General features: G+C 44.0%; 448 protein-coding genes, 16 pseudogenes, 3 riboswitches and 4 other annotated features (2 of these 471 running past the window's edge). Of the genes and pseudogenes, 326 read left to right on the top strand and 138 right to left on the bottom strand.

The window, feature by feature from the left end:
- The 8 genes and pseudogenes from P3L57_RS19510 to P3L57_RS20805 all read right to left on the bottom strand — a co-directional run.
- On the bottom strand, nucleotides 1–441 hold the 5' portion of the coding sequence (locus tag P3L57_RS19510; RefSeq protein ID WP_069487002.1) for a 5-methyltetrahydropteroyltriglutamate--homocysteine S-methyltransferase. Its footprint begins 699 nt before the window's first position; only the first 441 of its 1,140 coding nucleotides appear in the window; its start codon is at nucleotides 439–441; its stop codon lies beyond the left edge, outside the window.
- A gap of 77 nt (nucleotides 442–518) precedes the next feature.
- A riboswitch (SAM riboswitch) is annotated at nucleotides 519–626 on the bottom strand.
- A gap of 68 nt (nucleotides 627–694) precedes the next feature.
- Nucleotides 695–1,828 (bottom strand): 5-methyltetrahydropteroyltriglutamate--homocysteine S-methyltransferase, encoded by a 1,134-nt coding sequence (locus P3L57_RS19505; RefSeq protein ID WP_069487003.1) that lies wholly within the window; start codon nucleotides 1,826–1,828, stop codon nucleotides 695–697.
- Nucleotides 1,829–1,912: 84 nt separating this feature from the next.
- Nucleotides 1,913–2,019, bottom strand: a riboswitch (SAM riboswitch).
- A gap of 65 nt (nucleotides 2,020–2,084) precedes the next feature.
- A complete protein-coding gene (locus P3L57_RS19500) occupies nucleotides 2,085–2,573 on the bottom strand; it encodes an LURP-one-related/scramblase family protein (RefSeq protein WP_044160021.1) in 489 nt (162 codons plus the stop codon).
- Nucleotides 2,574–2,702: 129 nt separating this feature from the next.
- Nucleotides 2,703–2,981 (bottom strand): annotated as a pseudogene (locus P3L57_RS19495) (hypothetical protein).
- A gap of 277 nt (nucleotides 2,982–3,258) precedes the next feature.
- Nucleotides 3,259–3,384 (bottom strand): hypothetical protein, encoded by a 126-nt coding sequence (locus tag P3L57_RS19490; protein ID WP_010332428.1) that lies wholly within the window; start codon nucleotides 3,382–3,384, stop codon nucleotides 3,259–3,261.
- A 107-nt stretch (nucleotides 3,385–3,491) separates the two neighbouring features.
- Nucleotides 3,492–4,724: a peptidase T gene (pepT, locus tag P3L57_RS19485; protein WP_069486726.1), complete on the bottom strand. Its 1,233-nt coding sequence runs from the start codon at nucleotides 4,722–4,724 to the stop codon at nucleotides 3,492–3,494.
- A 49-nt stretch (nucleotides 4,725–4,773) separates the two neighbouring features.
- Nucleotides 4,774–5,257: pseudogene (locus tag P3L57_RS19480) on the bottom strand (LuxR C-terminal-related transcriptional regulator); the annotation flags it as partial.
- Nucleotides 5,257–5,344 (bottom strand): annotated as a pseudogene (locus tag P3L57_RS20805) (DUF1453 domain-containing protein); the annotation flags it as partial. The pseudogenes P3L57_RS19480 and P3L57_RS20805, both read right to left, overlap by 1 nt.
- Nucleotides 5,345–5,531: 187 nt before the next feature.
- Here P3L57_RS20805 and galE point away from each other — a divergent pair.
- Nucleotides 5,532–6,551, top strand: coding sequence for a UDP-glucose 4-epimerase GalE (gene galE, locus P3L57_RS19475; RefSeq protein ID WP_059292229.1), 1,020 nt, complete (start codon nucleotides 5,532–5,534; stop codon nucleotides 6,549–6,551).
- 74 nt (nucleotides 6,552–6,625) lie between these two features.
- Here the strand turns inward: galE and P3L57_RS19470 are convergent, their stop codons facing one another.
- On the bottom strand, nucleotides 6,626–7,168 hold the full coding sequence (locus P3L57_RS19470) for a DUF4352 domain-containing protein (protein ID WP_139127439.1): 543 nt from the start codon (nucleotides 7,166–7,168) through the stop codon (nucleotides 6,626–6,628).
- 392 nt (nucleotides 7,169–7,560) lie between these two features.
- Nucleotides 7,561–7,663: riboswitch (guanidine-I (ykkC/yxkD leader) on the top strand.
- A 69-nt stretch (nucleotides 7,664–7,732) separates the two neighbouring features.
- Here P3L57_RS19470 and P3L57_RS19465 point away from each other — a divergent pair.
- The 5 genes from P3L57_RS19465 to P3L57_RS19445 all read left to right on the top strand — a co-directional run bounded on the left by P3L57_RS19465 (nucleotide 7,733) and on the right by P3L57_RS19445 (nucleotide 12,622).
- Complete coding sequence (locus P3L57_RS19465) at nucleotides 7,733–8,569, top strand: YitT family protein (protein WP_003218811.1); 837 nt, start codon at nucleotides 7,733–7,735, stop codon at nucleotides 8,567–8,569.
- Between the two features lie 164 nt (nucleotides 8,570–8,733).
- Complete coding sequence (locus tag P3L57_RS19460) at nucleotides 8,734–9,627, top strand: PucR family transcriptional regulator (RefSeq protein WP_069486728.1); 894 nt, start codon at nucleotides 8,734–8,736, stop codon at nucleotides 9,625–9,627.
- Between the two features lie 119 nt (nucleotides 9,628–9,746).
- Nucleotides 9,747–10,844, top strand: a complete 1,098-nt coding sequence (gene msmX, locus P3L57_RS19455) for a maltodextrin ABC transporter ATP-binding protein MsmX (RefSeq protein ID WP_059292232.1) — start codon at nucleotides 9,747–9,749, stop codon at nucleotides 10,842–10,844.
- Between the two features lie 110 nt (nucleotides 10,845–10,954).
- Complete coding sequence (locus P3L57_RS19450) at nucleotides 10,955–11,683, top strand: ZIP family metal transporter (protein ID WP_059335225.1); 729 nt, start codon at nucleotides 10,955–10,957, stop codon at nucleotides 11,681–11,683.
- Between the two features lie 99 nt (nucleotides 11,684–11,782).
- On the top strand, nucleotides 11,783–12,622 hold the full coding sequence (locus tag P3L57_RS19445; RefSeq protein WP_059292234.1) for a polysaccharide deacetylase family protein: 840 nt from the start codon (nucleotides 11,783–11,785) through the stop codon (nucleotides 12,620–12,622).
- Nucleotides 12,623–12,634: 12 nt separating this feature from the next.
- Here the strand turns inward: P3L57_RS19445 and P3L57_RS19440 are convergent, their stop codons facing one another.
- From P3L57_RS19440 to cimH, 3 genes are all read right to left on the bottom strand, one after another.
- Nucleotides 12,635–12,838, bottom strand: a complete 204-nt coding sequence (locus tag P3L57_RS19440; RefSeq protein WP_044160384.1) for a hypothetical protein — start codon at nucleotides 12,836–12,838, stop codon at nucleotides 12,635–12,637.
- Nucleotides 12,839–12,895: 57 nt separating this feature from the next.
- Nucleotides 12,896–14,584: a M56 family metallopeptidase gene (locus tag P3L57_RS19435; RefSeq protein WP_083244487.1), complete on the bottom strand. Its 1,689-nt coding sequence runs from the start codon at nucleotides 14,582–14,584 to the stop codon at nucleotides 12,896–12,898.
- A 123-nt stretch (nucleotides 14,585–14,707) separates the two neighbouring features.
- Complete coding sequence (gene cimH, locus P3L57_RS19430; protein ID WP_069486729.1) at nucleotides 14,708–16,057, bottom strand: citrate/malate transporter CimH; 1,350 nt, start codon at nucleotides 16,055–16,057, stop codon at nucleotides 14,708–14,710.
- A gap of 551 nt (nucleotides 16,058–16,608) precedes the next feature.
- Between cimH and cydA the strand changes: the two genes are divergently transcribed.
- The 5 genes from cydA to P3L57_RS19405 all read left to right on the top strand — a co-directional run bounded on the left by cydA (nucleotide 16,609) and on the right by P3L57_RS19405 (nucleotide 23,355).
- Nucleotides 16,609–18,015, top strand: a complete 1,407-nt coding sequence (gene cydA / locus P3L57_RS19425) for a cytochrome ubiquinol oxidase subunit I (protein ID WP_059292235.1) — start codon at nucleotides 16,609–16,611, stop codon at nucleotides 18,013–18,015.
- Nucleotides 17,999–19,015 (top strand): cytochrome d ubiquinol oxidase subunit II, encoded by a 1,017-nt coding sequence (gene cydB / locus P3L57_RS19420; protein WP_044160009.1) that lies wholly within the window; start codon nucleotides 17,999–18,001, stop codon nucleotides 19,013–19,015. Before cydA ends, cydB begins: the two co-directional genes overlap by 17 nt.
- Nucleotides 19,015–20,718 (top strand): thiol reductant ABC exporter subunit CydD, encoded by a 1,704-nt coding sequence (cydD, locus tag P3L57_RS19415; RefSeq protein ID WP_069486730.1) that lies wholly within the window; start codon nucleotides 19,015–19,017, stop codon nucleotides 20,716–20,718. Before cydB ends, cydD begins: the two co-directional genes overlap by 1 nt.
- Nucleotides 20,715–22,439, top strand: a complete 1,725-nt coding sequence (gene cydC / locus P3L57_RS19410) for a thiol reductant ABC exporter subunit CydC (RefSeq protein ID WP_069486731.1) — start codon at nucleotides 20,715–20,717, stop codon at nucleotides 22,437–22,439. Before cydD ends, cydC begins: the two co-directional genes overlap by 4 nt.
- 85 nt (nucleotides 22,440–22,524) lie before the next feature.
- Nucleotides 22,525–23,355, top strand: a complete 831-nt coding sequence (locus P3L57_RS19405) for an NAD(P)H-hydrate dehydratase (RefSeq protein ID WP_069486732.1) — start codon at nucleotides 22,525–22,527, stop codon at nucleotides 23,353–23,355.
- Nucleotides 23,356–23,367: 12 nt separating this feature from the next.
- Here P3L57_RS19405 and P3L57_RS19400 read toward each other — a convergent pair whose 3' ends face one another.
- Nucleotides 23,368–24,741, bottom strand: a complete 1,374-nt coding sequence (locus tag P3L57_RS19400) for a purine-cytosine permease family protein (RefSeq protein ID WP_024123348.1) — start codon at nucleotides 24,739–24,741, stop codon at nucleotides 23,368–23,370.
- Nucleotides 24,742–24,954: 213 nt separating this feature from the next.
- Between P3L57_RS19400 and sigY the strand changes: the two genes are divergently transcribed.
- The 6 genes from sigY to P3L57_RS19370 are packed head-to-tail and all read left to right on the top strand — an operon-like array spanning nucleotide 24,955 to nucleotide 27,853.
- Complete coding sequence (gene sigY, locus P3L57_RS19395; protein WP_044160005.1) at nucleotides 24,955–25,491, top strand: RNA polymerase sigma factor SigY; 537 nt, start codon at nucleotides 24,955–24,957, stop codon at nucleotides 25,489–25,491.
- On the top strand, nucleotides 25,484–25,795 hold the full coding sequence (locus P3L57_RS19390; RefSeq protein WP_069486733.1) for a YxlC family protein: 312 nt from the start codon (nucleotides 25,484–25,486) through the stop codon (nucleotides 25,793–25,795). Before sigY ends, P3L57_RS19390 begins: the two co-directional genes overlap by 8 nt.
- Nucleotides 25,795–25,998 carry a sigma Y negative regulator YxlD gene (gene yxlD / locus P3L57_RS19385; RefSeq protein ID WP_044160003.1) on the top strand — a complete coding sequence of 68 codons (204 nt, stop codon included), beginning with the start codon at nucleotides 25,795–25,797 and terminating at the stop codon, nucleotides 25,996–25,998. Before P3L57_RS19390 ends, yxlD begins: the two co-directional genes overlap by 1 nt.
- Nucleotides 25,998–26,186 (top strand): sigma Y negative regulator YxlE, encoded by a 189-nt coding sequence (gene yxlE, locus P3L57_RS19380; RefSeq protein ID WP_024123344.1) that lies wholly within the window; start codon nucleotides 25,998–26,000, stop codon nucleotides 26,184–26,186. The genes yxlD and yxlE overlap by 1 nt, the downstream gene beginning before the upstream one ends.
- 6 nt (nucleotides 26,187–26,192) lie before the next feature.
- Nucleotides 26,193–27,080 carry an ABC transporter ATP-binding protein gene (locus P3L57_RS19375; RefSeq protein ID WP_044160002.1) on the top strand — a complete coding sequence of 296 codons (888 nt, stop codon included), beginning with the start codon at nucleotides 26,193–26,195 and terminating at the stop codon, nucleotides 27,078–27,080.
- The gene (locus P3L57_RS19370; RefSeq protein ID WP_069486734.1) at nucleotides 27,077–27,853 is read left to right on the top strand and encodes an ABC transporter permease; all 777 of its coding nucleotides are present in this window, start codon (nucleotides 27,077–27,079) and stop codon (nucleotides 27,851–27,853) included. The genes P3L57_RS19375 and P3L57_RS19370 overlap by 4 nt, the downstream gene beginning before the upstream one ends.
- Here P3L57_RS19370 and P3L57_RS19365 read toward each other — a convergent pair.
- Both P3L57_RS19365 and katX read right to left on the bottom strand, forming a co-directional pair.
- Nucleotides 27,850–29,052, bottom strand: a complete 1,203-nt coding sequence (locus P3L57_RS19365; RefSeq protein WP_059335219.1) for an MFS transporter — start codon at nucleotides 29,050–29,052, stop codon at nucleotides 27,850–27,852. The two genes, P3L57_RS19370 and P3L57_RS19365, sit on opposite strands and share 4 nt — an antisense overlap.
- A 97-nt stretch (nucleotides 29,053–29,149) precedes the next feature.
- On the bottom strand, nucleotides 29,150–30,793 hold the full coding sequence (katX, locus tag P3L57_RS19360; protein ID WP_069486735.1) for a catalase KatX: 1,644 nt from the start codon (nucleotides 30,791–30,793) through the stop codon (nucleotides 29,150–29,152).
- Nucleotides 30,794–30,920: 127 nt separating this feature from the next.
- Here katX and P3L57_RS19355 point away from each other — a divergent pair, with 127 nt between their 5' ends.
- The 7 genes from P3L57_RS19355 (at nucleotide 30,921) to licH (ending at nucleotide 37,274) form a co-directional block, all read left to right on the top strand.
- The gene (locus tag P3L57_RS19355; protein WP_059292244.1) at nucleotides 30,921–31,511 is read left to right on the top strand and encodes a DNA-3-methyladenine glycosylase; all 591 of its coding nucleotides are present in this window, start codon (nucleotides 30,921–30,923) and stop codon (nucleotides 31,509–31,511) included.
- Between the two features lie 28 nt (nucleotides 31,512–31,539).
- Entirely contained in the window at nucleotides 31,540–31,698 is a 159-nt protein-coding gene (locus tag P3L57_RS19350; protein WP_044159993.1) for a hypothetical protein, read from the top strand.
- A gap of 165 nt (nucleotides 31,699–31,863) precedes the next feature.
- The gene (licR, locus tag P3L57_RS19345; RefSeq protein ID WP_069486736.1) at nucleotides 31,864–33,783 is read left to right on the top strand and encodes a transcriptional regulator LicR; all 1,920 of its coding nucleotides are present in this window, start codon (nucleotides 31,864–31,866) and stop codon (nucleotides 33,781–33,783) included.
- Nucleotides 33,784–33,916: 133 nt separating this feature from the next.
- A complete protein-coding gene (gene licB / locus P3L57_RS19340) occupies nucleotides 33,917–34,225 on the top strand; it encodes a PTS lichenan transporter subunit IIB (RefSeq protein WP_010332396.1) in 309 nt (102 codons plus the stop codon).
- Between the two features lie 15 nt (nucleotides 34,226–34,240).
- Nucleotides 34,241–35,599, top strand: a complete 1,359-nt coding sequence (gene licC / locus P3L57_RS19335) for a PTS lichenan transporter subunit IIC (protein ID WP_044159989.1) — start codon at nucleotides 34,241–34,243, stop codon at nucleotides 35,597–35,599.
- A gap of 17 nt (nucleotides 35,600–35,616) precedes the next feature.
- On the top strand, nucleotides 35,617–35,949 hold the full coding sequence (licA, locus tag P3L57_RS19330; RefSeq protein WP_044159987.1) for a PTS lichenan transporter subunit IIA: 333 nt from the start codon (nucleotides 35,617–35,619) through the stop codon (nucleotides 35,947–35,949).
- Entirely contained in the window at nucleotides 35,946–37,274 is a 1,329-nt protein-coding gene (gene licH, locus P3L57_RS19325; protein WP_059353308.1) for a 6-phospho-beta-glucosidase LicH, read from the top strand. Before licA ends, licH begins: the two co-directional genes overlap by 4 nt.
- Before the next feature lie 31 nt (nucleotides 37,275–37,305).
- Here licH and P3L57_RS19320 read toward each other — a convergent pair whose 3' ends face one another.
- The 7 genes from P3L57_RS19320 to P3L57_RS19290 form a co-directional block, all read right to left on the bottom strand.
- The gene (locus P3L57_RS19320) at nucleotides 37,306–38,397 is read right to left on the bottom strand and encodes a branched-chain amino acid aminotransferase (RefSeq protein ID WP_069486737.1); all 1,092 of its coding nucleotides are present in this window, start codon (nucleotides 38,395–38,397) and stop codon (nucleotides 37,306–37,308) included.
- A gap of 140 nt (nucleotides 38,398–38,537) precedes the next feature.
- Complete coding sequence (locus P3L57_RS19315) at nucleotides 38,538–39,296, bottom strand: SDR family oxidoreductase (RefSeq protein ID WP_069486738.1); 759 nt, start codon at nucleotides 39,294–39,296, stop codon at nucleotides 38,538–38,540.
- 88 nt (nucleotides 39,297–39,384) lie between these two features.
- Nucleotides 39,385–40,563, bottom strand: coding sequence for a D-alanyl-lipoteichoic acid biosynthesis protein DltD (gene dltD / locus P3L57_RS19310; RefSeq protein ID WP_069486739.1), 1,179 nt, complete (start codon nucleotides 40,561–40,563; stop codon nucleotides 39,385–39,387).
- Complete coding sequence (gene dltC / locus P3L57_RS19305) at nucleotides 40,563–40,799, bottom strand: D-alanine--poly(phosphoribitol) ligase subunit DltC (RefSeq protein ID WP_044159978.1); 237 nt, start codon at nucleotides 40,797–40,799, stop codon at nucleotides 40,563–40,565. The genes dltD and dltC overlap by 1 nt, the downstream gene beginning before the upstream one ends.
- Nucleotides 40,800–40,815: 16 nt before the next feature.
- Complete coding sequence (gene dltB, locus P3L57_RS19300) at nucleotides 40,816–42,003, bottom strand: D-alanyl-lipoteichoic acid biosynthesis protein DltB (RefSeq protein ID WP_024123328.1); 1,188 nt, start codon at nucleotides 42,001–42,003, stop codon at nucleotides 40,816–40,818.
- On the bottom strand, nucleotides 42,000–43,508 hold the full coding sequence (gene dltA / locus P3L57_RS19295; RefSeq protein WP_069486740.1) for a D-alanine--poly(phosphoribitol) ligase subunit DltA: 1,509 nt from the start codon (nucleotides 43,506–43,508) through the stop codon (nucleotides 42,000–42,002). The genes dltB and dltA overlap by 4 nt, the downstream gene beginning before the upstream one ends.
- A gap of 17 nt (nucleotides 43,509–43,525) precedes the next feature.
- The gene (locus P3L57_RS19290) at nucleotides 43,526–43,675 is read right to left on the bottom strand and encodes a teichoic acid D-Ala incorporation-associated protein DltX (protein ID WP_010332387.1); all 150 of its coding nucleotides are present in this window, start codon (nucleotides 43,673–43,675) and stop codon (nucleotides 43,526–43,528) included.
- A 445-nt stretch (nucleotides 43,676–44,120) separates the two neighbouring features.
- On the opposite strand from P3L57_RS19290, the gene P3L57_RS19285 reads away from it, so the two are divergent.
- The gene (locus tag P3L57_RS19285; protein ID WP_044159973.1) at nucleotides 44,121–45,056 is read left to right on the top strand and encodes a 1,4-dihydroxy-2-naphthoate polyprenyltransferase; all 936 of its coding nucleotides are present in this window, start codon (nucleotides 44,121–44,123) and stop codon (nucleotides 45,054–45,056) included.
- Nucleotides 45,057–45,195: 139 nt separating this feature from the next.
- Nucleotides 45,196–45,828, top strand: a complete 633-nt coding sequence (ywaC, locus tag P3L57_RS19280; RefSeq protein WP_059292252.1) for a GTP pyrophosphokinase YwaC — start codon at nucleotides 45,196–45,198, stop codon at nucleotides 45,826–45,828.
- 29 nt (nucleotides 45,829–45,857) lie between these two features.
- Here ywaC and P3L57_RS19275 read toward each other — a convergent pair whose 3' ends face one another.
- The 3 genes from P3L57_RS19275 to P3L57_RS19265 form a co-directional block, all read right to left on the bottom strand.
- Nucleotides 45,858–47,225: a M28 family metallopeptidase gene (locus P3L57_RS19275; protein ID WP_044159970.1), complete on the bottom strand. Its 1,368-nt coding sequence runs from the start codon at nucleotides 47,223–47,225 to the stop codon at nucleotides 45,858–45,860.
- Between the two features lie 152 nt (nucleotides 47,226–47,377).
- A complete protein-coding gene (gene tyrS, locus P3L57_RS19270; RefSeq protein WP_069486741.1) occupies nucleotides 47,378–48,616 on the bottom strand; it encodes a tyrosine--tRNA ligase in 1,239 nt (412 codons plus the stop codon).
- Nucleotides 48,617–48,660: 44 nt separating this feature from the next.
- Nucleotides 48,661–48,873, bottom strand: a binding site (T-box leader).
- A complete protein-coding gene (locus P3L57_RS19265; protein WP_069486742.1) occupies nucleotides 48,868–49,383 on the bottom strand; it encodes a MarR family transcriptional regulator in 516 nt (171 codons plus the stop codon). (Overlaps the previous feature by 6 nt.)
- Before the next feature lie 149 nt (nucleotides 49,384–49,532).
- Between P3L57_RS19265 and P3L57_RS19260 the strand changes: the two genes are divergently transcribed.
- Together P3L57_RS19260 and P3L57_RS19255 are read left to right on the top strand one after the other, a co-directional pair.
- Nucleotides 49,533–50,246, top strand: a complete 714-nt coding sequence (locus tag P3L57_RS19260; RefSeq protein ID WP_059292258.1) for a YwaF family protein — start codon at nucleotides 49,533–49,535, stop codon at nucleotides 50,244–50,246.
- A 110-nt stretch (nucleotides 50,247–50,356) separates the two neighbouring features.
- Nucleotides 50,357–51,217 carry a glycosyltransferase family 8 protein gene (locus P3L57_RS19255; protein ID WP_044159962.1) on the top strand — a complete coding sequence of 287 codons (861 nt, stop codon included), beginning with the start codon at nucleotides 50,357–50,359 and terminating at the stop codon, nucleotides 51,215–51,217.
- Nucleotides 51,218–51,268: 51 nt separating this feature from the next.
- Here P3L57_RS19255 and sacY read toward each other — a convergent pair whose 3' ends face one another.
- The 3 genes from sacY to P3L57_RS19240 form a co-directional block, all read right to left on the bottom strand.
- Nucleotides 51,269–52,111 (bottom strand): transcription antiterminator SacY, encoded by an 843-nt coding sequence (gene sacY / locus P3L57_RS19250; RefSeq protein WP_059292691.1) that lies wholly within the window; start codon nucleotides 52,109–52,111, stop codon nucleotides 51,269–51,271.
- A gap of 51 nt (nucleotides 52,112–52,162) precedes the next feature.
- Nucleotides 52,163–53,542 (bottom strand): sucrose-specific PTS transporter subunit IIBC, encoded by a 1,380-nt coding sequence (locus P3L57_RS19245; RefSeq protein ID WP_044159961.1) that lies wholly within the window; start codon nucleotides 53,540–53,542, stop codon nucleotides 52,163–52,165.
- 444 nt (nucleotides 53,543–53,986) lie between these two features.
- Nucleotides 53,987–55,924 (bottom strand): minor protease Epr, encoded by a 1,938-nt coding sequence (locus P3L57_RS19240; RefSeq protein WP_069486743.1) that lies wholly within the window; start codon nucleotides 55,922–55,924, stop codon nucleotides 53,987–53,989.
- Between the two features lie 226 nt (nucleotides 55,925–56,150).
- Here P3L57_RS19240 and celB point away from each other — a divergent pair, with 226 nt between their 5' ends.
- The gene (gene celB, locus P3L57_RS19235; RefSeq protein ID WP_059292260.1) at nucleotides 56,151–57,485 is read left to right on the top strand and encodes a PTS cellobiose transporter subunit IIC; all 1,335 of its coding nucleotides are present in this window, start codon (nucleotides 56,151–56,153) and stop codon (nucleotides 57,483–57,485) included.
- A gap of 88 nt (nucleotides 57,486–57,573) precedes the next feature.
- Nucleotides 57,574–58,251 carry a DUF2711 family protein gene (locus tag P3L57_RS19230; protein ID WP_069486744.1) on the top strand — a complete coding sequence of 226 codons (678 nt, stop codon included), beginning with the start codon at nucleotides 57,574–57,576 and terminating at the stop codon, nucleotides 58,249–58,251.
- Between the two features lie 40 nt (nucleotides 58,252–58,291).
- On the opposite strand, the gene glxA is transcribed toward P3L57_RS19230, so the two are convergent.
- Complete coding sequence (gene glxA, locus P3L57_RS19225) at nucleotides 58,292–58,672, bottom strand: glyoxalase GlxA (protein WP_044159953.1); 381 nt, start codon at nucleotides 58,670–58,672, stop codon at nucleotides 58,292–58,294.
- A gap of 121 nt (nucleotides 58,673–58,793) precedes the next feature.
- Between glxA and P3L57_RS19220 the strand changes: the two genes are divergently transcribed.
- A complete protein-coding gene (locus tag P3L57_RS19220; protein WP_069486745.1) occupies nucleotides 58,794–59,981 on the top strand; it encodes a class I SAM-dependent rRNA methyltransferase in 1,188 nt (395 codons plus the stop codon).
- A 34-nt stretch (nucleotides 59,982–60,015) separates the two neighbouring features.
- On the opposite strand, the gene P3L57_RS19215 is transcribed toward P3L57_RS19220, so the two are convergent.
- The 4 genes from P3L57_RS19215 to P3L57_RS19200 form a co-directional block, all read right to left on the bottom strand.
- A complete protein-coding gene (locus P3L57_RS19215) occupies nucleotides 60,016–60,213 on the bottom strand; it encodes a YwbE family protein (RefSeq protein WP_010332373.1) in 198 nt (65 codons plus the stop codon).
- Nucleotides 60,214–60,247: 34 nt separating this feature from the next.
- Entirely contained in the window at nucleotides 60,248–61,450 is a 1,203-nt protein-coding gene (locus tag P3L57_RS19210; protein WP_059353314.1) for an MFS transporter, read from the bottom strand.
- A 107-nt stretch (nucleotides 61,451–61,557) separates the two neighbouring features.
- A complete protein-coding gene (locus P3L57_RS19205) occupies nucleotides 61,558–62,235 on the bottom strand; it encodes a CidB/LrgB family autolysis modulator (RefSeq protein WP_044159947.1) in 678 nt (225 codons plus the stop codon).
- On the bottom strand, nucleotides 62,217–62,603 hold the full coding sequence (locus P3L57_RS19200; protein ID WP_003222205.1) for a CidA/LrgA family holin-like protein: 387 nt from the start codon (nucleotides 62,601–62,603) through the stop codon (nucleotides 62,217–62,219). The genes P3L57_RS19205 and P3L57_RS19200 overlap by 19 nt, the downstream gene beginning before the upstream one ends.
- A gap of 105 nt (nucleotides 62,604–62,708) precedes the next feature.
- Between P3L57_RS19200 and cidR the strand changes: the two genes are divergently transcribed.
- The 7 genes from cidR to P3L57_RS19165 all read left to right on the top strand — a co-directional run bounded on the left by cidR (nucleotide 62,709) and on the right by P3L57_RS19165 (nucleotide 69,822).
- On the top strand, nucleotides 62,709–63,617 hold the full coding sequence (cidR, locus tag P3L57_RS19195) for a cidABC operon transcriptional activator CidR (protein WP_010332370.1): 909 nt from the start codon (nucleotides 62,709–62,711) through the stop codon (nucleotides 63,615–63,617).
- A gap of 7 nt (nucleotides 63,618–63,624) precedes the next feature.
- Nucleotides 63,625–64,443 carry a hydroxyethylthiazole kinase gene (gene thiM / locus P3L57_RS19190; RefSeq protein WP_044159945.1) on the top strand — a complete coding sequence of 273 codons (819 nt, stop codon included), beginning with the start codon at nucleotides 63,625–63,627 and terminating at the stop codon, nucleotides 64,441–64,443.
- Nucleotides 64,440–65,108 carry a thiamine phosphate synthase gene (thiE, locus tag P3L57_RS19185; protein ID WP_059292265.1) on the top strand — a complete coding sequence of 223 codons (669 nt, stop codon included), beginning with the start codon at nucleotides 64,440–64,442 and terminating at the stop codon, nucleotides 65,106–65,108. The genes thiM and thiE overlap by 4 nt, the downstream gene beginning before the upstream one ends.
- Before the next feature lie 154 nt (nucleotides 65,109–65,262).
- Nucleotides 65,263–66,708, top strand: a complete 1,446-nt coding sequence (locus P3L57_RS19180) for an FTR1 family protein (RefSeq protein WP_069486746.1) — start codon at nucleotides 65,263–65,265, stop codon at nucleotides 66,706–66,708.
- Nucleotides 66,705–67,862 (top strand): iron uptake system protein EfeO, encoded by a 1,158-nt coding sequence (efeO, locus tag P3L57_RS19175; RefSeq protein ID WP_069486747.1) that lies wholly within the window; start codon nucleotides 66,705–66,707, stop codon nucleotides 67,860–67,862. The genes P3L57_RS19180 and efeO overlap by 4 nt, the downstream gene beginning before the upstream one ends.
- 18 nt (nucleotides 67,863–67,880) lie before the next feature.
- On the top strand, nucleotides 67,881–69,131 hold the full coding sequence (gene efeB / locus P3L57_RS19170; RefSeq protein WP_059353316.1) for an iron uptake transporter deferrochelatase/peroxidase subunit: 1,251 nt from the start codon (nucleotides 67,881–67,883) through the stop codon (nucleotides 69,129–69,131).
- Nucleotides 69,132–69,219: 88 nt separating this feature from the next.
- Nucleotides 69,220–69,822, top strand: coding sequence for a DsbA family oxidoreductase (locus P3L57_RS19165; protein ID WP_044159935.1), 603 nt, complete (start codon nucleotides 69,220–69,222; stop codon nucleotides 69,820–69,822).
- A gap of 44 nt (nucleotides 69,823–69,866) precedes the next feature.
- On the opposite strand, the gene P3L57_RS19160 is transcribed toward P3L57_RS19165, so the two are convergent.
- The 3 genes from P3L57_RS19160 to slrA all read right to left on the bottom strand — a co-directional run bounded on the left by P3L57_RS19160 (nucleotide 69,867) and on the right by slrA (nucleotide 72,313).
- Nucleotides 69,867–71,408, bottom strand: a complete 1,542-nt coding sequence (locus P3L57_RS19160) for a solute symporter family protein (protein WP_059353317.1) — start codon at nucleotides 71,406–71,408, stop codon at nucleotides 69,867–69,869.
- The gene (locus P3L57_RS19155) at nucleotides 71,405–71,719 is read right to left on the bottom strand and encodes a DUF485 domain-containing protein (protein WP_069486748.1); all 315 of its coding nucleotides are present in this window, start codon (nucleotides 71,717–71,719) and stop codon (nucleotides 71,405–71,407) included. The genes P3L57_RS19160 and P3L57_RS19155 overlap by 4 nt, the downstream gene beginning before the upstream one ends.
- Nucleotides 71,720–72,154: 435 nt before the next feature.
- Nucleotides 72,155–72,313: a transcriptional regulator SlrA gene (gene slrA / locus P3L57_RS19150; RefSeq protein WP_044159932.1), complete on the bottom strand. Its 159-nt coding sequence runs from the start codon at nucleotides 72,311–72,313 to the stop codon at nucleotides 72,155–72,157.
- 353 nt (nucleotides 72,314–72,666) lie between these two features.
- On the opposite strand from slrA, the gene P3L57_RS19145 reads away from it, so the two are divergent.
- The 4 genes from P3L57_RS19145 to galT all read left to right on the top strand — a co-directional run bounded on the left by P3L57_RS19145 (nucleotide 72,667) and on the right by galT (nucleotide 76,539).
- Nucleotides 72,667–73,338 (top strand): TetR/AcrR family transcriptional regulator, encoded by a 672-nt coding sequence (locus tag P3L57_RS19145; protein WP_044159930.1) that lies wholly within the window; start codon nucleotides 72,667–72,669, stop codon nucleotides 73,336–73,338.
- Nucleotides 73,339–73,355: 17 nt separating this feature from the next.
- The gene (locus P3L57_RS19140; protein WP_044159928.1) at nucleotides 73,356–73,739 is read left to right on the top strand and encodes a GtrA family protein; all 384 of its coding nucleotides are present in this window, start codon (nucleotides 73,356–73,358) and stop codon (nucleotides 73,737–73,739) included.
- Nucleotides 73,740–73,821: 82 nt separating this feature from the next.
- Complete coding sequence (locus P3L57_RS19135) at nucleotides 73,822–74,994, top strand: galactokinase (protein WP_069486750.1); 1,173 nt, start codon at nucleotides 73,822–73,824, stop codon at nucleotides 74,992–74,994.
- 3 nt (nucleotides 74,995–74,997) lie between these two features.
- The gene (gene galT / locus P3L57_RS19130; protein WP_059353322.1) at nucleotides 74,998–76,539 is read left to right on the top strand and encodes a UDP-glucose--hexose-1-phosphate uridylyltransferase; all 1,542 of its coding nucleotides are present in this window, start codon (nucleotides 74,998–75,000) and stop codon (nucleotides 76,537–76,539) included.
- 62 nt (nucleotides 76,540–76,601) lie between these two features.
- Here galT and P3L57_RS19125 read toward each other — a convergent pair whose 3' ends face one another.
- Nucleotides 76,602–76,847, bottom strand: a complete 246-nt coding sequence (locus P3L57_RS19125; RefSeq protein WP_010332356.1) for a GlsB/YeaQ/YmgE family stress response membrane protein — start codon at nucleotides 76,845–76,847, stop codon at nucleotides 76,602–76,604.
- 517 nt (nucleotides 76,848–77,364) lie between these two features.
- Between P3L57_RS19125 and qoxA the strand changes: the two genes are divergently transcribed.
- The 4 genes from qoxA to qoxD are packed head-to-tail and all read left to right on the top strand — an operon-like array spanning nucleotide 77,365 to nucleotide 81,311.
- A complete protein-coding gene (gene qoxA, locus P3L57_RS19120; RefSeq protein ID WP_081638380.1) occupies nucleotides 77,365–78,330 on the top strand; it encodes a cytochrome aa3 quinol oxidase subunit II in 966 nt (321 codons plus the stop codon).
- Between the two features lie 27 nt (nucleotides 78,331–78,357).
- Nucleotides 78,358–80,307 (top strand): cytochrome aa3 quinol oxidase subunit I, encoded by a 1,950-nt coding sequence (gene qoxB, locus P3L57_RS19115; RefSeq protein ID WP_010332354.1) that lies wholly within the window; start codon nucleotides 78,358–78,360, stop codon nucleotides 80,305–80,307.
- A gap of 13 nt (nucleotides 80,308–80,320) precedes the next feature.
- Complete coding sequence (gene qoxC, locus P3L57_RS19110) at nucleotides 80,321–80,935, top strand: cytochrome aa3 quinol oxidase subunit III (protein WP_003236031.1); 615 nt, start codon at nucleotides 80,321–80,323, stop codon at nucleotides 80,933–80,935.
- A 1-nt stretch (nucleotide 80,936) separates the two neighbouring features.
- The gene (gene qoxD / locus P3L57_RS19105; protein ID WP_003222169.1) at nucleotides 80,937–81,311 is read left to right on the top strand and encodes a cytochrome aa3 quinol oxidase subunit IV; all 375 of its coding nucleotides are present in this window, start codon (nucleotides 80,937–80,939) and stop codon (nucleotides 81,309–81,311) included.
- A 39-nt stretch (nucleotides 81,312–81,350) separates the two neighbouring features.
- On the opposite strand, the gene ywcE is transcribed toward qoxD, so the two are convergent.
- Nucleotides 81,351–81,617, bottom strand: a complete 267-nt coding sequence (gene ywcE, locus P3L57_RS19100) for a spore morphogenesis/germination protein YwcE (protein WP_081638379.1) — start codon at nucleotides 81,615–81,617, stop codon at nucleotides 81,351–81,353.
- 230 nt (nucleotides 81,618–81,847) lie between these two features.
- Here ywcE and P3L57_RS19095 point away from each other — a divergent pair, with 230 nt between their 5' ends.
- From P3L57_RS19095 to P3L57_RS19080, 4 genes are all read left to right on the top strand, one after another.
- Nucleotides 81,848–82,993 (top strand): GNAT family N-acetyltransferase, encoded by a 1,146-nt coding sequence (locus P3L57_RS19095; RefSeq protein ID WP_059353324.1) that lies wholly within the window; start codon nucleotides 81,848–81,850, stop codon nucleotides 82,991–82,993.
- A gap of 212 nt (nucleotides 82,994–83,205) precedes the next feature.
- Nucleotides 83,206–84,384 carry a cell shape-determining peptidoglycan glycosyltransferase RodA gene (gene rodA / locus P3L57_RS19090; protein ID WP_044159921.1) on the top strand — a complete coding sequence of 393 codons (1,179 nt, stop codon included), beginning with the start codon at nucleotides 83,206–83,208 and terminating at the stop codon, nucleotides 84,382–84,384.
- Nucleotides 84,385–84,486: 102 nt separating this feature from the next.
- Complete coding sequence (gene nfsA / locus P3L57_RS19085) at nucleotides 84,487–85,236, top strand: oxygen-insensitive NADPH nitroreductase (protein WP_044159920.1); 750 nt, start codon at nucleotides 84,487–84,489, stop codon at nucleotides 85,234–85,236.
- A gap of 178 nt (nucleotides 85,237–85,414) precedes the next feature.
- Nucleotides 85,415–86,419, top strand: a complete 1,005-nt coding sequence (locus tag P3L57_RS19080; RefSeq protein ID WP_069486751.1) for an LLM class flavin-dependent oxidoreductase — start codon at nucleotides 85,415–85,417, stop codon at nucleotides 86,417–86,419.
- Nucleotides 86,420–86,476: 57 nt separating this feature from the next.
- Here P3L57_RS19080 and P3L57_RS19075 read toward each other — a convergent pair whose 3' ends face one another.
- Complete coding sequence (locus tag P3L57_RS19075) at nucleotides 86,477–88,897, bottom strand: S8 family peptidase (protein ID WP_069486752.1); 2,421 nt, start codon at nucleotides 88,895–88,897, stop codon at nucleotides 86,477–86,479.
- Nucleotides 88,898–89,423: 526 nt separating this feature from the next.
- On the opposite strand from P3L57_RS19075, the gene P3L57_RS19070 reads away from it, so the two are divergent.
- Both P3L57_RS19070 and sacT read left to right on the top strand, forming a co-directional pair.
- Entirely contained in the window at nucleotides 89,424–89,726 is a 303-nt protein-coding gene (locus P3L57_RS19070) for a hypothetical protein (protein WP_059292278.1), read from the top strand.
- A gap of 41 nt (nucleotides 89,727–89,767) precedes the next feature.
- The gene (gene sacT, locus P3L57_RS19065) at nucleotides 89,768–90,598 is read left to right on the top strand and encodes a sac operon transcriptional antiterminator SacT (protein ID WP_024123283.1); all 831 of its coding nucleotides are present in this window, start codon (nucleotides 89,768–89,770) and stop codon (nucleotides 90,596–90,598) included.
- Between the two features lie 38 nt (nucleotides 90,599–90,636).
- Here the strand turns inward: sacT and P3L57_RS19060 are convergent, their stop codons facing one another.
- Entirely contained in the window at nucleotides 90,637–91,404 is a 768-nt protein-coding gene (locus tag P3L57_RS19060; protein WP_044159917.1) for a formate/nitrite transporter family protein, read from the bottom strand.
- 299 nt (nucleotides 91,405–91,703) lie between these two features.
- Here P3L57_RS19060 and scrA point away from each other — a divergent pair, with 299 nt between their 5' ends.
- The 3 genes from scrA (at nucleotide 91,704) to P3L57_RS19045 (ending at nucleotide 94,867) form a co-directional block, all read left to right on the top strand.
- Nucleotides 91,704–93,089, top strand: a complete 1,386-nt coding sequence (gene scrA / locus P3L57_RS19055; RefSeq protein WP_069486753.1) for a PTS system sucrose transporter subunit IIBC — start codon at nucleotides 91,704–91,706, stop codon at nucleotides 93,087–93,089.
- Nucleotides 93,086–94,525, top strand: a complete 1,440-nt coding sequence (sacA, locus tag P3L57_RS19050) for a sucrose-6-phosphate hydrolase (protein ID WP_069486754.1) — start codon at nucleotides 93,086–93,088, stop codon at nucleotides 94,523–94,525. The genes scrA and sacA overlap by 4 nt, the downstream gene beginning before the upstream one ends.
- Before the next feature lie 93 nt (nucleotides 94,526–94,618).
- Nucleotides 94,619–94,867 (top strand): hypothetical protein, encoded by a 249-nt coding sequence (locus tag P3L57_RS19045; RefSeq protein WP_024123279.1) that lies wholly within the window; start codon nucleotides 94,619–94,621, stop codon nucleotides 94,865–94,867.
- A 214-nt stretch (nucleotides 94,868–95,081) separates the two neighbouring features.
- Here the strand turns inward: P3L57_RS19045 and P3L57_RS19040 are convergent, their stop codons facing one another.
- The gene (locus P3L57_RS19040) at nucleotides 95,082–95,897 is read right to left on the bottom strand and encodes a bifunctional hydroxymethylpyrimidine kinase/phosphomethylpyrimidine kinase (RefSeq protein WP_059292282.1); all 816 of its coding nucleotides are present in this window, start codon (nucleotides 95,895–95,897) and stop codon (nucleotides 95,082–95,084) included.
- Nucleotides 95,898–96,041: 144 nt separating this feature from the next.
- Between P3L57_RS19040 and P3L57_RS19035 the strand changes: the two genes are divergently transcribed.
- The 5 genes from P3L57_RS19035 to P3L57_RS19015 all read left to right on the top strand — a co-directional run bounded on the left by P3L57_RS19035 (nucleotide 96,042) and on the right by P3L57_RS19015 (nucleotide 99,176).
- Nucleotides 96,042–96,380: a PadR family transcriptional regulator gene (locus tag P3L57_RS19035; protein ID WP_044159912.1), complete on the top strand. Its 339-nt coding sequence runs from the start codon at nucleotides 96,042–96,044 to the stop codon at nucleotides 96,378–96,380.
- Nucleotides 96,373–97,008, top strand: a complete 636-nt coding sequence (locus P3L57_RS19030; protein ID WP_059292283.1) for a permease prefix domain 1-containing protein — start codon at nucleotides 96,373–96,375, stop codon at nucleotides 97,006–97,008. Before P3L57_RS19035 ends, P3L57_RS19030 begins: the two co-directional genes overlap by 8 nt.
- 47 nt (nucleotides 97,009–97,055) lie before the next feature.
- The gene (locus tag P3L57_RS19025; RefSeq protein WP_059335190.1) at nucleotides 97,056–97,583 is read left to right on the top strand and encodes a hypothetical protein; all 528 of its coding nucleotides are present in this window, start codon (nucleotides 97,056–97,058) and stop codon (nucleotides 97,581–97,583) included.
- 95 nt (nucleotides 97,584–97,678) lie between these two features.
- Nucleotides 97,679–98,485 carry a glycosyltransferase family 2 protein gene (locus P3L57_RS19020; protein ID WP_044159906.1) on the top strand — a complete coding sequence of 269 codons (807 nt, stop codon included), beginning with the start codon at nucleotides 97,679–97,681 and terminating at the stop codon, nucleotides 98,483–98,485.
- Between the two features lie 13 nt (nucleotides 98,486–98,498).
- The gene (locus P3L57_RS19015; RefSeq protein WP_024123272.1) at nucleotides 98,499–99,176 is read left to right on the top strand and encodes a uracil-DNA glycosylase; all 678 of its coding nucleotides are present in this window, start codon (nucleotides 98,499–98,501) and stop codon (nucleotides 99,174–99,176) included.
- Nucleotides 99,177–99,200: 24 nt separating this feature from the next.
- Here P3L57_RS19015 and P3L57_RS19010 read toward each other — a convergent pair whose 3' ends face one another.
- Complete coding sequence (locus tag P3L57_RS19010; RefSeq protein WP_069486755.1) at nucleotides 99,201–100,571, bottom strand: aldehyde dehydrogenase; 1,371 nt, start codon at nucleotides 100,569–100,571, stop codon at nucleotides 99,201–99,203.
- A gap of 167 nt (nucleotides 100,572–100,738) precedes the next feature.
- Here P3L57_RS19010 and P3L57_RS19005 point away from each other — a divergent pair, with 167 nt between their 5' ends.
- The 3 genes from P3L57_RS19005 to P3L57_RS18995 all read left to right on the top strand — a co-directional run bounded on the left by P3L57_RS19005 (nucleotide 100,739) and on the right by P3L57_RS18995 (nucleotide 102,832).
- Complete coding sequence (locus P3L57_RS19005) at nucleotides 100,739–101,056, top strand: YwdI family protein (protein ID WP_069486756.1); 318 nt, start codon at nucleotides 100,739–100,741, stop codon at nucleotides 101,054–101,056.
- 19 nt (nucleotides 101,057–101,075) lie between these two features.
- Nucleotides 101,076–102,398 (top strand): purine/pyrimidine permease, encoded by a 1,323-nt coding sequence (locus tag P3L57_RS19000; RefSeq protein WP_069486757.1) that lies wholly within the window; start codon nucleotides 101,076–101,078, stop codon nucleotides 102,396–102,398.
- 62 nt (nucleotides 102,399–102,460) lie between these two features.
- Nucleotides 102,461–102,832, top strand: coding sequence for a DUF423 domain-containing protein (locus P3L57_RS18995; RefSeq protein WP_044159897.1), 372 nt, complete (start codon nucleotides 102,461–102,463; stop codon nucleotides 102,830–102,832).
- Nucleotides 102,833–102,877: 45 nt separating this feature from the next.
- Here the strand turns inward: P3L57_RS18995 and gerQ are convergent, their stop codons facing one another.
- Nucleotides 102,878–103,423, bottom strand: a complete 546-nt coding sequence (gene gerQ, locus P3L57_RS18990; protein ID WP_024123267.1) for a spore coat protein GerQ — start codon at nucleotides 103,421–103,423, stop codon at nucleotides 102,878–102,880.
- A 320-nt stretch (nucleotides 103,424–103,743) separates the two neighbouring features.
- On the opposite strand from gerQ, the gene spsA reads away from it, so the two are divergent.
- The 16 genes from spsA to P3L57_RS18910 all read left to right on the top strand — a co-directional run bounded on the left by spsA (nucleotide 103,744) and on the right by P3L57_RS18910 (nucleotide 121,114).
- Nucleotides 103,744–104,514 (top strand): spore coat dTDP-glycosyltransferase SpsA, encoded by a 771-nt coding sequence (gene spsA, locus P3L57_RS18985; RefSeq protein ID WP_044159893.1) that lies wholly within the window; start codon nucleotides 103,744–103,746, stop codon nucleotides 104,512–104,514.
- Nucleotides 104,515–104,518: 4 nt separating this feature from the next.
- The gene (locus tag P3L57_RS18980; RefSeq protein ID WP_264798217.1) at nucleotides 104,519–105,943 is read left to right on the top strand and encodes a CDP-glycerol glycerophosphotransferase family protein; all 1,425 of its coding nucleotides are present in this window, start codon (nucleotides 104,519–104,521) and stop codon (nucleotides 105,941–105,943) included.
- 20 nt (nucleotides 105,944–105,963) lie between these two features.
- Nucleotides 105,964–107,133, top strand: coding sequence for a DegT/DnrJ/EryC1/StrS family aminotransferase (locus P3L57_RS18975; RefSeq protein ID WP_059335183.1), 1,170 nt, complete (start codon nucleotides 105,964–105,966; stop codon nucleotides 107,131–107,133).
- Nucleotides 107,134–108,003, top strand: a complete 870-nt coding sequence (locus P3L57_RS18970) for a GNAT family N-acetyltransferase (RefSeq protein WP_059335182.1) — start codon at nucleotides 107,134–107,136, stop codon at nucleotides 108,001–108,003.
- Nucleotides 108,003–109,124: an N-acetylneuraminate synthase family protein gene (locus P3L57_RS18965; protein WP_199397826.1), complete on the top strand. Its 1,122-nt coding sequence runs from the start codon at nucleotides 108,003–108,005 to the stop codon at nucleotides 109,122–109,124. Before P3L57_RS18970 ends, P3L57_RS18965 begins: the two co-directional genes overlap by 1 nt.
- Nucleotides 109,117–109,857: a cytidylyltransferase domain-containing protein gene (locus P3L57_RS18960; RefSeq protein ID WP_264798216.1), complete on the top strand. Its 741-nt coding sequence runs from the start codon at nucleotides 109,117–109,119 to the stop codon at nucleotides 109,855–109,857. Before P3L57_RS18965 ends, P3L57_RS18960 begins: the two co-directional genes overlap by 8 nt.
- Nucleotide 109,858: 1 nt before the next feature.
- Complete coding sequence (locus P3L57_RS18955; RefSeq protein WP_264798215.1) at nucleotides 109,859–110,878, top strand: PseG/SpsG family protein; 1,020 nt, start codon at nucleotides 109,859–109,861, stop codon at nucleotides 110,876–110,878.
- 24 nt (nucleotides 110,879–110,902) lie between these two features.
- Nucleotides 110,903–111,640 carry a sugar phosphate nucleotidyltransferase gene (locus tag P3L57_RS18950; protein ID WP_059292292.1) on the top strand — a complete coding sequence of 246 codons (738 nt, stop codon included), beginning with the start codon at nucleotides 110,903–110,905 and terminating at the stop codon, nucleotides 111,638–111,640.
- A gap of 2 nt (nucleotides 111,641–111,642) precedes the next feature.
- Nucleotides 111,643–112,590, top strand: a complete 948-nt coding sequence (gene rfbB, locus P3L57_RS18945) for a dTDP-glucose 4,6-dehydratase (protein ID WP_010332324.1) — start codon at nucleotides 111,643–111,645, stop codon at nucleotides 112,588–112,590.
- A 13-nt stretch (nucleotides 112,591–112,603) separates the two neighbouring features.
- The gene (rfbD, locus tag P3L57_RS18940) at nucleotides 112,604–113,455 is read left to right on the top strand and encodes a dTDP-4-dehydrorhamnose reductase (protein ID WP_044159877.1); all 852 of its coding nucleotides are present in this window, start codon (nucleotides 112,604–112,606) and stop codon (nucleotides 113,453–113,455) included.
- The gene (locus P3L57_RS18935) at nucleotides 113,448–113,903 is read left to right on the top strand and encodes a dTDP-4-dehydrorhamnose 3,5-epimerase family protein (RefSeq protein ID WP_010332322.1); all 456 of its coding nucleotides are present in this window, start codon (nucleotides 113,448–113,450) and stop codon (nucleotides 113,901–113,903) included. The genes rfbD and P3L57_RS18935 overlap by 8 nt, the downstream gene beginning before the upstream one ends.
- Before the next feature lie 327 nt (nucleotides 113,904–114,230).
- The gene (bslB, locus tag P3L57_RS18930) at nucleotides 114,231–114,695 is read left to right on the top strand and encodes a biofilm surface layer hydrophobin BslB (protein WP_059335176.1); all 465 of its coding nucleotides are present in this window, start codon (nucleotides 114,231–114,233) and stop codon (nucleotides 114,693–114,695) included.
- Between the two features lie 183 nt (nucleotides 114,696–114,878).
- Nucleotides 114,879–116,153 (top strand): glutamate dehydrogenase, encoded by a 1,275-nt coding sequence (gene rocG / locus P3L57_RS18925; RefSeq protein WP_044159872.1) that lies wholly within the window; start codon nucleotides 114,879–114,881, stop codon nucleotides 116,151–116,153.
- 229 nt (nucleotides 116,154–116,382) lie between these two features.
- Nucleotides 116,383–117,930 carry an L-glutamate gamma-semialdehyde dehydrogenase gene (pruA, locus tag P3L57_RS18920; RefSeq protein ID WP_069486761.1) on the top strand — a complete coding sequence of 516 codons (1,548 nt, stop codon included), beginning with the start codon at nucleotides 116,383–116,385 and terminating at the stop codon, nucleotides 117,928–117,930.
- A gap of 71 nt (nucleotides 117,931–118,001) precedes the next feature.
- Nucleotides 118,002–119,702: a M20 family metallopeptidase gene (locus P3L57_RS18915; protein WP_264798214.1), complete on the top strand. Its 1,701-nt coding sequence runs from the start codon at nucleotides 118,002–118,004 to the stop codon at nucleotides 119,700–119,702.
- Entirely contained in the window at nucleotides 119,702–121,114 is a 1,413-nt protein-coding gene (locus P3L57_RS18910; protein ID WP_069486763.1) for an amino acid permease, read from the top strand. Before P3L57_RS18915 ends, P3L57_RS18910 begins: the two co-directional genes overlap by 1 nt.
- A gap of 80 nt (nucleotides 121,115–121,194) precedes the next feature.
- Here P3L57_RS18910 and P3L57_RS20800 read toward each other — a convergent pair whose 3' ends face one another.
- Entirely contained in the window at nucleotides 121,195–121,389 is a 195-nt protein-coding gene (locus tag P3L57_RS20800) for a hypothetical protein (RefSeq protein WP_069486764.1), read from the bottom strand.
- A 35-nt stretch (nucleotides 121,390–121,424) separates the two neighbouring features.
- Nucleotides 121,425–121,580 carry a hypothetical protein gene (locus P3L57_RS20795; protein WP_254665046.1) on the bottom strand — a complete coding sequence of 52 codons (156 nt, stop codon included), beginning with the start codon at nucleotides 121,578–121,580 and terminating at the stop codon, nucleotides 121,425–121,427.
- Nucleotides 121,581–121,792: 212 nt separating this feature from the next.
- On the opposite strand from P3L57_RS20795, the gene P3L57_RS18895 reads away from it, so the two are divergent.
- The 7 genes from P3L57_RS18895 (at nucleotide 121,793) to P3L57_RS18865 (ending at nucleotide 129,088) form a co-directional block, all read left to right on the top strand.
- Nucleotides 121,793–123,031, top strand: coding sequence for an MFS transporter (locus tag P3L57_RS18895; RefSeq protein ID WP_044159865.1), 1,239 nt, complete (start codon nucleotides 121,793–121,795; stop codon nucleotides 123,029–123,031).
- 150 nt (nucleotides 123,032–123,181) lie between these two features.
- Complete coding sequence (bacA, locus tag P3L57_RS18890; protein WP_044159864.1) at nucleotides 123,182–123,796, top strand: prephenate decarboxylase; 615 nt, start codon at nucleotides 123,182–123,184, stop codon at nucleotides 123,794–123,796.
- The gene (gene bacB / locus P3L57_RS18885) at nucleotides 123,786–124,493 is read left to right on the top strand and encodes a 3-((4R)-4-hydroxycyclohexa-1,5-dien-1-yl)-2-oxopropanoate isomerase (protein ID WP_044159862.1); all 708 of its coding nucleotides are present in this window, start codon (nucleotides 123,786–123,788) and stop codon (nucleotides 124,491–124,493) included. Before bacA ends, bacB begins: the two co-directional genes overlap by 11 nt.
- Nucleotides 124,494–124,495: 2 nt before the next feature.
- Complete coding sequence (gene bacC / locus P3L57_RS18880; protein WP_069486765.1) at nucleotides 124,496–125,257, top strand: dihydroanticapsin 7-dehydrogenase; 762 nt, start codon at nucleotides 124,496–124,498, stop codon at nucleotides 125,255–125,257.
- A gap of 22 nt (nucleotides 125,258–125,279) precedes the next feature.
- A complete protein-coding gene (bacD, locus tag P3L57_RS18875; RefSeq protein ID WP_069486766.1) occupies nucleotides 125,280–126,698 on the top strand; it encodes an alanine--anticapsin ligase in 1,419 nt (472 codons plus the stop codon).
- On the top strand, nucleotides 126,695–127,876 hold the full coding sequence (bacE, locus tag P3L57_RS18870; RefSeq protein ID WP_069486767.1) for a bacilysin exporter BacE: 1,182 nt from the start codon (nucleotides 126,695–126,697) through the stop codon (nucleotides 127,874–127,876). The genes bacD and bacE overlap by 4 nt, the downstream gene beginning before the upstream one ends.
- A gap of 12 nt (nucleotides 127,877–127,888) precedes the next feature.
- A complete protein-coding gene (locus tag P3L57_RS18865; protein WP_069486768.1) occupies nucleotides 127,889–129,088 on the top strand; it encodes a transaminase BacF in 1,200 nt (399 codons plus the stop codon).
- 14 nt (nucleotides 129,089–129,102) lie between these two features.
- On the opposite strand, the gene bacG is transcribed toward P3L57_RS18865, so the two are convergent.
- Nucleotides 129,103–129,882: an NADPH-dependent reductase BacG gene (gene bacG / locus P3L57_RS18860; protein ID WP_069486769.1), complete on the bottom strand. Its 780-nt coding sequence runs from the start codon at nucleotides 129,880–129,882 to the stop codon at nucleotides 129,103–129,105.
- Between the two features lie 132 nt (nucleotides 129,883–130,014).
- Complete coding sequence (gene hemQ, locus P3L57_RS18855) at nucleotides 130,015–130,779, bottom strand: hydrogen peroxide-dependent heme synthase (RefSeq protein WP_059292304.1); 765 nt, start codon at nucleotides 130,777–130,779, stop codon at nucleotides 130,015–130,017.
- A 269-nt stretch (nucleotides 130,780–131,048) separates the two neighbouring features.
- Here hemQ and pta point away from each other — a divergent pair, with 269 nt between their 5' ends.
- The 4 genes from pta (at nucleotide 131,049) to P3L57_RS18835 (ending at nucleotide 134,983) form a co-directional block, all read left to right on the top strand.
- Nucleotides 131,049–132,020, top strand: a complete 972-nt coding sequence (pta, locus tag P3L57_RS18850) for a phosphate acetyltransferase (protein ID WP_024123241.1) — start codon at nucleotides 131,049–131,051, stop codon at nucleotides 132,018–132,020.
- A gap of 129 nt (nucleotides 132,021–132,149) precedes the next feature.
- Complete coding sequence (cysL, locus tag P3L57_RS18845; protein ID WP_044159849.1) at nucleotides 132,150–133,049, top strand: cysJI operon transcriptional regulator CysL; 900 nt, start codon at nucleotides 132,150–132,152, stop codon at nucleotides 133,047–133,049.
- A gap of 47 nt (nucleotides 133,050–133,096) precedes the next feature.
- Nucleotides 133,097–133,942 carry an octanoyl-[GcvH]:protein N-octanoyltransferase gene (gene lipL / locus P3L57_RS18840; protein ID WP_044159847.1) on the top strand — a complete coding sequence of 282 codons (846 nt, stop codon included), beginning with the start codon at nucleotides 133,097–133,099 and terminating at the stop codon, nucleotides 133,940–133,942.
- A 150-nt stretch (nucleotides 133,943–134,092) separates the two neighbouring features.
- On the top strand, nucleotides 134,093–134,983 hold the full coding sequence (locus P3L57_RS18835) for a carboxylate/amino acid/amine transporter (RefSeq protein WP_099043805.1): 891 nt from the start codon (nucleotides 134,093–134,095) through the stop codon (nucleotides 134,981–134,983).
- 140 nt (nucleotides 134,984–135,123) lie between these two features.
- Here P3L57_RS18835 and zapB read toward each other — a convergent pair whose 3' ends face one another.
- Nucleotides 135,124–135,900 (bottom strand): cell division protein ZapB, encoded by a 777-nt coding sequence (gene zapB, locus P3L57_RS18830; protein ID WP_059335167.1) that lies wholly within the window; start codon nucleotides 135,898–135,900, stop codon nucleotides 135,124–135,126.
- Nucleotides 135,901–136,114: 214 nt separating this feature from the next.
- Between zapB and P3L57_RS18825 the strand changes: the two genes are divergently transcribed.
- The 7 genes from P3L57_RS18825 (at nucleotide 136,115) to P3L57_RS18790 (ending at nucleotide 143,617) form a co-directional block, all read left to right on the top strand.
- Nucleotides 136,115–136,339 (top strand): YuzB family protein, encoded by a 225-nt coding sequence (locus tag P3L57_RS18825; RefSeq protein ID WP_024123235.1) that lies wholly within the window; start codon nucleotides 136,115–136,117, stop codon nucleotides 136,337–136,339.
- Nucleotides 136,340–136,501: 162 nt separating this feature from the next.
- The gene (locus P3L57_RS18820) at nucleotides 136,502–137,803 is read left to right on the top strand and encodes an HD domain-containing protein (RefSeq protein ID WP_059335166.1); all 1,302 of its coding nucleotides are present in this window, start codon (nucleotides 136,502–136,504) and stop codon (nucleotides 137,801–137,803) included.
- Nucleotides 137,804–137,839: 36 nt separating this feature from the next.
- Nucleotides 137,840–138,340, top strand: a complete 501-nt coding sequence (locus P3L57_RS18815) for a YwgA family protein (RefSeq protein WP_024123233.1) — start codon at nucleotides 137,840–137,842, stop codon at nucleotides 138,338–138,340.
- A 110-nt stretch (nucleotides 138,341–138,450) separates the two neighbouring features.
- Nucleotides 138,451–138,924 (top strand): Rrf2 family transcriptional regulator, encoded by a 474-nt coding sequence (locus P3L57_RS18810; protein ID WP_044159839.1) that lies wholly within the window; start codon nucleotides 138,451–138,453, stop codon nucleotides 138,922–138,924.
- Nucleotides 138,921–140,318 carry an MFS transporter gene (locus P3L57_RS18805; protein ID WP_264798213.1) on the top strand — a complete coding sequence of 466 codons (1,398 nt, stop codon included), beginning with the start codon at nucleotides 138,921–138,923 and terminating at the stop codon, nucleotides 140,316–140,318. Before P3L57_RS18810 ends, P3L57_RS18805 begins: the two co-directional genes overlap by 4 nt.
- Nucleotides 140,319–140,370: 52 nt before the next feature.
- Nucleotides 140,371–140,595, top strand: a binding site (T-box leader).
- Between the two features lie 31 nt (nucleotides 140,596–140,626).
- Nucleotides 140,627–140,853, top strand: a binding site (T-box leader).
- 32 nt (nucleotides 140,854–140,885) lie between these two features.
- Nucleotides 140,886–141,110 (top strand) — a binding site (T-box leader).
- Nucleotides 141,111–141,162: 52 nt separating this feature from the next.
- Nucleotides 141,163–143,079 carry a threonine--tRNA ligase gene (gene thrS / locus P3L57_RS18795; protein ID WP_069486772.1) on the top strand — a complete coding sequence of 639 codons (1,917 nt, stop codon included), beginning with the start codon at nucleotides 141,163–141,165 and terminating at the stop codon, nucleotides 143,077–143,079.
- Between the two features lie 118 nt (nucleotides 143,080–143,197).
- Complete coding sequence (locus tag P3L57_RS18790; RefSeq protein WP_044159831.1) at nucleotides 143,198–143,617, top strand: MarR family transcriptional regulator; 420 nt, start codon at nucleotides 143,198–143,200, stop codon at nucleotides 143,615–143,617.
- Between the two features lie 42 nt (nucleotides 143,618–143,659).
- Here the strand turns inward: P3L57_RS18790 and P3L57_RS18785 are convergent, their stop codons facing one another.
- Nucleotides 143,660–143,848, bottom strand: a complete 189-nt coding sequence (locus P3L57_RS18785) for a 2-hydroxymuconate tautomerase (RefSeq protein WP_003222038.1) — start codon at nucleotides 143,846–143,848, stop codon at nucleotides 143,660–143,662.
- A gap of 107 nt (nucleotides 143,849–143,955) precedes the next feature.
- Between P3L57_RS18785 and P3L57_RS18780 the strand changes: the two genes are divergently transcribed.
- From P3L57_RS18780 to P3L57_RS18770, 3 genes are all read left to right on the top strand, one after another.
- A complete protein-coding gene (locus P3L57_RS18780; protein ID WP_069486773.1) occupies nucleotides 143,956–144,615 on the top strand; it encodes a site-2 protease family protein in 660 nt (219 codons plus the stop codon).
- Between the two features lie 12 nt (nucleotides 144,616–144,627).
- Entirely contained in the window at nucleotides 144,628–145,146 is a 519-nt protein-coding gene (locus P3L57_RS18775; protein ID WP_069486774.1) for a YwhD family protein, read from the top strand.
- 139 nt (nucleotides 145,147–145,285) lie between these two features.
- Nucleotides 145,286–145,531 (top strand): hypothetical protein, encoded by a 246-nt coding sequence (locus P3L57_RS18770; protein ID WP_059353351.1) that lies wholly within the window; start codon nucleotides 145,286–145,288, stop codon nucleotides 145,529–145,531.
- Here the strand turns inward: P3L57_RS18770 and P3L57_RS18765 are convergent.
- Nucleotides 145,464–146,057, bottom strand: a pseudogene (locus tag P3L57_RS18765) (serine hydrolase domain-containing protein); the annotation flags it as partial. The gene P3L57_RS18770 and the pseudogene P3L57_RS18765 overlap by 68 nt on opposite strands.
- A 257-nt stretch (nucleotides 146,058–146,314) precedes the next feature.
- On the opposite strand from P3L57_RS18765, the gene bla reads away from it, so the two are divergent.
- A complete protein-coding gene (gene bla, locus P3L57_RS18760) occupies nucleotides 146,315–147,241 on the top strand; it encodes a class A beta-lactamase (RefSeq protein ID WP_406795246.1) in 927 nt (308 codons plus the stop codon).
- Between the two features lie 163 nt (nucleotides 147,242–147,404).
- Here bla and P3L57_RS18755 read toward each other — a convergent pair.
- Nucleotides 147,405–147,614: pseudogene (locus P3L57_RS18755) on the bottom strand (serine hydrolase); the annotation flags it as partial.
- Nucleotides 147,615–147,828: 214 nt separating this feature from the next.
- Here P3L57_RS18755 and P3L57_RS18750 point away from each other — a divergent pair.
- Both P3L57_RS18750 and P3L57_RS18745 read left to right on the top strand, forming a co-directional pair.
- Nucleotides 147,829–148,413, top strand: a complete 585-nt coding sequence (locus P3L57_RS18750; RefSeq protein ID WP_059292315.1) for a sensor domain-containing protein — start codon at nucleotides 147,829–147,831, stop codon at nucleotides 148,411–148,413.
- 12 nt (nucleotides 148,414–148,425) lie between these two features.
- On the top strand, nucleotides 148,426–150,216 hold the full coding sequence (locus P3L57_RS18745; protein ID WP_069486776.1) for a helix-turn-helix transcriptional regulator: 1,791 nt from the start codon (nucleotides 148,426–148,428) through the stop codon (nucleotides 150,214–150,216).
- Nucleotides 150,217–150,519: 303 nt separating this feature from the next.
- Here the strand turns inward: P3L57_RS18745 and P3L57_RS18740 are convergent.
- A pseudogene (locus P3L57_RS18740) lies at nucleotides 150,520–151,123 on the bottom strand (serine hydrolase domain-containing protein); the annotation flags it as partial.
- Between the two features lie 363 nt (nucleotides 151,124–151,486).
- Between P3L57_RS18740 and P3L57_RS18735 the strand changes: the two are divergent.
- Entirely contained in the window at nucleotides 151,487–153,511 is a 2,025-nt protein-coding gene (locus P3L57_RS18735; RefSeq protein ID WP_069486777.1) for a serine hydrolase domain-containing protein, read from the top strand.
- Nucleotides 153,512–153,739: 228 nt separating this feature from the next.
- Here the strand turns inward: P3L57_RS18735 and P3L57_RS18730 are convergent.
- The 3 genes and pseudogenes from P3L57_RS18730 to P3L57_RS18720 all read right to left on the bottom strand — a co-directional run.
- Nucleotides 153,740–154,280, bottom strand: a pseudogene (locus P3L57_RS18730) (IS6 family transposase); the annotation flags it as partial.
- Nucleotides 154,281–154,284: 4 nt separating this feature from the next.
- Nucleotides 154,285–154,684: pseudogene (locus P3L57_RS18725) on the bottom strand (ATP-dependent Clp protease proteolytic subunit); the annotation flags it as partial.
- Nucleotides 154,685–154,770: 86 nt separating this feature from the next.
- Entirely contained in the window at nucleotides 154,771–155,046 is a 276-nt protein-coding gene (locus P3L57_RS18720) for a hypothetical protein (protein ID WP_059353722.1), read from the bottom strand.
- Between the two features lie 188 nt (nucleotides 155,047–155,234).
- On the opposite strand from P3L57_RS18720, the pseudogene P3L57_RS18715 reads away from it, so the two are divergent.
- Nucleotides 155,235–155,550: pseudogene (locus P3L57_RS18715) on the top strand (AMP-binding protein); the annotation flags it as partial.
- 277 nt (nucleotides 155,551–155,827) lie between these two features.
- Here P3L57_RS18715 and P3L57_RS18710 read toward each other — a convergent pair.
- The gene (locus P3L57_RS18710) at nucleotides 155,828–157,903 is read right to left on the bottom strand and encodes a transglycosylase domain-containing protein (protein WP_069486778.1); all 2,076 of its coding nucleotides are present in this window, start codon (nucleotides 157,901–157,903) and stop codon (nucleotides 155,828–155,830) included.
- A 200-nt stretch (nucleotides 157,904–158,103) separates the two neighbouring features.
- Between P3L57_RS18710 and speE the strand changes: the two genes are divergently transcribed.
- Both speE and speB read left to right on the top strand, forming a co-directional pair.
- Entirely contained in the window at nucleotides 158,104–158,934 is an 831-nt protein-coding gene (speE, locus tag P3L57_RS18705; protein WP_044159821.1) for a spermidine synthase, read from the top strand.
- A gap of 60 nt (nucleotides 158,935–158,994) precedes the next feature.
- Complete coding sequence (gene speB, locus P3L57_RS18700; RefSeq protein ID WP_069486779.1) at nucleotides 158,995–159,867, top strand: agmatinase; 873 nt, start codon at nucleotides 158,995–158,997, stop codon at nucleotides 159,865–159,867.
- 105 nt (nucleotides 159,868–159,972) lie between these two features.
- On the opposite strand, the gene P3L57_RS18695 is transcribed toward speB, so the two are convergent.
- Nucleotides 159,973–160,092 (bottom strand): PhrC/PhrF family phosphatase-inhibitory pheromone, encoded by a 120-nt coding sequence (locus P3L57_RS18695; protein ID WP_024123223.1) that lies wholly within the window; start codon nucleotides 160,090–160,092, stop codon nucleotides 159,973–159,975.
- Nucleotides 160,076–161,221, bottom strand: coding sequence for a response regulator aspartate phosphatase (locus P3L57_RS18690; RefSeq protein WP_069486780.1), 1,146 nt, complete (start codon nucleotides 161,219–161,221; stop codon nucleotides 160,076–160,078). Before P3L57_RS18690 ends, P3L57_RS18695 begins: the two co-directional genes overlap by 17 nt.
- Nucleotides 161,222–161,449: 228 nt before the next feature.
- Here P3L57_RS18690 and P3L57_RS18685 point away from each other — a divergent pair, with 228 nt between their 5' ends.
- From P3L57_RS18685 to P3L57_RS18680, 3 genes and pseudogenes are all read left to right on the top strand, one after another.
- Nucleotides 161,450–162,808 (top strand): YncE family protein, encoded by a 1,359-nt coding sequence (locus P3L57_RS18685; RefSeq protein WP_059335160.1) that lies wholly within the window; start codon nucleotides 161,450–161,452, stop codon nucleotides 162,806–162,808.
- A gap of 30 nt (nucleotides 162,809–162,838) precedes the next feature.
- Nucleotides 162,839–163,009: pseudogene (locus P3L57_RS20790) on the top strand (YncE family protein); the annotation flags it as partial.
- A pseudogene (locus P3L57_RS18680) lies at nucleotides 163,001–163,355 on the top strand (YncE family protein); the annotation flags it as partial. The pseudogenes P3L57_RS20790 and P3L57_RS18680, both read left to right, overlap by 9 nt.
- Nucleotides 163,356–163,361: 6 nt before the next feature.
- On the opposite strand, the gene P3L57_RS18675 reads toward P3L57_RS18680, so the two are convergent.
- From P3L57_RS18675 to sboA, 9 genes and pseudogenes are all read right to left on the bottom strand, one after another.
- Nucleotides 163,362–164,063 carry a hypothetical protein gene (locus P3L57_RS18675; RefSeq protein WP_044159813.1) on the bottom strand — a complete coding sequence of 234 codons (702 nt, stop codon included), beginning with the start codon at nucleotides 164,061–164,063 and terminating at the stop codon, nucleotides 163,362–163,364.
- Nucleotides 164,060–165,337 (bottom strand): M16 family metallopeptidase, encoded by a 1,278-nt coding sequence (locus tag P3L57_RS18670; protein WP_069486781.1) that lies wholly within the window; start codon nucleotides 165,335–165,337, stop codon nucleotides 164,060–164,062. Before P3L57_RS18670 ends, P3L57_RS18675 begins: the two co-directional genes overlap by 4 nt.
- A gap of 5 nt (nucleotides 165,338–165,342) precedes the next feature.
- A complete protein-coding gene (locus P3L57_RS18665) occupies nucleotides 165,343–166,506 on the bottom strand; it encodes an insulinase family protein (RefSeq protein WP_083244507.1) in 1,164 nt (387 codons plus the stop codon).
- A complete protein-coding gene (locus P3L57_RS18660) occupies nucleotides 166,496–167,806 on the bottom strand; it encodes an antibiotic biosynthesis protein AlbD (RefSeq protein WP_069486783.1) in 1,311 nt (436 codons plus the stop codon). Before P3L57_RS18660 ends, P3L57_RS18665 begins: the two co-directional genes overlap by 11 nt.
- Entirely contained in the window at nucleotides 167,799–168,518 is a 720-nt protein-coding gene (locus P3L57_RS18655) for an ATP-binding cassette domain-containing protein (RefSeq protein WP_069486784.1), read from the bottom strand. The genes P3L57_RS18660 and P3L57_RS18655 overlap by 8 nt, the downstream gene beginning before the upstream one ends.
- The gene (gene albB, locus P3L57_RS18650) at nucleotides 168,515–168,676 is read right to left on the bottom strand and encodes an antilisterial bacteriocin subtilosin biosynthesis protein AlbB (protein WP_059292334.1); all 162 of its coding nucleotides are present in this window, start codon (nucleotides 168,674–168,676) and stop codon (nucleotides 168,515–168,517) included. The genes P3L57_RS18655 and albB overlap by 4 nt, the downstream gene beginning before the upstream one ends.
- Nucleotides 168,677–168,688: 12 nt before the next feature.
- Entirely contained in the window at nucleotides 168,689–170,035 is a 1,347-nt protein-coding gene (albA, locus tag P3L57_RS18645; RefSeq protein WP_044159802.1) for a subtilosin maturase AlbA, read from the bottom strand.
- A gap of 37 nt (nucleotides 170,036–170,072) precedes the next feature.
- A pseudogene (locus P3L57_RS20785) lies at nucleotides 170,073–170,213 on the bottom strand (bacteriocin-like protein SboX).
- The gene (sboA, locus tag P3L57_RS18640) at nucleotides 170,170–170,301 is read right to left on the bottom strand and encodes a subtilosin A (protein ID WP_003222002.1); all 132 of its coding nucleotides are present in this window, start codon (nucleotides 170,299–170,301) and stop codon (nucleotides 170,170–170,172) included. Before sboA ends, P3L57_RS20785 begins: the two are co-directional and overlap by 44 nt.
- Before the next feature lie 311 nt (nucleotides 170,302–170,612).
- Here sboA and P3L57_RS18635 point away from each other — a divergent pair, with 311 nt between their 5' ends.
- The 4 genes from P3L57_RS18635 (at nucleotide 170,613) to P3L57_RS18620 (ending at nucleotide 174,857) form a co-directional block, all read left to right on the top strand.
- A complete protein-coding gene (locus P3L57_RS18635; RefSeq protein ID WP_024123211.1) occupies nucleotides 170,613–171,041 on the top strand; it encodes a YwiB family protein in 429 nt (142 codons plus the stop codon).
- A complete protein-coding gene (argS, locus tag P3L57_RS18630; protein WP_059353713.1) occupies nucleotides 171,038–172,708 on the top strand; it encodes an arginine--tRNA ligase in 1,671 nt (556 codons plus the stop codon). Before P3L57_RS18635 ends, argS begins: the two co-directional genes overlap by 4 nt.
- Nucleotides 172,709–172,842: 134 nt before the next feature.
- Complete coding sequence (locus tag P3L57_RS18625) at nucleotides 172,843–174,030, top strand: nitrate/nitrite transporter (RefSeq protein ID WP_069486785.1); 1,188 nt, start codon at nucleotides 172,843–172,845, stop codon at nucleotides 174,028–174,030.
- Nucleotides 174,031–174,140: 110 nt separating this feature from the next.
- On the top strand, nucleotides 174,141–174,857 hold the full coding sequence (locus P3L57_RS18620) for a fumarate/nitrate reduction transcriptional regulator Fnr (protein ID WP_069486786.1): 717 nt from the start codon (nucleotides 174,141–174,143) through the stop codon (nucleotides 174,855–174,857).
- Nucleotides 174,858–174,889: 32 nt separating this feature from the next.
- On the opposite strand, the gene P3L57_RS18615 is transcribed toward P3L57_RS18620, so the two are convergent.
- The gene (locus tag P3L57_RS18615) at nucleotides 174,890–175,609 is read right to left on the bottom strand and encodes a YwiC-like family protein (protein WP_069486787.1); all 720 of its coding nucleotides are present in this window, start codon (nucleotides 175,607–175,609) and stop codon (nucleotides 174,890–174,892) included.
- Nucleotides 175,610–175,752: 143 nt separating this feature from the next.
- Between P3L57_RS18615 and P3L57_RS18610 the strand changes: the two genes are divergently transcribed.
- The 9 genes from P3L57_RS18610 (at nucleotide 175,753) to P3L57_RS18570 (ending at nucleotide 187,607) form a co-directional block, all read left to right on the top strand.
- Entirely contained in the window at nucleotides 175,753–176,229 is a 477-nt protein-coding gene (locus tag P3L57_RS18610) for a cyclic nucleotide-binding domain-containing protein (protein WP_059335151.1), read from the top strand.
- Nucleotides 176,230–176,446: 217 nt separating this feature from the next.
- Nucleotides 176,447–180,133, top strand: coding sequence for a nitrate reductase subunit alpha (locus P3L57_RS18605; RefSeq protein WP_069486788.1), 3,687 nt, complete (start codon nucleotides 176,447–176,449; stop codon nucleotides 180,131–180,133).
- Nucleotides 180,123–181,586, top strand: a complete 1,464-nt coding sequence (gene narH / locus P3L57_RS18600) for a nitrate reductase subunit beta (protein ID WP_044159791.1) — start codon at nucleotides 180,123–180,125, stop codon at nucleotides 181,584–181,586. The genes P3L57_RS18605 and narH overlap by 11 nt, the downstream gene beginning before the upstream one ends.
- Before the next feature lie 25 nt (nucleotides 181,587–181,611).
- Nucleotides 181,612–182,166, top strand: a complete 555-nt coding sequence (narJ, locus tag P3L57_RS18595; RefSeq protein WP_069486789.1) for a nitrate reductase molybdenum cofactor assembly chaperone — start codon at nucleotides 181,612–181,614, stop codon at nucleotides 182,164–182,166.
- Nucleotides 182,163–182,855: a respiratory nitrate reductase subunit gamma gene (gene narI, locus P3L57_RS18590; protein WP_059292339.1), complete on the top strand. Its 693-nt coding sequence runs from the start codon at nucleotides 182,163–182,165 to the stop codon at nucleotides 182,853–182,855. Before narJ ends, narI begins: the two co-directional genes overlap by 4 nt.
- Before the next feature lie 165 nt (nucleotides 182,856–183,020).
- Nucleotides 183,021–183,650 (top strand): YitT family protein, encoded by a 630-nt coding sequence (locus tag P3L57_RS18585; RefSeq protein WP_069486790.1) that lies wholly within the window; start codon nucleotides 183,021–183,023, stop codon nucleotides 183,648–183,650.
- Nucleotides 183,651–183,754: 104 nt separating this feature from the next.
- Nucleotides 183,755–185,257 (top strand): cardiolipin synthase, encoded by a 1,503-nt coding sequence (gene cls, locus P3L57_RS18580; protein ID WP_069486791.1) that lies wholly within the window; start codon nucleotides 183,755–183,757, stop codon nucleotides 185,255–185,257.
- An 88-nt stretch (nucleotides 185,258–185,345) separates the two neighbouring features.
- Nucleotides 185,346–187,073 carry an ABC transporter ATP-binding protein gene (locus tag P3L57_RS18575; protein WP_069486792.1) on the top strand — a complete coding sequence of 576 codons (1,728 nt, stop codon included), beginning with the start codon at nucleotides 185,346–185,348 and terminating at the stop codon, nucleotides 187,071–187,073.
- Nucleotides 187,074–187,082: 9 nt separating this feature from the next.
- A complete protein-coding gene (locus P3L57_RS18570) occupies nucleotides 187,083–187,607 on the top strand; it encodes a dihydrofolate reductase family protein (RefSeq protein ID WP_059353707.1) in 525 nt (174 codons plus the stop codon).
- A 41-nt stretch (nucleotides 187,608–187,648) separates the two neighbouring features.
- Here the strand turns inward: P3L57_RS18570 and P3L57_RS18565 are convergent, their stop codons facing one another.
- The 3 genes from P3L57_RS18565 to cls (P3L57_RS18555) all read right to left on the bottom strand — a co-directional run bounded on the left by P3L57_RS18565 (nucleotide 187,649) and on the right by cls (P3L57_RS18555) (nucleotide 190,176).
- Nucleotides 187,649–187,921, bottom strand: a complete 273-nt coding sequence (locus P3L57_RS18565; RefSeq protein WP_010332264.1) for a hypothetical protein — start codon at nucleotides 187,919–187,921, stop codon at nucleotides 187,649–187,651.
- Nucleotides 187,922–188,001: 80 nt separating this feature from the next.
- A complete protein-coding gene (uvsE, locus tag P3L57_RS18560; RefSeq protein ID WP_059353706.1) occupies nucleotides 188,002–188,964 on the bottom strand; it encodes a UV DNA damage repair endonuclease UvsE in 963 nt (320 codons plus the stop codon).
- A gap of 12 nt (nucleotides 188,965–188,976) precedes the next feature.
- Nucleotides 188,977–190,176, bottom strand: a complete 1,200-nt coding sequence (gene cls / locus P3L57_RS18555) for a cardiolipin synthase (RefSeq protein WP_069486793.1) — start codon at nucleotides 190,174–190,176, stop codon at nucleotides 188,977–188,979.
- Between the two features lie 155 nt (nucleotides 190,177–190,331).
- On the opposite strand from cls (P3L57_RS18555), the gene P3L57_RS18550 reads away from it, so the two are divergent.
- The 4 genes from P3L57_RS18550 to pyrG all read left to right on the top strand — a co-directional run bounded on the left by P3L57_RS18550 (nucleotide 190,332) and on the right by pyrG (nucleotide 196,158).
- On the top strand, nucleotides 190,332–192,449 hold the full coding sequence (locus tag P3L57_RS18550; protein WP_059292343.1) for a heterodisulfide reductase-related iron-sulfur binding cluster: 2,118 nt from the start codon (nucleotides 190,332–190,334) through the stop codon (nucleotides 192,447–192,449).
- Nucleotides 192,446–193,585 (top strand): acyl-CoA dehydrogenase AcdA, encoded by a 1,140-nt coding sequence (gene acdA / locus P3L57_RS18545; protein ID WP_059292344.1) that lies wholly within the window; start codon nucleotides 192,446–192,448, stop codon nucleotides 193,583–193,585. The genes P3L57_RS18550 and acdA overlap by 4 nt, the downstream gene beginning before the upstream one ends.
- Nucleotides 193,586–193,767: 182 nt before the next feature.
- Entirely contained in the window at nucleotides 193,768–194,307 is a 540-nt protein-coding gene (gene rpoE / locus P3L57_RS18540; RefSeq protein WP_059292345.1) for a DNA-directed RNA polymerase subunit delta, read from the top strand.
- 243 nt (nucleotides 194,308–194,550) lie between these two features.
- Nucleotides 194,551–196,158 carry a glutamine hydrolyzing CTP synthase gene (gene pyrG / locus P3L57_RS18535; protein WP_024123191.1) on the top strand — a complete coding sequence of 536 codons (1,608 nt, stop codon included), beginning with the start codon at nucleotides 194,551–194,553 and terminating at the stop codon, nucleotides 196,156–196,158.
- Nucleotides 196,159–196,240: 82 nt separating this feature from the next.
- Here pyrG and P3L57_RS18530 read toward each other — a convergent pair whose 3' ends face one another.
- Complete coding sequence (locus P3L57_RS18530; protein WP_059292346.1) at nucleotides 196,241–196,762, bottom strand: DUF2529 domain-containing protein; 522 nt, start codon at nucleotides 196,760–196,762, stop codon at nucleotides 196,241–196,243.
- A gap of 165 nt (nucleotides 196,763–196,927) precedes the next feature.
- Between P3L57_RS18530 and spo0F the strand changes: the two genes are divergently transcribed.
- The 11 genes from spo0F to P3L57_RS18475 all read left to right on the top strand — a co-directional run bounded on the left by spo0F (nucleotide 196,928) and on the right by P3L57_RS18475 (nucleotide 207,472).
- Nucleotides 196,928–197,302, top strand: coding sequence for a sporulation initiation phosphotransferase Spo0F (gene spo0F, locus P3L57_RS18525; protein ID WP_003227621.1), 375 nt, complete (start codon nucleotides 196,928–196,930; stop codon nucleotides 197,300–197,302).
- 180 nt (nucleotides 197,303–197,482) lie between these two features.
- Nucleotides 197,483–198,340, top strand: a complete 858-nt coding sequence (locus P3L57_RS18520) for a class II fructose-bisphosphate aldolase (RefSeq protein WP_024123189.1) — start codon at nucleotides 197,483–197,485, stop codon at nucleotides 198,338–198,340.
- A 117-nt stretch (nucleotides 198,341–198,457) separates the two neighbouring features.
- Nucleotides 198,458–199,096 carry a fructose-6-phosphate aldolase gene (fsa, locus tag P3L57_RS18515; protein WP_024123188.1) on the top strand — a complete coding sequence of 213 codons (639 nt, stop codon included), beginning with the start codon at nucleotides 198,458–198,460 and terminating at the stop codon, nucleotides 199,094–199,096.
- 375 nt (nucleotides 199,097–199,471) lie between these two features.
- Nucleotides 199,472–200,761, top strand: coding sequence for a UDP-N-acetylglucosamine 1-carboxyvinyltransferase (locus P3L57_RS18510; RefSeq protein ID WP_024123187.1), 1,290 nt, complete (start codon nucleotides 199,472–199,474; stop codon nucleotides 200,759–200,761).
- 31 nt (nucleotides 200,762–200,792) lie between these two features.
- Nucleotides 200,793–201,758 carry a class II fructose-bisphosphatase gene (gene glpX / locus P3L57_RS18505; RefSeq protein WP_044159762.1) on the top strand — a complete coding sequence of 322 codons (966 nt, stop codon included), beginning with the start codon at nucleotides 200,793–200,795 and terminating at the stop codon, nucleotides 201,756–201,758.
- Nucleotides 201,759–201,972: 214 nt separating this feature from the next.
- Entirely contained in the window at nucleotides 201,973–202,134 is a 162-nt protein-coding gene (locus P3L57_RS18500) for a hypothetical protein (protein WP_032731180.1), read from the top strand.
- Nucleotides 202,135–202,165: 31 nt separating this feature from the next.
- Entirely contained in the window at nucleotides 202,166–203,449 is a 1,284-nt protein-coding gene (gene rho / locus P3L57_RS18495) for a transcription termination factor Rho (protein ID WP_010332253.1), read from the top strand.
- Between the two features lie 118 nt (nucleotides 203,450–203,567).
- Nucleotides 203,568–203,768: a 50S ribosomal protein L31 gene (rpmE, locus tag P3L57_RS18490; protein WP_003151132.1), complete on the top strand. Its 201-nt coding sequence runs from the start codon at nucleotides 203,568–203,570 to the stop codon at nucleotides 203,766–203,768.
- Between the two features lie 89 nt (nucleotides 203,769–203,857).
- Complete coding sequence (locus P3L57_RS18485; protein ID WP_024123184.1) at nucleotides 203,858–204,445, top strand: thymidine kinase; 588 nt, start codon at nucleotides 203,858–203,860, stop codon at nucleotides 204,443–204,445.
- A 288-nt stretch (nucleotides 204,446–204,733) separates the two neighbouring features.
- On the top strand, nucleotides 204,734–206,431 hold the full coding sequence (gene malS / locus P3L57_RS18480; protein WP_024123183.1) for an oxaloacetate-decarboxylating malate dehydrogenase: 1,698 nt from the start codon (nucleotides 204,734–204,736) through the stop codon (nucleotides 206,429–206,431).
- A gap of 81 nt (nucleotides 206,432–206,512) precedes the next feature.
- Entirely contained in the window at nucleotides 206,513–207,472 is a 960-nt protein-coding gene (locus P3L57_RS18475) for an AEC family transporter (RefSeq protein ID WP_059335139.1), read from the top strand.
- 35 nt (nucleotides 207,473–207,507) lie between these two features.
- On the opposite strand, the gene racA is transcribed toward P3L57_RS18475, so the two are convergent.
- The gene (racA, locus tag P3L57_RS18470) at nucleotides 207,508–208,062 is read right to left on the bottom strand and encodes a chromosome-anchoring protein RacA (RefSeq protein WP_044159756.1); all 555 of its coding nucleotides are present in this window, start codon (nucleotides 208,060–208,062) and stop codon (nucleotides 207,508–207,510) included.
- Nucleotides 208,063–208,183: 121 nt separating this feature from the next.
- Nucleotides 208,184–208,573 (bottom strand): SMU1112c/YaeR family gloxylase I-like metalloprotein, encoded by a 390-nt coding sequence (gloA2, locus tag P3L57_RS18465; protein ID WP_175422399.1) that lies wholly within the window; start codon nucleotides 208,571–208,573, stop codon nucleotides 208,184–208,186.
- Nucleotides 208,574–208,694: 121 nt separating this feature from the next.
- Between gloA2 and prfA the strand changes: the two genes are divergently transcribed.
- The 3 genes from prfA to P3L57_RS18450 all read left to right on the top strand — a co-directional run bounded on the left by prfA (nucleotide 208,695) and on the right by P3L57_RS18450 (nucleotide 210,994).
- Complete coding sequence (gene prfA / locus P3L57_RS18460; protein ID WP_044159752.1) at nucleotides 208,695–209,765, top strand: peptide chain release factor 1; 1,071 nt, start codon at nucleotides 208,695–208,697, stop codon at nucleotides 209,763–209,765.
- 1 nt (nucleotide 209,766) lies between these two features.
- On the top strand, nucleotides 209,767–210,633 hold the full coding sequence (gene prmC / locus P3L57_RS18455; protein WP_059292348.1) for a peptide chain release factor N(5)-glutamine methyltransferase: 867 nt from the start codon (nucleotides 209,767–209,769) through the stop codon (nucleotides 210,631–210,633).
- Nucleotides 210,634–210,706: 73 nt separating this feature from the next.
- The gene (locus P3L57_RS18450; RefSeq protein WP_044159749.1) at nucleotides 210,707–210,994 is read left to right on the top strand and encodes a DUF5316 family protein; all 288 of its coding nucleotides are present in this window, start codon (nucleotides 210,707–210,709) and stop codon (nucleotides 210,992–210,994) included.
- Nucleotides 210,995–211,009: 15 nt separating this feature from the next.
- On the opposite strand, the gene P3L57_RS18445 is transcribed toward P3L57_RS18450, so the two are convergent.
- Entirely contained in the window at nucleotides 211,010–211,375 is a 366-nt protein-coding gene (locus tag P3L57_RS18445) for a UPF0715 family protein (RefSeq protein ID WP_044159746.1), read from the bottom strand.
- 140 nt (nucleotides 211,376–211,515) lie between these two features.
- Between P3L57_RS18445 and spoIIR the strand changes: the two genes are divergently transcribed.
- The 18 genes from spoIIR to P3L57_RS18355 all read left to right on the top strand — a co-directional run bounded on the left by spoIIR (nucleotide 211,516) and on the right by P3L57_RS18355 (nucleotide 225,797).
- Nucleotides 211,516–212,190 (top strand): stage II sporulation protein R, encoded by a 675-nt coding sequence (spoIIR, locus tag P3L57_RS18440; RefSeq protein WP_059335137.1) that lies wholly within the window; start codon nucleotides 211,516–211,518, stop codon nucleotides 212,188–212,190.
- 67 nt (nucleotides 212,191–212,257) lie between these two features.
- The gene (locus P3L57_RS18435) at nucleotides 212,258–212,701 is read left to right on the top strand and encodes a GNAT family N-acetyltransferase (RefSeq protein WP_044159743.1); all 444 of its coding nucleotides are present in this window, start codon (nucleotides 212,258–212,260) and stop codon (nucleotides 212,699–212,701) included.
- Between the two features lie 156 nt (nucleotides 212,702–212,857).
- Entirely contained in the window at nucleotides 212,858–213,898 is a 1,041-nt protein-coding gene (locus tag P3L57_RS18430; protein WP_069486795.1) for an L-threonylcarbamoyladenylate synthase, read from the top strand.
- 77 nt (nucleotides 213,899–213,975) lie between these two features.
- Nucleotides 213,976–214,533 carry a manganese efflux pump MntP gene (locus P3L57_RS18425; protein WP_059292692.1) on the top strand — a complete coding sequence of 186 codons (558 nt, stop codon included), beginning with the start codon at nucleotides 213,976–213,978 and terminating at the stop codon, nucleotides 214,531–214,533.
- A 74-nt stretch (nucleotides 214,534–214,607) separates the two neighbouring features.
- Nucleotides 214,608–215,060 (top strand): low molecular weight protein arginine phosphatase, encoded by a 453-nt coding sequence (locus P3L57_RS18420; RefSeq protein ID WP_277617459.1) that lies wholly within the window; start codon nucleotides 214,608–214,610, stop codon nucleotides 215,058–215,060.
- A gap of 157 nt (nucleotides 215,061–215,217) precedes the next feature.
- Nucleotides 215,218–215,667: a ribose 5-phosphate isomerase B gene (gene rpiB, locus P3L57_RS18415; protein WP_024123169.1), complete on the top strand. Its 450-nt coding sequence runs from the start codon at nucleotides 215,218–215,220 to the stop codon at nucleotides 215,665–215,667.
- A gap of 12 nt (nucleotides 215,668–215,679) precedes the next feature.
- On the top strand, nucleotides 215,680–216,222 hold the full coding sequence (locus P3L57_RS18410; RefSeq protein ID WP_069486796.1) for a TIGR01440 family protein: 543 nt from the start codon (nucleotides 215,680–215,682) through the stop codon (nucleotides 216,220–216,222).
- 208 nt (nucleotides 216,223–216,430) lie between these two features.
- A complete protein-coding gene (gene glyA / locus P3L57_RS18405) occupies nucleotides 216,431–217,678 on the top strand; it encodes a serine hydroxymethyltransferase (RefSeq protein WP_044159736.1) in 1,248 nt (415 codons plus the stop codon).
- A gap of 135 nt (nucleotides 217,679–217,813) precedes the next feature.
- The gene (gene upp, locus P3L57_RS18400; RefSeq protein WP_003235778.1) at nucleotides 217,814–218,443 is read left to right on the top strand and encodes a uracil phosphoribosyltransferase; all 630 of its coding nucleotides are present in this window, start codon (nucleotides 217,814–217,816) and stop codon (nucleotides 218,441–218,443) included.
- Nucleotides 218,444–218,865: 422 nt separating this feature from the next.
- Entirely contained in the window at nucleotides 218,866–219,249 is a 384-nt protein-coding gene (atpI, locus tag P3L57_RS18395) for an ATP synthase subunit I (protein WP_010332235.1), read from the top strand.
- 7 nt (nucleotides 219,250–219,256) lie between these two features.
- Complete coding sequence (gene atpB / locus P3L57_RS18390) at nucleotides 219,257–219,991, top strand: F0F1 ATP synthase subunit A (protein ID WP_024123167.1); 735 nt, start codon at nucleotides 219,257–219,259, stop codon at nucleotides 219,989–219,991.
- Between the two features lie 45 nt (nucleotides 219,992–220,036).
- Nucleotides 220,037–220,249: a F0F1 ATP synthase subunit C gene (gene atpE / locus P3L57_RS18385; protein ID WP_003151167.1), complete on the top strand. Its 213-nt coding sequence runs from the start codon at nucleotides 220,037–220,039 to the stop codon at nucleotides 220,247–220,249.
- Nucleotides 220,250–220,411: 162 nt separating this feature from the next.
- Nucleotides 220,412–220,924, top strand: a complete 513-nt coding sequence (atpF, locus tag P3L57_RS18380; protein WP_024123166.1) for a F0F1 ATP synthase subunit B — start codon at nucleotides 220,412–220,414, stop codon at nucleotides 220,922–220,924.
- On the top strand, nucleotides 220,921–221,466 hold the full coding sequence (locus P3L57_RS18375; protein ID WP_024123165.1) for a F0F1 ATP synthase subunit delta: 546 nt from the start codon (nucleotides 220,921–220,923) through the stop codon (nucleotides 221,464–221,466). The genes atpF and P3L57_RS18375 overlap by 4 nt, the downstream gene beginning before the upstream one ends.
- Before the next feature lie 16 nt (nucleotides 221,467–221,482).
- Nucleotides 221,483–222,991, top strand: a complete 1,509-nt coding sequence (gene atpA / locus P3L57_RS18370; RefSeq protein ID WP_044159727.1) for a F0F1 ATP synthase subunit alpha — start codon at nucleotides 221,483–221,485, stop codon at nucleotides 222,989–222,991.
- Nucleotides 222,992–223,067: 76 nt separating this feature from the next.
- Nucleotides 223,068–223,928 (top strand): ATP synthase F1 subunit gamma, encoded by an 861-nt coding sequence (gene atpG, locus P3L57_RS18365; RefSeq protein ID WP_010332230.1) that lies wholly within the window; start codon nucleotides 223,068–223,070, stop codon nucleotides 223,926–223,928.
- 25 nt (nucleotides 223,929–223,953) lie between these two features.
- Nucleotides 223,954–225,375, top strand: coding sequence for a F0F1 ATP synthase subunit beta (gene atpD / locus P3L57_RS18360; RefSeq protein WP_024123162.1), 1,422 nt, complete (start codon nucleotides 223,954–223,956; stop codon nucleotides 225,373–225,375).
- 23 nt (nucleotides 225,376–225,398) lie between these two features.
- Nucleotides 225,399–225,797: a F0F1 ATP synthase subunit epsilon gene (locus tag P3L57_RS18355; protein ID WP_010332228.1), complete on the top strand. Its 399-nt coding sequence runs from the start codon at nucleotides 225,399–225,401 to the stop codon at nucleotides 225,795–225,797.
- Nucleotides 225,798–225,831: 34 nt separating this feature from the next.
- Here P3L57_RS18355 and P3L57_RS18350 read toward each other — a convergent pair whose 3' ends face one another.
- Nucleotides 225,832–226,305, bottom strand: a complete 474-nt coding sequence (locus tag P3L57_RS18350; RefSeq protein WP_044159725.1) for a hypothetical protein — start codon at nucleotides 226,303–226,305, stop codon at nucleotides 225,832–225,834.
- A gap of 177 nt (nucleotides 226,306–226,482) precedes the next feature.
- On the opposite strand from P3L57_RS18350, the gene P3L57_RS18345 reads away from it, so the two are divergent.
- The 22 genes from P3L57_RS18345 to P3L57_RS18240 all read left to right on the top strand — a co-directional run bounded on the left by P3L57_RS18345 (nucleotide 226,483) and on the right by P3L57_RS18240 (nucleotide 245,361).
- Complete coding sequence (locus P3L57_RS18345; protein ID WP_024123158.1) at nucleotides 226,483–226,713, top strand: DUF1146 family protein; 231 nt, start codon at nucleotides 226,483–226,485, stop codon at nucleotides 226,711–226,713.
- A gap of 143 nt (nucleotides 226,714–226,856) precedes the next feature.
- Entirely contained in the window at nucleotides 226,857–227,597 is a 741-nt protein-coding gene (locus P3L57_RS18340; RefSeq protein ID WP_024123157.1) for a YwmB family TATA-box binding protein, read from the top strand.
- Nucleotides 227,598–227,630: 33 nt separating this feature from the next.
- The gene (murA, locus tag P3L57_RS18335) at nucleotides 227,631–228,941 is read left to right on the top strand and encodes a UDP-N-acetylglucosamine 1-carboxyvinyltransferase (protein ID WP_024123156.1); all 1,311 of its coding nucleotides are present in this window, start codon (nucleotides 227,631–227,633) and stop codon (nucleotides 228,939–228,941) included.
- Nucleotides 228,942–229,134: 193 nt separating this feature from the next.
- A complete protein-coding gene (gene spoIID / locus P3L57_RS18330) occupies nucleotides 229,135–230,166 on the top strand; it encodes a stage II sporulation protein D (protein ID WP_059292354.1) in 1,032 nt (343 codons plus the stop codon).
- A gap of 424 nt (nucleotides 230,167–230,590) precedes the next feature.
- Nucleotides 230,591–231,274, top strand: coding sequence for a vWA domain-containing protein (locus P3L57_RS18325; protein ID WP_024123154.1), 684 nt, complete (start codon nucleotides 230,591–230,593; stop codon nucleotides 231,272–231,274).
- 322 nt (nucleotides 231,275–231,596) lie between these two features.
- Nucleotides 231,597–232,271, top strand: a complete 675-nt coding sequence (locus tag P3L57_RS18320) for a vWA domain-containing protein (protein ID WP_044159718.1) — start codon at nucleotides 231,597–231,599, stop codon at nucleotides 232,269–232,271.
- A gap of 90 nt (nucleotides 232,272–232,361) precedes the next feature.
- Nucleotides 232,362–232,523, top strand: a complete 162-nt coding sequence (locus P3L57_RS18315) for a hypothetical protein (RefSeq protein WP_044159716.1) — start codon at nucleotides 232,362–232,364, stop codon at nucleotides 232,521–232,523.
- A 100-nt stretch (nucleotides 232,524–232,623) separates the two neighbouring features.
- Nucleotides 232,624–233,430: a formate dehydrogenase accessory sulfurtransferase FdhD gene (gene fdhD / locus P3L57_RS18310; RefSeq protein WP_044159713.1), complete on the top strand. Its 807-nt coding sequence runs from the start codon at nucleotides 232,624–232,626 to the stop codon at nucleotides 233,428–233,430.
- Nucleotides 233,427–234,452: a GTP 3',8-cyclase MoaA gene (moaA, locus tag P3L57_RS18305; RefSeq protein WP_069486797.1), complete on the top strand. Its 1,026-nt coding sequence runs from the start codon at nucleotides 233,427–233,429 to the stop codon at nucleotides 234,450–234,452. Before fdhD ends, moaA begins: the two co-directional genes overlap by 4 nt.
- A 204-nt stretch (nucleotides 234,453–234,656) precedes the next feature.
- Nucleotides 234,657–235,790: a response regulator aspartate phosphatase gene (locus P3L57_RS18300; RefSeq protein WP_044159709.1), complete on the top strand. Its 1,134-nt coding sequence runs from the start codon at nucleotides 234,657–234,659 to the stop codon at nucleotides 235,788–235,790.
- Between the two features lie 197 nt (nucleotides 235,791–235,987).
- Nucleotides 235,988–236,467: a hypothetical protein gene (locus tag P3L57_RS18295; protein ID WP_024123147.1), complete on the top strand. Its 480-nt coding sequence runs from the start codon at nucleotides 235,988–235,990 to the stop codon at nucleotides 236,465–236,467.
- A gap of 73 nt (nucleotides 236,468–236,540) precedes the next feature.
- Complete coding sequence (locus P3L57_RS18290; protein ID WP_024123146.1) at nucleotides 236,541–236,729, top strand: stress response protein CsbD; 189 nt, start codon at nucleotides 236,541–236,543, stop codon at nucleotides 236,727–236,729.
- A gap of 199 nt (nucleotides 236,730–236,928) precedes the next feature.
- Entirely contained in the window at nucleotides 236,929–238,185 is a 1,257-nt protein-coding gene (urtA, locus tag P3L57_RS18285; RefSeq protein ID WP_069486799.1) for an urea ABC transporter substrate-binding protein, read from the top strand.
- A 32-nt stretch (nucleotides 238,186–238,217) separates the two neighbouring features.
- On the top strand, nucleotides 238,218–239,120 hold the full coding sequence (gene urtB / locus P3L57_RS18280) for an urea ABC transporter permease subunit UrtB (protein ID WP_044159705.1): 903 nt from the start codon (nucleotides 238,218–238,220) through the stop codon (nucleotides 239,118–239,120).
- An 11-nt stretch (nucleotides 239,121–239,131) separates the two neighbouring features.
- Nucleotides 239,132–240,202, top strand: coding sequence for an urea ABC transporter permease subunit UrtC (gene urtC / locus P3L57_RS18275; RefSeq protein ID WP_044159704.1), 1,071 nt, complete (start codon nucleotides 239,132–239,134; stop codon nucleotides 240,200–240,202).
- Nucleotides 240,177–240,926, top strand: coding sequence for an urea ABC transporter ATP-binding protein UrtD (urtD, locus tag P3L57_RS18270; RefSeq protein ID WP_069486800.1), 750 nt, complete (start codon nucleotides 240,177–240,179; stop codon nucleotides 240,924–240,926). The genes urtC and urtD overlap by 26 nt, the downstream gene beginning before the upstream one ends.
- A complete protein-coding gene (urtE, locus tag P3L57_RS18265) occupies nucleotides 240,923–241,624 on the top strand; it encodes an urea ABC transporter ATP-binding subunit UrtE (RefSeq protein ID WP_069486801.1) in 702 nt (233 codons plus the stop codon). The genes urtD and urtE overlap by 4 nt, the downstream gene beginning before the upstream one ends.
- A gap of 98 nt (nucleotides 241,625–241,722) precedes the next feature.
- Complete coding sequence (gene ureA, locus P3L57_RS18260; protein WP_024123140.1) at nucleotides 241,723–242,040, top strand: urease subunit gamma; 318 nt, start codon at nucleotides 241,723–241,725, stop codon at nucleotides 242,038–242,040.
- On the top strand, nucleotides 242,037–242,411 hold the full coding sequence (ureB, locus tag P3L57_RS18255; RefSeq protein ID WP_024123139.1) for an urease subunit beta: 375 nt from the start codon (nucleotides 242,037–242,039) through the stop codon (nucleotides 242,409–242,411). The genes ureA and ureB overlap by 4 nt, the downstream gene beginning before the upstream one ends.
- Nucleotides 242,408–244,117, top strand: a complete 1,710-nt coding sequence (ureC, locus tag P3L57_RS18250; protein ID WP_069486802.1) for an urease subunit alpha — start codon at nucleotides 242,408–242,410, stop codon at nucleotides 244,115–244,117. The genes ureB and ureC overlap by 4 nt, the downstream gene beginning before the upstream one ends.
- A gap of 133 nt (nucleotides 244,118–244,250) precedes the next feature.
- A complete protein-coding gene (locus P3L57_RS18245) occupies nucleotides 244,251–244,652 on the top strand; it encodes an Rrf2 family transcriptional regulator (RefSeq protein ID WP_024123137.1) in 402 nt (133 codons plus the stop codon).
- A gap of 67 nt (nucleotides 244,653–244,719) precedes the next feature.
- Nucleotides 244,720–245,361, top strand: a complete 642-nt coding sequence (locus P3L57_RS18240; protein WP_044159695.1) for an NAD(P)-dependent oxidoreductase — start codon at nucleotides 244,720–244,722, stop codon at nucleotides 245,359–245,361.
- A 36-nt stretch (nucleotides 245,362–245,397) separates the two neighbouring features.
- Here the strand turns inward: P3L57_RS18240 and P3L57_RS18235 are convergent, their stop codons facing one another.
- Both P3L57_RS18235 and cls (P3L57_RS18230) read right to left on the bottom strand, forming a co-directional pair.
- Entirely contained in the window at nucleotides 245,398–245,787 is a 390-nt protein-coding gene (locus tag P3L57_RS18235; protein ID WP_069486803.1) for a DUF5362 family protein, read from the bottom strand.
- Between the two features lie 284 nt (nucleotides 245,788–246,071).
- On the bottom strand, nucleotides 246,072–247,520 hold the full coding sequence (gene cls, locus P3L57_RS18230; protein WP_024123134.1) for a cardiolipin synthase: 1,449 nt from the start codon (nucleotides 247,518–247,520) through the stop codon (nucleotides 246,072–246,074).
- A gap of 243 nt (nucleotides 247,521–247,763) precedes the next feature.
- Between cls (P3L57_RS18230) and P3L57_RS18225 the strand changes: the two genes are divergently transcribed.
- Nucleotides 247,764–248,201: a DUF5392 family protein gene (locus P3L57_RS18225; RefSeq protein ID WP_024123133.1), complete on the top strand. Its 438-nt coding sequence runs from the start codon at nucleotides 247,764–247,766 to the stop codon at nucleotides 248,199–248,201.
- Between the two features lie 27 nt (nucleotides 248,202–248,228).
- Here the strand turns inward: P3L57_RS18225 and P3L57_RS18220 are convergent, their stop codons facing one another.
- Together P3L57_RS18220 and P3L57_RS18215 are read right to left on the bottom strand one after the other, a co-directional pair.
- Nucleotides 248,229–248,747 carry a DUF5362 family protein gene (locus P3L57_RS18220; RefSeq protein ID WP_044159689.1) on the bottom strand — a complete coding sequence of 173 codons (519 nt, stop codon included), beginning with the start codon at nucleotides 248,745–248,747 and terminating at the stop codon, nucleotides 248,229–248,231.
- The gene (locus tag P3L57_RS18215) at nucleotides 248,744–249,241 is read right to left on the bottom strand and encodes a GNAT family N-acetyltransferase (protein ID WP_059335125.1); all 498 of its coding nucleotides are present in this window, start codon (nucleotides 249,239–249,241) and stop codon (nucleotides 248,744–248,746) included. The genes P3L57_RS18220 and P3L57_RS18215 overlap by 4 nt, the downstream gene beginning before the upstream one ends.
- Nucleotides 249,242–249,374: 133 nt before the next feature.
- On the opposite strand from P3L57_RS18215, the gene spoIIQ reads away from it, so the two are divergent.
- Nucleotides 249,375–250,247, top strand: a complete 873-nt coding sequence (spoIIQ, locus tag P3L57_RS18210) for a stage II sporulation protein SpoIIQ (protein ID WP_044159685.1) — start codon at nucleotides 249,375–249,377, stop codon at nucleotides 250,245–250,247.
- A gap of 110 nt (nucleotides 250,248–250,357) precedes the next feature.
- A complete protein-coding gene (locus P3L57_RS18205) occupies nucleotides 250,358–250,780 on the top strand; it encodes a VanZ family protein (RefSeq protein ID WP_059335369.1) in 423 nt (140 codons plus the stop codon).
- Nucleotides 250,781–250,816: 36 nt separating this feature from the next.
- On the opposite strand, the gene bcrC is transcribed toward P3L57_RS18205, so the two are convergent.
- From bcrC to amtB, 3 genes are all read right to left on the bottom strand, one after another.
- Nucleotides 250,817–251,398, bottom strand: a complete 582-nt coding sequence (bcrC, locus tag P3L57_RS18200; protein ID WP_277617458.1) for an undecaprenyl-diphosphate phosphatase BcrC — start codon at nucleotides 251,396–251,398, stop codon at nucleotides 250,817–250,819.
- 180 nt (nucleotides 251,399–251,578) lie between these two features.
- The gene (locus P3L57_RS18195) at nucleotides 251,579–251,929 is read right to left on the bottom strand and encodes a P-II family nitrogen regulator (protein WP_010332189.1); all 351 of its coding nucleotides are present in this window, start codon (nucleotides 251,927–251,929) and stop codon (nucleotides 251,579–251,581) included.
- 11 nt (nucleotides 251,930–251,940) lie between these two features.
- Nucleotides 251,941–253,155, bottom strand: a complete 1,215-nt coding sequence (gene amtB / locus P3L57_RS18190) for an ammonium transporter AmtB (protein WP_069486804.1) — start codon at nucleotides 253,153–253,155, stop codon at nucleotides 251,941–251,943.
- 281 nt (nucleotides 253,156–253,436) lie between these two features.
- Between amtB and P3L57_RS18185 the strand changes: the two genes are divergently transcribed.
- The 5 genes from P3L57_RS18185 (at nucleotide 253,437) to P3L57_RS18165 (ending at nucleotide 259,177) form a co-directional block, all read left to right on the top strand.
- A complete protein-coding gene (locus tag P3L57_RS18185) occupies nucleotides 253,437–253,904 on the top strand; it encodes a hypothetical protein (RefSeq protein WP_044159677.1) in 468 nt (155 codons plus the stop codon).
- Between the two features lie 187 nt (nucleotides 253,905–254,091).
- Nucleotides 254,092–254,658 (top strand): hydrolase, encoded by a 567-nt coding sequence (locus tag P3L57_RS18180; RefSeq protein ID WP_069486805.1) that lies wholly within the window; start codon nucleotides 254,092–254,094, stop codon nucleotides 254,656–254,658.
- On the top strand, nucleotides 254,655–256,016 hold the full coding sequence (locus P3L57_RS18175; RefSeq protein WP_069486806.1) for an MFS transporter: 1,362 nt from the start codon (nucleotides 254,655–254,657) through the stop codon (nucleotides 256,014–256,016). Before P3L57_RS18180 ends, P3L57_RS18175 begins: the two co-directional genes overlap by 4 nt.
- A gap of 181 nt (nucleotides 256,017–256,197) precedes the next feature.
- Nucleotides 256,198–257,670 carry an allantoin permease gene (gene pucI / locus P3L57_RS18170; RefSeq protein ID WP_044160377.1) on the top strand — a complete coding sequence of 491 codons (1,473 nt, stop codon included), beginning with the start codon at nucleotides 256,198–256,200 and terminating at the stop codon, nucleotides 257,668–257,670.
- A 100-nt stretch (nucleotides 257,671–257,770) separates the two neighbouring features.
- Nucleotides 257,771–259,177, top strand: coding sequence for a right-handed parallel beta-helix repeat-containing protein (locus P3L57_RS18165; RefSeq protein ID WP_069486807.1), 1,407 nt, complete (start codon nucleotides 257,771–257,773; stop codon nucleotides 259,175–259,177).
- Nucleotides 259,178–259,275: 98 nt separating this feature from the next.
- Here the strand turns inward: P3L57_RS18165 and P3L57_RS18160 are convergent, their stop codons facing one another.
- Nucleotides 259,276–260,472: an MFS transporter gene (locus P3L57_RS18160; protein WP_069486808.1), complete on the bottom strand. Its 1,197-nt coding sequence runs from the start codon at nucleotides 260,470–260,472 to the stop codon at nucleotides 259,276–259,278.
- 21 nt (nucleotides 260,473–260,493) lie between these two features.
- The gene (locus P3L57_RS18155; RefSeq protein ID WP_044159667.1) at nucleotides 260,494–260,907 is read right to left on the bottom strand and encodes a MarR family winged helix-turn-helix transcriptional regulator; all 414 of its coding nucleotides are present in this window, start codon (nucleotides 260,905–260,907) and stop codon (nucleotides 260,494–260,496) included.
- 224 nt (nucleotides 260,908–261,131) lie between these two features.
- On the opposite strand from P3L57_RS18155, the gene P3L57_RS18150 reads away from it, so the two are divergent.
- The 5 genes from P3L57_RS18150 (at nucleotide 261,132) to P3L57_RS18130 (ending at nucleotide 264,532) form a co-directional block, all read left to right on the top strand.
- Nucleotides 261,132–261,242 (top strand): protein usd, encoded by a 111-nt coding sequence (locus P3L57_RS18150; RefSeq protein WP_082687840.1) that lies wholly within the window; start codon nucleotides 261,132–261,134, stop codon nucleotides 261,240–261,242.
- Between the two features lie 14 nt (nucleotides 261,243–261,256).
- Nucleotides 261,257–261,538: a sporulation transcriptional regulator SpoIIID gene (gene spoIIID, locus P3L57_RS18145; protein ID WP_010332180.1), complete on the top strand. Its 282-nt coding sequence runs from the start codon at nucleotides 261,257–261,259 to the stop codon at nucleotides 261,536–261,538.
- A 178-nt stretch (nucleotides 261,539–261,716) separates the two neighbouring features.
- Nucleotides 261,717–262,718 (top strand): cell shape-determining protein Mbl, encoded by a 1,002-nt coding sequence (gene mbl, locus P3L57_RS18140; RefSeq protein ID WP_010332179.1) that lies wholly within the window; start codon nucleotides 261,717–261,719, stop codon nucleotides 262,716–262,718.
- A 159-nt stretch (nucleotides 262,719–262,877) separates the two neighbouring features.
- Nucleotides 262,878–263,690 carry a flagellar hook-basal body complex protein FlhO gene (flhO, locus tag P3L57_RS18135; RefSeq protein WP_024123119.1) on the top strand — a complete coding sequence of 271 codons (813 nt, stop codon included), beginning with the start codon at nucleotides 262,878–262,880 and terminating at the stop codon, nucleotides 263,688–263,690.
- 32 nt (nucleotides 263,691–263,722) lie between these two features.
- Complete coding sequence (locus P3L57_RS18130) at nucleotides 263,723–264,532, top strand: flagellar hook-basal body complex protein FlhP (RefSeq protein ID WP_059335119.1); 810 nt, start codon at nucleotides 263,723–263,725, stop codon at nucleotides 264,530–264,532.
- Nucleotides 264,533–264,553: 21 nt separating this feature from the next.
- On the opposite strand, the gene rapD is transcribed toward P3L57_RS18130, so the two are convergent.
- Nucleotides 264,554–265,618, bottom strand: a complete 1,065-nt coding sequence (gene rapD, locus P3L57_RS18125) for an aspartate phosphatase RapD (protein WP_044159660.1) — start codon at nucleotides 265,616–265,618, stop codon at nucleotides 264,554–264,556.
- Nucleotides 265,619–265,811: 193 nt separating this feature from the next.
- On the opposite strand from rapD, the gene fabZ reads away from it, so the two are divergent.
- Together fabZ and mscL are read left to right on the top strand one after the other, a co-directional pair.
- Complete coding sequence (gene fabZ / locus P3L57_RS18120; protein WP_024123116.1) at nucleotides 265,812–266,237, top strand: 3-hydroxyacyl-ACP dehydratase FabZ; 426 nt, start codon at nucleotides 265,812–265,814, stop codon at nucleotides 266,235–266,237.
- 72 nt (nucleotides 266,238–266,309) lie between these two features.
- Nucleotides 266,310–266,702, top strand: coding sequence for a large conductance mechanosensitive channel protein MscL (gene mscL / locus P3L57_RS18115; RefSeq protein WP_044159658.1), 393 nt, complete (start codon nucleotides 266,310–266,312; stop codon nucleotides 266,700–266,702).
- 59 nt (nucleotides 266,703–266,761) lie between these two features.
- Here mscL and P3L57_RS18110 read toward each other — a convergent pair whose 3' ends face one another.
- Nucleotides 266,762–267,742, bottom strand: a complete 981-nt coding sequence (locus P3L57_RS18110; RefSeq protein ID WP_254665049.1) for a histidine kinase — start codon at nucleotides 267,740–267,742, stop codon at nucleotides 266,762–266,764.
- 180 nt (nucleotides 267,743–267,922) lie between these two features.
- Nucleotides 267,923–269,233 (bottom strand): annotated as a pseudogene (locus P3L57_RS18105) (sensor histidine kinase); the annotation flags it as partial.
- A gap of 803 nt (nucleotides 269,234–270,036) precedes the next feature.
- On the opposite strand from P3L57_RS18105, the gene P3L57_RS18100 reads away from it, so the two are divergent.
- The 3 genes from P3L57_RS18100 (at nucleotide 270,037) to P3L57_RS18090 (ending at nucleotide 278,161) form a co-directional block, all read left to right on the top strand.
- On the top strand, nucleotides 270,037–271,113 hold the full coding sequence (locus P3L57_RS18100) for a response regulator (RefSeq protein ID WP_069486810.1): 1,077 nt from the start codon (nucleotides 270,037–270,039) through the stop codon (nucleotides 271,111–271,113).
- A 316-nt stretch (nucleotides 271,114–271,429) separates the two neighbouring features.
- Complete coding sequence (locus P3L57_RS18095; RefSeq protein ID WP_069486811.1) at nucleotides 271,430–277,408, top strand: SpaA isopeptide-forming pilin-related protein; 5,979 nt, start codon at nucleotides 271,430–271,432, stop codon at nucleotides 277,406–277,408.
- A gap of 93 nt (nucleotides 277,409–277,501) precedes the next feature.
- Nucleotides 277,502–278,161: a class A sortase gene (locus P3L57_RS18090; RefSeq protein WP_069486812.1), complete on the top strand. Its 660-nt coding sequence runs from the start codon at nucleotides 277,502–277,504 to the stop codon at nucleotides 278,159–278,161.
- 100 nt (nucleotides 278,162–278,261) lie between these two features.
- Here P3L57_RS18090 and blaOXA read toward each other — a convergent pair whose 3' ends face one another.
- Both blaOXA and P3L57_RS18080 read right to left on the bottom strand, forming a co-directional pair.
- Nucleotides 278,262–279,065: a class D beta-lactamase gene (blaOXA, locus tag P3L57_RS18085; protein ID WP_069486813.1), complete on the bottom strand. Its 804-nt coding sequence runs from the start codon at nucleotides 279,063–279,065 to the stop codon at nucleotides 278,262–278,264.
- A gap of 53 nt (nucleotides 279,066–279,118) precedes the next feature.
- On the bottom strand, nucleotides 279,119–279,529 hold the full coding sequence (locus P3L57_RS18080; RefSeq protein ID WP_044159655.1) for a YwpF-like family protein: 411 nt from the start codon (nucleotides 279,527–279,529) through the stop codon (nucleotides 279,119–279,121).
- Between the two features lie 175 nt (nucleotides 279,530–279,704).
- Between P3L57_RS18080 and P3L57_RS18075 the strand changes: the two genes are divergently transcribed.
- The 4 genes from P3L57_RS18075 (at nucleotide 279,705) to P3L57_RS18060 (ending at nucleotide 282,373) form a co-directional block, all read left to right on the top strand.
- On the top strand, nucleotides 279,705–280,088 hold the full coding sequence (locus P3L57_RS18075) for a hypothetical protein (RefSeq protein ID WP_044159653.1): 384 nt from the start codon (nucleotides 279,705–279,707) through the stop codon (nucleotides 280,086–280,088).
- A 77-nt stretch (nucleotides 280,089–280,165) separates the two neighbouring features.
- Nucleotides 280,166–280,507: a single-stranded DNA-binding protein SsbB gene (gene ssbB, locus P3L57_RS18070; RefSeq protein ID WP_044159651.1), complete on the top strand. Its 342-nt coding sequence runs from the start codon at nucleotides 280,166–280,168 to the stop codon at nucleotides 280,505–280,507.
- 226 nt (nucleotides 280,508–280,733) lie between these two features.
- Complete coding sequence (locus tag P3L57_RS18065; protein ID WP_069487005.1) at nucleotides 280,734–281,510, top strand: transcriptional regulator GlcR; 777 nt, start codon at nucleotides 280,734–280,736, stop codon at nucleotides 281,508–281,510.
- Nucleotides 281,511–281,515: 5 nt separating this feature from the next.
- Nucleotides 281,516–282,373: a Cof-type HAD-IIB family hydrolase gene (locus P3L57_RS18060; protein ID WP_059292380.1), complete on the top strand. Its 858-nt coding sequence runs from the start codon at nucleotides 281,516–281,518 to the stop codon at nucleotides 282,371–282,373.
- Between the two features lie 122 nt (nucleotides 282,374–282,495).
- On the opposite strand, the gene P3L57_RS18055 is transcribed toward P3L57_RS18060, so the two are convergent.
- Together P3L57_RS18055 and P3L57_RS18050 are read right to left on the bottom strand one after the other, a co-directional pair.
- The gene (locus tag P3L57_RS18055; RefSeq protein ID WP_069486814.1) at nucleotides 282,496–285,270 is read right to left on the bottom strand and encodes a DEAD/DEAH box helicase; all 2,775 of its coding nucleotides are present in this window, start codon (nucleotides 285,268–285,270) and stop codon (nucleotides 282,496–282,498) included.
- Nucleotides 285,257–286,867, bottom strand: coding sequence for an SWIM zinc finger family protein (locus tag P3L57_RS18050; RefSeq protein ID WP_059292382.1), 1,611 nt, complete (start codon nucleotides 286,865–286,867; stop codon nucleotides 285,257–285,259). Before P3L57_RS18050 ends, P3L57_RS18055 begins: the two co-directional genes overlap by 14 nt.
- Before the next feature lie 203 nt (nucleotides 286,868–287,070).
- On the opposite strand from P3L57_RS18050, the gene P3L57_RS18045 reads away from it, so the two are divergent.
- From P3L57_RS18045 to P3L57_RS18020, 6 genes and pseudogenes are all read left to right on the top strand, one after another.
- Nucleotides 287,071–287,214 (top strand): YwzD family small protein, encoded by a 144-nt coding sequence (locus P3L57_RS18045; RefSeq protein WP_010332161.1) that lies wholly within the window; start codon nucleotides 287,071–287,073, stop codon nucleotides 287,212–287,214.
- 223 nt (nucleotides 287,215–287,437) lie between these two features.
- A complete protein-coding gene (tkmA, locus tag P3L57_RS18040) occupies nucleotides 287,438–288,184 on the top strand; it encodes a protein-tyrosine kinase activator TkmA (RefSeq protein ID WP_059353683.1) in 747 nt (248 codons plus the stop codon).
- Nucleotides 288,174–288,887, top strand: a complete 714-nt coding sequence (locus P3L57_RS18035; protein WP_044159636.1) for a CpsD/CapB family tyrosine-protein kinase — start codon at nucleotides 288,174–288,176, stop codon at nucleotides 288,885–288,887. The genes tkmA and P3L57_RS18035 overlap by 11 nt, the downstream gene beginning before the upstream one ends.
- Nucleotides 288,888–288,939: 52 nt before the next feature.
- Entirely contained in the window at nucleotides 288,940–289,704 is a 765-nt protein-coding gene (locus P3L57_RS18030) for a tyrosine-protein phosphatase (RefSeq protein WP_044159635.1), read from the top strand.
- 182 nt (nucleotides 289,705–289,886) lie between these two features.
- Nucleotides 289,887–291,209 (top strand): UDP-glucose dehydrogenase family protein, encoded by a 1,323-nt coding sequence (locus P3L57_RS18025; protein WP_069486815.1) that lies wholly within the window; start codon nucleotides 289,887–289,889, stop codon nucleotides 291,207–291,209.
- 105 nt (nucleotides 291,210–291,314) lie between these two features.
- Nucleotides 291,315–291,553 (top strand): annotated as a pseudogene (locus tag P3L57_RS18020) (DUF1963 domain-containing protein); the annotation flags it as partial.
- Here the strand turns inward: P3L57_RS18020 and P3L57_RS18015 are convergent.
- The gene (locus tag P3L57_RS18015; protein ID WP_044159633.1) at nucleotides 291,550–291,807 is read right to left on the bottom strand and encodes a hypothetical protein; all 258 of its coding nucleotides are present in this window, start codon (nucleotides 291,805–291,807) and stop codon (nucleotides 291,550–291,552) included. The pseudogene P3L57_RS18020 and the gene P3L57_RS18015 overlap by 4 nt on opposite strands.
- A gap of 329 nt (nucleotides 291,808–292,136) precedes the next feature.
- Here P3L57_RS18015 and P3L57_RS18010 point away from each other — a divergent pair, with 329 nt between their 5' ends.
- From P3L57_RS18010 to P3L57_RS17990, 5 genes are all read left to right on the top strand, one after another.
- Complete coding sequence (locus P3L57_RS18010) at nucleotides 292,137–292,559, top strand: YwqH-like family protein (RefSeq protein WP_069486816.1); 423 nt, start codon at nucleotides 292,137–292,139, stop codon at nucleotides 292,557–292,559.
- A gap of 9 nt (nucleotides 292,560–292,568) precedes the next feature.
- Complete coding sequence (locus tag P3L57_RS18005) at nucleotides 292,569–292,829, top strand: YwqI/YxiC family protein (RefSeq protein ID WP_003227825.1); 261 nt, start codon at nucleotides 292,569–292,571, stop codon at nucleotides 292,827–292,829.
- An 18-nt stretch (nucleotides 292,830–292,847) separates the two neighbouring features.
- Nucleotides 292,848–294,716 carry a ribonuclease YeeF family protein gene (locus P3L57_RS18000; RefSeq protein ID WP_069486817.1) on the top strand — a complete coding sequence of 623 codons (1,869 nt, stop codon included), beginning with the start codon at nucleotides 292,848–292,850 and terminating at the stop codon, nucleotides 294,714–294,716.
- 7 nt (nucleotides 294,717–294,723) lie between these two features.
- Complete coding sequence (locus tag P3L57_RS17995; RefSeq protein ID WP_059353676.1) at nucleotides 294,724–295,377, top strand: hypothetical protein; 654 nt, start codon at nucleotides 294,724–294,726, stop codon at nucleotides 295,375–295,377.
- A 272-nt stretch (nucleotides 295,378–295,649) separates the two neighbouring features.
- A complete protein-coding gene (locus tag P3L57_RS17990) occupies nucleotides 295,650–295,874 on the top strand; it encodes a hypothetical protein (RefSeq protein WP_083244489.1) in 225 nt (74 codons plus the stop codon).
- A 444-nt stretch (nucleotides 295,875–296,318) separates the two neighbouring features.
- Here P3L57_RS17990 and chrA read toward each other — a convergent pair whose 3' ends face one another.
- From chrA to chrS, 3 genes are read right to left on the bottom strand one after another with little or no spacing between them, the layout of a single operon-like run.
- Complete coding sequence (gene chrA, locus P3L57_RS17980; RefSeq protein ID WP_069486818.1) at nucleotides 296,319–296,855, bottom strand: chromate efflux transporter ChrA; 537 nt, start codon at nucleotides 296,853–296,855, stop codon at nucleotides 296,319–296,321.
- On the bottom strand, nucleotides 296,852–297,445 hold the full coding sequence (gene chrB, locus P3L57_RS17975) for a chromate efflux transporter subunit ChrB (protein ID WP_024123093.1): 594 nt from the start codon (nucleotides 297,443–297,445) through the stop codon (nucleotides 296,852–296,854). The genes chrA and chrB overlap by 4 nt, the downstream gene beginning before the upstream one ends.
- Nucleotides 297,446–297,458: 13 nt before the next feature.
- Nucleotides 297,459–297,935, bottom strand: a complete 477-nt coding sequence (chrS, locus tag P3L57_RS17970) for a chromate efflux transcriptional regulator ChrS (protein WP_024123092.1) — start codon at nucleotides 297,933–297,935, stop codon at nucleotides 297,459–297,461.
- 213 nt (nucleotides 297,936–298,148) lie between these two features.
- Between chrS and ggt the strand changes: the two genes are divergently transcribed.
- Nucleotides 298,149–299,726 (top strand): gamma-glutamyltransferase, encoded by a 1,578-nt coding sequence (gene ggt, locus P3L57_RS17965; protein ID WP_069486819.1) that lies wholly within the window; start codon nucleotides 298,149–298,151, stop codon nucleotides 299,724–299,726.
- On the opposite strand, the gene P3L57_RS17960 is transcribed toward ggt, so the two are convergent.
- The 7 genes from P3L57_RS17960 to P3L57_RS17930 all read right to left on the bottom strand — a co-directional run bounded on the left by P3L57_RS17960 (nucleotide 299,723) and on the right by P3L57_RS17930 (nucleotide 306,194).
- Nucleotides 299,723–299,953 (bottom strand): DUF4181 domain-containing protein, encoded by a 231-nt coding sequence (locus P3L57_RS17960; protein WP_254665047.1) that lies wholly within the window; start codon nucleotides 299,951–299,953, stop codon nucleotides 299,723–299,725. The two genes, ggt and P3L57_RS17960, sit on opposite strands and share 4 nt — an antisense overlap.
- Before the next feature lie 187 nt (nucleotides 299,954–300,140).
- Nucleotides 300,141–300,839 carry a D-allulose 6-phosphate 3-epimerase gene (alsE, locus tag P3L57_RS17955; RefSeq protein WP_059292393.1) on the bottom strand — a complete coding sequence of 233 codons (699 nt, stop codon included), beginning with the start codon at nucleotides 300,837–300,839 and terminating at the stop codon, nucleotides 300,141–300,143.
- 15 nt (nucleotides 300,840–300,854) lie between these two features.
- The gene (locus P3L57_RS17950; protein ID WP_059335096.1) at nucleotides 300,855–302,117 is read right to left on the bottom strand and encodes a PTS ascorbate transporter subunit IIC; all 1,263 of its coding nucleotides are present in this window, start codon (nucleotides 302,115–302,117) and stop codon (nucleotides 300,855–300,857) included.
- Nucleotides 302,118–302,150: 33 nt separating this feature from the next.
- The gene (locus P3L57_RS17945) at nucleotides 302,151–302,420 is read right to left on the bottom strand and encodes a PTS sugar transporter subunit IIB (RefSeq protein WP_044159604.1); all 270 of its coding nucleotides are present in this window, start codon (nucleotides 302,418–302,420) and stop codon (nucleotides 302,151–302,153) included.
- Between the two features lie 11 nt (nucleotides 302,421–302,431).
- On the bottom strand, nucleotides 302,432–304,522 hold the full coding sequence (locus P3L57_RS17940; protein ID WP_264798212.1) for a BglG family transcription antiterminator: 2,091 nt from the start codon (nucleotides 304,520–304,522) through the stop codon (nucleotides 302,432–302,434).
- Between the two features lie 222 nt (nucleotides 304,523–304,744).
- Entirely contained in the window at nucleotides 304,745–305,365 is a 621-nt protein-coding gene (locus tag P3L57_RS17935; protein WP_264798211.1) for a flavin reductase family protein, read from the bottom strand.
- A gap of 163 nt (nucleotides 305,366–305,528) precedes the next feature.
- Nucleotides 305,529–306,194 carry a CotG/ExsB N-terminal domain-containing protein gene (locus tag P3L57_RS17930; protein WP_264798210.1) on the bottom strand — a complete coding sequence of 222 codons (666 nt, stop codon included), beginning with the start codon at nucleotides 306,192–306,194 and terminating at the stop codon, nucleotides 305,529–305,531.
- A gap of 139 nt (nucleotides 306,195–306,333) precedes the next feature.
- Between P3L57_RS17930 and cotH the strand changes: the two genes are divergently transcribed.
- The 3 genes from cotH to P3L57_RS17915 all read left to right on the top strand — a co-directional run bounded on the left by cotH (nucleotide 306,334) and on the right by P3L57_RS17915 (nucleotide 309,537).
- Complete coding sequence (gene cotH, locus P3L57_RS17925) at nucleotides 306,334–307,422, top strand: spore coat protein CotH (RefSeq protein ID WP_264798209.1); 1,089 nt, start codon at nucleotides 306,334–306,336, stop codon at nucleotides 307,420–307,422.
- A gap of 127 nt (nucleotides 307,423–307,549) precedes the next feature.
- Nucleotides 307,550–308,797, top strand: coding sequence for a spore coat protein CotH (locus P3L57_RS17920; protein WP_264798208.1), 1,248 nt, complete (start codon nucleotides 307,550–307,552; stop codon nucleotides 308,795–308,797).
- Nucleotides 308,798–308,859: 62 nt separating this feature from the next.
- The gene (locus P3L57_RS17915) at nucleotides 308,860–309,537 is read left to right on the top strand and encodes a DUF2642 domain-containing protein (protein ID WP_264798617.1); all 678 of its coding nucleotides are present in this window, start codon (nucleotides 308,860–308,862) and stop codon (nucleotides 309,535–309,537) included.
- Nucleotides 309,538–309,600: 63 nt separating this feature from the next.
- On the opposite strand, the gene P3L57_RS17910 is transcribed toward P3L57_RS17915, so the two are convergent.
- Both P3L57_RS17910 and alsR read right to left on the bottom strand, forming a co-directional pair.
- Nucleotides 309,601–310,929, bottom strand: coding sequence for an arsenic transporter (locus P3L57_RS17910; RefSeq protein ID WP_264798615.1), 1,329 nt, complete (start codon nucleotides 310,927–310,929; stop codon nucleotides 309,601–309,603).
- Nucleotides 310,930–311,139: 210 nt separating this feature from the next.
- On the bottom strand, nucleotides 311,140–312,048 hold the full coding sequence (gene alsR, locus P3L57_RS17905; RefSeq protein WP_264798207.1) for an acetoin biosynthesis transcriptional regulator AlsR: 909 nt from the start codon (nucleotides 312,046–312,048) through the stop codon (nucleotides 311,140–311,142).
- 157 nt (nucleotides 312,049–312,205) lie between these two features.
- Between alsR and alsS the strand changes: the two genes are divergently transcribed.
- The 3 genes from alsS (at nucleotide 312,206) to P3L57_RS17890 (ending at nucleotide 315,373) form a co-directional block, all read left to right on the top strand.
- A complete protein-coding gene (gene alsS, locus P3L57_RS17900) occupies nucleotides 312,206–313,918 on the top strand; it encodes an acetolactate synthase AlsS (RefSeq protein ID WP_264798206.1) in 1,713 nt (570 codons plus the stop codon).
- 62 nt (nucleotides 313,919–313,980) lie between these two features.
- Nucleotides 313,981–314,748 carry an acetolactate decarboxylase gene (gene budA / locus P3L57_RS17895; protein WP_227598616.1) on the top strand — a complete coding sequence of 256 codons (768 nt, stop codon included), beginning with the start codon at nucleotides 313,981–313,983 and terminating at the stop codon, nucleotides 314,746–314,748.
- Nucleotides 314,749–314,845: 97 nt separating this feature from the next.
- The gene (locus tag P3L57_RS17890) at nucleotides 314,846–315,373 is read left to right on the top strand and encodes an NAD(P)H-dependent oxidoreductase (protein ID WP_044159591.1); all 528 of its coding nucleotides are present in this window, start codon (nucleotides 314,846–314,848) and stop codon (nucleotides 315,371–315,373) included.
- Between the two features lie 41 nt (nucleotides 315,374–315,414).
- Here P3L57_RS17890 and P3L57_RS17885 read toward each other — a convergent pair whose 3' ends face one another.
- The 8 genes from P3L57_RS17885 to P3L57_RS17850 form a co-directional block, all read right to left on the bottom strand.
- Nucleotides 315,415–315,711 (bottom strand): DUF3892 domain-containing protein, encoded by a 297-nt coding sequence (locus P3L57_RS17885; protein WP_024123076.1) that lies wholly within the window; start codon nucleotides 315,709–315,711, stop codon nucleotides 315,415–315,417.
- A gap of 165 nt (nucleotides 315,712–315,876) precedes the next feature.
- Nucleotides 315,877–316,413, bottom strand: a complete 537-nt coding sequence (locus P3L57_RS17880; protein ID WP_069486823.1) for an SH3 domain-containing protein — start codon at nucleotides 316,411–316,413, stop codon at nucleotides 315,877–315,879.
- Nucleotides 316,414–316,521: 108 nt separating this feature from the next.
- Nucleotides 316,522–317,439 (bottom strand): ribose ABC transporter substrate-binding protein RbsB, encoded by a 918-nt coding sequence (gene rbsB / locus P3L57_RS17875; protein WP_069486824.1) that lies wholly within the window; start codon nucleotides 317,437–317,439, stop codon nucleotides 316,522–316,524.
- A gap of 11 nt (nucleotides 317,440–317,450) precedes the next feature.
- Complete coding sequence (gene rbsC, locus P3L57_RS17870) at nucleotides 317,451–318,422, bottom strand: ribose ABC transporter permease RbsC (RefSeq protein ID WP_059292403.1); 972 nt, start codon at nucleotides 318,420–318,422, stop codon at nucleotides 317,451–317,453.
- A 1-nt stretch (nucleotide 318,423) separates the two neighbouring features.
- Nucleotides 318,424–319,905: a sugar ABC transporter ATP-binding protein gene (locus P3L57_RS17865; protein ID WP_044159584.1), complete on the bottom strand. Its 1,482-nt coding sequence runs from the start codon at nucleotides 319,903–319,905 to the stop codon at nucleotides 318,424–318,426.
- Nucleotides 319,906–319,919: 14 nt separating this feature from the next.
- Entirely contained in the window at nucleotides 319,920–320,315 is a 396-nt protein-coding gene (gene rbsD, locus P3L57_RS17860) for a D-ribose pyranase (protein ID WP_069486825.1), read from the bottom strand.
- Entirely contained in the window at nucleotides 320,312–321,193 is an 882-nt protein-coding gene (gene rbsK / locus P3L57_RS17855; protein WP_069486826.1) for a ribokinase, read from the bottom strand. The genes rbsD and rbsK overlap by 4 nt, the downstream gene beginning before the upstream one ends.
- Nucleotides 321,186–322,175, bottom strand: a complete 990-nt coding sequence (locus tag P3L57_RS17850; RefSeq protein ID WP_069486827.1) for a LacI family DNA-binding transcriptional regulator — start codon at nucleotides 322,173–322,175, stop codon at nucleotides 321,186–321,188. Before P3L57_RS17850 ends, rbsK begins: the two co-directional genes overlap by 8 nt.
- Nucleotides 322,176–322,974: 799 nt before the next feature.
- Here P3L57_RS17850 and pgsB point away from each other — a divergent pair.
- The 5 genes from pgsB to P3L57_RS17825 all read left to right on the top strand — a co-directional run bounded on the left by pgsB (nucleotide 322,975) and on the right by P3L57_RS17825 (nucleotide 327,362).
- A complete protein-coding gene (gene pgsB, locus P3L57_RS17845; RefSeq protein ID WP_019715925.1) occupies nucleotides 322,975–324,156 on the top strand; it encodes a poly-gamma-glutamate synthase PgsB in 1,182 nt (393 codons plus the stop codon).
- Nucleotides 324,157–324,170: 14 nt separating this feature from the next.
- A complete protein-coding gene (gene pgsC / locus P3L57_RS17840) occupies nucleotides 324,171–324,620 on the top strand; it encodes a poly-gamma-glutamate biosynthesis protein PgsC (RefSeq protein ID WP_010332116.1) in 450 nt (149 codons plus the stop codon).
- Between the two features lie 18 nt (nucleotides 324,621–324,638).
- Nucleotides 324,639–325,781 (top strand): capsular polyglutamate synthetase PgsA, encoded by a 1,143-nt coding sequence (gene pgsA, locus P3L57_RS17835; protein ID WP_044159574.1) that lies wholly within the window; start codon nucleotides 324,639–324,641, stop codon nucleotides 325,779–325,781.
- 14 nt (nucleotides 325,782–325,795) lie between these two features.
- Nucleotides 325,796–325,963 carry an extrachromosomal elements maintenance protein EdmS gene (edmS, locus tag P3L57_RS17830; RefSeq protein ID WP_044159572.1) on the top strand — a complete coding sequence of 56 codons (168 nt, stop codon included), beginning with the start codon at nucleotides 325,796–325,798 and terminating at the stop codon, nucleotides 325,961–325,963.
- 157 nt (nucleotides 325,964–326,120) lie between these two features.
- Entirely contained in the window at nucleotides 326,121–327,362 is a 1,242-nt protein-coding gene (locus P3L57_RS17825) for a C40 family peptidase (RefSeq protein ID WP_083244493.1), read from the top strand.
- Nucleotides 327,363–327,397: 35 nt separating this feature from the next.
- Here the strand turns inward: P3L57_RS17825 and P3L57_RS17820 are convergent, their stop codons facing one another.
- Entirely contained in the window at nucleotides 327,398–328,258 is an 861-nt protein-coding gene (locus tag P3L57_RS17820) for a Cof-type HAD-IIB family hydrolase (RefSeq protein ID WP_044159568.1), read from the bottom strand.
- 155 nt (nucleotides 328,259–328,413) lie between these two features.
- Entirely contained in the window at nucleotides 328,414–329,382 is a 969-nt protein-coding gene (locus tag P3L57_RS17815; RefSeq protein ID WP_069486829.1) for an LCP family protein, read from the bottom strand.
- A 330-nt stretch (nucleotides 329,383–329,712) separates the two neighbouring features.
- Here P3L57_RS17815 and P3L57_RS17810 point away from each other — a divergent pair, with 330 nt between their 5' ends.
- Entirely contained in the window at nucleotides 329,713–331,086 is a 1,374-nt protein-coding gene (locus P3L57_RS17810; RefSeq protein ID WP_264798205.1) for a sugar porter family MFS transporter, read from the top strand.
- A 46-nt stretch (nucleotides 331,087–331,132) separates the two neighbouring features.
- Here P3L57_RS17810 and P3L57_RS17805 read toward each other — a convergent pair whose 3' ends face one another.
- Genes P3L57_RS17805 through gerBA form a run of 3 tightly spaced genes read right to left on the bottom strand, consistent with a single transcriptional unit; the run spans nucleotide 331,133 to nucleotide 334,817 of the window.
- Complete coding sequence (locus tag P3L57_RS17805; protein ID WP_044159561.1) at nucleotides 331,133–332,257, bottom strand: spore germination protein GerBC; 1,125 nt, start codon at nucleotides 332,255–332,257, stop codon at nucleotides 331,133–331,135.
- A complete protein-coding gene (gene gerBB / locus P3L57_RS17800) occupies nucleotides 332,254–333,360 on the bottom strand; it encodes a spore germination protein GerBB (RefSeq protein ID WP_202647757.1) in 1,107 nt (368 codons plus the stop codon). Before gerBB ends, P3L57_RS17805 begins: the two co-directional genes overlap by 4 nt.
- A gap of 5 nt (nucleotides 333,361–333,365) precedes the next feature.
- Nucleotides 333,366–334,817, bottom strand: coding sequence for a spore germination protein GerBA (gene gerBA, locus P3L57_RS17795; RefSeq protein WP_059353656.1), 1,452 nt, complete (start codon nucleotides 334,815–334,817; stop codon nucleotides 333,366–333,368).
- A 267-nt stretch (nucleotides 334,818–335,084) separates the two neighbouring features.
- Here gerBA and manA point away from each other — a divergent pair, with 267 nt between their 5' ends.
- Together manA and P3L57_RS17785 are read left to right on the top strand one after the other, a co-directional pair.
- The gene (gene manA, locus P3L57_RS17790) at nucleotides 335,085–336,035 is read left to right on the top strand and encodes a mannose-6-phosphate isomerase, class I (protein WP_059292413.1); all 951 of its coding nucleotides are present in this window, start codon (nucleotides 335,085–335,087) and stop codon (nucleotides 336,033–336,035) included.
- Between the two features lie 130 nt (nucleotides 336,036–336,165).
- Nucleotides 336,166–338,808 (top strand): glucosaminidase domain-containing protein, encoded by a 2,643-nt coding sequence (locus P3L57_RS17785; protein ID WP_264798204.1) that lies wholly within the window; start codon nucleotides 336,166–336,168, stop codon nucleotides 338,806–338,808.
- 109 nt (nucleotides 338,809–338,917) lie between these two features.
- Here P3L57_RS17785 and P3L57_RS17780 read toward each other — a convergent pair whose 3' ends face one another.
- The 3 genes from P3L57_RS17780 to P3L57_RS17770 form a co-directional block, all read right to left on the bottom strand.
- A complete protein-coding gene (locus P3L57_RS17780) occupies nucleotides 338,918–340,240 on the bottom strand; it encodes a phage baseplate protein (RefSeq protein ID WP_069486833.1) in 1,323 nt (440 codons plus the stop codon).
- Nucleotides 340,241–340,369: 129 nt separating this feature from the next.
- A complete protein-coding gene (locus tag P3L57_RS17775; protein WP_069486834.1) occupies nucleotides 340,370–341,512 on the bottom strand; it encodes a CDP-glycerol glycerophosphotransferase family protein in 1,143 nt (380 codons plus the stop codon).
- Between the two features lie 32 nt (nucleotides 341,513–341,544).
- Nucleotides 341,545–342,315, bottom strand: a complete 771-nt coding sequence (locus tag P3L57_RS17770; RefSeq protein WP_044159538.1) for a WecB/TagA/CpsF family glycosyltransferase — start codon at nucleotides 342,313–342,315, stop codon at nucleotides 341,545–341,547.
- Nucleotides 342,316–342,734: 419 nt separating this feature from the next.
- Between P3L57_RS17770 and tagD the strand changes: the two genes are divergently transcribed.
- From tagD to tagH, 5 genes are all read left to right on the top strand, one after another.
- A complete protein-coding gene (tagD, locus tag P3L57_RS17765) occupies nucleotides 342,735–343,124 on the top strand; it encodes a glycerol-3-phosphate cytidylyltransferase (RefSeq protein ID WP_010332101.1) in 390 nt (129 codons plus the stop codon).
- Nucleotides 343,125–343,281: 157 nt separating this feature from the next.
- The gene (locus P3L57_RS17760; protein ID WP_069486835.1) at nucleotides 343,282–345,303 is read left to right on the top strand and encodes an alpha-glucosyltransferase N-terminal domain-containing protein; all 2,022 of its coding nucleotides are present in this window, start codon (nucleotides 343,282–343,284) and stop codon (nucleotides 345,301–345,303) included.
- A 90-nt stretch (nucleotides 345,304–345,393) separates the two neighbouring features.
- Nucleotides 345,394–347,562 (top strand): teichoic acid poly(glycerol phosphate) polymerase, encoded by a 2,169-nt coding sequence (tagF, locus tag P3L57_RS17755; protein WP_069486836.1) that lies wholly within the window; start codon nucleotides 345,394–345,396, stop codon nucleotides 347,560–347,562.
- A gap of 166 nt (nucleotides 347,563–347,728) precedes the next feature.
- Nucleotides 347,729–348,556, top strand: coding sequence for a teichoic acids export ABC transporter permease subunit TagG (gene tagG / locus P3L57_RS17750; protein WP_044159528.1), 828 nt, complete (start codon nucleotides 347,729–347,731; stop codon nucleotides 348,554–348,556).
- A 19-nt stretch (nucleotides 348,557–348,575) separates the two neighbouring features.
- Nucleotides 348,576–350,159 (top strand): teichoic acids export ABC transporter ATP-binding subunit TagH, encoded by a 1,584-nt coding sequence (gene tagH / locus P3L57_RS17745; protein ID WP_069486837.1) that lies wholly within the window; start codon nucleotides 348,576–348,578, stop codon nucleotides 350,157–350,159.
- Nucleotides 350,160–350,199: 40 nt separating this feature from the next.
- Here tagH and P3L57_RS17740 read toward each other — a convergent pair.
- Nucleotides 350,200–350,751 (bottom strand): annotated as a pseudogene (locus P3L57_RS17740) (sugar phosphate nucleotidyltransferase); the annotation flags it as partial.
- A 519-nt stretch (nucleotides 350,752–351,270) separates the two neighbouring features.
- Here P3L57_RS17740 and P3L57_RS17735 point away from each other — a divergent pair.
- The 7 genes and pseudogenes from P3L57_RS17735 (at nucleotide 351,271) to P3L57_RS20775 (ending at nucleotide 357,889) form a co-directional block, all read left to right on the top strand.
- Nucleotides 351,271–351,628 (top strand): annotated as a pseudogene (locus tag P3L57_RS17735) (adenylyltransferase/cytidyltransferase family protein).
- A gap of 432 nt (nucleotides 351,629–352,060) precedes the next feature.
- Nucleotides 352,061–352,195, top strand: coding sequence for a CDP-glycerol glycerophosphotransferase family protein (locus tag P3L57_RS20670; protein ID WP_320109128.1), 135 nt, complete (start codon nucleotides 352,061–352,063; stop codon nucleotides 352,193–352,195).
- A gap of 142 nt (nucleotides 352,196–352,337) precedes the next feature.
- On the top strand, nucleotides 352,338–352,463 hold the full coding sequence (locus P3L57_RS17725) for a hypothetical protein (RefSeq protein ID WP_232460823.1): 126 nt from the start codon (nucleotides 352,338–352,340) through the stop codon (nucleotides 352,461–352,463).
- 145 nt (nucleotides 352,464–352,608) lie between these two features.
- On the top strand, nucleotides 352,609–353,946 hold the full coding sequence (locus tag P3L57_RS17720; protein WP_069486839.1) for a glycosyltransferase family 2 protein: 1,338 nt from the start codon (nucleotides 352,609–352,611) through the stop codon (nucleotides 353,944–353,946).
- 122 nt (nucleotides 353,947–354,068) lie between these two features.
- Complete coding sequence (gene ggaB, locus P3L57_RS17715) at nucleotides 354,069–356,771, top strand: poly(glucosyl N-acetylgalactosamine 1-phosphate) glucosyltransferase (protein WP_069486840.1); 2,703 nt, start codon at nucleotides 354,069–354,071, stop codon at nucleotides 356,769–356,771.
- A gap of 187 nt (nucleotides 356,772–356,958) precedes the next feature.
- Nucleotides 356,959–357,273 (top strand): hypothetical protein, encoded by a 315-nt coding sequence (locus P3L57_RS20780; RefSeq protein ID WP_083244494.1) that lies wholly within the window; start codon nucleotides 356,959–356,961, stop codon nucleotides 357,271–357,273.
- Between the two features lie 301 nt (nucleotides 357,274–357,574).
- Nucleotides 357,575–357,889, top strand: a complete 315-nt coding sequence (locus P3L57_RS20775; RefSeq protein ID WP_083244495.1) for a transposase — start codon at nucleotides 357,575–357,577, stop codon at nucleotides 357,887–357,889.
- Nucleotides 357,890–357,970: 81 nt separating this feature from the next.
- Here the strand turns inward: P3L57_RS20775 and galU are convergent, their stop codons facing one another.
- A complete protein-coding gene (gene galU / locus P3L57_RS17705) occupies nucleotides 357,971–358,849 on the bottom strand; it encodes a UTP--glucose-1-phosphate uridylyltransferase GalU (protein ID WP_044159515.1) in 879 nt (292 codons plus the stop codon).
- A 248-nt stretch (nucleotides 358,850–359,097) separates the two neighbouring features.
- Between galU and wecB the strand changes: the two genes are divergently transcribed.
- The gene (gene wecB, locus P3L57_RS17700; RefSeq protein ID WP_059335058.1) at nucleotides 359,098–360,240 is read left to right on the top strand and encodes a non-hydrolyzing UDP-N-acetylglucosamine 2-epimerase; all 1,143 of its coding nucleotides are present in this window, start codon (nucleotides 359,098–359,100) and stop codon (nucleotides 360,238–360,240) included.
- A 40-nt stretch (nucleotides 360,241–360,280) separates the two neighbouring features.
- Here wecB and tagU read toward each other — a convergent pair whose 3' ends face one another.
- Nucleotides 360,281–361,201 carry a polyisoprenyl-teichoic acid--peptidoglycan teichoic acid transferase TagU gene (gene tagU / locus P3L57_RS17695; protein WP_069486841.1) on the bottom strand — a complete coding sequence of 307 codons (921 nt, stop codon included), beginning with the start codon at nucleotides 361,199–361,201 and terminating at the stop codon, nucleotides 360,281–360,283.
- A gap of 183 nt (nucleotides 361,202–361,384) precedes the next feature.
- On the opposite strand from tagU, the gene P3L57_RS17690 reads away from it, so the two are divergent.
- The 12 genes from P3L57_RS17690 (at nucleotide 361,385) to P3L57_RS17635 (ending at nucleotide 375,847) form a co-directional block, all read left to right on the top strand.
- Nucleotides 361,385–361,693, top strand: a complete 309-nt coding sequence (locus tag P3L57_RS17690) for a tudor domain-containing protein (protein WP_044159504.1) — start codon at nucleotides 361,385–361,387, stop codon at nucleotides 361,691–361,693.
- A 23-nt stretch (nucleotides 361,694–361,716) separates the two neighbouring features.
- Nucleotides 361,717–363,834: a SpoIID/LytB domain-containing protein gene (locus P3L57_RS17685; protein ID WP_069486842.1), complete on the top strand. Its 2,118-nt coding sequence runs from the start codon at nucleotides 361,717–361,719 to the stop codon at nucleotides 363,832–363,834.
- 41 nt (nucleotides 363,835–363,875) lie between these two features.
- Nucleotides 363,876–365,366, top strand: a complete 1,491-nt coding sequence (gene lytC, locus P3L57_RS17680) for an N-acetylmuramoyl-L-alanine amidase LytC (protein WP_277617454.1) — start codon at nucleotides 363,876–363,878, stop codon at nucleotides 365,364–365,366.
- A 227-nt stretch (nucleotides 365,367–365,593) separates the two neighbouring features.
- The gene (locus P3L57_RS17675) at nucleotides 365,594–366,250 is read left to right on the top strand and encodes a sugar transferase (protein ID WP_069486844.1); all 657 of its coding nucleotides are present in this window, start codon (nucleotides 365,594–365,596) and stop codon (nucleotides 366,248–366,250) included.
- 49 nt (nucleotides 366,251–366,299) lie between these two features.
- Complete coding sequence (tuaB, locus tag P3L57_RS17670; protein ID WP_069487007.1) at nucleotides 366,300–367,751, top strand: teichuronic acid biosynthesis protein TuaB; 1,452 nt, start codon at nucleotides 366,300–366,302, stop codon at nucleotides 367,749–367,751.
- Nucleotides 367,748–368,917 carry a teichuronic acid biosynthesis protein TuaC gene (gene tuaC / locus P3L57_RS17665; protein WP_069486845.1) on the top strand — a complete coding sequence of 390 codons (1,170 nt, stop codon included), beginning with the start codon at nucleotides 367,748–367,750 and terminating at the stop codon, nucleotides 368,915–368,917. Before tuaB ends, tuaC begins: the two co-directional genes overlap by 4 nt.
- A 61-nt stretch (nucleotides 368,918–368,978) precedes the next feature.
- Nucleotides 368,979–370,364, top strand: coding sequence for a UDP-glucose 6-dehydrogenase TuaD (tuaD, locus tag P3L57_RS17660; RefSeq protein WP_083244509.1), 1,386 nt, complete (start codon nucleotides 368,979–368,981; stop codon nucleotides 370,362–370,364).
- An 85-nt stretch (nucleotides 370,365–370,449) separates the two neighbouring features.
- Entirely contained in the window at nucleotides 370,450–371,916 is a 1,467-nt protein-coding gene (gene tuaE, locus P3L57_RS17655) for a teichuronic acid biosynthesis protein TuaE (protein WP_069486846.1), read from the top strand.
- 29 nt (nucleotides 371,917–371,945) lie between these two features.
- A complete protein-coding gene (gene tuaF / locus P3L57_RS17650) occupies nucleotides 371,946–372,626 on the top strand; it encodes a teichuronic acid biosynthesis protein TuaF (protein WP_069486847.1) in 681 nt (226 codons plus the stop codon).
- A 23-nt stretch (nucleotides 372,627–372,649) separates the two neighbouring features.
- Nucleotides 372,650–373,408, top strand: a complete 759-nt coding sequence (gene tuaG / locus P3L57_RS17645) for a teichuronic acid biosynthesis protein TuaG (RefSeq protein WP_044159485.1) — start codon at nucleotides 372,650–372,652, stop codon at nucleotides 373,406–373,408.
- A 28-nt stretch (nucleotides 373,409–373,436) separates the two neighbouring features.
- A complete protein-coding gene (gene tuaH / locus P3L57_RS17640; RefSeq protein WP_083244510.1) occupies nucleotides 373,437–374,627 on the top strand; it encodes a teichuronic acid biosynthesis protein TuaH in 1,191 nt (396 codons plus the stop codon).
- Nucleotides 374,628–374,770: 143 nt separating this feature from the next.
- On the top strand, nucleotides 374,771–375,847 hold the full coding sequence (locus tag P3L57_RS17635; RefSeq protein WP_044159481.1) for a glycosyltransferase family 4 protein: 1,077 nt from the start codon (nucleotides 374,771–374,773) through the stop codon (nucleotides 375,845–375,847).
- 71 nt (nucleotides 375,848–375,918) lie between these two features.
- Here the strand turns inward: P3L57_RS17635 and P3L57_RS17630 are convergent, their stop codons facing one another.
- Together P3L57_RS17630 and P3L57_RS17625 are read right to left on the bottom strand one after the other, a co-directional pair.
- A complete protein-coding gene (locus P3L57_RS17630) occupies nucleotides 375,919–377,097 on the bottom strand; it encodes an LCP family protein (RefSeq protein ID WP_059292434.1) in 1,179 nt (392 codons plus the stop codon).
- Nucleotides 377,097–377,750, bottom strand: coding sequence for a YigZ family protein (locus P3L57_RS17625; protein WP_044159478.1), 654 nt, complete (start codon nucleotides 377,748–377,750; stop codon nucleotides 377,097–377,099). The genes P3L57_RS17630 and P3L57_RS17625 overlap by 1 nt, the downstream gene beginning before the upstream one ends.
- 216 nt (nucleotides 377,751–377,966) lie before the next feature.
- Here P3L57_RS17625 and degS point away from each other — a divergent pair, with 216 nt between their 5' ends.
- From degS to minJ, 30 genes are all read left to right on the top strand, one after another.
- The gene (gene degS, locus P3L57_RS17620; RefSeq protein ID WP_024123030.1) at nucleotides 377,967–379,124 is read left to right on the top strand and encodes a two-component sensor histidine kinase DegS; all 1,158 of its coding nucleotides are present in this window, start codon (nucleotides 377,967–377,969) and stop codon (nucleotides 379,122–379,124) included.
- A gap of 82 nt (nucleotides 379,125–379,206) precedes the next feature.
- Nucleotides 379,207–379,896, top strand: coding sequence for a two-component system response regulator DegU (degU, locus tag P3L57_RS17615; RefSeq protein ID WP_003219701.1), 690 nt, complete (start codon nucleotides 379,207–379,209; stop codon nucleotides 379,894–379,896).
- Nucleotides 379,897–379,992: 96 nt separating this feature from the next.
- Nucleotides 379,993–380,838, top strand: a complete 846-nt coding sequence (locus P3L57_RS17610; RefSeq protein WP_059335045.1) for a DegV family protein — start codon at nucleotides 379,993–379,995, stop codon at nucleotides 380,836–380,838.
- 106 nt (nucleotides 380,839–380,944) lie between these two features.
- A complete protein-coding gene (gene comFA / locus P3L57_RS17605) occupies nucleotides 380,945–382,339 on the top strand; it encodes an ATP-dependent helicase ComFA (protein WP_069486849.1) in 1,395 nt (464 codons plus the stop codon).
- Nucleotides 382,340–382,395: 56 nt separating this feature from the next.
- Nucleotides 382,396–382,692 carry a late competence protein ComFB gene (gene comFB, locus P3L57_RS17600; protein WP_069486850.1) on the top strand — a complete coding sequence of 99 codons (297 nt, stop codon included), beginning with the start codon at nucleotides 382,396–382,398 and terminating at the stop codon, nucleotides 382,690–382,692.
- On the top strand, nucleotides 382,656–383,378 hold the full coding sequence (locus P3L57_RS17595) for an amidophosphoribosyltransferase (RefSeq protein WP_044159461.1): 723 nt from the start codon (nucleotides 382,656–382,658) through the stop codon (nucleotides 383,376–383,378). The genes comFB and P3L57_RS17595 overlap by 37 nt, the downstream gene beginning before the upstream one ends.
- A gap of 73 nt (nucleotides 383,379–383,451) precedes the next feature.
- Nucleotides 383,452–383,871: a TIGR03826 family flagellar region protein gene (locus P3L57_RS17590; RefSeq protein WP_024123026.1), complete on the top strand. Its 420-nt coding sequence runs from the start codon at nucleotides 383,452–383,454 to the stop codon at nucleotides 383,869–383,871.
- Nucleotides 383,872–383,950: 79 nt separating this feature from the next.
- A complete protein-coding gene (gene flgM / locus P3L57_RS17585; protein ID WP_044159458.1) occupies nucleotides 383,951–384,217 on the top strand; it encodes a flagellar biosynthesis anti-sigma factor FlgM in 267 nt (88 codons plus the stop codon).
- Between the two features lie 14 nt (nucleotides 384,218–384,231).
- Nucleotides 384,232–384,714: a flagellar protein FlgN gene (flgN, locus tag P3L57_RS17580; RefSeq protein ID WP_010332064.1), complete on the top strand. Its 483-nt coding sequence runs from the start codon at nucleotides 384,232–384,234 to the stop codon at nucleotides 384,712–384,714.
- A gap of 18 nt (nucleotides 384,715–384,732) precedes the next feature.
- Complete coding sequence (gene flgK / locus P3L57_RS17575) at nucleotides 384,733–386,256, top strand: flagellar hook-associated protein FlgK (RefSeq protein ID WP_044159457.1); 1,524 nt, start codon at nucleotides 384,733–384,735, stop codon at nucleotides 386,254–386,256.
- A gap of 9 nt (nucleotides 386,257–386,265) precedes the next feature.
- A complete protein-coding gene (gene flgL / locus P3L57_RS17570; protein WP_044159454.1) occupies nucleotides 386,266–387,162 on the top strand; it encodes a flagellar hook-associated protein FlgL in 897 nt (298 codons plus the stop codon).
- A 46-nt stretch (nucleotides 387,163–387,208) separates the two neighbouring features.
- The gene (locus P3L57_RS17565; protein ID WP_044159452.1) at nucleotides 387,209–387,784 is read left to right on the top strand and encodes a DUF6470 family protein; all 576 of its coding nucleotides are present in this window, start codon (nucleotides 387,209–387,211) and stop codon (nucleotides 387,782–387,784) included.
- 20 nt (nucleotides 387,785–387,804) lie between these two features.
- The gene (gene fliW / locus P3L57_RS17560) at nucleotides 387,805–388,236 is read left to right on the top strand and encodes a flagellar assembly protein FliW (RefSeq protein ID WP_024123020.1); all 432 of its coding nucleotides are present in this window, start codon (nucleotides 387,805–387,807) and stop codon (nucleotides 388,234–388,236) included.
- Nucleotides 388,230–388,454: a carbon storage regulator CsrA gene (gene csrA, locus P3L57_RS17555; RefSeq protein WP_010332059.1), complete on the top strand. Its 225-nt coding sequence runs from the start codon at nucleotides 388,230–388,232 to the stop codon at nucleotides 388,452–388,454. Before fliW ends, csrA begins: the two co-directional genes overlap by 7 nt.
- A gap of 145 nt (nucleotides 388,455–388,599) precedes the next feature.
- Nucleotides 388,600–389,517, top strand: coding sequence for a flagellin Hag (gene hag, locus P3L57_RS17550; protein WP_069486851.1), 918 nt, complete (start codon nucleotides 388,600–388,602; stop codon nucleotides 389,515–389,517).
- A gap of 229 nt (nucleotides 389,518–389,746) precedes the next feature.
- A complete protein-coding gene (flaG, locus tag P3L57_RS17545) occupies nucleotides 389,747–390,076 on the top strand; it encodes a flagellar protein FlaG (protein WP_044159446.1) in 330 nt (109 codons plus the stop codon).
- 17 nt (nucleotides 390,077–390,093) lie between these two features.
- A complete protein-coding gene (locus P3L57_RS17540) occupies nucleotides 390,094–391,590 on the top strand; it encodes a flagellar hook-associated protein 2 (protein ID WP_044159443.1) in 1,497 nt (498 codons plus the stop codon).
- A gap of 21 nt (nucleotides 391,591–391,611) precedes the next feature.
- Nucleotides 391,612–392,013, top strand: a complete 402-nt coding sequence (gene fliS / locus P3L57_RS17535; protein WP_044159442.1) for a flagellar export chaperone FliS — start codon at nucleotides 391,612–391,614, stop codon at nucleotides 392,011–392,013.
- A complete protein-coding gene (gene fliT / locus P3L57_RS17530; RefSeq protein ID WP_044159439.1) occupies nucleotides 392,010–392,351 on the top strand; it encodes a flagellar protein FliT in 342 nt (113 codons plus the stop codon). Before fliS ends, fliT begins: the two co-directional genes overlap by 4 nt.
- Before the next feature lie 9 nt (nucleotides 392,352–392,360).
- Nucleotides 392,361–392,738 (top strand): DUF8042 domain-containing protein, encoded by a 378-nt coding sequence (locus tag P3L57_RS17525; RefSeq protein ID WP_024123013.1) that lies wholly within the window; start codon nucleotides 392,361–392,363, stop codon nucleotides 392,736–392,738.
- Between the two features lie 191 nt (nucleotides 392,739–392,929).
- A complete protein-coding gene (gene hpf / locus P3L57_RS17520) occupies nucleotides 392,930–393,499 on the top strand; it encodes a ribosome hibernation promotion factor (protein WP_044159437.1) in 570 nt (189 codons plus the stop codon).
- A gap of 168 nt (nucleotides 393,500–393,667) precedes the next feature.
- Nucleotides 393,668–396,193, top strand: coding sequence for a preprotein translocase subunit SecA (gene secA, locus P3L57_RS17515; protein WP_044159435.1), 2,526 nt, complete (start codon nucleotides 393,668–393,670; stop codon nucleotides 396,191–396,193).
- A gap of 67 nt (nucleotides 396,194–396,260) precedes the next feature.
- Nucleotides 396,261–397,362, top strand: a protein-coding gene (gene prfB / locus P3L57_RS17510; protein WP_099043490.1) for a peptide chain release factor 2 whose coding sequence is annotated in 2 segments (ribosomal slippage) — nucleotides 396,261–396,332 and nucleotides 396,334–397,362 — 1,101 coding nt in all. Because the reading frame shifts where the segments join, the coding sequence is not laid out codon by codon here.
- Between the two features lie 171 nt (nucleotides 397,363–397,533).
- Nucleotides 397,534–398,379: a YitT family protein gene (locus P3L57_RS17505; protein ID WP_069487008.1), complete on the top strand. Its 846-nt coding sequence runs from the start codon at nucleotides 397,534–397,536 to the stop codon at nucleotides 398,377–398,379.
- Between the two features lie 48 nt (nucleotides 398,380–398,427).
- Nucleotides 398,428–398,766 (top strand): cytochrome c551, encoded by a 339-nt coding sequence (cccB, locus tag P3L57_RS17500; protein WP_024123008.1) that lies wholly within the window; start codon nucleotides 398,428–398,430, stop codon nucleotides 398,764–398,766.
- A 232-nt stretch (nucleotides 398,767–398,998) separates the two neighbouring features.
- Nucleotides 398,999–399,685 (top strand): cell division ATP-binding protein FtsE, encoded by a 687-nt coding sequence (gene ftsE, locus P3L57_RS17495; protein WP_010332047.1) that lies wholly within the window; start codon nucleotides 398,999–399,001, stop codon nucleotides 399,683–399,685.
- Nucleotides 399,678–400,568 (top strand): permease-like cell division protein FtsX, encoded by an 891-nt coding sequence (gene ftsX, locus P3L57_RS17490; protein WP_044160364.1) that lies wholly within the window; start codon nucleotides 399,678–399,680, stop codon nucleotides 400,566–400,568. The genes ftsE and ftsX overlap by 8 nt, the downstream gene beginning before the upstream one ends.
- A 142-nt stretch (nucleotides 400,569–400,710) precedes the next feature.
- Nucleotides 400,711–402,153 carry a carboxy-terminal processing protease CtpB gene (ctpB, locus tag P3L57_RS17485; protein WP_069486852.1) on the top strand — a complete coding sequence of 481 codons (1,443 nt, stop codon included), beginning with the start codon at nucleotides 400,711–400,713 and terminating at the stop codon, nucleotides 402,151–402,153.
- Nucleotides 402,154–402,537: 384 nt separating this feature from the next.
- Entirely contained in the window at nucleotides 402,538–402,891 is a 354-nt protein-coding gene (gene swrA / locus P3L57_RS17480) for a swarming motility protein SwrAA (RefSeq protein WP_069487009.1), read from the top strand.
- 78 nt (nucleotides 402,892–402,969) lie between these two features.
- Nucleotides 402,970–404,166, top strand: a complete 1,197-nt coding sequence (gene minJ / locus P3L57_RS17475; protein ID WP_069486853.1) for a cell division topological determinant MinJ — start codon at nucleotides 402,970–402,972, stop codon at nucleotides 404,164–404,166.
- Nucleotides 404,167–404,212: 46 nt separating this feature from the next.
- On the opposite strand, the gene P3L57_RS17470 is transcribed toward minJ, so the two are convergent.
- The 3 genes from P3L57_RS17470 to P3L57_RS17460 all read right to left on the bottom strand — a co-directional run bounded on the left by P3L57_RS17470 (nucleotide 404,213) and on the right by P3L57_RS17460 (nucleotide 408,718).
- Nucleotides 404,213–405,547 carry an MFS transporter gene (locus P3L57_RS17470; protein ID WP_069486854.1) on the bottom strand — a complete coding sequence of 445 codons (1,335 nt, stop codon included), beginning with the start codon at nucleotides 405,545–405,547 and terminating at the stop codon, nucleotides 404,213–404,215.
- Between the two features lie 29 nt (nucleotides 405,548–405,576).
- Nucleotides 405,577–406,146 (bottom strand): TetR/AcrR family transcriptional regulator, encoded by a 570-nt coding sequence (locus tag P3L57_RS17465; RefSeq protein ID WP_069486855.1) that lies wholly within the window; start codon nucleotides 406,144–406,146, stop codon nucleotides 405,577–405,579.
- A 76-nt stretch (nucleotides 406,147–406,222) separates the two neighbouring features.
- Nucleotides 406,223–408,718 (bottom strand): PEP/pyruvate-binding domain-containing protein, encoded by a 2,496-nt coding sequence (locus P3L57_RS17460; RefSeq protein WP_069486856.1) that lies wholly within the window; start codon nucleotides 408,716–408,718, stop codon nucleotides 406,223–406,225.
- Between the two features lie 625 nt (nucleotides 408,719–409,343).
- On the opposite strand from P3L57_RS17460, the gene P3L57_RS17455 reads away from it, so the two are divergent.
- From P3L57_RS17455 to uvrA, 3 genes are all read left to right on the top strand, one after another.
- Entirely contained in the window at nucleotides 409,344–409,574 is a 231-nt protein-coding gene (locus P3L57_RS17455) for a CsbA family protein (RefSeq protein WP_003228053.1), read from the top strand.
- Between the two features lie 183 nt (nucleotides 409,575–409,757).
- On the top strand, nucleotides 409,758–411,743 hold the full coding sequence (gene uvrB, locus P3L57_RS17450) for an excinuclease ABC subunit UvrB (RefSeq protein ID WP_010332039.1): 1,986 nt from the start codon (nucleotides 409,758–409,760) through the stop codon (nucleotides 411,741–411,743).
- A 7-nt stretch (nucleotides 411,744–411,750) separates the two neighbouring features.
- Nucleotides 411,751–414,624 carry an excinuclease ABC subunit UvrA gene (uvrA, locus tag P3L57_RS17445; protein WP_069486857.1) on the top strand — a complete coding sequence of 958 codons (2,874 nt, stop codon included), beginning with the start codon at nucleotides 411,751–411,753 and terminating at the stop codon, nucleotides 414,622–414,624.
- Nucleotides 414,625–414,667: 43 nt separating this feature from the next.
- On the opposite strand, the gene P3L57_RS17440 is transcribed toward uvrA, so the two are convergent.
- Nucleotides 414,668–414,898, bottom strand: coding sequence for a hypothetical protein (locus tag P3L57_RS17440; protein ID WP_024123000.1), 231 nt, complete (start codon nucleotides 414,896–414,898; stop codon nucleotides 414,668–414,670).
- A 218-nt stretch (nucleotides 414,899–415,116) separates the two neighbouring features.
- Between P3L57_RS17440 and P3L57_RS17435 the strand changes: the two genes are divergently transcribed.
- The 5 genes from P3L57_RS17435 to P3L57_RS17415 all read left to right on the top strand — a co-directional run bounded on the left by P3L57_RS17435 (nucleotide 415,117) and on the right by P3L57_RS17415 (nucleotide 421,346).
- Nucleotides 415,117–415,443 (top strand): hypothetical protein, encoded by a 327-nt coding sequence (locus P3L57_RS17435; protein ID WP_069486858.1) that lies wholly within the window; start codon nucleotides 415,117–415,119, stop codon nucleotides 415,441–415,443.
- 23 nt (nucleotides 415,444–415,466) lie between these two features.
- Nucleotides 415,467–416,564 (top strand): DUF4097 family beta strand repeat-containing protein, encoded by a 1,098-nt coding sequence (locus tag P3L57_RS17430; RefSeq protein WP_069486859.1) that lies wholly within the window; start codon nucleotides 415,467–415,469, stop codon nucleotides 416,562–416,564.
- A 4-nt stretch (nucleotides 416,565–416,568) separates the two neighbouring features.
- Nucleotides 416,569–416,766 (top strand): PspC domain-containing protein, encoded by a 198-nt coding sequence (locus tag P3L57_RS17425; RefSeq protein ID WP_024122997.1) that lies wholly within the window; start codon nucleotides 416,569–416,571, stop codon nucleotides 416,764–416,766.
- A gap of 1 nt (nucleotide 416,767) precedes the next feature.
- Nucleotides 416,768–417,127, top strand: a complete 360-nt coding sequence (locus tag P3L57_RS17420) for a phage holin family protein (protein WP_010332033.1) — start codon at nucleotides 416,768–416,770, stop codon at nucleotides 417,125–417,127.
- Between the two features lie 343 nt (nucleotides 417,128–417,470).
- Nucleotides 417,471–421,346 carry a lamin tail domain-containing metallophosphoesterase family protein gene (locus tag P3L57_RS17415; RefSeq protein WP_069486860.1) on the top strand — a complete coding sequence of 1,292 codons (3,876 nt, stop codon included), beginning with the start codon at nucleotides 417,471–417,473 and terminating at the stop codon, nucleotides 421,344–421,346.
- Nucleotides 421,347–421,365: 19 nt separating this feature from the next.
- On the opposite strand, the gene P3L57_RS17410 is transcribed toward P3L57_RS17415, so the two are convergent.
- The 3 genes from P3L57_RS17410 to nagA are packed head-to-tail and all read right to left on the bottom strand — an operon-like array spanning nucleotide 421,366 to nucleotide 424,026.
- Nucleotides 421,366–422,097 carry a GntR family transcriptional regulator gene (locus P3L57_RS17410; protein ID WP_044159393.1) on the bottom strand — a complete coding sequence of 244 codons (732 nt, stop codon included), beginning with the start codon at nucleotides 422,095–422,097 and terminating at the stop codon, nucleotides 421,366–421,368.
- 13 nt (nucleotides 422,098–422,110) lie between these two features.
- The gene (nagB, locus tag P3L57_RS17405) at nucleotides 422,111–422,839 is read right to left on the bottom strand and encodes a glucosamine-6-phosphate deaminase (RefSeq protein WP_069486861.1); all 729 of its coding nucleotides are present in this window, start codon (nucleotides 422,837–422,839) and stop codon (nucleotides 422,111–422,113) included.
- A complete protein-coding gene (gene nagA / locus P3L57_RS17400; RefSeq protein WP_069486862.1) occupies nucleotides 422,836–424,026 on the bottom strand; it encodes an N-acetylglucosamine-6-phosphate deacetylase in 1,191 nt (396 codons plus the stop codon). Before nagA ends, nagB begins: the two co-directional genes overlap by 4 nt.
- A gap of 182 nt (nucleotides 424,027–424,208) precedes the next feature.
- Between nagA and hprK the strand changes: the two genes are divergently transcribed.
- From hprK to P3L57_RS17375, 5 genes are read left to right on the top strand one after another with little or no spacing between them, the layout of a single operon-like run.
- A complete protein-coding gene (gene hprK / locus P3L57_RS17395; protein ID WP_044159384.1) occupies nucleotides 424,209–425,141 on the top strand; it encodes an HPr(Ser) kinase/phosphatase in 933 nt (310 codons plus the stop codon).
- A gap of 13 nt (nucleotides 425,142–425,154) precedes the next feature.
- Entirely contained in the window at nucleotides 425,155–425,964 is an 810-nt protein-coding gene (lgt, locus tag P3L57_RS17390; protein ID WP_069486863.1) for a prolipoprotein diacylglyceryl transferase, read from the top strand.
- A 23-nt stretch (nucleotides 425,965–425,987) separates the two neighbouring features.
- Complete coding sequence (locus tag P3L57_RS17385) at nucleotides 425,988–426,926, top strand: nucleoside recognition domain-containing protein (RefSeq protein WP_044159377.1); 939 nt, start codon at nucleotides 425,988–425,990, stop codon at nucleotides 426,924–426,926.
- A complete protein-coding gene (gene ppaX / locus P3L57_RS17380; protein ID WP_059335014.1) occupies nucleotides 426,923–427,573 on the top strand; it encodes a pyrophosphatase PpaX in 651 nt (216 codons plus the stop codon). The genes P3L57_RS17385 and ppaX overlap by 4 nt, the downstream gene beginning before the upstream one ends.
- A 3-nt stretch (nucleotides 427,574–427,576) precedes the next feature.
- The gene (locus P3L57_RS17375) at nucleotides 427,577–428,098 is read left to right on the top strand and encodes an acyltransferase (protein ID WP_069486864.1); all 522 of its coding nucleotides are present in this window, start codon (nucleotides 427,577–427,579) and stop codon (nucleotides 428,096–428,098) included.
- Between the two features lie 19 nt (nucleotides 428,099–428,117).
- Here P3L57_RS17375 and pelC read toward each other — a convergent pair whose 3' ends face one another.
- Both pelC and P3L57_RS17365 read right to left on the bottom strand, forming a co-directional pair.
- Nucleotides 428,118–428,783, bottom strand: a complete 666-nt coding sequence (gene pelC, locus P3L57_RS17370) for a pectate/pectin lyase PelC (protein WP_010332018.1) — start codon at nucleotides 428,781–428,783, stop codon at nucleotides 428,118–428,120.
- A 249-nt stretch (nucleotides 428,784–429,032) separates the two neighbouring features.
- The gene (locus P3L57_RS17365; protein WP_044159370.1) at nucleotides 429,033–429,779 is read right to left on the bottom strand and encodes a C39 family peptidase; all 747 of its coding nucleotides are present in this window, start codon (nucleotides 429,777–429,779) and stop codon (nucleotides 429,033–429,035) included.
- A gap of 247 nt (nucleotides 429,780–430,026) precedes the next feature.
- Between P3L57_RS17365 and P3L57_RS17360 the strand changes: the two genes are divergently transcribed.
- From P3L57_RS17360 to P3L57_RS17250, 23 genes are all read left to right on the top strand, one after another.
- The gene (locus P3L57_RS17360) at nucleotides 430,027–431,202 is read left to right on the top strand and encodes an ATP phosphoribosyltransferase regulatory subunit (protein ID WP_059335365.1); all 1,176 of its coding nucleotides are present in this window, start codon (nucleotides 430,027–430,029) and stop codon (nucleotides 431,200–431,202) included.
- Nucleotides 431,195–431,836 (top strand): ATP phosphoribosyltransferase, encoded by a 642-nt coding sequence (gene hisG / locus P3L57_RS17355; RefSeq protein WP_059292460.1) that lies wholly within the window; start codon nucleotides 431,195–431,197, stop codon nucleotides 431,834–431,836. The genes P3L57_RS17360 and hisG overlap by 8 nt, the downstream gene beginning before the upstream one ends.
- On the top strand, nucleotides 431,833–433,116 hold the full coding sequence (gene hisD, locus P3L57_RS17350; RefSeq protein ID WP_059335009.1) for a histidinol dehydrogenase: 1,284 nt from the start codon (nucleotides 431,833–431,835) through the stop codon (nucleotides 433,114–433,116). Before hisG ends, hisD begins: the two co-directional genes overlap by 4 nt.
- Entirely contained in the window at nucleotides 433,113–433,697 is a 585-nt protein-coding gene (gene hisB / locus P3L57_RS17345; RefSeq protein WP_059335007.1) for an imidazoleglycerol-phosphate dehydratase HisB, read from the top strand. The genes hisD and hisB overlap by 4 nt, the downstream gene beginning before the upstream one ends.
- Nucleotides 433,698–434,336, top strand: coding sequence for an imidazole glycerol phosphate synthase subunit HisH (gene hisH / locus P3L57_RS17340; RefSeq protein WP_069486866.1), 639 nt, complete (start codon nucleotides 433,698–433,700; stop codon nucleotides 434,334–434,336). It abuts the gene before it with no gap.
- The gene (gene hisA, locus P3L57_RS17335; protein WP_059335004.1) at nucleotides 434,333–435,070 is read left to right on the top strand and encodes a 1-(5-phosphoribosyl)-5-[(5-phosphoribosylamino)methylideneamino]imidazole-4-carboxamide isomerase; all 738 of its coding nucleotides are present in this window, start codon (nucleotides 434,333–434,335) and stop codon (nucleotides 435,068–435,070) included. Before hisH ends, hisA begins: the two co-directional genes overlap by 4 nt.
- Entirely contained in the window at nucleotides 435,067–435,825 is a 759-nt protein-coding gene (gene hisF / locus P3L57_RS17330) for an imidazole glycerol phosphate synthase subunit HisF (protein WP_044159350.1), read from the top strand. Before hisA ends, hisF begins: the two co-directional genes overlap by 4 nt.
- On the top strand, nucleotides 435,822–436,445 hold the full coding sequence (gene hisIE / locus P3L57_RS17325; protein ID WP_059335002.1) for a bifunctional phosphoribosyl-AMP cyclohydrolase/phosphoribosyl-ATP diphosphatase HisIE: 624 nt from the start codon (nucleotides 435,822–435,824) through the stop codon (nucleotides 436,443–436,445). Before hisF ends, hisIE begins: the two co-directional genes overlap by 4 nt.
- Nucleotides 436,446–436,674: 229 nt before the next feature.
- Nucleotides 436,675–437,388 carry a hypothetical protein gene (locus P3L57_RS17320; protein WP_063623091.1) on the top strand — a complete coding sequence of 238 codons (714 nt, stop codon included), beginning with the start codon at nucleotides 436,675–436,677 and terminating at the stop codon, nucleotides 437,386–437,388.
- Between the two features lie 129 nt (nucleotides 437,389–437,517).
- Nucleotides 437,518–438,240: a hypothetical protein gene (locus P3L57_RS17315; protein WP_059353607.1), complete on the top strand. Its 723-nt coding sequence runs from the start codon at nucleotides 437,518–437,520 to the stop codon at nucleotides 438,238–438,240.
- A gap of 305 nt (nucleotides 438,241–438,545) precedes the next feature.
- On the top strand, nucleotides 438,546–439,271 hold the full coding sequence (locus tag P3L57_RS17310; RefSeq protein ID WP_059334997.1) for a hypothetical protein: 726 nt from the start codon (nucleotides 438,546–438,548) through the stop codon (nucleotides 439,269–439,271).
- A 1-nt stretch (nucleotide 439,272) separates the two neighbouring features.
- Nucleotides 439,273–441,183: a DUF6792 domain-containing protein gene (locus P3L57_RS17305; protein WP_069486867.1), complete on the top strand. Its 1,911-nt coding sequence runs from the start codon at nucleotides 439,273–439,275 to the stop codon at nucleotides 441,181–441,183.
- A 14-nt stretch (nucleotides 441,184–441,197) separates the two neighbouring features.
- Nucleotides 441,198–441,557, top strand: a complete 360-nt coding sequence (locus P3L57_RS17300; protein WP_069486868.1) for a hypothetical protein — start codon at nucleotides 441,198–441,200, stop codon at nucleotides 441,555–441,557.
- A 178-nt stretch (nucleotides 441,558–441,735) separates the two neighbouring features.
- A complete protein-coding gene (locus P3L57_RS17295) occupies nucleotides 441,736–443,499 on the top strand; it encodes an ABC transporter ATP-binding protein (RefSeq protein WP_069486869.1) in 1,764 nt (587 codons plus the stop codon).
- Nucleotides 443,500–443,626: 127 nt separating this feature from the next.
- The gene (locus tag P3L57_RS17290; RefSeq protein WP_059334993.1) at nucleotides 443,627–445,081 is read left to right on the top strand and encodes a tetratricopeptide repeat protein; all 1,455 of its coding nucleotides are present in this window, start codon (nucleotides 443,627–443,629) and stop codon (nucleotides 445,079–445,081) included.
- A 381-nt stretch (nucleotides 445,082–445,462) separates the two neighbouring features.
- Complete coding sequence (cwlO, locus tag P3L57_RS17285; RefSeq protein ID WP_059334991.1) at nucleotides 445,463–446,875, top strand: peptidoglycan DL-endopeptidase CwlO; 1,413 nt, start codon at nucleotides 445,463–445,465, stop codon at nucleotides 446,873–446,875.
- Between the two features lie 217 nt (nucleotides 446,876–447,092).
- Nucleotides 447,093–448,043, top strand: coding sequence for a thioredoxin-disulfide reductase (gene trxB / locus P3L57_RS17280; RefSeq protein WP_044159317.1), 951 nt, complete (start codon nucleotides 447,093–447,095; stop codon nucleotides 448,041–448,043).
- 318 nt (nucleotides 448,044–448,361) lie between these two features.
- Nucleotides 448,362–448,838 carry an 8-oxo-dGTP diphosphatase gene (locus P3L57_RS17275; RefSeq protein WP_081638370.1) on the top strand — a complete coding sequence of 159 codons (477 nt, stop codon included), beginning with the start codon at nucleotides 448,362–448,364 and terminating at the stop codon, nucleotides 448,836–448,838.
- Between the two features lie 24 nt (nucleotides 448,839–448,862).
- Complete coding sequence (rapZ, locus tag P3L57_RS17270) at nucleotides 448,863–449,750, top strand: RNase adapter RapZ (RefSeq protein ID WP_059334990.1); 888 nt, start codon at nucleotides 448,863–448,865, stop codon at nucleotides 449,748–449,750.
- A gap of 1 nt (nucleotide 449,751) precedes the next feature.
- Complete coding sequence (gene mgfK / locus P3L57_RS17265; protein WP_069487010.1) at nucleotides 449,752–450,705, top strand: gluconeogenesis morphogenetic factor; 954 nt, start codon at nucleotides 449,752–449,754, stop codon at nucleotides 450,703–450,705.
- Nucleotides 450,706–450,727: 22 nt separating this feature from the next.
- On the top strand, nucleotides 450,728–451,678 hold the full coding sequence (whiA, locus tag P3L57_RS17260) for a DNA-binding protein WhiA (RefSeq protein ID WP_024122966.1): 951 nt from the start codon (nucleotides 450,728–450,730) through the stop codon (nucleotides 451,676–451,678).
- 23 nt (nucleotides 451,679–451,701) lie between these two features.
- Nucleotides 451,702–451,959 carry an HPr family phosphocarrier protein gene (locus tag P3L57_RS17255; RefSeq protein ID WP_069486870.1) on the top strand — a complete coding sequence of 86 codons (258 nt, stop codon included), beginning with the start codon at nucleotides 451,702–451,704 and terminating at the stop codon, nucleotides 451,957–451,959.
- Nucleotides 451,960–451,969: 10 nt separating this feature from the next.
- Nucleotides 451,970–452,731, top strand: coding sequence for an arylamine N-acetyltransferase family protein (locus P3L57_RS17250; RefSeq protein WP_069486871.1), 762 nt, complete (start codon nucleotides 451,970–451,972; stop codon nucleotides 452,729–452,731).
- A gap of 51 nt (nucleotides 452,732–452,782) precedes the next feature.
- Here P3L57_RS17250 and P3L57_RS17245 read toward each other — a convergent pair whose 3' ends face one another.
- Nucleotides 452,783–452,992, bottom strand: coding sequence for a hypothetical protein (locus tag P3L57_RS17245; protein WP_059292476.1), 210 nt, complete (start codon nucleotides 452,990–452,992; stop codon nucleotides 452,783–452,785).
- Nucleotides 452,993–453,133: 141 nt separating this feature from the next.
- Between P3L57_RS17245 and P3L57_RS17240 the strand changes: the two genes are divergently transcribed.
- The 4 genes from P3L57_RS17240 to P3L57_RS17225 all read left to right on the top strand — a co-directional run bounded on the left by P3L57_RS17240 (nucleotide 453,134) and on the right by P3L57_RS17225 (nucleotide 457,690).
- On the top strand, nucleotides 453,134–453,847 hold the full coding sequence (locus P3L57_RS17240) for a response regulator transcription factor (RefSeq protein ID WP_069486872.1): 714 nt from the start codon (nucleotides 453,134–453,136) through the stop codon (nucleotides 453,845–453,847).
- Nucleotides 453,841–454,911 carry a HAMP domain-containing histidine kinase gene (locus P3L57_RS17235; RefSeq protein WP_069486873.1) on the top strand — a complete coding sequence of 357 codons (1,071 nt, stop codon included), beginning with the start codon at nucleotides 453,841–453,843 and terminating at the stop codon, nucleotides 454,909–454,911. The genes P3L57_RS17240 and P3L57_RS17235 overlap by 7 nt, the downstream gene beginning before the upstream one ends.
- Nucleotides 454,912–454,995: 84 nt before the next feature.
- Nucleotides 454,996–455,775 (top strand): lantibiotic ABC transporter ATP-binding protein PsdA, encoded by a 780-nt coding sequence (psdA, locus tag P3L57_RS17230; RefSeq protein WP_044159302.1) that lies wholly within the window; start codon nucleotides 454,996–454,998, stop codon nucleotides 455,773–455,775.
- Nucleotides 455,750–457,690: an FtsX-like permease family protein gene (locus P3L57_RS17225; RefSeq protein ID WP_069486874.1), complete on the top strand. Its 1,941-nt coding sequence runs from the start codon at nucleotides 455,750–455,752 to the stop codon at nucleotides 457,688–457,690. The genes psdA and P3L57_RS17225 overlap by 26 nt, the downstream gene beginning before the upstream one ends.
- 37 nt (nucleotides 457,691–457,727) lie before the next feature.
- Here P3L57_RS17225 and P3L57_RS17220 read toward each other — a convergent pair whose 3' ends face one another.
- A complete protein-coding gene (locus P3L57_RS17220) occupies nucleotides 457,728–458,705 on the bottom strand; it encodes a 2-hydroxyacid dehydrogenase (protein ID WP_083244497.1) in 978 nt (325 codons plus the stop codon).
- A 403-nt stretch (nucleotides 458,706–459,108) separates the two neighbouring features.
- On the opposite strand from P3L57_RS17220, the gene P3L57_RS17215 reads away from it, so the two are divergent.
- Nucleotides 459,109–459,693 (top strand): beta-class carbonic anhydrase, encoded by a 585-nt coding sequence (locus P3L57_RS17215; RefSeq protein WP_044159292.1) that lies wholly within the window; start codon nucleotides 459,109–459,111, stop codon nucleotides 459,691–459,693.
- Nucleotides 459,694–459,711: 18 nt separating this feature from the next.
- Nucleotides 459,712–461,322 (top strand): SulP family inorganic anion transporter, encoded by a 1,611-nt coding sequence (locus P3L57_RS17210; protein WP_059353602.1) that lies wholly within the window; start codon nucleotides 459,712–459,714, stop codon nucleotides 461,320–461,322.
- A 27-nt stretch (nucleotides 461,323–461,349) separates the two neighbouring features.
- On the opposite strand, the gene P3L57_RS17205 is transcribed toward P3L57_RS17210, so the two are convergent.
- Nucleotides 461,350–461,373, bottom strand: partial view of a MazG nucleotide pyrophosphohydrolase domain-containing protein gene (locus tag P3L57_RS17205; RefSeq protein ID WP_059292481.1) — the end only. 297 nt of this gene lie beyond the right edge of the window; 24 of the gene's 321 nt are visible here — the last part of the coding sequence; its start codon lies beyond the right edge, outside the window; the stop codon is at nucleotides 461,350–461,352.

Raw genomic sequence — 461,373 nt, 5'->3', positions numbered from 1 at the left:
TTTTGGCGTTGCATCACCAGCGATGCTATGTAAAAATGAGTAATCTTCGAGCATTGGGTGATTTGAGAAATCAATATCGCCTGTTACTTTGATGCCGCGTGCTTTTGTCTGCACATTATGGAACTGGATACCCTGTTCAGGTATAAACGGCTCAACGCCATCCAGATTTTCAAGGAAATCAAAATGCCACCACGCTCTGCGGAATTCCCCGTCTGTCACGACGTTCAGGCCGGTTTCTTTTTGTTTTTCCACAATGCGGATGATTTCATCGTTTTCAATCTGGCGAAGCTGTTCGGCAGTGATTTCGCCGGCCGCCTTTTGCAGCCGCGCTTTTTTGACGGGCTCAGACCTCAGCAGGCTTCCGACTTGATCCGCGCGAAACGGCGTTTTTTTTCTCTGAAGCGATTGTTTTTGTTCTGCGGGTGTTGTTTGCTGTGACATGTGTTCATTCCTTCTTTCCATTCGAATATAAAAAAGCTCTTCCTTTGGATAAGGAAGAGCTTGCGTGAACAATCTCAACCTTATCTTCTAGAGCAAAAATCTGCTCTAAAGGATTTAGCACCATTCTGTTAAACAGCGGTTGCCGGGTATCGCAGGGCCAGTCCCTCCACCTCTCTTGATAAGGAAAACCTTTTTATGAAATTTTCTGATAGTATCTATTATTCACACATTTCTCTTTTCTGTCAATGATAGATTATTTCCACACATCATTGGCAATGTCGGCCACATGACGGAGCTTCGCCCACTGCTGCTCCTCAGTCAAAAGGTTTCCTTCTTCTGTTGAAGCGAAACCGCACTGCGGGCTGAGGCACAGCTGATCCAGGCTGACAAAGCGCGCAGCTTCGCTGATTCGGCGTTTGACATCCTCTGAGTCCTCAAGCTCTCCATATTTGGATGTAATCAAGCCTAAGACAATTTGCAGATCCTTGCGTTTGACAAAGCGAAGCGGGTCAAAGTTTCCGGAGCGGTCATCATCGTATTCCAGGAACAAGCCGTCAAGATCTAAACCGTCAAGAATCGTTTCCGCTACAGCGTCATAGCCTCCTGATGCGGCCCAAGTCGAGCGGAAGTTGCCGCGGCAGATGTGCATCGTGACCGTTAAGTCGTCAGGACGGTCCGCCACTGCATCGTTAATCGTTTTGGCAAACAATGCAGGCAATGTTTCCGGATCACCGCTGAGGGCACGGACAACCTCTCTGCCTTTTTCTTCAAAGAAGAGAGACCATGACGTATCATCGAGCTGAAGATAGCGGCAGCCCGCATCATAGAAAGCGTTAATCGCTTTTTTGTACGCCTGGGCCAGATCATGAAAATATTCCTCCTGATCGGGATATACGCCTTGATCAGCTTTTTCACCGAAAAACAGCATATTCGGGCTCGGAATCGTCAGCTTTGGTGTCGCGTCACCGGCAATCTTATGTAAAAATTGATAATCGGCAAGCGCTGGGTGGTTCGTAAAATCAAGTTTTCCCGTCACTCTGATGCTGCGTGCTTTTGTTTTCGCGTTATGGAACTGAATTCCTTCAGCGGGGATGAACGGTTCCACTCCGTCGAGCCCTTCCAGGAAATCGTAATGCCACCAAGAACGGCGGAACTCTCCGTCGGTTACGACGTTTAGGCCGATTTCCTTTTGCTTTTCGACAATGCGGGTGATTTCTTTATTTTCAATATCACGAAGCTGTTCTGCCGTGATCTCGCCTGCCGCTTGTTTTTGCCGCGCCTCTTTTACTGGGGCGGATCGTAATAAACTGCCGACATGATCGGCGCGGAAAGGAGCTTTCTTCTGTTTTTCTGATTTATGTGAAGCAAGGTTTACTTGTTGAGCCATATCATTCGCCTCTTTTCTAAAATGTTTGCTGCATGAAAAAAGCTCTTCCTTTGTGTAAGGAAGAGCTTGAATGATCAAATCTCTGCCTCATCTGCAAGAACGCGATGTTCTTAAGGATTTAGCACCATTCTGTATAAAACAGCGGTTGCCGGGTATCATAGGGCCAGTCCCTCCACCTCTCTTGATAAGGTATAACTTCATATTTAAATATTAATTATCTTAATATTATTACTTTTGGATCAACTGTCAATGCTTTTTAGAAAATACTTTCATCTTCATCGTTATATAAAACCATATCAAGCACGATAGCGATGGCAGTGCAAATCAGAACATCTTCCTCGTTTGCAATCTGCAAGTGATAGGAATCACCCCAGCTGAGCCACTTCTTGCTCACTGACATCCGGACATTTTCTCCGTCCGTCAGCTGGAATTCATCCCTCCATAAGTCACCATCGATTTCCCAGTTAAGGCCGGAAATCACAAATTTCGGTTTGAAAAACGTTACTTTCTTCGTTACCTCACAAACCGTTTTCCCACCAATTGAAATCTCGTATCGCGGCAAAAATGACATCACTTTTTGCTCAATGGAAACGAGCGTTTTTCCGGATGAATCTGTCAATTGCAATGAGTCCCCTAACGAAAAGAACCGCCCTTCGACCTTGAATCTCTCTTGTTCATCACGGTCATAAATGTGAAATGCATCTTTAAGCGAGAACATTTTTTGTTTCATAAATAAATCGATCATTGCTGAAGTCTCCTTTTGGATTTGCCTTATATGAAATTACGGATAGAGGATAAAAAGGTTTCAGGCTCTATCTCAACACAATTTTAAAAGGCTGCGTCATTCAGCAGCCTTTTCGTTTGAAATATAGAATTAGGAAAGATGCATCCGGCGTTTTTGGCGGATGGCGTCAAGGTCGATTAGGTTATTATGATGAGGAACGGGTGCAGGAAGAGGGCTTGTCTTTTGCGGTTTTCGTCTATTGTCTTTGCTGAATGAAAAGAGAAGATAGCCACATAATGCGATGATAATAAATAGGATCATTTTACATACCTCCCAAAAAAAGTTTTGGTATTCTCTATTGTACGGATAAAACGTCTAAAAGTATTCAAAAAATTCTAAATCCAATAATAATAAATGTGTGTTCCTCAAAAATTCTTTTCGCCCATGACCTGAAAATAGTCTTACATTAAGCTGGTGTTTTTCCTTTTGATTGGTTCTATAGTTACTATCGACGTTAAAATGAATTCCTTTATATAACTTTTAACCTAAATTTCTGTAATTCAAATTAACTATATATGGATAATGTGTTCTTCTTTGTTTGATGTATACCCTATTTTGAGGAATTGAACACAAAAAACCCAAATTACGGAGCATTTGGGCGGAAATTTGGAATGGTTGGCTGATTTGAGGGGAGTCCGGCGAAGGGTCAGAAAAAGCGTTTGAACATTCTTCTTATTTTTTTAAATGGGTTTGATCGTTTTGTTTGCATTTTGAGCGGGCGGGAAATCATCCATTTTTTGAACAGGCTCTTTGCGGCAATTGTGTTCTTCATCTTTGCATTTCCTCCTCATCCGTTGATAGTTGTTTTACGGACAGAGCTTTTAAAATGTTTCATTTTCACGCAAAAAAACCAGTCCTTTTTTGGACTGGTTTTTCAGCTTACGCCTGTTCTTCAAACAGCTTTGCAATCTCAACGATGACATTTACGGCTTTGACCATGTTGTCGGCTGAGATGTATTCAAATTTGCCGTGAAAGTTTTCTCCGCCGGTAAAGATGTTCGGCGTTGGGAGTCCCATATAGGAAAGCTGCGAACCGTCCGTGCCGCCGCGGATCGGAGAGATTTTCGGTTCGATGCCGAGGTTTTCCATCGCTTGTTTGGCAGTATTGACGATTTCGATGACAGGCTCAATTTTTTCCCTCATGTTGTAGTATTGATCGTTCATATCAAGCTGAATGCGATTTTGTCCGTATTTGTTCTGGAGCTCTTCAACGATGCGCTGCATGGTTTCTTTTCTGTTTTGGAAGATGTTTTTGTCAAAGTCTCTGATAATGTAGTGGAGCTTGGTCTCTTCTACATCTCCCTGAATGGAAAGCAGGTGATAGAAGCCTTCGTAGCCCTCTGTATATTCAGGTGCCTCATCTGCCGGCAGCATGCTGTTCAGCTTCATTGCGATCTTCGCAGAGTTGACCATTTTGCCCTTTGCCGTGCCGGGATGTACATTGTTGCCTTTGATCGTGATTTTCGCCGCGGCTGCATTGAAGCTTTCATATTCAAGCTCACCGAGCGGGCCGCCGTCAACGGTATAGGCAAAGGAGGCATTGAATCGCCCAACATCAAATTTGTGCGGGCCTCTGCCGATTTCTTCATCAGGTGTAAATGCAACTCTGATGGTGCCGTGCTTGATTTCAGGATGTTTGATGAGATAATCCATGGCTGTCATGATTTCGGCGATGCCAGCCTTATTGTCAGCGCCGAGAAGGGTTGTACCGTCAGTGGTGATCAGGGTGTGGCCTTTGTAGCCCGACAGTTCAGGGAATTGATCAGGCGATAGGATGACCTGCAGCTTTTCGTTGAGCGTGATGTCTTTTCCATCGTAGCTTTCAACGATTTGCGGATTTACATTTTTGCCTGTAAAGTCTGTGGCGGTGTCGACGTGGGCGAGAAAGCCGATCGTCGGCACGTCTTTGTCAGTGTTGGAAGGAAGGGTCGCCATGACATAGCCGTTTTCATCAATGGCTGCATCCTGCATGCCGATTGACTTCAATTCATCGACAAGCATGTTTCCTAACGTCAATTGGCCGGGTGTGGAAGGGCAAGTGTCGGCGGATTCATCGGACTGTGTGTCGACCTTTACGTATGTAGTAAACCGTTCAATGATTTCTTCTTTCATTTCCAATCATCTCCTTTGTTTTATTCTACCATGCCGGGATGAGAGATATCTATTTCACAATGCCGTTTCGAATGGCAAAAACGACTGCCTGAGTCCGGTTTTGGGCATTGCATTTTTGCAGAATTCGATGCACGTAGGTTTTGACGGTGCTTTCACTGACAAAAAGCTTGTCGGCAATATCCTCATTTCTCAAGCCATAGACCATTTGCTGAAGAACCTCAAGCTCTCCTTTGGTAAACGGCTCTGCCAGCTCTTCAGCATGAGGCTGTTGCTTTGCAGCGGAATGTCTCACTGATGATTTTAGCGGCTGTGACTGTGCGAAAAATCGCTTCGCCTCTGAAGGCAGCCCGAATGGCGTCTATCAGTTCTTCAGGTAGTGTGTCCTTCAGCAGATAGCCGACTGCGCCGGCGTGGATGCCTTCAAATACATATTCCTCCGTATCAAAGGTCGTTAAAATGACAATCTTTGTATCTGGAAGTGCGGTCATAATGTCTTTGGCCGCTTCGATGCCTGAGCAATGTGGCATTTGGACATAACAGCAACAGCGGGCAGTTTCCTAGGTTTTACAGTTCTTTTCCCGGTACATCGATATAATAATAAGAATAAATACAATAAAAATATATGGGCAGCTCTATAAAAAATGAAAGGGCATATTCTCGCTGAAAGATCTATCGAATTAATTGCAAGGGTTTAAGATGAAATATGAAGAAACTATTAATAAACGATTAAACTTCTTAAAAATGGATGTAGCCCGGTTCTAAACACTATATAATAAAATCAGGTCATTTTTTAGGAGGGTTTACATCATGGCAATACTTGTTACAGGCGGCGCGGGATACATCGGAAGCCACACATGTGTGGAGTTATTGAACAGCGGCTATGAGATTGTCGTTCTTGATAATTTATCCAACAGTTCAGCTGAGGCGCTGAATCGTGTCAAAGAGATTACGGGAAAAGAGTTAACGTTCTATGAAGCGGATCTATTGGATCGGGAAGCGGTAGATTCGGTTTTTGCAGAAAACGAGATTGAGGCTGTGATTCATTTTGCGGGTTTAAAAGCAGTCGGAGAGTCTGTTGCGATTCCGCTCAAATATTATCATAACAATCTTACGGGAACCTTTATTTTATGTGAAATCATGGAGAAATACGGCGTTAAGAAAATCGTATTCAGTTCTTCCGCAACGGTATACGGCGTACCGGAAACGTCACCGATTACGGAGGACTTTCCATTAGGTGCAACAAACCCTTATGGACAGACGAAGCTCATGCTTGAACAAATTTTGCGTGATTTGCATACGGCTGACAATGAGTGGAGCGTTGCCCTGCTGCGCTACTTTAATCCATTCGGCGCGCATCCGAGCGGACGAATCGGTGAAGATCCGAACGGCATTCCAAATAACCTGATGCCATATGTGGCACAGGTAGCCGTTGGCAAGCTGGAGCAGTTAAGCGTATTCGGAAATGATTATCCGACCAAAGACGGGACAGGCGTACGCGATTATATTCATGTCGTCGATCTCGCAGAAGGCCACGTCAAGGCGCTGGAAAAAGTATTGAACTCCACCGGAGCTGATGCATACAACCTCGGAACAGGCACGGGCTACAGTGTGCTTGAAATGGTCAAAGCCTTTGAAAAAGTATCAGGGAAAGAGGTTCCGTATCAATTTGCGGACCGCCGCCCCGGAGACATTGCAACCTGCTTCGCAGATCCTGCAAAAGCGAAGCGGGAACTGGGCTGGGAAGCAAAAAGAGGCCTTGAAGAAATGTGTGCCGATTCTTGGAGATGGCAGTCTTCGAATGTGAATGGGTATAAGAGTCTGAAATAAGAATGGAGGCCTTCTCAACAGAGAAGGCCTTTTTTAGAGAACAAGGGTGCCTGTTAAGGCACCCTTGTCTGCTATTATTTGATTTTCACAATCACATCATTGCTGAATTTGAGTTTCCAAGTTCCTTTTGCATAAGCTTCCTTGTCGACTTCAAAAGCTTTCACATCTGTTACTTTAATATTAGGATTTAGATCACTCAATATTTTAGAGTTATCAACTTTTGTCTCAGTTGCATAGGTTGAAGAAGCATCAATATCAGAATCATAAGAAGTGCCATCACCATCAACCAATTTAGCAGTTGGAATTGAAAAAGAACTTATCGGCTTTTTGGATACGTTTTTAATTGTATATTGAACAGCTACAATAGTACCTCCATCAGATGCTTTCTTTTCAATATATTGAGTGCCAACAGAATCTCTGTCTTCTACTTTTGTAACTGTCACTTCAGTTTTCTCAGTCTTAACAGTATCACCGATATTGTATGTTTTTTCAGTTTCAGCTTTGCTGTTGCTTGATGTTTTGGAAGTGGCTTCTGAATCGCCTCCGCCGCCAATAACATTACCGATAATAATGATGACAACAATTGCCAGAATAAACGTAATAATTTTATGTCTCATAAAAAAGTTACGCTGATCCTTACCACAGTTAGGACATTTTTTTACACCTTTTGCAATTTCTTGACCGCAAGCTTTACAAGGGACTAGTTTTCCTGCCATTATATTTCCTCCTATGTCATTAAATACACAAAACATATGTACTATAATGCCTATATTATTTCACTTAGTCAATACAAAATTATCAATTTATTATATTATTTATCATTGTTAGCTATATTTTCTTGTGAAAATATATGCTTATTTTCTTATCGTCTATATGATTCATATGTTAATAGCTAATTTGTATTTTCTTGAATTTTAACTTGCACTTAAATCTCCGTAAATAACCCCTTGAACCTATTTGCTCAGTCCCTTATAATGCTAATATTGGAAAGTGAAAAGGATATGCTAAAACATTGGTTTTCTAGGGTTCCGCAATGCATATTGGCCTGTGACCGAGAGAAAACACATAACAGTCTGGCTGTTATGACACGGTGGGATAAAAGCCCAGGAGTTTCTGCTCTTTTGCGAGAGCGTACTCCTGGGTTTTTTTGTTGATACTATCTGAAGAAGGAGTGTTCTGTGATGAAAAAGAAAATGCTTGATGTGCTGATGCTTGTGATTGGCGCTTTTTTCTTCGCGCTTGCTGTGAATTTATTCGCGATCCCCAATGACCTTGGGGAAGGCGGCGTTACGGGGATTACGCTGATTTTGTATTATGTGTTTCAATGGTCTCCCGGGGTGACAAACTTTATATTAAACGCTTTTCTGCTATTGATCGGATATAAATTTCTCGACGGGAAAACCACGGTTTATACGATTATCGCCGTGGCAGCAAACTCGCTTTTTCTGCATTTGACACACGGGTGGAGCACACCGTCTGATGAGCTGATCATTAACACGATTTTCGCAGGGGTGTTTGCGGGTGTCGGGATCGGCATGATCATTCGGGTCGGCGGCACAACAGCCGGTTCCGCCATTCTGGCCAGAATTGCCAATAAATATTTAGATTGGAATATCAGTTACGCCCTGCTCTTTTTTGATTTAATTGTTGTCTTCAGCTCTTATTTTATTATTGGTGCGGAAAAAATGATGTTTACGATTGTGATGCTGTATATCGGAACAAAAGTGATGGACTTTATTATTGAAGGCCTGAATACGAAAAAAGCGATTACTGTCATATCGGAAAATAAAGGTGAGATTGCCGAGCAGGTTAATACGCTGATGGATCGGGGCGTCACCATTTTATCAGGAAAGGGAAATTATACGGGCGAGTCAAAAGAGATTTTGTACATCGTCATTAACAAACAGGAGCTTTCTATGCTGAAGAAAATCATCAGAAGCTGTGACAAAAAAGCGTTTGTGATCGTTCATGATGTGCGCGATGTGTTTGGTGAAGGGTTTGTGGATATTTCAAAATAAGGAGGTCCCTCTGCGCAGACGCAGAGGGATCTATTTGTTTGTATCGCGCTTTATTGCCGTTGCTGTAAACGAAAGAGGGCCATCTAATACGAAAAGAAGCTGGAGAACATGTGCATTTCGCCTTATACTGAACATACATATCCTTACATAGGAGAGGAGACCATATGAAGTCGCTGCTGGCTATTTATCCCGGTTCGATTGTGTCTGGCAAGCTTTGTACAAAGGAAGACTGCTTGTGTTTTTTTGATGAAAACAGTCAGAAATATATCTCGATCCCAAAAACGGAGATCAGCCAAAAGGAGGCATTGCTGCTTCAGTCATTTTTAACGCTAGCGGAAGAGGCAGATCACAGGTCTCTCAAATCGCCGGAAGAAAACAGGTGGTTTGCGTTTCTATTCTCGCAAGGAGAAGTGCCGCCGAATATCAAGAAGAGGACAAGGTTCATTCATTTTCATTTGATCGGCAAAACTGAACGGGCATCATTTACGGAAGCGATGCGCCATTTTTGGCCGGTGTCTTTTGTGATTGTTTGGATGCATGAGGACAGAGGCGTGATTGTCGAGCAGGAAAGTGAAGCGGCAGCGGGGAAAGACGAATTGGAGTCGCTCGCCAGGGTTCTTGAAAGTGATTTCTACTTCAGTGTCCGTTTTTACGCTGGAAGGTTTTATGAAACAGATGAGCGCTTACGAAAACATTATGCCCGTGAACAAACGTATTTTCTATTCGCTGAAAAGCGGCTGCCGCAGGTTCAGCGTGTGACGTTTGATATCATGTTCCCTTTTTTATTATTGGAGGAAGAAAAGGAACAGCTGAAATCACTGCTTAGTGAAGAAGCCGAGCTATTATTTGAAAATGAACCTGAGCTGAGAAAAACAATCAAGCTGTTTATCGAAAACAGCTCAAACGTGACATTAACAGCGAAAAAACTGCATCTGCACCGCAACAGCCTGCAGTACCGGATTGATAAATTTATCGAGCGGTCAGGAATAGACATTAAAACATATACAGGCGCTCTGCTTGCGTATTTTATCTGCCTGCAAAGCGAAGGTTCAGAATAAACTGGAAATATGCACGAAAACGGCCGTGTGATTTTATGAATGCTGCCCATTTCAGTGTCGGATAAATGCTGATACACTTGATTTAAGAAAGCGTTTACAATAACAAAGGGGGATGTTAGATGGCTGAATTGCGGATGGAGCACATTTATAAATATTATGATCAGAAGGAAGCGGCGGTAGACGACTTTAATCTTCACATTGCGGATAAGGAATTTATCGTATTTGTCGGCCCGTCCGGCTGCGGCAAATCAACGACACTGCGGATGGTCGCAGGACTTGAGGAAATTTCGAAAGGCGATTTTTATATTGGAGGAAAACGGGTAAATGATGTGGCGCCAAAGGACAGGGATATCGCGATGGTGTTCCAGAACTACGCGCTCTATCCGCATATGACGGTATACGATAATATCGCATTCGGACTGAAGCTCCGCAAAATGCCCAAGCCTGAAATCAAAAAAAGAGTGGAGGAAGCCGCTAAAATTCTCGGGCTGGAAGAATATTTGCACCGCAAACCTAAAGCGCTCTCAGGCGGGCAGAGACAGCGGGTTGCGCTGGGAAGGGCGATCGTGCGGGATGCAAAGGTATTCTTGATGGATGAGCCTTTGTCAAACTTGGATGCAAAGCTTCGGGTGCAAATGAGAGCGGAAATTATTAAACTCCACCAGAGGCTGCAAACCACCACGATTTATGTCACGCATGATCAGACAGAAGCATTGACGATGGCGACTCGGATTGTGGTTATGAAGGACGGCAAAATCCAGCAGATCGGGACGCCGAAGGATGTTTACGAATTCCCTGAAAATGTATTCGTTGGCGGTTTTATCGGGTCACCAGCGATGAACTTTTTCAAAGGGAAGCTGTCTGACGGCACAATCAAAATCGGTTCTTCCGTGTTGAGTGTGCCGGAGGGGAAAATGAAGGTGCTTCGTGAAAAAGGCTACATTGGCAAAGAAGTCATTTTCGGCATCCGCCCTGAGGATATTCATGATGAATTGATTGTCGTGGAATCGTATAAGAGTTCTTCAATTAAAGCGAAAATCAATGTTGCGGAGCTGCTGGGGTCTGAAATCATGATTTATTCGCAAATCGATAACCAGGATTTCATTGCGAGGATCGACGCCCGTCTCGATATTCAGTCAGGGGATGAGCTGACAGTTGCGTTTGATATGAATAAAGGGCATTTCTTTGACAGTGAAACTGAAATCAGAATCCGTTAAGCTGGAGAACCGGACATGGAGCGATGTCCGGTTTTTTGCATTCCCTCTCTATCTCAAGGTTTACAGCAAAAACCGCGGCGGGTAGTGGTTTGTAGAAAGGAGAGATAGAAATGTGGAATGCGGCGATGTGGGGCGGGATTTCCGGTTCTGCTGTTTTGCTGGGTGCGCTGGCGTCTATGTTTCTCCCGATTCGCAAGCGTATCATCGGTTATATCATGGCTTTTGGCACAGGGGTATTAATCGGCGCTGCTGCCTATGAACTTCTTGAGGACGCGGTGAAGGATGGCGGAATTGTCTCGACAGGAGCCGGATTTATAGCAGGCGCTGTCGTGTTTACCCTTTTTGATTACGCGGTTTCGAAAAGAGGCGCGTCACAAAGAAAAAGATCGGGACAAGCAGCTGCAGGCGGCGGGGGGATCGCGATTTTTATCGGCACCATCATGGATGCTGTCCCCGAATCTATTATGATTGGAGCCAGCCTTCTTGAAAAACAATCCGTCAGCTTCCTTTTGGTGATTGCGATTTTTATCAGCAATATACCTGAAGGGCTGTCCAGTACGGACGGCATGAAGAACAGCGGATATTCAAAGGCGAAAATCTTGCTGCTTTGGGCGGCGGTATTGATGATTTCTATTTTTGCCTCATGGTCAGGATATTACGTCCTCGATGGCGCTCCTGAGGAGATGATGTCGGCAATCGCCGCTTTTGCGGGCGGAGGCATCATCGCAATGATTGCATCCACGATGATGCCCGAGGCATATGAAGACAGCGGTCCGATGACAGGGTTAATTGCTGCTCTTGGTCTTTTAACGTCTTTGATTTTGAATCAGTTTTCCTAATCTGCACCGGACATGGCTACATGTCTGGTTTTTTCACTTGAAAATCCCGCAAATCAACCGATGAAAAGGAGGAAGAAATAGACAGAAAGCAGGAAACCGATGAAACGTTTTATCTTAAGCAGTTTTCTTTTGGCTAGTTGTTTGACTCTTGCCGCTTGTGCTGAAAAAGAAGCAATCGCAGAGCAGCAGATGCCAAAAGCGGAACAAAAGAAACCGGAAGAAAAGACAATACATGTACAGAAAAAAGAAGATGATACATCCGCATGGATCAAAACAGAGAAACCGGCAAAGCTGCCGATTTTGATGTACCACAGCATCTCTTCAGGCAACAGTCTCCGTGTGCCAAAGAAAGAATTTGAGGCACATATGAAATGGCTGCACGATAACGGCTACCAGACATTAACCCCAAAAGAGGCGTATCTCATGCTGACTCAGGACAAGAAGCCGAGTGAGAAATGTGTGCTCATCACGTTTGATGACGGATACACCGATAATTACAAAGACGCGTATCCGGTATTAAAGAAGTATGGCATGAAGGCGACGATTTTTATGATCGGCAAATCGATTGGGCATAAACATCATCTGACAGAGGATCAAATGAAGGAAATGTCACAGCATGGCATATCGATTGAAAGCCATACGATTGACCACCTTGAGCTGAACGGTTTAACGCCAAAACAGCAGCATAGCGAAATGGCAGATTCAAAAAAGCTGTTTGACAGGATGTTCGATCAGCAAACGGCCATCATCAGCTATCCGGTTGGGCGCTACAACGAAGATACCCTGAAGGCCGCTGAAAAAACCGGTTATCAAATGGGAGTGACGACTGAACCGGGAGCAGCCTCCAGAGATCAGGGGATGTACGCCCTCCATCGCGTACGTGTATCCCCGGGAATGTCAGGGGCGTCATTTGGCGCGTATATCGAGTCGATGAAATAAAAATGGCGGCGATTAATCGCCGCCGCCCCCTCCGCCGTCACAGCCGGAATCCCCGAAGCCTCCGTCACTGCCGCATCCATCATGGCGGGAATCGCCATCGGAAAATCCGAAAAAACCGCTGTCCGCCCGCTGGCGTCCTTTGTTTTCTGAAGCGGTTGATCGAGCCGATTGATAAATAACGATCATACCGAAGATCAAAGCGATAAGAATCACAATCATATGGCGTCCCCCTTTAAACAGTTATTTTTCATACGTTTTGAAGCCTGAAAAGTTTCATTTAAGGGAGATGGATTCTTTCAGCCGATCTCTCAGCCAGCGCTTGACCATGCCGTGTCCTTTGTTTGAAAGCAATGCGCTGACACGCCAATACATAGGCGGATGAGGAGAAAACTGAAAATCTATGATTCTGAAAAGCCAGCTGTTATCCCGGGTGAGAGAGTTCACCTTAACGTCGTCTTCATCTATATCAGAGCAGTAGGTGTTTTGTTTTTGCAGATCTTCATCCTGGCGAACCGCCAGGATCTTTAAGGATTCGGCCATCTGCCTGTATCCGCCCTCCAGCAATGAAGCGCCAATGTGATCGGCGCGCACCTCCATCCACTGGGAACAAAATGACTGATAAAGCTGAAATAGAATGATGATTCCCATGATCAGCGCCCAAAGTGCGATTTTGTAAGCGCCGGGATGGGCGATGTAATGCTCAAGTAAAAGAATGATCCCGATGACTGCCCCAAGGTATAAAAAGCGCAACAGCTGCATGGACAGCACATCACGTTTTTTAATATGAACAGCCTCATGAGCAAGAATACCCTCAATGACATGCGGCGGAAGGGTTAATGTAGCGCTTGTCAGAATCACCATTGATCTTCCTACATTCATTCCGACGGCCATGCCGTTGTATTCATCACTATCCGTTTCGTAAATCTCCACATGCGAAATGCCTGCTTTTCTAAAAATCTTATCTGCCGCTGCCTGAACGTCTGAATTCAGACAAGGCCTGGCATCCATTGCTGTCCGCAGCACCCGGTCAGATAGATACATATTCAAAACCCAGTACAACATCACGGCACCAGAAATGACCCAAGGGGAGGCGTGTAAGGCATATAAACCGAGCACCAATATGGCGTAAGCAGATATCCCTTTTACGCTTGCGGCAAAATAAAGTTTACCTAAAAGCCGTTTTACATTTTTCCGATGATAAATCGGCAGGACAGCAATAACCGTTTCCTCTTTGGTTTCGGAAGCTAGAAATTCCCCGAGAATCGCTTTCCACTTTTCAGGATCTTTCACGGTCAGAAACAGCGTTTCTCCGGGAAGAGAGAGCCTTATGACTTGCTGAAAGCTTGTTGTCATATCGAGCCGGGATGAATACATGGTCAAAAGCGGATGAAGCTTTAATAGATCTGCCGTCGATTCAAGCCGGATGTCTTTCAGGTCTGAAAGCGGGTAGGTGCGGCTTTCATATCGTGAACTGATATGCCATGTTTCTAAAGACGATGAATAAAAGACTTTTACACTTAGAAAATTTAATATGCGTTTTGCCAGTGCTGCGCCGCCCGAGATGAAACCGAACAGGATCACATATTTTAGAACACTGGTGTCAGGACCGTAAATGAAGAAAATAATAGCGCCCGCAAACACAATGACAGTCAGAGCAATGTCCGAGAGGAGGCGTGTGTGGTCTCTTGCAAGCTCAATTTCCTGCCATTCGCCTGATGGTTTTTCAACACGGCTGGGGACAGTCAGATCCAATGCGGTCCAGTAGCTGGTGAACATCAATGCCAGAGAGACGATGCCATCTAAGAAAGGCTGTTGAGAGAAGATAAAGCTAGCAGCACCGATCCAAAGAACAATATCAATCCAGAGTTCTAATGCCGGAAGAAGCTTTGCTGCAAGGGCTGATATCAGCTGAATACCCAGCCCGAGAATGATAAAGAGAAAAAGACTGGTTTCCATAGGCATGCTAGAGTCCTTTCTATCGTAATCTTTCCAACTATTACTATAGCATGCGGCAGGAACTTGTAAAAACACGGAAATGCAAAAAAGCAAGCTCTTTCGTTATACGAAGAACTTGCTTGCAGCGTATCAATAAAACTGGTGTAACAGCAATAAGGTCAAGGACACTGTGATGGCCCCGCCGATTCTAGTAGACACCTGGGCAAAAGGCATCAGCTCAAGCCTTTCAGCGGCACTTAATATCGCGACGTCACCGGTGCCTCCTTGCCCTGAATGGCACGCATTAATAATGGCTGTTTCGATCGGATACATGTTCAGCCATTTTCCTGTGAAAAAGCCGACCGTCATCATTGTGACAACGACAGACAGAATCGTAATGATATTGCTGAGATTAAAGGCGGCAACAAGCTTGTCCCATGGCGTCATTGACACGCCGATTGCAAAGAGCAGCGGATAGGTGACTGCCGTTGAAAAGAAGCGGGACACGCCAAACGCGCCGTTTTCAATTGAGGCAGGGACCAGTCTGAACAGCTTGATCAAAACAGCTAACAGCAGCATGGCAACAGGGGCCGGAAAACCGAAAAAATCGTGGGCAAGCATACCGACCAAATACAAGGAAACGGCAAGGATTCCTCCGGACGCAAACAGAGAAAGGTTGAACATGTGCTGGCCGTTTTGCGATTCCTCCAGCGCAGGTGAATCTTCTGAACGGTCAACTTTACCGTTGCCGGTCCATTCCGGTTTTTTCTTGCCGATTCTGTTGAGCAGGCCCGCTAAGATGATCGCACACAGGCTGCCGAGCATGATCGATGGAAGAACAAGTGCAAACGCCTCCCCTTGAGACATCGGCATGATATCGGAATAACCGATGGACAGAGGGATGGCGCCTTCTCCGACGCCGCCAGCCATAATAGGAATCACGACGTACAGAAGAGTGTGCTGAAATCCGAGTCCGAGCAATGTACCGACAGCCAGTCCCACAATGGCGGCCGCGACAGAACCGGCGATAAGCGGTATAAAAATTTTCATAAATGCTTTTACAAGTGTTTCTCTTTTCATGCCGAGGATGCTTCCGACAACAATTCCGGCAATAAACAAATAAAGAAAGTTTGAGGTTTCTGTAAATTCTGTGGTGGATTTGACAATATCATTTGGCAGCAGATGATAGTAGACGACAGCAGATGGAATAAAAGTAGCAAGGATGGCCGGGCCGCCGATAGAGCGCACAATCGGTATCGATTTTCCGATTTGGGCAAAGGTAAATCCGAAAAACGCCATGACGGCAATGGATGTCAAAATGTCACTTTTTACATCGTGATGCATAACAAAAACAGTGATTAATATAAACAGCAAGACATACACAGGAAGCGGTATGATGCCTACTTTTATATTCATAGCTTTCGCAAACCAATTCTCTTTTCGAACCCCTTCGTGAATTGTATCCGTTTGCAATTGCAATTGAGTTTGAAGCTCTCCCATTGAAAAACCTCCCCTATTCTTGTTGCAGTGAAATTGTTCACTATGTTAAGTATACTAAAAAGTTGAAATTATTAATATATTAAAAATTTACTATTCAAACTGTTTCTTCTTTATGATTCAGATGAAAAGAGACGTTTTGACTAAATTCCGGATGTGCCGGAGTGCCGAGAAACGAGTGCTGATGTCGGTCAAGCATTTTATTCGCAAGAAGCGAGGCATTGATGTACGATAATAAAGGGTCATTTATCCTAGCAGCCGTCATAAATCAGCAACAAAATAGACAATAATCCGTCACATAGTGTGGGACTTTTTAGGTATTTCGGGCTTTATTTTTGAAGCGGATCGTTGTAAAGTACTTAATATGAACCATTTAGAGATCGTGCCATTCGTCAGTCTGGCAATCTTGAATCATATTGGACGACTTTTTGACGTATTTGTGAAATATTGAACAATATTTTTTTCGTCTATTTTGTGAAATACTGATCAAAGTTTCGGTTCTGCTTGTGAAGTAGTGAACAATATAACGCTCAACCGGAAATGGAGGATAAAGCATGAGTGAATTAGTATTAGCCCGCATTCAATTTGCATCAACAACGTTGTTTCATTTCTTGTTTGTGCCAATGTCTATCGGGCTTGTGTTTATGGTTGCGTTGATGGAGACTCTTTATCTTGTGAAGAAAAATGAGCTGTACCTCAAAATGGCGAAGTTTTGGGGACACTTATTCTTAATAAATTTCGCAGTCGGTGTTGTTACGGGGATTTTGCAAGAATTCCAGTTTGGACTGAACTGGTCTGATTATTCCCGTTTTGTCGGAGATGTATTTGGCGCGCCGCTTGCGATTGAAGCATTATTGGCGTTTTTCATGGAATCTATTTTTATCGGATTATGGATTTTCGGGTGGGACCGCCTGCCTAAAAAAATTCATGCGCTCTGCATTTGGCTCGTGTCATTCGGAACGATTATGTCGTCTTTCTGGATCTTAACAGCGAACTCCTTTATGCAGGAGCCGGTCGGCTTTACGATCAAAAACGGCCGCGCGGAAATGAATGACTTTGGCGCGCTGATTACAAATCCGCAGCTTTGGGTTGAATTCCCGCACGTCATTTTCGGTGCGCTTGCCACCGGGGCTTTCTTTATCGCCGGTGTCAGTGCTTTTAAACTATTAAAGAAAAAAGAAGTGCCATTCTTTAAACAATCTTTCAAACTCGCAATGATTGTCGGGCTTTGTGCAGGCCTTGGTGTCGGCCTTAGCGGACACATGCAGGCTGAACACTTGATGGAGTCACAGCCAATGAAAATGGCTGCCAGTGAAGGGCTTTGGGAAGACAGCGGCGACCCTGCCGCTTGGACGGCTTTTGCCACAATTGATACGAAAAATGAAAAGAGCTCTAATGAAATCAAAGTTCCTTACGCATTGAGCTATCTGGCTTATCAAAAATTCAGCGGCAGTGTCAAAGGAATGAAAACACTTCAGGCAGAGTACGAAAAAGTGTACGGAAAAGGCGACTATATTCCGCCTGTCAAAACGACGTTCTGGAGTTTCCGCATTATGGTTGGAGCAGGTGTTGTCATGATTCTTGCTGCGTTAGGCGGCCTTTGGCTAAACCGCCGCAAAAAGCTGGAAAACAGCAAATGGTATTTGCGCATCATGATCGCATTGATATCCTTCCCGTTTCTTGCGAACTCCGCGGGCTGGATTATGACAGAAATCGGGCGTCAGCCTTGGACGGTCATGGGTTTGATGACAACGGCTCAATCCGTGTCGCCTAACGTAACGGCGGGCTCCCTGTTATTCTCAATCATCGCGTTCGGTGTGATGTATCTGATTTTGGGCGCATTGCTTGTCTTCTTGTTTATTCGTGAGATTAAAAAAGGTGCGGAGCATAGTGATCATCATGATGTTCCTGTATCAACAGATCCATTTAGTCAGGAGGTATACCATGGCATCTCTTCATGATCTTTGGTTTATACTCGTTGCTGTATTGTTTGTAGGTTTCTTCTTTTTGGAAGGCTTTGATTTTGGGGTCGGCATGGCGACCCGTTTTCTTGGCCATAATGAATTAGAGCGCAGAGTGCTGATCAACACGATCGGACCGTTCTGGGACGCGAATGAAGTATGGCTTTTGACTGGTGCGGGTGCTATATTCGCGGCGTTTCCAAACTGGTATGCAACAATGCTGAGCGGTTATTACATTCCGTTTGTCATTGTGCTGCTTGCGTTAATGGGCCGCGGGGTCGCGTTTGAATTCCGCGGTAAGGTTGATCATTTGAAATGGGTAAAGGTTTGGGACTGGGTGGTTTTCTTCGGCAGTCTGATTCCTCCGTTTGTGCTCGGCGTGTTATTTACGACATTATTCCGCGGTATGCCGATTGATGCCGATATGAACATTCACGCGCACTTATCTGATTATATAAATGTATATTCTGTACTTGGCGGCGTGACCGTAACACTTCTTTGCTTCCAGCATGGATTAATGTTCATCACGCTGCGTACGATTGGTGATTTGCAAAACCGCGCCCGGAAAATGGCACAAAAGATAATGGGTGTTGTTTTTGTAGCGGTTCTTGCCTTCGCGGCCCTTTCTGCTTATGAGACAGACATGTTTACACGCCGCGGCGAGATTACCATTCCGCTTGTTGTTTTGATTGTCATCTGCTTTATGCTCGCGGCTGTATTTATCCGTAAGAAAAAAGACGGATGGACATTCGGGATGACAGGCGCGGGGCTTGCTCTGACCGTAGGAATGATTTTCATTTCATTATTCCCTCGGGTGATGGTCAGCTCGATTCAAAGCGCGTTCGATTTAACAGTAGCTAACGCTTCTTCCGGTGATTATTCGCTAAAAGTCATGTCAATTGCAGCATTAACGCTATTGCCGTTTGTAATCGGCAGCCAGATCTGGAGCTATTATGTCTTCCGGAAGCGCGTCAGTCATAAGGAGCCTATGACTTATTAATGGGAAAAGACCTGTTTCGATATAAAGGAATGAAGCGGATTCTCACCGTGATTACTTGCTTAACGCTGATTCAGACAGCCGCTATTATCATGCAGGCAGAGTGGCTGAGTGAAGCTGTAACCGGGCTTTTCAACGGGAAGAGCATTGCCTCCCTGTTTCCGGTGATCGGCTTTTTCCTCATCGCTTTTGTCGCGCGGCACGGGGTGACAGTGGCGCGTCAGAAAATCGTCTATCATTATGCCGCCCGGACGGGAGCTGATTTGAGGAAAAGCTTTCTCGATCAGCTGTTCCGCTTAGGCCCCCGCTTTGCAAAGAAAGAGGGGACGGGGCAAATGGTGACGCTGGCGATGGAAGGCATCAGCCAATTCCGCCGCTATCTAGAGCTGTTTTTGCCGAAAATGGTCAGCATGGCGATTGTGCCGGCTGCGGTTGTCATCTACGTGTTTTTTCAGGATCGGACTTCTGCGATTATTTTAGTCGCGGCCCTGCCGATTCTGATTCTTTTTATGATTCTTCTTGGCCTTGTCGCACAGCGAAAAGCGGATCGCCAGTGGAAATCATACCAGACATTGTCCAACCATTTCGTTGATTCTCTTCGCGGATTGGAGACTTTGCGTTTTTTAGGATTGAGCAAATCGCATAGCAAAAACATTTTCCACGTCAGTGAGCGGTATCGCAAAGCGACAATGAGCACACTGCGGGTGGCGTTTTTATCTTCATTTGCCCTCGATTTTTTCACGATGCTGTCGGTGGCGACAGTTGCTGTGTTTTTAGGCTTGCGTTTGATAGACGGCGGTATTTTGCTTGGCCCCGCTTTAACAGCGCTTATTCTGGCACCTGAATACTTTCTGCCGGTGCGGGAAGTGGGAAATGATTATCATGCGACGCTTAATGGACAGGAAGCGGGCAAGACGATTCAGGACATATTATCTCAGCCGGGATTCAAAGAAGAGGCCCCGCTTCAGCTTGAAACATGGTCCAATCACGATGAACTGAAGCTGTCAGGTGTCTCAGTTGGCCGAGCGATGTCTGATATGACTCTTTCATTTAAAGGGAAGAAAAAAATCGGCATCATTGGAGCAAGCGGTGCCGGAAAATCAACTTTAATCGATATTCTTGGAGGATTTTTGGAGCCGGATGACGGTGTTATCAGTGTGAACGGTTCAAGCCGTTCGCACCTGCAGGACGGGAACTGGCAGAAAAACCTTCTCTATATTCCGCAGCATCCTTATATTTTTGATGATACGCTGGCGAACAATATCCGGTTTTATCATCCAAGCGCTTCTGCTGAAGATACAGCCCGCGCTGCTTCCTCAGCGGGATTGACGGAGTTTGTAAACACTCTTCCTGAAGGATTAGAGGGACGGATCGGAGAAGGCGGCCGGGCGCTCAGCGGCGGTCAGGCTCAGCGTGTCGCGCTTGCCCGCGCTTTTTTGGGTAACCGCCCGATTCTGCTGCTGGATGAGCCGACCGCCCATCTGGATATCGAAACAGAATATGAAATAAAAGAAACGATGCTGGATTTATTTGATGACAAGCTCGTCTTTCTCGCGACACACCGTCTCCATTGGATGCTCGATATGGATGAAATTATCGTGCTGGTCGGAGGCAGGGCAGCAGAAATCGGGACTCACGATGAATTGCTGGCGAAAAACGGTGTGTACACCAAACTCGTGAAGGCACAACTGGGGGAAAGAGCATGAAGAAAGAAGAATGGATTCTGCCGTATATCAAGCAAAATGCCCGTCTGTTTGTTCTTGTTGTCTTTTTGGGTGCGGTGACGATTTTTTCCGCTGCTTTTCTCATGTTTACTTCAGGGTTTTTAATTTCAAAGGCGGCGACAAGGCCGGAGAACATCCTGCTCATTTATGTGCCGATTGTCGCCGTTCGAACCTTTGGGATCGCCCGGTCTGTGTCACGCTATGTGGAGCGCCTGATCGGGCATCATATCATTTTGAAAATCGTGTCAGACATGCGCGTCCGCCTTTACAACATGCTTGAGCCTGGCGCTTTGATGCTGCGGTCCCGTTTTCGCACGGGAGATATGCTCGGCATTTTGTCTGAGGATATTGAGCATTTGCAGGATGCCTTCTTAAAAACCATTTTCCCTGCCATCTCAGCCTTGCTTTTGTATGCTGTTTCAGTGATTGCGCTCGGCTTTTTCTCCTGGCCGTTTGCCATTTTGCTGGCGCTTTATTTGTTTGTTCTGGTTGTGCTGTTTCCGGTCGTGTCTTTGCTTGTGACGCGGGCGAAGAATGCCAAGCTGAAAAGCGGGCGAAATGTGCTGTACAGCCGTCTCACAGATGCCGTGATGGGTGTCAGTGACTGGATGTTCAGCGGACGCCGGCATGCTTTTATTGATTCCTATGAAAGAGAAGAAAACGCTTGGTTTGAGCTGGAACGCAAAAAACATCGTTTTACAAGATGGCGGGATTTCGCCGCGCAATGCTTTGTCGTCGGCCTTATTTTGCTGATGCTGTTTTGGACGGCGGGGCAGCATGCAAATGGCGAACTAGCCAAAACGATGATTGCTGCCTTTGTGCTTGTTGTGTTCCCGCTGACAGAAGCTTTTCTGCCGCTTTCTGATGCGTTGGGCGAAGTGCCGGGTTATCAGGATTCTATCAGAAGAATGAACAAGGTGGCTCAGCCGGGGGCTTCACAAACAGCGTCTGCGGCTGACAGGCTTGATCTCAAAGACGTCACTTTGGCGTTTCGTGATGTGACGTTTTCTTATGACAACAGCAGCCAAGTACTGAACCATTTTTCCTTTACGCTGCGCCAAGGAGAAAAAATGGCGCTGCTCGGCCGGAGCGGCTCAGGAAAATCAACATCACTCGCATTAATTGAGGGCGCATTGAAACCTGACTCAGGCTCGGTAACGTTAAACGGAGTGGAAACAGCGCTTGTAAAGAATCAGATTGCTGATGCGGTGGCTGTGTTAAATCAAAAGCCTCACTTGTTTGATACAAGCATTTTGAATAACATCAGGCTCGGAAACGGAAAGGCGAGCGACGAGGATGTGCGTCGCGCCGCAAAGCAGGTGAAGCTGCATGATTACATTGAGTCGCTGCCTGACGGATATCATACTTCAGTTCAGGAAACCGGAATCCGATTTTCAGGAGGAGAGCGGCAGCGGATCGCGCTCGCCCGGATTTTGCTGCAGGATACGCCGATCATTATACTTGATGAGCCTACAGTAGGCTTGGACCCTATCACGGAACGCGAACTGATGGAAACCGTGTTTGAGGTGCTGAAAGGTAAAACGATTCTTTGGATTACGCATCACTTGGCGGGAGTGGAAGCGGCCGATAAAATCGTCTTTCTGGAAAACGGAAAAACAGAAATGGAAGGAACACACGAGGAACTGCTGGCGACGAACGAACGGTATCGCCGGCTTTATCATCTCGACGTTCCTGTAAAATAAAAGACAGTCTCTGAGGCTGTCTTTTTTTGTTTGAAAAAGAAGAAGTGCAGGAAAAATAAGAAGAGAAATAAGGGGAGGTATGGATATGAATGTTCCGATTTGGACGGAAGAGCATGTGAGGGCTGCGCTCCCTGAAAGAGATGCAGCGAGCCATAAAGGTACGTACGGTACGGCTTTGCTGCTGGCGGGAAGCGACGACATGCCGGGCGCTGCGCTTTTAGCCGGGCTTGGAGCCATGCGGAGCGGTCTCGGCAAGCTTGTCATCGGCACGTCTGAAAGCGTGATCCCGCTGATCGTTCCGGTTCTGCCGGAGGCCACGTATTGGCGGGACGGCTGGGAAAAAGCGGCGGGCTCTCGCCTTGAAGAGACATACCGGGCAATTGCGATCGGTTCGGGGCTTCCGCAAACAGAGAGGGTGCAGCAGGCCGTTGATCATGTTCTTGAGAAGGATTGTCCTGTTATTTTGGATGCCGGGGCGCTGACAAAGCGCACGTATCCGAAACGGAAGGCGCCCGTCATCCTTACGCCGCATCCAGGTGAGTTTTCCCGAATGACAGGGGTTCTGGTGAAAGACTTACAAAATAAAAGAGCAGAATATGCCAAGGAGTGGGCGGTTCAGCTGCAAACGGTGATCGTGTTAAAAGGAAATCAAACTATCATCGCGTTTCCCGATGGCGACTGCTGGAGCAATCCGACCGGAAACGGGGCACTCGCCAAAGGCGGAACCGGCGACACACTGACGGGAATGATATTGGGCATGCTTTGCTGCCACAAAGACCCGAAACATGCCGTATTAAATGCCGTATACTTGCACGGTGCATGCGCCGAGCTTTGGACTGACGAACACTCTGCCCATACGCTGCTCGCCCACGAGCTCTCTGACATGTTGCCTCGTGTGTGGAAACGATTTGAATGAAAAAAGCTGTCTTCATAGGGAAGACAGCTTTTCTTGATAGCCCGCTCGTTTTTTCAGGCGAGGTTTCATGAGTACATAATATAGAACAGAAGGCACGGCTAAGCCGATAATCCATGCGATATCCCCTCCGCCAAACATTTTTGCCAACGGCCCGATGTAAAAGGATGTATTGATAAACGGAATTTCTAACAAGATGGACAGAATGAAAGCAATCGTTGTGATCCAATTGACTCTTCCATATGGCCCGTTGACATCAAACATCGCTTTGACCTCATAGCTCCCGTGGCGGACGAAGTAGTAATCCACTAAATTGATCGCCGTCCATGGAATTAAGAAATAACTGATAAAAAAGATAAAATTCAAAAACAGCTCCATAAAATTACTTTGCCCGAGAAGGCTTAGGACTGTTCCGACGACGGTGACGCCAAGGATCATGATGATTCTGATTTTCGGTGTGACTTTTAATTTCAGAAACGGCTCAAGCGTAGTCGTCGTGGACATAAAAGCTCCATACAAGTTAAAGACATTAATCGCCATCTGGCCAAATAAAACAATGATCAGCATAATGAACGAGAAGGGGCCGAACAATTGCACAATCTGGGTCCCTGAGTTTGTCGTAAAATCAGGAAGTGCCGTGGTCAGCAGCGCGCCGAGCAGCATCATCCAGATGGAGCTGACAGATGTTCCTGCATAGCTGTACCAAAACGTTTGGGACGCCGGTGTTTTAATTGGCAGATATCTGGAATAATCGGCGACATAAGGCGCATAGGCAAGCTGCCAAGTTGCTACGGCGCTGACTGCCACCAAGAAAACGGGCAAGTCGACCGTCCCGGGCATCCAGCTGCCTGCCGGAATCGGTAATTGGAAAATGAGTATCGTTGCAGCAAAAAATACGGCAAAAGAAGTCCAAGAAAGGATTTTTTGCATTTTGTGAATCAAATCATGACCGAAAATGGTGAGTAAAAAACATGCGGCGCTTAAGCCTATAATGCTCCATGATCCCGGGATGGGAACAAAGCTGCTTAAGGTCCCGGCCGCCAGAATTGTACTGCTTGCGAAGAAACCAAGGTAGATAAACATGACTAAGAAGAGGGGAAGAATCGCTCCGATTACGCCGAATTGGGCACGGCTTTGAATCATTTGCGGGATGCCGAGCTGGGGTCCTTGCGCGGAATGAGAAGCCATAAATATGGCACCGATTAAGGTTCCGCAAATAATAGCGGCAACACTCCAAAACAGATTAAGTCCCATTGCAACGGGAAGAGTACCGGTCACTAACGTGGTGATATGCATATTGGCCCCGAACCATACGGGAAATAAATCTTTTGCTTTACCATGTCTTTCTTCATTCGGAATATATTCAATCGTTCGCCTTTCTACTTTCAATGCATCGTCCTCCATATATAATGAAATTTTGAAATAGACATAAAAACATAGCTTAACAGACTGTACTTCGCTTTACAAATTTAGATGTTCACGAAAACCAATGAGAAGCCAGTGAAGTCAATAGATCAAAAGAATTATAAAAAAAGTTGAACGCTCTGGAATCCGGTGTCGTCTCATAAGGCAAGATAACAAAAAAAGGGGGGATCGCGGCCGTTGGATACAAATGAAGAACAGCAATTGATTCAGCAGGCGAAAGAGGGAAGCGACGAGGCGTTTACAGCCCTATTTCAGCATTATTATTCTTTTCTATACAAATACTTGTTAAAGCTTTCCCTTCACCCTGACATCAGCGAGGATCTAGTTCAGGAAACCTTTCTGAAAGGGTACGTCCATCTGGGGAGTTTTCAAGGCCGATCCAAATTCTCCACTTGGCTGATCTCTATCGCGTCAAGACTCTACCTTGATCACCAGAAAAAGAGGAAGCGAGAATGGAAACGAAATCAGGCTGTTACAGAGGAAACGATACGCAAGATCAAATGGGATGTGTCAATGAAAGGCTCTGAGTGGAGCGAGACGCTTGATCTCTTTTCTCAGCTTGACCCGAAGCTGCGCACGCCCGTTTTATTAAGGCACTATTACGGCTATACCTATGCTGATATCGGGATGATGCTGCATATCAAAGAAGGCACGGTAAAGTCCAGAGTCCATAAAGGGCTCCAGCAAATCAGAAAGGAGTGGACTGATGAATAAAGAATCTGTTCATTTAAAATCGGAATTGCAGAAAATTGACCAATGCGCCAACCCGAATATACCGAGTCAAAAAGAATTGCTTGATCAGCTGTCACAAATGAAAACCGAACGAAGAAAAAGCGTGCTGAAAGAAGTTATCCTATTTGTGTTCTGTGCACTGGTGGTGGTAAGCGCGGCGATTCTGGCATTTACTCAAGTTCCCGCTGCTTTTGTCGTGCTTCAGGTCTGTGTGCTGGCTGTCCTGCCGATTTTGATTGCGGCTGAGAAAAAAAGATACTTTGGCGAACGTGAGGTGAAGCGCTGATGTTCCAAACAGATTTGACGATTTTTGTGTTTGCTTATCTGATTGTATTGGCACAGGGAATCTTTTTATTCATTGATGCGAAAAAACGGGATCGTCTGGCATGGGTATGGGGAATTGTCGGACTGATTACAGCGCCGATGCCTCTGATTTGCTATTATTTTTTTGTGATAAGGCCTGACCGAAAAAATAGGAGGATCAGCTAATGAATATTTCTTGGGAAATGATTGTACCTCTGATTGTGTTACAGGCCGTGCTGGCAGTGTTTGCCCTGATCAGCTGTGTGAAAGAAGAGCGGACAAACGGGCCGAAATGGATGTGGGCAGCAGTGATTATATGCATCAATATTATTGGGCCGATTTTATTTTTTACCGTCGGCAGAAAGCAAAGGTGAGCGAGCATGCTATCTATTGAGTCATTATGCAAATCATATCGGCATCATCAAGCTGTACGGGATGTCAGTTTTCAAGTCAAGGAGAACGAGTGTGTCGCTCTATTAGGACCGAATGGGGCTGGTAAAACCACAACGCTTCAAATGCTGTCCGGACTGCTGTCACCCACCTCCGGGACGGTCAAGCTGTACGGGGAGAAAAAGGCAGATCGCAGTATGATCGGCTACCTTCCGCAGTACCCGGCTTTTTATTCATGGATGACGGCAAATGAATTTTTAACCTTTGCCGGGAGACTGTCTGGCCTTTCAAAGAAAAAATGCCAAGAGAAAATAGGCGAAATGCTGGCGTTTGTCGGTTTGCAGGACGCGGCAAACAAAAGAATCGGCGGTTATTCTGGCGGCATGAAACAAAGGCTCGGTCTGGCTCAGGCTCTGCTTCATAAACCGAAGCTTTTGATTTTGGATGAACCGGTTTCTGCCCTGGACCCTTCAGGGCGTATCGAGGTGCTGGATATGATGCGGGAGCTGAAAAAACATATGGCTGTTCTGTTTTCTACTCATGTTTTGCACGATGCGGAGCAGGTGTGTGATCAAGTCGTGATCATGAAAAGCGGCGAGATTTCATGGAAAGGCGCTTTACAGCAGCTCAAAGAACAGCATCAAACGAATGTTTTCACTCTTACTGTGAAAGAGAAACTGAAGGGCTGGCTTGAAGAGAAGCCTTATATATCCGATGTTGTCTATATGAATCCGTCTCAAGCTGTTTTTGAGCTAAGCGATACAGGCTCTGGCAGGATATTGCTGAGTGATTGTATCCAAATGGGATTGACAGTCACCCGTTTTGAACAGAAAACGGAGTCTCTCGAAGACGTCTATCTTAAGGTGGTGCACGCATGAATGTCATGATGACGCTATTACAAAAGGAATGGCTGGAAGGCTGGAGAAGCGGAAAGCTGATCTGGCTGCCCATTGCGATGATGATCGTGGGGCTGACGCAGCCGCTGACCATTTATTATATGCCGGAAATCATTGCGCATGGGGGGAATCTTCCAGACGGTATGAAAATCAGTTTTACCATGCCTTCCGGATCTGAGGTGATGGTGAGCACGCTTTCCCAATTCAACACGCTTGGCATGGCGCTGATCATCTTCAGTGTCATGGGCAGTGTGGCGAATGAAAGAAATCAAGGTGTAACGGCTCTGATTATGTCGCGGCCTGTGACGGCAGCCCAGTATATATTGAACAAATGGATCACCCAAAGCATGATCGGAATCGCGTCGTTTGCAGCTGGGTACGGACTTGCTTATTATTACGTCCGGATATTGTTTGAGCACGCATCGTTCAGCCGCTTTGCAGCAAGCCTCGGCCTCTACTCTCTTTGGATGATGTTTATTGTTACTGCAGGGCTTGCCGGCAGCACGATGTTTCGGTCTCTCGGAGCAGCCGCGGCAGCCGGGATTGGGCTGACTGCTGCCGTTTCCTTTGCTGTCTCGCTTTTTCCTGATGGTGCGAAATGGCTGCCGGCTGAGCTTTGCAAGCAGGCGGAGCATATTCTGCTTCATGGAGAGCGGGCGGACTTTTTCGGATGGTCGCTCACATTCTCCATTCTGTGCATCGTGCTTCTGGCCGTTTTTTCTGTGTGGCGCTTCCGGCGGTATGAAAGCTATTAACTGATCAGTTTCCGCTTTGTGGCCAGCATCATCATCATAGCGGCCAATGCCATCAATCCGGCTCCATAAAATACCTCCGGCAAACCGAAAACCTGTGCGATTTTTCCGGCGAGAAGGGGGCCGGTAAAGATGCCCAGTGCATAAAACGATTGATAAAATCCCATGGCTGACATTTTTAAACGCGCTGAGCTGATATCGACGACCCGGCTTAACAATAGGGGAAACACAAGGCCAAGCGCCAGACCGATGAAAGCATGGGTCATGCAAACCGTGAGCAATGAAGCTGAAAAAGGAACGAACATCAAACAGACTCCAATGACAGCAAAACAGATCAGCAAGGTGACATAGGCGATTCTTCCGGTAAAACGCAAAAACAAAAAGCTCAGGGTAGCCGCTGCATGAGGGAGAAAAAAGGCGCTCATCACCCAAAGCAGTTCGATGTCTCCCATTCCGAGCTGATTCGTGTAAAGCGGCGTAAAACCAAACACCGTCATAAATAGCACGGCATGTGCGGTCATAGATAGAATCGTGAAAAGCTTCAGCTTCGGCAGCCGCAATGTGTCCCTGATGTATTGCGGCATACGGACAGTCTTGTGATGAGCGGGAAAAGTCGACGGATCTTTCATAAAGCAGCATATCACAAGGCCGATGCCCGAAGCAGTCAGTGCCATCCAAAACGGAACCTGCCTGCCTAAATGCGCTGCTGCAAGCCCACAGAACACAATGCTGACAAACTGAGGCATGACGGTAAAAAACTGCATGATGCCCATTGCTTTTGAGGCACTGCCATCTTTGAAATAATGAGTGTATAGAATCGTCGCCATCACCCACATGGATGCTGTAATCCCCGCGAGAAGCCGGGCGGTCAGGACGAAGAAAAAAGAATCAAACGCAAGAAAAAGCACGCTGCTGAGAATGGAACATCCAAAGCCGGCGATTAACAATGACTTGCGCAGAGAAAAAAGAATTTCTGACAGAAGCCCAAGCGGGAACCGCAGCAGGATTTGGGTCACCCCATAGCTTCCAAGAATCATGCCGATCGCTCCGTATGAAAAGTGCAGATCCTCCAAATACAGGCTGAAAACAGGAACGTAAATATAGCCCGAAAACCAAAAACAAAATACCATGCATAAGAAAACGGCGTGATCTAAAGCACCGATTGTTTTCTGCTGAGGCATCAGCGGCTGCTGTATTTCCATGCTCTCACCACCTCTTTTCTTCCAGTACAACACAATGAGTGAAAACGTTTCAATAGGGAAATAAAAAACAGGACTTCAAAAAGTCCTGTTCTTGGTGTTAATACGGATCAGACGGATGGCTTTCCTGTTCAGCCTGCTCGGCGGCTTGAGCCGTTTCTGTCGTGCCGATCGGTCCGTTGCTGTTATTTTCTGAAGCCTTTTTCAGCCCTTCCGCAACGCGTTTTCCGTAGTCCGGATCGGCTTTTGTGAAATTCTCAATCATTTGCTCCTGAATTTCTTTTCTGCAGGTTGAAAGCGTATTGACCAGATTTGTGATGAGTTCAGTACGCTCAAACTCAGTAAATCTCCGGTACGTTTCACCGGCTTGTCCGAAATTGTTCGTTCTGTCGATCGCTTCCCGCTTCAGGTTACCTTCGACATGCGGGGTGTGGTCTTTACCATCTTGCTTCGCTTCCTTCAGCCCGCCCATAATTGACGGTTCATAGTTTACATGCGGATTTTGACCTTCGCCGATATCCACGCGGTATTGCATTTGCCCCCCTTGCTGGTTGGTCGCGACGTGTTTTTTCGGTGAGTTGATTGGCAGCTGCAGGTAGTTTGCGCCAACTCTGTACCGCTGCGTATCGGAATAGGCAAACGTCCGGCCTTGAAGCAATTTGTCATCAGAAAAATCAAGCCCGTCGACAAGGACCCCTGTACCGAATGAAGCCTGTTCTACTTCAGAATGGTAATTCTCAGGGTTTTTGTTTAACACTAATTTGCCGATCGGCTTCCACGGGAAGTCCTCTTTATACCACAGCTTAGTCGGATCAAGCGGATCAAAGTCGAGCTCCGGATGCTTGTCATCACTCATGACTTGGGCATACACCTCCCATTCCGGATAATCTCCGTTTTCAATCGCTTCATACAAATCCTGTGTCGCGTGGTTGAAGTTTTTCCCCTGAATCTCTTCTGCTTCCTTCTGTGTCAGGTTGCGGATGCCCTGTTTCGGTTCAAAATGGTATTTCACAAGAACGGCCTTGCCTTCCTCATTCACCCATTTGTAGGCATGAACGCCTGAACCCTGCATCTGCCGGTAGTTGGCGGGAATGCCCCAAGGCGAAAACAAGAATGTGATCATATGTGTCGCTTCAGGAGATTGAGAAATGAAGTCGAAAATACGTTCACCATCTTGGATATTGGTCACCGGATCAGGCTGAAACGCGTGTACAAGATCCGGGAATTTCAGCGGATCGCGAATAAAAAAGATTTTCAGGTTGTTCCCGACCAAATCCCAGTTTCCGTCTTCGGTATAAAGCTTAACGGCAAAGCCGCGCGGGTCCCGTAAGGTTTCAGGTGAATGTTTTCCGTGATTCACCGTGGAAAAACGGACAAATGCCGGCGTTTTCTTTCCTTTTTCCTGGAAAAGATTCGCTCGTGTGTACTTCGAAATCGGCTCGTCTCCAAAACTGCCATAGGCTTCGAAATACCCATGTGCGCCTGCACCCCTGGCATGCACAACACGTTCGGGAATGCGTTCTCGGTCAAAGTGGCTGATCTTTTCGAGAAAATCGTAATTCTCCAGCGTTGTGGGCCCTCTGTTCCCGACCGTCCTCACATTCTGGTTGTCGGTAACAGGATGCCCCTGTCTGTTCGTCAAGGTATCCTCTGACTCGTTTTTCCCGGATGTCTTATGAGAAAGCGCATCCTCACTTCCTTCGACATTTGTGCCGTGATACTCTTTTTGATGATCATCTTTCATTGGTTGAGCCTCCTTTTTGAACGGTAACAATATGCCCTTAATGGAAGAATTTTAAAACTGAAGTTTTTTTTTAGCTGCTTCGGGAATGGTACAATTACCAAAACGAAAAAAGGAGAGTACGACATTCGTGACCAGAAAAAAAAATCCGCTGCCCATCGAGTTCTATCAAAAAACGGCCCTAGAACTGGCTCCTTCTCTTCTCGGCTGTCTTTTGGTAAAGGAAACGGATGAAGGGACAGCTTCAGGTTTTATTGTGGAAACAGAGGCCTATATGGGAGCCGGGGACAGAGCAGCCCACAGCTTTAACAACCGCCGGACGAAGCGGACTGAGATTATGTTTGCTGAAGCTGGCCGTGTGTATACGTATGTGATGCACACCCATACATTGCTGAACGTCGTTGCCGCAGAAGAGGATGTTCCGCAAGCGGTATTAATCAGGGCGATTGAGCCTCATGAAGGCCAGCTGTTAATGGAGGAAAGAAGGCCTGGCCGGCGTCCGAGAGAATGGACAAATGGTCCCGGAAAGTTAACGAAAGCGCTTGGCGTCACGATGAATGACTACGGACGCTGGATCACGGAACAGCCGCTTTACATTGAAAGCGGGTACACACCGGAAGCCATGTCAACCGGCCCGCGCATCGGCATCGACAACAGCGGAGAGGCGCGCGATTATCCGTGGCGTTTCTGGGTGACGGGAAACAGGTACGTGTCGCGTTAGCATGTTTAAGCAAAGGGGAATCAGGGGAATGGTTGAGAAAAAAGAAGGGAGAATCGGAGCTTTGAAAAAAATGATCAAAACCGTTATCAAATGGGCGCCGGTCATTTACCCGGTTGTTCGAAAAATCATGAAGGACCGCAAGGCGTCTAAACAAAAGAACATGTCCGCATCCCGAACAGCCGGCTGATCCCGGCTGTTTTTTTATGGGTCTGTTTTCCTCCTGTCCTCCCGATGTTCATTGACTTGCATTTCTCCCCATTATAGAATTTATATACATTTCGCTTTTCCTTCACCACATCCTTTCTGCCTACTTATGTTATTCCTGCATCTATCTTGATAGGAGGTTTTTCTCATGCTGCATGGGCGACTTCGTGAAATTCTGCGCTTATTGATGGCGGCTGAAGTTCCGGTGACAAGCTCGGTATTTGCCGCACATTTACATGTGACGACGCGGACGGTCCGCAATGATATAAAGGAACTCCAAGATGTGATAAGCGGCCATGGCGCCTTGGTTCAATCGGTAAGAGGCTCGGGATACAAGCTGCGCATTCATGACGAGCAGACCTTTAGAACGCTGCTGCAAGACGCGTTTCAGCAGAAAAAGGGGCTGCCGGTATTTCCCGAGGAGAGGATTACATATCTCATGAAACGGCTGCTGCTGGCGGAGCATTATCTCAAGCTGGATGAGCTGGCCGAAGAACTTTTTATCTCAAAATCTACACTCCAAACCGATTTAAAGGAAGTGAAGAAACGGCTGCTTCCTTACCGCATTGTCATGGAAACACGCCCGAATTACGGCTTCAAGCTGCGCGGAGACGAGGTGCAGATGAGGTACTGTATGGCGGAGTATATTGTTGATGAAAGAGAAACAGAGATTGATGTTCTGAATGAAAAGGCTGATATTTTGCCAAAGGAAGAAGTCGAGATCATCCATTCTGTGATTATGAGAAAGATTAAAAATGACCGGATTCCTCTGTCTAACCTTGGATTGAATAACCTCATCATTCATATCGCCATCGCCTGTAAGCGGATCAGAACGGAACACTATGTTTCTCTTTTCCCGGAAGATATGGATCACATTTTGCATCAAAAAGAATACCAGGCTGCTGAAGCCATTGTGAAAGAACTGGAATCAGCCCTTAGCGTCACGTTTCCGGAAAATGAAACGGCTTATATCGCCATGCATCTTCTCGGCACGAAACGAATGACACAGCCGCAGTGCGGAGAAGTCGAATTTTCAATAGATGAAGAAACAGATCGGCTGACTGCCGCCATGATCGAAGCGGTCGACCGAGAATTAAAGCTCGGCATCCTGCATGATCAAGAGCTGAAAATTGGCTTAGCACTGCATGTAAAACCCGCTGTCACCCGCAACCGGTATGGCATGAATCTAAGAAATCCAATGCTGGCAGCGATCAAAGAAAATTATCCTCTCGCCTTTGAGGCCGGAATCATCGCCGGAATCGTCATAAGAGAAAAAACGGGCATCGATATTCATGAAAATGAAGTCGGTTATTTAGCGCTGCACTTCGGCGCCGCAATTGAACGGAAGAAAACAGAAAGCCCGCCGAAGCGCTGCATCATCGTTTGTGCATCAGGTGCGGGAAGCGCCCAGCTTCTGAGGGAAAAACTTCGCTCCCACTTCGGCAAACGGATCGATATTCTCGGCACGGCTGAATATTACAGTCTTGACCAGTTGTCTTATGAATCGATTGATTTTGTCGTCAGCACCATTCCGATCAAAAAAGAACTCCCTGTGCCTGTACTGAAGGTAAACACCATCTTAGGCGGAACCGATTTTACAAAAATAGAATCCATTCTCAATGATGAGCAAGAAAAAGCTGTCAGCTATCTCAAAAAGGATCTCGTTTTTTTCCAGAAGGATCTGCGTTCGAAAGAAGAAGTGATTCAATTTTTAGGTCAGAAAGCAGTGGACGGCGGCTATGCGAATAAGGAGCTCATAGATTCTGTATTTGATAGAGAAGAGATGTCGCCAACGTGCTTCGGCAACCTCGTGGCCATTCCGCACCCGCTCGTCCCGCAGACGCAAACGACATTTTGGGCCGTCTGTACGCTCAAAAAGCCGATAGACTGGGAGAATAAACGGGTTCAATTTGTTTGCCTGCTTTGTGTCGAAAAGGAAAACAAAGCGGATTTGCAAAGCATGTATAAACTGCTCGGCAGCATTTTGGATGATCCGGCAGCGGTAAGCCAGCTGTTAAAAAGCCGCACGTACCAAGAGCTCTCCGATGTGTTTGACAAAAAACGATAAACTGACAGCCTGGATATACCTTTTTTCCGTTTCCTGCGGAAAAACCTTGAGTGTTTATGAAAGCGATTTCATAATATGATGTTATCAACAGCAGGACATACAAATTCTATCAAACTCTTAGGGGGTCTATTACATGAATATATTACTCGTTTGTGCAGCAGGCATGTCAACAAGCTTACTCGTCAGCAAGATGGAAAAAAGTGCGCAGGAACAAGGAAAAGACTATACCATTTGGGCAGTATCAGGTGATTCTGTACAAAATCATATCGATAAAGCGGATGTATTGCTCCTCGGCCCGCAAGTCCGTTACCTGCTTCCTCAGCTGAAAAAACTAGGAGAATCAAAGGGTGTTCCGGTAGACGTCATTAACACAGTCCATTATGGGACGTGCAACGGAGCGGAAGTGCTGAAATCGGCTGAACAGCTTGGAAACGCGTCATAGAGAGGGGCGGGCTATGTGAATAAAGTCAATCAGTTGTTAGAAGAGAAGGTCATGCCTATAGCGGGAAGAATTGCGGGGCAGCGTCATTTGCAGGCGCTCCGTGACGGTATCATTTTAACAATGCCGCTTATTATCATCGGCTCCTTTTTCCTCATCATCGGCAACCTCCCAATTCCCGGATATGCCGATTTTATGGCAAAAACGTTCGGCAGCGCCTGGTCTGAGAAGCTCGCTTACCCGGTTGACGCCACCTTTGAAATTATGGGGCTTGTCGCCGCATTCGGCATCGCCTACAGGCTGGCGGAGAAATATGGGGTCGATGCCTTGTCAGCCGGTGCCATCTCCCTTGCGGCTTTCCTCTTAGCGACACCGTATCAAGTGCCGTTTACGCCGGATGGCTCGACGAAAGAGATGATGGTCAGCGGCGGTATTCCGCTTTCGCTGATGGGAAGTAAAGGCCTGTTTGTCGCCATGATTATCGCGATGGTGTCAACAGAGATTTACCGTCTCATTATCCAGCGCAATATGGTTTTTAAAATGCCGGATGGTGTTCCGCCGGCGGTCAGCAAGTCATTTGTCGCTTTAATCCCCGGCTTTGCCGTCATCTTCCTGATTTGGGCAGCACGACTGATTGTTGAAGCGACACCGTTTGAAAGCCTTCATAATATTGTAAGCGTTTTACTGGGGACGCCGCTCTCCATTCTTGGCGGAAGCCTCGGGGGCAGCCTTATCGCAGAAGCCGTCAAAATGCTTTTATGGGCCTGCGGTCTTCATGGCGCTAACATTGTCGGCGGCGTCATGGCACCGATTTGGTACGGCGCCATGGATGTCAACCGGATCGCGTTCCAAGCCGGTGAGGAGCTGCCTAAGATTTTCACCCAGCAATTTTTCGATATCTGGGTCAATATCGGCGGAAGCGGTGCCACTCTTGCACTGGTTGTCACGATGTTCCTTCGCGCCCGAAGCAAACAAATGAAGCAGCTCGGAAAGCTTGCGGTCGGCCCGGCGGTCTTCAATATTAACGAACCGATCATTTTTGGAATGCCGATCGTCATGAACCCGATGCTCTTGATTCCGTTTATCGTCACGCCGCTTATCACACTGACACTCACATACATCGGAATGAGCACCGGACTTGTCGCCAAACCTGCGGGTATCGCAGTCCCGTGGACCATGCCGCCGATCTTTTCAGGCTACTTAGCGACAGGAGGCAAAGTATCAGGCGCGGTCATGCAAGCCATTAATATCGCCGTTTCCTTTGTTGTCTACTACCCGTTCTTCAGAATGTGGGATAAACAGAAGCTGAAGGAAGAAAACGAATTAGAACTCGTTCAAACGCCTGCTGTTTCAGACGACAAAGAGGCGGCTTTGTAAAGAAAGGAGTGAGTGGTGTGAATGAGAAAATGGAGCAAATTATTTTTCAAATCATTCTTCACGGAGGAAACGGAAGGAGCTCCGCAATGGAAGCGATCGCCGCCGCGAAAAACGGCGACAGCGAAGAGGCGCGGAGTAAGCTTCAAGAAGCTGCGGATGAAATATCAAAAGCCCATCATTATCAGACAGAGCTAATCCAAAGTGAAGCGGGCGGAGAAAAAACAGAAATGACACTGCTGATGGTCCACGCACAGGATCATTTAATGAATGCCATGACAGTCAAGGATTTGGCGGCTGAATTCATTGAGCTATATGAAAAAATCACCGTGCAAGGGGGAGCAAGCATATGACAAAAGGATTGAAAATTGTAACGATTGGCGGAGGTTCAAGCTATACACCGGAGCTTGTGGAAGGTTTAATCAAACGGTACAAAGAGCTGCCTGTACGTGAATTATGGCTCGTTGATATTCCTGAAGGCGAGGAAAAATTGAACATTGTCGGCACGCTCGCCAAGCGGATGGTTGAAAAAGCCGGTGTCCCGATCGACATTCACCTCACTTTGGACAGGAGGGAAGCGCTGAAAGATGCAGACTTTGTGACGACTCAATTCCGGGTCGGATTGCTCCAGGCGAGAGCCATGGATGAGCGCATTCCATTAAAATATGGCGTCATCGGCCAGGAAACAAACGGCCCGGGAGGACTCTTTAAAGGATTGCGCACCATTCCGGTCATCCTAGAGATTGCGAAGGACATCGAGGAGCTTTGTCCGAACGCATGGCTCGTCAATTTCACAAATCCGGCAGGTATGGTGACGGAGGCCTTGCTTCGCTACTCCAACCTGAAGAAAGTCGTCGGTCTCTGCAATGTCCCGATCGGCATCAAAATGGGCGTAGCGAAAGCGCTCGATGTAGATGTCGACCGGGTAGAGGTTCAATTTGCCGGATTGAATCATATGGTGTTTGGAATGGACGTCTTCTTAGACGGCGTCAGCGTGAAGGATAAAGTCATTGAAGCGATGGGTGACCCGAAAAACGCAATGACAATGAAAAACATCTCCGGCGCTGAGTGGGAGCCAGAATTCTTAAAAGCACTCGATATGATCCCTTGCGGCTACCACCGCTACTATTTCAAAACAAAAGAAATGTTCGAGCACGAGCTTGAAGCATCACAAACGGAAGGCACCCGTGCTGAAGTGGTGCAAAAGGTAGAGCAAGAGCTGTTCGAGCTTTATAAAGATCCAAATTTAGCGATCAAGCCGCCGCAGCTTGAAAAACGCGGAGGTGCTTACTACAGCGATGCAGCGTGCAACCTCATCAGCTCCATTTACAATGATAAACACGACATTCAGCCGGTGAACACGGTCAATAACGGTGCGATTGCAAGCATTCCAGATGATTCCGCTGTTGAAGTAAACTGCGTGATGACGAAAAATGGCCCTAAGCCAATCGCCGTAGGCGATCTGCCAGTATCTGTCCGCGGTCTCGTCCAGCAAATCAAATCATTTGAGCGTGTCGCGGCGGAAGCGGCTGTCACAGGCGACTACCAAACAGCGCTGCTTGCCATGACGATTAACCCTCTCGTACCATCCGACACAGTGGCCAAACAGATCTTAGACGAAATGCTGGAGGCGCACAAAGCACATCTGCCGCAGTTCTTTAACAAAATTGAAGCATAAAAAAACGGCCCGTTTTGGGCCGGTTTTTTGTTTATTTGCTTTCAGTGAGCGTTGCGACTTCAGTCGTCCATCCAAATTCATCAGGAACTGTACCCTTTTGAATGCCTGTGATCGTGTCATACAGCTTTTTAGAGATTTCTCCCGTTTCACCGTTGTTGATCAACAGTGTTTCGTCATTCCAGATCAGTTCGCCGACTGGAGAAATAACAGCCGCTGTACCCGTTCCGAAGGCTTCTTCAAGAACGCCGTCTTTATGGGCTTGGATGACTTCATCAACGGCAATTCTTCGTTCTGATACCGGAAGCCCCCAATGCTTAAGCAAAGTAATGACGGAATTGCGCGTGATGCCTTCCAGAATGCTGCCGTTCAGCATCGGTGTCACAATTTCACCGTTGATTTTAAAGAAGATGTTCATGCTGCCGACTTCTTCGATGTATTTTTTCTCAATGCCGTCCAGCCAGAGAACCTGAGAAAATCCTTTCTCTTCTGCTACCTGCTGCGCTTTTAAGCTTGAAGCGTAGTTTCCTGCGGTTTTCGCATCTCCCGTTCCGCCTTTTACCGCACGGACAAATTCACTTTCCACAGCAATTTTGACAGGCTTAATGCCTTCTTTGTAATATGAGCCGACCGGAGAAAGGATGATAAAGAGCTTATACGTATGAGATGCCGCGACACCAAGGAAAGGTTCGGTTGCGATAATGAATGGACGGATGTAAAGGGACGTGCCCTCCGCATTTGGAATCCAGTCTTTATCAATAGCGATCAGCTGTTTTAAACCCTCAAGAACCTGTTCTTCATCAATTTGCGGAATACAGATGCGGTCATTTGATTTATTCAGGCGCTCCATATTTTTTTCCGGTCTGAAAAGCAGAACATGGTCATCCTCTGTGACGTAAGCCTTTAAGCCTTCAAACACCGTTTGGCCATAGTGATAGACCATTGCGGCCGGGTCCATTGAAACGGCTTGATAAGGAATGATTCTCGGATCGTACCAGCCTTTATCAGATGCGTAGTCCATTACAAACATGTGGTCTGTAAACACTCTTCCGAAAGAAAGCTGATTTGGATCTGGTTTCGGTTTTTTGGCTGATGTTAATTCAACTCGAATCGTTTGTTTAGTCATGGTCAATCTCCCTGTTGTTAAATTGTTTATATTATCAAACTTATTTGAAAATATTTTATATTCTATTGTATACCTTCACCAAATAATCGCAATAGGTTTGCTCAAATTTGTAAAAAATTTATAAGAAAAAGCAGGAGAAATTAATTCTCCTGCGCATTCATTTGTTCAAATACTCTGTCGTAATCGGCACGGACCGCATTCCGCAAACCTTCGACACGTTCATTTGTAATCTCTTGTTTGCCTTCTTTTAAGCCGTCTAAGAAATATTGGACATATTCTTCAGGTGTCATGCCGCGGTACGCCAGACCTTGCTTATTACGTGATTTTTGATTTAATCCCGTGTCAACCATAGGCGGCGCCATCTCGATCACTTCAACGCTTGTATCGCGAAGCTGGTGTCTGAGCGTGAGTGAGAAGGAGTGGAGCGCCGCTTTTGTTGCACAGTACACCGGATAAACAGCTAACGGGTTAAACGCGAGCCCGGATGTTACCTGAACAATTGCCGCTTCCGGCTGATTCATCAAGTGAGGCGTAAAAAGAGCTGATAAATGGACAGGCGCTTGAAAATTCAGCTCAATTTCATCCCCGTCCACAAAGAGCTCCTCAGTCCCTTTTTTAAAGTCGATTTCCTTTTGAATGCCCGCATTGTTAACGAGAACGTTCAGCTTTGGAAATTCCTTCTGGGCCCATTCAAACAATGCCTCACGCTCCGTGCGGTCTGCGACATCGCATTGTTTTGTATGGAGGGCTGGGAGCTGTTTTTTCGCTTCTGCAAGACGCGTTTCGCTGCGTCCGCAAATGATCACTTCATTCCCGAGCTCAAGCAGCCGTTTTGCCAGTTCAAGCCCGATGCCTGCTGAACCGCCTGTGATCAAAACCGTATTGTCTGTTATCTTCATTGATGTAACACCTCTTATCAAGCTGGCTGTGATTCCTTTACTATTTCAAATCTTAGCAGGAAATATGCAGCCGCGTCCTAATAGATGCTCACGATGAAGTAACCTTTCCGGTTTTATAGAATTCATCAATTGCCTTATCCACATATACCCAGCCTTTCCAGCCGATGTGGATGGTATCTTTCATAAAATAAGGGTCATATTCATGACCTGAAAAATCAGCGACTTGGAAGCCCTTCGCTTTAATCTGTTTATTGACCTTTTCATAATAGTCAGTGCGCCCTTTTTTCGGGAAGCCTGTGTAGTCATACCATTTTCCGTTAACAGGGATGGTGACAAACATAGGCTCTGCGCCCGCGTCTTTCAGGATATTAAGCATCAGCTCAAAATCGCCGTATTCCGGTGACTTCGCATACGATCTGCCTTTGTTTTTTCCTTTTAGCTTAGGCACTTTCGGCTTCAGCTTTTTATAAACAGGATTGTCGATGTGAAAATCATTAGACCCGGAGTGGCGTTTGCCTGATTCATCGGCCAGTTTATTTAATTCAGACCATGACTTATCCTTCACGGATTGTGAGATATAACGCTTTGGTCCCGTGGTTTCCGTCGTTGAATAATAAAGGTCTTTCTTTTCTAGCATCTTGTAATATACTTTTGCCGCCGGCTTCAGCGCGTTCACTTTCCATGTCTGGCCATTCACTATCGCCTTATAAAGCTCGGAAAGTACAGCATCGTTTTGAACAGCTTTGAAGCGCAGCATACGCTTCATCATTTTCTTTTTGACGTCAGGGTCGATCTGCTCGTTAAAAGCCAAATCCAGCCCTTGAAGCGCGGAATAGTTCGGCGCAAAATGCTGTTCATCAGACCCGCGCTTAATAAACCACTGCGGAGAAACGATGAAAACCATTTTTTTGCCCTTCAGCTGATCCATATGGGCAGCGAAGTTTAAGGAATGTATCAATGACTGGGACCCGCCTTTGCCGACAAGGTAAGGCGTAAATCCCTCATTGTTTACTTTGAAATAATTGGATGGGTGGAACTCGTCCAGCCGGGAAAGCTCAGAAGACCCGTAAATCGGAAGATATGTCGGATCTTTGAGCATTTGATTTTGTAAATATAGCCCTTGAAACATACTCGGATTCAAGGCTGTTGCTGATTCTTTCACCCGCTTATCGGTGATGAAGCCTGTCAGCCATGAAGATGGAACTGCGATGGCGCCTGCGAATAGAATAAACGCCAAAATAATTGGACCGAAAAAACGCTTTTTCATTATTTCAACTCAGACAGCTGGTTTACAATGTGATTAGGCGTATTCCATACATCCCGGTCGAATTCAGTGATCGGCACCAGAATATCAAAACGGTTTTCAATCGCAAGCAGCAATTCTACTGTTCCAAAAGAATCAAGCAAACCTTCTTCAAAAATGTCAATATCAGGGTTTTCCTTTACGATGTCATCCTGGCAAACCTCTGCTAAAACGTCTAATACCTCTTGTTTAAAATCCATAGTTTTCTAATCTCCTTTAATGATGGTGATGAAATAGCTTTCCTGAGAAAATATAAAACCCAAAGCAAACAAAATGGAACGTGATCACAATAGCGAGAATCGTTGTCCAGCGGTTGGACGGGAGCCATTTATATTTCTTATTCCACTTCTCGAAAAAGTTGTAACACGTCATCAGGACGGCGTGATAGAGGCCGTAGATGATATATTGCGGCGCAAGGCCGTGCCAAACCCCCATCAGCATAAACAGCAGGAAATACCCGATGTTTGAGACGGCCATACGGTTTTTGATCCACTTTTTCTTTGTCATCCAAAATACAAATCTCATAAATACATAGTCTCTGAACCAAAATGACAGAGACATATGCCAGCGGTTCCAGAAATCTTTAATATTTTTGCTGATAAACGGTTTATTAAAGTTTTCCGGCGATTTAATCCCCATAATATAGCTGACCCCGACGGCAAACATCGTGTAGCCGGCAAAATCAAAGAATAAATACATGCTGTAGCCGTACATATATAGCAGATTCCCGAGAATCTTATTGTGCGTGATCGCCGGAAGGTTCATGATGAAATACGTATTGATCGCATAGCCGATAATGAACTTGTAAAGGAATCCAATGAAAATCTTGTGAATCCCCGTATACAGCAGATCGGCATATTCCTCTTTTGTCCATGCCTTCTGCTCATCCTTGACGAATCTGCGGTACCTGTCAATCGGACCGGAAGAAATCGTCGGGAAAAACAGGATGAAATACAGCAGACGGTGAAGCGGAAGCTGTTCCTTCAGCAGCCCGTCTCTCGCTTCCATAATCAGCTGAACGCCTTTAAAGGTTAAATACGAAATCCCTAAAAAGCTGATCAGGTTATGAGGCGTATGATGCGGCTGCGGATGAGAAAGAAACGGCCATATTTTTGACAAGAATAAAGGCAGAATAGACGCGATAACAGCCGAGCAAAAGACAAAGCCGCTGTTCGCTTTCTGCCGGTACGCCAGGTAGCCGCTGATCAGGAGCACCTGCCATATGGTAAACAGACACAGGGCGATGACGCCGTGTAAGTCGTGCGAGAAAATCAGAGCCAATATAAGAATGGATATAAACATGTTGTATGCCTGAAATCTTTTTCCGTTCAAGCCGAGAATGATGGTCGGCAGAAGAAGAATGCCAAGCAATATAAAGAATAAAAACGAGCTGTAAGGCGTCATACAAGAACCTCTTCGCGGATGCGTTTCCGGTCAATTTTGCCGTTAGCCGTCATTTGAATGTGATCCTGATAAATGAACTTTCTCGGAATCATATAAGCCGGCAGGAAAGCGGCAAGCTCTTTTTTAATCGCACTCGTCAGGTGGAACTCCTTCTGGAATTCGTGCTCCTCAGGCACAATTGCAGCTATCAGATATTCGACAGTTCCGTTTGGCTGATACGGAATCACAACAGCTGAGCGCACGTACTGAGACTGTCTCACATGAAACTCAATTTCCTCCAGCTCCATTCGGTACCCGTGAAGTTTAATCTGGAAATCCAAGCGGCCTTGGCAGAAAATCTGACCATCTTGTATATAACCAGCATCCCCAGTTCGGTATGCCCATTGGCCTTCATAAGAGAAGAACGCTTTATCTGTCAGCTCAGGCTCACCGAGATAGCCGCGGCTTACACTCGGGCCTGCAATGACGATTTCGCCTTTTTCTCCATCCGGGAGCTGGTTCCCCTGTTCATCCATAATCAAAATGTTCATATCCGGTTTGGCGAAGCCGACTGGCAGAGATTCGTGCCGGCTGATGATGTCACTTGTAATTTCAACGGACGTAACAGCGACTGTCGCCTCAGTCGGACCGTACGTATTAAAGATTCTCGCTTTCGGGAAACGCTCAAGCAGCGCTTCGGCTACAGAAACCGGGAGAACCTCACCGCAAAACATAAATGTGTCCGCCTCAGGAAGCAGATCTTGTGAAAATCCAGGATCCATCAGGCACATTTGCACAAAGGATGGCGTCGATGTCCATATATTCAGCCCGGACTTTTTGAGCTCTTCGAATAAGATCTTCGGCTTATTCACGGCGTCCTTTGTCACGCAGTGTAAAGTACCGCCTGACTGAAGGCACGGATAAAGATCCATGACGGATAAATCAAATGAAAACGGCGCTTGATTTAAAAACGTTTTGCCTCCGTTGATCGGGAAGTCCGCGCAAATCCAGTCTGTGAAGCTTTGAAGGTTTGCGGCAGAAATCTGCACGCCTTTCGGATTGCCCGTGCTTCCGGAAGTGTAAATGATATAAAACGTTTCGTGTCCCGCCACCCATTGATCACGGCTGACAGTGCCTTCGTTTTCCAGCAGTTCTTCCGCTGAAACTGTCTGAATCAGCCCGCTGTCAATATCAACAGGAAGACCAGATACGTGAATCAGCAATTCGGCGCCCGAGCTTTCAATGATTTTCGCAATCCGCTCGGACGGAATGGACAAGTCAACCGGGATATAAGGATGTCCCGCCTTGACGCTTCCTAAAAAGGAGACAATCATGTGCGGTTCCATATGTCCGTACACCAGAACAGGAGAACCCTTTTCTCCAGAAACGCGTTTTTTGATCGCGGCAGCCGCACGGTCAGACAGCGCCCAAAGTTCCTGATATGTGAGCGACTGGCCTTGAGAGCGGAAGGCTTCGGTTTGCGGATAATTTTCCGCATGTGTTTGAATAGCATCTAAAAGTTTCATTGTTATTCTCTCTCCAATTAGAAATCGTTATAAATATAAGAACCGGTATTCGCGGTGTGAAAACCATACATAAAAAACAAAACAAGCAGTATCAACAAATAAAAGCCTGTATGACATGTCCACTTGACAGCGGGTTTTTCATACAGCTGTTTCATCAATTGCAGCATATTCAAATTCCCTTCCCGTTTTTTCGACAATTACATGAGTATATGACGAGCGGATGCGCAAAAAGTTTCATATTTTCCCTAATATCCCTCAAATTTATATATCGGCTTCTGCCTTCAGAAGTGAATTTTTATCTTTGAAAGAGGATGAATGAAGTTTCTCTGACTGATTCATTATAAAGGAAAGAATAAATGTTATGAAGAGAACTTTTTAACTTTTAAAAAGCGTAAATGATTTAAAAAAAATTTTCCGCTCCTGTTTATAAAGGCGCAGGCAGAACTCTAATGAAATCAGGGCAGAAAGCGTATAATAAGAAGGAAAACGCCCGCTTAAGGTATCTTGTGAAATGGTGGAGAAGTCATTATGATAGATAAGGAAGCAAAACGCAAGTTTCATCAAGTGGCCGGCTGAAAAAAAGTAAGCCTTTTAATAGAAAGGAAGAGGAAGATGAACCAAACAAATAAGGGTGAGGGTCAGACAGCGCCGGAAAAAGAAAGTATGGGGCAGATCCTGTGGCAATTAACGCGTCCGCATACATTAACGGCGTCGTTTGTTCCTGTGCTTCTCGGAACCGTTTTGGCGATGTTTTATGTGAAGGTTGATTTGCTGCTGTTTCTGGCTATGCTGTTTTCTTGCTTATGGATCCAGATCGCGACGAACTTATTCAATGAATACTACGATTTTAAACGCGGGTTAGATACAGCTGAATCTGTCGGAATCGGCGGCGCAATTGTCAGACATGGTATGAAGCCCAAAACGATTCTGCAATTAGCTCTTGCTTCATACGGCATTGCCATTTTACTCGGTGTTTATATTTGCATGAGCAGCAGCTGGTGGCTGGCTGCCATCGGCCTCGTCGGAATGGCGATAGGCTACCTGTATACAGGCGGGCCTCTGCCGATTGCATATACACCGTTCGGCGAGTTATTCTCAGGCATTTGCATGGGTTCGGTGTTTGTGCTGATTTCATTTTTTATTCAGACAGATAAGATCAATATGCAAAGCATTTTGATTTCGATTCCGATTGCGATTCTTGTCGGCGCGATCAACCTGTCGAACAATATTCGTGATATCGAAGAGGATAAAAAAGGCGGACGCAAAACATTGGCGATCCTGATGGGGCATAAAGGAGCCGTCACTCTGCTGGCTGCATCGTTTGCTGTCGCTTATATTTGGGTTGTCGGCTTGGTTATTACCGGAGCTGCAAGCCCATGGCTGTTTGTCGTCTTTTTGAGCGTGCCTAAGCCGGTTCAGGCGGTGAAAGGCTTCGTCAAAAAAGAACTGCCGATGAATATGATTGTGGCGATGAAATCCACAGCGCAAACCAATACATTTTTCGGATTCCTGCTGTCAATTGGATTATTGATCAGCTATTTCCGGTAAGAAAGAAGACCGCTTTTCGTGCGGTCTTTTTTTGTTACATTCGACAGGATTTTGTAAAAAAATTCATAGAACCTAGCAGCAGGCAGGCACGTCTAGTACATGGACAGCGGATAAAGATCCGTTAAAGGAGATGACGAAAATGGATTTATCTGTAACACATATGGACGATTTAAAAACCGTCATGGAAGACTGGAAAAACGAACTGTTAGTTTATAAATTTGCGCTAGATGCACTTGATACAAAGTTTTCGATTATCAGTCAGGAATATAATTTAATTCACGGCCACAATCCGATTGAACATACAAAATCACGTGTGAAAAGCTTTGAAAGCATCGTAAATAAACTCATGAGAAAGGGCTGCGAGATTACGACACAAGAAATGAAGGAAAATATCCACGATATTGCCGGTGTGCGTATCATTTGTTCCTTTATTTCTGATATTTATAATGTCGTGAACGTCCTGAAGCAGCATGAGGATTTGCGGATCGTAAAGGTAAAGGATTATATTCAGAATCCGAAACCGAACGGCTACCGAAGCCTGCATTTGATTATTGAAATGCCTGTGAACTTAACGAACAGAGTGGAATACGTCAAAGCAGAAATTCAAATCCGCACCATCGCCATGGATTTCTGGGCGAGCTTGGAGCATAAAATCTACTATAAACTGAACAACGATGTCCCTAAACATTTAACCGATGAGCTGAAGGAAGCGGCGGAGATTGCCCACTATTTAGATGAAAAAATGCTGGGGATTAAGAAAGAAGTGGATTAGAAAAGACGGCAGCAATGTGCCGTCTTTTTTTATTTGATATCTTCATAAATATCAGAGGCTTTTGCCTTGATATGTGCCTTCTTGCCGGTTGGTTTTTTCTCTTTTTTCACAGCTTCATAGACAGAGGCTGTCACAAGGTCGCCAGCCTGCTGAAGGCGTTCTTTGCTGATATGTTCGATAGAGTCTTCAGGGGTATGGTACCACGGCTCTACTTCTTCTGTTTCCGGATCTCCCCAAATAAAGTTAGCGGAATCTATGCCGGCTTCATGGAACGGCACGTGATCGGATGAGCCTCCCTGTGTCAGAGACAGGCTGTCGAATCCAATTTTTTCAGCTGCCGTATGGCTGGAATCCCAAACATCGTTAGATTGTCCATCCAAAGTGTTGACATACAGCTCAGACGCATTCTCCCAGCTTGTACCCACCATGTCTAAGTTGAAGTTCACTTCGCTTCGTTTCAACTCTTTTTCTGATAGATGATCTACATAATGAGAGGAGCCGAGCAGGCCGAGCTCTTCAGCGCCAAAGGCGATAAAGCGGATTTCCTTGTCAGAAGGAATGCTTTTCAAGACGCGTGCCATTTCCAGCATGACAGATGTGCCTGATCCGTTGTCATTTGCGCCGGGCGAGAAAGGAACACTGTCATAATGGGCTGTAACGTACACAATATCAGGGTTTTTGATGTTCTTTGGCTTTTTGATACCGATGATGTTCTGGGAGGTTTGGTTTGCGAATGCGTTTAGTTGTAAGGTTGCTTCTTTTTGCTGGATAAGAGTTTCACCGTCTTCTTTCTTAATTCCGACGACAGGAATGCTGACTGTATGTCCTGATAGATTTGGGGTGACAGGCACAAGGCTTTCTTTGTTGTTATAAATGATGACAGCCTTCGCTCCGGCGTCTTGGGCATTTTTGGCTTTCTCGTAATATGTCAGGTCTCCTCTGGAAATCAAGGCGATTTTACCCTTGGCGTCAGCGGTGAAGTCCTTTGGATAGCCAATGCCGGCATTGTAAAGCGGAGCCGTCAGACCTTTTTCCTCAGTCGGGGCTGAGCCGGATGCCGCCCGGAGAAGAATGTCGCGTCCTTCTGAAGACAGCGTTCCCTCAAGCCGGTCAGGGATACTGAATCGTTGAACCTTCACATCAAGCTTTAATTTTTTCAAGGATGAAGCGATCCATAAGGCACTCTTTTTTTCGGCAGATGTGCCGGCTATTCTGGGGCCGATTGTTTCACTAAGCTGTGAAATGGTTGAATATGCACGCTTTGCTTTGAATGGGAGCTCCCGCTGGCTATCTGATATTTGAACAGCATGCGCAGCAGGGGTGACACTCTGTGCCGGCAAGAGAACCGTGCCGGCCGTTAAAACGGCCATCGTCATTACAGTCAAAAGCTTTTTCATAAACATGAACCTCCCCTAATGTTTGGATGGGGAATATTTCGGGATGCTAAAGGATTTTCCTGCAAACTGAAGCGCATTTTTGAAAAGACAGTTCTTTATACCTGCAAAAAAAACGCTTATGAAGCCGATTTCATAAGCGTCAGGAAATCAAATTATCGGAGTTTTAAAAACTTGCGTTTGCCGACCTGGATGATCATATTCTCCTCTATCTCTGCATCGGCGTGAATGTCTGTTATTTTCTCTCCGTTAATCCGGACACCGCCGTTTTGAATCATGCGGCGCGCCTCGCTTTTAGAAGAGAGAAGGTCAAGAGTGACGAGCAGATCGATCATCGCGATCGTTTTCTCACCTTTCCAGTTCACAGCCGGAATATCCTCAGGCAGGCTGTTTTCCTGAAAGATTGTTTTGAAAGATTGTTCGGCTGCTTCAGCGGCTTCTAATCCGTGGTACATTCGGACAATCGTTTTGGCTAAAAGCATTTTGGCATCCCTTGGGTGAACGGCGCCGGTTTCTAAGTCCTTCACGAGCCGTTTTTTCTCTTCAAGCTCCAAGTCCGTTGCCAAATGAATGTATTTTTTCATCAGGCTGTCGGGCAGTGACATTGTTTTCCCGTACATGTCGTTCGGATGTTCGTCAATGCCGATGTAGTTGTGTTTCGATTTCGACATTTTTTCAACACCGTCCAAGCCTTCCAAAAGCGGCATCAGGATGACGACTTGTTTTTCTTTGTTGTATCGTTCTTGAAAATGCCGCCCCATCAGCACATTGAAATGCTGGTCTGTTCCTCCTAATTCAATATCGCTTTCCAGAACGACGGAATCGTATCCCTGCATCAACGGGTAAAAGAATTCATGCAGGGAGATCGGCTTTTGCATGGCGATGCGTTCTTCAAAGTCATCGCGTTCCATCAGGCGGGCTACTGTTATTTTGCCTGCCAAGTCAATAACGTCCTCCAGATGCAATGTTTTCAGCCATTTCGAGTTGTAGTGCAGCTCGACTTTTTCTGGATCAAGCACTTTCCCGAATTGCTGGAAGTATGTTTTGGCGTTGTGCCGGACTTCTTCATCAGTAAGCTGTTTTCTGGCCGCGGACTTGCCTGTCGGATCACCGATTTTTCCTGTGAAATCGCCAATTAAGAGCTGCACAATGTGGCCGTTTTCTTGAAATTGGCGAAGCTTGTTTAAAACGACCGTATGTCCCAGATGAACATCCGGTGCAGAAGGGTCTAATCCGAGTTTGATTTTTAGCGGTGTGCCTGCCGCAATCGATTTGACAAGCTTGGCCTTTAATTCCTCCGGCGGTATGACTTCTTGGGCGCCTGTCATATATAGATCAAGCTGTCTTTCGACTTCTTTTTGCTGTGCTGCTGTGAGCTGATCAAATGTTTTCATTGTTCTTCCTCCTTTTTTAGAAACACAAAAAGAGCCGCATCCCGATAAGGGACGTGGCTCAATGCACGCGGTACCACCCTGGTTGAAGACATTGTCTTCCGCTCATTCGAATAACGGTTTCCCGTCCTTTGCTACTAACGTTCACAAAGAAAGCTCGGGGAGGTAATTCGCGTATGCCTGTGTGCCGGCTCGCACCTTCCGCCGGCTCTCTGAAACAGGGAGACAAACCGCTACTGGATTCCCGTCAAAGCTTATGATGTATGAAGATTGTCCGCTACTTTTCTAAGCAGTCCTGTCAGGTTTTTTTGCTCCTCTTTTGTCATGCCCGTAATCAATTCCGTTTCCCCTTTGTGAAACTCGGGGTAGAGGTCTTCGATCGCTTGTTTGCCGGATTCAGTGATTGTGACAAAAACAAGTCGCCGATCTCTGGTATCGATGCTTTTGGAGCAAAGGCCCTTTTTTTCGAGCGTTTTGATCACGTTGCTTGCTGTTGCTGTTGAAATGCCTGACAGCTCAGCGATTTTTCTCGTTTCGAGTTTGCCCCATACCCATAGATCGTAAAGAATGGAGAAAGCGGTCCAAGATAATTTGTAAGAAGAAAGAACCTCAGTCTCCATTTTGACACGGAGCCTTTGCGCAGACCGATACAGGTTCGTCGCGATCGAAATGGCTTCCAGGTTGAGTGACTCAACGGGCATTTGTTTAAGCTTGCTGAGTGTGTCATGCTCTTCTTTGCGAAGCTGCTGCTGTTTATCTAAACGTTCCATTTGTCGCCGCCTTAAATTATCAGAATCATTAGCTATGAAATGAATTGTAGCAGAGACGGTGGTGAACTTCAAGCCTATATTTTTCGGTTGCATAAAAAAAGCCAAAAGAACACCACAATAAAGAAAAACCCGCAGACGGGGGTGCAATTGTGCAAAAATATGTTCAAGGCGTGTATAAACACGATCCGTTTCATCTGTTTTCGACAGAGCATGCACTGACATTAAGCTTGATCGGCATGCTTGCCATTCTTTTGTTTTTGTTCCGCCGGCCAGTCAGCCGGCCGGCATTCAGTACATTTCTGCGCTATTTGTTTGTGTTTCTTTTGCTTGCTTCACAAATTGGTTACCAAATATGGATGATCGCCGCGGGCAGGTGGTCGGTGCGGACTTCTCTGCCTCTTCAGCTGAGTGATTTGTCTGTGTATTTATCAGCTATTATGCTGGTGACAAAAAGCAGAAAGCTGTTTGTGTTTTTGTATTTTGTCGGCATCGGAAGCTCACTTCAGGCGCTTCTGACCCCAGACCTTGGCATGTTCTCATTTCCGCATGTGCGGTATATTCTCTTTTTTATTTCGCATGGGTCCGTGTTTCTGTCCTGTCTGCTTATGGCGGTGATTGGCACGTACAGACTCAGACAGCGCTCTTTATGGGTGACTGTTTTGATTGTCAATCTGTACGGAGGGATCATTTATCTGGTTGACCGCTGGCTGAATGCGAATTATATGTATTTAACGAAAAAGCCGGGCGGCTCTTCGCTATTGGATGTTCTCGGGCCTTGGCCATGGTATATCGCCTCAGCTGAAGCCATTACGATCGCGAGCTTTTTCATCCTTTATTGGCTTTATCGGATGTTCAAAAAATAACACCTTTTTTGTTGTATAGCACATTCTATTTAAAAAAATATTGGAGATTAGTGTTTAATTTTCTGAAAAAGGGAATGTAACTTGTACAACACAAAGGGAGATGAATACCATTGAAGAAAGATGAAATTATGCATATCGTATCATGCGCAGATGATAATTATGCTCGTCATTTAGGTGGGATGTTCGTTTCTTTATTGACAAACATGGACCAGAACAGAAAAGTAAAGCTATATGTGATTGATGGGGGAATTGAGCCTGATAACAAAAAAAGGCTGGAAGAAACCACATTGAAGTTCGGCGTGCCGATTGAGTTTTTAGAAGTGGATGCCAACCAGTATGAACATGCGGTGGAAAGCAGCCACATTACAAAAGCGGCGTATTACCGCATTTCGATTCCTGACTTAATTAAGGATGAGAGCATTAAGCGAATGATTTATGTCGATTGTGATGCACTTGTCCTTGAGGATATTTCGAAACTATGGGACTTGGACATCGCTCCATACACCGTTGCTGCTGTGGAAGATGCGGGGCAGCATGAACGTTTGAAAGAAATGAATATCACTGACACGGGAAAATATTTTAACTCAGGTATTATGGTTATTGATATGGAACCTTGGAGAAAGCAAAACATCACAGAAAAAGTTCTCAACTTTATCAATGAAAACGGTTCTGAAGATTTTCTTGTGTTACATGACCAAGATGCGCTGAACGCGATCTTATATGATAAGTGGTATGAGCTTCATCCGCGCTGGAACGCTCAAACATACATCATGTTAAAACTGAAAACACCTCCGACACTGTTAGGACGGAAGCAATATAATGAAACGAGAGAAAACCCGGCAATCGTCCACTTCTGCGGCGGAGAAAAGCCTTGGAACTCCAATACAAAACATCCGTATCGTGATGAGTATTTCCATTACATGTCCTATACAAAGTGGAATACGATCGGAAACCCGGCCATCAATCAATAATCTATATATGAAAAAAACGCTTTTGAGATGATCAAAAGCGTTTTTTGTTTATCAGCGGGCCACTGACCGATGATAAAAGCGCTGAATATGCATGGCGATATAGCACAATTCTTTTTCAGGAAATTCAAAGCCGTATTCTTTTTTCACAAATGTGCCGATGCTTTTGGCGCATAGGAAAGCATCCTTGAATCTTTCTTTAATGATGGCGATCATTTCTGAATCCAGCTCGTAAATGGTTTCGCCTGCTTTGATATGCTGAATGGCAAAGCGCAAATGGGTCACGAGCCTTTCGTAAGAAATGGTATCCTCCACAATGTTGATCGACAGCTGGGTTTCAATAATGCCGATAATATCACGGATCATCGTTGTAATATCAAGTGTCTGTGTCATGTCGCCGGCGTTGTTTCTCGCTGTGTGAATGTGCATGGCGATATTGCCGATTTCATCATCAGGAATCTCAATGCCCAGTTTCTCTTTAATCAGCGCTCTAGCCCACATGCCGATTTGGAATTCCTTCGGATAAAGAACTTTGATCTCATTCAGCAGCGGATTTTTGATGACCATTCCGTTGCTCAGGCGTTCGATCGCAAATGAGAGGTGGTCTGAAAACGCAACGTGAATCCGTTCGTTGATTTTGATGTTCAGTTCTTGTTCAGCATGGGAAATAATTTGCTCGGAGATTTGAATATGGTCTTCCGGCAATGTTTCTAAAATCTCTTCGAATTGTTTATAGTCAGGTGTATCTTTTCTGACGAATGTTTTTTCGATTTTAGACGGATCAACAATATCATTTTTTCTTTTGTCGAACGCAATTCCTGCACCCAAGAGAATCTTCTCTTCATTTTGATCCTTTACGACGATTGCATTATGATTTAATATTCTTTTAATTTTCATAGCTTTTGTCCTTTCATCCCCCGTTTTATGAATGAAATCGAATAAATCCAGTTATTCTGTCTCTTCTTTAAACCCGAGAAACAATGTAGCTATAAAAGCAGAGACGGCCGCGATCAAAAAACCGATCATATAATGAACAAAATTCGCAATGCCAAACGGCAGCACGATTGAAATCATCGGGATGCCGGTCAGTCCGTAGGAATTCGAAACGACGTGTGCCCCAACTACATACGCCCCGCCGAGAGCGCCTCCAATAGCGGCTCCGATAAAGGGGCGGATCAGCTTCACATTTACTCCGAAAACAATTGGCTCCACAATGCCTAAAAACGCGGTAAGGGAAGCGGGGAGCGCGATTTTCTTCAGGCCTGACTGCTTCGTTTTGAAGAAAACCGCCAGTCCTGCTCCGCCTTGCGCCACATTCGCCATTGACCATATCGGCACCAAAAAGTTCACACCCACATGAGGGTCAGCAAGCAAAGTCGCTTCAATCGCATAAAAGCTATGATGCAAGCCTGATAGAACGATAGTGGAATAGATGCCCCCGAAAAGAGCTCCGGCAGCAATGCCCGCGTGGTGATAAATGTATTCAATTGATTGTGAAATGACCTGGCCGATGATAGCTGCGGCGGGGTTCATCACAATCAGCGCGAGACACCCTGTCACCATCACAGTGATAAAGGGAATGATCACGACATCAAGTGACTTGGGCACAATCGTTTTTAAAAGCTTCTCAATTTTGCTCATGATATAAATGGAGAGAAGAATCGGTATAATGGCGCCCTGATAGCCCATCAATGGAATGTGCAGCCCCCATATGTCCAAGGAAGCGGGGGTTTTGCTGCCGAGCATAGATGGATCAAGCAAATCAGGATGAGTCAGAAGCCCTCCTATCAATGCCCCTAAAAATGGGTTGCTGCCAAATTGTCTGGCGGCACTGAAGCCAACCAAAATCGGCAGCAGAATAAAGGCGGTGCTGGACACGAGATCCAGCATTTTGATCCACGGGCTATCGGCAGAGAACCAGTGAAAGACCCGAATCATGCCGATCAGCCCCATGAGCAAACCGTTTGCTGTTATCGCCGGGATAATCGGCATGAAAATATCGGACAGCGTTTTAGCAAATGTTGTGACGGGGTTCAGTTTGCGTCTGGCATGTTTCTCTTGAACAGCCTCTTCAGAAGGCGCTGCCTCCCACACACAAACGACTTCTTTATAAATTTTGTTGACGATACCCGCCCCAAAAATAATCTGGAACAGGCCATATCTGAAAAAGGTGCCCTGCACACCTTGCAGATTTTCAATAGCACGTATGTCGATTCTCGTTTCATCCTTTACTTCAAAACGAAGACGAGTTGTACAGTGGCTGATGCTGATAATGTTGCTTTTTCCTCCTGCGAGGAGCAATAATTCTTTCGCAATTTCTTTTTGCAAACAATAAAAACCTCCTCTGTTGAAGAAAAGTCGGCTTGTTCATCGTATCAAATGAAAAGTTGACAATCAAAATGAAAAAAGTGAGAAAAATGTAAAGCGTGCAGAGCCGTCAAAAAATGCCCTCGTCGGGTGACGGGGCATACGAAACATATAAAGCAGAAATGTCATTGGCGCCGTTACGAGCCCAACACGAAAAGAAGAGTTAAAATGCCTTTCTTTTTCTAGGCACTAATACTCCCTTTGCATCGTTGGGTCTTGCCTGCTTGCCAGTCACAATCCCGCAATATGCAGTTGATATCTGTAATAACGTTCATTTTATGCTGTTCACAGCAGGATAGCAATAGTATGAAAAGCCTGTGAAGCAAATGGGAAAAAGGTTGCGTACACAGTTTAACAGACGAAAAAACCTTTAAGACGTAACACTCGTCTTAAAGGTTCTTTCAATTATTTCTTCGGCTTAACGGCGTTCAGCCGTTTTTGCAGCTTTGTTTTTTCATGGGATGCTTTTAATTGATTGACTGCGGACTGAGCGGCTGTTTTTGATTTTTTTGTCTTGTCTTTTTCCGCTTTTTTCACTTTGGCTTTGGCCGTTTCGACTTTTTTGGCTTCAGCTGCCGCCACTTTTTTCTTCACTTTATCTAACCGTTTTTGCAATGACGTTTTGTCTTTTCCGGACTGAAGTTCATTGACGGCCTTTTGGGCTTTCGCCGCGTTTGCGTCAGTTGATTTTTTTTCCGCTGCGGCGACGGATTGCTGCGCCGTTTTTACATTGCTGCTTTTCACTTTGTTGAGACGCTTCTGCAGGGACGTTTTTTCTGAGCCTGCCGGAAGCTTGCTGACTGCCGATTGAGCGCTGCCGACATCTGTTTTCTTTTTGCTTTTTTCCGCTTTGGCGACTTTGTCCTTTGCTTGCTTTGATGCGATATAGCGCTTGACCTGATCTAACCGTTTTTGCAGGTTCTTTTTATCCGTGCCGTTCGGCAGTTTGTTGATCGCGGCTTGTGCTGTATCAACGGTTTGCTGGGTTTTATACTTTTCTGCCTTTGCCGCTTTGTCCTTCGCGTCTTTTACATTTCTGTATGCCTGAACGTTATCCAGTCTTTTTTGCAAAGCTTTTTTGGCGCTGGAATTCGGCAGCTTGCTGACGAGCTTTTTCGCTTTGTCGATATCGGCTTGTGTTTTTGTCTGTTCGGCTTTTTTGACCGCTTGCTCAGCCGCCGCGTACGCTTTATCTGCCTGCTGGGCTTTATACCTGATCAGGCCATAGCCGAATTGCTGATCGCGGCCCGTAATTCCGAGATCAACGATGTTTTTCTGCATGAGGGCGCGAAGCTGCACGTTCGTGTTGCCAGGATCACGCTGTTTTAATAACGCAAACATGGCAGCGGCGTGCGGTGTCGCTTGGGATGTGCCGCTTCCCGTCGCGTAATATTGATGTAAATACGTGCTCGTGATGTCTGTTCCCGGTGCTGAAAATTCAACTTGATTTCCTGTTGTTGAAAAGGCTGCGAGCTGATTGTGTTGATCTGTCGCTGACACTGCAACGACACTGCTGTATGCCGCCGGGTAATTTACTGGCTTGCCGTTTCCTTCATTTCCGCTTGCGGCAACGAGCAGTACGCCTTTTTCATATGCTTTGTCCATGGCGTCATGAAGAATCTGGCTGTCTGAAGACGTGCCAAGACTCATATTGACGATATCCATTCCATTCGCTATCGACCAGTCGATCCCTTTGAGAAGACCTTGAAGATCTCCCGAGCCGTTCTGATCCAGCGCTTTAACCGCATATATTTGTGCTTCCGGTGCGATGCCGTCAATTCCGTAGCCGTTATGCTTAGCGCCGATAATCCCGGCGACATGTGTTCCGTGGCCGTTATCGTCTTTGTAAGAAGAGGTGTAACTGACAGCTGAGTACCCGCCGGAAATCGACAGGTCGTCGTGGGGAGAGATCCCGCTGTCAATGACAGCGATTTTGACGTTTTTGCCTGTCAGCCCCTCCTTCCAAGCCTGTTTGACCTGAATCGGTTCAAGATTCCATTGCTCGAAGTTGTCAGAGGTGTCGGCGTTCTCTGACAGTACTTTGAGGTCTGTATTGTCCGCTGCGGTGAACGTGACATTGTTTTCGACATACAAAATATCAGGATCCTGTTTGAATTCTTTTACTGTCTCTGGATCTGCTGTAACAGCTACCGCCGGAAGATGCTGATACTGCTGCTCAACCTCAGCATCACTGTCCAGAACGGTTTCCTTGCCGTCTGTGTTTTTATAGACCACAATGACCTCTTTCTCGCTGCTGGTTTCTGCATGTGCAAGAGGCCCAAGGGCGAGAAAACTGAAAAACAGAGTGACTGATACAACAAGTTTGCAAAACGTGTTTTTCATGGTTCTTCTCCTTTTTCTATGATGTTTGATATATATATCGGAGGAAAATGTGATTTTGATAATAAGAAGGAAAGATTTTTTCATTGACAGGGTTGTTCAGAAGAATGCAGATTTTTTCCGCAGAAAGAGGAAATTTTCCGCATGAATTTGTAAGCGTTTTCAAAATAAGATAAAGAAAACATTGCAAAGGTTGTTTACAAAGCAGTGAAAAAAGGGGGCTTTTCAGATGAGCGCATTCACTCGGGTGATGGAAGAAAAAATCATGCCTGTCGCTGGGAAAATTGCCGGGCAGCGGCATCTCAGCGCTTTGCGTGACGGAATTGTTTTGACCATGCCGCTGATTATTATCGGTTCTGTCTTTTTGATTTTAACCAGTCTGCCGATTCCCGGTTATGCTGATTTTATGGCGAGTGTGTTTGGGGAACAGTGGGCGGATAAGCTTGGCTATCCTGTCAATGCTTCATTCGATATTATGGCAATGATTGCGGCTTTCGGGATCGCCTATCGGCTGGCGGAAAGCTACGGTGTTGATGCCCTGTCGGCCGGAGCGATTTCAATTGCAGCCTTCTTATTGGCAACGCCGTTCGAGGTGCCTTTTACGCCGGATGGCTCAACAGAATCAATCATGGTCGGAGGCGGAATTCCCATTACATTGCTAGGCAGCAAGGGACTGTTTGTCGCCATGATCATCGCCTTGTTTTCGACTGAAGTCTACCGGTACATCATTCAAAAAAATATTGTGTTTAACATGCCTGACGGCGTGCCGCCGGCGGTAAGCAAATCATTTGTCGCGCTGATTCCCGGCTTTATTATCGTATTTCTTATATGGCTGGCGCGTCTTCTGATTGAAATGACGCCTTTTGAAAGCCTGCACAATGTCGTCGGAGACCTGCTCGGCACGCCGCTTTCCATCCTTGGCGGCAGCCTCGGAGGGAGTCTGATCGCTGAATTCGTGCAAATGCTGCTTTGGGCGTGCGGCATTCACGGCGCTTCGATCATCGGCGGTATTATGGCGCCGATTTGGTATGGCGCCATGGATGCAAACCGTCTCGCGTTTCAAGCGGGCGAGGCGCTGCCGAGTATTTTTACGACTCAGTTTTTTCAAATTTGGATCAATGTCGGCGGAAGCGGAGCAACGCTGGCGCTTGTACTCACAATGCTTGTGCGGTCCCGGAGCAAACAGATGAAGCAGCTCGGCCGATTAGGGATTGGTCCTGCGCTATTTAACATCAACGAGCCGATCATTTTCGGCATGCCGATTGTGATGAACCCGCTCCTTATCGTTCCGTTCATCATAGCCCCGCTCCTCACCATTACCGCCACTTATATCGGCATGAGCACAGGACTGGTGGCAAGGCCCGCCGGAATCGCCGTGCCATGGACCATGCCGCCGCTCATATCAGGGTACCTGGCGACAGGCGGAAAAGTATCGGGAGCGGTCATGCAGCTGGTGAACCTGCTCATTACGTGTGCTCTCTACTATCCGTTTTTCAGAATATGGGATCATCAAAAATGGAAGGAAGAGAGTGCGGTTGAATCCGGGGATAAAAATGTGACGTGATGTAGCTGTAATAGATCATCAGCTGTTAAAGGGCTGATGATCTTCTATCAACTATGAGTAAATGTTAGAATATGTAAAGGGGGTGCGCATGCTAGAATACATATGGTTAGATGACGAATCACCAATCTTAAAACAAATACCAGTTGAATATACATCAGCTGCTATTTTATTTTCTCCTTTTATTCAAATGCCTGAAGGGTGGGAAAAAGCTAAGAGAAAAAATGAGTATGAGCATATTTATCCAAATGATCAAGAAGTAAGGGAAAAAGGAAAAGCATTTACATGGAAAGAGATCACGTCTTCATGCGGATTCCAAACACATGCAGAGCTGGCGCTGGCTTTGAAGACATCGATATTTGCTTTAAGGGATGAGTACGCGAGAGAGGATTTGGCTGAACTTTTACATGCGAACTTAAAAGGAGATCTCTTTTATCCCAGTGAGGACCATATTTCAAATTTTCATATTCTCGGTTTGGTAAAAGTGCTTCGTTACAACGGCTCCAATCGGTTTTATTACTCAGAACCAATTGTGGAAAACAGCGGCTTTCTGGACACAACTGAGGCTAACTTGCGGACGGTTCTTGATGAAGCCGCCGCAGAGCTCATTTTGACTGATGAGAAAATGGATTTTGTGTTTATGAGTGTATACGACTCATTCATGAATGTTTTTCTTGCGAAAGATGAAAACATTCATGACATGGTTCAGCGTATGGGCTGGGAGGCCATGTTTTGCGATGAAACTACGTATATGAATTGGTATAGATAAGAAAAGAACGTACCCCTAAACAGAGATACGTTCTTTTTTCTTACCGCTGAAAGAACTCAATCCACTCGCCGTCAGGACCTTCGATATAAAAATACCGATACCCGTTTGGAAGTGTTGTGATCTCTTCGTCGATAAATTTCGCATTCATTCTTTCCGCTTTTGTATATTCGGCCGCGATGTCATCAGTCAGCAGGGCAATGTGATGCACTTTACCTTCGGCGGGAAGCTCGCTGCTGTAGCCTTGAATCAGTTCGATTTCTGTTTCCGGACCATCTTCAAAGCCAAGAAAAGCAAGCTCGATAATACCGTTCGTATGAGTGATGCGGTCCTTCAATTTCATGCCGAGAACCTCTTCATAAAATGAAATGGACGCGTTCATATCTCTTACCATAATGCCTGTATGGTCAATTCGTTTTGCCATGCTGTTCCTCCTAGAAACTCTTTTTGTCTATCGTAGAAAAACCTTTCCTTTCTGTCAATGAAGACATCTTGGCGTTTTGTGGTACGATAAGAAAAAGCAAACAGAAAGAGGACGAACATATATGAAGCTACTCACCCTAAAGCAAGCACATGCTGCAAAAATCAAAAAAGGCTATCCGCTGATCGAAAAGGAAGCTCTCACCGGCAGTGCGGGGCACGTCAAAGAAGGCGACCTCGTTGATGTCGTGTCTGAAAGCGGCGAGTTTCTCGCAAGGGGCTACTACGGCCTGCAAAACAAAGGGGTCGGCTGGACGCTTACCCGCAATAAAAATGAACAAATCGACCAAGCATTTTTCCTCAGCAAATTAACAAAAGCGGTACAAGCGCGTGCAAATCTTTTTGCGGCGCCTGATACAACGGCTTTCCGCCTCTTCAACGGTGAGGGCGACGGCATTGGCGGCGTCACCGTTGATTATTATGACGGGTACCTGCTGCTCCAATGGTACAGCAAAGGCATTTACACTTTTAAAGAAACGTTGATTGCCGCTCTGGATGAACTGGATATTGAATATAAAGCGATTTACGAAAAGAAACGCTTCGATACGGCTGGACAGTATGTCGAGGATGATGACTTCGTGAAGGGAGAAAGAGGCGAGTTCCCGATCATCATTCAAGAAAACGGGATACAATACGCGGTTGATTTAAACGAAGGCGCCATGACAGGTATCTTTTTAGATCAAAGACATGTGCGCAAAGCGATCAGAGACCGCTATGCCAGTGGGAAAAATGTCTTAAACACGTTTTCTTATACGGGTGCGTTCTCAGTGGCGGCAGCGTTAGGCGGAGCGGAAAAAACAACAAGCGTGGACGTGGCAAATCGAAGCCTCGCCAAAACGATCGAGCAATTCAGCGTGAACAAGCTGGATTACGAGGCGCACGATATTAAAGTGATGGATGTTTTTAAATACTTCTCATATGCGGCGAAAAAGGATCTGCGCTTTGATCTGATTGTTCTCGACCCGCCATCCTTTGCCCGCACAAAAAAACGCACCTTCAGCGCGGCCAAGGATTATAAAAATCTGCTGAAGGAAACGATCGCCATTACAGCCGACAAGGGCATCATTGTCGCCTCTACAAACAGCAGCGCCTTCGGAATGAAGAAATTCAAAGGCTTTATCGATGCCGCGTTCAAAGAAGTAAATGAACGCTATACGATCATAGAGGAATTTACATTGCCAGAGGACTTTAAAACGATGTCAGCATATCCGGAAGGCAATTACTTAAAGGTTGTCTTTCTGCAGAAAAAATAAAAAGAAAAAATCTGCCCGGTTCAGGGCAGATTTTTTATGTAGAAATGATTTGCTGGACGCGTCCGATACGGCCATCTTCCAGACGGACTTTAATGCCGTGCGGGTGATAGCTTGATTTCGTCAAAATATCCTTCACTGTGCCTCGCGTCAGTTTTCCTGTTTTTTGATCCGCTTTCAAGACAATATCAACCTGTAATCCTTTAGAAATGCTGCTCCGCTCTTGCCCGTTCATAGCACACTTCCTTTCTTTTTATTCATTATAGTCGTTATGGTTTAAAAGTAACAGCCGGCTGATGAAGCGTATGTTTATTTTTTTCTGCTTTTATTAAATATAATGTCAGCCCTGCGCCCGCTATGCTGAGAATGGCGAAGAGCAGATAGACCGCGAAGATGGAAATGTAGTCAAAAATGTATCCGCCAACAAACGTACAGAACCAGTTGCCGAATCCGTTGCCGATGGCGGCGTACATGGTTAGCGCTGTCGCCTCCACATGGCTCGGGGTAATCTTTTTGACGTATTGCAGCGCCGCCGGAATAAATAAACCAATAGAAATGCCTTGGAGACATACCGTCGCATAAATGAGCCATAACGAAGGCTCTGTGAAGTAAAGCGTCCATCTGAATAATGAAACCCCGCCGGACAGTATGATGACATTGAGCAATCCCATTTTATCTATGAATTTCTGTGCAAACCTCATAAACGGAATTTCTGAGATCACCCCGATAAAAAATAAAAGGCCAATGGCGGAAAGAGACGCGCCGCTTTTGTCGAGAAACAGACTGAAGTATGTATTGTTCGCTAAATTTGGTGCGAATGTCGTAAAGGTGATGATCATAAAGATGAGGAAAGTTTTGTTGCTGACCAGCTCCCGGAACCCTTTGCGGATGTTGATCTTTGTTTTTGTTTTCTGCTGGCCCGGCATCTGTGATGCTAATATGGCTGCCATGCACAGAAAGGCACAGCCAAAGATAAAGATGACGTGAATGGGGTACAGCTGATTCGTCACCTGTCCCATGACAAACACCGCAATGCCGAAGCCGAGAGAACCAAACAGGCGGATTCCGCCGTAGTTTCCGTTTGTTTGTTGTGTGTAGCGTAAAGAAATGCTGTCTGACAATGGAATGATTGTGCTCTGAAAGGCTGCAAAACAGGCTGCAATCAGAATAAACAACGGAAAGCCGTCAAATGCGATGTAGCCGAGCCCGATGACACCTGTTACCGATGTGCAAACCGCAAGCAGGCTTTTTGTTTTTTGCGTATAATCGCTCAGCATACCCCAAAACGGCTGGAAAAAGATCATCACAATCGGGCCGAGTGACATAATCAAGCCGACTTGTGAGCCGCTTACATGCTGTTCCTTTGTTAAATACATACTGAGCAGCGGAATGATACTGCCTGTGCCCAGGAAAGCAAATAAATAAAATCCTTTTAACGCGGCGTAATGCCGTTTCACCTGCAAACTGCGCATGAGGGCTCCTCCTTTAGTATCCACAAATTACATTATATTGTAATTTCTCAGCTTTTCAATGGAAGGAGACACAAAAAAACTGCCCTTGCCAGGACAGTTTTTTCTACCTACATAAATGAAAGTAAAAACGGCGCCGCGCAAAGCGTCATAATCGCCGCAAGGATCATTGACACGCTGGAAATCGTGCCGGACACTGAGCTAAGCTCAAATGCTTTGGATGTGCCCGCTCCATGTGCGCTTGTGCCGAGCAGCACGCCCCGCGCAATTTCGTTATCAATGCGGAAATAGCGGATGACCATCGGGCCGATGACGGTGCCGAACAATGCAGTCAAAATGACAAATATAGCTGTGACCGCAGGCATTCCGCCGATCATTTCAGATACGTTCATAGCGATCGGCGTTGTCACTGATCTTGGAACGAGGCTGTCAATCAAGCCAGTTCCGAGATGAAGCCATTTCGCAATAAGAGCTGTAGAAATAATCGCGATGCATGAGCCGAGGGCGACGTTTAAAATAATTTCCACTGCGTATTTCTTTAAAACAGGGAAATATTTATAAAGCGGGATCGCAAATGCCACGGTAGCCGGCTGAAGCATATCGGTCAGCACTTCACCGCCGAGATTATATGTCTCGTACGGGACATTAACCAGCAGCAGCAGACCGACTAACACAGCGGGCGTCACCAATAGCGGCGACGTATAGACTCGCGGAAAACGCGAATATACTTTTTTTGCTCCTAAATACACCAAAACCGTTAATAACAAACTTACAATTCCGATGAACACGTATGTTTTTTCTCCTTTCTTTTCGCAATGATTTGTGTAAGCGTTCCTGTGGACACCATCACGACAAACGTGCTGATGATGACAACAAGCAAAATGCTGACACCGAATTTTGACATAATGTCTCCGTATTCAATCACTCCGACGGCAGATGGGATAAAAAATAAAAGCAGCTCCCCAAGAAGCCACGCCGCGCCAAGCTCTATCCATTCAAGCTTGATGATTTTAAAGTGTAATAATGTGAAAAGAATCACAATCCCAATTATACTGCCGGGAATATTTATATGAAGAAGGGCTGTCACCCAATTAATCAGCCGAGCAAATATAAATAACAGAGCGATTTGAATAACGGTTAGCAACAGTTTTTTCATATTGATGCCTCCCTTATATTCATATTGTACATGAGGTTGCGCTATAGGTAAAATATATATTAAGCATAATAAGTATTCCTTTTGTCTATAGAAAGGGTGAAACAAATGGACATCCGCCATTTAACATATTTTCTGGAGGTCGCCCGTCTGAAAAGTTTTACGAAGGCGTCTCAATCACTTTATGTTTCTCAGCCGACGATATCGAAAATGATCAAAAATTTAGAAGCGGAGCTTGGAATCGAGCTTTTTTACCGAAACGGCAGACAGGTGGAGCTGACGGACGCCGGCCATAGCATGTATGTGCAAGCGCAGGAAATCATTAAATCATTTCAAAACCTGACATCTGAGTTAAATGATATTATGGAGGTCAAGAAGGGGCATGTGCGAATCGGACTGCCGCCGATGATCGGCTCAGGATTTTTCCCGCGAGTGCTCGGCGATTTTCGGGAAAATTATCCGAATGTGACCTTTCAGCTCGTTGAGGACGGCTCTATCAAAGTTCAAGAAGGCGTTGGGGACGGTTCTCTTGACATCGGTGTTGTCGTTCTCCCCGCAAACGAAGACATTTTTCATTCATTTACGATCGTAAAAGAAACATTAATGCTTGTCGTACACCCTTCCCACCGGCTGGCGGGTGAGAAAGAGAGCCGATTACAGGATTTGAAGGAAGAGCCTTTTATTTTTTTCAGGGAGGATTTTGTTCTCCACAATCGAATTATGATGGAATGTATCAAGGCCGGATTCCGGCCCCATATCATTTACGAAACCTCACAATGGGATTTTATCAGTGAGATGGTGTCAGCCAACCTGGGGATCGGACTTTTGCCGGAACGCATATGCCGCGGCCTTGACCCGGAAAAGGTCAAAGTCATTCCGCTTGTCGATCCGGTCATCCCTTGGCATCTTGCGATTATATGGAGAAAGGACCGCTATTTGTCCTTTGCGGCAAGAGCTTGGCTTGAACATACGAAATCGTATTTATGGGATCCGAAAAAAAGAGAGAGTAAAGGATGATGCTAATATGGATGCACAATCAGCAGCAAAACGTCTAACAGCCGTCCGGAAGCATAGCCCTCTGGTGCACAGTATAACAAACAATGTTGTGACAAATTTTACAGCGAACGGCCTGCTCGCCCTCGGTGCATCACCCGTAATGGCTTATGCGAAAGAAGAGGTCGCCGACATGGCAAAAATCGCGGGCGCGCTCGTTTTAAATATCGGAACGCTAAGCAAAGAAACCGTCGAAGCTATGATCATTGCGGGTAAATCAGCGAATGAACATGGCGTACCCGTCATTCTTGATCCTGTCGGTGCTGGAGCGACAACGTTCCGCACTGAATCGGCACGTGAGATGATTCGTGAGGTGCGCCTCTCTGCAATCAGGGGAAATGCCGCGGAAATTGCACATACCGTCGGTGTTTCGGATTGGATGATCAAAGGAGTCGATGCCGGTGAAGGCGGAGGCGACAGCATCCATCTGGCTCAACAGGCGGCGCAAAAACTGAACACGGTCATTGCGATTACTGGGGAAGTCGATGTAATTGCCGACGCATCTAACGTATACACTCTTCATAACGGCCACAAGCTGCTGACGAAGGTGACAGGCGCCGGATGTCTTCTGACTTCAGTTGTCGGTGCGTTTTGTGCAGTGGAAAAAAATCCGTTATACGCTGCTATCGCTGCGATTTCCTCATATGGTGTTGCGGCACAGCTTGCCGCGCAGCAGACAGCTGACAAAGGTCCGGGGAGTTTTCAGATTGAATTGCTGAACAAGCTGTCTTCTGTCTCTGAACAAGATGTACTAGAGCTAGCGACAATAGAAAGGGTGACAGTCTCATGACACGTATTTCTCGGGAAATGATGAAAGAGCTATTATCTGTTTACTTCATTATGGGTTCAAACAATACGAAAGGCGATCCTGTGGCAGTCGTGCAAAACGCATTAAAAGGCGGTGCCACTCTGTACCAGTTTCGTGAAAAGGGCGAGGGCGCATTGACAGGAGAGGAGCGGATTGCCTTCGCCGCAAAGGTTCAGGCGGCATGCCGTGAAGCCGGAGTCCCTTTTATTGTCAATGATGATGTGGAGCTGGCACTGAAACTGAAGGCAGACGGTGTGCACATCGGCCAAGAGGATGCGAAAGCAAAAGAGGTACGCGATGCCATTGGCGATATGATTCTTGGCGTGTCTGCCCATACGATGTCTGAGGTGAAGCAAGCCGAGGAAGATGGAGCAGATTATGTCGGTCTCGGGCCGATCTATCCGACGGAAACGAAAAAGGATACAAGAGCTGTGCAGGGTGTGTCTCTGATTGAAGCGGTGAGACGTCAAGGCATCAGCATCCCGATTGTCGGCATCGGCGGCATCACAATAGAAAATGCCGCTCCCGTCATCGAAGCGGGGGCTGATGGTGTCAGTATGATCAGCGCTATCAGTCTGACGGAAGATCCGGAAGAAGCCGCACGTAAATTTTACGATGTTATTCACACATATAAGACCGGCAGATAACCCGATTTGCCTTCAAAAGGCTGTCCTGTAAAGGGCAGCCTTTTTGCTGTTCCGCCAAGGTTTTCAGACCTTCAAATTTTCATTGACAAAGATCGGGAACTGGCTATGATTATGATATACAATGATAATCATTTTCAATTATAGGAGGAACATGATGGCTCGGGGGCTGACACTTATATTACTCAGCTTGTTGATGTTTTTCGGTTCGGCGGTGCATGCGGAAAATGATCCGATTGCTTCCCTGCTTGAATTAAACAAGCAAATGATCAAATCTGTACGAGACGGAGATATAGATTCCGCACAGCAAACATTTGAGACCTTCAAATCGGCGTGGAAAAAGGAAGAACCATCTATTAAGAAGGAAAACCTTTCATCCCACAGCAAAATGGACTCGAATATCGCTATGATTTCTCTTTCTTTCATTAATCAAGACGCGAACAAACTCGAAACACAGCTTGAAGAGCTTTCTTCTCACTTAGAAACCTACCAGCAGGCTGTTGTGCTGAAGAAGGCATCCTCTGGTCAATCAAGGGCGTCCTTAACAGCCTATATTCAAAGCTTAAAAGACACAAAACAATTGATAGAAAAAAAACAGATGGGAGAAGCGTCAGCCGCTATCGACAACTTAATCACATCTTGGCTGGCCGTAGAAGGAGACGTCGTATCCCAATCCAAAGAAGCGTATACCACATCGGAGGAAAATCTGGCACTCATGAAGGCTGAAATCGACAGCCATCCCGATCAGGTCATAAAACAAATTGACGAAATGATTCAATTGCTTGAGCCGATTGCTTCGAGCAGCTACAGCTGGTGGGACTCGGCCTTGATCCCAATTCGTGAAGGAATGGAGGCGCTGCTTGTCATCGGGGCGCTTTTGACCATGACAAAAAAAGCCCGTGTCGCCCGTTCTTCTGCATGGATCTGGGGCGGCGCGTCAGCAGGCATGTTCGTTTCCTTAGCAGCCGGAATCGGCGTCACCCTCCTGTTCTCCTCGAATGTATTCGGAGAAAACAATTTCTTGCTAGGCGGAATCACCGGCTTGCTGTCCGCAGTCATGCTTTTGTATGTCGGGGTGTGGCTGCATAGAAACGCCTCGATGGACAAGTGGAGAGAAAAAATCAATATCCAGAAATCACAGGCGCTGAAAAAACGAAGCCTGCTTTCCTTTGCGCTCATTGCATTTCTGGCAGTCGTGAGGGAAGGGCTTGAAACAGTCATCTTTTTCATCGGCCTTGTTGGAAAGCTCTCTCTCACTGAGCTGATCGGCGGGACAGCCGCGGGCCTTGTCGTTCTCGTTATCGTCGGTGTTCTTATGATGAAGCTCGGAATGCGCATTCCATTGAAGCCGTTTTTTCTGCTGTCAATGGCGGTTGTCCTGTATATGTGCGTGAAATTTCTCGGAACAGGCGTCCACAGCCTGCAACTCGCGGGGATCCTTCCGTCTGATGCAGAAAGCTGGCTGCCGTCTGTGTCCGTTCTCGGAATTTATCCGTCCGTGTACAGTACGATTCCGCAATTGCTGATTTTGCTATTTTTACTGATCGCGCTTATCTCAGAAGCGGCAAAACATTATACAAATGGAAAGGAACTGACAAAATGAATATCACAAAGATTGCTGTAACAGCAGGATGCATCCTTGCACTGTGTGCGGGATGCGGAGCCAATGACACTTCGTCAACTAAAGAAAAAGCGTCATCTGATAAAAGCGGAGTAAGCAAAGAGATTGCAGCTTCCGTTGATAAAATGGAGAACATGATTTCCGAGCTGAACGAATCAGCTGAAAAAGCTGATCAAAAAGAGATTCAAAAGAAGGGGAAAGAATTAAACAGCTACTGGCTTTCTTTTGAAAATGATATTCGCAGCGACTATCCGTTCGAATACACAGAAATCGAAAAGCATCTTCAGCCAATCTACACAGAAGCGCAAAAATCCAAACCGAATACAGACAAAATCAAGACAGAATCCGAGTCACTGAAAGCGTCCTTAGAAGACCTGACAGAAGCGAAGAAGAGCAGCAAAAAGGCAAGCGATCAGCTGGCAAAAGCGGCAGATGAATATAAAGACTACGTCAAAGAGCAGAGCGATCAGCTTGTGAAGGCGACGGAAGCATTTACAGCTGCCGTGAAGGCAGGCGATATTGAAAAATCAAAGACGTTATATGCGAAAGCGCGCGTCTATTACGAAAGAATTGAACCGATTGCCGAAAGCCTCGGAGATCTTGACCCAAAAATTGATGCCCGTGAAAACGATGTAGAAGAAGGAGACAAATGGACAGGGTTCCACAAGCTTGAGAAAGCCATTTGGAAGGATAAAAATATTTCCGGGGAAAAGGCGACGGCTGACCAGCTTGTCAAGGATGTAAAAGAGCTTGATGGCTCGATTGAATCATTGACATTAACGCCTGAACAAATTGTGGCTGGCGCGATGGAGCTTCTGAACGAAGCAGGTATTTCTAAAATTACGGGTGAAGAGGAGCGCTACTCACGAATCGACTTAGTCGATCTTATGGCAAATGTTGAAGGCTCCGAGGCTGTGTATCAAACTGTGAAAAGCGCGCTCGTAAAAGACCACTCTGATCTGACGGAAAAGCTGGATACCCAATTCAGCGAATTTGAAGTTTTAATGGCAAAATACAAAACGAATGATCAGGCCTATACGTCTTATGATAAATTAAGTGAAGATCAAATCAGAGAGCTGAGCACAAAGCTGACGACTCTTTCTGAAACCATGTCGAAGATTGCGAATGTGCTATAAAAGGAGTTTTGTAACAGCATGAGCGATGAACAAAAAAAGCCAGAACAAATTCACAGACGGGACATTTTAAAATGGGGAGCGATGGCTGGGGCGGCCGTGGCGATTGGCGCCAGCGGCCTCGGCGGTCTCGCTCCGCTTGTTCAGACCGCGGCTAAGCCATCGAAGAAGGACGAAAAAGAGGATGACCAGGTTGTTCCATTTTACGGAAAGCATCAGGCCGGAATCACCACTGCCCATCAGACGTACGTGTATTTTGCCGCGCTTGATGTGACGGCGAAGGAGAAAAGCGATATCATCACGTTATTCAGAAACTGGACCAGCCTGACACAAATGCTGACGTCAGGAAACAAAATGTCGAGCGAGCAGAAAAATCAATATCTGCCGCCGCAGGATACGGGTGAATCGGCTGATTTACCGCCTTCCAACTTAACGGTTACTTTTGGCTTCGGGCCTGACTTTTTCGAAAAAGATGGAAAGGATCGTTTCGGACTGAAAGGCAAGAAACCGAAACACCTTGCTGCTCTTCCGGCGATGCCGAATGACAATCTCGATGCGAAGCAGGGAAGCGGAGACATCTGCATCCAAGTATGCGCTGATGCTGAACAAGTGGCGTTTCACGCGCTGCGAAACCTGCTGAATCAAGCGGTGGGCACCTGTGAAGTCCGCTTTATAAACAAAGGCTTTTTAAGCGGAGGCAAAAATGGAGAAACGCCGCGCAATCTATTTGGGTTTAAAGATGGAACAGGCAACCAAAGCACCAAGGATGACACCTTGATGAACTCGATCGTGTGGATTCAGTCTGGCGAGCCTGACTGGATGACAGGCGGAACTTATATGGCTTTTCGGAAAATCAAAATGTTCCTTGAAATTTGGGACCGCTCTTCCCTGAAGGATCAAGAGGATACTTTCGGCCGCAGAAAAAGCTCCGGGGCGCCTTTTGGCCAAAAAAAGGAAACAGACCCTGTCAAGCTGAATCAAATCCCGTCAAATTCGCACGTCAGCCTTGCGAAATCTACAGGGAAACAAATTTTGCGAAGAGCCTTTTCTTACACGGAAGGCATTGACTCCAAAACCGGTTATATGGATGCAGGTCTCCTGTTTATCAGCTTTCAAAAAAATCCCGACAATCAGTTCATTCCCATGCTGAAGGCACTTTCGGCAAAAGATGCGTTAAATGAATATACGCAAACGATTGGTTCTGCTTTATATGCAATTCCCGGCGGGTGTAAAAAAGGAGAATATATCGCTCAGCGGTTGCTTGAATCGTAAAAAGAAGCCATGCAGGCTTCTTTTTTAAAAAACAGTTGTAACTTTTATTGTTACAGTTTAAAATCAACCTATACGAAAGGAGACAATCATGACAGTACAGATAAAAGTTTATTCAGATTACGTCTGCCCATTTTGTTTCATTGGAAAAGCCGCTTTTGAAGAGGCGATAAAAGGAAAGGATGTTGAAGTCGAGTGGATGCCGTTTGAATTGCGTCCAAGTCCTTCACCGCAGCTTGATCCTGTAAACGATCCTTCCAAAAAGTATATGTGGCAAACCTCGATCAGACCGATGGCGGAGAAATTGGGAGTCGATATCAAATTTCCAAACGTCTCGCCTCACCCATATACAGACTTGGCTTTTGAAGGCTTTCACTTTGCCAAAGAATACAACAAAGGACATGAGTACAATACCCGTGTATTTGCAGCATTTTTCCAAGAGGGCCAAAACATCGGAGAGATTGATATCTTGACGAAGCTGGCGGAGGAAGTTGGCTTAGACGGAACATTATTCAAAGCTGCGCTGGAAGCAAGAACATATCAGGACGTGCAGCGGCAAGCTCTGAAGCACGCCTATGAAGAAGCTGACATTACAGCCGTACCAACCTTTGTCATCGGCGACACCGTGATTCCGGGAGCAGCCGGCAAGGAAGTATTTGAAAACGCGATTTCTCAGGAACAACAGAAAACGTAACCTAAGAAAGCTCTCTAAACAAAAATCTGTTTAGAGAGCCTTTTTTAATCCTGATCCATATGAATTCCCGTATGCGCCTTCACCTGTATTTCCGCAAATGTATCTTCGTTAGCCGTTTTATCAGAAGACAGAAGCGTTCCAAGCCACGCACCGAGGAAACCGAGCGGAATCGAAATGATGCCCGGATTAGACAGCGGGATAAGCGGATCGCCTACAAAAATAGCACCTCCGGCCGGGTCCCACACACTCGGGCTCATCGACACGAGGACAAGTGCACTGATCAGCCCAGTCAGGCTGCCCCATAATGCGCCAGAGGCATTGAATCTTTTCCAAAACACAGTAAACACAATCAGCGGAAGGTTTGCACTGGCTGCAACGGCAAATGCCAATGCGACAAGAAAGGCGACATTTAAGGATTGAGCAAAAATCGCAAGAATGATAGACAGCACTGACACGGCGACAGATGCCCATCTGGCCGCTTTCATCTGTTCTTTCTCAGTTGCTTCTCCTTTTCTGATAATCTGGCTGTAGATATCATGGGCAAACGCTGAAGCGGCAGACAGCACCAAGCCTGTTACCACTGCCAAAATCGTGGCAAAGGCGATGGCTGATACAAACGCGAACAGGAAATCTCCCCCGAGTGCTTTTGCCAGAAGCGGCGCCGCCATGTTTCCCGCTGGATCGGCCGCTGTAATCGCATCAAAACCGACAAACGCGGCTGCACCAAATCCGAGAAATACTGTCATAATGTAAAACACACCGATGATCCATGTTGCTGAAACGACTGATGCCCGGGCAGTTTTGGCATCCTTAACTGTATAAAAGCGAATTAAAATATGCGGAAGGCCTGCGGTCCCCAGCACAAGTGCCAAATTCAGCGACAGGGTTTCAAGCGGGACTTTGTATTTGTTCCCTGGATTTAAAAAATCAGCGCCAAGCGGAGTAGCGGTTTTCATTTGCTCAAACATTGTATTAAGGTTAAAACCGAATTTAGAAAAAACGATGATGGAGATGACGAGGGTGCCGGCCATCAGCAAAACGGCTTTGATAATCTGAACCCAGCTCGTCGCGATCATTCCGCCGAACACGACATAAATGGTCATGAGCACTCCGACAATCAGAACGGCCGCGGTATAATCGAGCCCAAGCAGCAGTTTAATCAGCGCCCCTGCCCCCACGAGCTGAGCGATCATATAAAAGGTAGAGATGGCGATGGTATTGAGAGCGGCGACACCGCGGATCTTCTTTTCTTTAAAACGCGCCGCAATCATGTCCGCCATCGTATACTTTCCGAGATTCCGAAGCGGCTCCGCCACGATATAGAGGACAACGAGATAAGCGACAAGAAAACCGATGCTGTAAAAAAACCCGTCGAACCCATATAACGCAATCATTCCGGCAATGCCGAGGAACGACGCGGCAGACATATAGTCGCCGGCAATTGCCAGTCCATTCTGAACACCGGTGAGTCCGCCGCCGGCCGTATAAAACTCACTCGTCGTTTTCGTTTGTTTCGCGGCAAAATACGTAATCACAAGCGTTAGACCGACAATCGCTACAAATAACAGAAACGCTGTCAGGTTCATGTCTGTTCACCCTTCAGCTCTTCTTTTAAAGCGTTTACAAATTGGTCGTAACGAGCTGCCTTTCGGGAATACACCGTACAGAGTGTCCACGTCATAACGAATTGAGCGATGGCAAACAGCCAAGCCCATGAAACAGCACCAACTGCCGGAGTATTCAAAAAGGTGAAATAAGACGTTAAAACAGGGAGTGAAAAATAAAAGACAAAAAAGAAAATCGCAGTTGGAACAATAAAGGCCCGTTTCTGCTTCAAAAAGGCTTGAAAAGATGGAGACCCAGCAATCTTTTGGTAATCAGCTTGCGATCTGTACATGGCTTTCCTCCTTTTATTCTGCTGAAAAATAAGCATAAAGGTACACCAATAGGTATGTACAGAAAGTCTGATTTATTCTTCAGGATCATAAAGTGGACGAAAAAAGCAGGAAACGTGAAGATAAGACGCGAGGGTATAAAACGGGCGAAGGTTTTCCAGCTGCCGCGTATTAACAAGTTTGCTTTCAAAACCTCACCAAATGCAGCCTATGCAGAGCTGCCCTTTTTCTAAAGTCCGGTTTCATGTTCGCATCACCTCTTTATGACAATGCATGTGCCAAGAGGTGACCGCATCACCAGCTGTCTGTCATATTTTAGGCTGAAACACCGTTTGTCCTCAAAATCGGCGCAGTAAATAAGCTATCGAATAGAGGAAATGGTGAAAACTCAGATCAGATGATAGAAAAGCCAGAGGTAAAAGATCCGCCTGTCCGGATTAGTCTTGACGGACGGTTTTTTTGTGATTGGTTTTTCTCATCGCTGTTTCAGATTCTAAAAACTGCCTCACATCATGAATGCCTAACCCAATGGATCTAGCTTCTTGAATCAACATATGCCAATCTTTGTCCAAATCTTTTTTAACTTGAGTTTTCATAGTAACCTCCAATTGTATAAAATGTTTTCCTGCAACATCCTGGCAATAAAAGACAAGCCGGTGCGATGATGAGGCGAGTACAACAAATTTCACACATAGTTGCTAGGTGTTCACAAACTGAAGGATAAATCACCTACCTATTCCCTAAAAAAATGACTAATATAACCAATGAACCTTATTTATAATAATAAACAATTAAATACTGACTGGATAGTATGTAAATGAAAATAAATCCTATTGCCTATTAAATATGACCCCTTAACAACCGAATAGCATACCTCTGGAAAGAAATAAATACCGCAAAAGATTGATCCGGTGTAAGATAAGGGTAATCATACCGGCTGGAGAAAAATATGAAAAAAAACAAATTTCAAATTAAAAGAGAGCAAACATTTGAAAAATTTATAGAGGCTGGCCTGAATTTATTGATTGACCGAGCGTATGACTCTGTGTCTGTGGAAGAAATCAGCAGAGCTGCCGGATACAGTAAAGGCGCATTTTATGTTCATTTTGACAACATGGAAGACTTCCTGCAGCATATCTTCGAAAATCATCAAATGAAAAAACAGATTATCATCGGCTACCTGGATGAAATCGAACGGACATCTGTGAAGCCGCTGACGCTGCATGAGGCTGCAAAACATGCCGCAGAGCTGCTGTTTTCTTACTACAAAAACAAACCATCATGGGACATCACCTCGTTTGCGATGAATATGCCGACCTTTAAAGCTGTCCAAAAATGCAAGGCTTATGTGGGGCTATACGAATTGTGGGTGGAAGAAAATACGTCATATATTCATTGGCTGAAGGAGAGAAAGCTGGTTGACGACAGTATTGATCCCGAATATACGGCTAAAATAATATGTGCGGTGCTCGACGGAATCATCAAACAATCGCGTGTATTGGGCCATCCGGCCACATTCCGCAGCTTTTTTGACGCGCTTTCCGTTTTTGTTACTTTTAACCGCGAATATGCAACGCTAAGAAATTTGAAAAGTTTTTCAGAAAGCGAGGAACATCAGTGAAGTATAGAGAAATGATTATGTATATCATTATGGGGGTTTTCACGACAATCGTGAATATCGCCAGTTTTTATATATTGGTAGAGATCATGAATGTGGATTATAAAGCTGCAACAGTTGCCGCTTGGATTTTGTCTGTTCTGTTTGCTTACATAACAAATAAAGTATATGTGTTTCAGCAGAAGACAGATGACCTGCAAAGCCTGCTGAAAGAGCTCACTGCCTTTTTCAGCGTTCGGGTGCTGTCTCTCGGCATAGACCTTGGCATGATGATCATCCTTGTCGGACAGTTCCATACAAATGAAACGCTGGCCAAAATACTCGACAATGCGGTGATTGTTGTCGTCAACTATGCCGCAAGCAAATGGCTCGTCTTTAAAAAGACAAAAGAAGAAGGGGTATGACAGGGCCGGCAGCATATGATCTTCCGTTTTCGTTACAGAAAGACCGGGAAACAAAAAATAAAAACCATGAAAGGTGATGCACATGCGGGAAGAAATGAAGGGGATATTTGCAAGTGTATTCGGAGAGAAAGAGGGATTACGGTTTTTTTTCGCGCCGGGAAGAGTGAATCTGATTGGAGAACATACGGATTATAACGGCGGGCACGTGTTTCCGTGCGCGCTGACCATGGGTACATATGCTGCTGTTGCAGAAAGAAAAGACCGGCTGGTCAGATTGTATTCGGACAACTTTCAGGAAGCCGGCATAAAGGAATGCAGTCTTGACGGCATCCGTTATCAAAAAGAAGATGACTGGGCCAATTATCCGAAAGGCGTCATATATGAATTTCAGCAAAGGGGTTATTCGATTCCGCATGGCTTTGACATCGTGTTTTCAGGGAATATTCCAAACGGGGCAGGGCTTTCATCTTCCGCTTCCATTGAGCTGCTGATGGCGGTCGTGCTCCAAAGCTATTTTCATCCTCAACTCGATGCGCTGGAGCTTGTCAAAATGGCACAGCATGCGGAAAACACATTTATCGGTGTCAATTGCGGAATCATGGATCAATTCGCAATCGGAATGGGGAAAGAACATCATGCGATGCTCCTGAACTGCGATACACTGGACTATGAATATAGCAAACTCGATGTCTCCGGGCTTGCGCTGGTTATTGCGAACACGAACAAAAAAAGGACATTGGCGGACTCAAGCTATAATGCGAGACGCCAAGAGTGCAGCGACGCATTGCTGGATCTGCAAAAGGATCTTGACATTACATCACTTGGCGACATCAAGCCTTCTGACTTCGACGCCCACTCTGGCCTGATCCAAAATGAAACGAACAGACGCCGCGCAAAGCATGCCGTATATGAAAACCACCGCGCCATCAAAACAGCCGACATGTTTAAAGAAAACAATATTCACGAAATCGGGCGGTTAATGAAGGAATCCCACCTTTCATTGAAGGATGATTATGAGGTGACATGCCCGGAACTTGATGAACTCGTATTTGCAGCGTGGGAGCAAGAAGGAGTGATCGGCTCAAGAATGACGGGAGCGGGTTTCGGCGGCTGCACGATCAGTATTGTAAAGGATGAATTTGTTGATGACTTTATCCAAAAGGTTGGAGACAAATATCAAGAAAAAACAGGACTGAAAGCGGATTTTTATGTCGCTGATATTGGTGAAGGAGCGAGAGAACTAAAGGGGGAGTGACACATGAGCATTTTTGAACATCTGGAACAGCTGATAGAGTATGGGCTGGAACGAAAACTGATATCGATTTGGGATCAGGAATACACGAGAAACCGACTTTATGAAGCGCTGGACATCAAACATCCCCAGCCGGTCTCAAGCACACTCATTAAGCAGAGCCAGCGTCTTCCTGACTTGCTTTCTCCCATTTACAAGTGGGCGGCAGAAGCCGGCCGTATAGAAGCAAATACAGACACCTATCGAGATTTGCTCAGTGCAAAGCTGATGGGCTGTTTTGTCCCGCCTCCGTCTGAGGTCATCCGCAAGTTTGAAGAGACAAAGGCCTTATACGGACCGAAACAGGCGACAAAAGAGTTTTATCAGTATGCAGAGGATGTCTATTATATCAGGTCTGACAGAATCGCCAAAAACGTTCATTGGACGGTGCCGACCGAATATGGCGAGCTGGAAATGACAATTAACCTGTCAAAGCCTGAAAAGGACCCGAAGGCGATTGCGGCTGCCAAAGAACAGACGCAGACGAATTATCCGCCGTGTGTGCTTTGTAAGGAAAATGTCGGCTTTGAGGGAAGTGTGAACCATCCGGCCCGGCAGAATCACAGAATGATTCCTGTTATTCTCAGAGACGAGCAATGGTATTTGCAGTTCTCGCCATACGTGTATTATCCGGAGCATTGCATCGTTTTAAAGGGTGAGCATGAACCGATGGAGATCAGTAAAAAGACGTTTGAAAGACTGCTCTCATTCCTCGGGCAATATCCGCATTATTTTATCGGATCAAACGCAGACCTGCCGATTGTCGGCGGCAGCATCCTAAGCCATGACCATTTCCAAGGCGGGGCGCACGATTTTCCGATGGCGCGTGCAGAAGCGGAAGATGTATATGAATTAAATGATCATCCAGGCGTGTCGCTGGGCTTAGTGAAGTGGCCGATGTCTGTGCTCAGGCTTCAGGGAGACGATCCGCATATTGTCGCTGACGCAGCGGACCATATATTCCGTGCATGGCAGCAATATTCAGATGAAAAAGCCGGCATAGCCGCCTTCACAGGGGATACGCCGCATAATACGGTCACACCGATTGCAAGACGCAGGGGAGGCTCATATGAACTCGACATCGTGCTGAGAAACAATCGGACGGATGAGGAGCATCCATTAGGAATCTTCCATCCTCATCAGGAGGTTCATCATATTAAAAAAGAAAATATCGGCCTGATTGAGGTTATGGGCTTAGCGATATTGCCGGGCCGTTTACAGGAAGAAATGAAGGCAACGGCAGCGTCCCTGTGCTCTGCTGATCCGAAAACAGCATTAGAAGAAAATGAGCTGACGGCTAAACATAAGGATTGGGCTCTTCGTCTGATGGAAAGAAGAACCATAACAAAAGGGAATGCGGAACAGGTTATAAAAGAAGAGCTTGGCCATGTATTCGCACGCATTCTTGAACATGCCGGCGTATTTAAACAGACACCCGAAGGAAAACAGGCCTTCAACAGGTTTATTCATTGTTTAGGCGTCAAACAAGTAAAAAGCCTCAACCGTTAAGGGAGAGGCTTTTTGCTATTGAAAAAAGAGCCCAAAACGTGACGCTTTGGGCTCTGTCGCTCTTATCCTCTTTTTCTTGCTAAGAGGCTTACTAGAAATACAACAATGGCTGAACCGATAATCGCCGGGATAATGGCAAATCCGGCAAGGTGCGGTCCCCATGTTCCAAGCAGCCCGTGGCCGATCCAGGCACCGATAAGACCTGCGATCATCGACCCGATAATTCCTCCGGGCATATCTCCTTTTACAAACAGGCTGCCAACCCATCCGATAATAATAGCGACGATAAGTGAAATTATGAAACTCATCATGCAACACATCCTATTTTAAATTTATTTGCTTATATCATTCCTCCTTTTTGTATAAGATAAACAATTGAATGTGCTAATAAAAAAGCGGGATCAGTTCAGAGCATATCGCCGCTCTATTCAGCCTTTTCTTTCAATATTGGTTGCGTTAAAATGGTAATCGTGTGAAAAGATGCTAGGCAAGGAAAAATTAATTCCCTTGTAGAAAGTTTAACAAAATGAAATTTTTGATTGACCTTGGTTTTTTATTGTGGTAAACCTTTATTTGTCAGTAGAATTAGTTCTTCATCATCTTTCTTTACTTATATGCGGAAATAACTAGAAACTTTTCATCTTAAGCGATAGATATGAATAAAGTTGGAGCAATTTTTGTCGATTTTATGACATTTAAGCGAAAATGGGCTGAAGTTTATAAAAAAATAAAGCTAATAAGTGAAGTTTTTGATAGCATAACAAAGTAGAGAAAAGATTTTGAGGAAGTATGCACTTCAGATTTATTACATCAATAGGAAGGATGGTGATCTTCTTGTTCAGAGCAATAAAACCGTTACTTGTATTAGCGCTGTTAACTGTGGTTTTCGTCCTTGGGGGATGCAGCAATGCCTCAGTACTAGATCCGAAAGGGCCTGTGGCTGATCAGCAAAGTGATTTAATCCTGTTATCTATCGGATTTATGCTGTTTATCGTCGGGGTCGTCTTTGTTCTATTTACCATTATTTTAGTAAAATACCGCGACCGTAAAGGCAAAGATAATGGATCTTATAACCCAGAAATTCACGGTAACACGTTCTTAGAAGTAGTCTGGACAGTGATCCCAATTTTAATCGTCATCGCACTTTCTGTGCCAACCGTACAGACGATATATTCGTTAGAAAAAGCTCCTGAAGCAACAAAGGATAAAGAGCCTCTTGTTGTTTACGCTACTTCGGTAGACTGGAAATGGGTATTCAGCTACCCTGAACAGGATATTGAAACGGTCAACTACTTAAACATTCCTGTCGACCGCCCGATCTTGTTTAAAATCTCATCTGCAGATTCAATGGCATCGCTATGGATTCCTCAGCTTGGAGGACAAAAATACGCGATGGCAGGAATGCTGATGGATCAATACTTACAGGCTGATGAAGTGGGAACTTATGAAGGCCGCAACGCGAACTTCACAGGTGAACATTTTGCCGACCAAGAGTTTGATGTGAATGCTGTAACAGAAAAAGACTTTAACAGCTGGGTGAAAAAGACTCAAAATGAGGCTCCTAAGCTGACAAAAGAGAAGTATGATCAATTGATGCTTCCTGAAAATGTGGACGAATTAACGTTCTCTTCTACTCACTTAAAATACGTTGATCACGGACAAGACGCAGAATACGCGATGGAGGCCCGCAAACGCCTTGGCTATCAAGCCGTTTCACCGCACTCTAAAACAGATCCGTTTGAAAACGTAAAGGAAAATGAATTTAAGAAGTCTGATGATACAGAAGAATGATATTGATCAGGAAAGGAGGAAGCCCGCATGAAATTTAAATGGGATGAATTTTTTGTAACAGGTGACCCATTAATTCTGGGCGCACAAGTTTCCATTGCACTATCTACCATCGCCATCATTGTTGTACTTACCTACTTCAAGAAATGGAAATGGCTCTGGTCTGAATGGATAACAACTGTTGACCACAAAAAACTCGGAATCATGTATATTATCTCTGCTGTAATTATGTTATTCCGCGGCGGTGTCGACGGTTTGATGATGCGTGCCCAGCTAGCGCTTCCGAATAACAGTTTTTTAGACTCAAACCACTATAATGAAATTTTTACAACTCACGGTACGATCATGATTATCTTCATGGCGATGCCGTTTTTAATCGGTCTTATTAACGTTGTTGTACCTCTTCAAATCGGTGCTCGCGACGTTGCATTTCCTTACTTGAACAACCTGAGCTTCTGGACGTTCTTCGTAGGGGCTATGCTTTTCAATATTTCTTTCGTTATCGGAGGTTCTCCGAACGCAGGCTGGACAAGTTATATGCCGCTTGCAAGTAACGACATGAGCCCTGGGCCGGGTGAGAACTACTACCTCCTCGGACTTCAGATTGCCGGTATCGGTACCCTGATGACAGGGATCAACTTTATGGTCACAATCTTAAAAATGAGAACAAAAGGCATGACACTGATGCGTATGCCAATGTTCACTTGGACAACACTGATCACAATGGTTATTATCGTGTTTGCTTTCCCTGTGCTTACAGTAGCTTTAGCACTATTATCATTTGATCGTTTGTTCGGCGCTCACTTTTTCACACTGGAAGCAGGCGGTATGCCGATGCTTTGGGCCAACCTGTTCTGGATTTGGGGACATCCTGAAGTGTATATCGTTATTCTTCCGGCGTTCGGTATTTTCTCAGAAATTATCTCAAGCTTTGCAAGAAAACAACTGTTTGGTTACAAAGCGATGGTCGGTTCTATTATCGCCATCTCCGTATTGAGTTTCTTAGTTTGGACTCACCACTTCTTCACAATGGGGAACAGTGCGTCCGTTAACTCATTCTTCTCAATTACGACAATGGCAATCTCGATTCCGACCGGGGTTAAAATCTTTAACTGGCTCTTTACCATGTATAAAGGCCGAATCAGCTTTACAACGCCTATGCTGTGGGCGCTTGCGTTCATTCCTAACTTCGTTATCGGCGGGGTTACAGGGGTTATGCTTGCGATGGCAGCAGCGGATTATCAATACCATAATACGTACTTCCTGGTATCTCACTTCCACTACGTGCTGATCGCGGGTACTGTATTTGCTTGTTTCGCAGGATTTATTTTCTGGTATCCAAAAATGTTCGGCCACAAACTGAACGAAAAAATCGGAAAATGGTTCTTCTGGATCTTTATGATCGGGTTCAATATTTGTTTCTTCCCGCAATATTTCTTGGGGCTTCAAGGCATGCCTCGCCGTATTTACACATACGGACCGAATGACGGCTGGACAACATTGAACTTTATCTCAACAGTCGGAGCTTTCATGATGGGTGTAGGATTCTTAATCCTTTGCTATAACATCTACTACAGCTTCCGTTACTCTACGCGTGAAATCAGCGGAGATTCATGGGGTGTGGGACGTACGCTTGATTGGGCGACTTCATCTGCGATTCCGCCGCACTACAACTTTGCGGTGCTTCCTGAAGTCAAGTCTCAAGATGCATTCCTGCATATGAAGGAAGAAAAAACTGAATTATACCCTGAAAGCAAATTCAAGAAAATCCATATGCCAAGCAACTCAGGCAGACCGTTCTTTATGTCTGTTGCCTTCGGTATCGCCGGCTTTGGACTTGTCTTTGAATGGTACTGGATGGGCGTAGTCGGATTGATCGGAGTCCTGCTCTGCATGGTTCTGCGTTCATTCGAATACGACAATGGCTACTACGTTAGTGTTGATGAAATAAAAGAGACGGAAAGAAAGATTTCCGAATAAGGAGGCGTGAGTTATGGAACATGCAGAACACGGCAATTCTAACGCGCCTATGGAATATCAATCTGAAACCGGCAGACTTAATATTCTCGGGTTTTGGATCTTTTTAGGGGCAGAAATTGTGTTGTTCTCAACACTATTTGCAACCTTCTTCGTTCTTCAAAACAGAACAGCAGGAGGTGTCTTACCGGACGAACTGTTTGAAGTGAATCTGGTAATGATTATGACGTTCTTGCTGCTTATCAGCAGCTTTACCTGTGGGATCGCTGTTCATGAAATGCGCCGCGGAAGTTTAAAAGGCGTAGTCATTTGGACAATTATTACTCTTCTTCTCGGCGCCGGCTTCGTCGGTTGTGAGATCAACGAGTTTGTCCACTATGTACATGAAGGAGCATCTCTCGGTACAAGTGCGTTCTGGTCTGGATTCTTTGTTTTACTAGGAACTCACGGAACTCACGTAACAATCGGTATTTTCTGGATTACAGGAATTCTGATTCAGTTGAAGAAACGCGGCTTAACTCCGCAAACTTCATCTAAAATCTTTATCTCAAGCTTGTACTGGCACTTCTTAGATGTTGTATGGATTTTCATCTTTACAGGTGTCTATCTCATGGGATTGGGGGGTCTGTAAAATGGCAAACAAATCTGCTGAACACAGTCACTTTCCATGGAAGCACATTGTAGGTTTTGCACTGTCTATTGTTTTGACCCTGCTGGCTCTATGGGTTGCAGTGTATACTGACTTGAGCTCATCAGCAAAACTTTGGATCATTTTCGGCTTCGCCTTCATTCAGGCGGCGCTCCAGCTTCTCATGTTCATGCATATGACAGAGAGCGAAAACGGCGGTATCCAAGTCGGAAACACGCTGTTCGGATTCTTCGGCGCGATCGTTATCGTGCTTGGATCCATCTGGATTTTCGCGGCTCACTATCATCACGGTGACCACATGGACGGAAATCCTCCTGGAGGCGCTGAACACTCAGAGCACTCAGGCCACAACGAATAAGCAAAAACCCTCTTCGTTAGAAGAGGGTTTTTTGCTGTTTCAGCTGCTGCTTCGCTTTCTGCGAAGGTAAGGAAGGCCATAAATGATAAAGGCCGCGATATGAGCGACAATGACGTTGACGGCAAACAGGATAATCATGAGAGTGTGTCCGAGTGGAGAAAGGCTTTCTGTTGCGTAAAAGAAGAAGAATACCCACATTAAAATAATTGGCGGAATAGCAGAGAGTGCGACTTTTTTGTTATCGAGCCAAATAAAGAGGGGAGTAGCACTGGCAACCAATAAATAAGCAAAAAACATGTCCATCATACCCGTCTCCTTTCATTTTGTGACAGCGTTTACAAAAATGAAGTAGAGGAAATGAATTGTGTCTGTTTTATGGTTGTTTTGTGAACATTTTGTTACAATTATTATACCATGTTTTCCAGAAATTGATACGTGATTTCGTAAAAATGTGTTAGAACTATCGTCTTATTTTTAAAGGTTCGTATGATAGGAGAATGTACGGAGCTTTCTTTTTAAAACAGGGGGGGATGTAGATGTATGATGTAATAAAGCTTGAAAGAGAAGACTGGAGAGAAGTGATTCGCATGTCTGAATATGCTTTTCAGAAAGAACTCAGTGATGAGGAACGAGAAGAGAAAGTAAAAGCTTTAGAGAACCATTACATCATCGGAATCAAAGAACAAGAGAAGCTCCTCTCTAAGCTTCACATGGTTCCCTTTTCTGTCATGCTGGAGGAGCAGGAGATAAAGATGGGCGGTATTGCCGGGGTGGCAACCTGGCCTGAAGACAGAAGAAAAGGAACCGTAAAGGAGCTAATCCTAAACGCTTTATCGATCATGAAGAAAGAAAACCAAACCATCAGTTTTTTGCATCCATTCCTGATCTCTTTTTATCGCAAGTTTGGCTGGGAGCTCTGTTTCTATCAAAAACGTCTGACCTATCTTAAAGGACAGCTGCAAAAGCTAGCCGACGCCCCAGGGTACATGAGAAGGATTCAAAAAGATGAAACAGATACAGTGAATACCATCTACAATCAATACAGAAAAACGCACAATGGGTTGTTGAAGCGTTCAAAGGAGCATTGGAAAGAGAAGATCCATGGAATGAAGGCTGTGTATTTCTCTGGAGAGGGAGTACCCTGTGGATATCTTGTGTATGACATCAAAAACAAAGCGATGCGAGTAGTGGAATTTGTCTATTTGAACAGAGAAGCACAGAGAGGTTTGTGGAATTTTATTTGCCAGCATGATTCGATGCTGAATGAAGTGGAATTGACTGTAAGAATGGAAGAAGAGCTTGATTTTTTAACCGCCGAGCCCCGGATCAAACAAGAGATATATCCTTACAGTATGGCGCGCATCGTTGATGTTGAAGGTTTTTTGCGGGAGTATCCAAAATCTCGGTTAACTGCGCCCTTTGACTTTAAGGTAACGGATCAATGGGCCCCGTGGAATCAACAAACCTTCCGCATTGACTCTCAGCGGGTGCAGAATATCCCCGAAGATTCGTCTGGCCATCTAATAGAATGCAACATATCTTCTTTAACCGCCTTCTTCCTCGGCGCACGTAGTGCTCGTTTCCTTTACGAAACAGGCATGATAAAAGGACCACTGTCGGAAATTAAAAGGCTTGATGACGTCTTACAGCCAAGGTCTCCATTTCTAATGGATTTCTTTTAATCCCTTTTTACAAAGGGGGTTTTTTCATTTGAAAAGTTTTGTGTCAATCGAAACATTTCGGTTTATGATACGTCATATTTCGTGTAGCTGAAAAAGCGCCGCAAATGCGCGCAAAAAACAAAAAAGGAAACGAGCTTCACGTGTCATCTTGAACGTGGTTCATGTATAATAAACATTAGTGATTTTCCGATGAAAATGTAAGGCGGGATAGAATGAGTCGATATAAGAAACAGCAAAGCCCCTTTTATCAGGGGGATTTGATTTTTATATTTGGTGTGTTTTTTATTATAAGTGTAGTATCAATTTATGCTGCCGGTCAATTTGGGCAGTATGGAAACAAAGATTGGATACAGCAACTTGTGTTTTATCTTTTGGGTGCTATTGCGATCACAGTGCTTTTGTACTTTGATTTAGAACAGCTTGAAAAATTAAGTTTATATATTTTTATCATTGGTATTTTATCTTTGATTATTCTTAAGATCAGTCCTGAGTCCATCGCACCTGTCATTAAAGGCGCAAAAAGTTGGTTTAGGTTTGGGAGAATAACCATACAGCCGTCAGAGTTCATGAAGGTTGGTTTGATTATGATGATTGCGTCAGTCATCGGAAAAGCTAACCCTAAAGGAGTTCGGACGCTTAGAGATGATGTTCACCTTTTATTAAAGATTGCGGGTGTCGCAGTTATCCCTGTTGGTCTTATCCTGATGCAAGATGCTGGGACTGCGGGAATATGTATGTTTATCGTTCTTGTAATGGTTTTTATGTCAGGGATCAATTGGAAACTGATAACAATCATTGCTGGTTCAGGTATCTTACTCATTTCATTAATTTTATTAGTAATGATAAACTTTCCCGACGCTGCTAAATCAGTCGGAATACAGGAGTATCAAATTAAGAGGGTTACTTCTTGGGTTTCTGATTCAAATGACACACAGAATGATGATAGCGGGTGGCAAGTTGATCAAGCTATCATGGCTATAGGTTCTGGTGGTATTTTAGGAAATGGCATTTCTGATTTAAAGGTTTATGTTCCAGAAAGTACAACTGACTTCATCTTCTCTATAATAGGTGAATCCTTTGGATTTTTAGGCTGTGCCTTTGTCGTCATCATGTTCTTCTTCTTAATCTATAGGCTTGTCGTTCTGATTGATAAAATACATCCGTTTAACCGTTTCGCTTCTTTCTTTTGCGTTGGCTATACGGCGTTAATAGTGATTCACACATTCCAGAATATCGGAATGAACATCGGTATTATGCCTGTTACCGGGATTCCGTTGCTGTTTGTCAGCTACGGGGGAAGCTCTACACTTTCCACGCTGATCGGCTTCGGGATTGTGTATAATGCAAGTGTCCAGTTGACGAGATACAGAAGTTATTTGTTTAATTCATAAAATGCAGACAGCCTTTAAAGGGCTGTCTTTTTTGTTTCAGAGCATTTCACTTTTGACTTCACTTTTTTTGGGATATGATAAACAGATAAGGAGGTCCTTGTGATGAACAACACAATTGAAACCATTTTAAACCATCGGTCGATCCGATCTTTTACTGATCAGCTTCTGACAGCTGAGGAAATTGATACATTAGTGAAAAGCGCGCAGGCTGCGCCTACATCCAGCTATGTACAGGCTTATTCGATTATCGGTGTTTCCGATCCGGAGAAAAAACGTGAGCTGTCTGTGCTTGCGGGGAATCAGCCTTATGTAGAAAATAACGGGCACTTTTTTGTGTTTTGTGCGGACTTGTACCGTCATCAAAAACTGGCTGAAGAAAAAGGCGAACATATTTCTGAGCTGCTGGAAAATACGGAAATGTTTATGGTCAGTTTAATTGATGCTGCACTTGCGGCTCAAAATATGAGCATCGCCGCAGAATCAATGGGGCTTGGCATTTGCTATATCGGAGGCATTCGAAATGAACTGGACAAGGTGACAGAGGTGCTGCAAACGCCTGACCATGTGCTCCCGCTTTTTGGCCTGGCTGTAGGACACCCTGCCAACCTATCCGGCAAAAAACCGAGATTGCCGAAGCAGGCTGTATATCATGAAAATACCTATAACGTGAATGACGATGATTTTCGTGAACATATGAGTGCATATGACAAAACCATTTCTGATTATTATAGAGAAAGAACAAACGGTCAGCGGGTAGAAACGTGGTCTGACCAAATTCTGAACTTTATGAAGCAGAAACCGCGTACGTACTTAAATGAATATGTGAAGAAAAAAGGCTTTAATAAGAACTAAATGTGAAACCTCTCCGCTGGCGGAGAGGTTTTTATGTTTCACGTGTAACATATTCCGACAAATAGAGACAAGCTGACACAAATAAATGACGATTGATCGGGGGACACTGATGAACAGTGTGAGCGGCTTAGAAGAAAAAATAATGGATCAGTGATACGATGAGGACGAGGTGGTAGGGATGTTATCATTAAGTATATTAGATCAATCTCCGGTGTCCGAGGGAAGCTCTGCAGAAACGGCATTACGGGAAACCGTTGAGCTTGCTCAGGCGGCTGAGGATCTTGGGTATAAGAGATTTTGGGTTTCAGAGCATCACTTTTCAAAGCGTCTGGCAGGGTCCAGTCCAGAGGTGCTGATCAGCCACATTGCGGCGAAAACGAACCGGATCAGGGTGGGATCAGGAGGTGTCATGCTGCCGCACTACAGTGCCTATAAAGTAGCTGAGAATTTCCGTGTGCTGGAGGGGCTGACACCGGGAAGAATTGATCTCGGCCTAGGCAGAGCGCCGGGAGGAATGCCGATTGCATCTTGGGCGCTGAATGACGGCGGGAAACGCAATGCCGATCAGTATCCGCAGCAAATCAAGGAGCTGACGATGTATTTGCATGATTTGGCGGATGACAGTCACCGGTTTCCTAATTTAACGGCTGCACCGCATATTTCAACTGCGCCTGATGTGTGGCTGCTCGGTTCATCTGGAGAAAGCGCGCTGCTCGCCGCTGAATCGGGTGCCGGCTATATGTTTGCCCATTTTATCAATGGCGAGGGCGGGGAGGATACGGTCAGACAATATATGAGACGATTTAAGCCGTCTGTGTTAGGAGAAACACCTCGGGCGGCAGTTGCTGTTTTTGTTCTATGTGCGGATACAGAAGAGAAAGCGGAGCAGCTGGGGGCAGTGCTTGATTTTACTCTCTTGGCGGGTGAGCAGGGCATTCCTTTAGAAGGCGTTCCTGATTATGAAGCTGTCCGGCAAAATACGTACTCTCCTTATGAACAAAGACGAATAGCTGATAACAGAAACCGAATGATTGTCGGTACGAAAAAACAGGTCAAGGAACAGCTGGTGTCCTTGAGCAAGGCTTATGGTACAGAGGAAATCATGGCGGTAACCATTACGAACCGATTTGAGGATAAACTTCATTCTTATCGCCTTTTACAGGAGGCGTTTGCTGAGGCATGAAGCCGCTAAAGCCTGCATGAAAAAAGCCCCGCCGATGTTTCTCGGCAGGGCTGCTTTTTATTCAACAGTAAACAGCTCTTCGGTCAGAACCTGGCTTGATTTGCCTTTGTTGGCTGCATAGGCGAGCATATAATATTCACCGGCTGGAAGCTTTGTACCCCCATTGATCGTGCCGTCCCAGTCGAAGTACTGATAGCCTTTATCTTGATGTTTATAAATACCTGCTTGGCCTGCAAAGTCAAGGTTGCTGTCATAGACGAGGAATGCCAGCTCTTCCGCTCCCGCAGGAAGGTAGGTTTCAATTTCATAGGTGCCTTGTTCAGAGCCCTCATTAACTGAGACAGACGTTACCCTCGGATAATCCGGCTCTTTTACGATCAGCAATGTAGGAACCTTGGCGACGGTTTTTCCGCCTTCTCTAACGATGACTGTTCCTTCATAGGTGCCTGCTTTTGTTTTCTTTGTGTCGACCTTTACTTTTGCAGTGGCTTTTCCGGTTTTATGAGCCGGAATCACAACACGGCTTGTGCCGGATGTGGAAATGCCGCTTCCGTTAAATGAGTATTCTAGCGTGTATGATTTTCTAATGGAAGATTGGTTTTCAATTGTAAAGGTTTCTTTTTTCGTTTCGGTTCCTTTTTCCTTCAAAAATGTGCCGTACGAGTAGCTTCCCGGTGTGACGAACGAGTCGGCTTTGATCGCGTTCATAATTCTTGCGCTGCCTGCGCCTTGAGCGTTATGCGGATATACTTCTCCTTCGCCATCCTTTAATGTGACGGCGGTATTCATGATGGCAGCCTTGATCTGTTCAACGCTCCATTTCGGTTTAGCTTGTTTGATGACGGCAACCGCTCCTGCAATATGAGGTGATGCCATGCTTGTTCCTTGTTTTGACCCGTAGCCATATGGATTGTCAGAATCATGTGTCGGAATGGTGCTGACAATATTGACGCCTGGCGCGGAAATATCCGGCTTAATCATCCACGTGTCCATCACAGGGCCGCGGGATGAGAAATCGGCAACCTGTTCACCGAGCGCTTTTGAGACCATCAACTTGAATGTTGCTTTTGTCTCGCCTGCTTTTATGGCGCTGATGAGTTTTTCGCCGTCTTCTAATGATAGCTTAATCGTTGGCACAGACATGCCTGGCACATTGGCTTCAACTTCTCCGGACAGGTTGTTATACACAACCATGCCGATGGCGCCTGCTTTTTTTGCGTTATCTGCTTTATCCACAAAAGCAATGCTGCCCCGTTTGACGAGTGCTACTTTGCCTTTCAGATCTTTTCCTTCAAAGTCCTTTTCTTCGCCTAGGCCAGCGTCGACAAGCTCAACCTCTTTATTGTGAAGCGCCTTGACGTCCTCTTCTTTGTCATAGCCCATGACTTTTGCTGAAGAGTAAGAGCCGAATGAGACGGCGTATTCATTGAGCGGAAGCTGCGTTGCGCCGACAGAAATCGCTTCTCTGGATGTGCCTGGCGATCCCACTGTCCAGCCGTTTGGTCCGCTGTTGCCATTTGATGTAACGGCGACAACGCCTTCTGACATGGCCCAGTCAAGCGCTGTGCTCGTCGCCCAATCCGGATTGTTTAACGAGTTTCCGAGAGACAGGTTCATCACATCTGCTCCGTCCTGAACTGCACGTTCTACACCGGCGATGACGTTTTCTGTTGTGCCGCTTCCTCCCGGTCCGAGAACACGGTAAGCGAGAAGTGTTGCATCAGGCGCTACGCCTTTAATCGTGCCGTTTGCAGCGACAGTTCCGGCCACGTGTGTTCCATGGTCAGTGGCTCCGCCTCTTGGATCGCCTGTCGGTGTTTCTTTCGGATCGTAATCATTGTCTACAAAATCGTATCCTTTATATTGTCCGAAGTTTTTCTTCAGATCAGGGTGATTGTACTCAACCCCTGTATCAATAACAGCCACTTTGACGCCTTTCCCTGTATAGCCTAAATCCCATGCATCATTTGCTCCGATATATGGCGCGCTGTCATCCATTTGCGGAGAGACAGCGTCCTCGGAGATGGTGATGTCTTTCTCCTTGATATTGTCTGTTTTGTAAGTGACGTTCGGGTACACAGCTTTAACGTCGTCTACTGCTAGAAGTTTTGGAATTTCATTAGCCGGAAGCTTCATAGAAAATCCGGAGAATACCTGCTCATATTCTCGTTTTACTTTTCCATTTTTCACCGCTTTCACGGCTTTATTTTTTGCTTTTGAGCGGGCGTTTTTGAGCTTGCTTTTCGTTTGGTTTACTCCCGCTTCTTTCGCCTCTGCTAAGGATTTTTCTTTTAATTCCACAATCACCGTTGTTTGTTTGCTTGTTGTCATGTCAATATCACCGAATACCTCGGCCTTTTCCAGGTCCGCCGATCCTTTTGAAGAAACCGGTGCTGCCTGTACACCTGTACTGCCTGTGGATAACGTAAAGAATAAAACCAAACCTAGAAGCAGAAAACGAATAATCCCGTTTTTCAATGTGTTTCCTCCTTTGTGTTTAGAAAAATGTTGAATGTCTAGTATATATTTCTTGAAAATTCAAAAAAATCCTTGTGTCATTTGGACCATTTATTGGATTTTGGTTGTGTATAAGGAAGGAGTTATACACAGAACCCTGTGTATAAGTGAATAAAGATGTATATATATATAGTTGGGAATGTATGTTCTTATACAAAATATAGTTGGGCTTTGTGGACATGTGGATATCTCTTGTGATTAAGTTGTTCTTATCTTTGGGATAACTTGTGTATAAACTTTTTAAAGCGGTTCTCCAATTTTCATTTCATTTCTTTCAGCTTTCAACAAAACTTCTTAAAACTAGTTTGTTTTTTCACTCATATTGTGACAAAGAATTCTCTTTCCACGGTCTATCATAGAGTCATGAGTTTTGCTAGAGCTGCTAGTTTGCGAGAAAAGAAATCGGCCGTCTTTTCCTGTGAGCTGCGGCTGAAAAAACGGGCTGCTAAAAAGGCTGCCTGCCAAAAGAAGCGGAGGGATGTTTTTTATGAAACGTTTGCTTGTATCTTTACGGGTGTGGATGGTCTTTTTGATGAACTGGGTGGCGCCGGACCGAAAACATGCGGCTGCCGCTATTTATTCGGCTCAGCGTACATATCAAAGAAAAGCGGCGGTGCAAGCCGCAGGACTGGTTTCGTTTTATGAATGGCGGATGGCTGTGAATGACGAGGAAAAACAGAAAGCGAAAGCCGCCGCTCTCTATAAAAGAAGATGTCTGCAAGCCTTCAAGGAATCGCCAAAGCAGGAGAGGGCCGGCCCGCAGCTTTACATGGCGGTCAAAAGGAGGTAAAATCCCAGTCATAAAAGCTAATTGGCGGGAGAGAGAGCCTCTTGAAAATCTATAAGGTATTAAACAACAATGCGGCTTTAATCAAAGAGGATGATCAGGAAAAAATCGTTATGGGTCCGGGCATCGCTTTTCAAAAAAAGAAAAATGATCTCATCCCTATGAATAAAGTAGAAAAGATTTTTGTCGTGCACGACGAGAATGAAAAGTTTAAACAAATCCTGCAAACACTGCCTGAGGAGCATATTGACATAGCTGAGGATATCATCAGCTATGCGGAAGGGGAGCTCGCGGCGCCGCTGAGCGACCATATTCATATCGCGCTTTCTGACCATTTGTCCTTTGCGATCGAAAGGATTCAAAATGGGCTGCTTGTGCAAAATAAATTATTGCATGAGATAAAGGCGCTCTATAAAAAAGAATACGAGATCGGCCTGTGGGCGATCGGACATGTAAAAGAGACATTGGGCGTGTCTCTGCCTGAAGATGAAGCGGGTTATATTGCCCTTCACATCCATACGGCAAAGATGGATGCAGAGAGTATGTATTCAGCGCTGAAGCATACGACGATGATAAAAGAAATGATAGAGAAAATAGAAAACTACTTTAATCGAAAGGTGGATGAAAACAGCATTTCCTATCAACGCCTTGTCACGCATTTGCGATACGCGGTCAGCCGGTTGGAATCAAATGAAGCGTTTCATGCCATGGACGAAGAGATGCTTTATTTCATCCAAAAAAAGTATTCATTTGCCTATCAATGTGCGCTGGAGCTGGCGGAGTTTCTGAAAAATGAATATCAATTACATTTGCCGGAGTCCGAGGCCGGCTATATCACGCTGCATGTCCAGCGTCTTCAAGATCTCTCGGAATAACCGCTTTGACTTGCAGGGAGTGATCTCTGGAAGTTTTTTTATTGATCGGCATTCAGCGTGTGATACATCCAGCCCATCATCACAATTCCTGCGGCCAGATTGCCGAGTGTAACAGGGATTAAGTTTCTGACTGCTCCCGCCAGGGTGACTGTATCAGGGTGATCGATCAAAAGTGAGATCGCAAATGTGCACATATTGGCAATGCTGTGTTCAAAACCGGAAATAAAAAAGCAGAAAACGAAAAGCATCATGGCAAACAGCTTTGCCCCTTCTCCTTTGAGAGACATCGGAATGAAAAAAGCGAGACATACAAGCCAATTGCACAGCATTCCTCGGAAAAACAGCTCTGAGGCAGGCGGCTCTATCTTGTGCTCTGCCAGATGAATCAAAAAGGAATGGGATGCCCCCTCAAAAAGCCCGGTTGCACTGATAAGAATCGCAAACAAAACGGCTCCGATCAAATTGCCGGTATAGCTGAAAATCCACAGGTACAGGGTGTCACGCCAGCGGATTTTTTTCCGGAGTGCGGTATAAGTGAAATAAAAGGTGTTGCCGGTGAATAAATCCCCTCCACCGTAGGCAATTAATACAATAGCAGCTCCAAATGTCACAGCGGCAGCCGGAAAGGCAAACGGTGAGTCGGCAATAGAGAAATAGCTGCCTGTTTTGCTTGCGGCTGTAATGCCAAAACCGATAAACATGCTGGCTAAAATGGATCTGAGCAAATAACGGATTTTGCTTGAAACGAATATGTTTTGTTTTCTTAAAGCATACTGTTCAACCTTTTGCAGTGCTTGAGTTTCCATTGTCTTTTCCTGCTTTCTTTGAGAGATGAGCATAGTATAGCATGATATTGTGAAATGTTTCACAATTAATATTTACGACTTTTTGTCTAAATGTTTTACATCACTTTTTATCTAAAAAAACAGTTGACGAAAACGCTGTCATCAATTATGATGAAAGCGTATTCTTCATTCGAATAAGCGGGATTGTGACTGGTAAAGCAGGCAAGACCTAAAATTTGCGTAAATGAAAAAGGATCGCTGTGTCCTTTCTTCGTTGGCGAATTTTAGGTCTTTTTTGTTTATAAAAGGGGGAGAAACAGATGGATTACAAAGAGACTGCAAAACGCCTCATTGAGCTTCTCGGAGGAAAAGAAAACATCATCAGCGCGGCTCATTGTGCGACAAGGCTGCGTTTAGTGATCAGGGATGAATCAAAGATTGACCAATCGCAAGTAGAAGAGCTTGAAGGCGTCAAAGGCGCTTTCAGCAGTTCAGGCCAATACCAGATTATTTTTGGAACTGGCCTTGTCAATAAAGTGTATGACGCTTTTTCTAAGGAAGCCGATGTAGAGCGTGAAGAACATGTGAATCACCAGGATGCTGCTAAAGAGAAACTGAACCCTGCGGCGAGATTTGCGAAAACGCTTTCGAATATTTTTGTTCCGATCATTCCAGCCATCGTAGCCAGCGGCCTGTTAATGGGGTTATTGGGAATGATCAATGCCTTTCATTGGATGAGTAAGGACTCTGCACTGCTGCAGCTCCTCGATATGTTTTCAAGCGCGGCATTTATCTTTCTGCCGATTTTGATCGGGGTCAGCGCTTCAAAAGAGTTTGGAAGCAATCCGTATTTAGGAGCGGTCATCGGGGGAATCATGATACACCCCACTCTTTTGAATCCATGGGGTCTGGCGGAAGCGTCACCTGATTATATGCATCTTTTCGGGTTTGATATCGCGCTTCTCGGTTATCAGGGAACCGTCATCCCTGTTCTGCTGGCTGTTTATGTCATGAGCAAGGTAGAGAAATGGACAAGAAAAGTGGTTCCGCATGCGGTCGATTTGCTTGTTACGCCTTTTGTTACTGTCATTGTCACCGGTTTTGTCGCATTTATTGCCATCGGTCCTCTAGGAAGAGCGCTTGGCTCCGGTATTACTGTTGCTTTAACATATGTGTACGATCATGCCGGTTTTGTCGCAGGCCTGCTTTTCGGCGGCACCTATTCACTGATCGTCCTGACAGGTGTTCATCACAGCTTCCATGCGATTGAGGCGGGGCTTATTTCAGATATTGGCAGGAACTATTTATTGCCGATTTGGTCTATGGCGAATGTCGCCCAAGGCGGGGCAGGCCTTGCCGTCTTCTTTTTAGCGAAAAAGGCAAAAACGAAGGAAATCGCTCTTCCGGCGGCATTTTCTGCTTTTCTTGGTATTACTGAGCCCGTCATTTTCGGGGTGAACCTTCGATACCGGAAGCCGTTTATCGCCGCGATGATCGGGGGCGCGTTGGGCGGCGCGTATGTCGTATTTACACATGTTTCTGCAAACGCTTACGGGTTAACAGGCATTCCGATGATCGCCATTGCAGCACCGTTTGGCTTTGGAAATCTAGTAAACTATATGATTGGAATGGTTATTGCAGCAGTATCAGCATTCATTGCGGCGTTTGTCATGAAAATTAACGAAGATGAGGAGAGAAAAAAATGACGGCACATGATCAGGAGCTGCGTCGCCGGGCTTATGAAGAAGTTGAGAAAAAAGAACATATCGCTGACAGCGATCCGCACCGCCAGCACTTTCACATCATGCCTCCGGTTGGTTTGCTGAATGATCCAAATGGCGTTGTGTATTGGAAAGGAGTCTATCATTTGTTTTTTCAGTGGCAGCCGTTTCAGACGGGGCACGGCGCAAAGTTTTGGGGGCATTATACGACACGCGACTTTGTGAATTGGAAGCGGGAAGAGATTGCGCTGGCTCCGAGTGATTGGTTTGATAAAAACGGCTGCTACTCGGGCAGCGCTGTTGTCAAAGATGACCGGCTCTATCTGTTTTACACAGGAAATGTCATGGATCAGGATGGGAATCGGGAAACGTATCAGTGCCTTGCTGTATCGGATGATGGGCTGACCTTTGAGAAAAAAGGGGTTGTCGCCCGCCTTCCGGAAGGCTATACAGCTCATTTTCGCGATCCGAAGGTGTGGGAGCATGAAGGAAAATGGTATATGGTGATCGGTGCACAAACGGAGAACATGAAAGGCCAAGCTGTTTTGTTTACTTCCGATAACCTGACAGAATGGGCGTTTCTCGGCCCGATAACAGGTGCCGGGCTCAACGGACTGAACGGTTTCGGGTATATGTGGGAGTGCCCTGACCTGTTTTCTCTTCAAGGCTCCGAAGTGCTGATTGTCTCGCCCCAAGGACTTGAAGCTGACGGCTATCATTATCAAAATGTGTATCAATCCGGATATTTTGTAGGCCGGCTTGATTATGAAAAAACGGGGCTGATGCATGCTGCGTTTACGGAGCTTGATCAAGGCTTTGATTTTTACGCGCCGCAAACACTTGAAGACGATCAGGGACGCCGGATACTGTTTGCGTGGATGGCTGTACCTGATCAGGATGAGAAGGATCATCCGACGAAAGATTATCACTGGATTCACTGCATGACGCTGCCGAGACAGCTGACGCTATCAGGGGAGAAGCTGATTCAGCAGCCGCTTCCTGAGCTGAAAGCGATGCGGAAAAATGGGCAGGAAGTTCAAATCAACATGTATGGATCGTCTGGTACGCTGCCAGTTGAAAATCCTGACAGAGCTGAGATTTTGATTGAAGACATTAATACGGAGTCTGGTTTTGAAATCAATATCCGCGCCACTGCCACATTCTCTTTTCAGAAGGAAGAAGGGCTTATCACGCTGACGCGCACAAGCTTTGACGGCACAAGAACAGAAGCGAGACATTGCCGAATCAGCAATCTGCACACAGTACACATGTTTATCGACGCGTCATCAGTGGAAGTCTTTATCAATCATGGGGAAGAGGTATTCAGTGCGAGATATTTTCCTTTCCCGGGAAATGATGAAGTGACAGCGAAATCAAATGGAAAATCTGAAATGAAAATCGGAATTTGGACACTTATGTAGAAAATCCTCCTATTTTCTTATGTGAAATCTGTGCCATCTGTGCTATTCTTCAACGATAACCTACTATTTTTTTCTGTAAAAGGAGTTGTTTTCTTGAATATACATGAACAGAAGATAACACCGGAATGTTTAGAAAAGGCTGCGGATCATGTTGAGGATAAGCGGGAAGAATATAAGGATGTGCTTCTTCAGCTGAAAAAAATGCTACGGGGAACATCGCCGCATAGTGAAGCGGCAGAAACCCTTTCAAGGGCATATGAACAAATGAAGGAATATGCACTTTTTGTTCAGTCGATAGAAACATTTTTGAGGTCATCTGCGAACAATTTAAAAACCAAATAAACAGGCTGCCGATGTGATCGGCAGTTTTTTCTGTTGTAAAAGAGGACTACTTTCAAGTATGGAAGCGGCAGATGAAACGCACGAAGACTCTTGTGATATAGACATTTTTGAGGCGGGCGGTTACGAAGATGTGAAATGCAATGCGACAGAGCGTCCCAATGTGTAAGATTGAAAACAAAAACAGGCTGCCTCTTTATAAGGCAGCCTGTTACGCTTATGATTGCTTATTCAGGCGCAATGCTGAATGCTTCGTAGGTCCGACATACTGATTCAGCGGGAAGGACTCTTTAATCGCAGCAGTAATAAATTCTTTCGCCGCGTAAATCGCTTCTTTGACTTCCGCACCTTTTGCGAGTTCTGCTGTCACCGCTGCGGAGAACGTACAGCCGGCGCCATGTGTATAAGGCGTATCAATCATTTCGCTTTCAAGGACTTCCGCTGTTTCTCCGTCATACAGAACGTCTACAGCTTTTTCGTGCTTCAGCTTGCCTCCGCCTGTAATCACAACATATTGAGCACCGAGGGCGTGGATTTTTTTCGCCGCTTCTTTCATGTCTTCAATCGTTTTTAATTCGCCCATGCCGCTGAGCTGGCTGGCTTCGAACAGATTTGGTGTAATCACGGTAGCGAGCGGTGCCAATTGTTCACGCAGGGCTTGCGCGTGCTCTGGATAAAGGACCTCATTTGCCCCTTTGCAAACCATAACCGGATCAATCACGACGTTTTGCAGTTGTTTTTCCTTGATCGTTTTCGCAGCAAGCTCAATAATGTCAACGGTTGGCAGCATTCCTGTTTTCATGGCGTCCACACCGATGCCGTCTACAATCGTTGCGAGCTGGGCGCGAATCGTGTCAGGATCGATCGGAAAGACTTGATGGTCCCAGCTGTTGTTTGGGTCCATCGCGACGATCACCGTTAAGGCCGTCATCCCGTATACGTTGTTTTCTTGAAATGTTTTTAAATCAGCTTGAATTCCCGCGCCGCCGCTGGAATCGGAGCCGGCAATCGTGAGTGCTTTATGCATAGACATGTGTTGAACCTCCATCAATGTTTTATATCTCATTATAGTTAGATTTTCTGCTTATCACAATATGAAAGGTTTATAGGAATCAATTGACAATATCAGGGTGATTTCGTAAAATGCTACATAAGAAAACTAGGTAGGGGTTTTGTCATGTTAAATCGTGAGCTGATTAAAGGCAGCACTGTGATATTGGTATTAACGCTCCTGAATGAGAGGCCGATGTATGGCTATGAGCTTGTAAAAGAGATGGGAAGCCGCAGCGATCATGAACTGCAGATGAAAGAGGGAACATTGTATCCTTCCCTTCATAAACTTGAACGGCAAGGATATATTTCTTCCTATTGGGAGAAGCAGGAGAAAGGGCCGGATCGTAAGTATTATCGGATTACAGAAGACGGCAGAGAGATTCTTGCAGAGCGCACAAAGGAATGGAGCGTGTTTTCAGCTATGATGGACCGAATGCTGAAGCGGGGCGGACAGAATGGATAAAGAGACTTATTTATATAAAGTGAAAAACGGGCTTAAAGGGGTTTCTGATTGTGAAGCGATGACCGAAGAGATCGAAAACCATATTGACCACCACTTGTTTCACTCCATTCAAGAGGGGAAGAGTGAGGCGGAAGCCATGGAATGTTTGCTTCAGGAGTTTGGCACACCGGATGAGATTGTATCTTCCTTTCAGAAAGAACAGCCTGTATCCGCCCGTACGTTTTTATTATTCCATCTTTTCTGCAATAATGCTTTATTTGCAGCAGGTATTACCATTACGGCATTGCATGCATGGTTAGAATCTTCCTTTGTTCATGCAGTGTGGAAAGGCATTTCTGTTTCAGTGTGGCTGATTTTAGCTGCTTATATTCTCTATTGGGTGCTGATTGGGTACCAAGGTGTCAGGGAGTTCGGGCAACGCGGTGAACGGCTTGTTTTACATACGATTCTTATTTCCATGGTGCCGAACGTTATTTTTATGTTTGTTTTTCTGTTTGATCTCGTTCCTGCTGCGCTGTTTCAATCCTTGCTGACACCTTGGTTTATAGGGGCGTGTGCTTGTGCTACGCTGTTATTTCCGGCGTGCGGGCGAATAGGCTGTTATTTTGGCAGGCGCCAGCTTGCCTGATTTTTTAGGTATATACATAGAATTTCTATGTAATGAGGGGGATTGTCATGAGACTCGGCTCTTGTTTATATGGTTTTGTTATTCATGTAGCTGTATTTTTGTTTGTGGGTGCCTCCATGCTTTTGGTTATGGCTGTGTCCGTACCGCTTGTTTTTTTGCTCGATAGGCTGCCAGATGTTGTTTTTACTGCTGGTGCAATCTTTTTTCTATTATTCTTCTATTCTCTAGGCTGGTTTTTGGCACTCAGGCTTGCTTGCCATCAACGCATGCGTCTGTTTGATGTTCAATTGGGGTCCTTTGTTCTGCTGGCCTTGCTGATTGGTTTGTTTTTGTCAGATGGAACGAGTGTTTCTGAAATTGTGAGGGATTGGGACGATGCAGGCTGTGCTTTTGTTCCGCCGGCCTTCACTTTTTTGTGCCTTTCTTACGCATTGGTGCTGCTGCCGGTCTATCAATCGAAGCTGTGGCATCTCGTCCTGCCGAATGGCGTCCGCCTGAAAGATGTCGTTCGTGTATGCGCAGATCTGATGCTGATTATGGTGCTTCTGGTGGGCGTCACATTGCTGTTTCTATAGTTTCCATTTCACAGTTCGGTAGGATCTTCCCACTGATCTCCCGTCCAATATATGTTTTAATAGTACATGACTATGAAAATGAGAAGGAGAGCATCATGAAGATTTCTATCGTAATTGTGACCTATAATCGGATTCCGGCTTTGTGCGAGCTGCTGGAGTCGATTTCGCAGCAGACTATGAAGCCGTATGAAGTCATTATTGTCAATGATGCCGGGGAATCGGTTGAGCGGGCCAAAGCACTGTATCCGGAGCTGCCGATTGTTGTGATTGATTTAGAGAAGAACTCAGGCCATGTGGCCGCGAGAAATGCGGGTGTCAAAGAGGTGTCAGGCGACTGTATCATGCTTTGTGATGATGATGATTTCTTCACGCCGGGCCATCTGGAAAGAATGGCGAAAGAAATGGAAACGGCAGATTTTGTTCATTCTGATGCCGAAATTGTTTCGTTTGAAGAGAAAAACGGAACAAGATATCCAGTGTCACGGAAATTGTTTGCTTATACCGCTGACTATGAGGATATGAGAGTGTTCTCGACCTACGTGCCGTCGGGCAGCATGTACAGACGTTTCCTGCACGATGAGATCGGGTATTTCGATGCTGATGTGCATAATTATTGGGACTGGGATTTTTACTTGCGTGCAGCGAAGGATTACCGGGTCAAGCGTGTGCCTTGTGCCAGTGTGATATATGCATTCAGTGACGCGGGAGACAATCAGTCCGCAGACCTTGGCGCCAAGCGGAAGCAATATTTGGATCGTTTAAGCGAGAAGCACGGACTAGGGGAACTGCCGACGAAAAACTTTGCCGTCCTGCTTGAAGAGCCTGACATGAAGAGACGGGAAGCACAAAGTGAGATTGTTTGGGATGGCAAACCTGTCTATTCCAGACTTCATCGTTCGTAAGGAGGTTTGCATCTTGAAACAGCTTTTACAGGACAGCTGGTGGGAACAGCTGAAGGAAGAGTTTGAAAAACCGTATTATCAAGAGCTGAGAGAAATGCTGAAGCGGGAATACATGGAGGAGACGGTCTATCCGGACAGCCGCGATATCTTTAATGCGCTGCACTATACGCCGTACGATGATGTCAAGGTGGTCATTCTCGGCCAAGATCCGTATCACGGGCCTGGACAGGCGCAAGGCTTAAGCTTCTCCGTAAAGCCGGGCGTGAAGCAGCCGCCTTCATTAAAAAATATTTTTCTCGAGCTTCAGGATGATATCGGCTGCAGCATACCGAATCACGGGTCGCTCGTCAGCTGGGCGAAGCAGGGGGTTCTTTTGCTGAATACCGTGCTTACGGTGCGGCGCGGACAGGCGAATTCCCATAAGGGAAAAGGCTGGGAGCGGCTGACTGACCGGATGATTGACGTGCTGAATGAAAGAGAGCGGCCGATCATCTTTATATTGTGGGGCCGGCATGCCCAAATGAAAAAAGAACGGATCGATACGTCCAAGCATTTTATTATTGAATCGACGCATCCCAGCCCGTTCTCAGCAAGAAACGGATTTTTTGGCAGCAGGCCATTTTCACGGGCGAATGCCTTCTTGGAGAAAATGGGTGAGGCTCCGATTGATTGGTGTATAAAGGATTTATAAAAAGCGCAGATGGCCTGCGCTTTTTTATTTGAGTATTTTTCGAATCAAACGCAAGCCATTTTTGGAGGATGGATAACGGAAAGCGAAGTCGAAGCGGTTCGTTTGCTTGACGACGCTTTTTTTGTGCGTAAATGTGTTAAAGCTGTCAAATCCGTGATAGCTGCCGATTCCGCTTGCTCCCACGCCGCCGAATGGCAAATACGGTGTCGCGGCATGCATTAACGTATCGTTGACACAGCCGCCGCCAAACGACAGGTTTTCTAATACCTCTCGTTCAATTGTTTGGTTTGTCGTAAACACATACAGGGCGAGCGGCTTGGGACGCGACTTGACTTTTTCAATGACTTCATCGATGCCGTGATATGTAAACAGCGGAAGAATGGGTCCGAAAATTTCCTCTTGCATTACAGGGGAATCATCTGTGACTTGATCGAGGATGGTCGGCGCTATTTTGTGGTGCCTGTGATCGGCTTGGCCGCCGCTTAACGCGACGCCGTCTTTCAGAAAACTCAGCAGCCGCTGATAGTGGCGTTCACTGACGATTTTGCCATAAGCCGGATTCAGTTCGGGCTGCGGTCCGTAAAACTCGCCAATGACACGCTTCATTTCTTCCGCAAGCACTGTTTTGATGTCTTCGTGAACGAGCAAATAATCCGGTGCGATGCAGGTTTGGCCCGCATTCGTAAATTTCCCGAAGACGATGCGTTTGGCGGCAAGCTTGATGTCGGCATCCTTATGCACGATGCAGGGGCTTTTGCCTCCGAGCTCTAAGGTGACAGGGATTAATTGTTTGGCCGCCGCTTCCATGACAACTTTTCCTATGGCGACGCTTCCTGTAAAAAATATGTAGTCGAACGGCTGCTGTAATAAAGCTGTGCTGATGTCCGGCCCGCCTTCCGACAAAGCGACATAATGATCCGGAAAAACGTCGCGGATGAGATCGGAAAGAACAGCCGAAACAGCTGGCGTATATTCTGAAGGTTTGAGAACGACCGTGTTTCCGGCCGCAACGGCTCCGATCAATGGAGAAAGCGCCAGCTGCAAGGGATAGTTCCATGGCGCAATCACCAAGACGGTGCCATACGGCTCGGGGATAATGACACTTTTGGAACCGATATGGGTCAATGGCGTTTTAACTCTTTTCGGCTTGGCCCATTTTTTCAGACGTTTCATCACAAAGCTGATTTCCTCCAGAACGATGCCGATTTCCGTTGAGTATGCTTCTTGTTCAGATTTGTGAAGATCCTGATAGAGAGCGGCTGTGATGTCTGCTTCATACGCTTTGATGGTGTGTTTCAATTTCTTTAAGACGTCCAGTCTTGAGTCAATTGATTTCGTATGCCCTGCCGCGAAAAATGCTTGATGTCTGCTGACAATAGAGGGGATGCTGTTCATAATTCTCTCTCCTTCCTGCGGGTCATGGTGATTCATTATGTGAAAAATGTCTTCTGCTTGTCAAATGCGAGGCGCTTGTCAGAAAAAATAACAAACTCTTGTCTGCGTTTGCGGCGGGAATTTGATAAAATGCAGGGAGACTACATTTTATTTTTGGAGGATTTTTTATGAACATTCATATATCCGCTTTGATTCAGAAGATGGAAGAGGAATTGAAGAAAGCAAAGACGGTTGAAGGTGATGAGGAGCTGAAGCGTCACGTGGCGGTCGTCCGTTCTTTGTGCGACGTCGTACTGGATCAGCCGGAGACGGGGAGCGCGCCGCTTATTCAGCCGAGTGTCACGCCAAATCCTTCGGCGCCGCCTTCGACAGACCAGCTGCTGATGGAAAAGATGATGGGCAGCGCGGGATTAAACAAATATCGGAAGCAGGAAAAAGATAAGCAGGAAGAGGATGGAAACGGAGAGTCTTTATTTGATTTTTAATCAGAAAGGTTGAGCTTACGTGAAATTGGTTCTTGGCGCTCTGCAATGGACAGCGTTTATGATTGCCGCGGCGATTGTTGTTCCGGTGGCGGTTGCCCAGTCGTTTCATCTGGATCATTCAGATTCTGCACGGCTGATTCAAAGCACTTTTTTTGTATTGGGAATTGCCGCAGTTATTCAGTGTTTGAAAGGACACCGGCTGCCTATAAATGAAAGCCCTGCCGGCTTGTGGTGGGGAGTGTACACGATCTACGGCGGCCTGACCGGAACGGTGTTTGCGACATATGGCGAAACATTGCGAGGCTTGCAGGGGGCGCTTCTTGTAAGCGCTGTATGTTTCTTTTTGTTAAGTGTCTTCAAGGTCATTGACCGGCTTGCTGCCTTGTTTACTCCGGTTGTGACAGGGGTCTATTTGTTGCTGCTCGTCATGCAGCTGAGCCAGCCGATAATAAAAGGGCTTCTCGGCATCGGCTATTTAAAAGACAGCGTGGACGGTCTTGTATTTGTCCTCGCGCTGGTTGTCGTCGCCGCAGCTTTTATCATGACAAATTCTCATATCGTTTTTTTAAAGCAATATTCTATTTTATTGGCCCTTTTCGGCGGATGGATGCTGTTTGCTGCTGCGGGCGTTGCGAAACCGATCGAAATGCCGGATCGGCTGTTTCAGCTGCCGTCTCTGTTTCCGTTCGGTGCCCCGTTATTTAACAGCGGCCTAGCCATCACCTCGGTTTTTATTACGATCCTGCTGATCGTTAACATGCTGGCAAGTATGAAGGTTGTGGACATTGCGGTGAAAAAATTCGGCAAACAGACAGATGGAAAGCATCATGAGCGCCCTGCCGGTTTTGCGGCTGCATTCAGCCATTTGCTGAGCGGTTTGTCTGGAGCCATTGCACCGGTTCCGATTTCGGGAGCCGCGGGTTTTATTGAAACGACAAAGATGCCTTCTAAAAAGCCGTTTGTTCTCGGCAGTATGCTGGTCGTTTTCATCAGTGTGATTCCGTTTTTTATGAATGCGTTTGCGAGCCTGCCGTCACCCGTTGGATTCGCGGTAAACTTTGTTGTGTTCTCGGCAATGGTTGGTTTGGCGTTTACTGAATTTGATTCCTATGAGAAATCAGAGCTGAAAAGAGTGCGGGCTGTGATCGGCATTTCACTGCTTACAGGTGTCGGCATTATGTTTGTGCCAGAAAGTGCATTAAAGGATATGCATCCGGTGTTTATTTCTCTGTTAAGCAACGGGCTTGTCTTAGGGACGCTTGCTGCAATAGCGATGGATCAGTTTCAGCTTTGGCGCAGGAGAAAATCCGACAATCTCGTGTCATCAGAGAACAAACATTGAATTTTCATACAGGTGCGATATGATAATTGATATGAGTTTAACGAAAAGGCGGGAGAGAATAGATGAAAATATTTCTCATATTAGGCGCTATTAATGCCATGCTTGCCGTGGGCCTCGGGGCATTTGGCGCACACGGGTTAGAAGGGAAAATTCCCGATAAATATCTTCAGGTTTGGCACACTGGCGTGCAGTATCATATGTATCACGCGCTGGGGCTTTTTGTTGTCGCGTTTCTTGCGGATAAACTGTCTGGCATCGGCAGCGTCACAACAGCCGGCTGGCTGATGTTTGCTGGGATTGTGCTGTTTTCCGGAAGCTTATACATCCTCAGTGTGACGCAAATTTCCATTCTCGGGGCAATCACGCCGCTTGGCGGTGTGGCGTTCATTATTTCTTGGATCATGATCGTTGTCGCAGCCGTCAAATATCTATAAATAAAAAAGCCAATCCTCATGATTTTGAGTGATTGGCTTTTTTCTTTATCTTGGCGAATAGGATGACATCGAGTATGGGTAGGTATATGCAATTTCTTCATCAAAGGTGACGTAATCAAGATAGATCGTCAGCAGAAGATAGCGGGTTCCTGTCTTTGGATCGCTGATAATAATGTGATCCCGGCCCGCAGCCTCGATGACCCCGCGAAAAATCTTTGATCCCCACTCTTTGCTGTTTTCAAATGTCATATAGATGGTAGCCGTTTTTCCCCTGTTCAGGCGCAGTATATTCTCGATATATGATTCCTCGACAGGCAGCATGCCGGGAATGTTTTGGCCGCCCGATGGCGTCGGCCCCGATGGAATTTGAAACCCGCCGCCCTGGCCCTGCTGCTGAGTGGGGAATCCGAAGCCTTGCTGCCCCTGCTGCATGGGCATTTGCTGCATTTGTCCCATCGTCTGCATTTGTGGACCTTGCATTTGCGGGCCTTGCCCTTGCGGCTGCGGGTACGGATTTGGGCCGAATTGAGGCGAATACCCCTGCATATCATATCCCTGCATTTGCTGATATTGATTTTTTTTCGGTTTCATATCGTTCCTCCTTTTTATGAAAACCATTCAGAACATGTTCCGGATGTATAAATAAACGATCCGAGATGACTCACCTCCGATGACAAACGATCTTAGTCGCTAGTGCGATTTTTATCTCTTTCACCTTATGAGGCCAAAGCTTGGAATATGCTGAAAAAAAGAACAGTGAGCGTGCCGATTTCTCTGGCCGATCACTGTTTTTTCAATGGACCTACACAATCTTTTCGCATATTGGTCTGTATTCCTAGCGCAACTTGCGCTTAACCAACATAAGATAACGTTAGTTTCATGTGTGGAAATTCAAGAAGGAGGTGTAGGATTTGCCGAAAGTTTCAGTGATTATGACGAGTTATAACAAAAGCGATTATGTGGCAAAGTCCATTTCAAGCATACTCTCACAAACTTTTTCTGATTTTGAATTGTTTATTATGGATGACAACTCAAATGAAAAGACGCTGAATGAAATCCGTCCCTTTTTGAATGATAACCGTGTGCATTTCTATCAAAGCGATGTATCTGGAGTGAAGGAAAGAACGGAAAAAACGAGATACGCGGCCCTGATCAACCAAGCGATTGAGATGGCAGAGGGTGAATATATCACCTATGCGACGGATGACAACATCTATATGCCGGATCGGCTGTTAAAGATGGTGCGTGAACTCGATGGTCACCCGGAAAAGGCTGTGATCTACTCAAGCTCGAAAACCTATCATTTAAACCAGAATCGAGACATTATAAAAGAAACTGTCAGGCCCGCCAGTCAAGTAACGTGGAACGCTCCGTGCGCAATTGACCATTGCTCGGTGATGCACAGGTATTCGGTGCTCGAGAAGGTAAAGGAGGCGTTTGGCTCTTATTGGGATGAAAGCCCGGCGTTTTACCGGATCGGTGATGCCCGGTTCTTTTGGAGAGTCAATCATTTTTATCCGTTTTACCCGCTGGCCGAGGAGCTTGATCTGAACTATATTACAGATCAATCCATTCATTTTCAGCTGTTTGAGTCAGAAAAAAACGAGTTCGTTCGGAATCTTCCTCCGCAGCGCAACTGCCGCGAACTGCGTGAATCATTAAAAAAGCTTGGAATGGGGTGAGAGTGTGTCGGCCTATTTAAGCAATTATTGGGTGCTGTACCGGAAGTATGCGGAGCTTTTTGACAGGCTTCGCTACAAGGGGATTCCGCTCGGGCTTATCAGTAATTTTTACCAATACATCAGCCCTGAGCTGAGAGTGATGATGGAAGAAGAACCGGAATTATTCGGACCTGCGGATCAGCATATCGATGAAGGTCAGATTCAGACGTTTTTTGAAGAGAAAAAACAGAGCATTGCCAAAATAAATGACGCGCCTGTTAAGGGAAAAGTGATCTTGCATTTTGATCACCTTCGTTTTGTAAACGAAAATTACTACCAATTTGATCCTGAGAAAACAGCTGTTTTGGCAAGATGGAGTATGCCAAATTATTGCGATTTGCCTGTGATCAGCAAGCCTGAAGTGGCTGCTTCATGTGAAAAAGGCGACCCGAAGCCATATCTTGAAAAGGCTTTTTCGATTCTTTCGGCTTATGACGACCACCCGGCATTCGGTGATCAAGCATTTCGTGAACGGCTTTTCAAGGATATTCCTTTGTTCATGGAAGCCATTGACACAGTAGATGCTTTATTCACGAAAGAGAACATTTCTGCCGTTGTTGTAGGAACGACAGAAGACATTTACAGCAGGGTGCTCGCTCTTATGTGCGAAAGGAGAGGGGCCGTGAGCATCTGCCTTCAGCATGGAGCGCTGATGGGTGATGAAGCTTTCTTGCCCGTTTTTACAACCTATCAGGCTGTTTTTGGCGCATATGAAGCTGGTTGGTATCAGCAAAAAGGCTGCAAACCAGAACAGATTCTCATAACGGGTCATCCCCGCTTTGACGAAATTTTTAACAGGACACCTATGGACATGTCAGTATTTTATCGAAAGCTGGCCTTTCACCCGTCTAAAAAAATCGTTTTGATCGCGACACAGCCTTTCTCCGAGGAATTTTATTCAAGTGTGTTAGATGAGCTTTCCACGCAAAAACAGCTGCAAATCATCATTAAACCTCACCCATGGGAAATTGGAAAAAACAAGCTGGATCTGTATCATGCGGCGGCAAAAAAACATAAAGCATGCAGAGTCATCAAAAAAGAGATGGATCTGTACGATATTCTGATGTATGCTAACGCCGCTGTAACACAAACCTCAACGGTGGGTCTTGAGGCCATGCTGTTTCAAAAGCCCGCACTGATCGGGAAATCGACCGGAAACCGCACGTATCCGTATTACGAGTCTCTTGGCGATTTTTTATTTGAAAAACCGGAGGAATTAGCGCGCACCCTGATTGAGGTTCTTCAAAATCCCGCCATGTATCAGAAGGCAGAAGCGGCGCGTCTGTCATTTACGGCTTCTAATTACCCGGTTACTGAGTCGACGCTCGCCTTGTTTTCGGAACTGAAAGCAAAAACAGGGGTTGATTACAGGCGGGATCATTCTGAATAAAACGATAGGAGCGCAAAGAAATGGTGCAAAAGAGAAATCATTTTCTTCCTTATTCCTTGCCGCTGATCGGAAAGGAAGAAATTCAGGAGGTCACAGAAACGCTTGAATCCGGATGGCTTTCCAAAGGCCCGAAGGTTCAGCAGTTTGAAAAGGAGTTTGCCGCGTTTGTCGGTGCTAAGCACGCCGTGGCGCTGAATTCATGTACCGCTGCTTTATTTTTGGCTTTAAAAGCAAAAGGGGTCGGACCGGGTGATGAAGTCATCACCTCTCCACTGACGTTCAGCTCAACCGCCAATACGATTATTCATACCGGAGCAACGCCGGTGTTTGCGGATATAGATGAAAAGACGCTTAACATTGATCCGGAAAAGCTTGAGGCGGCGATCACACCGCGGACGAAAGCCGTTGTACCCGTCCACTTTGGCGGGCAGTCCTGTGACATGGACGCGATTTTAGCCATTGCTCAAACACACGGTCTATTTGTGCTCGAGGATGCGGCGCATGCAGTATACACCACTTATAAGCAGAGAATGATCGGCTCCATCGGGGATGCGACAGCATTCAGCTTCTACGCGACCAAAAACCTGGCGACAGGGGAAGGCGGCATGCTGACGACGGATGATGAGGAGCTTGCCGACAAAATCAGGGTTCTGAGCCTTCACGGCATGAGCAAAGGCGCGTGGAACCGTTATTCTTCAAATGGCAGCTGGTACTATGAGGTCGAGTCGCCCGGCTACAAAATGAACATGTTTGATCTGCAGGCGGCGCTCGGGCTTCATCAGCTGAAACGGCTGGATGACATGCAAAAACGGAGAGAAGAGATCGCGGGTCAGTATCAAGCCGCTTTTCAGCAAATCCCGGGGCTGATCACGCCGTTTGTTCATAACGAAGGACGGCACGCCTGGCATTTATATGTCCTGCAAGTTGATGAAAAACAGGCCGGCGTCACTCGGGATGAAATGATTACGGCTCTAAAGGATGAATACAATATCGGGACCAGTGTTCATTTTATCCCAGTGCATATTCATCCGTATTATCAAAAGGAATTCGGGTTTAAGGAAACAGACTACCCGCTCGCCATGAAGTATTACAAACGCACCCTGTCACTCCCGCTGTATCCATCAATGTCTGACGAAGATGTCAACGACGTGATAGAGGCCGTGCGGGACATCGCAAAAGGGGCTGGTTAGGTGTATACGATAAAAGAGAATGTTTCCAAAGAGGCGATCATGGAATTTCTCCAAAGCAAACAGATGACACTTGACGGGTCGTATCAATTTTCGATCGGCCTATTTGAAAACAGCCAGCTTCAAGGCGTGATGCTGTATGAAGACGCTCTTTGGGAAAGCAAAATGCTTCAGAAAAAAGTCATGAACGTAAAGCTTCTCGCGGCTAACAGCACAGGACAGCTAAAACAGCTATTTCAGGCCTTTTATTCTGTTCGGCAAACGGATGAAACGGATTTTGTGTTTGTGCGTGTACCGGCAGAGGATATCGGAGCAGTACATGTCATTCAGCAGCAGCCGTCCTCTTATTTTGTCGGCAGTTTGCTTAAACTGGCGAAGACCCCGTCTATATATGAAAAAACGCCGCCATTTTTTGAACTGGTTCAGCCTGAGCCTGGAGACACCGAAGAGATTTGCCAGTTAGCCAGCAACGCATTTATGAAAAGCAGATATTTTCACGATCCTTATCTCAGCCGTGAGGCGGCGAACAAAATCTTTCAAGAGTGGACACGAAACAATCTGATGGGGAGAGCGGATATCAATATTGCCGCTAAATATAATGGGGAAATAATCGGCTACCTGCAAGGTTTATCAAAAGGTGATGAGTATGCGCTTGATTTGATGGCTGTGAAGCCGGGGTATGAAGGCAAGCGTATCGCGTTTCATTTATTGGCGAATCTCATAGAACAACCGGAGACGCTGAAGCATAAAACGGTAACAGCGGGGACGCAGCTTCATAATGTCAGAGCGATACGCCTATATGAAAGAATGGGCTTCACCGCTGTTCAATCATATTACTATTATCACATTTGGCCGGGCAAGGAGGCGAAATAATGGCAGGTTTTCAGATCGCAAATAAAACTGTCGGCAAAGATGCTCCCGTTTTTATCATTGCCGAGGCAGGAATTAATCATGACGGAAAATTGGATCAGGCCTTTGCACTGATTGATGCCGCGGCGGAAGCGGGTGCAGATGCCGTGAAATTTCAAATGTTCCAGGCTGATAAGATGTATCAGAAGGATCCAGGATTATACAAAACGGCTGCGGGCAATGATGTATCAATTTTTTCTCTCGTTCAGTCCATGGAATTGCCCGCGGAGTGGATTAATCCGCTTTTGGACTACTGTCGCAAGAAACAGGTGATCTTTTTAAGCACGGTGTGTGATGAAGGATCAGCTGATCTGCTGCTTTCCACTTCTCCAAGTGCTTTTAAAATCGCATCCTATGAAATTAACCATCTCCCGCTGCTCAAGTACGTCGCCCGCATGAACAGGCCGATGATTTTTTCGACAGCCGGAGCGGAAATTGCTGATATTCATGAGGCTTGGCGCACCATCAGAGCAGAGGGCAACCACGAAATTGCCATTATGCATTGTGTGGCGAAATACCCTGCACCGCCTGAATACAGCAACCTCAGTGTGATCCCGATGCTTGCCGCCGCTTTTCCGGATGCGCTCATCGGTTTTTCGGATCATAGCGAGCACCCGACAGAAGCGCCATGTGCCGCGGTCCGGCTCGGCGCCAGACTGATAGAAAAGCATTTTACTATCGATAAAAACCTGCCGGGGGCTGATCATTCATTTGCATTAAATCCGGATGAATTAAAGGAAATGGTCAAGGCCATCAGGGAAACGGAAGCCGAACTGAAACAAGGCATCAGGAAGCCAGTTTCTGAAAAGCTGCTGGGCAGTTCATACAAAACAACAACTGCCATTGAGGGTGAAATCAGAACATTTGCATACAGGGGAATTTTCACAACGGCTCCGATTCAAAAAGGTGATGCCTTCAGCGAAGACAATATTGCCGTGCTCCGCCCCGGACAAAAGCCTCAGGGGCTGCACCCGAGATTTTTTGAGCTATTGACCGGCGGTGTGCGTGCGGTAAGGGACATCCCGGCAGACACAGGCATTACATGGGAAGATATTTTAACGAAGGACAGCCCGTCCCATGGTTGACATACTTTTTATCGTGCAGGCGAGAATGGGATCGGAACGCCTTCCTGGAAAAGTACTGCGTCCGCTTGGCTCGGAGCATTTACTCGATATTCTCGTTCAGCGCGTACGGCAAAGCTCGTTCTATCAAAAGGAGCGCGATAATCTTGTCATCGCTACATCTGACAAAAAAGCCGACGATGTATTAGAGGCACACTGCATCAAGAACGGCATTCGCGTTTTCCGCGGCAGTGAGGAACGGGTTCTCGACAGATTTGCGCGCGTCATAAAGGCTGTGAAACCGGAAGTCGTCATCCGCTTAACGGGGGATAATCCGTTTGTCGATCCAGAGTTGCTCGATATGATGATTTCAGCTCATCTTGATCAAGGTGCGGATTATACGTATATCCTGAACACGCCGTTAGGCATTTGCGGTGAAGCGGTGAGCGCCAAGCTTTTGCTCGATATCAGCGGCATCAAAATGCTGGAGGATAAATACCAAGAGCATGTCACCTTGTATGTCCGGAAACATCCCCATCTTTACCGTTTGCAGTTTTTAGAGGCTCCGGAACAGCTCTGCGCTCCTCAATATCGGCTGACCGTCGATACGGAGGAAGACTATCAATTGGTCTCAGCCCTCTATCAAAAAGCAGGCGAGCGCCCTGATGTCTCGGCTGCAGAGTTAATCAGCCTGCTGAACCAGCACCCTGATCTGGCGGCGATGAACGGTATGACAAAGCAAAAAGAGGTTGAGTAGCATGCATATCGGGATATTCGCAGACGGCGGGTTCGAGAAAGGAATGGGGCACGCCGTTCGAATGAAAAGGCTTGCGGAAGAACTCAAACAACGCTGTTCCATTACGTTTTACACAAATGACGAGTCTGAACAATTTCTTCAAGAAGAGTACTGGCAGGTCATCGTAAATCCGGAGCTTCAGCAAAATGAATGTATTCTCCGGGAAATAAACGATAAAAAGCTCGATCTGCTTTTATTCGATATCCTTGGTGCACCTGTCGATTTATTAACAAAAATAAAAGCAGGCACAGATGCCAAAATCGTTCTGTTCGAAGAAAAAAATGAGAGAGCGATAGGTCAAAGTAATGCGGTCATTAACGGAATTTACGGCGATGTCAGAAGCAAGGTTTACGATCAGGGAAACACCCGTGTCTATGAAGGTCCGGATTATCTTATTCTCCACCCTGCCTTTCAAGCCGCAAGAGCTGATTACGCACTTAAGGAAGACTGCCGCAATATCCTTGTTGCATTAGGAGGAAGCGATCCAAAGCAGCTTGTTTTTAAAGTGATAGCAGCGGCCGATCAGCTCCCGGACAGGAAACACAAGAAAATGATTTTTATCATGGGCAGCGCTTCACCGCATCAAGAGGCGGTCCGTAAATTGATTCAAAACAAACCCCAATACGCACTAATCGAGCAGACAAATGACATGGCTATGTTTATGAAGCAAGCAGATGCAGCCATTGTCGCCGGCGGCATCTCGCTTTATGAAGCGATCTGTATCGGCGTGCCGTGCCTCGTGCTTTCTCAGGTTGCCCATCAAACCGCAACCGCTGCAAAATTTGCGGAACATGGCGCCGCTCTTGATCTCGGCTTGGGAGAGAATGTATCCGTCGAAAAGCTTGCTTATCATATGTCACAAATATTCAGCAGCTATCCTCTCCGTCTTTCTCTGCACGAGGGAGGAAGGCCGCTCGTAGATGGAAAAGGAATGAAACGGGTATCAGCCATTCTTTATGATTTGCTTGATGATAAGATATAAAAATGCACGTAAGGAAGTGTTAATGTGAAAGGTGTCATTTTAGCCGGAGGAAACGGCTCACGCCTTATGCCCTTAACCAAAGCTGTCAACAAGCATTTGCTTCCTGTAGGCCCTTATCCGATGATTTACTGGTCGATAATGAAGCTTGAGGAAGCCGGAATTAAAGAGATTTTACTCATTAGCCAAAAAGAGCACATGCCGCAGTTTTATAAGCTGCTGGGAAGCGGGGAGGAGCTTGGCGTCTCTGTCACTTATCAAGTGCAGCCCGCCGCATCGGGAATTTCAGATGGGTTATCATATGCAAAACGCTTTACCGGAAAGGAGCCTTTCATTTTATTATTAGGTGATAATATATTCGAAGATTCATTAAAGCCTTATACGGAGCGATTTCAACAGCAGGGAAAAGGGGCGAAAGTGCTTCTGAAAGAAGTGGATGATCCAGAACGTTTTGGGATTGCTGAGATTGATGAGAAAAACAAGCACATTCGATCCATTATTGAAAAACCTGCACATCCGCCGACCAACCTTTGTGTAACCGGCATTTACATGTATGATGCAGAGGTGTTTTCGTATATTGAACAAATATCACCATCCAAGCGCGGCGAGCTGGAAATCACCGATGTAAATAATTTATACATTGAAAACAGCAAGCTTACGTATGATGTGTTATCGGGCTGGTGGGTCGATGCAGGAACACACGAATCTCTTTATCTCGCCTCCCGGCTGGTACATCAGGCTTTACAGAAAGGACAGGACGAATAGCTATGGCAAAATCATATTTCATTACAGGCGGGGCCGGATTCATAGGGCTCACATTTACAAAGCTCATGCTGAAGGAAACGGATGCGCGCATTACCGTTCTAGATAAATTAACGTATGCCAGCCACCCGCAGGAAATCGAAAAACTAAAGGGAAACAGCCGGTTTCGGTTTGTAAAAGGTGATATCAGCATTCAGGAGGATATCGACCGGGCGTTTGACGAGACCTATGACGCCGTGATTCATTTCGCCGCGGAATCGCATGTAGACAGAAGCATCTCCCAAGCGGAGCCGTTTATCACAACGAATGTCATGGGCACATACCGTCTGGCTGAGGCAGTCTTACAAGGAAAAGCCAAAAAGCTGATTCATATTTCAACAGACGAGGTGTACGGGGATTTAGAAGCGAATGATCCCGCATTTACGGAAACAACGCCGCTTTCTCCTAACAACCCTTATTCCGCGAGCAAAGCGAGCTCTGACCTTCTTGTTCTATCGTATGTGAAAACACACAAACTGCCGGCTATTATTACACGCTGCAGCAACAATTACGGACCATATCAGCATAGTGAAAAAATGATCCCAACGATTATCCGCCATGCAAAACAAGGCTTGCCGGTTCCGCTCTACGGCGACGGACTTCAGATCAGAGACTGGCTTTTTGCAGAGGACCATTGCCGCGCCATCAAGCTTATTTTAGAAAAAGGAACCGACGGTGAGGTGTATAATATCGGCGGCGGAAATGAACGCACCAATAAAGAGCTGGCGAGTATCATCATGAAACATTTGGGCTGTGAGGAATTGTTTGCTCACGTCGAAGACCGAAAAGGGCATGACAGGCGCTACGCGATCAATGCGTCAAAGCTGAAAAATGAGCTTGGCTGGCGGCAGGAAGTGCCGTTTGAAGAAGGCATTGCGCGCACGATTCGCTGGTATACAGACAATGACCGATGAGAAGGTGATCCGATTGACAAAGGTATTGGTAACCGGTGCGGGCGGACAGCTTGGCTTGGAGCTGTGCCGCCAGCTGAAGCAAGCCGGATATGAGGTCATTGCGTTAACAAAGCAGATGATGAACATCGCCGATCAGCGTTCTGTACGGCATTCGTTCGGGCATTATCAGCCGGATATCGTGGTCAATACCGCCGCGTTTACCTCCGTCGACAAATGCGAGACGGAGCTGGATAAAGCATACTTGATCAACGGAGTTGGCGCTTATTACACAGCGCTGGAGTCATCCCGCATCGGAGCGCAATATGTTCATATCAGCACGGATTATGTATTTGACGGGAAGGGGACCCAGCCATACAGGGAAGACGGCCACCTTGACCCGAACACCATCTACGGTAAAAGTAAAAAACTCGGAGAAGAGCTGATCCAGTTAGCAAGAACCGACAGCACGATCATCAGAACATCGTGGGTGTATGGAAAAAGCGGCAGCAATTTTGTTCATACGATGCTGAAGCTCGCAGAAACAAAACAAGAGCTGCGGGTTGTGAACGATCAAATCGGCTCGCCGACCTATACCAAGGATTTGGCGGAAGCGATCATCAAGCTATTCAGTCATCCGCCGGGTATCTACCATGTCAGCAATTCAGGCATATGCAGCTGGTATGAGTTCGCAAAGGCCATTATGGAAGAAAGCGGGCTGAACACAACGATTACGCCCGTGACGACAGAGGAATACGGGAATTCGACACCCCGGCCGGCTTACTCTGTGCTGAGCCACCGGGCCATTGAAGAAGCCGGCATACGCCCGCGCCACTGGCGGGAAGCTTTACGGGAATTTTTGCAGGAAAGGAGCAGTGCGCGTGATTGAAGGAGTCAAGGTTAAGAAGCTGACAAAGCATTGTGATGACAGAGGTTTTTTTGCCGAACTGGTTCGCGATGATGAGAACCTTCTTGAGCATTTTGGGCAGGCGTCTTGGTCCAAAAGCTATCCGGGTGTGATTAAAGCGTTTCATTATCACGAGAAGCAGGACGATCTCTGGTTCTTCCCGACCGGCCACGCTCAGGTTGTCCTTTATGACCTGCGGGAGGATTCAGAAACAAAGGGAGAAACTGATGTCTATTATATGGGAGAAGACAACCCGATGCTGTTATTGATTCCAAAAGGCGTCGCTCACGGATACAGAGTGCTGGGCGAAACGCCCCTGACAATTATCTATTTTACGACAACCTCGTATAACCCTGATCAGCCCGATGAAAAAAGAATCCCATGGAATGATGAGACAATCGGTTTTAACTGGAATACCGAATTTAAATAAGTCATAGAGCAGTTATCCATCGAAGATCATGAGGCATCTTCGACTTTTTTTGTCCTGTTTTGATATCAGGACAAAAGACAGGGATAACAGGCGCATATTTTACTAGATACGGATCAGAAACAGTCTATTAGCATCTTGTGTATATAGGATGAATTTATTACATCATGCCAAGTGTTAATATTCGCAAAAAAACATTTACTTCCATGGAAAATGGTGATAGATTAACTTTTAAGAAAAAGAAATGGTAATTCGCGAGTTACGGTAAAACGCTTTTTCTGCAGAGGACGCTCTGGCCAAATTCCAACCGTGATTTGAGGAGGAAATGTCATGTTAAAAAGAACTTCATTCGTATCTTCATTTTTCATCAGTTCAGCTGTCCTGCTATCAATCTTGCTTCCTTCAGGCCAAGCGCATGCACAGTCTGCATCAATTGAGGCAAAAACCGTAAACAGTACAAAAGAATGGACGACTTCAGATATTGAAGTGACTTATAAACCAAACGCAGTGCTTTCTCTGGGAGCAGTCGAGTTTCAATTTCCTGACGGATTCCACGCGACAACAAGAGATTCTGTGAATGGAAGAACACTGAAAGAAACACAGATTTTAAACGATGGAAAAACGGTCAGGCTCCCGCTTACTCTTGATTTGTTAGGGGTGTCTGAATTCGATCTTGTCATGGTGCGCAAAACGCTTCCGCGTGCAGGCACATACACGATTAAAGGCGATGTGGTAAACGGTCTGGGAATCGGCAGTTTTTATGCTGAAACGCAGCTGGTTATCGACCCTCGTTAATATCAATAGAAATGATCAGGGGCTGGTGTGATATCAGCCTCTTTTTTTGTATGGTTAAAAAACTGGTACGAATCTTGCATGTAGATAAGGGTGAACCCAATCAAGAAAGGAATTGATCGATTACAGTTTTTTAAAAGCGCTTACATTTTTCTGAAGATAAAAATATGATGAGGTGAAAAAAACATGTCAGAAAAACAAATCACAAAGGATGAAGAAAAAGAAGCTCTCAATTTATTTCTGTCTACGCAAGCGATCATAAAGGAAGCCCTGCGGAAATTGGGCTATCCGAGCGAAATGTATGAATTAATGAAAGAGCCGATGAGAATGCTCACTGTACGAATTCCGGTGAAAATGGATAACGGCAGTGTGAAAGTGTTTACAGGCTATCGTTCACAGCACAATGACGCGGTTGGCCCGACAAAAGGGGGTGTGCGTTTTCATCCCGAGGTGAATGAAGAGGAAGTAAAGGCGCTATCGATTTGGATGACGCTCAAATGCGGGATCACGAATTTGCCGTACGGCGGCGGAAAGGGCGGCATTATTTGTGATCCGCGGACGATGTCGTTTGGAGAGTTGGAACGGCTGAGCCGGGGGTATGTCCGCGCCATCAGCCAGTTAGTCGGCCCGACAAAGGATATTCCCGCGCCCGATGTATACACCAATTCGCAAATTATGGCGTGGATGATGGACGAATACAGCCGGCTTCGGGAATTCGATTCCCCGGGTTTTATCACAGGAAAACCGCTCGTTTTAGGCGGCTCACAGGGCCGGGAAACAGCAACCGCTCAAGGCGTAACCATTTGTATAGAAGAAGCGGTTAAGAAAAAAGGAATCAAGCTGCAAAACGCGCGCATCATCATACAGGGCTTTGGGAACGCAGGCAGTTTTCTGGCTAAATTTATGCATGATGCCGGCGCCAAGGTTATCGGGATTTCGGATGCCCACGGCGGGCTGTACAACCCGGATGGCCTCGATATTCCTTATTTGCTCGATAAGCGGGACAGTTTCGGAATGGTCACCAATTTATTTACTGATGTCATCACAAATGAAGAGCTGCTCGAACAAGAATGCGATATTTTAGTGCCGGCGGCTATTTCAAATCAAATCACAGCCAAAAACGCCCATAACATTAAGGCCTCAATTGTGGTCGAAGCGGCTAACGGGCCGACGACAATCGACGCGACAAAGATTTTGAATGAAAAAGGCGTACTCCTGGTGCCGGATATACTGGCGAGTGCAGGCGGCGTAACGGTTTCTTACTTTGAATGGGTTCAAAACAACCAAGGATATTATTGGGCAGAAGAAGAGGTTGCTGAAAAGCTGCGAAACGTGATGGTCAATTCATTTGAAACGATTTATCAGACCGCGGCCGCACACAAAGTCGATATGCGCTTGGCGGCTTACATGACGGGCATCAGAAAATCTGCAGAGGCGTCTCAATTCCGCGGATGGGTTTAGGGGGGATAATCCCCCTTTCTCCTGCAAAATAATTTTGCATTTTTGTTTGCATATGGCATGAAAATCGCAAAATGATTTTGCGCGTTATATTTATAAAAGGAAAAATGTTTAGATTTCTGACAAAGTTCTCTGTGATTCTACAAGTTTTTTTGTGAAAAGACGAAATATTGGTACGAATCTTGCTTTTATATTCGTATGAAGACATATTACATAACGAGGGGGATTACATATGACCGTTTCATATGCGCACGAACCATTCACTAATTTTAAGGAAGCAAAGAATAAAACAGCCTTTCAAGAATCACTGACCTTTGTAAATACTCAGCTCGGCAAGCATTATCCGCTTGTCATTAATGGAGAACAGATCGAAACGGATCGTAAAATTGTTTCGATTAATCCGGCTAATAAGGAAGAAGTGATCGGCTACGCCTCAATGGCTAATCAAGAGCTTGCTGAAAAAGCGATGCAATCGGCGTTACAGGCATTTGAATCGTGGAAAAAACAAAGACCGGAGCACCGCGCGAATATCCTTTTTAAAGCTGCGGCTATTTTGCGCAGAAGAAAGCACGAATTTTCAAGCTATCTTGTAAAGGAAGCGGGAAAACCGTGGAAGGAAGCAGATGCTGACACAGCGGAAGCAATAGACTTTTTAGAATACTACGCGCGCCAAATCTTAAAGCTGAAGAACGGAGCTCCGGTAAAGAGCCGGGCAGGCGAGTACAATCAATATCATTATGAAGCGCTTGGCGTCGGCATTGTCATTTCGCCATTTAATTTCCCGCTCGCCATTATGGCAGGGACTGCTGCGGCTGCGATTGTCACGGGGAATACGATCTTGCTGAAGCCGGCAGATGCTGCGCCAGTAGTGGCCGCTAAATTTGTCGAGGTGATGGAGGAAGCGGGTTTACCAAACGGCGTTCTCAATTACATTCCGGGAGACGGAGCGGAAATTGGTGATTTCTTAGTAGAACACCCTAAAACAAGATTTGTATCATTTACAGGCTCCCGTGCGGTCGGCTGCCGGATTTACGAGCGTGCCGCAAAAGTGCAGCCGGGCCAAAAATGGCTGAAACGCGTGATTGCTGAAATGGGCGGGAAAGACACAGTGCTTGTCGACAAAGATGCCGATTTGGATCTTGCTGCCTCTTCTATCGTTTACTCCGCATTCGGGTACTCAGGGCAAAAATGTTCAGCGGGTTCCCGTGCAGTGATTCATCAGGATGTCTATGATGAAGTCGTAGAAAAAGCAGTTGCGCTGACCAAAACGCTGACAGTCGGAAGTCCGGAAGATCCTGATACGTATATGGGGCCTGTGATTCATGAAGCTTCCTACAATAAAGTCATGAGCTACATTGAAATCGGCAAGTCTGAAGGCAAGCTTTTGGCCGGCGGAGAAGGCGATGATTCAAAAGGCTACTTTATTCAGCCGACGATCTTTGCAGATGTTGATGAACATGCGCGTCTCATGCAGGAAGAAATCTTCGGGCCGGTTGCTGCCATCTGCAAAGCGCGTGATTTCGATCATATGCTTGAGATTGCAAATAACACAGAATACGGACTGACAGGCGCTCTGCTGACGAAAAACCGTGCGCACATTGAACGGGCTCGCGAGGATTTTCATGTCGGAAACTTATACTTTAACAGAGGCTGTACCGGAGCTATTGTCGGCTATCAGCCATTCGGCGGGTTTAATATGTCCGGAACAGACTCAAAAGCAGGAGGTCCGGATTATTTAATTCTTCATATGCAGGCGAAAACAACGTCCGAAGCGTATTAATTGAGAAAACCGAAATAGTGCGATTGTTTTTAGATCGCACTATTTACATGTTTGGATGAGGGGGATGATGTATGCTCTATACAAAAATCAGTCACATGCCGCTGGCAGAACGGGTTGAGACACTGACAAAGTCTTTGGTCAGCCTCAGCAGTGTAAACGGCACCATCGGCGAAGGGACGAAAGCAGATTTTATCAAAGAAGTCATCATGAGCTATCCTTACTTTCAGGAACATCCTTGCCATGTATGGGAACAGGCTATTCCTAATGACCCGTACAACCGGAAAAATATTTTTGCGTTTGTGGAAGGCAGCGGGGGAAGCCGGAATACTGTCATTTATCACGCCCACTTGGATACGGTGGGAATTGAAGATTTCGGCCCGCTTAAGGATATCGCTTTTGATTCTGGAAAATTGGCTGAGTATTTCTCCAACTACGACTTTGATGAAGACGTTCAGCGGGACGCCAAGTCGGGTGAGTGGATGTTCGGCAGAGGCTCTGTCGACATGCAAAGCGGCATCGCGGTGCATTTGTCCAATCTCCTGCACTTTTCAGAGAACCCCAAAGCATTGCCGGGAAATCTATTATTTATGGCAAACCCGGATGAAGAAAGTCAGCATGCCGGTATTCTCGCCAGTATTTCTGAGCTGAACCGATTAAAAAAGGAAAAACAGATTCAGTATCTGGCTGCCATTAATACCGATTTTATTACGCCGCTGTACGATGGTGATTCAACAAGATATATCTATACCGGAGCCGCGGGAAAGCTGCTGCCTTGCTTTTATATATCCGGCCGGGAAGTGCATGTCGGAGACACGCTTGCTGGCATCGATCCAAATCTCATTTCTTCTGAAATCACAAGACGCATCCACAACAATATTCATTTAGCAGAAAAGATTGAAGGCGAATTGGTTCTGCCCCCATCCTGCTTGTATCAGCGTGATAACAAGGAAGCCTATAACGTCCAAACCGCCGTCAGCAGCTATTTGTATTTCAATTATTTTATCTATGAAAAAACAGCAAAGGAAGTCATGGACCAGCTTACCCAAGTCGCTGAGGAGGCGTGCCGGGACACAGAGCGGAAATTATCAGAGTATTATGAAGAATATCTGAAGCGAACAAATCTTCCGAAGAGACATTTGTCTTGGGATATTCAAGTCTTCAGTGTGGATCAATACATGGAAAAGCTAAGAAGCCGCGGCGTCGATCCTGAGCAGTGTATAGAGCAAGCATTCAAAGCCAATGAGCACCTTGAACTGCGCATGAGATGTTTTCATGCAATTGAAGAACTCCAAAAGCTTGATCCCGACCAGGGCGCAAAAGTCATTCTGTTTTATGCTCCTCCTTATTTACCGCATAACTATTTAAAAGAAGAAAGCACAAGAGACCAGCTATTGCAGCATGTGATCAAAGAAGCGGTGGACAAAACCGCCGAAACGACAGGCGAAACCTTTGTTTTCAAAAAGTTTTTCCCTTACTTGGCAGACGGCAGCTTTTTATCGCTGCATGAAACCGATGACGAAATTAATTCCTTTATCAGAAACTTCCCGGGGTGGGAGATGATTGGAACCATTCCGTTCAAAGACATACGGAAACTGAACATTCCTTCCATTAACATGGGTGTATACGGGAAAGACGGACATAAATGGACTGAAAGAGTATACAAGCCGTACACATTTCATGTATTGCCTGATCTGATACAGCAGACCACTGTTCACCTTTTGCAAAGCTATCGGATGAATATCAGCACAAAAGAGCCGAAGGGAGAAGGATGATGCAGGATCATAAAAACGAATTGCAGCGCAGTATGAAAAGCCGGCATTTGTTTATGATTGCCTTGGGCGGCGTCATCGGCACCGGTCTGTTTTTAGGTTCCGGCTTTACGATCAGCCAGGCGGGTCCTCTCGGAGCCATTGCCGCCTATATGATTGGCGGATTTTTAATGTATCTGGTCATGCTTTGTTTAGGGGAGCTGGCTGTCGCCATGCCGGTGGCCGGGTCGTTTCAAGCCTACGCCACAAAGTATTTGGGACCGTCGACAGGTTTTATGATCGGCTGGCTGTATTGGTTCAGCTGGGCGAATACAGTCGGCTTGGAGCTAACGTCAGCGGGCATTTTGATGCAAAGATGGCTGCCCTCCGTGCCGATCTGGATATGGTGTCTCGTTTTCGGTGTTATCATCTTTTTGATTAATGTGCTGTCTGTCCGAAGCTTTGCGGAAATGGAATTTTGGTTTTCGAGCATCAAAGTGACAGCGATCATATTATTTATCGTGATCGGCGGGTGCGCCGTGTTTGGCTTGATCGATTTTAAAGGCGGTCAGGAAACGCCTTTTCTGTCTCATTTCATGACTGATAAAGGACTGTTTCCAAATGGCGTGCTGGCTGTTATGTTTACGCTGGTTATGGTCAATTTCTCATTTCAGGGGACAGAGCTGGTCGGAATTGCGGCAGGGGAGAGTGAAAGTCCGGAAAAGACACTGCCAAAGTCCATTCGAAATGTCATCTGGCGAACGCTGTTTTTCTTTGTGCTGGCTATGTTCGTCTTGGTTGCCATTCTGCCGTATGAAAAGGCTGGGGTGATTGAGAGTCCGTTTGTAGCGGTGCTTGATCATATCGGCATCCCATTTGCGGCTGATATGATGAACTTTGTCATATTAACGGCGATTTTATCTGTTGCCAATTCTGGTTTATATGCAGCCTCGCGTATGATGTGGTCGCTTTCAACAAACAAAATGGGCCCGGCCCTTTTAACGAGACTGACCAAAAAAGGGGTGCCAATCAATGCCCTGCTGATTACGATCGGGATTTCCGGCTGTTCGCTGCTGACTAGCGTCATGGCTGCAGAAACCGTGTATTTGTGGTGTATATCAATCTCTGGCATGGTGACAGTTGTCGCGTGGATGTCCATTTGCGCCTCGCAATTTTTCTTTCGCAGGCGGTTCCTCGCTGAAGGCGGAAACGTGAACGACCTGGAATTCAGAACCCCTCTTTATCCGTTGGTGCCGATTCTTGGGTTTGTATTATACGGATGCGTATTGATAAGCCTTATCTTCATCCCAGATCAAAGAATCGGCTTGTACTGCGGTGTACCACTCATTATTTTCTGCTATGCGTACTATCATCTGAGCATCAAGAAGCGCTTACAAAATGAACCGCTGAAAAAAGAGCAAACAGAAGCGCAATAGAAAAAGCTCTCCGGGAGACCGGAGAGCTTTTTTACGCGTTACGTCTGACAAGAAACACATAGGATAATATCGCGAGCACATCAAAGCCGAATATACTCAACGCCATCGGCCACGCGTTTTCTTCCCAGGCAACACCGGCGAGCGCCGTTGATGGCAAACAGCATGCTGAACATCTGAGCCGACACACCGTATATGTTTTGCAGGATAAACGGCGAACCGGAAATATACCCAAACATGCCGATCCCGATAAAGGCCTGGCTGAAAGCAAAACCCATAAACGCCCGGCCGCCAAGCAAGTGCCGAAATGTGATCAGCTTTCAGGCAGTGATTCAGGCAATGCGGTCAGAACCGTGACAAAATAAAAACACCCGACCCCGGCCAGCACGATAAACACAGTTGACCAGTCAGCAAATTGAAGGATGAATCCTTCCGAAATCGGAGTAACTGTTGAATAACCTTGATTCATCACCTGACCCGACATAAAAAATGCATTACTATAGCATATCCCAGGATATGTTTTTGTTTTATTTTAAATTTGAAACAAGAAATCCCTTATTCATATTTGAATGTAAATAATAAAAAGAAAATTATTTTCGTTCGAATTGTAAATTGTAAATAAAGGATGCTAAACTATAATTCAACTTTATTTTAAGATTCCGGAAGAGGTGTTAAGGGAGAATGAACAGTAAACAAAACAATCACATCAAATCAAAACATCATTTTCCGCTATTTCTTGCGCTGGCTTTAACAATGGGCGTATTTGCGGCTGGATCTGAAGAGCTTGTCATTTCACCGCTGCTTCCTGATTTAGCAGATGCCTTCAACTCAGATGTCAGCGTGCTTGCGCTATCTATCAGTATATATGGGATCATGATCTTTATCGGTGCCCCGCTGCTGGTGCCTTTAGGGGATAAATACTCGAGAGAACTGAGTTTAATGCTGGGACTCGTGATCTTTATTATAGGAACCGTGATATGCGCTTTGGCGCAAAATATCTTTTTCTTCTTTTTAGGACGTGCGCTTTCAGGGTTGGCGGCAGGTGCGTTTGTCCCGACCGCTTACGCAGTTGTCGGGGATCGTGTTCCGTATACCTATCGGGGCAAAGTGATGGGTCTGATCGTCTCAAGCTGGTCGCTTGCACTGATTTTCGGCGTGCCGATCGGATCGTTTATAGGTGGCGTCTTACATTGGAGATGGACATTCTGGATTTTCGCCTTGATGGGTGCACTTGTTGTTTTGCTCGTTCTATTTGAAATGCGCCGCCATAACGATAATAAAAGCACCGTCCAGGAGGAAAAAGACGAGCCGGCGGGGACATTTCGAGACGCGCTTAAAGTGCCGCGTGTTCCCGTTTATATCATAATCACTTTGTGCAATATGATTGGTTTTTACGGTATGTATTCGTTTTTAGGCTCTTACCTACAGGACGTTTTTACCGGAGGCAATACGGCTGCCGGCTTATTTATTATGATTTATGGCATCGGGTTTTCCATGAGTGTCTTTACAGGTAAGATTGCCGACCGCATTGGAAAAATGCGCTCTCTGATCATTGCGCTGGCGGTCATCAGCGTTCTGCTGGCTTGTATCGCGTATGCGCCCGCATCAATGCCTCTGCTAATCATCAGTCTATTCATCTGGGGGTTAATGCAAAGCTTGACGGTGACGCTGCTCAGCACCATTTTGAGTGATTGCTCAGAGCGTCATCGCGGGAAAATTATGGCGTTTTACAGCCTTGCCTCAAATTTGGCTGTGACATTAGGTTCTGCTTTGATGGGACCTGTATATGTGGAATACGGGTATGCAGCTGTCGGATTGATTTGCGCCATCATTACAGTGCTCGGTTTTGTGCTCAGTGTATTCGCCTATAAAAAGTACGGAAAGCATGAGCAGAAAGCAGATCATTCCTTATCCCAATAAACAAAGTTTCTAAATTCCTATAACAAAAAACCCTTTCTTAAGGGTTTTTCTGTTTGTATGGGAATAATTATCAGTATTTTCAAAAAATGTTGACAGTTCGATCTCTGCTGGATAAAATTTACTTAAAATTTAAAAGATTGGTTGGTGCTCATGATTATATTGGATAATAGCATTCAAACAAAAAACAAAGCTTATTCAATATCAAAACTGATTACAGTCAACACGCTCGGCCCAGAAGGGACAAGCAGTGAGTACGCAGCAAAGCATTTCATCTCTAATTTTACTCTTCTCCAGGGGCTAAACAGTAAATTATCTTTGCATGATACATTTGAATCATGCATCGAAAGGACTCTTCAAAGCCCGCTGGAATATACCATCGTTCCACATGCTTACGACGGCATTAAACATTTCTACATGAGGCCGGATTTGCAGCTTTTGCAAATCTTCAGGTGCGATACACCGATGTACGGCCTGGCTGTCCGTCCTGATTTCACATTCAGCGACGACATGCTTGACACATCTGTTATTGTTTCACATCCATCACCTATCAATTTAATTAAATATTTTACCCGCAAAGACGTCAGGTTCGAGCTGGTCAACTCAACCAGCGCCGCAGCAAAAAAAGTAAAAGAAGGTCTTTCTGACATTGCTTTAACCAATGAACTGGCAAGACAAAAATACGGGCTCAAGTTTGTTAAGACATTTAAAAGCATTCCTATGAGCTGGTCATTATTCGGAAAAGGAGACGTTGATTATGAAAACTGAACAAGATGTGAAGGAGATTTATTTCCCGACACCAAAATTAATAGAGTGGGAGAACGGAGTGAGACAGTATTCCACCGTCCGCGGCGATACTGAAGTGCTAATGTCCTACGTTCCGCCGCATACTAACGTTGAACCGCATCAGCATAAGGAAGTCCAAATCGGCATGGTCGTTTCTGGCGAGCTGATGATGACTGTCGGAGATGTGACGAGAAAGATGACAGCTTTGGAATCTGCGTATATCGCGCCGCCGCATGTGCCTCACGGGGCAAGAAACGACACGGACCAAGAAGTCATTGCTATTGATATCAAGCGGCTGAAAGCTGATGAAACATATACAAGTCCTGAGGACTATTTTTTGAATATTTTCAAAACAAGAGACCTATTGCCGGGCATGGAAGTCACGTTCTTTGTTGAGGACTGGGTGGAGATCATGCTGGCCAAAATCCCTGGAAATGGCGGAGAAATGCCTTTCCATAAACATAAGAATGAACAAATCGGCATCTGCATTGGCGGCGGATACGACATGACCGTCGAAGGCTGCACAGTCGATATGACATTCGGCACAGCCTATTTCTGTGAGCCGCGGGAAGATCACGGCGCCATCAACCGTTCCGAAAAAGAATCAAAATCGATTAATATCTTCTTCCCGCCGCGCTACAACAGAGCAAAAGCAAAAAAAATAAAGGCGGATGAGTGATCATGAACCTCACCGATAAAACCGTCCTCATAACAGGAGGCGCATCAGGCATCGGCTATGCCGCGGTTCAAGCTTTTTTGAACCAGCAGGCAAATGTGGTTGTGGCGGATATTGATGCAGCACAGGGAGAAGTCATGGTCCGGCAAGAAAATAGTGACCGGCTGCACTTTGTGCAAACAGATATAACAGACGAAACTGCCTGCCAGCACGCTGTTCAATCGGCAATTGATACATTCGGAGGATTAGATATTTTAATTAATAATGCGGGGATCGAAATCGTGGCGCCTATTCATGAGATGGAGCTGAGCGATTGGAATAAGGTGCTCCAAGTCAATCTGACGGGCATGTTTTTAATGAGCAAGCACGCACTCAGGCATATGCTGACTGCCGGCAAAGGCAATATCATTAATACGTGCTCTGTCGGCGGAGTCGTGGCATGGCCTGATATCCCGGCATATAACGCCAGCAAAGGCGGCGTGTTGCAGCTGACAAGGTCAATGGCTGTTGATTACGCCAAACATCAAATCCGCGTTAATTGTGTATGTCCGGGGATTATTGATACGCCATTAAATGAGAAATCCTTTATGGAAAATAATGAAGGCACACTTGAAGAAATCAAGAAAGAAAAGGCGAAGGTGAATCCGATGCTAAAACTTGGAAAACCTGAGGAAATAGCAAACGTTATGCTGTTTTTAGCCTCTGATTTATCAAGCTACATGACCGGAAGCGCCATCACCGCAGACGGAGGATATACCGCACAATAGAGAGAGAAGGAGTGTTTTACATATGGAGAGAAAAACAGTTTTGGTTATCGCTGATCTTGGAGGCTGCCCGCCGCATATGTTTTATCAAAGCGCAGCTGAAAAATATAACCTGGTCAGCTTTATTCCGAGACCATTTGCCATTACAGCTTCCCATGCGGCACTTATTGAAAAATACTCGGTCGCGGTCATAAAGGATAAAGATTATTTTCAGAGTATCACAGATTTCGAACATCCCGATTCCATTTACTGGGCGCATGAGGATCATGACAAACCCGAAGAAGAGGTAGTCGAGCAAATCGTCAAGGTTGCCGAAATGTTTGGAGCGGAAGCCATCACAACAAACAATGAATTATTCATCGCTCCGATGGCGAAAGCCTGTAAACGTCTCGGCTTAAGAGGAGCGGGTGTACAAGCTGCCGAAAATGCCAGAGATAAAAATAAAATGAGGGCAGCGTTTAATAAAGCCGGGGTCAAAACAATCAAAAACAAACGGGTCACAACCCTTGAAGATTTCCGCTCCGCGCTGAAAGAGATCGGCACGCCGCTCATCTTAAAACCGACATATTTGGCGAGTTCAATCGGCGTGACGCTGATTACAGACACCAAAACAGCAGAAGCTGAGTTTAACAGAGTCAATGATTTCCTGAAATCCATTAATGTGCCGAAGGCGGTAACGTTTGAAGCCCCGTTTATTGCGGAGGAATTTTTACAGGGAGAATACCCGGACTGGTATCAAACTGAGGGATACTCCGACTATATCAGCATAGAAGGGATCATGGCGGACGGAGAATATTTTCCAGTCGCGATTCATGATAAAACACCGCAAATCGGATTTACGGAAACATCGCATATCACGCCGTCCATCTTGGATGATGAAGCGAAAAAGATCATTATTGAAGCGGCCAAAAAAGCAAATGAAGGGCTTGGGCTGGAAAACTGCGCGACACATACAGAAATCAAGTTAATGAAAAATAGAGAAGCCGGTTTAATAGAGTCTGCGGCCAGGTTCGCCGGATGGAATATGATCCCGAATATTAAAAAGGTCTTCGGCGTCGACATGGCGCAATTATTGCTGGATGTTCTCTGTTTCGGAAAAGACGCCGATCTTCCGGATGGATTGCTGGAGCAAGAACCTTGCTATATCGCCGACTGTCATTTGTACCCGGAGCATTTCAAACAAAACGGGCAGCTTCCTGAAGCGGCGGAGGATATGATCATTGAATCCATCAACATTCCGGATGGGCTGCTGAAGGGAGATACGGAACTTGTTTCTTTCTCGGCTGCGGCACCAGGTACGACTGTTGATTTGCGCCTGTTTGAAGCCTTTAATTCCATTGCCGCATTTGAACTGAAAGGCAGCAATTCCCAGGATGTAGCCGATTCAATTAAACACATCCAGCAGCATGCGAAGCTGACTGCGAAGTATGTGCTGCCGGTATGAAACAGTTAAAGCCAAATTCTAAATACTTGCTTTACGGGCAGGCGCTTTCGTTTATGGGAGACTATTGTGTTCTCCCGGCCCTGCTCATTTTGTCTACATATTATCACGATTATTGGGTGACGTCGGGAGTCATCGCGGTCAGAAGCATTCCGATGGTGTTTCAGCCGTTTTTAGGAGTGCTCGTTGACCGCTTGGACAGAATTAAAATTATGCTGTGGACGGATGTCATCAGGGGCATCATCTTTTTGGGGCTCACCTTTCTCCCAAAAGGCGAGTATCCGCTGGTTTTTCTGGTCCTGCTGTTTGTCTCTTACGGGAGCGGCGTATTTTTTAATCCGGCGCGTCTCGCGGTCATGTCTTCTCTGGAATCAGATATTAAAAATATCAATACCTTATTCGCTAAAGCCACGACCATTTCTATTATTGTCGGGGCGGCCGCCGGGGGGTTATTCCTGTTAGCCGGGTCTGTAGAGATGGCTGTTGCCTTTAACGGTGTGACATACCTGGTTTCAGCGTTTTTTATCAGGCGAATTAAGCTGCAATTTGTCCCGATTCAGTCTGAAAATATAAAAGAAGCCTTTCAGTCTTTTAAAGAAGGGCTGAAGGAAATCAAAACCAATTCATTCGTGTTAAACGCCATGTTTACGATGATTACGATGGCAATGCTTTGGGGGATCGTGTACAGCTATTTTCCGATTGTCAGCCGCTTTTTGGGTGACGGGGAGATCGGCAACTTTATCCTTACCTTCTGCATCGGCTTCGGCGGTTTCATCGGAGCGGCGCTTGTCAGCAAGTGGGGCTTTAACAACAATAAAGGCTTGATGTACTTTACCATTTTATCAATCGTTTCGCTGGCGCTGTTTTTATTCACGCCTATTTTCGCTGTATCTGTCATTGCTGCCATTCTCTTTTTCATCGCCATGGAATATGGGGAAGTGCTTGCAAAGGTTAAAGTTCAGGAAAATGCGGCGAACCAGATTCAAGGGCGTATTTTTTCGGTGGCTGAAGCGTCCATTGGCTTGTGCATTTCGATTGGTTCCATGCTTATCAACGTGTTAGAGGCTCCTGTCATCATGGGGCTGATTGTTATCATGGTAAGCGGTTTGTTTTTGCATACGAAGCTGGTGAACAAGTCTTTTTTGGAACGGGATAAAAAAACTGAGCAAATTCACTTATAAGGAGTCTTTCAGATGGAAATAACACCGTCCGACGTCATCAAGACACTTCCAAGGCAAGAATTTTCTCTCGTTTTTCAAAAGGTAAAAGAAATGGAAAAAACGGGGGCGCAAGTCATTAATCTTGGACAGGGGAATCCTGACCTTCCTACTCCGCCGCATATCGTGCAGGCATTGCAGGAGGCGGCTGTGAACCCTTCTTTCCACGGGTACGGGCCATTCAGAGGCTATCCCTTTCTGAAGGAAGCGATTGCCGCTTTCTATAAAAGAGAATACGGAGTGACAATCAATCCTGAAACAGAAGTGGCGCTCTTTGGCGGGGGAAAAGCAGGCTTGTATGTTTTGACACAATGCCTGCTCAATCCGGGAGATATCGCTTTGGTCCCGAACCCAGGCTATCCTGAATATCTTTCGGGTATTACAATGGCAAGAGCGGAGCTGTACGAAATGCCGCTGCACGCGGAAAACGGCTATCTGCCTGACTTTGAGAAAATAGATCCCGCTGTGTTACAAAAAGCGAAACTGATGTTTTTGAACTATCCGAATAACCCGACGGGAGCCGTGGCGGATACGGCTTTTTATGCAAAAGCGGCCGCATTTGCAAAAGAGCACCAGATTCATTTGATCCATGACTTTGCGTACGGCGCATTTGAGTTTGATAAAAAACCGGCCAGCTTCCTGCAGGCGGAGGACTCAAAAACTGTGGGCGCGGAGCTTTATTCGTTTTCAAAAACATTTAACATGGCCGGCTGGAGAATGGCGTTTGCCGTCGGGAATGAAAAGATCATTCAAGCGGTCAATGAATTTCAGGATCACGTCTTTGTCGGCATGTTCGGCGGACTGCAGCAGGCGGCCAGTGCGGCGCTGTCAGGAGATCCGGAACAAACAGATCGCTTGAAACGCATCTATGCGGAACGGATTGACTTTTTTACGGAGCTATGTGAAAAAGAACTGGGCTGGAAGATAGAAAGACCAAAAGGAACATTTTATGTATGGGCTGAAATTCCAAAAATGTTTGAGTCTTCTCATCAATTCTCTGACTACCTGCTGGAGCATGCCCATGTTGTCGTAACACCGGGCGAGATTTTCGGCAGCAACGGAAAACGTCATGTCAGAATATCAATGGTATCGAAGCAGGAGGATCTGCGGGAATTTGTCATGAGGATTCAAAAGCTGAACCTGCCGTTTGCTTCATTAGAAGAAGTATCCCGCTAAAAAGCGGGATTTTTTTATATGCTTTTCATGCTGCCGCCGTCAGCGGAAATTTGCTGCCCGGTGATATAGGAGGCTTCCTCGGAAGCGAGAAACGCGGCGAGCGCTGCGGTTTCTTCGGCTGATCCGACCCGTTTCATCGGGATGCCAGAAGCAATCTGTTCTACGGCTTCTTGTTTGGATATGCTGTTCTTTTCCATCACATTCTTCACAAATTGATGGTAACGGTCTGTAGCGATAAAACCAGGATTCAGGCAGTTGACAGTAATGTTGTGAGGAGCAAGCTGGATGGAAATATTTTTACTGGCGTTAATTAAAGCGGCATTGATCATGCTGTTTGTAAACATATTGGCGCCGGGTTCTTTCCACAGATTTCCGACAATGTTGATGATTCTGCCAAACTCGTTTTGTTTCATCAGAGAGGCGGTACGCTTGATAGCGTCAATATAGGCAACGGTTTTCTGTGTGAACGTGGCCGTCATATCCTCTATATTACAGTTATCAAATGTGTCAGGCGCGCCGCCCGGGATATTATTAATCAGAACATCAAGCCGTCCGCATTGAGATTCAATTTCTTTAAAAATCTCCTCTCTCGTTTGCTGGTCAGACATATCACCCGCAAGGACAATGACACTCGCCTCAGGATGCTTGGCCAAAATGTCTTTTTTGACAGGTTCAATATTGTCCAAGACTCGCGAATTGATGACGACGGTAAAATGCTGGTCTGCTAATTTCAGAGCAATTGCTTTTCCGATCCCTTGACTGGCTCCCATAATAAATGCGGTTCGTTTTGACAAATAACTGCACCCCTTTGAAAAAATTGGATTATTATCTACATCGTAAAAAAAAACGGAGAAAATAGCAAATTTTATTTAAATTCTGATAAAGAGGAATCGAAAAACTCCCGCCAGCTGCGGCGGGAGGAGAAATTATACATATAGGAATTGAGGAAGTGTATCGAGCGATAGGCGGTTGCCCACAAAGAACGAGCCAAATTCGCCGTAGCGCGCGCTGACTTCGTCAAAACGCATTTCATATACAAGCTTTTTGAATTGAAGCACATCATCACTGAACAGCGTAACGCCCCATTCATAATCGTCAAAGCCGACTGAACCTGTGATGATCTGTTTCACTTTGCCAGCATAGCTGCGTCCGATTAAGCCATGGCTTCTCATCAAGTTTCTTCGTTCTTCCATAGAAAGCATGTACCAGTTGTCATTGCCGGATCTTCTTTTATCCATTGGATAGAAGCATACATATTTTGATTCCGGCAGTTCAGGGTAAAGGCGCGCACGTACATGCGGATTTTCATACGGGTCGCCGTCGCCGCTCGCCAAATAGTTGCTCAGTTCAACAACTGACACGTAGGAGTAAGCCGGAATGGTGAACTCAGCAAGTCTTGATTTGTTGAATTCAAGCTCGATTTCATTTAATTCTTCCATAGTAGGGCGAAGAATCATCAGCATAAAATCAGCTTTTTGGCCAACGATGCTGTAAAGGGTTTGCGAGCCTTTCCCTTCTTTTTGGGCGACTCCCCATTTTTCAAGCAATCCTGTAAATTCATGAATGATAGACTGGCGCTCATCACTTGACAGCATCTTCCAGGAAGTCCAGTCCATTGTGCGGAAATCATGAAGCGCATACCAGCCGTCCAGCGTTTTTGCCGCTTCATTTGTCATTTGCTGTTCACTCATTTATCTTCACTCCTATTATCTTTTCGTTAATGCCTTCACTATATCATAGTTTATCCGATTCTACTGTGGAGAAACCTTGAACATCCGATTCGTATATCTCCTCAAAAATAAGAGAACATATAAGGAAAGAATCAGTTGCTTAAATTAGTTAGAAAAATAAGATTTTTTGATGAAAGCGCTATAATAAAAGTTGGCTGTTTGAATTTGACTGGAAGAAGAGTATGCTAGTAAAAGAAAGCGTTTTTGTAACTTTTTGAGGAGGGTTTATTGTGGCAGATTTATTTTCAACAGTGCAAGAAAAAGTAGCTGGAAAAGGCGTTAAAATTGTATTTCCTGAAGGCTTGGACGAACGTATTTTAGTTGCGGTCAGCAAGCTTGCAGACAATAAAGTGCTGAATCCAATTGTGATCGGCAATGAAAATGAGATCCAAGCAAAAGCAAAAGAACTGAATGTGACGCTTGACGGCGTTGATATTTATGATCCTCATACATATGAAGGCATGGAAGATCTTGTACAGGCATTCGTGGAACGCCGCAAAGGCAAAGCAACAGAAGAACAGGCTCGAAAAGCGCTCTTAGACGAGAACTACTTCGGCACAATGCTTGTATACAAAGGCCTTGCAGCGGGTCTTGTGAGCGGAGCGGCTCATTCAACTGCCGACACTGTCCGTCCGGCTCTTCAAATCATCAAAACAAAAGAAGGCGTGAAAAAGACTTCAGGCGTCTTCATCATGGCACGCGGCGATGAGCAGTACGTATTCGCAGATTGCGCGATCAACATTGCACCAGACAGCCAAGACCTTGCGGAAATCGCGATCGAAAGCGCCAATACGGCAAAAATGTTCGACATTGATCCTCGCGTAGCAATGCTCAGCTTCTCTACAAAAGGCTCAGCAAAATCTGATGAAACAGAAAAAGTAGCGGATGCTGTGAAAATCGCGAAAGAAAAAGCGCCTGAATTAACGCTTGACGGCGAATTCCAATTTGACGCTGCATTCGTTCCATCTGTAGCTGAGAAAAAAGCGCCGGATTCCGAGATCAAAGGAGACGCGAACGTATTCGTATTCCCAAGCTTGGAAGCAGGAAACATCGGCTACAAAATTGCTCAGCGTTTAGGCAACTTTGAAGCTGTAGGACCAATCCTGCAAGGCTTAAATATGCCTGTTAACGATCTTTCAAGAGGTTGTAACGCTGAAGATGTTTACAATCTCGCATTAATTACAGCGGCACAAGCACTGTAAGAAAAGCGATGGCAGCTCTCTCGCAGAGGGCTGCTTTTTTTGCGCCTTCTTTACCAGAACAGATGATATGAGTAAAATAAAGAAAACTGATCATCATTATAAATCTTATTTATGACAGGGGTGGGGCCTTTGTATTACGACGTGCTGAAAACCTTTATCGCAGTGGTGGAAGAAAAAAATTTCACAAAAGCAGCAGAAAAGCTGATGATTTCCCAGCCCAGCGTCAGTCTGCATATTAAAAATCTTGAAAAAGAATTTCAAACGGCTCTGCTGAATCGGTCGCCGAAGCATTTTACGACAACACCGACAGGGGACATTTTGTATCAAAGGGCAAAGCAAATGGTATTTCTCTACGAGCAGGCCAAGGCTGAAATCTACGCGCACCATCATTATGTAAAAGGTGAATTGAAAATAGCCGCCAGTTTTACAATCGGAGAGTATATTCTTCCGCCGCTTCTTGCCCAGCTGCAAAAGCTGTATCCTGAGCTGAATCTGGACGTCATGATTGGCAATACAAAGGAGGTAAGCGAACGTGTCCGAATGCTTCAGGCTGATATCGGGCTGATTGAAGGACATACGGACGAGAATGAACTGGAAATTGAACCGTTCATGGAGGATGAAATGTGCATCGCAGCGCCGAACCAGCATCCGCTTGCCGGAAAAAGAGACATTTCAATCAGCGATTTGCAAAATGAAGCGTGGGTGACAAGGGAAAAAGGCTCCGGCACAAGGGAATATCTCGATCATGTGCTCAGCTCGAACGGACTGCGGCCGAAGTCGATGTTCACTATCAGCAGCAATCAAGGTGTAAAAGAAGCGGTGATCAGCGGCATGGGTTTATCGGTCTTATCAAGAAGCGTGCTGCATAAGGATTTGATCCACCGTGACATTTCAATTCTCCACATTAAAGATTTCTCATTAAAGCGCAAGCTGTCTTATATTCATTCTCCTCTCATGGAGAATACAAAAAATAAAGAAATTTTCATTACGATGCTGAAAAGCAATTTTCAATCATCACAGCTGAAATGATATAATAGTTTTCGTTCATAAGCCTAACATGAAAGGGTTTTACATAGATGGCAAACCAACCGATTGATTTACTGATGCAGCCGACATGGAGAGTCATTGACCAATCCAGTCTCGGCCCTTTATTTGACGCGAAGCAATCCTTCGCTATGGACGATACGCTGTGCGCCTCTGTAGGAAAAGGCGTGTCGCCGGCGACAGCACGCTCTTGGGTGCACCACGACACGATTGTCCTCGGTATTCAGGATACGCGGCTCCCGTTTTTGCAGGACGGCATTGCCCTGCTGGAAAATGAGGGATACCGCGTCATCGTCCGCAATTCCGGCGGTCTTGCTGTTGTTTTGGATGAAGGCGTTTTAAATATTTCTCTCATATTCGAGGACCAAAAGAAGGGCATCGATATAGACAGAGGATACGAAGCAATGGTGGAACTGATGAAACGGATGCTTAAGCCGTACGGGGCAAAGATTGAAGCCTATGAAATTGAGGGCTCCTATTGTCCAGGCAGCTATGATCTCAGCATTGACGGCAAAAAGTTCGCCGGCATTTCTCAAAGACGTCTTCGCGGCGGTGCAGCCGTTCAAATTTATCTCTGTGCAGATAAAAGCGGCAGCGAGAGGGCAGATCTGATCAGACGATTCTATCAAGCCGCCCTGAAGGATAAACAAAACGACAAAAAAGGCGTCTACCCGGATATACGTCCGGAAACCATGGCATCGTTAAGTGAGCTTCTGCATACCGATATCTCCGTACAGGATTTAATGCTTGCTTTGCTTACGGAATTAAAAGCGTTAAGCACCCGCCTCTACTCAGCCGGACTGTCCATTGACGAGGAATTGGAATTTGAGAAAAATCTTGTCCGGATGACAGAACGGAATGAAAAGGTGTTTGGATGAACGCCATTTGCATGTCAGCCGATACGGCTGGCATGCTTTTTTTTGCCTATCATCTTGTTTTTAGATAAATCTTTCTTATAAACAGAAAACAATTGCAGCAAAAAAAGCGATAAAATAACAGCAGCATCTGCATACAAAGGGGAGAGGCAAATGAAAGGGAATGTTTACAGCCTGTTTGTGCTGATCGCGGCTTTTTTCTGGGGAACAACCGGCACTGTTCAGGCGCTGGCTCCAGAAAGCGCCACTCCGCTGGCATTCGGAGCGGTCAGATTATTGGTAGGCGGCAGCGCCATGCTTCTTGTGGTTTGTATCAGCCGAGAGCTTCACGTGAAAAATTGGTCATGGCCTCCCGTGTTTTTAGCAGCGATTTGTATGGCCTGTTATCAGCCGCTTTTTTTCACCGCCGTAAAAGAAACAGGGATTGCGGTTGGGACAGTGATTGCCATCGGCAGTGCGCCTATTATTGCCGGGAGCTTAGAGTGGGCCGTTTTGAAAAAACGTCCGCGAAATTCCTGGTGGATTGCAACTGTATTGGCTTTGGCGGGATGCTGGCTCCTGTTTTCAGACGGCTCCAATGTTCGGATTGATGTGTCAGGGGCTCTCATGGCGATTGGAGCAGGTGCATCTTTTGCGGGTTATACCTTGATCAGTAAATCAATGATGAAAACACAGCCGCCGAGAGCTGCCTCAGCTGTTGTCTTTATGCTCAGCGCCATATTGCTGATGCCGCTATTGTGGCAGTCGGATCTCTCTTGGATGCTGACTCCAAAAGGATGGGGAACGAGCCTTTACATCGGGTTAATTGCGACATGCGCGGCCTACTTTTTGTTTGCAAAAGGCCTCACCGGCGTTCCGGCTTCGGCAGCGGTTACACTGTCCCTGGCTGAGCCGCTGACCGCCTCATTGCTGGGCGTGTTTTTCATAGGTGAAATGCTTTCTCTTTCCTCATGGCTCGGCATCGTGCTGATGATGTTAGGGCTTCTGGTCATTTCAGGGGCGCCTCGCAAGCAAAAGCCAGCTGAAGCGGCTCATGTGTCTTAATAGATTAGCATAAGCCTGGGCTCATTTTACAAGACTAACGGAGCCGCCGCAAAAACAGAAAATCCTCTTTTCTAAAAGGAAAAGGGGATTTTTTAATGGCAAAACCCCAAAACATGTCATCGTTTTGGGGTTTTTAAAAGCTATTCCGCCATTTTTTCTAAATTTCCGTTCCGGTCCATTTTGAAGGACGGAGAGGCATGTTCATCATCTTCAAATAAAACTAGTTTTCTGGCTCTATTCATGATTTTTACTAAGGTTTCATAATCTTCCTGGATCGTTTTTTGATCTTTTTCAAGTTTTTGAACTTCTGCTTCCAGCTGTTCTGTTTTGCTTTGTAATTCTTGGTTTTCTTTCTTTAAACGCTCATTTTCCATTTTTAAAGCTGAGGATTGCTCATGATTGCCTTCGTAATTCTGCAGGAATCTGATGACATCATTCATCGTCATCTCAGGCGCAGACGTTTGAGGAGACAATAAGTGTGATAGACTAGCTAACTCTTCCTTAAAGCTGTCATCCACAAAAGGCATGTGCTCGCCTGACATCAATGCCTGCTTCTCATTTTCGGCAGTCGGGGTTTCAGGTTTCACTTGCTCCTCCTGCACTGCAGTTTCTTGAATTGTATCGGGATCAACCGCAGGAGGCTGATATAGCAGTCTTTTCTTCGCAGGCTGTCCGTTTCCAAGGGCTCTCATGCGCTGTTTTCGCTGTTTCTTTGCAAGCTGAAGCGCTTTTTCATATTGATGGCGCACCACCGCGTTCCATCTGAATCCGCAGGCTGCGGACGTCCGATTTAATTTATCGCCGACCTCTTCAAAGGCATTCAGCTGAGTGCTGCCTTCTCTTACATGCCGAAGCACAGTTTCGGCTAAAAGCAAATCATTTTCTTCTGACCAAGCGTCCTGGCGCTGTTTTGTCATTTATCTCAACTCCCATTTTTCTTTTCATGATATTAGAATGTCCAGATTGGAAAATATTTATACAAATTGGCTGGAAGAATAGGAGATACGGAGGCTGAAGCGGCTTGCAGGAACAGTCGAATCCTTGTACAATGAGGAGTGATGTGATTTTTTCGACAGAGCGATTTTAGGTTTAAAACATAGATGAACATAGAAATGAAGGGAAGCGTACGTCATGGCTAATGAATTTCGAGTGTGTGATGATTGCCAAGCCACTAATATCAAAACATTGCTGCCGCGTTTAAAAGAAGTAGACCCGGACGCAAAGGTTGAGGTAGGATGCCAATCTTATTGCGGGCCCGGACGGAAAAAATCGTTTGCTTTTGTAAACAATCGCCCGCTGTCAGCTCCGACAGAGGATGAGCTGATTGACAAAGTGAAAAAGAAATTAAAAAAGTAAAAACATATTTTTTCATAGCCTCGGCCCTCTGGTCAGGCTTTTTTGCTTCACATCCATGTGATTTTCGGAAAGATGGAACAAATCGCCGGACAAATTCAAGGATGTTTTCAAAGAATAGAGTCGATATAATAGAAACACGGCTAAAAAAAAGAGGGAATGACGATGGCGTATCCAAATGGAAAATTATCAGAAGAAAAAGTGTTTAAAGATCCGGTGCACCGCTATGTTCATGTACGGGACAAGCTGATATGGGATCTGATCGGAACCCGCGAATTTCAGCGTCTCCGCAGAATCAAGCAGCTCGGCACGACGTATTTGACGTTCCATGGCGCTGAGCACAGCCGGTTCAACCATTCTCTCGGTGTCTACGAAATTGTCAGGAGAATGGTTGATGATGTCTTTAAAGGCCGTCCTGAATGGGATGACAGTGAGCGCGAACTCTGTTTGTCCGCGGCGCTGCTTCATGATCTCGGGCACGGGCCGTTCTCGCATTCATTTGAAAAAGTCTTTCATCTTGACCACGAAGATTTTACAAGAGATATCATTTTGGGAGACACAGAGGTTAATCAGGTGCTCAGAAAGGTGAGCCCGCGTTTCCCGCAGGATGTTGCTGAAGTCATTGCCAAAACATATAAAAACAAACAAGTGGTCAGCCTGATTTCGAGTCAGATTGACGCGGACCGCATGGATTATCTGCAGCGCGACGCTTACTATACGGGCGTCAGCTACGGCCATTTTGACATGGAGCGGATTCTCCGGGTGATGCGCCCGCGTGAGGATCAAATCGTCATTAAACAAAGCGGAATGCACGCTGTAGAAGACTATATTATGAGCCGCTACCAAATGTACTGGCAGGTCTATTTCCACCCTGTGACGAGAAGTGCGGAGGTTATTTTAACGAAGATTCTCCACAGAGCGAAGCAGCTCCATGATGAAGGTTATGTGTTCACTCATGCTCCGGTTCATTTCTATTCTATTTTTGAAGGGAAACTGACGCTGGAGGATTATTTGAGGCTGGATGAATCTATTATTTTGTATTATTTCCAGGCCTGGGAGGATGAAGAAGACCCGATTTTATCCGATTTGTGCCGCAGATTCATTAACCGCCAGCTGTTCCAATACGTTGAATTTAATCCGAATGAAGAGATGTCGGCCTATTTTGAGCTGACCTCATTATTCAAAGAGGCTGGAATCGATCCGAGCTATTATTTGGTCGTGGATTCTTCTTCAGATCTGCCATACGATTTTTACCGTCCAGGAGAGGAAGAGGAGCGTTTGCCGATCCATCTCTTGACGCAAAACGGTCAAATTAAAGAGCTGTCCAGACAGTCGGCCATTGTGGAATCCATCTCCGGAAAGCGGCGGACGGACCACAAGCTGTACTATCCGAAGGACCTGATTTGTGACGGCTCTGAACACCCGGAAGCGAAAATGAAAATCCGGCAGCTGCTGGGACTGACATAGAAATTGGTAAAGAAGGAAAAAGGAGATGTCGGGAATTTGTTGAAAGAACATGCAAAACTGATGAAGGTGTTCTCGGATTCTGGAGAAATCATCGGGCGAAAGAAGCTGCAAAAAATGATTTATATTGCGAAGAAAATGCAGTTTCCTTTCTATGAGAAATATGATTTTCACTTTTACGGGCCGTATTCGGAGGAACTGACGCTCCAAATTGAAGAGCTGTGCAACCTTGGATTCCTGCATGAGGTAAAGGAAAAAAAGGGCGGCTACTTTCAATACCGTTATTCGCTGACAGAGACGGGCTCCGCGTTTTTAGACCACGCCGATCTTGATATGCCTGATATCAAGCACTATATTGACAGTGTAAACAACCGTTCATCACGGTTTTTAGAGCTGGTCTCCACGATTCTTTACTTTGACGGGCTTGAGGCTGAGGAAAAGAAAGAGAAAGTATTTACAATCAAAAGCAAGCAAAAGTATACCAATGAAGAATATGACGAAGCGCTTCAATACATAGAAGAGCTGAAGCAGATTTGTTAACCATACAAGCAAAAGAAATGAATCGTTTCTTTTGCTTTTTTTATTGACAAAACCTGCTAATGGATCTATTGTGGATAATAGTTATCCATAATGAACCGGGAGGGAACATAATGAAAATGAAATCGGGAATGGAGCAGGGAATTTCTGTGCTGCTGTTACTGTCACGGCTGCCTGTGCAGGCTTCTTTAACATCAGAGGCGATCAGCCAGCGCTTGCACATGTCTCCGTCTTATCTGAAAAAGCTGATGAGAACTTTGGTGCAGGCTGGTTTGGCAGAGTCCATACCAGGTACGAAGGGAGGCTTTACGATTACGAAGCCTTTGACGGATATTACCCTCTATGATGTCTATCAAGCTGTTGAAGGAAGAGGTTCCATGTATCAAGGAAAAGGCCTTTTGCCATCTGTATTTGAGAGCGGAAATCCCTGTGTGCTGGAGACGGTAATGGGGGATATTGAGGATAAATGGGCTTCGCTCATGAAGGAAGAAACCTTGCAGGGTGTCATGAACAGAATCGGAAAACTTTATGACCTCGAAAAAATTGATGATTGGGTACATCATCAGCTGAAAGGGCAATGGCAATGAAAAACAGCGGGCCTTTACATCAATCAGGATCAACAGGCATCTCAGTGTTAATCGTGCTCGCTCTCGGTTTTCTCATGGCTACGCTTGATGTGACCGTGGTGAATGTTGCAATTGCTGATATGAAAAACGTTCTTCCCCTTTCACTTTCAGGGGTGACGTGGGTTGTAGACGGGTACATGCTTACATTTGCTTCGCTTCTGCTGGCCGGCGGTGCGCTGGCTGACCGTTACGGCTCAAAGACCATTTATATGCTGGGTTTGGCCGTTTTTGTTCTTGCCTCATGTCTATGCGCTGTGTCAGCAAATGGCCAAATGCTGATCGCAGGCCGGCTGTTGCAGGGTCTTGGCGCGGCTTTGTTTATGCCGAGTTCACTCAGCCTTTTGGCTGCCTCTTACCCCGATGAACGGGTGCGGGCCAAAATGTTTGGCTTGTGGGCCGCTCTCGTCTCCGCCGCCTCCGGACTGGGGCCTTTTATCGGCGGTGTTCTGGTGAATGCGGCAGGGTGGCAGAGTATTTTTCTGATCAATGTGCCGTTAGGGGTTGCGGCGCTTATTTGCGCCTATCGAACGCTCAGCAGTTTCCCGGGAAAAGGCAGCCGGGTGAATATCACAGGGCATCTGCTTGGAATGGCGGCTCTCGGATTTCTTTCATTTGCGCTGATACAGGGCGCTTCAATAGGCTGGAGTTCGCTCTCCATTCTCGGTGCTTTCGCGGCGGCGGTTTTGGCGTTTGTGCTTTTTATTCTGAGAGAAATTTTTTCGGCAACATCTATTCTTCCTGCGTCATTATATAAAAACGGACGTTTCTCGGCAGCGCAGTTCGTTGGGTTTTTGCTGAATTTTGCTCTTTTTGGCGGTATGTTTATGCTGAGTCTATTTTTGCAGGAAGCAAGAGGCGCAAGTTCCTTTTTAGCGGGAGTCGAACTATTGCCGATGATGGCTGTCTTTGTGGTCGGAAATCTGCTGTTTGCCCGGCTGGCGAACCGTTTTGAAGCGGGGCTTCTTATGTTTGTTTCAATGGCTGTCAGCTGCATCATGGCATTGCTGTTATTTGTCATGGTTTCTCCGGATTTGCCTTACTGGCAGCTTGCGGTTCTGACATCTGCCATGAATCTTGGTGTCGGCATTACGGTTCCTGCCATGACGGCTGTGATGATGAAGACAGCGGGACAGGAGCATGCAAATATCGCAGGAGCAGCTTTAAATGCCAACCGGCAAATCGGGGCATTGGTTGGCGTAGCGGTTTCCGGAGTGGTCATTCATCTGTCCGCCACTTGGTACGCCGGAGCTGGGTTTACGTTTTTGATGATGGGCGCGGCATACAGTCTTGCCGCATTCCTTGTGTGGCGGTTTATGGCTTTTCATAAAGAAACGTCCGCTTCTGCATCATCATAAAATCGACCATTGTCTTTTCAAGAAATATATAGTAAGATATATGAAATTATTCAAACAGGCACTGATAAGGACACGAGATGCTTTTTACGGTTTCCAGAGAGGGAAGGACCAGCTGAAACCTTCCTAACGCAGAGAAAGCAGCTTACCGCCTTTGAGCCGTATCGGGGAAATTAAGTATCCGATGCCGTCATGCTGCGTTACAGCACCGAGCCGACGAACATGTATGTTTGTTGGGAATTTGGGTGGAACCACGAATTTTAACACATTCGTCCCTTGCGAGGGATGGATGTGTTTTTTTATATGAGTCAATAAATGCGATGAAAAGGACATGAATGATATTTACGGTTTTCAGAGAGGGAAGAAAAGGTGCGAGCTTCCCAGCTTAGGAATATCATTTACCGCCTTGGAGCAGCGTTGGGGAACAGTCAGTATCCGATGCCGTTTATGCTGCGTTACAGCACCGAGCCGATGAACATGAGTGTTCGTTGGGAACTTGGGTGGAACCACGGGTTAATCACACACACTCGTCCCTTATAGAGGGACGGGTGTGTTTTTTTATATACATATAGAAATGCGATGAAAAGGACATGAATGATATTTACGGTTTTCAGAGAGGGAAGGAAAGGTGCGAGCTTCCCAGCTTAGGAATATCATTTACCGCCTTGGAGCAGCGTTGGGGAACAGTCAGTATCCAATGCCGTTTATGCTGCGTTACAGCACCGAGCCGATGAACATGAAAGTTCGTTGGGAACTTGGGTGGAACCACGGGTTAATCACACACTCGTCCCTTATAGAGGGACGGGTGTGTTTTTTTATATACAACAATGAATAAGGAGTGTTTGAAATGAGTAAACATGTAAGTATTCAGCTTCCGGACGGACAGGTAAAGGAATATCCGAAAGGCACTACAGTCAAAGAGGCGGCTGCGTCCATCAGCTCCAGTTTGGAAAAGAAAGCAGCAGCGGGACAGGTTAATGGCCGGCTCGTTGATGTCAGCTTCAAGCTGGAGGAAGATGCTGAGCTTTCAATTATCACACTGGATTCTCCAGAAGGCTTGCAGGTGCTTCGCCATACATCAGCGCATGTGCTGGCTCAGGCAGTGAAACGGCTGTACGGCGAAGCGTCCTTGGGAATAGGGCCTGTCATTGAAGACGGATTTTATTATGATATGAAGCTTGATCGGAGTCTGACTTCCGGAGATTTAGAGGCCATCGAAAAAGAGATGAAGCATATTATAAACGAAAATATGGATATCAAGCGAATAGAGGTTTCTTACGAGGAGGCTGAAGCGCTTTTTGCAGAAAAAGGCGAGCCGTTTAAGCTGGAGATTTTGAAAGACATTCCGCGCGGGGAGAGCATGACGCTGTATCAGCAGGGAGAATTTGTTGACCTGTGCCGCGGGCCGCATCTTCCTTCAACAGGAATGATCAAGGCGTTCAAATTAACACGGGTGTCGGGTGCTTATTGGCGAGGAGACAGCCAAAATGAAGTCCTTCAGCGGGTGTACGGTGTTGCGTTTCAAAAGAAAAAAGATCTCGAGGCGCATCTGCATATGCTGGAAGAAGCAGCGAAACGGGATCACCGCAAGCTGGGAAAACAATTAGAGCTGTTTATGTTCTCGGAAGAAGCCCCGGGAATGCCGTTTTATTTGCCAAAAGGGCAGATTGTCCGCAATGAGCTGGAACGCTTTTCGCGTGAACTGCAAACAAATGCCGGCTACGCTGAGGTGCGTACGCCGTTTATGATGAATCAGCGGTTATGGGAGCAGTCAGGGCACTGGGACCATTATCGCGACAATATGTATTTTTCGGAAGTAGATCAGACTGCATTTGCAATGAAGCCGATGAACTGCCCCGGCCATATGCTCATCTTTAAAAACAGCCTGTACTCCTATCGGGATCTGCCGATTCGTATGGCGGAGTTCGGCCAGGTGCACCGCCATGAATACAGCGGTGCTCTGAACGGAATGCTCCGCGTCCGGACGTTCTGCCAGGATGACGCGCATATCTTTGTTCGGGAGGATCAAATCGAGAGTGAAATCAAAGAAGCCATTCGGCTGATTGACGAGGTATACCGCACATTCGGTTTCGAGTATACGGTTGAGCTTTCCACTCGTCCGGAGGATTCATCAGGTGAAGACAGCGTGTGGGAAATGTCTGAAAACGCCTTGAAACACGTCCTTGAGGATCTGGGTCTTCCTTATGAAGTAAACGCAGGGGATGGAGCGTTTTACGGAGCGAAAATCGATTTTCATATTAAAGACGCTCTGAAGCGGAGCCACCAATGCGCCACAATCCAGCTTGATTTTCAAATGCCGGAAAAATTTGATTTAACATATATTAATGAGCACAATGAAAAGGTTCGTCCCGTTGTCATTCACAGAGCGGTATTCGGCTCAATTGACCGTTTCTTCGGCATTCTGATCGAGCATTTTGGCGGAGCTTTTCCAGTCTGGCTTGCGCCGGTGCAGGTCCAAATTATACCGGTTTCTCACGTTCATATGGACTACTGCGAAAAGGTGCAGTCTGAGCTAAAGCGGCTCGGGATAAGAGTCAATATTGATGAACGCAATGAAAAGCTTGGCTACAAAATCAGAGAATCACAAATGCAGAAAATCCCGTACATGCTGGTGCTTGGGGATCAGGAAGTGAGTGAAAAGGCGGTAAACGTCCGTCAATTCGGACATCAGAAGAGTGAACAAGTTCCTTTTCAGGTATTTAAAGAGAATATTGTCAAACAGGTGAAAAATCGAAGCATGTAGGAGAAAAGTTGCGAATTCGCTGTTTGCTTTTTTGACTTTCCCTATCTGGTATCAGTAAAATAATAAGTAATCATATCGTTCGTATGTTATGAATGCATCTCGAAATGGGGAAATCTACATGGATCATGACAAACTGGAAGCAAATTTGCTGGATCACGCACTTACAAAATATTTGAAAAGCACGAAGCAATTAGATGAAGCCACCGTTCCGAAACACGTAAATAATGTAAGAGGATTTATTCTGCGGATCATATACAGGCATGGGAGCTGCACCATAAAGGACATTCTAAAAGAGGTCACGCTGTCTCCGTCTGCCACTACAACCGCTCTGAATCACTTAGAGCAGGAAGGGTTTATTAAGAGATCCAGAAATAACAATGACCGCCGCACCGTTTGGATTACGCTTTCTGAATCGGGGCAGGCAGCGGCTCTTCAAATGATTCAAAATCGCCAGCAGCTGATTGACGGCATGTTTGAACGTTTGACTGCCGAAGAGAAGGCAGCGTTTTTAGCTATTATTGAAAAAATGACGAAATAGAGATGAAAAAGCCGGCTTGCGAAGCGCCGGCTTTATATCAGATTATTCCATATCGCTGAGGCGTTTGCCTGCGACCGCGTAATGGTCTTTTCTCATTTCTTCTATAAAGACAACAATTTTTTCTTCAGAGGCACCGGTCGTTTCTTTCACGGCCTCTGTTACTTTCTCAACTAGATTGCGTTTTTGCTCGTCTGTACGGCCTTCAAGCATTTTGACGGTTACGTATGGCATAGGTGTGAATCCTCCTTTATATCGTTTCCTCTCTTTAGGAAAAGAGGCTTCTTATAGTATACTGAATAAAGTAAATTCTTGCATTTTTAGAAAGAGGGATATCTCACTTGGACCGTTTTTTATATTATCCGTTATCGTTAATGCCATACCTCGTCATCACGTTAATTGTTTCGTTTACAATGCATGAACTCGCTCACGCCTATGTCGCATATAAATTTGGTGACAATACGGCGAAAAAAGAAGGAAGACTGACGCTGAATCCTATCAAACACCTTGATCCGTTCGGAACCATTTTGATCCTGGTGGCCGGCTTTGGATGGGCTCGCCCTGTTCCCGTCAATCGCCGTTTCTTTAAGAAACCTCGTCTGGCCGGCGTACTCGTATCCATTGCCGGGCCGATCAGTAACCTGATTCTTGCGTTTATCGGTTTCTCTTTGTTAGTGTTGATGCATGCTTACGGAATGGAACTGCTTGCGGCATTCAGTACAGGGCTGGACCAGTTCTTTTCAATCTGGATACAGCTGAACCTCGTTCTGTTTTTATTTAATCTGCTGCCGCTGCCGCCGCTCGACGGCTATCGTATTATTGAAGATCTCGTCCCGCCGGGGGCGCGTGCCAAGATGACGCAAGCGGAAAGCTACGGCTTTATCGTCTTTTTGGTACTGTTTGTGACACCGCTCGGATCTTACGTGCTTTGGCCATTGCTCAACGCCGGAAGAGATTCGATTTTACATTTGTTTTCAGCGATATTTCAACCGCTTTTGTAGGAGGTAGAACTCATGGAAGAAAAAAAGAAAAAATCAATCGGGTTTAATATTATCAAAAGTGATCCGACAGACGGACACGGCGGCTTCGGCGCAGGGGCACTCAGCCTGGATAATATTTCTCCTGTATTCGTCGATGTAGAGGAAAAAGAAGCGTTCGTTGACATCGGCGCGATGCACGCCCGCAGCGTCGTTGAAAAAGGCATTAAATTTCTGCCTAATAAAGAAGATGTTCCAAACGGCAAACCATACTGGCTTGTGTGGGTGACGATTGACAGAAGAGAAGAGGGCCCTTATTACGCAGGGGTAACAGCCTGTGAACTGACGGTCGACAGAAGCATCAGAAGAGGCTACAAATCGCTCCCGGAGCATGTGAATCTGATGGATAAATCGATGAAACGGAACATTATCATTGATAAAATGGATGACAGCTCGAAGCAAGTGCTTGGCGAATTTCTGAAAAACCATGACCAAGGCCTGTGGGAACGCTCTTCTGATGAATTGAAAAAAGGCCTGCTTCAAGAAGAAAATTAATTTGTGAACTTTCTGTGAACTCTTAGAATATTTGAACTATTTTTCGTAAACATTGAGTAAACTGGTGATACAGAAACTAGGACATGGAAAATCCCGAGCCGAAACAAGACTCGGGGTTTTTCATTTTTTAGGGGTTATCATGTACGAAACCATTCGAGTCGGTGACTGGGTGATGAAAGCTGACGTGGAAGAAACGAGAAAGCAGTATGAGAAAGATACAGAGGATATGTGTGAATGCGGTAACTGTCTTAACTACTATGAGGCAGTGAATGAACTGCCGGTTCAAAAGGATCAAGTATTAGAGAGCCTAGGTCTCATTCCGTCATATCCAAATCTGTATAGGATGCAATCCCGCTTGTATGATTCAATAACTGCCGAATGGTAATTTTGTTACCGTCATACCCATTACCCTGTACGATCCCCGGTAACCATTTTTCAACCGAATCATCAAGGTTTAATTGTTTCTCCTCAGCCAACTGCAGTATAACGGATGCTGTGAACGTCTTCGTGATGCTTCCAATACGAAACGAAAAGTTCGGTTCTGCTGCGCGCGATACCTCGTAACTCGCTGTCCCTGTAGCATAAGACCAGCGCTTACCGTTCTTTAATCGGCCTGCTATGACACTTGAGATTTTTTTATTGGTTACTACCTGATCGATTACGTATTTGACTTCTCCTCGATGGTTCCTTTTCTTTTCTTTATCGATAACTTTCTTTTTGGTTTTCCCTGCAAACTCTGAGACTAAAATATTCTTGATATGTTTTTCTGCTCCTAGTACATTGATGTTTATCGAAATGACATGTTGACCATCTTCCGTTCCACCTGCAAAGTTAGTAAATCCGGGAATACCACCACCATGCCCCCATACTTCGGTACCGTCCGGCAATTTTGTTGCATGTATGCTATTTCCTTTTGCATGCCTATTTCTGTATCTGATGAATTACAACTATTTGCTCAAAAAATTCAAAGCTTCTTGTATGTAACATAAAACCCTTCTCTATGTCGGTTCTATTTTATCTTAAGGTTAAATTATTTTTTTAAAAGTTATGGAACAATATTGTTATTTAGAGTGTCTATTAAGTGTAATTTTAAAAACTGATGTTCAAATTCAATACAATTGTATCTAATTTAACATCTGTTTTAAGTATTAAAAGTCTGAAGGGAATGATCATTTTGAAAAGTACAAGGATGCTAAAAATAGGGATGTGTGTTGGCATACTAAGTTTAAGCCTTGCAAGCGTAAAATTCTTTATAGGTCAACCATTGCAAGTTGAAGCAAAAGAAAAAACAGAGCAAACCAATCATACAAACCATGCGACTCATCGAGAGTTCGCTCAACTTGAGAAAAAGTTTGACGCTCGACTAGGTGTCTATGCTATCGACACTGGTACAAACCAGACAGTAACTTATCGACCTAATGAACGGTTTGCTTACGCATCTACCTACAAAGCTTTGGCGGCAGGAGCTGTATTACAGCAAAACTCAATTGACAAATTAAACGAGGTCATTACCTATACCAAAAATGACTTAGTTACGTATTCACCAGTCACAGAGAAACATGTGGACACTGGGATGACCCTTGGGGAAATTTGCGAGGCTGCTATTCGTTATAGTGATAACACTGCGGGGAACCTTTTATTCAAGAAACTAGACGGACCTAAAGGCTTTGAAGAAGCGCTTAGACAGATTGGTGATAAAGTTACCGTGGCTGATCGTTTTGAGACGGATTTGAACGAAGCTATTCCGGGAGACATTCGTGATACAAGTACAGCAAAAACACTTGCTACCGATCTTAAGGCTTTCACAGTCGGAAATGCGCTCCCAGCTGACAAACGTAAAATTCTTACAGATTGGATGCGTGGAAATGCTACAGGAGACAAACTCATCCGCGCTGGCGTACCAAAAGACTGGGAAGTCGGTGATAAATCTGGAGCCGGAAGCTACGGAACACGAAATGATATCGCCATCATTTGGCCACCGAATAGAGCACCTATTATCATCGCAATTCTGTCCAGCCGAGATAAGAAAGATGCTACCTATGATAATGAACTGATTGCGCAGGCTGCCAAGGTTACAATTAATGCTCTGAAGTGATAATATCTCAGTTTCCTCATTCCTTTATCCAATGTTATCTAGAGGATAAAACTAGAAACCGATTCTTTTTAGTGTAAAGAGAATCGGTTTTTTTGCATGCTTATCATTTCCATTATAAAAATAATAATCCACTATATTAGACGGAAGGAATCTGTTTTATATTTGGATCGCCGGTGGGACCATAAGGTGTAGCCAGTCTTTTGAGAAGATCAGACGTAAGGCTCATACTTGTAGATTTCATATCTAATGGTTTAAAAATATTCTTTTCCATATATTTTGAGAAAGGGGTGCTAGTAACATTCTCTACTGCTAACCCTGTGAGCGCAAATGAGACGTTGTCATACGTATAAGCTTCTCCTGATGGCCGTACCACGTATGAACAGAGTGTAGCAAGCGGCGAGTCAAAGTCGATAGTGAACTTTTGTCATATTTATAAAGGATAACAAAAATTGAGTGGGTTGCGGCTGTCTAGGTAGTTATGTCATACAAACCATGACACTTTGACACTACCGTATGTGACAGAAAAATACTTAGAATCAAAAAGTAGCTTTTACCGCATTAGCAATGAATGAGGAGGAGAGATTTTAATGACGAAAGCATCAGCTCAAAAAACTTTGCAAGATTTCTATTTCTTGTTATTTACCTTTGCATCCGGATTCTTTTACTTTTGTTTCTATCTGGTCAGCATTACATTTGCATTAGTAATGACGATTATCTTTTTTGGTATTCCCTTGTTGGCTTGGGTGCTACAAACAACTCACACGTTTGTTCAGTATGAGCGCATTCAGACGAAGGTTTATACGGATATATCGATAGAGTTATTCGAATCAAGGAGAAAAAAGGAGGGAGATAAATGGATTAAAGCGAGAGATACAATCTTTAATAATAGCAACTGGAGGGCTATTTTTTGGCTGATGCAGAAGTTCTTTATCGGAATAATGAGTCTTATATGCGCTATTTTACTGTATGTAACGCCGCTAGTATTTATCGTTACGCCCTTACTTTTTCGATATTTTAATATATACTTATTGGGGATTTCTGTGAATTCATGGACCAAAGCTTTTTTTGTCATGATTGTTGGATGTATTCTCATCTGGATACGTATATGTATTGGAAACTGTTTAGTTCGAATAATTGGAATGTATACACGTACTATGTTTTTAAAGCTATAAAGGAGTGATAATTTGTTTAAGACTTTGAAAATATGGTTCTGGTATGATTGGGCCTTACTTTGTATACGTTTTATTATTTGGCTATCATTGATATCAGTGACTATCCAAGAACAAGATTATTTGACTGTACCACTTTGGATCATTATTCTTTGGGAAGTCGTTTCATTTTCAGTACCTTGGATTTGTTTAATGTTCAGTTATCGCTATTATTTGTTTACTGAAATAATATTATTTGGCGGAGTGTGTTTCTATTTAACTTTATTATTTCCGTCAGCGTATCTTGCTTTTTTAATGCCAACTTTTATGATTGCGGCAAATAGTGCTCATAAATCTTACCGCTGGTCAGGTCCTATCACAATTATTTTGTTCCCTTTGCTCATTGCGATATTTTCCAAAGTAACAGATTTATGGGTAATCATTCTACAAATCAGTTTAGCTTTTGCTATGGGCTCTTTCTTTCGTTTACTGGCTACTAATCATCGTCAAAGTGAAACTATTCGGAACCAGAAACATGTATTGGAACAATACATATCTCAAGTTGAGCGGATTACTTTACTAGAGGAACGTGACAGGCTCTCAAAGGATTTACATGATACGATGGGGCATTCCTATACCTCAATTATTATGGGGATGGAAACATTACGTACGGAATTAAAAACTAAGGAAGGGGAGCAACAGCTCGATTCATTATTACAATTGGCCCGTAACAGTATGGAAGAAGTAAGACTGTATTTACATCAATTGGATTTTTCACAAGAATCGCTTCCCTTAGCTGTCACATTACAACAATTGACAGAGGAATTTAAGAAACATGCAAAAGTAAATGTACGTACTCGAATAATAGGGGAAGAGTATATGGCCTCCAAACAATCAAAAATGACACTATATCGGAGCTTGCAGGAATCACTAACAAATGCTGTTCGCCATGGGCATTCCACTGAAATCATTGTGTCACTTCACTTTGAACCACAACAGATAAGATTGGATGTACAAGATAATGGATGTGGGGTAGAAGAGTGGAAGGATGGCTTTGGATTAACTGCAATGAAAGAGCGTGTGAGTCAGTCACAAGGAAGAGTCATTGTTTACTCCAAAAAGGGGGAAGGGACGCTAATTTCATGTGTTTTACCGAAACAAGTACAACTGTCTAATGAACAAATCCGCCTGTGTATTGTCGATGATCATTCTTTCATCCGAGAAAGTCTTCATACAATTTTGGATGGACAGGAGGATTTACAAGTAGTGGGAATGGCTGAAGATGGAGAACGGGCTTTGGAATTGTGTGAGAGACTAAAACCAGATGTAGTATTAATGGATTTAGAGATGCCAAATCTGGATGGGATTCATGCGACTAAAATGATTAAGGGAAAATGGCCGGACATTCGTGTACTCATTTTGTCAACCTTTCAGAATACAGAAAGGGCAAAAGAAATCATACGAAATGGCGCGGATGGATATTTATTGAAATCCATAGATTCGCGTGAACTGGCTGAATCAATTCGTCTGGTCTATCGAGGAGGCACGATGATTAATCATGACTTGTTCCATAGAATATGGGAAGAAAATGAAGAAACAGGATCATTTGAATCAAAATCAGATGGAAAAGAGTATGGATTAACGAAACGAGAATTAGAGATTTTGGAACTATTATCACAAGGAAGCCGTTATAAAACAATAGCTTCGAAACTGTACTTGTCAAACGGAACGGTAAGAAATTACGCCTCCAAACTCTATGAGAAGCTAGGAGTTAAAAATCGAGAAGAAGCCGTACAAAAGGCAAAAGATACAGGATTACTTTCTTGACACTCTCACTTGAACTAGTTAGCTGTCAATGGGGAACTTACAGATCATGCAGGGCAACACTACCCATTACCATATTTGAAACTACAATGAAGAATAAAGAGTTGAAAAGTTGTTTAAACCACATCCACTTAACTTAAGAAATTGCTTTACCTCCAAATGTAAAAAACGCTATCCTTTCCTATGATTCTAGAGAAAGAATAACGTTTTTTTTTCATGTTACCGAGGATTTTGTTTTTTTTGAACCGGAAAAGTATATTTTTAACTATAAAACTATGACAAAATTTATTCGTTTTTCCTTTTTGCCTACTTGATAAATTCAGCAAGTAAAATATTTTTAAAAGGATCAAGACTATTATCTTTAAGGCTGATTGACGGCCAATGTATGCTTGCCTCCAAGTGTGCCTCAGCAAGTGTAGAAAACCTAGAATGCCACCTGTGTGTCCCCATATCGATATACCGTTTGGAAACTTAGTTACATAGATTCCAAGTCCATATCATCCATTCCTTCTATTCCTGTAGGAACTGTAGTAAGCATTTGTTTTAGTTGCTGTTCCTTCAGTAAATTGCCACTAAGTAAGAGAAAAATTTGTTTAAATCGTCAGCAGTAGAAATCATATCTCCATCCGAGCTACCTGGTTAGAATAAGTAACGCCTTTTAGCTCATTTTCTCCGTCGTATCTTTCATATCCACGGCATGCTTGGTGCCTGGAATAACCGTTGAATTGCCAGGTAGGAATGTATTCGACAATTCCAGCGGTTCAATAATCCGATTTTCAACCTCTTCCGCATAGCTGTTTCCAGTTACTTTTTCAGTAAGGGCGTATCTTGTGTTTGAGTAGGACCAGCCCTTTCCTGGGGCAAAGTCTGGGGGCAGAGAAATCCCCATCTTTACTAATTCTTCAGCTGTTTCTTGAAACACTCTTGTTACTGGTTTGTTTTTACATAAATAGGTGATACATGTTTCTCCTTTCACGCTTCTTTATATTTTTATCATGCACAATGAAAATCTCCCCTCCTCATTTATTGTTAATACTTTAAAAACTGCTCCTTGATTCCAAGTGTTTTTCTGTCACATACGGTAGTGTCAAAATGTCATGATTTTTATGACATAACTATCAATACAGCCTTATCCACTCAATTTTTGTTGTCCTTATGACAAAAGTTCACTATCGACTATGACTTACCCCTTGCTACACTCTGTTCATACGCTAACGAGCCGCTAACTCGTTGCGCTAACAAAAATCCCAATCAAATAAAGGAGCGTATAAAAATGAAACAAGCAATTAACAAACTGGGGATCGTTGCAATTCTTCTTTCTTCTTCAACTATGATTTCTGCTTGTTCCCAACAAGAAGCAGGAAAATCAAAACCATCGGCTTCCACCACTAATATCCAAATTGCGAAAGGACCTAATAATAAAAAAGAAATAGAATCTTTTGCTGATCCGTTATTTGAAGAAAAAATGAAGAAGTACAATGTGAACGGTTCTAGTTTTGTCGTCGTTCACGATGGAAAGGTCGTTGTCAATAAAGGGTATGGATATGCTGATAAAGAAAAGAAAATCCCCGTTACTAAGGACACGGTTTTTCAAATCGCTTCAGTAACAAAAACTTTTACTGCTTTGGCTGTTATGCAGCAAGTTGATAAAGGAAAGCTTAAACTAGATCAAGATGTACAAAAATACCTTGGTGGATTAAAAATACCTAATCAAACAGGGAAACCTCTTACCCTGTTTGATATGCTCACTTATACCAGCGGGGTAGATTTTCCCGATCTCACAAATATAACCGGACCTGAATATATTAATAATAATATACCAATGAAAGAATTTTTCTCTAAACATATGCCAACAGTGATACGGCCATCAGGAGAAGCTTATACGTATGACAACGTCTCATTTGCGCTCGCGGGTTTAGCAGTAGAGAATGTTACTAGCACCTCTTTCTCGAAATATATGGAAAAGAATATTTTTAAACCATTAAATATGAAATCTACAAGTATGAGCTTTACACCTGATCTTCTCGAAAGAATGGCTACACATTATGGTCCCACTGGCGATCCGATTCCAACAAGTGGGAGCGGTTTAAGGGATACGCCACAAGGAGGCATTTTATCTACTGCGGAAGACATGTCAAAATACATGATTATGCAACTACAGAAAGGAAAGTTTAAAGACAAAGAAATTGTAAGTGAAAAAAGCATAGATATGATGCATGCCTATCAAGTTTTTGATGATAAGACGATTCCTGTTGCAACAATTGGGTTTGAAACGCCTTTTAATGAATTTGCTAACGGTCAACACGTTGTAATAAAAGGGGGAAGCATGCCTGGGCATCAATCATTGCTGATTTTAGTGCCTGAACAAAAAACAGCATTCTTCATGTCTTACAATAATGATTCAATGATGAGTGTAGACATATATGAAACTCTCATGGATCACTATTTCCCTGCTAAGAAGAATGAAGTAAAAACAAGTTATCTCCCGTTAGAGGAAAAAGAAGCTCATAAATACTTGGGCTTATTCCAAAATACGCGTTTCGCTGCAATTCGCACTCATTTCACTTATGAAAATGGGAATTTGGTCATGGAGGGTGGAACACCTGGAAAACAAGTTCTCAAAATGATTCATCCGTTGTTATTTGAAGATTCGGAAGGTAACAAAGTTGCCTTCAAAAAGAATTCAGCTGGAGAAATCGCATATTTTCACTACAACTCTCCTAAAAGCCTTGATTTTGTAGCAGATGCCCAGAGAATTAACAACAAACCACCTTTTGATGACGTTCCACAAAAGAGTAACTATAGAAGTCACATTGATAATCTTCATGCTCTAAATATTATGGGTGCTAAAACAGGTAATCTATTCAATCCGATGGACATCATGACACAAGGAGAGTTTGCGGATACGTTGTTACTTGCTTATGGATGGAACGGTTTTCCAGACGACTCCAAGGAGGCAAGGGAAAAAGTTATGAAAGGAATTCCAGGGTATGACCGTGCTACTCCGATTACCCGACAGGTCGCAGCAACCATGATTCAAAACTTAAAGCAAATTCATGACATGAAACCGATTCAACCTGACAAAGCTATTAAAGTTAAATTACTTGATGCTGCGGATGACTGGGCAATTCAATCGATTCAGGCACTTGCCTCCCAAGGAATTCTAGACCCTGATACTTCCATCAATGCTGACGGATCCTTTATGTTCCGTCCGAAAGATCTGTTACTGCGTCAAGAAGCAAGTGCCTTGCTGGATTTAGCTTTTGGCTATTATGCATTGCCTATTAAACGACAGTAGATATTTATCCTTATTTGAATAATGAAAAAATTGCATTCTAGTATCTTATCAGCATCAAGCTAAAATAAAACAAGAAGTTCAACTTTATAAGAGCTTTATGGAAAAAAACGGAAACGATTCTAAAGATAATGCGATACATCTTAAGTTTTTGCATTTAAAGAAGGGGTTCTGGTGCAAATACTTAGGAAAGATATAAAGGGGCAAAAAGTTTCCTAGTGGAATCTAGTCTTAAGCAGGAATTCCAAATAGTTGATGGATGAAATTCACTTGAGTTTGGACAGACTTATCCAGTAAAACAAGTTGCCTTTTTTACCATATGAATAGCTTCTATTCCAGAAATAATGTATGTAGCTGTGCGAAAGGATTTCAGTCCTAACATCGAACGAACTCGCTTTTTAATAAACCGATGATCTGGTTCCACTATGTTATTGAGATATTTCACTTGCCTTAGTTGGATGCCTAATGGCATCTTTTCTCAATTCTTCAACTGCTATAGGATAAGCTGGATTTTTATCGACCGTCATGACACGAGGCTTAGAAATATGAAAAGACTGCAAAGCTTTCTTGAAGAATCGCTTTGCAGCTTTGTGGTTTCTTGCTTTGCTTAGATAAAAATCGATGGTACTTCCTTTCGAATCGACAGCACGATACAGGTACATCCATTGACTTTTGATATATGTTTCATCGACTCTCCAGGAGTCATTGGTTGTTTGAGATGACGACGGACTCTTTTGTTTAATTCAGGACCATACTGATGCACCCAACGCAAATCTCTCAATGTCAGAAGCCTGTCCTCTTGTTCCACCTAATGGTTGATTTGCTATTGGTAAGAGCAAAAAATTTTCCTTTAACTCCACCAGCTAACAGAAAAGCTCCCATTGAAGCTGCCAGCCCTACGCACAGAGTACTAACATCTGCTCTTATATGTTGCATGGGATCGTAAATCGCCATACCTGCCGTGATAGACCCTCCAGGAGAATTAATATAGATACTAATGTTTTTCTTAGGATCATCCGCATCGAGAAACAGTAATTGAGATATAACACTATTGGCTACTGAATCTGTAATTTCACCTATTAACATAATAATTCTATCCTTAAGTAAACGAGAATAAATGTCATAAGAACGTTCACCACGGCTTGTTTGTTCCACTACATAAGGAATGAAATTCATTTTTTGACCTCCTACATTTAACGTCAGATTATCTTTTCTTACTACTTCATTCACAAGGTTTGTCACTTCTGCATTGAGAGGAATTTCTAGGCTTCTTTCTCATCAACTAAGGGAATGTTTATTGATTGTTGTATACATTTCTCTATTCCATCACTTCCCTCAAAATGAACAGGAAAAGATAAGGTTTCTACTAACTCAGGATTAAATGTTTCTGTATATAATTCAAACAGAATACTCTCCTTTTGAATTAATCTATTTATGACAAGAGATCCGTCCGAATTCTCTTTTAGCTGATTAATATTCACGCCTTTAGAACAATATTGGGAATGATGTATATCAATTTTATGAACGTATTTTTTCATTCCACTTAAGTTGAATCAGTACATAGTTAAGCCCTTCCTCATTCTCTATTTTTTCTTTGGCTAACTTAATTTCCATTATGATTGTCTCCGTTGTGAAAGAGTTGTGAAACTGGTTGAATAACCTTTTGTTCCATTTAATTTCAATTAATATCCATTTAAAATGATTATGTTTACGAAATACCGTAAGTATTTGTACGAAGGATGTGACTTTGGTCAATACTGTACCATCAGCAGCGAAGGAACTGGTTCGAGCAAAGACGATCCCTTCTTCGGTAAAGGTGATGAATTTAGCTGGAGAACCGTTGCCGCAGTCACTGGTCCAGCACTTGTATGAGAGAAGTCCGATTGAAAAGGTGTATAACCTATACGGTCCATCCGAAGATACTACTTATTCCACGTATATGAAGCTAGAAAAGGGTGTCATGCACAAGGTACCAACGGATTGGTAGGCCTATCTCTAACCCAGAAGTATATGTACTCAGTGCAAACCAGCAAATGGTACCCAAATGCACAGATATAAATTACCATGGGATAAAAGATCATTTGCACTTTTATATAGCGAGTTATTTTATAGTAGGCCGTATTGTAGAAGGAAAACAAGAATTGAACCCGGAAAGGATTGATTTGTCGTGGCATATTTCATTTTCAGTACCGCAATACCAAATTTACATTCCTAAGGGTTTCCCGAAGCCAATTATTCAGCTCGATTGTGTTAAGCTTCTTCCATGGATCATTGACCAACCATACGAATAACCCGGCCTCCGAGGAGCCGGGTTATTTGTTAATGATTCCGTCCCAGCCATTTGTCCCACCACTTTTTCGGGGAAGCGGGCTTTTCCTTGACTGGACGCTGGTCTTTTGTTTGTTTGACAGGCTCTGAGCCGAAGCACACATTCGCTGGCTCTGTGCCTTTCACAAAATACGTGTAATGCTTGGCTGCGCAGCCGGGGCCGGAGGAGTAGCCTGTTGCCGGATCGATGTAGACGCCGATCACGCCTTTTGGCGGTTTAAAGGCTGTTTCTGGTTCTCCTTTGAGCGCATCCTCCATAAACTCCGCCCAAATGGTTTTGGCATAGTTTTTTTCTGCGACTGAGTCGATGGTGCTGTTTTTGTCATAGCCCGTCCATACACCCGCAGCCAGCTTCGGGTTGAAACCGATCATCCAGCTGTCTGCGCTTGTTGTGCCTGATTTTCCCGCATAGGTTCTAGTCAGGCGGTCCGCGATTGTCCGTCCTGTCACGGATGTATAGCCGTTTAAATCTGTATCAAACATGCCTGTCATCATATTAGCGGTCACAAAGGCAGCTTTTTCATCCAGCACTTGTTTATGCTGATTCGGGCTTTCGTACAGTACATGTCCGGCTGCATCAGTCACTCTCGTGATAAAGGTCGGTTCGATTTTCTTTCCGCCATTTGCCAGCATGGCGTAAGCGTTGACCATCTCAATCGGGCGTACGGGTTCAGTGCCGAGCGCAAGGGAAGGCAATGCTTGAAGCTTTGCAGTAATTCCGAATTCCTTTGATGCCTGTACGAGCTTGTTCATGCCGAGAAAGAGATGTGTTTTCACCGCGTATATGTTGTCGGAAAGCGCCAGCGCCTGAAGAAGCGTAATCGGTTTGTTTGCGTAATAACCGTTATAGTTGCTTGGAGAATAGGTTTCTCCCTTTGCGTCGATTTGAAACTCGGTTTCTTCGCTTTTCATCAGTGTCACTGGCGTAAACCCGCTCTGAATCGCTTTATAATAAAGTAACGGTTTGATTGTCGAAGCGGGCTGGCGTTTCGCCTGTGTCGTCCGGTCAAACGGGCTTTTTTGATAATCCCTGCCGCCGACAAGAGCGAGAACGTTTCCTGTGCGTGGATCAATGGCTGAAAATCCGACTTGAATGTCAGAACCGGCGTTAACCGTTTCGGTAATGGTTTCCTCGGCAATGCGCTGAAGCCGTTTATTCACGGTTGTATACACATTTAACCCGCTCGTTTCAACTTGCTCCCGCGTCATGCCGAGTTTTTTTTCCAGATCTCTCATCGCATTATCATAGAAATAAGGCGCTTTTCTGCTAATGGCGTGTTTATTCAACGGCTGATAGGAAAGGGGCTCTTTGATCAGCTCGTCCGCTTTTTTACGGCTGATCATCCGCTGTTTTTCCATCATCCGCACAATTGTTTTTTGGCGATCCTTGGCCTTTGTTTCATTGACATAAGGCGAATAGCCGGAAGGGCCTTTCGGAATACCGGCCAAAAGCGCCGCCTCCGCATCTGTCAGGTTTTTGGCATGCTTGCCGAAATAGAGGCGGGATGCGGCTTCGATCCCATAGGCGCCGTGGCCGTAGTATATCGTATTTAAATAGCCTTCTAATATCTCGTCCTTAGAATAGTTTTGTTCCAGACGAATTGTATAGAATGCCTCATTCCATTTGCGTTTCCACGTTTTGTCGTGTTCAAGATACAGGTTTCTCGCATATTGCTGGGTAATGGTGCTTGCGCCCTGCACCTTGGCCAGCGCTTTTAAGTCGGCCAGCGCCGCACCAGCCATGCGTTTATAATCAAAGCCATGGTGATCATAGAAGTTCTGGTCTTCAATCGCCACCGTCGCTTTTACAATCGTCGGATTCATGTCTTTTAAGGGGACCCAATAGCGTTTTTCGCCATAGTTCGTCTCCCCGAGTTTTGAGCCGTCGCTCGCAAACAAAATCGTGGATTGCGGCACTTGAACCGAGGGAGCGCCCTGGTATTTGGCTATCAAAATGACAGTCATAAACACAGCAGCTGCCGCTAAGCACGCGAAAGCCCCAAGAAAGATAAAGGCGCGAACGGTTTTGAGCGTCAGTCTCAGCCGTTTATTTGTCATTGCATCCACAATGGTTCCCCCTTTTTTTATGTTTCTACTATTATGAGAAAAAAAGATTGTTTTTAAACATCGTGTGACAGGACGCATCTTTACTTTTTCCCCGCCATCCTCTATACTTTTTCCTTAGGTGAAAATGCGATTTCAACCGGGAATAAAAGCTGAAAAGACGCTTACAATAAATGAATACAGCCTTGAAAGGGAGATGACAATTGAGCGAACTTTGGTACACAGAGAAGCAGACGAAAAACTTTGGCATTACATTGAAGGTTAATAAAACATTACATACAGAACAAACTGAGTTTCAGCATTTAGAAATGGTGGAAACAGAAGAGTTCGGCAACATGCTGTTTTTGGACGGCATGGTGATGACGTCTGAAAAAGATGAATTCGTTTATCACGAAATGGTGGCGCATGTGCCATTGTTTACGCACCCTAATCCGGAGCATGTGCTTGTTGTCGGCGGCGGTGACGGCGGCGTCATCAGAGAAATCCTGAAGCACCCGAGCGTGAAAAAAGCGACACTTGTTGATATTGACGGCAAGGTGATCGAATACTCTAAAAAGTTTCTTCCTTCTATTGCGGGAAAACTTGACGATCCGCGTGTTGACGTGCAGGTGGATGACGGATTTATGCACATTGCGAAATCTGAAAATCAATACGACGTCATTATGGTAGATTCAACTGAACCAGTCGGGCCTGCGGTAAACCTGTTTACAAAAGGGTTCTATGCCGGAATCGCGAAGGCGCTGAAAGAAGACGGCATTTTTGTCGCTCAGACGGACAACCCATGGTTCACACCGGAATTAATCACAAATGTACAGCGTGACGTGAAGGAAATCTTCCCGATTACGAAGCTGTATACTGCGAACATTCCGACATACCCAAGCGGTTTGTGGACATTTACAATCGGTTCGAAAACATATGATCCGCTTGCAGTGGATGACAGCCGTTTCTTTGATATTGACACGAAATATTACACAAAAGATATTCATAAAGCGGCGTTTGTTCTGCCGAAATTTGTGAGTGACCTGATTAAATAATGATGGTATGGCGCAGGAGCGAATCTTGCGCTTTTTTACAGGAAAGCGAGGGTATTATAGATGAGATTTGATGAAGCTTATTCAGGAAAAGTATTTATCGCGAGCCGTCCCGAGTGGGAAGGGGCGGACGCCATCCTTTACGGCATGCCGATGGACTGGACGGTCAGCTATCGTCCGGGCTCACGCTTTGGCCCGAGCAGAATCCGCGAGGTGTCAATCGGCCTTGAAGAATACAGCCCGTATTTAGACCGTGATCTGGCCGACCTGAACTTCTTTGACGCCGGCGACATTCCGCTGCCGTTCGGAAATCCGCAGAGAAGCCTTGATATGATTGAGGAGTATGTGGACAGCATTTTAGAAAAAGGGAAGTTCCCGATGGGAATGGGTGGAGAGCATCTTGTGACATGGCCTGTCATTAAAGCGATGCACAAGAAATATCCCGACCTTGCGATTATCCATTTTGATGCGCATACAGATCTTCGCGTTGACTATGAGGGAGAACCGCTTTCTCACTCAACGCCGATCCGCAAAGCGGCAGAATTGATCGGACCGCAAAATGTATATTCATTCGGAATCCGTTCCGGCATGAAAGAAGAGTTTGATTGGGCGAAGGAAAACGGCATGCACATCTCCAAATTTGAAGTGCTTGAACCGCTGAAAGAAGTGCTACCGAAGCTGGCAGGCCGTCCGGTATATGTCACAATCGACATTGACGTATTAGACCCTGCTCACGCACCGGGGACAGGAACCGTTGACGCAGGCGGCATCACGTCTAAAGAACTGCTTGCATCCGTCCATGAAATCGCGCGCTCAGAAGTAAACGTGAAGGGCGCTGATTTAGTAGAAGTAGCTCCGATTTACGACCACTCAGAGCAAACGGCAAACACAGCCAGCAAAATCATTCGTGAAATGCTGCTTGGGTTTGTGAAATAAGAGAAACATCCAGACTTTGTCTGGATGTTTTTTGTTCTCATGCTTTGCAAACATCTTATTCAAGGTGGAAAGAGGGGACGAAAAAAACCGCCGATAAAGGCGGTCTTATATCATAGCACGTTGTGCAACATCAAAATGTTCTGTAGATGAATTTGATACTTCTACTGTGACAAATACAGCACTCACAGCTAAACAAGCGAGTAATAATTTATACTTCCATTTCATATAAATTCACCCCCCCTTGAATGTGCTGTCTTGCTTCTTCAACCTTTAAAAAATAAGTAGATGCTTTTTTGTAATTTTCCTGCTGATGATAATACTTAGCAACATCGAGTGCAAAGTCTTCAATATCAGCATACATCATTTTACTTTCAAGGAAAACAAAACATTTTTCTATTGCTTCTTCATCAGGTCCAGACAAGTATAAAGATTCCAAAAATTCAAACTCCATTAAGTACACAGTGTCTCCGGCAGCTATTGAATATTCTCTTCCTTTAATATGATATTCACAAGCGTTATCAATCTTGCCTAATTTAAAATAAATTTGTGTAATTAGGAAAAAAGCTTGTGGCAGTGAAGGAAGCATTTTCGATTCTTCAAATACATGAATAGATTTTTTTACATACTCTATCGCTGATTCAAGACTGTGTTGGTTTTGCTTGCAAAGTGCAATATTATAAAGCGTTCTTCCCATTAGCTGCGGCTGCTGTGCCGCCTCAGCAAGTGTATAAGCTTTTTGGAAATGGGCAATTGCTTTATCATACTGTTTCAGATCCAAAAAGTTAGCTCCAAACAGGGATTGGCATTGAATCATTCTGATATCATATGTAGTTTGTTCATTGTATATTTCAAAGGCTTGACGTGCATAGTCCATGGACACATAAGTTTGCTTCATATAGTAATAAACTTCTGACATTTTGAAAAAGAACTCAGCTTTATCAATTTTATCTGTCACAAAAGTCAGTTTGCTCTCTGCTTTTTTAAAAAATTGAATGGCTAATATATATTCCCGGCGATCCAGTTCGTACATACCTCTGAAGAAATTAAAGTAGTATTCAAGCAGTCCGGTTAAACGAGCCTGTTTTTTATCAATCTCAAGCAACAAATCGGACAGTCGCGGCTGTTCCTCTATCCGCATGTTTTCTAACGGTTCAAGATACTCAAGCATCAGATTGTGCCGGAATTCCATCAGTGAATAATACAAATGAAGATCCTGGTCTTCTTCCATTTGATCCAGCTCTTGTTTGATTTCTCTTCGTAAATATTCCGCATCCGGTATGCTGAATCGGCGTATGTACATATACCATTCATTAATCTTTTCTCCAACGGAAGAAGAAGATATGACACTTGTCACGTTTGAAAATCCCTCCCTTCATTATTCTATATATGTCATATTTTATCATCATCATTCTTGTGAGAAGCGCAAAAAAACCGCAATCTTTTCTTTCGTTACACCGCATGATGGCCGGAATTTCTTCAAAAACAGCTTTTACCCTCGGCTGTTTGTACAAGCAAATGCATTCACCTTCCATATTCTGTTGTATCTGCGTGAGCAGTGTATGTCTGAAAAGGAAGTGATGAAATGAGGAAAAACAAGCTTTCCTTTAAAGAAAAAGCAGAAGCTGCACAAGATTGTTTATGTTTTTGTGAGGAAGAAACCAGTCGTGAAGCGATGTTTCAAGCGCCGATTGAATTGCCTGAGGGGTTTGTCGTTGATCCGGCTGAAGCTGTTGCAAACGTCACGTGGAATGCAGACAGCCTTTCTTGTGTCAGTGAACGCTGCTTAATTGAGACGGGGCCTGAGCCTGATGAAATCGGTGTTCAATTTGCAGTCCGCCTGCAGGGAACCGTTACGCTTCTGGTCAGTGTCTCACCTGTGCGAAACCAATATGGACAAGGGGAGGGGGCTGTTTCTGTCATTCACAATGTGGAGATCGATCAAGTTGTCTATTATTCTGATGAACCGGATGATTGTCCGGATGTCAGTGACATTACGATCGAGAACCTTGTTGTCGTCCCGCCATTTTACGGCAGTCCATTATCGGTGACGGGAACGATTGTGCTTGTACCTGCGCCGGAGCCCGAACCCGTTTATGCGTTCACAGCGAATCCAGATGATCAGTCGGTTTCTGTGATTGATACCAACACTCATACTGTTGTGACGACGATTTCTCTTCCATACCAACCTACAAGGATAGAAAAGGCGCCAGATAACACCTCTGTGTTTGTTTTGCATTACTATGATCGTGTCATTTCTGTCATCAGTCAAGACACATTGAGTGTTACAGCTTCTATTTTGCTGGATCAGCCGCCGGAATCCATATCTTTTATACCTGGACACGAATTTTTTTATGTTGTCGCTGGTGGTGCCATAAATGTGATAGGAATTGAAACCTTAACTGTTGAAAGGTCTATTCCTTTTGAAGGCTTTGATGTTGCAATTGATCCAAATGGATTGTTTGCGTATCTGCTTGGTTTCGGTTCAGTGCAAAGATTGGACTTAAACACAGGTGAAGTGACAGGAACTATTGAACGGGATCTTATCGTAAATGCCCTAGAAACGGGTTGGCCGGAACGTTACCTTTATGTATTAGAACAAGAATTCTTTTTCAATTATTTGACGGTGATTGATTTGAATACATTTACGATCAGCAGCACCCAAGAGCTGGAGTATGAAGGTGAATATGGAATGTTCAAGAGCGGATCAGGGGTGTATTTGTTTGATGATTTCACTCACAATCTATATTCCGTCAGTCCAAGTGGTGCAGGCGTAATAGGAAATCTTCCGCAATTGGCAAGAGACATTGCGTTTACCCCGAATGGCGAGTTTCTGTATGCAACAAATTTTATAGAGCAAAGCATCACTGTTTACAACACGGATGATTATTCTGTGGAAACTGTCATATCGCTTGGCGTTTCACCGAGTGACATTGCGATTTAACCAACTATGCATCTCTAAAAGGGATGTGAAATCAGAAAAAAGAATGATTTTTCTGTTTTACAGGAAAATTGTTTCTGTTTTTGTGATGAAGATGCCAGTCGAGAAGCGCCATTTCAAGTGCCGATTGAAGTTCCGGAGGGGTTTGTCGTTGATCCTGCGGAAGCAGTCACTGCGGTTACATGGAGTATAGACGTGATGAGTGGTGAACTAGGACCGAAGGGTGTAACAGAGATCAGTTTGTCACCCTTGAGCAGGGGGTGGCTTTGACCGCCTATTTGAAACTTTGAGGACAATTGTATGTTCTCTGGATAGTACTAGGGCTTATTTTCCAGAGTCTTATAGTGAACCGTTTCTCATTAACAATGTATATGTCGTTAATACTGCCGCACAAAGGAAATTGCAAACGTGTCTCTTCCTAATGTCTATAACCTCACAGTAACATCCGACAAAGCCCGGCGACAATGCAGTGACCGTGTACCGCACGAGTGATGATTCAGCCGTGACGGTCATTCCGGTTGGCGCCGGTCCGTCCTCGATTGCAATGTAGATGTTTTTATAGATCGAGAGAAGCAGGGCTGCGATAAGAGAATCGTTTATAAATAAAAGATCCGATCTGCTGGATGGCAGCTAAGATGATCAGAAACAGCAGTTCACTTATAGTAAAACTGAGCATCCACCAAATCCCGGCTCCTGTCAGCACTCCCACAAGCACTTTCCGGAACAGGTTTCCATGCTGAAAAAGCTGCAGCAAGTACGTTCGCAAATAAAACAATAAATACAAAATCAGTAACACCGCAAGCCCCATTGTAACGGCAGGGGACGTATGAAAGCTGAAGGGAACGGCCTTGACGATTTCGAACATGCAGCCGAAAACGATGACCTGATACAATACAGCAGCCATCACATATGATTGGCGGATGCCCCTATAGCTGTCGCGCAGCAATTTTACATCGTCGGCATAACGGCTGCACAGCTTGCGATGCTGAAAGTCACAGCAGCTTTGATGAGACTGTGTGAGTTTCTGAAAAGCTGCTGTCATGTTTTTGACAGATTGCGTCACGTAGTGAAGATAGAGAAAGGCGGGAAGCATCAGTACGGAAGCGGCACAAGCCAACAGCCCAAGGCGGGCAGCGTCATTTTTGATCAGCTGTACATATTGGCCCGCGGCTTCGGCACCTGAGTGAAACCAGCCGAAGGAATAAGCCGCCATGGCCGCAAGCAGCAATAATAAAGTAAAGACAGTGCTTTTTTTCATTGTCTCATCACTTCTTTCTGGGGTACATGAATGACTGCTTTGTTAGAAGAAACCATTGCTTCAATGAGAGCCAAGAAATCATGAGAATTCATCTGCTGAATGGTGCGGTAAAGGCCGAGAAACGAGCAATCGTACTGTTCACATTCTGCCGCCCATTCAAAGCATTTACGCGCGTAATCACTGTCATAGATGATCGCGTTGACTAAAGAATCCTTGCCGTACTCAAGCCAGGCTTCGGTACGGTTTTTCTGCTGCGTGATATAGTAAGATGCCACATCGATATATGCGGAAGAATGCGCCCCTTTACTGTGAAGGATCAAAAAGCCGCCATCCTCTGATAAGTGAACATCCGCTGACAGGCTTTGGATATTCAAGCGGTACGTTTGCCGGATCTCTTGAAAAAACGGCGAATCCATGTGAAACAGGATGCGAGAGGCAATGTCCCAATACAGCTTCAAGGTCAAAAGTCCGTTTTCTCCTGGGAGCGCCCCGATTTGTATTCCGGTCCAAGTGTCTTCCGGCCGCTCCAGATCACCCTTTACCTCTTTTGATGAGAGGGGAGGGCACGCAGGGACGATCTTTCTGTCAGAGCGGCTGCCAGAGCACTTTTCCAGTCTGAGCTGAGAAGGCAAAAGAGTTTCCGCATCTTCTGGGCCGCCAATCAGAAACAGCGTCATCCGATGGGGCTGGTAGGCGGCAGCATAGGCTTCCTGCAGATCACAGATCGACAGAGCCTCAATGTCTCTTTTTCTGCCTGCGGGGAAGATTGCGGCTGGTGAGGCAGGAGACAGCATCTGGATCAGCTGATAATGGTAATGAAGCTGGTGGTTGAGAAGCGCCGTATCTATTTCACTTGTAATCACGGCTTTTTCCTGAGCAATGATCTGCTCGTCAAACGAGTGGTTCCATAAAGCGTCAAGCAGGACTGGAATGGTTTGTCTGAGCCGATCCGGCAATGAGGTAAACATGAAATTTGTATCAGTGTAAGTGGTGAACGCATTCAACAGCGCGCCGTGTTCAAAAAAATCACTATACAGGTTCCGGCCGTTATGCCAAAAGAGGAGATGTTCTAAAAAGTGCGCTGTGCCATATGGCAGCATCCGGCTGCCGGTTTCTGACTGTAAGCGGACATCCTGGCTTCCAAAGCCGGTTTTGACATTGCACAGTCTTAAATGGGCGCGGGGGAATTGTAACCTGAATATTTTCATTCCCTTGTCTGTGTATCTGATATCGGTTCGTTCATCCAGCTGTTGAAAAAAGGCTTCCTTTTCCATATCTCTCATCCCCTTACTACATGAGCTCCGATATATGTAAGATTTTTGATGAATTGCAGCAAATCGCGGCACGTGACTGCTGAGATGCTGTCCAGCAAGTCTTCTTTTTTGCAAGAGAAACGGCGCAGGATTCCCATATAGGCTAAGAGTCCTTCAGGAGAATCAAATTGCAGCAGGATTTCATTGATTAAAAATTGTTGTGCCTTTTTTAATTCCGGTTCATCCGCGTGGAAACGCGATACAGCTTCCAAAACTCTTGGAGGAATCTCGTTTTCATGAAGCTGGTCGGTGCATACGGAAACAAGCAGCATATTGCTCATGATGTCATAGCGGGTGATCACATGATAAACGGCCAGATCTTTTTCGCGAAAATGCCGAAATAAAGCGGAATGGCCGTATTTGCCGAGCAATCCGTCTATCAGCTGCATGGCTAAATAATCGCGGACATCTTTCATGTCCCCGCAGTCAAAGCCAAGTGTCATAACGGACGGACCTGCTGTGCTGCGTGTCTCTGTTTCGAAAATATCCTGATTCACGGGTTTTCTTACAGCAGACACGGCGGACGCCTGTGGGGCATGTCCCTGAACATCACATGACTGTATGTTTCCTAATATGTTCAGCTGTTTCTGCTGAGAAAATAAATCAGCAATAAATTCCGACGCATCCAGAAAACGTTTAGGATGCACAGCCATAAGCTTGTCTTTCCGGCCAAACATGGCAGTGCCGTACATCGGGTTTCCAAAGGCTTCCTCCGCCAGACGGGCTGCTGAATAGGAGAACGGGTCAGCGAATGTCTTTTCCATTTTCAGCAGCAGTTCGGCTTTTGCCTTTTCCGCTGCGCTGGCAGAAAGAGAAGCCGGAAAGGAGGACATGTCAACAAAGGTGTTCAGAACAGCATCTGTATGAAATCCCTCAGCATATAACGGATGAATCATGCGGGTCCCGTACGTTTTCAGCTGCCGGTCAAAAAAGAGATTTGATGAATACATGAAGCGGCGGCCGGCGGCATAGCCGAAAGTGTCGATGATGTTTTGCTTCTGGTGTGCAGCCGCGCCATAAAAATAGATCGTTTCTTCTTCAGGTTCCGCCGCGCTTTCGATCGGCTTCAGAAAGCTCGCGGCGATCGAGATGGTTGAAAATTGATCAGTCGTCAGCAGGTTAACTTCCAAGCCGTTCTCTTTTTCCGCTTGTATCAAAGAAACCACCATCCTGTTTTTGCAGTAAATAGACAATGATCAGCCCGGCAATCGGAATGACTGCCAAGGAAATAACAGTGCCTGTTAAAGTAGCTAAAAAAAGAGGAATACAAAATACATAGGAACGGTATTTAGAGAAACCGCTCCAGAGCTGCTGCTCCGTCTGCCAGCTGAAGGACGGCTTTTTTTCATCTGAAATTAACCGAATATAAGCCCCCGCCAGCAGCAATTCCATACACTGCAAAAAAGTCAAAAGTGAAATCGGCCGGCCGCTGATCAAGCCCATTATCATGGCAATCAAAATAAACCCGCCGGCCAATAAACCGGAATAAAAGCGATATTTCGCCCAAAGCATCGTTCTGCGTTTAATCGGAAGCGTGATCAGCAGTATCCGGTCATTTTTCTCAAGAGAATACAATAAAGCAATCGGTGAGCAGATCAGCAGGAGAGCGCTAATCACGATATAGACGACATGCTGATCGGCAATGCCGGTGTTCATCATCTGAAACGAAAAGAAGCCGCTGAATGCCCCCATCACAATATAATTTAACAGCATCGCTTTGGAGGAAATAAACCGGTTCCATTCTCTTTTATAAAACGAAAATTCTGATGTCCGCATAAAAGAATGCATTTTGCTCTGCTGCTGAGGCGCCTGCAAGAATGAAGGGAAGTCAATCACAATAGCCCAGAGCATATGAATCGCACATAGCGGGATCACGGCAGGCATCAAAGCCGCACTGAAGCACACGCAGGTGAATGCCGCCGCATGCAGCAGGAGTGCCGTTCTCCTTTTTTTGACGAAAAGATTGCTTAACAAAACGCCGAAAATAATCGAATAGACAGTAAAAAACGAAAATCTGCCGAGCCAATACAGGGTTTGTGCTCCTGACAGCGTTCCGTTTCCGAATAAGAACAGCGGTAATATGAAAAAAAACAGCGTCCTTCTCAAGCAAGTATCAACAAACAAAACCGCACTCTGAGCGAGCCAGAAGCTCCGGGAAGAGATCGGCAATAGACAGCTCAGCTTCATGTAAGATTCCTTCCATTGGGATGTAACAGAGAGAAACACCATGTACGCATTCATAAACAGAAGCGCAAGCGTGATGTATGTTTTTCCTAAGGTTGATTCATCAATGCCTGCCTGGCGGATCAGCCCGATTTCAAACAAGGCCAAAACGGCAAGCCCTGCGGTGATGCGAATGGCGTCTTTTTTTCCTTGGCGGCCGTAAAGCTGTTTGAACAGCAATGACAGAATCGGAAACAGGTTATTCATGGCCGATCACCTCAAAAAATTCACGCCGAAGATCAGTCTCCTCTCCAATCGGAATGACCTTCCGGATCTGTTTGTGATGAAGAATGGCCGCATAATCACAAAATCTCTGCACCACATCGAGCAAATGGGAAGAAAACAAAATCGTTCCGCCTGCCTTGCAATACGCCTGCATTTTCTGATAAAAGACCTCTATTGACTCCACATCCAAGCCGACAAGCGGCTCATCCAAAATAAACAGGGGAGCCCCGAGCAATAGCCCGGTCATCAACACAACCTTTTGCCTGTTGCCGAGAGACAGCTCGGAAATTCTCCGGTTTGTGTATTGGGAAAAGTGAAATTCCTCTGCCAAACTGTTAAATTGCTGCTCTGAGAAATCTTTCTGATACAAAGAATGAACGAAAGAAACATAGTCCTTCGCCGTAATTTCTGTAAATAGAAGCGGATAATCGGCAGCAAAGTAGCGGCGGGTCTTCAGCTCATCTGATGTTTTCTGCGGCATGCCGGCATCCGCTTCAATGCCGCACAGCGTAAAGTGCCCGCTGAAATTGCGGTTTACCCCTGTCAGCGTATTGATCAGCGTTGTTTTTCCGGCGCCGTTTACCCCAAGCAGTCCGTAAACGGCGCCTTTTTCTAATTGTAAATCCACGTTTTCTAAGATGACGTTGTCCCGTTCATACCAAACGGATACATCGTGTATATCCAAAATGCTCATCGCGAGTCAGCCTTCCGCGCGCGCATACCGAAAATTATGGCGATGGCGATAGAAATCAGCGTAAACACATAATCGCTTTTTACGAAGTAGACGACCGCGCCGATGACAAAAATAAATGAAAGGATATACAGTAACATTTTTCTTTGTGCTGGTGACAAATTGTTTCCCTCCTAAATAAGCTGGACCACATCTTCTAATTGTTCATTTTTCGCCCAGGAGCAGATGTTTTTTCTGTGGTATTTGTTGGAGTTCAGCCCTTTTAAGTAACAGCCTCCGCAATAGCCGCTGAACGGGCATTTGTCTTTCATGCAATGCTCGCTGAACCGCGGCGCCTGCGCTTTCCACAATTTATGGACAAGAGGGGAGTCAAAGATGCTTTCATATGAATCATGAAATATATTTCCCAATGAAAATTCCTTCGGGAAGAGTGCGCACGGGCGTACTTCTCCGAACGGGCTGATCACAATTGATTTCCAGCCGGCGCCGCAGTTCGCCGCACGTTTTCTTTCATACGGAATGATCGGGATCAAATCTTTAAATTCATCAATGACATTTTGCTCGTACTCCATAAATTTGCGGTGCTGTTCGGCATCTTTCGTCGGATGGACAATATCTCTGCCTCTTCCGAAATCATCAACCCAATTGTAAGAGAACGCTTTCGCCCCGAGATCGCGCACCTTTTGGGCCATATCGTGGATTTCCCACATGTTTTTTTCGAAAACCGACATGGCGACTCTGACAAAAATACCATGATCACTCAACAATTTTATCGTTTTACAGGTTTGGGCAAAAGAGCCTTTTCTCCCTCTAAATGAATCATGCACTTCGGACTGTACGCTATCCAGTGATATGCCGACGATGATTTTTTGCTTATAGGCTTTTAACATCTCCAGGCTTTCTTTTCGCATCAGCGTTCCGTTGGTTAAGACGGCGACTTTTTTGAATTTCTTTAACACATATTCAAGAATCTCATTGGCGTTTGGATGGACGAAAATTTCGCCGCCTGTGATTTCACACGTTAAAACGCCGTTATCATACAGCATATCAGCCGTTTTCTTAAATTGATCAATGGATACGGTGCCGAGCGCTTCCGGCGAGCTTTCTAAATAGCAGTGGGCGCACTTTAAATTGCAGCGGTGCGTCAGCTCAAAGGTGGCATGCAGCGGCATCGGAAATTCATTGCTTCCGCTGGTGGCGATTTTGTGAAAGCGGGCCCGGTTTTCTAGCTGAATGACCTGCTTGTTCAAAAGCATGCTGAGCATGTCATAGTACCAGTCCTTGTGGTCTTCCGGCGACTCATCATACTTTGCGCATTGCTCTTCTAAAATCTGTTCAGCCGTTCTTTGACCGTCCATCAGCATACAAAGCTCGTAAGCCGTTTTGTTGAGATCTAAGTATTCAAAATCAGAGATCGAGACGTTATCACGCATGTAGTCAATTTCCAGCACGCCGCCCTCAGGCAACTGGTGGACTCTTACACTTTCATTAATAAATGGAAACATCTGCTCTATAAACAAAATACCATCCCCTATACATATGATTCAAATATAAAAATCACTGTGTATGTATAACCAAGATGTAGATTTTAGTTAAAATTTGTATTTTAGTTAAAAAGGGCATAGTAATTTACTATGCCCTTTTCCGGAGAACCTTATCCCCAGAGACCGAATAGACCTGTTGCACCGGCAATTTCAAAATCAGGGATAGGTCCGTCCACTAAACAAGCGGCTCCGATTGAACATGTCGCGCAACCTTTGTTTTCTACAATGACAGCTTTTTTCATAATTGAATCCTCCCTTTTTTTGTTTTTCTAGCAGATCTTTGATGTACTTTTATATTAAAACTATCAAATTATCATTTCAATACATATATTTTGAAGAAAATGTGAATTGAAAACGGTAGAATTCGGAAAAATGTAATATTTCCCAAAGGTAATCAGTGGTATGATTTTCTCTTCTATAAAGGAATTGCTTTTTCTGAGGTTTATCTTCAAATCTGATGAGCAATGATGGTAAGATAGAAGCAGTTGAAGTTTACAAACCGAATGATTATACTATTCAAGTCAAAGTGGAAAGATGAAAAGGACGTGTCAGAATGAAGCAAGAGACACCGATAACAATCCATGTGAAATCTGTGATCGAGGATGACGGAAACGAAGAAGTGATCGAATTCCGCACCACCGGATTTTACTATGTGAAACAGAATAAAGTGTATCTATCTTATTATGAAGAACACGACTTAGGCAAAGTGAAAACGATTGTAAAAGTAAGCGAAGGCGAAGTGCTTGTCATGAGATCAGGTGCTGTCAAAATGAACCAGCGTTTCGTGACTGGAGCTTCCACAATCGCCAAATATAAAATGTCATTTGGTGAGCTTGAGCTGAAAACGAGCACAAAATCGATTCAATCTGATCTCGGCGAAGAACAAGGCCGTATCAGTATCGCATATGATATGCATGTCGGAGACGAGCAGCAGCATTTACATAATATGACGATCACGTATGAGGGAGGAACTCACGCATGAACATTGCGGAACAGATGAAGGACGTGCTGAAAGAAGAAATCAAAGCAGCCGTTCTGAAAGCGGGACTGGCTGAAGAAAGCCAGATTCCAAATGTCATTTTAGAAACACCGAAGGATAAAACACACGGCGATTATTCAACAAATATGGCGATGCAGCTCGCGAGAATCGCGAAAAAAGCGCCGCGCCAAATCGCTGAGGAGATTGTCGCTTCTTTTGATAAAGGAAAGGCTTCTATTGAAAAGCTTGATATCGCCGGTCCTGGTTTTATCAATTTCTATATGAACAATCAATATTTAACGAAGCTGATCCCGTCTGTATTGGAAGCGGGAGACGCGTATGGAGAAACAAACATCGGAAACGGCGAACGCGTTCAAGTGGAATTCGTATCTGCAAATCCGACGGGCGACCTTCACTTAGGCCACGCGCGCGGTGCGGCTGTCGGCGATTCCTTGTGCAATGTGCTTGCAAAAGCGGGTTACGATGTGAGCCGCGAATACTACATTAACGATGCCGGAAACCAGATTAACAACCTGGCGCTTTCTGTGGAAGTCCGTTACTTTGAAGCGCTTGGACTGGAAAAACCGATGCCGGAGGACGGCTACCGCGGTGAGGATATCATTTCAATCGGAAAGCGTCTCGCTGAGGAATACGGCGACCGTTTCGTCAACGAAGAAGAAAGCGAACGCCTCGCATTTTTCCGTGAGTACGGTTTGAAATACGAGCTGGAGAAGCTTCGCGTAGACTTGGAAAACTTCCGTGTGCCGTTTGACGTGTGGTATTCTGAAACATCACTGTACCAAAACGGAAAAATCGATAAGGCGCTGGACGCGCTGCGTGAGAAAGGCCATGTCTATGAGGAAGACGGTGCGACTTGGTTCCGTTCCACAACGTTCGGTGATGACAAAGACCGCGTACTGATCAAAAAGGACGGCACATACACATACCTGCTTCCTGATATCGCCTACCATAAGGACAAGCTTGACCGCGGCTTTGATAAGCTGGTCAACGTATGGGGCGCCGACCACCACGGCTACATCCCGCGTATGAAAGCGGCAATCGAAGCACTTGGCTATGAAAAAGGAACGTTGGAAGTAGAAATCATTCAGCTCGTGCACCTTTACAAAAACGGCGAGAAAATGAAAATGAGCAAACGGACGGGGAAAGCGGTAACGATGCGCGACCTGATTGACGAAGTCGGCCTTGATGCCGTGCGTTATTTCTTCGCGATGCGCAGCGCTGATACGCATATGGATTTTGACTTGGATCTTGCTGTATCAACATCTAACGAAAACCCTGTATATTATGCGCAATACGCACATGCCCGCATTTGCAGCATGCTTCGCCAAGGGGAAGAGCAAGGACTTAAGCCGGCGGCAGATCTTGATTTCAGCCCTATTCAATCAGAAAAAGAATATGATCTGCTGAAAACAATCGGCGGTTTCCCAGAGGCAGTGGCGGAAGCGGCGGAAAAACGAATTCCTCACCGTGTGACGAACTATATTTATGACTTGGCTTCAGCTCTGCACAGCTTCTACAATGCGGAGAAAGTCATCGACCCTGAAAACGAAGAGAAAAGCCGTGCGCGCTTAGCTTTAATGAAAGCAACGCAAATCACGCTGAACAACGCGCTTCAATTGATTGGCGTATCGGCTCCTGAAAAAATGTAATCAAGCTGAAAGGACAAAGCCAGAGGGCTTTGTCCTTTTTTTGTTAAAAAAACGTGTGATATAGTTCACAATCTTCTTCGCCGAGTTTTTGTATGATAAGGCTGATTATTGAATCAGTGAAAGGGGCAAGCCGAATGATTAACCGTCAACACTTTCAATTATCGCTGCAGTCATTAAGCTTGGTGGCAGGGTTTATGGTTTGGGTGCTGATTTCGTCACTTATTTCCCAAATCACATTAGATATTCATTTGAGCAAAGGCGAAATCTCCCTGGTAACGGCCATACCCGTTATATTAGGATCGCTTCTCCGCATTCCGCTGGGGTATTTGACCAACAGGTTTGGCGCGCGGATCATTTTTATGATTAGCTTTATATTGCTTTTATTCCCTGTATTTTGGATCAGTATGGCAGATTCCCTGTTTGATTTAATCGCGGGCGGTTTTTTCTTAGGGATTGGGGGAGCCGTTTTTTCCATTGGGGTTACATCTCTTCCGAAGTACTATCCTAAAGAAAAACATGGCGTTGTAAACGGTATTTACGGTGCCGGGAATATCGGAACCGCGATCACTACATTTGCAGCTCCCGTGATTGCTCAAGCGGCGGGGTGGAAAAGTACGGTGCAAATGTATATGGTTCTGCTGGCTTTATTTGCTTTGCTGCACTTTTTCTTCGGTGACCGGCATGAGAAGAAAGTGAAGGTGTCCGTAAAGACTCAAATCAAAGCCGTTTACCGAAATCATGTGCTGTGGTTTCTGAGTCTCTTTTATTTTATTACGTTTGGCGCCTTTGTCGCTTTTACAATCTATCTGCCAAACTTTCTTGTTGAGCAGTTTGATCTGAGTCCTGCGGATGCCGGGCTGCGGACGGCAGGTTTTATTGCTGTATCCACGCTGCTCAGGCCGGCGGGCGGGTGGCTGGCTGATAAAGTGAGTCCGCTCCGCATCCTGATGTTTGTCTTTGCCGGCTTGACATTATCGGGCGTCATCCTGTCGTTTTCGCCGACGATCGGCATTTACGCCTTTGGGGCGTTAACGGTTGCGGTGTGCTCCGGGATTGGAAACGGGACGGTTTTTAAACTGGTTCCTTTCTATTTTTCTAAGCAGGCGGGAATCGCCAACGGAGTCGTGTCTGCCATGGGCGGATTAGGCGGCTTTTTCCCTCCGCTGATCCTGGCGAGTGTATTTCAGGCGACGGGACAATACGCCATCGGATTTATGGCGCTTTCGGAAGTCGCGTTAGCAAGCTTTGTCATTGTCATATGGATGTATTGGCAGGAAAGAATGAAAACACATACAGAGAGAAGCGGGCACAGCGTAAACTGACGGGCCGCCGGCGATTGGGGAATTCACGAGATTGTAAGTTTTTTCTGAAAAGCGCAAATGATTTCACGTTACAATAGATACACAACGTGACTTTTCTTCGAGGTGAGCTCATGAATTTTCTCTCTGTTCGAACATCTGATAAGGATCTTATTTCCAGTGATCTTCATCAATTGCTGGAATCCATCAGTACAAAAAGAAAAATCAAAAAACACACATACCTGTTTCGAGAAGGAATGGATGCAGAAGAGCTTTATCTGATTCAGTCAGGACTCATTGAAATCGGGAAGCTGACGGCTGACGGCAAAGACCTGACGCTAAGAATCTGCCAACAAAATGATATTGTCGGTGAATTAACACTTTTCACAGAAGAACCGAGATATATGCTCAGTGCAAAAGTGCTGGAGGATGGCGAAGTGCTCGTCATCAATAAAAGCAGACTTGAAAAGGAACTTATCCACAACGGTGCTTTGACATTTGAATTTATGAAATGGATGAGCACCCATTTGCGCAAAATTCAATCCAAAATCAGAGACCTTCTTCTTCATGGCAAAAAAGGGGCGCTCTACTCCACCCTCATCCGCTTGTCAAACAGCTATGGGGTGAACCGGAGTGACGGCATTCTCATTAACATTGCCCTGACAAACCAGGATTTGGCGAAATTTTGCGCGGCTGCAAGAGAGAGCGTCAACCGCATGCTGGGTGATCTCCGCAAACAAGGGGTTATTTCAATAGAGGATTCCGGAAAGATTGTACTGCATCAGCGGGACTATTTACGGTGTGAGATTGAGTGCGAAAATTGCCCGTTAGAGATTTGCAATATTGATTAAGAGGAAACAAGGACAGCAATGTGTCCTTGTTTTTATCTTGTTAGCCAAATACACATGATGGCGAAAAAGAAGCACGCATTGACGATTTCAAGAATGCCGATCGTTTGAACAGGCCACTTCTTTCCATGAAAAAACCATGCACGCAAACTGCTGGGGATAAAGGCGAGAACGGCCCAGCCCGCTCCAAAAGCTGCGGAAAGTAAGGGGAGGATCAGGTGATAGCCCCACGACCAGCAGGCAAATACTCTATTATTCTTCTCCCGGATCACCGACTTCACATAAAATGAACTTCCGATAAAAAACAAAGCAGATTGTGCGAAAATAAACCATGCCCAGCCGTCAAGAGTCTCCGTCCCCAGCCAGCAGCTGGCGAGTCCGCCTGTACAAAAGAATAAGACGCCCGCAAAATCATTCAGCAGCGCTCGTTCATTTTTTTGCCGGGCATAATACACATGAATGAGAAACAGCGGCAGCAAAGAAAAGGCAAGCCAGATAAAAGACGGCTTATGGATGACAGCGGCAAGCAAAAAGCTGCAGGCTGGAAAACTGTAAGAAAATATCCACTTTTGATAGGGGTTGATTTGTTTCTTTTTTAATGCCAGCGTAACAGGATAAACAGCTAAATAAAGAAAAAGCCAGCCTAAAAATAGGGGGATATGCCAAAGAATCGCTCCTCCCTTCACCATACCGAGGCAAAACGGAATCAGCAGCATGGCCCAAGCGCCGTGCTGCTTCGGAATAAGCGCCTTCATCGAAACACTCCTTTCTTGTTTCATTATAAAAGCAAAAATACCGCCAATAAGTGACATTCATCATATCATCTGTGAAATACATCACTGCTGTCATGGATCGGCCGGGCTACACTAAAGCTATCCTTAGCACAGGAGGCTTCCCTATGAATCAGTGTGACTATTTATTTTTTTTGAAACAACTTCCTATGTTTAATGAAGTGCCTCTATCCATTGTCGAAACATTGCTGAATAACGGGACGTTTATCCGCGGTTCATGTGATCAGGATCTATCTTTTCTCCATTCTCAATCCATTTATATTGTATTAAAAGGCAGTATTCGTTTTATTGACAGCAGGCTGCCTGAAGGGTCGCAAACCGTGGCGCTGTGGGAAAAAGGCGATGTGTTTCCCATTGATCAAAAAGGCGGGATGTTCTTATCTCCATTCATTTCAGTCCGAACATCCGAAGACATTCTTATGCTCAATATCCCTTTTTACTTATTAAAGAAAATCATGTCCTATTATCCGCAGCTGCAAATGAATTTTCTGGTGATGCTCCAGCAAAATGTCTTTTTCTCTTATGAGCTGTTTTTGCGATACATGCATAGATCTCAGGATGAAAACGCTGAGCCCGATTCCTAAAAGGAACCGGGTTTTTGATCTTTGAATGAAAGACGGCTAATGACTCAGGCGTCCTGCCTGAACGCCGCCTTCATCACATCCTGTGAAAGTCCCTTCCTTCTTCCTCATGTGAACTTTCTGTGAAAAAAGGGGAGTGTGTGACATAGTTCACAAGGAAATACGCTTTCTCTGTTTATAGTGAACTTAGCATCACCTGACTCGGAAGGAGTGAACTCTCATGAAGAAAAAGAAATTGAGTCCGTTGTTTAGGAGATTGAACTATTTCTCTCCTATCGAACACCATTCAAATAAACATAGCCAAACCACCCGCGAAGATCGCGATTGGGAGAATGTATATAGAAACAGATGGCAGTACGATAAAGTTGTCCGCTCCACCCACGGAGTCAACTGCACGGGATCTTGCAGCTGGAATATTTATGTGAAAAACGGCATCGTCACGTGGGAAGGGCAAAATTTGAATTATCCTTCAACCGGCCCTGATATGCCTGACTTCGAGCCAAGGGGCTGTCCCCGCGGGGCAAGTTTTTCCTGGTATATCTACAGCCCGCTGCGTGTCAAATATCCATACGTGCGCGGTGTCCTGATCAATTTGTGGCGGGAAGCATTGCAGGCTCATCAAAACCCTTTGGAAGCATGGAAATCGATCGTTGAAAATCCGGATAAAGCGAAGTCCTATAAACAGGCGCGGGGAAAGGGCGGCTTTGTGCGCGCTGAATGGCCGGAGGTGCTGAAGCTGATTTCTGCTTCTCTGCTGTATACGGTTATAACATACGGCCCTGACCGGAATATCGGGTTTTCTCCGATTCCGGCTATGTCCATGATAAGCCATGCGTCAGGCTCGCGGTTTATGTCTTTGATTGGCGGCCCTATGCTCAGTTTCTATGATTGGTATGCGGATCTTCCCCCGGCATCGCCGCAAATCTGGGGCGACCAGACAGACGTCCCGGAAAGCAGTGATTGGTACAACTCAGGCTATATCATCACATGGGGCTCCAATGTGCCGTTAACGAGGACGCCGGATGCGCATTTTTTGGCAGAAGCCCGCTATAAAGGCGCTAAGGTCATCTCAATCAGCCCCGATTTCGCGGAATCCTCTAAATTTGCAGATGACTGGCTGAGCATCCGCCAAGGAACAGACGGCGCGCTTGCGATGGCGATGGGGCATGTGATCCTGCAGGAGTTTTACGTTAATCAGAAGACAGAGCGTTTCATAGAGTACGCAAAGCAATACACGGATTTCCCGTTCTTTGTCACTCTAACTAAAGAGGATGGCGTGTATACGGCCGGGCGTTTTCTTCACGCAAAGGACATCGGGCGGCAGACGGAGCATGATCAGTGGAAGCCTGCGGTGTGGAATGAACGTACAAGCGCATTCGCGATTCCGCAAGGAACAATGGGCTCCCGCTGGGACGGCCAAAAGAAATGGAACCTGCACATGATAGATGAAGAAACAGGCGAATCGATTGAACCCCGGCTTTCGGTGCTCGGCATAGAGGACGAAATCGGCACAGTTCGAATCCCTTATTTCTCAAATGAGGGAAACAGAGTGCTAGAGCGAGATCTGCCTATAAAAAAACTGGCCCTGGACAATGAAGATGTCTATGTCACAACCGTATTTGACTTGATTTTGGCTAACTACGGCGTGAATCGGGGGATCGGGGAGAAATCAGCCTGCTCGTATGACGATCCTGAACCGTTTACGCCAGCCTGGCAGGAGCAGGTGACAGGGATCAAAAAAGAAGCCGTCATTAAGATAGCCAGAGAGTTTGCCCAAAATGCAATCGATACAGAGGGCCGATCCATGATTATCGTAGGGGCGGGGATCAACCACTGGTTCAACTCTGACACGATCTACCGGGCAGTATTAAATCTCGTATTACTGGTAGGCGCCCAAGGCGTAAACGGCGGAGGCTGGGCTCATTATGTAGGACAGGAAAAACTCCGCCCTGCTGAAGGCTGGCAGACGATCGCCAACGCTAAGGATTGGGAGGGGGCGCCAAAGCTGCAAAACGGCACTTCCTTTTTCTATTTTGCGACTGACCAGTGGCGCTACGAGGATCAGCCGGTCAGTGACTTAGCATCTCCGATCGCGGCATCCTCCCGCTACAAGCATCACGCCGACTACAATGTGCTGGCGGCAAGACTCGGGTGGCTTCCGTCTTATCCGACATTTGATAAAAACGGAATTGACCTGTACAAAGAAGCTGAAAAAGCGGGGGCGAAGACAACAAAAGATGTTGCTGACTATGTGGCCCGCCAGCTTCAAGAGAAAAAACTGAAATTTGCCATTGAAGATCCTGACAATGAAGCGAATTTTCCGAGAAACCTGTTCGTGTGGAGAGCGAATCTGATCTCCAGTTCGGGAAAAGGGCATGAATATTTTCTCAAGCATCTCTTGGGAACGACGAACGGCTTGATGAATGACGACAGCGACAGCATCCGTCCTGAAGAAATCAAATGGCGCGAGCAGGCACCGGAAGGAAAGCTCGATTTGTTAATCAATCTCGATTTCCGAATGGCCGGTACCGCCTTGTATTCCGATATCGTGCTTCCGGCGGCGACATGGTATGAAAAACACGATCTCAGCAGCACTGATATGCATCCGTTTATCCACCCCTTTGCCCCGGCTATTTCGGCTCCTTGGGAATCGAAGTCAGACTGGGATATTTTCAAGGCTTTATCAAAAGCCGTCTCCGATCTCGCGGACGAAGTTGATATGAAGCCGGTAAAAGAAGCTGTCGCCGCACCGCTCCTCCATGACACCATGCAGGAAATGGCCCAGCCTCTCGGAAAAATTAAGGACTGGAGCAAAGGCGAATGCGAAGCCGTCCCGGGGAAAACGATGCCGAACATTCAAGTTGTTGAAAGGGACTACAAGCAAATCTTTCATAAAATGACTGCGCTCGGCCCAAACGCCGCCTTAAAACCAAACGGAACAAAAGGCATGAGCTGGTCGATTGCCGATGAATACGAATCACTCAAAAAAAGGCTGGGAGAAGTCACCTCAGACAGTGTCGCAAAGGGATGTCCAAATATAAGCGAGGCCAAGCAGGCGGCAGAAGCCGTTTTAACCCTTTCGTCCACGTCGAATGGAAAAGTTGCCGTAAAAGCATGGGAATCGCTTGAAGACATCACAAATCTGAAGCTGAAAGATCTGGCTGAAGAGCGGGAGGAAGAATGCTTTACGTTCGAACAAATCACGGCTCAGCCCAAAACGGTGATCACATCTCCGGCATTTACAGGCTCGGAAAAAGGCGGGCGCAGGTATTCGCCGTTTACGACAAATGTGGAAAAATTAATCCCTTGGCGTACGCTGACAGGCAGACAATCCTATTATGTCGATCATGAGCTGATGATGGAGTTCGGGGAAACGATGGCGACCTTTAAACCGATCCTCCAGCATCGCCCTTTCTTAAGCAAACGGCCTGATCAAGAGGGCAAAGAAATCGTTCTCAATTATTTAACGCCGCATAACAAATGGTCCGTGCACAGCATGTATTTTGATTCTCTGCCGATGCTTACGCTATTTCGCGGCGGGCCGACAGTGTGGATGAATAAAGATGATGCAGAGGACACAGATATCCGAGACAACGATTGGATTGAATGCTTCAACCGAAATGGCGTTGTCGTAGCGAGAGCCGTTCTTTCTCACCGTATTCCTAAAGGAATGGCGTTTATGCATCATGCCCAAGACCGCCACATCAACGTGCCCGGCACAAAACTGACCAATAACCGCGGAGGCACCCATAACAGTCCGACAAGGATTCACGTCAAGCCGACACAGATGATCGGCGGCTATGCCCAGCTCAGCTACGGCTTTAACTACTATGGCCCTACGGGGAATCAGCGCGATCTGAATGTGGTCATCCGCAAGCTGAAGGAGGTCGATTGGCTTGAAGATTAAAGCGCAAATCGGAATGGTCATGAACTTAGATAAATGCATCGGCTGCCACACGTGCAGCGTCACTTGCAAAAACACGTGGACAAACCGTTCCGGTGCCGAATATATGTATTTCAATAATGTAGAAACAAAGCCAGGTATCGGCTATCCGAAGCAATGGGAGGATCAGGACAAATATAAAGGCGGCTGGACCTTAAAAAAAGGAAAGCTCGAGCTGAAATCAGGCCCGAAAACCAACCGTCTTGCAAATCTTTTCTATAATCCGAATCAGCCAACCATTGATGATTACTACGAGCCTTGGAACTATGATTATGAAACGCTGACTAACAGTCCGCAGAAAAAACATCAGCCCGTAGCGCGGCCAAAATCGTCGCTGACGGGAGATTTCATGAATATTGAATGGGGGCCGAACTGGGAGGACGATCTGGCGGGCGGCCACATTACGGGACTTGAAGATCCGAACGTTCAAAAGATGGAGGAGTCTATCAAAACAGAATTCGATGAAGTCTTTATGATGTATCTTCCGCGCATCTGCGAGCACTGCATCAATCCGGCGTGCGTTTCATCCTGCCCGTCCGGCGCCATGTACAAACGCGAGGAAGACGGCATTGTGCTTGTGGATCAAAACGCGTGCCGTTCATGGAGATATTGCGTTTCATCCTGCCCTTATAAAAAAGTCTATTTTAACTGGCAAACGAACAAAGCGGAAAAATGCACACTCTGCTTTCCGCGTTTGGAGGCGGGACTGCCGACCATCTGTTCAGAGACATGTGTGGGGAGAATCCGTTATTTGGGCGTCATGCTGTATGACGCGGATAAGGTGGAGGAAGCGGCATCTGCAGAAAATGAAAAGGATCTCTATCATTCTCAATTAGAAGTGTTTCTTGATCCGAATGATCCCGAGGTTGCTAAACAAGCAAAAGAACAGGGCATCCCGACAGAATGGATAGAGGCTGCACAGCAATCGCCCATTTATAAGATGATCATCGACTGGAAAATCGCCCTGCCGCTTCATCCGGAGTATCGGACATTGCCGATGGTTTGGTACATTCCTCCTTTGAGTCCAATCATGAATCTCTTTGAAGGAGAGGGAAGCCGGCAAACAGCGGAAGACATTTTTCCGGCTATCGACCAAATGAGGATTCCGATTGACTATTTGGCGCAACTATTAACGGCCGGTGATACAGATCATATTCGGTCGACATTAAAGAAAATGTCTGTCATGCGCCAGTATATGAGAGCGATCCAGACGAATAAATCAATCGATCCGGCACTGATCTCCAGTGTCGGCTTAACAGAACAGCAAATTGAAGACATGTATCGGCTGCTTGCGATCGCCAAATACGATGACCGATTTGTGATTCCGAGCAGCCACCGTGAAGACATTTCTGATTTATACGCTGAACAAGGGAGCTGCGGCTTATCATTTTCAGGCGGTCCCGGCTCTTGTATATAACCAAAGAAAAATGAGGTGTAACACGATGAACACCACAGACCGGCAAATCACATTCTCGGCTCTTTCCTATCTTCTTTCGTATCCGGATGAAGAGTGGAGAGCGGAACATCCCGAATGGAAAGATCTGATCAATGAAATCGAAAATCAGCATATCCGGGAGAAACTGCTTCATTTTGTAAAGTCATCAGCATGTTTTTCCCCGCAGGCCCTGATTGAACATTATGTATACACGTTTGACTTCGGGAAAAAAACGAATATGTATGTCACCTACTTTAACTCAGGCGAGCAAAGGGAACGCGGCATTGAATTGCTGCAGTTAAAGAACACTTATGAGCAATCCGGCTTCCTCCCGACAGACAAAGAGCTTCCCGATTACCTGCCGCTTATGCTGGAATTCGCCGCCATTGCGGAGATGAAGGAAGCCAAGAGCATATTTGAGAAGTATCTGTCTAATTTGCGGGAGCTGACATCCCGTTTAGATCAAAACCAAAGTTTATATGCCGTACTGCTGGATGCACTGCTTACCGCACTTGAGGAAATCGGCTTGTGTGAAAGCAGCGAAGGAGCTGTTCGGATATGAGCGGGCAGATCCTGTGGGTCATCATGCCGTATATGGTATTGACGATATTTATCGGCGGGCATATTTACCGCTATCAGCACGACCAGTTTGGCTGGACCGCCAAATCAAGCGAACTGTTAGAAAAGAAAAAGCTTGCGGCGGGCAGCACGCTCTTTCATTGGGGGATGCTGTTTGTTATCGGCGGACACGTTATGGGCATTCTCATCCCCGAAGGTGTGTATCGTGCAATCGGCATCACAGAACACGTGTATCACAAAATGGCGATTGGCGTCGGCTTGCCGGCGGGAATTGCTGCAGTAATTGGACTTTTCATCCTGACATACAGAAGGCTGTTTGACAAAAGGATCCGCAAAACCAGCTCGCCCTCCGATTTTCTCACGCTGTTTTTGCTGCTGTTTGTGATGGTCTCGGGCGTTGCAGCCACATTTCTCAACGTTGATTCGAAAGGATTCGATTACCGGACAACAGTCGGGCCGTGGTTCAGGCAGATCTTTTTGTTGAGGCCGGACGCTTCTTTAATGGAGAGTGTTCCGCTATGGTTTAAGCTTCATATTCTCATGGGATACGTCATTTTTATCATGTGGCCATTTACGAGATTGGTTCACGTGTTCAGTCTGCCGCTCAAATACCTGACCCGCAGCTATGTCGTATATCGCAAGCGTTCGAAACAGCACATACAGCATCCGTAAAAACATCCCCCTTAGCCAAAAAGGGGGATTTCTCATCTTCTCTTCACATTATAGGAAAAAATAAAAACCTAAGATATTTTCTTACAAGACAATTGCTTGGCTGTAAGGAATACTGATATTTTTGTATTTGGAAATAACAATATGTTCGAAAAAGGAGAGTGAAGAATGAAACGGATGTTCCTCATTTTAACTGCCTGCCTCATCACTAGCGCCGGAGTTCTGACGCTCAGACATTCTCATGTATTAACCGGCGGCACAGCCGGCCTTTCTCTAAGCCTGACGTACGTGTTTCATTCCTCGTTTGCTATGATCTTCTTTCTGATTAATATCCCGTTTTATGTCTTCTCTTTTATCAGAATGGGTGCCAGCTTCACTTTATCCACGTTATTTGCAGTAACAGCACTGACTCTTTTTACAAGCGCTGATCACTGGCTTCCGCCCGTCTCTTTTTCCCCGTTTGCCGGCGCGATTTGCGGCGGAGCATTGATCGGGTTCGGCCTGTCGCTCATGTTTTATCACCAGGCATCCCTTGGCGGCGCCAATATTCTCGCTTTATTTATGCAAAAGCGATACGGGTGGAATCCGGGGACGGTTAATTTCACCTTCGATTTCGCCGTTGTGCTGGCCGGCATTTTTTCCGTCGGTTTGCAAAAAGGTCTCTGCTCCATCCTGTCCATTGCCATCACGGGATTGGCTGTCGGCTTCTTTAAGCATAAAATCAAAAGCAGCTACTCGCTGAAGCCAGATTTGCTCAAGAACTTTACTTCCGGCCAATCACAGGAAGCCTCCTCGTAAGCCTTTCCGCCCCGTGCGCGGAGAGGCTTTTTTCATAGAAAGGTTTAACGGTTAGAAATAAGAGGAAATACGAAGGTAATCGGATCGGATTGGAGAGGGGACAAATGCTGAAAAGGAGACTGGAGTTTTTCTTTTTATATATCATGCTCATCGGGGCATACGTCATATGGGTTTTTCCGGTTTCCAGGCTTGAGTTTTACGGAGGATTGCTTTGCTATGCCGGCATTATTTTGTTCAGCATTTATTCGTTAATCCTTGAAAATCGAACGTCACAGCACACGCTGTTATGGATACATATTCTAGTCTTTTTTCCGATCGCGGGCTACATGTTTTATCTGTTTTCCGGACAGCTGTATGTAAAAGGAAAGCTGTTTAAAACAAAACGAATGTACAACAGGGAGAAGCTTCGAAAGCAGTTTGACATGGAGGAAACGCCTGAAGTGACCGGATTGAAGGACAATCAGGAAAGGTTCTTTACCTATTCCATCAGGGCTTCACATATGAATATCAACACGAAAAGCAAGGTGAAGGTTTTGAAAAACGGGGAACAAACCTTTCCTGATATTTTCAAAGCAATGCGGAAAGCGGAATCTTATCTGCATATCGAATACTACATGTTCAAATCGGACATGCTTGGCCGCGGCATGATGGAGATTATGATGGAAAAGGCGCGTCAGGGTGTCGAGGTGCGGTTTTTATATGACGCCGCAGGGAGCATCAAATTGGCAAGCAGAGATATCATGAAAATGAAACAAGCGGGCGTGGACATCGTTCCGTTTTCTCCCCTGAAATACGGGTTCTTCAATCAGAAATTGAATTTTCGAAATCACCGTAAAATCGTGATCATAGACGGGAAAATCGGCTTTGTCGGCGGATTGAATGTCGGGAAGGAATATATCAGCCGAGACCCGATTATCGGTTTTTGGAGGGACACTCATCTGCGGCTGGAAGGAGAAATTGTGCAAACGCTTCACGCCATCTTTATGCTGGATTGGGAATATGTCTCTAATGAAGTGTTAATTGATCAAAAAGAATACAATACGCCAGTCCCCGTGGAGGGCGGAGGCATTTATCAAATTGTCGCGACAGGGCCTGACATGAAGGAAAGCATGAGTGACCTCTACTATGAAATGATTTCTACAGCGCAGAAATCTGTGTGGATCGCCACGCCTTATTTTGTCCCGAATGAATCCATCCGCACGGCTTTGAAAGCCGCGGCGACAAAAGGGGTCCAGGTGCGGATTATGGTGCCGGAGACGAATGACAGCTTTTTAACGCAATACGCGTCGAGATCGTATTTCCCTGAACTGCTTCTAGAAGGGATTGAGGTGTATTCCTATCAAAAAGGCTTCATGCATCAAAAAGTGATAATCATTGACGGCGATCTCGCCTCAGTCGGAACCGCAAACATGGATATGCGCAGCTTTCAGCTCAATTTTGAAGTGAACGTTTTCTTCACGGATGCCGAAGCGATCCGCACCCTTGAAGCCCATTTCGAAGAGGATATGGTAGATAGTGAAAAACTAAGCCCTGTCGGCTTTTATAAAAGAGGAATGGCCGACCGAACAAAAGAATCCTTTGCCCGTCTGTTTTCAGGTGTTCTGTAAGAAAAAAGAAATCTGATCTTTCAAAACAGCTGGTGTATAGTATAATTGAGAAATATTATCAGTTATTTATACATTGGGGGAAGATAGGGTGCTGCGGCAATTTTTTTCTTATTATAAACCATATAAAACGTTGTTCTTTCTCGACTTTTTCTCGGCGATCGCGGGAGGCTTAATGGAGCTGAGTTTTCCTTTGATCGTCAATTATTTTATTGATACCTTGCTTCCGGGCAGGGACTGGGGCCTGATCATCGCGACCTCAATCGGATTGTTCGCGGTTTACGCGCTCAGTTCGGCTCTTCAATATGTCGTCACGTATTGGGGGCATATGCTCGGAATCAATATTGAAACCGATATGAGAAAGTCGCTATTTGACCATCTGCAAAAGCTGTCCTTCAAATTTTACGACAACAACAAGACGGGAACGTTAATGTCGAAGCTGACGAACGACTTAATGTACATCGGCGAAGTCGCCCATCACGGTCCAGAAGATTTGTTCATCGCCATTATGACGATTCTTGGGGCGTTCGGGGTTATGCTGTTTATCAACTGGCAGCTGGCATTGCTGACGTTTATGATCATGCCGATTGTCATTTGGCTTGCGCTTTACTTCAATAAAAAAATGACCAAAGCGTTTACGACGCTGAACAAGGATATCGGGGACTTCAGTGCGCGGGTAGAAAATAATATCGGCGGCATCCGGCTCGTTCAGGCGTTCGGCAATGAATCGTTTGAAAAAGAGCGCTTCGCTGTCAACAATCAGCGATTTCGCATCACTAAGCTGTCATCATATAAAATCATGGCGAAAAACGGCTCCATCAGCTATATGCTGACACGGTTTGTCACGCTGTTTGTCCTCTTGTGCGGTACGTGGTTTGTCATCCGAGGCTCCTTGTCATACGGAGAATTTGTGGCGTTTGTGCTATTAACAAATGTCCTGTTTCGGCCGATTGACAAAATTAACGCCATTATTGAAATGTATCCGCGGGGAATTGCCGGCTTTAAAAGCTACATGGAACTGATGGAGACAGAGCCGGATATTCAGGATTCTCCTGAGGCGAGAGACGTTTCCGGGCTGAAAGGCGATATCCGCTATCAGCATGTTTCGTTTGGCTATGATGAGAATCAACATGTCCTTCATGACATTAACCTGACCATTCGGGCGGGGGAAACGGTAGCGTTTGTCGGTCCGTCCGGAGCGGGGAAATCAACACTTTGCAGTCTGCTTCCGCGCTTTTATGAAGCGTCAGAAGGCGACATTGCCATTGACGGCATCAGCACTAAAGACATGACGCTGTCTTCCTTGCGCGGGCAGATTGGCGTTGTGCAGCAGGACGTTTTCTTATTCTCGGGCACACTGAGAGAGAATATTGCATATGGCTGTTTGGATGCATCAGAAGAGGAAATCTGGCAGGCTGTGAAGCAGGCTCACTTAGAAGAACTCGTCAATCACATGCCGGATGGATTGGACACTGTCATCGGAGAACGCGGCGTAAAACTTTCCGGCGGGCAAAAGCAGCGCCTTTCCATAGCGAGGATGTTCTTGAAAAATCCATCTATCCTGATTCTGGACGAGGCAACTTCCGCCCTTGATACAGAAACAGAAGCAGCGATCCAAAAGGCGCTTCAAGAATTGTCGGAGGGGCGCACAACGCTGGTGATCGCCCACAGACTGGCGACGATCAAACACGCGGACAGAATTGTCGTCGTGACAAAAAACGGTATCGAGGAACAAGGGCGGCATCAGGAACTGATCGAAGCCGGCGGTATTTACAGCAGACTGCATCATGCACAGTTCGGAGAGATGGTGCAGCAATAGGAGGAGAGTATGGATAGAAAAAATGTGCTGTACATAGCTGTTTCGTTAGACGGGATGATCGCGAGAGAGGATGGGAGCGTCGACTGGCTGGATGAATTTGAAGGCGAGGGTGATAACGGGTACAGTGAATTTTATCAGACTGTTGATACTGTCATATTAGGGCGGAGCACATACGAACACATCAAAATTCTCACACCCGATTTTCCGTACCAGGATAAAACATGCTACGTGTTTACGGGAACGCCCGCCAGCTATCATGATAAACACGTGACGTTTATCGATGAAGACATCAAAGCGTTCACCGGCCGCTTAAAACAGCAAAAAGGCGTAAATATCTGGATCGCGGGCGGGGCAGAGCTGGTGAATACCTTTATGAAAGAGGACGCTATCGACGAATACATCATCACTGTGATTCCGGTTGTATTAGGGAGCGGCATTCCGCTGTTTCATGAGCAAAATACCGAAACAAAGCTGCGTTTAACCGATATAAAACGATTTGGACAGGCGGCGCAGCTGCATTATAAAAGAGCATAAGAAAAAGGATAGACATCACTGTCTATCCTTTTTTATGTAAGTTAGAGCGCTTCTCTCTCAGCGGGCTCAATCATATTCTGAAACTTTTCAACCAGCTGAGACGCTTTTGTTCCTTCAACCACAATCAGATATTCTTTTTCGTTATGAGCCATACGGAACGTTTCCAGCTCGATTAAGCTTTTGATTTTGCACATCGTTTTCTTTGAGTAAATATAAACCTCGTGGCTTCCGGAATGGCACATTTTATATAGGTGAATCAAATTTCTTAAAGTAAATGCCTGTGCGGCTACTTTTAGAGACTTGATGTTTTTCATGTTCTTTCTCCTCCATTGATTCTTGTCTTATATAGCGTATGTTCCCAATGTGTACAAACTGTAAACCTGTTTTTGCACACTTATGATTTCCATTGCAGAGTGCCGCCGCCAATCCGTTTCACGCCGCGGATTGAGCTCAGTTCATCCATCAGCCGGAGAAGCGCCTTGTCCTTCTGTTTCGCCTCGATCATAAAATCAATATTGGTTCCCCATTGTCTGAAGCGCTCCAAAAGCGGCAGCAAGAAGTTGGCGTCTACATATTCCGCATGGCTGCGCACCGCTTGCTCCGATTTTGGAGAGGAAAGATGGACCTTCGGCTGCAATCCGATCCGCTGCCATGTGTTGATCATCCGGGGCAGTGCTTCATTCAGGTCTGCATGATCATCCGAGTTTGCGTAAAAATGATGAAAATCAAAGACAAACGGAACATTCTCTTGTTCACAGACCTGAAGCGTCTCTTCCGTGGTGTACGTTTTATCGTCATTTTCCAGCGTCATCCGCTGTTTGATCTCTTTCGGCAGCATTTTCATGTTGTGATGAAATTGTTTCAGAGCGTTTTCTTTGTTTCCGTAAGCGCCGCCGATATGGATGTTGATAACTGAGCGGTCTGCAATCCCCATCGCTTCAAGCATGCGGTAGTGATAAGCCATATCGGTTACTGCATTTGCTGTAATGGATTCCTTAGGGCTCGTAAACAGGGTAAACTGGTTAGGATGAAAGCTTGTGCGCAGATTGTATCTTTTCACGAGTTCTCCAATCTCACGGAACTCCTTGCGAAACGGCGTCAAAAAGTCCCACATCACGTCAGGATGAGTGGCCAGCGGCACAATTGAGCTGGAAAAACGGTACAATGGAATATCGTGGCCGATGATATAGTGAAGGGTTCTCATGGTATTGCGCAAGTTGGCTTTCGTCACAGCCAAAAGGGCTTCTTTTCTCTCATTCTCGGGCAGCTTTGAATAACGGGCGAATGTCAGTGTTTTGGCGGGAGACGCATCCCAAAGGCTCATCGCATTTGAGACGAACCCGAATCTGAAAATCATAGGAACTCTCCTTTATAGAAAATAAGATAATGCTTTACCGAGCCATTCCGCCGGTCGCTGCCTGAACGTGCGTTTTTTGAAATTTTCTTTTGTCAGCAGCTCCGACTTTTTAATATCCTCTTCAATCGTGGCATAGACTTCTTTTGTAAATGCAACATCATCAATTTCAACGTTTACCTCTTCATTTAAAAACAGGCTGCGCTGATCAAAATTGGCTGTGCCGATCATGCTGAAGTGATCGTCAATGATCAAGGCTTTCACATGATAAAACCCTTGGTAAAAACGGTAGATGAGACAGCCGGCATCCAGCAGGTCCGAATAATATGTAAAAGCAGCTTCTCTGACCAGCGGGTGATCTGATTTCATCGGCACAATCAATGTAACGTCTACACCGTTTTTTCTTGCTTTGACCAAAGCCTGCTGAAGCGGTTTAGTCGGAATATAATATGGCGTGCAAATCGTAATGCTCTCTTTCGCCTGTGCGATATTTGCCAAATACGTTTTTTCAAGAGAATAGCCGTCAGTCGCATAAATCTTATGAGGGATATTCCCTTGGGGAAGCTCAGGCCAAACATCCGGACCCAGTTCGGCTGATCCGGTATTTCGTTTCAGGTCGGCTGTAAAAAGCGTTTGAAGATCGCGGACACCTTCTCCCGTCATACGCAGATGATAATCCTCCCAATTGCCGTACTTCGCCTTTTTTCCAAGGTACTCCTCACCAATGTTAAACCCGCCGACATAGCCGACTTTTCCATCCATCACAGCAATTTTCCGGTGATTTCGTTTTTGTATATGAAAAAAGAAATAAGGGAAACGGGGCCGGTTCAAAAAATGAACGTGAACGCCGGCGTTTTTCATTGTCTCCAGCGCCGGTTTTTTAATTTTTTGGCTGCCCGACCAATCCAGAAGCAAATAAACCGATACGCCGGCCTGGGCTTTTGTTTTCAGCAGTGTGAACATATTGTGGCTGACCTCATCGTTTTTCATAATGAAAAACATCACGTGAACGGAAGAGACGGCATCGCGTATATCCTCCATCATCCGTTCAACAAGATCAGCGCCGCAGTGAATCAATTCGATATCACTTTTCTTTTTTGAAAAAACAGGCTCGTACGCTTTCTTTCTGTATGCGGCGCGGCCCATAAAGATATCCAGCAGGATTAAAGCCAATAGTATGATGACAACGATGAGAATCACGAAAAATACCTTCATCCCGGCACTCCTTTCCGTAGTTGTAGGTAGTGTGCCCGAACAGCAGGAATTTAATTATTGACTGAACACTCATTCATTATTTATCATAAAGATAATCTAATACAGATTTTGGGGCAGGGGATCACGGTCTTCATCAGTAAAAAGGGGGAATTGGAATGAGCGGCTTTCTCATTGTCAATGCATTATTATTTCTGATTGTAACCGCTTACGCTGTTTATTTGTTTGTCTATTTGGTCAAAACAAGGCTTGCTTACATCAGGCTCGGCCAAAAGGAACAGTTCGATAAACGGATCAAGGAACGGCTTCAGGCCATATGGGTGAATGTATTCGGACAGAAAAAACTGCTCAAGGATAAGAAAAGCGGCATCATTCACGTCATGTTTTTCTACGGCTTTATATTGGTTCAGTTCGGAGCGATTGACTTTATCATCAAAGGGCTGGTCCCGGATCGAAATCTGCCGCTTGGCCCGATCTATCCCGCCTTCACTTTTTTTCAGGAAATCGTTACGTTTCTGATCTTAATTGCGGTTGGCTGGGCATTTTACAGACGCTATATCGAAAAGCTCGTCAGGCTGAAACGAGGCTTTAAATCTGGACTTGTTCTCATTTTTATCGGCGGTTTAATGCTGACGGTTTTATTGGGGAACGCAATGAATCTGATCTGGCATAATCACGGGCTTTCTTGGAGCGAGCCGATCGCTTCAGGCATCGCGTTTTTGCTTGGCGGCGTCGGGGAGACGGGCGCCGCGGTGATTTTTTATATCGCATGGTGGGTGCACCTGCTGTTTTTACTGAGCTTTTTAGTGTATGTGCCGCAGTCAAAGCACGCTCATTTAATTGCCGGTCCTGCCAACGTCTTTTTCAACAGGCTTGAAGCGCCCGGAAAACTCGAAAAAATTGATTTCACAGACGAAACGAAAGAAAGCTACGGAGCAGGAAAAATTGAGGATTTCAGGCAGTCCCAGTTGATTGATCTGTATGCGTGTGTCGAGTGCGGCCGCTGCACCAATATGTGCCCTGCGACAGGCACCGGAAAAATGCTGTCGCCGATGGATTTAATTTTACGCCTCAGGGACCACCTCACAGAAAAAGGCGCTGCCGTCACTTCGCGCTCGCCATGGGTGCCGGCTGCAGCATTCCGGCATACGAAAGGGAACCAGCTGGCTGCGGCAGCCTCAGGGAGCGGATCACAGGAAGCCGCCGCCGCGCTAGATTACAGTCCGAGCTTAATCGGCGATGTCATTACCGAAGAAGAAATTTGGGCCTGCACCACTTGCCGGAACTGTGAAGATCAGTGCCCCGTCATGAACGAGCATGTTGATAAAATCATTGATCTTCGCCGCTATCTCGTGCTGACTGAAGGAAAAATGGACAGTGACGCACAGCGGGCGATGACGAGTATTGAGCGGCAGGGAAATCCGTGGGGCCTCAACCGCAAGGAACGTGAAAATTGGCGCGACGCAGCCCCAGATGCCGATATTCCGACAGTAAAAGAATTAAAAAAAGAGGAAAAAGAATTCGAATATCTTTTCTGGGTCGGTTCCATGGGGTCGTACGACAACAGAAGCCAAAAGATCGCCATCTCCTTTGCAAGACTGCTGAACCAAGCAGGTGCGACCTTTGCGATCCTCGGCAACAAAGAAAAAAATTCAGGGGACACCCCGCGCCGCCTTGGAAATGAGTTTTTATTTCAAGAACTGGCCGAAAAGAATATCTCGGAATTTGAAAAAAATAATGTGAAAAAAATCGTTACGATTGATCCGCACGCATACAATTTATTTAAAAACGAATATCCTGATTTCGGCTTTGAAGGCGAAGTGTATCATCATACGGAAGTGCTGGCCGATCTGGTGAAGAGCGGGAAACTAAAACCGCAGCACCCAGTTCATGAAACGATCACCTTCCACGACTCGTGCTACTTGGGACGGTACAACGAAGTCTATGATCCGCCGAGAGAGATTTTAAAAGCCATTCCGGGTGTGCGGCTTATTGAAATGGAGAGAAACCGGGAAACCGGCATGTGCTGCGGAGCTGGCGGAGGCTTAATGTGGATGGAGGAAGAGTCAGGCAACAGGATTAATGTCGCCAGAACAGAGCAAGCGCTGGCAGTCAATCCGTCGGTAATCAGCTCCGGCTGTCCGTACTGCCTCACGATGCTTGGGGACGGCACAAAGGCAAAAGAAGCGGAAGATCGAGTCAAAACGTATGACGTCGCGGAGCTTCTGGCTCAATCTGTCTTGGGCGCTGATATGACAATGGGGGAAAAGCGATGAATTTTTCATTAACAGAAGAACACGAAATGATTCGTAAATTGGTTCGTGATTTTGCGAAGCATGAGGTTGCACCCACAGCGGCAGAACGTGACGAACAAGAACGCTTCGATCGTGACCTGTTTCGGGAAATGGCGGACTTAGGATTAACAGGGATTCCGTGGCCTGAAGCTTACGGCGGAATCGGAAGTGACTACCTGGCTTATGTCATAGCGGTGGAGGAACTGTCAAAAGTCTGCGCCTCCACCGGCGTGACGCTTTCAGCCCATATCTCGCTTTGCGGCTGGCCGCTGTTTGCATTTGGCACAGAAGAACAAAAGGCAGCGTACTTAACACAGCTGGCCCTTGGGCAGAAAATCGGGGCTTTCGCTTTGACTGAAGCGGGCTCCGGTTCAGACGCCGGCGGGATGAAAACAACCGCTGAGCGAATCGGTGATGACTATGTATTAAACGGATCAAAAGTGTTTATTACAAACGGCGGCGCCGCTGATATTTATATTGTGTTTGCAGTCACTGACGCTGAGAAAAAGAAAAAAGGCATTTCCGCTTTTATTGTAGAAAAGGATTTCGAAGGATTTTTGACAGGCAAGAAAGAAAAGAAACTAGGCATCCGTTCTTCTCCGACAACAGAGATCATCTTCGAAGACTGTGTCGTTCCCGCAGAAAATCGTCTCGGTGAAGAAGGGGAAGGCTTCAAAATCGCGATGAAGACGCTTGACGGAGGAAGAAACGGCATTGCGGCGCAGGCTGTTGGCATCGCCCAGGGAGCGCTTGATGCGGCGCTTCAATACGCAAAAGAAAGAAAACAGTTCGGCAAATCGATCGCTGAGCAGCAGGGCATTGCTTTTAAACTTGCAGATATGGCGACAATGATAGAAGCTTCAAGGCTACTGACCTATCAGGCGGCATGGCTGGAATCGTCAGGCCTTCCATATGGAAAAGCCTCCGCTATGTCCAAACTGCTGGCGGGGGATACGGCGATGAAGGTGACGACCGAAGCTGTGCAGATTTTCGGCGGCTACGGATATACGAAGGATTATCCGGTTGAACGCTATATGCGCGACGCGAAAATTACGCAAATCTACGAAGGCACTCAAGAAATTCAAAGGCTGGTTATCTCCAGAATGCTCGCAGAATAAGGCAAAACATCTATCAGTCGGATCACTCTTGTAAAATTATTTAAATTAACGCTGTTAAGGGTAGCATATTCTGTTTTATTTTGTTTATAATGAGAGGTATGGTTTGTATAAGAACGATACAATATCGCTTTCATTATTGATAAAACAGATACATATAAGTAATAGAAAGGGAGTGTCCGACCTTGGGTATCAAACAATATTCACAGGAACAGCTAAAGGAAATGGCTTTAGTTGAAATCGCTCACGAATTATTTGAAGATCATAAAAAACCAGTTCCTTTTCAGGAGCTTTTAAATGAAATTGCATCATTGCTCGGCGTAAAAAAAGAAGAGCTTGGAGACCGCGTCGCACAATTTTATACAGATTTAAACATTGACGGCCGCTTCTTGGCGCTCTCTGACCAGACTTGGGGCCTTCGCAGCTGGTATCCGTACGATCAGCTTGATGAAGAAACACAGCCGACAGTTAAGGCGAAAAAGAAAAAAGCGAAAAAAGCTGTTGAAGAAGATCTTGATCTTGATGAATTTGAAGAGGTTGACGAAGACGACCTCGATTTGGCTGAGGTTGAGGAAGAACTTGATCTCGATGCGGATGAGTTTGACGATATCGATGAAGACGACGAAGACGAAGACGAGCTCGAAATTGATGATGATCTCATTGATGACGATGAGGAAGAAGAAGAAGATGATGACTATGATGAAGGCGATGAGGATAAAAAATAGTAAAAGAATTTCATCCTCAAATCGATCTTGACTTTCATAGTCGAACTATGTAGTATGTATTTTGGGCTCTTCAAAAACGAAGAGAGAACATAGAACGTTATGCTCCCTTTCAAGAAATTGAAAGGGAGCTTTCTTATTTTCACCCCTCATTTTTCTTATAAATCATTTAAAAGGCTAAATGATTTCCTATAAAACGGTACATTTTAAGAAATGTAGCTTAGAGCGAAGAGAGGAGCAAACGAAATGACGAAATATATTTTTGTAACCGGGGGAGTCGTATCCTCACTTGGAAAGGGTATTGTAGCAGCTTCATTAGGGCGTTTGCTGAAAAACCGCGGACTGAACGTCACCATTCAAAAATTCGATCCATACATCAACGTCGATCCGGGAACAATGAGCCCTTACCAGCACGGTGAAGTATTCGTAACAGATGACGGCGCTGAAACAGACTTAGACCTGGGCCACTATGAACGTTTTATCGACATCAACCTGAATAAATTCAGCAACGTAACAACAGGTAAAATCTATTCAACGGTTCTTAAAAAAGAACGCCGCGGAGATTACCTCGGTGGAACAGTGCAGGTTATTCCGCACATCACAAATGAATTGAAAGACCGCGTATACCGCGCGGGTAAAGAAACAAACGCGGATGTCGTGATTACAGAAATCGGCGGTACTGTCGGAGACATCGAATCCTTGCCATTCCTTGAAGCGATCCGCCAAATGAAGAGTGACATCGGCCGTGAAAACGTGATGTACATCCACTGTACACTTGTGCCTTACATTAAAGCTGCCGGCGAACTGAAAACAAAACCGACACAGCACAGCGTAAAAGAATTAAGAAGCCTGGGCATTCAGCCAAACATTATCGTTGTTCGTACAGAAATGCCGATTTCTCAAGATATGAAGGACAAAATCGCATTATTCTGCGACATTGATACAAAAGCGGTTATTGAATGTGAAGATGCGGACAACCTCTATTCCATTCCGCTTGAGCTTCAAAAACAAGGACTTGATAAGCTTGTTTGCCAGCACATGCAGCTGGAATGCAAAGAAGCGGAAATGTCCGAGTGGAAAGAGCTTGTAAACAAAGTCAGCAACCTGTCTCAAACGACCACAATCGGACTTGTCGGAAAATATGTTGAGCTGCCTGACGCTTACATCTCTGTCGTTGAATCACTTCGCCACGCGGGCTACGCGTTTGACACAGATGTAAAAGTGAAATGGATTAACGCTGAGGAAGTAACAGAAAGCAATATCGGAGAGCTTACTAGCGGCACAGACGGTATTATCGTACCGGGCGGCTTCGGTGACCGCGGTGTTGAAGGTAAAATCATTGCGACAAAACATGCGCGCGAAAACAACATTCCGTTCTTGGGCATTTGCTTAGGCATGCAGGTTGCATCTATTGAGTATGCCCGAAACGTATTAGGCTTAAAAGGCGCTCACTCTGCGGAAATTGATCCGTCAACTCAATACCCGATCATCGACCTTCTTCCTGAACAGAAGGATGTTGAAGATCTTGGAGGAACACTTCGTCTCGGCCTTTACCCTTGTAAGCTTGAAGAGGGCACGAAAGCCTTTGAAGTGTATCAGGATGAAGTGGTGTACGAGCGTCACCGCCACCGTTATGAATTCAACAACGAATTCAGACAGCAAATGGAAGACCAAGGCTTCGTATTCTCAGGCACCAGCCCGGACGGACGCCTTGTTGAAATTATCGAGCTGAAAGACCATCCTTGGTTCGTGGCTTCTCAGTTCCACCCAGAGTTCAAGTCAAGACCGACAAGACCTCAGCCATTATTCAAAGGCTTTATCGGAGCATCTGTTGAAGCTGCAAATCAGAAGTAATAAAAAAAGACTTGCCGTTTGTCAAAAGCGGACAAGTCTTTTTTATTTGTTTCCGGCAAGATACAGCATGTACAATAAGTGATTATGCATACTCTTGCAGAATTTCTTTTAATGTAAATGATAGAGCATGGTAGACATACAATGCTGTCATTAATGAAGGGAAGCCGTAACGGGTGCCGTCTTCATCGGGAACGAGCGGCATTTTCAGCTTCGAATCAATATGCACATCGCAATATTGTTCGATTCCGGCGCTGTCTTTGGCTGCCGGCGATACGCAAACGACTCCCGCGCCTTTTTCATAAAGCTCTTTCGCGAGCGCCTGTTCTTCATCTGTACCTGTCCCTGTGCAAAACATCAGCACCCTGTCGCTTTCTGTCACTTCATCGGCGTTGGCGGGAAACGCTTTGACAGAAGGAAGCGGCTCTTTGCTTTCGGTAGCCTCATATAAGACGCCCTGAAGCTCATTTGCCCCGTATATATATATGGAATGCCCGCTGACCACCGCTTGAGCAAGCAATCGCGCCCCATCTTCAATCGCGTCAGATTCCTTATCCTGAATGCGGGAAAAAATACCTGTTAACTGTGTCGTAAATATTTTCAACATAAGTGAATCCTCCTTTATAACGTACAATAACAGTATACAACAAAAGAGAAAATGCTCAGAAAATGTCGTAAAGTAGACTATTATAATTAAAGGAAATAGGAAAATCAAACAGAATACATAAACTACTGCTTACTTTTGACGAAAATCATAATATTGGGGTGTAAAATGATGAATGAAAAAATTTTAATCGTTGATGATCAATACGGAATACGTATTTTGCTTAACGAAGTGTTCAATAAAGAGGGCTATCAGACATTTCAGGCTGCGAACGGCCTTCAAGCGCTTGATATTGTGACAAAAGAACGTCCGGACCTTGTCCTTCTGGATATGAAAATTCCCGGCATGGACGGAATCGAAATCTTAAAACGGATGAAAGTCATTGACGAAAACATCCGCGTGATCATCATGACGGCTTACGGAGAACTCGATATGATCCAGGAATCAAAGGAATTGGGCGCATTGACGCACTTTGCGAAGCCGTTTGACATCGACGAAATCAGAGACGCCGTCAAAAAATATCTGCCCCTGAAGTCTAACTGACAAAAAGAAGAAACAATTGAATGAGCTCATTGTGTTGCCGATTTGTCGAAAAGTTGGTATTCTAGTTATGGAGAAAAAGCGATCTGAGGATTTACATATGACAGCAAATTATGGGTCATGCTAGGGTGGAAAGCTTTTTTCGCTAGAAGACAATCAGGCTACATAAGGAGGACATTCGACATGCCTTTAGTTTCAATGACGGAAATGTTGAATACAGCTAAAGAAAAAGGTTATGCTGTAGGACAATTTAACTTAAACAACCTTGAGTTTACTCAAGCGATTTTACAAGCAGCTGAAGAAGAAAAATCTCCAGTGATCCTTGGTGTTTCCGAAGGTGCGGGACGCTACATGGGCGGCTTCAAAACAGTCGTAGCTATGGTAAAAGCACTAATGGAAGAGTACAAAGTGACAGTTCCTGTTGCGATCCACTTAGACCACGGTTCAAGCTTTGAATCTTGTGCGAAAGCGATTCATGCAGGTTTCACATCTGTAATGATCGACGCTTCTCACCATCCATTTGAAGAAAACGTAGCAACAACTTCTAAAGTTGTTGAGCTTGCTCATTTCCACGGAGTATCTGTAGAAGCTGAGCTAGGAACAGTCGGCGGACAAGAGGACGACGTTATCGCTGAAGGCGTAATCTACGCTGATCCTAAAGAGTGCCAAGAGCTTGTTGAGCGCACTGGCATCGACTGCCTTGCACCTGCATTAGGTTCTGTTCACGGCCCTTACAAAGGTGAGCCAAACCTTGGCTTCAAAGAAATGGAAGAGATCGGAAATTCAACTGGTCTTCCGCTCGTTCTTCACGGCGGTACTGGAATTCCGACTGCTGACATCAAAAAATCAATCTCACTTGGTACAGCTAAAATCAACGTAAATACTGAAAACCAAATTTCTTCTGCCAAAGCTGTTCGCGAAACGCTGGCAGCTAAGCCTGACGAGTACGATCCTCGTAAATACCTTGGACCTGCTCGCGAAGCGATTAAAGAAACTGTTATCGGTAAAATGCGTGAATTTGGTTCTTCAAACCAAGCTTAATTCAATTGGAACTTTTTATAACCGCCTGACAGCTTGACAGGCGGTTTTCCGTCTATCTTTAGAAAGCGCAATCATATTCACAGTTCTGAAAATTCTTACTCAGGGAGGCTTTTGTAAATGTTATTTTTTATTGATACAGCCAATATCGATGAGATTAAAGAAGCGTATGAATTGGGAGTTCTTGCCGGTGTAACAACGAATCCTAGTTTAGTAGCAAAAGAAGCTAACGTATCATTCCATGACCGCCTTCGTGAAATCACAGAAGTCGTTCCGGGCTCTGTAAGCGCGGAGGTTATTTCTCTGAAAGCTGAGGAAATGATCGAGGAAGGAAAAGAACTGGCGAAAATCGCTCCGAACATCACGGTGAAAATCCCGATGACGGCTGACGGTTTAAAAGCCGTAAAAGCACTTACTGACTTAAACATCAAAACAAATGTCACATTGATCTTCAATGCAAACCAAGCGCTTCTTGCTGCAAGAGCGGGCGCTACATATGTATCTCCATTCTTAGGCCGCTTAGATGATATCGGCCATAACGGGCTTGACCTGATTTCAGAAGTCAAGCAGATTTTTGATATCCACGGGCTTGATACGCAAATCATCGCGGCGTCAATCCGCCATCCTCAGCATGTAACTGAAGCTGCATTAAGAGGGGCTCATATCGGCACAATGCCGCTTAAAGTCATTTATCAGCTGACAAAGCACCCGTTAACAGACAAAGGAATCGAACAATTCCTGGCAGACTGGAACAAGTAATTCAAGCGCGGCAAACAGAGTGTAGTGTCTGTTTGCCGCGGCCTTTGCTTTTTACCGTCCTGATCCAGCGGACCTTCAGATGCACGCCGCTTACAGAGAAGGAATCATTGGGCTGCAGAAGCTGATATCGGAATGAGGGTTGCGTGCTGCTTTTGCCGGATGACGAAGATGTCTCTTTAGCCGGCGGGTCTCTGTCGATTTTTTGAAACCTATGCCCCCGCAAAGCTTCGCTATTTTCTTCCTGATATTTTACAATGTGTTGTATTCTTTCTCTTCGAATTGGCTAGATTTTGGACATGAGCTTTATTTGCAGAGACAGAATAAAATGCCATTTTATTTAGCTCCGCAGCTATCTTCTTATGGAAGGAGACTATCATGGAAAAGTTGAATATTGCCGGCGGTGACTCGTTAAACGGTACAGTACACATCAGCGGCGCTAAAAACAGTGCTGTTGCATTAATACCAGCAACCATTTTGGCAAATTCCGAGGTGACAATAGAAGGGCTTCCTGAGATTTCAGATATTGAAACGCTGCGTGACCTGTTACAGGAAATCGGCGGCAATGTGCATTTTGAGAATGGGGATATGATTGTAGACCCCACATCAATGATCAGCATGCCGCTTCCTAACGGAAAAGTGAAAAAACTGCGCGCGTCGTATTATTTAATGGGGGCGATGCTCGGCCGCTTTAAACAGGCCGTCATCGGATTGCCTGGCGGCTGCCACTTGGGCCCCCGTCCGATTGACCAGCACATCAAGGGCTTCGAAGCGCTCGGAGCTGAAGTGACCAATGAACAGGGCGCGATTTATTTGCGCGCTGAAAGGCTGAGAGGCGCACGTATTTATTTAGATGTCGTAAGCGTCGGGGCAACGATTAACATTATGCTTGCGGCTGTTTTGGCAGAAGGGAAAACCATCATCGAAAACGCTGCGAAAGAGCCGGAGATTATTGATGTCGCGACACTGCTCACCAGCATGGGCGCAAAAATCAAAGGCGCTGGAACCAACGTCATCCGAATCGATGGCGTAAAGGAACTGCACGGCTGCAAACATACGATCATCCCGGACAGAATTGAGGCCGGAACATTTATGATTGCCGGTGCTGCGATGGGCAAAGAGGTCATCATCGATAACGTAATCCCGACACACCTTGAGTCCTTAACAGCAAAGCTGAGAGAAATGGGCTTTCACATTGAGACAAGCGACGACCAGCTGCTTATTGTCGGCGGGCAGAAAAACCTAAAGCCGGTTGATGTAAAAACCCTGGTATACCCGGGCTTTCCGACTGATTTGCAGCAGCCGATGACAGCGCTTTTGACGAGAGCAAAAGGGACAAGCGTCGTGACTGACACCATCTATTCGGCGAGATTCAAGCATATTGATGAGCTGAGACGAATGGGCGCTAATATGAAGGTAGAGGGCAGATCCGCAATCATAACGGGACCTGTCGACCTTCAAGGCGCTAAGGTCAAGGCGAGCGATCTGCGGGCCGGAGCCTGTTTAGTGGTTGCCGGGCTGATGGCCGACGGCGTCACAGAAATTACAGGTCTGGAGCATATTGATCGCGGATACAGCAGCCTTGAGAAAAAACTCGAGGGTCTGGGAGCCACAATCTGGCGCGAGAGAATGACTGATGAAGAGATAGAACAGCTGCAAAATTCTTAATTGGTTATTTGCGAGAGGAGATCGTGTTGAGATGGAAAGAAGTTTATCAATGGAATTGGTTCGTGTGACTGAAGCTGCGGCATTAGCATCTGCAAGATGGATGGGCCGGGGAAAAAAAGACGAGGCTGATGAAGCAGCAACAAGCGCAATGAGAGACGTTTTTGATACAGTTCCGATGAAAGGAACTGTTGTGATCGGAGAAGGGGAAATGGACGAAGCACCGATGCTTTATATCGGGGAAAAACTCGGAAACGGGTACGGTCCGCGTGTCGATGTCGCCGTTGATCCTCTCGAAGGCACAAACATTTTGGCAAGCGGCGGCTGGAATGCGCTGACGGTTATTGCAGTTGCGGACCACGGCACGCTTTTAAACGCTCCAGATATGTATATGCAGAAAATCGCAGTCGGTCCGGAAGCAGTGGGCTGCATTGATATTGAAGCTCCAGTCATTGATAACCTTAAAGCGGTAGCAAAAGCGAAAAACAAAGACGTCGAGGACGTCGTTGCCACCATTTTAAACCGTGATAGACACGAAAAAATCATTTCCGAGCTTCGCGAGGCCGGCGCCAGAATCAAACTGATCAATGACGGGGATGTCGCAGGCGCCATCAACACGGCTTTCGACCACACAGGCGTAGACATCCTGTTCGGATCAGGCGGAGCTCCTGAAGGCGTCCTATCTGCTGTAGCGTTAAAAGCGCTGGGCGGAGAAATTATCGGTAAACTTCTTCCGCAAAGCGAGGAAGAAATCATACGCTGCAACAAAATGGGCCTTGATTTAAGCAAGGTGCTGCGTATGGAAGACCTTGTGAGAGGTGATGACGCGATTTTTGCGGCTACCGGCGTAACTGACGGCGAGCTGTTAAAAGGCGTTCAATTCAAAGGGTCTGTCGGCACGACTGAAAGCTTGGTCATCCGTGCGAAGTCGGGAACTGTCCGTTTCGTTGACGGCAGACACAGCCTGAAGAAAAAACCAAATCTCGTAATCCGTCCATAACAAAGAGAAAAAGCGGGTGTTGACCCGCTTTTCTTTTGCAAAAAAGAGACAACCCTATCAATTGCGTGTCAAAACCTTATTTCAGTTGAATAATTGTTTGAAATAAGGTAAAAATAAAGAGTGCTGCGATTTTTAACTGCGTAATTCCTTCTTTTAAGCACTAGGAAAGTTTCAATTTCTACCGCATACAGACGATATAAGTATTGATCTTCTCATGTTTTTGTCCTCGCTTCCTTCAAAACTCATTAAGACAATCCTTTTAACAAAAGCGCCGATCATGGGTGGAAGTGTTACCGATAGAAGTTCCTTTATGTTAAAAAAAGAATGTGCTTTGGCGGATGTTGTGCAAAAGCAGCAGATTACATGTGTAAAGTAAGATATTGACTATGAAAAGCGTGGTGTTTTTTATGAAAGACGTATCTATTTCCTCTTTGGAAAATATGAAATTGAAAGAGCTATATGAACTTGCAAGACATTATAAAATCTCCTACTACAGCAAACTGACAAAAAAAGAGCTGATTTTCGCCATTCTGAAAGCGAATGCAGAGCAGGAAGATCTTCTGTTTATGGAAGGTGTTCTTGAGATCATCCAATCAGAGGGATTTGGCTTCCTGAGACCGATCAACTATTCTCCAAGCTCTGAAGACATTTACATCTCAGCTTCACAAATCCGCCGTTTCGATTTACGGAACGGCGACAAAGTATCAGGCAAGGTTCGCCCGCCAAAAGAAAACGAGCGCTATTATGGACTTTTGCACGTTGAAGCGGTAAATGGAGATGATCCGGAATCGGCAAAAGAGCGTGTTCACTTCCCAGCCCTTACTCCGCTTTATCCAGATCGCCATATGGTGCTTGAAACAAAACCGAATTTCTTGTCTACAAGAATTATGGATATGATGGCGCCGGTAGGCTTTGGCCAGCGCGGTTTGATTGTTGCGCCGCCGAAAGCCGGGAAAACGATGCTGCTGAAGGAAATCGCCAACAGCATTACAGCGAACCAGCCTGAAGCAGAGCTGATTGTGCTATTGATCGACGAAAGACCGGAAGAGGTTACAGACATTGAGCGTTCTGTTGCTGGGGATGTCGTCAGCTCAACATTTGATGAAGTGCCGGAAAACCATATCAAAGTAGCCGAGCTTGTGCTTGAACGCGCTATGCGCCTCGTTGAACACAAGAAAGACGTCATTATCCTGATGGACAGTATCACACGTCTGGCCCGCGCCTACAACTTAGTGATTCCGCCGAGCGGAAGAACACTTTCCGGAGGGATTGACCCGGCAGCGTTCCACCGTCCGAAGCGTTTCTTCGGGGCGGCGAGAAATATCGAAGAGGGCGGAAGCTTAACGATCCTCGCCACTGCTCTTGTTGATACAGGATCCCGTATGGATGATGTAATCTATGAAGAGTTCAAAGGAACGGGCAACATGGAGCTTCATCTTGACCGCTCTCTGGCAGAACGCCGCATCTTCCCTGCCATCGATATTCGCCGTTCTGGAACGCGTAAGGAAGAGCTGCTTGTGCCTAAAGAGCATCTTGACCGTTTATGGTCTATCCGCAAAACGATGTCAGATTCGCCTGATTTCGCGGAAAAATTCATGAGAAAAATGAAAAAGACGAAAACAAACCAGGAATTTTTCGATATTCTCAATCAAGAATGGAAACAGGCAAATCTATCATCAGCCAGACGATAAAATCTATTTGCAAAAGAAGTAAATCACTGATATAATTTTCTCATATGCGTTTCGGACAATGCTCCGAAATAATAACTCTGTTTCCACACGGGATTCAGGGCGGAAGGAGATGGATACAATGAAAGCAGGAATTCATCCTAATTTCAAAAAAGCAACAGTTAAATGCGCTTGCGGAAATGAATTTGAAACAGGCTCAGTAAAAGAAGAGGTACGCGTTGAGATTTGCTCTGAATGCCACCCATTCTACACTGGCCGTCAAAAATTCGCTTCTGCTGATGGTCGTGTTGATCGCTTTAATAAAAAATACGGTCTTAAGTAATAATAGATTTTTCAACAGGCAAGAAGCACTTCTTGCCTGTTTTTTATATTGTCAAAAACACAGCTGGCAGAGAGAGGGGAGCAGAGCCAATGTACATAATGAAGCAAAGCGGGTGGCTGGAGCTGATTTGCGGCAGCATGTTCTCGGGAAAATCTGAAGAGCTGATCAGAAGAGTGAAGAGAGCAACTTATGCCAAGCAGGAGGTCAGGGTCTTTAAACCTGTGATTGACAATCGATACAGCGAGGATGCTGTTGTTTCCCATAATGGAACATCTATGACGAGCTATGCCATTTCTTCGGCTGAGGACATTTGGAATCATATCAGTGAGAGCACGGATGTGATTGCAGTGGACGAGGTTCAATTCTTCGATCGGTCAATCATTGGTGTTTTATCGTCTCTTGCCGATAAAGGCTACCGTGTGATCGCAGCGGGCCTTGATATGGATTTCAGAGGAGAGCCGTTCGGCGTTGTGCCGGATATTATGGCCATCGCTGAAAGTGTGACTAAGCTGCAGGCCGTCTGTTCCGTCTGCGGATCACCGGCAAGCAGAACACAGCGGCTCATTGACGGAAAGCCGGCTTCTTATGATGATCCGGTCATTCTGGTGGGTGCGTCCGAATCCTATGAAGCAAGATGCAGACATCATCACGAAGTCCCGGGAAAATCTAAAAACTAATACAAAACATGGGTAAAAAGATAGAAAGCACCGGCCGAAAAGCTGGTGTTTTTTTATATATTCTGATAACAACCAATTAAAAAATTTAATTAAGTGTATTAAAAAATTAAGTAATTTTCTTCCCTTGAATTTTGATTTTGACAGGCATAAAATAACTAACGTAATGTAAATAGTTTTGAGACATTGTTCGAATAATTGTCACAAAGTCGCATAAAGATCATGATCGGTTATTTTTAGATGAGTTATTACTTAACTTGGTTAACTATTTCAAGAAAGAAGGAGATTTGCTTGAATAACATTAAAAAAACTAAGGAAGGCCATTTAGAAACAACATTAAGAGGAAAAGAAGTTTTATCTATTCCTACTTTAAATAAAGGTGTTGCTTTTACATTAGAAGAAAGACAAGAACTTGGCTTAGAAGGACTTCTTCCGCCAACTGTACTTTCTCTTGATCAACAAGCAAAACGCGCATACGAGCAATTTAAAGCTCAGCCAGACCGCCTTCGTCAAAATGTTTACTTAAATGATCTTGCTAACCGCAATGAAGTTCTTTTCTATAAATTGCTGCAAAATCACCTTCGTGAAATGCTTCCTGTTGTGTACACACCAACAGTTGGTGAAGCAATTCAAGAATACAGCCATGAATACAGAAGACCTCAAGGTATCTACTTGTCAATCGACAACATTGACGGTATTGAAAAGGCTTTTGAAAACCTTCATGCGACAGCAGGCGATATTGATCTTATCGTTGCAACTGACTCTGAAAGTATCCTTGGTATCGGTGACTGGGGTGTAGGCGGTATTAACATCGCTATCGGTAAATTGGCTGTTTACACTGCTGCAGCTGGTATTGACCCTAGCCGTGTTATCCCTGTAGTGCTTGATGTCGGTACAAACAACGAAAAACTTTTAAATGATCCTTTATACATCGGTAACCATCATGAACGTATTTCTGATGAACGTTATGAAGAATTCGTTGATGCGTATGTAAAAGCTGCGCTTAAATTCTTCCCTAAAGCGCTTCTTCACTGGGAAGACTTTGGCAACAAAAACGCGCGCAATATCATGAAAAAATACAACAACGAAATCCTGACATTCAACGATGATATTCAAGGGACAGGCGCAATTACACTTGCTGGTGTGCTTGCTGCTATGAAGAAAACAGGCGCATCTATTAAAGATCAGCGTGTAGTTGTCTTCGGTGCAGGTTCAGCTGGTATCGGTATTGCTGACCAAATCCGTGACACAATGGTGCTTGCTGGATTATCTGAAGAAGAAGCAAACAAAGCGTTCTTCACACTTGATTACAGAGGCCTGTTAACAGACGATATGGAAGGCATCCTTGATTTCCAAAAACCTTACCTTCGCAGTGCAGCAGAAGTGAAAGACTGGAAACGTGATGAAAAAGGCCAAATTTCATTCGATGAAGTGGTTCGCCAAGCAAAACCAACGATCTTAATCGGTACTTCAGGGGTTTCAGGAGCGTTCACAGAGGAAATTGTGAAAGAGATGGCATCTCACGTAGACCGTCCGGTGATCATGCCGATGTCTAACCCGACTCACCTTGCAGAAGCTGTTCCTGAAGATCTGTTCAAATGGACTGACGGAAAAGTGCTTGTAGCAACAGGAAGCCCATTTGACAATGTGGAGTACAATGGCGTTTCTTATGAAATCGGACAATCTAACAATGCATTCGCATTCCCTGGTCTTGGCCTTGGTTCAATCGTAGCTGAAGCGCGTGTTATTACGCCTGCTATGTTTGCTGCAACAGCTGATGCGATTGCTGAAATGGTTGATTTTGAAACACCTGGAGCTGGATTGCTTCCAAGCATCGACAAGCTTCAAGAAGTATCTATTCAAGTTGCCATTGCTGTAGCTGAAGCAGCGATTAAAGACGGCGTAGCAAATCGTCAGCCTGAAGATGTAAAACAAGCTGTTCTTGATGCAATGTGGACACCTGAATACAAAAAAGTCATCGCAAAATAATTGAGCGTGTAATTTTTCTGTCCGAGGGAAAGCTTTGAATAAAGCTAAAGTATACGGACATAGGATTTGGAGGAGAATATTTTGAGCATCTTAGATATCTTAATCCTCCTGGCACCGATCTTCTTTGTTATCGTGCTGGGTTGGTTTGCAGGACATTTCGGAAGTTATGATGCCAAGTCAGCAAAAGGGGTAAGTACGTTAGTAACGAAATACGCACTTCCAGCTCACTTTATCGCTGGTATTTTGACAACTTCCAGAAGTGAATTTTTATCACAAGTTCCTTTAATGGTTTCTTTACTTATCGGGATTGTTGGTTTCTATATCATCATTCTATTGGTTTGCAGATTTGTCTTTAAGTATGATTTAACGAACTCATCCGTATTTTCTTTGAACTCTGCACAGCCGACATTCGCATTTATGGGTATTCCTGTATTGGGAAGCTTGTTCGGTGCGCAAGAGGTTGCGATTCCGATCGCTGTAACAGGTATTGTTGTTAATGCGATTCTTGATCCGCTTGCGATCATTATTGCTACAGTGGGTGAGTCTTCTAAGAAAAACGAAGAGAGCGGCGACAGTTTCTGGAAGATGACAGGAAAGTCAATCCTGCATGGTCTTTGTGAGCCGCTTGCAGCTGCTCCGCTAATCAGTATGATCTTAGTGCTGGTTTTCAATTTCACTCTTCCTGAGCTGGGTGTTAAAATGCTTGATCAGCTTGGAAGCACAACATCTGGTGTTGCTCTCTTTGCTGTCGGTGTTACCGTTGGTATTCGTAAAATTAAACTCAGTCTGCCGGCTATCGGTATTGCGTTACTAAAAGTTGCGGTTCAGCCTGCTTTAATGTTCCTGATTGCTCTTGCAGTCGGACTTCCAGCTGACCAAACAACAAAAGCGATCCTTCTTGTTGCATTCCCTGGTTCTGCCGTTGCAGCCATGATTGCGACTCGTTTCGAGAAACAAGAGGAAGAAACTGCGACTGCGTTTGTGATCAGTGCGATTCTGTCATTGATTTCACTTCCAATTATTATTGCGCTTACTGCGTAATCTAAAAAGCTCCCTTTAAGGGGAGCTTTTTTACTTTACGTTTGAAATTTAAACAGTGACAGCAGCGGTTTTTTTCTTGTTTTTATGTTTTCGGAAGAAGCAGCAGTCTCAGGGGTCGGCTGAGCGGTGAATTCTTTCATTTGTGAGGTCAGTGATTGCAGATCAGCAAGAATGTCATCAATTTCTCTTCTGTGCTGCAGAAGCTGATAGGATACGCCTTCATCGGCTTTTTGTTTAAGCTGGCGTTCCAGTTCCTCAATTCTTGCCAGCAGCCCGTTTTCATCCTGTTTTTGCTGTAATAAGGTGTCAAGCTTTTGTTCGAGCTGTTCGATTCTTTTCTCTGTGTCACTGTTTGTTTTTTGGACAAGGAAGCCTGTGCGCTTCTTATTGCTTTGCGGCACATTGATATCCTGAAGCGCCGTGCCTTCAGAAATTTGTTTTTGAACAGATTTCAGGACTTGCACATCTTCAGCCGTAAACGAATAGTGTCCGAGCTCGTTCCGTTCAGCCGGAAGGTTCAGCTGCTTCACCCACCGCTGCACTGTTTTTGCGGAGACGCCGAGTTCACTTGCTACCATATTTGTATTCATGATCCCATACCTCCTTTTTAGCTAGGTATTCGACCATGGGGAGCGGTTCCCTTCCTATTAGACAAAACAAGAAAAGATTCGGCAAAGAAAGTGGGCATCTCCCTTTTTTCTTCAAAAACCGTTATTGCTCATACAGCTCTAACGGAAGCTGATCGGGATCAAAAAAGAAGGTGAACCGCTTGCCTGTTAGCGGATCTGTCCTGATCGGCTCTGTCTCGATTCCTTTTTCGTGAAGCTCCTGAACAGCCTGTTCTAAGTTGTTGACCGTAAAGGCAAGATGACGGAGCCCTGCACCTTCAGGACGGGTTTGACGTGCGGGCGGATCAGGGAACGAAAACAGCTCAATGACGTACGAGCCGTTAAGCGACAAATCAAGCTTGTAGGAGTCGCGCTCTTCTCTGTATGTTTCCTGTATCACCTGAAAACCGAGCTTATGTACGTAGAAAGCTTTCGACTTTTCATAATCTGAGCATATGATTGCAATATGATGTATGGATGTAAGCAATACGATCCCTCCTCTTTTTCAGTATAGCAGAGGAGGCTTTTTTAACTGGGATTGAAATGCTTTTGACTGGCGATAGTCCCTATACTATAATGAGAATGTTACGCACAGGAAAACAGAGGTGAAGACCGTGTTAGACCGTTTAAAGTCAATCGAAGAACGATATGAAAAATTAAATGAGCTTTTAAGCGATCCGGAAGTTGTCAACGATCCGAAAAAGCTTAGAGAATATTCCAAAGAGCAATCTGATATACAAGAAACAGTTGACGTATATAGACAATACAGAGATGCGTCAGAACAGCTGGCTGATGCAAAAGCGATGCTTGAGGATAAGCTTGATGCCGAGATGCGCGACATGGTGAAGGAAGAGATTTCTGAACTCCAGAAAGAAACGGAAACACTGTCAGAACGTCTGAAGGTGCTCCTGATCCCGAAAGATCCTAATGATGATAAAAACGTTATCATGGAGATCCGCGGAGCTGCAGGCGGAGATGAAGCCGCTTTATTTGCAGGCAACCTGTACAGAATGTATTCCCGCTATGCCGAGCTTCAAGGCTGGAAAACCGAGGTCATGGAAGCAAGTGTAACCGGAACGGGCGGCTACAAAGAGATCATCTTTATGATTACGGGCAGCGGCGCATATTCTAAACTCAAATATGAAAACGGCGCTCACCGTGTTCAGCGTGTTCCGGAAACAGAATCAGGCGGCCGTATTCATACTTCTACTGCAACAGTAGCATGTCTTCCTGAGGCCGAAGAGGTAGAGGTTGACATTCATGAGAAGGATATCCGTGTTGATACGTTTGCTTCAAGCGGACCGGGCGGACAAAGCGTGAACACGACAATGTCTGCCGTTCGTCTGACGCATTTGCCGACAGGCGTTGTCGTATCATGCCAGGATGAAAAATCTCAAATCAAAAACAAAGAAAAAGCAATGAAGGTTCTCCGTGCCAGAATCTACGATAAATTTCAGCAGGAAGCACAGGCTGAATATGATCAAACACGGAAATCGGCTGTCGGATCAGGTGACCGCTCTGAGCGTATCCGCACATACAACTTCCCGCAAAACCGTGTGACGGATCACAGAATCGGCCTGACCATTCAAAAGCTTGATCAGATTCTTGAAGGAAAACTTGACGAAGTGGTTGAAACACTGATTGTAGAAGATCAGGCAAGCAAGCTTCAGCAGGCGGATAGTTAAGATGAAGACGATATTTGAAGCCCTGAAATGGGCTTCTTCTTATTTAACGGAAGCGGGAAGAGAAGAAAATGCGGCTGAGCTGCTTTTGCTTTATGATACCGGAATGGATAGAAGCAAGCTGCTCGCCAGCCTGCAGGAACCGATCGGTGAAGATGAGCTGTATCGCTTTAAACGCCACGTCGATATGCACAAAGAAGGCGTACCGGTTCAGTACATTATCGGAATAGAGTTTTTTTACGGACGGGAATTTATGGTGAATGATGATGTACTGATCCCGCGTCCGGAAACGGAAGAGGTTGTCTGCCATCTTCTTGAGAAATATAGAAGTGTCTTTTCTGAAGGAGAGCAGCTCGAAGTGGTAGATGTCGGCACCGGCAGCGGCGCAATAGCCGTCACGCTTGCACTGGAAAACAAAAACTTTTCTGTTTCAGCGATTGATATCTCCAAAGAGGCGCTGGACGTTGCTTCAGCCAATGCGGAAAAGCTCGGAGCGGAGGTGCATTTTCTTCAAGGCGACCTGCTTGAGCCCTTTATTAAGGAAGGGAAAAAAGCGGATATTATCGTCTCAAACCCTCCTTATATTTCTGAAGAAGAAATGGCCGATTTATCTGAGATTGTCCGTTTCCATGAACCTTTGCATGCCCTCACTGACGGCGGAGACGGGCTGAAATTTTATAAGCGGTTTATGGAAGCCATTCCGCTGGTCATGAAGAATACCGTGCTTGTCGTCTTTGAAATCGGGTGGAAGCAGGGCGCAGCTGTAAAAGAGCTGATTCTGCATGCGTTTAAGGATGCGGAAGTTGAAGTCCTGAAGGATATTAACGGAAAAGACAGAACCATATGCGCGGTAATTCATAAGAATAAATAAGCAGCTTGCTGGTGAGTTGAGATAAGAACGGGACCAGCAAGCTGTTTTAACACCAGCAAAGGGGATGTAAAAGATGAAAAAGGCCCTGACAGCAGGAATTTTACTTATTGCCATTGAAAGTATGGTGGGTTCTATTTTTGCGCAAGCCATTTCTTATGAATTCATTTTCGGCATTGCGTCTCTTGTTTTGATCGGGCTTGCCATTGTGACATCGGGTTTAGCTGTAAGCGGAAGCGACCAGCGGGCGAATTATCATTCAGAAACCAAAGAAGGCCGGACAGCCCGGTTGAACATATCAGCTGCTTTCTTTGTTGCTGCCATACCTTCTATTCTATGTTATCTATTGACCGTTTTGATCTAATGAAAAAGGAAGCCCTTAGGAGGCTTCCTTTTTTTGCAGCAAAACAGAATCCCATATCCAGTAGACAACAGCTGTTAATACAGCGAAGATGTAAAAGGCTGTATTTTGAAGCAGGGATTGCCCGGAAGGCTGCAGCACGCCAAAGATGATCGCGTTGGCGATAAACGCCGCGGCAAGATAATACAGCAAGTACAAAGGGCTGAACCGTTTCGGCTTTTTATTCATCATGATCTGAAGCGGCAGCGCGAATAGTAAATAAGGAAATAAGAAATAAAAGGCCATCGTTACGAGAGCAGCTATAATAAAGGAATGAATGTAAATAATCGAATAAAGAACTGACATCGTGAACGCTGACAGCAGCACTGTGTAATTATATTTCATTTTAAACCTCCTAAAACACTATCGTACCATAAATTAGATTAAAAGCTTGCTAGATTTTTTTGCCGCTGCAGGTTTACTCCATACGTTCCTTGTCCATAATAGGGCTAGATACAAAGCACGGAGAGGAACGGTGGGGACTGATGAAAAAAACAGTTATCATTTGTATATATATGTTTCTTTTATTATCTGGGGCAATCGTAGGATTGGCGAAAGAAGAGACGGCACAGCAATCTGAAAATGAGCCGGTTGTCATTCCGGACGAGGCGATTCGCCTGAGAATATTGGCAAACAGCGATCGTGACGAGGACCAAGAATTAAAGCGTCATATCAGAGACGCCGTCAATAAAGAAATCACAACATGGGTCAAGGATATTACTTCTATTGAAGAAGCGCGGCGTTTGATCCGCTCAAAGCTGCCTGAGATCAAGGAAATTGCAAAAGAAACCATGGAAAAAGAAGGCGCCAGTCAATCAATATCTGTTGATTTTGACAAAATCTCATTTCCGACAAAACTTTACGGCAGCATGGTATATCCTGCTGGAGAATACGAAGCCATTCTGATTACGCTTGGAAACGGTGAAGGCGCCAATTGGTGGTGCGTATTATTCCCGCCGCTCTGCTTTCTTGATTTTTCGAATGGGGAAGCTGTAAAAGAACAAGAAGATCAAGAAGCCTCAAAAAAACAAACGGAAAAAGCGCTTGAGGACTTAACAGCCAAAGCGGAGAAAGCTGAAAAAGAAGATGAGAAAGAGAAAGAAGACAATACAGAAGTGAAATTCTTCGTTGTAGAATGGTTTTCCGATCTTTTTTCTTAATCACCAGGTCTAAAAATAGATTTGCCTCATAGATTGGAAGAAAGAACGCTGAAAACGGGGTGAACGAATGTTTTATCAACTGCGGGTGGCAAGGGAAAAGGATGGAGACATACTTGAGGAATTTTTAAAACAGGCCAAAACGAATCATGAGGGCGTAAAGGAAGGGTTCACCCAGTTTCTGATGCTGGAGGACAGCGAGAAAAACATAGCCGGCTGTCTGGGGATCGAAAAAATCAGCTGCGATCAAGCCCTGCTTCGCTCACTTGTGATATCGGACAAGCTTCACCAAGGTCATATTGTATCGCTCTTTCAAAGCATGGAGGTGCTTTGTGAAAAGCATGAGATTAAAACCGTATACTTGGTAGCCAATCAGCATTCTTCGGCTGATTTCCTGGGGGCCATAGGCTTTGAACGGGCGGAGAGTGTGCCGGAAGAGCTGTTTGCCTCGGATCACTTCTGTGAATCAAGGCAAGCGGAAGGGGCCGTCTTAATGAAAAAAACATCCGGATAAGTGAGATTTATACACAAACTTATCCACTTCTTTATATGCGTTGTCCACAATTTGTGGATAACGCTTGTTTTATTACAGGACATCTTTTATACTTTCAAAAGGATTACACGCGTAAAACGATCGTTTTATTGTTGTGAATAAGGAGTTTGGTCAGAAATGAAAACGAAAAGATGGTTTGTGGATGTAATGGACGAGTTATCCACAAATGATCCACAAATTGCACAAGCAGCCGCTTTGCTCCGAGGAAATGAGGTTGTCGCGTTTCCGACAGAAACTGTATATGGTCTCGGCGCAAATGCGAAAAGCACAGATGCTGTCAAAAAAATATATGAGGCGAAAGGGCGGCCGAGTGATAATCCACTGATTGTCCACATTGCGGATATCAGCCAGCTTGACGGTTTAACAGGCCCGGCGCCAGACAAGGCGAAAATATTAATGAAGCGCTTTTGGCCAGGGGCGCTTACACTGATTTTGCCTTGTAAACCTGGTGCGCTGTCACCCCGTGTAACAGCAGGGTTGGATACAGTGGCCGTCAGAATGCCTGATCATCCGCTGGCTCTGGCACTCATCCGTGCCGCGGGTCTCCCGATTGCAGCGCCGAGTGCTAATTTATCGGGCAAACCAAGCCCGACAAAGGCTGAACACGTGGCTCACGACTTGGATGGCCGCATAGCGGGATTGATGGATGGGGGATCTACGGGAATCGGTGTCGAATCAACCGTACTTTCATGTGCAGGAGAAACCCCTGTGCTCCTTCGTCCGGGCGGCATTACAAAAGAACAAATAGAAGCCGAAATCGGACCGATTCTTGTGGATAAAGGGCTTGCTGATCAAAATGAGAAGCCGATTTCTCCGGGAATGAAATATACACATTACGCGCCGTCAGCGCCGCTTGTTATTTCTGAAGGAAGCCCTGAGCGCATTCAAACGCTTATTCAAGAATATCAGCAGGGCGGAAAACGGGTCGGCGTCCTGACGACAGAAGAAAATGCGGATTTTTATTCGGCTGACTATGTGAAGAGCTGCGGCAGAAGAGATCAGCTTGAAACAGTAGCGGCAGCCCTTTATGATGCATTGCGCAGTTTTGATGAAGAAAAGGTTGATTTTATTATTGCAGAATCGTTTCCTGACACAGGCGTCGGACTTGCTATTATGAACAGGCTGATGAAAGCAGCCGGAGGAAGAGTGATTCGCTGACACAGTCAGAAGTTCTAACCCCTTTTGGACACGCATAGGCTAAAAAAGCGGGCGTGTCCAAGGGGGTTATGTATGTGATGTCGGAGATGTTTATAGGCGAACTGATTACCTTAAGCATCATGGCGTTTGCTTTAGGTATGGATGCTTTTTCTGTCGGCCTCGGAATGGGCATGGTCAAACTCAGAAAAAAGCAGATCATCTATATTGGATTCATTATCGGTCTCTTTCACGTCATCATGCCTCTCGGAGGGATGGCGGCGGGAAATATGCTGTCAGGGCTCCTCGGCATGGTAGCCGTATATATCGGGGGTTCGCTGCTGTTTGTTCTCGGTGTTCAAATGGTGATCGCATCTTTTAAACAGTCAGAAGAACGTTTGATGTCACCGGCTGGGCCTGGCTTATTGTTATTTGCAGTCGGCGTCAGCCTCGATAGTTTCTCCGTCGGTCTGAGCCTTGGAATATACGGCTCGCATCCGCTTCTCACCGTTACCCTGTTTGGGCTTTTCAGCATGATTTTGACTTGGCTGGGCCTGCTGATCGGAAAGCAAGTGCAGTCCTGGCTCGGCTCATACAGTGAGGCGCTTGGGGGGACCATATTAATCGTATTTGGCCTTAAGCTGCTTTTGCCAATTTAATATCCCAATAAAAGAAACGCTGTCGCCGTTTCTTTTTTCTTCATATATAATAGAAAAAATAAGGGGTGACTGACATGAACATCATTTTTGTCTGTACTGGAAATACGTGCCGCAGTCCAATGGCTGAGGCGCTTTTTAAATCAATTGCAGAAGCGGAAGGGCTGGATGTCAGCGTCCGCTCGGCAGGCGTATTTGCCTCACCTAACGGGAAAGCGTCGCCTCACGCGGTCGAAGCGCTTTTTGAAAAGCGCATTGCCCTTAATCATGTTTCTTCGCCATTAACTGAAGAACATATGGAATCGGCAGATTTGGTTCTGGCAATGACCCACCAGCACAAACAGGTTATCGTCAGCCAATTCGAACGTTATCGTGATAAAGTGTTTACGCTAAAAGAATATGTGACAGGAAGCCGGGGCGATATTATAGACCCGTTTGGGTGCCCCATTGAGATCTACAAAAAAACGAGAGATGAGCTTGAAGAGCTTCTTCGGCAGCTGGCAGAACGATTGAAAAATGACGGCAAATAACTTGTCAGAGAATCTGAAAACAGGTCATTTGCAAATCCTGCGTGAAGGAGTAGAATATAGTGAAAAGCACATCGATATGGTGTGAATCAATGAGCGGACAGGCTGCGCGGTCAACAAAGCGGGCGGACCGCATCACACACGCTGGGAGGAAAAGCTGATGAAAGTAGCCATAGCATCGGATCATGGCGGCGTTCACATTCGAAACGAAATCAAGGATCTAATGGACGAATTGCAAATTGAATATGTTGATATGGGCTGTGACTGCGGCAGCGGATCTGTCGATTATCCGGACTATGCTTTTCCGGTGGCCGAGAAAGTAGTAAACGGTGAAGTGGACAGAGGCATTTTAATTTGCGGGACAGGCATTGGCATGAGTATTTCCGCCAATAAAGTCAAAGGCATCCGCTGTGCGCTGGCACATGATACATTCAGTGCAAAGGCGACGAGAGAACATAACGATACTAATATCCTCGCAATGGGCGAGCGGGTGATTGGACCCGGTTTGGCACGTGAAATTGCGAAAATCTGGCTGACCACTGAATTTACTGGCGGAAGACATCAAACCCGCATCGGAAAAATCTCGGACTATGAAGAGAAAAACCTGTAGGGGTGCTGCTCAATGAGTGAGATCACACAAACGTGGAAGACGATGCTGTCAGAGTTTCAGGACAAAGCGGGATTGAAAGAAAATCAGCTCTTTGTCCTTGGATGCAGCACAAGCGAAGTGGCCGGCAGCCATATCGGCACATCGGGCAGTACAGACATCGCGGAAAGCATCTACAGCGGACTTGCAGAGCTGAAGGGAAAAACGGGAATCCATCTGGCGTTTCAATGCTGCGAGCATTTAAACAGAGCGCTTGTAGTGGAGGAAGAAACGGCCGAGCTGTTCAGGCTTCCGGCCGTTTCCGCTGTACCTGTTCCAAAAGCGGGCGGGGCGATGGCTTCTTATGCGTTTAAGCAAATGAAGTCTCCTGTTCTGGTAGAAACCATTCAGGCAGATGCCGGAATAGATATAGGCGACACGTTTATCGGCATGCACTTAAAGCAGGTTGCTGTTCCTGTACGCATTTCTCAGAACAGTCTCGGTGCTGCCCATGTGACATTGGCGCGCACACGGCCAAAGCTGATCGGCGGAATGCGGGCAGTTTATGAGTGTGAATGAGAAAGGACTGCATGGGCCAGTCTTTTCTTTAATTTTCGCTGCTGAAATAAATTCCGAACTTTAAATTAAATTTAAGTTATAAATATTCGTTTTTGCCAATAAAATTTTCGTTTTTTTGAAAATAATCTTTTACATCGGCCTAAAAAACCATGTACAATAGTGGTGGTAAAAACAAAGAACAGGATACGGATAGGAGAGGATCTCGCTGATGAAACATTTACCTGCGCAAGACGAACAGGTGTTTAACGCCATTAAAAATGAGCGTGAACGCCAACAGACTAAGATCGAATTGATTGCTTCTGAAAACTTTGTAAGTGAAGCGGTTATGGAAGCACAAGGTTCTGTTTTAACAAACAAATACGCTGAAGGATATCCTGGCAAACGCTATTATGGCGGATGTGAGCACGTCGATGTCGTTGAAGATATCGCTCGTGACCGCGCGAAGGAAATCTTTGGAGCGGAGCATGTAAACGTTCAGCCTCATTCAGGCGCACAAGCAAACATGGCTGTCTATTTCACGATTTTGGAACAAGGCGATACTGTACTTGGGATGAACCTCTCCCACGGCGGTCATTTAACACACGGAAGTCCAGTTAACTTCAGCGGTGTTCAATATAACTTTGTTGAGTACGGCGTAGATAAAGAAACTCAACATATTGATTACGATGACGTGCGTGAAAAAGCCCTCGCTCACAAGCCTAAGCTAATCGTGGCAGGAGCAAGTGCGTATCCTCGTACAATCGACTTCAAGAAATTCCGTGAAATTGCTGATGAAGTCGGCGCTTACTTTATGGTGGATATGGCGCATATCGCAGGACTTGTTGCGGCAGGCCTTCATCCAAACCCGGTTCCTTACGCTGATTTCGTGACAACAACGACACATAAAACACTTCGCGGACCTCGCGGCGGTATGATCCTTTGCCGTGAAGAGTTCGGCAAGAAAATTGATAAGTCCATCTTCCCTGGCATTCAAGGCGGACCGCTGATGCACGTAATTGCCGCAAAAGCTGTTTCATTCGGCGAAGTATTGCGCGATGATTTCAAAACATACGCACAAAACGTGATTTCAAACGCGAAGCGTCTTGCAGAATCATTAACAAAAGAGGGCATTCAGCTCGTTTCAGGCGGAACTGACAACCACCTCATCCTGGTTGATCTTCGTTCTCTCGGACTGACAGGTAAGGTTGCAGAGCATGTGCTTGATGAAATCGGGATTACATCAAACAAAAACGCGATTCCATACGATCCTGAAAAACCGTTCGTAACAAGCGGTATCCGTCTCGGAACAGCTGCTGTGACAAGCCGCGGTTTTGACGGAGAGGCATTGGATGAAGTCGGTGCCATCATTGCGCTTGCATTGAAAAACCACGAAGATGAAGGAAAACTTGAAGAAGCAAGACAGCGCGTAGCTGCTCTGACTGGCAAGTTCCCTCTATATAAAGAATTAGATTACTAAGATTGAAAAACCCGCTCGGGCTTATGCCCGGCGGGTTTTTTGACGATGTTCCTTGAAACTCAATGTCTTTTTTTGTAGAATCAATAGAAGTGTGAAATTGTCGATGGGACAATAAAAAAGGAGCTGAAACACAGTATGGGAAAGGTTTATGTATTTGATCATCCTTTAATTCAGCACAAGCTGACATATATTCGGAATGTAGAGACAGGCACGAAGGATTTTAGAGAGCTTGTAGACGAAGTAGCTACACTTATGGCGTTTGAAATTACCCGTGATCTCCCTCTAGAGGAAGTGGATATCAACACACCGGTTCAGACTGCGAAATCAAAAGTCATCTCAGGGAAAAAACTCGGGGTTGTTCCTATTCTCAGAGCAGGTTTAGGAATGGTTGAAGGCATCTTGAAACTGATCCCTGCGGCAAAAGTGGGACATGTCGGTCTGTACCGTGATCCTGAAACCTTAAAACCCGTGGAATACTATGTGAAGCTTCCTTCTGATGTGGAAGAGCGTGAATTCATCGTGGTTGACCCTATGCTGGCCACAGGCGGTTCCGCAGTTGAAGCGATTAACAGCCTGAAAAAACGCGGTGCGAAAAACATTCGTTTCATGTGTCTTGTAGCTGCGCCTGAAGGTGTGGAAGAATTGCAGAAGCATCATTCTGACGTGGATATTTACATAGCGGCGCTTGATGAAAAATTAAATGAAAAAGGTTATATCGTTCCGGGTCTCGGAGACGCAGGAGACCGTATGTTCGGAACAAAATAAAAAAGAAAACCCGCCAACGGGTTTTCTTTTTTATGTTATCCAGTTATTTGCTATTCGGTGAATCTCTATACAATTATAGGTGAAAATGTGAACATTCTGTGGAGGCTTACAGTATAAAAAGTTTTTTAACTTTAAACAGATTGACACATGTTAGGGGCTATTGTATGCTAAACGAGGGTATTATGAGAAGGTTTTCATAGCTTTCATTATAGTCCTCATCCCCAATGTAAATCCTCCCAGAAAACCCGTTTTATGAGGATTTATTCAAGCGAATGAAACAGCATCCCTGCAAGGCTTGCGGATGAATGATTTTTTCGAACAGGCCCGTTTTGCCGGACAAAAAAGGTCTTCTACTAGGGTTAACCGCTGATTTTGCCGTATCCAAGAAATATATTATTTTTTCATCAGGAGACAGATAGTTGATGGACGATCCCAAGCTACAATTTAGCAGACAACGAAAATATCTATTGTTCATTTTGGCAGCGTATGTACTGGGTTATGGTTTAACAGCGTATAAAACCGTTTTTTTAGGCCTTATTCTGGGAACTGTTTTCAGTTTGTTTAATTTTTTACTGCTCGTCAGAAGAATGAATGCTTTTGACAGGGCCGTTGCGAAAGGCAAGTCCATACGATCCCTTGGGAGCGCAGCGCGGTGGTGCAATGCGATTCTTGCTGCGGCTGTCGCCTATAAATATCCCGAGCATTTTCATATGGCAAGTACAGTTATTGGATTAATGACAATTTATCCTGTCATTATGATAGATTCCTTTATCCAGCTTAAACGTTCATCAATGGAAGAGAGGTGAAAACCCTTTGAATCATGAATACAGAACTATTGAATTTCTAGGACTTACTTTTAATCTGACAAACATTCTGATGATTACTGTGGCGAGTGTGATCGTGTTATTGATTGCCATCCTTACCACAAGAACGCTTTCGATCCGTCCCGGAAAAGCCCAGAACTTTATGGAATGGATTGTTGATTTTGTCCGCAATATTATCGGCAGTACAATGGATTTGAAAACAGGGGCTAACTTCTTGGCACTTGGTGTCACATTGCTGATGTACATATTTGTGTCGAATATGCTGGGGCTGCCGTTCTCTGTCACAATCGGACATGAGCTCTGGTGGAAATCTCCGACAGCCGATCCTGCCATTACATTAACGCTTGCCGTAATGGTCGTCGCTTTAACCCATTATTATGGTGTAAAGATGAAAGGGCTCAAGGAATATTCCAAGGAGTATTTAAGACCTGTTCCGTTCATGCTCCCGATGAAAATCATAGAAGAGTTTGCGAATACGCTGACTCTCGGTTTGCGGCTTTACGGTAACATCTTCGCCGGTGAGATTCTTCTCGGCCTGCTTGCGGGATTAGCGACAAGCTTCTATTCGCAAAGCGTGGTTCTCGGACTTGTCGGTACAATCGGTGCCATTCTGCCGATGCTGGCATGGCAGGCATTCAGTTTATTTATAGGTGCCATCCAGGCGTTTATTTTTACGATGCTGACGATGGTGTACATGTCTCATAAAATCAGTAATGATCATTAAAACATTATATCCAAACGGATAACATTTTAAAGGAGGAACTTTTTCATGAATTTAATAGCAGCTGCGATTGCAATTGGTTTAGGCGCACTTGGTGCAGGTATTGGTAACGGTTTGATTGTTTCACGTACGGTAGAGGGGATCGCCCGTCAGCCGGAGGCAGGTAAAGAACTTAGAACGCTTATGTTCATGGGTATCGCATTAGTTGAGGCCCTTCCTATTATCGCTGTCGTTATCGCATTCTTAGCGTTCTTTGGCTAAGCATAAAAGCCTTATATGAACTAAAAATGGCGAAGATCATTCCAAGAGAACCTTCGCCATTGCTTTATGTCTGATAAGCATCCCGCCTTGCCGGCTGAAAAGAGACAAGTGCGGCTGCTGGATCAGCAAAGAAAAACCTGCAGAAGGGAGTTGCCGTAGTAGATGTCTCAATTACCACTTGAACTAGGACTGTCGTTTAACGGCGGAGATATCCTGTTCCAACTGTTAGCTATGTTAATTTTATTAGCGCTTCTGAAGAAATACGCTTTAGGGCCGCTATTAAACATAATGAAACAGCGTGAAGATCATATCGCTGGAGAAATTACGTCTGCTGAAGAAAAAAATAAAGAAGCGCAGCAGCTTATTGACGAGCAGCGCGCTATGTTAAAAGAAGCAAGACAGGAATCCCAAACGCTTATCGAAAACGCGAAGAAACTGGGAGAGAACCAAAAAGAAGAGATTATTCAGGCTGCGCGTGCAGAATCTGAACGTCTGAAAGAAGCAGCCAGAACTGAAATCGTGAAGGAAAAAGAACAGGCGGTTTCTGCTCTCCGTGAGCAAGTAGCGTCTCTTTCTGTCATGATTGCGTCGAAAGTGATCGAAAAAGAACTGGATGAACAGGCTCAAGAGAAATTGATCCAGGACTATCTTAAAGAGGTAGGAGAAAGCCGATGAGTGGATCAGCTGTCTCTAAACGATATGCATCAGCTCTTTTCGATATTGCCAATGAGTCCTCTCAGCTCAATCAGGTAGAAGAAGAGCTAAAAGTTGTAAAAGAAGTATTTCAAAATGAAAAAGCGCTAAATGATGTGTTAAACCATCCGAAGGTGCCGGGCGCAAAGAAAAAAGAACTCATCCAAAACGCTTTTGGATCTTTATCACAGTCCGTGCTCCATACGATTTTTCTTTTGATTGACCGTCACCGGGCATCAATTGTGCCTGATCTCACAGATGAGTTTGTGAAACTCGCAAACGAGGCCCGTCAAACAGAAGACGCGATTGTATATTCAGTTAAACCGCTGACGGATGCGGAAATTTCATCATTATCACAAGTGTTTGCAAAAAAAGCCGGAGTCGCTTCACTGAGAATCAGAAATGAAGTGCAGACGGATTTAATAGGCGGCATTAAAGTCCGCATTGGAAACCGGATTTTTGACGGCAGCGTAAGCGGAAAGCTTCAGCGCATTGAACGTCAACTTGCCGGGGAAAATCGATAGAAGGGGTGAAACCTAAGTGAGCATCAAAGCTGAAGAGATTAGCACGCTGATAAAACAGCAAATACAAAATTATCAATCTGAAATTGAAGTTCATGACGTAGGTACAGTCATCCAAGTCGGTGACGGTATCGCTCGTGTACACGGTCTTGACAACTGTATGGCCGGTGAACTTGTTGAATTTTCAAACGGCGTTTTGGGTATGGCTCAAAACCTTGAAGAATCAAACGTAGGTATCGTTATCTTAGGACCTTACACAGAGATCCGTGAAGGGGACGAAGTAAAAAGAACAGGCCGCATCATGGAGGTTCCTGTCGGTGAAGAATTAATCGGCCGTATTGTGAACCCGTTAGGTCAGCCGGTGGACGGACTTGGCCCGATCCTCACAAGCAAAACACGTCCGATCGAAAGCCAGGCACCTGGTGTTATGGACCGTAAATCCGTTCATGAACCGCTTCAAACTGGTATTAAAGCAATTGATGCACTGATTCCGATCGGCCGCGGCCAGCGTGAGCTGATCATCGGTGACCGTCAAACAGGTAAAACATCTGTTGCGATCGATTCGATCTTAAACCAAAAAGACCAAGACATGATCTGCGTATATGTAGCGATCGGTCAAAAAGAATCTACAGTCCGCGGCGTAGTAGAAACATTGCGTAAGCACGGCGCGCTTGATTATACAATTGTTGTAACGGCGTCTGCGTCACAGCCGGCACCGCTTCTGTACCTTGCTCCGTATGCAGGGGTTACAATGGCAGAAGAATTTATGTACAATGGCAAGCACGTTCTTGTTGTATACGATGATCTTTCTAAACAAGCGGCTGCTTACCGTGAGCTGTCCTTGCTTCTTCGCCGTCCGCCAGGCCGTGAAGCGTTCCCGGGGGATGTATTCTATCTTCATTCCCGTCTGCTTGAGCGTGCAGCAAAGCTTAGCGACGCGAAAGGCGCAGGATCAATTACAGCTCTGCCGTTCGTAGAAACTCAAGCCGGAGATATCTCAGCGTATATCCCGACAAACGTTATATCCATCACCGACGGACAGATCTTCCTGCAATCTGATTTGTTCTTCTCAGGCGTACGCCCAGCGATCAACGCCGGATTGTCTGTATCACGTGTCGGCGGTTCCGCGCAAATCAAAGCGATGAAAAAAGTATCAGGAACATTGCGTCTTGATCTTGCATCATACCGTGAGTTGGAAGCATTCGCTCAATTCGGATCTGACCTCGACCAAGCGACTCAGGCGAAACTGAACCGCGGTGCGCGCACAGTTGAAGTACTGAAGCAGGATCTGAATAAGCCGCTTCCGGTTGAAAAACAGGTAGCCATTCTTTATGCGCTGACAAAAGGATATCTTGATGATATTCCTGTAGCGGACATCAGACGTTTTGAAGAAGAGTACTACATGTACCTTGACCAAAACCATAAAGAGCTGCTTGACGGAATTGCAAAAACAGGGAACCTTCCTGCTGATGAAGACTTCGCTGCTGCAATCGAAGGCTTCAAACGCACATTTGCACCAAGCAACTAACTCGAATGCTGATGAGAGAAAAAGGTTCTCTTTTTCTCTCTTTTTACGCAAATGAAGAGAAAAGGTGGTGAAATCTTTGGCCTCATTACGCGATATTAAGTCAAGGATCACGTCAACGAAAAAAACGAGCCAGATTACAAAAGCCATGCAGATGGTATCTGCAGCTAAGCTGAATCGTGCTGAAAACAATGCAAAATCATTTGTGCCCTATATGGATAAGATCCAAGAGGTTGTATCAAATGTCGGAAAAGTATCCGGCAGCGCGAAACATCCGATGCTTCTCAGCAGAGAAGTGAAAAAGACGGCATACCTCGTTATTACATCTGACCGCGGTCTTGCTGGCGCTTTTAACAGTTCGGTTTTACGAAGTGCTTATCAGGCCATTCAAGAACGTCATCAGTCTAAGGATGAGTATGCAGTGATCGTTATCGGACGAGTGGGCCGTGATTTCTTTAAAAAACGCGACATTCCGATCATTTCCGAGTTAACAGGACTTGGAGACGAAGTGTCGTTTTCAGAAATTAAGGACCTTGCCCGTCAAACGATTCAAATGTTTATAGACGGTGCATTTGATGAATTGCACCTTGTATATAACCATTATGTCAGCGCCATTTCTCAAGAAGTGACGGAGAAAAAACTTCTGCCGCTATCTGATTTGGGCGGCGGCGGAAAAAGAACGGCGTCTTATGAATTTGAACCGTCTGAAGAGGAGGTTCTGGAGGTTTTGCTTCCTCAATACGCAGAAAGCTTAATCTTCGGTGCGCTTCTTGACAGTAAAGCAAGTGAACATGCTGCAAGAATGACGGCGATGAAAAACGCGACAGACAATGCGAAGGATCTTATCGATTCACTTTCGCTTTCTTACAACCGCGCTCGCCAAGCAGCGATCACACAAGAAATTACGGAAATTGTCGGCGGAGCAGCCGCTTTAGAATAGAAAGATTTTGTCAGGAGGGATAGCGATGAAGAAAGGACGCGTTAGCCAGGTATTAGGACCAGTTGTCGACGTACGTTTTGAAGACGGTCACTTACCTGAAATATATAATGCGATTAAAATTTCACAGCCGGCTGGAAGTGAAAACGAAGTAGGTATTGATTTAACGCTTGAGGTCGCTCTTCATTTAGGCGATGACACAGTCCGTACAATCGCAATGGCATCTACGGATGGTGTTCAGCGCGGAATGGAAGCTGTCGATATGGGAGCGCCGATTTCAGTTCCGGTTGGTAATGTGACACTGGGCCGTGTATTTAACGTACTCGGAGAAAATATTGATTTAAATGAGCCGGTTCCTGCAGATGCGAAGAAGGACCCGATTCACAGACAGGCTCCTTCATTTGATCAGCTTTCAACAGAAGTTGAAATCCTTGAAACAGGAATTAAAGTTGTTGACTTGCTTGCTCCATATATCAAGGGCGGTAAGATCGGATTGTTCGGCGGTGCCGGTGTAGGTAAAACCGTATTAATCCAGGAATTGATCAACAACATCGCGCAAGAGCACGGCGGTATCTCTGTATTCGCCGGCGTAGGAGAGCGTACTCGTGAAGGGAACGACCTTTTCTACGAGATGAGCGACTCTGGCGTAATCAACAAAACAGCCATGGTATTCGGACAAATGAACGAGCCGCCGGGCGCACGTATGCGTGTTGCACTGACAGGTCTTACAATGGCTGAGCATTTCCGTGATGAGCAAGGACAGGACGTACTGTTCTTCATCGATAACATCTTCCGTTTCACACAAGCGGGTTCAGAGGTTTCTGCCCTTCTTGGCCGTATGCCTTCTGCGGTTGGTTATCAGCCGACGCTTGCAACTGAAATGGGTCAGCTTCAAGAGCGTATCACGTCTACAAACGTTGGATCCGTTACATCTATCCAGGCGATCTACGTGCCTGCCGATGACTACACTGACCCGGCGCCGGCAACGACGTTCGCTCACTTGGATGCGACAACAAACCTTGAGCGTAAGTTAACTGAGATGGGTATCTACCCTGCGGTTGATCCGTTGGCTTCTACATCACGCGCCCTCGCTCCAGAAATTGTCGGAGAAGAGCATTATGCGGTAGCCCGTGAAGTTCAATCAACGCTTCAGCGATACAAAGAGCTTCAGGATATCATTGCGATTCTCGGTATGGATGAATTGAGTGACGAAGATAAACTTGTCGTTCAACGCGCACGCCGCATTCAGTTCTTCCTTTCTCAAAACTTCCACGTGGCTGAACAGTTCACTGGACAAAAAGGTTCTTACGTGCCTGTAAAAGAAACGGTTCAAGGTTTCAAAGAAATCTTAGCCGGCAAATACGACCATCTTCCTGAAGATGCGTTCCGTCTTGTAGGCCGTATCGAAGAAGTTATTGAGAAAGCAAAAGAAATGGGTGTAGAAGTTTAAACTGGTCCTAGGAGGGTAAAAGCATGAAGACCGTTCAAGTCAATATCGTTACTCCCGACGGCCCAGTATACGATGCGAATATCGAAATGGTGAGTGTGAGAGCCGAAAGCGGCGATCTCGGTATTTTGCCAGGTCATATTCCAACCGTGGCTCCTCTTAAAATCGGCGCTGTTCGTCTGAAAAAAGACGGACAGACTGAATTGGTTGCCGTCAGCGGCGGATTTATAGAAGTACGTCCTGATCAGGTGACCATCCTTGCCCAAACTGCTGAGACAGCGGAAGGCATCGATAAAGAGCGCGCTGAAGCTGCACGTCAGCGGGCGCAGGAGCGTTTGAATTCTCAATCAGATGATACTGACATTCGTCGGGCTGAGCTTGCATTACAGCGGGCTTTGAACAGATTGGATGTAGCAGGGAAATAATAAAAAAATCCTTCTCATTAAGAGAAGGATTTTTTTATGACTGCACAAGAGAATCAAACAGTGACAGCAGCGGCTGACTCTCTTTTTGACGCAAGTATAAACGGTCACAGCAATTCACGGTATGCCATGATTTACGGTGCCTTCTAAAGCCCATTGTATAAGCCCCGTCTGTATACGGATAAGGCTTTACGATCCATTCGGCATCTTCGTGATGGGCAATCACACAATCTATAAGATAAACACTGATCATCTTCTCGAATTCTTCAATAGGAAGATTCCAATCAGCAAGCAAAAGCTCTTGTATGCTTTGAAAATAAAGATGTTCAAGTTCTTCGAGGCTTTCTCTCGTTTGGGTGAGAGAAATGTTATAAAACTGACACAATTCATTCAGTTCTTCAATCTGTGACTGTCTATAATCATAATAGAATGCAATTGCTTCCCATTCCTGCTCAAATACAGGCAAGTCCTCACCATATTGCTTTTCAGGCTGAAAAAATGAATGATTCATAATTGCCAGCTCCTTTCCAAAAAAGTATACCATGCAAAAGAGCCGCTGTTTAAGCGGGGATTAGCCCTAGTTTTGGATGAATATTCCGTTCTGTATAAAATGTATCATCTTTATCTCTTCTTCTTATATAATAAGAAAGGGTATAAAGCGGAGAATGGATGAAAGGAGTGCGTATAGATGAGTGTATTGGGACAGCAGGCTGCAATTGGCATTATCGTTCACTTGATTTTTATCGCGGTCACTTGGTGGGCGCTGCAAGCCGTCAATATTGATCCGTTAATCAGAAAAGGCAAAGTCCTGCAGGCAAGACTTCTAATGATTTTGCTGACCATTGCAATCGGAACGACTGTCGGAAACTTCTTTTTGGATTACCTTAATTATTCACAGCAGCTTCCCTATTTATTTTGATAGGTTTTGATTGCCGAAAACATGGGAATGGCTGGGGAAGCGGGTTAAATCGCTTCCTGTAATCACGCGAGTTTTGACGAAGAATTCCACGTATGGCACCCCTTGCCTCCGGTAAAACTGGAGATTAGGGGGGAGAGATCATAATGAAGAAAAAACAAGTAAGCTATGCTATTATAGTATCTGTTGTATTAAGTTTCGTCATTGCTGTTTTCCATACGATTCATGCGAGTGAGTTAACGCCATTAGCACAAATTGCAGAGGGAATGGAACGCCAGAATGTGTCAATTGATAAGTGGACTTTGCATGCAAAACAAAATATGTCTCTGACCGAAAAAGAATTTTATCAAAAAGTGCAACGTTTAAAATCAGAGTATCGTCAATATAATTGGGCACTTGCACAGGAAGACCAAATAGTAAAGGCCATTGGCACGTATACTGACAAAAAAAATCATACTTCTTTTAAACTGCAGCTTGTCACAACCCTCAAAAAACACAACCCAACTTCGTATTTATTATATGAGCAAATGAGTCTTGAGACACCGATTAGCTGGAATGATACATATGAACAGTTTGAACGGCAGGCACTCGGGATATTCCAAGAAAAAGTAGTTATTTTTACTTGTCTAAATGGTCATTTAGATGATAATATGGATATTGTTTTGCAAAAAAAAGCAAATCAGTTATTAAATGAATTTCAAGCAAGATCTGTTGAACATGTAGTTGAGCCAAGTTTCGTTTCTATTTCTGCGTATACAGATGAGTGGAAAGAGTCTATCATGACCTCAGAACATAAAATGAATTTGCAAATTGCACTTAGAAGTGCAGGAATGGGCGGAAAACATATCGTTACGGTTGGCACACCAATCGTTACGACTGAATATTAATATAGAGAATTTAGGGACGCGGAGGGGAATACCTTGGAAAAAATCATCGTCCGCGGCGGTCAAAAGTTAAACGGCACAGTCAAAGTTGAAGGCGCTAAAAATGCCGTTTTACCAGTTATCGCTGCATCTTTATTAGCAAGTGAAGAAAAAAGCGTAATTTGTGATGTACCTACGCTCTCCGATGTATATACAATTAATGAAGTGTTGCGTCATTTAGGAGCAGATGTGCATTTTGAGAATAATGAAGTCACTGTAAATGCTTCATACGCTTTGCAAACTGAAGCACCTTTTGAATATGTGCGTAAAATGCGTGCGTCTGTGCTTGTCATGGGGCCGCTTCTTGCGCGTACAGGTCATGCAAGAGTAGCGCTTCCAGGCGGATGTGCAATTGGATCTAGACCAATAGACCAGCATTTAAAAGGTTTTGAAGCAATGGGCGCAGAAATTAAAGTCGGTAATGGCTTCATTGAAGCTGAAGTAAAAGGCCGTCTGCAAGGCGCAAAAATCTATCTGGATTTCCCAAGTGTGGGAGCAACAGAAAACCTGATTATGGCAGCTGCTTTAGCTGAAGGAACAACAACGCTTGAGAACGTGGCGAAAGAGCCTGAAATCGTTGATTTAGCAAACTATATCAACGGCATGGGCGGAAAAATCCGCGGAGCGGGCACCGGCACCATTAAAATTGAAGGAGTCGACAAGCTTCACGGCGTAAGACACCATATTATACCTGACCGTATTGAAGCGGGCACATTCATGGTTGCCGCTGCAATCACTGAAGGAAATGTTTTAGTTAAAGGAGCGGTTCCTGAACACCTCACTTCTTTAATCGCAAAAATGGAAGAGATGGGTGTTACGATTAAGGATGAAGGAGAAGGCCTTCGTGTGATCGGTCCGAAAGAACTGAAACCGATCGACATTAAAACAATGCCTCACCCTGGATTCCCGACTGATATGCAGTCACAAATGATGGCGCTTCTGCTTCGTGCAAGCGGCACAAGCATGATTACGGAAACTGTTTTTGAAAACCGTTTTATGCATGCGGAAGAATTCCGCCGTATGAATGGTGATATCAAGATTGAAGGTCGTTCTGTGATTATTAACGGCCCTGTACAGCTTCAAGGAGCTGAAGTTGCAGCTACTGACTTGCGTGCAGGCGCAGCGTTGATTCTTGCGGGGTTAGTGGCTGAAGGTCATACACGTGTTACTGAACTGAAACACTTAGACCGCGGTTATGTTGATTTCCATCAGAAGCTTGCCGGTCTTGGCGCAGACATCGAACGTGTAAACGATGAGTCTGCTTCTGAGCAAGAAAGCAAAGAAGTTGTCTCAGACTTAAACGCATAAAGGATTGAAAATCAGTATGTCATTCTGGCATACTGTTTTTTTATTTTTAGTGTATTATCATCATTATGCGCAAAATAGCAAAAAAGAATACGTAAATGACAAATAAAGTTTCTGTCCAAAAGGAGAGTCATATTAGCTTGTCCCTGCCCATAGACTAGACTAGAGTCGAATCCCGAGCAGGAGGCAGCTGAATATGAAACAATTCGCAATCACACTATCCGTACTATGTGCATTGATTCTCTTGGTCCCCACACTCTTAGTGATCCCGTTTCAGCATAATAAAGAAGCCGGGACCAGAGGAGAATCAGGAAAGACAGCAGTCAACACGATACAAGAATCAAAAGGAGCGGAAACATTGAAAGCATCGCCTGTTTCTATTCCAGTCTATCGAACCGCCAATCAATCCGTAGAAGATATTCCGCTTGAAGAGTATGTCATCGGAGTCGTCGCCTCCGAAATGCCAGCTACCTTTGAACCTGAAGCGCTGAAGGCTCAGGCTCTCGCCGCAAGAACGTTTATTGTCAGACTGATGGTTTCAAATTCTGCAGTAGAGGCCCCTAAAGGCTCGCTGGTGGATGATACTCAGATGTTTCAGGTGTACAAAAGCAAAGCGGAGCTGAAGAAACAGTGGGGCGCAGATTATGAAGCAAAGCTGAAAAAAATCACAGATGCGGTTGCCAGTACGCAAGGCAAAATCTTAACGTACAACAACCAGCCGATTGAAGCCTCCTTTTTCTCCACAAGCAACGGCTATACAGAAAATGCGGAAGCATATTGGACAAGTGCCATTCCTTATTTAAAAAGCGTTAAAAGCTCTTGGGATAAAAAGTCTCCGAAGTATAAGGCCACCAGAACCTTTACAGTGGCGCAATTTGAACAAAAGCTTGGCGTCCAGCTGAATGGGTCAAATACAATCGGAAAAATTACCGGAGAGACACCGGGCCATCAGGTGGCAACAGCCGTCATTAACGGCAAGACGCTGAAAGGAAGGGACATACGCGAAAAGCTTGGCCTCAATTCAGCTGATTTTGAATGGAAACGAAACGGAGACACCATTACCATTACCACAAAAGGCTTTGGCCACGGTGTGGGAATGAGCCAGTATGGAGCCAATTTTATGGCGAAAGAGGGCAAAACAGTTGATGAGATTGTGAAGTACTATTATCAAGGAACACAGGTTTCAACCGCCGATTCGTTTTTAAATAAATATATGGCGAAGAAATAAAAAGACGCTTCATAAAGCGTCTTTTTTGCCGTTTTTAAGCGTATATTCTGTTCCTTAGTCTATTTTTATGTAAGAGCGGTTAAAGACCTTCTAAAGGCCGCCTGCGTATTTTACAGCCTATATGATGATGAGGGAATCAGTTCCTTTTTCATATTTGCTGACACTGAGATTGTGGTAAAGTAATCCACATTGATCGACAGACTTCGGCAGACTCATATAACGAAAGGCGAAAGGCGGACAATCATGATTTTTCATCCTGCTGTTAGGCGGAAATCACTAATAAAAACAAAGGTTTCTATGCAAAAGTAAACAGCGGCAATGGGGAAGCCCGCCCTATTTATTTCTCTGTTTTTGTCGATTACGATTAGTTATGTTCAGCGTTGAACATCTGCTCGCAGAAACAAACTTGAAAAGGGGCACGAACATGAAAAAAAGATTTTCACTGATCATGATGACAGGATTGCTATTTGGACTGACGTCACCTGCTTTTGCTGCTGAAAAAACAGAACCGAAGGCTGAAGCTCCGGCAAACGTGGCGGTTTTGCTAGATGCTAGCGGAAGCATGGCGAAAAGAATAGACGGTGTATCTAAATTTAATTCAGCCAAAAAAGAAATTTCAAAGTTTGCAAGCTCACTGCCTGCGGACACTCAAGTGAAAATGAGTGTGTTTGGTTCAGAAGGAAACAATAAGAATTCCGGAAAAGTTCAATCATGCGAAGCCATTCGCAACGTATACGGTTTCCAAAGCTTTAACGAACAGAGCTTCCTCAATTCTCTTAACACAATCGGGCCGACTGGCTGGACACCGATCGCAAAAGCGCTGAACGAGGCAAAATCTTCTTTCGATCAGCTTGATGCAAAAGGAGAAAAAGTCGTTTACCTGCTAACAGACGGTGAGGAAACATGCGGCGGCAACCCGATCAAAACAGCAAAAGAACTTCATAAAGACAATATCACAGTAAATGTCATTGGATTTGACTATAAAGAAGGGTATAAAGGCCAGCTGAACGCAATTGCTAAAGTGGGCGGCGGAGAATATTTCCCTGCTTATACGCAAAAAGATGTTGAGAAAATTTTCACTCAGCAATCACTGATGTTATCTAAATAAGAAAAAAAGAGGCTGAAAGGTCAGCCTCTTTTTTGTTTTTAACAAAACGTTCAAAAGTAAGCAGCTGCCCGCCTGTAGCATAGTAGCAGATTTCAGCTTTTCTCTCCTGATCACGGAGAAGAAAGAATGAATGGTGTCACATTCTTTCTATATTTTTTGGGCGGAAATGGCTAAAAAATATTGAGGTTTCCAGCGATTTTGAATAGAGAGTGAAAGGGAGATAAGAGGCAGCTTGCCCTATATCATTTTGTGGTTTCATATTCTAGCATAAAGAAGTATCCAACAAATGGTTGGAAAATATGATAAAGAAAGGAAGTTGAACATGAAAAAATTACTGACTGCCGGTATTATTGGACTGTTGACTGTCTCCTTTGCGTCCCCGTCTTTTGCAGCTGAGAAAAAAGCCGACACGAATGTAGCTGTCCTGTTTGATGGAAGCGGAAGTATGGTTCAAAAAACAGGAGGAGAACGAAAAATAGACATTGCCAAAAAATCTGTAAAGTCTTTTGCCGAGCTGCTTCCTGAGGATACAAATCTGATGCTTCGCGTCTTTGGACATGCGGGAAACAATAAACTTTCCGGAAAGGCTCTTTCATGCAGCACAACAGAAACGATTTACGGCCTCCATCCATATGAAGGAACGCTCTTTGACCATTCATTAAGCGGCGTCAAACCGACCGGCTGGACGCCAATTGCCAAAGCGCTTTCTGATACAAGAAAAGAATTTGAAGCGTTTGATGCAGACGGGAAAAACGTGGTGTATTTAATCACTGACGGTGAAGAAACATGCGGCGGAAATCCTGCTGATGAAATTGAAAAGCTTCGTGAAGCGAATGTAGATACGATTGTAAATATCATCGGCTTCAACTTTGATGTGAAAGGAAACGCGGAAATGAAACAGGCGGCTGTTGCTGGCGGCGGAGAATATATTTCAGCTGACAGCGCGGAAGAATTTGAGCAGGCCTGGGAAAAAGAAGCACAAAAATTTACTGAGTAACCGAATGAAAAGGCGCTCCCCCAGGCGCCTTTTTCTATTGGTTTAAAAACAGGGCCGGCGGGAATGATACCCGTAAAAGGGGTGGAAAACATGAGATTGTTAGGACTGATATTCCTTATAGCCGCCGTGGCCTTTATATTGCTCGGTGTTTTTCTGAAACTGGCAGCTTTCTTTTTTGTCAGCATGCTCACTTTGATCGCAGCTCTTGTGCTGTTTATGATCCTGAAAAAGAATCAGCATAATCAAACGTAGAGTCCTTTAGAATGGGCTCTTTTTTTTATAACAGGATTCGACAAAATCTGAGGAGTGTGAAAAAATATAAAGGCAGGAACATTGCGGAGGGGAAGAGACATTGAACGATAAAGTAACTGCGGTCAGGGAGATATGGCGTTATGAACAAGGGGAAATGAGCAGGCAAACCGACCGAATGGTGACAGAATATCCGTTGACGGTGATGGTGAACGGCAGTGAGTTTGTCACGCTCGTTTGCACGCCGGAGCATATCAAAGAGCTCGTCATCGGATTTCTCGCATCTGAGGGCGTTATTCGATTTCAAAAAGAGATTAAAAGGTTTACAATAGATGAAAGTCTCGGTTTTGTGTATGTCGATCTCATTCATCCTGAGACATTGGATCAACAGGAATATACAAAACGGGTAATCGGCTCGTGCTGCGGAAAGGGCCGCCATTTTTATTTTCAGCAGGATGTCAAAACCGCCAAGACGGCTGTCAGCCAAATGAAGATTTCGCCTGAATCTTGTCTGGCGCTCATGAAAGACATGCAAAAAGGGAGCGGGACATTTCAGGAGACGGGAGGCGTGCATAATGCGGCGCTTTGCGATACGGAGAAAGTGCTTTTGATGCGCACAGATATCGGCCGTCACAACGCGCTTGATAAATTATACGGACATTGTCTGCTGAATGGGATGTCCGTCCGCGATAAACTGATTGTCTTCAGCGGAAGGATCTCATCAGAAGTGCTGTTAAAAGCGGCAAAAATCGGCGTGTCGATTGTGATTTCAAAATCGGCCCCGACAGAGCTTGCGATTCAAATGGCAGAAGAATTAAATATTACAGCGATCGGTTTTGTGAGAGACGGATCTTTTAATGTGTATACACATCCCGAGAGAATTGAGGGACAGGAGGGGCTGCAGCAATGAATACAGAATCTCGCCAGATGTTAGATAAAAGGAACAGACCGCTCAGAGACCTTCGCATTTCTGTTACAGACCGCTGCAACTTCCGATGCACGTACTGTATGCCAGCCGAGTTATTCGGCCCGGATTATCCTTTTTTAAAGAAAGAGGAGCTGCTTTCATTTGAGGAATTGGAACGGCTTGCGACACTGTTTGTCACCAGGTTCGGAGTGGAGAAAATCCGCTTGACCGGCGGAGAGCCGCTCATGAGAAAGGACATGCCCGAATTAATCAAAAAATTGGCCCGCATTCCGGGTCTCCGTGATATTGCGATGACGACAAACGGGTCGCTGCTGCCTGTTTATGCCGAGAAGCTCAAAGAAGCCGGTTTGAAACGGGTGACCATCAGCCTTGATTCATTAGAGGACGAGCGCTTTAAAATGATCAACGGGCGAGGGGTTTCTGTCAGCAAGGTGCTTGAAGGCATTGAAGCGGCGAAACAAGCAGGGCTCGGCGTTAAAATCAACATGGTCGTCCAAAGGGGCGTCAATGAAAAAGATATTCTGCCTATGGCGCGGTATTTTAAAGAAAAAGGGCATATCTTGAGATTCATCGAATTTATGGACGTCGGCAACACCAACCAATGGGAAAAGAAAGACGTCATGACAAAGGCGGAAATCATTGATGTAATCAATGAACACATGCCTGTTGAGCCGATCGCGCCTAATTATAAAGGGGAAGTTGCTTCAAGGTTTCGCTACTTGGACGGATCTGGCGAAATCGGCGTGATTTCTTCTGTATCTGATGCGTTCTGCGGCTCGTGTAACAGGGCCCGCCTGTCTGCGCGCGGTGAGTTGTTTACTTGCCTGTTTGCTTCAAGCGGATATGACCTCAGAGCGCCGGTTCGGCAGGGATTAAGTGATGGCGAGCTGACAGCGATGATTGGCACAGTGTGGAAGAATCGGATAGACCAATATTCAGTTGACCGGACTCTTTCAAAAGCTGCGGGCAAAAAGAAAGTGGAAATGTCTTATATTGGCGGTTAATATGATAAAAGCTTATCGGCTAAGTCGTCCGGTAAGCTTTTTTGTGTCAAAAACTGTAATGCGAAAAAAGTGCAAAAAATCCAATCAGAAACCGAAAAATATAAGGATAGGCAAAAAGAAGGAATCACTGGAAGAAATTTTAATTCCAAAGCCATACAATATGATAAAATATAACCACTAGTTCATAGAAAGGGTTGGAGAGGCATGGCCGCTTACGAGATCCCGTCATCTCAAGTAGGAGTAAAAATCAATCAGTGGTATAAGCACATTTTAGCATTTCAAGTGGCTGATGCCGTTCAGCTGAAGGAAGAGATTGATCATGATATAGAACATATGGAAGAGGATCAGCTGCTTCTGTTGTACTATCAGCTGATCAGCTACCGTCATCAAATTATGCTTGATTATGTAAAGCCCGACCTGCACGAGGAATCTCAGCTCCAATATCGTGAATTGATCGAGAGGCTGGAAAGCAGCAAGGACAGCATCTCGGGATTATCTGAGTATTATTTTCATTTGTTCAGAGGGATGTATGAATTTGAACAGAACAATTATATCTCAGCCATATCTTTCTATCGGAAAGCTGAGAAAATGCTTGCGTTTGTAGAGGATGATATTGAAAGAGCGGAATTTCATTTTAAAGTAGCGGAAGTATTTTATATTATGAAGCAGACCCACTTTTCCATGAATCATGCGATACAGGCGCTTGAGACCTACAAGGCTCATGATTTTTACAGGGTCAGAAGAATTCAATGTCATTTTGTCATATCAGGGAACTATATAGACTACAGAAATTATGAAAAAGCGCTCGAGCATCTCGATGACGCTTATCGTTTGGCTTTACTGGAAGGACAGCCCCGCTTGATCGGATCAGCCCTCTACAACATGGGGAACTGTTATGATGAAAAAGGAGAACTGGACCAGGCGGCCGCATTCTTTGAAAAAGCGCTTCCTGTCTTTGAGGAACACCAGCTGGAGCAGCTCCCGAAAGCGCTGTTCAGCTTAACGCGTGTACTCTTCAAAAAACAGGCTGAACAGGCGGCTATGCATTATTATGAAAAAGGGATTGCCATCGCCCGAAAACGAAACGACAGCTTCAGTCTGGAAAAATATAAATTTCTGCAGGCTCTATATGTGGAATCCGTTAATATGGATATGATTCAAGAGGTATTTGATTATATGGAAGCCAAGTCCCTGTATGTGTATATTGAGGAATTTGCTCTGGATGCGGCTGCATATTCCAGCCTTCATGAAAACTATAAAGATGCGGTGTTTTTCTATGAAAAAGCGGTCAGCATGAGAGCGCTGATCCTGAAGGAAGACTGTTTATATCAAGTGTAAGACGAAACCATCTGATGCCGGATGGTTTTTTTATACAAAAAAAGGGGAGCATCGGGACGTTTATTTCCGTGGAGAACAGGAAAAATCGCTACATACTGTTTTTGAACACAAACGAATGGAAAGCCGCGATTTTGTAAACAGAGAAATGGCGGAGTGCATATGTGTTGTTGTTTATGACAAGCGTGAGGGGGAATTCAATGTTTGGATTTGATGATATGGTGAAGTTTCTATGGTCTTTCCTCATCGTTCTGCCGCTTGTATCTATTATACATGTTGCCGGGCACAGCTTTATGGCTTTTGTTTTTGGCGGGAAGGGTTCATTGGATATCGGGATGGGCAAAAAACTGTTTAAGATTGGGCCGATACAGGTCAGAACCATTTATTTTATGGATTCGTTTTGCCGGTACGGTGAGCTGAAGATCGACAACCGATTCTCACACGCACTTGTTTATGCCGGAGGCTGCCTGTTTAACTTAATAACCATTTTCGCAGTGAATTTGCTCATTATACACAGTGTATTGGAGCCAAATGTGTTTTTCTATCAGTTTGTCTACTTTTCTACGTATTATGTGTTTTTTGCCCTGCTGCCGGTCCGTTACTCAGAAAATAAATCATCTGACGGGCTGGCGCTCTACAAGGTGCTCCGTTACGGAGAGCGTTATGAAATCGATAAATAATATTCAAATGTTTACCGTTGCTCAGATCGGGAAGGTAACAAGTACACACTTAAATGAAGGGAGAGAATGACACATGGGTAACGATAGTGTAAAAGATAAAATGAAAGGCGGCTTAAATAAAGCCAAGGGAGAAGTGAAGGATAAAGTCGGAGATATGACTGACAAAACGGACATGCAGGCTGAAGGCAAAAAAGATAAGGCAAAAGGCGAGGTCCAAAAGGGTATCGGTGAAGCGAAGGATAAATTCACAGATAAAGATTAATCAGATCGGCAAGGCAAGAAACATTGTTTCTTGCCTTTTTTTATGTGAATAAATATAACAAAAAAGACAATCGATTTGGTTAAAGTATCTAAATTTTTTAAATATTCTTTAAAGTAATGTGCCTATTCTATATAATAAATGACATAAGTTGTTAAGTTTTATAACATCAGTTGGCGGAATCAGAAAAAGGAGGTTCTGAATGAAAAGCAAAGGGGTTAGAATACAGGCTGTCTTTCTGATGTTTCTTATTACGATTCTGATCACGGGATGTACGGCGCCGAAGAAAGTGTCGGAAGCCAGCGGAGATGCGAAAAAAACAGTTGATATTGACACAAGCGGGGATTCAGTGAAGGTTGGGATTCTTCACTCATTAAGCGGGACAATGGCAATCAGCGAGGTATCCGTCCATGATGCAGAGCTGCTGGCTATTCACGAAATCAACCAAAAAGGCGGCGTTCTCGGCAAAAAGCTTGAACCCGTCGTGGAGGACGGGGCTTCTGACTGGCCTGCATATGCCGAAAAAATGAGAAAGCTGCTTCAGCAGGACAAAGCGGCGGCTGTATTCGGAGGATGGACATCAGCGAGCCGCAAAGCGATGCTCCCGGTTGTGGAGCAAAATAACGGGCTGCTGTTCTATCCGGTACAATACGAAGGCATGGAGTCATCACCTCATATTTTTTATACCGGAGCAACGACGAATCAGCAAATCGTGCCGGCTGTCGATTGGCTGCTGAAGAATAAAGGCAAGACATTCTTTCTGATCGGCTCGGATTATGTGTTCCCGAGAACAGCCAATAAAATTATTAAATCACAAGTGAAAGCTGCTGGGGGAGAAGTTGTTGGTGAAGAGTATACGCCGCTCGGCCACACGAATTACAGTACGCTGGTCAGCAAAATCAAAGAAAAGCAGCCGGATGTGATTTTTAACACATTAAACGGCGACAGCAACGTGGCATTTTTCAAACAGCTGAAAGATGCGGGCGTGACAGCTGATGATATTCCTGTCATGTCGGCGAGTGTCGCAGAGGAAGAAATTCGGGGGATCGGGACAGATGCACTAAAAGGGCATTATGCGGTGTGGAATTACTTCCAAACAACAAATACAGCAGAAAATCAGACATTCGTGAAGAATTATAAAAAGCAGAACGGAGATAAGAGGGTGACCAGTGATCCGATTGAAGCCGGCTATAATGCGGTGTATCTCTGGGCGGCAGCCGTTGAAAAAGCCAAGTCCTTTGAGATCGATAAAGTGAAGAAAGCGGCTGACGGGATTACATTTAAGGCCCCGGGCGGCACAGTGAAAATCGATGGGGATACACAGCATCTTTACAAAACAGTTAGAATCGGGCAAATCACGGGGGATGGACAGTTTAAAGAAGTATGGAACTCAGGTGATCCGGTAAAACCTGATCCGTATTTAAAAACGTACGACTGGGCAAAGGGGTTATCTAAATAAATCAAAGCCATTTGCGGGAGAGGAGGCGGAACATGTCTGTTGTCGTGACTCAATTATTTAACGGGATCAGTCTCGGTTCTATTTTGATTCTCATTGCGATTGGATTGGCCGTTACATTCGGTTTGATGAACATTATGAATATGGCGCACGGTGAGCTGATGATGGCGGGAGCCTACACGACATATGTTATTCAGCAGCTGTTTTTAAGCTATTTGCCGGCTTCTCTCTTTTCCTATTACTTTTTTATTGCGGTCATCATGTCGTTTACAGTTGCGGCATTGCTTGGCATTGTCATTGAAAAAGTGATTATCAGGCGATTATATGACCGTCCGCTCGACAGCCTTTTGGCAACATGGGGGGTAAGCTTGATCCTTCAGCAGGCGGCCAGATCGATTTTTGGCGCGCCGAATGTCGCTGTTCAGTCTCCTGAGTGGCTGTCGGGAGGAGTGACGCTGTTTTCGGTCACCTTTCCATATAAAAGGCTGTTTATTTTGGCGCTTGTTCTTTTTACGCTTGCGCTGCTGGGATTCTATTTGTTTAAAACTCCGGCGGGGCGGAGGATGCAGGCTGTTACACTGAACCGGAGTATGGCATCCTGTCTTGGTGTATCTGTGAGAAAAACAGATACATTGGCTTTTGCGCTCGGAAGCGGGCTGGCCGGTATTGCTGGGAGCTCACTCACATTGCTCGGGTCAATCGGGCCTACTCTCGGTTCGTCTTATCTGGTCGATGCTTTTATGATCGTCATTTTAGGCGGGATAGGAAAATTAAAAGGAACGATTATCGGGGCTGTGATGGTCGGATTACTCAGCACATTTGTAGAGTATTCGACAAGCGCCACCATAGCCAAGGTTGTGGTGTTTGCGTTTATTATTCTCTTTCTGCAATGGCGGCCTTCGGGTCTCGCAAGCGTCAGAACGAGATTACTTGATTAGGGGGGTGCCGGATGAAGCGGTTTTCGCAATTCAGTCCGTATGTTGTGATGTTTGCCCTTTTTATCGCCGCTCCGTTCTTTCTTCAGGAGTTTCGATTGGGGCTGTTGGCGAAGTTTTTATGCTTTGCGATTGTGGCGGTCGGCATTTGCCTGATTTGGGGATATACAGGCATTTTGAGCTTGGGGCACGGCGTCTTTTTCGGATTGGGCGCCTACTGCATGGCGATGTATTTAAAAATAGAAGCCTCACCGTCCGGCATTCCTGATTTTATGGAGTGGGCGGGTGTCAGCGAACTGCCGTGGATCTGGGCTTTGTTCAGGCACCCTTTCGCTGCAATTGCGGCGGCTGTCGCTGTGCCTGTGCTACTGGCGTTTCTGCTCGGCTATTTTACGTTTCGCAACAATATAAAGGGAGTTTATTTCTCTTTGATATCACAGGCTGTCGTCGTTGTGGCGGTCACACTGTTCATCGGCAGCCAGGAAATCACCGGTGGCACCAATGGACTTACCAGCTTCTATACGATTTTTCAATATTCTCTGGCTGATCCTGCCTTGAAGCAGATCCTGTATTTTGCCACAGTCTTTTTTCTCGGCCTTACTGTTGTGTTCGCTTTGTTTCTTACGAGAAGCCGCTTTGGCCGGCTTTTGCAGGCGGTTCGCGACGGAGAGAACAGGGTGCGTTTTTTCGGTTATCATTCCACCGTTTTTAAAGTGTTTATTTACTGTGTGTCCGCTGCGATGGCGGGAATTGCCGGAATGCTGTTTGTGCTTCAGGACGGGATGATCTCGCCGGAAATGATGGGCATCATCCCTTCGGTGGAAATGGTGCTGTGGGTGGCGATCGGCGGCAGGCACTCCATTTTCGGAGCTGTGCTGGGCGCGCTGTTAACGAACGGCATGAAAAGCTATTTAAGCGAATATTATCCTGACATTTGGCTGTATTTCCTCGGTGCGCTGTTTATGATCGTCGTGCTTTACTTGCCAAGAGGGATTGTCGGACTGTTTGAAAAGCTTGGAACCCAGCTTTCCTTCGCTAAAAAGAAAGGAGCGGCTGCATATGAAACCGATACTTATCTGCCGTGACGTGAAGGTTCAGTTTGACGGGTTTTGGGCGCTGCAGGGGGCAGATATCAGTGTGCAGGAACGTGATATTCACTTTTTGATTGGGCCGAATGGCGCCGGGAAAACAACCATGCTGGATATCATTTGCGGGAAAACAAAGCCGCATTCGGGCGAGATTGTGTTTCAGGAAACGGCTGAACTGACAAAGGTTCCGGAATATCAGATCGCCAAAATGGGCGTCGCCAGAAAGTTTCAGGCTCCGAGTGTCTTTTCGCAGCTGACCGTGTTTGAAAATATAGAGCTTGCCATGAAGCAGAAAAAAACGATTCTCTCTCTGCTGATGGCTCGTATGACAAGAGAGCAGCGTGGCAGGGTGACAGACATCCTGAAGCTGATCGGATTAGAAGAGAAGCGGGATGCAGAAGCCGGCAGCCTGTCACACGGGCAGAAACAATGGCTCGAAATCGGCATGCAGCTCGCCATGGAGCCGAAGCTTTTGCTGCTGGATGAACCGATCGCCGGTATGACGGGAAAAGAGCGTGATAAAACCGGGGCTCTCCTTGAGGAGATTGCCAAAACGTGTTCCGTTTTAATTGTGGAGCACGATATGGAATTTGTCCGCTCGTTTTCCAAAAAAGTCACGGTGATGCATGAAGGGAGAGTGCTTTGTGAAGGATCGATGGATGAGATTACAAGCAATGAAGAGGTGGCAGCGGTGTATCTAGGAAGGAGCGGAGCGTCATGATAGCGGTCAGTAATGTGACATCCGGTTACGATCAATCCATGGTTTTGCATAACCTCAGCATGGAGGTCCGCCCCGGGCAGATCGTCGCTGTATTAGGCCGAAACGGAGTCGGCAAATCCACTTTGATGAAAACGATCATCGGCTTGATCCCGGCCAAACAGGGACAGATCCGTTTTCATCAAACGTTTGTTCAAAACGAAAAGACGGAAAAACGGGCAAGAGCTGGAATTGCGTACGTGCCCCAAGGGAGAGACATCTTCCCCGCTTTAACCGTTCGCGACAATCTTTTGCTCGGAGAAGAACCGCTTCCTAAGAAGGAGCGGAGAGAGCGGATCAAGGAAGAGATCTTTCAGTGGTTTCCTGTTTTGAAGGATATGCTCGACCGGAAAGGCGGCGATTTAAGCGGAGGACAGCAGCAGCAGCTTGCGATTGCCAGAGCGCTAATGGGGAATCCGAAAATTATTTTACTTGATGAACCAATGGAAGGAATTCAGCCCTCAATTATCGAACTAATCAGACAAGTTATCGTAGAAATTTCCAGAAAAAAAGACATTTCTGTTGTTTTAGTCGAGCACAGTCTGGAAAACGCGTTAACATGTGCTGACTACCTTTATGTGATCGACAGGGGAACGGTTGTCGACCATGGAAAGGCCGATGAAGAAACGGCTCGCCGTTTTGAAAGGCATCTCACCGTATGATCAGCCTTGTGAGAAAGGGAGGTGATGGCCCGCCTGCATGTTCCGCAAATTCGCAGTAACCGCATCCGCTTTATACGACAAAAGAAGGAGGACCTAAGATGAAACTGACACCGGTTGAACAAGAGAAATTGCTCATTTTTGCAGCGGGGGAATTAGCCAAACAGCGAAAGGCGCGCGGCGTTCTGCTGAACTATCCCGAGGCTGCCGCTTATCTCACCTGTTTTATCATGGAAGGCGCGCGTGATGGAAAGGGAGTGGCGGAGCTGATGGAAGCCGGCCGCCATGTATTGACTGAAAAAGATGTCATGGAGGGCGTGCCTGAGATGCTGGACAGCATTCAGGTGGAAGCTACATTCCCTGACGGAGTGAAGCTTGTCACAGTACACCAGCCGATTTCTGCGGAGGTGAAGTCATGAAGCCGGGAGCATTTCAGATTGCTGAGGGGACCATTACGATTAACGAAGGCCGCCAGACACGGGAGATAGCGGTGAAAAACACCGGATCACGTTCCATTCAGGTCGGTTCACATTTTCATTTTGCGGAAGCCAATGGTGCGCTATCGTTTGACCGCGAACAAGCCATCGGCATGCGTATCGACATTCCGTCAGGCACATCGGTCCGTTTTGAGCCAGGTGAGGAGAAAACGGTCACGCTTGTTGAATTCAGCGGACGAAAAACAGTAAGAGGACTGAACGGAATGGCCGATACGTATATCGATGAACGCGGCAAAGAAAAAACGTTAGCCAACTTAAAGAAAGCCGGCTGGATGGAGGGTGTGATTCGATGAAAATGTCACGGGAGCAATACGCGGAGCTGTTTGGTCCGACAACGGGCGATAAAATCAGATTGGGCGATACGGACTTATGGATTGAAGTCGAAAAGGACTTCACTGTTTATGGTGAAGAAATGATCTTTGGAGGCGGAAAAACGATCCGTGACGGCATGGGCCAAAACGGCAGCATCACAGGAAAAGACGGCGCTTTGGATTTGGTGATCACCAACGTCGTGTTATTGGATTACACAGGTATTGTTAAAGCGGATGTCGGTGTAAAGGACGGCCGGATCGTGGGTGTCGGAAAAAGCGGCAACCCCGATATCATGGACGGGGTCGATCCGCATATGGTCATTGGTGCGGGTACAGAGGTGATCTCCGGTGAAGGCAAAATTTTAACGGCTGGAGGAGTGGATACGCACATTCACTTTATTTGTCCTCAGCAGATGGAAGTTGCGCTTTCTTCAGGAGTCACGACTCTTCTTGGAGGCGGAACGGGACCTGCTACAGGAAGCAAAGCGACAACATGTACGTCAGGTGCATGGTATATGGCAAGGATGCTGGAAGCGGCTGAGGAATTTCCGATCAATGTCGGCTTCTTAGGAAAAGGGAATGCATCCGATAAAGCGCCGCTGATCGAACAGGTGGAAGCCGGCGCCATCGGCCTGAAGCTTCATGAAGACTGGGGCACGACGCCAAGCGCTATCAAAACGTGTATGGAAGTTGTGGACGAAGCCGATATTCAAGTCGCAATCCATACGGATACGATCAATGAAGCGGGCTTTCTGGAAAACACGCTTGACGCAATCGGAGATCGGGTGATTCATACATATCACATTGAAGGAGCAGGCGGGGGCCACGCTCCGGATATTATGAAGCTCGCCTCTTACGCGAACATTCTGCCGTCATCCACAACGCCGACAATTCCTTACACCGTCAATACGATGGATGAGCACCTTGACATGATGATGGTCTGTCACCATTTAGATGCGAAGGTGCCCGAGGACGTGGCGTTCAGCCATTCCAGAATCAGGGCTGCGACGATTGCGGCAGAGGACATTCTCCATGATATCGGCGCGATCAGCATGACATCATCGGATTCCCAAGCGATGGGACGTGTTGGCGAAGTCATTATCCGCACTTGGCAGGTGGCTGACAAAATGAAAAAACAGCGCGGCGCTCTCATTGGAGAAAACGGAAACGATAACGTACGTGCGAAACGCTACATTGCCAAATATACAATTAATCCGGCAATTACTCACGGCCTCAGCCATGAAGTCGGTTCTGTAGAAAAAGGAAAGCTCGCTGACCTTGTCCTGTGGGATCCTGTATTTTTCGGCGTGAAACCGGAATTGGTCTTAAAGGGAGGCATGATAGCACGCGCGCAAATGGGGGATCCCAACGCGTCTATCCCGACTCCGGAACCGGTATTCATGCGCCAAATGTATGCTTCCTATGGTAAAGCCAACCGCTCAACTTCCATCACATTTATGTCCCAGGCGGGCATTGAAAGCGGTGTGGCGGAAAGGTTAGGGCTGGAAAAAAGAATTTCTCCTGTGAAAAACATCCGCAAGCTGAGCAAGCTGGATATGAAATTAAACGCTGCTTTGCCGAAGATTGAAGTCGATCCGAAAACGTATCAGGTCTTTGCAGACGGAGAAGAACTGTCCTGTCAGCCTGTCGATTATGTTCCGCTGGGACAGCGATATTTCTTATTCTGACAAGACACGGCCGGAGTGCATCCGGCCGTTTTATTGACTAAACGGATGCGCAAGAAGCGCAAATTTAGTGTATATTATATGTTGACAAACGAATTAAATGTAACTATTATAGTTACAACGGTGGTGAAAAAACATGATTAACAGCCGTCTTGCTGTCGCCATTCATATTTTATCTCTCATTTCGATGGATGAAAAAGCGTCTTCGGAAATCATCGCTGACAGTGTCAACACCAACCCGGTTGTTGTAAGAAGGATGATCAGCCTGCTGAAAAAGGGCGATATTCTCACATCACGCGCCGGGGTGCCGGGCGCGAGCCTCAAAAAAGATCCGGCTGATATTTCTCTTTTAGAAGTATATCGGGCTGTTCAAAACCAAGAGGAACTATTTGCGGTTCATGAAAACCCGAACCCGAAGTGTCCGGTAGGCAAAAAAATTCAGTGCGCGCTGGATGAGACATTTGAAAGTGTGCAAAAAGCGATGGAAAATGAGCTGGCAAGCAAGTCATTAAAAGATGTAATGAATCATCTCTTTTGATCAAAAGGGATGACTTCTCACCACTAACATGTAACTAAAATTGTTACAAATAAGGAGGAAATCAAAAATGAAAATAGGAATTATCGGTGCAAGCGGAAAAGCAGGAAGTCTGATTTTGAAGGAAGCGAAGGAAAGAGGTCACGAGGTAACTGCCATTGTCCGAAATGCATCTAAAGTCCAGGATCAGGACACAGCGATTTTGGAGAAAGATGTTTTTGAACTGACGGCGGAAGATCTCAAGCCTTTCGATGCACTCGTAAATGCTTTTGGAGCTGCGCCTGGCCAGGAACATCTTCATGTTGAAGCAGGCAGAACATTAATCAGCCTCCTAAAGGATGCAAAACATACAAGATTGTTTGTCGTCGGCGGAGCGGGAAGCCTGTTTGTTGATGAAGACAAAACAACACGTTTAATGGATACACCGGAATTCCCGAAAGAATATCTTCCGACTGCATCAAATCAAGGAGAGAACCTGAAAGACCTGCAAAAGGCAGACTCTATTTCCTGGACGTTCCTCAGCCCGGCGGCGTTTTTTGATCCGGCAGGAAAGCGGACGGGATCTTACCAAAAAGGAAAAGACAATGTGATCGTAAACGCAAATGGCGACAGTTATATCAGCTATGCCGATTATGCGATTGCTGTTTTGGATGAGCTTGAACATCCGTCACACAAAAATGAACGCTTTACAGTAGTAAGCGAAGCGGAATAACAAGAAAAAACCCGGAGATGCTCCGGGTTTTTCTAATTAATAGGTCCTGTACGTATCATAATCGCTGAATATGCCGTCGGCAATTCCAAGCATTAGAAAGATGAAGAATGCGATGATCGCCAGAATCGATACAGCGATGCTCACGATTAAATAAATCCCTTGCATCTTTACAAATTTCGCATAGTTCTCCAGCATTAAATCCTCAGATTGCCCGCTATGCTTTTCAGCCATTAAGCCTGCTTCTTTTGCTGACCGCATCAAAAAGATGCCTGAAATGATTTGCAGTACGCCCGGCACTGCGCCGATAAGAAAAACGAACGCGCCTGAAAGCGCAGTAAAAGCGCCCATAATAATAAATAAGATGCCTGTTGCTTTTCCCCATTTTGAAATACTGATGAGGGTTTTGTTGACCGTTTCCGGATTCATTGACACGGATCCCCTTTACAAAAAAATACTCACTTTTCTTTTATACACTATTTGTGAGAAGTTTTGTATACAGAAATAAAAATAGTGAATTGATTTTGCCGCGGTGTGAATGGAGTTTGGCCTGACGGTCCGGAGGTGCAAGCCGCTGTGATCATATTCGTGATTTTTTATTACGGTTGCACGCTATATGAGAAAGGTCACGCGCGTTTTTACGGGGTGCGTGATGATAGATTATGACCATGCTGAAAAACCCCGGCCATAAAGGCCGGGGGGATTGGCGCATCTTATAAAATCGGCGACAATAGCCGTGAGACGGATTCCTTGATGCGGATCCATAAAGATCGTTGCTGATATTCCTCGTAGGTGTATTTTCTGGATACGAGCAAATCTTCTTTAAATGTAGAAACCAGTTTTTTGGCAATGTTGATATCATAAATAAATGCATTAACCTCAAAATTCAGCCTGAAGCTTCGGACGTCAATATTCGCTGTACCGACCGATGCAATTTCGTCATCCACAACAATTGTTTTCGCATGGATAAAGCCATTATCGTAAATATAGACGGTGGCTCCGGCTTTTAAAAGATCCCCGATATACGAAAGCGTGGCCCAGTATACAAAAGCATGATCAGGCTTGTTCGGTATCATAATGTTGACATCAATGCCTGACAGGCACGCAATTCTCAATGCATCCAGCAGGCTTGCGTCCGGAATAAAATAAGGTGTTTGTATCAAAATGTTCCGCTTGGCGTTTGAAATCATTTTGATGTAGCCGTTTTTAATTTGTTCCCATTCGGAATCGGGCCCGCTCGTAACAATCTGCATCCCGACGTTTCCCTTTGGGCTGCAATCGGGAAAGTGGTTCGGGATATAGGTGAGCGTATGATGATGTGAAGCTTGGTTCCAGTCAAGGATGAATCGTGTCTGAATGGCGTGCACGGCCGTTCCCTGCAATCGAATATGGGTATCGCGCCAATAGCCAAACTTCGGATTGAGGCCAAGATATTCATCCCCGACATTAAACCCTCCGACATAACCGGTTATGCCGTCTATGATAACAAGCTTTCGGTGGTTGCGGTAATTCAGCCGAAGGTTAATCGGCCTGAGCTTTGAAGGGAAAAAGACCTCCACATGCCCGCCGGCCTCACGCAGTTCTTTAAAAAACTTTTTGCGCAGCGTTCTGGACCCGAGTTCATCATACAAAACCCTGACCTGAACACCTTCTTTCGCTTTTTGAATGAGGGCGTCCCGCAATTTTTTTCCTAATTCATCACCTTTGTAAATATAATATTGTAGATGGATATGATCCTTTGCCTTTGATATGTCATGTAAAAGCCGCTGGAACTTATCACGTCCGTCTGTTATGACATCAACTGAATTATCCTCTGTAAAGACAGCGTGATTATTCATGATGAGCATATATATTAAATCCTTATTATCAAAGGTTGCCCGGTTGTTGAACTGAAATTGCCTGTTTTCTAATTCTTCAAGCTGATGCTGCAGCAGCTTTTCGATTCCGATTTTCTTTCGATCCTCCCATTGAAACAAATGCTTGCGTCTGAGATTATGACCGAATAATAGGTATAAAATAAAGCCTAAAACGGGAATAAAGAAAAGAACAAGCAGCCAAGCCCATGATGCACTGGCATCGCGCCGTTCTTTGAATATGACAATGATGGCCAAAAGAATATTCAAAATGAAAAAAAGTGATAAAAGGATGGAAGAAATACTCACTTTGTAACCCCGCTAATTCATATTTATCAAGAAGATTGCCATTAGTATTCCATGAATAACAGCAATCTGATTCCCATTACAAATTATAACACTGACTTTTTAAAAGAATAAAGTGTGTTGATCCAGATTCTTCGCGAAAAACACGGGCAGATTTCTTTAAAACCAGCTTGCACCTGCGTTAAAATAAACTCATATGATAACGTTCGTGAAGCCTTGCAAAATCAAATAAAGGGGGAGAATTACATGAACTTTTACAGAATTGAACAAATGCCGGGGTTCATTAAAACAGAAATGCAAAAAATTCAAAAGGCTGTACAGCCTTTAATGAAGAAAACTGTCATCTACCGTTTTCTTGCTGTTCCGCTTGCTGCATTCTCTCTCTTTAATTTGGCTGCTTTCCTTTTTCATGCTTCAGCAGACAGAGAGTCTCTGATCAGCGCCGGACTTTTTGCGCTTCTTGCTGCACTTGGATTAGCATTTTTTAAAGAAGCGGGCTATCAGCATAAGCAAATTCAAAAGACCGTTCATATTTATATGCTGAACAGAATCAAAAAGAGCGAAATTCTTTCAGAAGAGCGCAAAAACACGTATACGCGCCAGATCAAGGAAGAACCGTTTGCGATGCGGAGCTTTGTTGAGTTTTTGACTGAAGAAGACAGACGCAAGAAAATGCTGTACTAAAAAAGAGCTGACATGGGTCAGCTCTTTTTATTCAAATACGGGCTCATCTTCATAATAATAGGAATCCGGGTCTTCATACGTATCCATATCCTCAAAAGCGGCGATGCCGACAAATACGAGGAAGAAAATGAGCAAAATGATTCCGATAAGGCCTGCGGCGATACTTGATGCAGCGTAGAATAATTGCATTTTAATAAATTTTCCGTAGTTCTCCAGCATGCTTTCACCCGCACTGCCGGTCAGATTTCCGCTCGCCTCTTTTGCTGATTTTGCTGACCGCATCAGAAATACGCCTGAAATAATGAGCAGAACGCCTGGAATAGCACCTATGACTGTCATTAAAGCCGACAGGGCAGCCAGCGCGCCCATGACAATCAAAAGAATTCCTGTTATTTTGCCCCACTTTGCAATGTCTGAAAGCGATTTGACAGCAGCAGCGCTCAGCTCCCGTTTTTCGACCTCTGTGCTGTTGTTCTCCTGCTCGATCACGCTGTTTTCTTCGTGGTGATTTTCAATATGGTTTTCATCTTTATCAAGACTAATCATGATAGCTCTCTCCCTAATATTTTTAAGTCATATCGCTTGCCGTCCATTTCAGCAATGCCGGGGAATAACCCCCATTCCTTGAAACCGTGCTTTTCAAACAGCTTCAGGCTAGGCTTGTTATGTCCGAAAATGAAGGCCATAAGCGAGCGGATGCCGAGCTCCGGCGCGATGCGGAGCGCTTCCTGAAGCAAATGTGTTCCGGCGCCTTTGCCGCGGCATGATTCATGAATGTATATGCTGATCTCGGCTGTTTTATTATAAGCAGGCCTGCCGTAAAATCTTTCGAAGCTAATCCAGGCTGCCACTTCCCCGCTTTCATCCTCAGCAACATACAGCGGCCGTTCGTCTGTATGTCCCAAAAACCATGCCATCCGGTCTTCCGGAGTTACCGGTTCAGTATCGGCTGTTACCATTCGTGAGGCAATCGTAGAGTTATAAATCGCTACAACCGCTTCTATATCCTTTTTTTCAGCAAGACGTAATGTTAAGTTCATACGTATTTGGTTCTCCTCTCAAAAAAATGACATACTTTCTTATCAGCCTGCACAAACTATATCTAAAAAAGTTTTTTATATCGGTGTATATATTTTCAGAAAAGTGTTCAGAATGTTGCTGAGGTGATAAACAATGAGAGAGGAAGAAAAGAAAACTTCTCAAGTCAAAAAACTTCAGCAGTTTTTTCGTAAACGCTGGGTGTTCCCTGCAATTTACTTAGTCAGTGCGGCCGTCATTTTAACAGCTGTCCTTTGGTATCAATCTGTATCAAATGATGAGGTAAAGGATCAGTTAGCTGATAACGGCGGAAGCTCCGCGTATGACAACAACGACGATGCAGTTGAAGTAGGAAAGTCTATGGAAAATGTCGCAATGCCGGTTGTTGATTCTGAAAACGTTTCTGTTGTGAAAAAGTTCTATGAAACTGATGCCGCAAAAGAAGAAAAAGAAGCAGCACTCGTTACCTATAATAACACGTACAGCCTAAGCAAAGGAATTGACTTAGCTGAGAAAGACGGAAAAGATTTCGATGTTTCTGCTTCTCTAAGCGGTACGGTTGTGAAAGCTGAAAAAGATCCAGTGCTGGGATATGTTGTGGAAATCGAACATGCTGATGGGTTATCTACTGTGTATCAATCACTTTCTGAAGCAGGTGTTGAGCAAGGCGATAAGGTGAAGCAAAACCAGGTCATCGGAAAGTCTGGCAAGAACCTTTACAGCGAAGAAAGCGGCAACCACGTACACTTTGAAATCCGTAAAGACGGAGTTGCTATGAACCCACTGAACTTTATGGACAAGCCGGTTTCTTCTATTGAAAAAGCGGCAGCTGCAGAAGAAAAAGCTGCAACTGAGGAAACAGAAGAATCCATTCAGCAATCATCAGAAAAAAAGGATGGTTCGACTGAAAAAGGAACTGACGAAAAATCCGAGGACAAAACGGATGATTCAACTGACAAATCAGGTTCCAAAGAAAGCAGCACAACAGAAGGCACTGAACAGTCCTAATGAAGAAAACGTCTATCGGTGTGATAGGCGTTTTTTTTGTTACTTTTTGTTTCACTGTGCCGTCTATGTATTTACATGTACAAGATGCCGCTGGAAAGGAGGCTGTTTTTATGCATCGTTTATTACTCGCAGGCTGGATCTTCTTCATTTTACTCTCTGTCTGTACAGAAAGCTTCAGTGATATGGTGGTGTCGCAGACAGTGGCATTTCACTTTCATCCGCATCCTGATCTAAACCAATTTTTAGACATGGATTTTACTCAGCTGACCACACCTGAAGCTGTGATTCAAAAAATCGGGCACGCGTTTTCTTTTTTCGTGCTGACATATTTGCTCTGGAAGCAATGGAGCCGTATAAAATGGGCCTCGGCCGGAGCATTCGTGTTCGCCGTTTTTACGGAAATCATTCAGCTTTTCTTCAGCAGAAACGGCTGCATCCGGGATGTGCTCATTGACAGTGTTGGGATTGCCCTGTTTCTTGGATTATTTGTTATCGCAAAGCGGAAAAAACATGAGATGTATGAAAAATATTAAAGCCGGCGCTCTGCATTCAGAGGCCGGCTTTTTTGCTTAGAAATTTTGATCGGTTGGTTTTTTCGTAATCTTGTTGATAATCGCTTCATAGATTCGAACGATGAAATCAACGAACGGGCGAAGAAGATCTGAAAATCTAAAGAACAGGAACCCGATAATGATCGCAACAACAAGGCTGCCCAACACATCTATCGGATAGTGATGTCCTACCCAAATTCGTGAAAAACCGGTCAAAAGCCCGAAGATGACGAGCGGCCAGCCGATTTTACGGTTTCTGAAAAGCATTGCGATCGAAATGGCTAGCGCTCCCGTTGTGTGGTCACTCGGAAAAGAAGCATCCGCATCGTGCGGGATCAGCGTATGAACCGTGTGAGCAACGAAAGGGCGCGGTTCAACATAAACTTGTGTAATCAAGTAATTGATCGCAAGACCCGCAATTCCCGTAATTCCTGCGTAAAGCACGTTCTTTCTGCTTTGTGTGTTCCCGAACAGCCACATCACCAATAAGATAAGCGCATAGGCAACGATCGCGTATTCCGTTATGAAAACCATAATGGAATCGAGAACAGAATTGTGATGAGATAATCCATGGATAGCTTTAAATATTTCGTAATTCAAATAATCACCTTTTACATTTTTATATTAAGTAGACTCATCTTACTCAGAAAAAGTTTCAAATAAAAATAGATTGTCTGAAATCATGGCGCTTGAAGAGGATTCGAATGGGCATCACGGTTTCTGGGGGTTTTTTCCCGCGCGAAAAAAAGAGATCCGGAGTGTCCGAATCTCATAACGATATTACAGCGCTTCAGGTCCTTCTTCGCCGGTGCGGATATTAATCGTATTGCCGATTTCATAGACAAAGATTTTACCGTCACCCGGTGATCCCGTTTTCAGAACCCTCTTAGCGGTCTCAGTTACTTGATCAACAGGAACCTTGCTGACCACGATTTCGATTTTTAAACGTTCATATACATTGCTTTCTATTTTTACCCCTCGATAAAGCTCCGTATGTGCTTTTTGAAGCCCGCAGCCGTGAACATTGGAGAAGGTCAGAGAGGTGACTCCGATTTTTCCGAGTTCCTGCTTCAGCTTTTCAAAATTTGCCGGACGCGTTACAATTTCTACCTTGAACATTTGACCGCTCATAACGTCACTCCTCACATAGAATCTTGATATGCTTTTTCCCCGTGCATTGTTAAGTCAAGCCCAAGGGATTCTTCTTCTTCGGTTGCGCGAAGGGGAAGGAAGAGGCCTACTATTTTAATAATAACGAAAGTGACAATAAATACAAAAACATAAGTGGCAGCGATCGCTACGATTTGTTTCCAGATTAAACTTGCATCCCCGTAGAACAAACCGTCTGCACCAGCGGAGTTGACAGAAGTCGTTGCGAACAATCCTGTCGCGATGCCGCCCCATGTGCCGCCGATGCCGTGCAGGCCAAAGGCGTCAAGCGCGTCATCATACCCGAATTTCTGTTTAAGCGAGAAGACCCCCCAGAAGCAAACCGCTCCGCCGATGATGCCAATGATAATAGAAGAAAATGGTGTGACAAACCCGGCCGCCGGCGTGATGGCCACAAGCCCTGCGATTGCTCCGGATACCGCGCCGAGCATCGTCGGTTTTTTGTTGATGATCCATTCAATCAATATCCAGCCGGCAATCCCCGCTGCGGCTGCCGTGTTTGTATTTATAAAGGCGTACATGGCGACATCGTTTAATGTCAGGGCGCTGCCGACGTTAAAACCGAACCAGCCGAACCAAATCAGGGCGCCTCCTAAGAAGGTGTAAATGAGGTTATGCGGAGAAGACGCTGTGCCGTCTTTCCGTTTGCCGAGCACGATAGCCAGAACAAGGCCGGCCACCCCGGAAGAAATATGAACAACGTTTCCGCCCGCGAAATCAAGTGCGCCAAGCTGGCCGATCCAGCCGCCGCCCCATACCCAGTGAGCAACCGGTGTGTAAACCAATGAAGCCCATAAAACCGAGAATAAAAGAAAAGCGCCGAATCGCATCCGTTCTGCGAAAGCCCCGGAAATGATGGCGGTTGTCAGAACCGCGAACGTCATTTGAAACATCATAAATAATGAATGGGGAATCGTGTCGCTGTAATCACCCGGATCAAATCCGACCCCCTTCAGACCTGCCCACTCCAGGCCGCCAATGATTGAATTGCCTGGTGCGAAGGCGAGTGTATATCCGAACAGCACCCAAACGATGGAAACGATGGCAATGGAGGAGAAACTGTGCATTGCTGTACTCAGCACATTTTTGCTTTTTACCATTCCTCCATAAAATAACGCTAACCCCGGGGTCATCAGCCACACGAGTAAAGCGCAAAAGAACATAAATACTGTATCGCCCATTTGCATGTCTCATTCCTCCGTATCTTTCAGAATAAAAGCAATTATTATATTTCTTCATTATAGAGAAAAAAGAATGATAAAACATTTTCATGTAAGATTTCCTAACATGTTTTTTTAGTGTGTGTTATGGATGCGGGCGAAGAAAGAAAAACGGTATGTGCCATACAAGACTTTATGTCTATAAAATAATTCTGTTTTTATGAGAAAAAAGGGAATTGACAATAAATAGAATTATATATAGTGTATTAAATGTACTAGTTATTGTAATACACTAAGGGGGATGCGAGATGAATAAAGGCAGCAGGCTGCTGAGAGCGTTAAGAAAGTCCATTCCGGCGACATTCCGGTTGTTTTTGGCCTTTAATTTTGTTGTGTACGGCCTGGCGAAAGTGGTCATGGGGCAGTTTGGGGGAGTAACACCTGAAATTGCAGCTGCGGTGGGAAAGGGAAAGGGATTTACAATTGCGTGGACATTTTTTGGTTATTCTCATGTCTATGAAGTATTTATAGGCTTTGGAGAAATCATTGCTGCAGTTTTGCTGTTGATTCCAAGAACATCTGCGTTAGGTGCCGTTGTATTTATGCCGATTATTGTGAACATCGTCATGATTAACTATTGTTTTGATATTGGCGTGCAGGATCTCAGTACGATATTAATGATCATGTGTTTGATTCTGCTTTGGATTGACCGCCGCAAATTTATGGGCATGTTTAATCAGCAGCCGATTAACGGCAGGCAGGTGACGAAGCTATGACAACTTTTATGATCGCAGTGCTTGCCGGTATGTTTGTATGCACAACCTTTTATTTTTATATAAAAGAAAAATCGTGAGATAAGCGCTTCTCCTGAGAACTTCACAAGCGTCATGCAAGAATTCATGTGAAGTGAAGAGTAAAATATGGGATGTGAGAAACACTAACCAGCATCAGGAGGAAGCGCAAATGAACACACTTAACATTGATTTTCAAAACACAGCATTGGTTATCATTGATCTGCAAAAAGGAATCGTGCCAATAGATAAAAGCGGACAGGTTGTCCCGAATGCGAAAAAACTTGTTGATGAATTCCGGAAACATAACGGCTTTATCAGCTTTGTGAATGTAGCCTTCCATGACGGAGCGGATGCGCTAAAGCCGGAAACGGATGAACAGGCGCAGGGAGGTTCAGGTGAAATGCCGGCGGATTGGGCGGAATTTGTTCCGGAAATCGGTGTGCAGGACGGAGATTACACAGTGACCAAACGCCAGTGGGGCGCGTTTTTCGGCACGGACTTAGATTTGCAGCTGAGACGCCGCGGTATTGATACCATTGTACTGTGCGGCATTGCCACAAATATCGGAGTGGAAAGTACGGCTCGCGAGGCCTTTCAGCTTGGCTATCAGCAGATTTTTATTACCGACGCGATGTCCGCGTTCAGTGAGGAAGAGCATGAAGCCACACTGCGCTTTATTTTTCCGAGAATCGGTAAATCGCGGACGACAGAAGAATTTTTATCTCAAGTGAAATGAAAATATCAAAAAAGAGCCGTGCTGTCTTTTTAACGGCGGTAGCTTCAGGAACGATGCTGAATCCGCTGAACTCGTCTATGATTTCTCTGGCGCTCCACAGCATCCAGCATGAGTTTCGCCTGTCGTTTACAACGGTTTCCTGGCTGATCTCCTCGTTCTATTTGGCGAGTGCTGTGGCCCAGCCCGTGACGGGAAAGCTTGGCGATTTAATTGGGCGCAAAAGTTTGTTTTTATTCGGGCTTATTCTTGTGGCGGTTTCTGCCATCGGGGCGCCGTTTGCGCCAACCTTTATGACATTATTGGTCATGCGGCTGTTTCAATCGGTGGGGAGCAGTGCGATTTATCCGTCGGGAGTCGGGCTGATACGAAGTCACATACATGAGCGTCAGGCTTCAGCCTTGGCGGTGCTGTCTATATTTGCGTCTGCAATGACGGCGCTGGGGCCTACAGTCGGCGGCTTTTTGATTGTGTGGGGCGGCTGGCCGGCGATTTTTATCGTCAATCTGCCGTTTATTATCCTCAGCTTCCTATTGGGGATGTACATGTTCCCGAAGGATAAGAAAAAAGGGGTGGGGATCAGAGCGGTTATCCGGCAGCTTGATGTTCCGGGAATCCTTTTGTTTGCCGGCGGGATCATTTTGCTTTTGTCCTTTTTGCTTTCATTCAGCACATCCCCGCATGCGTCAGAAGGTGTGATTGGTGTCATTCTGCTTGTTGCATTTGTCTGGCGTGAGCTGAAAACGGAGAAGCCGTTTATTGATGTCCGTTTGTTTAAAACGCAGCGAAGCCTGTCAGCGGTATACGTTCAGTTTATTTTACTCAATGTATTCTTCTACTGTTTATTTTTCGGCCTGCCGAGTTATTTTCAGGATGAAATGCATCTTTCTGTCCAAACGAGCGGTCTGTTTATGCTGTTCATGTCAGGAATGAGCATCGCTGTATCGCCCATTACAGGCAAGTGGATTGACCGATCGGGAGTCATCAAGCCGATTTTGGCGGGGGCGCTTCTGATGACGGCTGGCGCTGTACTCTTAACGGTCTTTTTTATCAGCGTTCCTGTCATCGGGAAAGGCTTGATCCTGTCGCTGCTCGGCATCGGTTACGGACTTGGAAACGTGGCGCTTCAGGCGGCGATGCTGAAAACGAGCCCTTCAGACATGGTGGGAACGACCTCGGGCCTGTTCCAAACGTGCCGTTACCTCGGCTCGATTTTATCCTCCGTGATTCTGGGCCTTCTGTTCGGTAAAGAGATAACAGTGGCTCATTTTGATATCATGGGAATGATCCTTATTGCTGTAGGCGCATTGAGTCTATTCATGGCTTTGAGATTCGCCGCCTTAATGAAAACAAGATCATGAGAAAAGAGACAGATATGCGAGTCTGTCTCTTTTTCTTGTTTAGGATGCTCAAAAATGAATAAAAGGATTGTGTATCATAGCCAATGCATTTGTCTGACTTTTCAGTTATATTACGTAACATATGATGTTAGAAAACAATACATATAACGGAAGATAGACAATGCTGAAAGGGGAGCCGGCTATGGAGTTAAAAGAGAGTCAGCAGCAATCAAACAGGCTGAGCAATGAGGATCTGCTGCCTTTAGGGCAGGAAAAACGCACTTGGAAAGCAATGAACTTTGCCTCGATTTGGATGGGGTGCATACATAATATACCGACCTACGCGACAGTGGGCGGATTAATTGCAATCGGGCTTTCACCGTGGCAGGTGATGGCGATCATTATTACGGCCTCGCTTATTTTGTTTGGCGCACTCGCCTTAAACGGGCATGCAGGCACAAAATACGGGCTGCCGTTTCCTGTGATTATCCGGGCTTCATATGGAATTTACGGCGCAAACATTCCGGCGCTTCTGAGGGCTTTTACAGCCATTATGTGGCTTGGCATTCAAACCTTTGCCGGAAGCACGGCGCTGAACATTTTGCTGTTAAATATGTGGCCCGGCTGGGGAGAGATTGGAGGGGAGTGGAATATTCTAGGCATTCACTTGTCTGGTTTCCTCTCTTTCGTATTCTTTTGGGCTGTGCATTTACTCGTATTGCACCACGGCATGGAATCGATTAAGCGTTTCGAGGTATGGGCAGGTCCTTTAGTATATGTGGTGTTTGGCGGCATGGTATGGTGGGCGGTCGATATAGCCGGAGGACTCGGGCCCATCTATTCGCAGCCTGGAAAATTTCATACGTTTTCAGAAACATTTTGGCCGTTTGCTGCCGGAGTCACCGGCATTATCGGCATTTGGGCGACGTTAATTTTAAACATACCTGATTTTACACGGTTTGCTGAAACGCAAAAAGAGCAGATTAAAGGCCAGTTTTACGGCTTGCCGGGAACCTTCGCATTATTTGCATTTGCCAGTATTACGGTGACCTCCGGTTCTCAGGTTGCTTTCGGCGAGCCGATTTGGGACGTGGTTGATATTTTGGCGAGGTTTGATAATCCTTATGTCATCGTATTATCTGTGATTACGCTCTGTATTGCCACCATATCAGTTAATGTCGCAGCAAACATTGTGTCTCCGGCCTATGATATTGCGAATGCGTTGCCGAAATATATTAATTTTAAACGAGGCAGCTTTATTACAGCCCTGCTCGCTTTATTTACGGTTCCGTGGAAGCTCATGGAGAGCGCAACCAGCGTTTATGCGTTTCTCGGTTTAATCGGCGGCATGCTCGGTCCGGTGGCGGGCGTCATGATGGCTGATTACTTTATTATTCGCAAGCGGGAGCTTTCGGTTGATGACCTTTATTCCGAAACCGGACGGTATGTGTATTTTAAAGGCTATAACTACCGGGCATTCGCAGCCACGCTTTTAGGCGCACTGATCTCATTAATCGGAATGTATGTCCCCGCATTAAAAGGCTTATATGACATCTCATGGTTTGTAGGTGTGCTGACATCATTTCTTGTCTATATTGCTCTGATGCGGATTCACCCGCCGGTATCATCTGTTATTGGAAAGTATGATTCTGGGCAGGTGCGTCGAGCTGAATAAGAGCTTTATGCAGATGAAAAGAATTTGAGATGGTTTTCCATAAATGGATAACTTATAATGATATAAGAAAATCCATTCTAAATAGAAATGAGAATCCAATATGAAAATATCATTTTTTATTTCTGCGGCAGTCGTTTTAACTGCTGTGATCATCGCTTTAACCTATGATAAGACGGCAGCAAATGAACAAGACTCAGTGAACTGCTTATATGTTTCTCCTGACGGCAATGATCAAAATGAAGGGACGAAAACAAAGCCATTTCGTACACTGGCGCATGCCGCTAAGGAAGCTGTTGCCGGAACAACTGTAATCATCCGGGAAGGCACGTATGATGAACCGCTTGATGTGAAGCATAGCGGCGCGGACGGGAAGCCTATCACGTTTCGAAACTATCAGGACGAGAAAGCAGTCATTACCGGGAAATCGATGACGAGCGCAGAATATGAAACGCCGTTAATCCGCATAGACAATAAACATGACATCACAATCAGCGGTTTAACGATTGAGAATCTCTCTGTTTCATCTGAAGAAGCAACCGCCATGGGAATTTATGTGACTGGGTCCAGCAGCCATATCACGATTAAGGATAATCATGTTCGGAATATAAAAACAACGGCGGATGAGGGCAATGCCCACGGAATTGCGGTTTATGGGACGGGAAGCATGAAAGATATTAAGATTACGGATAATACCGTTGAAAAGCTGACACTCGGAGCGAGTGAAGCGGTTGTGCTGAACGGAAACATTGACGGCTTTACGGTTGCAGGCAATCTGGTCCGTGATAATAACAATATTGGCATCGATCTTATCGGATATGAAGGAACGGCAGATCAAAACGATTATGTTCGAAACGGCGTCGTAGAAAACAATACTGTCTATCATCATTCAACTTTCGGAAATCCCGCTTATGGAGATGAGTACTCAGCAGGCGGAATATATGTCGACGGAGGACGCAATATTGACATAAGGAAAAACACGGTTTACAGAAACGATATCGGTATTGAAGCAACCTCTGAGCACAAAGGAAAATATGCTGAGGATATAAACATTACCGACAACAAAGTGTACCAGAATGCGTACACGGGTATTTCAATCGGCGGATATGACAAAGAGCGTGGCGGCACCATCGGTTCTGTGATTGCTCACAACATTATTTTCCGCAACGATACAAAAGAGCTGTATGGCGGACAGCTATTGCTGCAGCACGATACAAAAAACAACGTAATAGAAAAGAACATCATGACGGCAAGTGATTCAAGGCTGTTTATTGCCAACGATTTTAAAACCAATGAAGGAAATACAGTCAATCATAACGTTTACCATAAGGAAGCAGGTAAGGACGGCTTATGGATGTGGAAAAAGACTGAATACGACTCGTTTTCATCTTATCAAAAAGCAACGAAAAATGATGTCGGTTCTATTTATGCAGATCCGATGTATCGTGACGAAGAGTCTTTTGATTTTACATTAGACCCGGATTCACCTGCGCGTCCGATTATTGAATGAATCATGAAAGAAGCGGCATTCTATTCCGTTCAACGGAGCAGAATGCCGTTTTTTTTATGCTAAAAAAGACTGCCGGCAAACTCCGGCAGTCTGACAAGCTATTCTGCAATCGATACTTTTCCTTCAGGTTCGGCGACAGCCGTTTTTTTCTGGCTCCATGCATAGAGGAGAAGAGAAATCAGAACAAATAGACCCGCTGTTAAGTAAATAGATGAGAAGCCTGCGGAAGCAACGAATAATCCGAACACATACGATCCAGCGGCAATTCCGCTGTCAAAGAACGTAAAGAACGTCGCTGTCGCAAATCCTGAACGGTGTGCCGGTGAATTTTGTATCGCCAGCGTTTGCATGCACGGCACGATTGAGCCGTATCCGAGCCCGATCACCGCTCCGGATAATAGCAGCATCCAGCTGCTGTGCGTAAAGGCAAGCATGCAAAGTCCGACAGAGAAAATCAGGATTGAAGGGTAAATCACAATCCCCGGTCCGACTTTGTCGAACAGTTTGCCTGTAAACGGACGCGCGACCATCATCGTAACGGCAAAGCATACAAAGAAGTAGCCACTGACATTTAATAGATCAATAGACTTAGCAAAAACGGACAAAAATGCCGTAACTGTTGAATAACAGAATGATATAAACAACCCTACAATCGCAATCTTAAGCGCGCCTTTTTCAAACATATCCGACAGAGAGAAGCGGAATACAGTCGTTCCGCTGCTGATGCTGTTTGGCACTTTAATGAGTAATGTAACAAACAGCCCGACAATCATAAACACCGCAAAAATTGTAAAGAAGGCAGAGAAAGGCACAATTTTCACCAGGCTCAATCCGAGAAACGGACCGATAGCCATTGCGAGGTTCATAGACATGGCAAAGTATCCAAGCCCTTCGCCGCGGCGTTTAACCGGAATGATATCAGCTGCGATCGCACCGGTTACAGTGGTTAAAATACTAAACCAGATCCCTTGGAAGAACCGCAATCCAAGCAGCAGATAGAAGTTATGGATTGGCAGGTAAAGAAAAGACGAAAGGGCAAAAATCGCCATCGATACAATCGCCATTCTCTTTTTCCCAAACCGTTCTATAATAGCTCCTGAAAAAGGACGTGTGAAAATGGCGGATAACAGGAACAGACTGATCAACAGCCCTCCCTGAGATTCAGTACCTCCCAGCTCCTGCATCATATAGATAGGCAGAACAGTTAAAAATGTATAAAAGAACACAAAAACAAACAAGTTCACGAGAACGACCATAATAAAATCTTTGGTCCAAATCGGTTCAGACTTTTTCAAATGTATGTCACTTCCTTATTTTCATTGTTGTAAAAACAAACGAAATAAATGAGAAAACGCTTCTTTATCTTCATCACGGAAATCTGCAAGCAGTTCTTCCTCAAATTTAAGCATTTTCACATTGATTTCTTCGTATTTTTTCTCTGCTTCTTTTGTGAGGACAACGAGTTTTTCCCGTTTGTCTTCACCTTGCCGTCTCTGTACCCAGCCGTTTTCTTCAAGGCGTTTGATCGTCCGGGTCACCGTTGGCGCTTCCACATTTAAATAGGACCAAATCTCCTTTTGAGTCATTGGTCCGATCGTACGCAAACAATATAAAATTGACCATTGAGATGAGTAAAGGCCGAATGGCTCCAGCTGTTCATTGGCTTTTTTGGCAATCAGGCGGGCGCTTTGGTTGATTTGATGAATGAGGTGTCTGTTGACGTAGGTCATTTCGGTCTCCTTCTAAAAAAACTTACCTAAGTAACTAATTGCTTTTTTCATTTTACAGGAGCGATGAAAGGATGTAAAGATATAAATTTAGTGACGCGAAATAATTAGCCGAAGTCGAAAAGTTCGTTTCACCCCTTGTCCTTATTGAGTTTTTAGCATATTCCCGCAAGAATGCTAATACACTGTTACAAACCTAACAAAGAGAGTGTTTGAGGTGAGGGATCGTGGGCATATTTCACAAACTTACTTTTAAAACCATACAACAAAGAAGCTGCATAATGAATGACTCTTTACAGAATACGGATCTCATTTCACACTTCTCACATCCATTTTAGGGAGGTCGAGTGGTGTGCACGATTACATCAAAGAGCGAACAATCAAGATAGGAAAGTACATCGTGGAGACAAAGAAAACCGTTCGTGTCATTGCGAAGGAATTTGGTGTTTCCAAAAGTACAGTACACAAGGATTTAACAGAGCGTCTGCCTGAAATCAATCCTGACTTGGCAAACGAAGTGAAAGAAATACTCGATTATCATAAATCCATCAGGCATTTAAGAGGAGGAGAAGCAACAAAACTCAAGTATAAAAAGGATGAAATTCTTGAAGGAGAGCCCGTTCGCCAGCCATAATCACTCAGGACAAATCAACTGCATTGTCTTCCGGAAATCGTTTGCAGATCATCCGCAAAAATTTGTAAAGAACTTAATGTGCTTCCAACTTTTTTTCTATATTTTATGATAATATATATAATTAGGGCACAATGTGGATATTTACTGTGAAACAGATTTTCAAGGAGGATATAAATAGATGTTTGCAAGGGATATTGGTATTGACCTCGGTACTGCAAATGTACTGATCCATGTTAAAGGTAAAGGAATTGTTCTGAATGAACCTTCCGTAGTTGCACTTGATAAAAACAGCGGCAAAGTGCTGGCGGTTGGCGAAGAGGCAAGACGAATGGTTGGACGTACACCTGGGAATATTGTTGCGATTCGCCCGCTGAAAGACGGAGTTATTGCTGACTTTGAAGTAACAGAAGCAATGCTGAAACATTTTATTAACAAGCTGAACGTAAAAGGCCTGTTCTCAAAACCGCGCATGCTTATTTGCTGCCCGACGAATATTACATCAGTTGAGCAAAAAGCAATCAAAGAAGCAGCTGAAAAAAGCGGCGGTAAACATGTGTACCTTGAAGAAGAACCGAAAGTTGCCGCTATTGGCGCGGGTATGGAAATATTCCAGCCGAGCGGTAACATGGTTGTAGACATCGGAGGCGGGACGACGGATATCGCAGTCATCTCAATGGGCGATATTGTCACCTCCTCTTCTATTAAAATGGCTGGGGACAAGTTTGACATGGAAATCTTAAATTACATCAAACGCGAGTACAAGCTGCTGATCGGCGAACGTACTGCGGAAGATATTAAGATTAAAGTCGCAACAGTTTTCCCAGACGCACGTCACGAAGAAATTTCCATTCGCGGACGGGACATGGTTTCCGGTCTTCCAAGAACAATTACAGTAAACAGCAAAGAAGTAGAAGAAGCCCTTCGTGAATCTGTAGCTGTTATTGTGCAGGCAGCGAAACAAGTGCTTGAAAGAACACCGCCTGAACTGTCCGCTGATATCATTGACCGCGGCGTTATCATTACCGGCGGAGGCGCGCTCTTAAACGGCCTCGACCAGCTGCTCGCTGAAGAGCTGAAGGTTCCGGTGCTTGTCGCTGAAAATCCAATGGATTGTGTGGCGGTCGGCACAGGTGTTATGCTTGATAATATGGACAAGCTTCCTAAACGCAAACTAAGCTGATCACTCAAACCTCATTCTGAAAAAGAATGGGGTTTTTTTATGAAAACTCTTCACGAATTGATGGGAAATGCCGATAATAGGATAAAATACTTATTTGTATTATAGAACGAATGTTCCTACATGACAACTGGAAAAAATGCCATTTTAGAGGTGGAAAACTTGTTAAAAGGATTATATACCGCAACTTCCGCAATGATTGCCCAGCAGCGCAGAACGGAAATGCTTTCAAATAATATCGCAAACGCAAATACATCCGGATATAAAGCAGAACAAGGCTCGATGCGCGCGTTCCCTGAGATGCTTCTCAGCAGAATTGAAGCAAAATCTCCGGCCGGCACATCGAAAACAGAAATCGGTTCCGTTAATACCGGTGTATATATGCAGGAGCTTAAGCCTCTTTTCACACAGGGAAGCCTTAAGTCGACGGATCAGCCTACAGACATCACATTGATTGAAAATCAAGTTCCGGTAAATGCAGAAACAAATGAAAATGCGGCCCTTTTTTATCCGGTTCAAACGGCGAATGGGGTCCGTTATTCCAAAAGCAGCACGTTTTCTTTAAATGAGAACAATCAGCTGACAATCAACGGAAATACCATTTTATCAACGACAGGACAGCCGATTACGGTCGATAATGAAAATTTCACTGTGTCTGAAAACGGTACTGTTACTGCGAACGGACGGACAGCCGGACAGATTGATGTCAGAATGGCAGAGGACGTCAGAAATCTAAAAAAAGATGGCAATGATTTGTACAGCACGGCTGACGGAAATGACCTGCCGAGTGCGGCTGGCAATAACCAAGTATCCTATTCATTAAAACAAGGCGTTTCTGAGCTTTCGAATGTTGATGTAACGAGCGCCTATACAGAAATGACTGAAGCGTACAGATCGTTTGAAGCAAACCAGAAGGTCATTCAAGCGTATGACAAAAGTATGGACAAAGCAGCCAATGAGATCGGAAAAATATAAGATAACGGAAGAAAAAACGGGGGACATCAACTATGCTCAGGTCAATGCTAACGGCATCAACAACCTTAAACCAGCTGCAGCAGCAGATTGACACAATCAGCAGCAACCTTTCCAACAGCAACACAACCGGCTATAAGGCTAAGGATACGAATTTCTCTGAGCTCGTCAGACAGCAATTCGATCAGGTTGATGAAAAAAATGAAGAAGTGGCACAATCCCGAAAAACGCCGCCCGGCTTGCGCCTTGGCGTCGGAGCGATGATGAATTCACGGCTCGTATCCGATCAAGGAAGCATTAAGAAGACGGAGCGCGATCTGGATATCGCTTTTACGTCTCCTTACCAATACCTCCAGGTGAACGTGAATGGCAATCGCCAGTATACGAGGGACGGAGCGCTTTATTTTTCGCCTTCCGCTGATAATGCCAACCAGCTTCAGCTCGTGACAGGCAACGGTCATCCCGTGCTTGATGAAAACGGCAATGCAGTAAACATAGACAGCTCAATGAAAAAAATCACGATCAATGAAAACGGGACCTTAACCGCATCTAACGGGAATACGGTGCAGCGGTTTAATCTCGGGGTTGTCCAAGTGAACAATCCTCAAGAGCTGAAATCCGAAGGGAATAATTTTTTCTCCATTGATAATGCAGCAGCCTTTGAAGAGCTGAATGGCGCAAACAGACAAACCATCGGCATGCAGCAGGGTGCGCTTGAGATGTCTAATGTGGATATTTCTAAGCAAATGACAGATTTGATTGCGTCTCAGCGTTCTTATCAGCTGAACAGCAGAACGATCACAATGGGTGATCAGATGCTCGGTTTGATTAATTCTGTCAGATAATAGAGAGATAGGCGTTTTCAATCAGCCGCGCATAATAAAAAAGGCGGCTTTTTCGAAATCGTCCTTTTTTTTGTAGTATTCCGTGATGTCCTCCAAAAGCACCTCTAAATCCACCCAAGCTTCGATTTTTTCTAGTTCAAGCACATATTCAAGCAAGGTATCATAAGGATCTTCAGCAGACGTATAGAGCGCTTCAAGTGTTTTTAGTTTCAATTGAATTGTTTGAATGTTTACCTTTTCAGATAATTCTTTCCCTTTTTGCAAAACCGCTTTTCCTTCTGAGATCTTTTCTGTTTTAAAAAGAGCCCTGACGGATTCATACACGCAGTGCAGATAGGATACTGGAGAATTGGTTTCAAATTCATGATTCTTCAATACCTTTTTAAAGTAGAGAAGCGCTTCATGGTCTTTCTTTTCGGTTGCTTTTAAAAAGCCCAAATTATAATAAGCGTGGCACAGCAGATTATCGTCATTTACCTGCTGGGTTTTCCTGATAATTTCTTTGAAAAGCTGTTCAGCCTCATCATAGCGCTCTTGATCAATATAGTTTACAGCGAGGAGCAGTTTGCAGCTGATCACCTTTTTGACATAGCCGAATTGATGCAAGTAGATATTTAATGCTTTTTCAACATATTGGATGGAAAGCGGCGGTGATTTCATCAAGTAATAGGCGCCGGCGGTTTGATAATAAAAGTCAGCGGCTTCAAATGCGTTTTGAATCGCGTGCAGGTGCTGCTCAGCTTTTTTAAAACCATTCACCGCATGCTTCGGAGCGGTTTTGACCATTTCATATAATCCTGAGAAAAAATGCAGATAATATTTCAATTCATCATCCATTTTGTCTTCCTGTTCATATAATTCATGGAATAATGGATCCAGCCCGTCCTGGTTTTCAAAAAGGAGCTGATGGCGTGCGAGGAACAATTGATAACGCATCCAAAGTTTTGTGTTCTTTTTAAGTTTCGGAAGGTGCTGGTCGATTTTCTCTTTAAGCGCTGCTGCGTCATCCATTTTACGTTTGCCAATAGCGGTATACCACTCGTTTAACATTTTTTGAATTCTTTTTTCAATAAACTTCGAAATCATTTTCCTACCTCTTTGCTAATGGTAAAATCTATAATTATCATATCACAACTTTTGACGGTCCTCATTGACAGTTGGTTACACTTTGGGCGCCGGTTGAAAAAGAGGTTCATTCATAATATACTTTTCAAATGTACAGATTAGATCATACATGATTGCTATACATACTAACGCAGATGAAGGAGATGTCAAGAGAATGCTTGATACTCAGCAAATTAAAGAAATTATTCCTCACCGCTATCCGTTTTTGCTCGTAGACCGGATTACGGAAGTTGAAGAGGGCAAACGGGCAAAAGGCTATAAAAATGTAACTGCTAATGAAGAGTTCTTTAACGGACATTTTCCACAGTATCCGGTGATGCCCGGCGTATTAATTGTAGAAGCGCTTGCTCAAGTCGGGGCTGTTGCGATGCTGATTAAAGAAGAAAACCGCGGCAGATTGGCGTTTTTTGCAGGCATTGACAATTGCCGGTTTAAAAAACAAGTGAAACCTGGTGACCAGCTTCACCTTGAGGTGGAAATCACTCGTGCGAGAGGCACAATCGGGCGCGGAAAAGGCGTTGCCAAAGTTGACGGCGAAGTGGTTTGCGAAGTTGAACTGACTTTTGCCCTCGGCGAGTAAGTGAAAAGAGACAGATGGGCAGCGGCACATTTGTCTTTTTTTCTTTTAAAACAAAAAAAGCAGGTGATTTGTATGTGGAAAGAGTTTAAGACCTTTGCCATGCGCGGGAACATTGTTGACCTTGCGATTGGTGTTGTAATAGGGGGCGCGTTCGGTAAGATCGTCACATCGCTCGTTAATGATATCATTATGCCTTTAGTTGGCTTGCTTCTGGGCGGGCTTGATTTTTCGGGGCTGTCCTTTACATTCGGTGATGCGGTCGTCAAATACGGCAGCTTCATTCAAACCATTGTGAATTTCTTAATCATATCGTTCTCTATTTTTATTGTGATTCGGACTTTGAATCAATTAAAGCGCAAGAAAGAAGCGGAAGAAGAGACTGAGGCGGAAGCGGCAGATGCGCAAGAGGAGCTGCTGAAAGAAATCAGAGATCTGCTGAAGCAGCAAACAAGGTCACCGGAATAAAAAAAGACTGCCGTCTGAGACGGCGGTCTTTTTTGATAGGCCAAGGTATTGCGTATTGTTTATTGTCCCTCTGCATCCGGAGACGAGCCTATGAATTTAGGAGAATCTGCGGTTTCATTAATGTGTATCACCATCGAGACAGCTGTGCCGGCATCCGGGGTGCTGCGGATGTTCAATTCACTGCCGCAGAAATGCTTGAGCCGCTGGTTGATGTTTTTCAGTCCGACGCTGCGATCGAAGTCTTGAGACAGGATATCTTTTTGTTTTTCCGGCGCAATGCCAACACCGTTATCTTCAACTTGGACGTAATATTCGTTGCTGCTTTGTTTTTTTGCTGTCAGCTTAACCCATCCTCCGCTTCTTTTTTTGCTGATGCCGTGATGGACGGCATTTTCCACCAGCGGCTGAATCATTAAAGGCGGAAGTATAAAGTCAATGTCTTCATCAATATCGAAAAGGGTGTTCAGCCGAACGCCAAAGCGTGTCTTTTCTATAGAAAGATAGGAACTGATGAGAGAAAGCTCATTTCTGAACGAACTGATGGCCGATGTGTTTCGGAAATCAAAACTCATCCGTAAGTAGTTGGTGAATTCAGCCGTTACTTCACGCGCTTTTTCAATATCCAAATGACTAAGAGCAATAATCGTGTTTAACACATTGTAAAGAAAGTGTGGCTTGATTTGCGATTGCAGAAATGCCATCTCCATATTTGTCGCTTGGTTTGCTGTATGTTTCATCATAATCAGGTTTTTAATACGCGCCATAAATTCAGAGTAATGATAAGGTTTTTGCAAAATGTCATTGGCCCCGGCATGAAAAGCTTTGTACTTGTCATGGCCGATAATGGCTGCTGTAACGATCAGGACAGGAAGGTCAACCATGCTGGATCGTTCCCGAATGGTCATGCAGACCTCGAAACCAGTCATATCCGGCATCATCAGATCCAATATAACCAAATCAAGTTTAGATCGTGAGACCACTTCTAACGCCTCTTTTCCGTTTTTTGCTGCGATTACGTTATAAGGAACACCTTGGAGCATGTCGTTTAAAATTTTTAAGCTTTCGATATTATCATCGACAATCAAAATCGTTGCAGCATCAATTTTCTCAGAGTAAAAAGGCGTACTCAAAGAGATATCTGACATATCTCTTCCGGACGGCAATTCAGGCAGCCAATCTTTTATTTCAGGCACAACATTACCTTGAACGGCAGGCAATGTGAAATGGAATGCCGATCCTTTCCCCGCTTCTGATTCTACCCAAATGTCTCCGTTTTGGAGTTTTACCAGCTGTTTCACAATGCTTAGACCGAGGCCGGCCCCGTCGTCTTTATTCATCTCAGCCTGCTGAAAAGATTCAAATATGGTTTGGCGATCGGTCTCTGGAATGCCGATTCCGGTATCCGCTACTGTCATCTTGATCGTTCTATCATTGAGTCTGACAGCGGAGAGTGTGATTTGTCCCTCAGGTGTATACTTTATAGCATTGTCTACAAGGTTGGTTAAGATTTGCCGAAAACGGTTTTCATCCGCAAGTACCATAGGAAGGCCGGCTGGTACATGGTTCACAATGTTGAGGTTTTTGTGTTTAGACAAAAGCCGGTAAAAGTTCATTTCGGAACAAATCACAGTATGAATGTCAACGGGAACCGGATGAATCTGCAGCATGTTTTGCTTTATTTTTTCTAGATCGAGGATGTCATTCACCAGATTGGAGAGCCTGTAGCCCATGCGGATGACAAGCTGCATATTATCTTTCTCTTCTTCTATCGTTCTTTTTCTTCTGCCGGCCAGCAGGGTCTGGCATATATTAATAATGCTGTTCAGCGGCGTTTTAAATTCATGCGACGTTTTGGCAATGAACTCATCCTTTAGCCTGTCAATATTGAGTAATTTCCGTGTCAGGACTTCATTTTCGCGGAAAGCGCCGGCGAATTGCTGCGCCATCAAAAGAACAATCGCGAGCAAAGCGATGACTGTGGGCACTGAATAAATCGAATTAAATGAAAAAGCCGTTTTGCCGCTGTAAGCGGAAATGGTGGTTAAAATGACAAAAGAGCTCATGGATATAGATGCAATTGTAAGATATAAGCTTCCTTCCATTTTGCGGATCGCAGCAATTGTAAAAATATACGTAATATAAATCAGAGTCGAAACGGCTAATACAGAATGTAATATGTACGAGACATGGTCTATAAAACGCCCGGATAAAAAGTCTGTGGCCAGAATGATTCCAGAGACAACAGTCGCTGCGAGTATAAATCTTTTTGAAACAATCTCCCTGTAAGCAAAATAGAGGTAAAGAAAAACAGCAATGCTGACAAGCACCGTAGTAACTGCCGTCAAAGATTTATACAATACAAATGAAATTGAGGGGCAGAGAAGATACAGGACCCGTTCTTTTCCGATCAAAAGAATAATGAACGAAAAAAGAAGACACATCACAGCAAAAAACAATAAATGCTTATCCTTTTTTCTTTGCAGGAAAAAACCGAGAAAATATAATCCGGTGATGAAAAAAGCTGTAATCATAACAGAATCATTAAGAAAGGAAATCTTATTTTCACGTAATATTTGCTCCTGGGTTCCAAAAGTGATCGGCTTTGCAATCCCCCATCCCGGCGATTTCCCGAAATTTGAGTATTGTAAAATGAGTTCATTTTCGCCCTTATGTATCTTAAAATAGCTCGTATACGGTCTGTTTTGCGCCGTGAAATCTGGTTTGTTTGCAGGGCTGCCGCTTTGGCCAATTAACTCTCCATTAAGATAGATACGATTTGAACTGTAAATAAAAGACGTGCTGATTCCGAACATCTGATTGTCTTGATTCGAGCGGATGATTAGCTTATATGTGCCATAATCCACATTGATACCTTGTTTCACGATTTCTACATTGCTGGGGACATCGACAAATATTGGGTCCTTCCCTTTGGCTGAATGGATATCTTTTGGCGACAGCAGCTGATTTGGATATAATGTCCACTTTCCGTTCAGCTGTATGTTTCCATCCTTCTGAAAATTCCAATTCTCCAGATGAATAACCCCATCTCTCGCTTCAGGAAGGGTTGTACCAGACAGGTGATTCATAACCGTAAATAAAATAAAGAAAGCTGCATAACCTGTAATAATCGAAATAAATATATATTTCTTTTTCAACATTAAGTCCCCTTTTCAAATAGGATCATTCCTATTCCCATTTCTTTGTAAATATTGTAATCTCAAGCTATCAAAAACTACAATAGAAAGAAAAATAATTCAAATAAAGGGTCTATTTGGCATGATATAATAGAATTATTTACTGATATTTCGATTTGCATATAGGGTGGGATGTGTTTTTGAACGCGTTAATTGTTGATGATGAGCATCTGGCATTGCTTCATTTTAAGAATATGCTTGAACGGACAAACGCTTTTCAAACCATTATGGCATTTCAAGATCCGCTTGAAGCTCTGGAGCATGCGGCGATCCTTGCTGTAGATGCAGTGTTTCTTGATATTGAAATGCCCGGAATAAATGGCATTGAGCTTGCTGAAACAATTCAATCGCTGAATGAAAACGTCCAAGTCGTTTTTATCACGGCTTATAATGAATTTGCTATAAAAGCGTTTGAATTGAATGCCATAGATTACTTGCTGAAGCCTGTAAATGACAAGCGGCTGGAGACAACCGTTGAACGTATCAGAACGAATAACATGCTTAGAACACCTGCAGAAAATACCGATGCGCATTTTTTCATTCAATGTTTTGGAAGCCTGGAGTTTCATCAAACCTTAAAGGGTGTCAAAACAAATATTCCAGTCAAGTGGAGAACGTCCAAGGCGCGTGAGATCTATGCTTTTTTACTTCATAATCAAGGACGTATAGTCAGTAAAGACGTGTTAATCGACCTTTTTTGGCCCAATTATGATGTTTCAAAAGCAAGCACCCAGCTTTACTCAACCATTTACCAAATACGGAAATTAATCGGACAGGTTCCTTTCAGCCAATCAATCGAGAAGACCGACACAGGATATATTCTTCGATTTTCAGGCGTGAAAATTGATGTTGTTGAATGGGAAAAATCACTGAAAGAGGCTCCGCCGCTTAATACAACTACATTAAACCAGCACATAGATATGTTAATGTCATACGAAAATCATTACTTTATGGAGCACGGCTACTTGTGGGCAGAACCGGAGAAAACGCGTCTTGCCCAACTGTGGATAGGCAAGGCTTATGAACTGATTGATTTTTTCATGCATGAAATGAACTACAGTCATGCGTTGGACATTTGCCTGCAGGTTGAGAAAATTGAACCTTTCGATCATAAAATTATGCAATACAAAATGCAGGTATTTAACAAAAACGGGAAGGTAGAAGAGGCGATAAAGGAATATCAGCGTTACAAACAAATAAAAGATCAGATTAATTAAATAAGCAAAAAATATATCTAAACCAGTGCGTGTCGATTGCCTTTCGATACACACTGGTTTTTTTGTACATGTCATCTAAAGGGAAGGCCCTCGTCATATGTCGAAACTTCAAATCCTCAATTTACTTGATTCACTTTTTTGATGTACAGAATTTGTATAGTTCCATTTCATACAATGTAGTTTGGTTCGGATGGCAAATCTTCGTTTTGAAACTCATTCGGCATTAGCAGTTCATTTTGGGGGATGAGACATGATTTTATGGTCTCGCGTATCAATCGGCAAGTGAAAAATAGATATGAAAGGGAGGAATGAAAAGGTGAGAACGAGGAGTTTTCCCTTAGGGCTGAAAAAAAGCGGGCGGATCATTATGATCATAAGCCTTGCGATCTTTTTCTTCTTCAGCCAGATCGCCAGCTATACTCTTACCGCACAGGCTGTGGATGTAACGTCAAGTGACAGCCACTTTTTCGATTCAGTGACGGTCAAGGACGGTAAGAATCAGATTGTTGACGGGTCAAAAGGAAACGAACCGGCATTAACGCCGGGGGATGAAGTGACACTGACATATGAATGGTCATTGAAAAAAGATAAAGAAGCAGACAGCGAACAGGGTATCAATGTGGAGATACCTGAGAGCTTTACATTTGATAAAGGTGCAGAAGGTCAGATCAAATCAGCTGATCAGGTCATCGGCAGCTATCAAGTGCCGGCGGGCAGTAGCACCATGACGGTAAAATTAACAACTGCATCCGCGGATTCCCCTGATGCCCAGGGGACCATTACACTGTCAGCTAAATTTACTGCAGATGTAAAAGATGATGAACATACAGCAGCCCTTTTTCATCTGGGGGGAGGCAAAACCCAGCAGGTGATCATCCCTGTTAAGAAAGAGGAGACACCAGATGCCGAGGCGGAAGAGCCAAAAAGCGACTCTTCTGATACTGCGGGTGATCAGGAAGGGACAGATGACAAATCTGCACCTTCAGTCAGCAAGGATCAAAAAGAGAAAGAACAGCAGCCGTCAGATGACTCTAAGAGCGGCGAATCCTCGAAGAGTGATGATTCAAAAAAAGTGTCATCCGCAAGTCAATCAGCTTTCAAAAGCTTGCAAACTGAAGAAAAACAAATCACACAACATATTTTAACCGGCGTGACATTGACGGACGCAAACGGCGAGCCATATGACAAGGGCAATCGCGCCGATACGAATTCTCCGGTGAAAATTTCAATTGATTGGGCTATTCCTGACGATTTAGGAAAAACAATCAACTCCGGCGATAAATATGAATTTGATTTGCCTAAAGAATTTATTATGCATAATGACATTGTAAACCTGCCGTTAGGCGCCGGAGACACCACCTACGGGACATTTTCTATTGATACGAACGGACATGTAGTGATGACATTTAACGGCGAGGTAAAAGAAAGTTCTAATGTCAAAGGCACATTGGTTATCAATACGCAGTTCAACGAGAAAAAAATAACGGGATCGACAACACAAAAGATTCCATTCCCTGTAAACTCCGATACTCCTGAAACAACGGTTTATTTTAAGCCAAATGTGAGTAAAACCATTGATAAATCAGGTGTACTGGATAAAGGGATCAACCCCGGTAAAGTAACATGGACGGTCGATGTCAATAAAAAGTTGGATCAAGTCAAGAATGCCAAACTCACGGAAAGCCTTCCAGATGGCGTAATCTACCGTTCAGTTAAAGTGTATGAACTCAATGTGAACATTGATGGTTCTGTCAGCAAAGGAAATGAAGTTTCTTCCGGCTACAGCGTTGATTCTAAAGGAAATGTCACATTTGACGGGACAATTGATTCAGCCTACCGACTTTTATACGAAACCGACATTGACAATAGTGCAAAGCCGAGTGAAGGCGGAAATCTAACGCTGACGAACAAGGCAGCATTCAGCGGAGACAACCTGGAACCCATTTCTGCCGACGCCACTGTTGCGGCCAAATATGGAAAAATGATCGCGAAATCATCAACAGGCTATGATGGAGAATCTCAAACATTCAGCTGGGCTCTTTCATACAACTATGGTGAGAAACAGATCGATCAATCCAAGGCCAGCATTAAGGATTCTTTTGGAACTAGCGATTTGCACCTCGTGAAAGACTCTTTGAAGGTTATTCCTATTACCTTTGGACAGAACGGGAGCGAGCAAGCGGGAACGCCTTTAAAGGAAGGCGAGGACTACACGCTGACCGATAATGGAAACGGATTTGAAATCAAATTTAATAAAACCATTACCAGCGCTTACAAAATCACATATCAAACAAAGGTCAACAGCGGAGTGATCATTGATAAATCGACAACATACACCAATAGCGTTGTGACCGGAACAGGGGATTCAAAAGAAGCTTCCGGCATAGCCATTCAGCAGAATCTCATCAAAGGATATTCAAACGTAGATTATGAGAAGAAGACGGTTGATTGGACGATCACAGTTAATAAAAATCGCTATACAATGAACAATTGGACTTTAGATGATCAATTCGACAGCGGCGGGCTGGCGTTAATTGATGGGTCATTCAAGATTCAAGACACAACCAATAACAAAACTTTGCAGGAAGGCAAAGACTACACCTTCACAAAAAAACCTGATCATAAAGGCTTTACTTTGGCATTGATCGGGGATTACGCAAAAACAGACAGTCAATTTAAGATCATTTATACGACAACTTTCAATGCCGATTATTCTAACGAAAGTGTTAAGAATACAGCTCAGTCGACATGGACTGATCAAAACGGCAATGAGCGCACGAATAAGGTATCAAGCGGTTTTACGCCGAATCATCAGACTTCAAATAATGGGTTCAAAAACGGTTCATATAACGCGGTTTCAAAGGAAATCACGTGGAAAATCGGCGTCAACTATAACGGCGAGCCGACGAAAAACCCTTATATCAAAGATGCCATAACAGATCCTCAGCAATTTGTGCCGGGTTCCGTTGTGGTTAAGAGTTATACGATCAATAAAAACGGTTCCATCACAGAAGGAGACGCGCTTGACCCTTCCAAGTATGATATCGAAGAGCCTTCTTCGAATAATGAACGCACTCTGACGGTACATCTTAAAACAGGTGATTCTGTACCATATCTGATTGAGTTTAAGACATCACTCAAAGGACAGGTCATTAATCAGAACCAGTATACAAACAAGGCAACATACTATAATGACGGTCATGCAGACCGCACGTTGACGGGTTCTGTTTCGGTTGCGAACGGAGGAAACCTGGTTTTCAAAGGCGGCAAACAAAATGGCAGCTACATTGATTGGAATATCAACGTCAACTCCAGCCAATCAACGCTGGATGACGTGAAAGTTATTGACACGCCGGATGATAATCAAATACTAGATGCAGATTCTTTTAAAGTATATCAAGCAAAATATGATGAAAACGGTGTGGTCAAAGACAGCAGCGGAAATCTGACCGCGGGCGATGTCGAGCTCCAAAAAGACAAAGACTACATGGTAGACATCAAAACCGACAATACAACAGGTGAACAATCGTTTGCCCTGCAATTCATAGGTAGCTATAAGCAAATTGACCGTGCCTATGTGATCAAATACCGGTCTCTAATTAACATAGCCGGCACGAACGGGCACGTTAAAAATAAGGTGTCCATTTCTGGAACAAATGTGAAGGAGCAGACCCAAGAAACCAGCAGCTCGATCTTTGTTGCCATTTCAAGCGGCGACGGTTCCGGCTCTGGAGAAAAAGGAAGCCTGACGATTTTAAAGACAGGAGAGGACGATAAAGCTCTTGGAGGAGCAGAGTTTCAGTTATGGTCTGAAGATGCCAAGCAGCTCCTGCGCAACGGCACAACAGGTGCCGATGGTAAGCTTACATTCGGAAATATTCGCTACGGCTCTTACGTATTAAAAGAAGTAAAAGCGCCTGACGGATATACCATCAGCGATGCTTATGCAAAAGGAGTCTCTGTTAAGATAGACAGCAACTCCTCCAAGACAGGAGCACTGTACAAAGTCGTAAATCAACAGAACAAGGTGACGCTTATCAAAAAAGACGAACAAAAAAATCCTTTAGCTGGTGCTGTTTTCAAGCTGGAGAAAAAGGCGAGCAACGGCACCTATACTTTGATAGAAACGGATATCAAAAGCGATAAAAACGGAAAAATCGAAATGAATGGTTTGCCGGCGGGCTATTACCGCCTGACAGAAACGAAAGCCCCTGCTGGCTTTATCGTAAATACGAAGGCGATTCATTTCTCAATCGCAAAGAATGGTAAGAATCAAGTGTCTGACGTAGAATTGGGAGAAATGGTCAATTATCAAGGAAGGGCCTATTTAGCGAAGGAAGATGCCAAAGGGCAGAAACTTGAAGGGGCCGTCTTCAAGATTATTGATGACGAAGGCCATACAGTTCAAGAAGAGCTGACTTCGGATAAAGACGGAAAAGTAGAGGCTTCGGGCCTTGCGCCGGGACGATACGCCTTTGTCGAAACGAAAGCCCCGAACGGATATGTATTAAACACCGAGAAACGAGAATTTATCATCTCTGAATCAGCAGTAGGAAAGCCGGAATCAACTGATGCCGGGATAGCCGTTAACGATAAAGGCTCCGCTCAGCTGGTGAAGGAGAATGCTGAAGGGAAGAAACTGGAAGGGGCCGTCTTCAAGATTGTCGATGACGAGGGCCATACGGTTCAAGAAGGGCTGACCTCGGATAAAGACGGAAAGATCATAGCTTCAGGCCTCGCACCGGGACGATACGCTTTTGTTGAAACGAAAGCGCCTGAGGGTTATGTACTGAACACGGAGAGAAAAGAGTTCACCATCTCTGAATCAGCAGAAGGAAAGCCGAAATCAGCAGATGCCGGGATAGCCGTTAACGATAAAGGCTCCGTTCAGCTGGTGAAGGAAGATGCCAAAGGGCAGAAACTGGAAGGGGCCGTCTTCAAGATTGTTGATCATGAAGGGCATACGGTTCAAGAAGAGCTGACCTCGGATAAAGACGGAAAAGTCACTGCTTCAGGCCTCGCACCGGGACGATACGCTTTTGTTGAAACGAAAGCGCCTGAGGGATATGTGCTGAATACAGAGAGAAAAGAGTTCACCATCTCCGAATCAGCAGAAGGAAAGCCGGAATCAGCAGATGCCGGGATAGCCGTTAACTATAAAGGTTCCGTTCAGTTGACGAAAGTAGATCAAGACGAAAAAGGATTAGCGGGTGCAGTTTTCAAAATTGTTGATCACAACGGAAACACGGTAAGAGCTGACCTTGTCTCAAAAGAAGACGGTAAAATTGAGGTTGCAGGTTTGGCTCCGGGAAGTTATCAATTTGTTGAAGAACAGGCGCCAGACGGCTATCTCCTATCCGAAAGCCCGGTGCCGTTCACCATTAAGGCTGAACATGGCGGCCAACCAGAACAAGTTGAAGTAACAGCTGTTAACACCGTGAACCGTGTCGTTCTCACAAAAGTGGATCAACATGATAAAGGGAAAGTTCTTCAAGGAGCGGAGTTTAATCTGACTGATGCCAACGGCAAAGTTCTGAAATCCGGTCTCATCACTGATGACAAAGGACAGATTAGCGTACACGGTCTCAAAGTAGGCAAGTATCAGTTTGTCGAAACAAAAGCGCCAGTGAATTACAGTTTGGATAAAACGCCAATACCGTTCAAGATCACCAACACTGAAACAAAGTCAGTTGAAATCACCGCAGAGAACATACTGGCACCAGGCGACGTGAAACTGACAAAAGTGGATCAAGACGATAAAAAAGCCGTTTTAGAGGATGCTGAATTCAAGTTATTGGACGCCAACGGCAAGCCTGTAAAAACTGATGGCTACGGCAAAGGCATCTCTAAATTATGGAAAACTAATGCAAATGGACAATTCACTATTAAAGGCCTTGCACCGGGACGCTACCAGCTGATCGAAACGAAGGCGCCCGATGGCTATAAACTGGATGGTACACCAATTGTATTCACAATTGAAAAAGGACAGTCAAAACCTGTTGAGGTTGTCGCTTCTAATCAAAAATTAAAAACGCCAACGCCGAGCAATGATACACCGGATAAAAATATGAAGGGAGATGGACAGCATCCAAAAACCGATGGTACAGATGGTCATGTGAAAACAGACAATTCACATCCAAAAGCCGATGATACAGCTGGCCACACAAAAACAGACAATTCTCTTCCAAAAACCGGTGATACAGACAGTACGGTGCCAGTTATGATCGGCATTCTTCTGCTCTTAGCAGGCGGAACTTTGGCTCATGTCTCAAGAAAGAAACAAAGAAAGGCATAAATGTGATGGCACCTGATCATTGAAGATTCGATCAGGTGCTTTTTTAAACAGATCATCTCTCATAGCATGACACATAAGAAAGGAATGTACTGCATGTATAAAAAGATAATCATTGCGGTGTTTATTCTTTCCGGCCTGCTGCTTATCTTTTCTCCTTTCATAAAAGGAAGTCTCATCGCCTACCTTAGCAAAAATCAGTATGAGTCGGAATTGACTGTGAAACAGCTGCAAGAAAATAATGAGAAAGAAGCAGAATTTGATTTCGATTCTATACAGCCGCCCACGCTATCGGAAGCTATAAATGCGGGCTTCAATCGTGATCCGAAGACAATAATCGGCAGGATCACGATTGAAAGTGTGGATCTGGAGCTCCCCATATTAAAAGGCACCACCAATGAAAACCTGTTGATCGGAGCGGCAACAATGCGTCCGGATCAGAATATGGGCGAGGGAAACTATCCATTGGCAGGCCATCACCTGAAGCAGAAGAGCCTTTTATTCGGACCTCTGGCCAACATAAAAAAAGGCGCCAAAATTGTAATCACAGATTTCAAAAAAGAATATATGTACTCTGTGACATCAATAAAAATGATTTCTGAAATAGATGCAGATGTGATTCAGGATACAAAAGAAAAGGAAATTACATTAATCACATGCGACAAAGCTGTGGAAACCGAAGGACGTCTCGCAGTGAAAGGAAAATTGATTGAGACTGTCGGTCATACAAATGACAAATCGATTAGCGGAATGTGATGATGTGTGTGTATGAGCAATTTTCCAAAACAGCTTCAAATCGTTCTTTTGATTATAAGTGAATAAAAAAAGACTGCCTTATGAAAAGGCAGTCTTTTTTCTAATGCAGAACATATTTCTTCAAAATGTCCATTGTCATGCTTTTCGCGTCTGTGCCGGTGCCGTCAATGTTCGTCACGAAACTGTACACTCCGTTTTCGGTTTTGACAAAGCCTGCATACCAGCCGATGCCTGAGCCTGAACCGGTTTTTCCATAAAGCGTATAATGATCCTCATCTTCCTGAATCATCATCCGCTTCACTGTCTTCATTACGCTTTTATCAAATGGCAGTTTTTCTTTGTATAAGGCTTCCATAAAGTCCGTTTGTTCCAGAGGAGAAATCTTAAGCGTGCTGCTCAGCCAAAATTGGTCAATGCCGCCGCTGATATCTTGATTGCCGTACGCTATTTTATCAATCCATTCCTTCATTCGCTCTTCTCCGATGTCTCGGGCCATTGCTTGATAGTACCAAACAACGGAGTATCTCATGGCAGATCCTAGCGTGTGATCCTGATTCCATACGTCGAGCTCACGTTTTACACCGTCCCAGTATTTGATGTCATATTCATCTTTAACGGCGCCTGTTTGTAATCCAATCAGCGCATTTGGGACTTTAAAAGTCGATTGCGGCGCAAATCTTTGTGTCGCGCGTTGATCGCCGTAGACGAATGTTTTTTCGTTTTTCAGATCAAGTAAGATAAAAGTTCCGTCGTGATCAGTGAAAAATTCATCGACATTCATCTTCTTTAGATTGGGACGCTTCTCGGCAGCAACAGCTTCTCTAGGTGTTTGCAAACTTGATGTCAAAAGGACAGCTGCGCCGATAAGTGATAAAACAACCGCTTGAATTTTTCGCTTATTCATACGTGTCACCTCAGCAAATGTAAAATAAGAGAGGGGATGATTTCCACTCTCTTTTATATCTTCTGCTTAAACGCTTCAATCAGCCTCGCTCCTGTATAGCCCTCTTTTACAAGAGATTCCAGAATGGTTTCAGTGCCTTGCTGTTTTCTTGTCACCATTTGTCCGTAAATTAAAACCGAGATGCTTTCTTCCAGTTCAGCAATATTCTTCACAGCTGCAGTCAGCTGGGCGGGGCGGTTGCTTTTCTTCGTAATCGTCACAAACACTTTGACTTCAGCTTGTTTTTTTTGAAGCTGGTCAAAAAAAGACAAGTGTTCCTTCGGAACAAGCGCTTCAATCAGCCAGTGATTTTCGCCGTCTTCTTTATTGATAATCAGTCCGTCAATAAGGGGAAACTGTTCAATTGACTTTTCTTCCTTGTCCACTCGTTCCACGTTCAGGTCAACCAGTTTAAAGGTTTTCATTTTTATCTCACCCCATTTACTTACAAAGAATTCTTAAAATGAATTATAACACATATTCATTTTTCCGTGAAAACGCTGTAATGCTGAGGATAATTTATTTTGTACTGGTACAACATTTAATAATTTCTATTTTTTCATTATACTGTAACTGACTATGGATTACGGAGAGGTGTGTATGAATCGATTTCATTTAAAGGAAATTTATATTGACGGCACTTCGGCGGATCAGCGTTTGATTCAAACGAACGAAGCGTATATGTTAAGCCGTAAAGATATTTTTGAGGTTCATCTATATAGGAAAGAGAGGATGATATTTTTATACGAAACTTATGATGGGATGGAACAGTACAAAATCCAGCTGTCGCTCCCGGAAAGGAAGCTCAGCTTTCAGTGGTTTGCATGGGACGGCTCTTCTTATGTCTGTATGAATACGCAGCATTGGCTGACATCTAAATTGTTTTTCCGGTTTTTAAAAAATACATATTTCTTTAGAGGGAAAAAACAAAAGCTGTTTTTAGCTGAGGGAAAAATGAAAACGAAAGATAAAAACAGAGGCTGAAATGAGATTTTGAGCGTTTTTCTTTTCTCGTTGCATCGTCTACAATACGTGTAACCGCAAGGAGAGGAGGAATCGCAATGTTCAATCAGGTCATGCTTGTCGGACGTTTAACAAAAGACCCTGAGCTTCGGTACACTTCCGCGGGCGCGGCGGTCACACACATTACGATTGCAGTTAACCGCAGCTTCAAAAATGCTTCAGGAGAAGTTGAAGCGGATTACGTCAATTGCACGCTTTGGAGAAAAACGGCCGAAAACACGGCGTTATATTGCCAAAAAGGCTCTCTCGTCGGCCTAAGCGGACGTATTCAGACAAGGAGCTATGAAAATGCGGAAGGTGTCAAAGTGTACGTAACTGAAGTGATGGCTGATACTGTTCGTTTTATGGACCCTAAACCTCGGGAAAAAGCTGCCGATTGACATCTCCCTGTTCCTCCCGCTTTAAATCCCATTCACGATTACTTTTCTTCGCATCATCCCCTCAGAATTGACCAGTCGACCAGACTGGTTTTTTCTTTCTGTTTGAGATAGGGAAAATTGGTTCTTATGATGCATTTTTACTTAATTTCACTTAATAATATTGATTGTTGATATACAAAAACTTATAATTACTTAAAGATAACGTCATATGAAAAGGAATGAGGGCGTGTACCAAGAAGAAAGATTAGTAGCGATTGTGGATTATCTAAAGGAGCATAACCGCATTACAACCGAGCAGATCTGTACGCTCCTTCAGGTGTCCAGAGATACAGCACGGCGGGATCTTGTGAAGCTGGAGGAACAGAATGCCATTATTCGCACAAGAGGCGGCGCCATTCTGCCGTCTGTGCACCAGAAAATTCAGGGGTATTCCGGCCGGCTGAAAACAGTGTCCGAGGAAAAAAACAAGATTGGCAAACTCGCCGCATCACTGATCCAAAATGGCGACCGGGTTATTTTAGATGCGTCTACAACTGTTCAGGCGTGCGCCAAGCACTTGAATGCAGACGACTGTACGGTTATCACTAACTCCATCAATCTCGCGGAAGTGCTCTCAGACAAAGAGGGTATTGAGATCTATCTTCTCGGAGGCAAGCTTGAAAAGGAGCACCGTTTCTTGTACGGCGCTTCTGTGATTGAAAAGCTTTCAAGCTATCACGTCGATAAAGCGCTGATCGGTGTTGTCGGCATGTCGGAACACGGCATTACGATCGCGCATGAAGAAGATGGGCTGGTGAAGCGAAAAATGATTCAGCAGGCCAAGCAGGTGATCGCCCTTGCGGATTATTCGAAGCTGGGAAGCACCAGTTTTTATCAGTACGCTGAGCTAAGTGAAATTGATCTCTTGATCACAGACCGGCTGCCCGATCAGGCGTTTTGCGACTTGCTTGATCTTAATGGGGTCGAACTTCTCGTGACAGAGCAGGATGAAAGAAAGGGCTGATAAACGTGAAATTGATTGCGATCGACTTAGACGGAACCTTGCTGAACAGCAAGCATCAAGTAAGCTCAGAAAATGAAAATGCTCTGCGGCAGGCGCAGCGGGACGGGATTGAGGTTGTTGTATCAACGGGACGCGCTTATTTTGATGTCGTGTCAATTTTTGAACCGCTCGGGATCAAAACGTGGGTCATCAGTGCGAACGGCGCTGTCATTCACGACCCTGACGGCAGGCTTTATCATTCGGAAACAATCGGTAAAAAACGGGCGTATGACATCCTCTCGTGGCTTGAGTCAGAAAACTATTATTATGAGGTTTTTACAGACTCAGCTATTTATACACCGCAAAACGGCAGGCAGCTCCTAGATGTTGAGCTTGACCGGGTCAAAAGTGCGAATCCAGAGGCTGACCTTTCTGTTCTGATGCAGGCAGCCGAGGTGCAATACAGTCAATCGGGCTTTGCTTATATCGACACGTTTCAAGAGCTATTTGAGGAGGATAAACAGATTGATTTTTACAACATTCTTGGCTTTTCTTTCTTCAAAGAAAAGCTGGAGGCCGGCTGGCAGAGATACCAGGGTGATAAAGGTCTGACACTTGTCAGCTCTGCTGATCATAACTTTGAGCTTTCCTCCAAAAAGGCATCCAAGGGGCAGGCGCTGGAAAGGCTGGCAAAGCGGCTTAACATCCCAATGAAGGAAACAGCAGCCGTGGGCGACAGCTTAAATGACAGATCCATGCTGGAGGCTGCCGGAAAAGGCGTAGCGATGGGCAATGCGCGGGAGGACATCAAAGCGATAGCCGACGCTGTAACCCTGACCAATGATGAACATGGCGTTGCCCATATGATTCGGCACTTGCTGTAAGGTTTATCTTTTGAAAAAAAGTGCATCCTGAACATAACCGGCGTAACGGATTCTGTGAAATTCGGCGTGACGGCGATGAACGGAAAAAAGCTGGCTCTTTTAAGGAGCCAGCTTTTTTGTGGTTATTGTGCCTGCGCTGAGGCGCTTAATGTAAATAATTCTTCGAGCTCATCCGTGGACAGCTCGGTAATCCAGTTTTCGCTTTGGATAATTTGGTCGTTCAGCGTTTGCTTCGTTTCAAGCATCATATCAATTTTTTCTTCAATTGTTCCCGTTGTAATCATTTTATGGACGTGGACAAACCGCTCCTGCCCGATGCGGTATGCCCGGTCAGTGGCTTGGTTTTCAACAGCCGGATTCCACCATCTGTCATAATGTATGACGTGATTGGCGGCTGTCAGATTGAGACCGGTGCCGCCCGCTTTCAGCGAAAGAATCAGTGTCGGGTATTCTTTCTTCTGAAATTTCTCAACGAGTGCATCGCGGTCTTGCTTAGAAAGACTCCCGTTCAAAAACTGCACAGGTTCGCCGAAGGTTTTTTCAAGCAATCGCTTCATCATGTTCCCCATTTGAATATATTGCGTGAAAATGAGACAGCTTTCGTTTTGGGCGCGGATCGCTGTCATCAGCTCAAGCAATTTTTCAAGCTTGACCGAACGTCCGGCCAGCAGTTCGGTTTGATCTTCCTTCAAATAAAGCGCGGGATGATCGCATATTTGTTTAAGCCGTCCGAGCATGCTGAGGATCAGTGCTTTTCGCTGCATGCCTGTCAGTGACGACATATGTTCAAAAGTGTCTTTCACCAGCTGCTCATAGAGAGACGCCTGTTCGGCTGACAGCGGAATAAATTCTTTTTGCTCCAGCTTGTCGGGAAGGTTTAATGCGACGTCCTCATCCCGTTTTGTCCGCCGCAGCAAAAACGGCCGGATTAATTGCTGAAGCTGTCCGATTCTTTTTTCGTCCCGGTCCTTTTCGATCGGCAATACATAGCGTTTATGGAAACCGGTCAGACTGCCAAGGTAGCCTTTATTCATGAAGTCGAAAATCGACCATAGCTCAGTCAAGCGGTTTTCCATCGGAGTTCCGCTCAGCGCGATATGGTGAATGCCCTTCAGCTTTCTGATTGCGCGTGATTGCTTCGTGTGCGCGTTTTTAATATTTTGTGCTTCGTCAAGACAAATTGTGTTCCATGTCACCGAAGAAAGCTCTTCAGAATCGGCATGCGACAGCCCGTAGGAGGTTAAGACAACATCCGCGTTATCATAATAGCCGGAGAAGTCTTCTCCCTTCGGACGGCGCGGGCCGTAATGGAGAGCGACCGACAGATTGGGCGCGAAGGTTTGAAGCTCCCGCTGCCAGTTGCCAAGTACGGATGTCGGCGCGATGATCAGATTCGGCGTGTTTTGCCGTCCGCTTTCCTTCACATGAAGAAAATATGCGATCATCTGAATGGTTTTCCCAAGCCCCATATCATCGGCCAGACAGGCGCCAAAACCGCTTTGCCGCAGAAACAGCAGCCAGTTCATGCCGTATTTCTGATACGGGCGGAGCGTGCCTTGAAAGGAGGGGCTGACCTCATGCTCCGGCAGATTTTCCGCTGTTGTCAGCTTTCGAATCAGTGATCTGAGCTGTTTTGACAGGTCGAATTGAATACCGGCAAAAGCGGATGTATCCATGATGTCCGAGTCCTCAAGCCCGCCTTCCTGCTGATCCATCAGCTCTCGTGCCAGAATATCAGACATATGGAGCCCTTCTGATTCCGCTTTCTCCATCAGCCGTTTCATCTGTTTGATAAACTGCGGATCTATTTTCACCCATTGCCCGCGAATATTAACGAGGCGCCTGTTGCTCGCGACAAGCTCGTTAAATTCATCCTCTGTCAGCTCAATGCCGTTTGTCGCAAACCGCCAGTTAAAATCAAGCAGCGCATTCATGCCGACAAATGACTCGCCGCGAGGGGCGGAAGACACCTTTGCTTTAAGCATCATGCTGCTGTCTCTGACAATCTGCCACCAGGATGGCAGGAGGATTTCAACACCCATATCGACAAGCGTCTCACTTGCCTCTGACAGGAAAATCCAGGCTTCTTCCTCTGAAATCAACGTGGTGCCGGAATCAAATGACAGCCACGGAACCGTTCGATGAAAGCGGTCCTGCTCGCGTGCGATTTTATCGCTGTAGGCCTGCCACGATTTTTTGAGGCTCTTCAGCCCGTCAAAAAATACAACCGCGCCGCTCTTTTTATCGCGTAAAAACATTTCGATTTTCCAGTCATCACCGTCAAAGTCTGGTTCATTCAAGCGGAGGCCGACCGTAAACGGGGTTTGATCGTCAATCCAGCCGATGCCTTCGAGAAAATCCTCTTCATCCAGAAAATGTCCGCGAAATGTTGTGACCGCAGGTGATTTTTCTTTGATATTTTCCCATTTTTCACGCAGTTCGTCGTCATATTTAATATAATCCTGCACCGCGGCTGAAAACCATTCCGCAGTAAAGCCATCCAGCATGCCGTCCCGATCCTTCCAGCGGAAAACACCGTTTGTCCATGCTTCGTAGTCAGGCAGGAAATCGCCGTCCGCGATAAATTCGTAAATGGTGGACGCTGCCTCAATCAGCGGTTCCGTTTCTTCTGTGAGCTGCACGGAGCTGAATGAGTTGAACGAGTTTTTGCCGAGAAGCTCTACAGTCATCCATGGAGAAAGCAAAACCGCGGTTGTCCCGATGAAGCTGACATCCTCAAGGAAGGTTCCGTAAAATGAGGATTCGTGCCATTGAAACAAATGCTTTTTCATGTGGCTGTAGGGAAGGGGCTGCTCATTCTCATCAAAGGCTGAGAGCGTGAATGACCCGTCTTCCATTTGTTCGACGTGAATAAGTATTTCTTTAAGACTCGCCATCAATCAACTTTCCTTTCTGCAGTTCTTCTTGAAGGGCGCGCAGGCGCTTGTAATGTGAGCTCAGCTGCTGAATATAGCGTTCCCATACCTTCAGTTTTTTCGCTTTTTTGTAGAGCGTCCGCAGTTTTTTCAAATACCGGGCCGCTTCCTTGTAAGAGCTGCGGTTTTTCTGGTCGATAAAAAAGGCCACTTCTCTGTGGTAAGCGGGTATAAGGGCCTCGGGATCGCTCGCCGCGATTTCTTTGAGCATCGTTTTATCTATTTCATAAATTGAAAAGCCAACAAGGCTGTGGATTTCGATCCACTCGGCGTAACGCTTTTTCTCATACAAATGATGGCTGTATTCTGTGAAAGTATATGGCAGACAGCCTGCCGCATAGCGTTCAAACAGCGCCTGGTCATTGGTTTGCTTCACATACGCGTTCAGCAGAAGAAACAGCTCGCCAATTACGTCGCGAATTTCTTTAAACGGCTTATCCAGCTTCGTATAACCAATCGCAATCGATTCAATCCGGAGGTACCATGCTTTGAGCCGTTTCCAATCCTTTTTCGCGGTGATTTCACTCAGCCATTGGAACGTATACGGCAGCGCTTCCGGCGGAAATTGGTCGGTTTCCGCAAAAATCGCGTCATCATGTTTCTGCAAAAATTCTAAATGCAGACGCCCGAATTGCAATTCAGGAGAAAACCGCCGCCCGGCTTCTTTTTGCAGGATCTCTTGCTCACGCGCCACCCATTTCGGCCGCGGCAGCAGCGCGCTCCAAACTTCACCGAAAATGCGGATGCGTTCATATTGAAAAATATCTTCCTTCAATAAGAGATCCCGAATGACATCCGGCGTTTTCTCCAGAAAGGGATCGAGTGCAAACGACAGCGCGTACGTTTTTAATTTATCAATTGAGCTGTAGATCGTGTCCATCAGCTGTTCGACATAAGGATTGAGTGAATAAAAATCATGCTCGGGGTCCAGTTTTCCTTCTTCAATCAATGTAAACATGCGAAGCCACACCGCGATCGCTGAATGAATCTGATACAGGCTTTTCAGCTCCGGCTTGTTCGGCGCATGCTTTTTCAAAGCGGACAGATAGCCGTAATAGAGACCCTGCATGTTTTGGCTGCCTTCAGCCGTGCGTGCCTGCCAAAGAGAAAACTCTGAATCGAAAAAAGCAAGCCAGCTTGAAAGCGACTCTTCATTAGGCAGCACCTTCTCTTGGAATTGACGCCGGACGAGCTCTTTGCTTTCTTCGAGCTTTTCCCTCTCCAGCCAGTGCTCTGTAAAAGTTCCCACTCGTTCAAACATTGCATATACATATAAAAAAACAGCCAGCTTATGGCGGCAGATTCTCCCAGACGGACATGAACAGCCGCTTTTGGCTATGACAAATAAGTTCAATGTGACCCGCACAGGCACAACATCCTGCACGTAAGCCGTAACTTCCGTCGGACTCACTGCTTGTAAACGATAGACTGAATCCTGCCGATATAAAATAAGGGCTTTTTTGATCAACTGAACATTTTCCTCGCTGTAAGGAAGAAGCTCTTTTAATTGTTCAGCCGATGCCAGCACATCGTCTTTAGAAATCATATTCTGAAGCATGATTATCGCTCCTAACCGAGTCACGTAATAAAAAGATCCAATTTCTCTATTATATCGCAACACAGCGGCATGAAAAAGTTTTTCCTAAAATAGGACATAAAAAATGGGAAGTGTCGAATGATGTATTAGAGATTGCAAAACGAGAGCCGGCATCATATAATAATCGTGTTTTCAACTTAATGGAAGCTGAAAGGAATAAAATGATGAGTGAAAAGAAATTAAATCAAGAAGAATTTCTGAAAATTTTGATGCATGCACATGATATTGGTGAGCAGTCATCTGAGATGACCACAAAGGAAATGCTTGAAAATTTGATTTCTCATATTAAAAATGGATACGCAACATAAAAATCCCGCAGGTATTTGGCGGGATTTTTTTCTGAATAATGACCGGAAGGAGAAAAAGATTCAGCTCTGGCAAGACAATAAATAGAGCGCTTACATGACAGAAGCCGAAAAACTGTTTTTGTAAATTTTTGTCGAATATTGTCACGTGAAAAGATGGAGAAATGCTGTTTTAACGTTGTATAATCGTATGGAAAAGGATGTTATAAGCTGATTTGGAGGTATCATGGGAGAATCTACTAGTTTAAAAGACATACTATCAACGTTAAGGAAACACATACTTTTGATTATGATTGTAACCGCAGCTGCGACTGCTGCCGGCGGATTCATCAGTTTCTTCGCACTTACACCCATCTATGAAAATTCAACTCAGATCTTGGTCAATCAATCGAAAAACGACCAAAAAGAAGTCCAATTTAACGATGTCCAAACCAATCTTCAATTAATCAATACGTACAATGTCATCATTAAGAGCCCTGCTATTTTAGACGAAGTGATTAAAGAGATGGGCTTGTCGATGACATCCCAAGAGCTGAATGAAAAAATTACTGTTTCCAGCGAGCAGGATTCTCAAGTGGTCAATATTTCTGTCAGAGACGGGAGCGCGGAAACAGCGGCTCACATTGCCAACACTGTCGCATCTGTCTTTAAAGACAAAATCACTTCGATTATGAATGTTGATAACGTAAGCATTCTGTCAAAAGCTGAGGTTTCTGGACATCCGTCGCCTGTATCGCCAAAACCGCTGCTGAACATCGCCATCGCGTTTGCGGCAGGATTGGCAGGTAGCATCGGACTGGCCTTCCTGCTTGAGCATTTGGATAATACGATCAAATCGGAAGAGCAGCTCGAAACGTTGCTGGACATACCGGTATTAGGGACGGTTTCCACCATTGCGAATGAACAGAAAACAGCGAAGAGCTTAAAAGGCATGCAATCTGATAAAGCGGGGAGTGGACATTTTGGCGCTTAGAAAAAGCAAGGGCTCATGGAGTCGAAAAAATGTCATTGCGCTGACAGAGCCGAAATCCTTAAATTCAGAACAATATCGAACGATTCGAACAAATATAGAATTTTCTTCAGTGGACCGCCAAATGAAATCTGTGATGATCACTTCTGCGTGCCCTGGAGAAGGGAAGTCTACCACAGCTGCTAACCTTGCTGTCGTATTTGCACAGCAGGGAAAAAAGGTTTTGCTCATCGATGCAGATTTGCGAAAACCTACAGTACATACCACTTTTCAACTAGAAAATATGACAGGCTTAACATCCGTTTTACTGAAAAAATCCTCACTGAAACAGGCTGTGCAAACGTCTCAGGAACAAAATCTTGATGTGCTGACGAGCGGCCCGATCCCGCCGAATCCGGCCGAGCTGCTTTCCTCCAAGTGGATGGAGGAGCTTGCGGATGAAGCGTGTGCGGCCTATGACATGGTGATTTTCGATACGCCGCCTATTCTCCCTGTAGCAGACGCGCAAATTTTAGGGAATGTCGCAGACGGTTCCGTTTTGGTTATTTCAAGCGGAAAGACGGAAAAAGAAAAAGCCGCAAAAGCAAAAGAGGCGCTCGATTCGTGCAACAGCAAGCTCCTCGGAGCCATTATGAACGGCAAGAAACGCTCGAAGCACTCTGACTACGGATACTACGGACATGAAGACAATTTCATACAAAAATAAATAACGTGCATACTGCCCGTTATTTATTTTTGCGAAAAAAGGAGGCTTAGAAATGATTGATATTCACTGCCACATCCTCCCGTCAATGGATGACGGGGCAAGGAACCTGGACGACAGCATCGAAATGGCCAGGGCGGCTGTTCGTGAGGGAATCAGAACCATCATTGCAACCCCGCATCATAAGAATGGTTCATATGAAAACGAGCAAATCGCTGTCAGAGAAGCGGCAGACCTGTTAAACAAACGTTTAATGAAAGAGGAAATCCCGCTCACCGTACTGCCGGGACAGGAAATCAGAATCTACGGGGACTTGAAACGGGATTTGGATGAAGGACGGCTGCTGTCATTGAATGACACAAAATATATCCTGATTGAGTTTCCGTTTGATCATGTTCCGCGATATGCCGAGCAGCTTTTTTATGATTTGCAGCTGAAAGGATACGTTCCGATTGTCGCGCATCCCGAACGCAATAGCGAAATTCGCGAAAATCCGTCCTTGCTGTATCATCTTATAGAAAAAGGAGCGGCATCTCAGTTGACAACCGGAAGCCTTGCAGGAGTTTTCGGGAAACAGATGAAAGCATTTTCGCTGCGGCTGGCTGAAGCCAATCTGATACACTTCTTAGCCTCAGATGCTCATAATCTGAAAACAAGAGATTTTCGCTATCAGGAGGCTCTCCGTGTTCTTGAGAAAGAATTCGGTACGGAATATTCTTATATGATGACGGAAAATGCTGAGCTTCTTCTGCAAAATCATGCGATTTACAGGCAGGCACCGAAGCCGGTCAAAAGAAGAAAACGATTTGGGCTCTTTTGATCTGCAATTCTCATTTCCCCACTTTCTTTGTGAGAACGATATAATAGTATATTGTATGATTGAATCATATTTCAGAAATCTGTACAGGCTGTTTCCGGGAGATCATCCGCATTCATGTCAGGATATTCTCATACGATAATACGGAAGCTGTAAAGCAGCAATTTAACTGTTGGAGGGAAACAATGAATATAACAGTCATCGGAACAGGCTATGTCGGTCTTGTGACAGGTGTTTCTCTTTCTGAGATTGGCCATCATGTAACTTGCATTGATATTAACGCTCACAAGATTGAAGAAATGAGAAAAGGGATTTCCCCTATATTTGAACCGGGTCTTGAAGAGCTGATGAGAAAAAATATAGCTGATGGGCGGCTGAGCTTTGAAACGAGCTACGAGAAAGGCTTAGACCAGGCAGAGATTATTTTTATAGCGGTCGGCACACCGCAAAAAAACGACGGACATGCGAATCTGGAGCATATTACAGATGTGGCCAAGCGTATTGCCCGGCACGTGACGCGAGATGCGATCGTCGTAACGAAAAGCACAGTGCCTGTCGGAACAAATGATTGGATTTACGAGCTGATTACCAAACATCTTGCGGTTCCTGTCAGCATATCGATCGCATCCAACCCGGAATTTTTACGTGAAGGGTCAGCCATCCATGACACGTTTCATGGAGACAGGATTGTGATCGGAACAGCCGATCAGGACACCGCCAGAAAACTGGAAGAGCTCTTTCTTCCGCTCGATATCCCGGTTTACCAAACGGATATCAGAAGCGCCGAGATGATCAAATATGCCTCAAATGCCTTTCTGGCCACTAAGATCAGTTTTATAAATGAAATTTCGAATATATGTGAAAAGGTCGGCGCTGATATTGAATCTGTCGCGTACGGCATGGGACAGGATAAGCGGATCGGGAGCCAGTTTTTAAAAGCGGGCATTGGCTACGGCGGTTCTTGTTTCCCAAAGGATACGAACGCCCTCGTGCAAATTGCGGGCAATGTCGAGCATGATTTTGAGCTGCTGAAATCGGTCATCAGGGTCAACAACAATCAGCAGGCGATGCTGGTTGATAAAGCGCTGAACAGGCTTGGCGGAGTGACGGGAAAAACGATCACCCTTTTGGGGCTGTCATTTAAACCGAACACGGACGATATGAGAGACGCGCCGTCGATTGTCATCGCTAACCGCCTCGCCGCACTAGACGCCCATATCAAAGCCTTCGATCCCATTGCCGTCAGCCACGCAAAGCAAATTTTGCCGCAGGCTGTGGAATACAAAAAAACGATTGCGGAAGCCGTTAAGGGGGCAGACGCCGTCATGATTTTAACGGACTGGGATGAGATTAAACAATTTTCATTAGCAGATTATCAAGATTTGATGGAGCAGCCGCTGATTTTTGACGGCCGAAATTGCTACTCATTAGAAGAGGCTGCCGCCGCCGGAGTGGAATACTATTCGGTAGGCCGGAAAGCGGTTGTTCCGGCAGGTGCAATGTCATAGATGTAAAGGAAAGACTGGCGGGATGCCGGTCTTTTTTTGTATCCATCTTTTATTGTATACGATGGATATATTCGCTGAGGTTTACCTATTGTTTGAAACTAGAGGGTGCTGCCTACAGATTTTCAGTTTGAGCAATACGCGGGCATGGGGAAAAAAGAATTCTTTGATTATTTCGGTTGGGATACGCGTATAAAGAACATCCCATCATGCTTTTATAAATTGATATAGACGATGATATTGATTTGTTGTGGGGTGACGTGGGCATCGCAAATTTTTTCAACACACCTGATGATTTAAGGAGAAAAGACTCTTCAAACGTTCTGTACAATGGGGACTGCAGCTAATACAAGCTTTTGATCCAAAGGGTCACCCCTGCCGCCAATAGGGTCAGAAGCGGAAATGAAATAAGCCAAACAATAAAATCAGGTGCGGCTGAGTCAATACAGAACATAAATATGACCAATAAGCAGAGCACTGTAAGAGGCATTGACCAAAGGCCGTGTTTTCTAAACAATAAAGTGCCTGCCATTCCAAATACAAAGAAGGACAGAAAAGGAAAAACCACGAAAAATAACATCATCGGACTGAAAAAACTCATTGTCATCCCTCCGTTTCACCTCTTAATCTTTACAATATTTTACCACATAAGAAAATGAACAGATCATCAAATCTGCCTCTTTCAAGTGTCTTTTTGACTAAGACTTTAGAATTTCTCACCATATAAAACGCTCACATTGATCTTATAACGAACAAAAAAGAGTCTTTAGACCTCCGTATTCAGAGCATTATAAGCCTAAATTAAGCCGTTTACCCTATTTAAGCCGCCTTCCGGCTATTTTAAAATATAATATATGGAAATAAAGTATGGAAAAGTATATCTTCATCAGCCCCTCCATACGACTTTTTGAGTATTAAGAGGTGATACAGATGGGTTATGAAAGTGTATTAGCAAATATCAAAAGTTCACTTAACGGAAAAATTTCAGACGTTGAAGACAAGATTGAAAAGCTGAAAAAAGCAAAAAAGGATATAGACACACTGCAAGAAGAGGCAATTACTGAAATCAAAGAAATCGTAAAACCGGAATTGGGCAAGCACTGGAAAGGAACAAAAGCGGATGATTTCGACAAAGGAAGAGAAGAGGCGAAATCGGAAGCATCTAAGATTGTGAATGATAAATATAACGAGTATATGGCTTCGATTAACGGTAAAATTTTTGATCTTGAATGGGATAAAGCTAAATATGCATCGGAATTGTTTGTAGCAAATGGTGCAGCAGATCTTCTTAAAAAGGGAGAAGAGTTCGCGGAAGAAGTCGGAAATACAATTAGTAAACTAAAATGGTGGTGATCTTTTTTTATGTCAGAAATTAAGCTGAAGTACGACACAGTCATCAAAACATTAGATTCTGTCAAAGATGCGCTTGCTGACGTATCAATCGGCGCCGCGGGGTCCAATGGGAAAAACAAACTCGATTATACGAAAAAATATCATGAGCGTGAGGAGAACATCAAAACCATGCTCGGAGACTATAAAAAAGCGGTACAGAAAAATATCGAGGATACAAAGGATAATGTTGATTCACTCAAAGAGCAGGACGAGGCGATCGCGGTAAAATAGAACAGAAAGGGCAGTGCGATGAGTAAAGTATTTGAATCAAAATCTTTAATCGAAGAAGCGAAGAGCAGAAAAAAGCAATATGAGACGCTTGAAGAGCAGCTGAACACGCTCAAAAAAGCGTTTCAGGGAGTTGCAGATTTAGGCGACAATTTTAAAGGAAAAGGCGCGGACAATATCAAAGATTTTTTTCAGGGACAGGCAGAAATCGTTGAAAGCTGGCTGACGCTTGTCTCTGCTCAAATTGCGTTTTTAAATGGCATTTCCGGAGATATTAAAGATCAAGAACTGAATGATTCATATGTGGAAACTTCATTTTTGGATCATGAGCTGCCCAATGGAGACCTGAAAGCCTCAGAGATAGTCTCCGCTCATAAAGCAGAAATCGATTCTATTTTGTCAGGCATCAGCGATATTATTGATCTCGACATGTACACGCTTGACAACTATGCAGATAAGATGGGAGATGCCCAAAAAATCAGGCGTGACACGATTACGGCAGTCGATAAGCTTGATGAATCCCTGACCACTGAATATCAAAATTTAGAATCTCTGGACAACGCAGTGCTCAGCAAATATTCTGTTCTCATGCAGGCCACCAGCAACGGGAAAAGCGCATCCCCTATGTACTATGACAAAAAAGCCTTCCACAGCAATGAAGTCTACAAAAGCGCCATTGAAGTGGAAAAACAGGGAACAACATATATCGATGCAAAAACCGAACAAGCAGAAGCAAGGCGTCTCCAGGAAAAAGCCGAGGAAGAAGCAAACAAACCATGGTACGAAAAAACATGGGATGGAGTTTGCACCTTTACTGGAGAAGTCACTGGCTATTATGATTATAAAAGAGCAACTGAAGGCGTTGACCCGGTAACCGGAGAAAAACTCTCTGCCGCAGAACGTGTGACAGCAGGAGCAATGGCCGCAGCCGGATTCATCCCAGTCGTTGGCTGGGCAGGCCGCGCCTTCAAAGGCGGAAAAGCGATCTACAAAACCGGAAAAGCAGCTATCGCGGCGGAACACGCTTTAGATGCCTACAAAACAGGCAAGTCTTTAGACATTCTAAAAATGTCAGAAATGGGCGCATATGGCCTTGTTGCTTCTAACGGATTCTCTGAAGCTGTCACAGGAAGAGATATGTTTGGTAACGAAGTGTCTGAGGAGAAGCGGAAGCAAGGGGCGCTGGAAGCGGCATTAAGCCTCGTTGGAGCCGGTGCATTGGCGAAACATATAGACAAAGGCATACCGCTTGCAACTCATTCAAAAGTCCAAAAAGCTAACAAGACACTAGAAAAAGTCAAGCAATTCAAAGTCCCAACAAACGTCCGAGTGTACGCAGAACGCCCTGTAACTCCGGATGGCTTCACATTCGGAATCCCGACAGTCCGTGTCGATGTGGAAACGAAATCTGTTAAAGATCTTGGTATTGTGAAGATGGTTAGCGGAAAAGCTCCTAATTTTTCTAAACGTCATGATTATGTTGCTCATAATAATTATTATAGTTCTAAAGAATTTAGAAGAATTATAAACAAAGCAGAGTACTTTGATCATGGGAAAAAACATATAAAAGCTAAGACTGATGAGCAGGCAAAACAATTCAGTGAGACTGGAAAGAAACAAGCCCAATATTTAGCATCTGTAGATAATAAGACATTAGAGAAAATAGTTTTACAACAAGGTAAAATTGTTGATGATGGAAAAGGAACAATTTATTTTTTTCACCGCTTTGATCAGCCCGTTGGTTATGATTTGGGGAAACCTGCTAACTGGGTAAGAGCAGAGTTGACAAGCGGGGGGAAATACCATGGACATCCAATGAATGATGACAGAATAAAAAATTATTTAAACAAAATGATGTCAAGAGAAGAGTATATTCAAAATAGGAAGTGAATACACTTTGAAAAATGATGATTTTTCTAGAATACAACCATTAAAGTTCCTAGATGGATGGACTGTGGTAGTGAATAATTTAAACTCAGAAAAAAGAACAGAAGAAGAGAATGAACTACTAATACTACAAAATGAAAACCGTAATGCTATTATTAAGGTAATATATGAAAATGATCAATACCAAATCAAAGTAGTTGGCTTAAAAATAGATAAGATTTATGAAGAAAAATCTTTTGGTGAAATGGAACAATTATTAGAAGAGCTAGAACGTCAAATCTGGAGTGTGGGAAGTGGGGGGTTAGAGGATTTGCAGCCACTAAGCCTACAGATTCCCAATTTCTTAAGACTTAGGATACCAGCTGGTTGGACAGTTGACTATATTACAATAAAAGATACTGACCCTAAAACATTAGAGGCAAGTGATGATGCTTGGTTATTTGACTTTAATCAAGATCTCCTGCAGATTTCTCATAAGACAAAAAACTTGTTGCTTGATGTAGGATGGTACCCAGATGGGGATCCAACCGGAAGTTATGGCATTGAACTTATAAAAAACGAAGATTGGGAAAATCCATTAGAAGATATTATGTGCACTGAGCTTAAAGAATTAATTAAACAATTAGATAATATTTTTATGAAAGAAATTAAAAACGAATACTAATAAAGAAGCAGGTTGTACTACCTGCTTTTTTAATGAGGCTTAATTTATCTAATTAGTCTTTTGAGACAGGAGTCTTCGTAAGTCAGAGGTAAGAATACCTCATAGAGCAAACTAGTTACTAAAGAGGTCATGATTTGAGAAAACATGTTAAATTAGATGTTCCAAAAGTTAATATACACCCCCTAAGAATAACACAAGGTTGGAAAGTAAATTATAATCATTTTGTTGAAATAGATCCAAGAATTTTAGAACCGAATGATGATTCCTAGTTTTTGTTCACAGACAGTTTGTTGCAGCTTTATCATGAACAATCCTCAATAACACTTGATTTAGGCTGGGTTCCTGATATTTCTGCTGAAGGTAACTATCTGGTTTTAATAGTCAAAAATAATGATTGGGAAAACCCTATTAAAGAATTTTCATCAGACGACTATAAAAAAGTGATTGCATATATTGAATATCATTTAAAAGAAGTAACAACGACTTGGTTGAAATAGTTAAATAATTAATGGATATGGATGGAATGATTATTATTTATGGAAGATGGAATCAGATTTATTTATTAGTGAATATCCTGAAATCGGTGAATTGCTTCATTGTACTTGTGAATAGAGAATTAGACGAATGGTATAAGAACAAATGTGCAGAGAACACAATTATTAGAAGCATTAGAATATCAAATCTGGAGTGTGGAAAGTGGGGTTTATAGAGGATTTGAAGCCGCTAACCCAACAGGTTCCCAATTTCTCAAGCTAAAAATACCGGCTGGAATGGATACACGTCAAAACAAACTCATCTCAAGAGAAGCAATTTGCCAGAATGTCAGGAAACACGCTGCAAATCAAAAACGTGATCAAAAATGATGCAGGCAAAGAAACAATTTATATGACAAATGGCATTTCTGGCCCAAAATAAAAAGCACCCTTTGAGGGTGCTTTTTTCTATAAATGAGGAACTACAAGCCCACCATATAAAAATGCCGCGATAATCAGGAAAGCCGGATGCAGTTTGAATTTTGTCATGCAAAGGAGGGAAATGCCCGCAATCACTAAGGATTGAATCCAGCCGATGGCTTTGATGCCGTCTGCGCCGATTTGCCAAGTGAGAATAAGCATCATGACAGCGATAACTGGCTGAACAGACAGCGTCATGCCTTTGATCACGGGTGATTGGCGAAAGCGCTGAATGATGCGCAGCAGGACGATCAGCGCGAACGCGGATGGCACAACAGTCGCGATCAGCGCAATCAGAAAGCCGGGCCAGCCGCCTGCACTGTAGCCGACATAAGCGGCGATTTTGGTTGCGATCGGGCCCGGCAATGCATTCGCAAGTGCGAGCATGTTAGAGAATTGATCGTTTGACAGCCAGCCGTATCTGTTTACGACTTCTTCAAACATCAGCGGGATAGAGGCTGGGCCGCCGCCATATCCCAGAACGTTTGCGATAAAAAATGCTGTGAATAAAAACATAATGATCATGAGGCGGACATTCCTTTATCTTTTGAATGTTTATTTGTGATTTTGTCTTTCAGTTTAAAATGAAATGCTCCGTATGCTAAGAATATGATAATGACAATGCCGGGGTTGATCTGTAACAATTGCAGTCCGATAAAAGCGATGATAAAAAACAGGATTCCGGTGACCCAGCCAAATCCTTTGAGCGCTTTTTGTCCAAACTCATATGCCATAATACCGAGCATAACGGCGATAACCGGCGTCACGGCGCCAATCATGCCGGCGACAACCGCCGAGTGGCTTAAGACGTTTACTGCCGCAAATAAGGCAACCATCGCAAGGCATGTAGGCAGAATGTGGGCAAGAGTAGCAACAATTGCGCCTAGCGTGCCTTTAAGTTTGAATCCCAGATATGCCGCCATCTTGGTGGCGATCGGTCCGGGGAGTGCATTGGCGATGGCTAATATTTCTCCAAATTCATCATCATCTATCCATTTATATTTATTCACCGCTTCATGGCGGATCAACGGAATCACCGATGGCCCGCCCCCGAAGCCTAAGATTCCGGTGCGCACCATTGCGGCCGTCATATCCCGATAAGGGTGGTTTTTCATTAGTTTCTCTCCTTTACAGCTTCATTCCCATACGGCTTTTGTACCGTTTGATCAGCATTTGGCAATCAACGCTGACGACACCCTGAAGCGGATACAGCCGTTTCGTTAAAAATTCTTCCATTTCCTGATCATTCGCGAAGATTCCGTGCATGTGCAGCTTGCTCGGGCCAGTCATGTGATAAAGGCTGGTGACCGCGGGTTCTTCTTCAAGCTTTAGAGCGACTTCTTCCAGGAATTGCGGCTCTACCTCGACATTAAAAAACACGGATACATGAATGCCGATTTTAGCTGGATTGATCACCGCTGTGAATTTTTCAATAACGCCTGCTTCAATCAGCTGATTAATACGTGATTGAACTGCAACACGTGATAAATCGACTCTTTTGCCAAGATCCGTATAAGAAATCCTTCCTTCCTCATGCAAAATGGTAAGGATCTGTTTGTCTATCTCATCAAGAACAAGGTTGGGGATTTGATATTCATTGCCCATTTATTCCACCTGCTTTCGTTTGACTTTTAGTCAATATTTTATCATATAAGTTTCATTTCGTAAGGGATAATTTGAATTTATTTTCATAATGAACGAGTTAATATTTTTATGTTTACGAAAAGGAGAAAGTTCGTCAGCTTTTCTTCCGGGTCAGTAGATGCGAAAACTCAGGCTCTCTATACTGAAGAAAATCTCTTGCAAAGGAGACTTGTGATGAACAGATCTATTATCGGCACTAAGCAAATGGTCGTCAGTCCGCATTACCTCGCATCACAAGCGGGAAACCGCATTCTGGAGAAGGGAGGAAACGCATTTGACGCCGCTGTCGCCGTGAGCGCTTGTCTGGCGGTTGTCTATCCGCATATGACGGGGCTTGGAGGAGATTCCTTTTGGCTGACCTTTCATCAAAAAACAAAGGCGGTAAGAGTGTACAATGGCAGCGGCCGTTCAGGAAAAAATGTAACAAGAGACGTGTATAAGGGGAAAAATGAGATCCCGCTGCGGTGGATCGACAGCGCAATTACCGTGCCGGGAATGGTCGATAGCTGGGATGCCGTCCTGAAGACATACGGACGGATGTCGCTTTCTGACGTATTGGAGCCTGCGCTCAATTATGCTGAAAATGGTTTTCCTGTATCAGCAGATCAGTGCCGGCATACAGCGGCCAATCTTGAACTGCTGGCGTCAACACCTTACACTGCTGATATTTTCACCAAAAACGGCAAAGCACCGATCCCCGGTGAACGGTTTGTGCAAAAAGAGCTTGGGAACAGCCTGAACATGATTGCTGAAAGAGGAAGAAGCGCATTTTATGAAGGTGATATCGCTCAGCGGATTGTCTCGTATTTACAGCATAATGGCAGCTATATGACGCTTGATGACTTTACAGCACACAGGGGTGAGTGGATGGAGCCTATATCCTGTGATTACCGGGGGTGCACCGTCTATCAGGCGCCCCCAAATTCTCAAGGTTTTACGGGTTTACTGACGCTGAATATTCTGGAAAACTATGATTTCAGCCAAATTGAACATGGTTCATTTACCTATTATCATGTGCTCGTGGAGGCACTGAAAAAGAGTTTTCTGGATCGGAATGCCGTTCTGACTGATCCGGCGTTTGCTGATATTCCGCTGGAAAGGCTTTTGGACAAAAGCTACGCCAAGCAGCTGGCGGAAGAAATCGGTTATATAGCTGAACCGGCGGGAAGCAGACCGATTGGCAGTGATACCGCCTATGCGGCGGTGATGGATTCGGATGGCAACGCGGTGTCTTTCATTCAAAGCCTTTACTTTGAATTTGGCTCGGCTGTTACTGCTGGGGATACAGGCATTCTCATGCAGAATCGCGGCTCATTTTTCTCATTGGATGAAAGTCATGTCAACACACTTGAGCCGAGAAAGCGCAGTTTCCATACGCTGATGCCGGCTATGGTCTGTAAGAACGGGAAACCGAAGATTCTGTACGGTACGCAAGGGGGCGAAGGCCAGCCGCAGACTCAGACCGCGATTATCACCCGAATGCTGGACTATGGAATGCATCCTCAGCAGGCAATCAGCGAACCGCGCTGGGTATGGGGCAGAACGTGGGGCGAGGATTATGAAGGTCTCAGAGTTGAGAACAGAATCGCAGAGGAGACGGTCGACATGCTAAAAGAAAGCGGCCATCTCGTGGAGACAGTCAGTGATTATGACCCGCTGATGGGTCACGCCGCAGCAATCGCAGTGGATGAGGAGGGCTTTCTCCAAGGAGGAGCCGATCCAAGGGGGGATGGGGCGGCTGTTGGGATTTAAGATACGAAGAAGAACATACTCATATAAATAAAAATGAACAGTGCCGCACCAAATAATGAGTGTACATATTGTTTTTCTTCACGCTCATATTTCCATTCCATAAGAGCGCGTAAACAATTAATGACGAAAAGATATAAAATGAGCATATACTCAGGCGGAAAACGCAAAAGAGAAAATCCCAGTAAAATGAGCAGAACGATTTCCAGCACCCCTTGTATACTGTTCACCGGTTAATACCACCAACGGGGTTTGGGAATGCCGCGTTTACTGGCAAAAATATAAAAAGATGTACTGAAAGCAGCTGTGATCAGTATTAAAATTAAAAAATGAGTGCCTGTCATACCGATCCCTCCTAAACTCATCTCTTTATACGTTCGTGGGAGAGAAAATGTTTCATAGAAAAACACCCGGGGATTATTCCGGGTGTTGCATTTTTACAGGATGTGTCTGCTGCTGAAAAATGGTTTTCATTTTATCCCATGCAATTTCTGTGTTTTCATCGAGATCAAAGAGGCCTGAATTGCCGATGATAAAAATGTCATTCCCAGCTTCCGCGAGCATGCGGAAGGTTTTTTCATTACAGGAGCCGTCAACTTCAATGGCATACGTATAATGATTTGTTTCTCTCCACTCTTTAGCCGCACGGATTTTTCCAGTCATTTCTGCGATAAACGGCTGCCCGGCAAAACCCGGATCAACGGTCATAATCGTCAGTTTATCAATCAAATGCACATAAGGGCTGATCCACTCTAGCGGAGTGGCCGGGTTTAATACTATCCCGACCTTTGCGCCATGATCTTTGATGTTGTGTATCAGCCGAAACGCCGCACGGTTAATGGTTTCGGCATGAACGCTAATGTAATCAGCTCCGGCCTCTGCTGTCATATCGATAAAATCCTCCGGTCTTTCAACCATCAGGTGGGCATCAATCGGGAGAGCTGTCATCGTTCTGAGCTGGCTGATGAAAAATGGAGACAGCGTAATGTTTTTGACAAAATGGCCGTCCATGATGTCAACATGATACATATCGGCACGGCTGTTTAGAATGGTGATCTGCTCGTTGAATTTTGTTAAATCCATACACATCAGAGAAGGTGAAAATAAATGGTTCATGACGCATACCTCACTTTAATTGAAGAATTGTATGATCCAGCCAAGAAGAATCCCGATAATGCCAAAGTCTGAATCGCCGTAAGTCGTGCCTTCAAATCCGAGCGAGCCAAGAACCGGCAGCAGAAGCGCAGGCAGAAAAGAAATGAGAATGCCATTGGCAAACGCACCGAGTACAGCTCCCCGCACTCCGCCGGTTGCATTTCCGTAAACTCCCGCCGCCGCTCCTGTAAAGAAATGCGGTACAAGTCCCGGGACAATAACACTGAGACCGAAGACGGGAAGAAGAAAAATGGACACAATACCCGCCAGGAAGCTGGATAAAAATCCGATAATCACAGCGTTTGGCGCAAAAGGAAAAACCGTCGGACAGTCAAGGGCGGGTTTGGCGCCTTTCACTAGCTTCTCAGCGATGCCTTTAAAAGCAGGGACAATTTCCGCGATTACCATCCGAACCCCCGCTAAGATGACATATACCCCAGCAGCGAACGTAATGGCCTGCATAAAGGAATAAACAAGAAAATGGCTTCCGCCGCTTAACGATGATTCAATATAATCCCTTCCGGCGAAAGGAGCGACAATAAAGAAAAGGAGTGCCATCGTTAAAGAAATGGAGACTGACGTATCCCGCAGAAATCCTAATGATTTCGGAACTTTGATATCCTCAGTCGAATGAGATGGATTGCCCGCATGTTTACCGATGAATCCAGCAATAAAATAGCCGGCAGAACCGAAATGGCCGAGTGCGAGATCATTGCTTCCTGTAATTTTTTTTGTATACGGCTGAAGGATGGCGGGTGACAGCACCATCAGCCCCCCAAGAATAATGGCGCCCGCAGCAATGAGAGGAACACCGCTGATGCCGCCGGTAATCAGCACGGCGGAGATCAATGAAGCCATGTAGAGAATATGATGGCCGGTTAAGAAAATATATTTAAATGGCGTAAGACGCGCCAGCAATATGTTCACAATCATTCCGAAAATCATAATGAGCGCCGTTTCCGTACCAAACGTTTTTTGAGCAATGGCTGATATTGCATCTGTATTTGGTACGACGCCTTTAATGTGGAATGCTTTTTCGAACATGCTGCCGAACACGGCTAGTGAATCTGAGACAATCGCCGCCCCGGCGCTGAGAATGACGAATCCCATTGCCGTTTTCAGTGTGCCCGATACGGTATCCGCAGCGTTTTTCTTTTGCAGAAGCAGACCGGCTAAGGCAAAAAGTCCAATTAAAATAGCAGGAGTTCCCAGGAAATCGTTAATCAAAAAATCAAGCATCAGATGCACCCCCGTCGTCTATGTTTTTGTGTGTTACAAGTTGGTAAGGATGGCTTCTTTGATTTCTTTCTGGTCCAGCAGGTTTTTGAGTCCGACAACGTTACGCGTTCCATCGTCAAGACCTGACACAATATCGGCTGATCCTAGATACAGATCCGCTTGCTCCGTTTTGCTTGAAGTGAGGTCTGTATGTGTAACGTCAGCGCTGATGTTCAGTTCATCAATGATTTTTTTTACATTCATTTCAACAATAAAGCTTGATCCGAGTCCGTTTCCGCAAACAATCAATATTTTTTTCTTCATTCGAATCACTCCTAGTTTGAGTATTTTTGAATCATTGGCAGCACATCTTCTGCCGATTGAGCGTTAATCAGCAATTGAATGTTTTCCGGATCACCCAGCATATTCGTGAGCTGGGAGAGGGCTTTCAAATGGGTGTCATTGTCGATTGCCGCGAGCACGATAATCAGCTGGACTGAATGCTCGGGCCGGTCTGAAAAGGAAACGGCTTGGTTCAATCTCAGAAAGCTCATGCCGATTTGATTCACACCGTCTTCAGGCCTCGCGTGCGGGATGGCTACATTCGGCGTAATGACGATATATGGGCCCAGTGTCTGAATCGTGGCAATCATGGCATCGACGTATTGCGGGGTAACAGACCCGTCATCCAAAAGCGGCTTTGCCGCCATGCGGACGGCATCCTCCCAACAGGGGGCAGAGTCGGCCATCGTTATATGGTTAGGTGTCATTAATTCAGCAAGCATTGGTTTGCGGTTCGCCTCCTTTTCATGTTTGTGCGGCTGTCCTAAATACTCGGTCAGTTCTTGCATCAGCGCTGTTTTATGGATGTTGCCTTCTGCATGCTTTTCGATGATGCTCATGATGTCATGAACACTTGGATGGAAATGGGGAGCGCTGTTTGAGAGCGCATCTACTTTTTTCAGCAGGCTGATCTTTTCCTTGCTGTTCAGTATGGGATTAACGATGAGCACAGGCACCCCTCTGTCTGGGAGCGGAACAGTTGAGATCAGGACATCCGTTTCAAGCGTCATTGTTTCGTAGACACGGCTTGACACGGTTTTCAGAATATCGATATTCGGCAGGAGATCTTCAATTTGGCTCTGCAAAATTTTTGAAGTGCCGATGCCGCCCGGACAGACAATAACCGCTGTTTTTCTAAGTGAGGGCGCAACCCCTTCACGTTTCATCCAGCCTCCGAAATGCATGGCAATAAAAGCTGTTTCTTCACTGCTGACAGGTTTTCTTAATGCTTTTTGAAGGTGATGAACGACTTTTTTCGTTAAGCAGAAAATATCACTGTATTTCGTTTTGATGGAGGCAGCTACATCACTCTCATGAGGGGTGATATCATATTTAATCCTGTAATAAGCTGATTTCAAATGAAGCACCAGATGTTTTTTTAGATGTTCCGAGTCCTGAAAAAGCACGCAGGCGTAACGCTGGAAATCGACAATCATTTTGTCCGCGATATCATGTACCGCATCCAGCTCACCTGCAATGAGACTTGAAGCGGGGAACTGACTGATTTTAGCCCCTAACAGATGGATCGTGAAGTAGCACATCTCTTGATCAGAAATAAAGGCATTTTCCGGCAGTTCTGCGGCCGCCGCCCGAACGGCCGCTTCATATTCCTTCGTTTGCCTGATGGCGGATTGCTCTTCTTGTTCTAGAGTGATTTCTTTTCCCGCCTTTAATCTGATCAGAAATAACGTAAAGTGCACACTTAAGCCCGCGAGAACATGATCAGCAAATTTCATGTGAAGAAGCTTTTCGAAAGTCAGCAGCATAGACCGCATGGTTTGGATCTGCTGTTCACAAGCATCCGGATCGGGACAAAGATCGGTAACGGCCGCAGTGCTGCTGCTTTTTTGCATGAGCTGATTTGCGTATTCAGCCAGCAGTTTTCTCTTTTGCTGCTCTAATCCTGAGAAGAAATACCCCTTTTCTTTGGTAAAGGAAAGAACGATGCCGAATGTCTTCAGCTTTTCGCGAATATGCTTCATATCCTGAATGGCGGTGTTGCGGCTGACATGATTTTCGTCAATGAAGTTCTGCAAAAGTAAACGTCTGTTTCTCGTTAAAATGCGCAGGATCACTCTTGCCTGCCTTTCTGAGGGAGAATATTCATAACTTGAATTTGTCAGCGTTTTCATTTCTGATGTCAGCATTTTTTTCGTTTGGTCTTCTAAATAAAATCCTGCTGAACGCCTTCTTTTGATCGGTGTCAGTCCGGTCTCTTTCAGCCAGCCGTTAATTTTTTCAATGTCATAATACAGTGTTCTCCTTGAAATTTTTAATTGCTCCGTTAATTCGCCGCAAGTAACATAGCTGGTTGTGTTGAGAACCTGATGAAGAATGGCTGATCTTCTTTGGTCTAAAGGCATGCCCATCAGCTCCTTATGTGCAGGTGATATCAGTCTGCCGTCCTTCTCTTTGTGCGGGCTTATTTCAATTGTAATGGGGAGTATCTGAATTTATAAGACCAAATCAGTGCAAACGGTTTGTGCAAATATGGTTCCTTCAAACAAAAAAAGCCAGGCACATGCTGTGCCGGCTTTTTAATAACAGTGTCTTTTTGACTAGTTTCTTCTATATAAATAGTCCTTTTATAAACTCGGACGAATCAATGTAAATTCTTCACCGAGTTTTGCATAATGGTTTCCGGCTAATCTGGAAGCCGGCTTTAATTCGTCCGTCAAAATATACCCTTTTTCTGCGTCATACAACTTCTCATCGAGGTGAAAACAGACAACTCTGCCAATAAGCAGATCAGCTGTGGTCACACCATGATCATTATCGAACGTGATATGCCGTTCGAGCTTGCATTCAAAACGAATGCGGGCTTCTTGAATGCCGGGCACCGAAACAGCTGTGCTCTCTACAGAATGGAGAGAGGTGCGTGTCATTTCACTTTCGTCCGGCCCTAACCTTGCCGCCGTTTCATTGATGTCTTCAATGATGGCTTCATCACTGACATGGACGACAAATTCACCGTTTTTTATCGCGTTTCTGGCTGTATCTTTTTGCCGGCCTTCTGATCGGTTAACAGAAATACTGAGTAGCGGAGGATCTGAGCTGACCACGTTATAGAAACTGAAAGGTGCCGCATTGATTGCCCCGCCTGAAGAAAGTGTTGTAACAAATGCGATCGGGCGCGGAATGACGGCTCCTGACAGCAGCTTATACGTCTCTTTGGCACTAAGCTCTTCTGCTTGAAATATGTACACAACAACACCGCCTTTATTGTAAGAGTACCATGATTATAACGAAATCCATTCAAGGAAACCAAATGATGCGGGTTGCATATGCTATGTCATGACATATAACTGATATAGGGGAATTAGAAAATAGGCTACCGTACGTATGCCGGAGCCTATGATGACAGTTTCATTATCTATATTTCTTTTTGACTACCCAGCAATTGCCGTCTTTCCAGAACTCTTTTTTGCTGTCGTAATCATCTTTTTTGCGGTGATGGTCATTTTTGCAGTGTTTTTTGTAAGGTTTTTTCTTAAAAGAACAATAAGATTTTTTGTGAGAACGGTACGACTTTTTGTAGCTGCGAGATCTTTTCTTGTGCGAACAGAATGATTTTTTGTAGCTGCGAGATTTCTTGTGAGAACAGTAAGATTTTTTGTAGCTGCGAGATTTCTTGTGAGAACAGTAAGATTTTTTGTAGCTGCGAGATTTCTTGTGAGAGCAGTAAGATTTTTTATGGCTGCGAGATTTCTTGTGAGAGCAGTAAGATTTTTTATGGCTGCGAGATTTCTTGTGAGAGCAGTAAGATTTTTTATGGCTGCGAGATTTCTTGTGAGAGCAGTAAGATTTTTTATGGCTGCGAGATTTCTTGTGAGAGCAGTAAGATTTTTTATGGCTGCGAGATTTCTTGTGTGAGCGGTACGATTTTTTATGGCTGCGAGATTTCTTGTGTGAGCGGTGCGACTTTTTATGACTGCGTTTTTTTCCACGAGGCTCTTGGTATAAATAAGTTTTTAAACCTTCTTTTTTTGCGGATTTCACCGCTTCTTTGATATCAGAATGGGAATAGTGGCCCAATTGAAATCCTCCTTTTTTTAATTGTTTTTAAGGATGAAGATCCTTACTACACACATAGTACGCAGGATTGTAAAAAGTGTATAAGTGTTCCGCTGAGATCTCACAAAAATAAAAGCCTAATTTTGAAGGGGGACTACGGATGAAGAATCAATCAAATTTGCCTCTGTATCAGCTGTTTATTCATCCAAAAGACTTACGGGAATTAAAAAAGGATATATGGGACGATGAACCGGTTCCGGCTGTGCTGAAAGTGAATCAGAAAAGATTTGATATCGACATCGCTTATCGCGGATCTCATATTAGAGATTTCAAAAAGAAGTCGTACCATATTTCCTATTATCAGCCGAAAACATTTCGCGGCGCCCGCGAGGTTCACTTGAATGCGGAATATAAAGATCCTTCCATGATAAGAAACAAATTGTCTCTCGATTTTTTCTCAGAGCTGGGCACGCTGTCTCCAAGGGCAGAATTTGTGTTTTTAAAGATAAATGGGAAGAATGAAGGAGTGTATCTTGAGCTTGAATCCGTCGATGAATATTATTTAGCGAAAAGGAAGCTGGCGGACGGAGCAGTTTTTTACGCGGTTGACGATGATGCTAATTTTTCTCTCGTGAGTGATTTGGAGAGGGATACGAAGAAGTCGCTTGAGCATGGGTATGAAAAGAAGACAGGGACTGAGGAAGATGATTTTTATTTACAGGATATGATCTTTAAAATTAATACTGTCCCGAAAGCTCAATTTAAATCAGAAGTGACAAAGCATGTGAATATCGATAAGTATTTGCGCTGGCTGGCCGGCATTGTGTTCACCTCAAACTATGACGGGTTTGTCCACAATTACGCTTTGTACAGAAGCTGGGAAACCGGATTATTTGAAGTGATTCCTTGGGACTATGATGCCACCTGGGGCAGGGATATCCATGGAGAGCGGATGGCTGCAGATTATGTAAGAATTCAAGGGTTTAATACATTAACCGCCCGCATTTTGGATGAACCCGAATTTCGTAAATCCTATAAGCATATCCTAGAAAAAACGCTCCAATCTCTCTTTACAATTGAATATATGAAACCAAAAATATTGGCGCTTTATGATCAAATCAGGCCGTTTGTCCTGATGGACCCATATAAAAAAAGTGATATTGAACGTTTTGACCGTGAGCCGAAAGTGATTTTTGAGTATATTAAAAATCGTTCGCAATACATCAACAGCAATTTAAGTATTTTGTAAATCCATGATTATAGGTATTCGCTGAAAATCAGACAATTAGGCTATTGAATTAGTTCAAGAAATAACTGTGACACGTATATATGCAATATATTTATCATCTATGTATAAATGACTAGGAGGGTAATGAATGAGCAAGAGGAGAATGAAAAATCATTCAAATCATGATATATCTTATTATCATTTTTTGCATTCAATGCAAGATAAAATTGTCACTGTATATCGAGGAGGTCCCGAATCTAAAAAAGGAAAATTGGTAGCTGTAAAATCAGATTATATCGCTTTGCAAACTGAAAAAAAAACCATTTATTATCAATTGGATCATGTAAAAAGTATTACAGAGGATACCAATAATAGCACAACAACAATTGAGACGGCAGAAATGGCTGACGCTGATGATTTTCACAGCTTAATCGGACAATTAATGAACCAATCCGTTCAATTAAATCAAGGCGGTCCGGAATCTAAAAAAGGAAGTTTGGTATGGCTAGGAGATGATTACGCTGCGTTAGACACAAATGAGGATGGAGTAGTTTATTTTAATATTCATCACATCAAAAGCATAAGTAAACATGAGTCCGCTTTAAATAAAGAAGGACATACGCCAAGTGTCTTGGAAGCTGATAACCTAAACGAAGTTTTTAAGAGTTTAACTCATAAATGGGTTTCGATTAATCGAGGAGGACCAGAAGCAATTGAAGGTATCCTCGTAGATAATGCGGATGGTCATTATACTTTAGTGAAAAATCAAGAAGTGCTTCGCATATATCCTTTTCATATCAAGAGCATCAGCTTAGGCCCAAAAGGCTCTTACAAAAAAGGCGATCAAAAGAAAGAACATGAAGATAAAGAAGAAAGCAAAAATGATATAGACCAAAAACAAGAAAAAGAGGGGGACAGTAGCTCGTTAACATCTTCAAAATCATATAGCTCATCAAGTTCGTCCAAATCAAATAAACGGTCACCGAGATCTTCAGATTATCAATCGTCAAAATATGATCGTTCATCAGACACCGGCAGTTCGTCCAAATCATACCGGTCACCAAGATCTTCAGATTATCAATCATCAAAATATGATCGTTCATCAGGCACCAAAAGTTCATCCAAATCATATCGGTCATCAAGATCTTCAGATTATCAATCATCAAAATATGATCATTCATCAGGCACCAAAAGTTCATCCAAATCATATCGGTCATCAAGATCTTCAGATTATCAATCGTCAAAATATGATCGTTCATCAGACACCAAAAGTTCATCCAAATCATATTGGTCACCAAGATCTTCAGATTATCATAGCACCGGAAGCCAAAAGGAAGATTATAGCTATGAAACGATTGTCAAAACGATAGACTATCATTGGAAGCGCAAATTTTAATAGATAATGAAGGTGCATCAATAAAGTGATGCCCTTTTTCATTCAATTAAAGGGGGAGAATGGTGAAAGGTTTGAATCAATTTCTTGACACAGATGTTGATGTTGTCATTTCAGGAGATACAAGATTTGTCGGCACACTTATAGATATTGGACAGGATATTTTTGTTATATTTAATGGCTGCAATTATCTTTATATTCCCTTGCTGCATCTCCATCAAATGAACAAAGCAATAATAAATACTAATACTGGGGAACCAATTTTAAGAGATCCGGAAGATACCATAATGCAGGCGGATAATAATAGTTTTTCTTACAGAAACACATTAAACAATGTGAAAGGCAAATTTATTGAAGTTTATGTAACTGGGGATCGGTCGATACATGGATATGTTACCAGTGTTTTAAATGATTATATTGTATTTTTTTCACCTGTATTTAAAACACTTTTCATATCTATGCATCACTTAAAATGGTTTACCCCTTATTCAACAGAGCAAACGCCGTACACTCTTGACAACTCTCAATTGCCTGTCGTACCTTCCAGTGTTTCACTTGTTCGTAATTTTGAGGAGCAGATCAAAAAATATGTTGGCCAATTGGTTATATTTGATATGGGGGAAGTGCCAGAAAAAGTCGGTCTGTTAAAAGATGTATCTAATAATATCATTGAGCTGATTAACGCAAGTGGAAAGTCAATCATTTGGAAGTTAAATCATCTAAAGACAATGCATCTCCCCTAGTAGCCTCTACTGAAAATAAACTGCCCTCGAATAGCAGAAGGCAGTTTTTTATTTCATACACTGCTAAAGAAATAACCAACTGATCCAAAAATATAAACATGTTAACGTAAAAAGAACAGTCAGCGGAATGATTAAAATGGTTGTTTTTAAATATTCGCCCCAAGAAATACTTTCATCATGCTGTTTTAATATATGCATCCAAATAAGTGTTGCTAATGTTCCTATAGGTAATAATAAGGAACCGATATCACTGCCGATAATATTTGCCAAGTAGATGATTTTTGCTGTAGAAGGATTCAGGCTCATTTCTGTTAAAGTAAAAGTACTGATCATTAAAGCCGGATGGTTGTTGAATAGATTCGAAAAAACAGAGGTAGAGATACCAGACGCGAAAGTAGCATGGGCGAGGCTTCCAGAAACCACAGGTTCGAAATGATTCACAAGTAAATCAGTGAATCCTATATTATGCAGCCCATAAATGAGGACATACATAGTAAAAGCGAAAATAAAAATGTGCCAAGGTGATTTGTATAACAAGTCTCTGGGAGAGGTTTTGAAATAAATCCATCTCCAGGCCAAAAGGATAATTGATCCGATGACAGCGACAAGAGGAACGGAGATACCGGTATATGACGCGGCAAATAAGCTGATTCTGACGAGAAAAACAAATGCGAGTACAAATAACATTATCTTTGTTTGATTTCGTTCCGGTATCGGAGCTGATGGCGAATGAAGGGGATGATACCTTCTGTGTCGCAGAGACTGAAAATGGTTCGGTATATCCGGCAGGCTTTTAGGAAGACGTTTATAAAAGAAAATAAACAGTAGACAAGCCATAAAAACGAGCCCCATCATACTAGGGACAAACATCATGGCAGTGTGCAGGTATAGATCCATTCCAATCATTTTGAGAGAAATTAAATTTACAATATTACTTACGCCGATCGGTGCGCTGGAGGCTGTAGCTATTAAAACGCCGCTTATTAAATAAGGGGTTTTTTGATGTTTTTTCAAACCTAAATACTTTAAAACCAGCAAAAGGATGGGGGTTGTGATCAAAACGCTCCCATCATTATTTAGGAAAATGGTCATTAAAAAGCAAAGTGAATTGGTTAACCAAAAAAGCTTGATGCCTGATCCCCTGGATTGTTGGAGCAGCTTTGCAGCCACCCAATAAAAGAACCCAAAGCTTTCCAATGCAATGGCCATGATCATAGTGGCAAGAATTGTGACCGATGCACCCGTGACTTTTGATCCTATTTCCCCTAAGTCGGTCAATGACACACTTCCGCATAATAACACCAGTAAAGCGCCTATTGTCGCGGGGATAGCTTCATTTAATCCTTTCGGCCTCCAGAAAATAAAAATCATTGTTATGAAAAAAGCGAGCAATGTTAATATACTCGTGAACTGTGTAATATATTTCACCTCTCTATCTATCATTCTAAAATCAAACGATTGTCATGCGCTTACTAGTATCCTTGCCAACTATTTGTACTGTATGTATACGTATACTGATATGAAGTTGTACTAAGCGATTATATTATATTAATTAAAATTCCATGAGAATCCCAAAAGAAAAAAGAGTTCGCAAGTATCATTTCAGGTACTTGCATCACTCTCTTTAGTTCTTAACTGCTGACAATTTGAAATATTAATAAATTGCTTCAAAAGCGGATTTTGATTGTCTTTGCGATAGGCGATAACCCATTCGGCATTCAGCTGTATTTTATCTATTGTTCGATAAGTCACATCCAAGTTAAATAATTTTTTAGCTGAGGAAGGTACAAATGTAATCCCGATGCCGGCGCTGACTAATCCAATTACCATTTGATATTCAGTCGCTTCTTGTACAATATTTGGCTTAAAGCCAGCCTGCTCACAAAATTGGATGAAATCAATGTATAAAGTAGGCCATGCTTCCTTGGCTACAGTAATAATCGGTTCATCTCTCAAATCTTCAATTGTAATGGCTTCCTTAGATGTTAACGGGTGTTGTTTAGGCAAAGCTAGAACACAAGGGCTGCTTTGGGCGATTTCAGTATGCAATGCTGTGTGCTGTAAAGGAGGATGAAGTATACCAATATCAATGTTGCCCTTTAGCAGCTCCTCCTGCTGCCTAAACGAGGATATTTCACGTAATTCTATTTTTACTGATGGGAATTTTTTACGATATTCCCGGACAATCGGCGGCAGAAATTCATATGTAGCTGATCCGACAAAACCGATAACGAGATGGCCGTGCTCGCCGCGAGCCGTCCGCTGTGCCAGTTCAATGGCTTGATCAATTTGCATCAAAGCCGTGCGGCAGTGATTTAAAAATATTTCTCCGGCTGCGGTTAGCTCCACAAATCGTTTTGTCCTCTTCAGAAGCATCACCCCGACTTCTTTTTCCAGCTGTTTGATCTGCTGGCTGAGAGGAGGCTGTGTCATGTTCAGCCGAAGCGCAGCTTTCCCGAAATGAAGCTCTTCGGCAACTGCGATAAAGTATTGAAGGTGGCGAAGCTCCATCAATATGCATTCCTTTCTTAGGTTAATAATTCGTAATACATATTAATCATAAGTCGAATTGATATTGGAGGTCAATTTCCAAAGAGTGTATAGTGAAACGTATCACAAGATTTATTTAAATTTTTATGTTTAAAATGCATAATAAGGAGTGAGGGTGTTGACAAAAGCAACAAAAGAACAAAAATCCCTTGTGAAAAACAGAGGGGCGGAGCTTGTTGTTGATTGCTTAGTGGAGCAAGGTGTCACACATGTATTTGGCATTCCAGGTGCAAAAATTGATGCGGTATTTGACGCTTTACAAGATAAAGGGCCTGAGATCATTGTTGCACGGCATGAACAAAATGCGGCATTTATGGCGCAGGCTGTAGGCCGTTTAACTGGAAAACCGGGAGTCGTTTTAGTCACATCAGGACCGGGTGCTTCTAACCTGGCAACGGGACTGCTGACTGCAAACACTGAAGGTGACCCTGTCGTTGCGCTTGCTGGGAACGTTATCCGTGCCGATCGTTTAAAACGGACTCATCAATCATTGGATAATGCGGCGTTATTTCAGTCGATTACAAAATACAGTGTAGAGGTTCAAGACGTAAAAAACATACCGGAAGCTGTTACAAATGCATTTAGAGCAGCGTCAGCAGGTCAGGCTGGGGCCGCTTTTGTGAGCTTTCCGCAAGATGTTGTGAATGAAGTCACAAACACCAAAAACGTGCGTGCAGTGGCAGCGCCAAAACTTGGCCCTGCACCTGATGATGCAATCAGTGCGGCTATCGCAAAAATCCAAACAGCAAAACTTCCTGTTGTTTTAGTCGGAATGAAAGGCGGAAGACCTGAAGCGATTAAAGCGGTTCGCAAGCTTTTGAAAAAGGTTCAGCTTCCATTCGTAGAAACATATCAGGCTGCCGGGACTCTTACAAGAGAGTTAGAGGATCAATATTTCGGCCGTATCGGTTTATTCCGCAACCAGCCGGGCGATCTGCTGCTTGAACAGGCTGATGTTGTTCTGACAATCGGCTATGACCCAATTGAATACGATCCGAAATTCTGGAATGTCAATGGAGACCGGACGATTATCCATCTGGATGAGATTCTGGCTGACATTGATCATGCTTACCAGCCTGAGCTTGAATTGATCGGGGATATCCCATCTACTTTGGATCATATCGAACATGATGCTGTAAAAGTGGATTTTGCGGAACGTGAGCAAAAAATCCTTTCTGATCTAAAAGAATATATGCATGAGGGAGAGCAGGTGCCTGCAGATTGGAAGTCAGACAGACTGCATCCTCTTGAAATCGTTAAAGCATTACGAAATGCAGTCGATGATAACGTCACAGTGACATGCGATATCGGTTCACACGCGATTTGGATGTCCCGTTACTTCCGCAGCTATGAGCCGTTATCATTAATGATCAGTAACGGTATGCAAACACTTGGTGTTGCACTTCCGTGGGCAATCGGTGCTTCATTGGTGAAACCGGGAGAAAAAGTCGTTTCTGTCTCTGGTGACGGCGGTTTCTTATTCTCGGCAATGGAGTTAGAGACAGCGGTGCGCTTAAAAGCTCCAATTGTACACATTGTATGGAACGACAGCACATATGACATGGTTGCATTCCAGCAGTTGAAAAAATACAATCGTACATCTGCAGTCGAGTTCGGAAACATCGATATCGTGAAATATGCGGAAAGCTTCGGGGCAACCGGTTTGCGTGTCGAATCACCAGACCAGCTGGAAGAAGTTCTGAGTCAAGCCATGAATGCTGAAGGCCCTGTTATCATTGATGTCCCAGTTGACTACAGTGATAACGTTAATTTAGCGAGTGACAAGCTCCCAAAAGAATTTGGAGAACTGATGAAAACAAAAGCTCTCTAGCACTCTGCGCACCAAGACACTGTTTTCGAAGAACAGCACATTACTAAAGGAGTGAAGGGAATATGAAACAAGAAAGCAACATTCAAATGCTGAGCCGCGGCAAAAAAGAACAGCCCGTTAGCCAAGTTTATCAAGTATCAACAATGACTTCTCTTTTAGACGGAGTATATGACGGCGATTTTGAACTGTCAGATATTCCGAAATACGGAGACTTCGGTATCGGGACTTTTAACAAGCTTGATGGAGAGCTGATTGGATTTGACGGCGAATTTTACCGTCTTCGTTCCGACGGCACTGCGACACCTGTGCAAAGCGGAGACCGCTCTCCGTTTTGCTCATTTACGTTCTTTACACCGGATATGACGCACAAAATTGATGCGAAAATGACACGTGAAGAATTTGAAAAAGAAATCAACAGCATTCTGCCAAGTAAAAACCTATTTTATGCCATCCGTATTGACGGATTGTTTAAAAAAGTGCAGACAAGAACGGTGGAACTGCAAGAAAAACCATATGTGCCAATGATTGAAGCGGTCAAAACACAGCCGATTTTCAACTTCGACAACATCAGAGGCACAATCGTTGGTTTCTTGACTCCTGCTTATGCGAACGGAATCGCCGTTTCAGGCTATCACCTGCACTTCATTGACGAAGGACGAAATTCAGGCGGACACGTCTTTGATTATGTGCTTGAGGATTGCACGGTTACGATTTCTCAAAAAATGAACATGAATCTCAGACTTCCAAATACAGCAGATTTCTTTAATGCCAATCTGGATAACCCGGATTTCGCCAAAGATATCGAAACGACTGAAGGAAGCCCAGAATAAAAAAGCAAGCCCGCACATGTGCAGGGCTTGCTTTTTATTTGGCACTTTACCTGATTTTAGTTAAAATAACATTAAAATGATAAAGGTGTGGGTCTCATTGAAAATACTGGTTTTGGCTGTTCATCCTCAAATGGAAACCTCAGTCGTCAATAAGGCGTGGGCAGAGGAATTAAGTAAACATGACAATATCACTGTACGGGAGCTTTATAAGGAATATCCGGATGAAGCCATTGATGTTGCCAAAGAGCAGCAGCTGTGCGAGCAATACGATCGCATTGTTTTTCAATTCCCGCTTTATTGGTACAGCTCTCCGCCGCTTCTTAAAAAATGGCAGGATCTTGTGCTGACATACGGCTGGGCCTTCGGGTCAGAAGGGAAAGCTCTGCATGGCAAAGAGCTGATGCTGGCTGTTTCCACAGGAAGCGAAGCGGAAAAGTATCAGGCGGGCGGAGGGAATCATTATTCAATCAGTGAGCTCCTGAAGCCGTTCCAGGCGACAAGCAATCTGATTGGCATGACATATCTCCCGCCATATGTGTTTTATGGCGTGAAATACGCAAATGCTGAGGATATTGCGATCAGTGCAAAACGGTTAGCTGATTATATCCAGCAGCCTTTTTCTTAAAAAAGAAACGCCCTGTCCGGAATGGGACAGGGCTTTCTCTATTAAAAATCGGGTAATTCAGATAGGTTATTATCCTTTATGCCGTCTGGTTCACTTCGTAAAATGTCACGTCCGTATTTATGAAATACATCAACGTGAGCGATCTTTCCCGCTTTTGCTTCTGATAGCGCAGTGGGATAGTCCAGTTCTCTTCCTGTGTTCGTTTTCACCGCGATAATATTGTCTTCCTCATTTCTTCTGACCGCGATAATTTCTTCTTTTCCGGACGTATCAACTGGCTGATCGATATTTGTTTGTTTGGATTTATACGATTCATATGCAGCTTCAAATTGATCCATTTTTCCACCTCCATCCTTTAACGTAAACAAAAATGCTGTTGATCATGTATAGGTTTCGACACGGCATACGACAATATTTCCTGAGAAATATTTTGAATGCGACAATTCAATCCATCATTAGCGAAGAAAAAAGGGATTCCGTTCTGTAAACGGAATCCCTTTCGGTTATTTTGTCATCTGCAGGTCCTTTGTTTTGATATAACCTGTCTTACCGCCGTAATCTGCATAGACCCAATCAAAGTCAAAGCCGCCTTTTTTTGTTTTACTCCAGCCTAAAAAAGATACGCTTGTGTTAGCCGGGAGTGTCTTGATGCTTTTTCCTTCAGCGGATGTATATGCTTTCGTCTTTGTTTTGGTTTTTATCGTTGTTGCTGCCTTTACAATGTAATGAGTGGAGACAAAGCCTGTCTTTCCGTTTTTGTAATGAACCTTTGCCCAATCAGCATTTGAAAACGAAATGAGCTTTAAGCTGTCGCCCAGATGAAGGGTGTCGGCTTTAGCGCTTGTAGCGGAGGCCTTTGTTCTGACATTCAGAGCCTCTGCTGAAACCAAGTAGGAATCAATCGGATAGCTGTATAAATCATCAATGCTTACGTTTGTTTTTGGCTGTTGTGCATGAATTGTGTTTGCCCCGCCGGCAGAAGCCGCAGTTATTCCGGCTGCAAGTGCAAGTGTAGACAGTATTTTCATGGGTTTGTTCATTGCGTTCCTCTCCTCACATAAGAGAAATAATCATTTCTATTATTCCTTTCACGTTTTGGCCGGTTGCTAAACATAAAAAAGGATCAGATAAAGATCTGATCCTTTGCATTATTTTTTCGTTTCCAGTTTCAGAGGTGCTGATATTGTTTTCTTAACTTTCTTTCCATGTAAAATCTGATCCGCTGCTTCCGTTGCCAATTTACCGATCAATTCAGGCTGCTGAGCGACAGTGGCTGAGAGCTTACCATCTTTAATCGAAGAAATCGCATCCTTATTTCCGTCAAAACCGACGACTAAAATTTCTTTGCCGGAGCTGTTAATCGCTTCGAGAGCTCCAAGCGCCATTTCATCATTATGAGCGAAAACCGCTTGGATATCCGGGTGTCCTTGGAGCAGATTTTCCATGACAGTCAGGCCTTTAGTGCGGTCAAAGTCAGCTGATTGTTTTGTGACAACATCCAGCTTTTGATCTGCGATTTTGTGAAAGCCTGAACCGCGCTCCCGTGTAGCGGAGGCACCCGGAACGCCTTCAAGCTCCGCCACCTTAGCACCTTTTCCAAGCTTGTCTGTGATGAACTCTGCGGCCATTTCTCCGCCTTTTACATTGTCTGAAGCCACGAGGGTTTCTATTTTGCCTTGTTCAGCGGACCGGTCGATTGAGACGACAGGCACACCGATCGAATTTGCAGACTCTACTGCCGTTGAAATAGCCGAAGAATCAGTTGGATTGATTAACAGGGCATCAACGCCTTGCTGAATTAAGTCCTCCACATCACTAGTCTGCTTGGAGGAATCATTTTGTGCATCGACGATGATGACCTTCATTCCGCGCTTTTCCGCTTCTTTTTCAATTCCCTTTTTTAAAGAAACAAAAAAGGGATTGTTAAGCGTTGAGATCGACAAGCCAATGGTAAATTCCTTTTTCTTATCTGAGTTTGACGGCTTCGCCCATTGGGGAGGCTCAAGCGAACAGGCGCTCAATATAAACAGTGACAGCGCCAAAATGACGGATACAGCCTTTTTCATGTAAAACCCTCCTATGCTGACTTTTTGCGGTCTAATAATACCGCGATTAAAATGACTATCCCTTTAACAACCAGCTGATAAAATGATGAGACGCCAAGCAGGTTGAGTCCGTTATTGAGTGTGCCGATAATCAGCACCCCGATTAACGTTCCGACAATGCGCCCGCGGCCCCCGGAAAGACTCGTTCCGCCTAAGACAACCGCTGCGATGGCATCCAGTTCATATGATTCTCCAGCTGTCGGCTGTGCCGAGTGGAGACGGGAAGTCAAAATCGCGCCGGCAAGAGCGGATAATAGACCGGCTAAAGCATAAATCATGACTTTTACACGTGTGACTTTTATGCCTGAGATGAGTGCCGCTTTTTCATTGCCGCCAATTGCGTATGTCCGGCGCCCGAACGGCGTTTTGTGTAGCAGCACCCAAAGGATAACAAAGGCGAGAACCATTGTAATTGCAGGTACTGGAATTCCTAAGAAATAACCGCGGCCGAACAGCTGAAAGGCATAGTTAGTGCCAAGCCCTGTGATCGGGTTTCCGTCTGTATACACAAGAGTAAGTCCGCGGAAGACAGTCATGGTCGCAAGCGTCGCGATAAAAGGGGCCATTTTCCCTTTTGTGATTAACAGTCCGTTGATCATCCCGAGAAGAGCGCCAATCAAACAGCCTATGATGACGGCGAGAATCGGGTCGGCACCAGATACAATCATACCCGCGACTAAGGCGCTGGACAGGGCGAGAATAGCCCCGACAGAAAGATCAATGCCGCCAGTTAAAATAACGAAGGTCATGCCGAATGCGATCAATCCGTTAATCGCCACCTGCCGAAGCAGGTTTAAAATATTCAAAGGCTCAAGAAAGCTCGGGTTTAAAATCGATACGATCATAACGAGAATAAATAAACCGAGAAACGGGCCGAGCTTCTGCATGATGCCATCGAAGTGAATCTGTTTTTTTTCTGATTGCTTCAGTTGTTCCGTTTTCATGTTACCGCCCTCCCGTGGCAAGTGTCATAATTCGTTCTTGTGTCGCTTCACGCGCTTCGATGTCTCCGCTGATTCTGCCTTCATGGACGACGATGATTCTGTCACTCATCCCGAGTATTTCCGGCAGCTCTGATGACACCATAATGATGCCGACACCGCGTTCAGTGAGCTCATTCATCAGCGTATAGATTTCCCGTTTCGCGCCCACATCCACGCCTCTTGTCGGCTCATCCAATATGAGCACTTTTGGGCCGATACCGATCCATTTGGCAATCACGACCTTTTGCTGGTTGCCGCCGGACAAATGGCGCGCGTGCGTTTCTGGTGAAGCCGTTTTGATGGTCAGGCGTTTTATGAGAAGGTCTACAAACGCTGCTTCCCGCTTGTGATCAATGATGCCCTTTGGAGAAAAACTGGCTAAATTGGGCAGCGCAATATTTTCCCGAATCGATGTGTCGAGCAGCAGTCCTTCATCCTTGCGGTTTTCCGTAATAAAACCGAGCCCTTTTTTCACAGCATCATACGGATTTTTAATCGCAGTCTTTTTTCCTGCAATCCAAATCTCACCCGAATCGAGCCGGTCAATGCCAAACAGTCCTCTCATTATTTCTGTTCGTCCGGCTCCCATTAAACCGGAAACGCCGACAATTTCACCGGAACGGACATAAAAGCTGATATCTTCAAAGCTTCCTTTTGAGGAGGCGTTTTTCACCTCAAATATTTTGTCTCCGAGTGAAGGGACGCGTTTAGGATACCGTTCCGTCAGCTCACGTCCGACCATTTTTTTCACGACCTCGTCAAAATTGGTTTCTGAAATGTTTGTTGTATCAACGGTTTTTCCGTCACGCATAATGGTGATTCTGTCGCAAATCGTAAAAATTTCTTCCATTCGATGTGAGATGTATACAATGGATACACCGTTCTTTTTTAAAGCCGTAATGACGTCAAACAGCTTGCTGATTTCCCGTTCAGTCAAAGCCGCGGTAGGTTCATCCATAATGATCACCTCGGCATTTGTCATGAGCGCTTTTGCGATTTCAATCATCTGCTGCTGTCCGACGGAACATTCACCCGCTTCTTGATCAAGTGAAAGTGAGACGGATAGTTTATCAAATTGTTCTTTTGCTAGCGCTTTCATTTTTCTGGTTTGTAAAATACCAAATTTCGTTGACATTTCTTTTCCGATAAATAGATTCTCAAGTACGGACATGTCCGGCCAGATATTCAGTTCCTGATGGATGAAGGCGATTCCGTGCTGCTCGGCTTCCTTTGGGTTGGAGAAATACGTCTCGTTACCATTTATGGTGATCCGTCCTTTGTCCAGTTTGTGCAGACCAGTCAGGATGTTCATCAGGGTGGACTTGCCGGCGCCGTTTTCTCCCATCAGTGCGTGAACTTCGCCAGGCTTGAGCTGAAAGGACACACCTGAAAGCACCTGGTTTTTTCCGAATGCTTTATGAATGTCATTCATTTCGATTTGCATATCGGTCCTCCTTTCTAGAAAAGCACACCCGCCTGCAGGATGCAGTTGGCGTATGGTGTGAATTCTCCTGTTCGTATGACAGCTTTAGCTTCTTTAGTCAGCTCCTTAAATTCCTCGTGGGGAAGGCAGTCAACTGCCTCTTCAGAAAAAAGGGTTTCTATAAAACTCGCATTCTCTGGATTGGATACCTTTATTTCGGATGCGACAATTACTTTTTCAACCGCCATTTCATCTGCCAGCACTGCGGCTACATCCCGGAAAGCCGGGAAACCCGGCTTCAGTGAGAGATCAATTTTCAGGACGCCGTCAGGAACGGGAAGCCCTGCATCAGCGATGACAATTTTGTCAGTATGGCCAAGGTCAGCCAATAGCTTGGCAAGATGACTGTTCAGTATACCGTGTCTTTTCATGACAGCAGCTCCTCTACTTCTTTTCTGGACGGCATTCCGCCTTGAGCGCCGAAAGAACATACAGATAGGGAGGCGGCGCGGTTTGCGAACCGTAATGCAGCTTCAATATCTTTTTCCTCCGCCAGCGCCACTGCAAGAGCCGCGTTAAACGTATCACCCGCCCCGGTTGTATCGACAGGCTCAACAGGGAAGGAAGGGATGATCCGCTCTTTGCTGCCGGTTGAATAGCGCACGCCTTGTTTGCCTTCAGTGATAAAGAGCTTCGCTGGATAAAGCGCCAATGCTGCAGAAACCGTCAGCTCCGGAAATAAGATCGCCGCCTCATGTTCATTCGGCGTAAGATAGGTGGCATGGTCAATGGTTTCCTGCTTCAGCGGGCGGGCCGGTGCCGGGTTAAGCATGATCGGGATGTCGTGAGAATGGCAGTATCTGCACACTTCATCAACCGTTTCTTCCGGGATTTCCTGCTGAATCAGAACCATATCGATATTTTCAAGTTTTTCAAGAGCGTCTATCGCATAAGATGGGGTGATCTCATCATTTGCGCCTTTAACGACGACAATACTGTTATCACCTTCGGCAAGCACGATGTGGGCGGTGCCGCTTTCTTTATGTGTAACCGGTTCCATATAGTCGGTGCGAACACCGTTTGCTTTTAAATTATTCATGATGGCTGTTCCATATTGATCGTCACCAACCTTGCCAATCATAAAAACATTGGCGCCGAGTCTGGCGGCGGCAACAGCCTGATTCGCGCCTTTACCGCCCGGCACAGTTTGAAATGAAGTACCCAGCACGGTTTCGCCCGCGTTTGGGCGTTTGTCTGAGGTGACCACCAAATCCATAGAACAGCTTCCTATCACACAAATATTACGCATCGTTTTCTTCCTTTCTTGTCGTGTTTCTTCTTATATACATGACGGGCATTTGAATCGCCGTTTCTGCGAGAGGCTGTTTTTTTATGATGCTCAAAAGAAGTTTAGCCGCTTCTTTACCCATGTCATATGCCGGCTGTTTAATCGTTGACAGCGGCGGAAACAGCAGCTCGCTTTGGGGAATATCATCGTAGCCGATAATTTGAATATCCTCGGGCACTTTTTTCCCGCGCCGCAAAGCTTCATGCAAAACAGCCGCTGCTTGAATGTCATTACTGGCAATTACCCCGTCTGTCTCAGGATATAAGACAAACAGCTCCTTTGCCAGTGCCTGTGCATCCTTAAAAGAAAAGGACGCCGTCTCGATGATCTGAAAATCAACACCCGCCTGCTGTAATACCTCTAAAGCGCCGTGAAAGCGGTCTTGGGCAGTGGGCAGGTGAGCAGGGCCCTTCAGGAGCGTAATGTGTTTGCTTTTTCCATGAACAATTGCTTCCGCTGCTAATTTTCCTCCGGTATGTCCGTCACTGGATACAGAAGGAGCGCCTTCAGGTGTTCTGTCCAGGAAAACGACTGGCTGATCAATGCCGCTGTATTCCTCAAGATGCGGATAATTTGTTGCAGCAATAATACCTGCGACATGATTTTGTTTAAAGGTTTGAAGGTATTCAAGTTCTTTATTTAATTCCTCGTCACTGTTGCCGAAAATAAGCCGATAGCCTTCCCGGTTCAATTCATCCTCCGCGCCGCGGGCAAGCTGGGGGAAGAAAGGGTTTGTAATGTCCGGAAGCAAAAGCCCGATCAGCCTGGATTCTCTTTTATAAAGAGACCTGGCGACTTCGTTCGGATAATAGTTCAGCTTCTCCATGGCGGTCATCACACGTGTTCTCGTTTCTTTATGCACATAGCCGTTGTCATTCAGAACGCGGGAGACCGTTGCAACTGAGACGCCCGCGGCTCCCGCGACATCTTTAATTGTAGCCAACACAGCTCCTCCTCATATATGTAACCGTTTACATAGATAGATTATCATGAACATTCTGTTATTGGCAATAAGAAAAAAAATAAAACATGGCGATAGAGCAAACCGAACTGTAAATGGTGTATAAATATGAGAATTTAAAGATCATCACGCTTTTTTTGACAAAGTCTTCACAAATCTGGATGAACATTTCATGAACGAATATTAAGTTTTATTAAAATTGTTTCAAAGTCATGCGTTTAGACCTGTAAATAGGATAAAACAGATTAGACTATCCGCCCAGGAAATGTTTAATTATGTTAGAGAACCTGGACCTGTTTGTTTGCCGTTTTTATTGCAGGGGCCATTAGTCAATTTGGAATGGGCCTAATATTGTCTATTCCGTGCAGAAAGGATGACATTATGACCTTATCCTTAAGAAACAGGCAGAAATAATTTTGTGTTCATAAGAACCGGAAACACGCATTGTATCAGCAAAAGCCTGATATACCGGGCTGGAAAAAAGATTGATTTGAAATGCATATTAAACTGAACATTCAAGGCGTGACTAAACGTCCAGAAGGAAATCATTTGGTAAATGAAAGCGCATTCGTTTTTAGTATTAAAAAAATCGATAAGATGTAAGTCCTGTCAATTTCCAAAAATAGAAAACACTTTGTAGGTACAAAATCTCTTTCAAAAGAGAAGTTTGGCTCAGTAGATTAGGGGAGATTATGTTACATAATGCCGATTGAGAATTCATAGTGATTCTATATACTGATGAATGAATTTACAACAATATAGAAGGAGATGTCGATAAGCAATGTGGTTACTCATTATAGCCTGTGCTGTCATACTGGTCATCGGAATATTAGAAAAACGGCGACATCAGAAAAACATTGATGCCCTCCCTGTTCGAGTGAATATTAACGGCATCCGAGGAAAGTCCACTGTGACAAGGCTGACAACCGGAATATTAATAGAAGCCGGTTACAAAACTGTCGGAAAAACGACAGGAACGGACGCAAGAATGATCTATTGGGATACACCGGAGGAAAAGCCGATTAAACGGAAACCTCAGGGACCGAATATCGGCGAACAAAAAGAAGTCATGAGAGAAACGGTAGAAAGAGGAGCCAACGCCCTCGTCAGTGAATGTATGGCCGTTAATCCGGACTATCAAATTATCTTTCAGGAAGAACTTCTTCAAGCTAATATCGGTGTCATCGTAAACGTGCTGGAAGACCATATGGATGTCATGGGACCGACGCTAGATGAAATTGCGGAAGCGTTTACCGCTACTATTCCTTATAATGGCCATCTTGTCATTACAGATAGTGAATATACCGAGTTCTTTAAACAAAAAGCCAAAGAGCGAAACACAAAAGTCATCATTGCTGATAACTCGAAAATTACTGATGAATATCTTCGTAAATTTGAATATATGGTATTCCCTGATAATGCTTCTCTCGCATTGGGTGTGGCTCAAGCACTCGGCATTGATGAAGAAACAGCGTTTAAAGGAATGCTGAATGCGCCGCCAGATCCGGGAGCAATGAGAATTCTTCCGCTGATCAGTCCGAGCGAGCCTGGGCACTTTGTTAATGGGTTTGCCGCAAACGACGCTTCTTCTACTTTGAATATATGGAAACGTGTAAAAGAAATCGGTTATCCGACCGATGATCCGATCATCATTATGAACTGCCGCGCAGACCGTGTGGATCGGACACAGCAATTCGCAAATGACGTATTGCCTTATATTGAAGCAAGTGAACTGATTTTAATCGGTGAAACAACAGAACCAATCGTAAAAGCTTATGAAGAAGGTAAAATTCCTGCAGACAAACTGCATGATCTGGAGTACAAATCAACGGAAGAAATTATGGAATTGTTAAAGAAAAGAATGCACAACCGTGTCATATATGGCGTCGGCAACATTCATGGTGCCGCAGAGCCGTTAATTGAAAAAATCCACGAATATAAGGTTAAGCAGCTCGTAAGCTAGGAGGAAATGCAGACATGTTCGGATCAGATTTATACATTGCACTCATTTTAGGTGTACTACTCAGTTTAATTTTTGCGGAAAAAACAGGGATTGTGCCGGCAGGGCTTGTTGTACCGGGGTATTTAGGACTTGTGTTTAATCAGCCGGTCTTTATTTTACTCGTATTATTAGTCAGCTTGCTCACCTATGTCATTGTGAAATTCGGTTTATCCAAGTTTATGATTTTGTATGGACGCAGAAAATTCGCTGCCATGCTGATCACAGGAATTGTCCTGAAAATTGCCTTTGATTTTCTATACCCGATTGTACCATTTGAAATCGCAGAATTTCGAGGAATCGGCATTATCGTGCCAGGTTTAATCGCCAATACCATTCAGAAACAAGGATTAACAATTACGTTCGGAAGCACGCTGCTATTAAGCGGAGCGACCTTTGCTATCATGTTTGTTTACTACTTAATTTAATGTAAGGTGTGTCAAACGATGAAAAAAGAACTGAGCTTTCATGAAAAGCTGCTGAAGCTGACAAAACAGCAAAAAAAGAAAACCAATAAGCACGTATTTATCGCAATTCCGATCGTTTTTGTCCTCATGTTTGCTTTTATGTGGGCAGGTAAAGCAGAGACGCCAAAGGTTAAAACCTATTCAGATGACGTTCTTTCAGCCTCATTTGTAGGCGATATTATGATGGGGCGCTATGTTGAGAGAGTAACGGAACAAAAAGGGGTAAGCAGTATTTTTCAATACGTTGAGCCTATCTTTAAAGCATCAGACTACGTAGCCGGAAACTTTGAAAACCCGGTAACTTATAAAAAGAACTATAAGGAAGCAGAAAAAGAAATTCATTTGCAGACAAACAAGGAATCCGTAAAAGTCCTGAAGGATATGAATTTCACGGTCCTTAACGGCGCGAATAACCATGCCATGGATTACGGCGCACAGGGCATGAAAGATACACTTGAAGAATTTTCGAAACATAACCTTGATATCGTTGGGGCTGGATACAGCTTGAGCGATGCGAAAAAGAATATCTCATATCAAGAAGTAAATGGGGTAACTATCGCAACCCTTGGATTCACGGATGTATCCGGCAAAGGTTTCGCGGCTAAAAAGAATACACCGGGCGTGCTTCCCGCAGATCCGGAAGTCTTTATCCCTATGATTTCAGAAGCGAAAAAACATGCTGATGTCGTAGTTGTACAGTCACACTGGGGACAAGAGTATGATAATGATCCGAATGACCGTCAGCGCCAATTGGCAAGAGCTATGTCTGATGCAGGTGCCGATATCATCGTCGGCCATCACCCGCACGTCCTTGAACCGATCGAAGTCTATAACGGGACCGTCATTTTCTACAGTCTGGGGAACTTTGTGTTTGACCAAGGCTGGACAAGAACCAGAGACAGTGCGCTCGTGCAGTATCATTTGAAGAAAAACGGAACGGGACACTTTGAGGTAACGCCGATTGATATCCATGAAGCGACACCTGCCCCGGTTAAAAAAGGCAGTCTGAAACAGAAAACAATTATTCGCGAACTGACGAAAGACTCTAATTTTGCATGGGAAGTAGAAGACGGAAAACTGACTTTTGATGTCGATCACAGTGACAAACTAAAATCTAAATAATGGAGTGATATAAGATGAAATTTGTCAAAGCCATCTGGCCATTTGTTGCCGTTGCAGTCGTGTTTATGTTTATGTCAGCTTTCAAATTCAACGATCAGCTGAGTGATCAGGAGAAGCAGAAAATCGATACAGAAATTCATAAAATTCAACAGCAGGAAGAAACGGCAAACGCCGCTAAATAACACACAAAAAAAAGAGAATGTCTTACGAGACATTCTCTTTTTTTATTTGCCATTTCGAAAGCCAGCATATTCATTCTGTAAAAATATGAAAAAGTCTCTTAACATATCTAGAAAAATACCGATGTTAAAACTGCAAATAGAGGAGGAGATAATAAAAGTGAACACACTGGCAAACTGGAAGAAGTTTTTGCTTGTGGCCGTTATGATTTGTTTTTTGGTTCCTATTATGACAAAAGCGGATATTGCGGAGGCTGATGCAAAATCTGACCTGATCATCAGTGAAGCAAAGAAACTGCTTGGGTATAAGTATAGATACGGCGGTGAAACACCGAAAGAGGGCTTCGATTCATCTGGATTGATTCAATATGCTTTCGGTCAGGCTGATATTCATCTGCCGAGATCTGTGAACGACCAGTCAAAAGTCGGAATGGCAGTAAAGCCGGCAGATCTAAAACCAGGTGATATTTTATTTTTCAAAAAAGCGGGAAGCAGCGGGACTGCACCGACACACGCCGCTCTTTACATTGGAGACGGGCAAATGATTCACAGCACCCTATCAAAAGGGGTTATCGTAACAAACTACAAAAAAAGCAGCTATTGGAGCGGCTCTTATATTGGAGCGAAACGAGTCGCTGCCGATCCGGAGACTGCTGATGTGGCTGTTGTGCAGGAGGCCGAAAAATACCTCGGCATTCCGTACGTTTTTGGCGGAAGCACGCCGTCAGAGGGCTTCGATTGCTCAGGGCTTGTGCAATATGTCTTTAAACAGGCGCTTGACATCTATCTGCCGAGATCAGCAGAGCAGCAGTGGGCAGTAGGCGAGAAGGTGGCGCTTCAGAACATGAAACCCGGTGATGTCATCTATTTCAGCAATACGTATAAAACAGGAATTTCGCATGCCGGCATTTATGCAGGAGGCGGAAGGTTCATTCAGGCGAGCCGGTCTGAAAAAGTAACCATTTCCTACTTATCAGAGGATTATTGGAAATCTAAGATGACAGGCATCCGCCGGTTTAACAACCTGACGATTCCGAAAGAAAATCCGATTGTGTCGGAGGCGACGCTCTATATCGGGGAAGTTCCTTACAAAAAGGGCGGGGTTTCTCCAGAAACAGGATTTGATACTTCTGGCTTTATCCAATATGTTTACCAGAAAGCGGCAGGCATTTCACTGCCCCGATACGCGACGAGCCAGTATAAAGCGGGAACAAAGGTTGATAAGGCTGACCTGAAACCGGGGGACATTGTCTTTTTCCAATCAACAAGCTTAAACCCGGCCATCTATATCGGAAATGGCCAAGTCGTTCATGTCACATTAACAAATGGTGTAACCATTACCAATATGAATACGAGCACGTATTGGAAAGATAAATACGCGGGAAGTATTCGCGTGCAATAAAAAACAAAGACTCCAGAATCTCTGGAGTCTTTTCTTTATGCATATTGGCCGGATAGAAGCTGGTCTATAAAGTGGGCCACGCCATTTTCATCATTGCTTTTCGTCACGTAAGTGCTTTTTTCTTTCAGTTCATCAATCGCATTTTCCATGGCGATTCGGTGTCCTGCCACTTCGAACATGGATAAATCATTCGGACTGTCACCAATCGCATAGATATCTTGCGTCTCAATGCCGTATTTGCCGGCAAGCTCAGTCAGCGCGCGCCCTTTGCCGGAAGAGGCTGGAAGAATTTCGATAATGTGCTTTCCGGAAGAGGTTTGCGCCAGTTTTTTATGATGCTTCAGTTCTTCCTTCGCATGTCTCAGTTTTTCCATATCAAAGGAGAAGCAAAGGAGCTTGTAAATGTTTTCGCTGCCGTCGAAAATCGATTCGATATGCGGGATCGGTTTGATGCCGAACTGCTTGAACTGGGTCATGGCTCCTTTCCACAATTCATCCATGTTTTCATCTGGATTGGCGCTCCTTAAAATGTCAAGCTCTGCTTGAAGCTTAGATTCGCCGTCAAAAGGAGAAAGCAGATGGTCATCTGTATAGACCTCGAAGTAAATATTTTTTGAGAGCAGGTAATCAGCAATCGCTTTGCCGGCCTCTTGATCCATTAATGTCCGGCTGATCAGGCTATAGCCTTTGTCATGAACCGTTCCGCCATTTGCCGCGATGATAGGGATATCCAAGCCTTCCAGCAGCGCTTTAACATCAAACGTTGCTCTTCCTGTGCAAATGGTAACGAGGATACCCGCATCAAGCGCCCGCTTGATAGCCGCTCTGTTTTCATTAGAAATGATGCTTTCCTTATTCAGCAATGTACCGTCTAAATCAATTGCTATTAATTTCATATGTAGGGGAAACCTCCTTAATAATGAAGCTGCTTCGTGTAGTATGTTCAGCTTTCATACGAAACATAAACCATATAGGACAAGGCTAAACCTTACGATCCTATTTTTCAACAATGAAATATGTAAAACGGGATGGCTGCACGCCATCCCGTTCATTATACACCTAAATCGTTTTGCAGCTCTTCTTTCACTTCCTGCAGTTTTTCCTGATTCAATCTGAAATAGTAGACGCCGCCAGGCTCATAGTCATAGCCTGTCAGCTGGATGGATTCAACCGACTTCAGTGAAGTGATAAACGGGAACAAGCCAATGGCATCTTTAAGAGATAGATTCATTTTTAAGTTTTCTCCCATTGTATCCACAATATCATCATAAGCCGGTATGGAGCTAAGCGATTTTGATTTATCGATAATGGCTTTCAGCACTTCCATTTGTCTTTGTCCGCGTAAAAGGTCACTGTCGGCTTTACGTGTTCTTACGTAAGCCAGCGCTTCCTCTCCATCAAGCGTGTGTGTGCCTTGTTGAAGGACAACTTTTCCTTTTGTATCCTTTTTGATTTGCTGGATGACTTTATCGCTTTTTACGTTGACTGTAACGCCATTCAGCTCATTTACCACGTCTTCAAACGCGGTGAAGTTGCTTTCGACTACATAATCAACGGGAATATCAAGCATTTCTTCAACTGTTTTCACACTTAGATCTACGCCGCCATAGGCGTGGGCATGCGTAAACTTATCATAGCCATGGCCTGGAATATTCACATAGGCGTCGCGCGGAATGCTCAGCATTTTGGCTGTTTTTTCTTTGCGGTTAAAGGTAATCAGTACATTCGCATCACTTCTGGCCTGGTCTACCGTCTCACCGTTTTTCTCCCTGGCATCAATTCCTAAGAGCAATACAGAGAAAGAATCCTTTCCAGGATCAAACTCTTTAATCCGTTTTACAGATTGTTCTCCGCGGGCAAGACTGACGTGAGCTTCTTTAGAAGCGTTGTTCAGTTTGACATAAGCGTATGTGCCGACAGAACCTGCGGCAATGATGAGAAAAGCCATTACACCGGCTAATAATTTCACCCATTTTCTTAGGCGTCTCTTTTTCTTCTTACGTTGTGATCGTTCTTCCATATCAATACCTCACGTTTCATTAATATTTGAAGCGTACCATTCATTTTGCCGTAGGGCAACTGCTGATAAGACAATATTCGATAAAAATTCCTATATTTATATGTTTTTGTTTTTAGAGATTTATGATGATGTGCTGAATCACCTTCTATTGGACGCCACTGGGGAAAAAAATGTTTCGGTGCAGTTGAAAAAAACGCCAGTAAATTAATGGATATTAGATGTCTGTACGTCTGCATAGGTTTATTTGCCGGAAAAATAGGCTAAAAGATTTCTAAAAAACTCCGTGGACAGTACCATTGGATCACTGATTGGAGAAAGGGAGTCATTTCTATGAAGAAGCAGTCAAATATATGGCTTTATTTTTTCGGCGCTCTTGGTGGCGCTTTATACGGCTATGATACCGGCGTCATTTCGGGAGCCATTTTATTTATGAAAAAGGATTTAGGCCTCAACGCCTTTACAGAGGGACTTGTTGTCAGCTCTTTATTAATCGGAGCGATACTCGGTTCCGGAGCGGCTGGCAAGCTGACGGACCGTTTTGGCAGGAAAAAAGCGATTATGGCTGCCGCGCTGCTGTTTTGTATAGGCGGATTGGGAGTTGCGCTTGCGCCAAATACAGGAGTGATGGTGCTCTTTAGAATCATTCTGGGACTGGCAGTCGGAACATCGACAACGATCGTGCCGCTGTATTTGTCTGAGCTGGCGCCAAAAGAGAAACGGGGTGCGCTGTCGTCCCTCAACCAGCTGATGATTACGGTCGGCATCCTGCTTTCCTATATCGTCAATTACATATTTGCCGATGCGGAAGCGTGGCGCTGGATGCTTGGATTGGCTGCCGTACCATCATTGCTCCTGCTCATTGGTATTTTGTTTATGCCTGAGAGCCCGCGCTGGCTGTTTACAAATGGTGAAGAGGGCAAAGCGAAGAAAGTTCTTCAAAGATTGCGGGGAACAAAGGATATTGATCAGGAAATCCATGATATTAAAGAAGCGGAAAAAGAGGACGAAGGCGGTCTGAAGGAGCTGTTCGATCCGTGGGTGCGCCCGGCGCTGATTGCCGGATTGGGACTGGCGTTTCTGCAGCAATTTATCGGTACGAACACAATCATTTATTATGCGCCGAAGACCTTTACAAACGTCGGGTTCGGAAACTCCGCCTCTATTTTAGGAACGGTCGGAATCGGAACAGTGAATGTTCTTATGACTCTTCTCGCCATTAAAATCATTGATAAAATCGGCAGAAAGCCGCTGCTGTTATTCGGGAATGCAGGCATGGTGATCAGCTTGATCGTCCTGGCTATGGTGAATCTCTTTTTCGATAACACCCCGGCTGCATCATGGACGACAGTCATTTGCTTAGGCGTGTTTATCGTTGTGTTTGCCGTCAGCTGGGGCCCGGTTGTCTGGGTGATGCTTCCTGAACTATTTCCGCTTCATGTGAGAGGCATCGGGACTGGGGTCTCCACCTTGATGCTGCACGCTGGAACTTTGATTGTTTCACTAACCTATCCAATTTTAATGGAAGCGATCGGCATCAGCTATTTATTCCTGATTTATGCTGCGATCGGCATTATGGCGTTTCTATTTGTCCGGTTTAAAGTAACAGAGACGAAAGGAAAAAGCCTTGAAGAAATCGAGCAGGATTTGCGCGATAAAAACGGTCAGGGAGGACCGGCAGGTAAACAGCAGACAGCGGGAACGTAAATCATATTCAAAAGGGTGCTGCCAACAGGCGCACCCTTTTTGCTGCTTACCTTCCAACCGTTCCAAAATTAATGATTTTGAACGAAATATCGTATGTGAACTCTGCCTCAGTGAACGTTTCATCCCAATGCCCTTTTACTTTATTCCAGTAATCCGGGTATTGAATCCGAACGTAGTCAGATAAAAAGATAGGGTCTGCTTTATACGTATGCTGCAGCTGATCCATAATCTGCTTGATATCGTGTTTCAGCTTTTTCTCAAAAATGTTTTCCAGCTTACGCAAATAACTCTCGCTAAAAGAATTCTCTCTTGGACTTTGATCTTCTGTCAGAATGCCTGTTGTTTTGACAGAAATATGAAAGACAGGCTTTCCATTCTGAATGGCAGGTTTGATTTTTGATTTGGACTTCTTAATCTCAAATGTAATCGGAGATCCTTTTTCTTCCGCCGGCATGACGCCGCCTTGGATCGTCCCCATTACCCATGTCAGCGCTTGTGTTTCATCCGCTGAAAGAAATCCGACGAGTTTATTGCTGCCGCTTTTAATAATGCCAGCCCCGTCATACTTTGCTTTTCCCTTTTGGTTTTTCACGGCTTGAATGAGAAAACTGTAGCCGTTTTGGCAATAGATAGAAGCTCTTCCGATCCGAAGCGGTATCATAATTTTCCCGTTATATCCGCTGTTGTTTGTCAGATCAATCAGCTTTTCGGAAGGCATCGGCAGCTGCTGCTTTGGACTTCCTTCCGTGAAAATGTCTCCAGCTTCCCCTCTGGCTGCCATCAAATAGCTGCTTCTCCTCAGCTCATCATCCCGGATAAAATGGTTGAACAATTGATCGATATTTTGATTTTTCATTAGCTTTTCTCCCAAAAGAATCACTTTCAAATGATCGCTATAGATAGGAGGGTCCTTGATGGATACATCACTGACCGCTTCGAGAATGGTTTTCCCGCGGGAGGTCACATTGACAAATTCCGGTTTTCCTGATGATTGGCTGTCTTCACTTTGGGGAAGAAGGTTTTGATAGGTTAATTTATACTGATGGTCATCAGTTTCATCGATAGCAAGTCCTCTGGCGAAAGACAGTTTTTCAATATTTTTGACATCCCAGCATCCGCAGAGCAGCTGCAGCATCAGAACCATTGCTGCAAGCTTTATAATTGTCTTCATTGCAGCTGACCCCTCCCCAGCTTCTTCTGTACCCAGCTCAAAAACCAGATGAGAAATGGTATGATAATGACACCTAAAAATGCATATCCGAGAAGTGAACCGTAATAAAACACGGCATTCAGATCGTCAGGAAGCATTGTGAAGAAAAATGTAACAGCCAGCAGTGCAGCAAGCAGCCACGGATTGTTTTTATTTTTTAGGTGAAAGACATCTGTTAATCCGATATGCGCGCCTTTAAAGGAGCCGAGCATACATGCAAATTGCTGAGCTGTCCAAGTCAATTGTAAAAACAGATCAAATCGTTCAATAAAAATCCCTGGGATTTCTAATGCGTGGATGAGTGAAATGGTCGGCCACGTCACTGTTTTAGCTTCAGCCACACTCATACAGCCAATGACAATAAACAAAGTAATGCTGTAGAAAACAGTTGAGGTTGCAATGCCTAAAGCGACAGCTTTTTTAACCTTCTTCGGATCTTTCATAAAGGGAATGAGATACAAAATGACTTCAAATCCTGAAAAATATAAAAGGGTTTTAGGAAATAAAGAGAAAAAACTTTGATAGCCGCCTGCAAATACGGGTCGGATAAAATCTAACTGAAACAAACGAAAGCTAAACATCAGAAGCATCAGAAAAATAATAATAGTAATAGGAAAGATATACGCATATACCTTCGCAATGGGGTAAACGCCTCCGGCCACATGATAGATGGCAACCGCCAGAAAAATAATGACGACAACCGCCATCGGCGTGTTTTTTAATAGAAAGAATGCGACAACCTCTCCCAAGACCCGGGCTTGAAAGCATACGATACCGATAAAATAAAGGGTAATAAATAAATTCAAAAAGAAACCGATCAATTTTCCGGCTGCAATGCTGTTGAGCTCAAAAATCGTTTTTCCGCTGTTTCGTTGAAGAAAAGGCAAAAATAACAGAGCATAAATGATAAAAATAACGCCCTGAAGCAGGATCATAATCCATCCGCTCGGACTTTCGGTTTCAGCGGCTGAGCGGGGAAGGGTTAAGACACCGGCACCGATCATTGTACTGCTTACCATAATAAGCGTCTGCATAAATGTAAGCTTGTCCTCTGATTGCATCATAGCCATCACCTTTGTCTGATTTTATCTTTTGTGTCTTTACGGGTAGGTCTCCTTTTTAAAAATAGGGTAGGGATGCGAATCACAGTGTCCTTTAAATCTTGTCCGGGCTGTGCCATTATGGGAATAATGTAATCTTGGCCAAAACTTTTCAGTCGCATCAAGTGGCCGATCACAAACAGAAAGACCATGATGACGCCATACATGCCAAGTATCGCGGCACTTATCATACCCGCGATGCGAATAATCCGCAGCGGAAAGTTAAAGGCGTATGAAGGAACGGTGAATGATGCCAATGCGGTAATTGATACAACTATGACCATCAGTGCGCTGACGATTTGCGCCTGTACGGCTGCCTGTCCAATGACAACGCCTCCAATAAGCCCAATCGTCTGCCCGATCGGTTTTGGCAATCTTAAACCGGCTTCCCTGATCAGTTCTATCGTAAATATCATAATAAAGGCTTCGACAAAAGGCGGAAAGGGTACATTCAGCCTGCTGCCCGCAATCGAAATGGCCATTCTCGTCGGCAAAAGACCGGTGTGGAAGGAAACGAGAGAAATATATAAGCCGGGCAAATAAATGGTAATCAGGATGCTTGAATAACGAAGCAAACGAATAAGAGACATTGTAATCCAGCGCTGGCTGTAATCATCCGGTGAATGAATAAATTCATCCACCGTTGCCGGTACAATCAATGCAAATGGTGTACCATCTACTAATATGGAGACTCTTCCTTCTAACAATGAGCTTTCTACACGATCAGGCCGTTCTGTGCTTAAAATCGTGGGAAAAATTGAAAAGGGTTCATCTTCAATGAGCTGTTCAAGTGTACCTGATTCCGGCAAATCATCTGTCGTGATGGCTTTCAGCCGTTTAAACACTTCTTTTATGACATAATCAGGTGCAATATCCTGAATATAAGCGACAGCTATCTTTTTTTTCGTCCTTTTGCCTATTGTCATTTCTTTTATGACGAGATTAGGATCACTCGTCCGCTCTCGCAAAAGCGCCGTGTTTGTCCGCAATTTTTCAATAAAGCCAATCTTCGGCCCGCGTTCCACGATTTCTGAGGAAGGCTCTTCAAGGTTGCGCGTCATTAACGTTTTCGTGTCAAATGCCAGCCCCGCGCTGTAACCGTCGGCCAGCAAAATGGTATGTCCGGTAAAAATGAGCTGCTGTATTTCTTTTATTGTAGAAACAACGCTGTGATGATAGCCGAAAAAGAAAGCGGATAAATCTTCAATAAAGCCTTCTTTTTGAGCTAATGATTCTTTTTGTAAAGGAGAAATGACGTATTGCGCCAGAAGCTTATTTTCTGTCAAACCGTCAATATACAGCAGGCAAGCCTTCTGTCTGCTGTCTCCGAAAGAAAACGTATAAAACACGATATCGTCGTTTTGCCCCAATTTTTTTTTCAGTGTTTCTATATTGTGCTGGAGATCAGAGTCGATTTGCATAGTTTCTCTCCTTTATAAAAACATATTGACGGTTTTTCTTAATTTGTATCAAAAAAGGAGAATTATTCTTCATAAGGAAAAGGCTGAAACAAACCTTCTTTTGAAAGTGATATAATAAAAAGGAAGCGTTTTCTCAAAAAGGGGTCATTGATACGTAATGCTTTGTACATATGTTGTCATTGAAAAGCAGACAGACATAGGGGCGTTTGTAAGGGGCACGCATCGGGAAAATAATGATCAGCCATTTAAAGGGGAGGGGTACGGATCATGACGCAATCACCGATTTTTTTCAAGCCAGTGTTTAAAGAAAGAATCTGGGGCGGCACCGCTTTACGCGATGTCTTTGGGTATGACATTCCATCAGAAACAACAGGGGAGTGCTGGGCCATTTCCGCTCATCCAAAAGGACCGAGCACTGTTGCGAATGGCCCGTATAAAGGAAAGACATTGACCGAGCTTTGGGATGAGCACCGGGAATTGTTCGGAGGCGTGGAGGGAGACCGGTTCCCGTTACTGACGAAGCTGCTGGACGTAAAAGAAGATACGTCAATTAAAGTCCATCCCGATGATTATTACGCTGGAGAGAACGAACAGGGAGAACTCGGCAAGACGGAGTGCTGGTATATTATTGACTGCAAAGAAAATGCAGAGATCATTTACGGACATACGGCCCGCTCAAAAACTGAACTTGTCACAATGATTAACAGCGGTGACTGGGAAGGCCTGCTGCGAAGAATCAAGATTAAGCCGGGTGATTTCTATTATGTGCCGAGCGGTACGATACACGCTTTATGCAAAGGAACGCTTGTGTTAGAGACCCAGCAAAATTCAGATGCCACATATCGGGTCTGCGACTATGACCGTCTCGAACTAAGCGGCAAGCCAAGGGAGCTTCATTTTGCAAAAGCCATTAACGCGGCGACCGTTCCCCATGTGGACGGATATATAGACGAATCAACCGAATCAAGAAAAGGAATAACAATTAAAACGTTTGTCCAAGGGGAATACTTTTCCGTCTATAAATGGGACATTAATGGAGAGGCTGAGCTTTCGCAGGATGAGAGCTTCTTGATATGCAGTGTAATAGAAGGAAGCGGTTCGCTTACGTATGGAAAAGAAACATGCCCGCTTAAAAAGGGCGATCACTTTATTTTGCCTTACAATATGTCCGACTTCACAATTAAAGGCACATGCACATTGATTGTGTCACACATGTAAACTTAATCTCACTTAGAGATTAAGTTTTTTATTTTTCAAAAATGGAATGGATTGACCTATAAAGAGAGCATACGCGTGCCGATAAATAAACTAGTTTTATATACTCATTGAATAAGAAAGAGGAGAAGGAATGAAAAAGAGATTAATCGCACCGATGCTCCTGTCCGCCGCGTCCCTTGCCTTTTTTACCATAACCGGCTCTGCACAGGCTGCAGCGTATACGGACTACTCGATTTATAAGGTGGAGCCGGCAAAAACATTCAGCACAGAAAGCCAAGCCTCTCAGGCCGCCGCCAAATTGGAAAAAGACACAGGCTGGGATGCCTCCTATCAGGCTTCAGGCACAACAGCAACCTACCAAATTACCGCTACAGGCATACATAGCGAAGCACAAGCTAAAACCGTGCTGAGCGGACTGACAAAACAGACAGCCATTACAGGCACATCCAGTCCAGTCGGCAGCAAACAGCCGTATATGACCATCACATCCGGCGCAATATCAAGTGAAAAACAGGCCAACACCCTGCTGGCCAAGCTTAAGCAGGAAACAGGGGTATCCGGCGCTGTGAAGATGTCCGGCACAGCCCAGTTTTACATGAACGTGGTTACCTCGGAAATAGCAGAAGAGACGAGGGTCAAGGAGCTTATCCAAGGCCTGACAAAGAAAACGGGGATAAAAAGCACGTACCAGCCCGTTACACATGAAGTGTCTGTAACAAGCATTCAATCAGGCGCTATTATCGGAGACAGCAAGGCTGCCCAAGTCAAAAACGCATTCCAAAAAGAATCAGGACTGAAGGCATCATTAAAAGAAACAGCGAAAGGCCAAGCCTATTACACGTTTACAACAGCCTCTATATCAGGTGAAGCAAACGCCAAGACTTTGTTACAGCAGCTGAAACAAAGTACCGGAATTACGGGAAGCTACAAGTCAATCAATCAAAAAACAACAGCAGACGTATACAATGTCCAATCGGCTTATTTCAAAGGGCTGAATACAGTGAAGGATGCCATCAGCCAAATCAAGAAAAACACTGGGGTGTCCGGATATTATCAAAAGGTCGGCAAAAGCACATCATATACGGTAAACATGAAGAATTTGACAAAACAGCAGCTTCAAAAGGTCGACGCATTCTTCAAAAAGAAAAAATGGCATTACACGTCATCTGCCGTGAAAAAAACGGCAACGTCATCTGCCTATCAAATTACGACTGCACAGATTTTAGGTGAGCAGCAGGCCAACAAAGCTACGGCCTTCTTCACACAGAAAAAAGTAAAGGCAACGAAAAAAGCGACTGGAAAAAAAGCCGAAAACCAATATCAGCTCATTTCTGAAGAAACAACAGACCAAGCAAAAGTTACAAAAGGTTTGAACGTTTTAAAGAAAAATAAGCTAAGTGCTGCAGCAAAAACAGTAAAAAAACAAACTGCCAACACGTTTAAAATTACAACTGAATCTCTGCTGGAAGCGGCTAAAGTCAATGAAGCCATCACGTTCTTTAAATCGAATCAGATTTCAGCCACAAGCAAAAAAACGGGTCAGACAGCAGGAAGTAAATATCAAATCACCACTGAGGCGATCATTAGCCAAGAGGACATCGATCGTGTACTTGCTTTTTTCAAAAAAAATAACGCCTCTGGCACAGCTGTGAAAACAGGCGCGACAGCATATACACAATACAAAATCCTGACATCTCAGCTCAGCAGCAAAACAGCATTAAACAATGGACTGAACTATTTTAAAGCTCTACAGTTAAGCGCGAACTACACGACCAAAAGCAACACGCTTTATAAAATTAGCCTTAACGAGCAATTCACAGGCAATAGCGCAGCTTCAGCGGCATCAGCGAAGCTGAAACAATTATATGGATGGACATCATCCACTGTAAAAATAAAGAACGGTCCGCAAATCATGAAAACGAATTATAATCTCTCGCTTCGTGATATGGTTCAAAAACAAATGAAAGTCAGCCCGCAAACCGACGGTGCAGCTTACGTATCACTCACGTATATCAATACAGCAACCTCAACGGTTACAGCTGATGTACTCAACATCCGGTCAACGCCGGCAGTCAGTCCGACGAACGTCATCGGCCAATTAAAAAAAGGCGATAAAGTGAAAATCATCGGCCAGACAAACGGGTGGGCTAAAATCAATATGGGGTGGAGAAACGCTAGCAGCGATGAAGTAGGACAATACGTTGACCCGAACAACTTTTCCAAGGACAGCAAATACTACTTCCAATTTCTTAAGCTGTCACAGACAGCCGGCCTCAGCGTTGCCGAAGTCAATCAGAAAGTGCTTGCGGGCAAAGGCATACTGACAGGGAAAGCAAAGGCATTTATCGATGCCGCAACTAAGTACAGCATCAACGAGCTATATTTAATCTCACACGCTCTCCTTGAAACAGGCAACGGAACATCTGATTTGGCCAATGGTTTAACCTATAACGGAAGAACCGTTTATAACATGTACGGAATCGGCGCATACGATAGCAACCCGAACTACTACGGCGCCAAATACGCATACGAGCAAGGCTGGTTCACACCAGAAGCCGCCATTATCGGGGGCGCCAAGTTCATAGGCTCATCCTACATTCATAACACAGCCTACAATCAAGACACGCTATACAAGATGAGATGGTCAGCCACAGCTGCACACCAATACGCAACAGATATCGGCTGGGCGTACAAACAAGTAAACCGCATGTATAGCCTGTATTCATTACTGGATGGGTACACACTGTATTATGATGTTCCGGAGTATCAATAAATAGCAACTGAAAAACTTATGAATCGGTATGCAATCTCTATTTGTTATCTTTTTATTTTTTCTAAAATAGGCTGAAGCTCTGTATGTATGCTTCAGCCTATTTTTAATTTCATACTTCAATCTTGTCAGCAACAATCATAAATACGCTCATTCTTGAACCATTTGGAATGGCAGCATCATCAGGTCTAATTTTTGTGTTTCCTTTGATAAAACCTATCTCAAGAACATTTGATTTTTCACCGCCGGCAAAATACCAAGACCCCATGCGGATATCCTTCTGTTTTAAACGAAAATCTCCCTCTATTGCTTGATGGAGTAAACTGATATAGCGTTCATTTAAATTAACTTGGAGGTTTCCCTCTGTATTGATAGTAATATTTTGGACTACATTTGATGTGTATGATGGTAAATAACCTGAAGCTGGAACCACCCATTTTTTATTTTGGGCATTATATTCTAATATGAATGTTTGAATAAAAGGTTGGAATCTCTCTGGTGATTTTTCTTGATGACCGACCGTTTTTAATAAAGGAGTCCGAATGATAGGTACGTGATTCATAAAATTTTCATAAGAGTGGTACGCATAAATTCTGCTTATTCTACTGCCTTCTTTACCGCTGGTGATTCCTACCATCAGAGATTTTGCTCCAGTTTCGGGATTAGTGTACAAGCAAATCCCTTCAGGTTCACGGAAATTATTTTCATATCGATAAGAAAGGTCACTGCCAACAGTAATTTCTTTCTGTAACAAAATCTTACCGGAAGTATCGAACACAGTAATGAGGTTGGGAAACGTTTTGCTGTTAGTATCTCCTGTATACCAATATAAATATCCGTCATCTAAAAAGAACCCTTGTAAGTAATGAAGTTCTTCAGGAATGTTTATCGTATATAGAGGGTTATTTTTATTTGCTATTGCATCGTCCAGGTTAAAGACTGTAACCCATTGTTTCTTATTGACTGTATCATATTGTCTGAGTGCCAGCTGTCTATTTTTCATATCAAGTGCAGGTGTAACCCTATGATTTAAAGGGAGATTAGAGAAGCGCTGAAGTTCCTTGGAATTTTCGTCTAAAGTAGCACCAGCTTTATATGGAAAACAAACTAAATCACTTTTATCTGTTTCATTCGGTCTATCGTATAGTGACCAGATATAAATGGTGCCGTTTCGGTTTTCAATCCCGATATTTGTACCGTGTCCTCCATGTTTCAATAGCATGCTGTCTAATTGCAATCCCTCAAAAGAAAGACGGGTTATCCGAAAGCTTTGAGGGCTTCCGCCTCCCATCCCGGTTGCTACTTGTGTCGTATAAATTTGATGATTTTTTTCGTCGAAATTAAATGATTGAAGGACCGTTTTGTCAGCAACACGAAGTTCAGTAAATAATTTAGGAGTTATTTTTGTGAAATTAAACAGTTCTTTTTGGGCCATATGTTCATCACCTCTATCAATTTTTGCTGCCACCAGAAGCAACTATTTATATTAAAGCAAACACGTGTTCGATAGTCAAGAGAAAAAAGAACACTTGTTCTGTTTTTGAACAAGTGTTAAACAAATGTATTATATTTGATCTTTTATAAATTGTAATAGATTCTTACTGGAGTTTCCTCTAGAATACATATTCCACTTTGCTGAAAAATCTTTAATTGCGGGAATATTAAAGGAAGCTCTGAGGATTTCATTCAGCAATGACTGACTGTCATAACAGGCTCTTCCCGGTATGACTGAAAGATAATTATCAATCAACCCACGTTCTTCATTATATTTCTTAAAATCATATGTGTAGAAAAGAATCGGCTTATTTAAAATAGAATATTCAAATGGAACGGAAGAGTAGTCAGTGATTAATATGTCTGCCGTTATGAGCAAATCATACAAAGAGTAATCTGAAACATTTTTAATATAATGACTAGAAGAGGTAAAGGCTATATTGATTTGGACTGCGGGATGCAGTTTAACGTATAAAACATATTCTCCGTTTAACTGATGAATGAGTTGCTCTTCGGTTAAAGGCAATTGTATTGCGTTCATATCATAATCTCTAAAAGTCGGTGCGTAGAGAATGATTTTCTTTTTGTTTTTTTGAAAATCAGCATTCTTCTTTTTGCTATCAGTGTAATATGGATCAGTTAAAGGCACACCTGTTCTTAATAATTGATGATCCTTTACTCCAAAAGATTTCTTAAAGATATCTGCCATTTCTTCAGAGCCAACGGTTATATAATCAAAAGACCTGTATACCTTTTTGAACCTTTTCAAATCAGTTTGTGTTCGTTGCAGGTTTGTTATATCCTCTAAACCAAATTTTTTTAAAGAGCCGTTTGCGTGCCAGACTTGGATACACTTGGTTTGAGGCCGTTTATTTAGCACGCTTGTTAACAAGAAGTAATTATCTGTAAGAACGACTTTACTGCTAAACATGAGATAAACGGCTCTAAAAAGATGAAAAGGACTTTTTTCTTTTAAAGAATATGTTTGGATCTGAGAAAATCTCTCGGCTATAGAGGATGCCTGCTGTGTATATAAAATGTTTAAAGTGAATGGGTACTGTTTTCGTTCATATTCCTCCAAAATCGCTTTTGCGTTTGCTTCAAACGAGATAAGCAGTGTTACATTATTCCTTGGTTTAACCCATTGCAGAAAAAAGGCGATTGCTGATAAAAAATACAGATAGCAATTCGCCAATAATGATCTTATTTTCATTTTTATCAATCCACTTGTTTATATATTTTCGTTTATAACTGTTTTGTATGATCTTTTTCAGGTTTCGGATAAAAAGTCTTTCCGGTTTTTTCTTCCTTTAAAACAGCTAAAGCGTATTTTGGAATGCTGAGCATTCTTTTCCAGCGCCATGGATTTGTCACTAAACGATAAAGCCATTCCAAATTTAAACGAATCATCCAGGAAGGAGCCCGTTTGACATTGCCGCTAAACACATCAAAGCTTCCGCCGAGTCCTATTGAAACAGCCTGAGGGAATAAATGTCTGTAGTTATGAATGAAATTTTCCTGATGAGGGTATCCTAATGCTACGAATACCATATCTGGCTTTGCATTTGCAATTTGTTTTGCTACTTTGGCTCTGTCTTGGACATATCCATCTGAATAGCCCGTGATTTGTATATTTGGATATTCAGAAGAAATTTTGGATACGACATTCTCTATAACATTTTTCTTCGCACCGTATAGAAATATACGTTTTTTCTTTTTGTTAGCAATGCCGAGCAACTCTTTAAACACGTCGAATCCTGCGATTCGGGAGTGAAGTCTGCTGTTAGTCAATCGGGACATCATGACTACTCCAATGCCATCAGGCAAAATAAAGTTTGAAGAGGACAATACATTAAAGTAATCTCTATCTTTAATAGCCGCATATCCTATTTCGGGATTTACCGTAGAAATAAATGCCCCGATTTCCTGATCAATATAATGTTGTTCAAGGTGGTTCATGAAGGATGTGAGGTCGCTGTTTACATAAGAAATATGATGAATAGTTTCAGTTTGCATGTCCGGATCCTCCTTCCCTTAATAAAATCTACTTATATAGCTAAAATCCCAAGAGATAAAAAAAACAAAATAACCTACCGTATATTTTAACATAAAACCCGAACAATGGCTTAACATTATCTTTACATTAAATTTAAATATGTTTCCATTTTTACAATTGGATGAACAAATGAACGATAATCCTTGCTACCAAGGGAGTTTTAGTTTGTTTACATATTTTGGATTGTTTTTCTCTGCATGAGCACTTAACCTTTTGTGGGCTGTATGCTATAATTAGTGATCAGTGAAGGCATACGAGAAATATGTCGATATAAGGAATGTAAACAAAATAGTTGCCCAGGGTATTTAGAATTCAATCGCTAACGACGGTAGTGTTTTTAATATTGTTTTTTTAACATTAGGAAGGAGAGTTTCTCTAAATGAAGAAAGTCATCACTTACGGAACTTTTGATTTATTGCATTGGGGTCATATTAAATTGCTTGAACGTGCAAAGCAACTTGGTGATTATTTAGTTGTTGCTATTTCAACGGATGAATTTAACTTACAAAAGCAAAAAAAGGCTTATCATAGCTACGAGCACCGTAAATTAATTTTAGAAACTATTCGGTATGTTGATGAAGTGATTCCTGAAAAAAGCTGGGAACAAAAAAAGCAGGATATTATTGATCATAATATAGATGTTTTTGTTATGGGGGATGACTGGGAAGGTAAATTCGACTTCCTTAAAGATCAGTGTGAGGTTATCTACCTTCCTCGAACTGAAGGCATCTCTACAACAAAGATTAAAGAGGAAATTGCTGGTATATAATTTGGGGTCCTGATATCATTGGCTTAATATCTAAAAAAGTACTTCTTATTGAAATAAGAAGTACTTTTTGATGCTTACATTGATTTTTATACAAATGTATCCGGGAAAGATATCAATTTCAATGAGCATACATTCTAGGAGCCGAAGGGAGTAAGAAATGTCTTTACATGCGGTGAGTGAATTTAATATAAAACAAAAAATACCTGACATGAATTATTATTTTATTTCTGGCGGCCTGCCGAGTAATTACGGAGGTCTGACAAAGTCACTGTTATTGCGCTCAAAATTATTTGGAGAAGAATGTAACAGAAAAACATTTTTTTTAACGTTTCGCTTTGATCTTGAATTGGCTTCTAAAAAGCAGGATTTGTATAAAAACGGTAAGATCGATGAAAAATATACTAGCGTTATAAATCTGTATGATGATTTCTTAAGTGTGAAAACAAATGGGAAAAGATCATATGAGGAAAAATTAGGGCTGGAACAGATAAAAAAACAAGTAGGTATGGGGAAATTCGCCAAAACTGTATCGAGGCTATTTGGCAAAAGAAACAGTGAAATTTCTGTAACTTATTATGCTGACGGTAAGACAATCCGTTATGTTGATTATTGGAATGACAAAAGTCAGCTTATAAAGCGAGAAGAATATACAAAAAACGGCGGTCTAGCACTTGTTACTCATTATGATGAGCAATTAAATAATATGTTTTTGCAGGAATATGTCAATAATAAAAATCAAGTTTATTTAGACAAGCACTATGTATGGAACAGTGAAGAGAAGGATATTCAATTCTCACATTTCACTTGGTATTCTTTAGAGGGCGAGAAAAAAGTTAAAGACGAATCGGAACTGCGTCAATTTTGGATAGATTATTTACAAAATGAAAACGATGTACCGAAGCTGTTCCTAGTTGATAGCCGGCCTCAGGATAAGCATGTTTTCAAAGTGAAGAAATCACCTTCTGCTTATTATGGAGCTATCATTCATAATAAACATTACGGCAATCATAAATACCAAATTAAAGGCCGTTACAAAGAGGTATTCAGTCAAATGTATAATCTGGATGCCATCTTTTTTATAACTGAAGAGCAAATAGACGATTTCAGATTAATCTCAGGAGATCAAGAGACGTTTTTCTTTACTCCGCATACAATTGATAAGCCGCTTAATCCTAATGTATTGAATGTGCCGAGTGAAAAATACAAAGTGGTCATTATTTCAAGACTCGCATCAATGAAGAATCTAACACATGCAGTAAAAGCTTTTAGCTTAGTAGTGAAAGAAATTCCCGAAGCTAAACTAGATATATTCGGATCTGGTGAAGATTTTGAAAAAATAAAAAAAGAGATTGAAGAGCATAAACTTCAGAATAACGTCTTTTTGAAAGGTTATACAAATAATCCGGACTTGGAGTTTCAGAAAGCGTGGCTTACGATATCAACCTCCCACTTTGAAGGATTCGGTCTCTCAAATATGGAGGCGCTAAGCAATGGGTGTCCTGTTGTAACGTATGATTATGATTATGGAGCAAGGAGTCTTGTAACTGACGGTGTCAATGGATATGTCATTGAGCAGTATAATATAGAAAAACTGGCTGAGGGCATCATCGCTTTAATGAGAGATGAAAAAACTCATCAGGAATTCTCAGAACAAGCTTTTAAAATGGCTGAGAAATATTCAAGATCCAACTATATTGGAAATTGGGGTTATGCATTGAACCGAATGATTGAGGTTCGTGAAGAAAAAGCAATGCTCTTTAAAAAGATAGGGAAAAAAGAGCTGCCAATCAGTTCATATACTAAGGATCAGGATAAGGTTGAACTTGAACTTGACCCTCACACTCAGGAAGACTTAGTTAAACAAATAAGCTTAGTGGGCTTGGACAGAAAGAACAAGGCTGAGATTATTAATATTCCCTTACTAAATGACAGTCATTTTAGAATTGACCTGAAAAAAGATATTAATATTGAAAAAATAGCAGCTAACAAGACTCAGGTCATTGATTTTTATATTCGTTTTATTGGAACTAATCATATAAAAATCATGCGCAGGGTTTCGAGTGAAGAAATAAAGTTTGACAGGAATCATGTGATGACGGATCTTGGTTATTGCATAGAACCCTATACAACAGTAAAAGGTAATTTCTCTTGGAAATTAACGGAGCTGAAAGAAGGTTAATACCCTTAAAGGATGCAGTGCTGTTATTGTGAACCTTATATAAGGAAGCAGTAAGGTAAGAGCTTTTATACAGAGGAGCAGACAATAGTAATGAGTGAAAATACTGTGATTAAATGTATTTTGAAAAGCTTGAAAAACAGATTAGGTAAACTGGAATTGTCGATTGTTATTGATACTGAACAACAACTTTTAGAGAATCAAGAATTATTTTTAAAGTTAAAAGAGAGACGTTCAGGTACAGAAGCTGAATTTATGCTTCAAAATACTGAATTATTGGAGTACAAAGCAGATATTGATGTTCATCTTTTGCCTATGCCGCTTGAAATGGGCCAAACGTATGACTTTTATGTAGTATTTGGCGAAAAAAACGAAGATACAGAACCGCAACAGCCGCAAGAAAAGCGTCTTTCTGCTGAAGTAGATACGGTTGAGCTTGCATTTCATATTGATCAAACAACCGAACTTTTGGTTTTACCATATAAAACTGATAAAGGCAATTTTTCAGTAAAGGTAAAAAGGGAAGCCAAAATTGTAAGGTTTGACGACATAGGGATTAATTCTGAAGAAATTACCCTAAAGGGTTATGCGGGTTATCTGAGTTCTGAAAATCAATATCAAATAAAAGACATGAATCTTATCATGAAAAAGGGCGGAGAAACGCCGGTTGAGGAAAAGTTTCCATTGCAGCTTGAAAGAAAAATGCAAGGGATTGACCAAATCAGAGAAGACGGTTTTATGCCGCAATTATATCATTTTGAAGTGAAAGTTCCTTTAAAAGAAATTCCTTTCTCCATCGAAAAACGTTTTGTTTACCGTTTATTTATGGAGTATGTATGTACTGATGAAGAAAAAACGGAAATTGTGTTTAACAGCACTGCTTTGGTTTTAGGGGACCGGAAAAATAAACTAAAAGGTTTAGTGAGCGTTGTGAAATCGGAAAACGGGCCGATTCGTTATGAGATTTTCAAGAAGAAAAAGAAACAAACTGTATGCATCAGAGTCAACGACTATAGCATGAACACAAGGATTAAGTACTTTGTTAAAGGCAAAAAGAAACGGTTTGTATCAAAAATCAAAAAACTAACAAAGTTGAGAAACAGGTTCATCACTAAAACTTACAAATCACTATTTATGATGGCCAGCAAGATGCCCGTTAAACGAAAAACAATTATTTTTGAAAGTTTTAACGGAAAACAATACAGTTGTAGTCCGAGAGCAATTTATGAATATATGCGGGAAAACCATCCTGAGTACAAAATGTACTGGAGTGTAAACAAACAATATTCAGCTCCATTTGATGAAAAGAAAATTCCTTATATCAACCGACTTTCGATAAAATGGCTTTTTGCTATGGCGAGGGCGGAGTACTGGATTGTTAACAGCAGGCTTCCATTATGGATTCCAAAACCTGAACACACGACATATGTACAAACATGGCATGGAACGCCGTTGAAAAGATTGGCAATGGATATGGAAGAAGTGCATATGCCTGGAACAAATACAAAGAAATATAAGAGGAATTTTATAAGGGAAGCTTCTAATTGGGACTATTTAGTTTCCCCTAATGCATATTCATCTGAAATTTTTGCCCGGGCATTTCAGTTTAACAAAACGATGATTGAGTCTGGTTATCCAAGAAATGATTTCCTTCATAATGATAATAATGAAGAAACAATATCAGCGATTAAAAGCAGATTGGACATTCCAAGTGATAAAAAAGTAATTTTATATGCCCCTACATGGAGAGATGATCAATTCTATGCAAAAGGACGCTATAAATTTGACCTTGATTTAGATTTGAATCAGCTAAGACAAGAACTAGGAAATGAATATATCGTTATTTTAAGAATGCATTATCTTGTAGCTGAGAATTTTGATTTGGGGCCTTATGAAGGTTTTGCGTTTGATTTTTCTGCTTATGAGGATATTCGTGAATTGTATATGATTTCTGATTTGCTAATTACTGATTATTCTTCTGTATTCTTTGATTATGCAAATTTAAAACGGCCAATGCTTTTCTTTGTACCTGATATTGAAACTTATCGTGATAAGCTGAGAGGTTTCTACTTTGATTTTGAAAAGGATGCACCGGGTCCATTAGTGAAAACAACTGAAGAAACCATTGAGGCTATTAAGGAAATTGCATCACCTGATTACGAATTACCAATTTCATTCGGACCTTTCTATGATAAGTTCTGTTACTTAGAATCAGGACGTTCATCTGAAAAAGTAGTAAATACTGTATTTAGAGCAGAGTAAATTCTGGTATTTTTTAAGATCTGAAAGCTGTCGAAGTCTCGGCAGCTTTTTGACACTTATTGAGAAGTGAAAAAAAATGCAGGATCTGTTACAATTATCAGCGGTGCTTTCAATTTCTTAAACAGAAAGATTTCCAAAAATCAACTAAGTCTAAGGAAGATAAAAAATGAATGATTTATTGCGAATACTGAGAGAGCAAATAACGTCATTTCCTTTAATTTTAAGATTGGCGGCTTATGAAACGAAATCTAAATATCAAATGAATTACTTGGGTGTTCTTTGGCAGTTTTTAAACCCGCTTATCCAAATGCTTGCCTACTGGTTTGTATTTGGCATGGGAATTAGAAAAGGGGGGCCTGTTGCGACCGCAGCCGGTGAAGTGCCTTTTATTGTTTGGATGCTGGCAGGATTAATTCCCTGGTTTTTCATCAGTCCAACTATACTAGATGGCTCAAATAGTGTATTTAAGCGGATTAAGATGGTAGCTAAAATGAATTTTCCGATTAGTTCTCTGCCTTCAGTCGCCATTGCTTCCAACTTATTTAGCTATTTTATTATGATGGTGGTTTTTATCATTGTACTGTTAGTTAACGGAATATATCCAAGTTTGCATTGGTTACAATATATTTACTACTTTATTTGCTTGATTGCCTTTATGTTTTCTTTTAGTTTGTTTAATTCAACAATCAGCGTGCTGGTAAGGGATTATCAGTTTTTACTTCAAGCTGTAACAAGGCTTTTGTTTTTCTTGTTACCAATTTTTTGGGATATTAATTCGAAACTCGGTCAGAATCATCCCGAATTATTACCTGTTTTGAAGCTGAATCCGCTTTTCTATATTATTGAGGGTTTCCGGAACAGCTTCTTAGACGGCCAATGGTTCTTCCAAGACATAAAATACACGCTGTATTTCTGGCTGTTCACTTTTCTTTTATTAACAGTAGGTTCTATCTTGCACATGAAATTCAGAGACAAGTTTGTTGACTTTCTTTAATACGTAAGGAGATTGTACGATGAAACTAAAAGTTTCGTTTCGAAATGTTTCAAAGCAGTATCATTTGTATAAAAAACAATCGGACAAGATTAAAGGATTGTTTTTTCCGGCTAAGGATAATGGTTTTTTTGCTGTGCGGAATGTCTCCTTTGACGTGTATGAGGGAGAAACAATCGGCTTTGTAGGGATAAACGGGTCGGGGAAATCGACCATGTCTAACCTGCTGGCTAAAATTATTCCGCCGACCAGCGGTGAAATTGAAATGAACGGCCAGCCGTCGCTGATTGCGATTGCGGCCGGTTTAAATAATCAATTAACGGGCCGGGACAACGTCCGGCTCAAGTGTTTGATGATGGGTCTAACAAACAAAGAAATTGATGACATGTATGACAGTATCGTTGAATTTGCGGAGATTGGCGATTTTATTAATCAACCGGTTAAAAACTATTCCAGCGGGATGAAATCGCGTCTCGGTTTCGCGATTTCCGTTCATATTGATCCGGATATTTTAATTATTGATGAAGCGCTCTCCGTAGGAGACCAAACGTTTTATCAGAAATGTGTAGACAGAATTAATGAGTTTAAAAAACAAGGCAAAACCATTTTCTTTGTCAGCCATTCCATTGGCCAGATTGAGAAAATGTGTGACCGCGTTGCTTGGATGCATTACGGCGAACTTCGGATGTTTGATGATACAAAAACCGTTGTGAAAGAGTACAAAGCATTTATTGACTGGTTTAATAAGCTCTCGAAAAAAGAAAAAGAAACATATAAAAAAGAGCAGACGGAAGAGCGCAAGAAAGAAGATCCTGAAGCTTTTGCCCGTTTCCGCAAAAAGAAGAAAAAGCCAAAATCACTGGCCAACGCAGTACAAATTGCGATTTTATCTATCTTGTTAGTTTTTGTTGCGGGCACGATGTTCTTTGATGCCCCGCTTCGAACGATTGCCTCGTTTGGCGCAATTCCGCAGAATGAAGTCAAGAATCATCATAGCGATGCAAAGGGCAAGATGGAGGAAAGCCTAACTGCAATGAATAAAAAAGGCTTTATAGCTGATGAAGAAGTGACAGTCTATAAAGACCTAGATCTGAAAAAGAAGGCCAGTGTTACACTGCCTTTTGGTACTGCAGTGACGGTAAGCGCAAAAGGCAAACAAGCAGCAAAGGTTAAGTTTCAAGGACATTCTTATTTTGTGAAGCAGAATGCTGTTGCGACTGATGTGAAGAAGGCGGAATTGCCGGCTTCTGCTTTTACACCCCATGTCCAGCAAAACGCAGCAGCTTCCTATGAATACTTCCTAAAGTTCCTCGGAGACAGCAGTGACGGTATTCAATCGAAACTGAACGGCTTTACAGAAGGAGAAACAGCTGACGGCAGAAAGACTTTGGATTTTGATTATGAAAAGATCAGCTATGTATTGGAAGATAATAAAGCTTCACAGCTTATCTTTCACAACATTTCTCCCGTTACTCCAGCGTCATTATCATTAAGTGATGGAGATGTATTGTATGACAGCAGCAAGAATCGTTTTCTTGTGAATACAGCAAATCAGATCTTTGCAGTTGATAATGAAGAGCATACGCTGACCTTGATGTCGAAATAATAAAAAGGCTATTGGATGGATGTCCAATAGCCTTTTATGTTTAGATTTCTTCTTTGTTTAATAAGTTTTCCATGAATGGAACGAGCTGTCCGCGGAGTTCTTTATCTTGCATCGCAAATTCAAGAGTTGTTGTGATAAAACCAAGCTTTTCACCAACATCATAGCGTTTGCCTTCAAAATCGTAAGCAAACACTCAATATCATTCAGCTTTTGGATGGCGTCTGTCAGCTGAATTTCTCCACCTGCGCCAACCTGCTGCTCCTCTAAGTACATGATGATCTCAGGTGTGAATACGTAACGGCCTAAGATGGCAAGGTTAGAAGGTGCTGTGCCTTTTGGCGGTTTCTCAACGAAGTTTATCACCTGGTAACGGCGGCCTTCACTTGTTTTCACCCATTAATTATCGCAATCCTAGTGTTTCTACCTGAACAATATCGTTTCCAAGCAAGCAAACGGCTCATATCGGATAAAGTTGCACGAGCACCAGACAGTGCGTCCGAGTCCTTTAGTCTCCTTCAGGCGGATATTAGTGACTGTCAGCCAGATTAGAAGCATTTTTCACTTTTTCAAGAAGTTCGGTTTTTCCTTTATCTAATTGATGAATGGGTTTCCTTTTGTATTGTATCAACCCTCCTTTTCATCTAGATGTCTATAAAAAACACGTCTCATTCGTATAGTTTGATTAAAGTCTCTTTGCCTGAAGACATTTTACTCACAAAAATTTTTTGGGACTTTTAACATTCACATTACAATTCCTTCACGTTTTGACGATGAATTAATATGAGGAGGGCTTACAAAATAAACGATGCAGCAGAAAGAGAATCGTTTTACTCAAAAATGCGACAAAAGAATCGATTATTCCCAAAAAGAAAACTTGTTATAATGAGTATGAATGAGACATTAGGCCTGAAAAATTTATACATAACGTAGATACCAAAAAATGCTGATGATTGACATTTTTAAAGAGCCTTAACTTTTATAGGAACTTATGCTATTATTGTTCATTATTAATGGTTCGTAAGAAATATGTCAAAATGATAAAAAATCTGTTAGGTTTTTGGTTTTTTTCTGGTACTCTCAGTTGAAAACGGTTGGAAGGTGATGTTATCTAATGAAGGAAGTGATAACGTACGAATATTTGATTTATTTCACTACGGACATATGAAGTTGCTGGGAAGAGGGAAAAATCAGGGTGATTTCTTAATCGTAGGATTGTTTACAGATTGAATTCAATCTGCAAAAACAAAAAAAATTATACTATTCTTATGAACATGGGAAATTCATTTTGGAAACAATCGATTTTGTTAATGAAGTCATTCCCGAAAAAAACTGGGAACAAAAAATATCTGATATTAAAAAGTATAATATAGATACATTCGTCATCGGTGATGAATGGAAAGGGAAATTTGTTTTTAAAAACAGAAGGCATCTCAACTATCCAAAGCAAAAAAGACATGGCTAGTTTATAGATGCACTAATTAAAAGAGGCTTGAAAAATAAATTCAGTTGCTTCTTTTTTTCTTGTTTGCGCAAATATAAATCTTCACTCTTTAAGGAGTTAATGACGAAATCTTTTATTATAACCAAATGCAGAAGTTTAATAGTTAGGACTTATTCAGTTCTGTTTAAGATATTTGCTCTTCTGCCGAGAGAAACAATAAATTAATTTTATTTGAAAGCTATTCTTGGAAAACAGTTTAGCTACAATCCCCGAGCAATTTAAGACGGAACCACAACTGAAAAGTATAAACAGAATTTTGTGCAGGAAGCCAGCAAATGGAATTATTTAATTTCCCCAAATCATACTCCACTGAGATTTTTAAAAGGGCATTTTAATTCAAAAAACAAATTTTGAAAACTGGTTATCCGCGACATGACATTATTTATTCTGTAAATAAAGCATCATTAATCAAAAAGATAAAACAAGAGTTAGGATTGGTGCATATAAAAAAATTATTTTATATGCACCAACTTGGAGGGAGAATGAATTTAAGAAAGTTGGCCAGTATAAATTTAAATTTCAATTTGATTTATAGGAAATGAAGAGGAAACTTGGGACTCTATGATTATTCTTCTAAAAATGGCATTATTTCAAAACAATTTAATTTAGGAAAATATAAAGATTTTGTTAAAGATCTCTCTTGATTTACGGATTATTCTTCTATCTTTTTTGATTATATGAATCTAAAAAAACATTGTTTTTTTGTATATGATCTTCCGGCTATTGAGACTCCATCAGAGGTTGTTACTTTAATTTTTCAACAGCGCCAGGAAACTTGGTTTAAACAAGTGAAGAACTTATAAAAACAGTAAAAGAGTTGTTACTTAATTCTTATATAGGTCATAACAATGAGGATTTTTATAATGAATTTTGTAATTTAGAAGGTGGCAAGGCTTCTAAAAGAGTAATTGAAACGATCCTTTAACTTCTAAATAAAGAGGTACTAACATGTTTTCTATCATAATACCAATATATAATTCTGAGTATTATTTAAGGGACTCAATAGAGAGTGTCATTAACCAGTCAATTGGATTTAAAGAAAATATAGAACTGATATTAATAGATGATGGCAGCGTTGACAGCAGTCCTCAAATTTGTGAATTCTTTAAAAATCTATACCCTAATAATATTAAAATCTTGAGAATTGAAAATTCCGGACCTTCTACTGCAAGAAATTGTGGGTTATCAAATGTGAGTGAAAAATCTAAGATCATTGGTTTTCTTGATTCAGACGATGCGTTCTCTCAAAATGCGCTGCAAAGTGTTTATAATTTTTTTTGTGATTCCGAAGATGTAAATGTTGCGGTATTACCTGTTTATTACACAGGTGAAAAAGAAGGCGAACATAAATTAAATAATAGATTTGAAAAAGGAACAAGGGTTATAAATATTCTCAACGATTATAAGGCTATTCATTTTTATATTGGCGGCACTTTTTACAGAAGACATATACTAAATAGTACCGCCCTGTTTGATGAATCTATAAAGTTTTGGGAAGACGCTATCTTTTTTAACAAGTTATTGCTGAAAGAAAAAAGATACGGAGCAGTCGCAGAAGGAAAGTATTTTTATAGAAAACGAAAAGAACAGAACTCATTAGTTGATCGTTCATGGTTTAACAAAAAAAGGTACACATATTTGTTGAATGAGTGTTACATGACTTTGTTGATGGATTCAATAAAAAAATATGATATAGTTCTGCCTTATTTGCAATTTTTAATTGTATATCATATGAAACTGTTTTTATATCCCAACTATAGAGATATTTATAAATCCGTTTTAGATCAACAAGAACAAAAAGTTTTTGTTGATGACTTTATTAAAATTTTAAAATTTATTGATCCGCAATTTATAAAAGAACAAGATATGCCAATGTACTATAAAGAATTTATGTTTCACTTATTAGAAGCAAATATAGAACCTCTTGAAAATATAAAAAAAGAAAGAGTATTACAAAGTTCATGTACTGTTACTTCGACAAAAATAAAAGGGCTTAGACTTGAATTAACAGGGCACTTTATTAACCAGTATTATGAGATGAAAGAAAATGACAGAGTATATATAAAATATTTTAATAGATTAAAAAAATGCAAAAGAGAAGAACTTAAAAAAACAATTGAAGTATGGGGATATAAATTAAGAGATTTTAGACATGCTGGCTTTGTTGTTGAGATACCAATTTGGGCCTTTGCATTTGATTTTGTCCTAAAAACACCAAATGATGCTTTAGAACTTAACCATGTAAACATTTTTAAAAGTTTATTTACAAGGATTTTTAAAAAATAGGTAAGGAATGCTTTTCGTAAATTTTACTAAATTAATCATGTTTTTCAAAAGTTCTCTTTGTTTTTTACATTTAATTACCCGGATTCTTATTCATATAAACATTTTGTTAGGAGCAATCTTTTATGAACGAAAAGAGTTTTAACTATGATTTCAGTGTTATAATGCCGATTTATAATGTTGAGTTATATCTAACTGATGCTATAGAAAGCGTTATTAACCAGACTATAGGTTTCGAGAATATTCAGTTAATACTTGTGAATGATGATAGCCCAGATAAAAGTGAAGTCATTTGTAAAGAATATGCTCAAAAATATCCAAAAAACATTGTATATGTAAAGAAACAGAATGGCGGAGTGAGCAGTGCTCGAAATTATGGTTTAAAGTATGCTGAAGGAAGATATATTCAATTTTTGGATCCGGATGATTTAGTTTCAGAAGAAACATTCGAAAATGTTTTAACCTTCTTTAACCAACATAAGAATCAAATTGATATTGTAGCAATCCCTATTTTTTTTGAAGAAGGAAGAACTGGAGAACATAATCTAAATAATAAGTTTTCTTCTACGAGAATATTGGATGTAGAAAAAGAACCACATCATATATTAACTCATTGCTGTTCTACATTTATACAAAAAGATGCCTTGAAAAATATCAGGTTTGATGAAAATTGTAAAATAGGTGAAGATGCCAAACTAGTTAATTTAATTATATCGCACAAGAAAAAGTATGGTCTGGTTAAAGAGGCAAAATACCATTATAGAGTTAGAGAAGATGGATCGTCTGCCATGCAGACTGCTAAAGCAAATAAGAATTGGTTTAACCATTCACTTATCACTTTCTCTAAGAATTTAATCGATATCACCCAGAATAATGAACAGAAAATACCTTTGTTTCTTCAATACATGGTTATGCATGATTTGAAGTGGAAATTATTGATTAAGGATATTAGTGAAACACCTTTAGATGAAAATGAATACTGCGAGTTTTTAACATTGATTCGAGAGGTATTATCGTATATTGACGACGATGTCATCATTGATACAAAAAGCGTCAGCCATTTCTATCTATATCATGCTTTAAAAATAAAACACGGTGAAAATTATAGTAGGTATGTATATGAAAGAGAAACTGAACAGGATTATTATTTATACAGAGAAGGACAAATTGTTTCGAAATTATCGGATCAAACACTAACTATTGAGATTTTAGAAGAAAATGAGGATTATGTTCACATAGAAGGTTTTTGGAGCTCTCTGTTTAATTCTAAAGGTTTTAATTTATATGCTAAAATTGGAGAAACAAAAATAAAAGCAAAGAATATAAAAAGACAGCATAATGATTATATAAGTTTAGGAGAAGTAATAAAAAAATATCCTGGTTTCTCTATAGATATTCCCAAAAGCTATCTAGCAGACAATCAGCATATCGAATTTTTTATAACAAAGGGTAAAAAAAGAAAGATGACAAAACTTCGCTTTTTCAAGTATTCAGGTTTGTCAAATGTTCTATATAATTCTTATGCAGCTAAAAAAGATTATATCTTTTATTATAATTATAAAAAATTAATGTTCGAAAAAAACAATGTTAAAAATAGATTTATAAAAGAGTTTCGTTTCTTAAAATCCCTTCATAAATCAGGTGGGAAATCAAAGAAACGAAAATCAGCTATTAAGAAGGCAATGGTAGCAAGGATGGCACACCATGTTTTTACTATATTTAACAGAAAACCAGTATGGTTATTCATAGACAGACAAGATAAAGCTGATGATAATGCCGAGCACCTCTTTAAATATGCAATCAACAAGAATGATGGGGTAAAAAAATACTTTGTAATAAAAAAAGATAGCAAGGATTATGACAGAATTAAAAAATACGGAAAGGTTATACCATACAGATCTTTTAGACATAAAATTTTAACCTTATCCTCTTCCAAGGTAATATCGACACATGCAGATATATGGGTTGTAAATCCATTTTTCAATATGGAGATTTATTTTAGAGATTTATTTAATTTTGAGTTTGTCTTTTTACAGCATGGAATAACAATGGCAGATCATTCTGAATGGTTAAACAAATACAGTAAGAATATCAAATTATTAGTCACTTCAGCGAAACCTGAATATCGGTCTATTGTGAAAGGAAATTACAATTATAAAAAAGAAAATATCTTTTTGGGTGGATTTCCGAGATACGATAATCTTAAGAAGAGTGAAGGGGAAAAGCAGCTTCTAATAATGCCTACATGGAGAAAAGATATTGTATTACCTAAAGATCAGGCAAAAGGAGTAAGACCGTACAATCCGAAATTTAAAGAAAGTGAATACTTTGCTAGGTATAATGCTTTGATTAATGATGAACGGCTAATCGAATTTGCTAAGAATAATAATTATAAGATAACCTTTTTCCCGCACCCGGACATTCAACAACAGATGGTAGATTTTGAAAAGCACGATTATGTAGAGTTTGCAGATTATAATAGCAGCTATCAAATGTTATTTAATTCTTCTAATATAATGATTACTGATTTTTCATCCGTTGCATTTGATTTTGCATACGAGAAAAAGCCTGTGATCTATTATCAATACGAAAACTCATACCATTTTAAACTTGATTACTATGATTATAAGAAAATGGGCTTTGGTGATGTAATAGAAGATCATAATAGTTTAGTTGATAAAGTTATCTATTATATGAAAAATGATAGTCGTATGGAAGATAAGTATAGAAAAAGAGTAGATAACTTTTTTGCATATACTGATAAAAATAATCGGAATCGTATTTATAATGCTATTTTGCAATTAGACAAAAGTAAAGTTGCTAAATAAGCTTGGTTTTGCTCTATATTGACACTTCAAAATGTTGGGAGAAGTTCTGCGGAACTTCTCTTTACTTTTTAAAAGTGAAAAAACTTAACATTTGTTACAATATTCACCGGTGCTTTCAAATTTCTTTTCAAGACATTTTTGATGAGATCGTTCTTCAGGCCATCAATCATGACATGGTGGGCGGACGTTGTCCTATGCCGATTCCACTCACCTTAAAGTCAATGCCAATAAGCATAAATACACTAGAAAAACGATTGAACAGGATATACAAAACTATATCAAAGATTTAAATGAAGCCATCCAAGAAGGTCGGGAGGAACACGGAAAAAAGCCACTGATGGCCAAAGAGGAGGTTAGAGCTGAAAAAGAGATCCTCCAAAGTACAACTGATCCGGATAGTGGATATCTGTATCGGGAAAACAAACGCATAACTGATATGAAATACAACATGATCACCGATGCCTATGTTACACCTGGAAATGTCCATGAATCTGTGCCTTAGTCTTGACTGGTTAGATCACCAAATCGCACGATTTGGTTTTCAAGTAGAAGCCGTCGCCCTTGATTCCGGATATTTAACGATTCCGATCTGTAAAGGATTATCTGAACGGCAAATCTTTGGTGTGATTGCACATAGACGTTATCACTCTGCCATAGGCTTGTTTCTAAAATTGAAATTTCATTATGACAGTGAACAAGACAGATACATTTGTCCAAATCAAAAAACACTTACATACTCAACAACTGACTGAAAAGGCTACCGGTCATATAAATCAGATCCTGAAACCTGTTCCGGATGCCCATTGCTTGAACAATGCACAAGATCAAAGAATAGCCAGAAGATCCACCCGACATGTATGGGAGGACCACAAATAAAAGGTCAGACAAAATCGTGTGTCTGTTTCAGGAAAAAACCTCTACAAAAAAGAAAAGAAAAAATAGAACGCAGCTTTGCAGATTCAAAACAGCTGCACGGGCTTCGCTATTGCTGGTTGAGGGGAAAACGGAATGTGAGGCGAACAATTTCTCCTCACAGCCACATGCCAGAACATGAAGAAGATTGCCATCTACCTAGCCAAGCAGGGCTAGGTAGATGGGGGCTCTATTTCTGTTTTTGAAATCAGCTGAAAATCTAAAGAAACATTACAAAACAAAAAAGCTTGTAGAAAAAACATCGTTTTCTCTACAAGCTTTTTTGTTTAGATTTCTTCTTTGTTTAATAAGTTTTCCATGAATGGAACGAGCTGTCCGCGGAGTTCTTTATCTTGCATCGCAAATTCAAGAGTTGTTGTGATAAAACCAAGCTTTTCACCAACATCATAGCGCTTGCCTTCAAAATCGTAAGCAAACACTCTTTGAATTTCATTCAGCTTTTGAATGGCGTCTGTCAGCTGAATTTCTCCGCCTGCGCCAACCTGCTGTTCCTCTAAGTACATAAAGATCTCAGGCGTAAATACGTAACGTCCTAAGATGGCAAGGTTAGAAGGTGCTGTGCCTTTAGACGGCTTCTCAACAAAGTTTTTCACCTGGTAACGGCGGCCTTCACTTGTCAGTGGATCGATAATACCGTAGCGGTGAGTTTCTTCTTCAGGCACTTGCTGAACACCTATAATAGAAGAAAGTGTTCTTTCATACTCATCCATTAACTGGCGCAATCCTGGTTTTTCCGCCTGAACAATATCGTCTCCAAGCAGAACCGCAAAAGGCTCATCGCCGATAAAGTTACGCGCGCACCACACAGCATGTCCAAGTCCTTTAGGCTCTTTTTGGCGGATGTAGTGGATGTCAGCCAGATTGGAAGATTTTTTCACTTTTTCAAGGAGTTCGATCTTTCCTTTTTCTTCAAGGTTTCTTTCAAGCTCAGGAGAGTAATCAAAATGATCCTCAATCGCACGCTTGCTTTTGCCTGTTACAATAATAATGTCCTCAATACCGGACTCAACAGCTTCTTCAATTATGTATTGAATGGTTGGCTTATCTACGATAGGAAGCATTTCTTTCGGCATTGCTTTCGTAGCCGGAAGAAAACGCGTTCCTAGTCCTGCTGCTGGAATTATCGCTTTACGTACTTTTTTCATTTAAAGGCACCTTCCTTATTAACGAAAATATTTATGGCTAAAACTATTTTCTATTTACCCTGTTCATTGTGTTTTCACACATTTTTATGATATAGGATAAACCAATTTTAAACAAGTTTTATCCTTAAGTTCCCTAGCAATAAAGTTCACTTGACCATGAATAAGTGAATAGGAAATGATTTAAAATGAAACAAATTCATGTAGAATAAGGGGTATGATTTTATTTTTGCAGAAACCAGGTGACAATTATGAAAAAACTAAAAGTCATGACCGTCTTCGGAACCAGGCCGGAAGCGATAAAGATGGCGCCGCTCGTGCTTGAATTAAAAAAATACCCTGAAATAGAGTCCTATGTAACGGTGACTGCCCAGCACAGACAAATGCTGGATCAGGTGCTTGAAGCGTTTCGGATTAAGCCTGATTTCGATTTGAACATTATGAAGGAGCGGCAGACGCTGGCAGAAATTACGTCCAATGCGCTTGTGAAATTGGACGAGCTGTTTAAAGACATCAAGCCTGATATTGTGCTTGTCCACGGTGATACGACGACGACATTTGCCGGAAGCCTTGCCGCGTTTTATCATCAAATTGCTGTCGGGCATGTGGAGGCCGGTCTTCGCACAGGCAATAAATATTCTCCGTTTCCTGAAGAGCTCAACCGCCAAATGACCGGTGCTATTGCTGATTTGCATTTTGCACCGACAGGACAGGCAAGAGACAATTTGTTAAAAGAAAACAAAAAGGCCGATTCTATTTTTGTAACGGGCAATACAGCGATTGACGCGCTTCGCACAACAGTTAGGGAAGGTTATTCACACCCTGTCCTTGACCAGGTTGGTGAGGATAAGATGATTTTGCTGACTGCTCATCGCCGTGAAAACTTAGGCGAGCCGATGGAAAACATGTTTAAGGCCATCCGCAGAATTGTAGAGGAATATAATGATGTCCAGGTCGTTTACCCTGTGCACCTTAACCCTGTTGTCCGGGAAGCGGCTCAGAAGCATTTTGGCGACTCGGACAGAGTGCATCTGATTGAGCCTTTAGAAGTGATTGACTTCCATAACTTTGCGGCAAAATCCCATTTCATTTTGACTGATTCCGGCGGAGTGCAGGAAGAAGCGCCATCGCTCGGGAAACCAGTTCTTGTGCTTCGTGATACGACGGAGCGCCCTGAAGGAGTGGAAGCAGGGACGCTTAAACTTGCGGGGACAAATGAGGAGAACATTTATCAGCTTGCAAAAGAGCTCTTAACTGACGCCGATGAGTATCAGAAAATGTCCTATGCTTCAAATCCGTATGGTGATGGACAGGCCTCCCGCCGGATTGTAGAGGAATTGCTGTTTCACTACGGATATCGGAAGGAACATCCGGACTCTTTTACGGGTAAATAAAAAAGAAGCTTTGCACATAGGTGCGAAGCTTCTTTTGGTTTTAGCTTTCTAAGCTTTCTTTCAGTTCATTTGTGATGTCAGCTAGCTTGCTCTCATCTGCTTTATAGTAATAGACGTCATTGATTCTTGTGCCTTCGCCTTTCAGTTCGTGCTGCTTGATATGCTTTCGGGCGCCTTTGTAATCGGACTGGATATCCCACATATTATCAAACGTCAAATTGGTTTTCACATTATTTTCAACGACCTTAAACATATCTCCAAACTTTGTAACAGAAGAAATATTTGCCCCTTTGTTAATGATTCCTTCGATCACTTGGCGCTGACGGTCCTGACGTCCGAAATCTCCTCTTGGATCTTCTTTTCTCATTCGTGTATACGCTAATGCTTCTTTTCCGTTCAGTGTGATTTCTCCTTTACCGAATGAATAACCGTCATAGCTGAACGCAAATGTGCTGTTAACTGTGATGCCGCCGAGAGTATCAACCACGTCTCTAAAGCTTTCCATATTGACTTTTACAAAATAATCGACCGGAACATCGAGGAAGTTTTCAACCGTGTCAACTGTCATTTGTGTACCGCCATATGCGTACGAATGGTTGATTTTATCCATCGTGCCTTTTCCGATAATTTTTGTATACGTATCACGGGGAATACTGACCATATCTGTGGTGTTCGTTTTTGGGTTAACGGTCATATAAATGAGCGTATCGGCGCGTCCTTTATCGCCTGAACGTTCATCCACCCCCATAATTAAAACAGAAAACGGGTCTTTTTTATTGATATTAACCTCTGTATCTCTCTTTTTGGATTTATCAATACTTTCATGAATACTTGCCACGGTTGAAGCGGCTTTATGCCATAAGTAGTATGCGTAACCGCCTGTCCCTAACACAAGGATTCCAATAATAATTAATATCGTCAGTAATAAGGTTTTTTTCTTTTTTCTGCGTTTACTTCTCATTCTTTGCACCCCATCTGTTCAGTTAATTTGATTATGATTGAAATTTCCAGTAAATACAACTCTTTTTAATAGAAGAAACAAAATCCTATAATAGTCGATTTTTATAAAAAAAAGTTTCACTGTTTCTTAATTTTTCTTTAAAATATTAAATAACTGACGATAAAACATAATGAGGTGAAAAAAATGAAAAAATTGATTGGTTTAATGTTCTTTATACTGCTCCTTGCAGGTTGCGGGGCTGATAATCAAAAGAGCCAAGGTGAAGATGTGTCAACAGACAGTAACATCGAAACAGCAGAGGGTGTTTATGTAGGTTTAGCAGATACCCACACAATTGAAGTAACTGTGGATAACGAGCCAGTTGTTCTTGATATTACTGAAGAATCAACAAGTGAGCTTGAAAAATTCAATAATGGCGATAAAGTTACGGTGAAATATGAAGAAAATGGCGAGGGTCAACTTCTATTAAAAGATATTAAACGTACCAACTAAGATATGAGGAGGAACCTGAAATCTTGAATTTTTGCAAACGCTTGATCGTATGTTCACTTGCTGCAATCTTACTATTTATACCATCAGTTACTTTTGCAGCAGACTCAAACATTTCAGTCAAATTGTCAAATTATATTGGTAATAAATCTAGTATCAGTCTATCCCCAACAGGATTTTATAAAGTAACTGGAGATAATGTTGCTGTAACGGATCGTTTTGCAGGGGCATCAAGATACGAAACCGCTACTCTTGCATCCGGCAGTCAGTGGAAAAATCCTAATACAGTTATTTTGGTAAACCGGGATATTTTTATTGATGCATTGCCTGTTATCCCATTAGCAAAAAAACTAGATGCACCAATCTTATTTACTCAGCCTGATACGTTAACAAAAACTACTGAAAGACAAATTGCTAAATTTAACCCGGACAATATTTTAGTCATTGGGGGAGCACGCAGCATTTCAAAAGATGTAGAAAACAAGCTGAAATCATATGGCTCAGTTAAAAGGATAAGTGGAAAAAATAGATATGTATTATCTGAGAATATCGCTAAACAGATGGGCAGCTATGATAAAGCTATCGTTGTAACCGGAAAGGTATTTCAAGATGCGTTAGCCATAGCTCCTTATGCTGCGGCACAGGGATACCCTATTTTGCTTACTGAGAAGGATAAACTTCCGGATTATGATTTGCCAAAACAAGTGATTATAATCGGCAGTTCATTTAGTGTCAGTGACAGTGTAGAAAATGAAATAAAAAAAACTTCAACTGTACAGAGGATACCTGGATCAACCAGATATGAACTCACAGCAAATATTATTAAACAATTAAAGTTGAAGGCTGATAAAGTCGTAATGACGAACGGAACAAAGTACGCAGACGTATTAGTAGGTGCTTCGCTTGCTGCGAAGAAAAACAGCCAAATTTTATTTATTAAACAAGATAGTGTTCCTGCGGCAGCTAAAAGCATAACAAAAGAAAAAGCCACATATGCATACGACTTTATTGGAAGCACCAGTTCAATTTCTGCAGAAGTCGAGAATTCACTTGCTGATGAATTTTATTTAGCCGGCGGAAGCAACTATACTCTGAAAATCAACAATGGGAAATTAAATCTCGAAAATATAAAAACATATAGTAACTCTCTGAGGATTAAACCTGAAAAATACTCGACTTCTAACAGAATAAGTCTTAACGGAAATCAGTATCTTGGAACGGTTAATTTCTCTATTGAATCTACTAAATATATCAGACCGGTTAACGAAAATATTCCATTTGAGGATTATTTAAAAGGGGTTATTCCAAATGAAATGCCTGCCAGCTGGTCACTTGAAGCCCTAAAAGCACAGACTGTGGCTGCGAGAACCTACTCCATAACAAAAACGGGAACTACTGTACCTGATACAACAGCTTTTCAAGTTTATGGAGGATATAGTTGGAATTCAAACACCAATAAAGCGGTTGAGCAGACAAAAGGAAAAGTTCTGAAATATAACGGATCTCTTATAACAGCAACTTATTCTTCAAGCAATGGCGGTTATACAGAAGCGAGCAACGAAGTCTGGTCATCAAGTGTACCTTACTTAATTGCGAAGAAAGATTCTAAGGATCCTCAAATAGGCTGGACGCTTACACTCTCAAAACAACAGCTTGACACGAATTCGCTTGACTTAAATAAGCCATCTTCTTGGTGGTCTTCAGCAACTGAAACTGATGCTGCGAGGTTATCCGGAGTTAAAAATTGGATCTTGAAAAATAAAGAAACAGGAGCATCTTCTGTAAAAATTGCGAGTATAGAAGATTTGAGCTTTAGCGGTACAACACAGGGGCAACGTGCAAAAACAGCATCTATGAAAGTTAAGTATTTTGTTAAAAGCAGTACTGGCTCCTACAATCTAAGTAAAATTACAACCATCACTGTTCCGACAACTCAGCTAAGAACAATGATTGGTGCAACTGGTTTTAAAAGTACTTATGTGACTGTAAAAAAAGACAATTCAAAGTACACAATCAGCGGCAAAGGTTACGGTCACGGCATCGGAATGAGTCAATATGGAGCTAAGGCAAGAGCAGAAGCAGGAGATTCATATAGTTCAATTTTGAAATTTTACTATCCTGGGACAACTCTGACAAGTTATTAATTATTTTAAGGTGCTAAAGGCCATTTAAGGAGGAAAAGTAATTGCGTTCTTATATAAAAGTCCTAACAATGTGTTTTCTGGGACTCATTCTTTTTGTACCAACAGCATTGGCCGATAATTCGGTTAAAAGAGTCGGAGGAAGTAATAGGTACGGGACTGCAGTTCAAATATCAAAGCAGATGTACTCAACAGCGAGTACAGCGGTTATTGTTGGCGGAAGTTCATACGCAGATGCCATTTCAGCGGCACCTCTTGCTTATCAGAAGAATGCACCGCTGCTTTACACAAATGCTGATAAGCTCTCTTCTGAGACGAAAACAAGGCTAAAAGAAATGCGAACAAAAAATGTGATTATTGTAGGTGGTACACCAGCTGTTTCCTCTAATACTGCCAATCAGATCAAAAGCTTAGGCATCAGTATTAAACGAATTGCTGGAAGTAATCGCTATGATACAGCTGCACGGGTCGCAAGAGCAATGAACGCAACCTCAAAAGCTGTCATTTTAAATGGGTTTTTATATGCTGATGCTCCAGGGATCATCCCTTATGCAGCTAAAAATGGGTATCCTATTCTGTTTACAAACAAAACCTCTATAAATAGTGCGACAACAGCAGTGATGAAAGATAAGAGAATTACAAGTACTGTGGTTGCAGGAGGTACCGGAAGTATTAATAATACGGTGTATAACAAGTTGCCTTCTCCTACAAGAATTAGCGGTTCAAACAGGTACGAGCTTGCTGCTAATATTGTACAAAAACTAAACCTGTCAACGAGCACAGTATATGTAAGTAATGGTTTTAGCTATCCAGATTCAATCGCAGGAGCCACTCTGGCAGCAAAGAACAAGCAATCTCTTATTTTGACTAATGGTGAAAATTTATCTGGCGGCGCACGAAAAATTATCGGCAGCAAAAACATGTCAAACTTTACGATTATCGGAAATACTCCAGCTATAAGCACTAAAGTAGCTAATCAGCTAAAGAATCCTGTTGTAGGTGAAACAATTTTTATTGATCCAGGCCATGGAGATCAAGACTCGGGAGCAGTAGGAAATGGACTGCTTGAGAAAGAGGTAAACCTTGATATAGCGAAAAGAGTCAATACGAAGCTAAATGCTTCTGGTGCTCTTCCGGTAATGTCGAGATCTAATGATACGTTTTATTCTTTACAGGAAAGAGTAAGTAAGGCAGCCTCTGCCCAAGCTGATTTGTTCATCAGTATTCATGCGAATGCCAATGATAGCTCATCTCCAAATGGCAGTGAGACCTATTATGACACAACATATCAGGCAGCAAAAAGCAAACGATTAGCAGCTCAAATTCAGCCGAAACTTGCAGCTAATCTCGGGACAAGAGACCGTGGAGTCAAGCAAGCAGGATTCTATGTTATGAAATATTCTAAAATGCCAAGCGTTTTAGTTGAGACTGCTTTCATCACAAATGCAGCCGACGCAAGTAAACTGAAACAAGCAGTTTATAAAGATAAAGCTGCCCAAGCTATTCATGATGGTACAGTTTCATATTATAGATAAAAATGAAGAGACAAATCTAAATAACAGATTTGTCTCTTTTTTTATCGTTTACATGATTAAAACAAGGGCTTGTACATAAAATGATAAAGAACATTAATATAATTTATCAGAAAAGACACGTAATTCACACTTCTTAACAATCCATTTACAACCAATTAACATCCGTCTGCTAAACTGACTGGCATAGGTCATCATAACATCCCAAACAAATCGTGAGGTGTGTGTCAGTGGGTGCAGAAAAAAGCATGAATGTGAGTCGCGAATTCTCAGTGCAGCAAGCATCATTTGCATTATCTGAAAAAACGGCTCGTTATTTGGCAGTAAAGCGCGTGATGGATATTTGGTTTGCGCTGATTGGATTGGTGGTTGTGCTGCCAATGATTGCGGTATTTTCAATATTGATTTGTTTGGAGACGCCGGGGCCTGCCATCTATACGCAGGAGCGTGTAGGAAAAGGCGGGAAACCTTTTAAGCTTTATAAGCTTCGTTCCATGAAAATAGATGCCGAGAAGTCTGGGGCGGTTTGGGCGCAGAAGCAGGATCCGCGGGTGACACGAATTGGAGCATTTATCAGAAGAACGCGAATTGACGAGCTTCCTCAGCTGTTTAATGTGCTGAAAGGCGATATGAGCATGATTGGACCTCGCCCGGAACGTCCAGTGTTTACGGAAAAGTTCCAGAATGAGATTCCGGGGTTTACACAGCGTCTGGCTGTCAAACCGGGATTGAGCGGCTGGGCGCAGGTGAACGGCGGTTATGACATGACGCCGAAGGAAAAGCTTATATTTGATTTATATTACATTCGCAATCTGACTTTCATGTTGGAATTAAAAATTATGTTAAAAACTTGTAAAGTAGTCTTGACAGGTGATGGTGCAAGATAAACATCTGCATTCGCCATCAAACTGAGCTTAAAAAGAAGTAGGGAATATGATGCCAAGTATTACAAAACAAATCATGAGCGGCGCAAAGTGGACAAGTGTTTCAACAATCTGTATTACAATCATTCAAATCGTTCAGTTTGCCTTGCTTGGAAATATGATGACCTTAACGGAATTTGGACTCGTCGGCATGATTACAACGGTTACAATATTCGCCCAGATTGTGCTTGATATGGGTTTTGGCGCCGCGTTAATTCAAAGAGATGACGCCACGGAGCGCCAGCTGTCAACATTGTATTGGCTGAACATTATGACCGGCATTTTGCTGTTTGTGCTTTTATATGTGTGCAGTCCCGTCATTGCGGGATTTTATCAAAGAGAAGAGCTTGTGTTTCTCATCAGGATTTTGGGGATTATGTTTTTGGTAGCTCCGATCGGACAGCAGTACCAGTATATGCTGCAGAAGGAGCTGCAATTTAATACGTTAAGCAAAATAGAGATTTTTTCAAATGTATTGTCCTTCGGATATTTAGCGATAGCGGTTTTTATGACAGATGCGATTTTGGCGTACGTGATTTCTCAGGTGCTGCTGCAGTCCAGTAAAGGGATTTTATTCTGGGCTGTATACCAAAAAAAATGGCGTCCATCCTTTGTTTTTGATCTAAGGGGAATGAAGGAGTTCTTCTCCTTTGGAGCCTTTCAGCTTTCATCCCGTCTTGTGAACAGGCTGGGAGCGAACATCGATATGATCTTAATCGGCCGGTTTATCGGTGCCGAAGCGCTGGGCATTTATAATCTTGCCTACCAGATTGTCACCATTCCGGTTTTGAAAATTAATCCGATTGTGACACGGGTCGCGTTTCCCATTTTCGCCAAAAACAAATACGAAAACAGCGTGATCAGAGAAGGCTTTCTGAATATGACAAAAATGCTTGCGCTTGTATCTTTCCCGCTGTTAATTGGGCTCGTATCCGTGTCAGACGCCTTTATCGCAGCTGTTTTCGGAGAAAAATGGCTTGCTGCTGTCCCTGTTCTGAATGTTCTTGCCATCGTCGGGATACTCAGGGTGCTGATGAATCCGAATGGTTCTGTGCTTCTTGCTAAAGGAAGAGCGGATTTGGCTTTTTATTGGGACTCCGGCGTCATGCTGCTGTATGGTTTGTCGCTGTTTGCAGCTGTTCAGACGGGCAATCTTCTGACTGTCGCTTGGATATATGCCGTCATCAGCGTTTGCAACTTTCTAATCGGTCGCTGGCTGCTGGCATATGTCATTAAGCTCAATCTTTCAGCTTATTTTAAAGCCGTTATGAAGCCGTTTCTGATCACAGCGGGTATGGCCGTTATCGCGTTCGGCGCGAGTTTAGGAACAGAACGCTTCAGCATGCAGGCGGAAATGAGGCTGGTAATTTCGGTGGCGGCCGGGTCGCTCTGCTATCTCTTTCTTTTGGGTAAAGCGTACCCCCAGATGAAAAGCAAACTACTAAGAAAAGGACGTTTGTCATGAAGATTTTGTGGATCACAAGCGTATATCCAAGCAGTCTGAAACCCGGCGAGGGTGTGTTTCATGAAACACAGGTGCAAGAGCTGCTGAAGCTCGGGCTGGATATCACCGTGATATGCCCAAGACCTTTTCACCCTGCGCCTGTCCGTATGCTGAAAAAGGCATACCGAAAAAAGGATGCCAGACCAGAATATGAGATACGGAAAGGAATCCCGGTTTACCGGCCTTTCTATCCCGCTGTTCCCGGCCAGCTGAAATGGGCTCAGCCACACCGGCGTATTGGGGCAGCTGTTTTAAAAACCATTAAACAGCATGACTTAAACCCTGATCTGATCCATGCGCACTTTGCTATGCCGTCGGGCGGGGCTGCGGCAGTCGTGTCAAAGACAATCGGGATTCCGTATATTTTGACTTTGCATGGCAGTGATGTGAATGTCTATCCTCACTACAGCAAAGGCGCGTTTAAAGCCTTCAAAACTGCGGTTGGTTCCGCATCTGCAGTTCTTGCAGTCAGCGAAAAGCTTCAGGAAGAAACCAAAAAACTTTCTGGCTTTGACAGTACGGTTTTGCCGATCGGCATACAGCTCAGCCGTTTTCAGGAAAATGAGCAGACAAAAGAAGAAATCAGAAAAAACCTCGGGCTCCCGCTTGACCAGCGCCTTGCTGTCTATGTGGGCAGGCTCGTTAAGGAAAAAGGCATTTTTGAATTGTCAGATGCCATTGAGATGATGGACGAAGCGCCTCGAGCCGTTTTTGTCGGAGACGGTCCCGCAAAATCTTTGCTGATGCAAAAGGGACATATTGTAACAGGCCAAGTGCCGAATCACAGGGTGAGAGAGTATTTGCTCGCCGCAGATATGTTTGTGCTCCCTTCTTATAGCGAAGGAATGCCGACAGTTGTGATCGAGGCGCTGGCACTGCGGGTTCCTGTCATCTGTACAGATGTCGGTGGAGTGGCTTCATTATTCGGAAAGCACCGGCATTTGCTGATTGAACCGAAATCAGCTCAAGCCTTAGCAAACACGATCTCTTTATACGTAAAAGATCAAATATGGCAGCCGGAAGTGGCGGATGAATTATATCAAATCATTCACACTCAATATGACGCCGGGAAAAATGCCAGGGCGCTGCATGATCAGTATCAGATGGTTCTGAAAACACCTGTTTAATCGTAAGTAACTGCGACCAATATAAATAGGAAGATGAATTTACAGGAGAGGGATGAGGGCTGTGAAAAAAATTGCTGTCATTGGAACAGGATATGTAGGACTCGTATCAGGCACCTGCTTTGCGGAAATCGGAAATAAAGTGATTTGCTGTGATATCAACGAATCAAAAATCAGAAGTCTGAAAAACGGAGTAATCCCAATCTATGAACCAGGGCTTGCAGATTTAGTTGAAAAAAATGTGTTAGAACAGCGTCTGTCTTTTACTAACGATATTCCGTCTGCCATTCGGGCTTCAGACATTATTTATATTGCAGTCGGAACCCCGATGTCTAAAACAGGCGAAGCTGATTTAACGTACGTCAAAGCGGCTGCGAAAACGATCGGTGAACATCTCACCGGCTACAAAATCATTGTCAATAAAAGCACAGTCCCAGTCGGTACCGGAAAACTGGTTCAATCTATCGTTCAAAAAGCTTCGAAGGGAAGATGCTCCTTTGATGTTGTATCCAACCCTGAATTTCTTCGGGAGGGCTCAGCGATTCATGACACGATGAATATGGAGCGTGCCGTCATAGGATCTACCAGTCATAAAGCCGCTTCCATCATAGAGGAATTGCATCAGCCTTTTCATGCCCCTGTTATTAAAACGAATTTAGAAAGTGCAGAGATGATTAAATATGCTGCAAATGCATTTTTGGCTACAAAGATTTCGTTTATTAACGATATCGCGAACATTTGCGAGCGAGTCGGCGCGGATGTCTCAAACGTTGCTGACGGCGTCGGGCTCGACAGCCGGATCGGCAGAAAGTTCTTGAAAGCGGGTATTGGGTTTGGCGGCTCCTGCTTTCCTAAGGATACAACCGCACTGCTTCAAATTGCCAAAACGGCCGGATATCCATTTAAGCTCATAGAAGCCGTCATTGAGACAAATGAAAAGCAGCGCGTTCACATTGTAGATAAGCTCTTAACTGTGATGGGAAGCATAAAAGGGAGAACCATTTCCGTGCTCGGATTGGCCTTCAAACCGAATACAAACGATGTGAGATCCGCTCCTGCTCTAGATATTATCCCGATGCTGCAGCAGCTGGGCGCACATGTAAAAGCATACGATCCGATTGCTATTCCTGAAGCTTCAGCGATCCTTGGCGAACAGGTCGAGTATTATACAGATGTGTATGATGCGATTGAGGACACTGATGCATGCCTGATCTTAACGGATTGGCCGGAAGTGAAAGAAATGGAGCTTGTTAAAGTGAAAACCCTCTTAAAACAGCCGATCATCATCGACGGCAGAAATTTATTTTCACTTGAAGAGATGCAGGCAGCCGGATACATTTATCACTCCATCGGCCGTCCTGCTGTTCGGGGAGCGGAGCCTTCTGACAAGTATTTTCCGGGCTTGCCGCTCGAGGAATTGGCTAAAGACTTGGGGAGCGTCAACCTATAAAAAGAAAAAGTGTTACTTGGTTAAAGCTGCTGGCTGCTTAGGCTCGGCCGCCGGCTCCTGAAACATCAGGAAAGGGGTTAAACATGTGAGTATCAAACGTTCAGCGGTCCATACGCTTTCGTTACTGGCCGCTGCCATATTTGGAGTCGTCCTATTGCTGGGAGCCATCCGTACAGATATAGGTTTAATACAGATGGCTGCCGTGCTTGCGGTGTTGGCAATTGGTCTGTTTGTACTGACACTTGCAACCGCATTTACAACAAAAGAACGGCTCTTTATGGCTGTAATCTATATTTTGATCGCCTGCACTTTTTTAAATAATGCATTTTTCGCGATTCATCTTGGATTTTTCAGTTTGTTTCTTTACAGGCTTCTGCTCATTGCAGCGGGGTGCCTCCATGTGATCGGTGTGGTGCGGAATCGAACACATATTGAAAGGTGGAACGGACTGCAAGTGAAAGGGATTTTGCTCTTTTTCGCTTTTTGGTTTATATACGGCCTTGTTTCTCTGCTATGGGCCAAATCAGTTACAGATGGTCTGAAATATTTAGCACTGCTGGCGATGGGGATATTTTTTATTTATCTTATTGTGATGTATGTGCAAAAAATGGAACGTCTGATGATTATTTATTCCATCTGGCTGGTGATGACGGTATTTCTGATGATCATCGGTTTTTACAATCATATCACGCATCATCATCTCCCGAGTTCGACATTGTACAGCGGACCGGAATATAAGCAGCATTATCCGACCTCAGTCTTCTTTAATCAAAATGATTTTGCGACATTTTTGTCGATCAGTTTCTTTTTTTACATCGCAATGGTGAAAAACATAAAGAACGGTTACTTAAAGGGAATTGGCCTTGTGCTCTCGCTTGGTGCGTTGTATTTAATCTTTGCGACTGGTTCCAGAGCCAGCCTGCTGGGCGTTTTTGCGGGAATAGCCGTCTACATTTTTATTGTCTTGCCGCCTGTTCTGAAAAAAATCGCTATTTGGCTGTCGGCAGCAGGAATTGCGGTCTTTGCGGCTCTTTTTGCCAGCCGGATTTTCGCATTGTTTTGGAAGCTGTTCCTGGCTCCTCAGACGTCTCATTCATTCCAAGAGACACTTCCGTCCAATGTGGCCAGAGCCAATCTGTTAAAAAACGCATGGCACTTCTTCCTTGACTCATACGGATTCGGAGTGGGCGCAGGCAATGTGTCTTATTATCTTGAGCATCATGCTTTATATGATACTGACAACGTGACAGAGGTGCACAATTGGCTGGCAGAGATTCTGGCAAACTTCGGCTTGCTTATCATGCTCGGCTATCTGGCCATTTATTTATACCTGATGTGGGTGCTTTACAGGTTTTATGAAAGAAAAATGGAAAATCAGTCAAAACTGATCACAGAAGGGCTCATCACAGCTATGGTCAGTTTCCTGGTATCCAGCATCAGCCCAAGCTCTGTCTCAAATTTATTTTTCCATTGGGTATTTCTGGCGCTCGTCATCGCCGCGGTGAATGTCTTAAGGCGATCCAGACAGCAGCTTGAGCCCATATACCGGTAAACAGACTACAAAAAAGCAGGGAGACTTATATGAAGGATATAGTGATAAGATTAGCCCGGCGCATAAAGAAAAATATCATCTGGATTATATTATTGCCGCTTATTTTAGGTGCGGCGGGGTATATACTGCCGTCCCAAATCGCGGATAAAAAGAGTTACACAGCTGAGGTTACTTTAGCTGTGGGGAGCTATGATCATCCCATTTATAACAGTACAGAAGAGATCCCGCTCCTGCTGAGGAGTGATGCTTTTTTGAAAGAGGCGCTTCCTGACGAAAAAGATGAAGATCTTGCAGAGATCAAAGAGAAGCTCACCGTGAAATCGGAGTCTAAGTCTTTACTGTCTTTGAGCTATGCCGACCAGGATCAGGAAAGAACCGAATCGGTGTTAAACGCTGTTTCCTCCACCTTTCTCAAAAACGACCAAAAGCTGTTTGAGGAAAGAGAAGCCGTTATCCGCCGCAGCATAGACGCGCTGGAAGGTGAAACAGTGAGCGAGGATTCCAAGGTGGATAAAGAAAGATTTTTGTATGAGCTGAAAAACACACAGCTTAATCTGAAAGCGGCCAGTGCCGTTGAATCTGAAACCGTAAGTGAGGCATCAGGCGGAGGAATGTCCCCGAAAAAGAAAGCGGTTCTGGGTGTTCTGATCGGCATAACGATTGCCTTTATGTTCGTTGTCATTCCTGAATTTTTCAGAGAGTCCTTTTAAAATCATACGATGGAGATGTGATCATGACCAACTGGAAACCTCTCGTATCTGTCATTACACCTTCTTATAATGCGCGTGACTATATTGAAGACACGATTCATTCAGTATTAGATCAGAGCCACCCTCATTGGGAAATGATTATCGTGGACGATTGCTCAACGGATGGCACACGCGACATTTTAAAGCAGTATGAGAAGATAGATGAAAGAATTCATGTGATCTTTCTAGAAGAGAACAGCGGAGCCGCGATAGCAAGAAATAAAGCGCTGGAACATGCCCAAGGACGCTATGTGGCCTTTTTGGACAGTGATGACAAATGGAAAAAAGACAAACTGAAAAAGCAGCTTAATTTTATGATGGAGCGGTCCTGTGCGTTTTCCTTTACAGGCTACAGTTTAATGTCGCAGGACGGGGTGCCGATGGATAAATTCATTCATGCTCCCGAAAGCCTGACATATGATGATGCTCTTAAAAATACCATTATCGGCTGTCTAACGGTGATGATTGACAGGGAACAGACGGGACAGATCCAAATGCCGAATATTAGAACGAGGCAAGACTTGGCAACATGGCTGTCTCTTTTAAAAAAGGGTTTTACAGCTTACGGAATGAATGAGTGTTTAGCTGAATACCGGCTTGTCAATAATTCGATTTCAAGCAACAAATGGAAGGCTGCAAAAAAAACATGGTTTGTCTACAGAGAGATCGAACGGCTCCATTTAATGAAAGCGACATGGTGTTTTGTTCAATATGCGAAAAACGCGGTGAAAAAAAGACTATAACCGCAAACAGAGAGAAAAGGTGATGAAGGTGGAAACAAAAGCAATGATTCACGTCATCGTGGCTACTGCTGAATGGGGAAAAGATCAATTGAGGTACAGACGGCATCGATTGGCTGAATTTTTAGCTGCTCAGGAAGAAACAAAGGAAGTCATCTGGGTCTGCCCGGCTCCGCGCACCCAAAGGATGGAATTTCAGCAAGTTCAATCCGGCATCCGGCAGTTTGCCGTAAAGGACTTGCTGCAAAAGAAAATGTTTCGCTTCGGACGCTATACCGATGTGTTTTATAAGCATAAGCTCTCACCTTTATTAGAAGAGCTGAAATCCCCTTCAGTCAGAGGTGAACGCTGCTGCTTATGGTACACGTTTCCCGGATTCCCGCTGCTGTCTTCACTGTACCCTTGGGATCAGGTGATTTATGATTGCAGTGACTTGTGGGCGGCGCCGATCAGCGGACGTTCCAATATGCTTTCCGAGTTCAGGCGGAAAGTCATCAAAACAGCGGAGCTGCGAATTATCGAGCGTGCCGATTCCATTACTTGTTCATCAGAGTACCTGCACAATGAAGTTGACAAAAAGCTGACAGCGGGACAAGAAAAGGTTCATACCGTTGAAAACGGTGTTGAATATGACCTGTTTTCTGAACATAAAGCGGTTCCCGATCGAAGCATCTTGCAGGGAAGAGAAGGGGCAGTACTGGGATTTATCGGCGGGATTAAACCAAAGCTGGATTTTAAATTGATTGAAGAAGCGGCTCTGAGAAAACCTGATTGGACATTTTTATGGGTCGGCCCGGACGCCACCAATGGTGACACAGCGTTTCAGGAGCTTCTGAAGCTTTCCAATGTGATATGGACGGGGCCGGCAGATCCGAAAGAAGTTCCGCACTTTATGGAACTGATTGATGTCGGTATTATGCCTTATAAAAAGTCGTCCTATAACCAAGCGGTTTTCCCGCTTAAGCTATTTGAATTTTTAGCAGCAGGAAAGCCGGTCGTGGGCTCTAACCTTCCGTCAACTTCTAAAATGCAAAAGCCGTATATTTACGAATATATGGAAGGCAATGACCATAATGATTTTATAACTGCGTGCGAGAAAGTGCTTGAAAAAGACGGAGACGAGACATACAAAGAGATGCGGCGAAACATTGCCCGCACACAAGATTGGAATGTTTTATTCAAACAAATCATGAAATATACAGGGATTCAAAAACATGCGTAGTCCTTTAATTGGGATGCGCGTTTTTTGATTATACGTGTTTCTTTTTGATGAAGCTTGTTATAATAACTAAGGAGAAGGTATAATGGAAGGAACGGTTCTCTATATAAATAAAGACTTCATATAATTCCAAAGGAGACTTCTTTATGCTTGACGAACGCATGATTCGCATTGTTGTTGCGTTTATTGTCTCGCTGCTAACGGTTTTAATCATAACCCCAATCGTAAAAAGGATTGCGATTAAAATAGGTGCAGTTGATCAGCCCGGCAATCGAAAAGTACATGATAAAATCATGCCCCGAATGGGCGGGCTGGCCATATTTATCGGGGTGGTTACAGGCGTGCTTGTATCCGGTATATACACAGAAACAAGAATGACGGCTATCACAGTCGGTGCATTTATCATTATTGTGTTGGGAATTCTTGACGATAAATATCAATTAAGCGCAAAAGTTAAATTTATCATTCAATTAGCCGTAGCTATTATGATTGTAAGCACGGGCTTAAAAATGGACTTTTTCTCAGTACCTTTTTTAGCTGAACGATTTGAATTGGGCTGGCTGGCATATCCGCTGACTGTATTATGGATTGTCGGCATCACAAACGCGATGAACCTGATTGACGGATTGGATGGCCTTGCAGCAGGTCTTTCTGTTATCGGCCTGTCCACGATTGCAGTTATGGCGCTATCTGGCGGAAAAGTACTCATTCTGTCACTTTCATTAGTTGTTATCGCAAGTACGCTCGGATTTTTGTTCTACAATTTTCATCCGGCAAAAATCTTTATGGGGGATACGGGATCACTGTTTTTAGGGTATGTCATTTCCATTCTCTCATTGTTAGGGCTGTATAAAAGCGTAACATTGTTCAGTATTGTCATTCCGATTATTATATTAGGCGTGCCGATTTTTGACACAACATTTGCAATCATAAGACGGATACTAAACAAACAGCCGATTTCGGCGCCCGATAAATCACATATCCACCATAGGCTGATGGCCTTTGGCCTTTCACATCGGATGTCGGTCATTGTCATCTACCTGATTGGATTTATTTTCAGCATCAGTGCAATCGTGCTGAAAAGCGCTACAATTTGGCTTTCCCTGTTTATTATCTTTATCTTAATCATATTTATGCAAATAATAGCAGAAGTAACGGGACTCGTGAATGAACGTTTTAAGCCATTTACAAAATTCTATAAACGTCTTGTGAAAAGAAATTAAAACACCGGTTCTATGAGCCGGTGTTTTTTCTGCGTAAAAGAGCCCGATCCGTTAAAGGACCGGGCTTTTTTTCAATATGATGAGTCAGTTGTTGAATTTGTTGTGCCATTTGAGCTTGTGCTGCTGTCATTTGTGTAGCCGCTTCCGCTCGTAGTGCCGTCTGTTGCAGTGCTTCCGTCAGTGCTTGAACTGCCAGTGCTGTCTGATGTTGAGCTATTGGTACTGGAACTGTCAGTGCTTGAACTGCTCGTATCAGGATCATAATCTAAATGCTCTTGAAGCGTTTTTCTGACGTTTTCCAGATTCGCAGCATCCGGTTCAAAATAATATGTTAATTTAGGCCCTAAATACAAATCAGAACCAGTAATTGATAGTGTATCAATTTTCTTGCTGGTAAAGCCGCTGTAAATTTGCTGTAAGGCTAAGCCTTCAGTAATACGAATATTGGTTTCAACGTTTTCACTGGCTGTTTCTGCGATTTTATCAATTTTTGCAATATTGCTTATGTTGGACATCCGATCGATCAACGCGTTTAAAATTTGTTTCTGTCTGTCGTTACGGCCGAAATCTCCGCGTTTATCCTGTTTTCTCATGCGGGCATACGCCAGAGCTTCTTCACCATTTAAATGCATCTCGCCTTTTTTGAAATAAATCCGTTTGCTTTCGTCCACATCACTTTTTTCATCAAAGTCGAAAGGTACATCTACATCAATACCGCCAACCTCATTAATAACATCTTTAAATCCGTCAAAATCGACTGTTACATATTTATCGATTGGGATTTGCAAGAAGTTTTCAACAGTTTCAACAGTCTCATCTTTTCCGCCTTTGCTGTAAGCGGAATTGATCTTTGTTTTGCTGCCGGTTGTGTCACTTGCTAATTGCACACGTGTATCGCGCGGAATGCTCAGCATTTTCATGGTTTTATTTTTCGGATCAAGGGTAACTACAATAAGAGAGTCAGATCTCCCTTTTTGTCCTTTTGTCGCGTAATCTTCAATTCCCATAAATAAAATAGAAAATGGTTTTTTCTTCATATCTACAACTTTACTGCGAAGATTTGATTTATCTCCGCGGGAAAGCGCATCGTATGAATCATCCGCAGCGTTAATGGTTTTATATAGTTTATACCCTCCGAGACCTACAACTACCAATAATGCAAGGACGAACAACAACATAATCCTTTTTAAAATTTTTCTGCGTTTGCTCTTTTTCTTTTTGCGCACACGCACTCTAACGCGTTCAGCCATTATTCAGTCTCCTTTATGTGATTGACGGCTTTTTCAAGATACGTCAACTCTCCCTCTGTAATATCACTTTTTCCATTTGTTAACTCTGTCATCCACTCAGAAAACGATTGTGTTTCTTTTTCTTCTACATATGCTTCGAATTCTACGTTTTCTGCATAATGAATTTCTTTTAATAGAAAAGGTGATTCCCTTAATTCATTTTCAATCTTGCCAAGCCAAGTATAATCTGCGGAAGTATGCATAACCCTCATAAGCTTCCGTTCTACAACACCTATATGGTTTAATCCTTCAGACACTGACTTCCCATAAGCGCGGATTAAACCGCCTGCTCCCAGCTTTATGCCGCCGAAGTAACGCGTAACGACAGCACAAGTATCCTTAAGTCCGCGTTTTTTTAGCACCTCGAGCATAGGTACTCCTGCGGTGCCGCTCGGTTCTCCGTCATCATTGGCTTTTTGGATATGATCGTTTTCGCCAATTACGTAAGCTGAGCAATTATGAGTTGCGTTCCAGTGCTGTTTCTTTATTTTCTGTATAAATTCCTGTGCTTCTTGTTCGGTAGAAACACGGCTTAAATGACAGATAAAACGCGATTTTTCTATAACAATCTCGTGTTCTCCTGCTTCTTTCACAGTAAAATAGCTGTGCAGCATGCTTGCTGACCCCCTGCTAAGCATAAAAGACCGCCTATACAAATTCGTACAGTCTTTAGAATTTTTGTGCGTATTTTGTTATCATAAAGAGTAAGAAGGTACATAAAATTGTTTTTTTCTAGAATATACGCATTCTTTCATTATAATTCGACACAATTTGCAGATCAATTACATTTATAATAAAAATATATGACAACACCGTGACGGAGGGAAATTATGAATAAAACAAAGATGGATTCCAAAGTTCTGGACTCTATTTTGATGAAGATGCTGAAAACCGTTGACGGGAGCAAGGATGAGGTTTTTCAAATCGGGGAGCAGTCACGCCAGCAGTATGAACAGCTGGTCGAAGAACTGAAACAAATTAAACAGCAGGTTTATGAAGTCATCGAGCTTGGTGATAAACTTGAAGTGCAAACCCGCCATGCGCGAAACCGTTTATCCGAGGTCAGCCGCAATTTTCATAGATTCAGTGAAGAAGAAATCCGCAATGCTTATGAAAAAGCCCATAAGCTGCAAGTCGAACTGACAATGATCCAGCAGCGTGAAAAGCAATTGCGCGAACGCCGGGACGATTTGGAACGCAGACTGTTAGGCCTTCAGGAAATCATCGAACGCTCAGAATCACTAGTGAGCCAGATTACGGTCGTGCTGAACTATCTGAATCAGGATCTTCGGGAGGTTGGGCTGCTTCTTGCCGATGCGCAGGCAAAACAGGATTTTGGCTTGAGAATTATTGAAGCGCAGGAAGAAGAGAGAAAAAGAGTCTCGAGAGAAATTCACGACGGCCCTGCACAAATGCTGGCAAATGTTATGATGAGATCGGAATTAATTGAACGGATTTTCCGAGACCGAGGCGCTGAAGACGGATTCCAGGAAATCAAAAATCTCCGCCAAAATGTGCGGAATGCTCTTTACGAAGTGAGACGGATTATATATGATTTAAGACCGATGGCCCTTGATGACCTAGGCCTGATTCCAACTTTGCGGAAATATCTATATACAACCGAAGAATATAACGGTAAGGTGAAAATACATTTTCAGTGCATCGGCGATACGGAGGACAAACGACTCGCGCCTCAGTTTGAAGTTGCGCTCTTCAGACTCGCACAGGAAGCTGTATCCAATGCGTTAAAGCATTCTGGATCTGAAGAAATTACAGTCAAAGTTGAGATTACAAAGGATTTTGTGATTTTAATGATAAAAGATAACGGCAAAGGATTTGACCTGAAGGAAGCGAAAGAGAAGAAAAACAAATCATTCGGCTTGCTTGGAATGAAAGAAAGAGTAGATTTATTGGAAGGAACCATGACTATAGATTCAAAAATAGGTCTTGGGACATTTATCATGATTAAGGTTCCGTTATCTCTTTGACTATGATTTGTAAAATAGAGCCAAAAGGCATATTGACCGAATACCAGAGTATATAGAACAATAATACAAGGAGGCGTGGCTTGTGACTAAAGTAAACATTGTTATTATCGACGACCATCAGTTATTTCGTGAAGGTGTTAAGCGGATATTGGATTTTGAACCTACCTTTGAAGTGGTAGCGGAAGGAGACGACGGAGATGAAGCGGCTCGTATCGTTGAGCACTATCATCCTGATGTCGTGATCATGGATATCAATATGCCGAACGTAAATGGCGTGGAAGCTACAAAGCAGCTTGTAGAGCTGTATCCTGAATCTAAAGTAATTATTCTATCAATTCACGATGACGAGAATTATGTAACACATGCCCTGAAAACAGGTGCAAGAGGTTATCTGCTGAAAGAGATGGATGCTGATACACTAATTGAAGCGGTTAAAGTAGTTGCCGAGGGCGGTTCTTACCTTCACCCGAAGGTTACTCACAACCTCGTAAACGAATTCCGACGTCTTGCAACAAGCGGAGTTTCTGCTCATCCTCAGCATGAGGTCTATCCAGAGATTCGCAGACCATTACATATTTTAACAAGACGGGAATGTGAAGTGCTGCAAATGCTTGCAGACGGAAAAAGCAACCGCGGCATCGGTGAATCATTGTTTATCAGTGAAAAAACTGTTAAAAACCATGTCAGCAATATCTTACAAAAAATGAATGTAAACGACCGGACGCAAGCCGTGGTGGTCGCCATTAAAAATGGTTGGGTAGAAATGAGATAGCATGAAATTGGACTTGCCTTTTTGAGGCAGGTCTTTTTTTAGGCTTCTGTTTCCCTTACAATAGAGTCATAAAGTGATAAGGCAGGTAACGAAGCTATGAATATTGCAGTAGTAACAGATAGTACGGCATATATTCCCAAAGAAATGCGTGAACAAAATCATATACACATGATTCCTCTCCAGGTTGTTTTTGGGGATGAAACATATCATGAAGAAACAGAAATGGACTGGAGAAGCTTTTACCAAGAAGTGAAAAAGCATACAGAGCTTCCATCCACTTCTCAGCCTGCGATCGGCGAGCTGGTTGCTTTGTATGAAGAGCTCGGCAAGACATATGATGCGGTGATCAGTATTCATCTTTCTAGCGGAATTAGCGGGACATTCAGCAGTGCAGCTGCAGCGAATACAATGGTCGATAATATTGAAGTATACCCGTTTGACTCAGAAATCAGCTGTCTGGCTCAAGGTTTTTATGCTCTGAAAGCAGCTGAATTGATCAGAAATGGAGTGTCATCGCCGGAAGATATTATAAAAGAACTGGAAGAAATGAAAAAAAACGTTCGGGCATATTTTATGGTGGATGATTTAACACATCTTCAGCGAGGCGGACGATTAAGCAGTGCTCAAGCCTTTATTGGGAGTCTTCTCAAGGTAAAGCCTATTCTTCATTTTGACAATAAGGTAATTGTGCCTTTTGAGAAGATCCGCACACGCAAAAAAGCAATTTCGCGGATTTACGAGCTTTTAGATGAAGACGCGAGTAAGGGCATGCCGATGAAAGCTGCCGTTATTCACGCTAATCGAGAAGAAGAAGCATCGAGTATTATTGAAGAGCTCTCTGCAAAATATCCGCATGTTGAATTTTATAACAGTTACTTTGGTGCGGTTATAGGCACTCATCTTGGTGAAGGTGCAATAGGAGTCTGCTGGTGTTTTAAATAAATGATGAAATCTCCGTTTTAGAAGCGGAGATTTTTTTATATTCTTTTTTTAGCTGTTAGACAGAATATTTTCATTCCGGCATAATATCTCGCAAGGAGGCCGTACTATGCAGACTAAGACATCAGAATCGAACAGCCTATTCTCTAAAGAACTGCAGCAGCAGCTTCAGGGCCGTCATCTGCTGAGAACAGAAATCCCATTTTCTGACGAGATCATTAATTGGCATATCGAGCATGGTTATATATCTGCCGAGGTGTCTATATCAAAAAATAAATGGGGATATAGATGCAATAGATGCGGTCAAAATGATCAACAGTATTTTTCTTCGTATCATTCATCAGGAGAAGATAAAGTATACTGCCGCTCTTGTGTCATGATGGGCAGAGTGAGTGAGGATGTTTCTTTATATTCGTGGTGCAAGGAGGCAGAGGCAAACTGGAAGCCTATAAAACTGACTTGGGATGGAAAGCTTTCAAGCGGACAGCAAAAGGCCGCTGATGTCTTAATTGAAGCAATTTCGAAGCAAGAAGAGCTCCTTATTTGGGCTGTTTGCGGCGCAGGTAAAACTGAATTATTATTCCCGGGTATAGAATTGGCATTGAATTTAAGACTGCGTGTTTGTATTGCAACCCCGCGCACCGATGTTGTATTAGAGCTTGCTCCGAGACTGAAGGCTGCATTTCAGGGTGTTGATATTTCAGCTCTATACGGAGGAAGTGATGACAAAGGGCGTTTATCTCCGCTTATGATTTCCACAACCCATCAGCTTTTGCGCTATAAAGACGCATTCGACGTCATGATCGTTGATGAAGTGGATGCTTTTCCATATTCCGCTGATCATACTCTTCAATTCGCTGTTCAAAAAGCGAGAAAGAAAAACAGCACTCTTGTTTATCTAAGCGCAACACCTCCTAAAGAATTAAAAAGAAAAACATATAAAGGTGAGTTAAAATCCGTTCGCATACCGGCCAGATACCATCGGAAACCATTGCCTGAACCGCGTTTTCAGTGGTGCGGAAACTGGAAAAAGAAATTAACCCGAAACAAAATCCCAAATGCGGTAAAAAGATGGATAGAACAGCATGTGAAAGAAGGAAGGCCCGTTTTTTTATTTGTTCCTTCCATTTCTGTTTTGGAAAAGGCTGCTTCTTGTTTTAAAGATATGAATTATCGAACAGCGGCTGTACATGCGGAAGATAAGCTCAGAAAAGAAAAAGTGCAGCAATTTCGAGACGGTCAGTTTGATCTGTTAATCACAACAACAATATTGGAAAGAGGTGTCACAGTTCCTATGGTCCAAGCAGGCATCTTAGGGGCAGAATCGCCCATCTTTACGGAAAGCGCGCTTGTGCAAATCGCGGGAAGGACAGGACGGCATAAAGAACATGCAGACGGCGATGTCATTTATTTTCACTTCGGAAAAACAAAGAGTATGATAGAGGCAAGAAAGCATATAAAAATAATGAATGAATTGGCTCTAAAAAATAAATTGATAGACTAGTTAATATTAAAAAACATGATACAGTATACTCATATAACTAATGAGGAGCTGTAAAAATGCTTGTCAATTCAAAAGAAATCATGATGGAAGAACTTCTTGACCGATATATGGATCAGCTTCATATGACCTGCACTTGCCAAGTATGCAAAAATGATGTACTTGCACTTTCTTTAAACCAAGTAAGACCAGCTTACGTCACTGATTTAAAAAAGATTGCATATACGAAAGCTGAGTTGGTAGATAAACAGAAAAACACGGCTATGCTTGTGATTTTGGCTGAATCAGCTGCTGTGGTATCGGAGAAACCGAGTGATCAATGCGAAACGAGACAGGAGGAGGCTCTAAAAAACTGATCTGTCTATTATGTGATTCACAATTTTCTCAAGCTGTTTCATGGTGCTCACTATTCTTATTAAAACCTGACGACAGGGTCTGTCAGTCCTGCAGAAACAAATTACAGATCATCAAAGGGGCCATCTGTCCGCTTTGCGGCAGGCCTCAAACCGCTCATGAAGTGTGCGCGGATTGCGAGGCATGGAAATCAAGAATAGATGACGGCTTAAGGCTCAGTCAAAACCGTTCTGTTTACTTATATAATGACATGATGAAAGAAACGCTCGCCCGAATGAAATTCAGGGGAGATGCAGCAATAATAAGCGCTTTTAAAAATGACTTTTCCTCAGAATTCTCTGCTGTCTATCCAGATAAACGCCTTGTGCTCGTTCCAATTCCGTTAAGCGAAGAACGGAAAGCAGAACGCGGCTTTAACCAGTCACAAATGCTTGCTGAATGCTTAAACAGGCCCATCATCAATCCTCTCATCCGCCTGAATAATGAAAAGCAGTCTAAGAAAAAGAAAACGGAGCGCCTGCTTTCAGAGCATGTTTTTAAAACAAAAAACAGCTCGGTTGAGGGTATGGATATCGTTTTAATCGACGATCTTTATACTACGGGCGCCACTTTGCACTATGCTGCCCGCTGTTTATTGGAGAAAGGCAAAGCTGGTTCTGTGTCATCTTTTACCTTAGTGAGAAGCTAAATGATTCAATTTTTGTGCCGATATAATGTCTAGAAATTACTGCAGGCATATTAATGAATAAGGAGTAAACATGATGGGTGAACTGGCGAATTGTCCGAAATGCAATGCTTTATTTTTAAAAACAAAGCTGCAAACCGTGTGTCAGGCGTGTATTAAGGAAGAAGAAAAATCATTTGAGACTGTATATAAATTTTTAAGGAAACAAGAAAACAGGCAATCAACACTGAGCCGCATAACTGAGGAAACAGGTGTGGAGGAAGAGCTGATTTTAAAATTCATCAGGCAAAAGCGAATCCAAATCACTCATCTGCCGAACTTGGCATACCCTTGTGAAAGGTGCGGGACATCGATTAGGGAAGGCAAGTTCTGCAAGGCTTGCCAGTCCGATATAAAGGATCAAATAGATCATCTGAACCAAGAATCCGCATTGAAAACAGAACGGGAAAATAGTAAAAAAGACACATACTATGCCTATAATACCAAAAACAGCTGATTCCCTAAACTAACTGAAAACGCAGTCGATAAAAGGGTTAGATTGTTTAAAGACTGCAACGGAAAGCGAGAGGAATCCTATGAAAATCAATCAATTTGGAACACAATCCGTTAATCCATACCAAAAAAATTACGAAAAGCAATCAGTACAAAAAAATGCTGCACAGCCTAAAGATAAAATCGAAATTTCATCGCAGGCTAAAGAGCTGCAAAATGCATCCGACGCAGTCACTGGTTCACGCCAGGAAAAAATCGCGCAGCTAAAAGCGCAAATTGAAAACGGGTCATACAAAATAGACGCAAATCATATTGCAAAAAATATAATTAATTTTTATAAAAAGCAGTAAAAAAGGAGAAAGCCATGTCAGCAAAGCCAATTATTGAACAATTGAAGCGACTTTGCGTTCTGCATGAGCATTTGCTCACGCTGTCTGAGGAAAAAACGGAAGCGCTCAAAGCCGGCAAAACAAAAGAGCTTTCTAACATTTTGACAAAAGAACAAAAATATATTCAAGCAATCGAACAGACCGAAGATGACCGGATTAAAGCGGCTTCCGCTTTTCTTGGATACAGCGAAAATAACACTATTTCTGCTTGTATCGCCAAAACTTCAGGCAGTGAAAAGGAAGAGCTTGAACTTTTGTTCGAATCTCTTACTAAAGTTCTCGGGCGTTTAAAAGAAGTGAATAAGCTGAATAGACAGCTGACAAGAGACGCGCTGCAATTCATCTCTATTTCGTACGATATGCTGGTTCCTAAGGATAATAACTTTAATTACAGCAAACAGATTAAAGCTGAGCTTCCGAAGAGCAGCCGGCTGAAACTGTTCGATTCAAAAGCTTAGCGGAAAGGAATTCAGAATATGACATCTACCTTTATGGGGCTTGAAACTGCAAGGCGGGCGTTAAGCGCCCAGCAGGCAGCGTTAAGCACGACTGCAAATAACGTGGCAAATGCCAACACTGACGGTTATACAAGACAGCGAGTCTCGTTGGAGGCAACTGACTACTTCCCTGCTGTATCAAAAAACGCAGAAAAAACCGCGGGGCAAATGGGAACGGGCGTTCAAGGGAAGTCAGTTGAGAGAATAAGAGATATCTTTCTTGACTACCAATACCGTCTTCAAAACAATAGTGCCGGATACTACGACACGAAGGCCAAAGCTCTCTCCCAAATGGAAGGCATCTTAAATGAGACGGACGGCAGCGGCTTAAACAGTGTACTCAATTCGTTTTGGAATTCCCTTCAGGAATTATCGAATAATACAAACGAAGACAGTGCGCGTTCTGTTGTCGCTGAAAAAGGAAAAGCTCTAGCAGAAACGTTTAATTATCTTTCCGAATCACTTACAAATGTTCAATCGAACTTAAAAGCAGAGCTAGATACTACGGTGTTGGATGTCAATTCGGTGCTTTCCCAATTAAACAGTTTAAATAAGCAAATAGCTCAAGTTGAGCCGGTCGGGCTTCTGCCAAATGGTTTATATGATCAGCGAGATTTGCTGATCGATAAATTATCCTCAATGGTTGATATTAAAGTCAGCTATAACAAATCAGGCGGTAATGCACTTGCTTCTGCTGAAGGAACCGTATCAATTGAAATCCTTGATAAAAATAAACAGTCACTGGGAACTGTTTTGGACGGTGAAAATTACGAGGTTTCAGAACTTGCAGCCAACTATGATAATGAAACTGGTTTAGTATCAAGTATTTCAATCGGAAACACTGCTCTACAGGCTGAGTCATTCAGCAGTAAGGGATCTCTTTTAGGATTTATAGAGTCTTACGGGTATGTATCAGCAGGCGGCGATGAAAAGGGCACATATCCGGACATGCTATCAGATCTCGATAATATGGCACTTGAATTCGCGAAAGCTTTCAATGAGGTGCACCGAAATGGTTTGACTAAGAGCGGCGAACAAGGCGGGGACTTTTTTGATTTTACCGGCGGTGAAACTGAACCGGCAAAAGGAGCGGCGGGCAAGATTAAAGTAGCTGCCAGCATATCAGATTCAAGCGGCGCGAATATTGCTTTCTCACTGACTGGTGCAGCCAACGATAATTCAAATGCAACAAAATTAGCGAATGTGTTAACAGGTGATATAACCATTAATGGTAAAAAGACAAGTGTGCTAGATTACTATTCAGGTCTGATTGGCGAGCTGGGGATCAAAGCTCAAGAGGCGAATCGGCTGGCATCTAATACAGAAACACAGCTGAATGATGCAGACATAAACCGTCAGCAAATGAGCGCTGTTTCTTTAGATGAAGAAATGACCAATATGATTCAATTCCAACACGCATACAATGCTGCCGCAAGAATGGTAACGTTACAAGACGAAATACTTGATAAAGTAATTAATGGCATGGGTGTCGGGGGAAGGTAGGTAGATCAAATGAGAGTAACACAAGGGATGATTCAGCAAAACTCATTGAGATATATCGGTTCAAGCTACTCAAAGCTGGATAAACTTCAATCACAGATTTCTTCCGGAAAAAAAATCTCAAAAGCTTCCGATGATCCAGTAGTAGCTATGAAAAGCTTAAAGTATAATACGCAATTATCTCAAGTTCAACAATACCAAAGTAATGCTTCTCAAGCCTTTACCTGGCTTGAAAACACAGAAACAAACATTACTGAAGGAATTGACATTATGTCAAAGGTCAGAGAGTTAGCTGTTCAAGCTAAGAATGACACAAATGGTGGAGCAGAATTGCAAGCTATTGGTGTAGAAGTAAAACAATTAAAAGAACAGCTCTTAAATATTGCTAATACACAAGTGAACGGCAGATATATCTTCAATGGCACTAATTCAGATACACCTCCAGTTAAAGACAACGGCGACGGAACTTATACGATTTCTGATACGGCTGACGTTATTGTCAATATATCGGATAATATGTCATTAAAGGTAAACTCAGATCCGAAGGCAGCCTTTGGCGGTACTTCTGGAAGCGGACAAAATGTGTTTGAAATGCTTAATTCATTTGAGACAGCACTTAATTCAGGCTCTTTGGACGATGTGGACAGCGTTTTAGATGATATTGGTCAATTTTCTGACGGTATGAGCGCAGAGCGATCTGATCTCGGAGCGAGATATAATCGTCTTGAACTGATTAATACAAGACTCGCATCTCAAGAAGAAACAGCTACAAAAGTATTGTCTGACAATGAAGATGTAGAACTGGAAGAAGTCATAACGGAATTTATTGCCCAGCAAAGTGTACATAGAGCTACCTTAGCTGTAAATGCGCAAATTGTTCAGCCTACATTAATCGACTTTTTAAAGTAAGCGGCTCTCAGGAGTTCGCTTTTTTTATAGTTTAGGAGGTAGAGTGATGCAAATTCCCAGATTGATTATGCATAGTGTTCAAGGGAAAATTGGTTTAACAACGACGCCCGCCAGCTTAAAAATGGAGCAGCCGCAAGCCGACCTGGAGATTGAACAGCCAAGCGCGGAAATGGAAATATCGGTGACACCTGGAAAACTTACGATTGACCAGACGCAAGCATGGGAAGAATTAGACAGAAAGCATGTATTCAAAAGAATCGAGGAAGCTGCCCAACAAGGGCATGAGGATGTAATGGAAGGCATAGCCCGTACTGCAGAAGAAGGCGACGAGCTTATGAGAATTGAAAATAAGGGGAACCCAATCGCTTCACAAGCAAAGAGGAACTCTGAGATGCACCAAATTCAATTAGGAGAACATTATACTCCTTCTCTTTCAAGGGTGAAAATACAATATACCCCATCACAGCTTGATATTCAGATTACGCCGCGAAAGCCTGTTATTCAGGCTGAACCGCGTAAACCAATTGTTGAATATACGCCGGGAAATGTTAAGGTTGACATGCTCCAATACCCTGATTTAAATATAGAGGTAGAAAACCTAAAAGAATCACTCGAAAAGTAAAAAGAAAAGGATCGTGAACAATGATCATTCATACTAAATACCATGGCCAAATGAACGTAAAAGAAGAACAAATCATTCTTTTTGAAAACGGGATTCCGGGCTTTTTAGAAGAAAAACAGTTCGTCATTCTTCCGCTTTCAGAAGACTCTCCATTCGTGGCGCTGCAGTCCGTCACTTCAGAGAATCTTGCGTTCATCGTTGTAAGTCCGTTTATCTTTTTTAAGAATTATGAATTTGACCTTGATGAATCAACTGCTGAACTTTTGGATATCGATAATATTGAAGACGTAGAAGTCATGACATTATTGACCATGGCAGAGCCATTCGAAAAAACGACTGCTAATTTATTGGCTCCTATTATTGTGAATCGCAAGAACATGCTGGCTAAGCAAGTCGTTTTACACGACTCCCCATATACGACAAAGCATCCGATTGGAGGAGAATCATGCTAGTTTTATCGCGGAAAATAAACGAAGCGATTCAAATAGGTGCTGATATTGAAGTAAAAGTGATTGCGGTTGAGGGTGACCAAGTAAAAATTGGAATTGAAGCCCCAAAGCATATTGATATTCACAGGAAAGAAATTTACTTGACCATTCAGGAAGAAAATAACCGTGCGGCAGCGTTATCCAGCGATGTGATCTCCGCATTATCCTCACAAAAAAAGTGAGGATTTTTTTTATTTTTGTATTAACAAAATCACAGACAATCCGATATTAATGATGTAGCCGGGAGGAGACGCAAACACTTCGCCAGTTACAAAAAACAAGGCACAAGGACGTGCCTTAACAACATATTCAGGGAGGAACAAAACAATGAGAATTAACCACAATATCGCAGCACTTAACACATTAAACCGTTTGTCTTCAAACAACGGTGCGAGCCAAAAGAACATGGAGAAACTTTCTTCAGGTCTTCGCATCAACCGTGCGGGAGATGACGCAGCAGGTCTTGCGATCTCTGAAAAAATGAGAGGACAAATCAGAGGTTTAGAAATGGCTTCTAAAAACTCTCAAGACGGAATTTCTCTTATCCAAACAGCTGAGGGTGCATTGACTGAAACTCACTCTATTCTTCAACGTGTTCGTGAGCTAGTTGTTCAAGCAGGTAACACAGGTACTCAAGACTCAACAGATCTTGGCGCTATCCAAGACGAAATCAGCTCTCTAGTTGAAGAAATCGGCGGAGGAACTGACTCAAAAGGTATCTCTGACCGTACTGAGTTTAACGGTAAAAAACTTCTGAATGGTGATTTCTCAGAAGCTAGTGGAAAAAAACTAACATTCCAGATTGGTGCTAACAGTGGTCAACAACTTTCTGTCAACATTGAAAGCATGGCAGCTACAGCACTTGGTGCTTTAGATACAGACGGTAAAACACTTCTCACAGGACAAGCAGTATCAGATATCGATGTAACAAAATTTGCTGATAACGCGGCTGACACTGCAACTGTAGGTTTTGACGCGCAACTTAAAGCAGTTAATGACGCTATTAACACTGTATCTACTCAACGTTCAAAATTAGGTGCGGTACAAAACCGTCTTGAGCACACAATCAACAACTTAAGCGCTTCTGGTGAAAACCTGACAGCTGCTGAGTCTCGTATCCGTGACGTTGACATGGCTAAAGAAATGAGCGAGTTCACAAAGAACAACATTCTTTCTCAAGCTTCTCAAGCGATGCTTGCTCAAGCGAACCAACAGCCTCAAAACGTACTTCAATTGTTACGTTAATTTTGAAAAAGACCTTGGCGTTTGCCGGGTCTTTTTTTATTTCCGTAACTCCAAATCTTTCCCCCTTGCTGTCTATAACCCGTGATATAATAATCGAATTCTCCACTATCTTATAAATGTATTTCCAAACAAGAATTCTAAAACAGATGAGTTTTTTTCCAAAAATATGTGTAATCTTATCTCGACTTAGTCGATATAAACGATAGATTGGGACATAGGGGATGATCAATTGAACATTGAAAGACTCACTACGTTACAACCTGTTTGGGATCGTTATGATACTCAAATACATAATAAGAAAGATCATGAGAGTGAGGTTCCTGTTCATCAAGTTTCATATACCAATCTTGCTGAAATGGTAGGGGAAATGAACAAGCTTTTGGAACCTTCGCAAGTTCACCTGAAGTTTGAGCTCCATGAGAAGTTAAATGAATACTATGTAAAAGTAATAGAGGACTCTACAAATGAAGTCATCCGCGAAATTCCGCCGAAACGGTGGCTTGATTTTTATGCGGCTATGACTGAATTTCTTGGGTTATTTGTAGATGAAAAAAAGTAGATGAGGAGTGGTTTGAAATGGTCACGAGAATAACAGGTCTGGCGTCAGGAATGGATATAGATGATATCGTATCAAAGCTGATGCAGACAGAAAGAGCGCCGCTGGATAAGCTGACACAAAAAAAGCAGACGCTTGAATGGCAGCGTGACAGCTATCGTGAAGTCAACTCAAAAATAAAAGAATTGCAGGATTATATGTCTAAAAATACGTTGACATATCCGAGCACGTATCAGAGCAAAGCTGTGACCAGCTCCAATGAGTCTGTGTTAACTGCTACAGGAAGCGCAAGTGCGCCAAATTCGTCTTCTACTGTTGAAGTAGCGAGTTTGGCAACTGCAGCAACGTATAAGGCAAATAATTATACGGGATACACACAAGGCGATTATAATTTGGCATTTAACGTTGTAGCACCTGGTGAGACAACGGCAAAAACAGTGAACATCAGTGTGACGAGCGCCGATACCATTGATAATGTGATTTCTAAACTTAATAGTTCAGATCTAGGAGTATCAGCATTTAAAGACAAAATATGGAACGGTACAGAGTATGTAGAAACGATTGCGTTTTCTTCTAAAGCAACAGGTGCAGGAGGCAGCATACAGGCAGCAGACTCTGCTACATCCGACTTTATGTCCGGTCAGCTTGGTTTTTCTTTAGACGCTGATAATAAGCTCACTGCTTACAAAGAAGGAACAAATGCAAAGGTCACAATTAATGGCTTTGAAATGGAGAAGCTGACAAACAACTTTACGGTTAATGGCGTTACCTACTCGATCAAAAATACAACTGCAGCCACAGGCCCTGTTACCACATCTGTTTCTACTGATGTTGACGGGATTTATAACCAAATTAAAGAGTTTGTAGATAAATACAATGAATTGGTTGACAGCCTGAATGAAAAGCTTCAGGAAGAAAAATACAGAGACTATACTCCGCTGACGAGTGAACAAAAAGAAGCAATGTCTGATAAAGAGGTAGAACTCTGGGAGAAGAAGGCAAAAAGCGGTTTGCTGAGAAATGATTCCAGCATCAGCACCGGTACAAACCAAATGAGGACCGACTTTTATTCTCAAGTAAATGCGGATGGGAAAGCCTATCAATTAACTGAATTTGGCATCACAACCTCAAGTGCTTACCAATTGCGGGGACATTTAGAGATTAATGAAGACAAACTGAAAGCAAAAATACAAGAAGATCCACAAAGTGTTGCTGCCTTATTTACAAACGGGACGAACAGCAGCGCTTATAGTGATAAAGGAATTATGAAACGCATCGGTGAAACACTGAAAAGTACAGTGAAAAGCATTGAAGCAAAAGCCGGCAACTCGACAATGGGAACCAATGACTACTCAATCGGTAAAAATTTGAACACGATCAGCACTGATATCACCAAAATGCAGGACAGATTGAATACCATAGAAAACCGCTATTATACAAAATTCAGTGCAATGGATTCTGCGATTCAAAAAATGAACGAACAAGCGTCCTATTTATCACAGCTTCTTGTACAATAAATGTAATTTGGAGGATGACACATGGCGATCCAAAATCCTTATGCAGCTTATCAGCAAAATTCAGTGAATACCGCTACGCCCGGGGAGCTGACCCTTATGCTGTATAATGGCTGTTTGAAATTTATAAAACTTGCATCTCAGGCCATTGAGAATAATGATATGGAACGTAAAAATGAAAATCTGATTAAAGCGCAAAATATCATTCAGGAATTAAATGGTACGCTTAACCGCAACATAGAGCTTTCCGGTTCAATGGGTGCGATGTACGATTATATGTATCGAAGACTGGTAGAGGCAAATATCAAAAATGATACGAGCATGCTGGCTGAGGTTGAAGACTATATAACAGATTTTCGCGATGCTTGGAAACAGGCCATTCAAAGTGAACGAAAGGACCGGCACGGATCAGGCGGGATCGCATGAAAAACATAGATCAGCTATACACTGAGACGGAGAGTATGCTGTCACACATACAAAATACACCGGAAAGCGATGAACTTTTAAAGCAAATTGAAGACTTTGTGTCTAAACGGTCTGAACTTATTCAGGGGATAGCTCTGCCGCTTTCAGAAGAAGAGCGAAAGCAGATGAAACTTGTCTTGACATGGGATCAGCTTATTGTGAAAGAAATGGAAAGACTGAAGCAGTCAATCGCAGCAGAACTTCAGCAGGTGAAAAGAAAACGTGCGATGCATACGACGTATTTAAATCCTTATAACAACATCACGATTGACGGCAGATATTATGACAAGCGTAAATAGGTGAGTGCCTTGAAGAGCATTGAGGATTATACGCTTTTATCAGCTTATTATCATCTTCTTTTTACCATTGAGGAAGGGCTGTGCTATTTGATAGAGGCGGAACAGAATTTATCAAAAACAGAAGGGGATCGGATCTACCAAGATCTGATCCAAGCCTTTTTTTATTTGGATTCAACCCATTCAACTCTTCTTTTCGTGATGAACACACGGTGCGCGGAAGTATGCGTTAAGGCTTTTGACGAGATTTTTGCAGAATTTGATCAATTGGTTTCTTTCTCATTCCCCTCTCATGAATTCTGCGAGTATTTAAAAGGACATTTTCTGATTCACTATAGGAAATGGATGCTGTCCATTCATCGATGTATGGAGCCCTTTGTGATCAATTGACGTTGTGTAAGGTATTTTTTCTTATTGCCAGCATATACATATACCTCCCGTAACCATAGGAACATCAGCATAAAACGGCATAATTCGACAAAGTTCACTGAATTTTCACAAAAGGTTTACGTTTCAGCAGGAATTGTAAAGGGTAAAGGAGAAATAGATACATATCCTTAATAAAAGGGAGGCGTTCTTTGATGAACTATAACATCAGAGGAGAAAATATTGAAGTGACACCCGCGTTAAAGGATCATGTCGAGAAGAAGATCGGCAAGCTGGAGCGTTATTTTGAGCATAGTGTAAATGCCGATGTGAACGTCAACTTGAAGTTTTACAATGACAAGGAGTCCAAGGTTGAGGTTACGATTCCGATGACAGATCTGGCGCTTCGGTCTGAAGTGCATAACGAGGATATGTACAATGCAATTGATCTCGCTACAAACAAGCTGGAACGTCAAATTCGTAAGCATAAAACAAAGGTAAACCGCAAATTCCGTGAGCAGGGTCTTCCGAAATCTTCAGTGGCAAACGGCCTCGGCTCTGATACAGATATTGCGGTTCAGGACGAAATAGAAGAAGATGAAAGCTTAGAAATCGTCCGTCAGAAGCGCTTTAATTTAAAGCCGATGGATAATGAAGAAGCGATCTTGCAAATGAATATGCTCGGCCATAACTTCTTTGTTTTCACAAATGCGGAAACAAACCTTACAAACGTCGTGTACCGCAGAAATGACGGGAAATATGGCCTGATTGAACCGACTGAATAATGAAGAGCAGCCTTCCGTGATTTTCGCGGAAGGTTTTTGTTTTTTCTTATTTGCAAATTCTTTGGAAATAAGAGAAGGTATGATATGATAATGAGAGGTATACATGGACTAGTAAATTATTTATACATGCTTGTCAAACAGGCATGTGATGATAGAGGAGCGTTATAAATGCTTGGAATTTTAAATAAAATGTTTGATCCAACAAAACGTACGCTGAATAGATACGAAAAAATAGCTAACGATATTGATGCGATTCGGGGAGACTATGAAAATCTCTCGGATGATGCGCTGAAACATAAAACAATTGAATTTAAAGAGCGCCTTGAAAAAGGGGCGACAACTGATGATCTACTTGTTGAAGCATTCGCAGTGGTTCGGGAAGCTTCCCGCCGCGTAACCGGCATGTTCCCGTTTAAAGTCCAGCTTATGGGGGGCGTGGCTCTTCATGACGGAAATATCGCGGAGATGAAAACAGGGGAAGGTAAAACATTAACGTCTACTCTGCCTGTTTATTTAAATGCCTTATCTGGAAAAGGCGTGCACGTCGTGACAGTCAATGAATACTTGGCGAGCCGTGACGCAGAGCAAATGGGGAAAATTTTTGAGTTTCTTGGCTTAACTGTAGGACTGAATTTGAACTCAATGTCGAAAGATGAAAAACGGGAAGCTTATGCGGCTGACATCACTTATTCTACAAATAACGAGCTCGGTTTCGATTATTTGCGAGACAACATGGTTCTTTATAAAGAGCAAATGGTGCAGCGTCCGCTTCATTTTGCGGTAATTGATGAAGTCGACTCTATTTTGATTGATGAAGCGAGAACACCGCTTATCATTTCAGGACAAGCTGCAAAATCGACAAAACTGTACGTACAGGCAAATGCTTTTGTACGCACGTTAAAAGCAGAGAAGGACTATACGTATGATGTAAAAACAAAAGGTGTACAGCTCACAGAAGAAGGAATGACAAAGGCTGAAAAAGCGTTCGGCATCGACAACCTGTTTGATGTGAAAAATGTGGCGCTCAACCACCATATCAACCAGTCCTTAAAAGCGCACGTTGCCATGCAGAAGGACGTTGATTACGTAGTAGAAGACGGTCAGGTTGTTATCGTTGACTCTTTCACGGGTCGTTTAATGAAAGGCCGCCGCTACAGCGAAGGGCTTCACCAGGCGATCGAAGCGAAGGAAGGGCTTGAAATTCAAAATGAGAGCATGACCTTGGCGACGATTACGTTCCAGAACTACTTCCGGATGTATGAAAAGCTGGCCGGTATGACGGGTACGGCTAAAACAGAGGAAGAGGAATTCCGTAACATCTACAACATGCAGGTTGTGACGATTCCGACAAACCAGCCGGTTGTTCGTGATGACCGTCCGGATTTAATTTACCGTTCAATGGAAGGGAAGTTTAAGGCCGTTGCAGAAGATGTTGCCCAGCGATATATGACAGGACAGCCCGTTCTTGTCGGTACAGTTGCGGTTGAAACGTCTGAATTGATTTCAAAGCTGCTCAAAAACAAGGGTATCCCGCATCAGGTATTAAACGCCAAAAACCATGAACGTGAAGCGCAAATCATTGAAGAGGCCGGTCAAAAAGGCGCTGTGACGATTGCGACAAACATGGCGGGGCGCGGAACAGACATTAAGCTTGGCGAAGGAGTAAAAGAGCTTGGCGGACTAGCCGTTGTCGGAACGGAACGCCATGAATCACGCCGGATTGACAATCAGCTGCGAGGACGTTCAGGACGTCAGGGTGATCCGGGGATCACGCAATTTTATCTTTCTATGGAAGATGAATTGATGCGAAGATTTGGTGCTGAGCGGACAATGGCAATGCTTGACCGATTTGGTATGGATGACTCCACTCCAATTCAAAGCAAAATGGTATCCCGCGCGGTTGAATCATCTCAAAAACGCGTTGAAGGAAATAACTTCGATTCACGTAAACAGCTTCTCCAATACGATGATGTTCTCCGCCAGCAGCGTGAGGTTATCTATAAGCAGCGTTTCGAAGTCATTGACTCTGAAAACCTGCGTGAAATCGTAGAAAATATGATCAAATCTTCTCTCGAACGGGCAATTGCGGCCTATACACCAAGAGAAGAGCTTCCTGAGGAGTGGAAGCTTGATGGTCTTGTTGAGCTTGTTAACACGACTTACCTTGACGAAGGCGCGCTTGAAAAGAGCGACATCTTCGGCAAAGAGCCGGATGAAATGCTTGAGCTCATTATGGATCGCATCAAGACCAAATATAATGACAAAGAGGAAAAATTCGGCGAGGAACAAATGCGCGAATTTGAGAAAGTCATCGTGCTTCGCGCCGTCGATTCAAAATGGATGGATCATATCGACGCAATGGATCAGCTTCGCCAAGGGATTCACCTTCGTGCTTACGCGCAAACAAATCCGCTGCGTGAGTATCAAATGGAAGGCTTTGCGATGTTTGAGCATATGATTGAATCCATCGAGGACGAGGTTGCCAAATTTGTGATGAAGGCTGAGATTGAAAATAATCTGGAGCGTGAAGAGGTTGTACAAGGCCAAACCACGGCTCATCAGCCGCAAGAAGACGATGAAAACAAAAAAGCAAAGAAAGCGCCGGTTCGTAAAGTGGTTGATATCGGCCGAAATGCGCCATGCCACTGCGGAAGCGGAAAAAAATATAAAAATTGCTGCGGCCGGACTGAATAGTTCGTTCGGGCAAGTTTGTGACCGCGGCGCCTTGAGCGCCCGCGGATCTTTTAATGAGGTGAATAGAATGGAATTATCAGAAATCAGAGTTGAGCTCGAAAATATGGCTTCTCGTTTAGCGGACTTTAGGGGGTCTCTTTGACCTCGAATCAAAGGAGACCCGCATTGCTGAGCTAGATGAGCAAATGGCTGATCCGGAATTCTGGAATGATCAGCAGAAAGCTCAAACGGTCATCAATGAAGCAAATGGTTTAAAGGATTATGTCAATTCCTATAAAAAATTGAATGAATCCCATGAAGAACTGCAAATGACTCATGACCTTCTGAAAGAAGAGCCGGATCAAGATCTTCAGCTTGAGCTTGAAAAAGAGCTAAAGGCATTAACGAAGGAGTTCAATGAGTTTGAGCTTCAGCTTCTTCTCAGTGAGCCTTATGATAAAAACAACGCTATTTTGGAGCTGCATCCGGGTGCGGGCGGCACTGAGTCACAGGATTGGGGCTCTATGCTTCTCAGAATGTACACCAGATGGGCTGAGCGCCGCGGCTTTAAAGTGGAAACGCTCGATTACCTTCCTGGTGATGAAGCCGGTATTAAGTCAGTCACATTACTGATTAAAGGGCACAACGCTTATGGGTATATCAAGGCGGAAAAAGGCGTCCACCGTCTCGTGCGGATTTCTCCGTTTGATTCATCAGGCCGCCGTCACACTTCATTCGTATCTTGTGAAGTTATGCCTGAATTCAACGATGAGATCGATATTGATATCCGTACGGAGGACATTAAAGTTGATACGTACCGTGCAAGCGGAGCAGGCGGACAGCACGTCAACACGACAGACTCAGCTGTTCGGATTACCCACTTGCCGACAAACGTGGTTGTGACATGTCAAACAGAACGTTCACAAATTAAAAACCGTGAAAGAGCGATGAAAATGCTGAAGGCGAAGCTGTATCAGCGCAGAATTGAAGAACAGCAGGCCGAGCTGGATGAAATTCGCGGTGAGCAAAAAGAGATCGGCTGGGGAAGCCAAATCCGCTCTTACGTTTTCCATCCGTATTCCATGGTAAAAGACCATCGGACCAATACAGAAATGGGTAACGTTCAAGCCGTAATGGACGGAGATATTGACGTATTTATTGACGCATACCTTCGTTCTAAACTTTCATAAGCGGGAAACACACCTGGTGTCTACAGGTGTGTTTTTTTATTGCCTGCATATCCTTGCTTTCACTGCTGCTTTAGCATATTACCACTTTATTTGGGTGTTATTTACATCTAATCAGGGAAGGATTAAAATGCTATCGGAGAGCATAGGAAGAAACGGAGGAAGGTTGTAATGATGGATGTACGGAATAAAAGTTTTCGGGTTATAAGGGATTATGTATACATACTGATAGGGGCAGCAATTACAGCAGTGTCCTTTAATGTCTTTCTGCTTCCTAACAAAATAGCCGCAGGCGGTGTCAGCGGGATCAGTACCATTTTACAGTCATATGGTTTTGAAGCGGCCTATGTGCAGTGGATCATTAATATTCCCTTATTTATTGCCGGTATCATTTTGCTTGGCGGTAAATTTGGACTCAAGACACTCGCGGGTTCTGTCTTTTTGCCGCTTGTCGTGTTTTTGACGAGAGACATTCAGCCTGCTACACATCATGAGCTTCTGGCGGCGATTTTTGGCGGCGTCGGCATCGGGATTGGAATCGGCATTGTGTACTTAGGCAAAGGATCGACCGGGGGAACGGCATTAGCGGCTCAAATCATTCATAAGTACACAGGTCTCTCATTAGGGACGTGTCTCGCGATCATTGACGGTTTGATTGTTGTTACGGCGATGATCGTATTTAATATAGAGCAGGGACTGTATGCCATGCTTGGGGTGTATGTATCAAGCAAAACCATTGATGTCGTCCAAGTGGGCTTCAACCGCTCTAAAATGGCGCTTATCATTACAAAACAGGAACAGGCCGTGAAGGAAGCTGTTTTTAAAAAAATTGACAGAGGCGTTACGAAAATTTCTGCAGTCGGCGGATATACTGACGATGAACGACCGATTTTAATGTGCGTGGTTGGCCAAACTGAATTCACGAAATTGAAACAAATCGTCAAACAGATTGATGAGACTGCTTTTGTGATTGTAGCAGATGCAAGCGAGGTGCTGGGCGAGGGTTTCAAACGCGCTTAAACGAGGTTATAATATGGAAGAGATCGTAAAGGAGTTGTGCTTCTCAACATGAAATCAAAACTATCGATACTGATGCTTGTATTTGCCATTTCTGCCCTGCTGGCTGCCTGCGGTTCTAACGATGCAAAAGAAGAGAAGACAGACAACGGCAGCAAAACAGAAGCCTCTGCGTCTGAAGGGGAAGAATTATATCAGCAGAGCTGTGTAGGCTGCCACGGCAAGGATTTAGAAGGTGTGTCAGGACCTAATCTCCAAGAAGTTGGAGGCAAATACGACGAAGAAAAAATTGAAAGCATTATTAAAAACGGACGGGGCAATATGCCGAAGGGGCTTGTAGATGATAAGGAAGCCGCTTCAATTGCCAAATGGCTGTCAGAGAAAAAGTAAGAGGAGAAAATCTTTGCCGCGATTCAGGCAAGGATTTTTTTATGCCGAAATAATGATGAATGAAAAGAAACTGTAATAGTATTATGTCTAAATTTGACGTATAATGAAGTGTGTTGAAAATCAAACTTTCAGATTTTTCATCTTTTTACAAATGAATGGGTCATAAACTGTCGAATGCTTTCGAAGAGTATGACCGTGCGACATAAAATGATATAAAAGATTAGGTGATTTCATGATAGAGATGAAAGAAGTATACAAAGCCTATCCGAACGGTGTAAAGGCGCTTAACGGGATTTCAGTTACCATTCATCCCGGAGAGTTTGTTTATGTTGTCGGACCGAGTGGAGCGGGTAAATCTACTTTTATTAAAATGATATACAGAGAAGAAAAGCCGACAAAAGGGCAAATTTTACTCAATCATAAAGATCTCGCATCGGTTAAAGAAAAAGAGATTCCTTTCGTGCGGCGTAAAATAGGTGTAGTCTTCCAGGACTTCAAGCTTCTTCCGAAACTTACTGTGTTTGAGAATGTGGCTTTTGCCCTTGAAGTAATTGGAGAACAGCCGTCTGTCATTAAAAAACGGGTGCTTGAAGTGCTTGATTTGGTGCAGCTGAAGCATAAAGCGAGACAATTCCCTGACCAGCTTTCAGGCGGGGAGCAGCAGCGTGTCTCTATAGCCAGATCAATTGTGAACAGCCCTGATGTTGTCATTGCAGATGAACCTACGGGAAACCTTGATCCGGATACGTCTTGGGAAGTCATGAAGACGCTGGAGGAGATTAATAACCGCGGAACAACAGTCGTAATGGCGACACATAATAAAGAAATCGTAAACACCATTAAGAAACGTGTCATTGCAATCGAAGATGGTATCATTGTGCGTGATGAGTCAAGAGGGGAGTATGGTTCTTATGATTAAAATTCTCGGGCGCCATTTGCGTGAGAGTTTTAAATCTCTCGGGAGAAACACATGGATGACGTTTGCATCCATTAGTGCAGTAACCGTTACGCTGATTTTAGTCGGCGTGTTTTTAGTGATTATGCTGAATTTGAATAACATGGCTACGAATGCTGAAAAAGAAGTCGAAATCAAGGTATTGGTTGATCTGACTGCAGATAAGAAGGCACAGGACAAGCTGCAGAACGAGATAAAAGACCTGAAAGGCATTCAAAGTGTCACTTTTTCATCTAAAGAAAAAGAGCTTGACCAGTTAGTTGACAGTTTTGGAGACAGCGGAAAATCCCTGACGATGCAGGATCAGGAAAACCCGCTGAATGATGCATTTGTCGTGAAAACGACCGATCCGCATGATACGCCAAGTGTCGCGAAAAAGATAGAAAAAATGGATCACGTTTATAAAGTTACTTACGGAAAAGAAGAGGTCAGCCGTTTGTTTAAAGTGGTCGGCGTTTCCCGCAACATCGGAATCGCGTTAATTATCGGCTTATTGTTTACGGCGATGTTCTTAATTTCCAACACCATCAAAATTACGATTTTTGCAAGAAGAAAAGAAATTGAAATCATGAAGCTTGTTGGTGCGACGAACTGGTTTATCCGCTGGCCGTTTTTCCTTGAAGGATTGCTGCTCGGTGTATTCGGTTCAGTCATTCCGATCGCGCTTGTATTGAGCACTTATCAATATGTTATCGGATGGGTCGTTCCGAAGGTTCAAGGATCATTTGTCTCTCTTCTTCCATATAATCCGTTTGTATTCCAAGTCTCGCTTGTATTAATTGCGATCGGCGCAGTGATTGGAGTATGGGGAAGCCTGACTTCCATCCGCAAGTTTTTGCGGGTATAAACATAAGAAAAGTCATCCCGATTGCGGGGCGGCTTTTTTCTTTTGCCTTCTTTTTCTTCTATGATTACATGAAATCTCCATCCTTTACATATACTATCTCTAGGTTTTGCAAAGACAGTCTGGCATACAGGAGGAGTAAAGGATGAATCAAAAAATAATCGCTGTAATAGCGGCGGGGAGCATGCTGTTCGGAGGCGCCGGCGTATATGCGGGAATGAACCTGCTGGAAGCCGAAAAGCCCGAAGCCGCAGCTGTTGCCGCAACGGCTCAAGCTGACTCTGATCGGGCTGCAGCTATGGATAAAATTGAAAAAGCATATGAATTGATTTCAAATGAATATGTAGAAAAGGTTGATAGAGAAAAGCTGCTTGAAGGAGCCATTCAAGGGATGCTGTCTACATTAAACGATCCTTATTCCGTCTATATGGACAAGCAGACGGCAAAGCAATTTTCTGATTCTCTTGATTCCTCTTTCGAAGGCATCGGGGCTGAGGTTGGAGTGAAAGAAGGCAAAATCATTATTGTGTCGCCATTTAAACAATCTCCTGCGGAAAAAGCCGGGCTGAAGCCGAATGATGAAATCATCAGTATTGATGGAGAATCGATGGCGGGCAAGGATTTAAATGACGCTGTCTTAAAAATAAGAGGAAAGAAAGGTTCCAGCGTGTCAATAAAGATTCAGCGGCCTGGGACGAAGAAGCAATTGTCATTCCGCATTAAGAGAGCTGAGATTCCGCTTGAAACGGTGTTTGCTTCAGAGAAAAAAGTGCAGGGACATTCTGTCGGGTATATCGCCATTTCTACTTTTTCTGAGCATACTGCGGAGGATTTTGCAAAAGCATTGGGCAAGCTCGAGAAAAAAGGAATTGAAGGCCTCGTGCTGGATGTTCGAGGAAACCCGGGAGGATATCTTCAAAGTGTTGAAGAGATTCTTAAGCATTTCATTACAAAGGATCAGCCGTACATTCAGATTGCTGAACGCAATGGAGATAGAAAACGTTATTTTTCAACATTGACCCATAAAAAAACATACCCTGTCAATGTCATCACAGATAAGGGGAGCGCCTCTGCCTCCGAAATTCTTGCAGGCGCATTAAAAGAAGCGGGGCATTATGATGTTGTAGGTGACACGTCATTCGGAAAGGGAACTGTTCAACAAGCTGTACCGATGGGAGACGGCAGCAATATTAAACTGACGCTTTACAAGTGGCTGACGCCAAACGGGAACTGGATTCATAAGAAGGGTGTTAAGCCGACCATTGCGATAAAGCAGCCTGATTATTTCTCCGCAGGTCCATTGCAGCTAAAAGAGCCTCTTAAAGCTGATATGAACAATGAAGATGTGAAACATGCACAGGTTTTGCTGAAAGGACTCAGTTTTGATCCGGGTCGGGAAGACGGCTATTTCAGCAAAGAAATGAAAAAAGCGATTTTGGCCTTTCAGGATCAAAACAAGCTCGCAAAAACGGGTGTGATTGACAATCGCACCGCGGAGAAAATAAATCATTTAATTGAAATGAAAAAATCAGATGAAAAAAATGATTTGCAGCTTCAAACGGCGCTTAAATCATTATTTGTCAATTAAAGGAGATGGTGTTCCATCTCCTGTTTCTTTGTGCTTAATGAATAAATAAACCATAAGTCACATAAAAATTGAGTTTTTGACAAGATATTAAAAAATTTTTCACAAATAAACATTTATAAAGGACCGAGATTACCCGATATCAATATAAGAGAGAGACTTTCTAACGAGAAAATATGCATTTAAAATGAAACTTTTGCAAGTTGCCTAGTCGTTGTTTACTTCATACAATATAAGAAGGTTCTAAAAAGAACAGTAATCAGGTTTATGGCAGCTGAACTACAGGTATTTAAAAGAGAAACGTTAGCGAGAATGCTTGTTAGCACTCCAGTACTGCTGCTTATACTGGCCCGTGCTTATCTGTACAAAGAAAATGGGGGTTCACAATTGAAGAGGGCAAGTATTGTGCGTGAAAAAAAATATTATGAATTAGTGGAACAATTAAAAGACAGAACACAAGACGTAACATTTTCAGCTACAAAAGCACTAAGTCTTCTTATGCTGTTTAGCAGGTACCTAGTGAATTACACAAATGTTGAATCGGTCAATGACATTAATGAAGAATGTGCCAAGCATTATTTTAATTACTTAATGAAAAACCATAAACGATTAGGAATCAATCTGACAGATATAAAGAGGTCGATGCACCTGATCAGCGGGTTTTTGGACGTTGATGTAAACCATTATTTAAAGGATTTTTCACTATCGAATGTCACGCTCTGGATGACGCAAGAGAGATAAACCCTCCTGAGGATATCCAAGCCATTTAATATTTGATAGAATATGAGTAACATGTTTGGCTTGAGGCGGTGAAAGATAGTGTCTGTTCAATGGGGATTTGAACTGTTAAAAAGTGCGGGCCTGTTCTTTTTGCACCCGCTATTCTGGTTTTTTGTCATTGTAAGTCTGGCTTTCGGATATGTGAGGATCAAACGTGAGCGAAAAACCTTTCATACAAGAATAGCAGACATTTATGATGAACTGAAATTTACATATACAAAAGGGTTAATTCCCGGTATCCTTTTGTCTATTGTTTTGGGGGTACTCGGAATTTCTATTCCTCTCGGTATGCTTGCGATTATTGCCGTTATGACTGCAGCGGCAGCGTTCACTCTTCGCGCAAACTGGATGTCTGCTGCATATATCGTCAGTGTGAGTATGCTGATAGGTTTTGGACTGCAAGTGAATCAGGCTGAACCTTTTCTGGATCGGTTTCCGCAAGGCTATGCGGTCGTGTGGCCGGCTCTGGCGGTGTTTTTGGGGTTATTGGTTATCGCTGAAGGAGCGGTTGCATATCGTTCTGCCCATGTGAAAACATCACCGGGATTGGTCGTCAGCAGCCGCGGTTTGCCGATTGGTCAGCAGCTTGCAAACCGTATATGGCTTTTGCCGTTGTTTATTCTTGTACCTGGCAATGGATTAGAATCACACCTCAGCTGGTGGCCTGTGTTTTCTGTTCCCGGAGGGTCATTCCATTTTCTGTGGATCCCTTACTTTGTCGGATTCGGCCAAAGGGTGCAGGGTTCCCTTCCTGAAACCAGTATAAGAATCACAGCGAAGCGAGTCTGTATTCTCGGGCTTATTGTCTCCGCTCTCGGTGCAGCGAGTTTGCTGTGGACGCCGCTTGCGGGTGCAGCTGCCTGTGCGGCTGTATTAGGACGTATTTTTCTGTCCGTGAAGCAAAGGGTAAACGACAATGCAGCACCGTTTTATTTCTCCAAGCGTGATCAAGGCTTAATGGTGCTTGGCATTATACCAAATACACCGGCTGAAGACTTGGAATTAAAAATCGGAGAAATTATTACGAAAGTCAACGGCGTGCCCGTTAAGCACGTATCTGATTTTTATGAAGCGCTCCAGCGCAACCGTGCGTATGTGAAGCTTGAAATTATCGGTCTGAACGGGGAGATTCGCTTTGATCAGCGTGCGTCTTATGAGGGAGAACATCATGAATTGGGCATTCTGTTCGTAAAGGATGACCGTGAAGATGAGGCAGCCGCTTTGCCTGGATCATAAAAAACAGCCCGGTACCACATTTTGTGTGGCGCCGGGCTGTTTTGTTTTACGCTGAATTTTGTTCCATGTGTGCCGTTTCGTCAGATTTGATGCCTAACGAAACAAAAACACCAATGATGGATACTGCGAAGAGAATAATAAATAACGTGTGATACCCAGAAATCAGGCCAATTAAGGCTGACGAAATAATGCTTCCGAAATAACGGAAGGTCGAGAAAATGCCGGAAGCCACTCCGGACATCGCGGGCTCTACTGTGGCAAGGGATGACACCTGCATGCTGGTCAGTCCGACTCCGGATGCAAGCCCTCCGAGAATAAGAGAGATCATCAGGAAGAAAACGGAATGGGAGTTGCTCAAGAGCAAAAATAACAAATTGGCTCCGGCCATCATCGCAAATGAGAGAAATATGATTTTTTTCGCCCCCCATTTATGATGGAGCTGAGCGCCTGCCCAATTGCTCGCCGACATAAATATCGAAAAGACGGAAAGCGCCATACCGCTGTTAGATGTATTAAGCCCAAACTGGTTTGTCATGAATAACGGCATGATCAATAAGACGGCATACATCATTAGATTGCTTAACAAGACGGATAGATTGGCATTTGTAAAGGTTGAGCTTTTAAATAGCGCAAAATCAATGATTGGATGCTGTGTGCGTTTTTCCCGTCTGAAAAAAAGCGGGACAAAAAGCAGTATCAATATGCTGTATAATGCATAGCCCCATGAAGACTCATTTTTCGTCAGCAGGATAATCGAAACGATGCTGCCTGCCAGCAAGAGAGAGCCGATGATATCCAGCGGCGCCTCTGATTTGTTTTCTTTATATTGAGGAAACATGGTCAATGCTGTAAATAAAGCAATGGCGAGAAACGGGATGTTGACCCAAAAAATCGAATGCCAGCTGAAGCTGTCAATCAAAAGAGAGCCGATAAACGGCCCGAGAGCGGCGCCCAGACCCGCGCCGAGCCCGAAATAGCCAAATACTTTCGGAAGGCGTTTCTCTGATACAACGTGCCGGATAATGGCAATGCTGTTTGGCGTGAGCAGTGCCCCGCCGACAGCCTGCAAAGCCCGAAATACAATTAACAAAAACAGGCTCGGCGATAGAGCGCAGCCTAATGAAGCAATCAGAAACAGGCCGACGCCCCATAAATACATGGTTTTGTTGCCGTACATGTCACCGAGTTTTCCGGCTATTGGCTGTGTGACGGCCATGACGATTAAATAAACGGTAACCACCCAAGTGATGCTTGCGATGGATTCGTTATACGTATGTGATATAGATGAAAGCGCGACTGCGATCATCGTTGAGTTAATGGGAACCAGGATGGCCCCCAATAAAAGTGAGACGATCAGCGCCCATTCTTTTTTTGAGCTCATTGGGATCCTCCTTTTGTTTTGCCAAGGAGCTAACGGGCAGTAATTCCTTTGACGAATACAGCTGTACTATGCTCCAGCATTTTTTCCTGGGGCATTGAAATCACTCTGTCTCCTAAATGAAGACGGTGTACAAAGTAACCAAAAATCATCGAAATAAATACATCGGCATGTTCCGATTCATCTCCTGTCTGGATAGCCCCTTTCTTACCCATGCTTGTGAGATAATCAACTAAAAGCTGTTTCATAGATTGGGGATATTCAGTCACATGGTCGATGACATCCTGAAACATGGCCGGTTCACGAAAGCTGATTTTAATTATATCTTTTCTTTGTTCAAGCTCTTCCAGCAGACAGGTTCCGATATGCAGCAGGTCTTTATACAAATCTCCCTCTGTTTGCTCAAAGATGCGATTTCGATTTGCAGAATGCTGAGAAAGCAGAGCCTCGACAAGCCCCTGTTTGTTTTTAAAATTCCTGAAAATCGTCGCTTCACTTACGTTTGCTTTTTCTGCAATTTCTTTTGTCGTCGTTGCACGATATCCTTTTTTGACGAGCAGCTGCATGGTAGCGTCAAGGATTCTGCGGTTTGTCGGTCTCAATACATTTCACCTCACGAATATACTGGCAGGACAAGTATACACCTGCCCCGCTTGTATAATAAAGAGGGTGGGCGCATCAGGACCGGCTGACAACTGTGATTTTGCCGCTGTTTCCGTCTACAGTGACGATGTCTCCATCTCGAAGCCTTTCTGTCGCTGCACGTGTGCCGAGAACAGCGGGAATGCCGTATTCCCGTGCGATTATCGCTGCGTGAGACAAGATTCCTCCTGTATCTGTAATAATGGCTTTGGCATCTTGAAACAGGCTGGTCCATAGCGGTGTCGTCATTTTGCAAACCAGGATGTCTCCAGGCGCGAATCGAGAAAACTCACTGGCATCCCGAATCAATTTAACCGGCCCTGTTGCGATACCGCTTGATGCTGCAATTCCGAAAATATCATTCTCCGTGTTTTTTTCATCTTCTATGACAGCACCGACAATTTCTTCAGCCGCTTTCAGTTGCGCTTTTGTCGGTGTACCGAGATATGCAGGCGCCTGTGCCAGCTCATACTCATGAAAGATTTGTCTCCGTTTTTCAGCCTTCTCTTGAAGGGATACGGGATGAAGGAGCGCGTTTTCCACCTCGTCATCATATAAGAACCAAAGGTCTTCTCGATCTCGGATCACACCGCTTTTGGCCAGCAATTCTCCTACCTTCAGCAAAAAGACCCTCGCCTTGGCATCCAGCATAGCATCAATGTAAAAATGATGATCATCCTTAATATTGGACGAATTCAGCGTCCATTGATAATAACGTTCAAATTCTTTCTGCAAAGCGGAATCCTCAATGCTTTGCAAGAATTCATTGTACAACTTCTCCCGTTTTTCAATGGTCTTCTTAAATTCGTTGTCAAAATGATAGCCATTGCGGACGTAGTTTTGGATATGAGTCAATGCGTAATATGGATTCTCTGTCCAAGTCTGTTCAATCAGATCGTGGCTTTTTACAGATCGCCATCCGTATTCCTGTAAAAATGCATTGACTTTTTGCAGGAAACATCTGCCCTCGTCGATTTGTTCTAATGTCTTCTGCAGCTGCTGCGGCTCGGTATGCTCAAAAATGGCTGTCAGATTCGGATTTTCTCGTGCTTCAACGGAGAATTGCCATAGGCGGCGGTCTGTTTCCAGCGATTTGTTCATGACTCCTGTTAGCATCTCATAGAAATGTGAGTTTTCAGTTTCACCCTGAATGTTTTGATACATAGCTTGCAGTTTGTTCGTCAGAAGAATTTGCGGGAAAACGATATTGAAGTGTTCCTCATAGGCCGTGAGATAAAAGGCCTTCAGTTTTTTAAAGGCATCCAGCGCACTTTCCGGAGTGTGTTCCGTTTGTGCGAGTTGGTCCAATGTCCGGTAAAACGGAAGGTACGTATTATGAATGATATCGTACATGCGCTCGGACAATATCGGAAAAAGCTCTTCGGCACTGTCCTCAGGAGGCAGTTGTTGTTCGCCTTGATTTTTTGAATAAATATGTCCACGATACACTTTTACTTCATCGACGATGACACCGATCGGGAACTGCTGCATACTTTTCTTTAAGCCGTATTCAAGTGCGGGCACAATAAAAGATGAAAATAGCGGACTGACCGGACCTTCGATGTTGGACTCCATATTGAGCCAAAAATCATCCATATCCTCGTCGGTGATCATGAAGTTCCGTTCTTCCTCAGCCGCTTTTTTATCCTGTTCAATGGTGGTAATTGGCCGTGCCTGCAGAAGGTACAGTTTATGATTGGCGATGCCGAATTCTAAATCAACAGGATATCCGTATAGGGCTTCGGTTTTTTTGGTGATTTCAGTCAGCTCAATTACCTGTTCATCTGTAAGGCAAAAACGGCTGCGCATGTCTTCGCTCGTTTCTTTTTCGGCAATGCCTTCTGCTGCGGACTCCATGTAGATCTCTTTTAAACCCATTTCTTTCTGAATCTGAAATGAAGCTTTATGAACGATATACGTGTCAGGAGTGACGCTTCCTGATACGACAGCTTCTCCCAGGCCGTAGCTGGCGCTGATTAATAACTCTTTATCATCATGGGTAACGGGATTTTGGCTGAAAATCACACCCGATATTTCTGAATTGATCAGGCCCTGCACCACAACACCCATTAACGGCTCAGCGATTTGATTGTTCATTTTCTTCTTATAGCGGCTGACCCTGCCTGAGAAAAAGGAGGCCCAGCATTCTTTCACCTTAGCCAGAAATTCTTCTTCTGTTTTTATATTTAAATAGGTTTCATATTGACCGGCGAATGAAGCGCCCTCTAAATCTTCTGAGGCTGATGAAGAGCGGACGGCCACGGAACGATATGATTCTCTCAGCTCGTAAAAGGAGTTCGTCAGCTCGTTCTTTAGCTCATCTGAAAATGTTCCGGCAATAATGGCATTTTCGATATTTTCGCTTGAATCATGAAGCTGATTATCCTCCATAAAACGGGCGAGAGCGTTCGTTTGAATGATAAACCCATCTGGAACAGGAAGTCCGTGTTTGGTCAGTTTAATGAGATTCATGCCTTTTGCTCCAGCCAGCTGACTGGATTCTTCAGCTTGGCGAAATAACACAGAGTACATGTTTAAAACCCCTCTTTCCTTAGTATTTTTCTCTCTATCTTTTATTTTTGGGAGCCAATGTTCAAAAAAATGATAGTGAACACTATCACTCAATTGTAGGTTTAAAGGAAAATGCTGTCAAACGCAAAAAGCCCTAAATAAAATGAATATTTAAGTTAGTTAGATGATCATGAAAAATAAAAATGAAGCGGGTCTGTTTGCTTATTTTTTCGTATTCGCAAATCGTTTCACTGAGCTTTCAGATCGCTGTTGGCCAAGCTTTCTTCGTTAAACGAGACTTAATACCTATCTTCCTGTTAATTTGACAATCAGTACAGTTTCAGCTCTTATTCAGCCGCACTAAAATCAATTTCTCTTTATATTTGATGCCGTCTATTTTGCCTGCCGGTGATCTATTATTTTATGATGAACATTTATTCTGTCCGGGTTGAATAGGATTTGGGTCTTGAAAAAATTGGACGAGGCATCTGTCTATCTATAAGAAGAGAGTTTTGCGGCAGGGCACGATGATTGAATTGAACTGAAAAAGGGTATGGTGTATAAAGAGGGAACCATTGCACGATTGTCCGATTCTTCATTTTTTACTATAATCAAATCAGATGAAGAATCCCTGAGGAGGGTTTTTGTGATTACAAAAGCCGTTTTTGCATTATTTTTCCCTTTTATGCTTGTTGTCCTATTTACGAGAGTGACCTTTAACCATTACGTGGCGATCGCTCTTACAGCTGCATTGCTGTTTGCTTCTTATTTAAAAGGCTATACAGAAACGTATTTTATTGTGGGATTAGATGTTGTCTCTCTTGTGGCGGGCGGACTTTACATGGCCAAAAAAGCTGCTGAGAAAAAAGAAGAATAAACCGGACATAATGAAATATAAAGATGAATTCCTGCTTTTACGTTTTAAAAGCAGGTTTTTTATACATGAAAATAGCTGGAAATAAAAAACCACCGAACTTTAGTTCGTATTTTTGGTGATTTTGCTTTCCATTGTGTTACTATATCTATAGGAAGATTTCGTTAAAGAAACGGAGGCTTATTTGTGAAAGATCGCTTTGAGTTAGTCTCAAAATACCAGCCCCAGGGAGATCAGCCGAAAGCCATTGAAAAGCTTGTCAAAGGCATTCAGGAGGGCAAGAAGCACCAGACTCTGCTGGGTGCAACAGGAACGGGCAAAACATTTACGGTGTCCAATTTGATTAAAGAAGTCAATAAGCCGACACTCGTCATTGCCCATAACAAAACCCTTGCCGGACAGCTTTACAGCGAGTTTAAGGAATTTTTTCCGAACAACGCTGTCGAGTATTTTGTCAGCTACTATGATTATTATCAGCCGGAGGCGTATGTGCCTCAAACGGATACATTTATAGAGAAAGATGCCAGCATTAATGATGAGATTGATAAACTCAGACACTCCGCTACATCGTCTCTGTTTGAACGGAGAGATGTAATTATCATTGCAAGTGTGTCTTGTATTTACGGTCTCGGTTCGCCTGAAGAATACCGTGAAATGGTTGTTTCATTGCGTCCTGAAATGGAAATTGAGCGCAACGAGCTGCTTAGAAAGCTTGTTGACATTCAATATGCCCGCAACGATATTGATTTTCAGCGCGGTACGTTTCGTGTGCGCGGAGATGTAGTGGAAATTTTCCCGGCATCCCGTGATGAACACTGTGTAAGAGTCGAGTTTTTCGGAGATGAAATCGAACGGATCAGGGAAGTGGATGCCTTGACCGGAGAAATTTTAGGCGACCGTGAACATATTGCGATTTTCCCGGCATCCCACTTCGTTACGCGGGCCGAAAAAATGGAAAAAGCGATTCAAAATATCGAGAAGGAGCTTGAGGAGCAGCTAAAGGTCATGCATGAAAACGGCAAGCTTCTGGAAGCGCAGCGCTTAGAGCAGCGGACGAGATATGATCTTGAAATGATGCGGGAAATGGGCTTCTGCTCCGGCATTGAGAACTATTCAAGACATTTGACGCTTCGCCCGCCGGGTTCAACGCCGTATACGCTTCTCGATTATTTTCCTGACGATTTTATGATTGTGGTGGATGAGTCGCACGTGACGATTCCTCAGGTGCGCGGCATGTTTAACGGAGACCAGGCGAGAAAGCAGGTGCTTGTGGATCACGGATTCCGTCTTCCGTCAGCGCTTGATAACCGCCCGCTCCGGTTTGAAGAATTTGAAAAGCATATGCACAATATCGTCTATGTGTCAGCAACACCAGGGCCATATGAGATTGAGCATACAGATGAAATGATAGAGCAGATCATCCGTCCGACAGGGCTTCTTGACCCGCTTATTGACGTGCGGCCGATTGAAGGGCAGATTGATGATTTAATCGGTGAAATTCATGCGAGAGTTGAACGGAATGAACGGGTGCTTGTGACGACTTTGACGAAGAAGATGTCAGAGGACCTGACCGATTATTTAAAAGAAATCGGCATCAAAGTTAATTATCTGCATTCAGAAATTAAGACGCTTGAACGGATCGAAATTATCCGTGATTTGCGTCTCGGCAAACATGATGTGCTCATTGGCATTAACCTCCTGAGAGAGGGGCTTGATATTCCGGAAGTATCCCTGGTTGCGATTTTGGATGCGGATAAGGAAGGCTTCCTGCGTTCGGAGCGTTCGCTTATTCAGACGATCGGACGGGCGGCGAGGAACGCGGAAGGCCGTGTCATCATGTACGCCGATAAAATGACGAAGTCTATGGAAATTGCCATTAATGAAACGAAACGCCGGCGCGAGCAGCAGGAGCGGTTTAACGAAGAACACGGCATTACGCCGCAAACGATTAATAAAGAAATTCGTGACGTGATTCGTGCGACTGTGGCTGCTGAGGACAAAGCGGAGTATAAAACAAAAGCTGCGCCGAAGCTGTCGAAAATGACGAAGAAAGAGCGTCAAAAAGTCGTCGAACAAATGGAGCACGAAATGAAGGAAGCCGCCAAGGCGCTTGATTTTGAAAGAGCCGCGGAGCTTCGCGATTTACTTTTAGAGTTAAAAGCGGAAGGATGATGAAAGAATGGCTATGGATCGGATTGAGGTGAAGGGAGCAAGGGCGCACAACCTGAAAAATATTGATGTGACCATTCCGAGAGATCAGCTTGTCGTTGTCACGGGCCTGTCTGGTTCAGGGAAATCCTCCCTTGCCTTTGATACCATATATGCAGAAGGGCAGAGACGATATGTTGAGTCGTTATCCGCCTATGCCCGCCAGTTTTTAGGGCAAATGGATAAGCCTGATGTGGATGCGATTGAAGGGCTTTCTCCTGCCATCAGCATTGACCAGAAAACAACGAGTCGAAACCCGAGATCTACTGTCGGTACGGTAACGGAAATTTATGATTATCTGCGTCTTTTGTATGCGAGAGTAGGGAAGCCGCATTGCCCGGAGCACGGAATTGAAATCACGTCACAGACCATTGAGCAGATGGTGGACAGGATTTTGGAATATCCGGAGCGGACGAAGCTTCAGGTGCTGGCGCCGATTGTGTCCGGCAGAAAAGGCGCTCATGTAAAGGTGCTTGAGCAGATCAGAAAACAAGGCTATGTCAGAGTCAGAATTGACGGCGAGATGGCCGAGCTTTCTGATGAGATCGAATTAGAAAAGAATAAGAAGCATTCAATCGAGGTTGTCATTGACCGGATTGTGGTAAAAGAAGGCGTAGCAGCCCGTCTGTCGGATTCATTGGAGACAGCGCTTCGATTAGGTGAAGGGCGTGTTATGATTGATGTAATCGGTGAGGAAGAGCTGATGTTCAGTGAGCATCATGCCTGTCCGCATTGCGGATTTTCAATCGGTGAACTTGAGCCGCGGCTTTTTTCATTCAACAGCCCATTCGGAGCGTGTCCAACGTGTGACGGTCTAGGTATGAAGCTCGAAGTTGATGCAGATCTTGTCATTCCCAATCAAGATTTGTCATTGAAAGAGAATGCAATTGCCCCTTGGACGCCGATCAGCTCACAATATTATCCGCAGCTTCTTGAAGCGGTCTGCACCCATTACGGTATTGATATGGATGTGCCGGTAAAGGATCTGCCGAAGCATCAGCTGGATAAAGTCCTTTATGGAAGCGGAGATGACCTGATTTATTTCCGTTACGAAAATGATTTCGGGCAAATACGCGAAGGTGAAATCCAATTTGAAGGCGTATTGCGCAACATTGAAAGGCGCTACAAGGAGACAGGCTCGGATTTCATCCGTGAGCAGATGGAGCAATATATGTCCCAAAAGGCTTGTCCGACTTGTAAAGGTTATCGGTTAAAGAAAGAGGCGCTTGCGGTACTGGTCGACGGAGGTCACATCGGAAAAATTACCGAGCTGTCTGTCGGAAATGCCCTTGATTTCTTCAAAGACCTTACGCTTTCTGAAAAGGATATGAAGATTGCCGATCTGATTTTGCGGGAAATTGTGGAGCGTTTAAGCTTTCTGGATAAAGTCGGACTTGATTATCTGACACTGAGCCGGGCAGCGGGAACATTGTCCGGGGGAGAGGCGCAGCGGATCAGGCTGGCCACTCAAATCGGTTCGCGGTTATCCGGTGTGCTTTATATTTTAGATGAGCCATCAATTGGTCTGCACCAGCGTGATAACGACCGTTTAATCAGCGCGCTGAAAAACATGAGAGACCTGGGGAACACACTGATCGTCGTAGAACATGATGAGGATACGATGATGGCAGCCGATTATTTAATTGATATCGGCCCGGGTGCCGGCATCCACGGAGGACAAGTTATTTCCGCGGGAACTCCGGAAGAAGTCATGGCAGATCAAGATTCGTTAACAGGCAGCTACTTATCAGGGAAGAAATTTATCCCGCTGCCTCCCGAAAGAAGAAAACCGGACGGCCGCTATATTGAGATTAAAGGCGCTTCAGAAAATAATCTGAAAAAGGCAAATGCCAAGTTTCCGCTAGGGACGTTTACAGCGGTTACGGGCGTTTCAGGATCGGGGAAAAGCACCCTCGTCAATGAAATACTTCACAAGGCATTAGCGCAAAAGCTCCATAAAGCAAAAGCGAAGCCAGGCAGCCACAAAGAAATCAAAGGCCTCGAACATTTAGACAAAGTCATTGATATTGATCAGGCGCCGATCGGAAGAACGCCGCGGTCAAATCCTGCGACATACACCGGTGTTTTTGATGATATTCGCGATGTGTTCGCACAGACAAATGAAGCGAAAGTCCGCGGCTATAAAAAAGGCCGTTTCAGTTTTAACGTGAAGGGCGGCCGATGTGAGGCCTGCCGCGGTGACGGGATTATAAAAATTGAAATGCACTTTCTTCCTGACGTATACGTGCCATGTGAAGTGTGCCACGGCAAACGCTACAATCGGGAAACACTTGAAGTGACATACAAAGGAAAAAGCATTTCTGATGTGCTTGATATGACGGTCGAAGATGCTCTTTCTTTCTTTGAAAATATCCCGAAAATTAAGCGCAAGCTCCAAACCCTGTACGATGTTGGTCTTGGTTATATTACGCTCGGCCAGCCGGCGACTACTTTGTCGGGCGGTGAAGCGCAGCGGGTAAAACTTGCATCTGAACTGCATAAACGCTCAACCGGGCGCACGCTGTACATTTTAGATGAACCGACAACAGGTCTGCACGTCGACGATATCGCCAGACTTCTAGTCGTGCTTCAGCGGTTGGTTGATAATGGAGATACAGTGCTTGTCATTGAGCATAATCTTGATATCATCAAGACGGCTGATTATATTGTTGATCTGGGGCCCGAAGGCGGAGCCGGAGGCGGCACCATTGTCGCGTCGGGAACACCGGAGGAAATCACTGAAGTGGAAGAGTCGTATACAGGGCGTTATTTGAAGCCTGTTATGGAGCGTGACAAAAAACGCATGAAGTCACTCTTGGAAGCGAAAGAAACTGCAACATCTTAAAACCCTCTTTTCAGAGGGTTTTCACTTTTCTTTGCAGTATTTATTAAAACGTCTTCTTATACAGCTGCCGGCTCACATTCATTAAATCTTGAACAATATGAGTGCTGCTGCTGTCCAGAAGAACTTTTATATATTGAATGTCATGAGAGATGGGAAGAGGCCCGTGAATCTGTTCAAGCTCGGCTAACATTTCACGGTTCATTCTTTTTTGTTCATGAATCAGTTTTAAAACGGATTCTTGTGTTACTGTATAGTCACTGGGATCTTTCTCCATTGCTTGTCCAGCCTCCTTGATTGCCGTAAGCTTTTTACATATTGTAATCGGTACGGCTGAAAGATTCTACTTCTAAAACTTTTTAAAATCCAATTTCCGTAAATGGAAGCATGTCTAAAGGATGATTTTGAAACCTCTGGAGGTTTTATACGTATATCTATCTAAGTAAAACGTCCTGACTTATAATCACGGATGATTCACGATGGGAGTTGAATAAATTGAACCGTAACCAAGCCATAATTGCATCACTTTGTTATTTCAGCGTCTTTATCGCGCCGGTCATTGTGCCGATTGTCGCTTATTTTGTTGTTGATGAGAAAGAGACAAAACGTCACGCGATACGTTCTCTGCTTTCTCATATTGTTCCTTTTGTCGGCTGGCTGGTCTTATTTATCGCTTTTCTTGGCGGGGCTATTGCCATAGATGGGGACAGTGTGATGCCTGTATTTGTGATGATTGGCGGCGCAATCGTATATTTCTTAGTTGTGATTGGCATTATTATTTGGAACGTCATTCAGGGCATTAAGGTGCTGCGTGCAGCATAAGTAGATCATAGGGAGGAGATCGAATGAAGCAGGAAAAGGAACGAATCCTCAAGCTTGTGGAGGAAGGAAAGCTGACGGCACAGGAAGCACTGACGCTGATTGAAAAGCTCGACAGCGACTATAAGGAAAAAGAAGAAAAAATCACGGCTCTGTCAGTTAACGTTCATGAAGAGGATGAGCCATTCACAGCGGCCAAAAAAGATGGCAACAAGCCGTCTTTAGGGGCGAAGCTGTTCGACTGGATTGATTCTGCTGTGAAAAAGGTGAAAGAAGTTGATCTTGATTTAAACTTCGGGCACTCGTTTGACGTACAGCATATTTTTCAATTTAAGGATACTGAGTTTTCCAGTGTAGAGCTCCAGATCGCAAACGGCAGCGTAAATATTGTTCCGTGGGAAGACGAGGATATCAGAGCGGAATGTCAGGCGAAGGTATATCGCACTGACAGCCAAGAAGCAGCAAGAGACGCTTTTCTTCAGCATATTGAATGTGAAATCAAAGGAAATAAGTTTTTTATCCGTACAGAAAAGAAAACGATGAAAACCAATATCACATTGTATATTCCTCAGAAGGAGTATGATAAGATTCGGGTGAAGCTGTTTAACGGACCGATCAGAGGGGAACATTTACATGTAAAAGAGTTCTCGGCGAAAACGACAAATGGCGTGCTGTCGTTCTCGAATTTGACGGCTGCAAAAGCTTCGGCAGAAACGGCGAACGGCCAAATTAAGCTAGCCAATCACAATTGCGGCACGATAGAAGCGGAAACCATTAACGGGCTGATTGATCTGCGCGGAAAAAGCGAATCCATTGATGTTCAAAGCTTTAACGGAAATATCGCGATTACTGTAACAGAATCAGACTGCCGCTCGATTTACACAAAAACGACGACTGGAAATGTGGAGCTGTCGATTCCGGATGATCTTGCGGTGAAGGCTGAACTGAAAAGCAATCTCGGCTCGCTGTCCCACGAATTAATAGATGTTGACATGCTGAAAGAAAAAAATGATACCATTCAAAAAGAAATGATGTTCACTTCTAATCAAGCACATGATCAAAACATCGCCGTTTTCTCCGAATCATTAACTGGTGCCATCAAATTAAAGTATACACAGAGGTGATCGAATGAATAGATTATATCGTTCAGAAAAAAACAGGAAAATGGCCGGCGTCATCGGCGGCCTGGCGGAGTATTTCAACTGGGATGCGTCACTCCTCAGAGTGATAACCGTCATTTTAGCCGTTATGACAAGCGTTATTCCTGTTCTGCTCATATATATCATTTGGATTTTTATTGTTCCGTCAGAAAGGGATATGAAGTAACATGGTCAAATGGGCAGTCAGCATTTTAGTAAATGCTTTATTATTAATCGTCATTGACGGTTACATTGATTCCATTCATATCAGCAGCATCGGGGCAGCGATTATTGCCAGCCTTATTTTATCAATCTTAAACGTGCTGATTAAACCGCTCTTGATTATCTTTACGCTGCCTGTCACAGTTGTGACGCTGGGTCTCTTTTTGTTTGTGATTAATGCCATCACCTTGATGATGACAGCGTCCATTATGGGTGACAGTTTTCAAATTGACGGCTTCGGATCAGCCATCTTGGCATCTGTTGTCCTGTCGGTGTTCCATTTGCTGATTCAAAAAGGCATTTTAGAACCGCTTCGGAAAAAATAAAAGCTGCCATGCAAATGGCAGCTTTTTTACATATTTTCAATGAAAAAAAGTTATTACTGAAAATGATCCGTTGAAGCTTTAAGTGCTGTCTATCAATAATCCATCTCATTTTAAGAGGTGAATGAGATGGAAGCGGTACCGTGCTTATCTCTTTTTAATGCGAACTCTTGTATCGCTTGAAATCATTCATTATGAATGCTGTTATCCATCAATCTGTCTCTCTGATTTTATCGTTAACCGGTTTAACTTCAAGAGGCCGATGTCTTTTTGTTCTTTTTGCACAAAAATAAACTCATAAGCTTCCCTGTTCAGACGCAAAATACGTGAAAAGGGAGGTGTCGTGATGAGAAAATACACAGTCATAGCTTCTTTATTATTGTCTTTTCTGTTTGTTCAGTCTGGCGGCCATCATGAAGCGAGGGCCTTGCCCGTCATAAAGCAGGAGCCGTTCCAAACGCCTCATTACATACCCTTGCTTGAAAACCCTCCTCAAATTGAAGTGAAGGCTGAAATGAAGGGCAATCTGATCATTCAGGCACACGTGCGTGACAGTGAGTATCAATCGTTTTCTGCCTTTTTGTTTTATAAACAAAGCAATGAACTGGGCTATAAAATGGTGCCGATGGACCCAACCCCCGGAGCTATCCGTCAGTTTTTGGCGCAAATTCCGAAGAGGTCAATCTGGAATAACGAGCTCGAGTATTACATTGTGTTCTCGAATGGAAAGCAGCGGGTGGAGTCAGAAACGAAGACACTGAAGCTGGATGGATTTCAGGCTGATCTCGCCCATATCCCGGAGCTGCTGATCACCGAGCTTGCGGTTGATACAAAAAATACCGGGCGTACAGACGGTTATGAATTTATTGAGGTATATAATACAACCGACAGAACAATTGATTTTAAAGATTATCACATCCGCTATCGCTATCCGAAGGAAGGGCCGGACTCCGATTTGATTTGGAGACCTGATCAGCGGGTCGTCATTCCTTCTGGCGAAACCTGTGTATTTTGGCTCAAGCCTGCCGGACATCCTGAATTGACAGCGGATGATTTTAACCGGCACTATCAGACACATTTGAGAGAAGGGGAAAATCTGTTGGTGCTGGAAGGAACAGAGGGCATGGCGAATACCCGGCCGCGTGCGGTTGCGATATCGACGAATACAGGGAAGGATATTTCAGTTGCGCACTACCGAAAGCATGCGCTGCGCCGCCTGTCGTCTGTGCTTTATAAATATCCGCTGGATGGAACAGCGGAACTGCTCAGCATTTCAATAGCAGAAAAAAATCCATCGCCAGGCTCGGTTTTACAGGCGCAGGTTCCAGAGCAAAAACGAAAAATGAAGCTTGATAAAGAAAAGCCGGTTATCGAAGATTTAACAGACCGCAAGCCTGTCCGTCCGGCTGAAAGCATTGAACTGCGGGCTGACATACGTGACCGCAGTTTAGTGAAAACGGCCGCCTTTTATTATCGGACAGATGAAAACAAACCGTTCAAACGCATTTTCGCTGAAAAAGACCGCAACGATCATTTGTACCATTATATTGTCTACTCACCTGAGCTGATCGGGAAGGATCAGCTTGAGTATTACGTCGTAGCCGGTGACGGGATCAATGAAGCGAAGACGCCTGTCAAAATGATTGATATTAAGCAAACAAGCAAGTCGCACGGTTTGCGGATGAATATAGAAAACAGAGATACACTTTCGGGGACACAGTTTCTCAAAGCGACTACGGATGGGCAGACTGACAGCATTAAGCTGTGGATTGACGGAAAAAAACAACTGACAGAGCCCGCCATGGAAAAAGAAGTATATTTTGCGTTCGATACCAGAAAAACGAACCTTTACTTTAAAAATGCTGTAACGATGAACGGCAAGGTGCTAAAAGTCTTCGATGATACGACAAATAAATACCGTACCTACTCTGTTCCTTTGCCGGAGACGCTGCTTCAAAAAGGGAAGCAGCTGCAGCGTATCACGATACGATCGGGTTCAAAGGTATCTCCGTTTGATACGGCTGAAAACCGTGATGACTTTTTAGTCAAAAATGCCCGATTGGTATTATCGGATGGAACGGTGATCAGGGATGAGCGTATTTCTCCCGAGAAGGAGCTTTTTATTGGGGATAATCAGCGCTCAAATAAAAGCTGGCCGTTTCAATTTCATTTGCCTGACGGACTGTTTACGTCACAGCTGCTGAAGTGGGATACAGAGAAGCTGACTGAAGGAGCCCATCATATTGCAGTTAGCGATGGGAATGAAAACCTGAGTTTTGTAGTGCGGGTTGATAATTCAGGGCCGCACATCGAACCGAATGTGACGGACGGACAGACGTATAAAGGAAACCTGGTTCTGCAGGCAGATATGTTTGATAAATGGAGCAAAATAGAGGAAACAGAGGCATTTTTAGATGGTGACAGCATTACGCTCCCGTATCATACGTCAACTTCTGAGCTGTCTCCGGGCAAACACACGCTGAAAGTCTCAGCAACAGATTTGGCTGGCAATAAAACGGTTATTGAGCGGACATTTAAGACAGAGCGGGAGCATCCGGACCAGCCGGAAATCGTAAATAACGATGCCGATACGCATAAAGCCAAGCTTTCGGTGCGGGTGAAGGATCCGACGAATGATGCGATGGATGTGTCTTTTTACAGAGGCTTTCAATATACGGCGCAAAACAGAAATAATGTGAAAATGTTTAAGCATGCGTCACTGACTGAACCTCCGAAGAGCTTTGTCCCGGAAAGCGAGACGCCGTTTACCAATGAAGAAATGAATCGGGTGTCAGGAGCTGATGGAAAAACAGTATCAACTGAAGAAAAGGAGCTTTTTCCTTATCACCGTTTTGAAGTGACGGTTGACCCGTCCATTGATGAGAATGATTTAGCTGAAGCCGTTTGGAGAGGAAGCTCTCTGCCGGGTAGGAAAGTGACAATGTACGCTTGGAATTACCGGACAAGCCAGTGGCAGCCGATTGACAGCTTCGTTGCCAAAGATGACAAACAGTTCACGCTAAAGGCGTCTGTCATCGCTTCCGATTATGTGCGGAAATCTAAGATGAATATCATTGTTCAGGATGAAATTCCTCCTGCGAAGGATATGTATACCTTTGTCTGGATGTCAGACACGCAGTATTATGCAAAAAGCTATCCGCATATTTTTGATAAGCAGACTGCATGGATCAAAAATACCCAAAGGAAGCTGAATACGAAATACGTGGTTCATACAGGGGATATTGTAGATGATTCCGCAGATATCAGACAGTGGAGAAACGCTGATCAATCAATGCGTGTCCTGGACAACAGCGGAGTTCCTTACGGCGTGCTGGCCGGAAACCACGATGTCGGTCACAAGGACGGCTCCTACAGGGCATTTGGCAAATACTTTGGGAGCCACCGTTTCGATAAGAGACTGCATTATGGCGAATCATACAAAAATAACCGCGGGCATTATGACCTCATATCAAGCAGCGGCAATGATTATATCATGCTGTACATGGGCTGGGGCATCACGGACGAAGACATCGCATGGATGAATCAAGTGCTGAAGAAGCACCCTGACAGGACAGCTGTCTTAGCTTTTCATGAATATTTACTCGTAAGCGGAAACAGAAGCCCGATCGGCGAGAAAATTTTCAAGAAAGTTGTCAAGCCGAACCCGAATGTCGTGATGGTGTTAAGCGGACATTATCACAGCGCGATGAGAAAAACAGATGAGCTGGATGATGATGGAGACGGAAAACCGGATCGTCTCGTACATCAAATGCTTGCTGATTATCAGGGCGGGCCCGAGGGCGGCCAGGGGTATTTGCGTTTGATGCAGTTTGACCAGGCAAACAATGTGGTGCATGTATCCACATACTCTCCGTATTTGGATGATAAAAACTTTTATGATACAGATAGTTACGGCAACAAGGATGAGTTTACGCTGGAGCTTGATCTGAAGCCAAGAATGAAAAGAGTAGAAACCGATTATTTTGAATGCAATGTCTATACAAACGAACAGCTCGGAAAACGCGAGAAAGTGAAAAGCGGGGAAACAGCCGAATTCCTTTGGGAGAATCTAGAGCCGAGTTCTGTTTATTATTGGTACACCATTGTGGAAGACAGCTTTAACGGAAAAACGAAATCGCCGATCTGGAAGTTCAAGACGAAAAAAGAAACCTATCGTCCAGCGCCAGACCAGTTTGATTTTCGCCGTGTCTCCAATCCTTAAAAAGGGGTTGGAGATTTTTTTATGACAGCCGATCCATGTAGTGAACAAAAGTATAGCGGTCGCCCCTGTATACAGATTTTACATGCTCAAAAGCAGTTCCGTTCTGCAAATACGTTGTTCGTTTAATCAACAGGACTGGCGCCCCCTCTTGGATGCCGAGTATGTTTGCTTCATCCTGTGTTGCGGCGCTCGGTTCAAGCTCTTGTTTGGCGCGAGAAATCGGCGTGCTGTTGTACCTTTCGATATGCTCGTAAATCGACGACTTGAAATGAGACTGATTTAATTCACCTGCAAGCTCAAATGGGATGTGTGAGGCTTCGATCGCCATAGGAATATCATTCGCCAGCCGAACCCGTGTGATTTTGTGGATGCGGGACGGGTGCCCGCACCCTAGTATGGCGGCCAGCTCCTCAGTCGAATCGATAAGCTGATAATCGATGAGCCTGCTGCTCGGCCTCATGCCGCGGCTTTTCATATCTTCGGTAAAGCTTGTAAGCCCTTGGAGCGCTTGCTCCATTTTTAGCTTGCTGACAAAGGTGCCCCGGCCTTTCTGGCGATAGAGAAAACCTTCATTGACCAAATTAGAAAGCGCTTGGCGCACTGTCATCCGGCTGATCCCGAATTGCTCGGCATATTCCCGCTCGGAAGGAAGCGGCATATCCGGCTTCAGCTCTCCGCTCTTTATTTGGGCTTTTACTTGCTCCATAATCTGATAATAAATCGGGATAGGAGATTGTTTATCGATATTCATAGCGAAAATCCTTTCAATGCCTGAATCCCGCGGCTTCTTGATCAATCAAAACCGAAACGTTAGGATGCAGGTGCAAAGCAGACGCAGGGAATTCCTCGCTGACTTGTCCGTCCAGCAGCCTTTTGGCAGCTTCGGCTTTGCTTGTGCCGGAGATAAGCAGAAGAATCTGCTTGCTTGAGAGAATCGTTTGAATTCCCATTGTAACGGCTTTTTTTGGCACACTGTCAATGGAGGGAAAATATCTGGCATTGGCCTGACGGGTTTGTTCATTTAATGCCACGACATGTGTGCGGGAGTGGAATGATGTTCCCGGTTCATTAAAGCCGATATGTCCGTTTCGGCCGATGCCGAGAAGCTGAATGTCCGCTCCGCCAAGTGATTCAATCAATTGTTCGTAGCGTTTGCACTCGGCTTCCAGGTCACCTGCGTTTCCATCAGGAATAAAATGCCGGCTCGGTTGACTGTCGATATGCTGAAAGAAACGGTCATTCATATAGCAGTGATAGCTGTTTGGGTCATCACCGGAAAGCCCGGCGTATTCATCTAAATTAATCGTGGTGATGTTTTGAAAAGAAAGATTCTCTGTTTGGTGCAGGCGGATCAGCTCGCGGTACGTGCCTTCCGGTGTCCCGCCTGTTGCTAAACCGAGAACGGCATCAGGCTTTTCCCTGACTGTTTCAGCCACAATGCCGGCAGCTTTTTGGCTTAATGCCTCATACGATTGACATTCGATTACTTTCATATATGATCAGCCTCCTTGGATTTAAATGCAATGTTTCCGCGGCAGACGGTGAGAAGCACCTCACATTCACTGCTGACAATTACAAGATCCGCATCTTTTCCCTCTCTTATACTGCCTTTTCGGTCAAAGATGCCAAGCTGTTTGGCCGCGTTTGCTGAAGTTATATTTGCTATATCCGTCCAAGAGCAATTCGTAAACGCGCGCATATGCCGTGCGCCTTCATTCATTTTTAAAATCGAACCGGCAAGCGTCCCGTCCGGAAGAAGAGCTGTTTTTCCCTTTACTGTCACACTCTGTCCGCCGAACTCGTAGACTCCGTCTTTCAGACCTTTCGCCCGCATCGAATCGGTGATCAAGATAAGCTTGCTGCTGCCTTTTGCTAAAAAAGCAAGCTTTGCCGCTAACGGATGGGAGTGGATGCCGTCAGCAATAAGCTCTGTGACATAACCCTCATGGGCAAGGGCTGTTCCGATCACTCCGGGTTCACGATGATGAAACGGGCTCATCGCATTGTATAAGTGAGTCATATGGCTGGCGCCTGCTTCAAAGGCTTCCAAAAGTAATGCGGAGTCTGCATCCGTGTGTCCCATTGAAGCGATAATCGACTCATCCTTTAAATAACGGATCAGCTCGAATTGCTGATCCTCCTCCGGCGCAAACGTGACGATTTTGATCAGTCCGCCTGCCTCCAGCTGCCACTTCTTGAAAAGCGCAAGATCTGAGGGCCTGATCCATTCCTTTGGCTGCGCTCCGGCTCTTTTAGGTGAAACAAAGGGACCCTCCAAATGAATTCCGATCAATTCCGCACCTAATGAAGAGGGTTCCTCCGCAGACTTCCAATCTCTCGCGTTTTCCAGAGCTTGAGAAATTTGGCCGTGCTCCTGTGTGATGGTTGTCGCTAAAAAACTCGTTGTGCCTTCCTCAGGCAGTCTTGAGGACATGGCATCGAGCGCGGAAAAGCTCGCATCCATTGTATCTGCGCCATAGCCGCCGTGAATATGGATATCAATCATTCCCGGAAGCAATACGGCATCCTTTGGGCCTTGAATTTCCTTTGAGTATTGCTCTTTTGGCCGTTCTGTTGAGACAGCGCTGATTTTTCCGTCCTTGACCCCGACATAGCCGTTTTTGATCACTTCATTTTCTGTCACGATACTGATTCCGCTGAGAAGAAGACTATCTGCCATAAATGATCCGCCTTTCTGGAATATGAATACGTTTATTTTACTCTTTTTCAGACTAGTGATCTAGACCAGCTGACACGTTTGCCAGTCTTTTATAAAATCTGTTTTAGGTTCAAGCCCGAAAGTGATAAAATGAAATTATTGTTGAGCAAGCTCGGGTTATCCCGGAACAGGAGGAACATATCGTGGCAAAGGTTCGGACAAAAGATGTAATGGAACAGTTTCATTTGGAATTAATCAGCGGTGAAGAAGGTATTAACCGCCCGATTACGATGAGCGATTTATCAAGACCAGGCATTGAAATTGCCGGATATTTTACATATTACCCCAGGGAGCGCGTACAGCTTCTGGGGAAAACAGAGCTCTCTTTCTTTGAACAGCTGCCGGAAGAGGATAAAAAGCAGCGAATGGAATCTCTATGCACGGATGTAACACCAGCTATTATTCTGTCTAGAGATATGCCCATCCCGCAGGAGCTCATTGACGCTTCCGAGAAAAACGGCGTGCCTGTCCTCAGATCGCCTTTGAAAACGACAAGACTGTCAAGCCGATTGACCAACTTCCTAGAAAGCAGACTTGCGCCAACCACAGCCATTCACGGTGTGCTTGTAGATATATATGGCGTCGGAGTGCTGATCACAGGGAAAAGCGGCGTCGGAAAAAGTGAAACCGCGTTGGAGCTTGTGAAAAGAGGCCACCGCCTTGTTGCTGATGATTGTGTTGAAATTCGGCAGGAGGATCAGGATACCCTTGTCGGAAACGCCCCTGAGCTCATTGAGCATCTGCTTGAAATTAGAGGGCTCGGCATTATTAACGTCATGACGCTGTTTGGTGCCGGTGCGGTCAGAAGCAATAAACGAATTACAATTGTGATGAATCTTGAACTCTGGGAGCAGGGCAAGCAATACGACCGTCTTGGACTCGAAGAAGAAACAATGAAAATCATTGATACAGAAATTACAAAACTCACGATCCCTGTCCGTCCGGGACGAAATCTCGCGGTCATTATTGAAGTGGCTGCTATGAACTTCAGATTGAAGCGGATGGGCTTAAACGCCGCTGAGCAATTTACCAACAAGCTGGCGGATGTCATTGAAGACGGTGAACAAGACGAATAGGAGTTGGCAATAAATGAATGAAGCGATAGAACCACTCAATCCGATAGCGTTTCAGCTGGGGCCGTTAGCCGTCCATTGGTACGGAATCATTATCGGCCTCGGTGCTTTGCTGGGGCTTTGGATTGCCATGAGAGAAAGTGAGAAACGAGGACTGCAGAAAGATATTTTTATCGATCTCGTCCTTTTTGCGATCCCAATCGCGATTATTTGCGCACGGATTTATTACGTTGCATTTGAATGGGATTATTATGCCGAACATCCGGGGGAAATCATAAAAATCTGGAAGGGCGGCATCGCGATTCACGGCGGCTTAATCGGTGCCATTTTGACAGGCTATGTCTTTTCGAGAGTGAAAAACATTTCTTTCTGGAAGCTTGCGGATATCGCGGCGCCAAGCATTTTGCTCGGTCAGGCGATCGGCCGCTGGGGAAACTTTGTCAATCAAGAGGCACACGGGGAGGCGGTCAGCAGAGCCTTTTTAGAAAACCTGCACCTGCCTGAGTTTATCATCAATCAAATGTACATCAACGGCCAATATTATCATCCTACTTTTTTATATGAATCACTATGGAGCTTTGTCGGCGTTATTATACTGCTGCTTTTGCGCAGGGCGAATTTGCGGAGAGGCGAGCTGTTTTTAATCTATATCATTTGGTATTCAATCGGAAGGCTCTTTATTGAAGGAATGCGGACTGACAGCTTAATGCTGACGAGTTCGCTTCGCATCGCTCAGGTGATCTCAATCGTATTGATTGTTTTGGCTGTAGCAGCCATCATCTTCAGACGCGTCAAGGGGTACTCGGCGAAGCGTTACGCAGAGTAGACGGTAACAAAGGGGGATGAGGGATGAAGAAGATTTTTCTGGCCGGTTTTGCGGCAGGTCTTCAAACAACATGGACACTCGGCAAAGTCATTTTTCCGGTAACGCTGGTGGTCACTTTGCTTCAGCATACGCCTGTCATGGATTGGCTGGTACGGCTGATCACACCGGTGATGGGCCTGTTCGGGCTTTCCGGTGAAGCGGCGATCCCGCTTGTTCTTGGGAATATGCTGAATCTGTACGCGGGGATTGCCGGGATATTGACACTGGATTTATCCGTGAAGGAAGTTTTTATCTTAGCGGTGATGCTTTCATTCTGTCATAACTTGATTATCGAATCGACAGTCGCAGCAAAGGTCGGGATCAGGATTGGCATCATATTGGCAGTGCGCATTGGTTTGGCAGCTGTTTCTGCAATCGTCATCAATCTCATCTGGCATGGCGGGCAGGAAACGGCGCAGTACGGTTTTATCGCTGCAAAGGGTGATGCGCCTGACGGCTGGCTGGCGATACTGGCCGAGGCTTTAATGAAAGCCGGTCTTGGCGTTTTGCAGCTGGCGGCAATTGTGATCCCGCTGATGATCATCATTCAATTTATGCGAGACTTAGGCTGGCTGCACACGTTTTCGAAGTGGCTGTCTCCGTTTACGCAGATGCTCGGCATGAATAAAAATACCTCGATGACAATGGTGGCTGGCTTGACAATCGGCCTGGCCTACGGAGCGGGTGTCATGATTAAAGCAGTCCAAGATGACGGCGTTGGCAGGCGCGACATGACACTGGCCTTTATTTTTCTCGTTGCCTGCCATGCCGTCGTTGAAGATACACTTGTCTTTATTCCGCTCGGCATTCCAGTTTGGCCGCTTCTGCTGATCCGGGTCACTACGGCTGTGCTGCTGACGATGGCTATATCGTATACGTGGAAAAAATGGAAACCCTCAGCGGTTGGAAAGGAAGCAGTATGACTGATAAACAAGTTACGACAATTCTGTTTGATTTAGACGGGACCCTTATTAATACGAATGAATTAATTATCGCGTCATTCTTGCATACGCTGGAGCATTATTACCCGAGCCGCTATAAACGTGAAGATGTGCTTGCGTTTATCGGCCCGTCTCTTTTTGAAACGTTTTCTTCAATGGATGCTGAGAAAACTGAAGATATGATCAGCATGTACAGAACATACAATCACCAGATGCATGACACACTTGTCACCGAATATGAAACGGTTTATGAAACGCTGGATGAACTAAAAAAAGCGGGCTTTACATTAGGAATTGTGACAACAAAATTAAGAGATACTGTCAATATGGGCCTTAAGCTGACGGGCATCGGCGAATTTTTCGAAACCGTTGTTACACTTGATGACGTCACGATGGCAAAACCTGATCCCGAGCCTGTGCTGCTGGCGCTGAAACAGCTGGGAAGCGAGCCTGCAGAAGCCATTATGGTCGGCGACAACTATCACGATATTCTGGCGGGTAAAAACGCCGGCACAAAAACAGCCGGGGTCGCTTGGACGATTAAAGGCACGGAAGCGCTGGCGAAACATGAGCCTGACTATATGCTTGAGAAAATGAGTGATCTATTACAAATCGTTGGAGTGAAGTAATCTGTGAGAAAAACAGACCGGCATCCGGTATCAGGTGCTAACTCACTGTGGCATGTCTATCAAACGGTGCCTTTTTTGAAGGTAGTGAAGAATTTCATGATTATTCAAATCGCGAGATACACACCGTTTATAGGGATGAAAAACTGGCTGTACCGTACATTTTTGCGGATGAAGGTCGGAAAGCAGACATCCTTTGCCCTCATGGTGATGCCCGATATTATGTTTCCGGAAAAGATCTCAGTCGGAACGAATTCAATCATCGGATACAATACGACCATTTTGGCCCATGAGTATTTAATTCAGGAGTATCGAACCGGTAAAGTCCTGATCGGAGACGAAGTGATGATCGGAGCCAACACGACCATTCTGCCAGGCGTAGAAATAGGGAATGGCGCAGTCGTGTCCGCCGGAACGCTTGTCCATAAGGATGTGCCAGCCGGAGCATTTGTCGGCGGAAATCCGATGAAAATCATATACACAAGGGAAGAAATGCAGGAAAGAATAAAAAGCCCGCTGAATAAATAGCGCGGGCTTTTTCTGTATATTAAAATTGGGTATTGTTTTTTTCCGTTACGTGCTGGACGCCGATCCATTTCTTGCCGACGTTGGAGTATCTTGTGTTCGTCATGGTGACAGTGCTCGTTTTACTGTCCGTACGGAAAATCGCTTCCTTCATGTTTGTGATGGTGCATCTGTCGATAATGACATCGGTATGGAAGGTCGACCCGCCCAGCTGTCTAATAAACTTTCCGCCGTTATCCGCAGTGAAGTTTTTCACTGTAAACGTGCTGGCTTTATTGATTTGAAAGATTTTATCAGAAGCTTTTTGAGCAGAACCGCCGTCAATGGTTACTTTTCCTTCCTTCTTCACAGTTAACGCGTCCTCACCAACATCTTCCCACGTCACATTCTGAATGTTAACGTTTCCATAAGTGTGCACGCCATCAGCAGCAGGAGCTCCGAGCACTACATTTTTCAAAGTTGCTCCGTCTTCCACACGAAAAACAGGCTTTTGGTTTTCGGATTGGCTTCCGTCACCCAATTCTTTTCCTGCTACAAACCGCTGTCCCTTCCCGTCATATGTTGTATTTTTTGGCACGATAATTGTTTCATGAACCACTTTGTCAGCTGCAAAAGCAGTTGATGTCTGAAACTGGCTGAAGCCCATAACTAAACTGAACATAAATAGGATAGACACGATTTTTTTCAATGATAAAATCCTCCCCGGATATCTTTAGTTTTGTAAGAGAAGCGTCAGCATCTTGCACCGGCTTCTCTCACATAGATCGGGGCAAGGCTGAATCTGTTTTAATCATAAAAATAGCCAGCCTGAAAGTAAAGACAAATTTGGATGGGAAATGGAAAATGCGTCATTGTTACTTGATTTAAACATTAAGCATGAATATTGGCGTATTTGCTCAGGAGAGAGCATAAGAAAAGCTTGTGAAAGCGGGCAGCTTTACTTTTGAACGACGATGGCTTGGCTGCCCATTTGCACCCACGCTTTTTCGAAGCTGGTCCGGTCTGTTTTTCTGTTTTTATAGCCATAAGGGTCATTCACATACACGTAATTTTCATCATAACCCGTGACGGCGACACTGTGTTCGCTGTACGTGATATCGATCGTTCCGTTTGGCGTTTTCCATGTCTGCATGTTGTCAACCGGCGTAAAGTTAGCTGTCGTGATAACCCAAACCGGGTTGCCTTTCTCAAGCTGCTCATAAACAGCAGAGATGCTTTTTCCTGTCAGATCAGAAACGCTGTCCCCCGCATAGGTTTTAGCGAGCTGATAGATCGGGCCGTGATAGACACCTAGCCCCGGGCCGTTCGCCATATCACCGACAAATCCGTCATTCGGATCACCTTTTAATCCGCTGCTGTATGTCAAAGGCACTGTTGCGATCTGGTTTGCCAGTGTATTCTTTGTCACGCTGTATCCCGCATAGTTCAGTACCATTGCAAGGCTCGTCACCTCACAGCCATTATAGAGCTTTGGGGCATCCATCTGATTGAAAAGCGTGACGTCCATCGGCTCAGCGCTTCCTTTCAGTTTCTTCTCTTTGTTTGCTGCTTCAGATTCCTTCTTCGTTGCACCTAAATCAATTTTGAAAAACGAAATATCTATATCTTTTGCATATATTTTGATGCCGAAGAAAATGACAGCAGAAAGTATGATCAGTACACATAACGTTCGCAGTGTTTTCATCTTTAACTCCTTGTTCTCTATTTGATTTGTATTATAGCATGCCAAACATCAAGAATTTGAGATATGACCTACCTTTCATCATTTATTCATGACTTTTTCATATTTAGGAGGAGGATTTCTGAACGAAAAAGATTCGTGCGAAAGTTAAGCATTGATTTCCACTCTTTCATCTGCTAACATATTATCATATTAGCGAACTAAAGGATTCGGAATTTTCCTTCAAACAATGACGGAGGTGCTCGGGTTGATGTTTATGTTTGAAAAACCGCACGGCATGAGAGATACACTGCCCGGTTTATATGAAACGAAAAAAAAGGTGAGGCAATCATTAACCGATATGATAGATAAATGGGGCTATCAATTTATGGAAACACCGACGCTGGAGTTTTACGATACGGTTGGTGTGCAGTCAGCAATTAAAGAGCAGCAGCTGTTTAAGCTTCTGGATCAGGATGGAAAGACACTGGTGCTTCGCCCGGATATGACAGGGCCGATCGCAAGGGTGGCGGCATCAAAGCTGCTGAAACATGATCATCCCCTCAGAGTCGGCTATGCGGTAAATGTGTTCAGAGCTCAGGAACGCGAGGGCGGACGTCCTGCCGAGTTTGAACAGGTTGGAGTGGAATTGATCGGTGATGGCACGACAAGTGCGGACGCAGAGGTCATTGCCTTAGTAATCGGTGCGTTAAAAAATGCCGGCTTGACTTCATTTAAAATTGCAATCGGCCACGCAGGCATTGCAGATGCCCTGTTTGTCGAGGTGCTCGGGAATGTTGAACGAGCGGACGTGCTGCGGAGGTTTTTATATGAAAAGAATTATGTCGGCTACAGAGAGCACGTCAAATCTCTTCCGCTTTCCTCCATTGATAAAAACAGATTGCTTGAGCTTCTCGAATTGCGAGGGAGCATAGAAGTTTGCAGACGTGCTGAAGAAATCGTCGATTCAGCGCAAGGTAAAAGTGTGGTTGATGAATTGAAGGCGCTGTGGGAGATTCTTGAGGACTACGGATGTACGGAAAATGTCCGTCTTGATCTGAATATGGTCAGCCATATGAGCTACTACACTGGGATTTTATTTGAAGTGTACGCGGATAATGTAGGCTTTGTGATTGGCAGCGGCGGCCGTTATAACAAGCTTCTGGGACATTTTAATTCACCGGCGCCGGCGACGGGTTTTGGGCTTCGGATTGACCGGATGATTGAAGCGCTCCATATGAAAGACGAACCTTGTGAAATGGATGCTGTCATTTTCAGCAAAGAACAGCGGGTGCAGGCCATTGCTTTTGCGAATGAAGAGCGTTTGAAAGGTAAAAAAGTTGTTCTTCAGGATTTACTGGGGATTGAAAATATTGATCAGATGACAAAATCATTTGCGAATGTCACCTATTTTATCGGTGCCAGAAAGGAAGAGCAAAATGGGTAAGTTACTCACAATGGCAATGCCGAAGGGGCGAATATTTGAAGAAGCAGCAGGGCTGCTGCGGCAGGCGGGATACAAGCTGCCGGAAGAGTTTGAGGATTCCAGAAAGCTGATCATCGACGTGCCGGAGGAAAATCTCCGCTTCATTTTGGCAAAGCCGATGGATGTTACCACATATGTGGAGCACGGTGTGGCAGACGTCGGAATTGCGGGGAAGGATGTCATGCTGGAAGAGGAACGCGATGTATATGAGGTGCTGGATTTGAAAATCAGCAAATGCCATCTGGCGGTTGCCGGACTTCACGATACAAACTGGAGCGGCGTCGCGCCGAGAATCGCCACAAAGTATCCGAATGTGGCTTCCAGTTATTTTAGGGAGCAGGGAGAGCAAGTCGAGATTATTAAACTGAACGGCTCTATCGAGTTGGCACCTCTTATCGGGCTTGCGGACAGAATAGTCGACATCGTATCTACGGGACAGACGCTCAAAGAAAATGGACTCGTTGAAACAGAGCATATTTGTGATATCACCTCCCGCTTTATCGTCAACCCCGTAAGCTATCGCATGAAGGACGATGTCATCGACGAAATGGCATCCCGTTTATCTCTTGTTGTGGAAGGAGAAACGGCAAAATGAAAATCAAAATCATTAGCGGCGCGGACCGGCTTTCTCTCAAGCGGTCAATTGATGCCGGAACGGAAGAACAAAGAAAAGCGGTCCGATCCATTATTGAACATGTAAAAGCAAACGGTGATCAGGCCGTTCGTGACTACACGGCCAAGTTTGACGGCATCAAGCTCGACAGCGCATTGGTCACAACAGAAGAAATTGAAGAAGCATACAGCTTGCTGGATCCCCAGCTGCTGCAGGTGATCAGGCAAGCGATCAAAAACATTACTGAATATCACGAAAGGCAGCTTCAGTCTTCCTGGTTTTATCACAGAAAGGATGGCACAATGCTGGGACAGAAAGTGACAGCACTTGATTCTGCCGGCGTTTATGTGCCGGGCGGAACTGCCGCATATCCATCATCTGTTTTGATGAATGTCATTCCGGCGCTTACAGCGGGCGTGGAAAGAATTGTTCTTGTCACACCTCCGGGAAAAGACGGACGGCTGTCTCCGGGAGTCTTAGCTGCCGCTGCCGAGCTGGGCATTAAAGATATATACAAAATGGGAGGGGCTCAGGCAATTGCAGCGCTGGCGTACGGAACAGAAACCATTGAGCCGGTGGATAAAATCACAGGTCCGGGAAATATTTATGTCGCGCTTGCCAAACGAGAGGTGTTCGGTGATGTCGATATTGATATGATTGCCGGACCGAGTGAAATCGTCGTGCTGGCTGATGAAACAGCTATCCCGCGGGAAATTGCCGCTGACCTGCTGTCACAGGCGGAACACGACATGCTCAGCTCATGTGTGCTTGTCACAGATTCCATGCCGCTGGCTGAGGCCGTTTCAGCCGAGGTGAACGAGCAGCTTAAAACCTTGCCGCGCAGAGATATTGCGGAAGCTTCAGTGAGAGATTATGGATCTATTTATGTGGCTGAAACGATAGATGAAGCAGTCAATACAGTCAATACGCTCGCCCCGGAGCATTTAGAAATCATCACACAGTCTCCCGAAGCTTTGCTTGGCAATATCAAGCACGCAGGTGCGATTTTCTTAGGCCGATACAGCCCTGAACCGGTCGGAGATTATTTTGCCGGACCGAACCATGTGCTCCCGACAAATGGAACAGCCAGATTTTCAAGCCCATTAAACGTCACGGATTTTCAAAAGAAATCGAGCATTATTTCATACAGCCAATCAGCCTTTGAAGAACATGCGGATAGCATCGCGGCTTTTGCCAGACTGGAAGGATTAGAAGCGCACGCGAGATCAATCGAAGCGAGAGGACGGAGGAATTCGAAATGAGAAAAGCAGATCGCGCCAGAAAAACAAATGAAACAGATATTGAGCTGGCATTTGCAATAGACGGCGAGGGACAAGCGGATATCAAAACAGACGTGCCATTTATGACACACATGCTGGATTTATTCACGAAACACGGACAATTTGATCTTTCCATTAACGCGAAAGGCGATGTTGATATAGATGATCACCATACAACTGAAGATATCGGCATTTGCTTAGGGCAGGCTTTGCTTGAAGCACTAGGCGATAAAAAAGGAATCAAACGCTACGGCTCGGCGTTTGTACCGATGGATGAGGCGCTTGCGCAGGTGGTGGTTGATTTAAGCAATCGGCCGCACTTGGAAATGCGTGCTGACTTTCCGGCAGCGAAAGTCGGAACTTTCGATACTGAGCTTGTACATGAATTTTTATGGAAGCTGGCGCTTGAAGCACGGATGAACTTGCACGTGATCGTTCATTACGGCACAAATACGCACCATATGATAGAAGCTGTTTTTAAAGCATTAGGACGCGCGCTTGATGAAGCGACAACGATTGACCCGCGTGTCAAAGGGATTCCGTCAACGAAAGGGATGCTGTAAATGATCGGTGTGATAGATTACGGAATGGGCAATTTATACAGCGTCTCAAAGGCGCTGGAGCGTGTCGGCATGCCGTACTTTGTTTCTGGCATGCCAAAGGAGCTGAGAAAAGCCGATGCTTTCATTTTGCCGGGAGTCGGGTCATTTGGGGATGCGATGGACAATTTGCGCAACGCCAAACTCGATCAATTCATTCACGATATGGTATCAGAGGGGAGACTGCTTCTTGGGATCTGCCTTGGCATGCAGCTATTGTTTGATGAGAGCGAAGAGCATGGAACCGCTGCAGGCCTCGGTTTGTTAAAGGGAAAAGCGGTCAGGCTGAAGCCGGAAGGTCAGGAGGGAAACAAGCTGAAGGTTCCGCATATGGGATGGAACCGCCTTTCCTTTCATAACGAATCTCCGCTGCTGGCAGGAGTGGAGGAAGGCTACGCTTATTTTGTCCACTCCTATTATATTGACGGAATGGATGACGGCGCGCTTTTGGCAAGCGCCGAGTACGGTGTGCGGGTGCCTGCGGTTGTCGGAAAAGAGAACATCTTCGGCGCCCAGTTTCACCCGGAAAAAAGCAGCACGGTTGGAATGTCTATCTTAATCCAATTCACAAAAATGGCAGCAGAACAGAAGGTGAAAAAATGAGTGCTTTTACATTATACCCGGCCATTGATATGAGAAACGGCAAGTGCGTACGCCTCGTTCAAGGTGATTACAGCAAGGAAACTGTATACGGTGATTCACCGTTCGACATGGCCTCTTTATTTACGAGTGAGGGGGCTGAATGGATTCATCTTGTCGATCTCGACGGCGCGAAGGAAGGAAAAAAAGTAAATGACCGTCATGTCATCGAAATTGTACAAAAGCTCAATCTGAAAGTTGAAATCGGCGGCGGAATTCGTTCGGAAAGCGACGTCTACGATTACTTATCGGCAGGAGTCCATCGCGTGATCCTGGGAAGCTCCGCTGTTTCTGATCCGCCGTTTGTAAAAAAAATGCTGAAAGAGTATGGCGAAAGGATAGCCATCGGGCTGGACGCAAGAAACGGCTTTGTTTCAACAGAAGGGTGGCTGGAAACATCAAATCTTAAGGCGGCTGAACTCGGCAAAGAGCTCGCCAATGAAGGCGCAGAAGTTTTTATTTTTACTGATATCGCGACAGACGGGATGCTGTCAGGCCCCAATATCGAAAGTACAGTGGAACTCGCAAAGGAAACCGGAAAATCTGTCATCGCCTCTGGCGGAGTCAGCTCCGTTGCGGATCTTGAAGCTCTTGCCCGTTATCATGCGAATGGGGTTTCTGGAGCTATTATCGGAAAAGCACTGTATACCAACCAGTTTACACTTGGCGAGGCGCTTGAAAGGATGAAGGGGAAATGATAACAAAGCGGATTATCCCATGTCTTGACGTGAAAGAAGGGCGCGTTGTCAAAGGGATTCAATTTCTTGAGCTGAAGGATGCCGGCGATCCTGTCGAGCTGGCGGAAGTATACGATCAGGAAGGCGCGGATGAACTGGTGTTTCTTGATATTTCAGCCTCGCATGAAGGCCGCAAAACGATGGTTGACGTCGTAGAGCAGGTTGCTGCAAAGCTTGCGATTCCATTTACAGTCGGAGGCGGCATCAATCAGCTTAGCGATATGAAAACGATTCTGCGTGCCGGCGCGGACAAAGTTTCTGTAAACACGGCAGCTGTTCTCCGTCCCGAGCTGATTACAGAAGGCGCGGAGTTTTTCGGCTCTCAATGTATCGTACTCGCCATAGACGCCAAGTACGACGAAGAGTCTGACACGTATAAGGTTTACACGCATGGCGGCAGAAAGAAAACGGATTGGGAAGTTACAGCATGGGCGAAGGAAGCTGTCAAACGCGGAGCCGGAGAAATCCTCCTGACCAGCATGGACTCAGATGGGGAGAAAAAAGGCTTTGACCACAGGCTGACAAAGCTCGTGTCAGAAGCTGTTCCGGTTCCTGTCATCGCCTCAGGGGGAGCAGGAAACGCGCAGCATATGCTCGAGGCTTTTACAAAAGGGGAAGCGGACGCCGCGCTGGCTGCCTCCATTTTTCATTATAAAGAAACATCAATTAAAGAAGTGAAATCATACTTGAAAGAGCACGGGGTGAATGTGAGATGAAACAGGCAGATGAACTGCGTTTTAACGAAGACGGGTTAATCCCTGCCATCGTCCAGGACGCGGCAAGCAAAGAAGTACTGACACTTGCATATATGAACAGGGAATCGTACGAAAAAACACTGGAAACGAAAGAAACGTGGTTTTACAGCCGCTCGCGGCAAGAGCTATGGCACAAGGGAGAAACATCGGGGAATACGCAAGCCGTCAAGGGCATCCGATATGACTGCGACCAAGATGCACTGGTCGTGCTTGTAGAGCCGTCCGGCCCGGCATGCCACACAGGCAGCTACAGCTGTTTTACAAAGGAACAGACAGAAGAACAAACTTCCGGCCGATTTGACATCTTAAGCGAGCTGGAGCGCGTCATCGCAGAACGCCAAGCGGAAATGCCTGAAGGAGCTTACACCACTTACCTTTTCGACGAAGGCGTCGATAAGATTTTGAAAAAAGTCGGTGAAGAAGCATCAGAAGTCATCATCGCCGCCAAAAACCGCGATCACGAGGAACTGAAATGGGAAGCGGCAGACCTGCTGTATCACCTCCTTGTCCTGCTCAGAGAACAAGCATTGCCGCTGGATGATGTGCTGGAAGTGCTGAGAAAACGCCATTCTGAATCGTAAATGAAAAGAGCCTATGGATAACGGCTCTTTTTTTTTTGCAATGAAAAATGTAATGGGTATTTCACATTCCGAATGGATAAAAGAAGGTCAACACCAAGTCTGATTTCCTATTTATCCAAATTCCGCCATGATGTAACATGGAAAAGGATAATATAATCACCCCAAAACCGGGTCAATAGTATGACTTTTGAAAAATAGAATGATCTCACAAAACCCTTGGAGGTTCGTAATGAAAAAGATTATCTTGATTTGTATCAGCTTATTACTAGCCCTGACAGGAGGATGCAGTATGAACGACAATGAAAAAAACAGCAAAAACAATGAAAATAAAACAGAAGCCGTAAAACCAAAAGACATGGATCCAAAAGACCTGCCGCAAGTTCCGGCGTTTCAGGATGAGAAAACGAGAGAGTACATGGTGTCAACAAAGGAAGAGGAGCCTGGGTACTATTTGCTTGAGTCTAAGCTGAAAGGATTTAGGATGTTGTTTCCGGAGGATGGGGAATTTTCAAGCTATTTGTCTAGCCGTGATGAAAATGAAGAAATTATTCCATTTGATAGTTTTGATAAAACCAAAAATAAAATGCTAAATGCACAAATAGAGTATTATCAAGGAGTAACTTTTATTAACAATCCTGAGACAATGTTAGACCAAGTTAGAAGTGAAAATGGTTATAATGGCAATTTTGAAAAACTAGAGAACGAGGATAAAGATATTTATATTGCTCACAAGAAAAATAATTTTGAAAATGACAAAAATAAATACAATTTTTCATACAGATATTTTGGTTATATTAAGTCTACTGAGAAAGAACAAGTAGGTATCGTATTTTCGTTTATGTTTAGATGTCCAAATCATGAGAAGCCTTGTACGTTAGATAAAGACAATTTAGGAGATAAGGTTAAAAAGCACGTAAAATCCATCACCTTTTTAAGTCATTAACAGGAGAAATAAAACGGAAAACAAAAATAGATTGGAAGTTGAGAATATAAAGGTAAGGCTAAAAATCACTTTGTAATAAGGTCAAAATATGATTTAGGTAAATAAGCCGAAAACCCATGGAGGTTCGTCATGAAAAGAATCATCTTGATTTGCATCAGCTTATTACTTGCCCTGACAGGCGGATGCGGTATGAACGACAGTGAAAAAAGCATCACAAATAACAATAAAACGAAAGCCGTAAAACCAAAAGACATGGATCCAAAAGACTTGCCGCAAGTTCCGGCGTTTCAGGACGAGAAAACGAGAGAGTATATGGTGTCAACGAAGGAAGAGGAGCCGGGGTATTATGTGCTGGAGTCTAAGTTGAAAGGGTTTAGGATGTTGTTTCCGGAAGAAGCGAAGTACGTATCTGAATTTTCAAGTGTTGGCAAAAATAAGGAAACAATAATAATTGATAGTTTCAATAAAAAAACTAACATTCAATATGATGGGCAATTGGATTATCATCGAGAAAAAAGTTTTGCGAATAACAAGGATACAATGCTGGACATTGTAAGCGGTAGAAATAGCTATAAAGGAAAATATGAAGAAAGAAAGCTATCTGATAAAATTGTATATTCTGCTCAAAAGAAAAGCGTTTTTGATGATGTAGAGGGAAAGAATAATTTGTCTTATAGATTTTTTGGTTATGTTAAATCAACAAAAGAGGATTATCTGGGGATAGAGTATTCTTTTCGATTTGCCTGCTATAAAGATGAAGAGACTTGTTCATTAAAGAAAGAAGAAGCAAGAAAAAAAGTTAAAAAAATAATAGACTCTATTACCTTTTTAATACTTAAAAAGGGGAAATAGAGAGTGGAAAATAAGAATATATTGAAAAGGCGTTAAAATAACTTAGAGTACAATTATATAGAAGCCATTCTGAAAAATAAGGTAAGAGTCATATTTTATGAAAAAAGAAATAGGTATTTGGGTGTGTACGAGGTGTTTTGCTTGATTTGTTAATAAAAAGAGATCAAAACCAAGTCTGATTTCCTATTTATCCAAATTCCGCCATGATGTAACATGGAAAAGGATAATATAATCACCCCGTAACCGGGTCAATAGTATTACTTTTTAAAAATAGAATGATCTCACAAAACCCTTGGAGGTTCGTAATGAAAAAGATTATCTTTATTTGCTTCAGCTTATTACTTGCCCTGACAGGAGGATGCAGTATGAACGACAATGATAAAAACACCACAAATGACAATAAAACAGAAGCCGTAAGACCAAAAGACATGGATCCAAAAGACCTGCCGCAAGTTCCGGCGTTTCAGGATGAGAAAACGAGAGAGTACATGGTGTCAACGAAGGAAGAAGAGCCGGGGTATTATTTGTTGGAGTCTAAGCTGAAAGGGTTTAGGATGTTGTTTCCTGAGGATGCGGAATATCTATCAAGAAGGTCATCTTTAACTGGGAAAAACAAAGAAAGTATTGGATTTAATAGTTATGATAAAGACACCAATGTAATGTTTGATGGCCATGTAACATATTACAAAGAAGAAAGTTTTGTGAATGAACCTGAGACAATGCTAGATATTGTTAGTGGAAAAAATGATTATAAAGGTGAATACAAAAAAAGTAGCAAAAAGAAAACCGATATCTACTTTGCTAAGAAAAAAGACATCTTTGACGATATTGATAGAAAATATAATGATTCATACAGTTACTTCGGGTATGTGAAATCTACAGAAGAAGATAACTTAGGAGTAGAATACGCCTTTACTTTCGGATGCAAAAATGAAAATCAACCATGCTCCTTAGATGAAGAAAAGGCTAAAAATAAAGTAGAGAAATTAATTAATTCTATCACCTTTTTAATAGATAAAAAGGAGAAATAAGATGGAAAATAAAAATGTATTTGAGAATGAGAACGTAAAGTTACGGCTAATTGATTTAGAATATGACTATAAACAAAAGTTTGCCTCAATCAATGCAAGTGAAGTTAAGGAAGCCAAAGCGGATTTCGAATCAGATGTACGGAGAATTTATAAAGAGGAAACCCGCCACGATCTTCCGGAGAATACAAAAATTGAAATATACACCTCCAGTGAACTTGTAAACCAGAATACAAGTATAGAAAGTTCGACCAGAGAATCAGGTTACGATGGGACGGCAATCCATATAATAGATAAGAAAAAACATATCGATCAGCTTCATATTATTTCAGAAGGCAGTGCTGATAATAAGGATTGGTCGTATAACTTTTTTGGTCTTTTTTTAGGAATCGATCATAGTCAGTATGAGGCTACAAAGGAGTTTACTAAAAAAGTAAAGAAAGCAGCAGGTGACTCGGAGGATTTAAAAACATTCGCCTTAGGACATTCCCTTGCTAATAATAACCAAGTAATGGTGCAATTGATTAATGGAGAATATGATGAGGTTTATGGTGTAAATGGGGCTCAAGTCAATATCGATCAATTACTTGAAACTGATGAAAGTTTATATAGATATGTTATTAGGAAATTTAGTTATAAATACGAAGATATTGATTCTATCCCACCAGAAAAGCTAAAAAAAGAAATCCAAAAATATTATGAAGACAAAGGCGTAACAGCAAACATCACCCAGCGCATCTCAAAGGATGACCCTCTGTACGGTGCGAGCGGCAAGGCAGACTTCATTACATTCGGCGATGTGAAGATGGCGGATACAAATACAAGTGTAAAAGGCATCCGAAATATTATGGATGGGATTCCTGATGAAGACGTGAGAGCGATTCAAGGATTCCTTCAAAAATATAAGGATGACTATGAAAAAGATGGCTTGAACGGTTTTGTAAAGGCTGCAAGCGGGATTGACATAGAGCTGATAGATAAAGTGAAGTACACAGATGGTGCTTTAGCGAAAGCGAGTGTCATTTATGAAAACTTTGATGACGTTAAGCAAATGTATGGCCGAATTAAAGAGAATTTGCCAGCGTTTTTAGGTTTTCTCCATACCTTATTGAGAAACAGCGGCCCGGTCGTAGATCAGCTTGCTGAAAATGGGTATATTGATGGAACGCAAAAGAAAGTGATCAAAAAAGAATTAACGAATCTTAATGCGAGTATGAGAGGTATAGAATCACGATACGAACATTTCATTGATCATTTAAAGCATGGTCAATTTACGCAAGCTTTAAAAGACGTTGGTGAAATAGTGGAGTATGTAAAATCAATTTTGTCCTCGATAGAAACACTCGACAAAGAAACAAAAGACGCATTAAAACTCATCGTCGACGGCCACAGCATCGTTCAAATGCTGAACGCTTTATCAAAGGAAAAAGGCTTCAGCTATAAAGGCTCCGATATTTACTTTACAGGGAAGGGCGGCTCGGGAGAAACGATTAAAGTCAATATCTCATCCGCTGTCAGAATCTATCAAAATGGCATGAAGATTGTTGAAGATATGGAAGATGCGATTTCCGCGTACCAAAAGGTATTCCGTCAGGAAATCGATGAAGAGTTTATAGACAAAAAACAGGCAATCATCACGTCGATTCAACATATGGAAGAAAATCCTTCGCATTATGCCTTCGATCTTCAATTCCGGCTTGCGGCCGGTTTCAGTCACACATTCGATAAATTAGAGAAAATATCAGTTCATGAATCGTTCCATACAGGTGCTCTCCCTGCTAATGCCGGAATTGTTGCAGAACTAAAAAAACAGACATCGGAAAAAAAGAATTTTATCAAAAATATCCGCGAGAGCATCGAAAAGCTATTTGAAAAAGAAGAAATGATCTCACAGCTATTCGATTTTCAGCCTTAGGAGGAATAGACAGAGTGACTTCCTTATTTTCAGAAAGTGAAACAGAAGTTGTAACAACCACCTATATGTTTCTAAACCATGACGAAATGAAGGGGAAAGCGGGCAGTCTCAATAAACCCATCAACGACATTCTCAGCCTGACTAAAAAATTTGAGTCTGCATTAAAAGAAGAAATCAAAGGGCAAAAAGGAATGATTGTCAAAAAAATAAAAGAAGAGCTTGAATCGAAAAGCGAAAAGCAGAAAACTGCACTTCAAACGATAATAGAAGAGCATACTGCAAAGGTTGACCGGTTCAAAATGATCATTGAAGACCTGAGACAGCAAGAGGTTACCTTAACGTATCGAAAAAAGAAGCCTGAAAAGGATCTATAATATGAAACGTCTCCTATTCGAGTCATGAATAGGGGATTTTTATTTTCAGTGTACAAGAAAAATATACTGAAAAAGTCTCTCTCCATTGTTATGATTTAGAAAGAGTAAAAATAATCCTATTATATTCCGTTCAACCTTGCTGACCGCGTAAAGGGATTGAAACAGGGGGAAAAATACTATGTCAACACAGCAACCTAAAAGAAAATTCAAAGCCTTTTTTGCATTAGTGAAACAGACAAACCCATCCTATGGAAAGCTCGCTTTTGCGCTGATTCTCAGTATTGTGACAACACTGGTCAGCCTGCTGATTCCTTTATTAACGAAACAGCTTGTCGACGGTTTTTCCATGTCAGCGCTGTCCGGCACGCAAATCGGGCTGATCGCGCTCGTATTTCTTATTCAAGCCGCTTTAAGCGCCTACGCTACATACGCGCTAAACTATAGCGGGCAAAAAATCATCTCTGGGTTAAGGGATTTATTATGGAAGAAATTAATAAAGCTTCCTGTATCTTATTTCGATACTAACGCTTCCGGTGAAACTGTCAGCCGGGTCACGAATGATACGATGGTGGTAAAAGAGCTGATCACCAGCCATATCAGCGGATTTATAACAGGCATCATTTCGGTCATTGGATCACTCACCATCTTATTCATTATGAACTGGAAGCTGACGCTGCTTGTTTTAGTTGTTGTTCCATTAGCTGCGCTGATTTTAGTGCCGATCGGCCAGAAGATGTTCTCCATTTCTCGGGAAACTCAAGATGAAACCGCACGTTTTACAGGGTTGCTCAATCAAATACTTCCGGAAATCAGGCTTGTGAAGGCTTCAAATGCAGAGGAAGTCGAATACAAACGCGGAAAGCTGGGGATTTCTTCATTATTCCAGCTGGGGGTTCGTGAAGCGAAGGTGCAATCGCTTGTCGGGCCGCTTATTTCTCTCGTATTAATGGCCGCACTCGTGGCTGTTATTGGATACGGCGGTATGCAGGTGTCATCAGGCGAATTGACTGCCGGAGCACTCGTGGCTTTTATTTTATATTTGTTTCAAATCATAATGCCGATGGGCCAGATTACAACGTTCTTCACACAGCTGCAAAAATCAATCGGTGCAACGGAACGGATGATTGAGATTTTGGCAGAGGAAGAGGAAGATACCGCCACAGGTAACCAAATTGACAACGCGCATCTGCCTATCCGGCTTGATCAAGTGTCCTTTGGCTATAAGCCTGGGCAGATGATCTTGAAGGATATCAGCGCTGTGATTGAAGCGGGGAAAGTAACAGCAATTGTTGGGCCGAGCGGCGGCGGGAAAACCACGCTGTTTAAGCTGCTTGAACGTTTCTATTCTCCGACTGAAGGAACCATTCGGCTGGGAGACGAGCCGGTGGATACGTATTCGCTCGAATCGTGGCGTCAGCATATCGGCTACGTGTCACAGGAAAGTCCGTTAATGTCGGGAACGATCAGAGAAAATATTTGTTATGGGCTGGAACGTGAGGTAACGGATGTCGAAATCGAAAAAGCAGCGGAGATGGCATACGCTCTTAATTTTATAAAGGAGCTGCCGAATCAGCTTGATACTGAAGTGGGCGAACGCGGCATTATGCTGTCGGGCGGACAGAGACAAAGAATTGCGATTGCCAGGGCGCTTCTCCGTGATCCGAGCATCCTGATGCTTGATGAAGCCACATCCAGCCTCGACAGCCAATCTGAAAAATCAGTGCAGCAGGCACTAGAGGTGCTGATGGAAGGCCGGACAACAATTGTCATCGCTCACCGCTTATCGACTGTTGTAGATGCTGATCAGCTATTATTTGTTGAAAAAGGGGAAATTACGGGACGCGGCACGCACCATGAATTAATGGCTTCCCATGACCTTTACAGAGATTTTGCTGAACAGCAGCTTAAAATGAATGCGGATTTAGAAAACAAAGCCGGGTAAATTCTGGTCGATTCAGCCAGTAAAAAAAAGAGGAGGGATTTTCCCAATCCTTCCTTTTGAACTATTGAGGGGTTTGCGATTTATGGTATACTACTGACGGTAATATTGTATAAAACGGAGGGTAGTTGTGGGAAAACACACTTCTGAACATAAAAATCACGCACAAATTGTCCAGCTGCTTCAAGATGGACATTATTTTTTTCATAAAGGTTTGAAGGCGTATAAAGAACGCAATCTGAAGCGGGCAAGCAAACTGATCCAGCGCGCGGTTCATTTGGAGCCGAAGGATTCAGAGATGCTTTCGCAGCTTGCGGTCATTTATTCTGAGATGGGGCAATACCAGGAATCAAACGATTTGCTTGATTATATTTTGGCGAATCTTGAGACGGAAATGCCGGAATGCCATTATTTTAAAGCAAATAACTTTGCCCATCTGGGACTCTTTCAGGAAGCTTATAAAGAAGCTGCCGCTTATTCAGACGCTGATCCGGACGGTGAGTTTTCCGAAGAGAACGATAGTCTGCTTGAACTGCTTGATTTAGGAGACGGCGGGCCTGAGGATTCTTTATATGATCAGGATGAATTGCTCATCAAACAGGACCGGGCGAAGTCCTTGCTTGAAAGCGGTCAGCTTGCTGAAGCCGTTGCGGCCCTTGAGGAAATCACACACGAATATCCTGAGCTTTGGTCCGCTTATAATAATCTCGCCCTTGCCCACTTTTATTCCGGCAATGTTGTGAAAGCGAAACAAACGGCTTATCAAGTGCTGAATCATAATGAAGGAAATCTTCACGCATTATGTAATCTTCTTGTTTTCTACTATTATGAAAGAGAAGATGAAAAGGTGGCAGAGCTGAGTGATCAGCTTTCAAATGTATATCCAATGTTATTTGAACAGCGCTATAAACTGGGTGCCACTCTGTCGCTTGTCGGCCGGTATGATATCGGGTACAAATGGCTCAGATCACTATATAAAAGCGGTTTTGAAGGAGACGACACATTTTACTACTGGCTCTCGTGCTCTGCTTACTTTACGGACCATAAAGAATTTGCCGAAACGGTATGGAGAAAAGTCGAGTCGCAATATCCAGGAGCAGACCGTCCGGCTCCGTGGATTGAGCGGCGGGAAGTACTTCCTTCGTCAGTAGAACAGCGATTGGCGGCCTATTATATCAGCAGCACCAAGGGTGAAACGGAGCATCTTGAAGCCGTGATACGCTCGAAGCGCATCACCGCTCCTTTTGAAAACCATTTCGTTAAGCTGCTCTTAAACGGAGATTCCGCAGCAGCAGATGTGTCAGAGGATGCGCTTTTTGCTTATCAAACGGTTAAATTGCTGGAAGAAGCAGAACAGGATGAGATGAAAACAGAAGTCATGAGCTGCTGGGTATTCCATGTGATACAGCAAATCCGCGCAGCGGGGCCGCTGAAAAATGTGAGCGGATGGGCTGCGGCTATCTACTATATTTGGAAAGAAGCCCATGGCAAACATGACACCAAAAAAGATACGGCAGCCCAATTTGGCATCTCTCCGGCTACTTTGACGAAATATATGAAATATATTGATGATATTTTAGAATAGTATATTGATGGAGAGTTGATTCGCGGAATCAACTCTCTTTTTGTTCTAAGAAGTATATTAATAAAGTAATGTCGACAGGTTTTTTATCAATTTAAGAAAAATGACAAATGATGTGCAACCTGACATCTGTTTGAAACACAAATGTAATAAAATTTATCGCTAATTTGTCGAAACTTGATGGTATAATGATTCTCGTACATAAGGAATTAGTGTTTTTTACATATGATGTGAAATAAACGCTATACACCCAGATTAAGAGATGCACAGAATAATTAACCATAAACAATCATCATTCCTCGTAGAGTATGAGGAACGAAACTTGATGTTCAAAATACAATTCCAAATGAGAACAGGTTCACAGTAAAAGGGAGGATATAAAAAGTGAGAAAGAGTTTATTGACACTTGGTTTGGCTTCCGTCATCGGGACAAGCAGTTTTTTGATCCCATTTACAAGTAAAACTGCATCGGCGGAAACATTAGATGAAAAGAAACAAAAAATCGAAAGCAAGCAATCTGAGGTTGCTTCCAGCATTGAAGCGAAGGAAAAAGAATTAACTGAACTTCAGGAAAACCAATCAAAGATTGAAAAAGAACTGAAAGACATTAACGCTAAGGCGCTCGATACAAGCAACAAAATCGATGATAAAAAAGAAGAAAACGATAAAACAAAAGAAGAAATCAAAAAACTGAAAAAAGAGATTAAAGAAACAGAAGCACGCATCGAAAAACGCAACGAAATCCTGAAAAAACGCGTTCGTTCTTTACAGGAAAGCGGCGGATCTCAAGGATACATAGATGTACTTTTAGGATCAACGAGCTTTGGTGATTTTATCTCACGTGCGACTGCGGTTTCATCTATTGTGGATGCAGACAAAGATTTAATCAAGCAGCAAGAGCAGGATAAAGCGAAGCTTGAAGACTCTGAAGCGGATCTGAATGATAAGCTGAAAGAAGTACAAGCTGCACTGGCTAAATTAGAAACAATGCAAAAAGATCTTGATAAACAGCTTGATGAAAAAGACAAGCTTTTCGACGAAGCAAAAGAAAGCCAGAAGAAAACGGCTAAAGCGATTTCTGAATTAAAATCAGAAGCAGCTGACCTTGCAAACCAAAAAGCAGATACTGAAGAAGAACAAGCGCGTATCAAAAAACAACAAGAAGCTGCGGCTGCCCTGATCAAAAAGCAAGAAGAAGCACAAAAAGCATCTGATGAAACACAAACAGATGACAGCCAAACGGCTACAACTGAAACAGCAAAAGCAAGCTCATCTGATGATGATTCTTCAGACAACTCTTCTAAGGGTTCATCTAACAGTTCGTCTAACGGCTCATCTTCTAAGAAGAGCAGCAGCTCAAGCAATAACTCAGGCGGCACTGTCATCAGCAACTCAGGCGGAATTGAAGGCGCGATCAGCGTTGGTTCAAGCATTGTCGGACAATCTCCGTACAAGTTTGGCGGCGGACGCTCTCAGTCTGATATCAACAACCGTATTTTTGACTGCTCATCATTCGTTCGCTGGGCTTACGCTTCTGCAGGTGTCAACCTTGGACCTGTCGGCGGAACAACGACTGATACTTTAGTTGGAAGAGGACAAGCTGTAAGCGCGTCAGACATGAAACGCGGAGACTTAGTTTTCTTTGACACATACAAAACAAATGGTCACGTTGGAATCTACTTAGGAAACGGTACGTTCCTTAACGACAATACATCTCATGGTGTATCTGTTGACTCTATGAACAACGTGTACTGGAAAAAAGCATTTAAAGGCGTTGTAAGACGTGTTGTTCAATAATAAATAAGACAAGGGCCTTCTATGGACAGAAGGCTCTTTCTTTATTAAATACATACCCTTTTGAAATACATTTAATCGCATTTCGAAAAAAATGAGCAAAAAAATGGCGTATCACTATGAGATTTTATAGGATATGGGTAAGGAATACGTTTGATGGGGATTCTTATCATATAAGGAAGAGCCCAACTCGAAAAGACGTTTTAAGGAGTGAATGAGTGTGTCAGAAGAAAAAATATATGACGTGATTATTATCGGCGCGGGTCCTGCTGGGATGACGGCCGCTGTATACACATCTAGAGCAAACTTATCGACATTAATGATTGAAAGAGGAATTCCGGGCGGCCAAATGGCAAACACGGAAGATGTGGAGAACTATCCTGGTTTCGAAAGCATCCTCGGACCTGAGCTTTCCAACAAAATGTTTGAACACGCGAAGAAATTCGGCGCGGAATACGCTTATGGCGATATTAAAGAAATTGTGGACGGCAAAGAGTACAAAGTTGTGAAAGCCGGTTCAAAAGAATATAAAGCACGTGCTGTTATCATTGCCGCAGGTGCAGAGTATAAAAAAATCGGCGTACCTGGCGAAAAAGAATTGGGCGGCCGCGGTGTTTCGTATTGTGCAGTATGTGACGGCGCTTTCTTTAAAGGTAAAGAGCTGGTTGTTGTCGGCGGAGGAGACTCAGCGGTTGAAGAAGGCGTGTACTTAACACGTTTCGCTTCAAAAGTAACGATTGTACACAGACGTGACAAACTACGTGCGCAAAGCATTCTCCAAGCGAGAGCGTTTGATAATGAAAAAGTAGATTTCTTATGGAATAAAACCGTGAAGGAAATTCATGAGGAAAACGGCAAAGTCGGCAAAGTGACGCTTGTGGATACGGTAACTGGTGAAGAAAGTGAATTCACAACAGACGGCGTATTCATTTATATCGGTATGCTTCCTCTGTCTAAACCGTTTGAAAACCTTGGCATCACAAATGAAGAAGGCTACATCGAAACCAACGACCGAATGGAAACAAAGGTTGAAGGGATTTTCGCAGCCGGAGACATTCGCGAAAAATCATTGCGCCAAATCGTAACGGCTACAGGTGACGGAAGTATTGCGGCACAAAGCGTACAGCATTATGTCGAAGAGCTCCAGGAAACGCTGAAAACCTTAAAATAAAAAGGGCTGTCATACGAGTTTCACATAACGTTACTGGGTTTTAATTCCGCTGTAACAGTTGTGTAAAACTTATCGGTTATGATTAATAAAGTAATTGACCCCCTTTTTATAATGAATACACTTTTGGCACGGATTCTCCAGTTATCCGTGTCCTTTTTTTGTCCAAAAATAAAAGACAATGTCCTTTCACAATAAAATCATCTGAACGCGGGAAAGAATATGCTGTAAAATAGAAGAAAAGATTGTCAATGTCTCTTCATTGTGAGAGGCATCTTGAAACGGTATAATAAAGAGACGATGACAGGACGAGAAGGTTAGGTGACGTACTTGCAAAGAGTGACAAATTGTGTTCTCAAGGCGGATGACAAAGTTCTTCTTCTTCAAAAGCCAAGACGCGGCTGGTGGGTCGCGCCGGGAGGCAAGATGGAGAGCGGAGAATCAGTCAGGGATTCCGTCATCAGAGAATTCAGAGAAGAGACTGGTATCTATATCATAAATCCTCAGCTAAAAGGCGTTTTTACCTTTATTATTAAAGACGGTGACCACATTGTGTCTGAGTGGATGATGTTTACGTTTGTTGCTGATTCCTATACGGGAGAAAATGTGTCTGAATCAGAAGAAGGCATTTTGCAGTGGCACAATGTGAAGGATATTCAAAACCTGCCTATGGCCCCGGGAGACGGCCATATCCTCGACTTTATGATGAAGGGACAAGGGCTGCTGCACGGCACATTTACGTATACACCGGAGTTTGAGCTGCTCAGTTATCGTTTAGATCCGCAGCACATCAAATAGAAAGACAAGTCAGGGGGGAGAAAGATGAGTGTTAGTGAATCACATGATATTCAGCTTGTCATTATAACCGGTATGTCGGGAGCGGGAAAAACCGTTGCGATTCAAAGCTTTGAAGATCTCGGCTATTTCTGCGTCGATAATCTGCCGCCTTCATTGCTTCCGAAATTTTTAGAGCTGATGAAGGAATCAAATTCGAAAATGAGCAAGGTCGCGCTTGTTATGGATTTGCGCGGCCGTGAATTTTTTGACCGGCTGATTGAGGCGCTGGATGAAATGGCGGAAAATCCGTGGATTACACCGCGAATTTTATTTTTAGACGCGAAGGATTCGATTCTCGTGACAAGATATAAAGAAACGAGACGTTCGCATCCGCTGGCAGTGACTGGTCTTCCGCTCGAAGGCATCGCGCTGGAACGCGAGCTGCTTGAGGAATTAAAAGGCCGCTCTCAAATGATTTATGATACATCAGACATGAAGCCGCGCGATCTGCGCGAGAAAATTGTAAAGCATTTTGCGACAAACCAAGGAGAGACATTTACGGTAAATGTCATGTCATTTGGTTTTAAATACGGTATTCCGATTGATGCCGATCTCGTCTTTGATGTCAGATTTTTGCCGAATCCATATTATATCGAAAGCATGAGGCCGCTGACCGGAAAAGATGAAGAGGTATCCTCTTACGTCATGAAGTGGAATGAAACACAAAAGTTCAATGAAAAATTAATCGATTTACTCAGCTTCATGCTGCCGTCCTACAAAAGAGAAGGAAAGAGCCAGCTCGTCATTGCGATTGGCTGCACAGGGGGCCAGCACCGCTCTGTGACACTTGCCGAGTATTTAGCTGACTATTTCAAAAAGGATTACTATACTCATGTTACTCACCGGGACATTGAAAAGAGAAGCCGGAAATAAAATGGAACAAAAACCGAAAATCGCAATCTTTGGCGGCGGCACGGGCCTTTCTGTATTGCTTCGGGGCTTAAAGCATAAGCCCGTTGATATTACGGCGATTGTCACAGTCGCTGATGACGGAGGTAGCTCGGGGCGGCTGCGGAACGAACTGCAAATCCCGCCACCAGGAGACATCAGAAATGTACTTGCCGCTTTATCCGATGTGGAGCCGCTAGTTGAAGATCTCTTTCAGCACCGCTTTAATAAAGGGAACGACTTAACGGGCCATTCACTCGGAAATTTAATTTTGGCAGCGATGACGAATATAACCGGTGATTTTTTTCACGCTGTCACAGAAATGAGCAAGGTGCTGAATGTAAGAGGAAAGGTGTTGCCGGCAGCCAATGCCAGTGTTGTTCTGCATGCCGAAATGGAGGACGGGCGCGTGGTCTCAGGCGAGTCCACTATTCCGGAGTACGGCCAGCGTATTAAGCGCGTTTTTCTGACGCCTGAAAACATTGATCCGCTGCCGGAAACGATAGGAGTAATCAGGGAAGCGGATCTGATTATTATCGGACCGGGAAGCCTTTATACCAGTATTCTCCCTAATTTGCTCGTCCCGAAAATTGGAGAAGAAGTGATCAAGGCGCCGGCGAAAAAAGTATATATCTGCAATGTGATGACACAGCCCGGAGAAACGCTACATTATACCGCTGCCGATCATGTGAAAGCGCTCAATCAGCATATGGGCTGCGGCTTTATCGATACCATACTGGTTAACAGTGAAGACATTCCTGACGAAATAAAACGTAAGTACGCAGCAGAATCGGCGCGTCCTGTTGATTTTGATATCGAAGAGCTGAAAGCGATGGGGCTTGAAGTTATCAGAGATCAAATCGTAACACATAAAAATGACGTAATTCGTCACGATACACATAAAGTGGCTTCTCTTCTTGTCGATTTACTTAAAGAATGAAGCCTTGAAATGAGGTGGCTATATGTCATTTGCATCGGAAACAAAAAAAGAATTAACGAACCTGGAAGTGAAGGACTGCTGCATTAAGGCAGAGCTGTCTGCACTTATCCGAATGAATGGATCTTTATCATTTGCTAACCGCCATCTCGTACTTGATGTTCAAACTGAAAATGCAGCGATTGCCCGTCGCATCTATACATTGCTGAAAAGACAATATGATGTGTCGGTTGAGCTGCTGGTCAGAAAGAAAATGCGGCTTAAAAAGAATAATGTCTATATTGTGCGTTTTTCAGAGAATGCAAAGTTCATCTTAGAGGATTTAAAAATACTCGGCGAGAATTTTGTGTTTGAGCGAAATATTTCAAAAGAGCTTGTCAAAAAGAGATGCTGCAAACGTTCTTACATGAGAGGGGCATTTTTGGCGGGAGGTTCAGTCAATAACCCGGAAACCTCCTCGTACCATCTAGAAATTTTTTCTCTTTATAAAGAGCATAACGATTCATTATGCGACCTGTTAAATGAGTTTCATTTAAACAGCAAAACGCTCGAACGGAAAAAAGGCTATATCACTTACTTAAAAGAGGCTGAAAAGATTACTGAATTTCTGAACGTAATCGGCGCACATAATTCGCTGCTGCGTTTTGAGGATGTCAGAATCGTCAGAGACATGAGAAATTCGGTTAATCGCCTTGTCAATTGTGAAACAGCCAACTTAAACAAAACCATCGGGGCTTCGCTCAGACAGGTAGAAAATATTAAATACATCGATGAAAGAATCGGCTTGGAGGCGCTTCCTGAAAAACTTCGGGAAATCGCGCAGCTGCGGATTGATTACCAGGAAGTGACGCTGAAAGAGCTGGGGGAAATGGTAGCGAGCGGAAAAATCAGCAAATCAGGGATCAATCACAGGCTGAGAAAGCTTGACGAAATCGCAGAACAGCTGCGGACAGGGCAAACCGTCACTTTAAAATAACCGTAAAGAAAAGGGGAGATCTTATGGTTCAGCAGAAAGTGGAAGTTCGATTAAAGACAGGACTGCAGGCGCGTCCTGCTGCTTTGTTTGTACAAGAAGCAAACCGGTTTACGTCAGATGTGTTTCTTGAGAAGGATGGGAAAAAAGTAAATGCGAAAAGCATCATGGGACTGATGAGCCTTGCAGTAAGCACAGGCACAGAAGTCACATTGGTTGCCGAGGGAGAAGATGAACAAGAGGCGCTGGAAAAGCTTTCGGCGTATGTTCAAGAGGAAGTTTAGGTGATACAAAATGAATGATTTTCTGAAAGACTGTTTTAAGAAAATCGGCTGGAAGAAGGATCATGTCAGCTTCGACGATCTTCCCCTTTTTCTAAAAGCAATGGCGTACCGATACCCTTTTGAAAATCGGGCAGTTCTTGCAAAAGAGAATTATAAGGTAACCAAAGAGGAGCTTTGGCGCCGTCTGATCAAAGAACAGCATGGGGGACTATGCTACGACCTGAATGGTTTTCTTTATTATGTCTTACGCGATGCCGGTTTTCATGTGAAGCTCATCCGCGGAACAGTTTATGCAGGAAAGCAAGAAGAGTGGGCATTAGAAGGAACCCATGCTGCTGTATGGCTGTCGGCAGAAAAGGGAGATTACATTGTTGATATTGGTTTTGGCATCAACCTGGCGCTGGAGCCGATACCGCTTTCCGGAGAAACGGTACAATCTCCTGTGGGAGCATTCCGAATCAAGGAAAAAGCGACGGAAATGGGCACCCATCTTCTGTTGATGGACAAAGGAGAAGGCTGGCAAATCGGTTATGCCTTTACCCTTGATGAAAGTGACGTCCGTGATTTAGACATGATGAAGGATATAATCCACTCTCATGAAAAATCGCCCTTTAATAAATCACTGCTTGCTTCTAAGCTGACCCCGAACGGACGGATCGTCATGTCAGACCGTCATCTTACGATTCAAGAAAATGACGGAGAAGTACAGAAGAGGGACATCACCAGCACGGAGTTCGAAGAGAAACTAAAAGCTCATTTTTTTAAGGGTTAAGCTTGCAGAATGTCTGCAAGCTTTTTTCTTTGGTTTCAGCAGTTTTCACCTTTATGAACACGTATTGATGGCTGCATCAAATGCATCCTCTGGAATAGATACATTTCCATTTTCCTTCTTGTAAGGAATTTGATTGTCTTTCAGGCATTCTTTGTTGTTTTCTGACAGTGTATTTCCCCAGACGATGTATTTGCCTGTATAGTTGGGCTGGCAAGCTGAAAGAGTTGCCGTTATAACCAGCATTATCATCATTTTCTTCAAAGAGACACCTTCCGAATATGAAATATTTTCCTTTCGTATTCTATCATAACGAATGTCGGGTTTCCTATTCCTCCTTCATGCTATAATAATTTTGGAATCTTCTAGAAAAATCACCGTGCTAGACATATAAGGGGGATAAACGTGTATCGGATCTTACTCGTGGAAGATGATGAACGGATTGCTTCATTGCTTGGCGGCCATCTTCAGAAATACGGATATCATATAAAAATAGCTGAAAAGCTGAATGACATAAAGGAAGAATTTGCGGAAATGAAACCGGATCTTGTGCTGCTCGATATTAATCTCCCTTTTTTTGACGGGTTTTATTGGTGCAGGCAAATCCGGACGGTTTCCAATGTTCCGATTATTTTTATCTCGGCGCGGACTGATGAACTGAATCAGGTGATGGCGATTGAGAACGGGGGCGATGACTATATCACAAAGCCGTTTCACTTAGAAGTCGTCATGGCCAAAATCAAAAGCGTACTGCGCCGGACTTATGGTGAGTATTCTCCTTCTTTGTCTCAGGAATCAAGACTGGTGGAGCTTGGCGGTCTAACGATATATCCAGATCAATATGAAGCGGAGTGGAAGAACAGCCGCATCTCGTTTTCACAAAAAGAATTTCAGCTGCTTTCGATTTTCATAAGAGAGCATAAAAAAATTGTCTCGCGTGATGAATTGCTGGAGGCATTATGGGACGACGTTGATTTTGTTGATGATAATACATTAACGGTTAATGTAAACCGGCTGCGGAGAAAGCTGGAGAATGCCGGATTGAAAGACGCCATTGCAACCATCAGGGGCCAGGGCTATGTATTTGAAGTCAATCGGAAGGATGAACGGGAGTGTTAAAGACTTATATAATCGACCGATTAGCCATTATTCTTTTTTCCTTATTAAGCATAGGTGCCGCCATGTTTATTGCATATTTAAGCATTATAGAGAGCGGTGCCGAGCCTTCTTCAGAAAATATGATGTACATATGGGTCCTGCCTGGTGTCCTTTTGGCGGCCGGTTTTACTGCCGATTACATCCGGCAAGTGTCCTTTCTGGCATTTTTGAAAAAACTGGCCGATCAGGCACCCGCTTCGAATGACATAGGGCGGTCGCTTGAAGCCCGCAAGCCAAGAACAAGAGAGCAAGCCCTCTGGACAAAAATGATTAACGCGCTTGGCGATCAATATGCCGGAAAGCTCTCACAATATATCAATAAACAAAAACAGCATTATACATTTACGAATCAATGGATTCACCATATGAAAACACCCGTATCCGTCATTTCCTTAATGATTCAAGAAGGAAAAAACGGGACCGCTTCTTCCTTTCAGACATTTTTAGAGGAGCTGGAAGATGAAAATGAACGGTTTCGCCACGGGCTGGATATGATGCTGCAAACAGCCCGGCTGGAGGAGTTCGCTTTTGATGTAAAACCAGAAACCTTTGATTTGACAGAGCTTGTCCGCTCATTGATCAATCAGGAAAAACGGCAGTTTATTAAACGGCGGCTTTTTCCAAAATTACATGTGCCGTCAAACGCCGTCCAGGTTTCCAGTGATCAAAAGTGGCTCTCCTTTGTTGTGGAGCAAATCCTTTTCAATGCCCTGAAATATTCAAAGCAAGGCGTTGGGGACCATATTACCATCCGGATTGAAACGCAAGGCCATGAAACGCGTTTATCAGTTGCAGATGACGGTATCGGCATCCCGGCGCAGGATCTTCCCCGGATTTTTGATCCGTTTTTTACTGGTGAAAACGGGCGAAGCATGACGCAGGCGACAGGAATGGGCCTATATTTGGCGAAAGAGGTGTGCAGCCAGCTGGGCCATAAACTGTACGCGCAATCAAAAGAGGGAGCGGGCACCGTGATGACAATCGTCTTTTCAAGTGACACTCTGGCGAATGTGACAGCATTGTAAGGTTCGAAAGCGAGATTGAAAGAAAGTTCGATGGGAGGCTGCTGACTTCCTTTTTATAATAAAGAAAAAAGGAGGATCAGAGGCATGAACGTGCTGCAAACAACGAAGCTGTCAAAAACATATTATTCAAATAAAGGAACGATGTCATATCAGGCACTTAGCGATTTTGACCTCAGTGTAAATAAAGGAGAATTTGTCGGCATCATGGGGCCGTCAGGAAGCGGAAAAACCACGCTCCTGAATTTGCTGGCCACCATTGATAAGCCGACCCAGGGCGAGATGATGATCAACGGCATTCAGCCGAAAACGTTAAAGGATCAAGAGATGGCTCTGTTTCGCAGAAGAGAGCTGGGCTTTGTCTTCCAGGACTTTAATCTGCTTGATACGCTGACGATTCGGGAAAATATCCTGCTTCCGCTCGCGTTGGACAAGGTAAAACTGAGTGAAATGGAAAACCGCTTAGATGAACTGGCAGATACATTGCAAATCAAACATATTCTGGACCACCGTACATACGAAGTGTCCGGAGGCCAGCAGCAGCGTGCGGCCTGTGCAAGAGCCATTATTCATAATCCGGCTCTGATATTGGCGGATGAACCGACAGGCAACCTTGATTCAAAATCTGCAAAACAGGTCATGAACACGCTGGCTCAGCTAAATGCTGAAAAGGAAGCAACAATACTATTGGTTACGCATGATGCCACAGCGGCAAGCTTCTGTAAACGGATCGTCTTTATTAAAGACGGAAGATTTTTTTCAGAGATCCGCAGGGGAACGAATCAGCAGGTGTTTTATCAAAGTATCCTGGATACCCTGAGTGTGTTGGGAGGCGATTTTCATGAATTTGAGAACCATCGCCCGTAAGAACATTATTGGGAATCTGCAAAGATATGTTGCTTACTTTTTAAGCTGTGTGTTTGCCGTCTCGGTCTTTTTCGTCTTCACATCTTTTATTTTTCACCCCGATGTGACGGAAGACAATGTGTATGGCGGAAGCCTTGTGAAAACGTGTTTGAGCGCGGCTCTTATCGTCATCATCGTGTTTTGTATATTCTTTATTTCTTATTCAAATTCAGCATTTTTACAAGCGAGAAAGAAAGAGTTCGGCTTGTTTACGCTGTTCGGAACATCAAAGCAGCAGCTCCGAAAGATGATTTATTATGAGCAGTCGCTGATTTCTCTTGCTGCGATTGCGGCCGGTATCGGCACGGGGCTGTTATTTTCAAAACTGTTTTTTATGGTCATGACATGGATGCTCAGTGTGAAGGTGCCGATCTCGTTTGCGATTGTACCGAAAGCATTTGTGCTGACGGCGGTCGGTTTTCTCATATTGTTTCAAGTCCTGCTTATTTTATCGCTGGGGCAGATTCGTAAGCTCGAAATCATAGATTTGATTAAATCAGCTCAAAAACCTAAACATTTACCGGCCTATTCAAAATGGCTCACTGTGCTGTCTTTGCTTTGTCTGGCTGGCGGTTATTATCTGTCTGCCACAGCCAATGCGATCGACATGATGTTTCGTGTCTTTCCGATTTTGATTTTAGTGTTAATCGGCACGTATTTCTTTTTTACACAAAGCAGTGTCGCGTTTTTCCGCATGCTGTACAGAAAGAAACACAGCTTTTACAAAGGAACCAATATCATTGTGCGTTCCAACATGATATTCAGGCTGAAAGATCACGCACGCATGCTGTTTTTAACCTCTGTGATTACAGCAGTCATTTTAACCGCTACAGGTGTGATCTATATGTTTTATGCTGATTTAGAAAGGCAGGAGGAGCAAAGCATTCCTCAATCTGTTGCCTGGGTGGAAAAAGACGCTTCCCGCTTTCAGGTTATGAAGCCTGAGACGGCTGAGAATACATTGAAAAGAGCAGATGCTGAGATTAAATATAAGGTGAATGCCACAGGTATTCCTGTTACATTTCAATCAGACTTGCCGTATGGAAACAGGAAAGCGGAAGCAGAGGCCTTGCTGATCTCAGAGAAAATCTATAATCAAGTCGCAAAGGAAAAAGGTTTTCCCGTTATTCATTTACAAGAAAATGAAGCGTTTATCAATGTTCCGTTTCAAATGATGGTGAAAGATACGTTCGGGGAAGGGGAAAAAGCAGCGTTTCATATGAAGTCAGGAAAATCACTTTCCTATGTCATGAAAAAGCAGCAAAACAAAGGGATATTGATGTCAGTCGGAGGAGTCAGCCGTTTATTGGTTGTCAGCGAAAAAAGCTTTGACAGCCTGACACAGGAGGTGCCGCTGAAGGATCAGACGAGAGTGGTAGGCTATGAGCTTGAGCATTGGCAGGAGACGGTGGACGTCTCTGAGAAGCTTGAAAACATGGTGCCAAAAGAACATACATCTGATTTTCAAACGCGTGCTCCGAGTTTTCAAGTTGTAAAGCAGGGAGTCGCACTAATGCTGTTTATCGGTCTGTTTGTCAGCGTGCTGTTTTTTATCGTTCAAGGGAGCATGCTGTATTTGCGGATGTTTACTGAAATAGAAGATACGAGAGTGCAAGTGTTAGCATTAAAGAGAATGGGGATTACGGACAAAGAGATTCACTCCATCCTTGGAAGACAAATTGGATTTTTGTTCTTCATCCCGTTTATCGCGGGCACGATTCACGCCGGTTTTGCGTATGTGGCGTTAAGCAACATGCTGAATGCTAACTTATTTCTTGAGGCCGTGATTGTCATCTTCATTTATTTTGTGTTCCAGGCTGTTTATTATATCGTCACTCGTCATATTTATAAGCGTGCTGTTCTCCAGCATATGTAATATGAAATCCGGTCTTCATCAGACCGGATTTTTTGTTTTACTGAAATTCTCTTGTCAGATTTTTCGGTGTTTCTCCTTTGATAGCTGCGATCATGTTTTCAGCGGCCTGTTTACACATATTGAAGCGCACTTTCGCCGTTGCTGAGCCAATATGCGGCAGCAGGGTGACATTGTCGAGCTGCAAGAGCGGGTTGTCTTTTGCGACAGGTTCTTCTTCGTACACGTCTAAACCGGCACCGCGAATCCAGCCTTCTTGAAGAGCGCTGATGAGGGCTTTTTCATCAACCGTCTTTCCCCGGGAAATATTGACGAAAATTGCCGAATTCTTCATCAGTTTAAATTCACGTTCCCCGATCATGTGATACGTTTCGTCAGTCAGCGGAGTAATCAGCAGAACAAAATCTGATTGCTCCAGCAGTGTGTCAAGCTCAGCGTATTTGACGCCGATGCTTTCTTCAGTTTCTTGTTTGCGATGGCGGTTATGATAAAGCACGTCCATATCGAAACCGAATTTGGCGCGTCTGGCCGCTTGCTCGCCGATTCTGCCCATGCCGATAATGCCTAATGTTTGATGATGGACGTCAATGCCGAAAAGGTCTTCTTCTTCAACTGTACCCCATTTACCGGCCCGGACGAAACGGTCCAGTTCAGCAACACGTCTGGCCGATGATAGAATTAAAGAAAAGGCCAGATCGGCGACTGTGTCATCCAGTGTATAAGGCGTATGAGTGCCGACGACGCTTTTTTCTTTCATCGCTTCTATATCAAAATTATCGTAGCCGACGGATTGATTGCTGACGACCTTCAGCTTAGGAGCATGTTCAAGCAGCTCACTGTTGATGGACGGCCCAGATGTTCCAGTAGTTAAAAGCCCTTCAGCATCTTTCATTTTTTCGAATAGCACCTCTTGCGGAAGTGTATCCTCCTGCCATATCTCATAGCGGCAATGCTCACTGATCATGTTTTCAATCTCTTCAGGAATCGGTTTGGTGATAAATACAAATGGTTTCAACAAGGCTCCCCCTTTATGGCTGTTGTCTATTTTATTATATCTGAAAGAAATACAAGTTAGAAATATTGCTGCGTTTGTTAAAATTTCTGGTTCTTTTGAACTTAAAATGATCGCGATGACTGAAAAAATAGCAGCCTCTGCTTAAATAAGTTTTTTAATTATCTGAATTCGCCTATATTTTTTGTCAGACAAATCACCAAAATACCAGCAGAACCTGGATTATAGGATTCAATAAATATAAATTTTATTATCTTTGAAAGATATAAATTTTTGAGTTTTTATTTTACAGTCCATTTAGATCGTCTTTTGTTGAAAGCCTTTTCGCGGCCTGTTCCTATGCTATAATTCCTTACTGTAAGCTGGGTAAGAAGGCTTGCAATAACACAGGGATGGGAGATGAATAAAAATGGTTTCTTTAACATCAATTTTGGAACACAATCAGCAATTTGTCAGAGAGAAGAAGTACGAACCCTACAAAACGACAAAATTTCCTTCAAAAAAGCTCGTTATTGTTACCTGTATGGATACAAGACTCACAGAACTTCTTCCGCAAGCAATGGGGCTTAAAAACGGCGATGCTAAGATTGTAAAAAACGCGGGAGCCATCGTTTCTCACCCATTTGGAAGTGTCATGCGCAGCATATTGGTCGCCATTTATGAATTGCAGGCTGAAGAGGTTTGCATAATCGGCCACCATGAATGCGGGATGTCAGGCCTGAATGCGGCCTCGATTCTTGAAAAAGCAAAGGAACGCGGGGTAGAAGCAAGCTGCCTGAGTTTGCTTGATAGCGCCGGATTAGATTTAAAAACCTGGCTGACTGGCTTTCACAGTGTGGAAGAAAGCGTTTCCCACAGTGTCAATCTGATCAAGAATCATCCGCTGCTGCCAAAAAAGCTGCCGGTTCACGGGCTTGTGATACACCCGGAGACAGGCAAACTTGACGTCGTGATTAACGGTTATGAAACTGAGCTCATAAAGACTAATCCATAAGGGAGGTTTTAACAAAATATGCGATTCTCTGGGAGATTCAAGGGATACAATTTGCAGAAATTTCAGAAAGACCTAATTGCAGGTATCGTAGTAGGAGTCGTGGCAATTCCTTTAGGGATGGCGTTTGCCATTGCCTCGGGAGTCGAGCCTGAATACGGGCTGTATACTGTTGTTGTGGCGGGGATCTGTATTTCTTTGTTCGGGGGATCTAAATATCAAATTGGCGGTCCGACAGGCGCGTTTGTCCCGATTTTATTCGGTATTGTGATGCAGTACGGGCTGGAAAATCTGCTGATAGCGGGGTTTATGGCAGGCGTCATGCTGGTGCTGTTCGGATTGTTTAAGCTCGGCAAAATTATGAAGTACGTGCCGAAGCCAGTTATCGTCGGGTTTACGGCTGGAATCGCCGTGTTAATCTTCACTGAACAAATCGCTAATTTTCTCGGTTTGAAAAACGTAGAAAAACATGAGAACTTTCATCACAACATGTTTGAAATTGCACAGAAGCTCGGCACCTTTAACGGATATGCCATTTTGACAGCAGTCATCGGACTTGTCATTTTGCTTGTATCCGCCAAAGTGATGCCAAAGATACCCGGAGCTTTATTGGCTCTTCTCATTTCTACGCTTGTTGCGGTTGTGTTTTTCCCTGACCGCATGGCAACGATTGGCTCAACCTATGGAGATATTCCTCGCCATTTGCCGGAATTTCAGTTTCCAGAGCTGACAATAGATAAAATGGTCATGCTGTTTCCGGCAGCGCTTGTCATCGCGCTTCTTGGCGGTCTCGAATCGATTTTATCCGCGATGGTTGCCGATAATATGAAAGGGTCAAAGCACGACAGCAACAAAGAGCTTGTCGGCCAGGGAATTGCGAATATGGCCGCGCCGCTGTTTGGCGGAATCCCGGCTACCGGAGCGATTGCGCGGACGGCAACCAATATTAAAAACGGAGCGGTTTCACCTGTTTCAGGTGTCGTTCACGGCGTCGTGGTTCTTCTTGTACTGCTTGTATTCGCGCCTTATGCTTCCCATGTTCCGCTTGCAAGTATGGCGCCGATATTGATGGTTGTCGCATGGAATATGAGTGAGCGGAAGGAAGTCGCAAACATGCTGAGATTGAAAAACGCCGATTCCTTCATTTTAGCCGCTACCTTTGTCCTGACGGTTCTGTTTGATTTAATCGTCGGTGTGGCGACCGGATTGCTGCTCGCATTTGTGTTCTTCATCAGAAGAATGAGCGAAGCGACCCGTATTCACAATCAGGAGTCTCATCCAGCTCTTGCGAAAGCGGCTAAGAGGGAGCAGGGGACAGATCCTTCTGTCAGCATGTACTCCATAGAAGGACCGCTGTTTTTCGGATCGATTGATTCGCTTGAATCGTCACTGTTAGAGCATGTACAGAAAAAGCCGAAGACCCTCATTTTACTCATGAATAAAGTGCATTACATGGATACGTCCGCAGAAGCGGTGCTTGTGAACATCATGAACAGAATTAAGCGCCACAACGGAAAACTGATGATCGTAGGGCTGCAGTCTCAGCCTAAAGAGCTCCTGCATAAAACAGGCCTCTTTCACAAAATAGGAAAGCAGCATTTCTTTGATCATCATGATGAAATCACAGGATGAAAAAAACGGCCGACTGCGGCCGTTTTTTTATGCATGCTCAAATCGCTTTGT

This window comes from Bacillus sp. B28, from assembly GCF_029536185.1.
Taxonomy (GTDB): Bacteria; Bacillota; Bacilli; order Bacillales; family Bacillaceae; genus Bacillus; species Bacillus halotolerans.
The sequence above is the reverse complement of the archived record's forward strand: the minus strand, read 5'-3'. Positions and strand labels throughout refer to the sequence as shown.

Coding starts and splice junctions, on each gene's coding strand:
- P3L57_RS19505 (WP_069487003.1), bottom strand. CDS start 1,828: ATGGCTCAACAAGTAAACCTTGCTTCACATAAATCAGAAAAACAGAAG.
- P3L57_RS19500 (WP_044160021.1), bottom strand. CDS start 2,573: ATGATCGATTTATTTATGAAACAAAAAATGTTCTCGCTTAAAGATGCA.
- P3L57_RS19490 (WP_010332428.1), bottom strand. CDS start 3,384: ATGAAGAACACAATTGCCGCAAAGAGCCTGTTCAAAAAATGGATGATT.
- pepT (WP_069486726.1), bottom strand. CDS start 4,724: ATGAAAGAAGAAATCATTGAACGGTTTACTACATACGTAAAGGTCGAC.
- galE (WP_059292229.1), top strand. CDS start 5,532: ATGGCAATACTTGTTACAGGCGGCGCGGGATACATCGGAAGCCACACA.
- P3L57_RS19470 (WP_139127439.1), bottom strand. CDS start 7,168: ATGAGACATAAAATTATTACGTTTATTCTGGCAATTGTTGTCATCATT.
- P3L57_RS19465 (WP_003218811.1), top strand. CDS start 7,733: ATGAAAAAGAAAATGCTTGATGTGCTGATGCTTGTGATTGGCGCTTTT.
- P3L57_RS19460 (WP_069486728.1), top strand. CDS start 8,734: ATGAAGTCGCTGCTGGCTATTTATCCCGGTTCGATTGTGTCTGGCAAG.
- msmX (WP_059292232.1), top strand. CDS start 9,747: ATGGCTGAATTGCGGATGGAGCACATTTATAAATATTATGATCAGAAG.
- P3L57_RS19450 (WP_059335225.1), top strand. CDS start 10,955: ATGTGGAATGCGGCGATGTGGGGCGGGATTTCCGGTTCTGCTGTTTTG.
- P3L57_RS19445 (WP_059292234.1), top strand. CDS start 11,783: ATGAAACGTTTTATCTTAAGCAGTTTTCTTTTGGCTAGTTGTTTGACT.
- P3L57_RS19435 (WP_083244487.1), bottom strand. CDS start 14,584: ATGCCTATGGAAACCAGTCTTTTTCTCTTTATCATTCTCGGGCTGGGT.
- cimH (WP_069486729.1), bottom strand. CDS start 16,057: ATGGGAGAGCTTCAAACTCAATTGCAATTGCAAACGGATACAATTCAC.
- cydA (WP_059292235.1), top strand. CDS start 16,609: ATGAGTGAATTAGTATTAGCCCGCATTCAATTTGCATCAACAACGTTG.
- cydB (WP_044160009.1), top strand. CDS start 17,999: ATGGCATCTCTTCATGATCTTTGGTTTATACTCGTTGCTGTATTGTTT.
- cydD (WP_069486730.1), top strand. CDS start 19,015: ATGGGAAAAGACCTGTTTCGATATAAAGGAATGAAGCGGATTCTCACC.
- cydC (WP_069486731.1), top strand. CDS start 20,715: ATGAAGAAAGAAGAATGGATTCTGCCGTATATCAAGCAAAATGCCCGT.
- P3L57_RS19405 (WP_069486732.1), top strand. CDS start 22,525: ATGAATGTTCCGATTTGGACGGAAGAGCATGTGAGGGCTGCGCTCCCT.
- P3L57_RS19390 (WP_069486733.1), top strand. CDS start 25,484: ATGAATAAAGAATCTGTTCATTTAAAATCGGAATTGCAGAAAATTGAC.
- yxlD (WP_044160003.1), top strand. CDS start 25,795: ATGTTCCAAACAGATTTGACGATTTTTGTGTTTGCTTATCTGATTGTA.
- yxlE (WP_024123344.1), top strand. CDS start 25,998: ATGAATATTTCTTGGGAAATGATTGTACCTCTGATTGTGTTACAGGCC.
- P3L57_RS19375 (WP_044160002.1), top strand. CDS start 26,193: ATGCTATCTATTGAGTCATTATGCAAATCATATCGGCATCATCAAGCT.
- P3L57_RS19370 (WP_069486734.1), top strand. CDS start 27,077: ATGAATGTCATGATGACGCTATTACAAAAGGAATGGCTGGAAGGCTGG.
- P3L57_RS19365 (WP_059335219.1), bottom strand. CDS start 29,052: ATGGAAATACAGCAGCCGCTGATGCCTCAGCAGAAAACAATCGGTGCT.
- katX (WP_069486735.1), bottom strand. CDS start 30,793: ATGAAAGATGATCATCAAAAAGAGTATCACGGCACAAATGTCGAAGGA.
- P3L57_RS19350 (WP_044159993.1), top strand. CDS start 31,540: ATGGTTGAGAAAAAAGAAGGGAGAATCGGAGCTTTGAAAAAAATGATC.
- licR (WP_069486736.1), top strand. CDS start 31,864: ATGCTGCATGGGCGACTTCGTGAAATTCTGCGCTTATTGATGGCGGCT.
- licB (WP_010332396.1), top strand. CDS start 33,917: ATGAATATATTACTCGTTTGTGCAGCAGGCATGTCAACAAGCTTACTC.
- licH (WP_059353308.1), top strand. CDS start 35,946: ATGACAAAAGGATTGAAAATTGTAACGATTGGCGGAGGTTCAAGCTAT.
- P3L57_RS19320 (WP_069486737.1), bottom strand. CDS start 38,397: ATGACTAAACAAACGATTCGAGTTGAATTAACATCAGCCAAAAAACCG.
- P3L57_RS19315 (WP_069486738.1), bottom strand. CDS start 39,296: ATGAAGATAACAGACAATACGGTTTTGATCACAGGCGGTTCAGCAGGC.
- dltD (WP_069486739.1), bottom strand. CDS start 40,563: ATGAAAAAGCGTTTTTTCGGTCCAATTATTTTGGCGTTTATTCTATTC.
- dltC (WP_044159978.1), bottom strand. CDS start 40,799: ATGGATTTTAAACAAGAGGTATTAGACGTTTTAGCAGAGGTTTGCCAG.
- dltB (WP_024123328.1), bottom strand. CDS start 42,003: ATGACGCCTTACAGCTCGTTTTTATTCTTTATATTGCTTGGCATTCTT.
- dltA (WP_069486740.1), bottom strand. CDS start 43,508: ATGAAACTTTTAGATGCTATTCAAACACATGCGGAAAATTATCCGCAA.
- P3L57_RS19290 (WP_010332387.1), bottom strand. CDS start 43,675: ATGCTGCAATTGATGAAACAGCTGTATGAAAAACCCGCTGTCAAGTGG.
- P3L57_RS19285 (WP_044159973.1), top strand. CDS start 44,121: ATGAACCAAACAAATAAGGGTGAGGGTCAGACAGCGCCGGAAAAAGAA.
- ywaC (WP_059292252.1), top strand. CDS start 45,196: ATGGATTTATCTGTAACACATATGGACGATTTAAAAACCGTCATGGAA.
- P3L57_RS19275 (WP_044159970.1), bottom strand. CDS start 47,225: ATGAAAAAGCTTTTGACTGTAATGACGATGGCCGTTTTAACGGCCGGC.
- tyrS (WP_069486741.1), bottom strand. CDS start 48,616: ATGAAAACATTTGATCAGCTCACAGCAGCACAGCAAAAAGAAGTCGAA.
- P3L57_RS19265 (WP_069486742.1), bottom strand. CDS start 49,383: ATGGAACGTTTAGATAAACAGCAGCAGCTTCGCAAAGAAGAGCATGAC.
- sacY (WP_059292691.1), bottom strand. CDS start 52,111: ATGAAAATTAAAAGAATATTAAATCATAATGCAATCGTCGTAAAGGAT.
- P3L57_RS19240 (WP_069486743.1), bottom strand. CDS start 55,924: ATGAAAAACACGTTTTGCAAACTTGTTGTATCAGTCACTCTGTTTTTC.
- celB (WP_059292260.1), top strand. CDS start 56,151: ATGAGCGCATTCACTCGGGTGATGGAAGAAAAAATCATGCCTGTCGCT.
- P3L57_RS19230 (WP_069486744.1), top strand. CDS start 57,574: ATGCTAGAATACATATGGTTAGATGACGAATCACCAATCTTAAAACAA.
- glxA (WP_044159953.1), bottom strand. CDS start 58,672: ATGGCAAAACGAATTGACCATACAGGCATTATGGTAAGAGATATGAAC.
- P3L57_RS19220 (WP_069486745.1), top strand. CDS start 58,794: ATGAAGCTACTCACCCTAAAGCAAGCACATGCTGCAAAAATCAAAAAA.
- P3L57_RS19215 (WP_010332373.1), bottom strand. CDS start 60,213: ATGAACGGGCAAGAGCGGAGCAGCATTTCTAAAGGATTACAGGTTGAT.
- P3L57_RS19210 (WP_059353314.1), bottom strand. CDS start 61,450: ATGCGCAGTTTGCAGGTGAAACGGCATTACGCCGCGTTAAAAGGATTT.
- P3L57_RS19200 (WP_003222205.1), bottom strand. CDS start 62,603: ATGAAAAAACTGTTGCTAACCGTTATTCAAATCGCTCTGTTATTTATA.
- cidR (WP_010332370.1), top strand. CDS start 62,709: ATGGACATCCGCCATTTAACATATTTTCTGGAGGTCGCCCGTCTGAAA.
- thiM (WP_044159945.1), top strand. CDS start 63,625: ATGGATGCACAATCAGCAGCAAAACGTCTAACAGCCGTCCGGAAGCAT.
- thiE (WP_059292265.1), top strand. CDS start 64,440: ATGACACGTATTTCTCGGGAAATGATGAAAGAGCTATTATCTGTTTAC.
- P3L57_RS19180 (WP_069486746.1), top strand. CDS start 65,263: ATGGCTCGGGGGCTGACACTTATATTACTCAGCTTGTTGATGTTTTTC.
- efeO (WP_069486747.1), top strand. CDS start 66,705: ATGAATATCACAAAGATTGCTGTAACAGCAGGATGCATCCTTGCACTG.
- efeB (WP_059353316.1), top strand. CDS start 67,881: ATGAGCGATGAACAAAAAAAGCCAGAACAAATTCACAGACGGGACATT.
- P3L57_RS19165 (WP_044159935.1), top strand. CDS start 69,220: ATGACAGTACAGATAAAAGTTTATTCAGATTACGTCTGCCCATTTTGT.
- P3L57_RS19160 (WP_059353317.1), bottom strand. CDS start 71,408: ATGAACCTGACAGCGTTTCTGTTATTTGTAGCGATTGTCGGTCTAACG.
- P3L57_RS19155 (WP_069486748.1), bottom strand. CDS start 71,719: ATGTACAGATCGCAAGCTGATTACCAAAAGATTGCTGGGTCTCCATCT.
- slrA (WP_044159932.1), bottom strand. CDS start 72,313: ATGAAAACTCAAGTTAAAAAAGATTTGGACAAAGATTGGCATATGTTG.
- P3L57_RS19145 (WP_044159930.1), top strand. CDS start 72,667: ATGAAAAAAAACAAATTTCAAATTAAAAGAGAGCAAACATTTGAAAAA.
- P3L57_RS19140 (WP_044159928.1), top strand. CDS start 73,356: ATGTATATCATTATGGGGGTTTTCACGACAATCGTGAATATCGCCAGT.
- P3L57_RS19135 (WP_069486750.1), top strand. CDS start 73,822: ATGCGGGAAGAAATGAAGGGGATATTTGCAAGTGTATTCGGAGAGAAA.
- galT (WP_059353322.1), top strand. CDS start 74,998: ATGAGCATTTTTGAACATCTGGAACAGCTGATAGAGTATGGGCTGGAA.
- P3L57_RS19125 (WP_010332356.1), bottom strand. CDS start 76,847: ATGAGTTTCATAATTTCACTTATCGTCGCTATTATTATCGGATGGGTT.
- qoxB (WP_010332354.1), top strand. CDS start 78,358: ATGAAATTTAAATGGGATGAATTTTTTGTAACAGGTGACCCATTAATT.
- qoxC (WP_003236031.1), top strand. CDS start 80,321: ATGGAACATGCAGAACACGGCAATTCTAACGCGCCTATGGAATATCAA.
- qoxD (WP_003222169.1), top strand. CDS start 80,937: ATGGCAAACAAATCTGCTGAACACAGTCACTTTCCATGGAAGCACATT.
- ywcE (WP_081638379.1), bottom strand. CDS start 81,617: ATGATGGACATGTTTTTTGCTTATTTATTGGTTGCCAGTGCTACTCCC.
- P3L57_RS19095 (WP_059353324.1), top strand. CDS start 81,848: ATGTATGATGTAATAAAGCTTGAAAGAGAAGACTGGAGAGAAGTGATT.
- rodA (WP_044159921.1), top strand. CDS start 83,206: ATGAGTCGATATAAGAAACAGCAAAGCCCCTTTTATCAGGGGGATTTG.
- nfsA (WP_044159920.1), top strand. CDS start 84,487: ATGAACAACACAATTGAAACCATTTTAAACCATCGGTCGATCCGATCT.
- P3L57_RS19080 (WP_069486751.1), top strand. CDS start 85,415: ATGTTATCATTAAGTATATTAGATCAATCTCCGGTGTCCGAGGGAAGC.
- P3L57_RS19070 (WP_059292278.1), top strand. CDS start 89,424: ATGAAACGTTTGCTTGTATCTTTACGGGTGTGGATGGTCTTTTTGATG.
- P3L57_RS19060 (WP_044159917.1), bottom strand. CDS start 91,404: ATGGAAACTCAAGCACTGCAAAAGGTTGAACAGTATGCTTTAAGAAAA.
- scrA (WP_069486753.1), top strand. CDS start 91,704: ATGGATTACAAAGAGACTGCAAAACGCCTCATTGAGCTTCTCGGAGGA.
- sacA (WP_069486754.1), top strand. CDS start 93,086: ATGACGGCACATGATCAGGAGCTGCGTCGCCGGGCTTATGAAGAAGTT.
- P3L57_RS19040 (WP_059292282.1), bottom strand. CDS start 95,897: ATGTCTATGCATAAAGCACTCACGATTGCCGGCTCCGATTCCAGCGGC.
- P3L57_RS19035 (WP_044159912.1), top strand. CDS start 96,042: ATGTTAAATCGTGAGCTGATTAAAGGCAGCACTGTGATATTGGTATTA.
- P3L57_RS19030 (WP_059292283.1), top strand. CDS start 96,373: ATGGATAAAGAGACTTATTTATATAAAGTGAAAAACGGGCTTAAAGGG.
- P3L57_RS19025 (WP_059335190.1), top strand. CDS start 97,056: ATGAGACTCGGCTCTTGTTTATATGGTTTTGTTATTCATGTAGCTGTA.
- P3L57_RS19020 (WP_044159906.1), top strand. CDS start 97,679: ATGAAGATTTCTATCGTAATTGTGACCTATAATCGGATTCCGGCTTTG.
- P3L57_RS19010 (WP_069486755.1), bottom strand. CDS start 100,571: ATGAACAGCATCCCCTCTATTGTCAGCAGACATCAAGCATTTTTCGCG.
- P3L57_RS19005 (WP_069486756.1), top strand. CDS start 100,739: ATGAACATTCATATATCCGCTTTGATTCAGAAGATGGAAGAGGAATTG.
- P3L57_RS18995 (WP_044159897.1), top strand. CDS start 102,461: ATGAAAATATTTCTCATATTAGGCGCTATTAATGCCATGCTTGCCGTG.
- gerQ (WP_024123267.1), bottom strand. CDS start 103,423: ATGAAACCGAAAAAAAATCAATATCAGCAAATGCAGGGATATGATATG.
- P3L57_RS18975 (WP_059335183.1), top strand. CDS start 105,964: ATGGTGCAAAAGAGAAATCATTTTCTTCCTTATTCCTTGCCGCTGATC.
- P3L57_RS18965 (WP_199397826.1), top strand. CDS start 108,003: ATGGCAGGTTTTCAGATCGCAAATAAAACTGTCGGCAAAGATGCTCCC.
- P3L57_RS18960 (WP_264798216.1), top strand. CDS start 109,117: ATGGTTGACATACTTTTTATCGTGCAGGCGAGAATGGGATCGGAACGC.
- P3L57_RS18955 (WP_264798215.1), top strand. CDS start 109,859: ATGCATATCGGGATATTCGCAGACGGCGGGTTCGAGAAAGGAATGGGG.
- rfbB (WP_010332324.1), top strand. CDS start 111,643: ATGGCAAAATCATATTTCATTACAGGCGGGGCCGGATTCATAGGGCTC.
- bslB (WP_059335176.1), top strand. CDS start 114,231: ATGTTAAAAAGAACTTCATTCGTATCTTCATTTTTCATCAGTTCAGCT.
- rocG (WP_044159872.1), top strand. CDS start 114,879: ATGTCAGAAAAACAAATCACAAAGGATGAAGAAAAAGAAGCTCTCAAT.
- pruA (WP_069486761.1), top strand. CDS start 116,383: ATGACCGTTTCATATGCGCACGAACCATTCACTAATTTTAAGGAAGCA.
- P3L57_RS18915 (WP_264798214.1), top strand. CDS start 118,002: ATGCTCTATACAAAAATCAGTCACATGCCGCTGGCAGAACGGGTTGAG.
- P3L57_RS18910 (WP_069486763.1), top strand. CDS start 119,702: ATGCAGGATCATAAAAACGAATTGCAGCGCAGTATGAAAAGCCGGCAT.
- P3L57_RS20800 (WP_069486764.1), bottom strand. CDS start 121,389: ATGGGTTTTGCTTTCAGCCAGGCCTTTATCGGGATCGGCATGTTTGGG.
- P3L57_RS20795 (WP_254665046.1), bottom strand. CDS start 121,580: ATGAATCAAGGTTATTCAACAGTTACTCCGATTTCGGAAGGATTCATC.
- P3L57_RS18895 (WP_044159865.1), top strand. CDS start 121,793: ATGAACAGTAAACAAAACAATCACATCAAATCAAAACATCATTTTCCG.
- bacA (WP_044159864.1), top strand. CDS start 123,182: ATGATTATATTGGATAATAGCATTCAAACAAAAAACAAAGCTTATTCA.
- bacB (WP_044159862.1), top strand. CDS start 123,786: ATGAAAACTGAACAAGATGTGAAGGAGATTTATTTCCCGACACCAAAA.
- bacC (WP_069486765.1), top strand. CDS start 124,496: ATGAACCTCACCGATAAAACCGTCCTCATAACAGGAGGCGCATCAGGC.
- bacD (WP_069486766.1), top strand. CDS start 125,280: ATGGAGAGAAAAACAGTTTTGGTTATCGCTGATCTTGGAGGCTGCCCG.
- bacE (WP_069486767.1), top strand. CDS start 126,695: ATGAAACAGTTAAAGCCAAATTCTAAATACTTGCTTTACGGGCAGGCG.
- P3L57_RS18865 (WP_069486768.1), top strand. CDS start 127,889: ATGGAAATAACACCGTCCGACGTCATCAAGACACTTCCAAGGCAAGAA.
- hemQ (WP_059292304.1), bottom strand. CDS start 130,779: ATGAGTGAACAGCAAATGACAAATGAAGCGGCAAAAACGCTGGACGGC.
- lipL (WP_044159847.1), top strand. CDS start 133,097: ATGGCAAACCAACCGATTGATTTACTGATGCAGCCGACATGGAGAGTC.
- P3L57_RS18835 (WP_099043805.1), top strand. CDS start 134,093: ATGAAAGGGAATGTTTACAGCCTGTTTGTGCTGATCGCGGCTTTTTTC.
- zapB (WP_059335167.1), bottom strand. CDS start 135,900: ATGACAAAACAGCGCCAGGACGCTTGGTCAGAAGAAAATGATTTGCTT.
- P3L57_RS18825 (WP_024123235.1), top strand. CDS start 136,115: ATGGCTAATGAATTTCGAGTGTGTGATGATTGCCAAGCCACTAATATC.
- P3L57_RS18820 (WP_059335166.1), top strand. CDS start 136,502: ATGGCGTATCCAAATGGAAAATTATCAGAAGAAAAAGTGTTTAAAGAT.
- P3L57_RS18810 (WP_044159839.1), top strand. CDS start 138,451: ATGAAAATGAAATCGGGAATGGAGCAGGGAATTTCTGTGCTGCTGTTA.
- P3L57_RS18805 (WP_264798213.1), top strand. CDS start 138,921: ATGAAAAACAGCGGGCCTTTACATCAATCAGGATCAACAGGCATCTCA.
- thrS (WP_069486772.1), top strand. CDS start 141,163: ATGAGTAAACATGTAAGTATTCAGCTTCCGGACGGACAGGTAAAGGAA.
- P3L57_RS18790 (WP_044159831.1), top strand. CDS start 143,198: ATGGATCATGACAAACTGGAAGCAAATTTGCTGGATCACGCACTTACA.
- P3L57_RS18785 (WP_003222038.1), bottom strand. CDS start 143,848: ATGCCATACGTAACCGTCAAAATGCTTGAAGGCCGTACAGACGAGCAA.
- P3L57_RS18775 (WP_069486774.1), top strand. CDS start 144,628: ATGGAAGAAAAAAAGAAAAAATCAATCGGGTTTAATATTATCAAAAGT.
- P3L57_RS18770 (WP_059353351.1), top strand. CDS start 145,286: ATGTACGAAACCATTCGAGTCGGTGACTGGGTGATGAAAGCTGACGTG.
- P3L57_RS18750 (WP_059292315.1), top strand. CDS start 147,829: ATGACGAAAGCATCAGCTCAAAAAACTTTGCAAGATTTCTATTTCTTG.
- P3L57_RS18735 (WP_069486777.1), top strand. CDS start 151,487: ATGAAACAAGCAATTAACAAACTGGGGATCGTTGCAATTCTTCTTTCT.
- P3L57_RS18720 (WP_059353722.1), bottom strand. CDS start 155,046: ATGAAAAAATACGTTCATAAAATTGATATACATCATTCCCAATATTGT.
- speB (WP_069486779.1), top strand. CDS start 158,995: ATGAGATTTGATGAAGCTTATTCAGGAAAAGTATTTATCGCGAGCCGT.
- P3L57_RS18695 (WP_024123223.1), bottom strand. CDS start 160,092: ATGAAATGGAAGTATAAATTATTACTCGCTTGTTTAGCTGTGAGTGCT.
- P3L57_RS18685 (WP_059335160.1), top strand. CDS start 161,450: ATGAGGAAAAACAAGCTTTCCTTTAAAGAAAAAGCAGAAGCTGCACAA.
- P3L57_RS18675 (WP_044159813.1), bottom strand. CDS start 164,063: ATGAAAAAAAGCACTGTCTTTACTTTATTATTGCTGCTTGCGGCCATG.
- P3L57_RS18670 (WP_069486781.1), bottom strand. CDS start 165,337: ATGGAAAAGGAAGCCTTTTTTCAACAGCTGGATGAACGAACCGATATC.
- P3L57_RS18660 (WP_069486783.1), bottom strand. CDS start 167,806: ATGAATAACCTGTTTCCGATTCTGTCATTGCTGTTCAAACAGCTTTAC.
- P3L57_RS18655 (WP_069486784.1), bottom strand. CDS start 168,518: ATGAGCATTTTGGATATACACGATGTATCCGTTTGGTATGAACGGGAC.
- sboA (WP_003222002.1), bottom strand. CDS start 170,301: ATGAAAAAAGCTGTCATTGTAGAAAACAAAGGTTGCGCGACATGTTCA.
- P3L57_RS18635 (WP_024123211.1), top strand. CDS start 170,613: ATGAAGCAAGAGACACCGATAACAATCCATGTGAAATCTGTGATCGAG.
- argS (WP_059353713.1), top strand. CDS start 171,038: ATGAACATTGCGGAACAGATGAAGGACGTGCTGAAAGAAGAAATCAAA.
- P3L57_RS18625 (WP_069486785.1), top strand. CDS start 172,843: ATGATTAACCGTCAACACTTTCAATTATCGCTGCAGTCATTAAGCTTG.
- P3L57_RS18620 (WP_069486786.1), top strand. CDS start 174,141: ATGAATTTTCTCTCTGTTCGAACATCTGATAAGGATCTTATTTCCAGT.
- P3L57_RS18615 (WP_069486787.1), bottom strand. CDS start 175,609: ATGAAGGCGCTTATTCCGAAGCAGCACGGCGCTTGGGCCATGCTGCTG.
- P3L57_RS18610 (WP_059335151.1), top strand. CDS start 175,753: ATGAATCAGTGTGACTATTTATTTTTTTTGAAACAACTTCCTATGTTT.
- P3L57_RS18605 (WP_069486788.1), top strand. CDS start 176,447: ATGAAGAAAAAGAAATTGAGTCCGTTGTTTAGGAGATTGAACTATTTC.
- narJ (WP_069486789.1), top strand. CDS start 181,612: ATGAACACCACAGACCGGCAAATCACATTCTCGGCTCTTTCCTATCTT.
- narI (WP_059292339.1), top strand. CDS start 182,163: ATGAGCGGGCAGATCCTGTGGGTCATCATGCCGTATATGGTATTGACG.
- P3L57_RS18585 (WP_069486790.1), top strand. CDS start 183,021: ATGAAACGGATGTTCCTCATTTTAACTGCCTGCCTCATCACTAGCGCC.
- cls (WP_069486791.1), top strand. CDS start 183,755: ATGCTGAAAAGGAGACTGGAGTTTTTCTTTTTATATATCATGCTCATC.
- P3L57_RS18570 (WP_059353707.1), top strand. CDS start 187,083: ATGGATAGAAAAAATGTGCTGTACATAGCTGTTTCGTTAGACGGGATG.
- P3L57_RS18565 (WP_010332264.1), bottom strand. CDS start 187,921: ATGAAAAACATCAAGTCTCTAAAAGTAGCCGCACAGGCATTTACTTTA.
- uvsE (WP_059353706.1), bottom strand. CDS start 188,964: ATGATTTTCAGATTCGGGTTCGTCTCAAATGCGATGAGCCTTTGGGAT.
- cls (WP_069486793.1), bottom strand. CDS start 190,176: ATGAAGGTATTTTTCGTGATTCTCATCGTTGTCATCATACTATTGGCT.
- P3L57_RS18550 (WP_059292343.1), top strand. CDS start 190,332: ATGAGCGGCTTTCTCATTGTCAATGCATTATTATTTCTGATTGTAACC.
- acdA (WP_059292344.1), top strand. CDS start 192,446: ATGAATTTTTCATTAACAGAAGAACACGAAATGATTCGTAAATTGGTT.
- pyrG (WP_024123191.1), top strand. CDS start 194,551: ATGACGAAATATATTTTTGTAACCGGGGGAGTCGTATCCTCACTTGGA.
- P3L57_RS18530 (WP_059292346.1), bottom strand. CDS start 196,762: ATGTTGAAAATATTTACGACACAGTTAACAGGTATTTTTTCCCGCATT.
- spo0F (WP_003227621.1), top strand. CDS start 196,928: ATGATGAATGAAAAAATTTTAATCGTTGATGATCAATACGGAATACGT.
- P3L57_RS18520 (WP_024123189.1), top strand. CDS start 197,483: ATGCCTTTAGTTTCAATGACGGAAATGTTGAATACAGCTAAAGAAAAA.
- fsa (WP_024123188.1), top strand. CDS start 198,458: ATGTTATTTTTTATTGATACAGCCAATATCGATGAGATTAAAGAAGCG.
- P3L57_RS18510 (WP_024123187.1), top strand. CDS start 199,472: ATGGAAAAGTTGAATATTGCCGGCGGTGACTCGTTAAACGGTACAGTA.
- glpX (WP_044159762.1), top strand. CDS start 200,793: ATGGAAAGAAGTTTATCAATGGAATTGGTTCGTGTGACTGAAGCTGCG.
- P3L57_RS18500 (WP_032731180.1), top strand. CDS start 201,973: ATGTTTTTGTCCTCGCTTCCTTCAAAACTCATTAAGACAATCCTTTTA.
- rho (WP_010332253.1), top strand. CDS start 202,166: ATGAAAGACGTATCTATTTCCTCTTTGGAAAATATGAAATTGAAAGAG.
- rpmE (WP_003151132.1), top strand. CDS start 203,568: ATGAAAGCAGGAATTCATCCTAATTTCAAAAAAGCAACAGTTAAATGC.
- P3L57_RS18485 (WP_024123184.1), top strand. CDS start 203,858: ATGTACATAATGAAGCAAAGCGGGTGGCTGGAGCTGATTTGCGGCAGC.
- racA (WP_044159756.1), bottom strand. CDS start 208,062: ATGAATACAAATATGGTAGCAAGTGAACTCGGCGTCTCCGCAAAAACA.
- prmC (WP_059292348.1), top strand. CDS start 209,767: ATGAAGACGATATTTGAAGCCCTGAAATGGGCTTCTTCTTATTTAACG.
- P3L57_RS18450 (WP_044159749.1), top strand. CDS start 210,707: ATGAAAAAGGCCCTGACAGCAGGAATTTTACTTATTGCCATTGAAAGT.
- P3L57_RS18445 (WP_044159746.1), bottom strand. CDS start 211,375: ATGAAATATAATTACACAGTGCTGCTGTCAGCGTTCACGATGTCAGTT.
- spoIIR (WP_059335137.1), top strand. CDS start 211,516: ATGAAAAAAACAGTTATCATTTGTATATATATGTTTCTTTTATTATCT.
- P3L57_RS18435 (WP_044159743.1), top strand. CDS start 212,258: ATGTTTTATCAACTGCGGGTGGCAAGGGAAAAGGATGGAGACATACTT.
- P3L57_RS18430 (WP_069486795.1), top strand. CDS start 212,858: ATGAAAACGAAAAGATGGTTTGTGGATGTAATGGACGAGTTATCCACA.
- P3L57_RS18425 (WP_059292692.1), top strand. CDS start 213,976: ATGTCGGAGATGTTTATAGGCGAACTGATTACCTTAAGCATCATGGCG.
- P3L57_RS18420 (WP_277617459.1), top strand. CDS start 214,608: ATGAACATCATTTTTGTCTGTACTGGAAATACGTGCCGCAGTCCAATG.
- rpiB (WP_024123169.1), top strand. CDS start 215,218: ATGAAAGTAGCCATAGCATCGGATCATGGCGGCGTTCACATTCGAAAC.
- P3L57_RS18410 (WP_069486796.1), top strand. CDS start 215,680: ATGAGTGAGATCACACAAACGTGGAAGACGATGCTGTCAGAGTTTCAG.
- glyA (WP_044159736.1), top strand. CDS start 216,431: ATGAAACATTTACCTGCGCAAGACGAACAGGTGTTTAACGCCATTAAA.
- upp (WP_003235778.1), top strand. CDS start 217,814: ATGGGAAAGGTTTATGTATTTGATCATCCTTTAATTCAGCACAAGCTG.
- atpI (WP_010332235.1), top strand. CDS start 218,866: ATGGACGATCCCAAGCTACAATTTAGCAGACAACGAAAATATCTATTG.
- atpE (WP_003151167.1), top strand. CDS start 220,037: ATGAATTTAATAGCAGCTGCGATTGCAATTGGTTTAGGCGCACTTGGT.
- atpF (WP_024123166.1), top strand. CDS start 220,412: ATGTCTCAATTACCACTTGAACTAGGACTGTCGTTTAACGGCGGAGAT.
- P3L57_RS18375 (WP_024123165.1), top strand. CDS start 220,921: ATGAGTGGATCAGCTGTCTCTAAACGATATGCATCAGCTCTTTTCGAT.
- atpD (WP_024123162.1), top strand. CDS start 223,954: ATGAAGAAAGGACGCGTTAGCCAGGTATTAGGACCAGTTGTCGACGTA.
- P3L57_RS18355 (WP_010332228.1), top strand. CDS start 225,399: ATGAAGACCGTTCAAGTCAATATCGTTACTCCCGACGGCCCAGTATAC.
- P3L57_RS18350 (WP_044159725.1), bottom strand. CDS start 226,305: ATGAATCATTCATTTTTTCAGCCTGAAAAGCAATATGGTGAGGACTTG.
- P3L57_RS18345 (WP_024123158.1), top strand. CDS start 226,483: ATGAGTGTATTGGGACAGCAGGCTGCAATTGGCATTATCGTTCACTTG.
- P3L57_RS18340 (WP_024123157.1), top strand. CDS start 226,857: ATGAAGAAAAAACAAGTAAGCTATGCTATTATAGTATCTGTTGTATTA.
- spoIID (WP_059292354.1), top strand. CDS start 229,135: ATGAAACAATTCGCAATCACACTATCCGTACTATGTGCATTGATTCTC.
- P3L57_RS18325 (WP_024123154.1), top strand. CDS start 230,591: ATGAAAAAAAGATTTTCACTGATCATGATGACAGGATTGCTATTTGGA.
- P3L57_RS18320 (WP_044159718.1), top strand. CDS start 231,597: ATGAAAAAATTACTGACTGCCGGTATTATTGGACTGTTGACTGTCTCC.
- P3L57_RS18315 (WP_044159716.1), top strand. CDS start 232,362: ATGAGATTGTTAGGACTGATATTCCTTATAGCCGCCGTGGCCTTTATA.
- moaA (WP_069486797.1), top strand. CDS start 233,427: ATGAATACAGAATCTCGCCAGATGTTAGATAAAAGGAACAGACCGCTC.
- P3L57_RS18300 (WP_044159709.1), top strand. CDS start 234,657: ATGGCCGCTTACGAGATCCCGTCATCTCAAGTAGGAGTAAAAATCAAT.
- P3L57_RS18295 (WP_024123147.1), top strand. CDS start 235,988: ATGTTTGGATTTGATGATATGGTGAAGTTTCTATGGTCTTTCCTCATC.
- P3L57_RS18290 (WP_024123146.1), top strand. CDS start 236,541: ATGGGTAACGATAGTGTAAAAGATAAAATGAAAGGCGGCTTAAATAAA.
- urtA (WP_069486799.1), top strand. CDS start 236,929: ATGAAAAGCAAAGGGGTTAGAATACAGGCTGTCTTTCTGATGTTTCTT.
- urtB (WP_044159705.1), top strand. CDS start 238,218: ATGTCTGTTGTCGTGACTCAATTATTTAACGGGATCAGTCTCGGTTCT.
- urtC (WP_044159704.1), top strand. CDS start 239,132: ATGAAGCGGTTTTCGCAATTCAGTCCGTATGTTGTGATGTTTGCCCTT.
- urtD (WP_069486800.1), top strand. CDS start 240,177: ATGAAACCGATACTTATCTGCCGTGACGTGAAGGTTCAGTTTGACGGG.
- urtE (WP_069486801.1), top strand. CDS start 240,923: ATGATAGCGGTCAGTAATGTGACATCCGGTTACGATCAATCCATGGTT.
- ureA (WP_024123140.1), top strand. CDS start 241,723: ATGAAACTGACACCGGTTGAACAAGAGAAATTGCTCATTTTTGCAGCG.
- ureB (WP_024123139.1), top strand. CDS start 242,037: ATGAAGCCGGGAGCATTTCAGATTGCTGAGGGGACCATTACGATTAAC.
- ureC (WP_069486802.1), top strand. CDS start 242,408: ATGAAAATGTCACGGGAGCAATACGCGGAGCTGTTTGGTCCGACAACG.
- P3L57_RS18245 (WP_024123137.1), top strand. CDS start 244,251: ATGATTAACAGCCGTCTTGCTGTCGCCATTCATATTTTATCTCTCATT.
- P3L57_RS18240 (WP_044159695.1), top strand. CDS start 244,720: ATGAAAATAGGAATTATCGGTGCAAGCGGAAAAGCAGGAAGTCTGATT.
- P3L57_RS18235 (WP_069486803.1), bottom strand. CDS start 245,787: ATGAATCCGGAAACGGTCAACAAAACCCTCATCAGTATTTCAAAATGG.
- P3L57_RS18225 (WP_024123133.1), top strand. CDS start 247,764: ATGAACTTTTACAGAATTGAACAAATGCCGGGGTTCATTAAAACAGAA.
- P3L57_RS18220 (WP_044159689.1), bottom strand. CDS start 248,747: ATGATTAGTCTTGATAAAGATGAAAACCATATTGAAAATCACCACGAA.
- P3L57_RS18215 (WP_059335125.1), bottom strand. CDS start 249,241: ATGAACTTAACATTACGTCTTGCTGAAAAAAAGGATATAGAAGCGGTT.
- spoIIQ (WP_044159685.1), top strand. CDS start 249,375: ATGAGAGAGGAAGAAAAGAAAACTTCTCAAGTCAAAAAACTTCAGCAG.
- P3L57_RS18205 (WP_059335369.1), top strand. CDS start 250,358: ATGCATCGTTTATTACTCGCAGGCTGGATCTTCTTCATTTTACTCTCT.
- P3L57_RS18195 (WP_010332189.1), bottom strand. CDS start 251,929: ATGAGCGGTCAAATGTTCAAGGTAGAAATTGTAACGCGTCCGGCAAAT.
- amtB (WP_069486804.1), bottom strand. CDS start 253,155: ATGCAAATGGGCGATACAGTATTTATGTTCTTTTGCGCTTTACTCGTG.
- P3L57_RS18185 (WP_044159677.1), top strand. CDS start 253,437: ATGAATAAAGGCAGCAGGCTGCTGAGAGCGTTAAGAAAGTCCATTCCG.
- P3L57_RS18180 (WP_069486805.1), top strand. CDS start 254,092: ATGAACACACTTAACATTGATTTTCAAAACACAGCATTGGTTATCATT.
- P3L57_RS18175 (WP_069486806.1), top strand. CDS start 254,655: ATGAAAATATCAAAAAAGAGCCGTGCTGTCTTTTTAACGGCGGTAGCT.
- pucI (WP_044160377.1), top strand. CDS start 256,198: ATGGAGTTAAAAGAGAGTCAGCAGCAATCAAACAGGCTGAGCAATGAG.
- P3L57_RS18165 (WP_069486807.1), top strand. CDS start 257,771: ATGAAAATATCATTTTTTATTTCTGCGGCAGTCGTTTTAACTGCTGTG.
- P3L57_RS18155 (WP_044159667.1), bottom strand. CDS start 260,907: ATGACCTACGTCAACAGACACCTCATTCATCAAATCAACCAAAGCGCC.
- mbl (WP_010332179.1), top strand. CDS start 261,717: ATGTTTGCAAGGGATATTGGTATTGACCTCGGTACTGCAAATGTACTG.
- P3L57_RS18130 (WP_059335119.1), top strand. CDS start 263,723: ATGCTCAGGTCAATGCTAACGGCATCAACAACCTTAAACCAGCTGCAG.
- rapD (WP_044159660.1), bottom strand. CDS start 265,618: ATGATTTCGAAGTTTATTGAAAAAAGAATTCAAAAAATGTTAAACGAG.
- fabZ (WP_024123116.1), top strand. CDS start 265,812: ATGCTTGATACTCAGCAAATTAAAGAAATTATTCCTCACCGCTATCCG.
- mscL (WP_044159658.1), top strand. CDS start 266,310: ATGTGGAAAGAGTTTAAGACCTTTGCCATGCGCGGGAACATTGTTGAC.
- P3L57_RS18110 (WP_254665049.1), bottom strand. CDS start 267,742: ATGCTCCAAGGTGTTCCTTATAACGTAATCGCAGCAAAAAACGGAAAA.
- P3L57_RS18090 (WP_069486812.1), top strand. CDS start 277,502: ATGTATAAAAAGATAATCATTGCGGTGTTTATTCTTTCCGGCCTGCTG.
- blaOXA (WP_069486813.1), bottom strand. CDS start 279,065: ATGAATAAGCGAAAAATTCAAGCGGTTGTTTTATCACTTATCGGCGCA.
- P3L57_RS18080 (WP_044159655.1), bottom strand. CDS start 279,529: ATGAAAACCTTTAAACTGGTTGACCTGAACGTGGAACGAGTGGACAAG.
- P3L57_RS18075 (WP_044159653.1), top strand. CDS start 279,705: ATGAATCGATTTCATTTAAAGGAAATTTATATTGACGGCACTTCGGCG.
- ssbB (WP_044159651.1), top strand. CDS start 280,166: ATGTTCAATCAGGTCATGCTTGTCGGACGTTTAACAAAAGACCCTGAG.
- P3L57_RS18055 (WP_069486814.1), bottom strand. CDS start 285,270: ATGGCGAGTCTTAAAGAAATACTTATTCACGTCGAACAAATGGAAGAC.
- P3L57_RS18050 (WP_059292382.1), bottom strand. CDS start 286,867: ATGCTTCAGAATATGATTTCTAAAGACGATGTGCTGGCATCGGCTGAA.
- P3L57_RS18045 (WP_010332161.1), top strand. CDS start 287,071: ATGAGTGAAAAGAAATTAAATCAAGAAGAATTTCTGAAAATTTTGATG.
- tkmA (WP_059353683.1), top strand. CDS start 287,438: ATGGGAGAATCTACTAGTTTAAAAGACATACTATCAACGTTAAGGAAA.
- P3L57_RS18030 (WP_044159635.1), top strand. CDS start 288,940: ATGATTGATATTCACTGCCACATCCTCCCGTCAATGGATGACGGGGCA.
- P3L57_RS18025 (WP_069486815.1), top strand. CDS start 289,887: ATGAATATAACAGTCATCGGAACAGGCTATGTCGGTCTTGTGACAGGT.
- P3L57_RS18015 (WP_044159633.1), bottom strand. CDS start 291,807: ATGAGTTTTTTCAGTCCGATGATGTTATTTTTCGTGGTTTTTCCTTTT.
- P3L57_RS18010 (WP_069486816.1), top strand. CDS start 292,137: ATGGGTTATGAAAGTGTATTAGCAAATATCAAAAGTTCACTTAACGGA.
- P3L57_RS18005 (WP_003227825.1), top strand. CDS start 292,569: ATGTCAGAAATTAAGCTGAAGTACGACACAGTCATCAAAACATTAGAT.
- P3L57_RS18000 (WP_069486817.1), top strand. CDS start 292,848: ATGAGTAAAGTATTTGAATCAAAATCTTTAATCGAAGAAGCGAAGAGC.
- chrA (WP_069486818.1), bottom strand. CDS start 296,855: ATGATCATTATGTTTTTATTCACAGCATTTTTTATCGCAAACGTTCTG.
- chrB (WP_024123093.1), bottom strand. CDS start 297,445: ATGAAAAACCACCCTTATCGGGATATGACGGCCGCAATGGTGCGCACC.
- chrS (WP_024123092.1), bottom strand. CDS start 297,935: ATGGGCAATGAATATCAAATCCCCAACCTTGTTCTTGATGAGATAGAC.
- ggt (WP_069486819.1), top strand. CDS start 298,149: ATGAACAGATCTATTATCGGCACTAAGCAAATGGTCGTCAGTCCGCAT.
- alsE (WP_059292393.1), bottom strand. CDS start 300,839: ATGAACCATTTATTTTCACCTTCTCTGATGTGTATGGATTTAACAAAA.
- P3L57_RS17950 (WP_059335096.1), bottom strand. CDS start 302,117: ATGCTTGATTTTTTGATTAACGATTTCCTGGGAACTCCTGCTATTTTA.
- P3L57_RS17945 (WP_044159604.1), bottom strand. CDS start 302,420: ATGAAGAAAAAAATATTGATTGTTTGCGGAAACGGACTCGGATCAAGC.
- P3L57_RS17940 (WP_264798212.1), bottom strand. CDS start 304,522: ATGCCTTTAGACCAAAGAAGATCAGCCATTCTTCATCAGGTTCTCAAC.
- cotH (WP_264798209.1), top strand. CDS start 306,334: ATGAAGAATCAATCAAATTTGCCTCTGTATCAGCTGTTTATTCATCCA.
- P3L57_RS17920 (WP_264798208.1), top strand. CDS start 307,550: ATGAGCAAGAGGAGAATGAAAAATCATTCAAATCATGATATATCTTAT.
- alsR (WP_264798207.1), bottom strand. CDS start 312,048: ATGGAGCTTCGCCACCTTCAATACTTTATCGCAGTTGCCGAAGAGCTT.
- budA (WP_227598616.1), top strand. CDS start 313,981: ATGAAACAAGAAAGCAACATTCAAATGCTGAGCCGCGGCAAAAAAGAA.
- P3L57_RS17885 (WP_024123076.1), bottom strand. CDS start 315,711: ATGGATCAATTTGAAGCTGCATATGAATCGTATAAATCCAAACAAACA.
- P3L57_RS17880 (WP_069486823.1), bottom strand. CDS start 316,413: ATGAACAAACCCATGAAAATACTGTCTACACTTGCACTTGCAGCCGGA.
- rbsB (WP_069486824.1), bottom strand. CDS start 317,439: ATGAAAAAGGCTGTATCCGTCATTTTGGCGCTGTCACTGTTTATATTG.
- rbsC (WP_059292403.1), bottom strand. CDS start 318,422: ATGAAAACGGAACAACTGAAGCAATCAGAAAAAAAACAGATTCACTTC.
- P3L57_RS17865 (WP_044159584.1), bottom strand. CDS start 319,905: ATGCAAATCGAAATGAATGACATTCATAAAGCATTCGGAAAAAACCAG.
- rbsD (WP_069486825.1), bottom strand. CDS start 320,315: ATGAAAAGACACGGTATACTGAACAGTCATCTTGCCAAGCTATTGGCT.
- rbsK (WP_069486826.1), bottom strand. CDS start 321,193: ATGCGTAATATTTGTGTGATAGGAAGCTGTTCTATGGATTTGGTGGTC.
- pgsB (WP_019715925.1), top strand. CDS start 322,975: ATGTGGTTACTCATTATAGCCTGTGCTGTCATACTGGTCATCGGAATA.
- pgsC (WP_010332116.1), top strand. CDS start 324,171: ATGTTCGGATCAGATTTATACATTGCACTCATTTTAGGTGTACTACTC.
- pgsA (WP_044159574.1), top strand. CDS start 324,639: ATGAAAAAAGAACTGAGCTTTCATGAAAAGCTGCTGAAGCTGACAAAA.
- edmS (WP_044159572.1), top strand. CDS start 325,796: ATGAAATTTGTCAAAGCCATCTGGCCATTTGTTGCCGTTGCAGTCGTG.
- P3L57_RS17820 (WP_044159568.1), bottom strand. CDS start 328,258: ATGAAATTAATAGCAATTGATTTAGACGGTACATTGCTGAATAAGGAA.
- P3L57_RS17815 (WP_069486829.1), bottom strand. CDS start 329,382: ATGGAAGAACGATCACAACGTAAGAAGAAAAAGAGACGCCTAAGAAAA.
- P3L57_RS17810 (WP_264798205.1), top strand. CDS start 329,713: ATGAAGAAGCAGTCAAATATATGGCTTTATTTTTTCGGCGCTCTTGGT.
- P3L57_RS17805 (WP_044159561.1), bottom strand. CDS start 332,257: ATGAAGACAATTATAAAGCTTGCAGCAATGGTTCTGATGCTGCAGCTG.
- gerBB (WP_202647757.1), bottom strand. CDS start 333,360: ATGATGCAATCAGAGGACAAGCTTACATTTATGCAGACGCTTATTATG.
- gerBA (WP_059353656.1), bottom strand. CDS start 334,817: ATGCAAATCGACTCTGATCTCCAGCACAATATAGAAACACTGAAAAAA.
- manA (WP_059292413.1), top strand. CDS start 335,085: ATGACGCAATCACCGATTTTTTTCAAGCCAGTGTTTAAAGAAAGAATC.
- P3L57_RS17785 (WP_264798204.1), top strand. CDS start 336,166: ATGAAAAAGAGATTAATCGCACCGATGCTCCTGTCCGCCGCGTCCCTT.
- P3L57_RS17780 (WP_069486833.1), bottom strand. CDS start 340,240: ATGGCCCAAAAAGAACTGTTTAATTTCACAAAAATAACTCCTAAATTA.
- P3L57_RS17775 (WP_069486834.1), bottom strand. CDS start 341,512: ATGAAAATAAGATCATTATTGGCGAATTGCTATCTGTATTTTTTATCA.
- P3L57_RS17770 (WP_044159538.1), bottom strand. CDS start 342,315: ATGCAAACTGAAACTATTCATCATATTTCTTATGTAAACAGCGACCTC.
- tagD (WP_010332101.1), top strand. CDS start 342,735: ATGAAGAAAGTCATCACTTACGGAACTTTTGATTTATTGCATTGGGGT.
- P3L57_RS17760 (WP_069486835.1), top strand. CDS start 343,282: ATGTCTTTACATGCGGTGAGTGAATTTAATATAAAACAAAAAATACCT.
- tagF (WP_069486836.1), top strand. CDS start 345,394: ATGAGTGAAAATACTGTGATTAAATGTATTTTGAAAAGCTTGAAAAAC.
- tagG (WP_044159528.1), top strand. CDS start 347,729: ATGAATGATTTATTGCGAATACTGAGAGAGCAAATAACGTCATTTCCT.
- tagH (WP_069486837.1), top strand. CDS start 348,576: ATGAAACTAAAAGTTTCGTTTCGAAATGTTTCAAAGCAGTATCATTTG.
- P3L57_RS17725 (WP_232460823.1), top strand. CDS start 352,338: ATGAATCTAAAAAAACATTGTTTTTTTGTATATGATCTTCCGGCTATT.
- P3L57_RS17720 (WP_069486839.1), top strand. CDS start 352,609: ATGTTTTCTATCATAATACCAATATATAATTCTGAGTATTATTTAAGG.
- ggaB (WP_069486840.1), top strand. CDS start 354,069: ATGAACGAAAAGAGTTTTAACTATGATTTCAGTGTTATAATGCCGATT.
- galU (WP_044159515.1), bottom strand. CDS start 358,849: ATGAAAAAAGTACGTAAAGCGATAATTCCAGCAGCAGGACTAGGAACG.
- wecB (WP_059335058.1), top strand. CDS start 359,098: ATGAAAAAACTAAAAGTCATGACCGTCTTCGGAACCAGGCCGGAAGCG.
- tagU (WP_069486841.1), bottom strand. CDS start 361,201: ATGAGAAGTAAACGCAGAAAAAAGAAAAAAACCTTATTACTGACGATA.
- P3L57_RS17690 (WP_044159504.1), top strand. CDS start 361,385: ATGAAAAAATTGATTGGTTTAATGTTCTTTATACTGCTCCTTGCAGGT.
- tuaB (WP_069487007.1), top strand. CDS start 366,300: ATGCCAAGTATTACAAAACAAATCATGAGCGGCGCAAAGTGGACAAGT.
- tuaC (WP_069486845.1), top strand. CDS start 367,748: ATGAAGATTTTGTGGATCACAAGCGTATATCCAAGCAGTCTGAAACCC.
- tuaF (WP_069486847.1), top strand. CDS start 371,946: ATGAAGGATATAGTGATAAGATTAGCCCGGCGCATAAAGAAAAATATC.
- tuaG (WP_044159485.1), top strand. CDS start 372,650: ATGACCAACTGGAAACCTCTCGTATCTGTCATTACACCTTCTTATAAT.
- P3L57_RS17635 (WP_044159481.1), top strand. CDS start 374,771: ATGCTTGACGAACGCATGATTCGCATTGTTGTTGCGTTTATTGTCTCG.
- P3L57_RS17630 (WP_059292434.1), bottom strand. CDS start 377,097: ATGGCTGAACGCGTTAGAGTGCGTGTGCGCAAAAAGAAAAAGAGCAAA.
- P3L57_RS17625 (WP_044159478.1), bottom strand. CDS start 377,750: ATGCTGCACAGCTATTTTACTGTGAAAGAAGCAGGAGAACACGAGATT.
- degS (WP_024123030.1), top strand. CDS start 377,967: ATGAATAAAACAAAGATGGATTCCAAAGTTCTGGACTCTATTTTGATG.
- P3L57_RS17610 (WP_059335045.1), top strand. CDS start 379,993: ATGAATATTGCAGTAGTAACAGATAGTACGGCATATATTCCCAAAGAA.
- comFA (WP_069486849.1), top strand. CDS start 380,945: ATGCAGACTAAGACATCAGAATCGAACAGCCTATTCTCTAAAGAACTG.
- comFB (WP_069486850.1), top strand. CDS start 382,396: ATGCTTGTCAATTCAAAAGAAATCATGATGGAAGAACTTCTTGACCGA.
- P3L57_RS17595 (WP_044159461.1), top strand. CDS start 382,656: ATGCGAAACGAGACAGGAGGAGGCTCTAAAAAACTGATCTGTCTATTA.
- P3L57_RS17590 (WP_024123026.1), top strand. CDS start 383,452: ATGGGTGAACTGGCGAATTGTCCGAAATGCAATGCTTTATTTTTAAAA.
- flgM (WP_044159458.1), top strand. CDS start 383,951: ATGAAAATCAATCAATTTGGAACACAATCCGTTAATCCATACCAAAAA.
- flgN (WP_010332064.1), top strand. CDS start 384,232: ATGTCAGCAAAGCCAATTATTGAACAATTGAAGCGACTTTGCGTTCTG.
- flgK (WP_044159457.1), top strand. CDS start 384,733: ATGACATCTACCTTTATGGGGCTTGAAACTGCAAGGCGGGCGTTAAGC.
- flgL (WP_044159454.1), top strand. CDS start 386,266: ATGAGAGTAACACAAGGGATGATTCAGCAAAACTCATTGAGATATATC.
- P3L57_RS17565 (WP_044159452.1), top strand. CDS start 387,209: ATGCAAATTCCCAGATTGATTATGCATAGTGTTCAAGGGAAAATTGGT.
- fliW (WP_024123020.1), top strand. CDS start 387,805: ATGATCATTCATACTAAATACCATGGCCAAATGAACGTAAAAGAAGAA.
- csrA (WP_010332059.1), top strand. CDS start 388,230: ATGCTAGTTTTATCGCGGAAAATAAACGAAGCGATTCAAATAGGTGCT.
- hag (WP_069486851.1), top strand. CDS start 388,600: ATGAGAATTAACCACAATATCGCAGCACTTAACACATTAAACCGTTTG.
- P3L57_RS17540 (WP_044159443.1), top strand. CDS start 390,094: ATGGTCACGAGAATAACAGGTCTGGCGTCAGGAATGGATATAGATGAT.
- fliS (WP_044159442.1), top strand. CDS start 391,612: ATGGCGATCCAAAATCCTTATGCAGCTTATCAGCAAAATTCAGTGAAT.
- fliT (WP_044159439.1), top strand. CDS start 392,010: ATGAAAAACATAGATCAGCTATACACTGAGACGGAGAGTATGCTGTCA.
- hpf (WP_044159437.1), top strand. CDS start 392,930: ATGAACTATAACATCAGAGGAGAAAATATTGAAGTGACACCCGCGTTA.
- secA (WP_044159435.1), top strand. CDS start 393,668: ATGCTTGGAATTTTAAATAAAATGTTTGATCCAACAAAACGTACGCTG.
- P3L57_RS17505 (WP_069487008.1), top strand. CDS start 397,534: ATGGATGTACGGAATAAAAGTTTTCGGGTTATAAGGGATTATGTATAC.
- cccB (WP_024123008.1), top strand. CDS start 398,428: ATGAAATCAAAACTATCGATACTGATGCTTGTATTTGCCATTTCTGCC.
- ftsE (WP_010332047.1), top strand. CDS start 398,999: ATGATAGAGATGAAAGAAGTATACAAAGCCTATCCGAACGGTGTAAAG.
- ftsX (WP_044160364.1), top strand. CDS start 399,678: ATGATTAAAATTCTCGGGCGCCATTTGCGTGAGAGTTTTAAATCTCTC.
- ctpB (WP_069486852.1), top strand. CDS start 400,711: ATGAATCAAAAAATAATCGCTGTAATAGCGGCGGGGAGCATGCTGTTC.
- P3L57_RS17470 (WP_069486854.1), bottom strand. CDS start 405,547: ATGAGCTCAAAAAAAGAATGGGCGCTGATCGTCTCACTTTTATTGGGG.
- P3L57_RS17460 (WP_069486856.1), bottom strand. CDS start 408,718: ATGTACTCTGTGTTATTTCGCCAAGCTGAAGAATCCAGTCAGCTGGCT.
- uvrA (WP_069486857.1), top strand. CDS start 411,751: ATGGCTATGGATCGGATTGAGGTGAAGGGAGCAAGGGCGCACAACCTG.
- P3L57_RS17440 (WP_024123000.1), bottom strand. CDS start 414,898: ATGGAGAAAGATCCCAGTGACTATACAGTAACACAAGAATCCGTTTTA.
- P3L57_RS17430 (WP_069486859.1), top strand. CDS start 415,467: ATGAAGCAGGAAAAGGAACGAATCCTCAAGCTTGTGGAGGAAGGAAAG.
- P3L57_RS17425 (WP_024122997.1), top strand. CDS start 416,569: ATGAATAGATTATATCGTTCAGAAAAAAACAGGAAAATGGCCGGCGTC.
- P3L57_RS17420 (WP_010332033.1), top strand. CDS start 416,768: ATGGTCAAATGGGCAGTCAGCATTTTAGTAAATGCTTTATTATTAATC.
- P3L57_RS17415 (WP_069486860.1), top strand. CDS start 417,471: ATGAGAAAATACACAGTCATAGCTTCTTTATTATTGTCTTTTCTGTTT.
- P3L57_RS17410 (WP_044159393.1), bottom strand. CDS start 422,097: ATGAATATCGATAAACAATCTCCTATCCCGATTTATTATCAGATTATG.
- nagB (WP_069486861.1), bottom strand. CDS start 422,839: ATGAAAGTAATCGAATGTCAATCGTATGAGGCATTAAGCCAAAAAGCT.
- nagA (WP_069486862.1), bottom strand. CDS start 424,026: ATGGCAGATAGTCTTCTTCTCAGCGGAATCAGTATCGTGACAGAAAAT.
- lgt (WP_069486863.1), top strand. CDS start 425,155: ATGAATGAAGCGATAGAACCACTCAATCCGATAGCGTTTCAGCTGGGG.
- P3L57_RS17385 (WP_044159377.1), top strand. CDS start 425,988: ATGAAGAAGATTTTTCTGGCCGGTTTTGCGGCAGGTCTTCAAACAACA.
- ppaX (WP_059335014.1), top strand. CDS start 426,923: ATGACTGATAAACAAGTTACGACAATTCTGTTTGATTTAGACGGGACC.
- P3L57_RS17365 (WP_044159370.1), bottom strand. CDS start 429,779: ATGAAAACACTGCGAACGTTATGTGTACTGATCATACTTTCTGCTGTC.
- P3L57_RS17360 (WP_059335365.1), top strand. CDS start 430,027: ATGTTTATGTTTGAAAAACCGCACGGCATGAGAGATACACTGCCCGGT.
- hisG (WP_059292460.1), top strand. CDS start 431,195: ATGGGTAAGTTACTCACAATGGCAATGCCGAAGGGGCGAATATTTGAA.
- hisD (WP_059335009.1), top strand. CDS start 431,833: ATGAAAATCAAAATCATTAGCGGCGCGGACCGGCTTTCTCTCAAGCGG.
- hisB (WP_059335007.1), top strand. CDS start 433,113: ATGAGAAAAGCAGATCGCGCCAGAAAAACAAATGAAACAGATATTGAG.
- hisH (WP_069486866.1), top strand. CDS start 433,698: ATGATCGGTGTGATAGATTACGGAATGGGCAATTTATACAGCGTCTCA.
- hisA (WP_059335004.1), top strand. CDS start 434,333: ATGAGTGCTTTTACATTATACCCGGCCATTGATATGAGAAACGGCAAG.
- hisF (WP_044159350.1), top strand. CDS start 435,067: ATGATAACAAAGCGGATTATCCCATGTCTTGACGTGAAAGAAGGGCGC.
- hisIE (WP_059335002.1), top strand. CDS start 435,822: ATGAAACAGGCAGATGAACTGCGTTTTAACGAAGACGGGTTAATCCCT.
- P3L57_RS17320 (WP_063623091.1), top strand. CDS start 436,675: ATGAAAAAGATTATCTTGATTTGTATCAGCTTATTACTAGCCCTGACA.
- P3L57_RS17315 (WP_059353607.1), top strand. CDS start 437,518: ATGAAAAGAATCATCTTGATTTGCATCAGCTTATTACTTGCCCTGACA.
- P3L57_RS17310 (WP_059334997.1), top strand. CDS start 438,546: ATGAAAAAGATTATCTTTATTTGCTTCAGCTTATTACTTGCCCTGACA.
- P3L57_RS17305 (WP_069486867.1), top strand. CDS start 439,273: ATGGAAAATAAAAATGTATTTGAGAATGAGAACGTAAAGTTACGGCTA.
- P3L57_RS17295 (WP_069486869.1), top strand. CDS start 441,736: ATGTCAACACAGCAACCTAAAAGAAAATTCAAAGCCTTTTTTGCATTA.
- rapZ (WP_059334990.1), top strand. CDS start 448,863: ATGAGTGTTAGTGAATCACATGATATTCAGCTTGTCATTATAACCGGT.
- mgfK (WP_069487010.1), top strand. CDS start 449,752: ATGGAACAAAAACCGAAAATCGCAATCTTTGGCGGCGGCACGGGCCTT.
- whiA (WP_024122966.1), top strand. CDS start 450,728: ATGTCATTTGCATCGGAAACAAAAAAAGAATTAACGAACCTGGAAGTG.
- P3L57_RS17255 (WP_069486870.1), top strand. CDS start 451,702: ATGGTTCAGCAGAAAGTGGAAGTTCGATTAAAGACAGGACTGCAGGCG.
- P3L57_RS17250 (WP_069486871.1), top strand. CDS start 451,970: ATGAATGATTTTCTGAAAGACTGTTTTAAGAAAATCGGCTGGAAGAAG.
- psdA (WP_044159302.1), top strand. CDS start 454,996: ATGAACGTGCTGCAAACAACGAAGCTGTCAAAAACATATTATTCAAAT.
- P3L57_RS17225 (WP_069486874.1), top strand. CDS start 455,750: ATGAATTTGAGAACCATCGCCCGTAAGAACATTATTGGGAATCTGCAA.
- P3L57_RS17215 (WP_044159292.1), top strand. CDS start 459,109: ATGGTTTCTTTAACATCAATTTTGGAACACAATCAGCAATTTGTCAGA.
- P3L57_RS17210 (WP_059353602.1), top strand. CDS start 459,712: ATGCGATTCTCTGGGAGATTCAAGGGATACAATTTGCAGAAATTTCAG.